The 367016-nt window shown below is 67.2% G+C and carries 278 protein-coding genes, 1 tRNA gene, 1 rRNA gene and 8 pseudogenes (1 of these 288 running past the window's edge); 162 read left to right on the top strand and 126 right to left on the bottom strand.

Annotation, left to right across the window (positions count from 1 at the left end):
• Window positions 1–7: 7 nt before the first annotated feature.
• Together HWX03_RS07560 and HWX03_RS07555 are read right to left on the bottom strand one after the other, a co-directional pair.
• Window positions 8–84 (bottom strand) — tRNA-Ile (locus HWX03_RS07560).
• A gap of 63 nt (window positions 85–147) precedes the next feature.
• A 16S ribosomal RNA gene (locus HWX03_RS07555) occupies window positions 148–1680 on the bottom strand.
• A 644-nt stretch (window positions 1681–2324) separates the two neighbouring features.
• On the opposite strand from HWX03_RS07555, the gene HWX03_RS07550 reads away from it, so the two are divergent.
• Complete coding sequence (locus HWX03_RS07550; RefSeq protein ID WP_244132600.1) at window positions 2325–2762, top strand: ATPase; 438 nt, start codon at window positions 2325–2327, stop codon at window positions 2760–2762.
• Window positions 2763–2914: 152 nt separating this feature from the next.
• Here the strand turns inward: HWX03_RS07550 and HWX03_RS07545 are convergent, their stop codons facing one another.
• The 10 genes from HWX03_RS07545 to HWX03_RS07500 all read right to left on the bottom strand — a co-directional run bounded on the left by HWX03_RS07545 (window position 2915) and on the right by HWX03_RS07500 (window position 16952).
• On the bottom strand, window positions 2915–3592 hold the full coding sequence (locus HWX03_RS07545) for a DUF429 domain-containing protein (RefSeq protein ID WP_175870868.1): 678 nt from the start codon (window positions 3590–3592) through the stop codon (window positions 2915–2917).
• Window positions 3593–3600: 8 nt separating this feature from the next.
• On the bottom strand, window positions 3601–4125 hold the full coding sequence (locus HWX03_RS07540; protein WP_027786250.1) for an HD domain-containing protein: 525 nt from the start codon (window positions 4123–4125) through the stop codon (window positions 3601–3603).
• 121 nt (window positions 4126–4246) lie between these two features.
• A complete protein-coding gene (locus HWX03_RS07535) occupies window positions 4247–7717 on the bottom strand; it encodes a YhaN family protein (protein ID WP_175870867.1) in 3471 nt (1156 codons plus the stop codon).
• 3 nt (window positions 7718–7720) lie between these two features.
• Window positions 7721–8971, bottom strand: coding sequence for a DNA repair exonuclease (locus HWX03_RS07530; RefSeq protein WP_175870866.1), 1251 nt, complete (start codon window positions 8969–8971; stop codon window positions 7721–7723).
• Between the two features lie 353 nt (window positions 8972–9324).
• A complete protein-coding gene (locus HWX03_RS07525) occupies window positions 9325–10095 on the bottom strand; it encodes a hypothetical protein (protein WP_175870865.1) in 771 nt (256 codons plus the stop codon).
• A gap of 483 nt (window positions 10096–10578) precedes the next feature.
• Window positions 10579–11721, bottom strand: a complete 1143-nt coding sequence (locus HWX03_RS07520; protein WP_175870864.1) for a DJ-1/PfpI family protein — start codon at window positions 11719–11721, stop codon at window positions 10579–10581.
• Between the two features lie 530 nt (window positions 11722–12251).
• Window positions 12252–12404 carry a hypothetical protein gene (locus HWX03_RS07515; RefSeq protein WP_175870863.1) on the bottom strand — a complete coding sequence of 51 codons (153 nt, stop codon included), beginning with the start codon at window positions 12402–12404 and terminating at the stop codon, window positions 12252–12254.
• 427 nt (window positions 12405–12831) lie between these two features.
• Window positions 12832–13374 (bottom strand): hypothetical protein, encoded by a 543-nt coding sequence (locus HWX03_RS07510; RefSeq protein WP_175870862.1) that lies wholly within the window; start codon window positions 13372–13374, stop codon window positions 12832–12834.
• Window positions 13375–13782: 408 nt separating this feature from the next.
• A complete protein-coding gene (locus tag HWX03_RS07505; protein ID WP_175870861.1) occupies window positions 13783–15768 on the bottom strand; it encodes a gamma-glutamyltransferase family protein in 1986 nt (661 codons plus the stop codon).
• A gap of 230 nt (window positions 15769–15998) precedes the next feature.
• Entirely contained in the window at window positions 15999–16952 is a 954-nt protein-coding gene (locus tag HWX03_RS07500) for a LysR family transcriptional regulator (protein ID WP_175870860.1), read from the bottom strand.
• 102 nt (window positions 16953–17054) lie between these two features.
• Between HWX03_RS07500 and HWX03_RS07495 the strand changes: the two genes are divergently transcribed.
• The 4 genes and pseudogenes from HWX03_RS07495 (at window position 17055) to HWX03_RS07480 (ending at window position 20844) form a co-directional block, all read left to right on the top strand.
• A complete protein-coding gene (locus HWX03_RS07495) occupies window positions 17055–18179 on the top strand; it encodes an aryl-sulfate sulfotransferase (protein WP_175870859.1) in 1125 nt (374 codons plus the stop codon).
• A gap of 58 nt (window positions 18180–18237) precedes the next feature.
• Window positions 18238–19593 (top strand): uracil-xanthine permease family protein, encoded by a 1356-nt coding sequence (locus tag HWX03_RS07490; protein ID WP_175870858.1) that lies wholly within the window; start codon window positions 18238–18240, stop codon window positions 19591–19593.
• 51 nt (window positions 19594–19644) lie between these two features.
• A pseudogene (locus tag HWX03_RS07485) lies at window positions 19645–19833 on the top strand (DUF2165 family protein); the annotation flags it as partial.
• Window positions 19834–19911: 78 nt separating this feature from the next.
• Window positions 19912–20844 (top strand): tyrosine-type recombinase/integrase, encoded by a 933-nt coding sequence (locus HWX03_RS07480; RefSeq protein ID WP_175870857.1) that lies wholly within the window; start codon window positions 19912–19914, stop codon window positions 20842–20844.
• A 41-nt stretch (window positions 20845–20885) separates the two neighbouring features.
• Here HWX03_RS07480 and HWX03_RS07475 read toward each other — a convergent pair whose 3' ends face one another.
• Complete coding sequence (locus HWX03_RS07475; protein WP_175870856.1) at window positions 20886–21365, bottom strand: RES family NAD+ phosphorylase; 480 nt, start codon at window positions 21363–21365, stop codon at window positions 20886–20888.
• Window positions 21362–21817 carry an antitoxin Xre/MbcA/ParS toxin-binding domain-containing protein gene (locus HWX03_RS07470; RefSeq protein WP_006480981.1) on the bottom strand — a complete coding sequence of 152 codons (456 nt, stop codon included), beginning with the start codon at window positions 21815–21817 and terminating at the stop codon, window positions 21362–21364. Before HWX03_RS07470 ends, HWX03_RS07475 begins: the two co-directional genes overlap by 4 nt.
• Before the next feature lie 829 nt (window positions 21818–22646).
• On the opposite strand from HWX03_RS07470, the gene HWX03_RS07465 reads away from it, so the two are divergent.
• Window positions 22647–36332 carry an LWXIA domain-containing protein gene (locus HWX03_RS07465; RefSeq protein WP_175870855.1) on the top strand — a complete coding sequence of 4562 codons (13686 nt, stop codon included), beginning with the start codon at window positions 22647–22649 and terminating at the stop codon, window positions 36330–36332.
• Between the two features lie 81 nt (window positions 36333–36413).
• Here the strand turns inward: HWX03_RS07465 and HWX03_RS07460 are convergent, their stop codons facing one another.
• Window positions 36414–36668: a hypothetical protein gene (locus HWX03_RS07460; protein ID WP_175870854.1), complete on the bottom strand. Its 255-nt coding sequence runs from the start codon at window positions 36666–36668 to the stop codon at window positions 36414–36416.
• Here HWX03_RS07460 and HWX03_RS07455 point away from each other — a divergent pair.
• Both HWX03_RS07455 and HWX03_RS07450 read left to right on the top strand, forming a co-directional pair.
• On the top strand, window positions 36655–36966 hold the full coding sequence (locus tag HWX03_RS07455; protein ID WP_175870853.1) for a DUF4148 domain-containing protein: 312 nt from the start codon (window positions 36655–36657) through the stop codon (window positions 36964–36966). The genes HWX03_RS07460 and HWX03_RS07455 overlap by 14 nt on opposite strands.
• Window positions 36967–37236: 270 nt before the next feature.
• On the top strand, window positions 37237–37950 hold the full coding sequence (locus HWX03_RS07450; RefSeq protein WP_175870852.1) for a dienelactone hydrolase family protein: 714 nt from the start codon (window positions 37237–37239) through the stop codon (window positions 37948–37950).
• A gap of 131 nt (window positions 37951–38081) precedes the next feature.
• Here HWX03_RS07450 and HWX03_RS07445 read toward each other — a convergent pair whose 3' ends face one another.
• The 4 genes from HWX03_RS07445 to HWX03_RS07430 form a co-directional block, all read right to left on the bottom strand.
• A complete protein-coding gene (locus HWX03_RS07445) occupies window positions 38082–39614 on the bottom strand; it encodes an efflux transporter outer membrane subunit (protein ID WP_175870851.1) in 1533 nt (510 codons plus the stop codon).
• Between the two features lie 2 nt (window positions 39615–39616).
• A complete protein-coding gene (locus HWX03_RS07440) occupies window positions 39617–42808 on the bottom strand; it encodes an efflux RND transporter permease subunit (RefSeq protein ID WP_175870850.1) in 3192 nt (1063 codons plus the stop codon).
• A gap of 15 nt (window positions 42809–42823) precedes the next feature.
• Window positions 42824–44086 carry an efflux RND transporter periplasmic adaptor subunit gene (locus tag HWX03_RS07435; protein ID WP_175870849.1) on the bottom strand — a complete coding sequence of 421 codons (1263 nt, stop codon included), beginning with the start codon at window positions 44084–44086 and terminating at the stop codon, window positions 42824–42826.
• Between the two features lie 224 nt (window positions 44087–44310).
• Complete coding sequence (locus tag HWX03_RS07430) at window positions 44311–45192, bottom strand: LysR family transcriptional regulator (RefSeq protein ID WP_175820750.1); 882 nt, start codon at window positions 45190–45192, stop codon at window positions 44311–44313.
• 792 nt (window positions 45193–45984) lie between these two features.
• On the opposite strand from HWX03_RS07430, the gene HWX03_RS07425 reads away from it, so the two are divergent.
• Entirely contained in the window at window positions 45985–46767 is a 783-nt protein-coding gene (locus HWX03_RS07425; RefSeq protein WP_244132599.1) for an AraC family transcriptional regulator, read from the top strand.
• 60 nt (window positions 46768–46827) lie between these two features.
• Here the strand turns inward: HWX03_RS07425 and HWX03_RS07420 are convergent, their stop codons facing one another.
• The 3 genes from HWX03_RS07420 to HWX03_RS07410 all read right to left on the bottom strand — a co-directional run bounded on the left by HWX03_RS07420 (window position 46828) and on the right by HWX03_RS07410 (window position 50635).
• Window positions 46828–47799, bottom strand: coding sequence for a sulfonate ABC transporter substrate-binding protein (locus HWX03_RS07420; RefSeq protein WP_175870848.1), 972 nt, complete (start codon window positions 47797–47799; stop codon window positions 46828–46830).
• Between the two features lie 274 nt (window positions 47800–48073).
• Window positions 48074–49024: a LysR family transcriptional regulator gene (locus tag HWX03_RS07415; protein WP_174431163.1), complete on the bottom strand. Its 951-nt coding sequence runs from the start codon at window positions 49022–49024 to the stop codon at window positions 48074–48076.
• A gap of 312 nt (window positions 49025–49336) precedes the next feature.
• Entirely contained in the window at window positions 49337–50635 is a 1299-nt protein-coding gene (locus HWX03_RS07410) for an adenylosuccinate synthase (protein ID WP_174386174.1), read from the bottom strand.
• Window positions 50636–50775: 140 nt separating this feature from the next.
• Between HWX03_RS07410 and gcvA the strand changes: the two genes are divergently transcribed.
• The gene (gene gcvA / locus HWX03_RS07405) at window positions 50776–51681 is read left to right on the top strand and encodes a transcriptional regulator GcvA (protein WP_174431161.1); all 906 of its coding nucleotides are present in this window, start codon (window positions 50776–50778) and stop codon (window positions 51679–51681) included.
• Window positions 51682–51842: 161 nt separating this feature from the next.
• On the opposite strand, the gene HWX03_RS07400 is transcribed toward gcvA, so the two are convergent.
• Window positions 51843–52157 carry a DUF4148 domain-containing protein gene (locus tag HWX03_RS07400; RefSeq protein WP_174431204.1) on the bottom strand — a complete coding sequence of 105 codons (315 nt, stop codon included), beginning with the start codon at window positions 52155–52157 and terminating at the stop codon, window positions 51843–51845.
• A 2446-nt stretch (window positions 52158–54603) separates the two neighbouring features.
• On the opposite strand from HWX03_RS07400, the gene HWX03_RS07395 reads away from it, so the two are divergent.
• On the top strand, window positions 54604–55920 hold the full coding sequence (locus tag HWX03_RS07395; protein ID WP_006480994.1) for a replication initiation protein: 1317 nt from the start codon (window positions 54604–54606) through the stop codon (window positions 55918–55920).
• A gap of 95 nt (window positions 55921–56015) precedes the next feature.
• Here the strand turns inward: HWX03_RS07395 and HWX03_RS07390 are convergent, their stop codons facing one another.
• The 4 genes from HWX03_RS07390 to HWX03_RS07375 all read right to left on the bottom strand — a co-directional run bounded on the left by HWX03_RS07390 (window position 56016) and on the right by HWX03_RS07375 (window position 61626).
• The gene (locus HWX03_RS07390) at window positions 56016–57047 is read right to left on the bottom strand and encodes a ParB/RepB/Spo0J family partition protein (protein ID WP_175870847.1); all 1032 of its coding nucleotides are present in this window, start codon (window positions 57045–57047) and stop codon (window positions 56016–56018) included.
• The gene (locus HWX03_RS07385) at window positions 57040–57735 is read right to left on the bottom strand and encodes a ParA family protein (protein WP_006489070.1); all 696 of its coding nucleotides are present in this window, start codon (window positions 57733–57735) and stop codon (window positions 57040–57042) included. Before HWX03_RS07385 ends, HWX03_RS07390 begins: the two co-directional genes overlap by 8 nt.
• A gap of 1621 nt (window positions 57736–59356) precedes the next feature.
• On the bottom strand, window positions 59357–60373 hold the full coding sequence (locus HWX03_RS07380; RefSeq protein ID WP_175870846.1) for an AraC family transcriptional regulator: 1017 nt from the start codon (window positions 60371–60373) through the stop codon (window positions 59357–59359).
• 128 nt (window positions 60374–60501) lie between these two features.
• Complete coding sequence (locus HWX03_RS07375; protein WP_175870845.1) at window positions 60502–61626, bottom strand: MBL fold metallo-hydrolase; 1125 nt, start codon at window positions 61624–61626, stop codon at window positions 60502–60504.
• Between the two features lie 84 nt (window positions 61627–61710).
• Between HWX03_RS07375 and HWX03_RS07370 the strand changes: the two genes are divergently transcribed.
• Window positions 61711–62364 (top strand): TetR/AcrR family transcriptional regulator, encoded by a 654-nt coding sequence (locus HWX03_RS07370; RefSeq protein ID WP_175870844.1) that lies wholly within the window; start codon window positions 61711–61713, stop codon window positions 62362–62364.
• 174 nt (window positions 62365–62538) lie between these two features.
• Entirely contained in the window at window positions 62539–63030 is a 492-nt protein-coding gene (locus tag HWX03_RS07365; protein ID WP_175870843.1) for an NAD(P)H-dependent oxidoreductase, read from the top strand.
• A 104-nt stretch (window positions 63031–63134) separates the two neighbouring features.
• Here HWX03_RS07365 and HWX03_RS07360 read toward each other — a convergent pair whose 3' ends face one another.
• Entirely contained in the window at window positions 63135–63719 is a 585-nt protein-coding gene (locus tag HWX03_RS07360) for a DUF2889 domain-containing protein (protein ID WP_175870842.1), read from the bottom strand.
• Window positions 63720–64358: 639 nt separating this feature from the next.
• On the opposite strand from HWX03_RS07360, the gene HWX03_RS07355 reads away from it, so the two are divergent.
• The 3 genes from HWX03_RS07355 to HWX03_RS07345 all read left to right on the top strand — a co-directional run bounded on the left by HWX03_RS07355 (window position 64359) and on the right by HWX03_RS07345 (window position 66568).
• A complete protein-coding gene (locus HWX03_RS07355; RefSeq protein ID WP_175870841.1) occupies window positions 64359–65030 on the top strand; it encodes a ProQ/FinO family protein in 672 nt (223 codons plus the stop codon).
• Window positions 65031–65076: 46 nt separating this feature from the next.
• Complete coding sequence (locus HWX03_RS07350; protein ID WP_175870840.1) at window positions 65077–65445, top strand: hypothetical protein; 369 nt, start codon at window positions 65077–65079, stop codon at window positions 65443–65445.
• A gap of 61 nt (window positions 65446–65506) precedes the next feature.
• Complete coding sequence (locus HWX03_RS07345; RefSeq protein WP_175870839.1) at window positions 65507–66568, top strand: DMT family transporter; 1062 nt, start codon at window positions 65507–65509, stop codon at window positions 66566–66568.
• Window positions 66569–66917: 349 nt separating this feature from the next.
• On the opposite strand, the gene HWX03_RS07335 is transcribed toward HWX03_RS07345, so the two are convergent.
• The 7 genes from HWX03_RS07335 to HWX03_RS07305 all read right to left on the bottom strand — a co-directional run bounded on the left by HWX03_RS07335 (window position 66918) and on the right by HWX03_RS07305 (window position 73532).
• Window positions 66918–67505, bottom strand: coding sequence for a nitrogen fixation protein NifQ (locus HWX03_RS07335; RefSeq protein WP_175870838.1), 588 nt, complete (start codon window positions 67503–67505; stop codon window positions 66918–66920).
• Window positions 67506–67604: 99 nt separating this feature from the next.
• Window positions 67605–68030, bottom strand: coding sequence for a TOBE domain-containing protein (locus HWX03_RS07330; protein WP_175870837.1), 426 nt, complete (start codon window positions 68028–68030; stop codon window positions 67605–67607).
• 183 nt (window positions 68031–68213) lie between these two features.
• The gene (locus tag HWX03_RS07325) at window positions 68214–69710 is read right to left on the bottom strand and encodes an efflux transporter outer membrane subunit (protein ID WP_175870836.1); all 1497 of its coding nucleotides are present in this window, start codon (window positions 69708–69710) and stop codon (window positions 68214–68216) included.
• Complete coding sequence (locus HWX03_RS07320) at window positions 69707–70675, bottom strand: HlyD family secretion protein (RefSeq protein WP_175870835.1); 969 nt, start codon at window positions 70673–70675, stop codon at window positions 69707–69709. The genes HWX03_RS07325 and HWX03_RS07320 overlap by 4 nt, the downstream gene beginning before the upstream one ends.
• A 1-nt stretch (window position 70676) precedes the next feature.
• Window positions 70677–70889 carry a DUF1656 domain-containing protein gene (locus HWX03_RS07315; RefSeq protein ID WP_174386189.1) on the bottom strand — a complete coding sequence of 71 codons (213 nt, stop codon included), beginning with the start codon at window positions 70887–70889 and terminating at the stop codon, window positions 70677–70679.
• 34 nt (window positions 70890–70923) lie between these two features.
• Window positions 70924–73047 carry an FUSC family protein gene (locus tag HWX03_RS07310; RefSeq protein WP_175870834.1) on the bottom strand — a complete coding sequence of 708 codons (2124 nt, stop codon included), beginning with the start codon at window positions 73045–73047 and terminating at the stop codon, window positions 70924–70926.
• Complete coding sequence (locus tag HWX03_RS07305; protein ID WP_175870833.1) at window positions 73044–73532, bottom strand: MarR family transcriptional regulator; 489 nt, start codon at window positions 73530–73532, stop codon at window positions 73044–73046. Before HWX03_RS07305 ends, HWX03_RS07310 begins: the two co-directional genes overlap by 4 nt.
• 325 nt (window positions 73533–73857) lie before the next feature.
• Here HWX03_RS07305 and HWX03_RS07300 point away from each other — a divergent pair, with 325 nt between their 5' ends.
• From HWX03_RS07300 to HWX03_RS07275, 6 genes and pseudogenes are all read left to right on the top strand, one after another.
• Complete coding sequence (locus tag HWX03_RS07300) at window positions 73858–74718, top strand: MaoC family dehydratase N-terminal domain-containing protein (protein WP_175870832.1); 861 nt, start codon at window positions 73858–73860, stop codon at window positions 74716–74718.
• A 32-nt stretch (window positions 74719–74750) separates the two neighbouring features.
• A complete protein-coding gene (locus HWX03_RS07295; protein ID WP_175871139.1) occupies window positions 74751–75914 on the top strand; it encodes an acyl-CoA dehydrogenase family protein in 1164 nt (387 codons plus the stop codon).
• 12 nt (window positions 75915–75926) lie between these two features.
• Entirely contained in the window at window positions 75927–77105 is a 1179-nt protein-coding gene (locus HWX03_RS07290) for a CaiB/BaiF CoA-transferase family protein (RefSeq protein WP_175820770.1), read from the top strand.
• Between the two features lie 19 nt (window positions 77106–77124).
• Entirely contained in the window at window positions 77125–78516 is a 1392-nt protein-coding gene (locus HWX03_RS07285) for an MmgE/PrpD family protein (RefSeq protein WP_175870831.1), read from the top strand.
• The gene (locus HWX03_RS07280; protein WP_175870830.1) at window positions 78513–79316 is read left to right on the top strand and encodes a CoA ester lyase; all 804 of its coding nucleotides are present in this window, start codon (window positions 78513–78515) and stop codon (window positions 79314–79316) included. The genes HWX03_RS07285 and HWX03_RS07280 overlap by 4 nt, the downstream gene beginning before the upstream one ends.
• Before the next feature lie 49 nt (window positions 79317–79365).
• Window positions 79366–79548, top strand: a pseudogene (locus HWX03_RS07275) (hypothetical protein); the annotation flags it as partial.
• Between the two features lie 141 nt (window positions 79549–79689).
• Here HWX03_RS07275 and HWX03_RS07270 read toward each other — a convergent pair.
• The 3 genes and pseudogenes from HWX03_RS07270 to HWX03_RS07260 form a co-directional block, all read right to left on the bottom strand.
• Window positions 79690–80622 carry an MBL fold metallo-hydrolase gene (locus tag HWX03_RS07270; RefSeq protein WP_175870828.1) on the bottom strand — a complete coding sequence of 311 codons (933 nt, stop codon included), beginning with the start codon at window positions 80620–80622 and terminating at the stop codon, window positions 79690–79692.
• A gap of 299 nt (window positions 80623–80921) precedes the next feature.
• Window positions 80922–81335: pseudogene (locus tag HWX03_RS07265) on the bottom strand (MFS transporter); the annotation flags it as partial.
• A gap of 293 nt (window positions 81336–81628) precedes the next feature.
• Window positions 81629–82525: a LysR family transcriptional regulator gene (locus HWX03_RS07260; RefSeq protein ID WP_174386199.1), complete on the bottom strand. Its 897-nt coding sequence runs from the start codon at window positions 82523–82525 to the stop codon at window positions 81629–81631.
• A gap of 148 nt (window positions 82526–82673) precedes the next feature.
• Here HWX03_RS07260 and HWX03_RS07255 point away from each other — a divergent pair, with 148 nt between their 5' ends.
• The 15 genes from HWX03_RS07255 to HWX03_RS07185 all read left to right on the top strand — a co-directional run bounded on the left by HWX03_RS07255 (window position 82674) and on the right by HWX03_RS07185 (window position 99218).
• Window positions 82674–83945, top strand: a complete 1272-nt coding sequence (locus HWX03_RS07255; RefSeq protein WP_175820774.1) for an MFS transporter — start codon at window positions 82674–82676, stop codon at window positions 83943–83945.
• A 71-nt stretch (window positions 83946–84016) separates the two neighbouring features.
• On the top strand, window positions 84017–84919 hold the full coding sequence (locus HWX03_RS07250) for an amidohydrolase family protein (RefSeq protein WP_175820775.1): 903 nt from the start codon (window positions 84017–84019) through the stop codon (window positions 84917–84919).
• On the top strand, window positions 84916–85803 hold the full coding sequence (locus HWX03_RS07245; RefSeq protein WP_174386202.1) for an oxaloacetate decarboxylase: 888 nt from the start codon (window positions 84916–84918) through the stop codon (window positions 85801–85803). Before HWX03_RS07250 ends, HWX03_RS07245 begins: the two co-directional genes overlap by 4 nt.
• Before the next feature lie 64 nt (window positions 85804–85867).
• Window positions 85868–87196, top strand: a complete 1329-nt coding sequence (locus HWX03_RS07240) for an MFS transporter (RefSeq protein WP_175870827.1) — start codon at window positions 85868–85870, stop codon at window positions 87194–87196.
• Between the two features lie 174 nt (window positions 87197–87370).
• Window positions 87371–88783: a lysine 2,3-aminomutase gene (locus HWX03_RS07235; RefSeq protein ID WP_175870826.1), complete on the top strand. Its 1413-nt coding sequence runs from the start codon at window positions 87371–87373 to the stop codon at window positions 88781–88783.
• A complete protein-coding gene (locus tag HWX03_RS07230) occupies window positions 88780–89925 on the top strand; it encodes an FAD-binding oxidoreductase (protein WP_175870825.1) in 1146 nt (381 codons plus the stop codon). The genes HWX03_RS07235 and HWX03_RS07230 overlap by 4 nt, the downstream gene beginning before the upstream one ends.
• Window positions 89922–91277: a SidA/IucD/PvdA family monooxygenase gene (locus HWX03_RS07225; protein ID WP_175870824.1), complete on the top strand. Its 1356-nt coding sequence runs from the start codon at window positions 89922–89924 to the stop codon at window positions 91275–91277. Before HWX03_RS07230 ends, HWX03_RS07225 begins: the two co-directional genes overlap by 4 nt.
• Window positions 91278–91292: 15 nt before the next feature.
• On the top strand, window positions 91293–92558 hold the full coding sequence (locus HWX03_RS07220; RefSeq protein WP_175870823.1) for an ATP-grasp domain-containing protein: 1266 nt from the start codon (window positions 91293–91295) through the stop codon (window positions 92556–92558).
• Between the two features lie 13 nt (window positions 92559–92571).
• Complete coding sequence (locus HWX03_RS07215; RefSeq protein WP_175870822.1) at window positions 92572–94167, top strand: methionine--tRNA ligase; 1596 nt, start codon at window positions 92572–92574, stop codon at window positions 94165–94167.
• The gene (locus HWX03_RS07210; RefSeq protein ID WP_175870821.1) at window positions 94164–95345 is read left to right on the top strand and encodes a CoA transferase; all 1182 of its coding nucleotides are present in this window, start codon (window positions 94164–94166) and stop codon (window positions 95343–95345) included. The genes HWX03_RS07215 and HWX03_RS07210 overlap by 4 nt, the downstream gene beginning before the upstream one ends.
• Window positions 95332–95682, top strand: coding sequence for a cupin domain-containing protein (locus HWX03_RS07205; protein ID WP_174386210.1), 351 nt, complete (start codon window positions 95332–95334; stop codon window positions 95680–95682). The genes HWX03_RS07210 and HWX03_RS07205 overlap by 14 nt, the downstream gene beginning before the upstream one ends.
• Window positions 95672–96829: an FAD-dependent oxidoreductase gene (locus tag HWX03_RS07200; protein ID WP_175870820.1), complete on the top strand. Its 1158-nt coding sequence runs from the start codon at window positions 95672–95674 to the stop codon at window positions 96827–96829. The genes HWX03_RS07205 and HWX03_RS07200 overlap by 11 nt, the downstream gene beginning before the upstream one ends.
• Entirely contained in the window at window positions 96781–97704 is a 924-nt protein-coding gene (locus tag HWX03_RS07195; protein WP_059241116.1) for an AEC family transporter, read from the top strand. The genes HWX03_RS07200 and HWX03_RS07195 overlap by 49 nt, the downstream gene beginning before the upstream one ends.
• Before the next feature lie 70 nt (window positions 97705–97774).
• Entirely contained in the window at window positions 97775–98686 is a 912-nt protein-coding gene (locus tag HWX03_RS07190) for an amidohydrolase family protein (protein WP_175870819.1), read from the top strand.
• 61 nt (window positions 98687–98747) lie between these two features.
• Window positions 98748–99218 carry a hypothetical protein gene (locus tag HWX03_RS07185; protein ID WP_175870818.1) on the top strand — a complete coding sequence of 157 codons (471 nt, stop codon included), beginning with the start codon at window positions 98748–98750 and terminating at the stop codon, window positions 99216–99218.
• A gap of 15 nt (window positions 99219–99233) precedes the next feature.
• Here the strand turns inward: HWX03_RS07185 and dhaL are convergent, their stop codons facing one another.
• Together dhaL and HWX03_RS07175 are read right to left on the bottom strand one after the other, a co-directional pair.
• Complete coding sequence (gene dhaL / locus HWX03_RS07180) at window positions 99234–100934, bottom strand: dihydroxyacetone kinase subunit DhaL (protein WP_175870817.1); 1701 nt, start codon at window positions 100932–100934, stop codon at window positions 99234–99236.
• A 247-nt stretch (window positions 100935–101181) separates the two neighbouring features.
• Window positions 101182–102318, bottom strand: a complete 1137-nt coding sequence (locus HWX03_RS07175; RefSeq protein ID WP_175870816.1) for a sigma 54-interacting transcriptional regulator — start codon at window positions 102316–102318, stop codon at window positions 101182–101184.
• 453 nt (window positions 102319–102771) lie between these two features.
• On the opposite strand from HWX03_RS07175, the gene msuE reads away from it, so the two are divergent.
• Window positions 102772–103332, top strand: coding sequence for an FMN reductase (msuE, locus tag HWX03_RS07170; protein ID WP_175870815.1), 561 nt, complete (start codon window positions 102772–102774; stop codon window positions 103330–103332).
• Window positions 103333–103368: 36 nt separating this feature from the next.
• Window positions 103369–104472 (top strand): dimethylsulfone monooxygenase SfnG, encoded by a 1104-nt coding sequence (gene sfnG / locus HWX03_RS07165; protein WP_175870814.1) that lies wholly within the window; start codon window positions 103369–103371, stop codon window positions 104470–104472.
• A 63-nt stretch (window positions 104473–104535) separates the two neighbouring features.
• On the opposite strand, the gene HWX03_RS07160 is transcribed toward sfnG, so the two are convergent.
• Window positions 104536–105183, bottom strand: a complete 648-nt coding sequence (locus tag HWX03_RS07160; protein WP_175870813.1) for a LysE family translocator — start codon at window positions 105181–105183, stop codon at window positions 104536–104538.
• A 111-nt stretch (window positions 105184–105294) separates the two neighbouring features.
• Between HWX03_RS07160 and HWX03_RS07155 the strand changes: the two genes are divergently transcribed.
• Window positions 105295–106143 (top strand): LysR substrate-binding domain-containing protein, encoded by an 849-nt coding sequence (locus HWX03_RS07155; protein WP_175870812.1) that lies wholly within the window; start codon window positions 105295–105297, stop codon window positions 106141–106143.
• 22 nt (window positions 106144–106165) lie between these two features.
• Here the strand turns inward: HWX03_RS07155 and HWX03_RS07150 are convergent, their stop codons facing one another.
• Window positions 106166–107056: a LysR substrate-binding domain-containing protein gene (locus tag HWX03_RS07150; RefSeq protein ID WP_175870811.1), complete on the bottom strand. Its 891-nt coding sequence runs from the start codon at window positions 107054–107056 to the stop codon at window positions 106166–106168.
• A 153-nt stretch (window positions 107057–107209) separates the two neighbouring features.
• Here HWX03_RS07150 and HWX03_RS07145 point away from each other — a divergent pair, with 153 nt between their 5' ends.
• The 7 genes from HWX03_RS07145 to HWX03_RS07120 all read left to right on the top strand — a co-directional run bounded on the left by HWX03_RS07145 (window position 107210) and on the right by HWX03_RS07120 (window position 116216).
• Window positions 107210–110257: an FAD-binding and (Fe-S)-binding domain-containing protein gene (locus tag HWX03_RS07145; RefSeq protein WP_175870810.1), complete on the top strand. Its 3048-nt coding sequence runs from the start codon at window positions 107210–107212 to the stop codon at window positions 110255–110257.
• A gap of 207 nt (window positions 110258–110464) precedes the next feature.
• Complete coding sequence (locus HWX03_RS07140; RefSeq protein ID WP_279612217.1) at window positions 110465–111607, top strand: type II asparaginase; 1143 nt, start codon at window positions 110465–110467, stop codon at window positions 111605–111607.
• A 270-nt stretch (window positions 111608–111877) separates the two neighbouring features.
• A complete protein-coding gene (locus HWX03_RS37205; RefSeq protein WP_208456797.1) occupies window positions 111878–112438 on the top strand; it encodes an MFS transporter in 561 nt (186 codons plus the stop codon).
• Window positions 112327–113259, top strand: coding sequence for an MFS transporter (locus HWX03_RS36735; RefSeq protein WP_347879525.1), 933 nt, complete (start codon window positions 112327–112329; stop codon window positions 113257–113259). The genes HWX03_RS37205 and HWX03_RS36735 overlap by 112 nt, the downstream gene beginning before the upstream one ends.
• A 19-nt stretch (window positions 113260–113278) precedes the next feature.
• Window positions 113279–114280 carry a LysR family transcriptional regulator gene (locus tag HWX03_RS07130; protein ID WP_175870809.1) on the top strand — a complete coding sequence of 334 codons (1002 nt, stop codon included), beginning with the start codon at window positions 113279–113281 and terminating at the stop codon, window positions 114278–114280.
• Window positions 114258–115673, top strand: coding sequence for an aspartate ammonia-lyase (locus tag HWX03_RS07125; RefSeq protein WP_175870808.1), 1416 nt, complete (start codon window positions 114258–114260; stop codon window positions 115671–115673). The genes HWX03_RS07130 and HWX03_RS07125 overlap by 23 nt, the downstream gene beginning before the upstream one ends.
• A gap of 57 nt (window positions 115674–115730) precedes the next feature.
• Window positions 115731–116216 (top strand): prolyl-tRNA synthetase associated domain-containing protein, encoded by a 486-nt coding sequence (locus tag HWX03_RS07120; RefSeq protein ID WP_175870807.1) that lies wholly within the window; start codon window positions 115731–115733, stop codon window positions 116214–116216.
• 53 nt (window positions 116217–116269) lie between these two features.
• Here the strand turns inward: HWX03_RS07120 and HWX03_RS07115 are convergent, their stop codons facing one another.
• The 3 genes from HWX03_RS07115 to HWX03_RS07105 form a co-directional block, all read right to left on the bottom strand.
• On the bottom strand, window positions 116270–116572 hold the full coding sequence (locus HWX03_RS07115) for an XRE family transcriptional regulator (protein ID WP_175870806.1): 303 nt from the start codon (window positions 116570–116572) through the stop codon (window positions 116270–116272).
• An 87-nt stretch (window positions 116573–116659) separates the two neighbouring features.
• Entirely contained in the window at window positions 116660–117814 is a 1155-nt protein-coding gene (locus HWX03_RS07110; RefSeq protein ID WP_174431117.1) for a branched-chain amino acid ABC transporter substrate-binding protein, read from the bottom strand.
• Between the two features lie 632 nt (window positions 117815–118446).
• Entirely contained in the window at window positions 118447–119346 is a 900-nt protein-coding gene (locus tag HWX03_RS07105; protein ID WP_175870805.1) for a DMT family transporter, read from the bottom strand.
• A 57-nt stretch (window positions 119347–119403) separates the two neighbouring features.
• On the opposite strand from HWX03_RS07105, the gene HWX03_RS07100 reads away from it, so the two are divergent.
• Window positions 119404–120381: a LysR substrate-binding domain-containing protein gene (locus HWX03_RS07100; RefSeq protein ID WP_174386224.1), complete on the top strand. Its 978-nt coding sequence runs from the start codon at window positions 119404–119406 to the stop codon at window positions 120379–120381.
• A 54-nt stretch (window positions 120382–120435) separates the two neighbouring features.
• On the opposite strand, the gene HWX03_RS07095 is transcribed toward HWX03_RS07100, so the two are convergent.
• On the bottom strand, window positions 120436–121044 hold the full coding sequence (locus HWX03_RS07095; RefSeq protein WP_175870804.1) for a hypothetical protein: 609 nt from the start codon (window positions 121042–121044) through the stop codon (window positions 120436–120438).
• Between the two features lie 360 nt (window positions 121045–121404).
• Here HWX03_RS07095 and HWX03_RS07090 point away from each other — a divergent pair, with 360 nt between their 5' ends.
• Window positions 121405–122073: a nitroreductase gene (locus tag HWX03_RS07090; protein ID WP_175870803.1), complete on the top strand. Its 669-nt coding sequence runs from the start codon at window positions 121405–121407 to the stop codon at window positions 122071–122073.
• Between the two features lie 57 nt (window positions 122074–122130).
• A complete protein-coding gene (locus tag HWX03_RS07085; RefSeq protein ID WP_175820798.1) occupies window positions 122131–122586 on the top strand; it encodes a sodium:proline symporter in 456 nt (151 codons plus the stop codon).
• Window positions 122587–122900: 314 nt separating this feature from the next.
• Here HWX03_RS07085 and HWX03_RS07080 read toward each other — a convergent pair whose 3' ends face one another.
• The 11 genes and pseudogenes from HWX03_RS07080 to HWX03_RS07030 all read right to left on the bottom strand — a co-directional run.
• A complete protein-coding gene (locus tag HWX03_RS07080; RefSeq protein ID WP_175820799.1) occupies window positions 122901–123500 on the bottom strand; it encodes a LysE family translocator in 600 nt (199 codons plus the stop codon).
• A 60-nt stretch (window positions 123501–123560) separates the two neighbouring features.
• The gene (locus HWX03_RS07075) at window positions 123561–126665 is read right to left on the bottom strand and encodes an efflux RND transporter permease subunit (protein WP_175870802.1); all 3105 of its coding nucleotides are present in this window, start codon (window positions 126663–126665) and stop codon (window positions 123561–123563) included.
• Complete coding sequence (locus HWX03_RS07070; RefSeq protein WP_244132598.1) at window positions 126662–127780, bottom strand: efflux RND transporter periplasmic adaptor subunit; 1119 nt, start codon at window positions 127778–127780, stop codon at window positions 126662–126664. The genes HWX03_RS07075 and HWX03_RS07070 overlap by 4 nt, the downstream gene beginning before the upstream one ends.
• Window positions 127781–127788: 8 nt before the next feature.
• Complete coding sequence (locus HWX03_RS07065) at window positions 127789–129300, bottom strand: efflux transporter outer membrane subunit (protein ID WP_175870800.1); 1512 nt, start codon at window positions 129298–129300, stop codon at window positions 127789–127791.
• Window positions 129301–129462: 162 nt separating this feature from the next.
• On the bottom strand, window positions 129463–130452 hold the full coding sequence (locus tag HWX03_RS07060; RefSeq protein ID WP_175820803.1) for a DUF6039 family protein: 990 nt from the start codon (window positions 130450–130452) through the stop codon (window positions 129463–129465).
• 59 nt (window positions 130453–130511) lie between these two features.
• Window positions 130512–131702 (bottom strand): FAD-dependent oxidoreductase, encoded by a 1191-nt coding sequence (locus tag HWX03_RS07055; RefSeq protein ID WP_175870799.1) that lies wholly within the window; start codon window positions 131700–131702, stop codon window positions 130512–130514.
• Between the two features lie 43 nt (window positions 131703–131745).
• The gene (locus tag HWX03_RS07050) at window positions 131746–133278 is read right to left on the bottom strand and encodes a class I adenylate-forming enzyme family protein (protein WP_175870798.1); all 1533 of its coding nucleotides are present in this window, start codon (window positions 133276–133278) and stop codon (window positions 131746–131748) included.
• Complete coding sequence (locus HWX03_RS07045) at window positions 133278–133670, bottom strand: DUF3224 domain-containing protein (protein ID WP_174429054.1); 393 nt, start codon at window positions 133668–133670, stop codon at window positions 133278–133280. Before HWX03_RS07045 ends, HWX03_RS07050 begins: the two co-directional genes overlap by 1 nt.
• Before the next feature lie 60 nt (window positions 133671–133730).
• Window positions 133731–134627: a DUF6039 family protein gene (locus HWX03_RS07040; RefSeq protein ID WP_175820806.1), complete on the bottom strand. Its 897-nt coding sequence runs from the start codon at window positions 134625–134627 to the stop codon at window positions 133731–133733.
• A 71-nt stretch (window positions 134628–134698) separates the two neighbouring features.
• Window positions 134699–135229 (bottom strand): DUF1697 domain-containing protein, encoded by a 531-nt coding sequence (locus tag HWX03_RS07035; protein WP_279608017.1) that lies wholly within the window; start codon window positions 135227–135229, stop codon window positions 134699–134701.
• A 240-nt stretch (window positions 135230–135469) separates the two neighbouring features.
• A pseudogene (locus HWX03_RS07030) lies at window positions 135470–135802 on the bottom strand (transposase); the annotation flags it as partial.
• 644 nt (window positions 135803–136446) lie between these two features.
• On the opposite strand from HWX03_RS07030, the gene HWX03_RS07025 reads away from it, so the two are divergent.
• The 19 genes from HWX03_RS07025 (at window position 136447) to cysS (ending at window position 189431) form a co-directional block, all read left to right on the top strand.
• A complete protein-coding gene (locus tag HWX03_RS07025) occupies window positions 136447–136851 on the top strand; it encodes a DUF3224 domain-containing protein (RefSeq protein ID WP_175870797.1) in 405 nt (134 codons plus the stop codon).
• Window positions 136848–137657, top strand: coding sequence for a 4'-phosphopantetheinyl transferase superfamily protein (locus HWX03_RS07020; RefSeq protein ID WP_175870796.1), 810 nt, complete (start codon window positions 136848–136850; stop codon window positions 137655–137657). Before HWX03_RS07025 ends, HWX03_RS07020 begins: the two co-directional genes overlap by 4 nt.
• Window positions 137658–137795: 138 nt before the next feature.
• The gene (locus HWX03_RS07015; protein WP_174429059.1) at window positions 137796–139028 is read left to right on the top strand and encodes a hydroxymethylglutaryl-CoA synthase family protein; all 1233 of its coding nucleotides are present in this window, start codon (window positions 137796–137798) and stop codon (window positions 139026–139028) included.
• 53 nt (window positions 139029–139081) lie between these two features.
• The gene (locus HWX03_RS07010) at window positions 139082–139837 is read left to right on the top strand and encodes an enoyl-CoA hydratase-related protein (RefSeq protein ID WP_175870795.1); all 756 of its coding nucleotides are present in this window, start codon (window positions 139082–139084) and stop codon (window positions 139835–139837) included.
• Complete coding sequence (gene fabD / locus HWX03_RS07005; protein WP_175820811.1) at window positions 139834–140721, top strand: ACP S-malonyltransferase; 888 nt, start codon at window positions 139834–139836, stop codon at window positions 140719–140721. The genes HWX03_RS07010 and fabD (HWX03_RS07005) overlap by 4 nt, the downstream gene beginning before the upstream one ends.
• A gap of 9 nt (window positions 140722–140730) precedes the next feature.
• On the top strand, window positions 140731–143040 hold the full coding sequence (fabD, locus tag HWX03_RS36870) for an ACP S-malonyltransferase (protein ID WP_279612216.1): 2310 nt from the start codon (window positions 140731–140733) through the stop codon (window positions 143038–143040).
• On the top strand, window positions 143028–144857 hold the full coding sequence (locus HWX03_RS07000; RefSeq protein ID WP_244132618.1) for a non-ribosomal peptide synthetase: 1830 nt from the start codon (window positions 143028–143030) through the stop codon (window positions 144855–144857). Before fabD (HWX03_RS36870) ends, HWX03_RS07000 begins: the two co-directional genes overlap by 13 nt.
• Window positions 144858–145799, top strand: a complete 942-nt coding sequence (locus HWX03_RS06995) for a chlorinating enzyme (protein WP_175820814.1) — start codon at window positions 144858–144860, stop codon at window positions 145797–145799.
• A complete protein-coding gene (locus HWX03_RS06990; RefSeq protein WP_175870793.1) occupies window positions 145796–146893 on the top strand; it encodes an alpha/beta hydrolase in 1098 nt (365 codons plus the stop codon). Before HWX03_RS06995 ends, HWX03_RS06990 begins: the two co-directional genes overlap by 4 nt.
• 142 nt (window positions 146894–147035) lie before the next feature.
• Window positions 147036–159539, top strand: coding sequence for an amino acid adenylation domain-containing protein (locus tag HWX03_RS06985; protein WP_175870792.1), 12504 nt, complete (start codon window positions 147036–147038; stop codon window positions 159537–159539).
• Window positions 159536–180328 carry an SDR family NAD(P)-dependent oxidoreductase gene (locus HWX03_RS06980; RefSeq protein WP_347879524.1) on the top strand — a complete coding sequence of 6931 codons (20793 nt, stop codon included), beginning with the start codon at window positions 159536–159538 and terminating at the stop codon, window positions 180326–180328. The genes HWX03_RS06985 and HWX03_RS06980 overlap by 4 nt, the downstream gene beginning before the upstream one ends.
• 93 nt (window positions 180329–180421) lie before the next feature.
• Window positions 180422–181378, top strand: a complete 957-nt coding sequence (locus HWX03_RS06975) for an LnmK family bifunctional acyltransferase/decarboxylase (protein WP_175870790.1) — start codon at window positions 180422–180424, stop codon at window positions 181376–181378.
• Complete coding sequence (locus HWX03_RS06970) at window positions 181375–181644, top strand: acyl carrier protein (protein WP_174429068.1); 270 nt, start codon at window positions 181375–181377, stop codon at window positions 181642–181644. The genes HWX03_RS06975 and HWX03_RS06970 overlap by 4 nt, the downstream gene beginning before the upstream one ends.
• Entirely contained in the window at window positions 181641–182870 is a 1230-nt protein-coding gene (locus tag HWX03_RS06965) for a hydroxymethylglutaryl-CoA synthase family protein (RefSeq protein ID WP_175870789.1), read from the top strand. Before HWX03_RS06970 ends, HWX03_RS06965 begins: the two co-directional genes overlap by 4 nt.
• Window positions 182871–182903: 33 nt before the next feature.
• Window positions 182904–183182, top strand: coding sequence for a phosphopantetheine-binding protein (locus HWX03_RS06960; protein ID WP_059615572.1), 279 nt, complete (start codon window positions 182904–182906; stop codon window positions 183180–183182).
• The gene (locus HWX03_RS06955) at window positions 183179–184441 is read left to right on the top strand and encodes a beta-ketoacyl synthase N-terminal-like domain-containing protein (RefSeq protein ID WP_175870788.1); all 1263 of its coding nucleotides are present in this window, start codon (window positions 183179–183181) and stop codon (window positions 184439–184441) included. Before HWX03_RS06960 ends, HWX03_RS06955 begins: the two co-directional genes overlap by 4 nt.
• Window positions 184438–185697, top strand: coding sequence for a thioesterase domain-containing protein (locus HWX03_RS37310; RefSeq protein ID WP_208456795.1), 1260 nt, complete (start codon window positions 184438–184440; stop codon window positions 185695–185697). Before HWX03_RS06955 ends, HWX03_RS37310 begins: the two co-directional genes overlap by 4 nt.
• Window positions 185698–185740: 43 nt before the next feature.
• The gene (gene scpA / locus HWX03_RS06940; RefSeq protein WP_175870787.1) at window positions 185741–187945 is read left to right on the top strand and encodes a methylmalonyl-CoA mutase; all 2205 of its coding nucleotides are present in this window, start codon (window positions 185741–185743) and stop codon (window positions 187943–187945) included.
• A 109-nt stretch (window positions 187946–188054) separates the two neighbouring features.
• On the top strand, window positions 188055–189431 hold the full coding sequence (gene cysS, locus HWX03_RS06935; RefSeq protein WP_175870786.1) for a cysteine--tRNA ligase: 1377 nt from the start codon (window positions 188055–188057) through the stop codon (window positions 189429–189431).
• A 621-nt stretch (window positions 189432–190052) separates the two neighbouring features.
• Here cysS and HWX03_RS06930 read toward each other — a convergent pair.
• Entirely contained in the window at window positions 190053–190565 is a 513-nt protein-coding gene (locus HWX03_RS06930) for a DUF4262 domain-containing protein (protein WP_175870785.1), read from the bottom strand.
• Window positions 190566–190686: 121 nt separating this feature from the next.
• Window positions 190687–192540, bottom strand: coding sequence for an ABC transporter ATP-binding protein (locus HWX03_RS06925; protein WP_175870784.1), 1854 nt, complete (start codon window positions 192538–192540; stop codon window positions 190687–190689).
• A 289-nt stretch (window positions 192541–192829) separates the two neighbouring features.
• On the opposite strand from HWX03_RS06925, the gene HWX03_RS06920 reads away from it, so the two are divergent.
• The 6 genes from HWX03_RS06920 (at window position 192830) to HWX03_RS06895 (ending at window position 197037) form a co-directional block, all read left to right on the top strand.
• On the top strand, window positions 192830–193396 hold the full coding sequence (locus HWX03_RS06920; RefSeq protein ID WP_175870783.1) for a TetR/AcrR family transcriptional regulator: 567 nt from the start codon (window positions 192830–192832) through the stop codon (window positions 193394–193396).
• Between the two features lie 224 nt (window positions 193397–193620).
• Complete coding sequence (locus HWX03_RS06915) at window positions 193621–194046, top strand: organic hydroperoxide resistance protein (RefSeq protein WP_059790211.1); 426 nt, start codon at window positions 193621–193623, stop codon at window positions 194044–194046.
• A 57-nt stretch (window positions 194047–194103) separates the two neighbouring features.
• The gene (locus tag HWX03_RS06910; protein ID WP_175870782.1) at window positions 194104–195138 is read left to right on the top strand and encodes an alpha/beta hydrolase; all 1035 of its coding nucleotides are present in this window, start codon (window positions 194104–194106) and stop codon (window positions 195136–195138) included.
• A gap of 261 nt (window positions 195139–195399) precedes the next feature.
• Window positions 195400–195771, top strand: a complete 372-nt coding sequence (locus HWX03_RS06905; protein WP_175870781.1) for a CidA/LrgA family protein — start codon at window positions 195400–195402, stop codon at window positions 195769–195771.
• Window positions 195768–196502 carry an LrgB family protein gene (locus HWX03_RS06900; RefSeq protein ID WP_174386234.1) on the top strand — a complete coding sequence of 245 codons (735 nt, stop codon included), beginning with the start codon at window positions 195768–195770 and terminating at the stop codon, window positions 196500–196502. The genes HWX03_RS06905 and HWX03_RS06900 overlap by 4 nt, the downstream gene beginning before the upstream one ends.
• A 229-nt stretch (window positions 196503–196731) precedes the next feature.
• A complete protein-coding gene (locus HWX03_RS06895) occupies window positions 196732–197037 on the top strand; it encodes a hypothetical protein (RefSeq protein WP_174386235.1) in 306 nt (101 codons plus the stop codon).
• A 106-nt stretch (window positions 197038–197143) separates the two neighbouring features.
• Here the strand turns inward: HWX03_RS06895 and wrbA are convergent, their stop codons facing one another.
• Together wrbA and HWX03_RS06885 are read right to left on the bottom strand one after the other, a co-directional pair.
• Window positions 197144–197746, bottom strand: coding sequence for an NAD(P)H:quinone oxidoreductase (gene wrbA, locus HWX03_RS06890; RefSeq protein WP_174386236.1), 603 nt, complete (start codon window positions 197744–197746; stop codon window positions 197144–197146).
• Window positions 197747–197807: 61 nt separating this feature from the next.
• Window positions 197808–198533, bottom strand: coding sequence for a pirin family protein (locus HWX03_RS06885; RefSeq protein WP_175870780.1), 726 nt, complete (start codon window positions 198531–198533; stop codon window positions 197808–197810).
• A 127-nt stretch (window positions 198534–198660) separates the two neighbouring features.
• On the opposite strand from HWX03_RS06885, the gene HWX03_RS06880 reads away from it, so the two are divergent.
• From HWX03_RS06880 to HWX03_RS06870, 4 genes are all read left to right on the top strand, one after another.
• Window positions 198661–199578 carry a LysR family transcriptional regulator gene (locus tag HWX03_RS06880; protein WP_175870779.1) on the top strand — a complete coding sequence of 306 codons (918 nt, stop codon included), beginning with the start codon at window positions 198661–198663 and terminating at the stop codon, window positions 199576–199578.
• 90 nt (window positions 199579–199668) lie between these two features.
• Entirely contained in the window at window positions 199669–200793 is a 1125-nt protein-coding gene (locus HWX03_RS06875; RefSeq protein WP_175870778.1) for a Fic family protein, read from the top strand.
• Window positions 200794–200926: 133 nt separating this feature from the next.
• A complete protein-coding gene (locus tag HWX03_RS37200) occupies window positions 200927–201061 on the top strand; it encodes a hypothetical protein (RefSeq protein WP_279612215.1) in 135 nt (44 codons plus the stop codon).
• A 128-nt stretch (window positions 201062–201189) separates the two neighbouring features.
• Window positions 201190–202260: a lysozyme inhibitor LprI family protein gene (locus tag HWX03_RS06870; RefSeq protein ID WP_175870777.1), complete on the top strand. Its 1071-nt coding sequence runs from the start codon at window positions 201190–201192 to the stop codon at window positions 202258–202260.
• A 15-nt stretch (window positions 202261–202275) separates the two neighbouring features.
• Here the strand turns inward: HWX03_RS06870 and HWX03_RS06865 are convergent, their stop codons facing one another.
• On the bottom strand, window positions 202276–203367 hold the full coding sequence (locus HWX03_RS06865) for a LacI family DNA-binding transcriptional regulator (protein WP_175870776.1): 1092 nt from the start codon (window positions 203365–203367) through the stop codon (window positions 202276–202278).
• Between the two features lie 241 nt (window positions 203368–203608).
• On the opposite strand from HWX03_RS06865, the gene rbsK reads away from it, so the two are divergent.
• The 3 genes from rbsK to HWX03_RS06850 are packed head-to-tail and all read left to right on the top strand — an operon-like array spanning window position 203609 to window position 206906.
• Window positions 203609–204535 (top strand): ribokinase, encoded by a 927-nt coding sequence (gene rbsK, locus HWX03_RS06860; protein ID WP_175820835.1) that lies wholly within the window; start codon window positions 203609–203611, stop codon window positions 204533–204535.
• 60 nt (window positions 204536–204595) lie between these two features.
• On the top strand, window positions 204596–205915 hold the full coding sequence (locus HWX03_RS06855) for an MFS transporter (protein WP_175820836.1): 1320 nt from the start codon (window positions 204596–204598) through the stop codon (window positions 205913–205915).
• A 43-nt stretch (window positions 205916–205958) separates the two neighbouring features.
• Complete coding sequence (locus HWX03_RS06850) at window positions 205959–206906, top strand: dihydrodipicolinate synthase family protein (protein ID WP_175870775.1); 948 nt, start codon at window positions 205959–205961, stop codon at window positions 206904–206906.
• A gap of 414 nt (window positions 206907–207320) precedes the next feature.
• On the opposite strand, the pseudogene HWX03_RS06845 reads toward HWX03_RS06850, so the two are convergent.
• Window positions 207321–207521 (bottom strand): annotated as a pseudogene (locus HWX03_RS06845) (flagellar hook protein FliD); the annotation flags it as partial.
• 488 nt (window positions 207522–208009) lie between these two features.
• Between HWX03_RS06845 and HWX03_RS06840 the strand changes: the two are divergent.
• The 19 genes from HWX03_RS06840 to HWX03_RS06750 all read left to right on the top strand — a co-directional run bounded on the left by HWX03_RS06840 (window position 208010) and on the right by HWX03_RS06750 (window position 236380).
• On the top strand, window positions 208010–208423 hold the full coding sequence (locus HWX03_RS06840) for a DoxX family protein (RefSeq protein ID WP_027786342.1): 414 nt from the start codon (window positions 208010–208012) through the stop codon (window positions 208421–208423).
• Between the two features lie 1105 nt (window positions 208424–209528).
• A complete protein-coding gene (locus tag HWX03_RS06835) occupies window positions 209529–219098 on the top strand; it encodes a hemagglutinin repeat-containing protein (RefSeq protein ID WP_175870774.1) in 9570 nt (3189 codons plus the stop codon).
• A complete protein-coding gene (locus tag HWX03_RS06830) occupies window positions 219091–219732 on the top strand; it encodes a hypothetical protein (RefSeq protein WP_175870773.1) in 642 nt (213 codons plus the stop codon). Before HWX03_RS06835 ends, HWX03_RS06830 begins: the two co-directional genes overlap by 8 nt.
• A 24-nt stretch (window positions 219733–219756) precedes the next feature.
• Entirely contained in the window at window positions 219757–220182 is a 426-nt protein-coding gene (locus tag HWX03_RS06825) for an SMI1/KNR4 family protein (protein WP_208456794.1), read from the top strand.
• A 49-nt stretch (window positions 220183–220231) separates the two neighbouring features.
• On the top strand, window positions 220232–221992 hold the full coding sequence (locus HWX03_RS06820) for a ShlB/FhaC/HecB family hemolysin secretion/activation protein (protein ID WP_175870772.1): 1761 nt from the start codon (window positions 220232–220234) through the stop codon (window positions 221990–221992).
• A 5-nt stretch (window positions 221993–221997) separates the two neighbouring features.
• Window positions 221998–223029 carry a hypothetical protein gene (locus tag HWX03_RS06815; protein ID WP_244132597.1) on the top strand — a complete coding sequence of 344 codons (1032 nt, stop codon included), beginning with the start codon at window positions 221998–222000 and terminating at the stop codon, window positions 223027–223029.
• A 511-nt stretch (window positions 223030–223540) separates the two neighbouring features.
• Entirely contained in the window at window positions 223541–224500 is a 960-nt protein-coding gene (locus HWX03_RS06810) for an SDR family oxidoreductase (protein ID WP_175870771.1), read from the top strand.
• Between the two features lie 118 nt (window positions 224501–224618).
• Entirely contained in the window at window positions 224619–224855 is a 237-nt protein-coding gene (locus HWX03_RS06805) for a hypothetical protein (RefSeq protein WP_175870770.1), read from the top strand.
• A 166-nt stretch (window positions 224856–225021) separates the two neighbouring features.
• Window positions 225022–225882, top strand: a complete 861-nt coding sequence (locus tag HWX03_RS06800) for a transporter substrate-binding domain-containing protein (protein WP_012337095.1) — start codon at window positions 225022–225024, stop codon at window positions 225880–225882.
• Window positions 225883–225974: 92 nt separating this feature from the next.
• A complete protein-coding gene (locus tag HWX03_RS06795) occupies window positions 225975–226697 on the top strand; it encodes an ABC transporter permease subunit (RefSeq protein ID WP_174429093.1) in 723 nt (240 codons plus the stop codon).
• Between the two features lie 12 nt (window positions 226698–226709).
• The gene (locus tag HWX03_RS06790) at window positions 226710–227456 is read left to right on the top strand and encodes an ABC transporter permease subunit (RefSeq protein ID WP_175870769.1); all 747 of its coding nucleotides are present in this window, start codon (window positions 226710–226712) and stop codon (window positions 227454–227456) included.
• Window positions 227457–227484: 28 nt separating this feature from the next.
• Window positions 227485–228276: an ATP-binding cassette domain-containing protein gene (locus HWX03_RS06785; RefSeq protein WP_089471588.1), complete on the top strand. Its 792-nt coding sequence runs from the start codon at window positions 227485–227487 to the stop codon at window positions 228274–228276.
• Window positions 228277–228283: 7 nt separating this feature from the next.
• Window positions 228284–229777, top strand: coding sequence for a histidine ammonia-lyase (hutH, locus tag HWX03_RS06780; RefSeq protein ID WP_175870768.1), 1494 nt, complete (start codon window positions 228284–228286; stop codon window positions 229775–229777).
• A gap of 50 nt (window positions 229778–229827) precedes the next feature.
• Window positions 229828–230583 carry a histidine utilization repressor gene (gene hutC / locus HWX03_RS06775; protein ID WP_174429097.1) on the top strand — a complete coding sequence of 252 codons (756 nt, stop codon included), beginning with the start codon at window positions 229828–229830 and terminating at the stop codon, window positions 230581–230583.
• A gap of 607 nt (window positions 230584–231190) precedes the next feature.
• Window positions 231191–232540 carry a reverse transcriptase family protein gene (locus tag HWX03_RS06770; RefSeq protein WP_175870767.1) on the top strand — a complete coding sequence of 450 codons (1350 nt, stop codon included), beginning with the start codon at window positions 231191–231193 and terminating at the stop codon, window positions 232538–232540.
• A 324-nt stretch (window positions 232541–232864) separates the two neighbouring features.
• On the top strand, window positions 232865–233194 hold the full coding sequence (locus tag HWX03_RS06765) for an H-NS histone family protein (protein ID WP_175820847.1): 330 nt from the start codon (window positions 232865–232867) through the stop codon (window positions 233192–233194).
• Between the two features lie 289 nt (window positions 233195–233483).
• Window positions 233484–234731, top strand: coding sequence for an MFS transporter (locus HWX03_RS06760; RefSeq protein WP_175870766.1), 1248 nt, complete (start codon window positions 233484–233486; stop codon window positions 234729–234731).
• A complete protein-coding gene (locus tag HWX03_RS06755; RefSeq protein WP_175870765.1) occupies window positions 234728–235333 on the top strand; it encodes a DNA-binding protein in 606 nt (201 codons plus the stop codon). Before HWX03_RS06760 ends, HWX03_RS06755 begins: the two co-directional genes overlap by 4 nt.
• A 234-nt stretch (window positions 235334–235567) precedes the next feature.
• Entirely contained in the window at window positions 235568–236380 is an 813-nt protein-coding gene (locus HWX03_RS06750) for a hypothetical protein (RefSeq protein ID WP_175870764.1), read from the top strand.
• Window positions 236381–236402: 22 nt separating this feature from the next.
• On the opposite strand, the gene HWX03_RS37195 is transcribed toward HWX03_RS06750, so the two are convergent.
• Together HWX03_RS37195 and HWX03_RS06745 are read right to left on the bottom strand one after the other, a co-directional pair.
• Entirely contained in the window at window positions 236403–236534 is a 132-nt protein-coding gene (locus tag HWX03_RS37195; protein WP_279612214.1) for a hypothetical protein, read from the bottom strand.
• 133 nt (window positions 236535–236667) lie between these two features.
• Complete coding sequence (locus tag HWX03_RS06745) at window positions 236668–237648, bottom strand: helix-turn-helix domain-containing GNAT family N-acetyltransferase (protein ID WP_175870763.1); 981 nt, start codon at window positions 237646–237648, stop codon at window positions 236668–236670.
• 271 nt (window positions 237649–237919) lie between these two features.
• Here HWX03_RS06745 and HWX03_RS06740 point away from each other — a divergent pair, with 271 nt between their 5' ends.
• Window positions 237920–238297, top strand: a complete 378-nt coding sequence (locus HWX03_RS06740; RefSeq protein ID WP_175870762.1) for a sugar ABC transporter ATPase — start codon at window positions 237920–237922, stop codon at window positions 238295–238297.
• An 81-nt stretch (window positions 238298–238378) separates the two neighbouring features.
• Here HWX03_RS06740 and HWX03_RS06735 read toward each other — a convergent pair whose 3' ends face one another.
• The gene (locus HWX03_RS06735) at window positions 238379–240814 is read right to left on the bottom strand and encodes a PEP-utilizing enzyme (protein ID WP_175870761.1); all 2436 of its coding nucleotides are present in this window, start codon (window positions 240812–240814) and stop codon (window positions 238379–238381) included.
• A 199-nt stretch (window positions 240815–241013) separates the two neighbouring features.
• Here HWX03_RS06735 and HWX03_RS06730 point away from each other — a divergent pair, with 199 nt between their 5' ends.
• Window positions 241014–241574 (top strand): surface-adhesin E family protein, encoded by a 561-nt coding sequence (locus tag HWX03_RS06730; RefSeq protein WP_175870760.1) that lies wholly within the window; start codon window positions 241014–241016, stop codon window positions 241572–241574.
• A gap of 129 nt (window positions 241575–241703) precedes the next feature.
• Here the strand turns inward: HWX03_RS06730 and HWX03_RS06725 are convergent, their stop codons facing one another.
• The 4 genes from HWX03_RS06725 to HWX03_RS06710 are packed head-to-tail and all read right to left on the bottom strand — an operon-like array spanning window position 241704 to window position 245164.
• Window positions 241704–242879, bottom strand: coding sequence for an ABC transporter ATP-binding protein (locus HWX03_RS06725; RefSeq protein WP_175870759.1), 1176 nt, complete (start codon window positions 242877–242879; stop codon window positions 241704–241706).
• Window positions 242876–243529, bottom strand: coding sequence for an ABC transporter permease (locus tag HWX03_RS06720; RefSeq protein WP_174429108.1), 654 nt, complete (start codon window positions 243527–243529; stop codon window positions 242876–242878). The genes HWX03_RS06725 and HWX03_RS06720 overlap by 4 nt, the downstream gene beginning before the upstream one ends.
• Before the next feature lie 10 nt (window positions 243530–243539).
• Complete coding sequence (locus HWX03_RS06715) at window positions 243540–244451, bottom strand: glycine betaine ABC transporter substrate-binding protein (protein WP_175870758.1); 912 nt, start codon at window positions 244449–244451, stop codon at window positions 243540–243542.
• Entirely contained in the window at window positions 244448–245164 is a 717-nt protein-coding gene (locus tag HWX03_RS06710; protein ID WP_174429110.1) for an ABC transporter permease, read from the bottom strand. The genes HWX03_RS06715 and HWX03_RS06710 overlap by 4 nt, the downstream gene beginning before the upstream one ends.
• Here HWX03_RS06710 and HWX03_RS06705 point away from each other — a divergent pair.
• Window positions 245163–245345 (top strand): hypothetical protein, encoded by a 183-nt coding sequence (locus tag HWX03_RS06705; RefSeq protein ID WP_174429111.1) that lies wholly within the window; start codon window positions 245163–245165, stop codon window positions 245343–245345. The two genes, HWX03_RS06710 and HWX03_RS06705, sit on opposite strands and share 2 nt — an antisense overlap.
• A 482-nt stretch (window positions 245346–245827) precedes the next feature.
• On the opposite strand, the gene HWX03_RS06700 is transcribed toward HWX03_RS06705, so the two are convergent.
• Window positions 245828–246922 carry an AraC family transcriptional regulator gene (locus tag HWX03_RS06700; RefSeq protein ID WP_175820860.1) on the bottom strand — a complete coding sequence of 365 codons (1095 nt, stop codon included), beginning with the start codon at window positions 246920–246922 and terminating at the stop codon, window positions 245828–245830.
• Between the two features lie 250 nt (window positions 246923–247172).
• Between HWX03_RS06700 and HWX03_RS06695 the strand changes: the two genes are divergently transcribed.
• The 3 genes from HWX03_RS06695 to HWX03_RS06685 are packed head-to-tail and all read left to right on the top strand — an operon-like array spanning window position 247173 to window position 251476.
• Window positions 247173–248561, top strand: a complete 1389-nt coding sequence (locus tag HWX03_RS06695) for an APC family permease (protein WP_175870757.1) — start codon at window positions 247173–247175, stop codon at window positions 248559–248561.
• A 50-nt stretch (window positions 248562–248611) separates the two neighbouring features.
• Window positions 248612–250009 carry an aspartate aminotransferase family protein gene (locus HWX03_RS06690; protein WP_175870756.1) on the top strand — a complete coding sequence of 466 codons (1398 nt, stop codon included), beginning with the start codon at window positions 248612–248614 and terminating at the stop codon, window positions 250007–250009.
• Between the two features lie 30 nt (window positions 250010–250039).
• Entirely contained in the window at window positions 250040–251476 is a 1437-nt protein-coding gene (locus HWX03_RS06685) for an aldehyde dehydrogenase family protein (RefSeq protein ID WP_175870755.1), read from the top strand.
• A 165-nt stretch (window positions 251477–251641) separates the two neighbouring features.
• On the opposite strand, the gene HWX03_RS06680 is transcribed toward HWX03_RS06685, so the two are convergent.
• Complete coding sequence (locus tag HWX03_RS06680) at window positions 251642–252499, bottom strand: FCD domain-containing protein (protein ID WP_175870754.1); 858 nt, start codon at window positions 252497–252499, stop codon at window positions 251642–251644.
• Between the two features lie 230 nt (window positions 252500–252729).
• Between HWX03_RS06680 and HWX03_RS06675 the strand changes: the two genes are divergently transcribed.
• From HWX03_RS06675 to HWX03_RS06640, 8 genes are all read left to right on the top strand, one after another.
• A complete protein-coding gene (locus tag HWX03_RS06675; protein ID WP_175870753.1) occupies window positions 252730–253938 on the top strand; it encodes an ABC transporter substrate-binding protein in 1209 nt (402 codons plus the stop codon).
• Window positions 253939–254008: 70 nt separating this feature from the next.
• Window positions 254009–254869: a branched-chain amino acid ABC transporter permease gene (locus HWX03_RS06670; RefSeq protein ID WP_027786383.1), complete on the top strand. Its 861-nt coding sequence runs from the start codon at window positions 254009–254011 to the stop codon at window positions 254867–254869.
• The gene (locus HWX03_RS06665) at window positions 254866–255909 is read left to right on the top strand and encodes a branched-chain amino acid ABC transporter permease (RefSeq protein WP_175870752.1); all 1044 of its coding nucleotides are present in this window, start codon (window positions 254866–254868) and stop codon (window positions 255907–255909) included. The genes HWX03_RS06670 and HWX03_RS06665 overlap by 4 nt, the downstream gene beginning before the upstream one ends.
• On the top strand, window positions 255906–256673 hold the full coding sequence (locus HWX03_RS06660) for an ABC transporter ATP-binding protein (RefSeq protein WP_175820868.1): 768 nt from the start codon (window positions 255906–255908) through the stop codon (window positions 256671–256673). Before HWX03_RS06665 ends, HWX03_RS06660 begins: the two co-directional genes overlap by 4 nt.
• Complete coding sequence (locus HWX03_RS06655; protein ID WP_175870751.1) at window positions 256670–257371, top strand: ABC transporter ATP-binding protein; 702 nt, start codon at window positions 256670–256672, stop codon at window positions 257369–257371. Before HWX03_RS06660 ends, HWX03_RS06655 begins: the two co-directional genes overlap by 4 nt.
• A 32-nt stretch (window positions 257372–257403) precedes the next feature.
• On the top strand, window positions 257404–258693 hold the full coding sequence (locus HWX03_RS06650) for a Zn-dependent hydrolase (protein WP_175870750.1): 1290 nt from the start codon (window positions 257404–257406) through the stop codon (window positions 258691–258693).
• Window positions 258690–260192: a M81 family metallopeptidase gene (locus tag HWX03_RS06645; RefSeq protein WP_175870749.1), complete on the top strand. Its 1503-nt coding sequence runs from the start codon at window positions 258690–258692 to the stop codon at window positions 260190–260192. Before HWX03_RS06650 ends, HWX03_RS06645 begins: the two co-directional genes overlap by 4 nt.
• A 127-nt stretch (window positions 260193–260319) precedes the next feature.
• On the top strand, window positions 260320–261507 hold the full coding sequence (locus HWX03_RS06640; RefSeq protein WP_175870748.1) for a beta-propeller fold lactonase family protein: 1188 nt from the start codon (window positions 260320–260322) through the stop codon (window positions 261505–261507).
• Window positions 261508–261743: 236 nt separating this feature from the next.
• Here the strand turns inward: HWX03_RS06640 and HWX03_RS06635 are convergent, their stop codons facing one another.
• Window positions 261744–262133 (bottom strand): hypothetical protein, encoded by a 390-nt coding sequence (locus HWX03_RS06635; protein WP_175870535.1) that lies wholly within the window; start codon window positions 262131–262133, stop codon window positions 261744–261746.
• A gap of 150 nt (window positions 262134–262283) precedes the next feature.
• Here HWX03_RS06635 and HWX03_RS06630 point away from each other — a divergent pair, with 150 nt between their 5' ends.
• Complete coding sequence (locus HWX03_RS06630; protein ID WP_175870747.1) at window positions 262284–262778, top strand: hypothetical protein; 495 nt, start codon at window positions 262284–262286, stop codon at window positions 262776–262778.
• A gap of 72 nt (window positions 262779–262850) precedes the next feature.
• Window positions 262851–263661, top strand: a pseudogene (locus HWX03_RS06625) (alpha/beta hydrolase).
• Between the two features lie 46 nt (window positions 263662–263707).
• Here HWX03_RS06625 and HWX03_RS06620 read toward each other — a convergent pair.
• Genes HWX03_RS06620 through HWX03_RS06610 form a run of 3 tightly spaced genes read right to left on the bottom strand, consistent with a single transcriptional unit; the run spans window position 263708 to window position 267794 of the window.
• Complete coding sequence (locus tag HWX03_RS06620) at window positions 263708–265696, bottom strand: DUF4034 domain-containing protein (protein WP_244132596.1); 1989 nt, start codon at window positions 265694–265696, stop codon at window positions 263708–263710.
• Window positions 265697–265710: 14 nt separating this feature from the next.
• Window positions 265711–266493 carry a DUF1266 domain-containing protein gene (locus HWX03_RS06615; protein WP_175820876.1) on the bottom strand — a complete coding sequence of 261 codons (783 nt, stop codon included), beginning with the start codon at window positions 266491–266493 and terminating at the stop codon, window positions 265711–265713.
• Complete coding sequence (locus HWX03_RS06610) at window positions 266487–267794, bottom strand: hypothetical protein (protein WP_175870745.1); 1308 nt, start codon at window positions 267792–267794, stop codon at window positions 266487–266489. Before HWX03_RS06610 ends, HWX03_RS06615 begins: the two co-directional genes overlap by 7 nt.
• 88 nt (window positions 267795–267882) lie before the next feature.
• On the opposite strand from HWX03_RS06610, the gene HWX03_RS06605 reads away from it, so the two are divergent.
• The 6 genes from HWX03_RS06605 to HWX03_RS06580 all read left to right on the top strand — a co-directional run bounded on the left by HWX03_RS06605 (window position 267883) and on the right by HWX03_RS06580 (window position 272491).
• Window positions 267883–268170, top strand: coding sequence for a hypothetical protein (locus HWX03_RS06605; protein ID WP_175870744.1), 288 nt, complete (start codon window positions 267883–267885; stop codon window positions 268168–268170).
• A gap of 233 nt (window positions 268171–268403) precedes the next feature.
• Window positions 268404–269573 carry a class C beta-lactamase gene (gene ampC, locus HWX03_RS06600; RefSeq protein ID WP_175870743.1) on the top strand — a complete coding sequence of 390 codons (1170 nt, stop codon included), beginning with the start codon at window positions 268404–268406 and terminating at the stop codon, window positions 269571–269573.
• A 91-nt stretch (window positions 269574–269664) separates the two neighbouring features.
• The gene (locus HWX03_RS06595) at window positions 269665–270327 is read left to right on the top strand and encodes an ankyrin repeat domain-containing protein (RefSeq protein ID WP_175870742.1); all 663 of its coding nucleotides are present in this window, start codon (window positions 269665–269667) and stop codon (window positions 270325–270327) included.
• A 139-nt stretch (window positions 270328–270466) separates the two neighbouring features.
• Window positions 270467–271378, top strand: coding sequence for an NAD-dependent epimerase/dehydratase family protein (locus tag HWX03_RS06590; RefSeq protein WP_175870741.1), 912 nt, complete (start codon window positions 270467–270469; stop codon window positions 271376–271378).
• Window positions 271315–271509 carry a hypothetical protein gene (locus tag HWX03_RS06585; RefSeq protein ID WP_175870534.1) on the top strand — a complete coding sequence of 65 codons (195 nt, stop codon included), beginning with the start codon at window positions 271315–271317 and terminating at the stop codon, window positions 271507–271509. The genes HWX03_RS06590 and HWX03_RS06585 overlap by 64 nt, the downstream gene beginning before the upstream one ends.
• A gap of 79 nt (window positions 271510–271588) precedes the next feature.
• Window positions 271589–272491 (top strand): LysR substrate-binding domain-containing protein, encoded by a 903-nt coding sequence (locus HWX03_RS06580; RefSeq protein ID WP_175870740.1) that lies wholly within the window; start codon window positions 271589–271591, stop codon window positions 272489–272491.
• Window positions 272492–272593: 102 nt separating this feature from the next.
• On the opposite strand, the gene HWX03_RS06575 is transcribed toward HWX03_RS06580, so the two are convergent.
• From HWX03_RS06575 to HWX03_RS06560, 4 genes are all read right to left on the bottom strand, one after another.
• Window positions 272594–273988: an efflux transporter outer membrane subunit gene (locus tag HWX03_RS06575; protein WP_175870739.1), complete on the bottom strand. Its 1395-nt coding sequence runs from the start codon at window positions 273986–273988 to the stop codon at window positions 272594–272596.
• The gene (locus tag HWX03_RS06570) at window positions 273985–277176 is read right to left on the bottom strand and encodes a multidrug efflux RND transporter permease subunit (protein WP_175870738.1); all 3192 of its coding nucleotides are present in this window, start codon (window positions 277174–277176) and stop codon (window positions 273985–273987) included. The genes HWX03_RS06575 and HWX03_RS06570 overlap by 4 nt, the downstream gene beginning before the upstream one ends.
• Window positions 277173–278354, bottom strand: coding sequence for an efflux RND transporter periplasmic adaptor subunit (locus HWX03_RS06565; RefSeq protein WP_244132594.1), 1182 nt, complete (start codon window positions 278352–278354; stop codon window positions 277173–277175). Before HWX03_RS06565 ends, HWX03_RS06570 begins: the two co-directional genes overlap by 4 nt.
• A gap of 312 nt (window positions 278355–278666) precedes the next feature.
• Window positions 278667–279011, bottom strand: a complete 345-nt coding sequence (locus HWX03_RS06560) for a DUF4148 domain-containing protein (protein ID WP_175870736.1) — start codon at window positions 279009–279011, stop codon at window positions 278667–278669.
• A gap of 331 nt (window positions 279012–279342) precedes the next feature.
• Here HWX03_RS06560 and HWX03_RS06555 point away from each other — a divergent pair, with 331 nt between their 5' ends.
• Both HWX03_RS06555 and HWX03_RS06550 read left to right on the top strand, forming a co-directional pair.
• The gene (locus HWX03_RS06555; protein ID WP_175820887.1) at window positions 279343–280368 is read left to right on the top strand and encodes an aldo/keto reductase; all 1026 of its coding nucleotides are present in this window, start codon (window positions 279343–279345) and stop codon (window positions 280366–280368) included.
• A gap of 11 nt (window positions 280369–280379) precedes the next feature.
• A complete protein-coding gene (locus tag HWX03_RS06550; protein ID WP_175870735.1) occupies window positions 280380–280796 on the top strand; it encodes an SRPBCC family protein in 417 nt (138 codons plus the stop codon).
• 236 nt (window positions 280797–281032) lie between these two features.
• Here the strand turns inward: HWX03_RS06550 and HWX03_RS06545 are convergent, their stop codons facing one another.
• The 3 genes and pseudogenes from HWX03_RS06545 to shc form a co-directional block, all read right to left on the bottom strand.
• Window positions 281033–281944, bottom strand: coding sequence for a LysR substrate-binding domain-containing protein (locus HWX03_RS06545; protein ID WP_175870734.1), 912 nt, complete (start codon window positions 281942–281944; stop codon window positions 281033–281035).
• Window positions 281945–282205: 261 nt separating this feature from the next.
• Window positions 282206–282547 (bottom strand): annotated as a pseudogene (locus HWX03_RS06540) (transporter substrate-binding domain-containing protein); the annotation flags it as partial.
• A gap of 26 nt (window positions 282548–282573) precedes the next feature.
• Entirely contained in the window at window positions 282574–284634 is a 2061-nt protein-coding gene (gene shc / locus HWX03_RS06535; RefSeq protein WP_175870733.1) for a squalene--hopene cyclase, read from the bottom strand.
• Between the two features lie 53 nt (window positions 284635–284687).
• On the opposite strand from shc, the gene HWX03_RS06530 reads away from it, so the two are divergent.
• Both HWX03_RS06530 and HWX03_RS06525 read left to right on the top strand, forming a co-directional pair.
• Window positions 284688–285371, top strand: coding sequence for a TetR/AcrR family transcriptional regulator (locus HWX03_RS06530; protein ID WP_175870732.1), 684 nt, complete (start codon window positions 284688–284690; stop codon window positions 285369–285371).
• A gap of 42 nt (window positions 285372–285413) precedes the next feature.
• Entirely contained in the window at window positions 285414–285641 is a 228-nt protein-coding gene (locus HWX03_RS06525) for a tautomerase family protein (protein WP_175870731.1), read from the top strand.
• Window positions 285642–285723: 82 nt separating this feature from the next.
• On the opposite strand, the gene HWX03_RS06520 is transcribed toward HWX03_RS06525, so the two are convergent.
• Window positions 285724–286779 (bottom strand): aldo/keto reductase, encoded by a 1056-nt coding sequence (locus HWX03_RS06520; RefSeq protein ID WP_175870730.1) that lies wholly within the window; start codon window positions 286777–286779, stop codon window positions 285724–285726.
• A 70-nt stretch (window positions 286780–286849) separates the two neighbouring features.
• Window positions 286850–287440, bottom strand: a complete 591-nt coding sequence (locus HWX03_RS06515; protein ID WP_175870729.1) for a flavodoxin family protein — start codon at window positions 287438–287440, stop codon at window positions 286850–286852.
• Window positions 287441–287556: 116 nt separating this feature from the next.
• Between HWX03_RS06515 and HWX03_RS06510 the strand changes: the two genes are divergently transcribed.
• On the top strand, window positions 287557–288462 hold the full coding sequence (locus HWX03_RS06510; protein ID WP_175870728.1) for a LysR family transcriptional regulator: 906 nt from the start codon (window positions 287557–287559) through the stop codon (window positions 288460–288462).
• Window positions 288463–288510: 48 nt separating this feature from the next.
• Here HWX03_RS06510 and HWX03_RS06505 read toward each other — a convergent pair whose 3' ends face one another.
• From HWX03_RS06505 to HWX03_RS06495, 3 genes are read right to left on the bottom strand one after another with little or no spacing between them, the layout of a single operon-like run.
• Window positions 288511–288876 (bottom strand): hypothetical protein, encoded by a 366-nt coding sequence (locus HWX03_RS06505; protein WP_175870727.1) that lies wholly within the window; start codon window positions 288874–288876, stop codon window positions 288511–288513.
• On the bottom strand, window positions 288873–289820 hold the full coding sequence (locus HWX03_RS06500; protein WP_175870726.1) for an alpha/beta fold hydrolase: 948 nt from the start codon (window positions 289818–289820) through the stop codon (window positions 288873–288875). Before HWX03_RS06500 ends, HWX03_RS06505 begins: the two co-directional genes overlap by 4 nt.
• A 49-nt stretch (window positions 289821–289869) precedes the next feature.
• Window positions 289870–290763, bottom strand: a complete 894-nt coding sequence (locus HWX03_RS06495) for a LysR substrate-binding domain-containing protein (protein WP_175870725.1) — start codon at window positions 290761–290763, stop codon at window positions 289870–289872.
• A gap of 169 nt (window positions 290764–290932) precedes the next feature.
• Here HWX03_RS06495 and HWX03_RS06490 point away from each other — a divergent pair, with 169 nt between their 5' ends.
• The 4 genes from HWX03_RS06490 to HWX03_RS06475 all read left to right on the top strand — a co-directional run bounded on the left by HWX03_RS06490 (window position 290933) and on the right by HWX03_RS06475 (window position 294625).
• A complete protein-coding gene (locus tag HWX03_RS06490) occupies window positions 290933–291463 on the top strand; it encodes a sugar ABC transporter (RefSeq protein WP_175870724.1) in 531 nt (176 codons plus the stop codon).
• Complete coding sequence (locus HWX03_RS06485; protein ID WP_175870723.1) at window positions 291456–291782, top strand: hypothetical protein; 327 nt, start codon at window positions 291456–291458, stop codon at window positions 291780–291782. The genes HWX03_RS06490 and HWX03_RS06485 overlap by 8 nt, the downstream gene beginning before the upstream one ends.
• A gap of 18 nt (window positions 291783–291800) precedes the next feature.
• Window positions 291801–292646, top strand: a complete 846-nt coding sequence (locus HWX03_RS06480; RefSeq protein WP_175871134.1) for an MBL fold metallo-hydrolase — start codon at window positions 291801–291803, stop codon at window positions 292644–292646.
• A gap of 413 nt (window positions 292647–293059) precedes the next feature.
• Window positions 293060–294625 carry a methyl-accepting chemotaxis protein gene (locus HWX03_RS06475; RefSeq protein WP_175870722.1) on the top strand — a complete coding sequence of 522 codons (1566 nt, stop codon included), beginning with the start codon at window positions 293060–293062 and terminating at the stop codon, window positions 294623–294625.
• A gap of 9 nt (window positions 294626–294634) precedes the next feature.
• Here HWX03_RS06475 and HWX03_RS06470 read toward each other — a convergent pair whose 3' ends face one another.
• Both HWX03_RS06470 and HWX03_RS06465 read right to left on the bottom strand, forming a co-directional pair.
• Complete coding sequence (locus HWX03_RS06470) at window positions 294635–295042, bottom strand: DUF3224 domain-containing protein (RefSeq protein WP_175870721.1); 408 nt, start codon at window positions 295040–295042, stop codon at window positions 294635–294637.
• A gap of 72 nt (window positions 295043–295114) precedes the next feature.
• Window positions 295115–296095, bottom strand: coding sequence for a YafY family protein (locus HWX03_RS06465; RefSeq protein ID WP_175870720.1), 981 nt, complete (start codon window positions 296093–296095; stop codon window positions 295115–295117).
• Window positions 296096–296194: 99 nt separating this feature from the next.
• On the opposite strand from HWX03_RS06465, the gene HWX03_RS06460 reads away from it, so the two are divergent.
• Window positions 296195–296857, top strand: a complete 663-nt coding sequence (locus tag HWX03_RS06460; RefSeq protein ID WP_175871133.1) for a glutathione S-transferase family protein — start codon at window positions 296195–296197, stop codon at window positions 296855–296857.
• Window positions 296858–297150: 293 nt separating this feature from the next.
• Here HWX03_RS06460 and HWX03_RS06455 read toward each other — a convergent pair whose 3' ends face one another.
• Complete coding sequence (locus HWX03_RS06455) at window positions 297151–298203, bottom strand: RNA-guided endonuclease TnpB family protein (RefSeq protein ID WP_175870719.1); 1053 nt, start codon at window positions 298201–298203, stop codon at window positions 297151–297153.
• 17 nt (window positions 298204–298220) lie between these two features.
• Here HWX03_RS06455 and HWX03_RS06450 point away from each other — a divergent pair, with 17 nt between their 5' ends.
• Window positions 298221–299132, top strand: a complete 912-nt coding sequence (locus HWX03_RS06450) for an acetoacetate decarboxylase family protein (RefSeq protein WP_175870718.1) — start codon at window positions 298221–298223, stop codon at window positions 299130–299132.
• A 43-nt stretch (window positions 299133–299175) separates the two neighbouring features.
• Window positions 299176–300426: a saccharopine dehydrogenase NADP-binding domain-containing protein gene (locus tag HWX03_RS06445; RefSeq protein ID WP_175870717.1), complete on the top strand. Its 1251-nt coding sequence runs from the start codon at window positions 299176–299178 to the stop codon at window positions 300424–300426.
• A 54-nt stretch (window positions 300427–300480) separates the two neighbouring features.
• Here HWX03_RS06445 and HWX03_RS06440 read toward each other — a convergent pair whose 3' ends face one another.
• Window positions 300481–301359, bottom strand: coding sequence for a LysR substrate-binding domain-containing protein (locus HWX03_RS06440; RefSeq protein ID WP_175870716.1), 879 nt, complete (start codon window positions 301357–301359; stop codon window positions 300481–300483).
• 132 nt (window positions 301360–301491) lie between these two features.
• Between HWX03_RS06440 and HWX03_RS06435 the strand changes: the two genes are divergently transcribed.
• Window positions 301492–302124 carry an NAD(P)H-dependent oxidoreductase gene (locus HWX03_RS06435; RefSeq protein WP_175870715.1) on the top strand — a complete coding sequence of 211 codons (633 nt, stop codon included), beginning with the start codon at window positions 301492–301494 and terminating at the stop codon, window positions 302122–302124.
• Between the two features lie 64 nt (window positions 302125–302188).
• Here the strand turns inward: HWX03_RS06435 and HWX03_RS06430 are convergent, their stop codons facing one another.
• Entirely contained in the window at window positions 302189–302806 is a 618-nt protein-coding gene (locus HWX03_RS06430; protein ID WP_175820915.1) for a LysE family transporter, read from the bottom strand.
• A gap of 67 nt (window positions 302807–302873) precedes the next feature.
• Between HWX03_RS06430 and HWX03_RS06425 the strand changes: the two genes are divergently transcribed.
• Together HWX03_RS06425 and HWX03_RS06420 are read left to right on the top strand one after the other, a co-directional pair.
• Entirely contained in the window at window positions 302874–303797 is a 924-nt protein-coding gene (locus HWX03_RS06425; protein WP_175870714.1) for a LysR family transcriptional regulator, read from the top strand.
• A gap of 547 nt (window positions 303798–304344) precedes the next feature.
• Window positions 304345–304677: a cupin domain-containing protein gene (locus HWX03_RS06420; protein WP_175871132.1), complete on the top strand. Its 333-nt coding sequence runs from the start codon at window positions 304345–304347 to the stop codon at window positions 304675–304677.
• Between the two features lie 171 nt (window positions 304678–304848).
• Here the strand turns inward: HWX03_RS06420 and HWX03_RS06415 are convergent, their stop codons facing one another.
• Window positions 304849–305148: an H-NS histone family protein gene (locus tag HWX03_RS06415; RefSeq protein ID WP_174429160.1), complete on the bottom strand. Its 300-nt coding sequence runs from the start codon at window positions 305146–305148 to the stop codon at window positions 304849–304851.
• A 227-nt stretch (window positions 305149–305375) separates the two neighbouring features.
• Between HWX03_RS06415 and HWX03_RS06410 the strand changes: the two genes are divergently transcribed.
• Window positions 305376–305864, top strand: coding sequence for a RidA family protein (locus HWX03_RS06410; RefSeq protein ID WP_175820917.1), 489 nt, complete (start codon window positions 305376–305378; stop codon window positions 305862–305864).
• Between the two features lie 42 nt (window positions 305865–305906).
• Here the strand turns inward: HWX03_RS06410 and HWX03_RS06405 are convergent, their stop codons facing one another.
• Window positions 305907–306209 carry a helix-turn-helix transcriptional regulator gene (locus HWX03_RS06405; RefSeq protein WP_244132593.1) on the bottom strand — a complete coding sequence of 101 codons (303 nt, stop codon included), beginning with the start codon at window positions 306207–306209 and terminating at the stop codon, window positions 305907–305909.
• A gap of 37 nt (window positions 306210–306246) precedes the next feature.
• The gene (locus HWX03_RS06400; protein WP_175870713.1) at window positions 306247–307305 is read right to left on the bottom strand and encodes an NAD-dependent epimerase/dehydratase family protein; all 1059 of its coding nucleotides are present in this window, start codon (window positions 307303–307305) and stop codon (window positions 306247–306249) included.
• A 257-nt stretch (window positions 307306–307562) separates the two neighbouring features.
• Here HWX03_RS06400 and HWX03_RS06395 point away from each other — a divergent pair, with 257 nt between their 5' ends.
• From HWX03_RS06395 to HWX03_RS06380, 4 genes are all read left to right on the top strand, one after another.
• A complete protein-coding gene (locus HWX03_RS06395) occupies window positions 307563–307757 on the top strand; it encodes a hypothetical protein (RefSeq protein ID WP_175870712.1) in 195 nt (64 codons plus the stop codon).
• A 361-nt stretch (window positions 307758–308118) separates the two neighbouring features.
• On the top strand, window positions 308119–308370 hold the full coding sequence (locus HWX03_RS06390; protein ID WP_174386306.1) for a hypothetical protein: 252 nt from the start codon (window positions 308119–308121) through the stop codon (window positions 308368–308370).
• A 25-nt stretch (window positions 308371–308395) separates the two neighbouring features.
• The gene (locus HWX03_RS06385; RefSeq protein ID WP_175870711.1) at window positions 308396–308581 is read left to right on the top strand and encodes a hypothetical protein; all 186 of its coding nucleotides are present in this window, start codon (window positions 308396–308398) and stop codon (window positions 308579–308581) included.
• A gap of 74 nt (window positions 308582–308655) precedes the next feature.
• The gene (locus tag HWX03_RS06380; RefSeq protein WP_244132591.1) at window positions 308656–309741 is read left to right on the top strand and encodes a helix-turn-helix transcriptional regulator; all 1086 of its coding nucleotides are present in this window, start codon (window positions 308656–308658) and stop codon (window positions 309739–309741) included.
• A gap of 35 nt (window positions 309742–309776) precedes the next feature.
• Here the strand turns inward: HWX03_RS06380 and HWX03_RS06375 are convergent, their stop codons facing one another.
• Complete coding sequence (locus HWX03_RS06375) at window positions 309777–309971, bottom strand: hypothetical protein (RefSeq protein WP_174429166.1); 195 nt, start codon at window positions 309969–309971, stop codon at window positions 309777–309779.
• 566 nt (window positions 309972–310537) lie between these two features.
• Between HWX03_RS06375 and HWX03_RS06370 the strand changes: the two genes are divergently transcribed.
• The 4 genes and pseudogenes from HWX03_RS06370 to HWX03_RS06355 all read left to right on the top strand — a co-directional run.
• A complete protein-coding gene (locus tag HWX03_RS06370; protein WP_027805969.1) occupies window positions 310538–311524 on the top strand; it encodes a TRAP transporter substrate-binding protein in 987 nt (328 codons plus the stop codon).
• On the top strand, window positions 311521–312093 hold the full coding sequence (locus HWX03_RS06365) for a TRAP transporter small permease (protein WP_174429168.1): 573 nt from the start codon (window positions 311521–311523) through the stop codon (window positions 312091–312093). The genes HWX03_RS06370 and HWX03_RS06365 overlap by 4 nt, the downstream gene beginning before the upstream one ends.
• Window positions 312094–312097: 4 nt before the next feature.
• Complete coding sequence (locus tag HWX03_RS06360; protein WP_175870709.1) at window positions 312098–313450, top strand: TRAP transporter large permease; 1353 nt, start codon at window positions 312098–312100, stop codon at window positions 313448–313450.
• Between the two features lie 61 nt (window positions 313451–313511).
• Window positions 313512–313640: pseudogene (locus HWX03_RS06355) on the top strand (lactonase family protein); the annotation flags it as partial.
• Window positions 313641–313715: 75 nt separating this feature from the next.
• Here HWX03_RS06355 and HWX03_RS06350 read toward each other — a convergent pair.
• The 23 genes from HWX03_RS06350 to HWX03_RS06240 are packed head-to-tail and all read right to left on the bottom strand — an operon-like array spanning window position 313716 to window position 337459.
• The gene (locus HWX03_RS06350; RefSeq protein ID WP_175870708.1) at window positions 313716–313973 is read right to left on the bottom strand and encodes a hypothetical protein; all 258 of its coding nucleotides are present in this window, start codon (window positions 313971–313973) and stop codon (window positions 313716–313718) included.
• A gap of 32 nt (window positions 313974–314005) precedes the next feature.
• The gene (locus HWX03_RS06345; RefSeq protein WP_175870707.1) at window positions 314006–315424 is read right to left on the bottom strand and encodes an FAD-binding oxidoreductase; all 1419 of its coding nucleotides are present in this window, start codon (window positions 315422–315424) and stop codon (window positions 314006–314008) included.
• 2 nt (window positions 315425–315426) lie between these two features.
• A complete protein-coding gene (locus HWX03_RS06340) occupies window positions 315427–315969 on the bottom strand; it encodes a permease (RefSeq protein WP_175870706.1) in 543 nt (180 codons plus the stop codon).
• Window positions 315970–316007: 38 nt separating this feature from the next.
• Window positions 316008–317087, bottom strand: a complete 1080-nt coding sequence (locus tag HWX03_RS06335; protein WP_175870705.1) for an ABC transporter permease — start codon at window positions 317085–317087, stop codon at window positions 316008–316010.
• Window positions 317080–318093, bottom strand: a complete 1014-nt coding sequence (locus HWX03_RS06330) for an ABC transporter ATP-binding protein (protein ID WP_175870704.1) — start codon at window positions 318091–318093, stop codon at window positions 317080–317082. The genes HWX03_RS06335 and HWX03_RS06330 overlap by 8 nt, the downstream gene beginning before the upstream one ends.
• An 11-nt stretch (window positions 318094–318104) precedes the next feature.
• Window positions 318105–319178 carry a TauD/TfdA family dioxygenase gene (locus HWX03_RS06325; RefSeq protein ID WP_175870703.1) on the bottom strand — a complete coding sequence of 358 codons (1074 nt, stop codon included), beginning with the start codon at window positions 319176–319178 and terminating at the stop codon, window positions 318105–318107.
• Between the two features lie 3 nt (window positions 319179–319181).
• Complete coding sequence (locus HWX03_RS06320; protein WP_175870702.1) at window positions 319182–319844, bottom strand: class I SAM-dependent methyltransferase; 663 nt, start codon at window positions 319842–319844, stop codon at window positions 319182–319184.
• A 28-nt stretch (window positions 319845–319872) separates the two neighbouring features.
• Window positions 319873–321117 carry a citrate/2-methylcitrate synthase gene (locus HWX03_RS06315; protein ID WP_175870701.1) on the bottom strand — a complete coding sequence of 415 codons (1245 nt, stop codon included), beginning with the start codon at window positions 321115–321117 and terminating at the stop codon, window positions 319873–319875.
• Window position 321118: 1 nt separating this feature from the next.
• Entirely contained in the window at window positions 321119–322966 is a 1848-nt protein-coding gene (locus HWX03_RS06310; protein WP_175870700.1) for an acyl-CoA dehydrogenase, read from the bottom strand.
• Window positions 322966–324057, bottom strand: a complete 1092-nt coding sequence (locus HWX03_RS06305; RefSeq protein ID WP_175870699.1) for a hypothetical protein — start codon at window positions 324055–324057, stop codon at window positions 322966–322968. The genes HWX03_RS06310 and HWX03_RS06305 overlap by 1 nt, the downstream gene beginning before the upstream one ends.
• Complete coding sequence (locus HWX03_RS06300; RefSeq protein ID WP_175870698.1) at window positions 324054–325637, bottom strand: acyl-CoA ligase (AMP-forming), exosortase A system-associated; 1584 nt, start codon at window positions 325635–325637, stop codon at window positions 324054–324056. The genes HWX03_RS06305 and HWX03_RS06300 overlap by 4 nt, the downstream gene beginning before the upstream one ends.
• A 16-nt stretch (window positions 325638–325653) precedes the next feature.
• On the bottom strand, window positions 325654–326829 hold the full coding sequence (locus HWX03_RS06295) for a PLP-dependent decarboxylase (RefSeq protein ID WP_175870697.1): 1176 nt from the start codon (window positions 326827–326829) through the stop codon (window positions 325654–325656).
• The gene (locus tag HWX03_RS06290) at window positions 326819–327808 is read right to left on the bottom strand and encodes a 3-oxoacyl-ACP synthase (RefSeq protein ID WP_175870696.1); all 990 of its coding nucleotides are present in this window, start codon (window positions 327806–327808) and stop codon (window positions 326819–326821) included. Before HWX03_RS06290 ends, HWX03_RS06295 begins: the two co-directional genes overlap by 11 nt.
• A 1-nt stretch (window position 327809) precedes the next feature.
• Window positions 327810–328793 (bottom strand): ferritin-like domain-containing protein, encoded by a 984-nt coding sequence (locus HWX03_RS06285; protein ID WP_051421441.1) that lies wholly within the window; start codon window positions 328791–328793, stop codon window positions 327810–327812.
• Complete coding sequence (locus tag HWX03_RS06280) at window positions 328786–329415, bottom strand: hypothetical protein (protein WP_175870695.1); 630 nt, start codon at window positions 329413–329415, stop codon at window positions 328786–328788. The genes HWX03_RS06285 and HWX03_RS06280 overlap by 8 nt, the downstream gene beginning before the upstream one ends.
• 1 nt (window position 329416) lies before the next feature.
• Window positions 329417–330292, bottom strand: a complete 876-nt coding sequence (locus HWX03_RS06275; RefSeq protein WP_175870694.1) for a hypothetical protein — start codon at window positions 330290–330292, stop codon at window positions 329417–329419.
• 7 nt (window positions 330293–330299) lie between these two features.
• Complete coding sequence (locus tag HWX03_RS06270; RefSeq protein ID WP_011350104.1) at window positions 330300–330554, bottom strand: acyl carrier protein; 255 nt, start codon at window positions 330552–330554, stop codon at window positions 330300–330302.
• Window positions 330555–330612: 58 nt separating this feature from the next.
• Window positions 330613–331710 carry a hypothetical protein gene (locus tag HWX03_RS06265; RefSeq protein WP_175870693.1) on the bottom strand — a complete coding sequence of 366 codons (1098 nt, stop codon included), beginning with the start codon at window positions 331708–331710 and terminating at the stop codon, window positions 330613–330615.
• A gap of 13 nt (window positions 331711–331723) precedes the next feature.
• Window positions 331724–333061, bottom strand: a complete 1338-nt coding sequence (locus tag HWX03_RS06260; protein WP_175870692.1) for a hypothetical protein — start codon at window positions 333059–333061, stop codon at window positions 331724–331726.
• Window positions 333051–333803, bottom strand: a complete 753-nt coding sequence (locus HWX03_RS06255) for an outer membrane lipoprotein-sorting protein (RefSeq protein ID WP_175870691.1) — start codon at window positions 333801–333803, stop codon at window positions 333051–333053. The genes HWX03_RS06260 and HWX03_RS06255 overlap by 11 nt, the downstream gene beginning before the upstream one ends.
• Window positions 333800–335017, bottom strand: coding sequence for an ABC transporter permease (locus HWX03_RS06250; RefSeq protein WP_175870690.1), 1218 nt, complete (start codon window positions 335015–335017; stop codon window positions 333800–333802). Before HWX03_RS06250 ends, HWX03_RS06255 begins: the two co-directional genes overlap by 4 nt.
• Window positions 334989–335699 (bottom strand): ABC transporter ATP-binding protein, encoded by a 711-nt coding sequence (locus HWX03_RS06245; protein WP_175870689.1) that lies wholly within the window; start codon window positions 335697–335699, stop codon window positions 334989–334991. The genes HWX03_RS06250 and HWX03_RS06245 overlap by 29 nt, the downstream gene beginning before the upstream one ends.
• Window positions 335696–337459: a fatty acyl-AMP ligase gene (locus HWX03_RS06240; RefSeq protein ID WP_244132589.1), complete on the bottom strand. Its 1764-nt coding sequence runs from the start codon at window positions 337457–337459 to the stop codon at window positions 335696–335698. Before HWX03_RS06240 ends, HWX03_RS06245 begins: the two co-directional genes overlap by 4 nt.
• A 420-nt stretch (window positions 337460–337879) precedes the next feature.
• Between HWX03_RS06240 and HWX03_RS06235 the strand changes: the two genes are divergently transcribed.
• The 4 genes from HWX03_RS06235 (at window position 337880) to HWX03_RS06220 (ending at window position 342304) form a co-directional block, all read left to right on the top strand.
• Window positions 337880–338827, top strand: a complete 948-nt coding sequence (locus tag HWX03_RS06235) for a fatty acid desaturase (RefSeq protein WP_175871131.1) — start codon at window positions 337880–337882, stop codon at window positions 338825–338827.
• Between the two features lie 29 nt (window positions 338828–338856).
• Window positions 338857–339717, top strand: coding sequence for a diiron oxygenase (locus tag HWX03_RS06230; RefSeq protein ID WP_175871130.1), 861 nt, complete (start codon window positions 338857–338859; stop codon window positions 339715–339717).
• Window positions 339718–340338: 621 nt separating this feature from the next.
• On the top strand, window positions 340339–341331 hold the full coding sequence (locus HWX03_RS06225; protein WP_175820945.1) for a LysR substrate-binding domain-containing protein: 993 nt from the start codon (window positions 340339–340341) through the stop codon (window positions 341329–341331).
• Between the two features lie 148 nt (window positions 341332–341479).
• Complete coding sequence (locus HWX03_RS06220; RefSeq protein WP_175870687.1) at window positions 341480–342304, top strand: alpha/beta fold hydrolase; 825 nt, start codon at window positions 341480–341482, stop codon at window positions 342302–342304.
• A gap of 55 nt (window positions 342305–342359) precedes the next feature.
• On the opposite strand, the gene proP is transcribed toward HWX03_RS06220, so the two are convergent.
• The gene (gene proP, locus HWX03_RS06215) at window positions 342360–343829 is read right to left on the bottom strand and encodes a glycine betaine/L-proline transporter ProP (protein WP_175870686.1); all 1470 of its coding nucleotides are present in this window, start codon (window positions 343827–343829) and stop codon (window positions 342360–342362) included.
• Between the two features lie 610 nt (window positions 343830–344439).
• Here proP and HWX03_RS06210 point away from each other — a divergent pair.
• Window positions 344440–344895, top strand: a complete 456-nt coding sequence (locus tag HWX03_RS06210) for a hypothetical protein (protein ID WP_175870685.1) — start codon at window positions 344440–344442, stop codon at window positions 344893–344895.
• A 398-nt stretch (window positions 344896–345293) separates the two neighbouring features.
• Here HWX03_RS06210 and HWX03_RS06205 read toward each other — a convergent pair whose 3' ends face one another.
• Entirely contained in the window at window positions 345294–346322 is a 1029-nt protein-coding gene (locus HWX03_RS06205; RefSeq protein ID WP_175870684.1) for a DNA topoisomerase IB, read from the bottom strand.
• 378 nt (window positions 346323–346700) lie between these two features.
• Between HWX03_RS06205 and HWX03_RS06200 the strand changes: the two genes are divergently transcribed.
• From HWX03_RS06200 to HWX03_RS06180, 5 genes are read left to right on the top strand one after another with little or no spacing between them, the layout of a single operon-like run.
• On the top strand, window positions 346701–347663 hold the full coding sequence (locus HWX03_RS06200) for an ABC transporter substrate-binding protein (RefSeq protein ID WP_175870683.1): 963 nt from the start codon (window positions 346701–346703) through the stop codon (window positions 347661–347663).
• A 60-nt stretch (window positions 347664–347723) separates the two neighbouring features.
• On the top strand, window positions 347724–349238 hold the full coding sequence (locus HWX03_RS06195) for a sugar ABC transporter ATP-binding protein (RefSeq protein WP_175870682.1): 1515 nt from the start codon (window positions 347724–347726) through the stop codon (window positions 349236–349238).
• On the top strand, window positions 349235–350278 hold the full coding sequence (locus HWX03_RS06190) for an ABC transporter permease (protein ID WP_175870681.1): 1044 nt from the start codon (window positions 349235–349237) through the stop codon (window positions 350276–350278). The genes HWX03_RS06195 and HWX03_RS06190 overlap by 4 nt, the downstream gene beginning before the upstream one ends.
• Window positions 350275–351363 (top strand): galactofuranose ABC transporter, permease protein YjfF, encoded by a 1089-nt coding sequence (gene yjfF, locus HWX03_RS06185; RefSeq protein WP_174432622.1) that lies wholly within the window; start codon window positions 350275–350277, stop codon window positions 351361–351363. The genes HWX03_RS06190 and yjfF overlap by 4 nt, the downstream gene beginning before the upstream one ends.
• A 32-nt stretch (window positions 351364–351395) precedes the next feature.
• Window positions 351396–351683 (top strand): hypothetical protein, encoded by a 288-nt coding sequence (locus tag HWX03_RS06180; protein ID WP_174432621.1) that lies wholly within the window; start codon window positions 351396–351398, stop codon window positions 351681–351683.
• Between the two features lie 40 nt (window positions 351684–351723).
• Here HWX03_RS06180 and HWX03_RS06175 read toward each other — a convergent pair whose 3' ends face one another.
• The gene (locus HWX03_RS06175; RefSeq protein ID WP_175870680.1) at window positions 351724–354066 is read right to left on the bottom strand and encodes a sensor histidine kinase; all 2343 of its coding nucleotides are present in this window, start codon (window positions 354064–354066) and stop codon (window positions 351724–351726) included.
• A complete protein-coding gene (locus HWX03_RS06170; RefSeq protein ID WP_174432619.1) occupies window positions 354059–354889 on the bottom strand; it encodes a response regulator in 831 nt (276 codons plus the stop codon). Before HWX03_RS06170 ends, HWX03_RS06175 begins: the two co-directional genes overlap by 8 nt.
• Between HWX03_RS06170 and HWX03_RS06165 the strand changes: the two genes are divergently transcribed.
• Complete coding sequence (locus HWX03_RS06165) at window positions 354883–355215, top strand: hypothetical protein (RefSeq protein WP_175870679.1); 333 nt, start codon at window positions 354883–354885, stop codon at window positions 355213–355215. The genes HWX03_RS06170 and HWX03_RS06165 overlap by 7 nt on opposite strands.
• A gap of 632 nt (window positions 355216–355847) precedes the next feature.
• Here the strand turns inward: HWX03_RS06165 and HWX03_RS06160 are convergent.
• A complete protein-coding gene (locus tag HWX03_RS06160) occupies window positions 355848–356381 on the bottom strand; it encodes a hypothetical protein (protein ID WP_244132587.1) in 534 nt (177 codons plus the stop codon).
• Here HWX03_RS06160 and HWX03_RS37190 point away from each other — a divergent pair.
• Complete coding sequence (locus HWX03_RS37190) at window positions 356365–361050, top strand: YadA-like family protein (RefSeq protein ID WP_175870678.1); 4686 nt, start codon at window positions 356365–356367, stop codon at window positions 361048–361050. The genes HWX03_RS06160 and HWX03_RS37190 overlap by 17 nt on opposite strands.
• A gap of 121 nt (window positions 361051–361171) precedes the next feature.
• Entirely contained in the window at window positions 361172–361834 is a 663-nt protein-coding gene (locus HWX03_RS06150) for an OmpA family protein (RefSeq protein WP_175870677.1), read from the top strand.
• 204 nt (window positions 361835–362038) lie between these two features.
• On the opposite strand, the gene HWX03_RS06145 is transcribed toward HWX03_RS06150, so the two are convergent.
• Window positions 362039–362227, bottom strand: coding sequence for a hypothetical protein (locus tag HWX03_RS06145; protein WP_175820956.1), 189 nt, complete (start codon window positions 362225–362227; stop codon window positions 362039–362041).
• Between the two features lie 212 nt (window positions 362228–362439).
• Here HWX03_RS06145 and HWX03_RS06140 point away from each other — a divergent pair, with 212 nt between their 5' ends.
• Window positions 362440–362655, top strand: coding sequence for a DUF3820 family protein (locus HWX03_RS06140; protein ID WP_175870676.1), 216 nt, complete (start codon window positions 362440–362442; stop codon window positions 362653–362655).
• Window positions 362656–362966: 311 nt separating this feature from the next.
• On the top strand, window positions 362967–367016 hold the 5' portion of the coding sequence (gene uvrA, locus HWX03_RS06135; protein WP_175870675.1) for an excinuclease ABC subunit UvrA. 1845 nt of this gene lie beyond the right edge of the window; 4050 of the gene's 5895 nt are visible here — the first part of the coding sequence; the start codon lies at window positions 362967–362969; its stop codon lies beyond the right edge, outside the window.

The following is a 367016-nucleotide window of genomic DNA, read 5'->3' as shown; positions in this document are numbered from 1 at the left end:
CAGACAATGGTGGGTCTGGTTGGATTCGAACCAACGACCCCCGCCTTATCAAGACGGTGCTCTAACCGACTGAGCTACAGACCCCTGAGTCTGTCTTTAATTTACAGCCGATAAGCGTGAGCGCTCAACTTCGCGAGATAGCTCTGGAAAGGAGGTGATCCAGCCGCACCTTCCGATACGGCTACCTTGTTACGACTTCACCCCAGTCATGAATCCTACCGTGGTGACCGTCCTCCTTGCGGTTAGACTAGCCACTTCTGGTAAAACCCACTCCCATGGTGTGACGGGCGGTGTGTACAAGACCCGGGAACGTATTCACCGCGGCATGCTGATCCGCGATTACTAGCGATTCCAGCTTCACGCACTCGAGTTGCAGAGTGCGATCCGGACTACGATCGGTTTTCTGGGATTAGCTCCCCCTCGCGGGTTGGCAACCCTCTGTTCCGACCATTGTATGACGTGTGAAGCCCTACCCATAAGGGCCATGAGGACTTGACGTCATCCCCACCTTCCTCCGGTTTGTCACCGGCAGTCTCCTTAGAGTGCTCTTGCGTAGCAACTAAGGACAAGGGTTGCGCTCGTTGCGGGACTTAACCCAACATCTCACGACACGAGCTGACGACAGCCATGCAGCACCTGTGCGCCGGTTCTCTTTCGAGCACTCCCGCCTCTCAGCAGGATTCCGACCATGTCAAGGGTAGGTAAGGTTTTTCGCGTTGCATCGAATTAATCCACATCATCCACCGCTTGTGCGGGTCCCCGTCAATTCCTTTGAGTTTTAATCTTGCGACCGTACTCCCCAGGCGGTCAACTTCACGCGTTAGCTACGTTACTAAGGAAATGAATCCCCAACAACTAGTTGACATCGTTTAGGGCGTGGACTACCAGGGTATCTAATCCTGTTTGCTCCCCACGCTTTCGTGCATGAGCGTCAGTATTGGCCCAGGGGGCTGCCTTCGCCATCGGTATTCCTCCACATCTCTACGCATTTCACTGCTACACGTGGAATTCTACCCCCCTCTGCCATACTCTAGCCTGCCAGTCACCAATGCAGTTCCCAGGTTGAGCCCGGGGATTTCACATCGGTCTTAGCAAACCGCCTGCGCACGCTTTACGCCCAGTAATTCCGATTAACGCTCGCACCCTACGTATTACCGCGGCTGCTGGCACGTAGTTAGCCGGTGCTTATTCTTCCGGTACCGTCATCCCCCGGCTATATTAGAACCAAGGATTTCTTTCCGGACAAAAGTGCTTTACAACCCGAAGGCCTTCTTCACACACGCGGCATTGCTGGATCAGGCTTTCGCCCATTGTCCAAAATTCCCCACTGCTGCCTCCCGTAGGAGTCTGGGCCGTGTCTCAGTCCCAGTGTGGCTGGTCGTCCTCTCAGACCAGCTACTGATCGTCGCCTTGGTAGGCCTTTACCCCACCAACTAGCTAATCAGCCATCGGCCAACCCTATAGCGCGAGGCCCGAAGGTCCCCCGCTTTCATCCATGGATCGTATGCGGTATTAATCCGGCTTTCGCCGGGCTATCCCCCACTACAGGACATGTTCCGATGTATTACTCACCCGTTCGCCACTCGCCACCAGGTGCAAGCACCCGTGCTGCCGTTCGACTTGCATGTGTAAGGCATGCCGCCAGCGTTCAATCTGAGCCAGGATCAAACTCTTCAGTTTAAACCTGTTACTGTTTTCGGTTCTTTCGAACCGGTCGCTCACTCAAAGCTGACAGGAACATGAATTGCTTCATGAACCTGACTTACTTTAGTGTGAGACTCTTGATACTTTCGCTATCTGATCCGAGGATCAGCTCGCTTCCATCAAGCGCCCACACTTATCGGCTGTTAATTTTTAAAGAGCATTTCTGCGAGAAACCTGAAGTTTCTCAGCAGCGCTGCGTTTTCAGCAGCAGAGAAGCGAGATTATGAACCGTGTTTCGCAGTTCGTCAACAACTTTCTGAACTACATCGTTGCGACTGCGGGGCTCAACTTCCGTACCGCCAAGGCTCGCTACATCCCGAACCCCAACAGCACCGCTTCCCTTCCTCCCGCGCCGCGTTTCCGTTAGCGCGAAAGAGGCGTGATTCTAAGCACCCGCCCCCGTCCGCGCAAGCCCTTTGTGAAGAAAATTTGAAAAAGCCTCCGTGCGCTGCCGCGCACGGAGGCTTTGGGCTCAACGGGCCGAGAAGCGCACCGCGCGCCGCCCTCTAAAGATATGACGAACACGCCTCTTTCCTTCTATATAGGAAGACGCGGAACGGGCAAGGAATCTGGCGAGGTCGAGTATCATGCCGCGACCGAACCACGCACGCATATCGATGATGGACAGCACGACTCAACCCGGCGACACCGACCTTCGCGACGAATATGCGGCACTGCGCGAGCGCGCGATCCTGCTGGAAGAACAGGTCCCGCCGCTTCTGCAACGCATCTCGGACATGTTGCCGCGCATCAGCGGCGAATCCGAACTGGCGGACACGCATCGCGAGCGGCTCGTCGGCGCGCGCAATGCGGCGCTGGTCTCGATCGAAAACTATCAGCAGGCCATTCCATTCCTGCAGACGGCCGACTCGATCATCGAGCAGTTGGACAAGACGCCCGAGCGCGACGAAGACATCGAGTGGCGGGAATCGCTGCTGCAACGGCTGGACGAGCTGATCGACGTCGCGGTCGTGATGATCGACGATGCGGACAGCTACTTCGAGCACGCGCAAGCCTGCGACCTGTCCAGCGTGCCGAAATCCATCCTCGAGGATTGAACAGGCTCAGCCGGAAGCGTGCGGTGCATCGTCCTCGCGTCGTGCCCGCCGATAGTCGCTAGCTGACAATCTTCGTCGCCGGGCCTGCCGCATCTTCCCGCACGAAGCGGCCACCCTGCGACCGCCATCCCGCGCAGAGCCGCACGTCGCGCCTACGGCGAATCCAGCACGATCGTCTCGTTCATCATCGGCACGCGGATGTATCCGCCCGCCGCATCGCCATACGCATACGCGTTCCCGTCGATCACGTATTGCGCCGTCAACGCGCACAGGGTCGCGTCTCGCGCATCGACGGAGCGCAGCGTCGATACGTCGACGCCCAGCCGCTCCAGCAATTGCCGGCGCTGGTTGCGCTTCTGCTTCGCCGACGCCACGGCCTTGCCCAGCATCGCGCAGGTAATCGCATACGGATAGGTTTCGAAGCTCGCCCGTCCGCCCGCGTAGCGCGCGCCGGTCAGCAACGGATAGGCGTCCGCGAGCGCGCGGTAGACGCGCTCTCCCATGAACATCCAGTCGAAGAAGCCCGACGTGCTCGCGACGGCCTGCTCCCGCGACGGCGTCGGAAAGCACGAGATTCGTTCGCGCGCAAGGTATTGCTCGGCCGCGCGGCGGCCGCTCCCGGTCCACCACAGGCTCGGCGCGTCGACGCCAATGGCCACGACATCATGGGCGAGACACAGTGAAGGCAGCGACTCGGGCGCGATCCGCGCTTCCCGGCAGACGACCGTCGAGCCACGCAGGATCACGAGATCGCACAGCTTCCTGTCGCCGCCGACGTCGACGCCCGCCACGGCAGCCGGTTGTCGTGCAGCGGATCGGGCCGATCCCATGTGCGTGCTCAGTCCGCCGGCCGTGCGGCGTACGCGGTGTCGAAGATCGCCTCGAGACCGGGATGGACGCCGCGCATCGGGTCGACGACCGACTTCGCCCAGTCGAAATACGCCTGCTTGCGCTCGAGCGGCCAGTCCGCGGGCGGATGCCGGGCGATGTCGCGCAGGTTGCAGATCTTGTCGGCCAGCTTCACGAGCTTTGCGCGCCGGCTGATGGTGGCCGCGTGCTCGACCTGCAGACGCTTGCGCTCGTCCTTCGGCAGCGACTTGTCGTCGGTGACCTCCATCACGATGTCCGCCACATCCTTGCCGAACAGCCGCAGCAACTCCTGCTCGGTCGTCTCCGTATCCTCGACCGTGTCGTGCAACACGGCCGCGACGATCACGCGCTCGTCCTCGACGCCGGCCTCGTTGGCCAGCACGTCGGCGAGCGCGATCGGATGATTGATGTACGGCGACGCCTCTTCATCCTTGCGCCGTTGATTGCGATGCTTGTCCGCCGCGAACGCAATCGCGGCTACCAGCTTCTTCATATTCCCCCCCTCGTGTGGCCAGACCCGCGACCGTTGAACCGGCCGCATGCGTTTCGGAACCGCTCATACTACCTGTACGCGATGACCCTTCCCGTGCGCCAGCATCCCGGCGTACCCTGCATCACACGCCGGCCGGCGCGCGCTCCAACTCGACCACGTTGACCCGCGCGCCGAAGACGTCCCTCACGAGCGGCAGCAGGTGGTCGTGGTGCGTCAGGAACAGCACCTGGGTGCGCGTCGACAGATCGCGCAGCGCATCGAGCCCCGCCTTCGCGCGCGCATCGTCGAAATTGATGAACAGGTCGTCGGCGACGAACGGCAGCGCCGTGCGGCTGCCGAGCTGCAACTCCAGCGCCGCGATCCGCAGCGCGAGGAACAGCTGATCGCGCGTCCCTTCGCTCAGCCCGGCGACCTCGACCGACGTTCCCCTCGTACGCCGTGCATATAGCGCGGGCGGCGTCCGTTCGGTATCGACGGTCAGCTTCGCGAATTCGCCCAGCGTGAGCCCGGCGAAAATCTCGCCCGCGCGCCGGAGCATCGGCCCCTGCTTCTGGTCGCGGTAGCGATCCGTCGCCCACTTCAGCAAGCGGCTCGCCGTGGCTGCCTCCAGATACTGTTCGGCCGCGTCGCCCATCGCCGCCAGCGCCTCCTGCCGTTTCGACTCGGCGACGGCCGCGTTCGCCTGGCCGTCGATCGCGCCGAACGCCTGGTCGGCCACGACCTGCTGCTGCGCCAGCTCGTTCAGCCGCTTGCCGACATCGGCGAGCGACTGCTTCACCGCTTCGAGATGCGCCGGCACGTCGGCAATGTCCTGTTCCGCCACCTCGGCCTCGACGGCGGATCGGGAAAGCCCGTCGCCGTCGCGCACCAGCGCCTCGTGCGCAGCATCGACCGCCTGCCGAAGCTGGCGCTGCCGATCCGAGCGCTCGGCCAGCGGCAGCGCCGCGTCGATCGACGCGACGCCGGCCAGTTGCAGCAGCGGCTGGATGCGCGCATCGGCGCCGGCCACCGCGGCAGCCGCATCCGCGACCTTGCCGTCGGCCTGCCGCACCGCCTCGTCGGCACGCTCGATCGCACGCGCGATTTCCCGCGCGGCCGCGAGACGCATCGCCAGCCGGCGCGCCACGTCCGGCCAGTCGCCGCTCGCCAGCCACTCGGGCGCGAGCGCTTCGGCAAGCCGCCGCGCGCCGGCCTCGAGCGCGGCCAGCTCCGCGCGGATCGCTGCGATCCGGTTACGCGGCGCATCGGCATCGGCCAGCTCGGCCGTCACCGTATTCGCGAGCCCGAGCGCACCTTCCGCCGCGGCCAGCGTCGTCGCGCTCGCGGACAGTTTCGCGTCGGCCAGCGCGTCGCGCCATTGCGCTTGCCACGCGTCGTAAGCCGCTTGCGCATGACCGGCTCGCGACTGCGCGGTCGCGCATCCGCGTTCGGCTTCCCGCGCGCGATCGTCGAGACTGTCCTTCTGTGCGGCCGCTTTCTCGGCCGACTGGACGAACGTCTCGGCGACGGCGACGAGTGCGGCCAGGCCGTCCGACTCGCCACCCCGCGATACCGTCAGCAGCGCCTCGCGCAGCGCGGCTTCGGCGCCGGCGCGGACAGCACGCATCGTGTCGAATTCACGGCGCTGACGATCGAGATCGGCCTGCGCGGCGAACACCGTGTCGCGCTTCGCGAGCCAGTCGCCCATCGCCGCCAGCGGCATGCCGGGCACCGCGGCCGCCGTCGCGAGCGCGGCCCAGGCGTCGCGATGGGCGGCGAGTTCGCGCTCGCGTTCGTCCAGCGCGGCCTGCCGGCGCGCCACGCCCGCACGCGCGGATTCGACCTGCTGACGCAGCGACTGCAGCGTCGCCGCGGCCTGGGTCGCGCCGAGCTGCGCATCGACGAGTTCGTCCGCGAGGCGAATCGCGTCGTCGACCGCCGGTGCGCCCGTCGCGAGATCGACGGCGCCGCTGCGGATATCGCCCCACGCACCGTCGCGACGCGCACGCGCCGCCAGCACGTCGGAAGTCGTGACGACCTTGTGGTTCTCCGCGAAATGCTTCTCCTGCAGCTCAAGCCGTTCGAGCTCTTCGAGTGCGCCATCGCGCGCGTCGCGCGCGGCAGCGGCCGCGCTGGCGCGTTCGCTGTCTTCCTTGAGCAGCGCGCCGAGCCGCGCCGCCGACGGCACGTCGAGCGCGCGCAGCGCGTCGACCGGCATGCGCCACTGGCCGAGCGCATCGAGCGCGTCGGACAGCGTGCGTTCGGCAGCCGCGATTTCGTGCGCCAGCGCCTGCTCGCGCGGACCGCTGTTGCGAAAGCCCTGCGCATCGGCCAGCGCCGCGCGCAACGCTTCCGGCACGTCGACGGTCGACAGGCGCGCCTGTTGTTCCCGGACCTGCGCCAGCTCGCGCGTGCGTTCATCGAGCGATTCGCGCGCGCCGGCGAGCGCCTGGTGCAGCGCGCCGTGTTCGCGCAGCAGGTTCGCGACCGTCTTCAGCGACAGCGCCGTCGGCAACGCGGCGCGCAGCGACGCTTCGTCCGTCGGCCAACCGAGCTGCGCGGCCGCCGACGACGCAGCGGACAGGTGCCGCTCGACGTCCGCGCCGAGCAGCAGCAGATCCTGCGCGTGATTCATGCATGCGCCGCGCAGCCGATCGAGCGCCTCGATATCGGCTTCGAGCGCCAGCGTGTCGGCGTCAGCCGCGATCGCATCGCGCGCCTGCCGCTTCGCGAGCAGGTCGGCGCGCCGTTCCTCGAGCACCTTCTGCTCGGCCGCGAGATCGCCCTGCGCCTTCAGCAGATCCGCATACGCGGTCGGCGGCAACTCGACGACCGCGCCCAGTTCGGCGAGCGCCGCGTCCTTGACCGTCAGCTCCTTCAGGTACGGCGCGAGCCGCCGCACGCGTTCGAGCTTCGAGCGCAGCGCTTCGAGCCGGCGCTGTTCCGCGCGCGCCTGCTCGATCTGCTGCTCGACCGCTTCGCGCGCGTCCTTGCGATCCCCCCAGTCGCGCGTGCGCACCTGGACCGTCTTCAGTTCGGTCACGGCTTCGTTGAACGCCGTTTCGGCCAGCGCAAACGCGCTGCCGCTGCGACGCGGCGCCCACAATTCGAGCGCGCGCGCGTCGAGTTCCTCGCGCACCGGCCCGAGGCTGCCGACACCGGCAGCCGATTCGAACAGCACCTGGCCGAGCTTGTCCGATGCGTCGAGAATGCTGCGGCCGCCATCGACCAGCCGCCCGTGATCGAGCCCGAACATCTGCTCGAAGAATTCGCGCGTCGCGCCGTCGAGGATCGCCGCCAGATAGTCGTCGGGCAGCTTGTCGTCGGCGGGCGTGCGCAACGGACTGCGCCCGCGCGCACGGTGGAACGCGAGTGCGCCCGTGCCGCTCTCCAGCACGCCGCCGATCCGCAACTCGGGCGTGCTGTGCAGGAAATCGAGCGGCGTCTGCAGCTTCATCCCGAACAGCAACTCGGACACGGCCGTGCGAATCGTCGACTTGCCGGCCTCGTTCGGCCCGACGATCACATGAAAATCCTCGCCGGCCGGCGGGAAACGCAGCGTCTCGTCGGTGAACTTGCCGTACTTGATCAGATCGAGCTGGCTGATGCGCATCGCTTACTCCCCCCTCGCCAGCCGCGCAAGCAACGCGGGCCCGACCTGCTCGACCAGCGCCGTCAGCTCGCCCGCGCGCGCCATCGTCAGCAACGGCACGTCCTCCTTCACGTCGCTGCGGACCTTGCCGACGAACGGCTTCAGGTCGCGTTCGAGCAGCGCGAGGAAATCCGGATCGTGCGCGGCGTCGGCCAGGATCTGCTTCAGGTCCTCCAGCGCCTCGAGCGGTTCGCTTTCGCCCGGCTGCTGATCGGCGGCGGACGTCGCGAGTCGAACCTTCTCGAGCCACAGCCGCTCGTTGCCGATGATGCCAATCTGGTTCAGCACCTCCGCACGCAACTGCGGCGCGCGGCCGAAAAAGAGGCCGTGCGCGGGCGTGCGCCCGGTGACGGTGACGCGCACCGCGCGCGGCACGTGGCCGTCGACGGTCAACAGCGCCTCCAGCGACTGGCCGATCTTTCGCGACAAATCGGCCACCGACAGGCAATCGGACGCATCGACCGACACGGCTTCCCAGCGCAGCACGTCCAGATACAGGCGCTCGACCTGCGTCCTGCCTTGCTCGACCGTCACGAGCACCGCGCCGCGCCGGCCCGTCTCGCGGATATGGCGCCCCTGCAGGTTGCCGGGAAACACGACGGTGGACGGGCCCGTCCATTGCTGGAATTCGTGCACGTGACCGAGCGCCCAGTAGTCGTAGCCTTTCGCGTGCAGTTCGGCCAGCGTGCACGGCGCATAGTTCGCGTGTGCCGCATACCCTTCGAGCGCCGTGTGCAGCACGCCGATGTTGTAGTGCCCGGGCACCGGGTCCGGATAGCCGATCGCGAGATTGTCGACGACGGCCTTGTCCTTGAAGCTCTGCCCGTGCAACGCGACGTCGAATTCCGGCAGCCTGACGGTTTCCGGCTTGCGGTGGCCGAACACGGTGACGTTGTCGGGCAGCGTCAGCTTCTTCGTCATCTCGCTTTCGGCATCGTGGTTGCCGCCGAGGACGAACGCGCGGATGCCGGCCTTGCGCAGGCGCCCCATCTGCTGGCCGAAGAAGATGCCGGTGTTGTGATCCTTCCAGTCGCCGTCGTACAGGTCGCCCGCGATCACGAGGAACGCGACTTCCTCTTCGATCGCACGATCCACGAGTTGCCGCAGCGCCTCGCGCGACGCGTTGCGCAACTGCGCGGCTGGCGCGTCGGGATACGCGCTCAGGCCGTGCAACGGGCTGTCAAGGTGAATGTCTGCCGCGTGGATGAACTTCACGAAGGTTCCTCTGTTTCATGGCGAAGGGGCGACGCCGCTCGCACGGGCCCGTGCCGTCGAGCGTCATCCCGGTAGCCGCCGGGCTTGCCGCAGCACATGTGGCACGCGCCGGACCGGATCGCGCTGCCCGTTGCAAGCGGGTCGGGATGGTACCTGAAAGCGGGTGGCGACATGCGTTCTCCGTCGGTCCGGATGGCGCGAAAGCACGCGATACCGATGCGAACCGACATTGTGCCGCAGCACGATCGCGTGACAGCGAAACGGAGCCGGGAACGCGTTGACCGTGCAGCAGGGAAACACGCAGGATCGTCCCGCGTACGTCGTGACGGACGCGGGCGCCCGGCTACATGCGCTCACTCGCTGCGCGGTACGGGCGGCGGCGCAAAGCCGTTGTCGTTGCCGGGGAACGGATTCGCGTTGCGACGCAGCGCGTCCTCGTCGCTCTCCTTCTGCGCGAACAGCGCGACGCCGATCACGCCCACGTTCGCGGCATCGCCGTACTTCGCGTTCGCGACATAGCTGTCGGGCACGGCCGCGAAGCGGAACGCGGCGACTTCGTCGCGGCTCTTGCGGAAGCCCTCGATCGTCAGCGTGCGGCCCGGATACAGCACGTAGCCGCCATTCGTATAGCTGCCCGGCCGCCCCGACCGCACATCCAGCCCGTCGACCGTCGACACGACTTCGAACGCGCGGCGCCCCTGGTTGCGCAACACGATCATGTAGCGCGAGCCCTCGACGCCCGCCATGTGCCAGCGGCCGTTGCTGCGCGCGAGACGCAGCGGCGCGCCCTTTTCGTCGGTAAACGACAGCGCGATATCGCCGTTCGCGAGCGCGACGCGGGTCGGCAGCCGGCGCACCTGCGACGCGGGAAGATGGCCGGGCAGCACGTCGTTGTAGTAGACCGACGCGAGATCCGTCGGCGTCGCCAGATCCGCGCGTTCGAATTCGACTTGCCGGGTTTCGGATCGCACCGACTCGCCCCACGCGGTGCCGAGCCCGCGGCGCTCGCTGGCGTCCGGTGCGGCGACGGACGCGGCGGGACTGGCGGACGGCGGGGGCGGCGCCGCGCAAGCGGCCAGCCAGAGCGCGCAGGCGAGCGCGAGAAGACGGAACAGGATGGTCATGACGTGATGCCTCGGAATGTTATCGAACCGCGCCGGGCGGGCCGGAACGGTGTTTTCGTATCGTCTGTCGTCACGGTGTCGATCGGACATGCTGGCCCGTGCCGGCCGGTGCTGCCATCACGGCGGCCGGCGGTCGGGAGCCCTGCTATTTAAGCATGGCGCGCAGGCAATGGGCAGGGGTCGTCTCCTCGATCCAGGGACCTGAACAAGATTTCGTGAATCGCCATTTCCACCATGTCGCGAGGCGTCGCATGGCGATCATGCTTGCAAATCCCGACGTCATCGGAAAGTAGCCGGACCCGGTCAATCCTTCCTTTCGCGGAACGCGGCAGAGCGGCGAGTGCGAGGATCGCGCAGCGCCCATGCGCGCTCGGAATCTCCAAAGCAAATACGGAACGACAGGGACGAACTCGGCGCCCCGGAAACGGGCGGAGAACCGACAGGCTGGGGACGAACTGGGCGACGCTGCGATGCGCAGCTCACTCAGTAGCCCGGATACTGCATCTGTAGTGCGACCCATGCGGCCGTGCGCTTGCCGAATTCGGACGAGATCGCATTCAGCGATGCATCGAGCGCATGCAACGGATAGCGCGTGATCGGGGCAGACAACATCCGCGTAGGCGCGTCGACGCCGGCCACGCGGTCGGGAACGATCGTCAACCCGCGCCGGGTGCGCACGGATTCACGGTTCGCGGCAACCGTGTAGGCGGTCGAGCGGGACGTCGTGGAATAGGCGTCGGCCTCGAGCACCAACGCAATTTCGTCGACACCCGGCGCAATCGGGATACCGAAATCCTCATGCGACCAGAACGACACGTAGTTGGTTGCGATCGTCGCCATCGCCGGCAAACCGAGGTTGAAGCGGTCGCTCGCGATCTCGGACGACCAGGCAGGGCTTCCGAGTCGCTCGGCGACCTGCAGCGCGCGTTCGCGCCCGGCGAGCGCCTCGACGAGCGCAAGCGATACAGGAATCGTCGCGGTGACGCCGGTCGTCGTGACGACCTTGCCATCGGCAACGTAACGCTTGCCGTCGACCCAGCGCGTATCGGCAAACTTCTTGCGGAGATCGTTCATCGAGTACCAGTGCCCCGTTGCGCGGCGGCCTTCCAGCAGCCCCGCGCGTGCGACGACCCAGACGCCGTCGCACACGCCGATGATCGTCGCGCCCTTCTTCGCCTGCTCGGCCACCCATGCCAGCAGCGCCGGATCGCTGTCGCGATGCACGGCCGGCACGATCACATAGTCTGCCCCTTGGGGCACGCGCTCGTCGAACTGGGCGGTGGTTTCGTCCGGAATGACGTTCATCGGTGCCGGGAACATCCGGATGGGGCCCGGTTTCGTGGCAAGCGCGACGAGATCCGCCGCGCCCGATTCGGCCACGATCCCATAGGGAACGACGTAATCGGTCAGCTCGGTATAGTCGTTTTCGCCGACGACGGCGACGATCGGGCGCGTGCGCCCGAATCGCGGCTGATAGGCGGGCAGCCGGTCTGCGCGTGCCGCTGCGGGCACGGCCGCGGCCGGCGCCGACGCTTCGCTCGCCGGCCCCGCATGGGCCATGTTCGCGATAGCCGATGCCAACGGCGCAAGCAGCAACAGCATCCAGTACAGCATGACTTTTCGCATTGAAGCCTCTCCGTGAATGGAACTCATCCAGTAATCAGGCATGGCGCCCGTGTCGACCGTCATGACGCCACCGTCGGCGGTAACACGAGGTTGAACGTCACGTCGTCGTCGCGCTGCGCGTCCCGGACCTTCAGCGTGATCGTCCGAAGGGGCCTGCCACACGCCGTGTGCAGGTCGACTTGAACATTGACGTGCCGCGACCAGCATCGACGCGCCAGATCGCAACGCAGCCGCATCGCGCATTGCCGATAGCGGTACGCGATCTGACTCTGCGAGCGCGACAGTGCCCGTGCGGATGTGGCGGGAGGCTGGCGACACGTTTAATCACCGCGGGTGCGTCTTGCCCTGCAGCGTATTAATCATGGAATCTTTTCTTTCGAATTCCGGATTGCACGGCAAAAAATGGAATCGACGATCATTTCATTTTTTATTACATGCATGCCGATCATTTCGCAATTCGAATTGTATAGATTAACAAAGATCACATTATCGCCAACGCGAACCACAAGATGGCTCACGACTTCCACTGATCAGGTAATCAGCGTTTCGATAACAAAAATACCGTGTTTCGCCTGCGATTCATCAGGCATGGCTGACGAGCTCAGCAATTTCGACGGGATCCCCAACGCCGGCACAGCGTTGGCTTTGCAGGCGGCATTCATGGTCACGAGAAAGGCGCACATGCTGACACACGTCAAACAGTGTCATGGTCATCTGACGCCCCGTTCAACGCCAATGGTTGCGATCGGCAGAGAAAATACAAAACGCTCGTATTTATAAACTAACTGCCACTTTCCTTGCAAATACTTTATTCCATCATTGCAAATGTATTTACGACCGTGGTCACTGGATCATGAACGTGATATTTGAGGCCGCTAGCCACTCGACCTACAAGCCGGTCAGCTTGCCCTTCGGCCCGACAGTCGTCTCCTTTCGGCATCAAGTTAAGTCGATCATCTGCTTGTTATTTTTGTTATCCTAATCAATATCGATACATCCATTTTCCCGCCTTTCGACATGAGGCACCGTGCACGACGCATCGCGCTCCTCAATAGAAAAACCCGGCCCGCATCGAAGCGGGCCGGGCCGTGACGGGATGCGTGCTGCTTGTTACAGCGCGCCGCCTTGCGCCGACGCCGAACCCTTCACGCCGACCGATGCGCCGCCCTGCACCGAGTTCGTCGCGCCTTCGAGCGCGTCACCGGCCTTCGCCTTCGCGCCGCCCGCGACGTCGCCTGCCGCCGACATCGCGCCTTGTGCATGGCTCTTCGCCGAGCCTGCGACGTGCTTCACGTGCGACTTCGTCGAGCGCACGGCCGATGCCGCCGCATCCTTCGTCGCGCCGGCCGCCGAACCGACCGCCTGCGTCGCGCCGCCCACTGCCGTGCCGGCTGCCGAGCCCACGCCGCCGACCGTCTTGCCGACGCCGTTCAGCGCGCCGCCGACGACATTGCCCGCGCCCGAACCCGAGCCCGCCGCATCCGCGCCGGCGCCAGCCTGCACGCCCACGCCGCCGCCGAGCAGCGGCGTCTGGACCTGGGCGCCGACGCCTGCGGAACCCTGGGCGCCGGTTTGGGCCGTCTGTGCAAATGCAGCCGACGTCGCCATCGCCGTCAGAGCGGCACCCAGCAGAATCGTACGAATCTTGTTCATGGTCATTCTCCCCAAAGACGTTGTTGCTGCGGGCCGCGTTCGTGCGGCTGGTCGCATGCCTCGCCGCGACATGCGGCAGGTGGAGCTAATGTAGCGGCGCCGGCGGGCAAAACGATCGAATTGCGGGGACTGTTACTTCGGTTGCAAATGCTGACGATTGACTCACACTGTTTGACAATCGGGGGCTTGCGGCGGGGTGAACGCCGTATTTGACAACGGACAGGTATGAACTGTGGCGACCGGCTCCTTCGCGCCGGCGATTCGCCTGATCGTCATGCATCAGGGAAAGCCAGCCGATTTCATCTGCATTCCGAAGGATGAGGATTGCCCGGCCGTCGATGCGGCCTCTTCACGAAGCACGGCCCCGGCCGCCAACCAGCGGACCGGGGCCGTGCGCATGCCGCCCGGTTACGGCCGGAACGTATCGCCGAGCACGACGCCTTCGCGACGCGGATCGGTGCCGCCCTGCAACGCCGGCGACTGGCCGACCGTCACGCGCATCACCGTGTTGACGCCGCTCGCCTGCGCGGACGTCGATACCTTGTGCCCGAGCGCGAGCAGCCCCGTGATCAGCGGATCGTTCGCGCCGTTGTTCGCCGCGTTGACGTTCGGATGCTCGCCGCCGATCGTGGTCGTCGGGCTGTTGCTCGCGCCGAAGTCGACGAGCCCCGCCGACTGCTGCGCGTCGAGCCCCCAGTCGAGCGCGCCGACCAGCGTCTTGACCACGTATTGCGGAATCGTGCCGCCGCCCGGCGAACCGGTCGCCATCACGAAGTCGCCGCGCGAGCCGTCCGCGGCCTGCCCGAACACGATCGTCGGCGCCATCGAGCTGCGCGGCCGCTTGCCCGGCTGCAGGCGGTTCGCCACCGGATTGCCGGACGTGTCGAGCGGGTTCGCGGAAAAGTCGGTCAGCTGGTTGTTCAGCAGGAAGCCGTTGGTCATGTGGAACGAGCCCATGCTCGACTCGACCGTCGTCGTCGCGCTCAGCACGTTGCCGTCGCCGTCCACGATCGTGAACTGGTTCGTGCCGTGCTCGATCAGCGTCGTGTCGACGCCGAGGGGCACAGCACCGAAATTGCCGGGCTGCGCGGTGCCCATGCTTTTGGTCGTGTCGATCAGCGCCGCGCGCGATTTCAGGTACGGCTTGTTCAGCAGCGTGTCCCACGTGCCGCCCGGCAGCGGCACGAAGTCGGTATCGGCCACGTACTTGTCGCGGTCGGCATACGCGAGCCGTTCGGCCTCGGTGACGAGGTGGACGCCCGCGACGGTCGGCTTGCCGCCTTCGAGATCGATCGCCGTCGGCTTCAGCGACTTCAGGTCATAATTCTCGAGAATGCCAAGCGCCGATGCGACCGCGATGCCGCCCGACGACGGCGGCGGCATCCCGCAGACCCAATAGCTGCGATAAGTCGTGCACACCGGTTCGCGGCGCTTCGCCTGATACGCGGCAAGATCCGCGACGGTCGTCTTGCCCGGCGTGAGCGTCGAGCCGTCCGCGCCCTTCGCCACCGCGATCTTCGCGACGATGTCCTGCGCGATCTGCCCCGTGTACAGCGCATTCGCGCCCGACTGCGCCATCAGCGACAGCGTGCGCGCGTAGGCGGGATTCTTCAGTACGGTGCCGAGCGTCTTCGGCGAACCGTCGGCGTTCAGGAAATACGCGGCGGCTTCGGGGTCGCGCTTCAGATTCGCGGCGTTCGCCGCGATCGCGTCGGCCAGCCGGCCGCCGATCGGGAAACCGTTGGTCGCGAGCGTGATCGCGTCGCCGAACAGGTTCTGCCACGGCAAGCGGCCGTGATCCTGCTGCAGCGTCTCGATGAGCCGCGGCACGCCGATCGTGCCGATCGAACGGCCGCTCGCGCGCGCGGTCGGCAGCGGCGCCGAATGATCGGTCGCGTCATCGACATAGCGCAGGTAGTTCTCCGTCGCGGCAGCCGGCGCGGTTTCGCGGCCGTCGTATGCCTGCAGCGTCTTGCCGCGCCCATCGTAGTAGAGCAGCACGCCGCCCGACCCGAGGCCGGTCGCCTCGGGGACGGTCAACCCGAGCACGGCCTGCACGGCGACCGCCGCGTCGGCGGCCGTGCCGCCCTTCTTCAGCACCGCGCAACCGGCCGCGCTCGCATACGCGTTCGACGTGGCCACCAGATAGGTTTTCGCATAGACGGGCTTCATCCCGGTGCGATAGCCCGACGATGCTTCCGGCAGCGACGGGTCGCCCGGCTGGTTCGAGCCCACCACGACCGTCGCGCCGCTGTTGTCGACCGCGAGGCAGCTCGCATCGGTGGAAGGTGTCGTCGTGCGGGCCGTCTCGTTCTCGACGTCGCCGCCGCACGCGGTCAGCAGGGCGGCCGCGAGCAACGCGGACGCATACGGAAAAATCGCTGTTCTGTTCATGGTCTGCCGATGTTCTTGTCGGTCGTTGCGATGGACATCCTGTCGCCTGCAACCCCCTCGGTGCACGGGCGACGCGTTCGATAGTCCCATGGACAAAATTTTTTCCGCAATAAGGAAATGACGTCATGCAACCGGACGTCGTGTGCGCTACGTCACCGAACCGGCATGCGGGGTTGCTGCTGCATTGCAGCGCATGGCGATACGCCGATGCGGCTCACATCGTGACGGCGTTACCTGTTCGCCCGACGCGTGCCGGCCGCCCGGCCACCGCGCGCGAAACCGTGCTCCATCGCGTCGATCGCCTCGGAAAAGAACGCGAGAAACATCGTCATCGCGACCGTCGCGCTCATGTCCGCCCGCTGGTAGATGCAACTGAACGAGCGTGCGCCCGCATCGGCCAGCGGCGTCCACGCGAGCCGGCCGGCAGCCACGTCGTCCGCGACGTTTTCCGCGATCAGGAAACCGACGCCGGCGCCTTCGGCCGCAAGGCGCCGCACCATCGACACCGACCCGGTTTCGACCAGCGGCCGCACGCTGCGCGGCTGCCGCGCATCGATCTGGTCGAACATCGCGCGCAGTTCCGTGTCGGGTGTCATCAGGATTAGCGGATGCGCGAAACAGTCGCGCATCCGCACCTTGCCGCCCGTCGACGCCAGCGGATGACCGGGCGCCGTGACGACACCCAGCGGCTGCGCGAACGCGCGCACCTCGACGACGCCCGCCGCGGTGCGCCGGCGCAGCGCGTAACCGATGTCGACCTCGCCCGTCTCGACCCAGCGCACGATGCTCTCGCCGTTTCCCGAGCGCACGCTGTACGTGACGCCGGGATAGCGCTGCATCGCGGCGAGGATCGCGTCGGGCACGAGCTTTTCCGCCGTCGATGCGGGCACCGCGAGATTCACGTGCCCGCGCCGCAGCGCGCGCAGATCCTCGACCTGCGTCAGCGCGTTGTCGAAATCGCGCTGGCCGCGCCGCACGGCCGCGATCACGATCTCGCCGGCGAGCGTCAGCTGCATGCCGCGCGGCAGCCGGTCGAACAGCGGCACGCCGACCTGCTCCTCGAGATTGCGGACCTGCTGGTGCACCGCCGCGGCGGTCAGGTGCAGCGCGTCGGCCGCCTTGCGAATCGAGCCGCGCCGCGCGACTTCGTCGAAACAGCGGAATGTCTGCGATATCGAACGCATGAAGGGTCCGTTAGATTTTTCCGAACAGGCCGTCAAGAATAATCCGATTTTACTGACCGGACGAATCGTCTAGATTCCGCTGCATCCCCGTATCCGATTCGAATGGAGACCGCAGTGACGACCGTCGACCAGATTACCCAGCGCCGCCGCGGCGTCGGCCTCATCGCCCACGATCCCGCGCTGTCCGCGGGCGGCTATACGCTCATCGCGCCGCAGACGGCCGACGGCAACGTCTATCTCGTCGGCATCGACGGCGCAGTCGTCCACCAGTGGAAGATGCCCGTGCGCCCCGGCCGCCACGCGGTCATCCTCGCGAACGGCAACCTCGGCTACAACGGCAATCATCCGCACTCCGAATCGCGCTACGCGCCGTGGTCGATGTGGCATGGCGGCGACTTCTACGAGGTCACGCCGCAAGGCGACACCGTGTGGCGCTACGAGGATCCCGCGCATCACCACGACGCGCAGTGGCTGCCGAACGGCAACCTGCTGTACGCCGCGTGCGAACCGGTCGACGCGGCATTCGCGCGGCGCGTGCCGGGCGGCACCGCGCACGGCGACGACGAGGTGATGGTTGCGGACGTGATCCGCGAAGTGAACCGCGCCGGCCGGATCGTCTGGGAATGGCATGCACGCGACCATCTGCGGCCGGAGGATTTTCCGATCGCGGCAGGTTTCGGCCGCTATCACTGGCCGCTCGTCAACGGTCTTGCGGTCGATGCGAACGGCCGCGTGCTGATGAGCCTGCGCACGACGTCGGGGATCATCGGCGTGAACCGCGAAACCGGCCGCGTCGACCTGCACATCGGGCCCGATGTCGTATCGCACCAGCATGCGCCGGTGCCGCTCGCGAACGGCAACATCCTTGCGTTCGACAACGGCAATTTCCGCCATGGTGCACACGTCGTGTTCTCGCGCGTCGTGGAAATCGATCCGGCGACGCAGCGCGTCGTGTGGTCGTATGCGGACGACGTCGTGAACCTGTTCTACACGCCGTTCATGGGCAACGCGCAGCGCTTGCCGAACGGCAACACGCACGTCACCGAATCGTCGACGGGGCGGCTGTTCGAGGTGACGCCGGCCGGCGAGGTCGTCTGGGAATACGTGATCCCGTGGTTCGCCGAATACCCGGACGAAGCGGCGCGCAAGACCGGCCCCGGCCAGCTGAACAGCGTGTTCCAGACGTTCCGCTACAGCGCCGCGCAATTGCCCTGGCTGCGGACCTGAGCTTCCGTTCACCGCCGGTTTCCGGCCATCGTCGCCGTTCGTTTCCGAGGGGCCTGCCGTGTCGCACGATCCGATCTCCCCGCCCGTGGATGCCCGGCTGCCCGCGTGGCAGCTCGCGCTGTTCGGGCTGCAGCACGTGCTGTCGATGGCCGCGTCGCCGATCACGGCCGTGTTCCTGATCGCGAAGATGCTCGCGCTGCCGGCCGACCTGACGGTCCAGCTGATCGGCGCGACGTTCTTCGCATGCGGTATCGGCACGCTGCTGCAATCGCTCGGCGCCGGCCCGATCGGCGCACGCATGCCGTTCGTGATGGTGCCCGGCGGCGCACCGACGATGCTGTTCGCGGGCATCGCCGCGCAATCGGGCCTGCCGACCGCGGCCGGCGCGGCGCTGCTCGCCAGCGCGTTCTACTGGGTGCTGCTGCCCGTCTTCACGCGCTGCCTGCGGCTCTTTCCGCGCATCGTCGTCGGCGCGATGCTGTTGCTCGTGTCGATCAACCTGATCCGGATCTACGCGACGATCGTCGTCGGCCAGCCCGGTTCGGCCGATTTCGCGCAGCCGCGCGCGCTCGGTCTTGCACTCGCGACGATCGTCGCCACCGTCGTCGTCGCGGGCGCGTTCCGCGGCACGGCCGGGCGCCTCGCGGTGCTGATCGGGCTGATGGCCGGCGCGACGCTCGGCTGGGCGCTCGGCGCGATGCCGGCGCTCGCCGACGTGTGGCATGGGCCGCTGTTCACGCATCCGGTGTGGCTGCCGTTCGGGATGCCGCGTTTCGACGTGCTGGCTGCGCTGCCGCTGCTGATTTTCACCGCGATCTCGATGGCCGAGGCCACCGCGCAAACGGTCGCCGTCGGCGAAACGTGCGGCAAGGCGATCTCGCTCCGGCGCGACGTGCCGAAGACGATACGCGGCGACGCGCTCGCATCGCTCGCCGGTGCGCTGTTCGGCACGCCGCTGATCGTGACGAGCGCCGAGAACATCGGTGTCGTGCAGACGACCGGCGTACGCTCGCGCTACGTGACGGCGGCCGCCGGCGCGATCCTGATCGTCATCGCGCTGTTCGCCCCGCTTGCGCGGCTCGCGTATGCGATTCCGGCCGCCGTGGTCGGCGGCACCGCGCTGGTCGTGTTCGCGATGATCGGCGTGATGGGCATCCGGCTGCTCGCGAGCGTCGACCTGCACGCGCGTGCGAACCAGTACACGCTCGCGGCCGCACTGGTGGTCGGCCTCGCGCCGATCCTGGTGCCGAACCTGTATCGCCATTTCGGCGCACCCGTGCAGATCGTGCTCGGCAACGGCATGGCGGCTGGCACGCTCGCGGCCATCGCGACGCAACTGGCGTTCGCCGCGCTCGCGCGGCTGAGTAGGCAAGCGCATGCGGGTGCGGCGGCGGCGCCTTCGCGCGACGCGTAACCGCAGCGGCACGCGCACGCTGCCCGCGCTTGACGACGCCTGCGGTCATGCCTGACGCTCGGCTTCCTCACGTGGCAGGTCGCGTTCATGTCGGTCGGCGGCGAATGGTTCGGGATGCGGATGTCGAAACAATGACACGGCGTGCCGGACGCGTTCCGGTTCTTCATCACGCTGCTGCTCGTGCTGGTTTACCTGACGATGAACAACGACGGCGTCGACGACACGCGTGCCGCGGCCTGACACGCCGCTTCGCGGCGCGCGGGCCGACCGGACATCGGGACGATTGCCGGCGTCACCGCGTCCGGCTATAAAGCGGGGATGGACACGGATCGCTGGATTCACGACCCCGTCGGCGCGTTTCGCGCCTGGCAGGAAACCGCCGCGACCGGCGCCGGCCGCCGGCCGTTCGCGCCGCGTTCGGTCGTGCAGCATGTCGCGATGTTCGAGCGATTCCTGCGCCACCTGGGCGCGCAGCGCGTGTCGCTCGCCACGTTCGGGCCCGACCACGTCGCGGCCTTCCTCGCGGAACTCGACCGCACCTGCGCGCCCGGCACGTCGACGCGCGTGCGCTATGCGAAGCTGATCGACCGGCTCGGCCGGCATCTGGTCGACGCCGGTGTGCGGACGATCGATCCGGCCGGCCGATCGACACGCGATCTCGCATGGCCGAACGGCGAGCCCGAGCCGTGCTACCTGCCGCCCGATGCCGACGCGGCGCTGCAGCGCCATGTGCAGCCTCGCGCGGACGACACGCCGGCCGCTTGCCGGAATCGCGCGATCGTCGCGCTGCTGCTCGCGAGCGGCATCACGTCGGCCGAGATTCGCGGGGCGACAGGCGACGCACTCGATCTCGACGCGCGACCACCGGTGTTGTCGGCGCCGCGCGATCGCGCGCGGCCGGCGCGCCGGATCGCGCTCGACACGTTCGCGGTGGCGCCGCTCGCCGCATGGCGCGCGCGCTCGGACGTGCGGCCGTCGGCGCTGCTGTTTCCCGCGCCGCGCGGGGGCGCAATGAACGACATGTTCCTGCTGCTCGTCGTGCGCGACGCGCTGAACGCGATCGGCTTTCACGCAGCGGACATGAGCCCGCGCGTGCTGCGCAATACGTATGCGCGCCGCCAGCTGATCGCCGGCCACGCGCATGCCGATGTCACCGCGATGCTCGGTCTCGCCAGCATGCGAACGGTCACGCGCATTCGGCAAACGCTGCCGCCCGATGCGGCCGCGGATCGCGCCGCACATGAGCGCTGAGATCGCGCGCCGCCGGCGCGGACCGTGTTCCTCCCGGTTCGCTATTCGCCCGGCTTCGACTGGACCAGCCGCAGAATCCGCGTGTCGTACGGCGATTGCATCACTTCCGCGATGCGGATGTCGGGCGCGGCCGGATGCAGCGGGTTCAACAGGAAATTGTGGGCATGCGGCACGACGACGCTCGGCACGCGCAGCAGCGCGCTCGGCTGCGTGTGCAGCCACTCGGTGCCGGCGCTGCGGGTCCAGTCGACGTTCGTTCGCCAGTCCTCCGGCGCATCACCTTCGGCGATTTCGGCGACGTCCACCGAATCGGGCACTTCGATACGCAGCAACTGGTATCCGCTCGGCAATTGCGCGACGGTGGCGATTTCGAAATGAACCAGCGTCTCGAGCAACGCGAGCGCCGGATGCTCGGCGAGATACACGACGGGCTGCCCGGCGAAATGCCAGCGCCCGCCGGCCCGCAACCCGCCGATGCCTTTCAGATCGGCGTAATTGCTGATCCGCCACAGCGTCGTCAAGCGAAGTACCCTTCGTCGATCTGCGTGAGGGCCTCTTCGACGAGCCGCGCGCCATGCTCGGTGCTTGCCATGTCGAGCGACGTGCGGCCGCCGAAGCGCTGCAGCCCGTTGCGCAGCCACGCCATCGCCTTGTCCTGGTCGCCGAACGTGGCCGTCGCCTGCGCGACGATGCGCGCGAGGCGGATCGCCTTGTCCGACTCTTCCGGCGACAGACGTTCGTGCGCCTGGCGACGATGGCTCAGCGTGCGGCGCGGAATGATGAAGGCCAGTTCGTCCGATTTCAGCCCGCGCTCCGACAGCCGGTCGATCACCGACACGTCGACGCGCGCGCTCGCCAGCTCGGCCAGATCGGCGCCCGACCGGACGCGGATCGCCAGCAACTGCTCGAGAATCGTGAATTCGGCCTGACGCGGATGGGCGACGCCCGAAGGATGAAAAGCGATGGTGCTCATGACCTGACCTCTCTGCGGCAATTTGCCCAATCATTATAGGCGTTTTGCCGAATACTTGCGGATCTTGAGCAACGGGCTTGCCAATCGGGCTGGCAGACCCGTATTCGGGGGGATGCGAATCGGAGATTCGCCTCGGTGAGAAGGTGCAAAAATTCAGTATATAAAGTCATCGACCCATATGATCTGAAGTTGTCACGTAACAATTTCCCAGTGATGATGCGTGAATTGAGTGGAATCGCCTCTTTCCCCCGTCCGATTCTTCGCCGTCCTGGGGTCACACGCCGAATTCTGCCAATTACGCGTCGACCGCCTGCTCCAGCAAGCCGGCCGCGCCCATCGGGTATCAACGCGATTCAGCCGGCAACACCTATCCACCACAAAAGCGAATCACCCGCCGTACCGGCTCCTGTTCCTCTCGCGTCGATGTCGGCTGAACGCATTCGTGTCGCCCGAATCCCTCCCCCCTCGATTCGGGGCATACCGCACGACTTACTCCTCCCCAATACTTTCACCACCACAAATTACTTCGCATAACTGACCATAAAAACGAAAGCGAACAGTAAGACACACTCCATCGCCGAAAGCCCGCTGTAACACACGAACCCGACCGAATCGATGCGCAAGCCACCTCATCGCCCCGCCTTCTGCATCGCGCACTATCAGGACATGATCGCTTCTCGTAGCGATCCCCGGACCGACCAGTTCCCCCTCGTCGCGCGCTACGAATCGCCCCCGTGCCCGCTCCAGCCGCTTCCGTACACTCGAAATCGCGCCATGCGGCGCCGGCGGCGTGCACCCTGCGTACGGCCGCGCCTGACGGGAGCCTTGCATGTTGTCCATCGACGGAATGGGTTTGGGGTTGAACTGGCAGCGTTTCCTGTCGCAAACGCTGGAGCCCGACCTCGCACCGAAACCGCCGCGCAACGCGGACGGTACGTCCAACGACGGCCCGAACAACGGCCCGGCCAACCCGGTCAATCCGACCACCGTGCCGCCGATCCCCGTGCAGGCCGACCTCGGCACCGATCCGTCCAAGCCGACCAACCCCGAAATCGCATCGGCCACCGCGCTGCTCCAGAGCATGGCCGATCAGTATCGCGTGGCGCCGCCCGAGATCACGGTCGACAACGACACGACGCGAGCCGTCCAGGGCGTGATCCAGGACGCGCAGACCAAGTACGACAACGCGCAACAAACGCTGCAAGGCGCGCAGGGCGTGCTGCGCATGACGAACCGCGACCCCGACGCGACGCCCGACGAGCGCAAGGCCGCACGCGACCACTACACGAAGGCGCACGATGCGGCCGACACCGCGCAACGCGAACTCGACGTCACGACCGACGCCGGCTACCGGATCCTGTACGGCGAACAGGCGAAAGCCGACCAGTACAGCGCCGACCCGACGAACGACAAAATCGAGGGGCCCGCGCAGCAGCAGGCCGATGCGAAGCTCGCCGCGCTGCAGAAGCTGTTTCCCGACCAGACCAAGGCGAATCCGAACTTCGTCCCGCAGCAGGGCGATTGCAAGACACCCGCCCAGGTCCAGGCCTACGACGACTGGCAATCGGCGACGTCGACTGCGGTAACGGCCCAGGCGAAGTACTGGGCGGACGTCAGCAATGCGAATCTCGCCTATACGCAATTCCAGTCGTACATGGCCGATCCCGCGTACAAGGACGCGATCGATAGCGGCGTCGGCAAGCTGAACGATGCGCTCGCGCCGCTGCAATTGCAGGTCGATCTGCCCGATCCGCCGCCGGCCGATGCCAACGGCAACGTCGACATGAACACCGTGCAGGCCAATATCGCGCAGGCCGCGAAGATCGCCAATTACTCGAACGCGGCCTATGCGGCGTCGCTCGACGCGCAGCAGGTCACGACGCTGCAGCAGAAATACGACGCCGACAGCGCGTGCCTGATCGGCTCGACGCCCGGCGCGACGAAAGACGACAAGGCCGCGCTCGATCGCGCGACGACGCAGGCGAACACGAGCGGCAGCTACATGCAGATGCTCGGCGCGCAGTTGACCGTCGACGACTTGCAGGGCAAGTACGACACCGCGAAAACGGTATTCGACGACTGGCACACCGCGAATCCGCGCTCGCTGGATCCGCATCCGACCGTCGATACGGACCTCGCCGCCGCGTCCGATGCGCTAGCACAGGCGAAGCAGAAGGCCAGCCTCGCGCACGACGGGTTCGTCGTCGCGTACGGCCAGACGCTCGCGCAGCAGTATGACGACGCTGGCGCGCAGATCGATGCGCAGCTCAAGCCGAAGGTGCCGTTCGTGCTGCAGAACCCGACGCCGACGCTGTCGACGAATCCGCCGCCTACGACGCCGCCGTCCCCTTCGGCGCAACCGTCGCCGTCGCTGAGCACGTCGCTGCCGAGCACATCGAGCACATCGAGCACGCCGGCGCCGTCGACGACACAGACGCCGATGCCGACGTCGTCGTTGAGCACGTCGACGCCGCCCAGCGCGCTGTCGACGTCGCTTCCGCCCACGACGCTGTTCACGAATCCATCGTTCGTGCTGCAGCCGCCCGGCTCGAACACGTCCGTGCCGACCACCGCGACCGGCCAGACCGCGCTCGACGCGAAAAAACTCCATGTCGTCGCGGGCGCGTTGCGCGCGGCCGACGGCCGGCTGTCCAACACGTTCAACGACGCAGCCGCGAAATTCCAGCTCGCGAACGCGAAGACGCAGGAAGGCGTGCTGAAGGGCAAGCTCGCCGATATGCAGAAAACCTACGACGACTGGTACGCGAACAACCCGACGCCGGTGCGCATGCGGGAAGTGAACGGCGACGAGATTCCGATGCCCACGCCACGGCGTCCGAATCCGTACCAGGACCAGCTCGATCAGGCACGCAACAATCTTCAGCAGGCCGACGCAACCATCAACAAGCTGCAGCTGCTGACCGAGATGTCGCATCAACAGGTGCTGCTCGACCAGTTCGATGCGAGCCTCGCCGAGAACCTGCGCAACCCGCAGAGCCAGGACGACAAGGAAGCCTATTCGAAGGCGCTCGACGGCTTCTTCCGCGCGCACCAGGGCGAGCTGTCGCAATCGCTGCTCGACCAGGCCGGCGTGAGCACGAACAAGGCCGCGACGATCAATTTCGGCAAGCTGACCGACAACGAGCAGCGCAACCTGATCGGCACCGCGATCGGGCTCCCGCCCGACGTGCAGCCGTCGTCGGACACGGGCGCGGGCACCGGCACGCCCACCGCGCCCGTCAACGACGATTCGGTGCGCTACACCGACAAGGACAAGCTGGACACGATCAACAAGGTGCGCGGCGAAATCCTGAAGCTCGGCGGCGGCAGCGCCACGCAGGTCAACATCCTGCCGCTGATCTACTCGGACAAGACGGCCGGGATGGTGACGAGCGCACTCTTCAAGGTCACCGACGGCAAGGGCAACGTCCAGTACGTCGACGACACGTCGGCGAATTACGACAATATCGGCGACTACCTCGACAACAACCAGCTTGCGTCGAGCGGCACGCTCGATCTCGTGACCGGCTACGACGACAAAGGTCACGCGCAGTTCCAGCAGAAGGCCGCGCATCACGACGACTGGTTCGACAGCGCGCTGAACACGCTGACCGGCGGCAAGGTGAACCTCGGGATGATGGGTCTCGGGCTGCTGATGGAGGGCGCCGGCGTGCTGCTCGACGCTACCGGCGTCGGCGCGTTCGCGGGCGGCGCGCTGAACTTCGCGGGCGCGGTGATGATGGACACGGCGATCGGTTCGAGCATGACGAAATCCGCGCTCGATATCGGCTCGCGCTGGGAACACAACCAGAGCATCAATCCATTCACCGACGCCGGCGCGCGCGGCGACTGGCTCAACCTCGTGCCGATGGGCGCGGCCGGCGCGGCGAAGTTCGCGGGCTCGGAAGTGTTCGCCAAGACGGTCACCGCGCTCCGCTCGGCAAGGGCTGCGCGGATCACCACGGCGATCGTGCGCGGCACGTCGCTCGCCACCGGCGTCGGCGCCGCGGGCGAAAGCTTCGTCGAAGCCGCTATCGATTTCGGGCACGGCGACAGCGAACACGGCTGGGACGCGCTCAAATCCGGTTTCACGAACGTCGCGCTGATGGGCGCGGGCGGCGTGCGGGACCGCGTGGTCAACGCGACGGTTCGCGTCACCGGCCGGCCGGTGGTCGCCCGCTCGGCGGGCGGCGAACGCATCTCGATCGACGGGCAGCAACTGCAGAAGATCCTGAGCAAGAACGAGCCATCGCAACTCGCGTTCGGCGCGACGCGCGCGTCGCTCGACGGCGTCGACATCAAGGTCGCGAAGGACGGCACGCTGATGGCGGGCGACAAGGTGCTCACCTACGACAACATGCCCGTGCGCGTGCTCGACTCGCTCAACAACAAGGATCTGAACAACCTGCCGCGCGGGACATCGGTGATCCTCGGCGAGAACGGCGAATTGAGCATCGTCAAGCTGACCGGCAAGACCTGGACCGAAGGCACGAAGATCGATTCGGTCACGGAGACGGGCGACCGGCTGTCGTTCGGCAGCGACGGCGAAATCAATGCGCCGTCGAAGCTCGTCGCGAAAACACCCATTCCGTCCCGCAACGACCCGCGGCAGCCGGCAAGCGACGAGGCTCCGCCGGCCGACAACGCGCCGCGGACCACGCCCGCCAACGAAGCCGCGGCGCGCGCCACCGAAGCGAACGACACGGCCGCCGCGACCACGACCGCCAGCGCACGCAATGCGCAGCGCACGAGCGAAGCACAGACCACGCGCGACGAGAACCAGCAGGAAACGCGCGCGTCCGATTCGCACGTCGCCGCGCAGAATCGCCGCAGCAGCGACCTGCGCGCGGAGAACGATCCGGCCGTCGCGCGGGCGCCCGGCGCACCCGGCGCAGGCGCCCGCGAAGAGCCGGCCAGCGTCGCGCCGCGCACGCCGGTCCGCGTGATCGACCTGACCGACGCCGAACCGGCCTCCCGGCCCGCGACGCTCGACCCGGCCGGCGTGTCGGTGCCGCGCGGCCCGTCAGTCGAAGCGCTCGACTACGGCGAACACACGCTCTTCATCGTGCGCAACGGCGAGGACCCGTCCGCCTCCGTGCCCGAGGCGGCGCGGCCGCGTGCGGCGGGCGCGCTGCCCGCCGACGTCGCGGAACCGATCGTCGTCATCGCCGATGCAGCGGACGCACACGTCGCGCCCGAACTCGCAAACCGCTGGCAGCGGCCGGTATTCGCCGCCGCGCCGGACGCGCTGCACCCAGACGGCACGCTGCGCGCCGATGCGGCACTGACGCGCTACCCGCCCGCCCCCGCCGCGCCGGCGGCAGGCGGCCGCGTCGTCGGCACGAATTCGCAGGTGGCGCACGCCGATGCGGCGGGCGTCGTCGAAACCGACCCGCCCGCGGCGAATCCGGAAGCGCCTGCCGCGCGCCGCGCGCCCCTGCCCGCGAACGACGACACCGTCGTCGTGCTCGCGACGACCCGGCGCAACGCCGCCGATCCGGAAACGCACGCCGCCCTGCCGCAGCCGCCCGCGCGCGCGGCGCGTGCGCTGGACGGCGCATTCAGTGCACCGAACCGCATCCTGGTGCTCGTCAAGCCGGCCGAACGATCCGCATCGCAAGCGGCGAACGACGCGCACAACGCATCCCGGCCGAAGCCGGCCCGCGACGCACGGGCCGAGGACCACGCGCTCCCGGCCGCCGCGCACCCGGAAACCACCGAAGCGCCGCCGGACCCGGCGCTTGCCGGCCCGGGCCTGTTCACGCGGCTGCAAATGCGTTTCGGCGGCGCGCCGCTGCCGGACGCGGTCCACGCGCTCGCGCAGCAATCGGATACGCTCACGCAGCAGTTGCGGATGCTGAGCGACGCCGGCTGGCGCGTGAGCCTCGGCAAGCGCGGCGGCGGCAGCCGGATCGATCCGAAGCGGCGGCGCGTGACGATCGACGGCGGACTGCACGATTCGGGCAGCATCACGTACACGCTCGCGCACGAGGCCAAGCATGCGGTCGAAGCGATCGACGGCACGCTGGATGCGCTCGACTACAGCGGCCGCAGCCGCTTCACGCGCAAGGCGCTCGAAGCCGAAGCGCGCGCGCAGATCAACGCGTTCGAGGCGCGCTACGAGATCGATCTCGCGGGCGGCGGCGACATCGCGGCGAACACGACGCTGCCCGACGCGCTCCAGCACGAGGCCGACCGCTGGACGCCGTCGAGCGACTATGCGGGCACGGTCGCACGGCTTGCCGACGCGTTCGCCGATGCGCCGGTCTCGGGCCGCCGCGGCGAGACGTACCAGGCCTTCTACGACGGCATCTGGGACAAGCAGAAACGCAACGGCGGCGCCCCGCGCCGGATGCCGGCGCCGCAGACCGAATCGGCCGGCGGCGGCGCGCACCTGCCGCGCACGCTCGAGGAACAGGTGCAGTGGAGCTTCGCGCATGCGGAGGCAATCTCGCCGTTCGCCGAACGCGGGCGCAACGAGCCGCGACAGATGACGCTGCGGATCCTGGACGAACACACGTCGTCCGGGACCGAAGAACCGCTGACGGTCATCCGCGGCCAAACCGACGCCGCGGGCCAACTGCTCGACGCACACGGCCGCCCCGCGCAGCATGTCGACTTTTCGATCGCGAACTTCTTCGCCGGCACGTCGACCAGCGCCGGCAGCGGCCGCGCGCTGGTCCTGGCCGCCGACAACGGCCACGCCGCCGCGGCATGGCTCACGAACACCTGGCAACGGCCGGTCTACGTGCCGGACGGCGGTACCATCCGCGCGTTCGACGCGGCGATGGGCAACCCGGGCAGCATGCGCGCGCAGGCGCAATTCGATTACGCCCCCACGTGGACCCGCTATGCGCCGTCGCCGCGCGAGCGAATCGACTACGGCGAACTGGCCGTCGACGAGCACGGCCTGCACGTCGCGGGCGATCCGTCACGGCGGCTGGACCCGCAAGCGCTGATCGGCCCGTTCCTCGGGGCCGGCATCGAGAAGAGCGTGTTCGAACTCGGCAAGCGCAACGCGATCGGCCTGTACGACGTCGATCCCGCACGGCCGCGCGACGGCCAGCTCGCCAATCATTACGACGCACTCGACACCGAACGCAACGGACTCGACCTGCTGCGCCGCTACGGCATGCGCACGCTGACCATCGACGGCCCGTTCTCGGTCGGCAACCGGATCGGGATCCTCTACCATCCGCTCGCCGAACTCAGCAGCCGTGCCGTCTCGCTCGGTGCGTTGCCGTCACGTATCACGCACGAATCGATGCGACAGCTCGCCACGATGCGCGAGATCGTCGAGCGCGATGGCCTGGTGTTCGATTTTCAGGGGGTATTCGACGCACGCGGCGAGTTCTACTTCAGCGACCCGGCCACCGTATTCCGCACGGATGACCGCGAGGAGATCGACGCCACGCTCGAGGAAATCGACAACGTCATCGCGCCGCTCGAACGCGGCATCCGCAATGGCAGCATCGCGCTCGCGCATCCGGCGATCAGCGAATCGCTGCCGGAAGGCGCATTCGTCCAGAAGCCGTCGCTCTTCACGCGCATCCGGATGTGGTTCGGCGGCGCGCCGCTGCCCGATGCCGCCTATGCGCTCGCCGATCAGTCGAGCCTGCTCGCCGAGCAGATGCGGCTGCTGAAGTCGGACGGCTGGCAGGTCGTGTGGGGCCGCGCGGGACGCGGCAGCCGCACCGACGTCGAGCAGCGCCGGATCGTGATCGACGGCGGCCTGCGCGGCGCCGGCACGCTCGTCTATACGCTCGCGCACGAAGCCGGCCACGCGGCCGACGTGTCGAACGACCGGCTCGGCCTCGACACCAGCAACCCCGAAGCGTACGTGCAAAGCACGCTGCTCGCCGAAGCGCGCGCGCAGGCCAACGCGTTCGCGGTGCGCAAGCAGATCCTCGAATCGACCGGCGTCGACATTGCCGAGCACGCGGTGCTCCCCGACGCGATTGCACGCGAAGCCGACCATGTGATGCCGGGCGACGCGGCGGGCCTCGCGCGCCTCGCCGACGCATTCGGCAACGCCCCCGTATCGGGACGCGACGGCGAACACTACAGTGCGTTCTATGGCCGCGCGTGGGACCGGCAGCAACAGCCGGGCAGCGCATCGCTGCGCATGCCCGCGCCGCACACGACCGAATCGTCCGGCGGCAGCGGCGGCGCACGGCTGCCGCGCACGCTCGACGAACAGGTGCAGTGGAGCCACGCGCACGCGGACCGTGCGTCGCCGTTTCCGCGCCGCTGGTTCGGCGGCGGCTCGCCGAAACTGTCCTTCTCGCGCAACGGTCCGGTGTCCTATGCGAACGGCGAACCGCTGACGCTCGTCCACGCGCGGACCGATGCAGCCGGCAGCCTGCTCGACGCACACGGCCGCCCCGCCACGCCCGTCGACTACTCGATCGACCATCGCCACGCGTTCACGCCCGCACGGGCCGGCGCGCCCATCGTCCTCGCAGGCGAAGGCGGGGCGGCACACGCTGCGTGGCTCGCGAACCTGTGGCAACGCACGATCTACGTGCCCGACAGCGGCACGGTCCGCACGATCGGCGAGCCGCGCAACGACGGCACGCAGCGCATGCAGTTCGGCGGCCCGGGTACGTGGACGCGCTACACGCCGTCGCCGCGCGAACGGATCGATGCGGGTGCGCTCGCCGTCGACGAACATGGGCTGCATGTCGCCGGCGATCCGGCGCGGCGCGTCGATCCCGACACGCTGCTCGGCCCGTTCCTCGGTGCGGGCACCGCGAAGGCGGTATTCGAACTCGGCAAGCGCAATGCGATCGGCGTGTTCGACGCCAGCGGCGACAAGGCGCGCACGATGCTCGCCCACGAAAAGCGCGGGCTCGACCAGTTGACGCAGCTCGGCATGCGCACGGTCACGGTCGACGGGCCGTTCACGTACCGCGGGCGCATCGCCGTGCTGTACAGCCCGCTGGCCGAACTCGGCAGCCTCGACGTGATGCACGGCATCCTGCCGAAACGCGTGACGCGCGAATCGATGCGGCAGCTCGTCGCGATGCGCGAGATCGCCGCGCGGCACGGCCTGTCGTTCGATTTCGAAGGCCTGTTCGACGCGCACGGCGCGTTCTACTTCAGCGATCCTTCCGTCCTGATCCCGCATCCGGACCCGGCCACCAACCGCACGCCCGGGATGATCGATGCCGTCATCCAGCCGCTCGAACGCGGCATCGCGAGCGGCCACGTCGAACTCGCGCACCCCGTGATCAGCGAATCGCTGCCGGACGGCGCGTTCGTCCAGAAGCCGTCGTTCTTCACACGTATCCGGATGTGGTTCGGCGGTGCGCCGCTGCCCGACGCCGCGTATGCGCTGGCCGACCAGTCGAGCCTGCTCGCCGATCAGCTGCGACTGTTGAATCCCGGCCGCTGGGAAATCGTGCAGGGTCGCGCGGGCGCCGGCAGCAAGGTCGATGCCGAACAGCGCCGGATCGTGATCGACGGCGGCCTGCGCAATGCCGGCACGATCGTCTACGTGCTCGCACACGAGGTCGGGCACGCGGTCGACGTGGCGACGAACCGGCTCGGCCTCGATACCAGCAGCCCCGATGCGTACGCAGAAAGCGCGCTGCGCGCCGAGGCGCGCGCGCAGGCCAACGCGTTCGCGGTGCGCAAGCAGATCCTCGAATCGACCGGCATCGACATCGCCGAGCACGCGGTGCTCCCCGACGCGATCGCGCGCGAAGCCGACCATGTGATGCCGGGCGACGCCGCGGGCCTCGCGCGCCTCGCCGACGCGTTCGGCAACGCGCAGACCTCGCTGCCCGGCAATCCCGTCTACCGTGCGCTGTACCGCGCGCAGGCCGAGCAGGCGCTGCGCGACGGCGAAGCCGGGCGGCCCGGCGCGACGCCGCGAACGATGCCGTCGATGATGATGTGGCCCGTGCCGGACCCGTCGTCGTTCCTGCCGGCCACCCCCGCGCTCACGCCCGAAGCGCGCGCGGCCGACTGGCTCGATGCGCACGGCAAACGCGACCTGAAGCGGATCGACGGCACGCAGTTGGCCGACATCCGCGACCTCGCGCAATACGCGGGCCCCGACGCGCACGTGCTGATCGCGAAGCACGCCAACCGGCCGGCGGACGACGGCACGCATCCGCAACCCGAGTTCGTCGCGAGCCTGACGACCGATGCGCACGGCCAGCCCGGTCAGGTCGAATCGGCCGACCCCGACGGCACGCCATCGCACGACTTGCGCGACGCGCTCTATCCGGGCACGCGCCCACGCAAGCGCAGCGGCAGCGAAACACCGCATGAAGCGCGTGCGAAGTTCGACTTCTACCTGTCGCCGGTGTCGCTCGACGAGTTGCAGAAATTCGGCGGCGCGGCGAAGGTCGAAGCCGTCGACTCGAAGCGCGTGTGGAATGCCGAGCCTTCCGGCGACGCGCCTGCGCAGGAGGTCGTCGAGCAGATCGGCGAACTCGCCGGCGCGCCGCAATTCAAGCGTCCCAAGGCGGCCGCGAAGGCCGCGGACGACAGCACGACGATCTTCGCGGTCGACAGGAAGACCGGCAAGGTGCTCGGCTACGCCGTGCCCAAGCAAGGCGGCAGCGGCTGGACCTATCACGAGAAAACCTCGGTCGGCGACGCGTCGATCGGCGAGCAGGATCTCGGCACCGCCTTCCGCCGGCGCGCACGCGGCCTGCCCGACGGACGGCGCGGCGTCGTGTTCGTGCCGTCCTCGCTGCCGGAATCGGTGGTGTCCCGCTATGGCGGCTTCGAGCCGGCCGAGCGCGCGTTGCCGGTCGCCGAGCAGAAGCCGCCGCCGCTGAAAACGAGCGACCGCGTGCAGCGCCGGCTCGGCCGGATTCAGTCGGCAGGCAAGCCGCCTGCCGGCGCGACGCCGCTCGCCCACCGCTGGGTCGCGCCGAACCTGCTGCCGAAATCGGCCGACGACGTGCACGATTTCAGCGGCGCGAACACGCTGCATCTGCGGCGCGTGATCGATCTCGGCCAGGTCGGCCCGGAATACTTCATCTACGTCTACGGCACGGAAGGCGCGCTGATCGACACGCTGCACCAGCCCGACGGCATCCTCGCGACCCGCGACGGCACGCTGCAATGGTTCGACGATGCCGCGCATTTCGCCGACACGGGCAAGCCCGGCGTCGATCTCGACAAGACGAAGATCGGCGGCGGTCCGGACGGCTCGGACCGGCATTTCCTCGTGACGCGGCTCGACCCGGCCGCGTTCGACGCACGCACGAAGCCGACGCAGGTCGCGGCGTATGCGTTGAAACAGGCGGAACTCGACAAGCAGTTGCAGAAGGCCGCGGCGGAATCGTCCGCGCCGTTCGGCGAACTGAAGAGCCGCATCGCGGCCGAACTGGCCGCCGCCAGGCGCCAGCAGGTCAAACTCGCCAGCGATCCTGCGTCGGGCACCGCCTCCGCCAATCCGCCGGCGAAGCCGAAGAAGCCTGCGCGCGGGAAGGGCAAGAAAGGCAATCAGAACGCGCCGGCCGTGCCCGCACCGGCCGCGTCACCCGCGCCGCTTGCCGCGCCGGCCGGCAAGCCGTTCAGTATCAAGACCTATCAGCCCGGCCTGACGAGCGCGACGGTCGCCGAATGGATCCTCCGCTTCGGCAAGGCGAAGGTCGACCACTGGTTCCCCGAGCACGAGCGCGTGAAGGCGTTCGCGGGCCGCACGGGCGAGCCGCTCGACCTCGGCACGACGCGCCAGGTCATGATGGCCGACAGCGTGATGATGAAGGCGCTCGGCATCCCGTTGCGGCTCGCGCGCGAGGCGTCGAGCATGCCGTGGCGCGGCCCGCTGTCGCGGCCCGACCATGCGGCGAACGTGGTGTCGCGCCATGCGAAGCGCGCCATCACGTATCTGTCGATCGCACGGGCCGCGGACCGGCATGCATTGCAGGCCTATGGCCGCGCGAAGGCCGAGATCCAGGATCGCCTCGCGCTGATGGCGCGCGGCTTCACGCTGCGCGACGACCCCGCCGGGATGCTCGCGCTCGTGAAACGCTACGGCGGTGCGATGCCGGTCGTGTCGGTCGCGGTCGATCCGTATTCGCTGGCCGCCGCGCTCGGCCGAAAACACGACCCCGCCTTCATCCGCCGCGTGCGCGAACTCGGCAAGCTCGACCACGCGCAGTTCGACGAAGCGAACGCGCGGATCGACATCGACGGCACGGGCCGCCATCTCGAACTCGACGACCTCGACCACCTGTACCAATGGCTCGACGCGGCGTCCGAAGGCGGCTTCGTGCTGCGCCTCGAAACCGCGCCGTCGCGCGCGCTCGTGTCGGCCGAGGACCAGCGCACGCTGGCCGGCACCAACGATGCGTATCACGACTACGTGCGCACGTTCGACGCGCTCGAAACGTGGGCGCGGCAACACGCCGGCAAAACCGCGCCGCATGTGATGGTGACGTTCCACGGCTGGGACGCCGTGCTCGAGCCGGCGCCGGGCGACGGCCACCTGAAGCTCGTCGAGGCCGTGCTCGAGCGCAAGGAACTCGACTGGGTTCATCTCGGGCTGTCGTATGCGACGCATGGCTCGGACTTCGTCGCGAACCAGGACCTGACTGCCGCACTCGCCCGCAAGCTCGTCGAATACAAGCTGCATGCGCCCGACAAGCTCGCACGCCTGCACGGCGCCGACGCGCTCACGCGCGTGTTCGAACGGGTCGGCGCGCAAACGCTCGCGAACCAGCATCAGGTGCTGTTCGCCGAAGTCGAACGCGTCGGTCTCGCGAACGGGCTGAAGCCCGACCAACTCGCGCAACTGCGCGCCGACCTGTACGAAGGGCACACGACCGCGCTGATGGACCGCGCACGGCAGGCGACGATCACCTATGCGAAGGAGAACTACTGGAATACCACCGACGCCGCAAACCGGGCCGAACGGCGCGCACGCGACGCCGGCAACCTCTGGCTGGACCGGTACGGCAAGCCCGGCACGTCACGCAAGATCGCCGCGCACGCAAACCCGACCGCATCGAGCACCGCGTTCTGGCGCGCGGTGGCCGCCGATCCGAAGCTCGCGATCGACGAAACCAAGCCCGTCATCGTGAACCGCGACATCGCCGCGCAGCCGAGCCACCAGCGCGGCAACCCGCAGGAGGCCGCGCTCGCGCAGCTCAACGCGCTGCGCGTGCACCGGCCGTCGTTCGGCAAGCGCGACTGGGCGTGGTCGCTGGGCTTCGGCGGCACGGTGGCCGGCGCCAGCTCGCTCGTGGCGCTGAACGTGTTCAACGGCATGACCGTGATGAGCTCGGACGCGCTGACCCACGCGAACACCGCGCTGTTCGTCGGTGCGCGCGCAGGCCGCGTGTTCGGCGCGATGCACCAGGGCGCGGTGCAGAGCCTGCAGAGCGGCGACCCGCGCGCGGTGCACGACGTGCTCGACCGCCTGCAGCGCTCGCTCGCGCAGCAGCTGACCGCGCCGGTACACGGCTACAACCCGGCGCGGCTCGAACAGCTCGACCTGCTCACGAACGAAACGCGCGTGAAGGCGAGCCACTTCGTCGAAATGCATCGGCAGGGGCTCATCGGCTTCGACGATGCGGCCGCGCAGATCAAGGAACTGTCGGTCGACCTGCTCGCGAACATGCAGGGCATGGTCGGCGGCACGTCGCTCGCGCAGTTGCATCACGGCAATTCCCGCCGGCTGCTCGGCCTCGTCGGGCGCGGTAGCGCGATCGTCGGCTATTCGGGGACGATCGCCGTCGGCGTGCACGGGCTCATGACCGCGCCGACCGTCGCGGGCGCGCTGACGACCGCGAGCGCGGCGCTCGCCGCGACGTATTCGGGCCTCGTCTATGCGGTGAGCGCGCACCGCGTGAACGCGGACAAGCGCAGCCGTGTCGTGCGACTGATCGATTCGACGTCGGATTTCGTCGGCGTCGCGAGCGGCATCGCGGGCACGATCGCGCAATACGACAAGGGGCACTACGGGCTCGCGGCAACGGCCGCGACCTCGACGGCGATGCTGCTCGGCGCGCGCCTGAACACCCATTTCCCGAACGCGACGCGCTGGGTCAGGAAATACCCGACCGCGCTCATCCTCGTGCCGATCGGGATCTGGGGCTTCACGCAATTGCAGAACCTGTTCTTCGGGCCGCCGTCGGGCGGCTCGGGATCGTCGACGCATAAGCCGCCGTCGACGCCGGCGTCACCGTCGCCATCGCAGCAGCCGACGGCCGGCACGCCGACGACCGGGCTCGCGCCGGGCGCCACCGCGACGCAACCGCCCGGGACCGGCACGACGGGCAACACGGCGCCCGCGCAGCCCTCCGCGCCGCCGTCGCCGGCCGCGCAGCCATACATCGTCGTGGCCGGAGATTCGCTGTGGGTGATCGCCGACGCGCATCGACAGTCACTGCTCGACGCGGCGCACGTGTCGCCGAACGACCGGAAGGCGATGACGCGCGACCAGCAGGATGCGCGTGCGCTGAACGAGATCCTGCAGTTGAATCCGGGCCTGGCTTCGGCGCCGAACGTGCTGTACGCCGGGCAGTCGATCAACGTTGGGTGATGCGCGGCCGCGCACGATCCTGGCTGCGTGATGCGGCACGAGCGACGCCAGCGGCCTCGCCAAAATACTTCGGAATACGATTCAACCGTCCATCCCGCCTCGGTTGCGCCGATCGCCCCTATCGCTTCCCCAAAGGCCAAGCCGCTGCTCCGGCATGTGCCTGCAATCTTCAGATGAAATGGCGTGCCGCGCGAATCGTTTACCCAGTTGCAATAATGATTCGCTGCAACGCGTATTTCCGACCGGTAACGCGATCGTTACGATGCAATCAACCGCTGAACGCCACGAGCGAAGCGCGAAATCAACAGAACCGGAGGTCACCATGAAGTCGTTCATCACCGCTGTCGTCGCCGCCACCGCCTTGTCCGCATCGTACGGCGCATTCGCCCAATCGAACCCGTCGGGCCCGCTGACGCGCGCCCAGGTGCGTGCGGAACTCGTCCAGCTCGAACAGGCCGGCTACAAGCCCGAAGTCTCCGATCAGTATTACCCGCGTGCATTGCAGACGGCGCAGGCCCGCGTGACGAACGCCGATGAAGCCGGCTACGGCGCGCAAGCAGCCGCGGGCGCGCGTGCCGGCCGCGCGATCGCAGTCAGGCAGACAGGCCGCGACTCGATCTATTTCGGCCAGTAAGCCGGATACGCGCCGGCGTATTTCCGGCGTATTCCGATACGCACGTCGTACACGCGACACCCCGCTCCCGTTCATCGGGGCGGGGTGTTTGTTTTCCGGTCGTCAGCTCCCTTCGCCGGCCGCGTGCCGCGCGGCGACGTTCACGCAAGCGTCCGGTGTTTGCGCATAGAATGGCCGCGTGGTCGGCGTCGGCCAGAACAAGCGGTGTCACGACGCCCGCTGGCCGGCCCGATGTCGCACTCGGCGCATTTTTCGAAAAGGAGCGGTTTCATGTCTCAAACATCCGGTTCCATGATCACGTTTCGCCGCCCGGACGGCCAGGAGCTGCAGGGCTATCTGGCCACGCCGGCACAGACCGAAGGCGCGCCCGCGGTCGTCGTCATCCAGGAATGGTGGGGGCTGAACGACCAGATCCGCGGCGTCGCGGATCGCCTCGCGCGCTGCGGCTACTTCGCGCTCGTGCCCGACCTGTATCGCGGCAAGTCGACGGTCGAGGAGGAAGAAGCGCACCACCTGATGACCGGCCTCGATTTCGGCGACGCCGCGTCGCAGGACATTCCCGGTGCGGTCACGTACCTGAAGACGCTGGCGCCGCGTGTCGCGGTGACGGGCTACTGCATGGGCGGCGCCCTCACGCTGCTGTCGCTGCAATACGCCGAGGCGGACGCCGGCGTCACGTGGTACGGCCTTCCGCCGCTCGACTACATCGATCCGGCCAAGCTCAAGGTGCCGCTGATGGGCCACTGGGGCACGCAGGATGCGTTCTTCACGATCGACCAGGTCGACGCACTGGAAAAGAAGCTGACGGATGCGAAGGTCGGCTTCGAATTCCATCGCTATCTCGCGCACCATGCGTTCGCGAACGAAACGGCCGTCGGCCCTGGCCGCATCGCCGGCACGCAGTTCGATCCGGTGTGGTCGCAAATAGCGTGGGACCGCACGCTCACGTTCTTCGGCCGGACGCTTTGGACGAAACAGGCGTAACGTAGCGCCGCTCCCCGCGCGGCGACGGTACAAAAGAAAACGCCACGGATTTGCGTCCGTGGCGTTCTCGTTTTCGCATACAGCCGGTTCGAAGGGCAAGCGCGGTAGACCGCGCCCGCCCTTCTCCGTGCTTACCCGTTCGTCGCCGTTGCCGACGCAGGCGCCGGAGCGGCCGCCTTGTCGTAGTCGACCGGTGCATCCGGCGCGCGCGGCGCTTCGCCTGCACGCTGGATCCAGCCGCCGCCGAGCGCGCGGTACAGGTCGACCAGGTTCGTCCAGCGTGCCAGACGCGCGCTGATCAGCGACTGCTGCGCCGAGTACAGATCCGTCTGCGCGGTCAGCACCGATAGATAGCTGTCGACACCGTTCTTGTAACGCAGGTCCGACAGGTCGAAGCGACGCTGCTGCGCGTGCTCGTTGCGCTCGAGCGCCGAGATCTGCTGGTCGTACGTGCCGCGTGCGGCGAGGCCGTCCGACACTTCGCGGAACGCCGACTGGATCGCCTTCTCGTAGTTCGCGATCTCGATGCGCTTCTGCACGTTCGCGAGATCGAGGTTCGCGATGTTCTGCCCACCCTCGAAGATCGGCAGCGCGATGTTCGGTGCGAACGACCATGCCGCCGTGCCGGCCTTGAACAGGCCGCCCAGCGTCGGGCTCGCGGTGCCGAACGCGGCCGTCAGCGAGATTCTAGGGAAGAACGCCGCGCGGGCCGCGCCGATGTTCGCGTTCGCGGCCAGCAGCGTCTGCTCGGCCTGCATCACGTCAGGACGACGCGTCAGCAAGTCCGACGGCAACCCGGCCGGCACGTCCGTCAACAGGTTCTGCGCGTCGAGCGACATGCCCGCCGGCAGATCGTCCGGCAGCGGCTCGCCGACCAGCAGCACCAGCGCGTTCAGCGCCTGCGCGCGGGCACGTGCCTGCGCCTGCTGGTTCGCGAGCGCCGTCTCGACCACCGTCTGCGCCTGACGCAGCTCGAGCTCGGAGCCCGTGCCGTTGTCGAACTGCAGCTTGGTCAGGTCGTACGACGCCTGCGCGGATTTCAGCGTGTCCTCCGTGACCTTCAGCAGATCGTCGGTCGACAGCAGCGTCAGGTATTGATCCGCCACCTGCGACACCAGCGAGATCTCCGACGCCTGCCGCGCGTACGACGTCGACAGGTACTGCGCGAGCGCCTGATCCTTCAGGCTCTGCACGCGGCCGAACAGGTCGAGTTCCCACGACGCGGACAGCCCGACGTTATAAGCGCGCGAAATGTAGGCCTGGTTGGTCGGCGAAACACCTTGCGGATAGCGCTGAATGTTGCCCGTACCCGTACCGTCGAGCGTCGGGAACAGCCCCGCACGCGTGATCTGGTACTGCGCACGCGCCGCCTCGATGTTCAGCACCGACACGCGCAGGTCGCGGTTGTTTTTCAGCGCGATTTCGATCAGCCGCTGCAGGCGCGGATCGACGAAGAACTCGCGCCAGCCGATGGCAGTCGCCGCCTGGCCGTTCGCGCTGCGCGCGCCGGCCGCATCCGGCTGCGTCGCATAGACGCCGCCCGCCGGATACGCCTGCACGACGGGCGCGTCGGGCCGCTTGTAATGCGGCGCCATCGTGCAGCCCGCGGCAAACAGCGCGGCAGCCAGCGCGACCGCGGTTGCAGTCAAAGCATGTTTTTGCATCGTTACTGCCCCTTCGAATCGTGTGCGTCGTCGTGACCGCGCTGCAGGTCGCCCTGCACGAGGCGCCATGCGTCGTCGACGTTTTCCGTCTCGCCGCTGAAGATCGCGCGAACCCGCACGAAGAACATCGGGATCATGAAAATGGCGAGGAACGTCGCCGTGATCATCCCGCCGATCACGCCGGTGCCGATCGCGTGCTGGCTCGCCGAGCCCGCGCCGTTGCTGATCGCGAGCGGCAGCACGCCCAGCATGAACGCGAGCGACGTCATCAGGATCGGGCGCAACCGCAGGCGCGCCGCCTCGATCGCCGCACGCACCGGCCCCATGTTCCCGCCCGCCTGCAGTTCGCGCGCGAACTCGACGATCAGGATCGCGTTCTTCGCGGACAGGCCCACCGTCGTCAGCAGGCCGACCTGGAAGAACACATCGTTCTCGAGGCCGCGCAGCATCGTCGCGAGCAGCGCGCCGACCACGCCGAGCGGCACGACCATGATCACCGAGAACGGGATCGACCAGCTTTCATAGAGCGCCGCGAGACACAGGAACACGACCAGGATCGAGATCGCATACAGGATCGGCGCCTGCGAACCGGACTGGATTTCCTGGAACGACAGGCCCGTCCACGAATAGCCGATGCCTTCCGGCAGCTTGCTCGCGAGCGCTTCGATCGCGGCCATCGCCTGGCCGGTCGACTTGCCTTCCGCGGCCTGCCCCTGGATCTCGATCGACGACACGCCGTTGTAACGCTCGAGCTTCGGCGACCCGTAGATCCAGTGGCCGGTCGAGAACGCACTGAACGGCACCATCCCGCCCGCGCTGTTGCGCACGTACCAGATGTTCATGTCTTCCGGCGTCATCCGGAACGGCGCGTCCGACTGTACGTACACCTTCTTGATCCGGCCGTCGGTATCGAGGAAGTTGTTCACGTACTGCGACGCCCACGCGATCGAGAACGTCTGGTCGATCGCCGCGGCCGTCACGCCGAGCGCGTTCGCCTTCTCGCGATCGATGTCGACCTTGTACTGCGGCGTATCGTTCAGGCCGTTCGGGCGCACCAGCGCGAGCGCCGGATCCTTCGCTGCCATCCCGAGCAACTGGCCGCGTGCGGCCATCAGCGCTTCGTGACCGAGGCCGGCGTTGTCCGTCAGCTCGAAGTCGAAGCCGGCGGCCGTGCCGAGTTCGGGAATCGACGGCGGGTTGAACGGAATCACCATCCCGTCCTTGTACGTCGAATAGTGCGCGAAGGTCCGGCCGATCAGCGCCTGCACCTTCTGGTCCGAACGCTGGCGCTGCTCGTACGGTTTCAGCTTCACGAACACGAGGCCCGCGTTCTGGCCGCGGCCCGCGAAGCTGAAGCCGTTGACCGTGAACACCGAGTCGACCACATCCTTCTCGACGGTGGTCAGGTACGTGTTGATGTTGTCGAGCGTCTTGCCGGTCGTTTCCTGCGTGGAGCCGGACGGCGTCTGCACGATCATGAACATGTAGCCCTGATCCTCGTCGGGCAGGAACGACTTCGGCAGGCGTGCGAACATCACGCCGACCGCGAGGAACACGGCGAGGTAGATCACGAGCCAGCGGCCCGAGCGCCGGATCACGTGGTTCACGCCGCTCGTGTAGCGATCGCGGCTGCGATCGAAGGTGCGGTTGAACCAGCCGAAGAAACCCTTCTTCTCTTCGTGATGCCCCTTCTCGATCGGCTTCAGGATCGTCGCGCACAGTGCCGGCGTCAGAATCAACGCGACCAGCACCGACAGCACCATCGCCGACACGATCGTCAGCGAGAACTGACGATAGATCGCGCCGACCGAGCCGCCGGAGAATGCCACCGGCACGAACACCGCCGACAGCACGAGCGCCACGCCGACGAGTGCGCCGGTGATCTGGCTCATCGCCTTACGGGTCGCCTCCTTCGGCGACAACCCCTCCTCCGCCATCACGCGCTCGACGTTCTCGACGACCACGATCGCATCGTCGACCAGCAGGCCGATCGCGAGCACGAGGCCGAACATCGACAGCGTGTTGATCGAGAAGCCGGCGAGGCCCATGATCGCGAACGTGCCGAGCAGCACGACCGGCACCGCGATCGTCGGGATGATCGTCGCCCGCAGGTTCTGCAGGAACAGGTACATCACGAGGAACACGAGGACGATGCCTTCGATCAGCGTCTTGACCACTTCCTCGATCGACAGGCGCACGAACGGCGTCGTGTCGTACGGATAGTGCACGACGAGACCATGCGGGAAGTACTTCGACAGCTCGTCGATCTTGGCCCGCAGCGCGTTCGCGGTCGCCAGCGCGTTCGCGCCGGTCGCGAGCTGGATACCGAGGCCGGCCGTCGGCTGCCCCATGTACTTCGTGTCGAACGTGTAGTTCTCCGAACCCAGCGCCGCGCGGCCGACATCCTTCAGGCGAACCTGCGAGCCGTCCTGGTTGACCTTCAGCAGGATGTTGCCGAACTGCTCGGGCGTGCGCAGCAGCGTCGATTCGGTGATCGTCGCCTGCAGCACGGTGCCCGGCTTCGCCGGCGTGCCGCCGATTTGGCCGCCCGCGATCTGCACGTTCTGCTGCGTGATCGCGGCCGTCACGTCGGTCGGCGTGAGGCTGTAGTTGGTCAGCTTGACGGGGTCGAGCCAGATCCGCATCGAGAACTGCGAACCGAGCAGCAGCGTCTGGCCGACGCCGTTGACGCGGCTCAGCGGATCGAGCACGTGCGAGGCCACGTAGTTCGTCAGGTCCTCCTTCGTCATCCGGCCGTCCTCGGAGTTGAACGCGAACCACATCAGCCAGTTGCTGCTCGACTTCGTGACCTGCATGCCGAGCTGCTGCACGACCTGCGGCAGGTTCGGCGTCGCAAGCGACAGCTTGTTCTGCACCTGCACCTGCGCGACGTCCGGATTCGTGCCCGGCGAGAAGGTCAGCGTGATCGTCGCGTTGCCCGAATCGTCGCTCGTCGACGCCATGTACAGGAAGTTGTCGAGCCCGCTCATCTGCTGCTCGATCACCTGCGTGACCGTATCTTCCACCGTCTTCGCGGAAGCGCCCGGATAGTTCGCCTGGATCTGGATCGTCGGCGGTGCGATCGTCGGATACTGCGCGATCGGCATCTTGAAGATCGATGCGACGCCGGCCAGCATCAGCACGATCGCGATCACCCACGCGAAGATCGGGCGATCGATAAAGAACTTGGCCATGAAACGGACTCCCTGTTATTGCGCGCTCGACGCGGCGGCCGAACTCGCTGCGGCACTGGCCGCGGTAGTCGCCGGCGCGGCGCTTGCCGGCGCGGCGCCTGCCGTTGTGGCGGATGCGGCGGATGCGGCGTCCGGCGCCGGCGCAAGCTGTGCGGCGACGGTCTTCACGGTCGCGCCCGGGCGCACCTTGTCGACGCCCTGCACGATCACGTGATCGCCCGCTTGCAGACCGCCTTCGACGACCCAGTTCTGGCCGTACGTGCCGGTCGTCGTCAGCGGACGCATCTCGACCTTGTTGGCCGCGGTCACGACCAGTGCGATCGCCTGCCCCTTCTGGTCGTGCGTGACACCGATCTGCGGTACCAGGAACGCGTTCTCGTTCACGCCTTCCTCGATCCGTGCGCGCACGAACATGCCCGGCAGCAGCACGCGGCCCGGGTTCGGGAAGATCGCGCGGATCGTCACCGAGCCGGTGGTCTGGTCGACCGTCACGTCCGAGAACTGCAGCTTGCCCGCCTCCGAGTAGGTCTTGCCGTCTTCGAGGACCAGCGACACCTTCGCCGCGCCCGGGCCGCTCGTTTTCAGGCGGCCGCTCTGCACGTCCTGACGCAGCTTCAACCCTTCGAGGCTCGACTGCGTGAGGTCGACGTACACCGGGTCGAGCTGCTGCACCGTCGACATCAGCGTCGCCTGGCTCGCCTGCACGTATGCGCCCGGCGTCACCTGCGAGATGCCGACGCGGCCCGAAACCGGCGACACGACATCCGTGTAGCCGAGGTTGATCTGCGCGGTGTCGACCGCCGCCTTACCGGCCGCGACGTCCGCCACGGCCTGGCCTTGCGTGGCAACCGCGTTGTCGTAGTCCTGCTTGCTGACCGCGTTCGCGGCAACCAGCACCTTGTAGCGCGCGACCAATGCGTTCTGCGTGACGAGGTTCGCCTGCGCCCTCGCGAGCGTCGCCTTCGCGCTGTTCAGGGCAGCAACGTACGGCGCCGGATCGATCTTGTAGAGGCGCTGACCGGCCTTGACGTCGGTGCCTTCGGTGAATTCACGGCGCAGCACGATGCCGTCGACCCGCGCACGCACTTGCGCAACGAGGAACGCGCTGGTGCGGCCCGGCAGCTCGGTCACCGCCGGCACGGCTTGCGGCTGCACGGTGACGACGCCGACTTCCGGCGTTTGCGGCGGCGGCGCCGATTCTTTTTTCCCGCACGCGGCCAGGAAAACGGCAGCCGTTGCGGCAGTGATTAAGCGGTATGGAACCCGTTCGACGCGCATGGAGCGACCTCTCACAATTAGACGACCTTCAATGGGAATCACCAGATCTCCTCATGGCCCTGACGCGCGGCGGACCTGCAGCTTCCTGTCCGCCGCGGATGCGGACGCGTGTTGCGGGTGTGCGTTGCACCCTGCGAAGCGTTCGTGTGCCGAACTGCTTCCGAAAAAGAACGGCGAGCCCGCGGCCCCGGCGGGCTCGCGTTGCCGTGGGGTCAGCCAGACCGCTAGCGCGCGGGACGAAACGCGGCGCCGGCGAATTCGATGAACGCGCGCGCGGCGGCCGGCAGACGCGCGGCACGCGCATGCGCGAGCTTCAGCGTGACGGGCGCGAGCGGGTGGACCGGTGCCACGCGCACCAGCGTGCCGGCCGCCAGATCGGCGTCGACGAGGTACGCGGGCAGCACCGCCGCGCCCATGCCGGCCACGGCCAGCCGCCGCGCCATCTCGAGATGACCGACGCCCGTATTGCCGGGCGTCGCGCCGGATCGAATCCCGGCCGCGTGGTCGTCGTCGGCCGCCGGCAGCTCCAGCCGCACGGCCGCGATGTCCGGCCAGTCGGCCGACGCAGCCGCGCCGCCGTGCGCGGCGACGTAACCCGGCGCCGCGACGCGCACGGATTCGTACGCGGCCAGCGTATGCAGCGCGTGGGCGCCGGACACCGGCATGCCATCCGTCAGGAACGCGACGTCGATGTCCTCGGCGGTCAGGTCGACGTGGCCATCGGTCAGCGTCACAGTCGGCCGCACGTCCGGAAACCGGTGCACGAAACGATCGAGCAGCGCGCTCAACTGGCTGAGCCCGAACGCGACCGGCGCGGCCACGCGCAATACGCCTTCCGGCTTGCTGCCCATCGCGACGAAACGACCGTCGATCTCGTCGATCGCACCGAGAATCCGCTCGACGCGCGCGAGATACAGCTCGCCGATTTCCGTCAGCGACTGGTGGCTCGTGCTGCGTTGAAGCAGGCGCGCACCGAGGCGCGTCTCGAGCGCATCGACCAGCCGGCTCGCCATCGCCGTCGACACGCGCAACCGCGTCGCCGCCCGGCGAAATCCGCCTTCCCTTGCCACCGTCACGAATGCCCGAATCGATTGAAGTTGGTCCATTTGTCCGGATTTCCCTGCGCGGACGACTGCCCGTATGCCTGCACCCGACACCGCGCCGCAGCCGGCCCGCATCGGCCCGGCCAATGCGGCGGCACCGACACCGGCTCAGCCGGGTCGGTCGGCACGCTCGCGACACGCACGCGCCGGCTTGCAACGGACGCAAACCGGCCTCGGCAAGCCCGATGCACGATCGTTCAATAGCAGTCCTGAGTCTTTTCCGGCGATTCGCGGCGGCGACGCACGCGGCATGGCCGGCGGCGGCGGCACATCACACGGACGGTGTCGCCCGCATCATCCGGGCGCGCTGAATCGCATTTCCTTCAGCAGGTGCAATGGTAGGGAAACCGCCGGAAAATGGCTTGCCCGATCCTGCGATTGTTTTGCCTTAATTTCCGAATTTGTGCGCTGCACACCGTGCAACGACGGGCGACGCGGCCGCCAACCCTGCAGGTCCGGATGATCGGGCTAATTTCGGACAGATTTAGGCAATCCCGCGCACGCAACTGGCCGTACGATGTGACCGCCGTGCCTGCACCTCGACAGCGAATCGCAGCCGCACGCATGGCATCGCCCACTCCGCCAACCGCTCACGCAACATGGAAATCGACGCCCGAACGCCGCCGCAACCGCGCAACCCGCCGGATCACGATGCCCGGTCGCGCGCCCGGTCACCCGCGGCCCGGCTCGCGGCGCTGATCGCCGCGTACGCGCCGCACGACGGCATGTTCGACCTGCCGCTGCGCGGCATGCGCGTCGCGCGCTTGCGCGCCGTCGCCGCAGTGGAACCACGGCGTGCACCACGCGTGCCTGAGCATCGTCGGGCAAGGCGCGAAGTCGATGCGGGTCGGCGGCGATACCTACCCGATCGACGAATCGCGGATGCTGGTCGCCACCGCCGACCTGCCCGTGACCGGCCACGTGACGCGCGCGAACCCGGCCGAGCCGTTCCTTTACGCGCAACTCGAACTCGATCCGCGCCGCATCGCGGCGCTCACGCCGGTCGTCTTTCCACGCGGATTGCCGAAAGCCGTCGACTACGGCGCGCTCGACACGCTCGACGCGACGCCCGAAATCGTCGACGCCGTCGCGCGGCTGATGCAACTGATCGCACAACCCGACGACCTCGACCTGCTCGCACCGCTGATCGTCGACGAAATCCTCATCCGGCTGCTGCGCGGCCCGTCGGGCGCGCGCGTCGCGCAGATCGGCGACGCCGGTTCGACGACCCAGCGCATCTCGCGCGCCGTCGCATGGATTCGCGACCACTACCTCGATCCGATGGCGGTCGACGCGCTCGCCCGACACGTGGAGATGAGCCCGTCGACCTTCCACCATCACTTCCGTGCGGTCACGTCGATGAGTCCGTTGCAATGCCAGAAGGTGCTGCGGCTGCAGGAGGCGCGCCGCCTGATGTGCCTCGCGGCGATGGACGCGCGACAGGCGTGCCGAAGCGTCGGCTATGTGAGCGCGTCGCAGTTCAGCCGCGAATACGCACGGCTGTTCGGCGACGCGCCGGGCCGCGACGTCGCGAAACTGCGCGGCGAAGCGGTGCCGCTGTCGCGCGTCGCACCATGAACGGATATCGCGGCGAGCTCGCTGCTCATCGCGAACCCCATCGTCGGGCCGGCTATACCCTCACGCGAGCGAGGGCGGTGCAGCCAGGCTGACGTCGACGCGTTTCGGCAGGATGCCCGCCTGATAGAACACGTCCGCGATGCGCTGCTGGTACGCGAGCGTGTCGCGGGTGACGGGCTCGACACCGAAGCGTGCGCGGCGAAACGCGAGCGCCACGGCCGGCTCCGGAATCCCCCACAGCTTCGAGAATTCGGCCGCGCCCTGCGCGCGGTTCGCATCGAGCCAGCGCTGGACCGTCGCCAGTTCCGACACGACCGCGTCGAGCACGTCGGCATTGCGCTGCGCATACGTGCGCGATGCAAAGTAGTAGCTGCGGTTCTCGACGAGCCCCGTGCCGTCCGCGACGATGCGCGCGCCGAATGCCTGCTGGACCACCGCGAGAAACGGATCCCAGATGATCCACGCGTCGACCGAGCGGTTCTCGAATGCGGCCCGCGCATCGGACGGCGACAGCCAGACCGGCGTGACGTCGGTATAGCCGAGCTTCGCGGCCTGCAGCAGCCGGACCAGCAGGAAGTGCGTATTCGATCCCTTCACCAGCGCGATGCGCTTGCCGCGCAGGTCGGCAAAGGTCTTGACCGGCGAATCCTTCGCGACGATCACGGCTTCGGCTGCCGGGCCGGCCGGCGTCTGCGCGTAGTAGACGAGCGGCGCGCCGGCCGCGAGCGCGAAGACCGGCGGCGCTTCGCCGACATCGCCGAAATCGATCGATCCCGCGTTCAGCGCCTCGAGTTGCGGCGGGCCCGACGGGAATTCGGTCCACGTGACGTTCACGCTGAGCGTCGCGAGCTTGCCCTGCAACGTGCCGCGTGCCTTCAGCAGGCTGAGCGGTCCTTTCTGATAACCGATGCGCAACGTCCGCGTGCCGGTCGCGCCGGCCAGCACAAGGCCCGGGTGGGCGGCGGCGCCAGCCGCGATCGCCAGGCCGGCATGAAGCAGCCGGCGGCGGGTTCTGGAGTATCGATCTGCCATGTCGTTTCGGGTTCGATGAAGTGGGCGCGAACGGAGCGCGCGCATGCGATGAAGCAGGTCGCACCGATTCTAAAAGGCGGCCGCCGCCCGCCGAACCAACGATGTTCGATATCGAAAGCAAGCGTTTGCATAAGGACATGCCGGTGGCACCGGCATCGTTGTCCGGACCGGTCCATGCACATGCATTCGTCGCCGGCCTTTAACGCAGGACTGCAAATTATTTATGTTGAGCCGGAAGACAGTGTGCGGCACTCACGTACCGACCTTGCGTGAATCAGGAATGACGGGACGCGCAGCAAGCGTTCAACGCAGCCTCGTCGGCGGCCAGCAGCTCGGGCACGCATTCCCGCAGGAAATCGACGAACGTGCGGATCTTCGCATCGAGATACTGACGCGACGCATACAACGTATAGACCGTCAGCTTCTGCAGCCGGTAATCGGGCAGCACGCGCACCAGCGCGCCGCTCGCGAGCGCGGGCAGCGCAGCCGATATCGGCAGCGAGCCGATCCCGAGCCCCGCGCGCAGCGCGGCGCCGAGCGCATCGGCGATATTCACCTGGAAATCCGGCACCGTCAGTTCGAACGTTTCGCGGCCGTTCGGGCCGTCGAGATGCCAGCGGTCGCGCGGAAAGAGCGACGTGACGAGTTGCAGGCAAGCATGCCCTTCAAGATCGCTCACCGTGCGCGGCGTGCCGCGCGCCTTCAAGTAGGCAGGCGACGCGCACAGCACGCTGCCCACGTCGCCGAGCCGCTGCGACACCAGCCCGGAATCGGGCAGCTCCGTCGTGCTCAACTGCAGCGACACGTCGTAGCCTTCGTCGATGATGTCGGGCACGTGCTGCGACAGCGTCAGCTCGACCGCGACCGACGGATAGCGTTCGCGGTAGCGTACGACCGCGGGCACCACGTAGGACTGGCCGAAGCTCGTCGTCGCGTGAACGTGCAGCCGTCCGGACGGCTTCGCCTGTGCATCGGCCGCCTCGGCTTCCGCTTCGTCGATAAAGCCGAGGATGCGCTGGCAGCGGTCGAGATAGCGCTGCCCGGCGTCGGTCAGCGCGATGCGGCGCGTGCTGCGGTTGAGCAGGCGCGTGCGCAGATGCGTTTCGAGTTGCGCGACCGAGCGCGACGCGTAGGCCGTCGTGATATCGAGGCGCTGAGCCGCGCTCGTGAAGCTGCCCTCCTCCGCGACCCGGACGAAAATGCGCATCATCTGTAACGTGTCCATCGACCTGTCCCCGGGAGTGTCACGTCGCGCCGCCGTGCCGCCAGGGTGCCGGCGGCGCCGGCACACGCCGGTCTGGCGCGAATTGTGCGGAACAGTACAGCAGCGTTGCAGACGTGTCCAGTTCGCCGTATGCGGCACGATCCGGATGCCGAATCGTGCTGACGAGCCGCTCGCCGCGCGGCATCCGGGCCGGGCATCCATGCGTACCGAAGGTGCCGACAGGCCAACAGGACAGGCCAACCGCAGCGGTCGGCAAAAACTACCCGTCGATCATGATCCCGCTCTCGATCGACGCTCTTCGCGTCTCGCGCGTTACGCGGCGCCCGCCGCATCGAACGGATTGCGCAACACGATCGTGTCGTCGCGCTCCGCGCCGGTCGTGATCATCGAAACCGGCGCGCCCGCCACGGCTTCGATGCGCGCGATGAAATCCTGCGCGGCCCGCGGCAGTGCCGCACGCTCGCGCACGCCCTTCACGGAGCCTTGCCAGCCTTCGAACCGTTCGTAGAGCGGCTTCGCGCGCGACTGCGCATCGAGGCTCGCGGGCAGATGGTCGACGCGCGCGCCGTCGAATTCATAACCGACGCACAGCTCGATCGACTCGAAGCCGTCGAGCACGTCGAGCTTGGTGAGCGCCAGCGAATCGATGCCCGAGATCCTGACGGCCTGGCGCAATTGCGCGGCATCGAGCCATCCGCAGCGTCGCGGCCGGCCGGTGTTGACGCCGAACTCCTGTCCGCGCGCACGCAGCGTTTCGCCGGTGGCGTCGGTCAGCTCGGTGAGGAACGGGCCGCCGCCGACCCGCGTCGCATACGCCTTCGTGACACCCAGCACGTGGCCGAGCTTCGCGGCACCCAGCCCGGTGCCGGCCGCCGCGGCCGATGCCACGGTGCCCGACGACGTCACGAACGGGTACGTGCCCCAGTCGATGTCCAGCATCACGGCCTGCGAACCCTCGAACAGAATCCGCTCGCCGCGATCGGTCGCGTCGTTGAGGTCGGCCCAGACGGGGCGCACGAACGGCAGGATCTTCGGTGCAAGCGCAACCAGCGTCGCCAGCATCGCGTCGCGATCGTACTCGTCGAGCCCCAGGCCGCGGAACCACGCGTTGTGATGGTCGACGAGCACGTCGAGTTTGGCCGCGAGCCCGCCCGGTTCCGCGAGATCGCCGACGCGCAGCCCGCGACGCCCGACCTTGTCCTCGTAGGCCGGCCCGATCCCGCGCAGCGTGGTGCCGATGGGTTCGCGGCGCAAACGCTCCTGCGCCTGGTCGATCGCACGGTGAATCGGCAGCACCAGCGTCGCGTTCTCCGCGATCGACAGGTTGTCCGGCGTCACCGACAGCCCGAGCTCGGCCATCCGCCCGATTTCCGCGAGCAGCGCTTCCGGGTCGAGCGCCACGCCGTTGCCGATCACGCCGCGCTTGCCGCGCACGATGCCGCTCGGCAGCAGCGCGAGCTTGTACGTGTGGCCGCCGACGACCAGTGTGTGGCCCGCGTTGTGGCCGCCGTTGTAGCGTGCGACGAGATCGGCCTGTGCCGCCAGCCAGTCCACGACGCGCCCCTTGCCTTCGTCACCCCATTGGGCGCCCACTACCACCACGTTCGGCATGCTCCGTACTCCATGTGAGAAATTCAGACACTTGTTCGGCCCGATCGGCCGTTTGTGTGCCATATTGGGGGAGCCGGATCACCCGATCAAACGATTAAACCTGAACCATCGTGTGAGTAAATTTCACGCGAAACGATGCAATGGCCCGACGACTCCCTCCATTGAATTCGCTGCGCGCATTCGAAGCCGCCGCGCGGCTCGGCAGCTTCACGCTGGCTGCCGACGAGCTGTGCGTGACGCATGGCGCGATCAGCCGGCACGTGCAGCAACTGGAAGCGTGGCTCGGGCGGCCGCTGTTCGAACGCCATAACCGGCGCGTCGAACTGACTGCGGCCGGGCGCGCGTACCTCGCCGAGGTCGGCGCTTCGTTCGACCGGATCGCACTCGCCACCGCGCAGCACTTCGGCCACGCACAGCAGCGCGTGCTGCGCGTCAGCGCGCCCGCGACGTTCTCGCTGCGCTGGCTCGTCCCGAAGCTGTCGTCGTTCCAGGTCGCGCATCCGGCCATCGAGGTACGGCTGTCGACGTCGAACGAGCCGATCGAAAAGCTGCGCGACAAGGTCGACCTGATCGTTCGCGGCGGCCCGCAGGCCATCGATGGATACGTCGCGGAGGAATTCCTGTCCGAAGTCCGGCTGCCGGTGTGTGCACCGAAGTTGCTGGAGGGCCGGTCGCTGGATACGCCTGCCGATCTCGCCGGCTTCACGCTGCTGCATGCGGCAACCTATCCGGGCATGTGGCCGGAGTGGCTCGCCGCGGCCGGGCACCCGAATCTCGTCCCGCGGCACTCGCTCACGCTCGAGCATTTCTACCTGACGCTGCAAGGCGCGCTCGACGGGCTCGGCGTCGCGATGGGGCCGATCGCGCTCGTCGCCGACGACATCGCCGAAGGCCGCCTCGTGCAGCCGTTCAGCGAACCGGCGCTGCCGCCGTGGCGCTACTTCACGTATGTGGCGTCGGCGCGAGCGGATGACGACGCCGTCCGCGCGTTCAAGGACTGGCTGAAGGCAACGGGAAGCGCGACTGCGTCGGGCGAGCGACGCTGACCGCCCCTGCATGCGTGTCGTACATCTTCACGATACACAGGATTCCGAATCAAATTGGATAAGCGTGCGGAACGTGCTTGCCTTCGTGCATCGCGCGATCGCGACGCATGCGGCAAGCCGCGGATCGAACCGTGGCTTGCCGCCGGACGACGCTGACCGACTTACTGGCTTGCTGCGGCGCCGGCCTTCTTCTCTGCGTTCTGCAGATTCTGCGGATAGTTCGGATCATTGGCCGCCGGCTTGTAACCGGCGTCTTCGAGTTTCTTCAGCTCGGCGGTGTTCTTCGCACGCGCAGCCTTGCGCTCGGCCTTGTGTTTGGCCCTGGCCGCCTTGCGCGCTTCGCTCTTCGCGGCCTTGGCGTCCTGTGCAGCCGGCGCGCTGGCGGCGTCGGTCTGCGCAAAGGCCGGAACGGCCGAGCCGAACAGGAAAGCGGCTGCAGTAGCAGCCAGCGTGAGTTTTCTGATCTGGATTCGCATCGCTGAACTCTCTTTTTTGATGACCATCACGGTTTGAAAAACCATCGAGATACCGCCCCTGCCCTGACCAGTCGTCATGTCGCGGTCAGGACTTGAGCATCATAACCGTGTCGCAAAAATTGTGGCGTCAACGTGACGACGAATTGGGGATACACGTATGGGAGACAACGTGGCTTATGCGTTCGATGACGGGAATCGTTGGACGCGACACGACGCGCGGCGCCGACGGCTGTTTCACCGGTGGTGATGTCGATACGCTCGTGCGCGACGTGAGTATCGTCGTGCTTGCACGATCACCGCAGCAGCAGTCGATCCGTGCGTCACGTCATCGTTCGACGCGGAGCGAGCGACGGTTCCTCCCATAAACGACCACGATTCGCTTCGGCGGCGGTCAAGACAATTACGTTGCGTCGTTGCGGCGTGAGTTGATTCGTCCGGCAACCGGTGCCGCCTTGTGATGCAGAAGGCTACCTGTGGACGCAAGGCTCGTTGTCGGCTGGCAGGTCTGACGAAAAAGGCGGAGGCTGCGCGAGCGGTGAGGACGTCAGCCTGTTTGATTGCACGAATGCGCTGCAACCTGTCATGAACGAGCAGCGCTCGTCGGGTGGAGGTGCACATGGCTGCGAAGGCCTGTCCGTCCATGCGACCGTGCTTGCCGACGCGTCAGGCGTCCCACAGGGATGCCGATCGTTTCTTGTTTGCTCCCATCGATGGTTCCTTAATGTGGACGGCGCTGCGATCTGCACAGCTTGCTTATACCTGTGCTCCGCCTGATCGGTGAGCTTTTACGGGATTCCGGTTTTTTGGAAGGTGAGCATGTTCGGGAGCATCGTGGAATTCGGTTGCGGTGAGCTTTGGCACTGGCGGCATCTTCACGTTGGCTCGCAACGATCTCGATGAATCCCGTCAAGACCTGTCCTGGAGGCCCGGGACTCTGTGCGGCGGCATTGTGGCACCCGGTCGGTTTTCCGCCATGGTCTGAGTCTCTCGTTGCCTGTGACGGGCACAGCATGACTTCACGGACGGGGGCTCCAAAGGTAGAAAAACGGATGGGACGCGGGGATGAAAAACAGCCCGCTGCGGATTCCTCCCGGCACAGTCCATAGGCTAAATTTGTCGAGCGGCGTCACAGGCGATCGACAAAAACTTGTCCAAGGACGAGGCAGCGCGAGTACAAAAAACCATTCGCAGGCAGTCCAGGATGATTTCGAACTGCTGTGGCGGAAAGCGACGGGATCCGTTCCGCTGGTCAATCACAGGTGCCGAGGGGGCCACTGGGCAGGTTTTTGGGTCCCATAAACGGGAACCTCTACGCCGAATCCGGGGATTTCCTCCCATAAGTTTCTACGTTTCGGTGTTTGTGAGTGGGCACTCACCTCTTCGGAATGCCTTGTCAGGCCTGAAGTGGTCCAGAAACAAGGCTTCAGACAGAGGCCAAGTCAGCCTGAATCGAGCGATCTGCGCATGTGGCATCCCACAGACGGCTCCCATTGGTAGCGGTTTATGGGGTTCGTCTTTCTGTGCAAGCACACGTGTGTTTACATCTTTGGTAAACCACGTTTACTTCTTTAACTACTTTTAGACGGCTCACAGCCTTGTCCGGCAAGGGTTTGAGCGGTGTTCGGTACCCATTTATGGGAGCACAGGTGGAAGGGTTTGGGGTCTCAGGTCTGTGGATTTGGGGTTTGGGGTACCGGGTTGTGGGGAATCAGGGTTGTGGATATGGGGCGAACGTATCCGGTTATGGGAAATCGACCGTGAATCGTGTTGGGTAGCCGTCTATGGGAACACATGAAGGTAGCCTTTTATGGGGTGCTTTTCTCGGTCGGTAGTCGGGTGTGTGCACAGCGATTTTTCTTGGGTAACCAGTTATGGGGAATCTCGAAGGTACCTATTTATGGGAGCCGGATCTCTATCAATTCGTTGCCCTTCGCTCGAGGGCCCTGTGAAGCTTTCCCATAGACAGGGCCAAGGCCGTGGACAGGTTACCTTTTATGGGGAAACCGAATGGTTGCCGTTTATGGGAGCGATTTCTACCGTCGGGATGGAAAGCAAGATTCTCGACGATGCTGACAGGTACCCATCTATGGGAATCGATGAAGGTAGCAAGTTATGGGAGAAAACTGCGCTCGTGTTGCAGGGCACCACGTGTCCTCCCGGCGATCTCGATTCCGCTCATTTTCCCCATGGATGGGTACCTTCGTGGTGGCAAATCCTGTGCCGGGTTTCCCTGTCCGTCCCGGAAAGGTAGCGGCTTTTGGGAGGATTTTTGGCCAAAAGGTAGACGGATATGGGGCTCTGTACAAATCGCGCAACCAGAATTTTTTCTTCTATATCTGATAGTTAGAGAAGATAGTGAAAGTGATGCTGGAGCAAGGACGTTGCTCCGTGGCACGAAAAGGTATAAAGTCCGCTTTCAATAAGGCAACCTTACCCGGACACCACGATGCCGCGCAAGCCCGCAAGCAAAGGCTCAGACAAACAGGTTTCGCTGTTTCAGACACCCGAGCCTCCCGACTTGCTGCGCAAGGCGGTCCAGGCGATTCATATCGCGCCGAAGTCGGGAAAGATCGGCCTGCAGCAGCGCAAGATGTTCAGCTCGCTGATCAAGAACGCGCTTCGGCAAGAGGCGTTCGAACCGGGCCGGACGAGCTTCTCGATCTCGATCGCGTCGCTGTCGCACGAGAGCGGGTTGAACAGCAACAACACGAAGTACGTGAAGGACACGGTCAACTCGTTGATCAGTACCGTCGTCAACTGGGACTACCTGGCCGCGGACCGCTCGACGGTCTGGAAAGCGTCGGGCCTGCTCGCCGGCGCGGAGCTCGAGCAATCGGTGCTGAAGTACAGCTTCTCCGACCAGATTCGCAGCGAACTGCTCAATCCCGAAATCTACGCGCTGATCGATATGCGGATCGCTCGCGAGTTCCGGCGGTCGCACTCGCTCGCGCTGTGGGAAAACACGGTGCGCTACGAAGGGATCGGCATCACCGCGAAGATTCCGCTGCCGAAATTCCGTGACCTCATCCTCGGCCAGGACAAGGCATCGCAGTCGTACAAGGAATACAAGCTGTTCAAGAGCAAGGTCCTGGTGCCGTGCATCCAGGAGGTGAACGAAGTATCGGACCACACGCTCGAGCTGATCGAACACAAATCCGGCCGCAGCGTGGAAGCCGTGCAGTTCAAGGTGACGCGCAAGCAGAGCACCGATACGGTCGAAGACGGCGACGTCAAGAACGAAGCGCTGGTCGAGGAGGTCGCGAAGTTCGGCATTCCGCGTTCGGAAGCGCGCCGGCTGATCACGCAATACGGCGTGCAGCGCATCAAGGCGGCGATCGCCTATACGCTCAATCGGACTACGAAGAAGAATGCGACGCCGGTCGACAACGTCGCCGCGTACTTCCGCAAGGCGCTGACGCACGGTTACACGCTGGCCGACGGGCAGGGAACCGAAGCGGCCGCGCCGGCGAAGGAATCCGCGCAGAGCAAGCAGGAACAGATTCGCGACAAGTATCTGGCGGCGAAGGTCGAGGAAGCCGGCGCGTATTTCCGCGAGCTGGAGATCGATGACCAGACCAAGCTGATCGAGCGTTACAACGAGACGGTGGCGGGTTCGAAGGACCTGACGCTGTCGCCGAAGAAGAAGGCGAGCAAGCTCGCGCAGACCAGCTTCTTCCGATGGCTGGCGCTCGATACCTGGGGCGAGCCGACTTCGGACGACCTGCTGGAATTCCTGCTCAAAAGCAGTCTCGCGGGCAACTGAACGAGGCCTCGCTGCCGTGCGCGCCGAGCGCCGGACCGTGGTGCGGTCCGGCTTCGCGGCGCAGCGCGCAGGCGAGGCCTTTTGCCGGTGGCGCGTTACTTTGACGTGGCCGTCGCCAGATCGGCGACGTACGCGTCGATGACGGTCTTGAGCTTGTCGGCAAGCGCTTCCTGGTGGGATGCGTCGACGCCCTTGAGCTGCAGATCCAGACGCCCGTCCGGATAAGTCTTCAATTGGCCGATCGCGCGCGATTCGAGCGCGAAGTCATGACGGACGCTGTAGCGCGTGCGTCCGGCCTTCTTGGCGCCGTCGCTTTGCGCACGCAGGAAATTCTCGAGATCGCGGACGGATTTTTTCCGGTCGATCACGGCCGTCAGCAGCCGGTCGGCCGTCGGCTCGCCCAGGCGTTCGAAGATCAGCTTCAGGAAGTACGCGGCCTGCAGGCCGACCACGTCGTTCGCACTGGCCATCCGCTCCAGCAGCGTGTTCGGCAACGCGTTCAGCGACAGCGTCTTGCTGATCGATGCCTTGTCCTTGCCGATTTTCTCCGCCAGCGTGTTCTGGTCGGCAAAGACCTTCTCGTCCAGGAGACGTTTCCACGCGACCGCATCGTCGAAGATCGTCTGGCGTTCGTGGTCGTGGTTCGCCCGATACGCGATCGTATAGAGCTGCTCGGGCGTGTGATCCGTGCGGAACGTCGCATTGATCGTTTCGTCGCCGTTGATGCTCGTCGCACGCAGCCGGCGTTGTCCGTCGATCACGACGAGCTTGCCGGGGAACTCGGGGAGCCGCGTGACCTTGATCGGCTCGATCTGCCCTTCCCGTTTCAACGTCAGTGCGAGCTCGTGCAGGCTCGATTCCGAGTAGAACACGCGCGGGTTGAACGGGTTCGGGATGCAGTCCTTGACCAGCACCTTCTGCGGGGCGCCAAGATCGGGTGTACCGGCGGGCGCGGCTGCGGCCGGGGCACTGGCGGGCGCCGCTTCGACGACGGCAGCCGGTGCGGCCGCCGGCTCGGGCAGCCGCGTTTCGAGTGCCGCATTTTCCTGCGCGAGCCCGCGCAACAGGCCGGCTGCCAGATGCAGGTTGCCGGTCGGCTTCTTGTCTTTCGAGGTGTCCTTAGCCATGGGCGGCTCCGGTAGCGCGCGTCGACGCGATGTATTGGGCCATTTCCGTGACCAGCCTTTCGATTTCCGCGCGGGCTTCCTTCAGGCCCTTCAGGTATCGATTGTGGTGATGGATCGTGGTGCCGAGCGCGAACGTCTGACGATAGACCTCGCGCTGCGCGATCTGGCTGTCGAGCAGATGCTCCCCTATTTCTTCAGCCCTTAGAATTTTTAAAATTTCTTCACGCATTTTAGTTTTTCCATTAACACTATTCAGCATCAATGCGGAAGAAAGTTGAGGATTTCGAACGGCGCGCATCGACTCGATCATGCGGATCATCGCGACGGTGCTGTACAGATCGGCCGGCGACGGCGAAAGCGGCACCAGGCAGAAGTCCGCCACTTCGAGGACGGATGCAATACGCGGATCTTCGAGGTTGCCGGGGCAGTCGACGACGATCACATCGAAGTTCGCGTCCTGCTTCTTGATCTCGCCGCCGATGCCGCGGCCGGCGGGAGCCAGCGACAGGACCGTCATCGGGAGTGTGTTCTCGCCACTCGTGACCCAACGGACGGAAGTGCCTTGAGGGTCGGCATCGATCAGGGCGACCTTGTTGCCACCGGCTTCGAATGCAGCCGCGATGTTGACGGAGATGGTTGTCTTTCCAGTCCCACCTTTTTGATTACTGACGGCGATCTTGAAAGCCATTGAATTCCTCCAAGGAGTTTTGCGTAATATATTCAGATATCCGCAGAATGTCCAGAAAAGCGTTCCATACCGTGGATATTTTATTGATCGTGTGGTTGTTACGTGACAAATAGGCCGAATGGCCAGGGCGCTATTCGCGAGTAGCGACTCGATAAAAACCCATCGATTACGGCTACAAAAAACGAACAACAAATTTGAGGAAATCCGACAGTTTTCGACATCAATAACGAGGCTTTTGCGGAGAGACTTGACGTCTCATCGTGCGTTGGTCTCATTCGAAACTCGATACGAATCCGTGTCGTTGACGTTGTCAGTAGTGTGGAAACAGACAGTTGTCACGTGACAAGTCGCCGGACATCAATTCTCATCGATTCCTCTAGCGGGCGTCGTGGGGGAAGTCTTCGATTCGATCGCGACTTGGGCTGCGGAGAAATCGCTTCACTTCAATTACTGATGCGCGGCCCGTGACCGCGTACGCTTATCTGGCAACGAGATGAGTTGTCACGTGACAAACGGCTCCCGACGCGCACCCCAGTGGCGACTTTGTGATCATTAAGGAATAGTCGCGGTTGGCCGATGCTCACTGCATAGGAGACATATTGCTCGGGAAGAAAGGTGTCTCCGATAGCTTTTGGTCCACCCGGCTCGGCAGTGAATCGGTGAGTTGTCACGTGACAACAGAGGTCGATGTCTGGAAGTTCGGGCGGAGGAAGCTATATAAAGTGAAGCGTCCCAGGCGACGTTGCAATGGAGCGTTTGGAGTAGCGAGGTCCGGACATGATTGGCGGGTTGCTTGATTCCCCCATCGTCGTGTGCGCGCTCAAATGCTGACGCACCGCCGCTGACCGATTGCTGAGGTATATCTCCGGGGAGATGTCGCAAGGCCATTGATATGTCCCCATTTAATAGGGGAATTTGGTGTTGCCTCTCGTGTTGGCCAATAGGGCAGGGGCTCGTTTCGTGGCAAGTATCGAGTAACCTTCGCTGGAGGGTTTCACCATGCATTAGATTACCGCGCATACGGGTCCCAATTGGCGCCGAACCCATGTCTCCGAGGCATGTGACAACCCAAAACGGTCGGGTCGTGAAACATTCTCTGGAAATCGGCACTTGCTGGAAATCCTTGTGTGGCAATGGCTTGCGCCATATTCTTCATGCTGTTTCACGCAAAATGAGCGCTGCGGTGCTCGGAAATGGGGGCGTATGCTTTTTCAGCGCACCGGCGTTGAAGGTTGGCGCGGTCGCGGCCAGATTTGTTCTATTTGATACGTGATTTGTGGTTTTTGATACGTTTTTCGATGGACGTCGCCGAAGAGCGTCGATGTGCCGGAGGATCTGTGCACCACTGAGTCGCGTCGAGCCGCCAATTCAGCACAAGGTGAGCCGGTATCTGGCGCCAGTTGTCACGTGACAACGCGCGTGTCGGGCTCCCGATTCATGGAATCGCGGAGCATCGCGAGAAGAAGCTGACGTTGGAGGGGGCGCGGAAGAATCCGGAGCGCGGCCGGTACAACGTGGTCTTCGGAAGAGAAGCGCGTTCACTCGACCCGCGTGCGAGAAGCCAATCCCCCACCTTGCGGACTCCGCCAAAGCGGCACATCTCAGCCGTCGCCCATCACGATCAATAACTTGCCACGATCGCCAGAGCGAGGTCCGCGCCACCGCGCAGGCTATCGATATCCCTTCGCGGAGAATTACCGAATAGCCGACTATATTCCCGGTTGAACTGGGTCGGGCTCGCATACCCGACCCTGAAGGCCGCCGACGCAGCGTCGAGCCGCTCCGCCAGCATCAGTCGACGTGCCTCGTTGAGCCGTATCCGTTTCTGATACTGCAACGGACTCATGCCGGTGAGTTGACGGAAGTGGTGATGGAAGGTCGAACTGCTCATCTGAACCTGCGCCGCGAGATCATCGACGCGCAACGACTCGTCATAGTGAGCGCGTAACCACCGGATCGCGCGTGACACTCGGTTGCACTGAGTGCCGGTGGACGCAATCTGGCGCAGCCGGGCGCCCTGGTCGCTCGTCAGCAGCCGATAGTAGATTTCCCGCTCGATGTACGGCGCGAGAACGGCAATGGCGTTCGGGTCGTCCAGCAGCGCGAGCAACCGGTTCAGCGCGTCGTACAGCGGTTCGGTCATGTCGCCGACGACGAGTCCGCGGCCTGCTGGCGCATCGTCGTGATCCGGCGCGACCTGCATCATCAGTTCGGCCATGACGCGGAAATCGAGCTTGAGGCCCAGCCCGAGAAAAGGTTTGTCGGAGCTGGCCTCGATGATCTGCGTCGAACCGGGCAGATCGAGAGACGTGATCAGAAAGCGGTCGGTGTCGTAGATGTAGGCATCCCCGCTCTGCATGACCCGCTTCGCACCCTGAACGACGAGGCCGAAGCTGGGCTCGACCATGCATTCCATCGGCAGCGTCGGTGCTTCCCTTCGATGAAAGCTCAGGTTGGGAATGGCCGTGTCGAGGTGATCGACACCTTCGGTCCATCTCGCGACGCGCTCTGCGAGCGTCTGTCGCAGCTCGTTCTCGCGGCTGCGGCGGGTCGAACGGTGGCCTGCCTGGTCGAATGCCGCGATGGCGACGTCATCGTCTCGTTCGCCGGGTATGTATCGGACGGGTACCGGATGCATGACTTCTCTACTCAAGTAATCGGGTCGACAGACAGGCCGTCGACGTGCAGGGGAGGCCGGCAACGCGTGCACCACCCGGAATCGCGGCACCGCTCTCTTCCCGGAAGGCGGGTGCGGCGACTGGCGGACTACTTCGTCGCCTGCGATGCGCAAAGCTGCCAGCGTCGCGATTTCGCCGCCGGCGCTGCCGCGCGCTCGTTGACCGTGCGCCACCAGCGCTCGCCGCGATGCGGTGCGCCGAGATCGAGGCGTTCGCCCATCCTCGGCGTCGACAGTTCGATGCCACGCACGAGCGCCAACGCCGTGACCCGCTCGAACGGCTCCTGCCAGCGATGCATTGCGAGGTCGAACGTGCCGTTGTGGATCGGGATCAGCCAGCGTCCGCGCAAATCGATGTGCGCCTGCACGGTTTCTTCTGGCTGCATGTGTACGTACGGCCATTGAGCATCATAGGCGCCTGTTTCGATCAGCGTGACATCGAACGGCCCGAGGCGCTCGCCGATCTCCCGGAAGCCGTCGAAATAGCCCGTATCGCCGCTGAAGAACAGGCGCAGGTCGTCGTCGACGATCACCCACGACGCCCACAGCGTACTGTTGCCGTCGAACAGGCTACGCCCGGAGAAGTGCTGTGCGGGCGTAGCCGTGAGCGTCAGCCCGGCCACGTCCATGCTTTGCCACCAGTCGAGCTGGCGGACCTTGTTCGCGTCGATACCCCATTCGATCAGCCGATCGCCGACGCCCAGCGTCGTCACGAACACGCCAGTGGTTGCGGCCAGCGCAAGCACCGTGTCGCGGTCGAGGTGATCGTAATGATCGTGCGACAGGATCACGCCGCGCAGCGGCGGAAGATCTTCCAGCGTGATCGGCGGCGCATGAAAGCGCTTGGGGCCGATGCGCCGAAACGGCGACGCGCGCTCGGCAAACACCGGATCGGTCAGCCAGAATTCGCCGCGCAGCTTCAGCAACAGCGTCGAATGGCCGAGCCGGTACAGGCTGCGATCGGGCGCCGCGTCGAGTTCCGCGCGGGTCAGCGAATCGACGGGCAAGGCGCCGGCCGGCACGGTATGACGCGGCTTGTTGACCAGCATGTTCCACGCGATTCCCAGCGTCTTGCCCAATCCTTCGGCGGGCCGCGGCGCGACATTGGCAAAGCGCTCGCCATTGTGCTGCGGCGAACTGCCGGACAGCGTCTGGCCACGTCGGGCGGCCGCGAAGCCCAGCATGCGGTGAATCAAAACGAGAGGCGATGCCATTGTCGGTTCGTCCGGTGAATAAAGTACACTAAACAGTGTAGTTTATTTTTGGGGTAAGTAAACTGCCCGGTGTAAAATTTCCGTATGGATACCAGCACTCCCCCTCAGCGTCTGACCGACCGAAAGCGCGCGGCCATCATCGATGCGGCGATCGAGGAATTTCTCGCGGCGGGCTACGATGCGACGAGCATGGATCGTATCGCTGCGCGCGCGGACGTGTCGAAGCGCACCGTCTATAACCACTTCCCCGGTAAGGAGACGCTGTTCGCCGCGATCCTGAACAAGCTGTGGGACGCGACCCGGACCGGCAACTCGCCGACCTATCGCGCCGGCGTGCCGCTGCGCGAGCAACTGCTCGCGCTGCTCGACCGCAAATTGCGGTTGATGAGCGACGAGGCGTTTCTCGCGCTGGCGCGTGTGGCGATCGGCGCGGCCATCCATTCGCCGGAACGGGCGCGCGACATGGTCGAACGCCTCGGCGAGCGCGAGGAAGACCTCACGATCTGGGTGCGTGCGGCGGCGGCCGCCGGCCGCCTGTCGGTCGCCGATCCGGTGTTCGCCGCGCATCAGTTGCATGGCGCCGTGAAGGCATTCGCGTTCTGGCCGCAGATCACGATGGGCCAGCCGCCGCTGACGGCGCAGGAGCAGCAGAAAGTTGCGGAATCGGCTACCGACATGTTCCTCGCGTACTACGCGCGACCGGACGACGGCGCCGCATCGCATCGCACGCAGGACTGAACGCGCGTCCGGAAGCATCCGGATGCACGGGCCAATCGAAATCGTTGCGATGCGCGAAACCGGCCGATCTGGGGAAAACGAGCGGAAAATGGCGCCCACCGGTGCCGACCGGCCATCCGGCCCAAACCCGACGATATCGTCGGCGCACCCGAAGCCGACTGCGAGCAACTACTCATGAAGACGCTGTTGATCGTCTATCACACGATGACCGGAGGCACGCAGCAGATGGCCGAAGCGGCTGCCGGCGCGGCTCGCGAGCGGCCCGGCGTCGACGTCAGGCTGCAGCGCGCGGACGCGACGAGCGCAGACGACGTGCTGGCCGCGGACGCGTACCTGTTCGCGACGCCGGAGAATCTTGCGGCGATGTCGGGGCTGATGAAGGATTTCTTCGATCGCTGCTACTACGCGGCGCTCGATCGCGTGAACGGCCGTCCGTATGCGGCGATGATCTGCGCGGGAAGCGACGGACAGAACGCATTGCGCCAGATCGACCGGATCGCGACCGGATGGCGGCTGAAGAACGTCGCGCCCGGCCTGATCGTCTGCACGCATGCGCAGACGCCGGAGCGTATTCTCGCGATGAAGACGATCGACCGGGACGCGCTCGCGCGCTGCGCCGAACTGGGTGCGGGGCTGGCCGCGGGGCTGGCACTGGGCGTTTTCTGATGACGGATGCGGCGGCGCCGACCTGCCGAATCGACACAGGCAGGATATCCGGCTGTTCGCTCAACGCCATTCCACACACGCCGAACCGGCCGAATGCCGACGCGCTAGCTGCCCTTTACCGTCGCCGAAGGCTGGTGATATTCGGGCCAAAGACGTTTCACGAGATCGCGCGATGCGCCGTATGCGTAGCAACTGTCGATCTTGAGCGGCTTGCCTTCGCTGTCGCGGTAATCGAGCGACGATCGCCGCATGCCGACCATCGTCTGATAGGCCGTCGTGGCGATCGGACCGAGCAATTCCTTCAGGTGCGTGCACGTATCGCAGGACGGCAGGCGCTTGCGAACCTCGCTGTTCCAGCCGGCGCCGATGTTCAATCCGACGAGCGCCTGCAGCGAGTCGCCGCCGCCCGGACACTGCGCATACGGATGCGAACGGATGAACGTGGATACGGCGCGGACGACCATGTCGATGTCGAAGACCAGTGTCACGCCGAGATCGTGGAGCGGCGTCAGCGCCGCGACCGTCCGCGTGCCGCCGGGTGGTGTGAAATCGTTGGTCTTGCGGTCCGCGAGGCAGGCCGTCACTTCGAACAGGCCATCGCTGCGCCGATAGCCGCGCATGTCGATCTGCCGATGGTGAATCTCCTCGCGCGTGAGGCCGTCGTGCGGGGTGTCGTCTTGGGAAACCATGCATCCGCTCCATCGCTTGTAACCGGGTCTTTTCGCAGGCAGAGGGATCGCGCCCGGCCGATCGAGCGCACGGTGAAAAGTAGGCGGGACATGCTGCCAACGAAGTCGATTCGGCCATACTACGCACTTTCCGATATCTTCGTCCTCGACGCGATCGATGCGGACGCAACGAGTCGGGCACCGATGACGGCGCAAACGAAGGTCGGGCGGGCGTGTCGTGCGATGTCGGGGCCAAGCAACGCGTCGCGGATGCGGCACGACGCTGTTCGACGGCCGTCGCGCGGGAGATCGCGTATCGCGTGCCTGCGCAGCACGATTTCCGGCAGTGGCCGCGAATGGCGTGACATCCGCAAACGTATCCATATAATGCGCAACACGGCCGCGCGGACGCATTTTCGGCGTCGCGGATCGGGCAAATGCAGACCGGCGAGTCAACCGGCCGTCCCGCGTACCGGTATACTTCCACTCCTGTCTTGTCCGGCATCGAGGCCGGGTGCCTGAAAATAGAGTGGCGTGCGCGATGCGGCCCCGTAGTGGTTCGCACCGGCGGCAGGCCGGCCGCACGCATGGCGGCGACGCTTTTGTGCCACGCGGCATGGCCGCACGAACCACACCTTATATTCCTGGTGGATTGAATTTATGGGTTTTGAACAACTTGCCGAATTGCGGGCGCAGCTCGCAGCGAAGGCCAAGCAGGAGCGCAATGCGAAGCGGCCGGCAGCGCCGACGGACGCCGGCGCGAAGCCGAAGTCCGGCGACCAGCCGTCCCGCGGCGCCAAGCCGGGTGCCGGCGCCAAGGCGCAGCATCGGGCGAAGCCTGCTTCGGCGAAGCCGTCGGCGCCGGTCGATCCGGTCATCGTCGCAATCGGCAAACTGCAGCGAAAGTTTCCGCGCGCGTTCCCGAAGAATCCGGCCCCCAAAGTGCCGCTCAAGGTCGGCATCTGGGACGATCTCGCACGCGAAGCGCAGGCCGTCGGCCTCAACGAAGCCGAACTGCGCGAAGCGATGTCGACGTGGTGCCGCGGCAACCGCTACTGGTCCTGCCTCGTCGAAGACGCGGTGCGCGTCGACCTGCAGGGCAACGAAGCTGGGCGCGTGACGCACGACGATGCGGCGCGTGCGCGCCGCCTGAAGGCTCGCCGCCCTGGCAAGGGTGCGGCACAATCGGCCAAGGGTGCGCCGCAGCAGCCGAAGGCCGAGCAGCAGGCCGAGGCCGCTACCGCGTCGCAACCGGCGCAAGCCGAAGCGGAAACGAAGGTCCAGACCGACGCCGCACCGCAGGTCGAACAGCAAGCGGCCGGCAACGAGTAATCCGCACCGCGCGTGCGCGTACCCGCATGCAAGTCGCATGCGGCGCATGACACGACAGACCGACTTGCCTCGACAGAGGCAGGTCGGGACTGCCTCCACCGGCGCACTGAACCTGCCGGTACATACCTTCCCCGTCGAACAGACAACGCGACCGGACGACTCACATTCGTCGATCGGCCTCGGCGCGCATGATATTTCGACCGTTTCGTTTGTGTTCCAATACTTCGCATACCTGAATAATCAATCGGGCCGACCGAATAATTCGCGTGACGAAATGATGAGACGGAACGCGTCGATCGACGCGCGAGCGATCCCGCCTGCCCGTCGCGACAAAATGGCGCGCGATAATCATGACTGGATCGTCAGGCTGCGGGCAAGCCGACCGTCGCGATACAACCGGCCTTACGAAAAGTAAGGCCAGCCCGTCCCGACCCAAAGCCGCGCCGAGCTTCATCAACGTCAATTCAACCCGGACCATGAACCCGAGACATTCCGCGATTTTCGTCGCGCTCGCCGCCGCCGCGTTGTTCGGCGCCGCGACACCGCTCGCCAAGGCGCTGATCGGCGCGATGTCGCCGTTCATGGTCGCCGGCCTTTTCTATCTCGGCAGCGGTGTCGGGCTCGGCATCGGGATCCTGCTGCGCGGCTGGCACAGCCGACGCGCACCGGCCGCGAATGCCGCGCCGTTGCAGCGTGCCGATCTGCCGTGGCTGGCCGGTGCGATCGCGGCGGGCGGCGTGGCCGGGCCGGCACTGTTGATGCTCGGGCTGTCGAGCACGCCGGCGGCGACGAGCGCGTTGCTGCTCAATCTCGAAGGTGTGCTGACGGCGGTGATCGCGTGGGTCGTGTTTCGCGAGAACGTGGATACGCAGATATTCCTCGGCATGGTGGCGATCGTCGCCGGCGGCATGCTGTTGTCGTGGATGCCGGGCCGCGCCGGCGTGCCGGTCGGCGCGCTGCTGATCGTCGGCGCATGCCTGTGCTGGGCGATCGACAACAACCTGACCCGCAAGGTGGCCGCGAACGACGCGATGGTGATCGCGTGCCTGAAAGGGCTGATCGCGGGGCCCGTGAACATCGGCATCGCGCTGGCGACCGGCGCGACGCTACCTGCGATACCGGTCACGGCCGCGGCGATGCTGACGGGGCTCGGCGGCTACGGGATCAGCCTCGTGTTGTTCGTGGTCGCGCTGCGCCATCTCGGCAGCGCGCGCACCGGTGCGTACTTTTCGATCGCCCCGCTGTTCGGGGTCGTGCTGTCGCTGCTGATCTGGCCCGCGCTGCCGCCCGCGACGTTCTGGATCGCGGCCGCGTTGATGGCGCTCGGCATCTGGCTGCACGTGCGCGAACGGCACGAACACACGCATGCGCACGAGCGGCTCGAGCATACGCACCGGCATCGGCACGACGACCATCACCAGCACGCGCACGACTTTCCGTATGACGGCGATGAACCGCACACGCATCCGCACGTGCATCTGCCGATCACGCATAGTCACGCGCATTTTCCGGACATTCATCACCGGCATCGACATTGACTATGTCGTGAGCGATGGGCGCTGCGCATTGCAAGGTGACCGTTTATGGGAAGCGTGGAAAGCCGGTCATCGGTCCGGCAATGCCGGTTGTCGGCATTCGCGTGCCGGAAGCCGCGCGTTGCCGGATTGGGTTAGAGGAGCGGAACGCGCGCCGGCGATCGGTTCGCGGTTTGACGATCATTCAGTCGTTGTCGTGCGAGATGTCGGCGATCCACGTTTTTTCGTGGAAGCGGGATGGAGCATCGAAATCGTGTAACGGCAGGTTCACGCTCACCATGTCGATCAAGACGGCTCTTCTGGCTGGCGATGCGATGACACTAGCGGCCGAAACAAGCCGCCACAGCGACTATCACGCTCGAGGAAAGCAGAAACCGAAATCCTCGCAGCCCGGGCAGCCGGGTGCGGGCCCCGGCGGCACGCCGAGCGATGCGGCCACTTCCTGCGCGAGGAATTTCTTCCAGCGCAGATGAGCGACGTTGCGCGCGGCGAGCGCGGGGAAAAAGCGCTCGAGCATCGCGGATACCGCGTCGCGCCCGTCGAGCCCGAGGTCGCGCCACAGATGATCGGGGCGCAGGCACGCATGCGCGATGATCGAGGCGAGGCAGTCGGCATCGTCGCGGGTGACGGCCGGATTCGTGTCATCCATCAGCCGCGCGTGCAGCGTCGCGACGAATGCCGAGTGGGCGGCCGGTAACGGTGGCGGCGCGACCGTCGGCATGAGTACAGCGGTATCGACCGATCGCAGATGCGGAAACTGCCGGGCCAGCAGGCCGGTGAACTGGCCGGGAGACAAGCCCAGCAGCGAGCGTTCGTTGCGACCCGCGCGTGCCGCAACGAGTGCGCCGAACAGCTGTGCATCGGGCACGTCGGCGTTGGCCGCCGCGGATTGCAGCGACTGAAATACCTGTTCACGCGTGCGATCGGCCGGAGCGATCATCGTGTGCGTCCCGACGAAGACCGGGCCGCACGCATGCGTGACGCACCATGAATCGCCATCGCCATCGCCATCGCCATCGCCATCGCCATCGTCACGCGATCACTCGACGCCGATGATCACGCTCGATGCCTTGAAGATCGCGGATGCGGCGGTGCCGCTCGCGAGGCCGAGACGATCGACGCTGTCATTGGTGACGATCGCGACGATCTCCGCGCCGCCCGAGGCCTTGATCACGACCTCCGAATTGACCGCGCCTTTCGCGACCGACGCGACGGTGCCCGCGACGCAGTTGCGGGCCGACACCTTGCTGCTGTCGACGTCGACCATCACGATGACCGACGATGCCTTGACGAGCGCGAACGCCTTCGTGCCGGCCGCGAGGCCTAGCGCCGCGGCGCTGCCGTGGGTGATCACGGCGACGATCTCGAGGCCGTCCTGCGTGCGCAGCGTGATTTCGTCGTTGACGGCACCGGGTTTGACGGCGTCGATCTGGCCGGCGAATTGATTGCGGGCGCTGGTTCGCATGATGACTCTCCGGGTGGATACCGCGGCCGGACCGGCCGCGGCAGCAGATGAATGGAAATGCATCGGCCAGTGTACCGTCAACGCGGGTGCGCGTCGCGCTGCGGATGCCATGGCGCGAATCAGGAAAACCCGCCGCCATGGCGCGTTGCGTCATGCACGGGTTTCGTGCCGACGGCGATGACGCTACGGCGCTGACGCGCCGGTCGCGGGCGCCGCGGCGGTGGAGCCGGCGTCCGCTGCGGCTGCTGCACCGTCGCCATCCCACCCGCCGCCGAGCGCGAGGAAGAGCCGCACCTGGTCGGCCGCGACCTGGCCTTCGGCCGCCGCGACCTGCGCCTGCACGCTCGTCAACGTGCGCGTCGCATCGAGATCGGAGATGAACGATTCGCGGCCGGCCGCATAGAGACGATGCGTTTCGGCGGCGGAATTGCGGGCCGATTCGTAGGCGGTGCGCAGCGCATCCGTGCGCTGCACGTCAGCCGCGTAGGTCGCGAGGCTCGACTGCGTTTCGCGCAGCGCATTCAGCACGACGCCGTCGAAGTGCGCGAGTGCGCCGCCCGTCGCGGCCTCGGCTTCGCGCACGCGCGCACGCTGGCCGTTGACGGGGAACGACCAGCTGATCAGCGGGCCGAACGACCAGCGATTCGTGGTGGACGAGAACAGGTCGGCGGCGACGCCGACCGAGCCGGCCGACGCGCCGATGCTGACCGACGGGTACAGCGCGGCGGTCGCCACGCCGATCCGCGCGGTCGCGGCGGCGAGCTGCCGCTCGGCTTCGCGCACGTCGGGCCGGCGGCGCAGCAGCGCGGCGCCGTCGCCGATCGGAATCGGCTGACGCAGCTTCGGCAGGCGTTCGCATTCGGCGGCGGCTTTCGGCAGGTCGGCCGGTGCGCGCGCAAGCAGCGCGGCGAGCTGGTACTGCGCGATCTTGCGGCGGCCTTCGAAGCGCGGAATGTCGGCGGCGAGCGTGCGCACCTGCGTCACGCCGCGCGTCACGTCGGTCTGGTTGCCGCGTCCGGCGTTGCGCAACCGCTGCGACAGCGCGACGCGCTGCTTCTGCAGCGCGAGCGACTGCTTCGCGATCGCGAGTTCGTCGCCGGCCGAGCACGCTTCGACGTACGCGCGCACGACGTCGGCCACGACCGTGATGCGCGCCAGGTCGCCGGCCGCCTTGACGGCCTCGCTGTCCGCGCGCGCGGCTTCGACGCCGCGCCGCAGCTTGCCGAACAGGTCGAGCTCGTACGACACGTTGATGCCGACCGTGCCTTCGTTGACGACCGGCAGCTTGTTTTCGAGCAGGTATTGCTCGGCCGATTCCTGCGCGCGCTGCACGGCCGCTTCCGCGCCGCCGGAGAAGCCGCCTTGTTCGTTCGCGACCACCAGCGCCGCACGCGAGCGGGCGAGGTTGGCCGCGGCGACGCGCAGGTCGGTGTTCGATTTCAGCGCATCGCGCACGAGCCCGTCGAGTACCGGGTCGTCGTACAGCTGCCACCAGTTGCCGGGCACCGCGTCGCGCGACACCAGCGCGCCGTTCGCGTCGTCGAGCGCGTGGTTCGCGAGCGGCGCATTGACGTACGCCTGTTGCGGCAGCTTGTAGTCGGGGCCGACCGACTTGCACGCACCGAGTGCGAGCGCAAGCGGGGCGAGCGTAGCCGCGATGCGCAGACCGTGCCGCTTCATTGCGATGCTCCCGCGGCGTTCGCGGCCGTACCGGACGCAGTCGGGGCCGCCGACACGGCGCTCGCGCCAGCCGGTTTCGCGTTGTCGTGGCGGCGCGCGTCGGCGCCGCGCATCGACACGGTCGCGGTGCGGCCCGCGATCATCCGGAAATCGTCGGGCACCTCGTCGAGCACGACGCGCACCGGCACGCGCTGCGCGAGCCGCACCCAGCTGAACGCCGGGTTCACGTTCGGCAGCAGGTTCGCGCCCTGCGTGCGGTCGCGATCCTCGATCGCAGCGACGATGCTCTGCACGTGGCCGCGCAGCGCATGCGGCTCGCCCATCACGATGATGTCGACCGGCTGGCCGATATGGATGCCGCGCAGCTTGGTTTCCTCGAAGTAGCCGTCGACGCGGAACGAATTGCGGTCGACGACCGACAGCACCGCGCGGCCGGCCGGCACGTATTCGCCGACGCGCGGGGCGCGGTCGTTCAGGTAGCCGTCTACGGGACTGACGATCGTCGTGCGCTGCAGGTTCAGCTTCGCGGTGTCGAGCGATACCTGCGCATCGGCGACGCCGGCTTCGCCCTGTTCGACGCGCGTGCGGCTTTCCTCGACCTGTTCGCTCGCGACCAGGTTGCCGAGCTGCAGGTTGCGCGCGTATTCGCGCTTCGCCTGCGCCAGCGTCGCGCGGCGCTGCGCGAGCGTCGCTTCGGCGAGCCGTTCCGCGAGCGCGTAGCGCGCCTGGTCGATCACGAACAGCACCTGGCCGCGCTTGACCTCCTGGTTGTCGGCGACCTGCACCGACGTGATGAGGCCCGCCACGTCCGGCGCGACCTGGATCACGTCGGCGCGCACGTGCCCGTCGCGCGTCCACGGCGAGAACATGTAGTAGTTGATGATGCGCCACAGCACGAGGCCGGCCACGACGACGACGATCAGGGTGAGCAGGACTTGCCCTGCCGAGAGCCAGGTTTTTTTCACGTTAGGTAGCCACGAGTTGGTGGGACACGATCACGACGGCGGCCAGCACGAACACGTAGATGCCGAGGTCGAAGATCGAACGGTGCCAGACGAGGCGGTAGAAGCCGACGCGCTCGAGCACCGCGCGCACGACGCTGTTGATCAGGTAAGCGATCAGCATCAGCACGAGCGGGGCCGGCACGAACACGCCGAAGATATCGATTTCGCCGATCATGGTCGCGGTCGGAAGGACAAGGTGGAAAGCCGGCTCATGCGCGTGCTCCGTCCGGCGCCTGCGGCGCTTGCGCGGCCGCGGCCGGATACAGCGACAGGCGCAGGCCGACGAGCGCGTGCAGCGTATCGCGCAGCCGGCGGTGCGTGGCGGGCGCCGCGGGTGCGGCCGCGCCGTCGGCCGGCGCGGCGCCCGGCAGGTTGCGGCCGGCCACGCGCCGCAGCGCGTCGTCGATCGTCGCGAGCAGCGCGGGCGGCACGGGCTGGCGCGCGTTCGCGGCCGCGCAGCGCGTGTAGTGATCGGTGACGCCGGCCAGCACGCGATCGATCGCGTCGGGCACGTCGCCTGACAGCCGGCGGCGCGAGCGGCGCAGGTCGAGCGCATTCAGCGCGATGCGCAGGTCGCGGAAGCTCTCGATCGACGGGTGGCGATGGTCGTCGGACGCGCCGAGGCGCGGCAGCAGTTGCGTGACGCGATCGAGCATTCGCGACGCGTGGTTGCGCTGATCGTCGAGCGGCTGCGTCGACGCGGAGCGCGCGACGTCCTCCCAGCCCGAGCGCAGCAGGCGCCGCACCGCGAGTTCCGCGCCGAACGGACGCGTCGCACGCGTCCACACGTACGCGAACAGCAGCCCGGCGACGCCGGCGAGGTTGCTGTTCAGGAACACGAAGAAATCGGCTTCGTACGCGCTCTGGATGCTGATGAAGGTGGCTGTGTTCACCGCGACGAGCATCGTCACCATGTTGAACTGCGGGCGCGGCAGCAGCGTGCCGATCAGGATGAACGGGCCCGCGAACATCAGCACCAGCATCGCGAAATCGTGCACGTGCGGCAGCACGACGAACAGGTACAGCCCCGCGAACACGACGCTCGCGGCGGTCGACAGGAAGAACTTGAACACCAGCGGCGCTGGCTCGTCGAGCGCGGCGAAAAAGCTGCACGACACGGCCACGAGCGTGACGGCGGCCGCGCCGTCGTGCCAGCCGGACGAGATCCACAGCCAGCACGCGAACACGATCGCGAACACGACGGTCAGCGTCGAGAACAGCATCATCCCGCGATCGAAGAAGCGCTCGGTGCCGCCGAGCCGCCAGTGCCGATAGCGCGGCTGCCACACGCCCGACTCGTTCGCGATCAGCGCGCGCAGCGAGCGGCAGTCCTGCCAGATGTCGATGACCTGGCGCAGCCGCCACAGCGCATTCGACAGCAGCGCGCCGTCCCAGCTCGCCAGCGCGCTGTCGGGCGGCTGCAGCGCGGCGATGCGCGCGCGCAGGTCGTCCGCGACCGGATCGTGCGCCATGTCGCCGTCGGAGCCGGTCTTCACGGCCGGCAGCGGCGCGTCGAACCACTTCGCGGCATCGGCCAGCAGCGCGTCGAGCGCGGGCGGGCGCACGTGCAGGTCGCGCATCAGCGCGATCAGCGGATCGGCGAGCGACGACATCAGCGGCAGGAACAGCTGCATCCGGCCCGCGAGCGCCTGCGTGCGCGCGAGGATGCGCGGATGGGCATGGTCGTAGCCCAACTGGCTCAGCAGGAACTCGAGGCCGGTGATCGTCGCGGCGAGCCGCTGCCGGCACGCGGACAGCGCCTTGCCGGCGATGTGCCCGGACAGCGTTTCGCGGCCGTAGAACGCGGCGTCCTTGAACCACGCGTCGGTGCGCTCGATCAGCGTCGGCGCGAGCCGGTTCGGGAACACGGCGCTGCCGACCACGCTCGCGCACACGATGCCGAGCACGATTTCCTCGGTGCGCGCGATCGCGACGTCGAATATCGTGGACGGATCGGTGACGGTCGGCAGCGCGACCAGCGGCATCGTATAGCCGGCGAGCATGAAGACGTAGCTGCGCGCGGTGCGGTCGGAGATCGCGAGGTACAGCAGCGTGCCGCACCAGGTCGCGACGATGATGCTGAACAGGAGCGGCGTCTCGACGAACGGCGGCACGAAGAAGATCGCGGCGGCCGCGCCGAGCGCGGTGCCGAGCGCGCGGTACAGCGCCTTCGAGCGCGTCGCGCCGACGAACGGGTTCGACACGATGTAGACGCTTGCCATCGCCCAGTACGGGCGCGGCAGCTGGAAATACAGGCCGAGGTACAGCGCCAGCATCGACGCGGCGAACGTCTTGCCCGAGAACAGCCAGTCGCGAAGGCTCGGATAGGTCATGACGCGGAATCGGCGGGGCGGGACGGGTGTGACGGATGCGACGCCGGAGGATGCGGGTCGGCTGCGTTGAACGCGTTCAGCACGCGCAGCGTCGCTTCGAGATCGGCGCGTGACACGCCCTTGAGCACCTGGGCGCGCAGCGCGCGCAGGTCTTCCTCCATCTTCGCGGTGACCGCGCGGCCGGCGGCCGTCAGCGAGATCGTTTTCGCGCGGCGATCGTGCGGATCCTCGTCACGGCGCGCGAGGCCGGCCGCGCACAGCTGGTCGAGCAGGCGCACGAGCGACGGCCCTTCGATGCCGACGTGCTCGGCGAGCGTGCCTTGCCGCACGCCTTCGCCGAGGCGGCCGGCGATCAGCAGCGGCGTCGCGCAGGCCTCGGATACGTTGTACGCGGTCAGCACGCCGTCGCTGGTGCGGCGCCACTTGCGCGCGGTGAGCACGAGCAGGCTGCTGACGGCGAGGCGGAGGTCGTGCAGATTGGTCATGGGCGAGATGATAGGGGCAAAAACATTCGATAGCAAACTATCGGTTTTTGTCACCCGGATGACACGTCGCATGCGGCACGGCCGGCCCGTCTGAAGCAATCCAGGCGGCGTGCCGGCCGGGGTCAAGCGGCAAGGCTGGCGACCCCGAGCCGCACGCGTCCGGCGCGGCGACTATATTGAATAGTCAGACGAGAACCATCCGGCAGCACGGCGCATGACCGCGCGCGTTAAGCAAATTCGAAGCCCCGGTTCGGGAAAGCCGACTTCGCGAAACGGTGCGTGGCGTGCATATTAGGGTCATTGCAAGCGCACCGGAGAATCGCACGTGCCGACCTCATCCTCGCAGCCTGCCGCCCCCGCGTCGCTCGACGCGTGGCTCGGCAAGACCGAAACGCTCGGCGACGACATCACCGCGTTTCCGCTGAACGCGCTGGCCGCCACGCTCGACCGCCCGCCGCCCGGCGACGTCGTGCCGCCGATGTGGCACTGGCTCTACTTCCTGCCGATCGCGCCGCTGGCCGAGGTCGGCCCGGACGGCCACCCGAAGCGCGGCGGCTTCCTGCCGCCGGTGCCGCTGCCGCGCCGCATGTGGGCCGGCGGCCGCCTGACGTTCCATGCGCCGCTGCGTGCGGGGCAGCGCGCGACGCGCGAATCGACGATCGCGAACATCGAGGACAAGACGGGCCGCAGCGGCCGGCTCGTGTTCGTGACGGTACAGCACCGGATCGAATCCGGCGGCGCGCTGTGCGTCGACGAAGAGCACGACATCGTCTATCGCGATGCGCCGCAGCCGGGGGCGCCCGCGCCGAAGCCGGTCGCGCCGCCCGCCGGCGAAACGTGGTCGCGCACGGTCGCGGCCGACGCGGTGATGCTGTTCCGCTATTCGGCGCTGACCTTCAACGGCCACCGCATCCACTACGACCGCAGCTACGTGACGCAGGAGGAAGGCTATCCGGGGCTCGTCGTGCACGGCCCGCTGATCGCGACGCTGCTCGTCGATCTCGTGCACCGCGAACGGCCGGACGCGACGCTCGCGAGCTTCGCCTTCCGCGCGGTGCGCCCGACCTTCGACGAGCAGCCGTTCACGTTGTGCGGCAAGCCGTCGGACGACGGCCGCACGATCGAGCTGTGGGCGAAGGATCGCGACGGCTGGCTGACGATGCAGGCCACCGCGACCCTCGCATGACGCGCTCCCTTTCCTCTTCATCGACGACGGACATGCAGACGACGCAACACGACCCGTACCAGGACATCCGCGAAGCGGTGCGCGACCTGTGCAGCCAGTTTCCCGGCGAGTATTTCCGCCAGATCGATCACGCACGCGGCTATCCCGACGCGTTCGTCGACGCGCTGACGAAGGCCGGCTGGCTCGCCGCGCTGATTCCGCAGGAATACGGCGGCTCGGGTCTCGGGCTCACCGAGGCGTCGATCATCATGGAGGAGATCAACCGCTCGGGCGGCAACTCCGGCGCATGCCACGGGCAGATGTACAACATGGGCACGCTGCTGCGCCACGGTTCGGCCGAACAGAAGCGCGCGTACCTGCCGAAGATCGCGAGCGGCGAGCTGCGCCTGCAGTCGATGGGCGTGACCGAGCCGACCACCGGCACCGACACGACGAAGATCAGGACGACCGCCGAGCGGCGCGGCGATCGTTACGTGATCAACGGGCAGAAGGTGTGGATCTCGCGCGTGCAGCATTCGGACCTGATGATCCTGCTCGCGCGCACGACGCCGCTCGCCGAGGTCAAGAAAAAGTCGGAAGGGATGTCGATCTTCGTCGTCGACCTGCGCGACGCCATCGGCCGCGGGCTGACGGTGCAGCCGATCCCGAACATGGTCAATCACGAGACCAACGAGTTGTTCTTCGACAACCTAGAGATTCCGGCCGAGAACCTGATCGGCGAGGAGGGGCAGGGGTTCAAGTACATCCTCGACGGGCTGAACGCGGAGCGCACGCTGATCGCGGCCGAATGTATCGGCGACGGCTACTGGTTCATCGACAAGGTGTCGCAGTACGTGAAGGAACGCGTCGTATTCGGCCGCCCGATCGGGCAGAACCAGGGCGTGCAGTTTCCGATCGCGCGCGCGTTCGTGAACGTCGAGGCCGCGAGCCTGATGCGTTTCGACGCCGCGCGCCGGTTCGATGCGCACGCACCGTGCGGCGCGCAGGCGAACATGGCGAAGCTGCTCGCGGCCGACGCGTCGTGGGAAGCCGCAAATGCATGCCTGCAATTCCACGGCGGCTTCGGCTTCGCGTGCGAATACGACGTCGAGCGCAAGTTCCGCGAGACACGGCTGTACCAGGTCGCGCCGATCTCGACCAACCTGATCCTGGCCTACGTCGCGGAGCATATCCTCGACCTGCCGCGCTCGTTCTGACGGAGGCCGACGATGCGACCCCTCGACGGCATCAAGGTCATCACGCTCGAACATGCGATCGCGGCGCCGTTCTGCACGCGCCAGCTCGCCGATCTCGGCGCGCGCGTGATCAAGATCGAACGGCCCGGCAGCGGCGATTTCGCGCGCGGCTACGACGAACGCGTGCACGGGCTGTCGTCGCACTTCGTATGGGTGAACCGCTCGAAGGAGAGCCTGACGCTCGACGTGAAGCAGCCCGCTGCGGCCGCCGTGCTCGACGCGCTGCTCGCGGATGCCGACGTGCTCGTGCAGAATCTCGCGCCCGGTGCGGCCGAGCGTCTCGGCCTCGGCTACGACGCGCTGAAGCACACGCATCCGCGCCTGATCGTCTGCGACATCTCCGGTTACGGCGACCACGGCCCGTATCGCGACCGCAAGGCTTACGACCTGCTGATCCAGAGCGAAGCCGGGTTCCTGTCGATCACGGGCTCGCCCGGGCAACCGGCGAAGGCCGGTTGCTCGATCGCGGACATCGCGGCCGGCATGTACGCGTACACCAACATCCTGAGCGCGCTGCTGATGCGCGGCCGCACCGGCGCAGGGTGCCGGATCGACGTGTCGATGCTGGAGAGCATGGTCGAGTGGATGGGCTACCCGCTCTACTACGCGATCGACGGGCAAAGCCCGCCCGCGCCGTCGGGCGCGTCGCACGCGACGATCTGCCCGTACGGCCCGTTCCCGGCCGGCGACGGCAAGACCGTAATGCTCGGGCTGCAGAACGAGCGCGAATGGAAGCTGTTCTGCGAACAGGTGCTGCGGCAGCCGGCGCTCGCCGACGATCCGCGTTTCAACGCGAATTCGAAACGGCATGCGGCGCGCGACGCGGTGGATGCGCTGATCGTCGATGCGTTTGCGACGCTGACGGCCGCCGAAGTAATGCAGCGGCTCGACGCGGCCGGCATCGCGAACGCGCAGATGAACACGCTCGACGACGTATGGCGGCACCCGCAATTGAACGCACGGGAACGCTGGCGCAGCGTCGATACGGCGGCGGGCCCGGTGCCTGCGCTGTTGCCGCCCGGGCTGCCCGCCGGCGTCGAGCCGCGCATGGACGCGGTGCCCGCGCTCGGCCAGCATACCGATGCGATCCTCGCCGAACTCGGCTACGACCGCGCGCGGATCGATGCGCTGCGCGCGAACGGCACGATCTGATTCCGCTTTCACGACGACGATGACGAACACGATTCCCGCCACTCCCCCCGGCCGCACGCTCGCGACGTTCGCGTCGCAACTGCGCTTCGACGCGATTCCCGCCGACGTCGTCGCGCGCACCGTCAACCTCTACGTCGACTGGCTCGGCTCCGCGCTGGCCGGCAAGGGCGCGCGCCCGGTCGAGACGATCGCCGCGTTCGCGGGCCGTGCGGGCGGCTCGCGCGGCGGCCCCGGCACCGCCGACGTGCTGATCGACCGCACGCGCGCGACGCCGTACTTCGCGGCGATGACGAACGGCGCGGCGTCGCATTTCGCCGAGCAGGACGACGTGCACAACGGCGCGGTGTTTCATCCGGCGACGGTCGTGTTTCCGGTCGCGCTCGCGCTGGCGCAGGCGCGCGGCGCGAGCGGGCGCGACTTCATCGCGGCGGCGGTCGCGGGCTATGAAGTCGGCATCCGCGTCGGCGAATTTCTCGGGCGCTCGCACTACAAGGTGTTCCATACGACCGGCACCGCCGGCACGGTCGCCGCGGCCGCGACGGCCGGGCGGCTGCTCGGGCTGTCGCCGGAACGGATGCTCGACGCGTTCGGCTCGGCCGGCACCCAGGCGAGCGGGTTGTGGGAATTCCTGCGCGACGCGGCCGATTCGAAGCAACTGCATACGGCGATGGCCGCCGCGAACGGGCTGATGGCGGCGGAGCTCGCGCGCGACGGGTTTCGCGGCGCCACGCGGATTCTCGAAGGCGCGCAGGGGATGGCGGCCGGGATGTCGACCGATGCGGACCCGGGCCGCCTGACCGACCGGCTCGGCGAACGCTGGGCGACGGCGGAAACGTCGTTCAAGTATCACGCGTCGTGCCGCCATACGCATCCGGCCGCCGATGCGCTGCTCGCGGTGATGGCGCGCGAGCGGCTCGCCGCGGCGGACATCGGGACGGTGGTCACGCACGTGCACCAGGGCGCGCTCGACGTGCTCGGCGCGGTCACGGTGCCGCGCACCGTGCATCAGGCGAAGTTCAACATGGGCACCGTGCTCGCGCTGGCCGCGTTGCACGGGCACGCGGGCGTCGACGAATTCGAGCGCGATTACGCGGCTGCCCACGTCGCCGCGTTTCGCGACCGCGTGTCGATGGCGTTCGACGACGAAGTCGATCGCGCATATCCGGCGCGCTGGATCGGCAAGGTCACGGTCACGACGCGCGACGGTCGCACGTTCGCGGGCCGCGTCGACGAGCCGAAGGGCGATCCGGGCAACACGCTGTCGCGCGACGAGATCGCGCGCAAGGTACGCACGCTCGCCGCGTTCTCGGGCGCGGCGTCGGACGCCGAGGTCGAGCGGCTCCTGGCCGACGCGTGGCAGGTCGCGTCGTGCGACGCGATCGGCTCGCTGTTTCCGGAGGTCTCGGCATGACGCCGGCTTCCGCCCGTTCGTGGCTGTTCGTTCCCGGCAATCGTCCGGAGCGCTTCGAGAAGGCGCGCGCGGCCGGCGCCGACGCGGTGATCGTCGATCTCGAGGATGCGGTGCCGCCGGACGGCAAGCCGGCGGCGCGCGACGCGGTCGTCGCGCAGCTCGATGCCGCGCGACCCGTGTGGGTGCGCGTGAATGCGGCCGATACGGCATGGTTCGCCGACGACATCGCGGCGATCGCCGCGCATCCGGGCGTGGCCGGCGTGATGCTGCCGAAGTGCGAGACGCGTGCGCAGGTGGATGCGGTGCTCGCGCACGCGCATCGCGCGCTCGAGCTGCTGCCGATCGTCGAGACGGCGGCCGGCATCGCGGGGCTCGATCCGGTGTGTGCCGCGCCGCGCGTCGTGCGCGTGGCGTTCGGCACGCTCGATTTCCAGGTCGATCTCGGCATCGACGGCGACGGGGAAGAGCTGAACGCATTCCGCTCGCGGATCGTGCTCGCATCGCGGCTGGCGGGAATCGCGCCGCCGGTCGACGGCGTGTCGACCCTCATCGACGATCCGGATGCGATCGAACGGCATGCGCGCTACGCGCGGCGGTTCGGCTTCGGCGGGAAACTGTGCATTCACCCGAAGCAGCTCGACGCGGTGCACCGCGCGTATGCGTGGACCGACGCGGAGCACGCGTGGGCGCGGCGCGTGCTCGATGCCGTCGATGCGAGCGGCGGCGCGGCGGTCGCGCTCGACGGCAGGATGGTCGACATGCCGGTGATCCTGAAGGCGCGGCGCATTCTGCGCGGGTAGGCGGCCCGCGACAGTCATCCGAACGATAAAAGTGCCGGGCCCGTCTCCGTACCGGGCACGCCGATTGTCCCGCCGATTCGACCCGTCGGTCCTGCTTTCGCGCGCGATTGCACTGGGACAATACTTTGCACCGCCGCTCGTGACGACGCACGAGGAAGCCGACGAGATCGTCGGCATCGTGAAGGACGCGGTGGATGAAGTCGCCGAGCGGAATATTTCTGCCGTCGCGTGAGTTTTCAACGGTGCTGATGCGCGTTTCGACGCGCGAGGTGACGCCGCCGCATGCAAGTGCGGCGGCGTTTTTTCGTGCCGGTACGGTTTGAGAAAGCCGTCAGTGCACCGCCAGCGGTGCGCGCAGGCTACCGCTCGTCACTCAGTAATCCCACACGACCGGAACGAAACGGAACCCGTCGCCGTTCCTGGCAATATGGCCGATGGACGGGAACGCGACATGGGCCGCGGCCAGCAGCGCGCCGGTGTCGGCGGCTTCGTTGAACAGCGCGATACGCACGTCGACCGCCGCGTCCGGATCGTGTTCGAAGCCGTTTTGCCAGTCGGGATTGTCGAAGTTGACTTCGAAAATCGCGTCGCCCGCGAACGTCAGCTTTTCCCCGTTCGATGCGATGTCGACCACGCAGTGCCCCGGCGTATGGCCGCCCGTCACCCGCGCCGACACGCCCGCCGCGACTTCCACGGTCCGGTCGAACGGCACGATGTTTTCGCCATAGAGTTCCACGAACTTCGCCGCCGCCTTGCGCAGCGCGGGCGGAACGGTTTCCGGCATCACCGTCTTGCTGAAGTCGGGATTTTTCCAGAACGCCACTTCCGCAGCCGATACGTGAATGCGTACGTCGGGGCGCAGCTTCGCCTTGACGCCGTCGACGTTCAGCCCGCCGACATGATCCATGTGCATGTGCGTGATCACGATATCGGTGATCGCGGCCAGGTCGATGCCGGCCGATTCCAGGCGCATCACCGAGCGCCCGGCGCGCGTAAAGTAGTCGAAGCCATCGCCCACGCCCGAGTCGATCAGGATCAGGCGATCGGCGCTGCGCACGAGCGCGATGTTGAGCGCCCAGTCGAACATGTCGCGTTGCAGGAAACGGCTGTCGAACCATGCGTTGCGGTCCGCTTCGCTCACGTTGGTGGACATGGTGGAAGTCGGCAGCGGCAGCACGCCGTCGCTGATCAGCACGACATCGACCTCGCCGATGCGCACGGCGTAGCGGGACGAAACGAGCTCGCCCGAAGCTTCGTTGCCCAGGCGGGCGATAACCGGCTGGACGTTGCGGATGGGTGCGTTCATGTTCAGTAATCCTGTTCGTCGAGTGAATCAAGCCGCGCGGCACTGCGCGGTTCGCGAGCGCGATCGTGAAGGGTCGCGCGCTTCGGTTCGACCGGATTCCGATCGAGCTTGTCAGCGATTGTAGTGACGGCTGGCACACCCCAACAGCGCTGCACGTGGGCACATCGTGTTGTCCGGACGGCAACAATCCGGCAGCAGCTTCAGCCGCCCGAAATGCACATCGCCCGCCGTCCGTTGCGGGACGGCGGGCGATGCAAGGGATGCCGTTTATGGGAAGCCGGGCGCTGCCGGCGCGCGGGTCAGCCCGGTTGACCGGGGAGCGTGTCGCCGCGCAGCGAACACCCGCGCGTCTCGATCACCGCCGGCAGCGCGACCAGCCCGACCGCGCACGCAGCCATCATGTAGTACGCGGGAATCAGCGCGTTGCCGGTCTTGCCGATCAGCCAGTCGTTGACGATCGGCGCGGTGCCGCCGAACAGCGACGTCGACACGTTGTACGCGATCGCCATGCCCGCATACCGGACGTGGGTCGGGAACATCGCCGGGAACATCGCGGAAATGGTGGCGAGCTGCGGCACGTAGAGCACACCGAGCACCGCGAACCCGATGAAGGCGCCGAGCAAACCGTGCGTCATCAGCGTGAACATCGGCACGGCCGCGACGAACAGCCCGACGAGCGAGATCCACCACATCGTCTTGCGGCCGAGCCGGTCGCCGAGCGACCCCCAGAACAGGCCGCCGAGCGGGCGGATCAGGAACGAGATCGCGAACGTGCCGAGTGCGAACAGCGTCGCGCTCGCGGTGTTGCCGGGAAACAGCGCGGCGGAAACGGAAGCCCACGATGGCACGTATCGCATGAGGGATCCTCGCTATCAGCATGCGCCCGGGCGGGCGCCGACGAGGATCAAGGTAATCCCGCCAATTCGCGATGCCCGATGTCATAGGACGATGTTGGGATCGGGTTTTTCCCGTGCCGGGGCGGCCCGTGTGCCGGCGGGCCGGATGCTCAGGACCGCGTATCGGCCGACGGCAGCAGCGCGGCGAAACGGTCCGCGAGCGTCGGGCGCGACCGTGCGGGCCAGATCGCGCTCAGTTCGAAATTCGGCAGCGCGGCGCCGTCGCGAATCGGGCTGTATGCGACCCCGTCGAACGCGAACGCGTGGATCGAGCGCGGCAGCAGCGACACGCCGCACCCGGCGGCGACGCATGCGACGACGGTCAGCGTGCGGTTCACGTCGAGCACGATGTCCACCGGATGACCGGCCTGGCGGAACGCGCTGAGGATGCCCGCGCGGATCAACGGCAGCTGATCGTGCGGAAACCACACGAGGCCGGCCGCGGCGAGATCGGCCAACGTCACCGTGCCGTCGGGCTGGTGCGGGAACGCCGTCGGCAGCACGGCGACGAGCGGATCGCGCCGGATCAGCTTCTCGCGCATCCGGCCGTTGACCGCGACCGGCGTATGCAGCAGCCCGATGTCGATCTCGCCACGCTCGAGCGCGATCGCCTGCTCGGCATTGCTCATCTCGCTCATCACGAGCTCGACGTCGGGCGCGCTTTCGCGCAGCGCCCGGATCGCGCGCGGCAGCGTATCGAACAGCGCCGCGCTGACGAAGCCGATGGTCAGGCGCCCGGCGCGCTGTGCACCGATCTCGCCCGCCCGGTGCGCGGCCGCGTCGAGCCGCGCGACGCTCAGGCGCAGGTCGTCGACCATCGCGAGCCCGGCCGGCGTGAGCGTCGCGCCGCGTCGCGATCGCTCGAACAGCCGGACGCCCAGTTCCTTTTCCATCCGGTTCAGCGCCTGGCTGAGCGCCGGCTGCGCGATACCCAGTTCGCTGGCGGCGCGCGTAAAGCTGCCGGAATCCGCGATCGCGAGAAAGTAGCGGACGTGCCTGATTTCCATAAGCGTGCGTTATGAATAATTATTCGAATCATAGTAGCGAATTATCCAAATGATTCATAGGATGCACATCGGGCGTTGTCGAACCCGGCCGCGCCCCCGGTAGCGGCGCGATCAGGCGACGCACGGCGACGACACGAGGAGACCTCCGTTGACCTGGATGCGCGAACTCTCGACGACCGAACGGCGCACGTTGCGCGGCTGCTTTGCGGGCTGGGCGCTCGACGGCCTCGACACCCAGATGTTCAGTCTCGTGATTCCGGCGCTGCTCGCGACCTGGAGCATCGGCAAGGGGCAGGCCGGCCTGATCGGCGGCGCGACGCTCGTGTCGGGCGCGCTCGGCGGCCTGCTGGCCGGCGCGATCGCCGATCGCTACGGGCGCGTGCGGGCGCTGCAGATCACCGTGTGCTGGTTCTCCGCCTTCACGTTCCTGAGTGCGTTCGCGCAGAACTTCGAGCAGTTGCTGGTGCTGAAGGCGCTGCAGGGGCTCGGCTTCGGCGGCGAATGGACCGCGGGCGCGGTGCTGCTCGCGGAGACGGTCGGCGCGCGTCACCGCGGCAAGGCGATGGGCGTCGTGCAGAGCGCGTGGGGATTCGGCTGGGGCGCGGCGGTGCTGCTGTACATGATCGTGTTCGCGTGGCTGCCGCCCGAGTGGGCGTGGCGCGTGCTGTTCGCGATCGGCGCGCTGCCCGCGCTGCTGGTGCTGTATATCCGCCGCGCGATTTCCGAGCCGCCGCGCGCGCAGCCTGCGCCCGCACAGACGGGCGATGCGTCGACGGTGGGCATCTTCGACCGGTCGGTGCTGCGCACGACGGTGGTCGGCGGCCTGATCGGCGTCGGCGCGCACGGCGGCTATCACGCGATCACGATCTGGCTGCCGACCTACCTGAAGACCGAGCGGCACCTGTCGGTGCTCGGCACCGGCGCGTATCTGGCGGTCGTGATCGTCGCGTTCATCTGCGGCTGCTTCCTGAGTGCATACCTGCAGGACCGGATCGGCCGGCGCCGCAACGTGATGCTGTTCGCCGCGTGCTGCGCGGTGATGGTGAACCTGTACGTGTTCCTGCCGCTGAACGACGTCGCGATGCTGCTGCTCGGGTTTCCGCTCGGGCTGTGCTCGGCCGGCATCCCGGCGACGCTCGGCACGCTGTTCAACGAGCTGTATCCGCAGCACGTGCGTGGACGCGGGGTCGGCTTCTGCTACAACTTCGGCCGCATCGTGTCGGCGGGCTTTCCGGTGCTGGTCGGGCGCATGGGCGAATCGTTGCCGCTCGGCACGGCGCTCGGCATCGACGCGGGCATCGCGTACGGGCTGGTCGTGATCGCGGTGTGGTTCCTGCCGGAAACGCGCGGGCGCCGCCTGCCCGATGCGGCCGCCGGGCCGGGCGCCGACGGCGACGCACGCGCCGGCGCATCGCTGTAGTTTTCGTCTTTCGTTCATTCCGTCGCCTGTCGCCCGCTGCCGGGCCGGGCACCTCTTGCAGGCAAGTCGTCATGGATCGAGCAGTGAATCCGCCGGTCGAACCGGTTTCAGCGGCGCCGGACCCGGCCGCGTGGTACGCATCCCCGGCGGCCGTCGCGGCGGTCGACGCCCATGCGCACGTGTTCGCGCGCGGCCTGCCGCTCGCGCCGGTCGTGCGCCATGCACCCGACTACGATGCGTCGCTCGACGCGTACGTCGCGCATCTCGCCGCGCACGGCATCACGCACGCGGTGCTGGTGCAGCCGAGTTTTCTCGGCACCGACAATGCGTTCTTCGTCGACGTGCTGCGGCGTTACCCGAGCCGCTTTCGCGGTGTCGCGGTGGTCGATCCGGTGATCGACGACGACGCGCTCGCCGCGCTGGACCGCGCGGGCGTCGTGGGCATGCGGCTCAATCTGGTCGGCCTGCCGATTCCGGATTTCGGCACGCGGGTGTGGCGCGCGCTGTTCGCACGCATCAATGCGCTCGGCTGGCATGTCGAGATTCATCGCGACGCGGCCGACCTGCATGCGATCGCCGCGAGCCTGCTCGCGCAAGCGTGCACACTCGTGATCGACCATTTCGGCCGCCCGTCGCCGACGCTCGGCGAACGCGATCCCGGCTTCCGTCACCTGCTGTCGCTCGCCGATACCGGACGCGTGTGGGTCAAGCTGTCGGCCGCGTACCGCAACAGCCTGACCGGCGACGGTACCGATACCGCGCTCGGCGCCGCGCAGGCGCTGCGCGGCGCGTTCACGGCCGAGCGGCTCGTGTGGGGCAGCGACTGGCCGCATACGCAGCATCGCGAGCGTGTCGATTTCGGCGCGACCTGCGCGGCGCTCGAACGCTGGCTGCCGGACCCCGGCGAGCGCACGCGCGTGCTGCGCGACTCGCCGCGCACCCTGTTCCGTTTCGACCAACGAGGCCTTGCATGACCGATCACACCGCCCTTCGTCGCGCCGCGTTCCGGCGCAGCATCGCCGCCCGCCAGGGGCTGCTCGTCGCCGGCACGTTCAATGCGCTGAGCGCGCGGATCGCCGCCGATCTCGGTTTCGGCGCGCTGTACCTGAGCGGCGCCGGCGTCACCAACATGTCGCTCGGCCTGCCGGATCTCGGCTTCGTCGGGCTCGGCGAGTTGGCCGAGCACACCGCGCGCGTGCGCGACGCCGTCGGTCTGCCGCTGATGGTCGATGCCGATACCGGTTTCGGCAACGCGCTGAACGTGCTGCACACGGTTCGCACGCTCGAACGCAGCGGCGCAGACGCGATCCAGCTCGAGGACCAGGTGCTGCCGAAGAAATGCGGTCACTTCGCGGGCAAGGAAGTGATTCCGGCCGCGGAAATGGTCGGCAAGCTGAAGGCGGCCGTCGATGCGCGCGTCGATCCGAACCTGCTGATCGTCGCTCGCACCGATGCGGCCGCCGTGCACGGCATCGACGACGCGATCGAGCGCGCGCACCGCTATGCGGAAGCGGGCGCCGACGTGCTGTTCATCGAGGCGATGGATACGCCGGAGGACGTCGAACGGCTGCCCGCGCTGTTCGACACGCCGCAGCTCATCAACATCGTGATCGGCGGCAAGACGCCGACCCGCTCGCGCGACGAACTGGCGCGCCTCGGCTACGGCGTCGTGCTGTATGCGAATGCGGCGCTGCAGGGCGCCGTGCACGGGATGCAGGCCGCGCTGACCGCATTGCGCGACACGGGCCGGCTCGACGAAAACCCCGCGCTCGTCGCGCCGTTTGCCGAACGGCAGCGGCTCGTCGACAAGGCGCGCTTCGACGCGCTCGACGCGCGCTACGCGGCCGGGCAGCCGTAAGGCCGGCATGCGGCACGGGCGGCCGCTTGCCGGCCGCCCGAAACAGAACGAACAGGAGACAACCGTGGCAACTTCCCCAACCGGGGCGGCCGACGCGCCGCCGCGCATCGGCTCGATCGTCGGCGGGCTCGCCGGCAACCTGATCGAGTGGTACGACTTCCTCGCGTACAGCATCTTCTCGATCTACTTCGCGCCGTCGTTCTTTCCCGCCGACCGGCCGACCGTGCAACTGATGAACACTGCGGCGATCGCGGCGGTCGGCTACGTCGCGCGGCCGGCGGGAAGCTGGCTCGTCGGCCTGTACGCGGACCGGCACGGGCGCAAGGCCGCGCTGACCAAGTCGGTGCTCGCGATGTGCGTAGGCTCGATGCTGATCGCCGTCACGCCCGGCTACGCGACGATCGGCATGCTCGCGCCGGCGCTGCTCGTCGCCGCGCGGCTGCTGCAGGGTCTCAGCATGGGCGGCGAATACGGCACCAGCGCGACCTACCTGAGCGAGATCGCACCGCCGAACCGGCGCGGCTTCTACGTCGGCTTCCTGCAGGTGAGCGTGGTCGCCGGCCAGCTCGTCGCACTCGGCCTGATGCTGGCGATGCAGCGGATCTTCGCCGGCACGCACGACATCGAGCGCTGGGGCTGGCGGATTCCGTTCTTCGTCGGCGGCGTGCTCGCGCTGTTCGCGCTGTACATGCGCCGCAACGTCGTCGAGAGCGACGCGTTCGTCGCGAGCCGGGCGCGTGCGGCGAAGACGTGCGTGACGGCCGATCTCGCGGCGCACTGGCGCGAATTGCTGCTTGCGATCGGCATCACGATCGGCGGCACCGTCGCGTTCTATACGTACACCGTCTACATGCAGAAATACCTGGTCAACTCCGTCGGCCTGCACAAGGAAACGGCGACCTGGATCTGCACGCTCGCGCTGCTGCTGTACATGCCGCTGCAGCCGCTGTTCGGGCTCGTGTCGGATCTCGTCGGGCGCCGGCCCGTGCTGCTGTGGTTCGGGCTCGGCGGCACGCTGCTGTCCGTGCCGATCTTCACGGCGCTCGCGCACGTGCACGAGCCGCTCGCCGCGTTCGCGCTGGTGTTTGCCGGGCTCGTCGTGCTGAGCGGATTCACGTCGGTACACATGCTGGTCAAGGCCGAGCTGTTCCCGCCGCAAATTCGCGCGCTGGCGGTCGGGCTGCCTTATGCGCTGACGACGGCGATCCTCGGCGGCACGACCGAATTCGTCGCGCTGCGGCTGAAGGCGGTCGGCAACGAGACGATGTTCTTCTGGTACGTGGCGGCCTGCGCGGCGATTTCGCTGGTCGTGTACTGGCGGATGCCGGAAACCCGTCCGGCAACGCGCGAACAGGTGGCGCGGCCGGCGGTGGGCGTCGCCGCACCACGCTGAATTGGTGCGAAGCCGCATGCGAAACGCTTATGGATAAATAACACCGGCGTAATGCTTCGCCGCGGCGATTGCTTCTAGTATCTGCAGAACGCCGACGGGCTGCCTGGCCGTCGGCGCGGAGCAGACGAGACACACGACACACATTAGTACATCTAAAAAAATGGAGTCGAGTCAATGATCGAACTATCCGAGGGCCAACGGATATCCACGCACGACGGCGTGCCGGGCGGCGCGCCGCCGCGGCCGTCGATCCCGGTCCATCCCGTGTTCAAGGCGTACAACCGGTCGAAGCTGGACGACATCCCGCAGCTCGCGATGCTGCCGCCGCCGATGCGCGAGCAGATCGGGTTGGTCGCACGCGTGCTGCCGTTCAAGGTCAACCGTTATGTCGTCGAGCAGTTGATCGACTGGACGAACGTACCGGACGATCCGCTGTTCCGGCTGACGTTTCCGCAGCCCGACATGCTCGCGCCCGACGATCTCGGGGAGCTGGCCGTGCTGTCGCGCGACGCGGCGCGCCATGCGGACCTGGACGCGCTGGTCGGGCGCCTGCGCGCGCGGATGAACCCGCATCCGGCGGACCAGCGGCTCAACGAGCCGGCGCTCGACGGCGAGCCCTGCCCGGGCATCCAGCACAAGTATGCGCAGACGGTGCTGTACTTCCCGAGCCACGGGCAAACCTGTCACGCGTACTGCACGTTCTGCTTCCGCTGGCCGCAGTTCGTCGGCGACGCGTCGCTGAAATTTGCGTCGAGCGAAGCCGCGCGGCTGCACGCGTACCTGCGCGCGCACGGCGAAGTGACCGACCTGTTGATGACGGGCGGCGATCCGATGGTGATGAGCGCGGCGCGCCTGCGCGAGTATCTGATGCCGCTGCTGGAGCCGGGGCTCGAGCATGTCGGCAACATCCGGATCGGCACGAAGGCGCTGACCTACTGGCCGTACCGTTTCGTCAGCGATCCGGATACGCCCGAGCTGCTCGCGCTGCTGCGCACGCTGATCGATGCCGGGCGCAACGTGACCGTCATGGCGCACCTGAACCACTGGCGCGAACTGTCGACGGAGATCGCCGAGCAGGCCGTGACGAACCTGCGTCGCATCGGCGTCGTGATCCGCTCGCAGGGGCCCGTGCTGCGCCATATCAACGACGACGCGGAAGTCTGGCGGCGCAACTGGGTCGGGCAGGTGCGGCTCGGCATCGTGCCGTACTACATGTTCGTCGAGCGCGATACGGGGCCGCGCGGCTATTTCGAGCTGCCGCTCGCGCGGGCACTCGACCTCTACAACACCGCGGTCGCATCGGTGTCGGGGCTTGCGCGCAGCGCGCGCGGCCCGTCGATGAGCGCAGGCCCCGGCAAGGTCGAGGTCGCGGGCACGCTCGAGCTGCAGGGGCAGCGCTACTTCCTGCTGAATTTCCTGCAGGCGCGCGATCCGCGCTGGCTGCGCCGGCCCTTTCTCGCGAAGTATTCGGCGACGGCCTGCTGGCTGGACCAGCTCGAACCGCCGGATGGCGAGCCCGCGTTCTTCTTCGATGCGCCGTACCGCGCATTCGTCGACGCGCATCGACACCAGCCGGAGCACGCATGAGGACGCCCGGCACACGAACCGCCGACGTCGCGATCGTCGGCGGCGGCTACACGGGGCTGTCCGCCGCGATCCACCTGGCGGAGCAGGGCGCGACGGTCGACGTTTGCGACGCTGATCCGCCGGGCGACGTACCGAGCGCATTCAACTTCGGTTCGGTCGCGAGCGTCGCGCCAGCGTTGCCGCGCGGCCCGGTTTCAGCCGCGCACGCGCAGGCCGCCGAGCGCACGGCGGCGCAGGCCATCGCGTACCTGAAGCGCTTCGCCGACGACCGCAACCTCGCATGCGGCTGGGCGCATCCGGGCCACATCACGCTCGCGTGCGACGACGCGTCGGCGGTGCAGCTGGCGCACCGGTTCGAGCACTACGCGGCGCAGCAGGATGCGTGCGTCGGGTGGCTCGACGCGCAGGCAGTCACGCAGGAAACCGGCGCGGCACACGCGATCGCCGGGCTGCTGAACCTGCGCTTCGCGCTGATCCGGCCGCGCGCGCTCCGCGATGCGATGCGGATGCGGGCCGCGACGCTCGGCGTGCGGATCCGGCGCGGCGCGCGCGTGCACGCCGTGCGGCTCGCGCCCGGAGCGGCCGTGCTAGACCTCGGCGGCGCGACGCTCGACGCCGGCACCGTGCTGGTGTGCGCGGAGGACGCGTGGCCGCTGCTGCCGGCCGACGTGCGCCCGCCGCTCGAACGCTACGGCACGCACCTGCTGGCGACCCGCATCCTCGACGACGTGGCGCGGCGCCGCATTTCGCGACAGCCGCGCGTGTACGGCACGCTGTCCGCCGACAAGGACTATTTCCGGCTCGACGACAGCGGGCGGCTGCTGTTCGGCAGCCGGCTCGGCCTGTCGGCCGATATGCCGCCCGCGGGCGTCGAAGCCGCATTGCGCGCGCGGCTCGCCGCGTATTTCCCGGCGCTCGAGCATGTGGGCGTCGAACACGTGTGGTCCGCGCCGCTCGGCTTCACCGCGCTCGGCGTGCCGCACGTCGGCATGGCCGGGCGGCTCGGCTGGTGCGGCGGCTATTGCGGCAGCGGGATCGCCGCGGCCGTTCACGGCGGCGCGGCGCTGGCCGCGCGCGTGCTCGGCCACGCCGACGACGTTGCCTTTCACGATTCGATCACCGGTGCCGGGGAGGCGCGATGAACACTTTCGAATTCCAGACGCTCGACGGCGCGAAGCCGCGGGCATTCGCCGGCGAAGAAGTCGACGTGCTCGGCATCGGCGTCGGTCCGTTCAACCTGAGCCTGGCGGCGCTGCTGGCGCCGCTGGACGGCCTGCGTTCGCTGTTCGTCGAGCGCCGGCCCGAGTTCCGTTGGCATCCGGGGCTGATGCTCGCCGATTCGTCGCTGACGACCAGCTTCCTGAAGGACCTCGTGACGCTGGCCGACCCGTGCAGCCGCTACTCGTTCATTGCGTTCCTGCAACGCACCGAACGGCTGTACTCGTTCGCGAACGCACGCTTTCCGACCGTGCGCCGCCGCGAGTTCGAACAGTACATGCAGTGGGTGTGCGCGTCGCTCGACAACCTGCGGTTCGACTGCGAAGTCGAAAGCGTCGTGCGCGACGGGCGCGCGCTGCGCGTCACGACCTCGCATGGTGTCGTGCGCACCGCGAACCTGGTGGTCGGCGTCGGCCTGCGCCCGACCGTGCCTGCCTGTGCGCGGCCGCACCTGGGCGCCGACGTGCTGCATTCGTCGCAGTTCTGCACCGTGCGACCGGCGCTCGCCGGCCGGCGCGTCGCGATCGTCGGCGGCGGCCAGAGCGGCGCCGAGCTCGCGCTGCACCTGCTCGGGTTGACGGGCGACGCCGCGCCCGCGCACATCGCATGGCTGACGCGGCGCGAGAACTTCCTGCCGATGGACGACTCGCCGTTCGTCAACGAATGGTTCGTGCCGCAATACAACGAACATTTCTCGCGGCTGTCGCCGCAGCGCAAGCGCGACGCGCTGGAGACACAGCGCCTCGCGAGCGACGGCGTCACGTTGCCGCTGCTGACGGCAATCTATCAACGGCTCTACGAGATCACGCACATCGAGGGACGCCCCGGCCATTGCGCGCTGATGCCCGGCCGCAGCATGGCGAACCTGCACCGCGCGGACGGCGGCTTCGTGCTGAGCGTCGACGACGGCACCGGCGTGCATGCGCCGCTGCACGCGGACGTCGTGCTGCTCGCGACGGGCAGCGAATTCCAGATGCCCGGTGCGCTCGAATCGCTGCGCTTCGAGATGCACACGCGCAACGGCGCGCCGGAACTCGACGACGACTATGCGGTGCGCTGGAACCGGCCGAGCGCCGCGCGGATTTTCTTCCAGAACGCCGCGCGCACGACGCGCGGCATCGCCGACCCGAACCTGAGCCTTGCCGCGTGGCGCAGCGGCCGGATCGCGAACGCGATCGCGGGCGCGTCCATCTACGAGGTCGGCACGCCGCCCGGATTCGTCGACTGGCCGCACCGCGACGCGCCGCAGGCCGCCACCCAACAACTCGTGAACTGACAGGAGCACCCCGCCATGACCCATGCACCGGCCATGCTGTATCTCGACACACGCGCGCTTCCGGGCGAGCGGATCGCCGAAATCGACGCGGCGCGCAGCCTCGGGCTCGCCCTCTATGTGGCGACGCCGACGCCGGACGCGTTCCGTTCGTTCGGCTGCGCCGGCATCATTCCGACGCGCCTCGGCGATTACGACGCGGCCGAGCGGACGATTCTCGACTACCTGCGCGAACATCGCGTCGAGCTGTCCGGCGTCGTCGCGTGGAAGGATCTCGAAGTGGTGCTCGCGAGCCGGCTGTCGCATCGGCTCGGCCTGCGCGGCACGGCGCCGGACGCCGCGCTCAACGTGCGCGACAAGGCCGCGACCCGCCGCGTGCTCGACGCGGTGCCGAACGCGAACCCGCGCTATGCGGTGGTCGGCAGCGAAGCCGAATTCACCGCCGCGCTGAAACGGATCGGCGCGCCCGCGCTGCTCAAGCCGGCCGGCAACTCCGGCAGCCGCGGCATCTTTCCGGTCGATGCGCACGCCGACCCCGTCGAGGTCTATCGCGCGTTTCGCGCGTACAACTCGCCGGAGAAGGGCGAGATGTTCAGCCTGTATGGCGATCACGCGCTGCTCGAGGAGCAGCTGACGGGCAGCGAGCATTCGGTGTCCGGCGTCGTCGCGCACGGCCGCGTCGCGATTAACGCGATCATCGACAAGACCTTCGACCGGTCGATCCCGATCCAGTACGAGAACGTGACGCCGTCGCTGCTGCCGGCCGACACGCAGGCGGCGATCCGCGACATGGTGCGCGCGGGCGTCGCGGCGACCGGCATCGACTGGTGCGGCTTCCACGCGGACGTGATGGTGACGCGCGACGGCCCGAAGATTCTCGAGATCGGCGGGCGGCTCGGCGGCGAGTTCATCAACTCGCATCTGATCCCGTACAGCGTCGCGGGCTTCTCGCCGTACCGCACCGTGCTCGATCTCGCGCGCGGCGCGATCGACGGTCCGCTCGACGACCGGCTCGGCACCGCATCGACGCGCGCGGGCCAGCGTATCGTGATGCCGCCGGGGCTCGGCCGTATCGCCCGCGTCGAGGGCTTCGAGCGGCTGTGGCGGCGGCCGGAACTGCGCTTCCTGCAGGTCGTCGCCGGCAAGGGCGCGCAGATGGCGTTGCCGAAGGACGTGTTCAAGGCGTACGAGATCGCGTACCTGATCGCACAGTGCGAGCTCGACCGCGACATCGTGGCGCTGCTGCGCGAACTCGCGGCCGACGTGACCGTCACGCTGGACTGACCCGGAGGCCATCATGCCGATCGACACGATCCGCGACCCGCGCCACTACCTGCTCGTGCCCGCGATGCCGGCGCCGAACGGGCGCCTGCACCTCGGTCATATCGCGGGCCCGTACCTGCGGCTCGACATGCTCGCGCGCCATCTGCGCAGCCGCGGCGAGGTCGCGCGCATCGCATGTGCGAGCGACCCGTACGATTCCTACATCCCGCTGCGCGCCGGGCAGGCCGGCATCGACGCGGCGGCGCTCGCGCGGCAGAGCTGCGCGGGCATCGTCGACGATCTCGCCGACATGAACATCGACGTCGACCTGTTCGTCGATCCGCTCGGCGATGCGCATCACGACGCGTACCTCGCCGCGCACGACGGGCTCGTCGCACGGCTGGCCGCGCAGCGGCGCGTGTCGACGGTGCGCGAGCGCCTGCCGTATTCGGCCGCGCGCGACGGTTACGTGACCGGCAGTTTCCTGCTCGGCCGCTGCCCGCAGTGCGCGCGCGACGTGTCGGGATTCTTCTGCGAGGACTGCGGCGCGCATTTCCAGCCGGAGGACGTGCGCGAACCGTCGGCGCGCTGGGGGGAGACGCTCGCGATGCGCGAGCAGGACAACCTGTTCTTCGACATCACGGATCCCGCCGCGCTGCTCGCGCAACTGACCGGCACCGAGACCGCAGCGGTGTTCGTCGACATCGCACGCCGCCATCTGGCGCGCGACGGCGCGCGTTTCCGCCTGACGAGCCACGCCGGCTGGGGGTTGCCGTATGTGCTCGACGGCGAGCCGCGCACGCTGTTCGGGCACGGGCTGCTGTTCGGCGCGATCCGCTTCGTCGGCGATCTCTATGCACGCAGGCACGGGCTGCGCGCCAACCCGTTCGATCGCGATTCGGACGTGATCACCGTCAACGGATTCGGGATCGACAATTGCGTGTCGCACCTGGTCGGCATCCAGGCGATGGCGATGGCCGACGGCGTGTCGAAGCCGTTCGACCGCTTCGTGATCAATCATTTCTACACGCTGGAAGGGCGCAAGTTCTCGACCAGCCTGCGCTGGGCGATCTGGGTCGAGGATCTCGCGGCGCGCACGCGCGTGCCGGCCGACGCAGTGCGCTTCTTCGTCGCGTCGACCAACCCGGTCGACGCACGCACGGACTTCGACCGCGATGCGTTCTGCCGCTTCGTGAACGGGCCGTACGCGACGGTGCAGCGGCATGTGGCCGAGGCAATCGGCGGGCCGCTCGCGGCGCGCGTGCCGACCGACGAGACGGCGCGGGCAGCCGAGGCGGCGTGGCGCGACGCGCAGCGCGCGATGGCTTTCGCGACGTTCGACCCGACGGCGCTGGCCGGCATCGTCGAGCGCTGGAGCGCGCGCTTCGGCGGCGCGCGCGCGGCGGGTGACCTGTACGGCTGGACCAAGGGTTTCGCGCTGCTCGCGTGGCCGCTGATGCCGGCGCTCGCGCAGACCGCGTGGCGTGCGCTCGGATTGCGCGGCGAGCCGAACGCGGGCGACTTCGCACGGCTGTCGTCGCCGGTCGTCACGCCGCTGGCGAGCTTCGACCCGGTCACGCCGGGAGATCTGGCGGCGGTCCTGCAGCCCGGCATGCGGGAGGTCGCATGATGGAAGGCGCACTCGAAGGGCTCGTGATCGTCGACCTGACGCGCGTGCTGGCCGGCCCGTTCTGCACGATGCTGCTGGCCGATCACGGCGCGCGCGTGATCAAGGTCGAGCGGCCGTCGACCGGCGACGATGCACGCGCGTACGGCCCGTGGTACGGCGGCAAGTCCGCGTATTTCGCGTCGCTCAACCGCGGCAAGGAGAGCATCGCGCTCGACCTGAAGGACCCGTCCGACCGCCGCGTGCTCGACGCGCTGCTCGAGAAGGCCGACGTCGTCACCGAGAACTTCCGGCCCGGCACGATGGCGCGCATCGGCTACGACTGGGACACGCTGCACGCGCGCTTCCCGCGCCTGATCTACGGCAGCGCATCGGGGTTCGGCCATACCGGACCGTATCGCGATCACCGTGCATACGACATGATCGTCCAGGGGATCGGCGGGATCATGAGCGTGACGGGCGAGCCCGGGCGCATGCCCGTGCGGGTCGGGCCGTCGATCGGCGATCTGGCGGCCGGCCTGTTCCTGACGACCGGGCTGCTGATGGCGCTCGTGCGGCGCGGTCGCACCGGGCAGGGCTCGAAGGTCGACATCGGCATGTTCGACTGCCAGCTCGCGCTGATGGAATATTTCATCGGCCGTTACTTCGCGACCGGCGAGGTCACGGGGCCGGTCGGCAGCTATCGGCCGGCGATCGCGCCGCCGTTCGGCGTCTACCGCGCGGCGGACGGCCCGCTCATCATCGCGGCCGGCAACGACAAGCTGTTCCGGCTGCTGTGCGACGCGCTCGGCGTGCCGGCGCTCGCGGCCGATCCGCGCTTCGCGGGCGGCGAGGCGCGCAAGGATCACGAGGCCGAACTCGAACGCACGCTCAACGGGTTGCTGGCGGCGCACGGCGTCGAGGCCTGGTGCGAGCGGTTCGCGCGCGCGGGGTTGCCGGCCGGCCCGATCAACCGGGTCGACCAGGCCGTCGTTCATCCGCAGACGGCCGCGCGCAACATGCTGATCGACGTCGACGATCCCGACGTCGGCCCGTACCGGCTCGTCGGGACGCCGATCAAGATCTCCGGCTGCCCCGATCCGGCCACGCGCCGGGCCGCGCCGGCGCTCGATCGCGACCGCGACGCGATTCTCGCGGAACTGGGCCTCGTCGGCGAGGAGGTGCACGATGAGCGCGCGTAAGTTTCCGCACGTCGGCGCGTTGCCGCCGGAGTCGCATGTGCGTGGCGTCGTGTTGCGCCAGGCCGATTTCGCCGGGCTCGGCGACGGCGAGATTCCGTTTCGCGGCGGCCTGTTTACGGTCGAGCCGAACTGCACGTCGCGGCTGGATGTTCATGCGGTACGCGAATGCTGGATGATCGCGCAGGGCAGCGGCCGGCTGACCTACGACGGCGAGCCCGTGCGCGTGCGGGCCGGCGACGTGCTGTATTTCGAATCGCACCGCTCGCACCAGGTGCAGAACGACGGCGCGACGCCGCTCGTGATCAGCACCGTCTGGTGGCAGGCCGATGCGGGTTGATCTCGCGATCGTCGGTGCGGGCGTGACGGGGGCGACGATCGCGCACGTGGCGGCGCGGCATGCGGGTGCGTTGCGCATTGCCGTGTTCGATGCGCGGCCGGCCGTGCAGACGGCCACGGCGCTGTCGGCCGGCGTGATCACGCCGTTCTGCGGCAGCGGCGAGCGCCGCGCCCGATCGCTGGTCGCGAACGCGTACTACGGTGCGTGGGCGCGGGCCGGATGCTGCGTGCGCGCCGCGCCGTTCGCCTTCGTTGCGGACGCACCCGATGCGGGCGGCCCGTTGCTCGAGCCGCCGGTGGCCGACAATCCGCCGGCCGCTGTCGCCGCACTGCTCGGCGCGTTGCCGGCCGGCGCGCATCTGTGGCACAGCGGCCGCGCGTGGCTGGTCGACGTGCCGCGGCTGGTCGCGCACTACCTGACGGGCGCGCACGCCGTCGAGCGCTTCGATGCGCCGGTCACGCACGTGACGCACGATGCCGGCGGCTGGACCGTCGTCGCCCACGGCGTGACGCTGCGCGCAGACCGGCTCATCCGCGCCAGCGGCCCGTGGCCGGCGGTCGACGGCGAGGCCGCCGGCGACGCGCGAACCGACATCGTCACGAAGAAGATCGTCGCGTTCGATGTCGACGGCCGCGGCTTGCCGCCCGCGCCGGACGCGCCGGTCGTCTACCTGCCCGACGCGCAGGCGTTTCTCGCACCGATGCATGCGCGGCGCGGCTGGCTGCTGAGCATCACGTCGCACGCGTGGGGCTGCGCTGCCGGCGCACGCGTCGCGCCGAGCGCCGCCGAGCGCGCCCTCGCGCACGCGCTGCTCGACCGTCATTTTCCGGGCCTGCGCGATGCCCATCTCGCCGCGCGCACGGCGGTCGACGGTTACACGGCCGACCGCAATCCGCGGGTCGCGCCGATCGGCCGCCACGGCTGCGCGGTGGCGGGCGCGTCGGGCTCCGGCGTGCGTTTCGCGCCTGCCCTCGCGTACGAGGCGCTCGCCGCCGTCGGGTTGCCGTTCGAACCCGATCCCGCGACGACCGCACCCGAGCCACTCCTCGGCACTCGGGCCGACCTGCCCGCTGCTTCCCTCTCCGAATCCGTCCAACCATGCATACCGAACTCGCCTGGATCGCCGTCGCACCCGCCTTCGCCCTGATCTGCATCGGCATCGCCGTGCGCCGCATCGCGCTGGTCGATGCGGCATTCTGGCCGTCCGCCGAAAAGCTCACCCACTACGTGTTGTTTCCCGCCTTCCTCGTGCATTCGATCGGACTGGCCGGGCCGCTCGACGCGTCGTCGAAATCGACGATCGTGCTGCTGACGGGGCTGACGCTCGCGGTGCTGGCCGCCGTCGTGCTCGGCTGCCGATGGTGTGCGGTGCCGCACGCGTCGTTCACGTCGATCGTCCAGGGCTCGATCCGCTTCAACAGCTACATCTTCCTGTCGGTCGCGTCGGGATTGCTGAGCCGCGCGGATTACGGGATCGCGGCGGTCGTCGTCGCGTACATGGTCGCGATCTCGAACACGCTCGTGCTGTTGTCGTTCGAGCATGGCCAGGCCGGCGGCCGCGGGCTCGTGCGGATCGTCGGCAAGGTGGCGGCGAATCCGCTGATCGTCGCGAGCGCGTTCGGGATCGTGCTGAACCTGACGGGCTGGCGCCTGCCCGCCGCCGTGGACCAGACCGTCGACGTGCTCGGCGGCGCCGCTCTGCCGTTGAGCCTGATCTGCGTGGGCGCCGCGCTGCGGCTGCCGCTGCCGCGCAAGGAGGCGGCACTCGTGCGCGCGGGGCTCGTGACCACCGCGATCCGGCTGGTCGGCTTTCCGCTGCTCGCGCTGACCGCGACGAAGGCGTTCGCGGTGACGCCGCTGTCCGGGAACCTGATCCTGCTCTATTCGGTACTGCCGTGCGCGAGCAACTCGTACGTGCTGTCCACGCAGTACGGCGGCAACCATCGGCTGATGGCGTTCGTCGTCGCGCTGTCGACGGTGCTGTCGTTCGTCCCGATATTCCTCGTCGCGCGCACGATGTAGGCTGATGCGCCGCTTCGCGGCCGGCGGGGCCGTGCCGTTCACCTCAATCGAAAAAATACAGGAGACACCCATGATTTCGAGGCGCTCGTTCAACCGCGCACTCGCCGGACTCGCGATGGCCGAGGTGCTGGGTGGATGCGCCGGCGCGACGCCGGGCACACGCGCGATCACCGGCGTTGACGCGCATGCGCACGTGTTCCTGAAATCGCTGCCGCTCGTGCCGGGCCATCGCTACACGATCGCGTACGACGCGTCGCTCGACCAGTATCTCGCGATGCTCGACCGGCACGGCATGTCGAACGGCGTGCTGATTCAGCCGAGCTTTCTCGGCACCGACAACCGCTATCTGCTTGCCGCGCTGCGCGCGCAGCCCGCGCGCTTGCGCGGCATCGTCGTGATCGATCCCGCGCGCGATGCGGAGCAGGTTGCCGCATGGACGCCGCTCGGCGTACGCGGGATCCGGCTGAACCTGATCGGCGAACGCGATCCGGATTTCGCCGGCGCGGCGTGGCGCGCGCTGTTTCCGCTGCTGCGCGCGCATCGCTGGCAGGTCGAGCTGCATGCGGAGGCCGCACGGTTGCCGGCGCTGATGCCGCCGCTGCTCGATGCGGGCGTCGACGTCTCGCTCGACCATTTTGGCCGGCCCGATCCGCGGCTCGGGATCGACGATCCCGGCTTCCGCTACCTGCTGACGACGGCGGCGACCCAGCGCGTGTGGGTCAAGGTGTCGGGCGCCTACCGGAACGACCGTCCCGACCGCTGGCAAGCGTCCGGGCTGACGGCGATGCGCGCGCTGCGCGACGCGTTCGGTACGCAGCGGCTCGTGTGGGGCAGCGACTGGCCGCATGTCGGGTACGAGGCGGCGGTCGACGATGCGCTCGCGTACCGGTACCTGGCGACGCTGTTGCCGGACGACGCCGGACGCCGGCAGGTACTGGTCGATACGCCGGCGGCGCTGTACCGGTTCGACGGAAACGGTTGAGCGGGCAGCCGGCCGGGCCGCGTGTGGCAGAATCGCGGCGAGTCCCGTTCGCGACGCCATCATGACCCCGACCACGCCTTCCTCCGCATCCATCCGCGAGCCGATGAGCCGTGTGACCACCGCGCTGCTCGTCGCCAGCATGCTGCTCTATCTCGTCGCGATGTTCACCGCGCCGTTTCGCACCGGCGCGCCGAATCCGCATCCATGGGCCGATGGCTGGGAGGTGCTGCTGACGGGCTGGACGGGCGTGCTCGTCGGCATTTATGCGTGGCTCGCGAATCCGCTCGTGTTCGGCGCGTGGTTACTGACCGTGAAGCGCTTGCGCGTGCAGGCGGCCGTGCTGGCCGCGCTTGCGCTGCTGTTCGGGCTGAGCTTCCTGTCGCAGCACCAGATCATGGTCAACGAGGCCGGCAGCGTCGAGCCGGTTTATCTCGATGCAATCGGCTACTGGTGCTGGCTCGCGAGTTTCGGCACGGCGCTGGCCGGCGCGATGCTGTTGTCGGGGCGGACGAAGGCGCCAGCGGCCGGCTGACGCGCACGGTGCCGTTCAGCGCACGTGCGGCTGCAACGCGCGCAACCAGTACGACACGGCCACCGCACCGCCGTCCGGCGTGCCGATCGCGCGCTCGCCGAGATAGCTGGCCCGTCCCGCGCGCGGCGTCATGCGCGCCGTTTCCTCCGCACCTTGCTCGGCCGCGTCGACGGCCGCCGTCCATGCGCTCGCGGGATCGCGATCGCTATCGAGCGCCCGGCCGAATGCGTCGACGGCCGGCACCAGCGCATCGAGCATCGTCCGGTCGCCTGCCTGCGCGCCGCCGAGTTCGCTGATCGCATCCACCGCCGCGCGGAATGCCGCGGCCCAATCACGCGGCGACGGCTCGGCGATATCGGCCAGCCGGCGCGACGCGCGCAGCAGGGCGGTCGCATAGAACGGCCCGGAGCTGCCGGCGATCGCGCGGCGCAACGCCGCGCCGAGCGCCGCGAATGCACCGGACGGCGTGCCGTACGCGGTGTCGGGCAATTCGAGGATCGCCTGCGCGGCGCGCCGCATGCTCGCGCCGAGATCGCCGTCGCCGGCTGCCGCATCGAGATCCGTCAGCGTCTGCTCGTGGTCGATCAGCGTCTGCGCCACGGCGTGCAGCGCCGGTTGCAGGCGCGCGGCCCACGCACGGCCGGCCGCATCGAGCGGTGGCAGCGGCGCGTCCTGCGACGCGGCCGCGGCCACGCGAATCTGCGTGTTCACGAGGCCGCCGCCCGGCCATGCGCGCGCCTGCGTCGGCGCGTCGAGCAGCGCCGCGCGCTCGTCGTTCAGCCGCAGCACCGAGATCGAGCAGCCCGGCATGTTCAGCGCGGACAGGAACGTGCCGGCCCACGCGCGCGCGACGACGATGCCGCGCCGGCTCAGGTTGTCGAACGCGGCGCGCAGCACGATTGCGAGTTCCATGTCCGGCGTCGCGCCGAGGCCGTTGACCAACAACGCGACGCGTTCGTCGCGGTCGAGCACGAGATCGGCGACGATGCTCGACAGCAGCGTGTCGGCCAGCGCATCGGCCGGCAGCGGCGCGCGGCGCTCGACGCCTTTCTCGCCGTGGATGCCGAGGCCCAGCTCGATCTCGTGATCGGCGAGGCTGAAGCCCGACTTGTCGGCGCCCGGGATCGTGCAGCCGTCGAGCGCGACACCCATCGTGCCGAGTTCGGCCGCCGCATCGCGCGCGATGCTCGCGACACGGGCAAGCGGCAGTCCGCGCGCGGCGGCCGCTCCCGCGAGCTTGTGGATCAGCACGGTGCCGGCGATCCCGCGTCGCTGGCCGCGCTCGACGCGGCCGCGCAGCGACACGTCGTCGGCGACGATGACGGTTTCGACCGGAATGCCTTCCGCGCGCGCCAGTTCGGCGGCGAGCCCGAAGTTGAGCCGGTCGCCGGTGTAGTTCTTCACGATCAGCAGCGCGCCGTTCGGGCCGGCGCTCGCGCGGATCGCGGCGAGTATGGCGTCGGTCGACGGCGACGTGAACACTTCGCCGCACACGGCCGCGCTCAGCATCCCTTCGCCGACATAGCCGCCGTGCGCGGGTTCGTGGCCGCTGCCGCCGCCGGACAGGATCGCGACCGGCCGCTGCGACGGCTCGGGCAGCGGCCGGCGGACGAGTACGTGCTCGTCGCCGAGGATCGCGAGATGCGGCGATTGCCGTGCGATGCCTTCCAGCACTTCTCGCACGACGTCGGACGGGCGGTTCACAAGCTTTTTCATGGCGACGGGTTCCGGACGGGTGAACAGGGCTCGGCCGGGCGCGCACGGGCGCTGGACGGCTTTCGTGTTGCGGAGGATCGTGCGTGGCCTGTTGCCTGTCGCGGACGGTCGTGTAACGGGCGACCGGATGCGGGGCGCGCAACGAAGCGTACGCTTCGCGCCACGATACATCAGGTTCGGACGTCGCGACACGGATCGCGGCGATGGCGCCATGGCGCCGGGCGGAACGGCGGCGCGCCGGGCGCCGCTATTTCAGCGCGGTGATCGCCTTCGCGCGAATCAGCCGCGCACGCAGCACGTTGCGGCTGATACCGAGCAGCTGCGCGGCCCGGATCTGGTTGCGGTGGCTGAATTCGAACGCGACACGCATCACCGTGTCCTCGATGTGTTCGAACAGGTTGCCGTGCCCGTCGTCGAACAGGTCGCGCAGCGCGTGTTCGAGCGCCGCCTGTGCGTCGGTGGACGAATCGGCTACGGGCGCGGCAACGGCCAGCAGACACGGCGGCGCGATGTGCAGGTCGGTGTCCTGCAGCGCGTCGTGGCGGCTCACGAGCAGCGCATGATGGATCACGTTCTCCAGTTCGCGGATATTGCCGGGCCAGCCGTGTGCCTCGAGCCGGCGCTCGGCGCGCGGATCGAGGCGGCGCGGCCCGCCGCCGAGCCGGTCGCGATAAATGTCGAAGAAGTGGCGCGCGAGCGGCAGGATGTCGCCCGGGCGGTCGCGCAACGGCGGGACCGCGAGCTGCACGACGTTGAGCCGGTAGAACAGGTCGCCGCGAAACTGCCTGGCCGCGACCGCCTGCTGCAAGTCGACGTTGGTCGCCGCGACCACGCGCACGTCGACCGGAATGCCCGTGCGCGAACCGAGCCGCACGACCTCGCGTTCCTGCAGCACGCGCAGCAGCTTGACCTGCATCGCGAGCGGCAGGTCGCCGATTTCGTCGAGAAACAGCGTGCCGCCGTGCGCGGCTTCGAACCAGCCGGGCTTCGCGCTGAATGCGCCCGTAAACGCGCCTTTCTCGTGGCCGAACAGTTCGCTGTCGACAAGCGTTTCGGAGAATGCGCCGCAGTTCACCGCGACGAACGGCCCGTCGCGACGGGCGCCGAGCTCGTGCACGTGGCGCGCGATCAGTTCCTTGCCGGTGCCTGTCTCGCCGACGATCAGTACGTTCGCGTCGCTCGGCGCGACGCTGCGAACCTGTTCGAGCAGCGCGAGCGAACGCGGATCGGCGAACACCTGCGCATGCGCGCGGGCCGGCGCGTGACGTTCGGGCAGCGTGAGCACGGGCGCCGCGCGCTCGGCGGGCTGAAGCCCGGCCGGGTCGCGGGAAGCGGTGACGACACGAAGGTTGAGCGGGCGCGGCGATGCGGAAATGGAAGTCATGGCGATGAACCGTTGGATGGCCGGGCAAAGCGGGCCGGCTGCTGCGTGGTCAGCAGAGTGTTGAACGTTTCGCCGTGCGCGAAAAGCATCGATTTCTGATAACCAAAGCGCGATTGCTGCGGAACCAGCAATGGTGCGGAAGAGCGGCGGTGCGGTGCCGTCACGACGTCGAATTGGGCGTTATCGCGCGTGATGGGCTGCTGCCTGATCAGCAGTACATCAGCAGACTCGCTGCCCCCGGTTCATCGTGTGGCGGAATATCGATGTGACGCGCGAGCCGGAACGCTTGCCACTGTTGCGTATTTGGCCGAGCGCCATTTCTGGCGGGCGATGGCGAAAAGTTTCGTGATGCAGACGACTTTTCCGTCATGCACCCGCGCTAATGGCACGCTCCTTGCTGACCCGAACCGGTATCGCCGCACCGCACGCGGCTCTACCACGGGAACGCATTGCATGAGCCACACCCTCAACGTCGTCGCGATATCGGGCAGCCTGCAGCGGCCGTCGCGCACGCTGGTGCTGACCGACGCGATCGTCACGACGCTCGGCGCGGCGCTGCCGATCGATACGCGGCTGATCGAACTCGGCGAGATCGGCAGCCGGCTGGCCGGCGCGCTGACGCGCGCGCAGGTGCCGGCCGATCTCGATGTGCTGATCCGCGCGATCGAGACGGCCGATGCGCTCGTCGTCGCGAGCCCGGTGTATCGCGCGTCGTACACGGGCCTCTTCAAACATCTGTTCGACCTCGTGCGTCACGATGCGCTCGTCGACGTACCGGTGCTGCTCGCGGCCACCGGCGGCAGCGAGCGTCATGCGCTCGTGATCGACCACCAGCTGCGCCCGTTGTTCAGCTTCTTCCAGGCGCGCACGCTGCCGATCGGCGTGTATGCGTCCGAAAGCGATTTCGATCAGTACCAGATCGCCAGCCCGGCGTTGCGCGAGCGCATCGCGCTCGCCGTGGACCGCGCGGTGCCGCAGCTGCGCCCGCATGCGCTTTCCGTCGCGGCCGCGTGAGCCGCTTTTCGTTTCCCTTTCGACCAGGACACCTTCATGAGCCTTCCCGACCCTTCCGCCGACGGCGTCAAATTCGCGTACTGGGTGCCGAACGTCAGCGGCGGCCTTGTCGTCAGCACGATCGAGCAGCGTACCGACTGGAGCCTCGAATACAACCAAAAGCTCGCGCGCACGGCCGAAGCGGCCGGCTTCGACTACGCGCTGAGCCAGATCCGCTTTACGGCCGGTTACGGCGCCGAATACCAGCACGAGTCGGTGTCGTTCAGCCAGGCGCTGCTGCATGCGACGACGAAGCTCAAGGTGCTCGCCGCGATCCTGCCGGGGCCATGGCATCCGGCCGTGGTCGCGAAGCAGCTCGCGACGATCGACCACATCTCGAACGGGCGCATCGCGATCAACGTCGTGAGCGGCTGGTTCAAGGGCGAATTCACCGCGATCGGCGAGCCGTGGCTCGAGCACGACGAACGCTATCGGCGTTCGAAGGAATTCATCCAGGCGCTCAAGGGCATCTGGACGCAGGACAATTTCACGTTCAAGGGCGACTTCTACCGCTTCAACGATTACACGCTGAGCCCGAAGCCGGTGCAGAAGCCGCACCCGGAAATCTTCCAGGGCGGCAGCTCGCGCGCGGCGCGCGACAACGCGGCGAGCGTGTCGGACTGGTATTTCACGAACGGCAACACGCCGGAGAACCTGAAGGCGCAGATCGACGACATCCGCGCGAAGGCGGCCGCGAACAACCATCGCGTGCGCATCGGCGTCAATGCGTTCGTGATCGCGCGCGACACCGAGGAAGAAGCGCAGGCCGTGCTCGACGACATCATCCGGCATGCGCACGTCGAGGCCGTGCACGCGTTCGGCGATGCGGTGAAGCAGGCCGGCAAGGCGTCGCCCGAAGGCGAGGGCAACTGGGCGAAATCGACGTTCGAGGATCTCGTTCAGTACAACGACGGCTTTCGCACGAACCTGATCGGCACGCCGCAGCAGATCGCCGAGCGGATCGTCGCGCTGAAGGCGATCGGCGTCGATCTCGTGCTGGCCGGGTTCCTGCACTTCATCGAGGAAGTCGAGTACTTCGGCAAGCGCGTGCTGCCGCTCGTGCGTGAACTGGAGGCGCAGCGGCAGGCCGTTGCCGCGTGACGCTGTGACTCGCCGCAAGCGCGCGGCCCGCGATCGTGCGGGCCCGCGCGGCGGCACGACGCATCACGCGATGCCCGCCATCTTCGATGCCTCGATCACCATTTGCACGCCAAGGCCGCCGAGGATGATGCCCATCGCCCAGCGCTGCGCGAGCAGCAGCGTCGGGCGGCCGTGCAGGAACTTCGCGAGGCTGCTCGAGCAGACCGCCACCAGCCCGTTGGCCGATGCGAACGCGGCGATCAGCAGCGAGCCGAGAACCAGCGACTGGCCGAACACGCTGCCTTGCCCGTAGTCGATGAACTGCGGCAGCAGCGACACGAACAACATCGCGAGCTTCGGGTTCAGCACGCTGGTCGTCGCGCCCATCGCGAGCAGCCGCAGCGGCTGCTCGTTCGGCAGCGTCTTCACCTCGAACGGCGAGCGGCCGCCGGGCCGCACCGCCTGCCATGCGAGGTACAGCAGATAGGTCGCCCCGACCGCGCCCAGCACGCTGCCCGCATAGGGCACGCTCATGAACAGCGTCGTGATGCCGAACGCCGCGGCGAACATGTAGAACAGGTAGCCGATCATCACGCCGCCGAGCGAGATGAGCCCTGCCGCCCGCCCTTGCGCGATCGAGCGCGACATCACGTAGACCATGTTCGGCCCCGGCGTGACCGCGAGCATGCCGCCGATGAAGAGAAACCCGTAGAGCGATCCGGACGTGTGCATGTTTTCCGCTTCCTGCATCGAGTGAGTGCTGACGGAATTCATTGTCCGGCGATGGAGGTGAGCAGTAAAACGGGATAAACTGAATCGATTGATCAGTTTTTCTGAACCAACATGAAGAAGCTCGACCTCGATGTGCTCGCGATGGTGGTGGCCGTCGCGGAATCAGGATCGTTCGCGCAGGGCGCACAGGCCGTGCACCGGTCGCCGTCGGCGGTGAGCATGCAGATCAGGACGCTGGAAGACGCGCTCGGCAAGCCGCTGTTCATCCGCGACACGCGCAACGTGACGGCGACCGACGACGGCAGGATGCTCGCCGACTACGGCCGCCGGATGCTCGCGATGCGCGACGAGGCGTGGGCGTCGGTCGTGCGTCCCGAGATTCGCGGCCGCGTGACGATCGGCGTGCCCGACGACTACATCTCGTCGCTGCTGCCGCAGGTGCTCGGCAAGTTCGCCGCGATGCATCCGCGCGTGGAAGTGCGCGTGATCGGCCAGCCGAGCAGCGCGCTGGTGCCGATGCTGAAGGACAACACGGTCGACCTCGCGTGCCTGACCCGCGTCAAGGGCGTGTCCGGCGAGCTGATCCGGCTCGAGCCGATCGTCTGGACGGGATCGCCGAAACGGAACGTGTGGGAAGAGCGGCCGCTGCCGGTGGCGCTGTTCGCACACGGCAGCATGGCGCGCGATCATGCGATCAAGGCGCTGAACCGGCGCAAGATTCCGTACCGGATGTCATACGAGAGCCCGAGCTTTCTCGGGCTGCTCAGCATGGTCGAGGCCGGCCTCGCCATCGCGCCGCTCGCGCGCTGCTGCGTGCCCGATCATCTGTTGCAGCTGTCGGAGAGCCACGGGCTGCCGTCGCTCGGCGAACTCGAGGTCGTGCTTGCGCGCAGCGCGCAGTCCGCGCGCCCGCCGTGCGATTACCTCGCCGAGCAGATTCTCGGCGAATGGCGCGCCTGACTGGCACGTCGCCGGTGGCACGTCAGCACGACGTCAGCAACCATTCGCGGAAGGCGACCAGCGACGGCAGCGTCTCGTTGCCCGGCGGGTAGACGAGGTAATAGCTGCGCTGGCTGGTAATCGCGTCGCCGATCGCGTCGAGTTCGCCGCGGCTCAATTCGTCCTCCACGAGCACCTTCGGCACCAGCCCGATCCCCATTCCGGCATGCACGGCCTGGAGCAGGTGCGACGTCAGCTCGAAGCTCGGGCCGATGCGCATCTGGCGATGATCGAGCCGATAGTGCGAGAACCACTCGGCCCAGGCCTGCTGATTGCTCGTCACGCCCAGCAGCGTCTGCTTCGCGGCCCAGGCCGGCGTGCGTGCGTCGGCCTTGCGGCCGCGGCCCGTGGCGGGCGGCGCGATCGCGATCAGGAACTCGTTGTACAGCCGGTGCGCGTGCAGGCCCGGCCAGTCGCCGGCGCCGACGGTGATCGCCGCGTCGAGGTCGTCGGTGAGGAAATCGATCGCGCCGATTCGCGAATGAAGGTGCACGGTCACGCCCGGATGCGCGGCGTAGAAGCCGTGCAGGTGCGGCAGCAGCCATTTCGAGCCGAAGGTCGGCAGGGTGGCCAGCCGCAGCGAGCCGGCGCCCGCCTGGTGCGACATCGCCTGCAGCGTCGCGCCGCGAATGCGCCCGAGCGCGCCGCTCAGCTCGACGAAGTAGCGGCGACCGACTTCGGTCAGCTTGACCGAGCGGCCCTCGCGCCGGAACAACGCCACGCCGAGCTGATCCTCGAGCGTCTGGACCTGCCGGCTGATCGCGCTCTGGCTCAGCGACAGCTCGTCGGCCGCGCGCGTGTAGCTTTCATGCCGCGCGGCGGCCTCGAACACGAGCAGCAGCGACATCGACGGGGTGAGGCGACGGTAATTCATGAGTTTTATGCAAGATTCGTCGGGTGAGAATTCGTTTGTTTATGGCGGAAGATCCAAAGATACTGGAATTCCCGGTTGTGCGGAAACTTGCCAAAAAATCATGTTTTGGCGCGCGCGAACCGGCCGGCTCCACCCACATTGCGTTTTTGCCCCATGTCGATCGTCCCGTTGCCCCGTCCTGCCAGCCCGTCCGCGAACGTGTACCGCGATTTTCTCGCCGCGCTGCAGGCGGCCGGCTTCGCCGGGGAAATTCGTGCGGACCACGCGAACCGGACCGTGCAGGCCACCGACAACTCGATCTACCAGCGCCTGCCGCAGGCGGTGATCTGCCCCGCGCATGCGGAGGACGTCCAGTTGCTGGCCCGGCTGCTGGCCGAGCCCGCGCACCGCGACGTCGCGGTGGCCGCGCGCGGCGGCGGCACCGGCACCAACGGGCAGTCGCTGACCGACGGCATCGTCGTCGACCTGTCGCGGAACATGAACCGGATCCTCGACATCGACGTCGCGCAGCGCTGGGTGCGTGTCGAGGCGGGCGTCGTCAAGGATCAGCTCAATGCGGCGCTGAAGCCGCACGGGCTGTTCTTCGCGCCGGAGCTGTCGACGTCGAACCGCGCGACCGTCGGCGGGATGATCAACACCGACGCGAGCGGGCAGGGCAGCTGCACGTACGGCAAGACGCGCGACCACGTGCTCGAACTCGATTTCGTGCTGATGGGCGGCGAACGGCTGCACAGCGACGCGCTCGATAATGAAGAACTGGAGCGCCGCTGCGCGCGGCAGGACCGCGTCGGCAAGGTATATCGCACCGCACGGCGCATCAGCGACGACAAGGCGGCGCTGATCGACGCGAAGTTTCCGAAGCTCAACCGCTGCCTGACCGGCTATGACCTCGCACACCTGCGCGAACCGGACGGCCGCTTCAACCTGAACAGCGTGCTGTGCGGCGCGGAAGGGTCGCTCGGCTTCGTCGTCGAGGCGAAGCTCAACGTGCTGCCGATCCCGAAGTTTTCGGTGCTGGTCAACGTGCGTTACGCGGGCTTCATGGACGCGCTGCGCGACGCACGCGCGCTGCTCGAACACCGGCCGCTGTCGATCGAGACGGTCGACTCGAAGGTGCTGATGCTCGCGATGAAGGACTTCGTGTGGAGCAGCGTGGCCGAGTATTTCCCGCAGGACGACGCGCGTCCGACGCTCGGCATCAACCTGATCGAATTCAGCGGCGACGACGAACACGATGTCGATGCGCGCGTGTGCGCGTTCGTCGAGCATCTGCGCACCGACACGAGCGTGGAGCGTCTCGGCCATACGCTCGCGGCCGGCGACGATGCGGTGAAGCGCGTGTATGCGATGCGCAAGCGCGCGGTCGGCCTGCTCGGCAACGTGCAGGGCGAGGCGCGTCCGCAACCGTTCGTCGAGGACACCGCGGTGCCGCCCGAGAACCTCGCCGCGTACATCGCCGAATTCCGCGCGCTGCTCGACGGCCACGGGCTGCAGTACGGGATGTTCGGCCACGTCGATGCGGGCGTGCTGCACGTGCGCCCGGCGCTCGACATGAAGGACCCGAAGCAGGCGGCGCTGGTGCGGCCCGTGTCGGACGCGGTGGCCGAACTCACGCAGCGCCATGGTGGCCTTTTATGGGGCGAGCACGGCAAGGGCGTGCGCTCCGAATATGCGCCGGCGTTTTTCGGCGAGCTGTACCCGTCGTTGCAGCAGTTGAAGGCCGCGTTCGATCCGCACAACCAGTTCAACCCGGGCAAGATCGCGACGCCGCCGGACCCCACGCTGCGATTGCTGAAGATCGACGAGGTGCCGACGCGCGGCGATCACGACCGGCAGATCGACGAGCGCGTGTGGCAGAGCTACGGCACCGCGATGCATTGCAACGGCAACGGCGCGTGCTACAACTTCGATCCGGACGACGCGATGTGCCCGTCGTGGAAGGCGACGCGCGAACGCGTGCAGTCGCCGAAGGGGCGGGCGTCGCTGATGCGCGAATGGTTGCGTCTGCAAGGGCAGGCCGGCGTCGACGTCGTCGCGGCGGCGCGCACGCGGCAGCCGTTCCTGCGCGGGCTGGCCGAGCGCTGGCGCAACAGCCGCAACGCACGTCGTGGCGACACGGATTTCTCGCACGAGGTGTACGACGCGATGGCTGGCTGCCTCGCGTGCAAGTCGTGTGCGGGGCAGTGCCCGGTCAAGGTGAACGTGCCCGAGTTTCGCTCGCGTTTTCTCGAGCTGTATCACCAGCGCTACCTGCGGCCGCTGCGCGACTACCTGATCGGTTCGCTCGAATTCACGATGCCGTGGATGGCGCGCGTGCCCGCGCTGTACAACGGGCTGATGAGAGCCGGCTGGGTGCGGACGCTGCTCGAGCGCAAGATCGGCATGGTCGATAGCCCGCTGCTGAGCCGCTTCGATCTCGCGGCCGTGATTCGCGCATGGAACGTGAAGCCGGCCGATCCGCGGGCGCTCGCCGCGTTGAGCGATGCGCAGCGCGCGCGCAGCGTCGTCATCGTGCAGGACACGTTCACGCGCTATTTCGATACCGAGCAACTGGCGACGCTGATCGAGCTGGCGGCGCGCCTGGGCTTTCAGGTGTGGCTCGCGCCGCTCGCGCCGAACGGCAAGGCGCTGCACGTGCAGGGGTTTCTTCACGCATTCGAACAGGCCGCGATCCGCAACGCGACGCAACTGGCCGCGCTGGCGCGCTCGGGCGTCGCGCTGGTCGGTCTCGATCCGGCGATGACGCTCACGTATCGGCAGGAATACCTGAAGGTGACGGGGCTCGCCGACGTGCCGAAGGTCGCGCTGCCGCAGGAATGGTTGCTGGATGCGCTGCCGGAAGCCGGTGCGGGCGGGGCGACGGTTTCATATCGGTTGCTGCCGCACTGCACCGAGAAAACCAATGCGCCGGACAGCGGCAAGCAATGGGTGCAGGTGTTCGTGCGTCGCGGGCTGCGCTTGCAGGTTCAGGCAGCCGGGTGCTGCGGGATGTCGGGCACGTACGGGCACGAGGCGCGCAACCTCGCGACGTCGACGACGATCTATGCGCAGTCGTGGGCCGCGCACGTCGACGGGGCGGAACAGGAAGGCGAGGCGCTGGCGACCGGGTATTCGTGCCGCAGCCAGGTGAAACGGCTGTCGTCGAAGCAGCTGCGCCATCCGTTGCAGGCGCTGCTCGATCATGTGCGGGCGGTGGGGTGAGCGGCGGACGAGTTCGTCCGATTCGCTGGATCGCGCGCACGACCCCGGGGCTGTGCGACGGCGTGCCGGTCTTTATCGCCCGCGCATTGGACATTCAGTTTTTCTAATAATGCGGGGGCATATATTTTGGCACGCGAAGGTGTCACTACACTCGTTCGGGTCGGATTGGGGCGTCAAGCAAGGACGCGCCGATTTCCGGGTCGGATAGTGCGCCATGCCGGCGCGCTATTCCTTTTTCGTCCTTCTCGAATGGGGGCCGCTGTGAGACATAACCGGGCTTTTACATACCACTTCCTGCGCGGGCTCTGCGCCTGCCTCGCGTTTGGCTTGCTGTCGGCGGCACCGGCGATGGCGCAATCGAACGCGGCCGGCGAACTGCCGCATGTCGCGGTGCTGGCGACCGGCGGCACGATCGCGGGTACCGCCAGCAGTGAAACGCAAACGACGGGTTACAAGCCGGGCGTTCTGACCGCCGATGCGCTGCTCGCATCGGTGCCGTCGCTGCGCAGGATTGCGCAGGTATCCGGCGAGCAGATTTCGAATGTCGGCAGCGAAAACATCACGAACGATATTCTCCTGAAGCTCGCCCGGCGCGTGAATCAGTTGCTCGCCCGCTCGGACGTCGCGGGTGTCGTGATTACCCATGGCACGGATACGCTCGAGGAAACCGCCTATTTCCTCGACCTCGTCGTCAAGAGCGACAAGCCCGTGGTGGTGACCGGCTCGATGCGGCCGTCGACCGCGATCGGCGCGGATGGCCCGAGCAACCTGCTGCAGGCGGTGACCGTAGCCGCTTCTCCGGACGCGCGCGGCCGCGGCGTGATGATCGTGCTGAACGATCGGATCGGCGCCTCGCGTTACACGACGAAGACCAACGGCACCACGTTGGATACGTTCAAAGGGAACGATGCCGGCTATCTGGGCACGCTGGTCGACGAGGTGCCGCATTTCGAAACGTCCGTCCTGAAGGCGCACACCACGGCAACGCCGTTCGACGTGTCGGAGCTCGACGCGCTGCCGCAGGTCGATATCGTGTACGGCTATCAGAACGATGGCGGGTTCATGTACGACGCGGCCATCGCACACGGCGCGCAGGGCATCGTCGTCGCCGGTGTCGGAGCCGGCAGTGAATCGCTCGCGACGCTTCCCGCGATCAAGCAGGCGATCGCGCACGGCGCGATCGTGGTTCGCTCGTCGCGAACCGGCGGCGGATTCGTGCCGGCCGATCCGGCCTACCTCGGGCTTCTCGGCGACGACCTGAATCCGCAGAAGGCCCGCATTCTCCTCATGCTCGCACTGACGGTGACGAAGGATCCGTCCCGCATTCAGGCCATGCTGCATCGGTTCTGACCAACGTGTGCGTGCAGCGCTCCGGTCCGGGCGCGACGATGCCGGAGATGCGTCGTCGCGCGCGGCGTCGCCGATGGGCGCGATGACGCGCGACGTGTCGGATGCTTCATGCGAGCGCGAACGAAGCGCCCCTTCATGGACTGCGTGACCTATCATTAGAATTCCTGATACTGAGCGGCAACATGCTGTCATTGTGAAGTTGCGTCCCTACACTGGTTTCCGAAGGCGCGAACACACGCGTCGAGACGACCAGTGTTTCAGGAGACGAAAGTGAGCAAGCAGATATTGATGGAGGATGTTCCGCTGCGCGGCTTCCATTTGCGGGTGGCGTTCAGCGGCACCGGCGGACAGTTCAGCGACGGCTTCGTGCTGGGCATCATCGGGATCGCCGTGAGCATGGCGGCCGGCGCGCTGCATCTGGATGCGCTCTGGATGGGGGCGCTCGGCGCGGCATCCCTGGCCGGTCTGTTTTTCGGCAGCATGTTTGCGGGACCCGTGGCGGACAAGTATGGCCGGCGAACGATTTTCGCATTCGACATGCTGCTCTTCGCGGCGATATCGGCCGCGCAGTATTTCGTCACGTCGCCGGCCCAGTTGCTGGTGTTGCGCCTGCTCCTCGGCCTCATCCTGGGCGCAGACTATGTCGTGAGCAAATCGCTCGTCACGGAGTTTGCGCCGCGTCGCTATCGCGGCCGGCTGCTGAGCGTCCTCGCTGCAGCATGGGCGGCCGGCTACGTGGGCGCGCCTACCTCGCCGGTTTCGCGCTGCGCGACATGGGCCCCGACGCATGGCGCATCATGCTGGCCGCGAGCGGCTTGCCTGCCCTGCTGATTCTGCCCTTTCGCGTCGGTGTTCCCGAATCGCCGATGTGGTTGATGAAACGCGGGCGCAAGGACGAGGCACTGGCGATCGTCCGTGCAAAACTGGGCGCGGAGACCGTCCTACCCGTCTCGCCCGCTGCGCCTGCGCAACGTCGCGGCGCGTGGTCGGAACTGTTCTCGCCTCGCTGGCGCAGGAACACGCTGGTCGGCTGCATCTTCTATACGTGCCAGGTCATTCCGTATTTTGCGCTCGGCACGTTTGCGCCGAAGGTGCTTCAGGCATTGCAGGTCAAGGACGGTTTCGTTGGCGGCCTCGTCTACAACGCGCTGCTCTTTGCGGGTGCGATCTTCGGATTGCTGATCGCCGACAGGCTGTCGCGCCGCGCGTTCCTCGTCGGAAGCTTCTACCTTGCCGCGCTCGGCCTTGCCGTGCTGGCCTATGCCGGCTTCGGTCCGCTCGGCACGATACTCGCGTTCGGCATCTTCGCCTGCATTCTTTCCGCCGCGGCGAACCTGGAATTCGTCTATCCGCCCGAACTGTTCCCGACTCATCTGCGCGCATCGGGTGTCGGGCTGGCCGTTGCGTCGAGCCGGTTCGGCTCGGCGATCAGCACGTTTCTTCTGCCGGTGGCCGTGCAGCACGTCGGCATTCACGCCGCGCTCGGCGCGTGCGTGGCCGTGCTGGCGTTCGGCGGCGTGTTCTGTCATCTGTTTGCGCCGGAAACCGGCCGCGAGAATCTGTCGGACCTGGGATCGGGCCACGGCAGCGACGAAGCGGCGCTCGACGGCAAGCACGACGCCAGCCTGCAGGCTGCGCATCGCAACCATTGATCGCCCCCTGGAGCCCGTCATGTCCGCCAACAAGCCCATCGATATGTATGCCGTGCAGGTCTTCGTCGCGGTGGCCGAAGAGGGCAGCATGTCGGGGGCGGCCGCGCGGATGGGCATCTCCCAATCGGGCGTGTCGCAGATCGTTCGGCAACTCGAGGATGAACTGGGCGTCGTGCTCGTCAACCGCACGACCCGCCCGCTCGCGTTGACGCCATTCGGCATCGCATTGAGGAACCGGGGAGCGGTGCTCAGCGAGGAGATCGCCAATCTGCGGGCGCAGGTCGTCGAAGCCGGGCAAGGCATCAAGCCCGACCTGCGCATCGGGCTGGTCGATTCGTTCGCGGCGACCTGCGGCTCGGTCTTCACGAAGCGCCTGCTGGGCAAGGTTTCGCATCTGTCGATCCGGACCGGGCTGAGCCCGCAGCAAGGCGAAGCGCTGTTGCGGCGCGATCTCGATCTGATCGTCACGAGCGATGCGCTGATCGATGCCAACGACGTCGTGCGGTTCCGCCTGCTTTCCGAGCGGTACCTGGTCGTCACGCCGAAGGATTTTCGCCGGGCGATCCGGACCGTCGACGACATCCGGGCGCTCGCCGACGCGTTGCCGATCGTGCGTTTCAACCGGAAGTCACAGGTCGGCATGCAGATCGAGCGCTATTTGCGGCGCATCGAGGTACGTGCCCCGACCCGGCTGGAACTCGACAATGCCGACGCGCTGACCTCGATGGTGGCCGAGGGGATCGGCTGGGCCGTGACGTCGCCGATGTGCCTGCTGCAAGGGGCCGCCTATGCGGACCAGGTGAAGACCCACGTCGTCGACCGGCTCGGTCTCGAGCGATCGCTGTATCTGGTGGCGCGCCGGGATGAATACGGCGCTTTCTTCGAGGATGCATGCGATACGGCATGCGAAGTGATCGAACAGTCGTTCCTGCCGCGCGTGAAACGTGCGCTCGGGCAGGAAATCGAACAACTCATCCATGTTGGAAACAGGAACTCACATGAACAGTCAGGCCAAAGCTGAAACCCGAACGGAACGCGACTATGTCGGCGAAGTCGCGATTCCGGCCGACAAACTGTATGGCGTCAATTCGGTGCGGGGCGTCGACAACTTGACGGTTTCGCCGCTCGATATCGCGCACTATGCGGCGTTCCCGACGGCGTTCGCGCAATGCAAATGGGCAGCCGCGCTGGCGAACCGCGACAACGGCGTGCTGACGCAGCAGCAATGCGATGCGATCGGCCACGCGTGCCGGGAGATCATCGACGGCCGGTTTTCCGACTCGCTGATCGTCGATCTGCTCGAGGGCTCCGGCGGGACTTCGACGAACATGAATTTCAACGAGGTGATCGCCAATCGCGCACAGCAGATCCTCGGCTGCCCCGCCGGCTCGTACGACGTGATCCATCCGAATGACCACGTCAACCGCTCGCAGTCCACCAACGACGTCTATCCGGCCGCGATGAAGATCGCCACGTACTCGCTGCTTGGGCCGCTCATCGTCGCATTGGGCCACCTGGCCGATCGCTTCGACGACAAGGCGGCCGAGTTTGCCGATGTCCTGCATCTTGGCCGGACGTGCTTGCAGGATGCACAGCCGATGCGGCTTGGCCAGCTTTTCGGCGGCTACGCGTCGCTGACCCGGCGTCTGGCCGCGGAGCTGGCGGCCGTACGCGACAAGCTGCGTACGCTGCCGCTGGGCGGCACGGCGATCGGTACCGGATTCGGCGCGCCTGCCGGGTATCGGCCGGCCGTCTTCGAGCATCTGTCGAAGATCGCCGGTGTCGACTACGTCGCGTCGGCCAATCCGTTCGATGCGATGCAGAACATGGACGTGTTCTCGCGCGTCTCGGGCGAGCTTCGGACCTGCGCGGCATCGCTCGCGAAGGTCGCATCGGACCTGACCGTGCTGTCGTCCGGCCCGGCTGGGGGATTGGGCGAATTACGGCTGCCCGAAGCGCAGGCCGGGTCTTCGATCATGCCGGGCAAGGTCAATCCGGTGCTGCCGATGGCAATGATCCAGCTGAGCTTTGCGGTGATCGGCAACGATGTCGCGGTGGCGCAGGCGGTCCAGTATGGCGAGCTGGAGATCAATCACTTCGAGCCGGTCGTGGCGTCGCGCGTGTTCGACAGCATCACGTTGTTGACCAACGGCATCGAGCGATTTGCCCGCAAGTGCGTCGCCGGCATCACTGCGGATATCGCGCGCAACGAGCAGCATCTGATGGATTCGATGGCCGTTGCCACCGCGCTCGTGCCGACGCTCGGCTACGCACGCGTGAGCAAGCTGGCGCGCCAGTCGGTTGCGGAAGGCCGCCCGCTGGCGGTCATCCTCGATGAATCCGGCCTGCTGTCCAGGGACGATGCGCTGTCGGAGATCGACAAAGCGTCGTATCCGGTCTTCGAGCCACGGTGACGGGGCCGGTTTTCGAAATTCTTCTGGATCGAACGAAAAATGATGGACCGGGATGACTTGCTCGAACTGCTCGAGACGCGCGATGTGGCGTTCAAGTGTGAGCGCCATCGGCAGGTACTCAATATGGCTGAATCCGGGGCGCTCGCACTGTCGCTCGATGGCGCACGCTGCAAGAACCTGCTGCTGCAGGACAAACAGGGCGGCTGTTACCTGATCGTCACGGTCGCGGACAAGTCGGTGGACCTGCGTGCGATGGCCGGCACGCTGAATAGCAAGCGCCTGTCGTTCGCTTCACCCGAACGTCTTCATGATCTGCTCGGCGTTCGACCCGGTTCGCTGAGCCCGCTTGCGCTGGTCAATGACCGTGACGGCAAGGTTCGGCTGGTGATCGACACCGACCTGGCCGACGAACCGGTCTTCCTGTTTCATCCGCTCGACAGCGCCGCGACGATCGCATTATCGCGGCGTGACTTCGAGCACTTCCTGCAAGGCATCGGGCATGTGCCGTCCTGGCAGTCCCTGAGGGCGCAACGCATGGGTTGAGATACCGCCCGGCGCATCGGGAATCGACGCGGGCGGCCGACGAGCACGACGGTTCACGACGCGCCGTCGTCGGTTTTCCTCGTACCCGGCGCGTCCGCCGCGGGAAACACGCCGACGCCGCGCGGCCGTTTCGGCTCGATCCGCATTTGCCGGATCACGCGCCGGAAGTCGATCTCGTGCGCGGCCAGCGTGCCGATCAGTTTCGCGATGACCGCGAGGTGGGAAGGGACGGTGCCCTTGCTCGAATAGTTGGTGATCGAACTTTCGTTCATCCGGATCAGGCGGGCGAACTCGCGCGCCGTCAACTGCGCTTTCTTCAACTCCTGTTGGAATTCCGCATACGCCATTGCACACATGATGCTTCGTCTCCGTGAATCGGTATTCGGCCTGCGCGGCGCCGGCGCCGACGGGTGGCGTTCCCGTCGTGCCGGCGCCGCGTCGGGTTACATCTTCACCTGGTCGAGGAAGGTCTTCTTGCCGCTCTTGTAGCCGTAGATCGAGATGATCCCGTGCGTCAGGTCGCCCTTCGCGTCGAACGTCGTCGTGCCGATCACGCCGTCGTACTTCGTCGCCGGCATCGCCGCGAGGATCTTTGCCGGGTCGGTGGAGTTCGCGCGCTTCATCGCGTCGACCGCGATGTAGACCGCGTCATACGCGAACGGCGCATCGAACTTGATGCCCTGGTTGAAGCGCTTCTGGTACTTCGCGAGGAAGTCCGCGCCGCCCGGCATCTTCTCGAGCGCAGCGCCGGCCTGCGAGCACAGCACGTTGTCGGCCGCCGGGCCGGCCAGTTCGGCCAGCGAGTCGGTGCACACGCCGTCGCCGGACAGGATCTTCGCGCGCAGGCCGAGCTGCTTCGCCTGCTTCGCGAGCGGGCCGCCGGTGGCGTCCATGCCGCCGTACATGATCGCGTCGGGGTTCTCGCCCTTGACCTTGGTCAGGATCGCGCGGAAGTCGACCGCCTTGTCGTTGGTCGCGTCGTGCGACAGCACCTTCAGGCCGAGCGCCTTCGCCTTCTTCTCGAACTCGTTCGCGAGGCCCTGGCCGTACGCGGTCGAATCGTCGATCACCGCGACGCTCTTCACGCCCTTCGACTGCGCATAGTTCGCCAGTGCCGGGCCCTGCTGCGCATCGGTCGCGACGACGCGGTAGGTCGTCTTGAAGCCCTGCTGCGTGTAGGTCGGATTCGTGGCCGACGGCGAGATCTGCACGATGCCCGCGTCGCTGTAGATCTTCGATGCCGGGATCGACGTGCCCGAATTCAGGTGGCCGATGACGGCGACGACCTTGTCGTCGACGAGCTTCTGCGCAACCTGCGTCGCCTGGCGCGGGTCGGCCGCGTCATCCTGCGCGTCGAGTTGCAGCGTGATCTTCTTGCCGCCGATCGTCAGGCCCTTCGCGTTGATTTCCTCGACCGCGAGGCGCGCGCCGTTCTCGTTGTCCTTGCCGAGGTGCGAGATGCCGCCCGTCGTCGGTTCGACGCTGCCGATCTTCACGACCTGGTCGGCCATCGCGCTCGACGCGGCCGCGAACGCGGCGGCAGCCAGTGCAACGGTGATCAGGGGTTTGCAGCGCATGCCGACAGTGCTTCGTTCCATCTGCCATCTCCGAATTGAATGTCTTTCTATTGACGTCTTGACCGGCCGGCCGCGGGCCGGGGCGATCGGACGATTTTTCATACCCGTCACGGGTTTCACTTGCCTGGCATCCGGCCGGGTGACCTGCCGCCCGGGCGAGCGGGCGGGCGCCTGACGCCATGCAATTCGTATGAATATATCGGAACCCGCTTCTGCGTGCTGCGGCGCACCGCGTAGTAGGCCGTTGCGGCGCGCGGATGTCGACGGTTCCGGATACCGGAAATCGTGCGCCGCGGCGGCCCCCGGATTGCGGTTCGCTGTCGTCGGCCTTACGGCCGCATCCATTATTCGGCCGGTCGCCGCGGCGAAGCCATGGACACTGACGTGCGGTCAATCGGGAACTGTTCGGTCGATTTGTCTGCACAGTTTGGTCATTGGCGAATGGCGTATCCGGTTTCATGGACATGCGTCATCGAGAGTGACCTCTATCTTTGTGCAACTAACGGTCAGGCCCGGCAGCGTCAGTGAATGGGTGCCAGCCGCACGGGCCAAATCGTCCATCCGGATCGGCAGAGACCGGGGGCGTCTTGGGACCGGCGCCGCGGCAAATCCGGATCGTCGCGTCGGCCACGCCATTCGCTGCAAGTTCGACCCTACGACCGTCCGCGCAACGCGACGACAATTACGCCTACAATCGCCAGCAGGCCGCCGCACGCCGTCGCGATGCCCGGCCGCTCGCCCGTCAGCACCACCGACAGCAGCGTCGCGACCGCCGGCGTCAGGTAGAGAAAGCTGGCCGCGCGCGCCGCGCCGAAGTAGCCGAGCGCGAAGGTCCAGGTCGCGTAACCCAGCGCGGCGGGAAAGACGCCGAGTACCACGACGGCCAGTGCCGTGTCGCGCGACCCGCCGCCGAGCGACACGAGCGCGCCGGGCAACCAGGGCGCAAGCAATACCGCGCCGGCCAGCAGCGTGTACGCGGTGCACGGCAGCGCGCCGTACACGGGAATCAGCCGCCGCTGCAGCACGAAATAGCTGGCCGAACACAGCGCCGCGCCGAGGATCAGCGTGCTTCCCGAGCCGAGGACGAGGCCGCCGGGCTGCCCTTGCGCGATCACCGCGATGCCGGCGAGGCTGACCAGCGAACCGAGCCAGCCCCAGCGATTGAAGCGCTCGCGCAGAAAAACGGCGGCCAGCAACGCGGTGAAGATCGGCAGCGTGTTCACGATGAAACTCGCCGCGCCGGCCGACACGGTCTGTTCGCCGGTATTGAGCAGCGCGTTGTAGAGTGCGATGCCGAGCAGGCCGCATGCGAGAAAGCGCCACGCATCGCCTTTCGCCGGCAGCGGCGGCCGTCGCCAGGCGAGCCACACGATCACGAGCAACGCGGCGGTCGCGAAGCGCGCGGCCGCGAGCTGCAGCGGCGCGAGGCCGTGCAGGCCGATCCGGATGAACGGGAACGCGGACGCCCACGAGACGATCGTGAACGCGACCGCGGCTGCCGCGACGAGCGGTTGTCGCGCGCCGCGCGACGTCGGTGACGAAACGGTATTCATGCGCCAATGGTGCGGCGGGGCGAGATGTTAAGCTAGCGCACAGATCAACACCCGGATATGAATATGGCTCACAGCTCGGGGGCGCGGCGGGCCGACGGTCCGGCGCGTGTGCGTCAGGTGGCCGACGGGCTGTCGGTCGCCGCGCCGATGCCGGGCCCGCGGCCGCCGCTCGCGAGCCTGGAGACGGTCTGCACGGTGGCGCGCGAGGGTTCGTTTCTCGCGGCCGCCGACGTTTCCGGCGTCACGCACGGCGCGATCAGCCGACGCGTGGCCGCCGTGGAAAACTGGCTCGGGATGGCGCTGTTCGAACGGCATGCACGCGGCGTGCGCCTGACGCCGGACGGGCAGCGCTTCGTCGGCCGGATCGAGCAGGCGTTCGCGATCATCGACGGCGCGGCCGATCAGTGGCGTTCGCCGCGCGCGCCGCGGCTGGTCCGGATGAGCGTGGTGCCCGCATTCGCGCAGCTGTGGCTGCTGGAGCGGCAGCCTGCGCTCGAGAGTGAAGCGCCCGCGTTGCGCATCGAGCTCGGCATCGAACTGCGCAACGTGGATATCGCCGGCGGCGAAGCGGATCTGTCGATCCGGTACGGGCGCGGCAACTGGCGTCGGCTCGACACCCGCCCGTTCATGCCGGAACGGCTGTATCCGGTCGCGCATCCGCGGCTCGCCGCGCAACTGGCCAGGATGCGCGGCGGAGCGGGCGACGCCGCGCTGCTCGACATGCCGTTGCTGCACGATTCCGACGTGACCGGCTGGCGCACGTGGTTCGATGCGCTCGGCATTCCGTTCAAGCCGCGTGCGCAGGATCGCCGGTTCGAGGATTACAACCTCGTGCTGGCGGCGGCCGAAGCGGGGCTGGGCGTGGCGCTTGCGCGAACGCCGCTTGCCGATGCGTATCTGCAGCGCAGCGCACTCGTGCGCGTGAGCCGTCACGAGGTCGATTCACTGCTCAGCTATCACTTCGTGCATGCGAAGGGCGAGAATCGGCCGGAGGTTCTCGCGTTGATGGAACGGATGGTGAGGGCGCTGCGGTAGGGCGCGCGGCAGATTGCGTAGAATGGCGGGCGGGCCGCGCGGGCCGCATGCATTTCACGGCTGAAGGTCGTTGTACATCGAGATTTCCGCCCCTGCGGCATGGGCAAGCGCCAGCGCTTCGGCGAGGTCGTCTTGTCTGACGGCGAACGCCGTATAGGCGTCGTGTCCGGTGTCGAGATGAAGCAACGCGTACCCTTTGCCGGCCAGCCAGGCGCCCAGCACGAGCAGTCCGGCCGGTACGTCGCCTTCACCGTCCCAGGTCCAGCGCTCGGCGATGCCCAGCGTATCGAGCATCTGGTTTGCCTGCCATTCGATTTCGTCGGATGCGCGCCAGTCGACCGAGATGCACAGGCACCAGTTGGAAGGGTCGAGCGTTTCCGGGGCACTCATGTCGCGCGTGAGTACCCAGTCCAGTATCGACGACGTGTCTTCTCCGGGTTCGGCATCGTGGACGTAGGCGACGAGACGGTTGCGTGTCACGGTGTCGAGAGGCTTTACGATGATGTCGACCAGCTTCGCAAGTGCCGCCAACGCGTCCGGCGACGGCGAGAAGTGATCGCGCAGGATATCGGCATCGGAAGCCGGGGGCTCGAGCGCCTCCGGTGTGTTGTTCCCGTCGCTTGTCTTGTCGTTGCCGAACCAGCGCGTGAAAAATCGAGTCATGGTTTCTCCAGCATGCTTCGTTTCGTGATCGGCAAAGCGTGCGAGTCGATGTCGCCGAGCGTACCGTCGGACTTCCGGTGCCGCGAAAGGGCCAGTGTATACGGCGCGGGCCGGGCGTTTGTCATGGAAAATCGTGCGGTAGTGCGTATTTATGTCGGCGACCGTTTCGGGGCGAATGGAATGCAGCGAGGCGCGTATGTCCGATCATTTCCGTTCGTTCGGCCCGGGCCGCCAAATCGTTACAATGCAGCCGCGGAAACGGCGAGATCACCGCAATGAAGCGGAATCGAGCCTTTGCCCGACGGCAGGGCAATCACCAACCATTGCAGTACGGGTTCAAATTTGTACAAAAGGGAACCGATGAATAGACCAGACAAGTCGTCGAAAGCGCGTGCGGCGCTGGATCAACTGTTTTCCGGCCTGGCGCCTGCGGACGCGAAGCGCGAATCGCCGCGTCCGGGCAATCCGTTCGCAACGGACGACGAGGTGTCGAGCGCATCCGGCGGTCGCGGCGGGGTGGAGGTCACGCTGTCGACCCGCATCCAGCTGCGCGGTTATCCGAGCGCCGACGCGTTCATGAAACGCATGGCCGAAGCATGGGGCCTCGAATGGGGCACGTACGACAGCGTCCGCGCGGTGGCGACGCTGCCTGCCGGATGGCGCTCGCGCCGGCTTCCGGAAGTCACGCAGATCGTCGACGAACGCGACGTGCTGCGCGCCGAGAGCAGCCTGCAGGGCGGCGAGATGTCGTATCTGAAGGTGCATCCGCGCTACTACATCGATGCGCGCAAGCGTTTCGGCTGGAGCAAGTCGTCGAGGGCGTCCGACGATCCGGATCTCGACGGCCCCGACTGGAACTGCTTCGTGATCGATCGGGAAAAGTCCATCGAGGTGCACGAACTGACGACGTCGTCGTTGAAGGCCGACATGGACAATGCGCGGGCGACGCTGTTGAAATGGCTGGACGAGCACTATCCGAAACATCGCGACCCGTTTGCGTACTGGTCGGACTGCGAAGGGGTGCGATAAGCCGGGTTGCACGGCGGTTGGTTCGATGCATCGACCGGCCCGCCATGAGGACGACCATTGAAACAAGCGAGTGGGGTCCCGATGCTCTGGGCAGCGTTCGGCGCGGCGGTCGGATCGACCGTCATCGAGTTGCTGCTCTGGGCAATCGCCGGCGATGACGCCGTCCAGAATCTGTTGCGCGACGCGCGCCTCACGGCCGCGATCGTGATGGGGCGAAGCGTGCTCGATACGTCCGGCGGCTTCGATCCGCGGGTCATGGGCGTGGCGACGCTCGTGCATGCGATGCTTTCGCTCGTCTATGCGGCCGTGCTGGCACGGCTGGTCCACAGTCTGTCGTGCGTGGCCGCGCTGCTTGCGGGCGGCGCATTCGGGCTTCTCCTGTACGGCGTGAACCTGTACGGATTCACGGCGATCTTTCCGTGGTTCATCCCGGTTCGCGGCGCGATCACGCTGATCGCTCATCTGGTATTCGGGATCACCGCAGCGGCTGTGTACTACGTCGCCCGACGCTAGCCGCTGAGACCCTGTACAAAAGCGGCGAGAGCGGATGCGTCTACAGAATCGACGCGAGCTTGGGCACGCGAAGCAGGAGACCGGCAATCAGGTAGCAGGCGACGCTACCGGTCACGGCGAATGCAGTGATAACGTCTTCACAGATCGTACATGTCGGGTGGCAATCCTCTCGATGGGTTGGATAGTTTTTATCCCGGACCGAGATCAGCACACGCTGCATCGGATGCATCCATTTGAAGGATTCCTTCGAGACACGAGTCTCCGAATCGTCGTATTACTTCAAAGGGTTTGCTTCAATAGCTCTTCCATGGTGCTTAGCGGTTAAGCACGGAAAACAACAGCGAGCCAGAAAACATCAACAGCACGACCGATGCGCCGCGAAGCAGCGTTGCAGTATATGCGGCCAACGACCGGCGTGCCTTCAAGGCACCGCCGATGGTTAGCCACATCGAACCGATCGTTACGGCGAGCGTCGTGAAGACCGAGATCGCGCAGAGATAGAACGGAGCCGAGGCGAAAGCCTCCGTGGGAAAGATCACGGTGGCGAACAAGATCGATTTCGGGTTCATGGTTGTGGCGACGAACATGTCACGAAAACCGATGGGGCTCGACTGTATCTCATCGAAGCGCGGACTTTTCCACAACAACAGCGCGAGATAGAAAATGTAGGCTGAGCTTCCCAGCTTCAGCGCATCGTAAAGCCAAGGGCGTGTTGCCGCGAATACCGCTACAAAGAAGCCCCACAGAGAGATCGAGAAGCCATACCCCGCTGCCTCGGCAACCAAGAGGTGCCGCGATTGCCGGAAGCCCGCCTTGACACCCGACGACAACAACAGGGTGTTTGTCGGCCCGGGCGTGGCCAGGACCAGTGAAACATAGAGCGCCATCTCCAACATGACATCCAATGTCGGCATCTTGCCTCCTTTTTATTGATGACGGTCGCTGCCCTCCGGGGCGGACCGCCGGATCAGCGGTTATTCGTTTTGCATACCGGCCGCGCCCGCTGGCGAGCGGGACGTCTTCGGTTGCGCTGGGGCGGGTGTAATGCCACGCCTCACCGTCTCGCGTGTGCGCGCCGGCCGGGTGGTCATGCGAATCAGGAACTGCCGGAACCTGTCGATGTAGAAAAACACCACCGGCACCACGAGCAGGCTTAGCGCCGTCGACGTGATCAGGCCGCCGATCACGGCGACCGCCATCGGCCGGCGGAAGCTGGCATCGGCGCCGAAGCCGAGCGCGATGGGGACCATGCCCGCTGTCATCGCCACGGTCGTCATGACGATCGGCCGGGCACGCTTGTAACATGCATCGAGCAGGGCCTGATGGAGCGTAAGGCCGTCGCCCCGAATACGCAGGATCGCGTGCTCGACGAGCAGGATTGAATTCTTGCTGACCACGCCCATCAGCATCAGCAGCCCGAGCATCGACGGAACGCTGAGTTCGTTGCGGGTGGCCAGCAAGGCCAGCAGAGCGCCGCCGATCGACAGCGGCAGTGCGGAAAGGATCGTCACCGGCTGCAGCAGGTCGCGGAATAGCAACGCAAGTACGCAGTAGACGCACAGTATCCCCACCACGATTGCGGTCACGAAGCTGCTCGCCAGTTCGCCCTGCAATTCGGCATCGCCGTCGGGAATCAGCGCTACCCCGGTCGGCAGCGCGAGCACGGAGGGCAGCTTGTAGGCGGCCGAAATTGCATCGCCGAGATGCATCCCGTCCAGGTCCGCGCTGATGACGATATAGCGGCGGCGGTCGCGGCGGTCGATCCTGGACGGGCCGCTACCGACGGCCAGAGTGGCGACCGAGGCAAGGGGGACCGTGCCGGTTGTGGTCGGGATACGGAGATTGGCGAGCGCCGACAGATCGCGCCGATACGCGTCGGGCATGCTGACGTTGATGTCGACCTGGCGATTGTCGAGATCCAGTCGGGCGAGGTTCGTGCCGAAATCCCCGCTCGTCGTGATGCGCACGATGTCTCCGATCGCCTCAGTGCTGGCGCCGACATTGCTCGCGCGGTCGAGATTCGGCCGAACGACGAGTTCGGGCCGTTCGAGATTGGCCGTTGAATTGATGTTCGTCAACGACCCGACACCGCGGAGTTCGCTTTCGAGTGCGCGGGCGGCCTGGTTGAGCGCCCCGTCGTCGTCGCTTGCGAGAATCAGGCGCAATTGGTCGCCGGCACCGCTGCCGCCGACCGTGAAGCGTGCGCCGGGGATGCCGGACAGCGCGCGGCGGGCCTGCGCTTCGATCTCAGTCTGATTCGGACGTGCGCCGCGCGGCGCCAGAATCAGCGTCAGTTCAGCGCTGATCTTGTTGACGTTGGCGAAGACATGGTCCACGCCCTTCAAGGTCGCCAGTGCCGCGCGTGCCGTTTCCGTCATTGCGGCCGTGGAGGCCAGCGAACTGCCTGGCGGCAGGCTCAGTGTGACCCTGGTGCTCGAATTGTCCGTCGCCGGCACGAAGCCGCTGGGTATGAACGGAACCAGCGCGAGCGAGCCGACGAAGTACAGGGCCGCCGCGCCCAGTGTCAGCTTGCGATGCGTGAGGCACCAGCGGACGGCATCGAGGTAGCGCTGCATCAGGCGGCCGTCGCGCTCGCGATGCACGGGCCGGTTGCCGAGCAGCGCGATCGCCAGGATTGGCGTCAGCACGCGCGCGACGAGCAGCGACGCGAGTACCGCGATCACGGACGTCCAGCCGAACTGCACGAAATAGCGGCCCGTGATGCCGGCCATCGTCGCGGTTGGCAAGAACACGGCGACGAGCGCCATCGTCGTGGCGACGACGGGCAGTGCGATTTCATGGATTGCGTCCTCCACCGACCGTCGGATCGATTTGCCGTTGCGGCGGTGCGCCTCGATGTTTTCGACTTCGACGATCGCGTCGTCGACCAGAATGCCGATCACCACGGCTAGCGCGAGCAGCGTGAGCGTGTTGAGGGAGAAGCCGAGCCACGACATGGCCGCAAAGGTGGGCAGGATCGACAGCGGCAGAGCACAGGCGGCGACGAACGTAGCGCGCCAGTCCCGAAGGAACCACCAGACTACGATCACTGCAAGGAGCGCGCCCTCGTAAAGCATGTGCATCGAACCGGAGTAGACCGCCCGCGTGGCTGTGATCGAACCGTCCGTGGCCAGGAAGCGGACGTCGGGGTGGCTTGCGCCCAACCGCGCCAGCACGTGGCCGACCTGCGTGGCGATCGCGGTTTCGTCATGGCCCTTCGCCCGCGACACGCTAAAGGCGACGACCCGCTTACCGTCGAGCAATGCCATCTGCGTGCGCTCGGCGTGCGTATCGGCGACCGTCGCGAACTGGTCGAGCCGGACCGTGCGGCCATCGCGTAGCGTGAGCGGAAGCGCAGCCAGCTCGCTGGCCTGATGGACGGTGGCGATGACCCGGATCGACTGCTCGGACCCGCCCAGGTCGGTGCGACCGCCCGACGACTGTTGCTGCATGTCGCGCAGCGCCCGCGACACGTCGGCCGAACTGATGCCGAGCCCAGCCATCTGGGTCGGGTCAACTTCGACGCGCACCTGCCGCTGCACGCCGCCGACACGCTGGAACGCGCCGACGCCGGGGATTGCCTGCACCGCGCGCGACACGGTGTCGTCGACGAACCAGGAGAGGTCGCGCTCGTTCATGCGCGACGACGACACGGCGTAGACGAGTACCGGATCGCCAGATGCGTTGACCGGTGCGACGATGGGCTGTTCGAGGCTCGCGGGCAGCTGGGGGCGGATGCTGTCCACCGTGTTCTTGCACTCGATCAACGCACTCGGCAGATCCTTGCCCAGCTCGAATTGAACTGAAATGAACACCTTGCCATCAGTGACGGTCGTCAGGATGTGCTTGACCGACGCGAGCGCGGCGAGCGCATTCTCGACCTTGCGCACGACATCAGCCTCGAGCTGGGCTGGTGCCGCACCGGGCTCCGTCAACGTGATTTCGACGGTCGGCAACTGCACGTCGGGCCACGCCTGCACGGGCAGGCGTATAAAGCCGGCGATGCCTGCCAGCGACAGGAGTGCGAACAGCAGGATGCCGGCGACGGGATTGCGGATCGACCAGTTTGCGAGATTCACGATGCGCCTCCCGCCTGGGCGTGAGCCACGCGCACCACGTTACCGTCGTTCAGGAAGCCGGCGCCTTGCACCACCACGCGGCGACCATTGACGAGCCCGCTCAGGATCTCGACTTCATTGCCGAGCCGGCGGCCCACCGTGACGGTCAGTCGATCGACATTCGGCGTCGCGCTGCCATCGTGCAGCGCGAGCACGTAGCTGATCCCGTCGCGCACCACCACGCTGTCGGACGGCACGACGAGCGCCTTGTGCCGACCGACCGACAGCACGCCGCTCGCGTACATCCCGGCACGTGCGTGGCTGCCGGGAACGATGTCGGCGTAGACGAGCGCGAGCCGTGTCTTCGGGTCGAGCGACGGGGCGAGGCTGCGGACGCGCGCTTCGGCGCTCGTTCCGTCTGGCAACGACAGCGCGACCGTATCGCCGATGCCGATCCGGGCGAGTTGGGAGGCCGTCAGTTCACCGCGCCATTCGAGCCGGTTGCGGCGGATGAGGCGAAACAGCGTCTGCCCGGCCGTGACGATCGAACCGGCGGTCGCGTCGCGTGCGCTGATGACGCCGTCGTCGGGCGCGCGCACTTCGGTATCTCGCAACTGGACGCGTTGTTGCTCCAGGACAGCCCGCGCATAGTCGACTTGCGCCTTTGAGGTTCGTGCCTGGGTGACGTACTGGAGGATTTCCTGCTCGCTGATGCCGCCGCTGTCGCGCAGGCCGGTCATGCGCGCGCGGTTGAGTTCAGCCTGCGCGGCGGTGGCCTCCGCCTGCGCGAGCGTGGCAGCCGACTGGCGCACTGCGGCGCGCAGTTGTTCCGCGTCGATGCGCGCGAGCATCTGACCGCGCTTGACGATGTCGCCGACATTCACATCGACCTCGATCAGGCGATAGCCGCTGACCTGAGCGCCGACGCTGGATTCCTGCCAGGCGGCGATGGCGCCGGATGCACTGACCGTGACGGGCCAGTCGACCTCGCGCGCGGTTGCGGCCGTCACGGTGAGCGCGGGTTCGCGTCCGGGGCGTGGCGTCTTGTCGCCGGGGGGGGCGGATGCGAAGGCGTAAATGCCGGCGCCAATGCCCACCAGCGCGCAGGCGGCGGACAGCTTCAAGAGTCGGATCATTGCGGGTTTCATGATGGGGAAGAGTCGCCGGAAGAGCTCGGCAGGGCGATCGCGAGACTCGGCCCGTAACCGGTCGCCTTGACCAGCGCGACCCAGGCCGTGCAGCGGTCCCGGGCTGCGTCGATAACGCTTTCCTCGGCCGTTTCGAACTGACGACGCGAGGTTTCGAGTTCGAAGCGACTGATCGCGCCGGCACGCCAGCGGGCCTCGTTGGCGCGCAGCGCGTCGCCGGCGGCCTGACGCGCTTCGCGCGACGACGTGAGGCGTGCGTCGGCCGATGCCTGGCGCGCGAGCGCGTTTTCGACGTTCTGTACGGCTTCGCGAATGTGCGCGTCGAGATTCGCGACGGCTTCGCGATAGCGCCCGCGCGCGGCGGCAACCTTGCTGCTGCCCGCGCCGCCGTCGAACAGCGTTCCGCTGAGCGTGGGGCCGACGGACCACGCCAGAATGCTGAAGGTTTTGCCAAGCGCGGTCAGCCACTGGCCTGCCAGCATCGCGTCGAGTTCGAGTCGGGGCAGGCGTTCCGCGCGCGCGACGCCAATGTCCGCCCACGCGGCGTCGACTTCCCGCCGGGCGGAGACAATATCGGGATGCATCGCCAGGACGCTGGCCGGCAGTGCCGGCCGCGTCGGTGGCGGTTCCGGGATGCGGGCGTTGTTGGCGAGCGGCCGGCGCATCAGCGACTTGACCGTGCCGAGGTCGAGCCCCGACAACGCGACCAGCGCGTTGTCGAGCTGGTCGCAGCGTTCGGTCTGGTCCAGACGGCTGGCGCGGGAGATGGCGAGATTGCCGATCGCGCTGGCCTCGTCGATGCGGGCCACGTTGCCTGCCGCCAGGCGTTGCCGGATCAGGCCGAGTTCGAGGTCACGCGATGCGATATCGCTATCGCGAACCTCGAGCGAGTAGCGGCACGCGCGCAATTCGGCCACATTCCGTGCGACCTCGGCCTCGATCGCGAGGCGCGCGCTGCGGGCATCGGCGTTGCGGGCCGCGAGCCGCTCGTTCGCGGCGATTCGCGACTGCCGGACACGTCCCCACAGATCCATTTCCCACGACAGCGCCGGGCCGATCTGCGCGGTGCCGTACAGCAGGTCGAGATTCTGGCCGACCTGGCTGGCGTTGCCGCCTAAGCCCGCGCTGTTGCTGGTTCCGTTGACATAGGCGGTTTGCGCGCGGCTCGCGGAGCCGTTGGCGGTTAGCGTCGGCAACCGTTGTGCGGCCGCGATGCCTGCCGCGGCCCGAGCCTGATCGACGCGGGCCGCCGCCTGCTCGAGCGTCGGGTTATCGGCCAGCGAAGCCTGAATCAGTGCGTCAATGGCGGGATCGCCAAGGCTCGTCCACCAGGCGGTGCTGGTGGCGGGTATGGCGGGTATCGACGCAACGGCGGCGTCGGTGCCCGGCCGATCACTCCATCGGGCGGGGGCGGCCGGCATCGCGGGCGGAGGGGGCGGGCTGACCGAGCAGGCGCTCAGCAGCAGCGACAGACCGGGGATCACCCACGCCCTGGCGGAAAGAGTCAAGGAGAGCATCGGGTCATAACTTGCTTGTCAGTGTCGGTCCGGTTCGGGCAGCCCCATACGGGGCTGCCGAAGGGGCCGGCGGCCGGGCACAACCAACCGCTCCGTCGGCCGCGCGCGGCACGGCGTCGCGGACCGGGATTCATGCCATCGGGCGCCATGGCCTTACTCCAGTGCCGCGGCGGACGCTTCCACGGTAGCCTGCGCGCTGCCCTGGGTCGCATACATGTTCCAGTGTTGCGGCGTGAGCGCGACATCCTCGAGCGTCGCGTCGAGGAACATGCGGCTCCAGTCGCCGCCTCCTTTCTCGTCGGGAATCCATTGCTTGCTGTAGACGGCCGCCACTTCTGGTGTCATGGCCGCGCGCATGTCGATCAGCGAGTAGTAGGCCGACAGGTCCTTCAGGTGAATCAGCCAGTGAATGCGGTCCGAACGCCCGAATGCTTCTTCGTAGAGGAACACCGATGCGACGCCGCGCTGATGCGTGTTGATCGTTTCGGCGACCGCACGTGCGAACTGCCGTCCTTCCGACCGAAAACGAAAAGCCAGCTGGCCCGTACGATGGATGACGATGCCGGCGTTGGCGGAATTGAGCAACTGCTCGGGCGGCACCGATGTCTGATGTTGCGCGGGCGGCAGGATCAGGCCGCCGGAACTCGTCTCCTTCGTCACGACGGCCGGGCGGCCTTCGATGGCCGTGCCGTACATCCCGTAGAACTGAGGCAGAAGCACGGTTTCGGTCACGCTGCCATCGACGAAAACCCGGTCCCAGGTACCGCCGCCCTTCTTCGCGTCGATCCGTTCTTTGAAGAAGATCTCGCGAAAGCCCGGATCGCTGTTGCCCATCCGGACCATCGTCTGGTAAGCATCGAGGCTGGAGATGTGCATGAGCCAGTGCACGACATCCTTCGTGCCGAAGGTCTCTTCGTAGACGAAGACCGACGCCACGCCGATCTGGCGGCTCGTGATGTACTCGCCGAGCTCACGCGCGAATATGCGGGCCTCCGAGCGGAACTCGGCCTTCGCGATCGCCTTGCGGTGGACGACGAGACCGGCATTGGCCGAATGCAGAATCTGCTCGTACGGAATCGCGGTCTGATGGCGCGCGCACGGCACGTCGTTGTCCGCGAGCGGGTGGTTGGAATGTTGGGTCATGATTCCTCTGCGTCTGGTGAGTGGAAGGGAACGGCGAAACAATGCGCAAGCCGGGGGCGTCAGGGCTGCGTGGCGGCAATACGTTCGTCGAGTGCGCGCTTCAGGTCGGTCCCGGGCCGGATGCCCGCCACGACGTCGAAATACAAGGCCGTGAGCCGCGGGTCCGCGGCTACCCCCCGCAGCAGGTTCAGCCGGCTGTCCTTCTTGTCCATCTGCGCGACATTGAGCGTGGCGAGATAGCCCGGCATCATCAGCGTGTCTCGATCGCGGGCGAATTCGGCCAGTGCCGCGTCGAGTTGCGCGTCGTCATGAATCGCGTGCTGGATCCGCTTGATCAGTAGTTCACTTTGGACGAACGCGTCGGTGATGCCGCGGGCGCTGATCGAATCCTTGTGATGACCGGCGTCGCCGACGAGCGCCCATCCCGGGCCAGCGGCGCGCCGAAAGAAATTCCGCTGCACGCCGGTCCCCCAAAGCTTGCCGGTCTGCGTCGCGCGGCGCATCCGGTCGCGCAGCGCGGGCGCGCAGGTGGCGACGGCGTCGAGATGCGCATCGAACGACCGGGAGCGGATCGTCTCGAACGCGTGCTGCGGGAAATACGTGGCGACGAGGATGGCGTCGTTGGTCGGTACGGCGCCCACCCACAGGTCATCGCCTTCATAAAGTTCGTAATGCGAATTAAGACCCTGCCAAAAAGAATAATAGGCACAGGTCATGATCGGATCCTCGCGCGTGACCTCTGCATCAACGAGGCGCGCAATCGTCGAATGCATGCCGTCCGCGCCGACGACGAGACGCGCCCGTTCCTCGCGCAGCGCGCCCGACCGATTCCGCAGAACCACGCCGGCCACGCGGCCGTCGTTGGTGAGCGTCTGGACGACCGTGCAATGCTCCCTGAACTCGGCGCCCGCATCGCGGGCGGCCTCCAGCAGCAGCGGGTCGAGTACGTAGCGGCGCGGCGCATAGGCCGCGTCCTGGACATAATCGGTGCTGATTCCGCCTTCGACCACGATGCCGCGCGTTTCGAAACGCGTGCGAGGGATTGCCGGGCAGCCGGAATCAATCACCTTTTGAAGCAAGCCCCAGCGCGCAAGGCGGGCACAGCCGGGCTGATGAATGTAGTTCGTCGACAGCGTGTCGGACGGAAAGCCCGCGCGGTCGAGCAGCAGCACGCGCAGGCCGGCGCGGGCCGCGAGCATGGCGGCGGGCGAGCCGGCAACGCGTGCGCCGACCACGATCAAGTCATACATGGCTGGATCCTTTTTTTCCTGGTGACATCAGGGTCGGCATCGGTTACCGGATGCCGACGTTCAACCGAAGTTCGCGCTTGAGCACCTTGCCGTTCTGCGTGCGCGGCAGTGCGGACACGACGACGAATGCGTCCGGAAACTGTGCCGGCGGGATCGTGTTCAACAACGCGTCCTTGACGGCCTGCAACGCATTCGGATCGCGCAACGCGACGAAGGCGACGATCTGCGCTGGTTCGGCGCCGCGGTCGACCGACACGATGGCGGCTTCACGCACGTTTGCGTCGTTCATCAGCGTCGCCTCCATGTGAATCGACGAAATCAGCTGGCCGTCGCGTACGAGCGCGTCGGCTTTGCGGTCGAAGAATTCGATTTCGCCGCTCGGGTCGCGGCGCACCAGATCGCCGGTGCGGTACCAGCCGTCCTTGCGCAGCAATGCGTTGATGTCGGGCGCCGTCAGAAACAGGCGCTTGGGTGCGGCCGTGCGCAGCCAGAGTTCGCCAAGCTCGCCGTCCGCCGCATCGCTCAGATCCGGTCCGACGACGCGGATTTCCGTGGCGGGCGAGGGTCGACCGACCGAGAACGGCCGGTCCTTGGTATAGGTATGTGTCAGCAGCGCGGGGCTCGCCTCCGATTGCGCACAGGCGATCTGCAAGGTCGCATTCGGCATCATCGCGAGCATCGATGCAGCCATGGACGGGCTCAGCGGCGACGAGGCCGACGCGACCAGCCGGACGGAGCCGAGATCGTGGCGCTCGCCGAGCCGTGCGTCGACGACTTCCTGCGCGATACGCGGCGTGATCATAAAGGCCGTGATCCGCTCGCGCTCGATCAGTTCGCCCATCGACTCGATATCGAGCGGCGAGCACAGCAGCATCGGCGCGGTCGAAGTCAGCGCGATCACGAGCAGCGTCGCGCTGGTCGAGGTGCCAAGCGTCATCGGCACCAACATACCCGACGCGCCGGACAGCGCCTGCATCGAGTCGAGGGTGCGGCCGAAGGTGAGGTTGTCGTGGCTGACGAGGTAGCCCTTTGCGGCGCCCGTGGTGCCCGACGTATAGCGGATCTCGGCGATGCTGTCGGGCGCGATCGGGATTGCCGACAGCGATTCGTCGCCGCGCAGCAGTTCGTCGATCGTGAAATGCTGGCCGGAAAAACCGCGCGGCGGTGCGACGAAGCGCGAGCGGATCAGGATCGAGCAGTCGCACTCGGCGAGCCGCCGCTGGATTTCCGCGTCGGGCATGTGGCCATTCATGTGAATGGCGGTCGCGCCGCAACGCAGGACGGCCATATAAGCGACCGCGTAGTCGAGCCAGTCCAGTCCGTCGAAGATCAGTGCGACCCGTGCGCCGATGCGCAGCCCGTTCTGATAGAGTCCGAGTGCGGCTGAGCCCGAGCGCGCGCGCCATGCGCCGTACGTCAGCCGAGCGCCCGAGGGCAGGCGCAACGGCGCGTGATCGGCTCGGACGTCGGCGCGCGCGTCGAGCAAGTCGGGTACCGTCAATGCACCGGTGTCCCGCGACGGCGTCAGTTTCGGCGTGCGCGTACGCCAGCCGTTGAAGGTACCCAGAAGGCGCATCACTGTTCGCCGAACGCGTAGGTCAGGATGAAGTCGTGGTCCGGCGTGATGCTGCCGCTTCCATGGATGCCGATCAGGCCGCCTGTCCCGGAGCCGGGCAGGATCTTCCAGGTCGCGTGACGCTCGTCGTGCCGCGCCTCGGCGTGGTGAGTCAGAATGAACGTGCCTTCACGGTCGTCGATCGTGCATTGGATCCGTTCGACGCCGACGTAGCTCATCACGCCGTCATCGCCGGACAGGCGCAGCATGATCGCCTCGAGTACCGCCGTGCCTTCGAGCTCGCCGGTGAACTCCTTGGTTGCCACGGTGCGCGTGAGCTTGCCGCCTGCCCATTGATCGTTCTCCTGTTCTTCCCAACGCGTAATCTTGAAAGCGCTCTTGCGGGTCATCATGATTCTTACTCCTTGAAGTTGATAGGGCATGGCTCGGTATCGCCATGCCGATGATGGCCTTCAGGGCCGATCCGGCTCGACGGCGAGCATCACGACGTCGTGCATCGAGCCCGTTTCGAACAGGCCGCCCCAGGCCGCGCGCTCGCCCTTCAGGTTGACGCGCGGCTTGCCCATCAGCTCGCGCAGCTCCGCGTCAGTCGCCTCGAGTTGCTGAAGTGCATGGCAGGCATCGAGATCGCGGAAATGGATCAGCAGATGCAGGTGGTCCTGCGTACCCCACATTTCCTCGAATTGCGCGACGGTGGCGCTTCCGCCCAGACGAGCGTTGACAACGGATTGCCATTCGCTCAGATAGAAGCGTGCGAGGTCGCGCGATTCGTACCGGGCCTGCAGCGAGCGAAGCACCAGCACGCCGCAATTGCCCGAGTGAAGGAACGGCGCGTTCGCGTCCGCGATCTGGTGACGCGCGGGAGGAAGAAAGCTGCGCGGATCCAGTTCGTCCATCGCTTCGCGTGCGAAACCGTGCTGCGGCACGATCACGTGCTCGCGGAAGCTGCCCTGGACGAAGATCCGTTCCCAGTTGCCACCGCCTCGCTCGGGCAGACGGTCTTCCTGATAGATATCCTGGAACGCCTTGTCGTGGTCGACCAGGTCGAGGAGGCGGCCGTAGTCGGACGGGGTCTTCATATGAACGAACCAATGCATCTTTCCGTGACGTCCGAACACTTCCTCGTAGACGAGCGTGACCGCGTCGGGAGACAGCTTCATGTTCATATAGTTCTGAAGCTGGATCGCGAACGCGCGCGCCTCGGGCAGATAGTCGTAATGGACCTGGGCCTCGCGGTGGATCACCATCCCGGCATTTAGCGAATGCATGGCCGCAGCACCGTCGGGCAATTGTGCGACGGCAGCCGACACGAAGCTGCGGGTATCACGACTGGTTCGGTTGTCTGTCATTTCCTTAGTTCATCTGGCTAATGCGCTGGCTCTGGGCGAGCTGGCGCCGAGTCGTTCAGATGCCGCGCCAGCTAGGCCGCGACGAGTTCAAGCAGGTGATGCGTGGTGTTCCAGTTGCGGGTCGTGGCCTGCGTGCCAGTCAGCCGTTCGACGAAGCTGTTGTTCAGCTTGGTGCGTCCATATCCGTTTGGGCAATGGACGTAGACCACGCGCTCGCCGACCGCGTACTCGTCGGGAAGATAGTCTTTCGACGCGGCGCTGCCAGCTTGGGCGCCCGCCTTCTTCAGGAACGAGAAGTGCAGCTTGGACGGGTCGTACTCGCGCCAGTGCTTCGGTAGTCCGTCGATCACGGCCGAGAGGCCGGCCTTGGTGAGCGCCATCACGGAGACATCGACATAGCCGAAACGGTCGGCGATTTCACGCTCGAGCGTTGATTCGAGTTCGGCTGCCTTCAGCGTCGATTCGAGAACCAGATTGCCGCTCTGCAAGTAGCTGACGGCGTTCCGGAATTTCAAATTCGTGCACAATTCCAGCAACTCTTTCATTGTCACCTTGCGATGGCCACTGACGTTGATTCCTCTAAGCAGGCAGATGTAACGCATGGATATAAGGGATTCAGGTGGAAGGAGGATCCATTCTATAGAGGGAGACCAATAAGGTCCTTCGCCGTGAATGCCGCCGACCGATACCGCCGGTGACGCGATGCGTCGAGTCCCCTTTCCGTGGCGCGATTTGGAGACCGGTGGTCTTCCTGACGAACTCCGTTGCGGCTAAAGCGTGATCCGCGTGCCCGACGATTCGCCGGACTGGCTGCGCGGCGGCCCCTCTTTCACGCGTGGATTTCGGACGGCTCCGGCACGTTTTGCTGCCCGTGAGAAGTCGATTTTTTCTTCCGCATCGATTTCGTCCATCAGGATCGCTTGCATCTTTTCCCATATCCCGCTCTGTTGCCAGTCGCGGAGACGGCGCCAGCAACTGACACCTGAACCGCAACCCAGGTCCGGCGGCAGGTCGCCCCAGCGTATGCCTGTCTTCAAAACGAAAATGATTCCCGTCAGGGCCACGCGGTCGGGTACGGGCTTGCGCCCCGGGTACTTGAAGCGGCGCGGCTTCGGTGGAGGTAACAGTGCTTCGATTCTTGCCCACAGTTGATCATCCATGACTGGACCACCCAACTGACCGATCCGCCTACCTTAATCGAGGCGGTGTGCAGTCAGCTTAAAAAAGTTAATCGCCTATTCAAGGTCTTTTTGAAACAGACGCAGCATTCTTCTGGGAGTGGAATGATGGTCTTTTTGAAACGAAAACAGTCTTTTTGAAACTGACATCTCAATAACAAAAATGGAGATGTCAGTCTTTTTGAAACATGGGTACGGTCTTTTTGAAATAGATCTTTTTGGGTCGCTTCGTGTTTGAAAACAGCTGGGAAACGCCCGTGCGCGCGTTATGGTTCAGATCGATTCACTCCTTTTCGTTGGGAATTTCGATCAGTTTCCATGTATTGCGTGAGCTATTCCTGCGGGACCAAACAGGGCGGATGCTAGCACAATGAATTGCTGGGAGGCGAGAAGGAGATAAAAAATATCGACAAAAAAATTCCGTGCTACATGTCGGCGATAACATTCCGATCTGTTTATCGGAATACTTATAAGGATAATAAAAAGTTATTTGGCTGTGGAGTGCCGTATGTCGGAGAATTGGTCCGTTTTGGCAAGGGGGCGACCGAGCATTCGAATTCGCATGTCGTTCGCCGAATAGTTGTTTTTGTCTTTTTGAAATAGATCGATCAACGCCGGGCGTTGTTTAACAAGGTGCCAACATGAACGAACAGTTAGTCTTGGTCCGGACTATGCTGAACTGGGTGGAACAGACCCTGTCGGAATTCGGCGACGGCCGCAAGATGGCCAGTGCGGCCGTCACTTACCAGTACGAAGGCGGATTCGACGCGGTATCGAACGTCGCGTATTCGCTCGTCTATCTGACGCCGTCAACGGCGCTGTTCAGTGGATTCGAGACGATCACGGTCGCCAGCGGCGGCTTGCAGGGCGCACTAGTCCTGCGTCACGACGGTATATTCGAGAACGGCGTCGCCACGATCGAGGCGAGTGTGGTTGCCGATGCGTGCTCCGGGGCCTTTGTCGGCCTTGACGCGGTCGTGCGCATCGAGGCCGACACGGGGAACCCGATGAAGAGCACGCTGATTATCGACACCCGTCGTGCATGACGTCGAGCCGGTACGAAGTTGCCTGGTGGAGCGCGTCGATCGACGCGCTCGGGGCGAGTGGAATCGAGGCGCTAGCCGCGTCATGCGACGACGACGAGATGACGCGTGCCGGGCGTTTCGTGTTCGAGCGGGATCGGCACGCTTATCTGGCGGCGCATGGTTTGCTACGTCGCGCGCTGAGCCACGCCGAGCCGTCTTGCGCACCCCGCGAGTGGCGTTTCTCGACGGGCCGATACGGCCGTCCCGAACTGGATGAACGGTTTCGATGCCGTCCGCGCTTCAACCTCTCGCATTGCGAGACGCGCGTGACCTGTGTCGTCAGCGGCACGATTCCGTGCGGCGTCGATGTGGAGGCGCTTCGACGTAAGCCGGGCCGCGTCGTCATGGATGCGTGTCTCGCTCCGTCGGAGCGGGCGCGCATCGCTCGACTCGACGGGCCCGGCCGCGATGCCGAGTTTGTCCGGCTCTGGACCTTGAAGGAGGCCGTCGCGAAGGGCGTCGGAATGGGGCTTCACCTGCCTTTTTGTGAGCTTGCGTTCGAACTCGAGGCGGCGCCGCGCCTGCGCGCTGCGCCGGCAGCCGCGGCCGGGCCTTGGCGGCTGGCCCAGCACGTCACCCATGACCGACATGTCGAGTCGCTGGCGCTGCGCATCGGCGGGGATGCGGAGATCGACTTGACCCGCATCGAGTGGCCCGATTCGCGTATGACGCAGGCGGGTGGCGGGATGCCGGATCGCGGCACCGAATGGATGGGGCGCCGCAATCGGCGTGGCATGCAAAGGCTGCGACTATCTTCCGAGGCGTAGCTGCGGGGGCTGCCGGAGCCTGTCCGGATGGAAAAATCCTGATATGGAAAATTTCAACAGCCGAAATATCAATGTTGTTGAAATTTCGCATACCTAATTGGCAAGCGTGAGAAGTGACCACAACGCGGTGGAGCATGTATGAATGTAGGAATTGAGGCGATCCACGCGTACGTCGGACGCATGTCGCTCGGCGTCGCGGAGCTTTTCGAGGCGCGAGGGCTTGATGCGGCGCGCATGTCGAATCTGCTGATGGCGCGCAAGTCGGTGAATCTGCCGATCGAGGACCCGGTGACCAACGGGGTCAATGCGGCCAAGCCGCTGATCGAGGCATTGTCGCCCGAGCAACGCGACGCGATCGAACTCGTGATCGTCGGTACGGAGTCGGGGCTGGATTTCGGCAAACCGATCAGCACGTACATTGCGCACTATCTGGGGCTCTCGCGACGCTGCCGTTCGTTCGAGGTCAAGCATGCATGCTATGGCGGCACGGCGGCGTTGCAGATGGCGCTGTCGTTTGTGAAAGCGAGCCCGCGCCCCGATGTGAAGGCGCTCGTGATCGCCGCGGATGCGTCGAGCATCGCAGCGCGCAACACCTACTGGGAGCCGTCACAGGGCGCCGGCGCGGTGGCGATGCTCGTCAGCAACCAGCCCGAGATACTCGCCGTCGATTTCGGCGCGAATGGCTATCACAGCTTCGAGGTGATGGACACCTTGCGCCCGCGACCCGACCTCGAGGCCGGCGACAGCGATCTGTCGATCCTGTCCTACATGACTTGTCTCGAGGCCAGCTACCGGCACTACTGCGAACGGGTCGAGGGCGTCGATCTAGCCGATTCGTTCCGCTATCTCGTGCTACATACGCCTTTCGCCGGGATGGTCAAGTCGGCGCATCGCCGCCTGCTGAGTCGCGTCGGCGGCTGGACCGCGGCCGACATCGATGCCGATTTCGCGTCGCGGGTCGAGCCGTCGATCCGGGTCTGCCAGATGGTCGGCAATGTTTACTCTGCGGCGCTCTATCTGGCGCTGTGCTCGCTGCTCGAACACGTCGACGAGACGGTCGCGCGACGCATCGGCCTGTTCTCGTACGGATCGGGATGCGCGTCCGAGTTCTACAGCGGCGTGGTCCAGCCTCAAGGCATCCGGCGCTTCCGCGAGGGCGGCTTGTCGCGCGCGATCGCGGACCGGCTCGCGCTCGGGATGGACGATTACGAGCGGATCAGCGACCTGAGCCTGCAAAGGATGTGCGGCGTGCAGGACCTCCAACCCGACCTGTCGTCTTACGCGCACATCATGAAGTCTCACTTCGACGGCAGCGGCCTGCTCGTGCTGGCGGGCATCCGTAATTTTCATCGCGAATACCGGTGGGCCTGAATATGCAAAACCACGAAGTTCTGACCGAGCGTGGGCCTGGCTGGCACCGTTTCGTGCTTAACGCCGCTGCCACCCAGAACAAGCTGTCGCCGCGGATCGTCGATGCGTTGCACGACGCGTTGCGCGCGTGCGAAGCGGACCCGGCCGCGTACGCGCTGATCATTGAAGGCTCGGGAGGCCACTTCAGCAGCGGCATGGATCTCGAGGCGGCGGCGACGGGCCATGCGGTCAGAGGCTCGGGTGGTCAGCGCTTTCTCGAACTGCTGCGGCACATGACCGAGGCGGATGTCGTGGTCATCAGCATCGTCGACGGCAAGGCGAGTGGCGGCGGTGTCGGTCTCGCGGCCGCCAGCGACTACGTCATCGCGACGCCGCGCAGCGTGTTCAGCTTGCCGGAGATTCTGTGGGGGCTGGTGCCGTGCCTGATTGCCCCGTTTCTGATTCGGCGGATCGGTTTTCAGGCATGTCGGCGGATGACGTTGACGACCTTGCCGATCGACGCCGAGGCCGCGCAAGCGTGCGGGCTTGCCGACACGCTGGCCGACGACGCGCTGCCGAAGCTGCTGCAGCGCCTGCGGATGGTCGCGCCGGAAGGTATCGGCCGCGCGAAGCGCTATCTGGGACGCCTCGACGCGATCGACGACGTCACGCTGGACAGCGCGCTGGACGAGCTGGAAACGATCCTGGCGTCGACCGATGTCGTGCAGCGCCTGACCGAGTTTGCACGCAGCCGGCGCTATCCGTGGGAGGTTGCGACGGCGCGCGGATTGGCCGACGACGGCGCGTGCGCGGCGGCGGTGCGGACATGAGCCGCGCGTGGCTGTTTCCGGGGCAGGGCACGCAACGGCGCGGAATGGGCGCGCAGGTGTTCGATCTGTTCCCGGGCCTGGTCGCCAAGGCGGACCGGATTCTCGGATATTCGATCCGCGAATTGTGCGTCGAGGATCCCGACGAGCGCCTCGCGACCACCGAATACTGCCAGCCGGCACTGTACGTCGTGAATGCGCTGATGTTTCTGGAAAGACGCCGTCGTGAGCCGTGGCCGGCCTTCCTTGCCGGACACAGCCTCGGTGAGTTCAGCGCGCTGTTCGCTGCCGGCTGCTTCGATTTCGAAACGGGGCTGCGGATCGTGCAGTGCCGCGCGCGCTGCATGGCGCCGGCGGGAAACGGGTCGATGCTCGCCGTGATCGGCCTCGATCTCGAGCAATTGCTGGGCGTGATCGACGAACTCGACCTGACAGGGCTCGACGTCGCCAACTACAACCTGCCGACCCAGACCGTGCTCGCCGGCCCCGACGCGAGTATCGCCACGCTCGACGCAGTGCTGGTCGAGCGTGAGCTGGCGCGCACCGTTCATCTGCATGTGGGCGGCGCGTTCCACTCGCGATACGCGGAGCAGGCCGCCGCGCGCTTCAGGGACATGCTGCGTGAATTCGAACTGGCCGATCCGAAATGGCCGACCGTATCGAGCGCTACCGGCCAGGTATACCGGCCCGGCACCGTGCGCGAGGTGCTCGAAACGCAGATCGTGCGGCCGGTGAGATGGGTCGACGCGATGCAGTTCCTGCACGACCGGGGCGTGACCGATGCCGTGCAAATCGGCCCCGGCCGCGTGCTCGACGGGCTGTGGGAACGCTTTGAACCAGGGGCGGGCGCGCTGCCGGGGCATCCCGGAAAGTTGGCGATACAGTAAGGATGTCGAATGGATAGGCGAAAGCAGGAAACGGTGGCATGGTTGTTTCCCGGTCAGGGCGCCCAGTTCAAGGGCATGGGCGGACGCGAGCTGTTCGCGGCGTATCCCGAGTACGTCGCGAAGGCCGATGCGATTCTTGGCTATTCGATCGAGGCGCTGTGTCTCGAAGACGCCGGCCAGCAGTTGAAGCGGACGGCATTCACGCAGCCGGCGCTGTTCGTGGTCAATGCGTTGAGCGCCTACCGGGAATGCGAGAACGGCGCGTCGCCGGACTACTACGCCGGCCACAGTCTCGGCGAGTTCAACGCGCTGCATGCAGCGGGCTGCTTCGATTTCGAAACGGGGCTTCGCCTCGTGGCCGAGCGCGGCCGTTTGATGGGCGAGGTCGAGGGCGGGGCGATGGCCGCCGTGCTCGGGCTCGATCATGACGTGTTGCAGGCCGAGATGATGCGCGCGGGCTGCGCGGACAGTCTCGAGATCGCCAACATCAATTCGCCGACGCAACTGGTCGTATCGGGTGACGCCGCAGGCGTGTCGGCGCTGGCGGCGCATCTGCGCAAGACGCGCACGGCGAACGTGATCCCGCTCGCCGTCAGCGCCGCGTTCCATTCCCGTCACATGCGCGAGGCCGCCGACCGTTTCGCGGCGGTCTTGACGAACACGCCGATGCGCGAGCCGCACACGCCTGTCGTGGCCAACGTGACGGGTGAGCTGTATCCGCAGGGCGATGTCCGGACGCTCCTCGCGAGACAGATGGCAAGCAGCGTCCGGTGGTGGGATGGGCTGACGATGCTGCGCCGGTGCGGCGTCGCGACCGCGCGGCAGATCGGCCCGGGTCAAGCCATGTCGAAGCTCTGGAACGAGGCGCTCGGATCCGTCTGCGCTGTCGCACCCGACGCGAAGGCGGCGCAGCAGGCCGCGGTCGGGCCATCGGCCTTCATGGGCGCGCCGGCGGACGGTGAGCGCATGGCCGCCGTCCCGTCACGGAGCGGGGCGCGACTCGGCCGCGCATTTTGCGAGCGGCATCAAGTACGTCTCCCCTATGTGACCGGTTCGATGTATCGCGGCATCGCGTCGGTCGAGATGGTCGTGCGTGCTGCGCGCGCCGGCCTGCTCGGCTTCTTCGGCGCGGGTGGCCTGCCGCTCGACGAGGTCGAGCGCGCCATCGTCGAGCTGCGCGGCATGCTGGGCGACGCGCATCCATTCGGCATGAATCTGCTGGCGTCGCCCGAGCGCCCGACGCTCGAGCAACAGACGGTCGATCTGTATCTGAAGCATCGCGTGCGCCATATCGAGGCGTCGGCGTTCATGCAGGTGAGCGCGCCCATCGTCGAATTTCGCTTCCGTGGCGCGTCGATCCGCAACGGACGCGCGCATGCGCCGAACCAGGTGTTCGCCAAGGTGTCCCGCGCCGAGGTCGCGAGCGCATTTCTCGCTGCGCCGAGCGAGGCGCTGTTGACGCGGCTGCACGAGGCTGGTCGGCTGGATGCGACGGAGATCGAGGCGGCACGGCGTTTGCCCGTTGCGACGGAGCTGTGCGTCGAGTCCGACTCCGGCGGCCATACCGACGGCGGCGTGGCGCTGGCGCTGCTGCCGGCGATCGTGCGGCTGCGCGACGCGATGACGGCGCAGGCCCCGCTCGACGCGGTGACCGGGGTCGGGGCGGCGGGTGGGCTCGGCACGCCGGAATCGATTGCCGCGGCATTCGTGTTGGGGGCGGAATTCGTGCTGGTCGGGTCCGTGAACCAGTGCTCGCCGGAGGCGGGCACCTCGGACCTGGTGAAGGACATGCTCGCGGAACTCGCGCTGCATGACACCGCCTACGCACCGGCGGGCGACCTGTTCGTCACCGGCGCGCGCGTGCAGGTCGTCCGGCGCGGCACGCTCTTTCCGGCCCGTGCGAACCAACTGTATCTCGCCTACCGGACCCACGACAGCATCGCCGCGCTCCCGGCGCGCACGCGGGACGGCTTCGAGCGCTTCATGGGCATGTCGCTCGACGCGATCTGGGATCTCACGCGCGAACGGCTCGCGCGGCACCGGCCGGCCGAGCTGGCCCGCCTGGAGACGGACCCGAAGGCGCGCATGGCACGCGTCTTCAAATGGTACTTCTCGCGCTCGATCGAATCGGCGATCAACGGCGCCGAGGCAGAGCGCGCCAATTTCCAGATTCACAGCGGTCCGGCGATGGGCGCATTCAACGCATTTGCGCGCGGCGGCGCGTTCGAGAGCCGCGCGAGCCGCCACGTGGACGCGCTCGCGCAGGAGCTGATGGCGCGCGCCGAACATCAATTGTCGAGACAAGCATGGACGTCCTGAAATCGTCTTCTTCCGAAGCCGCCGGCCTGCATACGTTGTTCGAGCAGCAGGCCGCCGCGACGCCGGAGCGCATCGCGCTCGAATTCGATGGTGTGCGCCTGACCTATCGCGAACTCGATGCGTGCGCGAGCGCGGTCGCGCGCGGACTGACTGGTGTCGCCACCGAGCGGGGCGCGCTGATCGGCCTGTATGTCGAGCGCAGCTGCGAGCTGATCGTCGGCATGCTCGGCATCCTCAAGGCGGGCGCTACTTACGTCCCGCTCGACCCCCGGTATCCCGACGCACGGCTGCGCTATCTCGTCGACGACGCGCGCCTGGCCGGCGTCGTCGTGAAAGCGGGTGACACCCGGCCGGTTCCTGGAGGCGCGCAACGCGTCGTGGCCGACCTCGCCGCGTCGTCCGGGCCGGCTCGGGCCGGCGTGGAGGTCACGCCCCGCGACAGCGCCTACGTGATCTACACGTCGGGCTCCACCGGACAGCCGAAGGGTGTCGTCGTCGAGCACGGAAACGTGACGCGTCTGTTTCGTACGAGCGCTCGCCACTTCCGTTTTGGCGCCGACGACGTCTGGACGCTGTTTCACTCGGTCAGCTTCGATTTTTCCGTGTGGGAAATCTGGGGCGCGCTGCTGCACGGCGGCACGCTGGTGATCGTGCCGGCCGCGGTGGCCGAGGCGCCCGGACGCTTCGCCGGGCTGGTCGAGTCGGCCGGCGTCACGATGCTGTCGCTCACGCCGACCGCATTCAGTCACTTCACGCGGGCGGCGATCGCGGCTGGACGCCGGTTTCCCGCGCTGCGCCATATCGTGATGGGCGGCGAGCGTCTCGAGGCGGGCCATCTCCGGCGCTGGTTCGAACACTACGGCGACGACGCGCCGCGGCTCGTCAACATGTACGGGATCACCGAGACGACGGTTCACGTGACCTATCGCGCGCTGTCTTGCGCCGACCTCGTCCACGAACAGGCGACGCCGATCGGCGCGCCGCTCGACGATCTCGACGTGCATCTGCTCGACGCCGCGGGCCGGGCGACGCCGCCGGGCGAGACGGGCGAAATCGTCGTGACGGGCGCCGGTATCGCGCGCGGCTATCTACGGCGCCCGGCACTCGACGCCGAACGGTTCGTGATGCTGCCGCTCGGCCCCGGCGGCGCGCTCGTGCGCGCGTACCGCAGCGGCGATCTCGGCTGCCGCATCGACGGAGAACTCCGCTACGTGGGGCGCGGCGACGACCAGATCAAGCTCCGCGGCTTCCGGATCGAACTTCGCGAGGTCGAGTATCAGCTCGGTCTGATCGACGGCATCGAGTCCTGCGTCGTCGTCGTCCAGGACCTGGGTGACGACGACCGGCGTCTGCTCGCGTTCTACGTGCCCGATTCGCGAAATCACTCCGCCGCCGCGCTGATGGCCGAGGCGGCAAGACGACTGCCGCCGCAGATGGTGCCGGCGCGCCTTATCGGAGTTCCTGCCATCCCTCTGACTTCCAACGGAAAACGTAACGGGCAAGCACTCATGAAAACACTGGAAACACTCAGTCAGGCCGAATCGGCGCGACAAGGCCGGCCAACGGGCTCGATCGCAGCGGTGGTCGCCGGCATCTGCGGCGAGGCGCTCGACGACGCGGGGCTGTCGTGGGACGTGGATCTGTTCGACCAGGGCGCGACGTCGCTGTCGATCAGCCGAATCATCCTTCAACTGAACGCCCGTTTCGGGCTGCCGCTTACCGGCGTCGAGTTTGACGGCGACTGTTCGATCACGAACATCGCGGCCGTCGTCAACCGCGAATCGAAACGCCACCCCCAGCAACTGGAGAACACCTGAATGACGGTTTCGACGCTCCCCCGACTGACGGACGAGGAAGTCGCCTCGTTCAAGGCCAACGGCTTCATCGCGCCGATCAAGGTCTACGAACCCGAACAGATGGACGCGTTGTGGAAGGCCGAACGCCTGCGCCTCATGGACCGTTCCGCCGCCGTCTACGATCTCGACAGCCTGTCCGGCAATACGAACATCGCGAATTACGATCGGCATCTCGATTCCCGGATGCTCGCCGAACACGTGTTCGCTCCCGAAATCGTCGGCCGCGTCACGTCGATTCTCGGGCCGGACGTGCTGTGCTGGCGCAGCGAGTTTTTCCCGAAATATCCCGGTGACGAGGGGACCGACTGGCATCAGGCCGATACCTTTGCGAATGCGTCCGGCACGCCGCAGATCGTCTGGCCGCAGAACCGGGCGTTCGGCGGCACGATCACGGTGTGGACCGCGTTCACCGAGGCCAGCATCGAGATGGGCTGCCTGCAGTTCATTCCGGGCACGCATACGCAGATGTTTTACGACGAGACGAAGGAGATGCGCTACAACCCCGGCCGGATCAATGCAATGGAGAAGGAAGACGGTGTGCGGCGCGGCTTCTTCGGCTACGACTACCGCGAGCTGCAGATCGACCCTGACTGGCAGCCGGAGGTCGAGAAGGCCGTGTCGATCGAGTTGCGGGCGGGCGAGTCGGTGATGTTCTGGTCGACGCTGATGCATGCATCGCATCCGCACGTCGGCAACACGAAGAAGATGCGGCTCGGCTTCGCGGCGCGTTATGTGCCGACCTGCGTGCGGATCTATCCCGATACCGACGCGATCGAGGAGTACGGCGGCAGCATCAAGCTCGACCGTTACGGCGCGGCGCTCGTCGCGGGACGAGACGAATACGGACACAACCGGCTCGTCACCGAGACCACGCGCGGCTTCAAGTTCCCAGACGCGCGATGAATCTGGCCGACGCCGTGTTGCGACTCGTCCCGCTCGAGCGGCAGCTTCCCGTTCCGCTCGGGATTCCCGCTGACGCGCCCGACGCGATCGAGGCGCTGTTCGCCGCGGCCGGCATGCGCCCGCCGCGGCGCATCGCGCCCGATTCGATGCCGGACGCCCTCGGGCAGGCCGCGGGGCGCGTGCTCACCGGGGCCGGCCCGCTGCCGGATGCCGGCCGCTCGCCTTCCGGCGCGCTCGCGGCCGCGCGCGCGCGCGGGCTCGAGGGTGTGGTGATCCGCCGCAACGTCAGTGCGGCCGACGGCGTGCCGTTGCCGGTCGTCCATGCGGGGCAGTCGAATCGGGCGCATCCGGTACTGCTGATCGGTGCGCCGGGCATGCCGGCCGAGCTGACCGCGGGTTGGCTGCAGGGCCTCGGTGCGTCGCGGCCGGTCGCCAGTTGGGAGACGCGCGGCATGTTCGGTTCGCTCGATCGGCGCGTCGACGGGCTCGCGATCGACGACCAGGTCGGCGATGCGGCGGCGGTGCTCGACGACGCGGGATGGGACGACGCGCACGTCGTCGGCATTTGCGGAGGCGCGATGCTTGCGCTCGCGTTCGCCGCGCGCTATCCGCGGCGAGCGCGCACGTTGACGTTGTGGTTCGGCGATCTCGATCTGGGCACCGACGTGCCCAAGACCGAACACCAGCGCAACCTGCAGGCGCTGATGGAGATGGTGACGTCGAACCAGGTCTCTGCGCAGGCGTTGCGCGGCGTGCTGGTGGGTTTCATGGCGCGTCTGTCCGATCCGGAACTCGCGCCGCTCGTGCTGTATCCGTTCGCGAATGACGCGCTGCTCGAACGGTACTGCCGGATGAACCACCCGATCATGTCGACGGACTGCCGTCCGTATCTGGCGCGGATCACCGCGCCCTGTCTCGTCGGGTATGGCGAGCACGACACGACGACGCATCCGGAAGGGTCACGCACGCTCGCCGGCCTGCTCGGCGCGGAGCTCGTCGCCATACCCGGCGCCGTCCATCTCGACGGCATGCGCGGCGCTCCGACCGATCTGGCCCGCGTGCTGTCCTTTCAACGTCGTCATGACCCGCACTAAATAACGGGCCTTTCCGGCGGCCAGCGCGCGCAAGGCTCGCCGCGGCCGTCGGCCGCTGACCGGCCTGGTCGGTCTGGTCGGCCCCGGCCGGTTCACCGTACACGCCCGCCGCGCGGCGGCACGATTTCACAAGGTTCCAGGAATGAACAATTCGCTCGACGTGTTGGATACGCTGCAGGACATCCTTCGATCGTGCAGCCCCGGGACGCAGTTCGGCGTCGACGCGAGCCTCGTCGCCCAAGGGCTCGGCTCGCTCGCGGCCACGCGCTTCGTACTCGAGGTGCAGGCGCATTTCGGTGCGCCGGTGTCGGTCGACGATCTCGGCGCGGGGATGACGCTGGCCGCACTGGCCGATGAGATCGCAAGCGCGCGGCGCGATGACACCGCCCGCGCGTCCGCGTCAACGCCCGACGCCGCTGGCAGCGGGGCCGGGATGCCGCTGCTGCCGCTGCAACAGGCGTTTCTCGTTACCGCCGACCCCGGCTACAGCGCGGATCCGGCCGGTTGCCATCTCTATCGCGAGTTCGACGTGACCGGTATCGATGCAGATGCGCTGGTCAGCGGCTGGATGCGGCTCGTCGCCCTGCAGCCGATGCTGTCGGTCCGGCTGGCGGACGATGGCACGCTGGTGCCGGGCGCTGACGTGCCGCTGGACGTGGACCGCGTTACGGACGACGCACACGACGGCGCGCTCGCCGCGCGGCGCGATGCATGGTGGGCGCGGGCCGACCGGATGCCGGCGCGCCCGGTGGCGGTCGCGATCGTCAGCTCGCCGGGGCGGGTTTCGTTGCAGATGAGTCTTGACGCGATCGTGCTCGACGGCTTCGGTTTGCAACTGCTGCTGCGGCAATGGCTGAGCCTGGCAACAGGGTGCGTGCTGCAGGCCCCGGCCATCACTCCCGCCGAGTGCGCGAATCTGCTCGGCGGGCCATTGCCGCGGGCTTCGCTCGACTACTGGCGAGGGGTGCTCGCCGATGCGCCGCCCGGACCGTTCGTGCGGCAGGTCACGACGGCGCTGGCTGAACGGCGCGCCGCATCCGGCAGCCCGGCTCCGTTCGCACGTCGAAGTATCGAGGCCGAGCTGTCGCCGGCCATCTGGCAGCGTCTGAAGCGTGAGGCCGAGCGGCTCGGCATATCCCCGACGTCGCTGGTCTTTGCCGCGTTCGCCGAGGTCGTGCTGGAGATCGATCGCGCCGGGTCCGCCTCGTTCGTGATGACGACGAGCGAGCGATCCCGCCTGCCGCTGGCCGCGCAGGACGTGATCGGCCCTTATACGTCGAGCATGATCGTTCCAGTCGCGCGGGATGTGCACGAATCCGTCGATGCGTTTTCCGTGCGGCTGCATCGCGAGGTGTGGGCTCATCTCGCGCACGGCGCGGTCCCGGCCGTGGTCGCGCTACGCGAAAGCGCAGCTTCGGCGCCCGCGCGCGGCCTGCCCGTGGTATTCACGAGCCTGCTCGGCATCGAGGTGGACGCGCTGGCTGCGCTGCGCACGCGCGCCGCCAGCTGCCAGACCTCTGGCGTGGCGCTCGAGCATCAGATGTGGGAAGCGGACGGTGCGCTGCGACTGCATTGGGACGTGGCCGACGCGATGCTTCCGCCGGGGGCGGCCGGCCTGTGCCTCGACCGACTGCTCGCGCGATTGAGTGCGGTCGGCGCGAGCGCGTCGGCGGGCGCTGCACTGAACCGGCTGCAGCAGGCGTATTTCGTCGAGCGCAGCGCCTCGCTTGACGCCGAGCCGTGCTGCGCGGTGTTTTCGTTCGACGCCAGCGGCTTCGATCGCGCGTGCGTGGAAGCGGCCTGGTGTGCACTCGTCGCGGCGACGCCCGCGCTGCGCAGCCAGGTCGGAACCGATGGGGACGTGCGAATCCATGCGGCCAGCGATGTCGTCGCGGGGCTCGGCGTCACCGAGGTTGCCGAGGCGGCGCTGACGCGGCACGGCGAAGCCCTGGAGCGGACCCTGCTGACGCTTCCGTTCCCGCCCGGTCGTTGGCCGTTGCAGCAGGCCCATCTGTTGGCGACGCCGTCCGGCGGCGCCGTGCTGTACGTCTGTTTCGACCTGCTGATGCTCGATGCCAGCAGCATCCACGGGCTCGTGGCGTCGCTTGCCGCCCGGTTGTGCGGTGGCACTGGCGCAGTCGTTCGCGCCGCGGCCGCGGAGGTGGCATGGCCGGGCGTCACGATGCGTGACGGATACTGGCCGGAGAGGATGCCCGCGCTCGCGGCGGGACCGGACCGGCTTTCGGGCGCCGCCGCGCGGTCGCCCTGGACGCGCATCGAGGCCGTGTTCGACGGCTACGGCGCATTCCTCGACGCGTGCCGTGAGGCCGGAGTCGATGCGGATGACGTGCTCGTGGCGGCAATGGCCGCGGCGTGGCGGCCCGAGGCGTCGCGACCGTTTACGCTGCCGGTGGTGTGCTGCCGGCCGCAGGACGACGGTGTTCGCCCTGGCGAGGCGTCGCAGATGGCATGGCTGAGCTTTTCGGACGGTGCGCTACCCGATGCGATCGACTTGCGCGCGCCGCTGCCGGAACTGGCGCGGGCGATCCGGCAACGCCGCGCCGACGATCTCGCCCACGGCGGTATCGAAGGTCTCGGCGCGCTGTCGGTGCGCAATGCGCAGGCGGGCGAGCTCCTTGCACTGCCGGTCGTCTATACGGGCATCGTCGAATGGGGCCGCGTTGACGAACGCGTGGCGAACACGCTGCGCTGGCGTACCGCGACGCCCGGCATATCGGTCGATGCGGTGGGGCTGTCGGTCAACGATCGCCTGCTGATCGGCTGGGATTGCCGCGAAAGCGATTTCGCGCCTGACGCCGCGCGGCGCGCGTTCGAGCGTTATCGCGCGGCGCTCGCGCATTGGCTCGCCGATCCGCAGGTGCTTGGGGGGGCGACGGCGCTGCCGGCTGAGCCGTTGCGGCCGGTCCACCTCGCATTCGAACGGGCCGCGGCTGCGCGGCCCGATGCGCCCGCCGTGTACTGGCGCGACGGCGAGCCTTGGACGTTCGGGCAGGTCAATCGGCGGGCCAATGCGATCGCGCGCCGTTTGCGCGAACTGGGCGCCGGCCCCGGCACGACGGTCGCCATCTCGATGCCGCGCACGCCGGCGTTGATCGCCGCAACGCTCGGCGTGCTCAAGGCCGGTGCCGCCTATGTGCCGGTCGAGCCTTCGCTGCCGGCCGCGCGCGCGGCACGCATGATCGAGGTGGCCGACTGCCGGCTCGCGCTCGTCCTGTCGACGCGCTCCGCCGATGTGACGCTGCCGGATCAGGTTTGCTGCGTGGCCGTCGACGCGTTGCCTCATGGCTCCGATGACGATCGCAATCTCGACGTGATCAACGATGTCGATTCGCTGGCCTATGTGATCTTCACGTCGGGCAGCACGGGCGAGCCCAAGGGGGTGGCGGTCAGCCACCGGCCGCTGCTGAACCTGCTCGATTGGTGCCAGCGCCGGTACCGCTTCGGCGGCGACGACCTCGGTATCTGCGTGACTTCGCTGGGTTTCGATCTTTCGGTGTTCGACATACTGGGCCTGCTCGGCTACGGCGCGGCGCTGTATCTTGCCAGCGAGTCCGAGCAACGTGACCCGGCGCTGCTGGCGGCGATCCTGACCGACTATCCGGTGACGTTCTGGAATTCGGCGCCGACCACGCTCGATCAGGTCAGCCGTCATTTCGACGATCTGCCGGTCGGCGCCGTGCGCGACGCGCTGCGCCTCGTCTTCCTGAGCGGCGACTATACGCCGCTGTCCTTGCCGCCCGTGCTGGCCGCCGCGTTTCCGCGCGCGCGCCTCGTTTCGCTCGGCGGCGCAACCGAGGCGACGGTCTGGTCCAACTTCCACGAGGTCGGCGAGATCGACCCCGGCTGGCGCAGCATTCCGTACGGACGACCGATCGACAACGCGCGCTACTACATCCTCGATGAGGCAGGACAGCCGTGCGGGCACGGCGTCGAGGGCGAGCTCTTTATCGGCGGCGCGGTTTTGAGCCTCGGCTATTACCGCCGGCCGGAACTGACCGCCGAGCGCTTCGTGCGCGATCCGTTCGTGGCTGACCCGACGGCGCGGATGTATCGCACCGGCGATCGCGCGTCGTTCTATCCGGACGGCAGCATGTCGTTCTGCGGCCGCGTGGACCGTCAGGTCAAGGTGCGCGGCGTACGCATCGAGCTCGAGGAGATCGAGCATGCGCTGCGCCAGTACCCGCGCGTGCGAGAGGCGGTCGTGGTGGTGCGGCAGGATCCGTCCGGCGACGCGAAGATCGTCGCCTATGTCGACAGCGAATCCGAACTCGATCCGGGTGCGTTGCGCACGTTCAGCCAGTCGGCATTGCCGGCGAGCATGGTGCCGAATTTCGTCCATGTGATGCGCGGCTTTTCCGCGACCGGCAACGGCAAGCTCGATCGGCAGGCGCTGCCGTGGCCGCTGCCGGAGGGCGGGACGCAGGCGCGCGTCGCGGCCGACGCGGGAAGCGTCGCTGCGGCTAGGGCAGATGCTCGAGCCGGCGCCGCCCCCCCGGCATATACGAATCGAATGGGCCATGTGGCCGCGAAGCCGACCGTCGCGGTCTGCGCGCCGTCCAGCGAGGCCGCCGCGGCGCCCGACCTCGCCACCCTGACCGGCAAACTGGGCCAGCTGTTCGCACGCTTTCTCGGACGCGAACCGGACCCGGCTCGCGAACTGTGGGAACAGGGCGCGACCTCGTTCACGATGGTTCAGGTCAGCGGCGCGTTGCGCGCCGACTACGGCGTGCGTCTGCAGGTCGAATGGCTGACGCGCGACCCGAGCGTGGCCGGCATCGCCCGGATGCTCCAGTCGCATCTGGCCGGCGCGGAGCCCTCGGTTCAGGCATCGCCCGCCCCGGTGGTCGCGGCGCGGCAGCCGGAGCCGGCCCGGCCGGCGGACCACGAGCGCGTGGACGTGCTCGATCCCGTCGCGAAGCAGGCGTTCCTCGATGCTGGCCTCAATCGCCGCGCGGATCTCGACGGACAGGCGCGCGCATCGTTGCCGCCGGTCGACCTGCCGCAGCCGTGGTTCGCCTGGCGAGGCGCGCAGCGCGATCTTGTCGATGGCGTCGTATCGAAAGCGCAATTGGGGCGGCTGCTCGGCTTGCTGGCGCGCCGGCGCTCCGGCACGCGTGACGCGCGGCTCTATCCGTCTGCGGGCGACACCTACGGCGTGCAGATCTATGTTTGGCTCGGCGTCGGGCGGGTGGACGGCTTCGATGCCGGCTACTACTGGTTCGACAGCGCGGCCGCGGCGCTCGTGCGAGTCGGCCGGGCCACGACGTTCGCGCGCGAAGCGCAGTTCATCTACAACCGGCCGCTGCGCGACCGGGCCGCGATGGCGTTGTTCCTCGTCGGCGAGCCGCGCGCGATCGCGCCGCTCTATGGTCCGGACGCCGAGCGCTTTCTGCTGCTCGAAGCCGGATACATCGGCCAGTTGCTGATGCTGGGCCAGCATGAGAGCGGCCTTGGACTGTGCCCGATCGGCAGCTTCGACACGGCGGACGTGCAGGCGAGCCTGCAACTGCACGCCGGTCAGACCGTGCTGCACAGCTTCCTGCTGGGGCCGGTCGCCTACGCGCCGGCACCGGGGGTTCCGGCGCCGCTGCGGATGGCGGATGATGCCGCGGGCCAGCCGCGCGCGCCGGTGTCGATCGTCGGTCACGCATTGCGCTATCCGGGCGCGGCGACGCCCGACGCATTCTGGGCGCTGCTCAGCAATGGCGAGCGCGCGTTGCGCGAGGCGCCGCGCCGTCACGGCATCGGCGCGCATCACCGGCTGGCTGGCGGCTTTTTCGACCGGATCGACGGCTTCGACGCGCTTGCATTCTCGATCGCGCCGAATGATGCCGCGCAGCTCGACCCGCAGACGCGACTGCTGCTGGAAGTCGTGCGCGAGTGTCTCGAGCGGGCCGGGCACGACGCGCGTTCGCTGCAACAGGCGGGTGAGCGGACCGGCGTGTTCGTCGGCCATTTGTGGCAGGACTACCGGCAATACGGTGTGGGCGCCGTGGGCCGCATCGCCGCGATGACGGCCAGCGGTTCGGAAATCGCTCACCGGATCTCGGCCGTGTTCGGCTTCACCGGACCCAGCCTCGCGATCGACACCGCGTGCTCGTCGGGTCTCAGCGCGCTGCATCTCGCCTGTACCGCGCTGGCGAACGGGGACTGCGATAGCGCCGTCGTCTGCGCGGTCAACCTGATCGCGCATCCGTCGCACATCGACGCGCTGAGCGCGCTCGGCTTCGTCGCGGCGCGCGTGACTGCCGGCGCGTTCGACGGCGACACCACCGGCTGGGTCATCGGCGAAGGGGCGGGTGCGTTGCTGCTGCGCCGCGCCGACGCCGCCGATGCGCACGCGGACCGGGTCCTCGCGCAGATCCTCGGCACCCATCTCGAACAATCCGGCGCGCGCGCCGCCTATGGCAGCCCCAGCGAAGCGGCTATCGAGGCGGGACTGCGCGCGGTCCTGCGTCGGGCGAACCTCGACAGCGGCGAGATCGACTACGTCGAATGCGCGATCGCCGGTGGCCCGGTATCCGATGCGGCGGAGTGGCAGGCACTCGCGCGCGTGTTTGCGGACGGCGTGCTGGCCGGGACGGTCAAGCCGAACATCGGCCATCTCGAGGCGGCGTCCGGCCTGTCGCAGATATCGAAGGTCCTGCTCCAGCTCGAATACGGGAGGCTCGCGCCAACCCTCGTCGCGCCGTCGACCTCGCCGCTCGTCGAGCTCGACGCGGGGCCGGTGCGCATGGTTCGCGGCTTCACTGCGTTGCCTGCGCGGCGGGGGGGGCCGCACCTGCTGATCAACGCGATCGGGAGTACCGGCGCCAGCGCGCAGGTGATTCTGGCCGCGCCCCCGGCCCGCTCGCGCGTCATGGCACAGGGGCCGCGCGTGATGCTGCTGTCGGCACCGTCGGTCGCGCGGCTCGAGGCGCTGGCCGATGCCTGGCTCGCTGCGCTCGAAACTGCCCGCGACCACGATTCGTGGGAGGGCGTGTGCGGCACTTCGCAACTCGCCCGGGCCCATGGCGAACATCGGCTGGCGATCGAAGCGGCCGATCGCGAGGAAGCCATCGAACTGCTGCGCGCGTACCTGCGCAGCAGCAGCGATCCGCGTATCCATGTCGGGCGCGCGGCGGCCGACAAATTCGGCGTCGCGACGCAGGCCGCCGGGTTTCGCGGCGCGTTGCAGGACTGGCTCGCCGGCCACACGATCGAATGGCGCGCATTCTGGAGCGTCGTGCCGCCGCGGGTGCCGTTGCCGACGTCGCCGTTTGCGCGCGAAGCGTATTGGCTCAATGCGCCCGCGCCCGCGCCTGCCGAAGCCGACGCGCCGGGGCAGGACTGGCGCACGCGCTTGCGCGCCGCGTTCGCCAGCGCGAGCGGGATCGCGGAGCCGTCCTTGAACGACCACGTCGAACTCGAACGCTACGGTCTGAATTCGCGCATCGCAACCGACGTGGTCGCGGAACTATCACGGCATGCGCCGGCTGCGTCGCTGCCGGCCACCTTGCTGTATGAATGCCGCGACCTGGCGGCAGTCGCGGCGCGCCTCGCCGAAATCGGCGCGCCGCCCCCCGGTTCCGTCGTCCCCCCCGTCGTCGCCCAGGCGGCGCAATTCGGCACGGCCCACGCCGACCGCGCGGTCGCGGTGATCGGCCTTGCCGGCCGATACCCGGGCGCGGACGACGTCGACACGCTGTGGCAGCGGCTCGTCGCTGGCGCCGACCTGGTCGGCGGCTTGCCGCCGCAACGGGCCCGCGATGTTCCCGGTCACGCGCTGCTGATGCAGGGCGCGTTCCTGGACGACGTGGCCGGCTTCGATCCGTTCGTGTTCGGCATCGCCCCCCTCGACGCGCACCGGATGGATCCGCAGGAGCGCGTGCTGCTCGAAACCGTCTGGCACGCATTGGAGGACGCATGTTTTCCGCCGGCTCGGCTGCGCGCCGAATTTGACGGCGAGGTCGGCGTATTCATCGGCGCGATGCACAACGACTATCCGCTGCTCGGTATCGAGACCGGCACGCCCGAGCACCTCGTTGATGCTGGCGCCACGCCGGCCGGCATGGCCAATCGCATTTCCTACCATCTCGATCTGCGCGGCCCGAGCCTGACCGTCGATACGATGTGCTCATCGTCACTGACGGCGATGCAGCTCGCGATCGAAGCACTGCGCGCAGGTCGCATCCGGCTCGCAATCGTTGGGAGCGCGAGTCTCGCGCTGCATCCGAACAAGTTCGTGCAACAGGCGCGCATGGGGATGACCGCGAGCGATCGGCGCTGCCGCAGCTTCGGGCTGGGCGGCGATGGCTTTATCCCCGGCGAGGGCGCCGGCGTCGTGATCCTGCGCTTGCGCGACGACGCGCAGCGGGCGGGCGATCGTATCCACGGTGTGGTGCTCGGGTGCGCGGTCAATCACGGTGGCAAGGTCAACGGCTACACGGTGCCGAATCCGCAGGCGCAGGCGGCGCTCGTGCGCGCGTCGCTCGACGACGCCGGCATTGCGGGCGACAGCGTGTCCTATATCGAGGCCCATGGCACCGGCACGGCGCTCGGCGATCCGATCGAAACACGCGCGCTCGATGCGGCGTTCTCGCTTGCGCAGGCGCCCGCGCCGCTCGCGATCGGTTCCATCAAGTCGAACCTCGGGCATCTCGAGGCCGCCGCCGGGATCGCCGGGCTGACCAAGGTATTGCTGCAGATGCGTCACAAGACGCTGGCGCCGTCGCTGCATGCGACGGCCGGGAATCCCGACATCGACTGGCGGTGCTTCGTCGTTCCGCAGACGCCGCAGCCGTGGCTGCCGCGCATCGACGGTGGTCGGCCGGTGTGGCGTGCCGGCGTCAGCGCATTCGGCGCTGGTGGCAGCAATGCACATGTCGTACTGGAGGCTGCGCCGGACCTGGCGCAGGCAGCCGCGTACGCGGCGGGGCCTCGGCTGCTCGTGCTGTCGGCCGCCACGAACGACGCGCTGCGGCTGATGGCGGGCCGCTTGGCGGCGTTCCTGGCACGCCGTGACCAGGAAACGCCGTCGCTGGCGCAGGTTGCCGCCACGCTGCAATTGGGCCGTGAGCCCCTGCGTGAGCGCTGGGCCGCGCCGTGCGACAGCATCGACGCGGCGATCGTGCTGCTGCGGGCGTTCGCCGATGGCGAGGCCGTAGGCGTGCGCGGCCGTGCCGTGCCACAGGCCGCGTCGTGCGATGCCGGCCTGCCGCTCGAAGCGCTCGCGCGCGCGTGGGTATCCGGCCAGCACGTCGACTGGCCACGGGCCGCGGCGTGGACTGCGCTTCCCGGCTATCCGTTTACGCGGATGCGTTGCTGGATCGACGCGGTCGACGATGGCGTGGCGCCGCCGGCGCGACCCGTTCCGCTCGCGGAGCGCGTGTGGCGACCTGCCGGTGACCCGCCTGCAGCGGCCGGCGGGCACGACGACGGCCCGGTGCTCTGCATCGCCGGCCAGACGGCGCGCGCGTTGGCGGACGCACTGGCGGTCCGGCTCGCGCCGCGCCGCATGCACGTCCGGCAGGAGGCCGATGCCGGCATGCGCGAGCGGCCCACGACCGTGTTGATCCTGACCGACCTCGAAGCCGGCGGCGGCGCCTGGCAGCCCGCGTTCGAGATCTGCGCAGCGCTCGCGCGCGGATCGGCCGTCACCCCGCTGCGGATCGTGCAGGTGGTCAGCGGGCTGCATGGTCCGTCGGCCGAACCGGGCAGCGGCTCCGGCGCGGAGCTGGCGGGCCTGCTCGATGCGCTCGCCGCGGAACACCGCGGGACCACATGCTCGGTCATCGACGTGGGACCGATCGCGCTCGGGGATCGCGCTGCATGCGAAGCGCTGTCGGCCATGCTGGCCGGCGAGGTCGCGCGCCCGACGGCGGGCGACCTCTGTCTCTCGCCGCTCGGCCGTCTCGTGCCTGCTTGGCAGCCCGTCGAACGTGCGCCGTCGTCGTGGCGGCCGCGCGCCGATTGCGCTTATGCAGTAACAGGCGGCACGCGCGGCATCGGCGCGAGGCTCGCGCTCGAGCTGGTGCGATGCGGTGCGCGTCACATCGCGCTGCTGGGCCGAACTCGCACGGCCGAGACCGACGCCCTCGTCGGTGCGCTCGAACGGCAAGGCGCGCGTGTCGTCGTCCATTACGCGTGCGTCGAGGACGAGGTGGCGATCGGGCACTGGCTGACGGCGATCGATCGCGAATTGGGCCGGCTCGGCGGCGTGTTTCATTGCGCCGGCGTGAGCGCACGCGGCCATGGCGCGCTCGTCGACCGGCCCGCCGACGCGATCGCGGACGTGATGGCGCCGAAGGCCGGAGGCGTGGCCGCGCTGCTGCGCGGCGTCGCGACGGCGCAGCCCGATTTCATCGTGCTGTTCTCGTCGATTTCGGCCGTGGTCGACGCGGTCGGCGCCGGCGTGGGCGACTACTCGGCCGCCAATCGCGCGATGGACCGGCTGGCCGAACAATGGCAGCGGCGCGGGTTTCCGCAATTGAAGTCGATCGCCTGGCCGGCCTGGCGGGATTCGCGGGTCGATGCATCCGCGATGGCGGCGATGCAGCGTCAGGGGCTGCCGCTGCTGTCGGATGCCGAGGCATTCGACGTCCTGTGGCGGACGGTCGCGCTGTCGGGCTCGGCCCGGTACTGTCCGGTCGATGCCGCGCTGCTCGCGTCCGGCCCCGTGGCGGAGGCGCCTGCCATGGCGGAGATGTCCGTTCGGGTTCCGCCCGACGCCGCATCGCCCGTGCATGAATCCGGCGCGCTTGCTCCGGACTGGTTGCGGGAGGTGCTCGCGAAACGCACCGGCCTGCCGATCGAGCGGATTCCGGCATCGGCGAGCTTTGCCGAACTCGGCGTCGAATCGATCATGCTGGGCCGGCTCGTCGAGGATATCGAGGCATGCATCGGTGAGCCGCTTGCACCGGGCCTGCTGCTGGAACATCCGACGGTCGATGCGTTGAGTGCGTATTTGTCCTCGATGGGGATCGCCGCGCGGAACGAAGCGCACGGCGACACCGGCGACCGGTCTCGGTCCGCTCACGCGGCGCCTGCCGCGACGAGTCCGTCGGCGGTGGTCGGGGCGCCGCGAAGCACGCGCGACGAGCCTGCGCCGATGCCTGATACCTCGCCCATGTCCGCGTTGGACCAAACGGCGTCCGTCACGCCGGACCGGGACGCGGTGGCCGTCGTCGGGCTGGCGGTGCGCTTGCCCGGCGCGCCCGATGTCGATGCGTTCTGGCGCTTGCTCGCCGACGGCCGTTGCGCCGTCACCGAGGTGCCGGCGGGACGCTGGGATACCGCGTCGCTGTTCGACCCGGCGGGCGCGCCCGGCTCCAGCGTGTCGCGCTGGGGCGGCTTCGTCGACGATATCGAGACGTTCGACCCGGACTACTTTGGTCTCGGCGAGGAGGAGGCGCTGACGCTGGACCCGGCGATTCGCCTGTTCATGGAAGTGGCGCTGAACTGCCTTGCCGATTCGGGACGGGAGCCGGCCGACGTGCGGCGCAGCAATACGGGCGTGTTTGTCGGCGCGCGGATGGGCCGGTACGGGCAGCGCGTCGAGAACGCGGGGCTCGATTCGGGGCTCGGCGGCGACCAGAACTTCATCGCAGCCCACCTGGCGCATTTCCTCGATCTGCGCGGCGCCAACATGGTCATCGATTCGGCATGCTCGTCATCGTTGAGCGCGCTGCATCAGGCCTGCCAGGCCATCCTGTCGGGCGACGCGGAGCTGGCCTTTGCCGGCGGCGTCGACGTCCTTCTCGACGAGGAGGTTTACGTGCAGTTCACGCGCGCCGGCGCGCTGTCGCCGACGGGACGCTGCCGGACCTTCGATCGCAACGCCGATGGCTTCGTGCCGGGCGAGGGCTGCGCCGTGTTTCTGCTCAAGAAGCTCTCGCGCGCGCTGGCCGATGGCGACCGGATCCGCGCGGTCATCGAGGCGAGCGCGATCAACAACGACGGCCGGACGATGGGGCTGACCACGCCCAACCCGGACGCCCAGAAGGACGTGATTCGCGCGGCGCTGGCCCGGGCCGCGCGGCGTCCGGACGAGATCGGCATGGTCGAGACGCACGGCACGGCGACGAAGATCGGCGATCCGATCGAGTTGAAAGCGCTGAACGACGCCTATCGGCACGACACGACCCAGCGCGGCTACTGCGCGGTCGCGAGCGTGAAAAGCAATCTCGGCCATCTGTTGAGCGCGGCTGGCGCCGCCGGTCTCGCGAAGACGGTGCTGGCGGTCGAGCATGGGCGGGTTCCGCCGACGCTGTTCTGCGACACGCCCAACCCGCGTTTCGACCTGGCGCATTCGCCGTTCTTCATTCCGCGCGAGTGTGCCGCGTGGCCATTGCCGGGGCCCCGCGTGGCCGGCGTCAGCGCGTTCGGTCTCGGCGGCAGCAATGCGCACGTGATCGTCGGCGAGGCGCCCGCGCACGCTGCCGTGCGGGTCCCGCTCGCGCCGCCGGTGCTGCGCCGCCGGCGCCTGTGGCTCGAACGCGATGGACGGCGCTCGAGCGCACGGCCGCCCGCCCCGTCGCCTGCACCCGAAGCTGCGCGTGCGGCTGCTCCTTCATCGTTGCTGAGCCTCCATTTCGGAGATGCCCTCGGTGACGCCGCCTCTTACCCTGAATTGACGACATCGTGAACAACCCATCTATTCTTTGTACGCTGCGGCTCGCACATACCGATCTCGTCATGCAGAACCACCGGGTTCACGACGTGTCCGTGATGCCCGGCGTGGTGTTTCTCGACCTGACCTCGCGGGTGCTCGAGGCCCGTGGACATGCGTGGACGGGATACGCACTGGAGCGGGTCCTGTTCAGCGAACCCGTCGTCACGTCGCCTGACGGCGATCGCGAACTGCGCGTGCGAATCTGGCTCCCGGAAGGCGATGCAGGCTCGGTGCTGGTGGACAGCAGGGTTTGGGGCGACGACGGCGCATTCGCCGAGAACATGCGCGCGGTGCTCGTCGTGGATTGCGACCCGCCGGCGCCCGCGCTCGATGTTGCCGCGCTGAAGGCGCGCATGACGGATGCGCTCGACATGAGCGAAATGTACCGTCGCGCCCGGCTCGAACGGATCGACCATCGCGCGCCGATGCGCTGCACCGGCCGTCTATGGAAAGGCGGCGGTGCGCTACTGGGCGAGCTGCGGCTCGAAGTGCCGCCGGAGCCGGGATTCCATATGCACCCGGCTGCGCTCGACGCCGCGACGATCGCCGCTTACGCGCAAACCGAGGCCGCGTTCGATGCGCCGTTCATTCCGGTCTCGATCGACCGCGTGCGGCTCGTCGCGCCGCTGTCGGAGCAGTTCTTCCTGCATGCGCCGGGTACGGAAATCCTGGCCGCGACGGGCGACGTGATCAGCAACGACTACGACCTGTACGATCGCGACGGACGGCATTGCGCGAGCTTTCGCCGACTTGCCTGCAAGCGGATCCGTCAGCCCGAGCTGATCACCCGGCTGCTGCTGCCGCGCGCACGGGCGACGGGTGACGCGCTTTTGGCCGATGCGCCGGCCGCCACGGCTGAGCTGGTCCAGGCCGGCTCCTATGCGGCGCTGCTGCGGATCTGGATCGGCGAGATTCTGTCGATCGAGGCGGCCTCGATTGCCACGCACCTCGGCTTCTACGAACTCGGGCTGGGTTCGCGCGATCTGCTCGCGTTGGCGGCGCGGCTCGAACAGGTCGTCGGCAATGAGATTTATCCGACGCTGCTGTTCGAGCATCGCGATATCGCGGCCCTCGATGCGCACCTGTTGGCCACATTCGGACCGCTGACCGCCCACGCGAGCGCCGAGCCCGTGACGGCGGCGCCCGCCGCCGCACCGGTCGTGGCGCAAACCGGGTTCGCGGCGCCCGCCTGGATACCGGATCGGCGTCGCCCGGCCCCGACCGGCGCTGCGCGAATCGCCGTCCACGGGCTGCCTGCGCGCGCGTTCGACAGCTTGAGCGCAGCCGCGCGCGAACGGCGCGGCGTCGACCTCATCGCGCTCGACGATCCGGTGTCCCTGGCCGCGCGCGGCGACGGCGCGCCCGATGCGCTCGTCTGGTTCGGTGACCATGACGGCGCGCCCGATGGGCAACTGGCCGAACTCGCGCGCTGGACGGCGGCCTGTCATCGCGGGGCGCGACCGATCGCGCTGCTGGTCGTCGAGCGCGGCGAGACCGCGTCCGCGACGCTGCACGGGTTCGCCGCGTTTCTGCGCGGCGTGCGCGTCGAGAGCCCGCGCATCGCGGCGCGTGCGCTGCTCGTTCCCGAGCGCGGCTGGCAGTACGCGGTGCTGGACGAGCTCGCGCGGGCGGGCGACACGTTTCCCGCGACCGCCGGCCTCGTCTCGGCGCTGCCGGACGGGTCCTCGCGCGTACGCGCGCTGGTGCCGCGCATCCTTGCCGCCGGCGACGCCAGCGCGCGCACGCCGGTATTGCCCGACGCAGCCGTGTGCGTGGTCGCTGGCGGGACGGGAGGCGTCGGCGTGCAGCTCGCGCACTGGCTGGCGACGCATGCGCGGGCCCGCGTGATCGTGCTCAGCCGCTCGGAGCCCGATGCCGCGCTGCTGGCCGAATGGGGGCGCACGCCCGCGCCGGCCAGCATCGCGCATGAGCGCTGCGACGTGACCGACCGGGCGGGGCTCGATGCGGTGCTCGACCGGATCCGGCAGCGTTTCGGCGGCATCGACGCGGTGTTCCATGTGGCGGGCGTGCAGTCGGACGCACTGCACTTCACGGTATCGCCTGCTGCTTGCCGCGCGGTGACCGCATCGAAAGTGGCGGGCTTCCAGGCGCTCGATGAAGCGACGGCGCGGGACCGGCTGACGCTGTTCTGCGCGTTTTCGTCGCTGGCCGCATGGCGCCCGAACCCGGGGCAGGGGGCCTATGCGTTCGCGAACGCGATGCTCGAGGCGCTTGCCGAGCGCCGGCGCCTCGATCCGACGCGCAGCGGCAAGACCGTGGCCATTGCATGGCCGTTGTGGGCGGAAGGCGGCATGCGTCTGGCCGGCGCGGATCTCGACGAGGCGATGGCGCGCACGGGCCTGCGTCCGCTGCCGAGCGCCGACGCGTTCACGTGCCTGCAAGCCACGCTTCGCTCGCGGCCGGAGGACACGACGCTCGCGGTGCTGCACGGCGATGCGCCGCGTTATCGAGACTGGCTGTCGCGCGAACGCGGCGACGGCGGCGCCGTGCCGCTCGCGGCCGAGTCGGCGTGGGAGTCGGCGCCGCACGAGCGTGCGGACGATATCGCGATCGTCGGTCTGGCCGGCCGCTATCCCGGCGCGGACGATATCGACGCATTCTGGATGCGTCTGCGCGACGGGTACGACGCGATTACCGAAGTGCCGCACGAACGCTGGAATCATGCTGCGCTGTTCGATCCGCAGCGCGGCGTCGAGGGGCGCACGTACGGACGGTGGGGCGGCTTTCTCGGCGATATCGAAGGGTTCGATGCCGCGCACTTCCAGATGTCGCGGCGCGAAGCCGAACGCGCCGATCCGCAGGAGCGCCTGTTCCTGGAGACCTGCTGGACGCTGCTCGAAGCAGCTGGCCATCCTGCGGGCGCGCTGGCGGACCGGAATGTCGGCGTGTTTGCGGGCGTGATGTGGAACCACTACCAGCTATGCGGCGATCCGGATGAGGTCGCCCCGGCCGCCATGCACGCGTCGGTGGCCAACCGCGTGTCGTATGCGCTGGACCTGCGCGGTCCGTCGATGGCGGTCGACACCGCGTGCTCGTCGTCGCTGACCGCGATCGGCCTTGCGATCGATGCGCTGCGCGGCGGCGCCTGCACGATGGCGATCGCCGGGGGCGTCAATCTCGCCGTGCATCCGCAGAAATACCTGCAACTCGCGCAGGGCCAATTTCTGTCCGACGACGGCCGGTGCCGCAGCTTCGGCTCGGGTGGCAGCGGCTACGTTCCCGGGGAGGGCGTCGGCGCGGTCTTGCTGCGCCCGCTCCGCGATGCGCTACGCGATGGCGATCACGTGTGGGGCGTGATCCGTGGGCATGCGCTCAATCATGCGGGCCGCACCGGCGGCTTCACGGTGCCGAGTCCGGCCGGGCAGGCCGAGGTCATGTCCCGCGCGCTGCGCGACGCCGGCATCGACGGCGCCAGTGTGTCCTACGTCGAGGCGCATGGCACCGGGACCGCGCTTGGCGATCCGATCGAAGTCGAGAGTATCGGCCGCGTGCTGGGTCGCGACGGCGGCGCGACGCTGCCGATCGGGTCCGTCAAGTCGAACATCGGGCACCTCGAAAGCGCCGCGGGCATCGCGGCGGTGACCAAGGTGCTGCTGATGGCACGCGCGCGACAACTCGCGCCGTCGCTGCACTCGCGTGAGCTGAACGGCGCACTGAGGATGGCGCCGTTCGGCCTGCACGTACAGCAAACGCTCGCATCGTGGCAGCCGATCGCCGGCGCGCCGCGGCGGGCCGCCGTGTCCGCGTTCGGCGCCGGCGGCGCCAATGCACATCTCATCATCGACGAACCTCCGGTTCACCCGGCGGCTGCGGATTCGTCCGACGGTGGCGCGCAGTGGCTCGTTCTGTCCGCCCGCGACGCGGCGGGGCTGAGCGACTACGCGGACCGGATGGCGCAGGCGCTCGACGCGGTGCCGGACCACACCGGGCCCGACGCGCTGGCGATCGCGGCCGAACTCGTCAGCGTCTGCGTCACGGATCTCGGGCCCGACGAGACGCCGCGCAGCCTGGGTATCGAGGGCGCCGATCTCCAGGCGCTGTCGCGGCGGCTCGGCCGCGATGTCGATCCCGACGAGGCGCTCTCGGGTGCCGGCGCGGTCGGCGATCATCCGCTACGCCTCGCCGACGTCGCCTACACGCTGCAGGCGCATCGCAGCCACCTGACCCACCGGCTCGCCTGCCGCGCAGCCGATCTTCGCGACGCGGTCGCGCTGCTGCGGGCCTACGTGCGTAGCGAAGTCGTGACGGGCGTGCTGACGGGGACGGCCGACGCGGGGGCGGCCGCCACGCCCGCCGCCTTGGATGCCGGTCCCATCGAGCGATGGGTGGCCGGGCACGACGTCGATTTAGCCGCGCCGTGGGCCAGTGTGCGCGCGCGTCGCGTGGCTCTCCCGGTGCCCCGCCTGTTTCACCCGCAGGGCTTCTGGATCGGCCGCTGGCAGCGCGAGGGGACTGCCCAGGCGCCGGCGCGGGCCGTGTCGCCCGCCGCCCGACACTCCGAATCAACAGGAAATTCCAACATGAGCGATGTGGCAGGCAACGACCCGGTCACCCTGAAGGTGCTCGCCAATGGCGTGGCGCTCGTCAGGATGCAGGCGGTCGCGGATAACAACATGTTCACCGAGGCGCTGCTCGATGGCCTCGCGGCGGCATTCGGCTCGATCGAGTCCGACCCGGCCGTGCGTGCCGTGGTGCTGACGGGGACCGACAAGGTGTTCAGCATGGGCGGCACGCCGTCAGCGCTCGAACGCCTCGCGCGCAAGGAGGGCAGCTTCACGGACGTGCCATTCCTCTACGAGGGGCTCGCGCGCTGCCGGGTGCCCGTGATTGCCGCGCTGCGCGGTCACGCGGCCGGTGGCGGGCTGACGTTCGGGCTGCACGCCGATCACGTCGTGCTCGACCGCGACGGCACCTATAGCGCTAATTTCGTCAAATTCGGCTTCACGCCGGGCCTCGGCGCGACCTATGCGCTTGAACGCCGCTTCGGCGCCGCGCTGGCCGCCGAGCTGTGCATGACGGCCGCCACCTATGCCGGGCGTGACCTCGAGGCCATGGGCGTCGCCCTGCGATTCGCCGACGGACCGCAGGTGCTGCAGAGCGCGTTGCGGATCGCCGATGCGATCGCCGAGCAGTCTGCTCCCGTCGTCAGCGCGCTGAAGCGTGAATTGGCCGAGCGGGCCGGCGCCGATCTCGCGAAGGTGATCGCGCGCGAGGCCGCGATGCATGACGCGGTGCTGCATGCCGATCTCGTGTCCGGGATTCGCGCGCGAACCGGACACGCCGAGCCCGACGCCGCCCGGACCGACGGGCCGGCGCCGGCCGCGCCACGCATCGCGGCCGCCGATCCTGTGAAGCCGCGCATCCGGAACGAGATCGAGACGACCCTCTGCCGGAATCTGTTCGTGCATCGGAACGAACTCGACGCGCGTCGAACCTTTGCCGAGATGGGGCTCGATTCGCTCGGCGCCGTCGAAATCGTGCGTGATCTGAACCACGCGTTCGGCCTGAATCTCGATTCGGTGCTGGTCTACGATCATCCGACGATCGACGCATTGGTCGACCATGTTGCTGCCGCGCAGGCCGCGAGCGATGGTCTGATCGCCATCGCGCTCGATGCGCCGGCGCAGCCGGCAGCCGCCACGCGCGAGGCGGTCGATCCGGCGCGCGAGGCCGTTGCCATGCCGCTGTCGCAGGCCAGCGCGGTCGCCGATGCGAGCCGCGCGAGCGTCGAGGTGCGGCCGCCGGCGAAGGTCACGCCGCCCGCGTTGTCGTCCCCGCCACCGCTGCGCCTGAAGCTGGCGCCGACGGCGGATGCGTCGTCGCCCGACCCGCAGGCGATCGAAGCCACGCGCGACGCGGGCGAACCCGAGACGACCGGGTCCGACATCACGCCGGGCGCGGCCGGAGCTGACGCGGCCGAGACCGGCGCCCTGCCGGCCACCGCGTCGGACGACGACATCGCGATCATCGGTCTGTCCGCGCGTTACCCGGGGGCGACGTCCGCCGACGCGTTGTGGCGCAATCTTCTCGACGGCACCTTCAGCGTCGCGGAAGTCTCGCCCGAGCGCTGGGACATCGCACGCTTCTACGATCCCGATCCGACCGCGCCAGGCAAGACGAGCAGCAAGGTGGCCGGTCTCGTCACCGATGTCGATCGGTTCGACGCGACGTTTTTCGGCATTTCGCCGCGCGAGGCCGAACTGATGGACCCGCAACAGCGCGTGTTTCTCGAACAGGCGTGGCGTGCGCTCGAGGACGCGGGCCACGCGGTGGGACCCGAGCGGCGTATCAATTGCGGCGTGTTCGTCGGCACGGCCGCGGGCGATTACATGCAGTTGCTGCAAGCGGCGGGCGCGAGCGACTCGGGGCAGGTGTTCCTCGGCAACGCCGCGTCGATTCTCGCCGGGCGGATCGCCTACTTCCTGAACCTGGAAGGGCCGACGGTCGCAGTCGATACGGCCTGTTCTTCGTCGCTCGTCGCGCTTCATCTCGCATGCCAGTCGATTCGCGGCGGCGATTGTGAAATGGCGGTGGCCGGCGGCATCGCGCTGATGGTCACGCCGCAGATGCACATCTGGAACAGCAAGTCCGGCATGCTCTCGCAGCTCGGGCGGTGCGCGTCGTTCGACGCGTCGGCGGACGGCTTCGTGCTCGGCGAGGGTGCCGGGCTGGTGGTGGTCAAGCGGCTGTCGGCCGCGCTCGCCGATCGCGATCGTATTTACGCGGTGATCCGGGCGAGCGGGATCAATGGCGACGGCAAGACGAACGGCATCACCGCGCCATCGGCCGACGCGCAGCTCGCGCTGCAACGTCGCGTGCACGCGGCAGCCGGCGTGTCGCCCGACGATATCGCCTATATCGAGACGCACGGCGCCGGCACGCAGCTCGGCGACCCGATCGAACTGAAGGCGCTCGCGGGGCTGATGCGGGGCCGCAGCACGACGCTCCCGCCGTGCGGCGTCGGGTCGATCAAGTCAAACCTCGGCCACACGACGCTCGCGTCGGGTATCGCCGGGCTCATCAAGGTCACGCTCGCGCTTCAGCACCGCGAGATCCCGCCGAGCCTGCATTTCGACACGATGAATCCGAACATCGAGCTGGGCGGCGTGCCGCTGGAGGTGGTGACGACGCGTCGCGCGTGGCCCGTGGGTCCGAGCGGACGCCGCATGGGTGCGGTCAACAGCTTCGGCATGTCGGGTACCAACGCGCACTTCGTGCTGCAGGAGGCGCCGCCCGAAGCAGCGCGGCCGGACACTGGCGATCTCGTCGACGAGGGCCATCTGCTGCTGGTCTCGGCGCGCACCTCGCCGGCATTGCGTGCGCTGGTCGAGGGCCTCGTCACGGACCTCGAGCGCGGGGCCGCGCTGAGCGATGTCGCCTATACGCTCGGCGTCGGGCGCGCGGTCTTCCGCAAGCGTTGCGCGATCGTCGCCGGTAACGCCGTGCAGGCGATCGCGCTGCTGCGCGGCGCGCTGGCCGAGGGAACGCTGGAGGGCGTTCACTCCGCGCATTGCGCATCGGCGGACGCGAGCGCCGGGTTCGATCGGGCGCTCGACGGCACGGCGCTGACCACGCTCGGCGAGCGCTTTTGCAGCGGGCAGGCGGGCCTCGACCTGACCGGCTTCTTCGAGCGCCGCCGCGGGCGGCGTATCGCGCTGAGCGGCTACCCGCTCAGCAACCAGCGCTTCTGGGTGCCCGATGCGCCCGGCGCGGCGCCGTCCGTCGCCGCGCCGGGCGCCACGGGGCCCATCCGCGCGCTTCTGGAGAACACCGCCAAGGAGGCGATCGATCCCGACACGGACTGGGTTCGCGACCATTGCGTTCAAGGGCAGCACTGGGTGCCGGGCGCGGCGATCCTCTACTACAGCGCGCGCACCCAGCGCTTCCGTCCCGTCGAATTGTCCGATGTCGAATGGCTGATGCCCGCCCGCGTGGCCGGCCGCGTCACGCTCGAAATACAAGGCAGCGTGGATGACGAGGGGCGCTACGACATCGAGATGCGCATCGCCGGCCAGCCGTCGTTTGCGCGCGCCCGCTGCGTGCCGCAGGGCGCCGGCCGGCCGCGGCCGCGCATGGCGCTGGACACGCTCGCCGCCGGCTACCCGCACGCAATCGAGCACGGCGTGCTCTATGACCGGTTCGCGCGGGCCGGTATTGCCTACGGGCCCAGCTATCGGCTGATCACGCGCGTCGCGCATGACGCGCAGGGTGCCGTCGCGTGGCTGCGCGCCGATTCCGGGCGAGGGATGATCCAGACCCTCGACGCGATCCTCCAGGTCGTCGCGGTCCTCGAAGAGGGCACGGCGCTCAAGTTGCCGCGGCGGATCGACACCGTGCGCCTCAATCAGTCGCTCGATGCCGTCGTGACGGTCGTCGCGCAGCGTATCGGGGACGGCTGCTATGACGTGACCGCATGCGACCGTGACGGCAATGCGGTGCTCGAAGTGTCGGGTTTCCGGCTCGTGACCTCGCCGGACGGCGGCAGCCGCCTCTATGAGCCGCGTTGGCGCGAGATGCCGTCCGCGCCTGCGCAGCCGTCCGGCGATCGGACTTATCTGTCGCTGCGTCCCGATGCGCATCTCGCGTTGCCCCACACCGTGACCGGCGAGCTTGTAGTCGACGCGCGCGCGCTTGACGAATCGGAACCCGCACGGACGCTCGAAGCGGCGCGCGCGCTGTTCGCCCGGCTCTGCGCCTCGCAGCCCGACGCTCTGCGGGTAACCGTGCTGACCGCCGGCGCAGTCCCGGTCGATACCGCGGCGCCGGTCCGTCCGGTACAGGCGGCGCTGGCCGCCATCGCCCGCTCGGCGGCGGCCGAGCGCCCCGGGCTGAAGCTCCAGGTGATCGATCTCGCGCATGACAGCGCCGCGTCGCGCGAGGATCTGCCCGCGCGGCCCGACGGCTTGCCGGGCCTGGCGGCGCTGCGCGGCGGCCGCTGGTACGGCCGCGTGATGCGGCCCGTCGCGCATGTGACGCCGCACCGGCTGCTCGGGGACGGCGAGACCTGCCTGATCGTCGGCGGGGCCGGCGGGATCGGCTTCGCACTCAGCCGGGAGCTCGCGCGCACGCATGGCGCCGCGCTCGGCTGGATCGGACGCCGGCCGCTCGACGAATCGATCCGCGCACGGATGCGCGAGATCGAGCAATTGGGCGGCCGCGTGATCTACGTATCGGCCAGCCTCGGCGACGAGGCGGCGCTGGCCGACGCGGTGCGCGCGATCCGCAGCCGGTTCGGGCCGATCAGCGCCGCGATCCACAGTGCGATCGTGCTCGACGATGCGACGCTCGACACGATGCGCCCCGAGCAGTTGGCCGGCGTGCTGGAGCCGAAGGTCGCGGGATGCGCGAATCTCCATCGCAGCCTCGAAGGCGAACCGCTCGACAAGCTCGTGCTGTTCTCGTCGGTGTCGTCGCTGCTCGATTCGCCCGGGCAGGGCAACTATGCGGCCGCGAGCGCCTATCTCGACGCATGGGGAGGCGAGTTGCGCCGCCGCTGCGGCGTACCGGTCTTCGTCGTCAACTGGGGTTACTGGGGCAGCGTCGGGATCGTCTCGGGGCCGCGCTATCAACGCGAAATGACCGCCCGCGGTGTCGGCTCGATCGAGCCCGCCGACGGCTTCGCCTGTCTGCGGATGCAGCTCGGCGCCGGTCTGCCGCAGGCCATGGTGATGAATGCCGATCCCGGCCGTTTCGCGTCGTTTGGCTTGACGCTTGAAAACGCGACGGCTCCGTCCGCCGCGACCGTGGTTCATTCGATACAGGGGAATTCGATGTACACAGATGGAGGCAAGCCGTCATCGGGCGGGGCGCTGCCGCATGGTGCGCCCGATACGGCGCGGCCTGCGGTCGAGCGCTATCTGGCGGGCGTGTTCGCGCGCGTGCTGAAGTGCGATGCCGATACGCTCGACGTGAACGAGACCTTCGACACGTTCGGCGTCGATTCGCTGCTGGGGATGGATCTGCTGCGCGCGCTGCGACAGGATCTCGGCGAGTTGCCGTCGACGCTGTTCTACCAGAAGCTGACGATCGCCGAAGTGGCCGCGTACCTTGTCGAGCACAAGGGCGATGCGCTGGCCGCGGCGTTCGCGCCGGCGGGCGGCGTTGCGACGCCCGCCAGTGCCCCCGGCGCCGCGATGCCGGACACCGCACGCACGCCGCGGGCGGCGATGTCGGTCCGAGCGGCGAACGCCAGCCGCGCGAGCGTGACCGCGCCGGCCGACGCCGTCGTGCTCGACTATGTGCGCGGCGTGTTTGGCGGAGTGCTCAAGCTCGAGCCCGACGCACTCGATCCGCACGAGACCTTCGAGTCGTACGGCGTCGATTCGCTGCTCGGCACCGATATCCTGCGCGTGCTGAAGGCCGATTTCGCGGACCTGCCCTCGACGTTACTCTATGAACGGCTCACGATCGCCGAAGTGGCCGGTTACCTGCGTACCGAGCGGGCCGCCGAGGTCGCGCGGCGGCTGACACCGCGATCGGACGCCGTCGATGACGGCAACCCCGCGGCGGTTCCGGACGCGGACGGCATCGACGCTGGCCGCTTCGCACTCGACGAGCCGGCGCCCGTGACACCGGCGGCGTCGACGGCGCGGCCCGCGCAACGAGCTCGCCGGCGCGACGGCGACATCGCCGTGATCGCGTCGGTCGGACGCTATCCCGGCGCGCCTGACCTCGATGCGTTCTGGGACAACCTGCGTGAGGGTCGCCGTTCCATCGTTACCGTCCCGGCCGACCGCTGGGATGCCGACGCGTATTTCGATCCGACGCCGCAACCGGATCGCAGCTACGGCAAGTGGGGCGGTTTCATCGACGGCGTCGACCAGTTCGACCCGAAGTTCTTCGGCATCCTGCCTAGCCAGGCGGCGGCGATGGATCCCCAGGAGCGCCTGTTCCTCGAAAGCTGCTGGGACCTGCTCGAACAGGCCGGCCACAACGGCAGCGACACGCGCGAGACGCGTACCGGCGTGTTCGTCGGTATCATGTACGGGTCATACGGGCAGATCGCGGCGGCGGCGGGCTGGCCGCAAGGCCGGTTCAACCTGGGGCACAGTCCGTATTGGTCGGTGGCCAATCGGGTGTCCTACACGTTCAACTTCAGCGGCCCGAGCATGGCCGTCGATACGGCCTGTTCGTCATCGTTGACGGCGTTCCATCTCGCCTGCGAGGCGATTCGCCGCGGCGAATGCCGCCAGGCCATTGCCGGCGGCGTGAACGTGATCCTGCATCCCGCGCACCATATCGCGCTGAGCGCGATGCAGATGCTCGGCACGGGGCTGGCGTGCCGAACCTTCGACAAGTCCGCGGACGGGATCGTGCCCGGAGAAGGTGTCGGCGCAGTGCTGCTGCGGCCGCTCGAAGATGCGCTCGCGGACGGCGACGAGATTCTCGCGGTGGTGCGAGGCAGCATGATCAATGCGGGCGGCAAGACGGGCGGCTACACCGTGCCGAACGTGAACGCGCAGGCCGACGTGATCACCGAGGCATTGGCACGCGCGGGCCTGGCTCCGGACGAGGTCGGCGCGATCGAGGTGCACGGAACCGGCACCCAACTGGGTGATCCGATCGAAATCGCCGCGTTGAACCGGGCCTACGGCGGCACCGGCCGGCCGGCGCCGTTGCTGGTGGGCTCGGTCAAGTCGAACATCGGCCATCTGGAGGGCGCCGCCGGCATCGCCGGGATCAGCAAGGCGATTCTGCAACTGAGAAACCGCGCCGTTGCGCCGTGCGCGGGCCTCGACGATCTCAACGAGAAGATCGATTTCGGTGCCGCCGTGATGCCGGCGCGCACGCTGCAGCCGTTGGCGTCGCTCGGCGAGGACCGGCCATCGGCGTGTGGCGTCAGCTCGTTTGGAGCCGGCGGCGCGAACGCCCATGTGATCCTGCAGCAATGGCAGGAAAACCGCGTACCCATGCAGACGGCGGGTGAGCAGGCGTTCCTGCTGTCGGCCAACAGCCATGCGCAACTCGCCGCGTATGCGCTACGCGTGGCCGATTGGTTGAAGCGTCATCCCGAGGCGTCGCTGAGCCGTCTTTGCTTCACGAGCCAGACGGGCCGTCGTGCGTTGCCGGTGCGCGCGGTCGCCATGGCCGGGTCGCTCGATGCGTTGCAGGCCGCGCTACGCGCCATTGCCGCCCGCGATGCGGCGGCGCTGGTTTCGCCGGAGGTGGGGCAAGGCACCCTGTCGCTCGGCGGCGTCGCGGATGAACTGATCGCGCTGCTGATCGCGCGTCGCGGGCTGCGTCAGCTCGGCGAGCTGTGGGTCAATGGCCATGAGATCGCGTGGCGGCGCACTTGGGATGCGGCGCCCGTCCGCTGCGCATTCCCGACCGTGCCGTTCGAGCACAAACGAATCTGGATGATGCCGCGGCCCGGGGCCGCCGCCGATGCGCGGCCCGCGCAGTCGGCCGCGCGGCTCACGCGGCTCGCGGCGGCCCATCGCATCGGCGGCCGCGCGCTCGTGCCGGGCGCAGCGCTGCTGGACCTGATGCTCGACCGACAGGGGCCTGACGCGCCACGCGCGGTGCGGGCGGTGCGCTGGCTGCGCCAGGCGGTGGTCGAGGGGGACGGCACCGATCTGCCTGTCTCCGACGATGCCGACGGCATGCTGGTACGCGGGCAGGACGGCGAGATCGTCGCGCGCGCGCTGGCGGCCGAGCTGCCGTCGAGCGCGTCGGCCCCGCGTGATCTTGCCGCACTGACGGCGACTCACGGCGACTTCTCGGAAGGCGCGACGCTCTATGAACGGCTGCGTGCAGGCGGCTTCGAATACGGCCCCGAACTGCGCGCGGTAGCGCGCTTCGCCGCCACTGACGACAGCGTCGTCGGCGAACTCGACGCGACGCTGCTCGTGCCCGAGACGGCCTTCGCCGTCGCGGTAGACGCCGCCATGCAGCTCGTTGCGCTGCTGGCGCGCGAACCCGCGGTGCCGGTCTCGATCGACGCGGTCATGCAATTCGGTGCGCCTGAGCGGGCGCGCGTCATGCTCGTCGAGCGCACGGCCGACCCGGCGCGTTTCGACCTGACGCTCTGGGAGGCGGACGGCCATGCGGTGCTGCGGCTCGACGGCCTGCGGATCGCGGCGCTGCCGCAGCCGGGTAACGGCGGTCCGGAATATCTGTGCGCGGTCGAACGCGCGACGCCATGTCCGGCAGCCGTGATGACGGCGGGAACGGTCCTGCTGTCGGGCGGCGATCGCGCCGATCATGCCGTCCTCGGCGATACACTGCGCCGGCGCGGCTGGTCCGTACTGCACGACGACGGCGCGCCGCTGTCGGGCCTCGATGCGGTGCTGGTGCTGCTCGACGCGGCCGGCGCCGATCCCGCATCGGCGCTGGCTGCGCAACTGGCCGGCCAGCGGCGTCTGCTCGAACGGCTGAAGGCTGGTCGCGACGGGCGCAAGGTTCGCCTGCTGGTCGTCGGTCGCAGCGGCGATCTGGTCGCGGGCGCGCTGGCGGCCGCCACGCGAACGCTGGCGATGGAGTTTCCGTGGCTCGCCTGCAGTCATTTGGCCATTGCGCCGGGCGCGCTGGAGCAGGCCGACGGTGTGGCCGACGAACTCTGCGCACCGGCGCAAGAGGATATGGTGCGTCTGGACGGTGATGCGCGTCTCGTGCGGTGTCTGCAGCCAATGGCGGGCGACGCGACGGCAACGGCAGCAGTGCGTCCTGGCGCGGTTTATATCGTGAGCGGCGGCGCGGGCGCCCTCGGGCGAGTGTTCACCGCGCATCTGGTTTCGCGCGGCCCCGCGACGGCGGTCGTGCTCGGCCGCTCCGAGGCGACCGACGAGCTGAATGCATGGATGGCGAGCCTTAGCGTACGCGGCAGCCGTGTCGTATACGCACGCGTCGATGTCGGTGATGCCGATGCCGTTGCCGATGCCGTCGCCGAGATCGTCGAACGGCACGGACCGGTGCGCGGGGTGCTGCATGCCGCGGGTGTCGTCGACGACGCGTTGCTGCTGAACAAGACCGATCGCGCGATCGCGCGCGTGCTGCGTCCGAAAGTCCGTGGCGCGCTCGCGCTCGACGCGGCCACGGCGGACGCGCCGCTCGACTTCTTCATGCTCTGTTCATCGCTCGTCGCGGAGACCGGCAATATCGGCCAGATCGACTACGCGTCCGCCAATCGCTTCCTGATCGAATTCGGCGCGGCACGCGAGCGCGAACGCGCGGCGGGGCGCCGGCACGGGGTGACGGTGTCGATCGCGTGGCCGTTGTGGGAGGCGGGCGGCATGCGCGTCGACGCGGCGACCGAGGCGTTGTTCCGCGAGCGATTCGGGATGGCGGCCCTGAGCACCGAAGCCGGTCTGGCCGCCTTCGAATTCGCGTTGGCCGGCCGCCATCCGAGCTTTGCGCTGGTCCAGCGGTATCGGGCCGGGACCGCGGGCCTCGCCGCGCGGTCCGGTGACGTCGCCGGGCCGGCCGGCAACGCGCCCACGCCGGCGGTGACGCTGCGCGACGAAACGCGCGCGCCGGCGGCTGCTCCGGTTGCCGCGGGCGCGATTGCACCCGCGTCGCTGCGGGCCACGATCCTGACCACGTTGCAGCAAATCGGCGCGTCCTATCTGTTCGTCGATCCGGCCGAAGTCGATCCCGAAGGCGAACTGCTCGAATTGGGCTTCGATTCGATCTCGCTGACCGACATGGTCAACCGGATCAACGCACAATTCGGGCTGGACCTGCTGCCGACCGTGCTGTTCGAATGCCCGACGCTGGGCGACGTGGCGGATTATCTCGGCCGGGAGCATGGCGCGCGGATCGCGGCGCGGTTTGCCGCGGCGCCGTCGACCGAGGCCGTCGCGATGGCCTCGCGCCCGGTGGGTGAGGTCGCGGACGCGATGGTGCAGACGCCGACGCGCGCGGCCGTGCTTCAGCCGACCGAATCCGCCACCGGCCTGTCGCGTGACGAGGGCGGTGTGGACGGCGAGGCCGGTGCGATCGCCGTGATCGGCATGGCCGGCCGGCTCGCCGGCGCCGCGTCGCTCGACGCGTTCTGGGATGCCCTGGAGCACGGCGTGAGCCTGACCGGCGCTCCGCCGTCCGAGCGCACCGCCTTGCTCGACGATCCGGTCACGTGCCGCGTCGAGGGCGGATTCCTCGCGGACGTCGCGCGCTTCGACGCTGCCCGCTTCGGGATTTCGCCGCGCGAGGCCGCGTTGATGGACCCGCAACAGCGGATCTTTCTCGAGACCGTGTTGCAGGCCGTCGAAGATGCCGGCTATGGCCAGCAGTGGTTGGGCGGCCGCGAAATCGGTCTGTTCGTCGGCGCATCGACGAGCGACTACGAGAGCATGCTGACGGACGCGGGTGTCCGGGTCGAACCGCATGTCGCATCCGGCGTCGCGCATTCGATCATCGCGAACCGGGTGTCGCACCTGTTCGACTGGCATGGACCGAGCGAGGTCGTCGACACCGCCTGTTCGAGTGCGCTCGTCGCGGTTCACCGGGCGATTAGCGCGCTGCGCAACGGCGAATGCGAGATGGCCGTGGCGGGCGGGGTCAATGTCACGCTGTCGCCCGGCCTGTTCCATGCGTTCATCGATTCGGGCATGCTGAGCGCCGATTTCGCGTGCAAGACGTTCGACCGGAAAGCCAACGGCTATGTCCGCGGCGAAGGCGTCGGCGCTGTCGTGCTCAAGCCGCTGCGGCGCGCGCTGGCCGAGCGCGACAACGTGCTCGCGATCGTGCGCGGCAGCGCCGTCAACCACGGCGGCAAATCGAATTCGCTGACCGCGCCGAATCCGGCCGCGCAGGCCCAGGTCATCCGGCGCGCGATCGCCGATGCCGGGGTCGATCCGCGCCGGATCAGCTTCGTCGAAACGCATGGAACCGGCACGCCGCTCGGCGATCCGGTCGAAATCGAAGGCCTGAAGCAGGGCTTTGCGCTCGCCTGTGACGATGCCGGCGTCACCGTCCCGGCGTCGCCGTGGGTTGCGCTCGGCGCGGTCAAGACGACGGTCGGCCATCTCGAGGCGGCTGCGGGGATCGCGGGCTTCCTGCGCACTGTGCTCAGCATGCGGCACGGGCGTCTGGCCGCCAATCGCCATTTCAGCGAACTCAATCCCTATATCCGCCTCGACGGCTCGCCCTTCATGCTCCTCGAGCATGGGCGGCCCTGGGCAGCGGCCGATGGCGCGCCGCTGCTGGCGGGCGTCAGCGCGTTCGGTTTCGGCGGCACCAACAGCCATGTGATTCTCGAGTCCGCACCGGCCATGGTCCGTGAGCCGTCGGCAGCGGCCATGCTGGCTTTCCCGCTGTCCGCGCCGGATGCTGGCCGCCTCGCCGCATATGCCGACGCGCTGGCGAACGCGCTGGCGACGCGCGACGTCGCGCTCGAGGATGTCGCGTTCACGCTGTGCGACGGGCGCGACACGCTCGCGCTCCGCTGCGTGCTGGTGGCCGATTCGATATCCGAACTGACGGGGCAGCTTCAGATGCTGGCGCGTGGCGACGCCCGCGACGCAACGCGGCTCGACCTGCTTGCCGCGCCGGATCGCGACGCGGCGCTCGAGTGGCTGTCCACCGCCCGCGCCGCATGGCCGGAGCACGGCGGCCGGCGCTGCTCGCTGCCTGCAGTGCCGCTCGCGGGCGAGCGGCACTGGTTCGCGGCGCCCGGTATCGCGACGCGCGGCGACGAGGTCGCCGATGCGGTTGCGCCGGCTACGCCGCCTGCCGATCGGGATGCGTCCGCCGCTGCGGCGCTGCGGTCGCCCGTGAAGGAAAGCGGACCTTCGCCGGTGTCCGCTGTCGCGCCGCGGATGCCGGTGCTGCTGCGTCCGCTGTCGGCCACGCCGGCGCCGTCGCACGCCATGCCGGCGGCATCGGAAGCCGATGCGGCACGTCGTGGTACGGCGCGTGTGACGGACACCGGCGCGCCCGTTACGGCGGCGGCTTCGGCACCATCGATCGTCGATGCGATTCGACGGGATCTGGCCGAGATCCTGCTGATGACGCCGGAGCAGGTCGACCTCGACGCGCGCTTCGACGATCTCGGACTCGATTCGATCTTTCGGATGGATCTGGTGCGCCGCCTGAACGAGCGCTTCGCGACGCAACTGAGCGGTGAGTCGCTCTACAACGTCGAATCGGTTGCGGCACTCGCACAACTGGTCGAGGCGACCCGTGCGGCCGGCGGCGCCACGGCGCAGCCGGGCGTCGTGTCCCACGCGGTCGACAGCGCGCTGGCCCGCGACAGCGGGCCCGACCGCGCCATCGATGCCTCGTGGGTTCGCGATCACGTCGAGGCGCTGACCGGGCGGCAGCTCGGCGATCAAGACGATTTCAGCAACGCCGGCCTGACCTCGTTCGACATGCTGCGCGTGATCGCCGGCCTCGAGACCACGTTCGGCCCGATGCCGAAAAGCTCGCTGTTCGATTACCCGACGCCTCGAGCGTTGGCATCCTGGCTCGCCGCCACCTACGGCGACGACGCGGCGATCAGGCTGGCCGCGTCGCGCCCGGCTAGCGGCGCGACCGCGCGCGTTCCCGTGCGAACCGAGCGGTTGGCCAACGGGGCGGCCGTGATCGCCAAGCGCGAGTTGTCCGCGTATCCGGATCTCGCCGCCACGGTCGCCTCGCTCGAAGCGGCATGGGCGAAGGAGGGCGGGTTGCCCGGCCGCGACATCGCGCCGCTGATCTTTCTCGGCAGCGAGGGCAGCGGCTACCTGAACTTTTCCGAGCGCGACGGCCTGCTGCTCGCATGGAGCTCGGTCGTCGACGAACACCGCTATGCCGCGCTCGCGGCGGAATGGGTCGAATGGGCGACGTCGCGCAATCTGCGCCCGAACCTGCTGTCGATGATGCCGCTGCCCGAGCTGGCCGGGGTGCCGTTCTGCGCGACCTCGTTCGGCACCGTGCAGCGCCTGACCGACATCGCGTCGTTTTCCCTGAACGGCAAGGACATGACACGCCTGCGCAAGAAGATCAATCGCTTCGAGCGATCGGGCGCGGTGTCGGTGGAGGAATACGCGCTCGGCCGCGAGCCGGCCACGGACCGGCGGATCGTCGAACTGATCGACGAATGGGCCGCACGCAAGGACATGGTCAATCCGTATGTCGGCACGGTCCGGCACGAGATCGGCGCGGGCATTCTCGCGAAGCGTCACCGGTTGTTCCTGACCCGGGTGGACGGCCTGATCGTCGCGGCGATCATCGTGACGAAGATTCCGTCCGAAAACGGCTATCTGCTCGATCTGGAGTTTTTCGGCGACGCGATGGGCGACGGCGGGCTCGACTACACGATCGTGGCGATCATCGAGCGCCTCGCCCAGGAAGGCGTGCAAATGTTCAGCTTCGGCGCGACGCTGGGTGTCGTCGTCGCCGATTCTCCGAATCCGAATCCGCATGTCGAGCGCACGCTCGGGGAATTGCGCGATTCGGGCATCTTCCGCGGCGACGGCAATTTCCAGTTCAAGAACAAATACCGGCCGGACAATTTGCCGGTCTATCTGTGCCAGCCCGCGGCGGCATCGGCAGTCGACGTCTCGTCGGTGCTGCTGCTGATCGTCAACCCGTCGATTCCGCCGCGCGGCGACGCGGCATCGATCGCGCCGCCCGTCGTGCCGGATGACGCGGAGGTCCCCGCAGCAGCCGGCATCGACGCGGCGACGGTGGACCGCGCGCCCGTGCACGGCGAAAGTCCGCGGCGCGCGCGTCTGCGTGAAGTGGGATGGAATCCGCTGCGCCTGGCGCCGGCTGCCGGCGTCGTCGATCTGGTCACCGATTCATGGGCGGAGCGCGACGACTTCGCGTTTGCCGAGCGAGTTCGCGAGCTGACCGATATGGCCAATGCGATCTGCCTCGACCTCGCGGACCAGCGCCTGCTGCCGTTCTCGTACGTGCAGGCGGCGCCGTCGGGACGCGCCGCCGAGATGGCCTTGCTGCGCGCGGCAGAGGGGCCGAGGAAAGGCATTCTGCAAAACCATCTGTTCCAGAGCTGGACCTTCAACCAGCTCGAACTCGGCTGGGTGCCGCATCGGCTGACCACGCTGCCGCGCAGCGCGGATATCGACCTCGCGCATCTCGACCGGATGATCGAGCAGCATCGGGCGACGATCGGCCTCTGCTGCATCGAGCTGGCGCCGAACGCAACCGGTGGCCGGGCAATCTCGCTCGACAACCTGCGCGCCGTGAAGGCGCGGCTTGCGGCCGCGTCGATCCCGCTCGTGTTCGACGCGACGCGCGGGCTCGAGAATGCGTGGATGATCAGCGAGGCGAGCGACCGGTCGTTCTGGGAGGTCGTCGCCGAATTGTTCGGCTTGGCCGACGCGCTGACGCTGTCGATGTCGAAGGATTTCGGCGTCAATGCGGGCGGACTCGTGGCCAGCAATCACCCAGCGATCACGCGCGCGCTCGAACAGCGCGTGTGCGACCGCGGCCACGACGTATCGATGGCTAGCCGGCGCCTGTTCGCGAGCGCGCTGGCCGACCGCGACTGGCTGGAACGAGGGGTCGCCGCACGGATCGCGCATGTTGCGCGCGTTGCCGCCAGCGTCGCCGCGGCCGGCATTCCGGTGCGGGCCGCCGGCGCTCATGCGGTGCTGATCGATGCCGCCGCCTGGTGCGCGGGCCACGCCGATCCGGTCGCCTCCGCACTGGCCTGGCTATACGACGTGACCGGCGTGCGCGCCGCGCCGCATCTGTCGGCCGGGCTCGACGAAACGGGGCAGTGCATCCGGCTCGCGGTTCCGGTCGCGCTTGACGACGCAGCCCTCGATGCACTGGACGCGGCCTTCGCTGCGTCGCGCGCCGCCGCAGCCCCGGCCGAGCTGTTGCGCGTGCCCGGCAGCGCCGGCGCCGCCGCGCAATACGTGATCCGCGACAGCGTGCCCGACGACGTGGTCGAGGCGCTGGCCGGCGCTGCCCCGGGCGCGCCGGCGGCCCGCAACGAGGAGGTCGCGCGTCGCTGGCAGCCGGCCGTCCGACGGCATCTGGTGCCGTACGAGGGTGCGCAGATCGAGGTATTCGAGTGCGGCGCCGGTGAGCCGGTCGTCCTGCTCCATCCGTTCAATATCGGCGCAGGCTTCTTCGCGCCGCAGTTCGCCGAATTGGCCCGGACGCGTCGCGTGGTGGTCGTCCATGCGCCTGGCGCGGGCGCGACGACGTATGGCACGGACCTCACGTTCGCCGGACTGTCGCGGCTCGTGCTGGCGGCCGTGGTCGGGATCGGAATCACTTCACGCTTCGTCGTGGCCGGCGCCAGCTTCGGCGGATTGACGGCGCTCGCGGTCGCCCACGCCTTTCCGGAGCGCGTCAGCGGACTCGTGCTGCTCGGCAGCTCGTACAAGGTCGGCAACCGGCGCGGCGAAGTCAATCGTCTTGCGGTGGTCGCGCGCGAGGATTTCGACGCGCTCGACCGCGCCGGCGTGACGCTCGACCGGCCGCGCGGCGAATACGAGCGCCTGCTCGCCGAATGCGAAAGCATGGATCCGAAGATCGGTCTGCGCTATCTCGACGTGTTCGCGGCCCGGCCGAGCCTGCTCGACGCCGCCCGCGCGCTCCAGGTGCCGACCTTGCTGATCCATGGCGAACACGACACCGTGATCGCTCGCGCGATCGCGCACGAAATCGACGCGGCGATTCCGGCCGCGCGTTACGTCGAGCTCGACGACGCCGGCCATTTTCCGAGCCTTACCTCGCATGTCCGCGTCAATGCGCTGATCGATGCGTTCGTCGATGCCGTCGCGTCGTCGACGTCGCCCGACGCCGATCGGCTCGATCGCCGCGCCTATGCGCTCGACTGACGCCAACCGGACACCGCTTGCGAAGTCCGGGCTGCCTTTGCGGCGGCCCGGGCCTCATGAGCCTCCCACAACCCTTGATTGAGTGTTGTAACGATGACCGTATTGGAAACTTTCGCCGGTTTCGAACCCGACACCCTGGTGCGGATCGATGACCAGTCGCTGTCGCGCTTCGTCACCGTGAAGCCCGCGATGTGCGGCCATAACGCCCGCCTCGCCGGCCAGATCGGTGACTGGACCTGGGAAGCGGTCAGCCACCTGTGCGGCGTGAATGCGTTTCGCGCTACCGACGCGCTGAACATGCCGACCTACCTGTCTTTCTTCTACTACCAGTTGATCGGCGACCAGGCATTTCATCTGCGGGTGCCGACGTTCGGCGACCGGCTGCAGGTGGTGTCGCGCTGCTACGGCTTCGGCCCGGAATCGATTCTGACCGTCCACCGGCTCGCGCCGGCCTCGCACGAGTTGCCGGCCACCGTCTCGGCGGAAGAGATGCTGCGCGCGCGGCTGCCCGGCTGCCTGTACGCGCAAACCTTCAATCGGTGGATCCAGCGTCGCGGCCAGGGCAACCGTGAACTGCAGTCGGCGGCGCCGTCCGGATTCCGCTACCAGCATCTCGACCGGCTGCCACCCGAGCTGTCGCCCCGCACCGCCTACGACGCCGCGCGCCGCGGCGGCAGCTTCGCGCCCGACGACGGCACGCTGTTGCTGCGCGACGACCTGCGGCTGGCCTACGAGGTCGACATGGGGCGCGACCTGAACGGCGTCGGCCTGCTCTATTTCGCGAGCTATTTCGAGATCGCCGACAGCGCGCTTGCGAAAGCCTGGCGCCAGCTAGGACGTGACGACGCGTCGTTTCTCGACCGGGTCGTGCACGCCCAGCGCGTGTTGTTTCTTGCCAATGCGGACGCCTGCGCGAGCCTGGCAATCCGGATACGGCGTTTCGAGGTCCCGGCGCAGCCGGGCCGGGAAGTCTTCGATATCGGCATCAGCGAGCGCGACAGTGGACGCGTGCTGGCGATCATCGAACTCTGTTGCGAGGAAAAGGCATGACCGTACCATCCGACACCGTGCTGCGGGATACCCGCGAGCAGGTCCATGGCGTGCTGCTGGACATCATGCCGGCGCTGAATGCGGCGGACATCGACGAGCGCCGGCATCTCAAGGAGCTGGGCGCCGATTCGGTGGACCGCGTCGAGATCATCATGTCACTGCGCGAACGTTTCGGGCTTGACGTGGCGATGTCGCGTTTCAGCGACGTGCCGGACCTGCACACGCTGATCGTGCTGTTGGCCACGCTGCGGGAGGGGGCGGCATGAGCGAAGTCGGCATCGAAAAACTCAACGTTTATGCCGGCGTCGCAGCGATCGACGTGGCCGAGCTGTTCCGCGGGCGTGGTCTCGATCCGGAGCGGATCGGCAACATCCAGCAGGATCGGCGTTCGCTCGGCCTCGGCTTCGAGGACCCGGTCACCAGCGCGGTCAATGCGGCGAAGCCGATCATCGAACAGCTCGGCGAAGCCGCCGAGCGGATCGAGATGCTGATCGTGTCGAGCGAGTCGGGCGTGGATTACAGCAAGTCGCTGGCGTCATACGTGCACCGCTATCTCGGGCTCGGGCCGCACTGCCGCTTTCTCGAGGTCAAGCAGGCCTGCTATGGCGCGACGGCCGCCTTGCAGATGGCGCTCGGCTACCTCGGCTCCGGCGTCTCGCCCGGCGGCAAGGCGCTCGTCATCGCGACCGATATCTCGCTCGTCGATGCGCGGGCCGGGTATGCGGAGCCGTCGACCGGCTTCGGCGCGGTGGCGATGCTGCTCGGCCAGGCGCCCGAGGTCCTGACGATCGATCGCGGCGCGTTCGGCCTCTACAGCTACGAGACGATGGATTCCGCGCGGCCGCTGCCGACCCAGGACATCGCCGACGTCGACAAGTCGCTGTTCGCGTATCTCGACTGCCTCGGCAACAGCTTCAAGGACTATCAGTCGCGCGTGCCGGAGGCCGATTTCGTGACGACCTTCGGGCAGCTGTGCATGCACACGCCGTTCGCCGGCATCGTGCAGGCCGCGCACCGGAAGATGATGCGCGACGTCGCGAGGCTGTCCGATCCCGCGGTGCTGCGCGACGACTTCGCATGTCGCCTGCAGCCGTCACTGGTCTACCCGCGCCAGGTGGGGAACATGTGCTCGGGGTCGCTCTACCTCGCGCTGGCCAGTCTGATCGAAAACCGCGACGGTGACGCGCCGGTTCGCGTCGGGCTCTATGCGTACGGCTCGGGATGCTCGTCGGAATTCCTGAGCGGGGTCGTCGATGCCCGTTCGCGCGCCGCGCTCGAGCCGTTCGCGATTGCCGATGCGCTGGCGGCACGCACGCTCGTGTCGTTCGAACAGTACGAGGCGCTGCTGCGGACCACGCTGGGTGCGATCGCGCCCGTCAGTTCGCGCACCGTACGCATCGAGGACGACATCCCGCTGCTGCCGGCCAGACGGCCGAGGCTGCTCGCGCTCGCGCGGATCGCAGATTACGAACGCCACTACGAGTGGATCTAGCCGCTTCGACGGACAACGAGAGAGTACGACAACATGAAACACGCCATCCCGGCAGGACAGGATCTGGAAAGCACGGTATTGCAGGTGATCGCCGGCAATATTGCCGATTTCATGCCCGGCATCGACCCCGCGCAGGTGTCGATCGCCGGGAAACTGGCCGATTACGGCTGCAACAGCATCGACCGCATGGATATCGTCTGGAAGACACTCGATGATCTTCAGCTCGATATTCCCGTAACGGAATTCAGTGCGGTTCACGACCTGAGCGGCCTCGTCGCGCTGCTGTGCGGCTTCATCGGGCGTCGCAATTGATCGCGCCTGCCCTCGCCGTGACGGGCCTCGGCGCGGTCAGCGCATGCGGTCTCGGGACAGCGGCGTTGCTCGACGCCATGCGCGCCGGCCGAGTCGGCATCGAGCCCGGTGCCGCCCATGGCCTGCCGGCGAGCGCGCTCGCGCCGCTGCCCGATTGCGACATCGCCCGCGATGCCGGTGCGCTCGGCATCGACGCCGCGCTGGCGGCCAGACTGCAGCGAAACGCGCATCGGGCCGGCCAGGCGCGCCGCGCCGCGTTGCTGGCCGCCGCGCAGGCGTGGTGCCAGTCGGGCTCGCTTGCCGCCGCCGATCGTGTCGCGCTGATCGTAAGCGGGTCGAATCTTGACCAGCAAGGTATCGCGGAGTCGATGTCGCGCGCGATGGAAGGGCGCGCGGTGCGGCCCGGCTACGCGAGCGATTTCATGGACTCCGATCATGTCGGGGCGATCAGCGAGGCGCTCGACATCCGGGGCGAGGGCTATGCGATCGGCGGTGCGTCGGCGAGCGGCGGCATCGCGCTCGCGCATGCGCGGCGCGCGCTGCTCAGTGGCGAGGTCGATGCCGTGCTTGTGGCCGGCGTGCCGATGATGCTGTCGGGCACCGAGTTGCAGGCGCTGGCGGCAGCCGGCGCGATGTACCGTGGCCCGGCGCCGCGGGCCGGCGAATGTGTCTGCCGGCCGTTCGACCGCGGGGCGTCCGGCTTCGTCTATGGCCAGGCCAGCGCTGCGATGGTGCTCGAGCCCGAGGAGGCGGTGCGCGCGCGCGGTGGCCGGACGCTTGCCCGCCTCGCCGCCGCGACGATGGGGCTCGACGCGAACCGCTCGACGAATCCGAGCGTGCAGGGCGAGGTAGGCGCGATGCGGCGCGCGCTGTCGCAGGCGGGCCTCGACGCCGCCGCGATCGACCTCGTCAGCGCACATGGAACCGCGTCGGTGCTCGGCGACCGGATCGAGGCGACGGCGCTCGCGGAGGTGTTCGCCGAGGCCGGTTGCCGGCCGGCGATCAACATGCCGAAGGCGCTGTTCGGTCATTGCCTGGCCAGCGCCGGATTGCTGGAAGCGGTGGCGCTCGTTCTGCAGATGCGCGCCGGGTTCGTGCACGGCAATCCGGCGCTCGACACGCCCGTCGACGATCGCCTCGACTGGGTCGGTGCGGATGCGCGCGAACACCGGGCGGTTGCCGCGATGTCCAACAGCTTCGGCTTCGGCGGCATCAATTCATCCCAGATCTTTACTCTTCCCCAGGAATCCTACCCATGACCCCAAGCTGGATCGGCGGGCGTCCGCTCAACTCCGACACCGCCACGACACGGCTGATCTGTTTTTCCCATGCGGGCGGCGGAACGGCGCTCTATGCGCCCTGGCGCACCGCATTCGGGCCCGAGATCGAAGTGTGCCCGGTGTTGCTGCCCGGGCGCGAGGCCCGGATGCGGGAGCGTGCCTATCGCCGAATGGAGGACCTGATCGATCCGCTCGTCGATGCGCTGATGCCGTATCTGGACCGGCCATTCTCGCTGTTCGGACACAGCATGGGCTCGATCGTGGCGTTCGAGGTGGCGCGCCGCGTGGCGGGGCTCGGTCGGGTGCCGTGCTCACTGCTCGTCTCGGGACGCCGGGCGCCCCACCTGCGCAGTCCGCGGCCGCCCGTTCACTGCCTCGACGACGCGGCTTTCGCCGACGCGATCGCCGAACTCGGCGGCACTCCCGAGGAAGTGTTACGTGATCGCGGGATCTTCCAGACGTTTGCGCCAAGCCTGCGCGCCGATTTCGAATTGAACGAGCGCTATACGCCACTGATCGGGCCGCCTCTCGCTTGCGAGATCGTCGCGTTTTCCGGCGACCGTGATCCGCAGGTCACCGAGTCCGAATTGCTGGCCTGGCGGGAAGTGACGAGCGGCCCGTTTTCGCACCACCTGCTCGACGGCAACCACTTCTATCTGCAGGCGTCGCCTGCGCCGCTGCTCGCGCTTGTCGGTGCGCATCTGCGCGGGATGGCGACCGCCCAGGCGACCCATCCGGTGCCGTGCGAGACGTCGCGGCCGTTCACGGTCCTGGGCGTGCATCACGTTGCGATCGGGGGGCCTGACAAGGCGCGCCTGACGAATCTGTGGGTGAACCTGCTGGGGCTGTCGGTGGCGGAGCGCTTTCGCAGCGATGCCGACAACGTGGACGAGGACATCCTGATCGCGGGTGCGGGCGCCGGTGCCGTCGAGATCGACCTGATGCAGCCGCTCGACCCGGCGCGCAAACCCGACGTGACCCGTCCCGCGCTCAACCATATCGGCCTCGCCGTCAGCGACCTCGATGCGGCCGTCGCGTGGCTGGCCGCGAAAGGCGTGCGATTTGCCGATGGCGGGATCCGGCGCGGCGCGGGTGGTGCGCGCGTCGCCTTCATTCATCCGGCAGCCAGCGCGCAGTTTCCGCTGGGCGGTGAAGGCGTCCTGATCGAGCTCGTGGAGGCCGTGTCGGCTGTCGGGCACGACGCCCGCGACGAACGCGTCCGGCAGCCGGCGTGAGCGGCGCCGTCGCGTCACCCGAAGTCCCACTGGAGGAACAACCATGCCTGACAATCGAGACCCGGGCGCGCCGGCAGCAGCGCCGAACCTCGCCGCGCTGCAACGCGAGATGGAGCAGATCCGGCTGAAGCCGTTGTATACCGCAGCGGACACGGCGGGGCTGCCGTTTCAAGACACCTTGCCGGGCGCGCCACCGTATCTGCGCGGCCCGTACGAGACGATGTACACGACGCGTCCGTGGACGATCCGCCAATACGCGGGCTTTTCAACCGCGCAGGAGTCGAACGCGTTCTATCGCAACGCGCTGCGGGACGGCGTCGACGGAATCTCGGTCGCTTTCGACCTGCCGACCCATCGCGGCTACGACTCGGACAACGCCCGCGTCGCCGCCGATGTCGGGATGGCGGGCGTCGCGATCGATTCCGTGGAGGACATGAAGGTCCTGTTCGACGGCATACCGCTCGACAGGATTTCGGTTTCGATGACGATGAACGGCGCCGTGCTGCCGATCATGGCCTGCTTCATCGTCGCGGCCGAGGAGCAGGGCGTCGCGGAATCCGCGCTGACCGGAACGATTCAGAACGACATTCTGAAAGAGTTCATGGTGCGCAACACCTATATTTACCCCGTGCGCCCATCGATGCGGATCGCCACCGACGTGATCGAATACTGCGCGACCCGCATCAAGAAGTTCAATTCGATTTCGATCTCCGGCTACCACATGCATGAGGCGGGCGCGTCGCCGACGGTCGAACTGGCGTTCACGCTCGCCAACGCGCGCGAGTACGTGAAGGGCGTGCTGGCGCGCGGTCTCGCCATCGACGCGTTCGCGAGCAGGCTCAGCTTTTTCTTCGCGGTCGGCATGAACTTCTACCTCGAGATCGCGAAGTTGCGCGCCGCCCGCCAGCTCTGGTGGCAACTCGTCGGCGAGTTCAATCCGGCCAGCGAACGCTCCCGCATGCTGCGCACGCACTGCCAGACCTCGGGGTGGTCGCTGACGCGGCAGGAGCCATACAACAACGTGGTGCGCACCACGATCGAGGCAATGGCGGCCGTGTTCGGCGGCACCCAGTCGCTGCACACCAACTCGCTCGACGAGGCGATCGCGTTGCCGAGCGAGTTTTCGGCGCGCCTCGCGCGCAACACGCAACTGATCATTCGCGAGGAAACGCAGATCCCGAGCGTGGTCGATCCATGGGCCGGATCGTACATGATGGAATCGCTGACCCAGGATATCGTCACCCAGGTCACGCAGGTCATGGACGAGATCGAACAGCTCGGCGGCGTGATCGGCGCGATCGAATCGGGCTGGGCCAAGCGCAAGATTGCCCACGATGCGTCGCGCAAGCAGGCGCGGATCGACGCGAACGTGGATGTGATCGTCGGTGTCAACAAATACCGGCCCGACACCCCGGACTGCGAGACCAAGGTGCGCAGGATCGACAACAGCGCGGTGCGCGGGGAACAGGTCGACCGCTTGCGGCGCCTGAAAGCGACGCGCAGCCAGCGCGATGTCGATGCCGCGCTGGCCGCGTTGCGCGACGCTGCCGCACGCGGGCAGGCAGACCGTGGCCGGCGCAACCTGCTCGATGCGGCGATCCAGGCGGCTCGCGTTCGCGCGACGGTCGGCGAAATCTCCGCCGCGATCGAGGCCGTGTGGGGCCGGTATTCGGTTCGGACGGAGGTGCTTGCGGGCGTCTACGAACGTGAGTTCGCGAACGATGCCGGATGGCAACGGCTCGTCTCGGAGATCGCGCAGTTCTCGGCCACGCACGGTGGTCCGCCGCGCGTTCTGATGGCGAAGCTCGGCCAGGACGGACATGACCGTGGGATCGGTGTGGTGTCGGGCGCCCTTAAGGATCTGGGCTTTTCCGTCGTAACGGGAACACTGTTCCAGACCGCCGAGGAAGTGGTTCGGATCGCGTCCAGCGAACAGGTTCACGCGATCGGCATCTCATCGCTGACGGCAGGGCACGGGGTCTCGATTCCGGCCCTGATGGACGGCATGGACCAGCATCTGCCGTACCGGCTGCCCGTCTTTCTCGGCGGCGTGATTCCCGACTCGGACCATCCGGAACTCCGTCGTCTCGGCGTCGCGGACATCTTCGGCCCGGGAACGCCGATCGTCGATTTCGCTTCGATCATGCTGCGCCGGATCGAAGCCGAACTCGGCGCGCGCATGGCCCCGGACCCGCGGCCGGCCGGCCGGACCGATTCGCTGCCCGTTACTGACACGATGTCCGGCTGATCCACGGCGGCCTACCGGTTGCCGCGCCGGCGCCCGATCGATTCGTCATGACATCGGGCCTGGACCATCGGGCCGGCCGCGGCCCTCCTTATCCCTTTACCGCGATACGATGGAAATTCTTCTTTACGACACCTGGGAGCGCTCGCTGCGGCCGTTCAGTCCGATTCATGCGGACTGGGTCGGGTTGTATTGCTGTGGCCCGACCGTCTACGACCATGCCCATATCGGCAATCTGAGAACCTATCTCTTCGAGGATCTGTTGCGCCGGACCCTGGAATTCAACGGCTATACGGTTCGCCATGTCGTCAATATCACCGATGTCGGCCATCTGCTGTCCGACCAGGATGAAGGCGAAGACAAGGTCGAGCGTCGGAGCCGACGCAGCGGCGTGTCGGCCTGGGCCCTCGCTGAACGCTACACCGAGGCGTTCATCACTGATCTCGGGCTGCTCAATATCCAGCTACCGACGATCTGGTGCAAGGCGACCGACCATATCAAAGAGCAGATCGCGCTGATCGAATCGCTCGACGAGCGCGGGTTTACCTACCGCACGCAGGATGGCGTCTATTTCGACACGTCGCGGCAGGAGGGTTACGGCTATCTCGCCAGACTCGACAAGGCAGGACTCGATGCCGGCGCGCGAGTCTCGATGGGCGAAAAGCGCAGCGCAACCGACTTCGCGCTCTGGAAGTTCAGCCGCGCGGACGAGCAGCGCCAGATGGAATGGGCCAGCCCGTGGGGAACCGGATTTCCCGAATGGCACAGCGAATGTTCGGCGATGTCGTGCAAGTACCTCGGACCATGGTTCGATATCCACTGCGGCGGCGAGGATCACGTTCCCGTCCACCATACGAACGAGATCGCGCAGAACGAGGCTCGTCACGGCACACGGCTCGCGAATTTCTGGCTGCACGGTCATTTCCTGCAGGTCGACAAGACGAAGATGTCGAAATCGAGCGGCGATTTCCTGCGATTACGATCGCTGATCGACGAGGGCGTCGATCCGCTCGCTTTTCGCTATCTATGCCTCGGCGCGCATTATCGCGGCCACCTCAATTTTTCCTGGAGCGCGTTGCAGGGCGCAAGCGCGGCGCTGAACCGGCTCCGTCAAAAGTACTTCGAGCTTCCGGCCGGAGGCGACGTCGATCCCGATTTCATCCGGCGATTCCGGGCAGAGGTGAATCGCGATCTGAGTACGGCAAACGGACTGGCAATGGTGTGGGACTTGTTGAAAAGCACGCTGCCCGATGCGCGCAAGAAGGCGACCCTCGCCGCAGTCGACGCCGTACTAGGCCTGTGCCTCATGCAATGGAGTCCGGACGACAATGAAGCGATTCCTGAGCCGATTCGTAAACTGCTGCGTGAACGGACGGCAAGCCGAGCCAGTAGGGACTGGGGACGATCAGATGCCTTGCGGGCGGAAATCGAGGCGCAGGGTTACGTGGTCGAAGATTGTGGGGTGGGCACTCGGATTCGGTGCCGATAGACCTCTTCTGGGACCCAGTGAAAGTCACCGCCGGTGCAGTGTGGCTCGCTTACCCCGTTCTGCACTTGCCTAGATATGACAATGCATAGCGTTTGGAATCCTAATTTTTATAATCAGCAATGGCGTCGGAAAAAGTGTGGCGGTTCTATACAATGTTGTCGTCTAGACATAGAGAGATGTCGCATTTATGAGCTTGCAGGCTGCTGGCTTATGCGGACATGTGGGGCCGGCCATGCATCCAGCGGGAGTCGTGACCTAACCATGCGCGAACTCGACCGACTCAAAGTGATCTCAAGCTGTCGAGAAGAGTTTGAGGCTCGGTGTTGTCTGAGCGTTCGCCAAGTCGAGCGGCTAGTTCAGCCATACCAGCAATAGGGCGCGGGTTGAATTGACGTCACGTAAGCGAGGGTTCCTCGGCAACCGGAAGCTGGATGAAGGGATCGCTCTTCGAGCGCTGACGATCATCCGGAAGCGCTATGCCGATTCCGGGCCGACTGCAATGAGCTGGTGCTGACCTGCCCCCTTCAATAAGGCAAATGGATGCGCGCGCAACGGATTGACGACCGGCGCGCGGATCGCGCGTGCATCGCGACAGGCGCGCTGTCCGACCCGGTGCGCCGGTCAGTGGCGCGCGTCGCCCGATGCGAACAGGCGCGGCTGCGCCGCGTTCAACGCATCGTCCGCCTCCGGCTGCCATGGAAAAACCCCGTTGCGGTCGGGCCACAGCAACTGGACGCACGGGAACGCGTCGTTGCCGTAGAACCAGCGGTTCCAGCCGAGATGGGCTTCGTAGTGGGCTGGCTCGACCGGCATCAGCAGCGCGTTCGCGTTGCCGTAGACGGCGGCCGTGACTTCCCCGATCGGCGGCGGCGTGCCGGCCGCGACCTTCCGGTAGACGTCCCACAGCACGTCATGGACGATGCGCGCCGGCAACGAGAACACGATGATTTCCGGGAAACCGTGGTTGACCCACAGCCCGGTCGTGAACGAGAAGCCCGGCGCGTCGCCTTCCGCGAACACTTCCGTGCGGAACCACCCGTGCTGGCGAATCTGATGCACGAAGCGCTGCTCGTCTTCCTCGAGCGCCGAATCGGGCGCATCGAGCGCGGTCGCGATATCCGGTCGCGTGGTCATGGGGTCTCCTTGCGGCTGCGTCGGTCGGTACGGAACCGGGCGATGGCGCCCGGCCGGCGGGAAGCGATCGCGGCGATATCCGCCGCCGATCGATGGCCGCCATGTTGCCATGGCGGCCGGCCTACTGCGCCACGCTTTCCGCGTCCGCCGTTTCGCCGAGGAACCCGCCGCTCTGGTGCGCCCATAGCGCCGCGTAAATGCCGCCGGCCTGCAGCAACTGCTGGTGCGTGCCTTCCTCGACGATGCGCCCTTCGTCGAGCACGATCAGCCGGTCCATCGCGGCGATCGTCGACAGCCGGTGCGCGATCGCGATCACCGTCTTGCCGCGCATCAGGCTGTCGAGGCTGCGCTGGATCGCGACTTCGACCTCGGAGTCGAGCGCGCTGGTCGCTTCGTCGAGCACGAGGATCGGCGCATCCTTGAGCATCACGCGCGCGATCGCGACGCGCTGCCGCTGGCCGCCCGACAGCTTCACGCCGCGTTCGCCGACTTCGACGTCGTAGCCGCTGCGGCCGTGGCGGTCGCGCAGCCGGTCGATGAACTCGGACGCTTCCGCGCGCATGGCCGCATCCTGCATCTCGCGCTCGGTGGCGTCGGGGCGGCCGTACAGCAGGTTTTCGCGCATCGTCCGGTGCAGCAGCGACGTATCCTGCGTGACCATCCCGATCGCGGCGCGCAGGCTGTCCTGCGTCACGTGCGCGATGTCCTGCCCGTCGATTCGGATCGTGCCGCCGCCCACGTCGTAGAAGCGCAGCAGCAGGTTCACGAGCGTCGACTTGCCGGCGCCCGAGCGGCCGATCAGTCCGATTCGCTCGCCCGGCCGGATCGTGAGGTTCAGCCCGTCGAATACCGCGCGATCGTTGTCCTCGTGCGCGAACTGCACGTTGTCGAACACGATTTCGCCGCGCTTCACCGCGAGCGGCTTCGCATCGGGCGCGTCGACCACGCTGCGCACCTTCGTCAGCGTGTTGATGCCGTCCTGGATCGTGCCGACGTTCTCGAACAGCTCGGTCATTTCCCACATGATCCAGTGCGAGTAGCTCGACAGGCGCAGCGCCATCGCGATCACGGCCGCGACCACGCCCGCGCTCGCCTCGCCGTGCATCCACAGCGCGAGTGCGAGGCCGGCCGAGCCGATCAGCAGCAGCGTCGACAGCAGGTGGTTGACGATCTCGAACGCGCTGACGAGCCGCATCTGCGCGTCGCCGGTCGCCTTGAACGCCTCCATCGCGCGCCGCGCGTGGTCGGCTTCGCGCCGCGTATGCGAGAACAGCTTCACGGTCGTGATGTTCGAATACGCGTCGGTGATGCGGCCCGTCATCAGCGCGCGCGCGTCGGCCTGCCGGCTGCCGACCGCACCGAGGCGCGGCACGAAATACGCGCACGCCGCGCCGTAGCCGAGCGCCCACAGCACGAGCGGAATCATCAGCCGCCAGTCGAAGCTGGCGGCGAGGATGAGGATGCCGATCAGGTAGGCGGTGACGCCGATCACGACGTCGACCGACATGAACAGCGCGTCGCGCACCGCGAGCGCGGTCTGCATGATCTTGGTCGTCACGCGGCCCGCGAATTCGTTCGCGTAGAACGACAGGCTCTGGTCGAGCATCAGCCGGTGAAACAGCCAGCGCAACCGCATCGGGAAGTTGATCGCGAGCACCTGGTGCTTGACCAACGTATGCAGCGCGATCAGCAGCACGCTGCCGGCGAGGATCGCCGCGAAACCGGCGAGCGTGCCGAAGTGGCGGCCGCCGAATTCGGCCGGTGTCGACGACGACAGCCAGTCGACCACGTGCCCCATCATCGCGAACAGCGCGGCTTCGTACGCGGCCAGCGCGGCCGATGTCAGCGCGATCAGCAGGATCCAGCCGCGCGCGCCCTGCGTGCACGCCCAGACGAACGAGAAGAATCCCTTCGGCGGCGTGGCGGGATCTTCGAGCGGGAAAGTCGGCAGGCGCCGTTCAAACCACGAATACATCGACTTGTTCTCCTTATGCGGCCCGACGCAGCGGGCGGGCCGATGATGCCGGGCCGGATGCGAGGCGGTCATCGTGTGCCGGCACGTCCGTTCCAGCCGATGGACGTTACGCCGCGATCGCGTGGCCCGGCGTCAAGTGTCGCATCGATTCGACCGTGCTGCAGGCGGGTTGTAAGCCGCCCCGGCCGTGCGAACGGCGCCGTACTTCCGCATCGGGCTTGCAGTAATGGTCATCGCGCCCCTAAAAAACTTCTTGACTGTCTATCTATGAGTAGATAAAGTTCGATCCATGGAAACGAAACCGACCGTCCGCGAACAGATTCTCGACCACGCGATCACGCTGATGATGCAGCGCGGTTACAACGGCTTCAGCTATCGAGATCTGTCCGACCTGGTGGGCGTGAAGACGTCGAGCATCCACTACTACTTCCCGTCGAAGGACGATCTCGTGCTGGAAGCGGTGGCGGCCTACAGCGACGAAGTCCTCGCGGCCGTGCGGGCGATCGATCCGGCCTTGCCGGCCGACGTGAAGCTGAGCCTGTACACGAAGATGTTCGGCCGCACGCTCGGCGACGGCAACCTGATCTGTCTGTGCGGGATGCTCGCGGCCGACATCGAAACGTTGCCGGAGAGCGTGCGGCAGGCCGTGCAGGCGTTCTTCAAGGCCAACGAGCGCTGGCTGGCGGAATTGCTCGCGCAAGGCGCGCAGGAAGGCACGCTGCAGTTCAGCGGCGAGCCCGACACGGCGGCGCGCACGTTGTATGCGGCGTTCCAGGGCAGCGTGCTGGCCAGCCGGCTGTTTCACACGCGGGCGCGCCTCGAGGACGTCGAGGCCGTCTGGAAAACGCGGCCCTGACGGGCGGCGCAAGCAGTTGGGCGGTTCGCCGCCTTTTTATTGAATCTCGTTATCTATCATGTAGTAGATAGATGGCTGGCGCAGGTGGATCACCCGCCTGCATTTTTTGGGGATGTTTATCTATCTATGAGTAGATAAATTGAGGCGATGTCGGCGCAGAAGCCGCCGGCACGCGGTCCCCGGTTCGAAAGCTGTTTCATTCATTTGCTGAAAAGGAGTCTGTCATGTCGATCGAAAAAGTGCTGTACCGCGCCCATGCAAAAGCCACCGGCGGCCGCGACGGCCGTGCGACGGTGCCCGAGAGCGGCCTCGACCTGAAGCTGACCACGCCGCGCGAGCTCGGCGGCGCCGGCGGTGCGGGCGCGAACCCCGAGCAACTGTTCGCCGCCGGCTACAGCGCGTGCTTCATCGGCGCGATGAAGTTCGTCGCGGCGCGCGACAAGATCGCGATGCCCACGGACGCCGCGATCGAAGGCAGCGTCGGCATCGGCGCGATCCCGAACGGCTTCGGCATCGAAGTCGAACTGAAGATCTCGCTGCCAGGCCTCGATCGCGACATCGCGCAAACGCTGATCGACCGCGCGCACGTCGTCTGCCCGTACTCGAACGCGACGCGCGGCAACATCGATGTCACGCTCACGCTCGTCTGATCAATCGCACTGCCAACCATTCATCGCCATTCAAAGCATCAACCAAGGAGTCGCACCATGAAGATCGTCAAGCCGCTGCTGATCGCCGCCGCCGTTGCCGCCGCATTGTCCACCGCACCTGCAGCGTTCGCCGCGGGCGCCGACGCCGTCCGTCCCGATGCGAAGACGAGCGCGTTCCTCGCCGCGCTGAACGGCCAGAAGGGTCCGGGCCTCGAAACGCTGAGCCCCGCGAAGGCGCGCCAGGTGCTGGTCGACGCGCAGAACGGCGTGAAGGTCGATCTGTCGGGCATCGACGTATCGAATCGCACGATCGAGCAGGACGGCCTGTCGGTGCCGGTCACGATCGTGCGTCCGCAAGGCGTGACGGGCACGCTGCCGGTATTCGTGTTCATTCACGGCGGCGGCTGGGTGCTCGGCGATTTCCCGACGCACGAGCGCCTCGTGCGCGATCTCGTCGTGCAGTCGGGCGCCGTCGCGGTGTTCGTGAACTACACGCCGTCGCCGGAAGCGCGTTACCCGGTCGCGATCAACCAGGCGTATGCGGCGACGAAATGGGTGGCCGCGCACGGCGCGGAGATCGGCGTCGACGGCAGCCGCCTCGCGGTGGTCGGCAACAGCGTCGGCGGGAACATGTCGGCCGTCGTCGCGCTGATGGCGAAGGACAAGGGCGGCCCCGCGATCCGCTTCCAGGGGCTGATGTGGCCGGTCACGGACCACGACTTCAACACGGGTTCATACCACGCGTACCAGCAGGGCCACTTCCTGACGCGGCCGCTGATGAAGTGGTTCTGGGACGCCTATACGAAGAACGAAGCGCAACGCAACGAGATCTACGCGTCGCCGCTGCGCGCGAGCGTCGCGCAGTTGAAGGGGCTGCCGCCCGCGCTGATCCAGGTCGCGCAGTTCGACGTGCTGCGTGACGAAGGCGAAGCGTACGGCCGCAAGCTCGACGCGGCCGGCGTGGACGCGACGACCACGCGCTACGACGGCACGATCCATGATTTCGGTCTGCTGAACGCGTTGGCCGACGATGCGCCGACGAAGGCCGCGACGAAGGCGATGGCCAATGAAATCGCGACGCGGTTGAAGTAACGCGATCGACGGTCGTTCGAATCGGAACGACAGGACGGCGGGCACGTGCCCGCCGTTTTTGCGTCCGTGCGGGCGTTTCGTTCATGCCCGGCAGCGTGTCGGGCGAAACGGTCGAATGGCGATCGCGCAATCGCACGATCGCGCCCGGCCGCCGGCATTGTTGGTACGATCGCGCGTATCGTTCACGCCGGCGTCGCAAGCCGCCGGCTCATCGGCCGCGCGGCTGCACGGCCGCGCGGCCACGTTCGGGAGAAGCGGTTCATGTTGCAGGCGTTCGCGGTCTTGCTGATCTTCCAGTGTCTCGGGGAAGGCGTGTCCTATCTGTTCGGCCTGCCGGTGCCGGGCCCCGTGATCGGCATGCTGCTGCTGTTCGGCTTCGTGATGCTGCGCCCGCAGGTGGCCGATGCGATCGAGCCGACCGCGCTTGAGCTGCTGCGTCACCTGTCGCTGCTGTTCGTGCCGGCCGGCGTCGGCATCATGGTGTCGGCCGACCGCGTGCGCGGCGACGCGGTCGCGGTCGTCGTCGCGCTGGCCGTCAGCACCACGCTCGCGATCGCGGTGACGGCGCTCGTCACGCGCGCGCTGCTGCGGCGCCAGCGCCGCGCGGGCGGCACCGCGGAGGGTGTGCAATGACGGCTTTCCCGAAGCTCGGCGCGATCTGGGTCTATCTCGCCGCGAGCCCGCTGCTCGGCCTGACCATTACGCTGGTCGCGTATCTGTTCGCGCAGGCCGTCTATGCGCGGGCGCGCTTCAATCCGCTCGCGAATCCGGTGCTGATCGCGGTCGCGGTGATCGTCGTGCTGCTGACGATCACGCATACGCCGTATCCGACGTATTTCGAAGGCGCGCAGTTCGTCCATTTCCTGCTCGGCCCCGCGACCGTCGCGCTCGCGCTGCCGTTGTACCGCCAGTGGTCGAAGCTGCGGCGCACCGCGCTGCCGCTGCTCGTCGGCCTGCTCGCGGGTTCACTGACCGCGATCGTGTCGGCGGTCGGCATCGCCGCGCTATTTGGGGCGTCACATCAGACGATCGCGTCGCTCGCGCCGAAATCGGCGACGACGCCGATCGCGATGGCCGTCGCCGCCGAAATCGGCGGTATTCCGTCGCTCACCGCCGTGCTCGTGATCTCGACCGGGATCTTCGGCGCGGTGTGTGCGCGCGGAATCCTCAATCTGCTGCGGATCGACGAGCCGGCCGTGCGCGGCTTCGCGCTCGGCGTCGCGTCGCACGGGATCGGCACCGCGCGCGCGTTCCAGGTCAGCGAGGAAGCCGGCGCGTTCGCCGGGCTCGGGATGGGGTTGAACGGCGTGCTGACGGCGTTCGTCGTGCCGATCCTGCTGCCGGTGCTGTCGCGCTGGATCTGAGCGGGCACCGGCCGGCCACGGGGTATCGGTTTCCCGGATGGCGCGGACGACAGGCCGAACCGACGGCGCACCCGGCGCGCATGTATCGTTGGCGTTATCAGGAGAATTCAGGAACGCCCAAGGACATTTGCGCAGCGATCGGCTAACGTTGCATCGGCGCCGTTGTCGCAAGCCGTCGCGTGCACGCCGGTGTCCGACCCACACTCAACAATCGACAAGGAGATCGGCCATGAAGCAGTCTCGCGTGGTTTCGGTGGCAGTAGCAGTAGCGGCGTCGTTCGGTCTGTTGTTGACCGCCGCGCCGGCGGCATACGCGCAGGACCCGGTGTCCGCGCCGGCGCAGAAGCCGCTCGACAAGGCGCAGAAGAAGGCGGCGCGCAAGGCGGCCCGCGCGCGGCACGCGTCGGACCTGAAGGCGATCGGCACCGGCAGCGGCTACCGGCTGACCAACGACCAGAGCAACTATCCGCAGAACGCCGTGCAGAAGGCGCCCGCGACGAAGGCGGCGCCGGCCGCGCCGGCTTCGGGCCAGTAACGGCCGAAAGCGTGGCACAGGACGAACGGCGCCGGTCGAACCGGCGCCGTTTGTTCATGTGCGGGACTGCGGGATAGCAGGGCTGCGGGGGCGCGAGGCCGCCGCGTTACGACGCGAGCTTGCTCGCGAGTTCCGCGACGTGCTTGCCCTGGTAGCGCGCGATGTCGAGCTCGTTCGCGCTCGGCTGGCGGCTGCCGTCCGCGCCCGCGAGCGTGGTCGCGCCGTACGGCGTGCCGCCGGTGATTTCGCTCATGTTGACGAGCCCGCTGCACGCATACGGCACACCGACGATCACCATCCCCTGGTGCAGCAGCGTCGTGTGGAACGACGTGATCGTCGTTTCCTGGCCGCCGTGCTGGGTGCCGGTCGATGCGAACACGCTGCCGATCTTGCCGACGAGCGCGCCTTTCATCCACAGGCCGCCGGTCTGGTCGAGGAACGTGCGCATCTGGCCGGCCATGTTGCCGAAGCGGGTCGGCGTACCGAAGATGATCGCATCGTAGTCGGCGAGTTCGTCCACCGTCGCGACCGGCGCGGCCTGGTCGACCTTCACGCCGATCGCGCGGGCCTGGTCGACGGGGATCGTTTCCGGTACGCGCTTGAGCGTGACCTCGACGCCGGGCACCGATTTCGCGCCCTCCGCGATGTGTTGCGCCATCGTTTCGACGTGCCCGTAGGACGAGTAGTACAGAACGAGAACCTTGGCCATGTTGCGAATCTCCGATTAAAAGGGCCCCGCGGTCAGCGGGGCCCGGTTTCCCGAACGGGCGTCACGCCCATTCGGCCGTCACTTCGACCGGACGCAGGTCGAACACCAGCACTTCGGCATCCTTGCCGTCGGCGATCGTCAGCGCCTGTTCGCCCCGGATGCGCGCGCCGTCGCCTTCGCCGAGCGTCACGCCGTTGACCGTCACGCTGCCGCGCGCCACATGCACGTAAGCGAAGCGGTTCGGATCAAGTTCCAGCGTAGTGCTTTCGTTGCCGTCGAACAGGCCCGCGTAAATCCGGGTGTCCTGCCGGATCTTCAGCGAACCGGCGTCGCCGGTCGGCGACACGACGAGGGCGAGCTTGCCGCGCTTCTCGTCGGCCGCGACATTCGTCTGCTGATAACGCGGCTCGGCACCCTTTTCGGCCGGCCCGACCCAGATCTGCAGGAAGTGGACCGGCGTGTCCGGCGAGTGGTTGAACTCGCTGTGGCGCACGCCCGTGCCCGCGCTCATCAGCTGCACGTCGCCCGGCACGATCACCGAACCGGTGCCCATCGAGTCCTTGTGTTCCAGCGCGCCGTCGAGCACGTACGACAGGATTTCCATGTCGCGGTGCGGGTGCGTGCCGAAGCCGCCGCCCGGGGCGACGCGGTCGTCGTTGATCACGAGCAGGTCTGAGAAGCCGACTTGCTTCGGATCGAAGTAATTCGCGAACGAAAACGTATGACGGGAGCTGAGCCAGCCATGCTCCGCACGGCCACGTTGGTTTGCTGCACGGATGTCGATCATGATTTTGTCCTTGAAGTCGCCGAACCTCGAAAGTGGGCCCGGCCGTTCGTTGAGATGAATCTTAGGTCAATCGATTTGACAAATAAATCGCTGTAGAGATAATGACTGTCGCTATGGAGTGGACAATATGGAACTCAACGACCTGAGGATCTTCGTCGCGACCGTGGACGCAGGCAGCTTCACGGCGGCGGCCGATCAGCTGATGCTGTCCAAGCAGTTCGTCAGCCGGCGCACGATGGCGCTGGAGGCGTCGCTCGGCGTGCGGCTGCTGCATCGCAATACCCGCAATCTCGCGGTGACCGAATCGGGGCAGGAGTTTTATGTGCGCGCGCAGCGCATCCTCGCGGAGATCGCCGACGCCGAGCAGGCGATGTCGGTGCGCAGCACCGAGCTGCATGGTTCGCTGAAGATCAGCGCGCCGCTGTCGTTCGGGATCACGCACGTGTCGCCGCTGATTGCCGAATTCCTGTCTGCGCACCCGGCCGTGCGGCTGAACCTCGACCTGACCGACCGGCGCGTCGACCTGATCGGCGAGGGCTTCGATCTCGTGCTGCGGATTGGCTCGCTCGAGGACTCGACGCTGATCGCGCGTCCGCTCGGCGCGTGGCGGATGATCGCGTGCGCGAGCCCCGCGTACCTGAAGCGGCACGGCGCGCCGCAGACGCCGGCCGATCTCGCCGGCCATACGTGCGTGCTGTACGGGCGCGAGCGGCGGATTGGCTGGGAATTCCGCGTCGACGGCGCGGCGCGCACGTTCGACGTGCAGGGGCCGCTCGTCGCGAACAACGGCGAAGTGGTGCGCGACGCCGCGATCGCGGGGCTCGGCATCGCGCTGCTGCCGCATTTCATCGTCGGCGCGGCGCTCGACAGCGGGGCGCTCGTGCCGGTGCTCGACGCGTACGTGCCGCCGCCGATCACGCTCAATGCGGTGTTTCCGCAGCACCGGGAAGGGTTCGTCACGCTGCGCACGTTCATCGGGTTTCTCGCGGAGCGGCTCGGGGAGCCGGCGCCGCCGGGCGCGAGCGGGGCGGGCCGGGTACGGTAGCGGGCCGCTTTGCGGTGAATGGGACGATTAATCTCCGCACAATTTGCGGAGATTGTTGAGTCGCGCGGCGAATGGGCGGATAATCTCCGCATGATGAGCGGAGATTACACCTTTATCTGGGAGTCGGCCGACTGGCCGGCATGGCGCTTCGACCTGCCGGCCCTCGCCACGCCGCTCGCCGACGTCAGCCGTGCGCAAGGCATGCTGGCCGGGCGACTGGCGGATATCGGCCTGGCGTTGCGCGACGAAGCGAGCCTGGCCGCGCTGACGGAGGACGTCGTCAAGACCAGCGCGATCGAGGGCGAGAACCTGAATGTCGCATCGGTCCGGTCGTCGATTGCGCGCCGGCTCGGCGTCGACATCGGTGCGCTCGCGCCGGTCGATCGCCACGTCGAAGGCGTCGTCGACATGGTGCTGGATGCGACGACCCATTCGGCCGCACCGGTCACCGAAGCGCGGCTGTTCGGGTGGCATGCCGCGCTGTTCCCGACCGGCTATTCGGGGCTGTCGAGGATCACGGTCGGCGGATGGCGCTCGGATGCGAGCGGGCCGATGCAGGTGGTCTCCGGGCCGATCGGCCGGCAGCGCGTGCATTTCGAGGCGCCGCCGGCCGCCCGCCTGACGCACGAGATCGGACGCTTTCTCGCGTGGCTCAATGCCGCGCCGGCCGAGCCCTTGCTGATCCGGGCCGGCCTGGCCCACCTGTGGTTCGTCACGCTCCACCCGTTCGACGACGGCAACGGTCGTATCGCGCGCGCGCTCGGGGATCTGGTGCTGGCGCGCGCGGATCGAAGCCCGCAGCGTTTCTACAGCCTGTCCGCGCAGATCCAGCGCGAGCGCAACGCGTATTACGACGTGCTGGAGCGCACGCAGCGCGGCTCGCTCGACGTCACGGAGTGGCTCGCGTGGTTTCTGAATACGCTGGGCCGGGCCATCGATCATGCGCATACGACGCTCGATGCGGTGCTGATCAAGGCGCGCTTCTGGCAGCGATGCGCGGGCGTCGCGATGAACGAACGCCAGGTCAAGGTCATGAATCGGCTGCTCGACGGCTTCGAAGGAAAGCTGACGACCACCAAGTGGGCCGCCCTCGCGAAATGCTCGCAGGACACGGCGCTGCGCGATATCACGGAGCTCGTCGAGCAGGGCATGCTGCGTCGCTCGGCGTCCGGCGGCCGGAGCACGAGCTACGAACTGGTGCCGTTCGACGGCTGACGTCAGCACCGGCTCGTCTCGTCTTGCGCGCGAAAGCATCGTGTGCCTGTCCGATGCAGCGGGTGCGGTTGCCACACGCGTGGGTGAGGCCGCCGTGCGGTGCATGCGGTTCTCGTCGATGGAAGGAGAAGGCATGACTGCGCATGACGACGGCATGATCGTGTTCATCGGGATCATCGAGCGCGCGACGGACGCTGCATTGCGCGACGGCATCGTGCACTGCAACGCGGCCGCCGAAATGGTTGCGACGACATCGAACGTCGATTGATCGGCGTCGCGCACTCGGTTACGCTTCGGCGGGCGGCGGCATGCGCTGTATGCCGGGCCGGGTGTTTTTACCTCGAACGTCGCGTGCAGTAGCTTCTACGGGTGCGCGACCCAGCGACGAGCAAGCCGATGACCATCCACAATCGATCGAATCCGCGCGGACACGCCGCACTTTGCGCAAGTGGCAAGCGGAGCACGTACCTGTCATCCCTCGCGGCGGCCGTGTTGCTGACGCTGCTGCCGGCCGCCGCGCATGCGGCCGGCTTCGACTGCGCGAAGGCCGCATCGCCGACCGAGAAGACGATCTGTGCAGACACCGCACTATCAAAGCTCGACGGCGAGCTGTCGGCCGCGTGGAAGAGGGCGCTCGCGAAGGGCGGCGATACGGCCGCGCTGAAGGCGGCGCAATTGAAGTGGCTCAAGCAGCGCGACCAGTGCGGCAGTGATGCGTCGTGCCTGGGCGACCGCTACCGTGAACGGCTCGCGAGCCTGAACGGCACACCGCTCGCCGCCGACCGCTGGCAGCAGACGTGGTATCTCGACAGCGACAACCCATCGTTCGGCGGCGTGCTGACGTTCACCGGCACGGTGCCGCGCCTGCATTTCGAATTGAGCGCCAACAATGGCGCGAATACCGGCGAGCTTGACGGCGGCGTCGTGCTGCACGGCGACAGCGGCACCTATCGCAAGGACAAGTGCCGGCTCGATTTCGACCGGAAGGGCGGGCGCATCCGCGTCACGCAGCAGGGTGCCGATTTCGATTGCGGCGCAGGTATGGGTGTCATGTACGCAGGCGACTACGTGACCGCCGCGCAGTCCCGGGCCCAACCGCAGGCCGACCTGCTGAGCCTCAAGGTCGTGACGGACGCGCAGCAGAACGCGACCGCGCACAAGCTGCTCGGCGCCGACTATCAATCGCTCGTCGAAACGGTCAATTCCAGCGCCGACGAGAAGGATCTCGACGGCCTCAACGCACACGTGACGTCGTACTGGGTGCGCGGCATCGCGACGACGAACGCGGCGATCGTGATGCGCCGCGGCACCGATCTGTGGATCGGGCTGCTCGTGTTCGATGCGAAGAACAACGTCCGGATGCGTTACTACTCGAACGTTCCGGCGTGGAAGAAAACCGTGCCGAAGACGATCAACGCGTGGCACGACAATCTCGACAAGACGCTGCCGATCGACGTGATGCAGTAAGCAGGCGCTGCCTCGCTATTTCTTGCGCGCCGCGCGCGCCCGCGTCTGCGCCGGCGGCGCGGCGGATTCCCGTATGCGCAACTCGGGCTGAACGGCGTGGCCGGGCCCCGTGGCGCCGTTCTCGAGCGCGTCGAGCAACGCATGCGCGGCCTGGCGGCCGATCGCGTCGGTGTCGACCCACATCGTCGTCAGCGGCGGCTGGATCTCGCGCGCGAGCGCGATGTCGTCGAACCCGGTGATCGACAACTGCGCGGGCACGTCGATGCCGAGCGCCTGCGCTTCGAGCAACGCGCCGAGCGCGAGCGCGTCGTTGCCGCAGATCACGGCGGTCGGCCGCGTCGCCGCGTCGCTGTTGGCGATCGCGCGCAGGCTCGCCCGCCCGAACGCGATCGTGGCCGCGCCTTCGTGTTGATGCACGGGGCGCACCGCGAGCCCGTGCGCGGCAAGCGTGTCGTGAATGCCGCGCAGGCGGGCCTGGACGCGGTCGTTGTCCGTCGACGGCTGCATGATGATCGCGAAATCGCGGTGGCCGAGGTCGAGCAGGTGCGTGGTGAGCCGTGCGAACGCCGCGCGATTGTCGAAGCCGATGCAGCAGTGCGGGCTGTCGTCGCGGTACGCATACGTGACGACGTACGGCACGCGATGCATCGCAAGGAGTTCGAACAGTTCCGGCGGATACGCTTCGCCGACCAGCGACACCGCTTCCACGCCGCGCGACAGCATCGCGCGCACCTGCGCGAGCGCCTGCGCGGGGTCGTAGTTCGAGCAGCCGAGGAACAGCGTGATGCCGTGCTCGGCCATGACCGTCTGCATGCCGGCGACCTGCGACGCGAACACCTGGTCGTCGAGGGTCGGAATGATCGAGCCGGTGATGTGGGTGCGCGTGGACGCCAGCGCGCGGCCGGCCGCATTCGGGATCCAGTTCAGTGCGAGCGCCGCGTCGCGCACGCGCTGCTGCACGTCGGCCGACACCTTGCCCGGATCGTTGTACACGCGCGAGACGGTCGCGGTCGACACGCCGGCCAGTTTCGCGACGTCGCCGAGCACCGAGCGGCCGCTGCCGCGGCGTGCCCGGGGCGTCCCGCCGCGGGACGGGGGCGTGCTCATTGGCGGTCTCCAGGCTGGGTAGGCCTGCCTGCGCCGTGCGTTGCCAGTCGCGTCATTGTTTACCCTCGATTCATGGTGGTCCCGCTTGCATCCGCATTCGATCCTGTGAGAATGTAAGCGCTATCTTCCCGCTGCTTCGTATTATGTCAGACATGGATTTCACCCGCATCGCGAAATTTTCAGAGACGACCGCCTTTCCGGTCATTTTGTCGGCCGCAAATGTAAGCGGTTACATCAAGCAATGAACGGCCTCCGGACACCGCGTATCGCCGTCGTCGGCAGCGTCAACATCGATCTCGTCACGCGCGCGCCGCGCCTGCCGGTGCCGGGCGAGACGCTGCTCGGCACGACGTTCGAGACCGTTCACGGCGGCAAGGGCGCGAACCAGGCGGTGGCGGCCGCGCGCCTCGGCGCATCGGTCGCGATGATCGGCTGCGTCGGCGACGACGCGTTCGGTGCACGCCTGCACGGCGCGCTGGCAGCGGAGCGCATCGACGTGACGCACCTGCACCGGATCGGCGGCACGGCGACCGGGGTCGCGACGATCACGGTCGACGACGGCGGCGCGAACAGCATCGTCGTCGTGCCCGGCGCGAACGCATGCGTCGATGCCGACCGGATCGACGCGGCGCGCGACGCGATCGCAGCCGCCGCGCTGCTCGTGTGCCAGCTCGAAGTGCCGGTCGCCACCGTGGCGCGCGCGATTGCCTGCGCAAGCGCGCACCACACGCCGGTGCTGCTCAATCCCGCACCCGCGCAGCCGCTCTTCGATGCGTTGCTGGCGCGGGTCGACTATCTCGTCGTCAACGAAACCGAGGCCGAGTCGCTGACCGGCATCGCCGTCGGCGACGACGCATCCGCCGCGCGCGCCGCCGAGGCGCTGTGCGCGAGGGGTGTCGGCAACGTGCTGGTCACGCTCGGCGCGCGCGGCGTCTGCTGGCGCGGCAGCGCAGGGAGCGGCCGCCGTCGTGCGATGGCGGTGGCGGCCGTCGATACGACCGCGGCCGGCGACACGTTCGTCGGCGGGTTCGCGGCCGCACGGGCCGGCGGCGCGTCGATGGACGACGCGATCGGCTTCGGCCAGCGTGCGGCCGCGATCAGCGTCACGCGCCATGGCGCGCAAACGTCGATTCCGACGCGCGACGAAGTAAACCGTATGGATACCTGAATTCTGCATGCGACGGAACGGCCGCACCTGGCCCCTACCAGTGACATGGAGACAATCGACATGAACGACAACCCACCTGTTCCGCACGCGCCGCCCCGGATCCGGCGCGGCCAACGCATCGCGCTCGCGCTGTTGATGGCGAGCGGGATCGTCAACTATCTCGACCGCGGCACGCTGGCCGTCGCGAGTTCGGCGATCCGCGGTGATCTCGGCCTGTCGCTCGCGCAGATGGGGCTGCTGCTGTCGGCATTCTCATGGAGCTATGCGCTGTGCCAGTTTCCGGTCGGCGGGCTGGTCGACCGCATCGGCCCGCGCCGGCTGCTCGGCATCGGGCTGATCGTCTGGTCGTTCGCGCAGGCGTCGGGCGGCCTCGTGTCCACGTTCGGTTGGTTCATCGTCGCGCGGATCGTGCTCGGCATCGGCGAGGCGCCGCAATTCCCGTCGGCCGCGCGCGTGGTGAGCAACTGGTTTCCGCTGCGTGCACGCGGCACGCCGACCGGCATTTTCAATGCCGCATCGCCGCTCGGTACCGCGCTTGCGCCGCTGCTGCTGTCGGTTCTCGTTGCATCGTTCGACTGGCGCTGGGCGTTCGTCGTGACCGGGGCGCTCGGTCTCGTCGTCGCCGTCGTGTGGTTCGCGCTGTATCGTGATCCGGTGCGCGCGCAACTGTCCGCCGCCGAACGCAGTTATCTCGATGCCGATGCGCAAAGCGTCGTCGCGGCGCCGAAACTGACCTTCGCCGAATGGCGCAGCCTGTTCTCGCACGGCACGACGTGGGGGATGCTGATCGGCTTCTTTGGATCCGTGTACCTTAACTGGGTCTACTTGACCTGGTTGCCGGGCTACCTGACGATGGAGCGGCACATGAGCCTGGTCCGCACCGGGTTTGCCGCATCGGTGCCGTTCCTGTGCGGGTTCGTCGGTTCGCTGGTCGCCGGCTGGCTGTCGGATTTCGTCACGCGCCGCAGCCGGTCGCCGGTCGTGAGCCGGCGCAATGCGGTGGTGGCCGCGATGCTCGGGATGGTCGCGTTCACGATTCCGGCCGCGCTCGTACAGAGCAATACGGTTGCGCTCGCATGCATTTCGGTGGTGATCTTTCTCGCCAACGCGGCGTCGGCGTGCTCGTGGGCGCTCGCGACGGCGGCCGCACCGCCGAGCCGCATCGCGTCGCTCGGCGCGATCCAGAATTTCGGCGGCTTCATCGGCGGCGCGCTGGCCCCGATCCTGACCGGCATCATTGCGCAGAAGTGGTCGTTCGTGCCCGCGCTGCTCACCGCGGCGGCGATCGCGTTCGCCGGCGCGATGGCCTACCTGCTGCTCGTGCGCAAGCCGATTCCCGAACAGGCCGCGAACGCCGCGCCCGGACCGTTGCCGGCGTAATCGTGCAGCCTGCATTCGCATTCACTGAAGGAAGGAGAAACCGATGCAACACTCGCAGCAATCGAACGTGACCATCGAGGGGATCGTGCCGGTGATGCTGACGCCGTTCGACGACGCCGGCGCGATCGACTACGCCGGGCTCGAGCGGCTCATCGAATGGTATCTGGCGCACGGCTCGGATGCGTTGTTCGCGGTCGCGCAATCGAGCGAGATGCAGTTCCTGAGCCTGGCCGAACGCGCGGCACTCGCGCGCTTCGTGGTCGAGCGCGTGGCCGGGCGTGTGCCGGTCGTCGCGTCAGGCCACATCAGCGACGATCTCGACGCGCAGGTCGCCGAACTGTGCGCGGCGGCCGAATCGGGCGCGCAGGGCGTCGTGCTCGTGACCAACCGGCTCGATCCGCAACGCAAGGGCAGCGCCGCGTTGCTCGACCATCTTCACAGGCTGCTCGCGCGACTGCCGTCGGATCTCCCGCTCGGCCTGTACGAATGCCCGGCACCTTACCGGCGGCTTCTGTCGGATGACGAACTGCGCGCGTGCATCGACACGGGCCGGTTCGTGATGCTCAAGGACGTGAGCTGCGATCTCGCGACGGTGAAGCGGCGCGTCGCGCTTGCCGAGGGGTCGCCGCTGAAGATCCTGAACGCGAACGCCGCGATTGCGTGGGACGCGATGAAGGCCGGGTCCGCCGGTTTCAACGGCGTGTTCACGAACTTCCATCCCGATCTCTACCGGTGGCTGCGTACGCAAGGCGAGTCGAATCCGGCGCTCGCCGACGAACTGTCGACGTTCCTGGTCGTCTCGGCGGTATCGGAGGCGCTGGGCTATCCGGCGCTCGCGAAGCTCTATCACCAGCGGATCGGCACGTTCGGGTCGATCAAATGCCGTGCGATCGACTACGACGTGCGCGAACGATTCTGGGCGCTCGACGCGGTGCTCGACAAGATCGTGGCCGGCACCGAACATTTCCGCCGGCGAATCGCTGCGTTGTAACGGAGGACGCGTGCCGCGCCAGTGGCGTGGCGCGTGATCGCATCGCGTGCCGTGCAGGCGGCCGGCGCGTCCGTTGCCTGCCGGAACGATCCGCGTTGTGCGATGCGTCGCAAGCGCGGTGAAATCATCGCGATTTCTGATCCCGTCGATGGCGGCCACGCGTTCAGCCGTGCCGTCCGGCTCTCTCATTCGGCGGTCATTCGCTACATCACGAAATCACGCACTCGAACCGCCCGCGATCCGCGAGCGCGGTGTCGATGCGCGTCTGGCCATCCTGCCGTGCGTCGCATTGACGATGTCTGACGGACTGTCGACATGTTCTCGCACCCGGCGAGAAAAGCGCACAAGAATCCGGCGAGCGCGGGCACGCCGTCGGCAGGAACGACGTCTACGGGCAGCGCGCGACCCCGCCGCTTACTTGTTGGACAGCGTGCCGCTACTGTTCGCACCGCCAAACAATCGCGTCAGGTATTGCGAGTTGGTGTTCATCCGGGCCATCAGCGTGTTGAGCGCGGTGAACTGCGCCTGATACTGCCTGGTCAGTTGCGCGGCATAGTCGGACAGATCCGACTGCTGCTGCGCGACACGTTTCAGATCGGCGGTCAGTGCGGTCGAAGACGGGCTAGTAACCGGCGTGAAGACAGGCGCTGAGGAGTTGCGTGCCAACGAGTGCTGAGGAGTCACTGGCGCAGTGCGCCGTTTTGATGAAGCGTTCCAATTCAAGCCGGAAATATCGACTGATTCCCGTAACGTAAAGAAGAGGGCACCTTTCGCGTTGCTGAAACAGGGAGGCCGGTGGTTTGCATGGCCGGCCACGCGCCGCATACCGGGTCGATCTTCCGTGATTGTCCACTCATTCGAGACAGCGAATCATATTTAGACGGATTGATGATTTTCGGCGGGACAGTAGACTGCACCTGTGCTTCGCCAGAACCGATCCGGAGCGCGCCGCTACTCGCGGCGTCACCGGACGGATTCTTCGGCGGCGGGCCACATGGCTTGCCGTCCGATTGCGCGAAGAGTGGTCCGTTGCCGGCATCGCGCGCCGATTGGGCGCGCAGCGGCACCGGATGCATCAAACCGTCAATTCAAGGGTGATTGCTATGCGTTACGTTTCGCTGGAGTCGAAGAAGGACGAGCTGCTGCTGGCGGCTCGCGTGCTGATGATGATCCTGTTCGTGCTGTTCGGCTGGCAGAAGCTGAACGGTTTCTCGGGCACGGTCGCGTACATGGCGTCGACGGGGAACCCGGCGCCCGAGCTGGCGGCCGTGATCGCGGTGGCGGTCGAACTGGTGGGCGGCGTGCTGATCGCGATCGGCTTCTATACGCGTCCGCTCGCGCTGGCGTTCGCCGCCTATACGCTCGCGACCGCGCTGATCGGCCATCGCTACTGGGCGCTGCAAGGGATGGAGCAGTACATGGCGATGATCAATTTCTACAAGAACGTGAGCATCATCGGCGGGTTGCTGTTGCTCGCGTTGAGCGGGCCGGGGCGGTATTCGGTCGACCGGAAGTAAGGCGGGACGGCGTTTCCGTTCGGTATCAGGAACCCGGTGCGCGCAAGCGTGCCGGGTTTTGTTTTTGTGCACTTATTTGGATGCAAATCGCTGATGCAGAATTTCAGAATACCCTCTTTGGGTGCGATATCAATATTTACGGTGGTGAAGTTTTGGAAATCAATGGATTTTGAATGTGCACTCCATATATGCAGTTTATTCTCGACGACTCGGAAGTTAGGGCGGCTGGGTTGACTCTAAATCGGTTGGTACTTAATGACTTTTCCAATCAATGGGATTTCATGTGTGAATCGTCTCGATTCTAGCTACCTTGACGCTTGGCCTCGCTTCTTTGTCGGGTGCTACGCCGGCCGGACCGATCTATTCAAATTTGCTATTGAAGTTGTTCTCCAAGACTGAAACGGTCTGAAGCAATCGGGCCGGTTCGTCATCAATGACCTGTCGGTATGGCTGAGACTTGAAATCGCAGCATGACATCGACCGTGCCTGGCCTCGATATTCATACTCCTGCAAAACAGCGAGGGATCAGGCTTGGTGGCCTGAAACGTGAGAGTCCGCGCGCCTGCTTCGGTAGGCGTCGCGTTAGCCTCTCCGTACCCGTTTCCGTATAGGTGGGCCGTGGCGGGGAGACCTTCGGGTCTGTCGGTTCGGCCTTTGCGGCGGTCCGCCAACCCGGTCATTGCGCACTCGCGCCGGAAATGGCTCGAGGACGCGTCACGTACCTTGCCCGGCTCGCGGCAATTGCTCGATATGCGGTGACCGTGAATCACTCCGACGCCGAGCGATTGCAAATACTCGAATCGATCTGGCAACTGAGCGAGCAAAAACGAATGTGATGCACGAGCGCATCGAAAATCGCTGCACAGGGCTTACACGCTACGACAGCAGCGAAACGACGACAGCGATTTATGTTGGCCGACACCGTTAGACATTGAAATCGAGATTCGCTTTCTCAATATTCCAATTTTGCACTTTTCGTCTCGTTTACGAGACACTTGACAATCATTAACGCAGTCTTGCATTCGCGAACTCGAAATCCGGATGATGATTCCGACTCCGAGAGTCCGCCCGCCGCGTGATGCCGCATCGCTACGAGTAGAAAGCCATGAATAAGAATCGATATCGTCTCATGTTCGACCGCACATGTGCCGTGCCGAGTGCCATGTCAGGCAAGACCGGACGGGGTAAGGCACACGCGATCGACCGGGTGCCACAGCCTTTCGCTCGATTGGTTGCGCGATATGTGAAATTCGCGACGATGCTGGCGGCGGGCGCGGTATCGATTTGGGCGAATGCGCAGATTGTCGGGGGCGGTGCGCATGCGCCTTCGGTTATCCAGACACCGACGGGGCTGCCGCAAGTTAATATTAATAAACCGTCGGCCGGTAGCGGCGTGTCGATGAATACCTACAATCAATTTGATGTAGGCAAACCCGGTGCGATATTGAATAATTCGCCAACGGCAGTTAACACGCAATTATCGGGATATATTAACGGCAATCCGAATTTTGGTCCGAACGACGCTGCACGCGTCATCGTCAACCAAGTCAACAGTAACAACCCGAGCCTCATAAGAGGGCCGGTTGAAATTGCCGGGCAACGCGCCGAAATTATTTTATCGAATTCTGCCGGCCTTCAAATCGACGGTGGCGCGTTCATCAATACCTCGCGCGCTGTGCTGACAACCGGGGCGCCGTATTTTAATGCCGATGGTTCCGTCGCTGGATTTAATGTTAGCCGTGGTTTGGTCGCGGTATCCGGATCGGGTCTAAATGCGTCGAATGTCGATCAGCTCGACATTATTTCCCGCGCCGTTCAGGCCAATGCCGCCATTTATGCCAATAAATTAAACGTGGTGGCTGGCGCGAATCAGGTCAATCACGACACGCTTTCCGCGACGCCGATTCAGGGTGATGGTCCCGCTCCGAGTGTCGCAATCGACGTCGGTCAATTGGGCGGCATGTTCGCCCAGCGCATCTTTTTAATCGGGACAGAACATGGTGTCGGGGTCACGAATGCCGGAACGATTGCGGCTCAAGCGGGCGACCTCACCCTGCAATCGAACGGCCTACTCGTCCTGTCCGGCAAGACGACTGCAAGCGGTAATTTAACCGCACACGGCAGCGATGTCCGGAACACCGGCACGACCTATTCGCAGCAGAGCGCAAACGTTTCAGCCGACAACCTCGTTTCGAACATTGGCACGATCGGCGCGCAACAGAACGTCACGATTAATGCGGCGTCGCTGAATTCGACCGGCGGCATCGGCGCAGGCGCAGACAGCAATGGCGCGATCACGCAACCCGGCAACCTGCAAATCGCGACGACGGGGGCGTTGGTTGCATCCGGCCAAAATCTTGCGGGCGGCGATGCGACGCTGACGGGCGGCAGCGTAAACCTGTCTGCTAGCCAGACGGCCGCGAATGGCAATCTGACGTTGAACGCCAATGCGGGCGACCTGAACCTGTCGCACGCGACGACGAGCGCGCAAGGCAGTTTGAACGCGACGGCTTCGGGTGCGTTGGTCAACGACCAAGCGACTCTGTCCAGTCAGAAGGATATGACGCTGACGGCCGGTAGCCTGTCGAATGTTTCGGGCGAGGTGTCGAGCCAAGGGCCGCTGGTGATCCGTTCGTCCGGACAGGTTCAGAATCAGTCGGGTATTTTGCTGTCACAGAACACGGCCGAACTGCACGGCGGCGACATTCTGAATTCGCAGGGCATCGTACAGAGCGCCGGCAAGATGCTGGTGGACGGTGCATCCCTGCAAAATTCTGGCGGACGCGTGGTGTCGCTGAACGGCGACGGCCTGACCGTCGCGACAACCGGTCTGCTGTCGAACGTCTCGGGCACAACGGCGAACGGCGCGCAAGGCGGCGTGATCGGTGGCAGTGGCACTGTCCAGGTGAAAGCCGGCACGCTCGCCAATCACGGCGTGATCAGCGCAAGCGGTGATTTGAAAGTCGATGCGCAGTCGGCGGACAACAGTAACGGATCGCTGGCCGCATCGCATGATGCATCGATTAACGCAGGCACGTCGCTCACAAATGCGTCGGGCAGTATCTCGGCAGCCAACCTCGCGGACGTGCGAGCGACCACCTTGGACAACGGATCGGGTTCCATTGAGGGCAGCCAGTTGTCGCTGACCGCGATCGACCTGAAAAATGTCTCGGGCACGATCACGCAGACGGGTTCGGCCCCGACTACCGTCGCCGTTTCGAACAGCATCGACAATACGTCCGGTGTTTTGACGACGAACAGCACGGATTTGAGCCTGACACCGGCCACGCTGATTAACGATCGAGGACAAATTCAGCACTCCGGCAGCGGCACGTCGACGATCGGTACGGGCAAGTTGTCGAACCAATCAGGGTCGATAGCGACCAACGGGGCGCTCGCCCTGACCGCTGGCGCTGTCTCGAACCAGTCGGGCAAACTGTCCGCACAAAAGGCCGCGACGCTCGACGTGCAATCGTTCGACAACAGCGCCAATGGCTACATCGGCGCTGACAGTGTTGCGCTCAAATCCCAAGGGGCGATCAACAACCGGTCGGGTCTGGTAGAGGCGAGCTATGCCGTGACGGTTTCAGCCGATAGCTTGGCGAACGACTCGGGCACCGTACAGGCGCTTGGCAGCGACGCGCTGTCCGTCACGACGACGAACGCGCTGACCAACACAGCGAACGGAAAGATCGGCGGCAACGGCGACGTGTCCGTGACAGCCGGCAGCATCGACAGCTCGAACGGTTCCCTGCTGGCGAAGCAGTCGCTGACCGTGCAGTCGAACGGGCAACTCAAGAATTCCGCCGGCCTTATTCAAGCGAACCTCGGCAATCTGACGGTCCGCGCACAAGGGGTCATTCTCAACGATGGCGGACAGGTTGAGGTGAACGGTCAAGTCTCGACGCTCAAGCTGTCCGGCGCGAGCATCGACAACTCAAATGGCCGGATTGCAAATATCGGCACCGGCCTGACGACGGTCGACGGCGGTGCATCGATCACGAACAGCAATACATCCGGTAAAGCCGGTGCGGGTACGATCGGCGGCAACGGCGATGTGACCGTTACTGCGCAAACGCTGTCGAACACCCAAGGCGGTCAGGCCGTCGCCGCGCACGACCTGAAACTGAATGTCGGCAAGACGGTGGACAATACCGGCGGGGTTCTCTCGGCCGCAAACAACCTGATCTTCAACGGCGCGACTGCTGCATTCTTGAACCGCAACGGGGCGGTGAAAGCAAACGGCCTGCTGTCGTTGCAAGCGGCCTCGATCGACAACTCTTTCGGCAAGGTCGGTAACGATCCGGGTACTGGCGGCAGCATCACGATTCAGACCGGCTCGTTGGCTAACCAGAATGGCGCGATCGGCAGCGATCAAGACCTGACGCTGAACACCGGTACGCTGACTGGCGACGGTTCGATTGTCGCGGGACGCAACGGTTCCGTCACGCTCGCGAGCGACTACACGCAGACGGCCACGAACAAGGTCCACGCGAACGGCGACCTGACGTTTACCACGTCGGGAAAACTGACGAACCAAGGCGTGCTGGATGCCAATGGTGCGCTCATGGTGAACGCGGCCAACGTCGACAACCTTGCCGGCGCGGACCTGAATTCCGCGAACACGACGATCAACGCAAACGGCGGCACGATCAATAACGCCGGCCGGCTCGAAGGCGACACCGTCACGACCAACAGTGCGACGTTGAACAACACGGGAACCGTCATCGGTAGCGTCGTCACAGCGAATGCGAACACGATCACGAACGACGGGGCCGCTGCTGTCTTCGCCGCCGCGAACCAGTTGAATCTGTTCGCGACAGACCAGTTGTCGAATACCAACGGCGCGAGCATCTACAGCGTCGGCGATATCAATATCGCGGCGAACGGCCAGCGCGACGCGAACGGCTTGCTGGCACACCGCACGCGCAACGTGCTGAACGACCAGTCCACGATCGAAGCACAAAGCAACATCGAACTCGCAGCGGACACGTTCACGAACAACCGTCCCGCACCGATCGTCACGACTGAAACGACCGGCACGACGAGCAAGCACGAAACGAAGCGCGACAAATACATCGCGTGTGCGACGACCAATGCCGATTCGCACTCGTCGTGTACGCAGGCCGTGTGGGACTACGGATACAAGACCCCGCTCACCTCATCCTATAGTGCTTCGCAGGTGGTTTCGGAAACGTCCGGGCCGAACGCAACCGATAACGTACTGGTTGTGAACGTGAACGGGCAGCAGCAAACGATTTACTACAACACGCTGACGAAGAACACAGACGGCTCAATCACCGTCAATTATTGGGACGCCTACAACCCGAATATCAATTATCTGCCGAGTACCGAGTACCCGACGCGCAGTGACGCCCATAAGGGCTATCAGCGCGTCGAAATCTGGCGCGATACGACGTCAACCATCCAGCAGGACAAGATCACCAGCCAGGCGAAGCAGGCGCAACTCGTCGCGGGCGGTAGTATCACGATGGCGAACGTCGGCACCGTCAACAACAACTACAGCGCTATCAGTGCCGGCAAGTCGATCCAGATTGGCAGCACGCAGCAGAACGGCTCCGTTGGAAGCGGCAGCTACGGCGGCACGGTCGTGAACAATACCGGCCAGACGCTGTATCAGTACCAGACCGACAACATCACGTCGATGTACGCGTGGAACGAGGACACGACGCGGGATCGCGGCACAGTCGTCGAGCCGCCGGTTGTGCGCACGCCGGTCGCCATCGGCGGCACGGGCGGCACGATCATCGCGAATCAGTCGGTCAGCATCGACGCGCAGAGCGTCAATAACCAGAACGTCGCGGCGCAGAATTCCGCGACCGGCGCGACGGGCGGCACGCTCGGCAGCAATGCAGCAGGCCAGGGTGTCTCGGGCGGCAAGATGATCAAGGTCGGCGCAGCAACGGGCACGACGACGGTTCCCGTCCTGCAATCGGTCGCGAGCCCGACGGGCGCATTGTCCATTACGTTGCCGACGAACGGCATGTACACGATCCACTCCGCGCCGGACCAGACCTATCTGGTCGTCACCGATCCGCGCCTGACGAGCTATACGAAGTTCATTTCGAGCGACTACATGCTCGGTCAGTTGAACCTGAACCCGGCCCGAATCGAAAAGCGCCTCGGCGACGGGATGTATGAACAGCAGATGGTGCGCAACCAGATCACGCAGTTGACGGGTCGCACGTTCCTGCCGGGCTACGCGAGCGCCGAGGACGAGTATCGCGCGCTGATGACGAACGGCGCGAACTACGCGAAGCAATTCGGAATGATGCCGGGTATGGCGCTGACGGCTGCGCAGATGGACGCATTGACGAGCGATATCGTATGGCTCGTCGACCAGACCGTGACCCTGCCCGACGGCAGTTCGACGCACGTGCTGGCCCCGGTCGTCTATATGGCGAAGACGCATGCGAACGACCTGCAACCGACCGGCGGTTTGATCGCGGCGGACGATGTTCAAATCCATACGGTCGGCAGCACGACCAATTCGGGCGTCATCAAGGGCGGCACGAAAACCGTCCTGACCGCAACCGACATTCTGAATCGGGGCGGCACGATTTCGAGTAGCGGCACGAACGGCACGACGGTCCTGTCGGCCAGCAATGACGTCGTGAACTCTTCGGGCCAGATTACCGGCAATCGGGTTGCCGTTGCAGCCGGCCGCGATATCGTCAACACGACGCTGGTTGATGCGGTTGGCGCGACGGGCGCGGCAGGCGTCAGCAAGGTCAGTACGAGCCTGATTGGTCAGCAAGGCACGATCGCCGCGACGGGTGACCTTGCCGTTCAGGCTGGTCGCGACCTGACGCTTCATGGTGCAAATCTGTCGGCTGGTGGCGATGCGATGGCAATGGCTGGCCGTAACATCAACGTCGATACGGTTCAGTCCACGACGAACCAGTCGATGAAGTTGAACGATCAACGACATTGGGAAGAGTCGTCAACGAAGAACGTGACGAGCGGCATCACCGCAGGCGGCAATCTGGCGATGCAAAGCGGTAACGATACGACGCTCAAGGGTGCGACCGTTTCGGCCGGCAAAGATTTGTCGGTGATGGCTGGCGGCAATCTCACGGCGACGACGGTCACCGATACCGCCAAGCTCGATAATGTCGCGACCGATGCGCGCGCACGCAAGGAAGTTGACCATACCTACGACGAAACTGCTGTCGGCACGACCTTCTCGGCGGGTCGCAATGCAGCACTGTCGGCCGTCAATATCGCTGATGCGACGAAAGGCAATGTTACGTTGACAGGTTCGTCGGTTACCTCGGGTACCAACAGCGCGACGCCGGGCGGTGTGACGATTGCCGGCAGCGGTAACGTGACGATCAACGAAGGCCGTGAGGAACACGACAGCTATAAGAACGTCCAAACGAAGCGCGGCAGTTTCGTATCGGGTTCGACCACCAAGGAATCGAACGACACGCAAGCTAATATCGGTGTCGCAAGCACGGTTTCGGGCGACACCGTGAGGATTCAATCCGGCAAGGACATCACGGTTCAGGGCAGCAATGTAGTCGGCACCAATGATGTCGATCTGAAGGCGGCACGTGACGTCCGGATCACGACTTCGCAGGACACGATGAAGTCGGCCAATAGCTACGAGAAAAAGGAATCGGGCCTCATGTCGAATGGAGGCATGTCGGTGTCGATCGGCACGCGCTCGATGACGGATCAGCAGCATTCCACCGAAGTGTCGAATACCGGCAGCATGGTCGGTTCGCTGAACGGTAATCTGAATGTGACCGCCGGGAACGACCTGCACGCGACCGGTAGCACGTTGCACGCAGGTAATGACGTGTCGCTCGAAGGCAAGACCGTCAAGATCGATTCGGCTTACGACACGATGAGTCAGGCGGAACAGCAGCAATACCGACAGGCCGGCGTGACGGTCGGCGTGACAAGTCCCGTCATCGCCTTGGCGCAGACCGGCAGGCAGATGGTCGAAGCGGCCGGCAAGACCAAGGGCGATGCGCGTTTGACCGCGCTTGCGGCAGCAACGACGGGTCTCGCTGCGAAGAACGCCTATGATGCAACGGGCGGCGGCGATCCCGCTGCGCTCGGAAAAACAGTCGGCGTCAATATTTCCGTAGGCGCGAGCAAGAGCGACAACCAGTCGCAATCGCAAGCGAGTACGGCAGTCGGTAGCACGGTATCGGCTGGCCGAAACGTATCAGTGAAGGCAACCGGCGCTGGTGCCGATAGCAACATCGACGTGATCGGCAGCACGATTTCGGCCGGAGGGAATGCCAAGCTCGACGCTGACGGCAACGTGAATCTGCAAGCGGCTGAAAGCACCAGCAGCCAGTCGTCGAAGAATAGCGGTGGAAGTTTTGGTGTCGGCGTATCGATCGGGGGCGGCAAGCAGAACGGCATCGCGTTTACGGCGGGCGTCGCGGGGAATCGCGGCAACAGTGACGGCAACTCGACCGCCTGGACGAATACGCACGTCACGGCAGGCGACACGCTGACGATTCAATCCGGCGGCGATACGAACATCAAGGGCGCGGTCGCGTCCGGCAAGCAGGTCGTCGCGGATGTGGGCGGCAACCTGAACGTCGAGAGCTTGCAGGACACCGACCATTACAATTCGAAGCAACAAGGCGCGGGCGTGTCCGTTAGCGTGTGCGTTCCGCCGTTGTGTGCCGGCCCGTCGAGTGTATCGGGCAACATTAGTCAGCAGAAGATGAACAGCGACTACGCGGCAGTTGCCGAACAGTCGGGCATCAAGGCTGGCGACGGCGGTTTTCAAGTCAACGTAAAGGGCAATACGGACCTGAAGGGCGGCGTGATCGCGAGTAACGACAAGGCTGTACAGGAAGACAAGAACAGCCTGACGACGGCGACGCTGACGACGAGCGACATCGAGAATCACGCGTCTTACGATGCATCCTCAGTCGGCCTGTCTGGCGGTTACGGCGGCGGCATCGGCAAGAACCAAAAGGGAACGGCCGACAACGTGAATCCGGTCGCCGGCACGAACCTCCCGGATCGTGGTGGATTTTCCGCTACTCCCCCGATTGCATTGAGCGCATCGGACGATGCGAGTTCGACCACGCGTAGCGGGGTCAGCGGCGGTTCGCTCAAGATCACCGACAGCGCCAAGCAGCAGCAGATGACCGGCAAGACTGCCGACGAGACAGTCGCGAGCGTCAATCGCGATACGTCAAATACGGGCGGCACGCTCGCGCCGATTTTCGACAAGGACAAGGTGCAGGCCGGGTTTGATATCACCAGTCAGTTCATCAATCAGGCTGGCACGTTTGTCGATAATCGGTTGAAGGAAGCGGATGCAGCAAAAGCGGCATCGAAGAATCTTGACCTGACGCCCGAACAACGGGCAGCAGCTCAGCAGAAAGCTGATCAGTTGATGGCCGATTGGGGGCCGGGTGGGACATATCGGCAGGTACTGTCGGCATTGACGGCAGCGGCCGGCGGCAACGTCACGGGTAGCGGCGGACAGTTTGTTCAAGCCGGCGTTGTGAACTACCTGCAACAGCAGGGCGCGTCGTACATCGGTGATCTTGTCAAGACGGGAGCGGTCACGGAAGGCAGTCCACTGCACGCAGCAATGCATGCGATCGTGGCCTGTGCTGGCGCGGCTGCAAGTAGTCAGAATTGCGGCGCTGGTGCGATGGGTGCAGCGACGTCGAGCTTGTTGAGCAACCTGTTCACCGATAGTCCGAATGAAACCGCGACGGAAAAGCAGGCGAAGGGAAACCTGATTTCCAGCATTGTCGCGGGCGTTGCCACCGCCGGCGGACTGAACGCAGCGACAGCAACGACGGCGGGTCAAACGGAAGTCGAAAACAACTTCCTCACGCAGCCTGAGCAGACCGCACGCTCGTTGGCGAAGATCAGTTGTTCGACGGCAGCCGATCCGTCGGTGTGTAACCAGAAGGTCAAGCAGCAGTATGGCAAGCTCTGGGAAGCGAACGAAGCCAAGGTAAAGGACTGCGCCAGTGCCGACGCATGTAAGGCCGTTCTTACCGATCTTCGTCAGCAGCAAGTCGAATACGGCGCACGCGAAAACGAACTGCAGCAGAAGCTTCGGAATACTGGGAGCCTGTCTGCTGCCGAGATGGACGAACTGCTGAACCTCAAGTCATCCGACACGAATTTGATGTCGCTCCGTACATCAGCGCTTCAGAACTACACGCGCTATGCTGGCATGGATGCGCTCAAGTCGTTGCAAGGGTCGCAACTCATTGCAGAGCTAGGAGTCGGAGCAGCCCCCAGTATCGGAGCTGGTATAGCTGCGGTGGTGACACCGAATTCGACGATGCGTGCGAACGCGAACGCGTCTGGAGCGTATGTTGATCCCTTGACTAACAAGACTGTAGCGACGAAGGATACATTGGCGGCAGATCACTTTGTACCGAAAAATTGGATCAAGCAGCAACCCGGTTTCGACAAACTGACGCCGGCACAGCAAAGCGATTTGCTGAATGATCCGGTTAATACGAATGGTTTGCCCGGAACATTTAACTCATCCAAGGGTGCGAAAATGCCTGGCGAATGGACGACGTATAAGGGGCAGCCGTTGAATCCAGACTACATCGCAAATAGTGCAACTCAGGGTGAATGGGTCAGGCAGTACCTTACCGATAAGCTCAATTCAATGCTGAAAGGCAACGGTCATGAATGATTTTGGCGCGAATTTCAAAGAAAAATACAACCATGCGAATATGGTGGTTCCGATGGAGGCGGGTCTGGAATTCGGCGCGCAAGCCATACTGGAATATTTTGATGGGCAAATAAAACAAGGCGTGATTTTTAAAGACGGAGAGACAGTTCAATTCGGTTGGTCGATTGTAATTTTGAAGGCAATTGACGATGGAACTCTTGAAGTGTGGGAGCCTGATTTTTCATCGATGCCAATTGCCTGGGTTCGCGGTGCAAACAATACTTACCGTCACCTCATGGTCCAAAAGGAAGTATGTACGCAAATGGGCGTAGACCCGGACTATCCATCGCTCAGACAAGCAGCGATCGTTCGCGCTGGATTTGACGGGAATGGCACATTTTACATGATTCGAGAATCGGAAGCCGCATCGAATTCTGGATGGATTATTGGCTCAAAATACAGTGCCGACGTTAGCGGAGAATTTCGATCGTTATTCGAGATGGCGATTAAGTGTAGGAAGATTGTGCCATTTCTTGCGCTTCCAACTGGTGCAATTGTGAAAGTCGACAAAATTGGTGTGCTTATTGAATTGAATGGAATCGAGGTGTCTTCAAAGTCCAATAAACATATTGGGAAAATATTTTCCGCGTATTGATAATGTATCTTTGGGAGGCTTTCGATGGCAGTGAATGCTGAACTCTCAATTGCTGTCGATAAGCTGAAGGCTCTATCGACGGGCAGGAAAATAGCCGCGCCCGCACCTGACGATGCATTGTTGTCCGAGTATGAAAAGGACATCGGATTTGTGTTTTCCGATGAATATAAATTTTTCTTAAAAAATGCAAGCACAATCTTCTTCGGAACAAAGGAGCCATTGATCGCGACGTGCGCAAAAAAAGATCGATGTGAATTAAGTGCTGCGCTTCAAGAAGCGAGGCAGATCGGTGTCCCGGCAGATTGGCTTCCGATTTGCGAAGACAACGGCGATTATTACTGCATCGTTCCCGGTGGACAGATACGTTTCTGGTCACACGATGGAGTCACAACTGAATCGTGGCAGGATCTTGCTGATTGGATAAAAGATGTATGGATCTCGGGGAACTGAATCCTTGTCTTGTTCGCTATGCAACAGACCAAATCTGAGCCGATAAAAAATGAAATTAACGAAGCGGTTAGCGGTGCTGCCAATCACGGCATTTGTATCGCTCGCGGTACAGGCACAGCAAGCGCCTACACCGGCCGATCGCGCCGCCGCCGCACGTGCGAACGTCGAGCAAGATCGACAGGCACAGCAGCAACGTGACGCGCAGCAGCGGGACGCCACTGTGCGTGCCCCTGCCGTCCGATCGGAAGTGTCGCAAGTCGAAACGTATCCATCGTTGCCGAAAGAGCAACCGTGTTTCCGTATCGATCGCTTCGCGCTCGATGTGCCGGATTCGTTGCCCGAATCGGCGAAGTCGCAAGGGGCATCCGCATTGCCGGTGGATCGTTTCGCATTCGCTCGCGAATGGCTTGCCCACTACGTTGGCCAGTGCGTCGGCAAGGAAGGTATCGACATGCTCGTCAAGGGGCTCGGTCGTGCGATCTTGGGGCGCGGCTACATCACGACGCGCGTGCTACTGCCCGAACAGGATTTGAAAACGGGCACGCTAAAGCTTGCGTTGATTCCGGGCACGATCCGGCATGTTCGATTCTCCGATGAGAAACTACGCGGCACCTGGAAGACCGCGTTCCCGACGCGCGATGGCGAACTACTGAATCTGCGCGACCTTGAGCAAGGTCTTGAGCAAATGAAGCGCGTCACCAGTCAGGACGTGTCGATGCAGATCGTCCCCGGTGACGTGCCGGGCGAAAGCGATGTGGTGCTGGACGTGAAGCGCAACAAGCCGTGGACCGTCGTCGCGTCGATCGACAATTCTGGTACGCGGGCGACAGGCAAGCTGCAAGGCAACCTGTCGATCGGCATCGACAACCCGCTCGGACTGAACGACATTCTCAATCTCGGCGTAAGTCAAGACCTCGAACTCGGCGACAAGCGATTTGGTTCGCACGGCTGGAACGGTTTCTATTCAATTCCGTGGGGCTACTGGACCGCGACGCTCGCCGCATACACGAACACCTACAATCAGCAGATTGCTGGCGTAAACCAGACCTACGTCGCGAGCGGCAATTCGAAGACCGTCGATTTCAAACTGGCTCGCGTACTTGCACGCAGCCAGAACGACGTATTCGGTGGGTATGCTCGACTGTTGCGTCGCTTCGGCGAAAGCTACATCCAAGGAACGGAAATCCCGCAGCAGTACCGCAATAACACGATCATCGAACTCGGCCTGACCGACCGTCACTATTTCGACGGTGCGCAATTCGATGGCACGCTCGCCTACCGTCAGGGTATCGGTGCATTCGGTGCGCAGGAATATTCGCTCGCGGCTGATGGCGGACCAACGTACCGTTTCAAGATGGCCGTGCTGGATGCGAACCTGTCGGTCCCGTTCGCAATTGCAAAGCAGTCCTTTCGTTATGTCGGGTCTTTTCACGGTCAGTACACGGCCAACACGGTGTCATATCTGGATGACGTGACGATTGGCAGCCGCTACACCGTGCGCGGCTTCGACGGTGAAACGATGCTGGCCGCTGCACGCGGGTTCTACTGGAGCAACGAGCTGCAAATGCCGATCGGTCAGACCGGCCAAGCGGTATATGCCGGGCTGGACTATGGTCGCGTATGGGGGCCGCAGCCGGTCGCGCTGGTCGGCACACAACTCGCGGGCGCGGTGATCGGTGTCAAGGGTAGTATCGCCACGCGGTTCGGTGGATATGGTTACGACCTGTTTGCCGGCACGCCTGTCTACAAACCGTCGGGCTTTCCGACTGCCCGCGTAACGCTCGGGTTTCAAGTAACAGCGCAATTCTGAAGACGATGAGCCAGCGTACTTCTCCGACACGCACACGTCGCAAGCCGGACGCCAACTATGCCCGTCTGGTGGAGATTGCCGCCGAACGCGGCCTGACGCTGCTGACGCCAGAATGGCGCGGGTTGAAGTCCTTTTATGAATTCCGCTGCGGATCGGGTCATGACCTTACGCGTATCGGTACGGTCGCCATGCGCGGCACGATCACGTGTCTTGAATGCGAACAGGTGCGCGTACAGCAGCGCTTTCAGGAACTGCTGCGTGAGAACGGCACCGTCTGTCGTGAAGGCGCGTATCTCGGTCAAACGGCACGACAGCATTTCACTTGTCGATCCGGGCACGAGTGGACGACAGAGGCTCGAAAGATTTTGGACGGTCACGGCTGCCCATCCTGCGCAGTCGACAGGCGTGCCGAACTATTGACCGACAGCAACGGCCTCGATCGGCTTCGGAAGGCCGCCGCGGCGCATGGGGGAAAATGCCTGACCGATGAGTATCTCGGGATTGGCGAAAGCTATCTTTGGGAGTGCGCAAACGGTCATCGTTGGCAGGCGCGCGGATACAGCATTGTCGACGGTGGTTGGTGCCGAGCATGCTTTGCGCGTCGCAATGGAGACGCTCACCTCAAGCCGGAGCGTATGAACGATATTCGGGCAAAGGCTCGGTCATACGGAGGGGAATGTCTCGACGAAACCTACCTTGGAAGTAATGCCAAGTATCGGTTTCGCTGTGCACGCGGACACGAATGGACGACATGGGGGCATCTTGTACTCGGCGGCAAATGGTGCCGGCGCTGCGCGAATATTGCGAAGAGTCGAACGATCGAGGACATGCAGGCAATTGCAGCGGAGCGCGGCGGACGATGCCTGAGCACCGAATATCATGGGAATCGAGTCAAGTTGACATGGCAGTGCTCGCTTGGGCACGTATGGGACTCGATGCCGAACACGGTCATCAATCGCGGCGCATGGTGTCCGAATTGCTTCCGGCTAGGGATCACGCGTAACCCCGCGTTGCGTCGTCGATACGACGTCAAATAATTGCCCCCGGCTGATATCAGCGGCGTCTGATCAACCTACCGCGCGGCCCGCATGGCGTCGCAAGCTTGCACACTTGATCGTTGCTATAGGGCTAACGTGGGTCGCGCTGCATGTGATGTTGCAGGCTATTCTGTCGACGACCCCGGTTCATCGATGAGGAATTTGATGCAACGAAAACAGATGACGCGGATACTGATTTCGGTCGGACTGCTATTCACGCTCGGTGGGTGCGGCTTATTCGGCTGCAATGGTGCGGCCGGAAACGGCGACAGGCGCGCGCGGCCGAGGAATCGACGCGCGTGCCGACTACAGAACGGGTATCGTGCTCAAACATGGCGCGCAGCGCACCCGCTCGCGGCCGGAATCCGTATCGCGGACACGCATTGCAGAAGCCGTCGCCGGCGCGAAATGGGCGAAGAACGGGGTCGATCATGTTCCCGACCGGATGCGAGCCGTTCATGCTATCCAATAGGCCCGATAATCCATTCGTTTCCGTGATTTATCGCCACCCATGCCAAACCAATCCTCGGTCCGCAAAACCATCCTCCTCATCGGCGCCTCCGGCCTGCTGGGCCGCGCAGTTGCCGCCTCGCTGGCTCGCGAATCGTCGCTGACGTTGCTCGCGACCATCCGGAACCCGCAAACCGCCGGCGCCAAACTGCTCGCATTGCCGCCGGAAAACATCGCCGAACTCGACGTCCTCGACCAGCCGTCCCTCGAACGCATTTTTGAAACCTGCCGACCGGCAGCGGTGATTCTCTGCGCCGCCGAACGCCGCCCCGACGTCTGCGAACGCGACCCGGCCGCCGCCCGCGCAATCAACGTCACCGCACCGGCCCGCATCGGCGCGCTCGCCGCGCGATATGGCGCATGGACGCTCGGCATCTCGACCGACTACGTCTTCGACGGCCGGGCCGCCCCCTACAGCGAAGACGCCACCCCGAACCCGCTGAACATCTACGGTCGCACCAAACTGGAAGGCGAGGCCGCGCTCCTCGCCGCCTCGCCGCTGTCGTGCGTGCTGCGCCTGCCGTTGCTCTTCGGCCCGATCGCCGACTGGAGCGAATCGGCCGTCACGAGCCTCGTGCCGGCCGTCGTCGCGTCGTCGCGGCCGGGCGCCGACGCGGTCGGCATGGACGCATGGGCGATCCGTTACCCGACCTATACGCCCGACGTCGCGCAGGTCATCCGCGACCTGACGCTGCGCCATCTCGCGGGTGAATCCGTCACGGGCATCCGCCATTGGTCGAGCGAGGAACCGATGACGAAGTACGACATCGCGCAGCGAATCGCGGCCGCGCTCGGCATCGACGCCTCGCTCGCGCCGATTACCCAGCCGACCGACGCGACGCCGCGCCCGTACGACTGCCATCTGGACGCCGCGCGCGTGCGCGCGCTCGGGATCGATCACGCGACGCCGTTCGATACGGCGCTGCGGACCGTGCTGCGCGATGCGCCGCAGTCGCTGTAGGATCGACACCCTGCGCGGCTCGCGGCGTCCCGCCAGCATCAACGACCCAATCCGCTGAGGATCGTACAGTCGCTCACCGCCTGCCCGGGAGTCGGGCGACCTGCCACTCGATATTCATTTGACGAACGAAGAAGCATCCGCGCCGCTGACGATGGCGGGGCCGCTCCACGCCGATGCAGATGCCGTATTGCGCGGCGCCATCGCAGGCGCCAACGCGCAGGCATCGCGAGCCGCCGCCAATCCTCAGACCTGCGTCACGGTCGAGCGGCTTGCCGATCGAATTCAGAATTTGTCTAGTCATCCTTGCGATTCGCTCGCTCGAATTGCACCAAACATGTGCCTTGATTCACCGTAACGATGCACGCTAGACCCTTGAAATTAGGGGATTTCCCGCGTTTCCCCCGTTTTTATTGATCACTACTTGTCTCGGTATTTTTCTTCTTGCATGCTTGTATAGACAAATTCCTGAGGCGGCTTGCTGCACCGAAGGGATGGCGAACCTCAACGCAAGGAGAAATCTCGTGAACGGCAAGCGCATCAAGTGGGCAATCAGGACGATCGGCGTCATCGCGGCTGCGGCGGCAACGCTCGCGGCACCCGTGCAGGCAAAGGAATGGAAGACGGTGACGGTCGCGCTCGAAGGCGGCTACGCGCCGTGGAACCTCACGCTGCCGGGCGGCAAGCTGGGCGGTTTCGAACCGGAACTGCTCGCCAACGTGTGCGAGCGGATCAAGGTGCAGTGCAACATGGTCGCGCAGGACTGGGACGGGATGATTCCCGGCCTGCAGGCCGGCAAGTTCGATGTCCTGATGGATGCGATTTCCATCACGCCGGAGCGCGAAAAGATCCTGCTGTTCTCGCGTCCGTATGCGGCGACGCCGGCGACGTTCGCCGTCACCGATACGAAGATCCTGCCGAAGGCCGCGCCCGGCGCGCCGATCGTCAAGCTGACGGGTGACGCCAACGCGGACAAGCCTACCGTCGACACCCTGCGCAAGCAGCTGAAGGGCAAGACGATCGGTATCCAGTCGGGCACCGTCTACACGAAATTCATCAACGACAGCTTCAAGGACATTGCGTCGATTCGCGTGTACAAGACGTCGCCCGAACGCGATCTCGATCTGGTCGCCGGGCGCATCGATGCGTCGTTCGACGACGTCACGTACTACGCGGCGAACAACGCGAAGAAGGACAACGCGTCGATCGTGCTCGCGGGGCCGAAGCTCGGCGGCCCGATCTGGGGGCCGGGCGAGGGGCTCGCGTTCCGCAAGCAGGATGCCGACCTGAAGACGAAGTTCGATACGGCGATCGCCGCGGCGCTCGCGGACGGCACCGTGAAGAAGCTCGCCGACAAGTGGTTCAAGACCGACGTCACGCCGTAAGCGCGTGTTCGGCCGCCGCCGCGTAAGTTCGTCGAACGACGCGCGGCGGCACGCATCCAGCGGATTCACTCAACGCATGCCGGGAGGCAAGCATGGCGATTCTTGAAATGCTCGGCTTCGGTACCGAAGGCTGGGGCGGTGTGCTGCTGCTCGCCGCACTGATGACGGTCGCGCTGACGCTCGCCGCGCTCGCGGTCGGCGCCGTGATCGGCGCGGCGATTGCGGCGGCGAAGCTGTCGCGCTACCGCACTGCGCGCCTGCTCGGCGATCTGTATACGACGGTATTTCGCGGCGTGCCCGAACTGCTCGTCATCTATCTGTTCTACTTCGGCGGCTCGACGCTCGTGACGGCCGTTGGCCAGTGGTTCGGCGCGGAGGGCTTCATCGGCGTGCCGCCGTTCGTGATCGGCGCGCTCGCGGTCGGGATGATCTCGGGCGCCTATCAGGCCGAGGTCTATCGCGCGGCGGTGCTCGCCGTATCGAAAGGCGAGCTCGAGGCGGCGCGCTCGATCGGCATGCCGAGCAGCATGGTGCTGCGGCGCATCCTGGTGCCGCAGGTGCTGCGCTTCGCGCTGCCCGGTATCGGCAACGTGTGGCAACTGAGCCTGAAGGACTCCGCACTGATCTCGGTCACCGGTCTTGCCGAGTTGCTCCGCACGAGCCAGATCGCCGCCAATTCGACTCACCAGTATTTCGTGTTCTTCGTCGCGGGCGGTGCGCTGTATCTGCTGATGACGGGCTTGTCGAACCGCGTGTTCAACCGTGCCGAGGCAATCGTCGGCCGGTCGTTCCGCCGCAATTTCGCGCGCAACTGACGGAGAACGCGCATGTCCATCGATTTCGCTTTTCTCCTCGATACGCTGCGCCAGCTGCTCGCGGCCGTGCCGACCACGCTCGGGCTGTTCTTCGCATCGCTCGTGCTCGGCGGCCTGCTGTCGCTCGTGATCGTCACGATGCGCGTGTCGCCGCGCTGGCTGCCGAACCGCTTCGCGCGTGCCTACATCCTCGTGTTTCGCGGCTCGCCGCTGCTGATCCAGATGTTCCTCGTGTATTACGGGCTCGGCCAGTTCGGCGTGATCCGTGAAAGCTTCGTGTGGCCGCTGCTGCGCGAGCCGTACGTCTGCGCGGTGTTGTCGCTTGCGCTGTGCACCGCCGGCTACACGGCCGAAATCCTGCGCGGCGGGTTGATGGCCGTACCGGTCGGGCAGATCGAGGCCGGCTATTCCATCGGCCTGTCGGGCTTCTCGCTGCTGCGGCGCGTGATCGGCCCGATCGCGCTGCGCCAGTGCCTGCCGGCGTACTCGACCGAGGCCGTGCTGCTCGTCAAGTCGACCGCGCTGGCCAGCCTCGTCACGGTGTGGGAAGTGACGGGCGTCGCGCAGCAGATCATCCAGCAAACCTACCGGACGACCGAGGTGTTCGTCTGCGCGGCCATCATCTATCTGGGCCTGAACTTCATCGTCGTGCGCCTGCTCGGCGCGCTCGAATGGCGACTCTCCGGGCACCTGCGTGCGCCGAAGCCGTCCGGTGCGCCCGCCGCGGCGACGCGCGATCCTCGGCGCGTCGCATCCTGAGCGCCCCCGTCCTTTCAAGGAGAATCCGATGAACACCACTGCTCCCGTTGCGCTGTCGGTCAGAAACATCCACAAGTCGTTCGGCGATCATCATGTGTTGAAGGGCATTTCGCTCGACGCGCACGAGGGTGACGTCATCTCGATCCTCGGCGCGAGCGGATCTGGCAAGAGCACGTTCCTGCGCTGCCTGAACCTGCTCGAGACGCCCGACGACGGCTCCGTCGCGCTCGCCGGGGAGGAACTGGCGATGAAGCGCGCCCGCGACGGCAAGCTGCATCCGAGCGACCGGCGCCAGGTCGACCGGATCCGCTCGCAGCTCGGGATGGTGTTCCAGAACTTCAACCTGTGGTCCCACATGACGGTGCTCGACAACCTCGTCGAGGGGCCGCTGCGCGTGCAGAAGCGCAGTCGCGCGGAAGCGGTGGAGGAGGCCGAGGCGCTGCTCGCCCGCGTCGGTCTCGCGGACAAGCGCGGCTACTATCCCGCGCACCTGTCGGGCGGCCAGCAGCAACGGGTCGCCATTGCCCGCGCGCTGGCGATGCATCCGAAAGTGATGCTGTTCGACGAACCGACGTCGGCGCTCGACCCGGAGCTGGTCGGCGAGGTGCTGCGCGTGATGCGCTCGCTCGCGGAAGAAGGGCGCACGATGCTGGTCGTCACGCATGAAATGGGCTTTGCGCGCCACGTGTCGAATCGCGTGATGTTCCTGCATCAGGGCGAGGTCGATACGGACGGGACGCCGGACGAAGTGTTCGGCGGGCAGACCTCCGAGCGCTTCCGGCAATTCGTGTCGAGCCACCACGACCGCACCGCGAACTGAGGCTGCCATGACCGTATTCCGTGCGGCGCAGCCGCTCGACTGGCGACAGGTTGCGGCGGTGGCGGCCGGCGAGCCGCTGGCGTTGGCCGACGATGCGCGCGCGCGTGTCGTCGCCGCTCGCGAACTCGTCGACGAGATCGTCGCGCGCGGGATTCGCGCATACGGCGTCAATACCGGCGTCGGCGCGCTGTGCGACGTGATCGTGTCGCCGGCCCAGCAGAGCACGCTGTCGCACAACATCCTGATGAGTCACGCGGTGGGCGTCGGCATGCCGCTCGGCGCAGCCGAAACGCGCGCGATCATCGCGGCCGCGATCAACAACTATGCGCACGGGCATTCGGGCGTCCGTGCCGACGTCGTCGAACAGCTTGTCGCGCTGCTCGAGCACGATTGCCTCCCCGAAGTGCCGGCGCACGGCTCGGTCGGTTATCTGACGCACATGGCGCACGTCGCGCTCGTCTGCGTCGGGCACGGCCATGCGCGCCATCGCGGCGAACGCATCCGCGGCGACGAGGCGCTGCGGCGCATCGGCCGCGAACCGCTCGTCCTCGGCGCGAAGGAGGGGTTGAGCCTGGTCAACGGGACGCCGTGCGTCACGGGGCTGGCGGCGTTCGCGCTGGCCCGCGCCGAACGGTTGCTCGACTGGGCCGACTGGATCGCGGCGATGAGCTTCGAGAACCTTGGCGGGCAACTCGCCGCATTCGATCCGGCTTCGCTCGCGCTGCGGATTTCGCCCGGTATCGGGCAGGTCGGCGCGCGTTTGCGCGCACTGCTGGCGAACAGCGGCATGCTTGCCGCGGCGAGCGGCCGGCATACGCAGGATCCGCTCAGCCTGCGCACGATTCCGCACGTGCACGGCGCGGCGCGCGACGTGTTCGACGTCACGGCGGAGGTCGTCGATCGCGAACTCGCGTCCGTCACCGACAATCCGATCGTTGCCGGCACGCGAGAGGCGCCGGCCGTGCATTCGCAGGCGCATGCGGTCGGCGCGGGCATCGCGCTCGCGATGGACAGCCTCGCGGCGGCGATGGCCCAGGTCGCGGCGATCGCCGAGCGGCGTCTCGACCGGCTCGTGAATCCGCTCGTCAGCGGGCTGCCGGCGTTTCTCGCTACGCCGGGAGGCAGCTGTTCGGGTTTCATGATCGCGCAGTACACGGCAGTCGCGCTGGTCGCGCAGAATCAGCGGCTTGCCGCGCCGGCGAGCCTCGACGGCGGCATCACGTCGGGGCTGCAGGAAGATCACCTGTGTCATGCGACGCCGGCCGCGCTGAAAGCGCTCGACATCATCGAGAATACGACGCGCGTGCTCGCGATCGAGCTGCTCGCCGCCGCGCAGGCGTACGACCTGCAGCCGGCCGAAACGGGGCGGGCCGCATCGACCGACGCGCTGTGGCGGCATGTGCGCGAACGCGTGCCGGCGTATCGCGACGACCGGCCGCTCGCCGACGATATCGCGATCGCGGCCGGCATCGTCGCCGGTGTGCCGCCGTCGTTGCAATGACGACGGCCAAGGACGGGCCGATCACCCCACATTCATTCGGTCGAGGGCGCATGAGCGAAACGGAACGCAGACTTTCCGCACGGCGGGCGTTGGCATCGGCCGACACCGTGCCGGCGCGGGCATTGCCGGCCTATCAGCAGATCAAGCGCTACGTCGTCGAGCGGATCGCGAAGGGCGACTGGAAGCCCGGCGCCGCGATCCCGACCGAGGCGGAACTGGTCAAGGAATTCGGCGTGGCCCGGATGACGGTGTCGCGGGCGCTGCGCGAACTGACGACCGAGCGCGTGCTGACGCGCATCCAGGGGGCCGGCACGTTCGTCGAGCGGCGGCATTACGAGTCGACGGTGCTGGAGATCCGCAACATCGCGGACGAGATCGCCGAGCGCGGCCATCGGCACAGTGCGCGCGTGCTGCTGATCGAGCGCAGCGTCGACCCGGACGCGATCGATGCGCTCGGGCTGCGCGCCGGGCCCGTGTTTCATTCGCGTATCGTGCATTACGAGGAGGACGAACCGATCCAGTTCGAGGATCGCTACGTCAATCCGGCGTTGTTTCCCGCGTATCTGGAGCAGGACTTCACGATCGAGACGCCGAATCATTACATGGTGCGACTGGCGCCGATCCAGCGGGCGGAGTTCCGGATCTACGCGGAGAAGCCCAATGCGCAGGTGCGTCGGCATCTCGTGATGGAAATCGGTGAACCGTGTTTGCTGCTGCGACGCCGCACGTGGGTCGGCGAGCAGGTCGCCACGTCGGTCAGGCTGTGGCATCCGGCGTCGCGGTTTCATCTGGCGGGCAACATGTAGGGAAGCAGGGTAGGCATGGGCGACGCGGGCCGTTTGCCGCTTCAGCCGGCGATGGCCGGTGCAGCCGTATGGGTCGTGATGGAGCAGTGCCGTACCTGCATCGAAAGGCGATACACTGCGCGGGTTCCCGATTCAGTCGGGGGCGTCGGGGAACCGGGCGGCCGCATCGCGGCGCCGGCGCGGATCGCGCGACGGGCCCTGACTCATTCGAAAAAATCGAGAGAAAGAGAGGGCCCATGCTGACACGTCTTCGTCACGGCATCCTTCGCGCACGGGACCTGCGCGAATCCGGATCCGCTTCATCCGCCCAGCGCCGGTCGATGGCGTGTGAACGGTTTGCCCGGCGGGCATAAGCGCGACGCCGCCGCGCATCCCGCATCGTCCGGCTCGATTTGACACCTGGCGTCGCCGGCCGTTAAAGTCGCCGACGCGGGGCGGTGGGTCAAGCACACGCCCGGAACAGGCAGCCGATGTTCCAGGACTACGGGGCTACCCCGTGGATCAGATCGATACTCCGATGCGTCGCAAGCGCGCGAGTTGCGCGTTGCGCAACGACGGCTCTCGCAGCACCAGCCACGTTGACTCATCGTCCCGCCTCCCTTTGCCTATGCACTCATCCCTGCGCGACACCACCCGCACGATTGCCGAGGCGATGCTCGCCGGTTCGCCCGAACGCGACGGCATCCTCGCCCGGATGGCGGCCGTGCTCGGCGAAGCGCCGCCGTGGACGCACGAATGCGCGAATCTCGTGCTTGTCCGCTTCGGCGCGAACTGGGCCGATACCGACACCGACGCGCTCGCGGCGGTCCTGGCCGAGGCGCCCGCGTTCGTGCGCGCATGGTATGGCGACCGTCGGCCGGCGGTGATCCGCATCGTGCGGCGGCCGCTGGTCCAGCGGCCGTTGCCGGCGCCGCTCGCCGGCTGCGACGTGCCGTCATGGCCGACGCCCGGCGATCTCGCCGGCTGGCTCGGCGTGAGCGCGCCGGAACTCGACTGGCTGTCCGATCACTGGCGCGTCGACGCGCGCGGCAGCGCCACGCCGCTGCATCACTACACGTACGTCGCGGTCGACAAGCGCAGCGGCGGGTGCCGCCTCGTCGAAATCCCGAAGGGGCGGCTGCGCGAAGCGCAGCGCCGCATCCTGCACGGGCTGCTCGATCGCATTGCGCCGCACGGCGCGGTACACGGTTTTCGCAAGGGGCATGGGATCGTGTCGTTCGCGGCGCCGCATGCGGATCGCGATGTCGTCGTGCGTTTCGATCTCGCGGATTTCTTCGTGTCGGTGCGCGCCGCGCGCGTCCATGCGCTGTTCGCGACGCTCGGGTATCCGGCCGAAGTCGCGCGTATGCTCACCGGGCTGTGCACCAATCGCGTGCCGTCGGCGCGGCTGCTCGCGCCGGACCTGCGCGACCGGTTCGACTGGATCGGCCGCCAGCGCTATCGCGAACGGCATCTGCCGCAGGGGGCGCCGACGTCGCCGGCGCTCGCGAACCTGTGCGCGTTCCGGTTCGACATGCGGCTTGCCGCGCTCGCGCGTTCGCTCGATGCGACCTACACGCGCTATGCGGACGATCTCGCGTTTTCCGGCGGCGGTGCGCTCGCGCGCGACATCGAGCGGCTGCAAATCCGGGTCGCCGCGATCGCACTCGAGGAAGGCTTCGCGCTGCAATTGCGCAAGACCCGCGTGATGCGGCGTGGTACGCGCCAGCAACTGGCCGGCGTGGTCGTCAATCGTCATCCGAACCTCGCGCGCGACGCGTTCGATCGCCTGAAGGCCATCCTGACCAACTGCATCCGGCGTGGCCCGGCGTCGCAGAATCGCGACGCGCATCCGGATTTCCGTGCGCATCTGGCCGGGTGCGTCGCGCATGCGACGGCGCTGAATGCGGCGCGCGGCGCGAAGCTGCGCGCGCTGTTCGACCGGATCGCGTGGGCGGCCGACGGTGAGGATCGCTGAACCGTCGGGCCCGCCTCGACTCCGGCCAGCGACTTCTGCATCGCGACGCCGCGCACTGCTATCATTCGCGCCATGCCGCGACCGTGCCGGGTGCGGCTATCACTTGCCGCCGCCGTTCGCCCCGTGCATGCGGACGCGGCGTGCCGCCCGTTGCCGGCCTGGTCCTGTCTGTCAGTGACGCACGACGTCGTTTAGTGCGCATCGCGCAAATCATGCCGGCTCAGGTGGACGATTCACCTATTTGACAGCCCCGATCGGCGGAACTTCGTGGTAGGTTCGCCCATCGGAGCTTTTTGCAAAAACATGCCCAAAGAGGATGAATACATGACCCAGGCCCTGCAGGAACTCGAAGCACAACTTCGGGACCTGAACATCAAGCTGTCAGAGGTGAAACAGAAGGAGAAGCAAGCCGCGCTCGCGGCCTTCAAGGAACAGGTCGAGCTGTTGGGAATTTCGCAGCAGGAAGTGCTGAGCGCGCTCGGCTATATCGTCCAGCGCAAACGCAAGGCGCCTGCCAAGTACTACGATCCGTCGACCGGCCGCTCATGGTCGGGGCGCGGCCCGCGGCCGAAATGGCTCGAAGGCAAGGATCTCGACACGCTCGCCGTCGACCGCGAGGCCAGGACCTGGTGGCCCGGGGACGATCAGGGCTGAAGCTCGCCGCGCCGCAAGGCCATCCGGCGCCGTCCGGTTCGCGCAGGCGGGCCGGCCGGCAATCCCCCGCCGGTCCGCTGTCTTTCATCCGGTGTCCGGCCTGATCGCGACATCGCCGGCCTCGCCGCCGCATCGGATCGACGTTTTCCCTTTCCTTTCCCTTCCCTTTTCCATGTGTTGCCCGCCGTTTCCCGCCAGCCGTCCGGCCAGCGCGGGCCGACGCGCATCCGCCTCCGTCGTTCGCGGGCACAGGCCTTAGAATGTCGCCGGACATTCGTGGCAGGACACCATGGCAGCAAACATGAAATCTTCGACGCTCGGCGCCCCGTCGGCCCCGCGCGTGGAGCAGGTCGGGGCGTATGCGTGGAAAGCGCTGGCCGGGTCGGCGATCGGCTATGCAATGGACGGCTTCGACCTGCTGATCCTCGGCTTCATGCTGCCGGCGATCACGGCGGCGTTGCACCTGACGCCCGGGCAGGGCGGCGCGCTGGTCACGTGGACGCTGATCGGCGCGGTCGCGGGCGGCATCGTGTTCGGCGCGCTGAGCGACCGCTACGGGCGCGTGCGCGTGCTGACCTGGACGATCCTGCTGTTCGCGATCTTCACCGGCCTGTGCGCATTCGCGCGCGGCTTCGAGGATCTGCTCGTCTATCGCACCATCGCGGGCATCGGCCTCGGCGGCGAGTTCGGGATCGGCATGGCGCTCGCGGCCGAAGCGTGGCCGGCCCGCCAGCGCGCCCGCGTGTCGTGCTACGTCGCGCTCGGCTGGCAGGCCGGCGTGCTGCTGGCCGCGCTGCTGACGCCATTTCTGCTGCTGCACATCGGCTGGCGCGGCATGTTCGTAGTCGGCGTGCTGCCCGCGCTGCTCGCCTGGGCGATGCGCAACAAGCTGCACGAGCCGGAAGCGTTCGTGCAGCGCGCGACGCAGCCGAAGCCCAACGCGTTCCGCATGCTCGTCGCCGACGGCCGCACCGCGCGCACGAGCCTCGGCATCGTGATCCTGTGTTCGGTCCAGAATTTCGGCTATTACGGGATCATGATCTGGCTGCCGACCTTCCTGTCGAAGCAGATGGGCTTCTCGCTGACGAAATCGGGGCTGTGGACGGCGGCGACCGTCGTCGGGATGATGATCGGCGTCTGGGTGTTCGGCCAACTGGCCGACCGCATCGGCCGCAAGCCGACGTTCCTGCTGTACCAGCTCGGCTCGGTCGTGACGGTCATCGCGTATGCGCGGCTGTCGGACCCGACGGCGATGCTGTGGGCCGGCGCGCTGATGGGCATGTTCGTCAACGGGATGGTCGGCGGCTACGGGACGCTGATGTCGGAAGGCTATCCGACGGCCGCACGCGCGACCGCGCAGAACGTGCTGTGGAACATCGGCCGCGCGGTCGGCGGCTTCGGTCCGGTCGCGGTCGGCGCGCTCGCCGCGCACTACTCGTTCCAGACGGCGATCGCGCTGCTCGCCGGCCTCTACGTGCTCGACATGGTCGCGACGTTGTTCCTGATCCCCGAGCTCAAGGGCGTCGAACTCGAATGAGCGCGGTGCGCGCACGCGCCGCCACGATTTCACCGGAAATCACGATGCAACGGAACACCAGGACGATCGGCGTGATGGGCTCGGGCAAGGAGCCGTGGCTCGCGTTTTCGGAGCCGCTCGGCGCGTGGCTCGCGCAGGCCGGGTTCAACCTGCTGACGGGCGGCGGGCAGGGCGTGATGCTGGCGGTCGCGCGCGCGTTCGCCGGCGTGCCCGGCCGGGCCGGCCGATCGATCGGTATCCTGCCGACGCGGGCCGATCCGGTCGCGGGCTTCGTGCCGCTCGACGGCTATCCGCATCCGTTCGTCGACATTCCGGTCCTCACGCCGCTGCCGCGTCGCGAACCGGGCGCGGCGCCGCACACGATCAACCGCAACTATGTGAACGTGCTGAGCAGCGACCTGATCGTCGCGCTGCCGGGCGGGCACGGGACGGCCGAGGAGATTGCGCTCGCGCAGCGCTGGCGCAAGCCGCTCGTCTGCTTCGGGCCGGACGGCGCGTTTCGGTCGCTTGCCGCGGACGCGGTGTGCACGTCGTCGCTCGACGACGTGATCCGGTTCGTCGACGATGCGTTTGCGGCGGAGCAGGGGCCGGCGCTGCGATAGGTCGATCGATCCATTCGACGACTATCCCGGGCGGTCTTCGGAAAGACGCCCGAAAGATCCGGATGACAGCGTGGGTAAAGTCGGACAGAATGCCTCGGCCATGTCGGGCATGGGTGAAGCCCGCTTCGCACAACAACCATCCGATCATCCCGACCTGGGGGCCGCGCTATGTCCCATCCCGTGTTTCTGGAGAGTCCGCCCTGGCCGCGCATGCCCGAAGGCCGCAAAGGAGAATTGAAGGCTTACTTCGCGGCGGGCGGACCGTCGCTCGAATCGAACGGGTTTATCCCGCTGTTCTGGCGCGTGCTGTTTGGGCCCGACGATGTCCGCTTCGCGTATTGCATCGACGATTTCGATCCGGACGACGAAGCGGTCGAGCTCGAAGAATATCGGGAGGCCGCGACGCCGGAAGAGCGCGATGCGCGCTATCCGTATCTGGTCACCACGAAGGCGAGTGCGCTCGCGCGTGCGGCGGCCCGCCGCGGCCCGCTCGTTGCGCTGCTCGGCGATCGCTATCGCACGATCTACGACGCGTTCGTCGATTACGTAGCGACCGCGTTCGGGGAATTCGTACTGGTGCGCACGAGCGGGTTGCCGGATGTGAGCGACAACACGGATGCGTTCGCGACCGAACTCGCGCAGGTCGCGCGGCTGGAGCAGCGGACGGAGCCCGATGCGGGCCTCGCCCGCGAGATTCAGGAACTGCGCCGCGCATCCGATGCCGACGCCGTATGGCACGCGACGGGCGTGGGCAACGCGCATGCGGACGTCGATCCGTGGCCGAGCCGCGCGCTGGTCGATGCGTTTCCGGCATGCGCGCCGCGTACGCCGGAGGCGCCAGGCGCTGCCCGCGAGACGGCGAACAAACCGCGCTACCGGGAAAGCCGGCTCCACAAGGCGCTCGAATGGGTGGCGGTTGGCGTGTTCGCCGCGGCGTTTCTCGGGACGTGGATCAAGACACGTTCGATCTGGCTGTCGATCGTGGTGACCCTCGTCGTGACCGGCCTGTTCATCTGGGGGATCGTGCGGATGCAGCGGATCAAATGAGCGGCGGTTGCACACTGCCGGTTCAGTCGGCGCCGATCATGTCTTCGGCATTCACGAGCTGCCGCAGGCGCGCGGCGGCTTCGTCGCGCATGCCGATCGCGACCTGCGGCCGCACGCCGGACGCGTCGGTCGCCGGGTAAAGCGCGCCGATCAATGGCGGCCATGGCGGCAGGCGCGATGACGGCCGCGCAGAGCGCGATGGCCGTGAGACGTTCGAGCATGTGTAGCGTCCTGTTTTTGCGGCAAGCGTCATGATGCCCGCCGGACCGACGACGGTCCATTGAACCTCAGCCGCCCGCCGGCCCGGTCCGGCTGAAGCGCTGCTCGACCACCTCGGTCCCCCACTGCGTGCCCGCGCACTCGCTCGTCAGCGCAAAGCCGAACGACTCGTACAGATGGCGTGCGGCATCGAGCCCCTTGAAGGTCCACAGGTAGGTCTCGCGAAACCGGTGCTCGTCGACGAAACGCATCGCCAGCGTCATCAACTGACGCCCGACGCCCGAGCCGCGCAACGCGTCGTTCACGATGAACCAGCGCAGGTGCGCGACGCCTGTGGCCGGATCGCCGTCGATCGCGAGCGACGCGAGCGTCCGGCCGTCTTCCTGGCACAGCCAGAGCGCCTTGCCGTCGGCCGGCAGCGCGCCCGCGAAGGCGGCCAGCTCGGTCGCCACGCGCTGTTCGAAGAAGGCGCCGAAACCCCAGTGTTCCGCATAGAAGCGTGCATGCAGGCTGGCGATGTCGCCGATGCAGCCCGGCTGGTAGCCCTCGCGAATCGACGGCGCGTCGGCGGGCGCGACGGGCGCCCTGGCCGCGTTGTCCTGGGCGAGCGCATCGGCATACAGCGCGAGCGAACGCAGCAATGCCTGCTGGTCGGCCGGAATCATGCGGCGCAGCGCATTCGACACCTGGTCGGTCGCGAACGTGTCGATTCGTTTCTGGAGTTTTTTGCCTTCGGCGGTCAGGTACAGCTCGGTCGCGCGCGCATCCTCGCTCGACACGCGCCGCTCCACGACCCCGGCCGCTTCGAGCCGCGCGAGTTGCCGGCTCGTGTTCGATTTGTCGAGCCGCAGGATGGCGCCGAGATCCTTCGCGTTGATGCCGGGCGCCATTCCGATCTCGAGGATCGCGTGCACGGCCGACGGCGCCCAGTCGCTGTCGGCCAGCGTCGCACGCATGAAGCCGAGCTCGCGCACCAGTTTGCGCGAGAAGTCGCGCAGTTCGAGGATGGTCGCGTCGCGCGGCTTGGCCGGCACGTCGATGAGGTCCATGGCCTGCTCCCGAAAGGTTGCGTATCGCAATCAATAATAGTTGCGGGTCGCAACTTGAGCAAGGCGGATTTGCAGGTGGATCGGTTCCTTCGGGGCGGTGCTTCCGTGCGGCTGGCGCCCAAGCGGGCGAGGCGGGGGGACGAGCCGGGACGGGTATTGAAGCGGATGGTCGCGCGCGGCGAAGTGGCCGCATACTGGGCGGAGTTGGCCGACCTGCGAGCAGGGTCGTCGACCAACCATCGATCGACGACCGCGGACCACGGAGATCACCATGAACAAGCTGCTGCCGATGACGATCGCGTTGCTTGCCGGGGGCGGCATCGGCGCGACGCCGCTCCATGCTGCCGGCACCATGGATGCGCCGCCGTGCAGCGCCGCGCACGCGGCGGATCAGGGCGGCGGGAACGCCGCGATGCCGGGCGCGTCGGTCCGCAGCTTCTCGACCGCCGGCTGTTCGGGCGCGGTATTGCAGGGCGACCGGGCGACCGCGACGGTCGACGGCGACAGGGTCGAGTTGCGCGACGGCGTCGTCTATGTGAATGGCCGATCCTACGGCGCGGTCACGCCCGCGCAGACGGTCGAATACGAAGCCGCGCGCGACCGGCGCACGTTGAAGGTCGACGGAAAAATCCGCACGCCGCTGCGCTGATGCGTATCGGTTCGGTACGCCGCCACGCGCCATCGGGTTTCCCGATCGTTGCGCCAGCGCCTCCAACTTGCCGACGCGCGCCTATTCGACCAGCGTCAGCCGGCCGTCGCTGAGCCGCACTTCGCGCCCGACCCACGCCGCATCGACGCGCGGCAGCACGGCCGACGGCTTGCGCAGTTCGCGCAGCAGCGTCGCGCCGTGCGACAACCGGCCGCCCATGCGGGCGATCACCGCGCGTGCGGCCTGGTACTGCGCGTGCCGGCCCGGGTCGAGCGAATCTTCCAGCAGGATGTCGCGGCCGAGCACGCCCTGCGTGTGGCCCGGATAGATCATGAAGCCGGCGGCCTCGTCGGTGCCTTCGCTGCCGTCCTGCCAGAAGCTGCCGTTGCGATCGCGGCGCTCGGGATGCGGCGCGAACCACGTGTCGCGGTCGGCGGCCGGCATCGCGTGATGCAGGCGGAAGAACACGCGCATCAGGTTGTCGCGATACCACTCGCGCACCTGCAGATACCAGCCGCGCATGCCGGGCGCGCCGAGTGCGTGCAGTACGCGGACCGGCAGCGGCCAGTCGGGAAACGCCTGCAGCGGCAGGTCGGCGGCCGGTGGCCGCGCGGTGCCCGGATCGGTTTCCCACGGCAGGCGGTGCGGGCTGTCGTCGAGCTGGCCGTACGCGGTCGGCGGACGCCCCCACAGCGCGCCGCCGCTGCTGGCCAGCGATGATGCGATGCACAGGTTGCCCTGCACGACGAACACGTAGAAGCGCGTGAACCAGTCGGCCAGTTGCTGGCCGTCGGCACGTTGTTCGACGAGCGTCGCAAGTTCCCGGTCGAAGCGCGCCAGGCCGCGGGCGAGCGTCGGCAGGTGCCCGCGCGCGACGCGCAGCATGCGCCAGAACACCGGCAACGCACGCAGCAGGCGCAGCGGTCGCCAGCGCAGCGGCGGCGTCGCACCGCCGATCTCGCCGCTGTAGTGGGCGGCCGAGACGCCCCAGTCCGCGAGACGCGCGAGGAACAGGTCGTTGTTGATGTACGACGCGCCGCCATAGAGCGCGGTGAACGGTTCGTTGTCGCGCAGCACGCGTGCGTCCCAGCGCGCCATGATGGCCGGGATGCTGCCGGCCGCACGCCGTTGCGCATATTCGACCAGCCGGCTCGGCTGCGGCGGCAGGATCTCGGCGATGTTCGCGGCGGTCAGGTGACGATGCCAGCCGTAGGCGCTGATCGGGCGGTACTGCCGCAGCCACAGCTGCGTGCCGTCCCACGCCCATTCGACGTCGCCCGGCACGTAATGGAATGCGCGCAGCACGCGTTGCAGGAAAGCCCACAGCTGCCGCGCGGTCAGGCCGTGCGCGGACGGGAACGTGCCGCGCTGCCACGGCTCGCCGAGCCGCGACAGGATCGCGCGCTGCGGGCTGGCCTGCCCGTCGGCGAGCGTTTCGAGGTGGCCTTCGACCCATTCGACCTCGACCGCGAGATGGCGCACGAACGCGATGCCGGACAGCACGGGCGTGACGAAGCGCTGCACGACGGCTTCCTCGAGGCCGCCGTCGAGCAGTTCGGCCACGCGCGCGGCCGCCTGCGATGCCGGTACGCGCAGGAACGTCGTGTGCAGGCCGGCGTTCGCCGCATCGGCCTGGTCCTCGCCATGGCTCGACGAGCGGATTGCCCACTCGGCGTCGGGCTGGCTCGCGAGCCAGCCGGGCAGGCGCGGATCGTCGGCACGGGTCAGCGACAGCGCGGGCGGCACCCGCAGCCCGGCCATCGTGGCCAGCGCGAGGCGTCCGCCCTTGGTATGCGCGACGAAGCCCGTGTCGTCTCCTTCGAGCCACTGCGCGAACGCCGCCGGCGCATCGATCCACGGATAGTGTCCCCAGCCGGGCTGCAGCGTGACGGTGAGGTCGGCGCGCGCGAGGATCGCCGACCACGCGGCGGCCTGACGGACGCCGAGCACGGCATCCTGGTCGCCCCACACGAGTTCGATGCGATCGGTGACCCACTCGAGCAGCGGCAGCGCGGTATCGGCGCGCACGAGATCCCAGTGCGGCAGGAACGCGCGGCAACGTGCATAGCCGGCGCCCATGCGGCGATACTGCGCGGGCGTCCAGGTCCGGTTCGAGAACTTGCGAGCGAACAGCGCGGGGTAGTGCGCGAGCAGCCAGTGAATGGTCTTGCGCAGCGGCTTCGGCGCCATCAGCTTCGGCAGGCGGCGCTCCCACAGGAACGCGCCGACCGGGGCGAGCAGCACGCTGCGGCCGAAGTGGCCGGGGCGCCGCTGCAACGCGTGCAGGACCAGCAGCGCATTCACGCCGACCGCCATGATCGCGTGCCCGGGTTCGGTCGCGTCCAGCAGCGCCTGCGCATACGCGGCGAGATCCTCGCACGGCGGCGCGGGATGGTCGCCGAAGCCCGGCAATTCGAGCGGCACGGGGCGATAGCGCCGGAAGTGGGGCAGCGCGTCGTCCCACCAGTCGGCTGCGCTGCCGTTGCCGGCGAGGAGGTACAGGATCGGTTGGCTCATGAAGGCTTCGTCGGTCGACGACCGTCGCGATTGCGCGCACCCGTTCGGGCGGCGATTTCGGCAGATACCACGGCTTTTTGTTTATGTTGCCCGTGCGAGCGGAATGGAAGCGTGGCCCCGCCCGGATGGTTGATTGCGGGCATTTTACGCGAGTCGATCCAATTCAATTCGCGATTCGTTCCGGTTTCCGGATGTGTCGATGCGCGATCCTATTCCTATTCATCGGCATCACCGGTTTGTCGAACGAATGAAATACCCGCGGGTCGATCAATCATCCGGATCGCAGCGCATGGCGCCCGCAAGCGTAGAACGTAGAATCAGGTCGCCGGCATTCACTGGACGGGATTCAGGGATTCAAGGGAACGACATGAAAGGAAACCGGATCGCGGGCGTATTGCTTGCGCTCGTCACCCACGTTGCATGGGCGGAGAACTGGGTCACGCTGGGGCCCGGGCCGGCTGTCGCGCTTGATGTCGACGCGGCTTCCGTCGACCGTCACCCGGTCAATTCGTGGGTGACGGTCAGGATCGTCTATGCCGAGCCGCGCCGGTATTCGGCGCCGTTTCCGGTGAAAAGCATCGTGTCCGACTGGTCGTTCATCTGCGCGCAAAAGATCTGGGCGATGGGTAAAACGAGGATGACCGGAACCCAGCCGGGCCAGGTTTACGTTTCACGCGAGGATTCGGACGATTATCGTTTCGTCGAACGCGATTCCATTCAGACGCTGGTCATGGATTACGTGTGCAAAAAATCCGGATGACGGTTTTCGTTCAAGCGGTTTGCGCCGCGCGATGCTTGAACAAGCACGACTATCTTTTTTTGCAACGCGCGGCATCCATTCGCTTCGCTTCCCGAAGCCGGTGCGACGAAGCACCGGCCCGGGCGCGACTCAGGACGCGGCGGCCGTGGCCACTGCCTCGGCCGGACTGCCCGGCGGCTGGCCGGTTTGCCGGCGCGACCGGCCCGAGCTGAGGTACGCGGCGATCGAATCCTGCGTGATCTCGCCGAGCCACGCACCGTCGGGATCGAGCACCGGCATCCACGACACGCTGTACTGGTACATCTTCGACAGCACGATGCGCAGGTTGTCGTCCGCCGCGACGCCGGCCGGGAACGGCGTCACGCGTTCGCCGCACACGCCGCCGTCGGTGCGTGCCGCGCGGCGCGTCACGTAGCCGAGCGCCCGGCCCGCGTCGTCGAGCACGGTCAGGTAGCGGCAGTCGGTTTCGTCCATCACCGCCAGCGCGTGCGCGAGCGGCGTATCGACGCGCGCCGTTTTGGGCTGCGTGGCGGCGTCGCCGGCCTTCACGAGCAGCAGGCGCTTGAGCGTGCTGTCCTGGCCGACGAACTGCGCGACGAATTCGTCGCGCGGGCGGGCGAGCAGCGTGTCGGGGTGATCGTACTGAACGAGCTGGCCGCGCCGGAACACGGCGATGCGATCGCCCAGCTTGATCGCTTCGTCGATGTCGTGGCTGACCATGATCACGGTCTTGTTCAGTTGCCGCTGCATCTGGAAGAACTCGTTCTGGATCGACTCGCGATTGATCGGATCGACCGCGCCGAACGGCTCGTCCATCAGCAGCACGGGCGGATCGGCGGCCAGCGCGCGAATCACGCCGATGCGCTGCTGCTGCCCGCCCGACAGCTCGCGCGGATAGCGTTTCAGGTACAGCTTCGGATCGAGCGCGACCATCGACATCAGGTCGCGCGCGCGTTCGGCGCAGCGCTTCTTGTCCCAGCCGAGCAGGCGCGGCACGACGGTGATGTTCTCCTCGATCGTCATGTTCGGGAACAGCCCGATCTGCTGGATCACGTAGCCGATGTGGCGCCGCAGGTCGACTTCGTTGAGCTGCGCCGTATCCTCGCCGTTGATCAGCACGCGGCCCGACGTCGCGGCGATCAGCCGGTTGATCATCTTGAGCGTGGTGGTCTTGCCGCAGCCCGACGGGCCGAGGAACACGCAGATTTCCCCTTCGGGCACCGACAGGCTCACGGAGTCGACCGCGCGCACGGCCTGGCCGTCTTTCCGCGTGAAGGTCTTGGTCAGTTTGTCGAGTTCGATCATGTCTTCTGCACTCCCTTCGGTGTCAATGCACGTTGCAGCATCTGCAGCAGCCGGTCGGCGACGATCGCGAGCAGGCTCACGAGCACCGCGCCCACCAGCAGTTTCATCATGCTGCTCTGTCCGATCGCACGCAGGATCAGCGTGCCGAGGCCGCCCGCGCCGATCACGGCGGCGATCGTCATCACGCCGATGTTCATCACGACCGCGGTGCGCACGCCCGCGAGAATCACCGGCACCGCCAGCGGCAGCTCGACGAGACGCAGGCGCTGCCACGACGTCATACCGATGCCGGTGCCGGCTTCCTTGATCCCCGCATCCACGTTGTGCAATGCGAGGTAGGTGTTGCGCATGATCGGCAGCAGCGAATAGAGGAACACGGCCGTGATCGCGGGCGCGGCGCCGATGCCCTGGCCGAAGCGCGAGAAGAACGGGATCATCAGGCCGAACAGCGCGATGGACGGCAGCGTGAGCACGAGCGTGGCGACGCCGAGCAGCGGCCCGGCGAGCCAGTCGTGGCGATTGATCAGGATGCCGAGCGGTACGCCGGCGACGATCGCGCAGCCCACGGCGATCGCGACGAGCCACACGTGCTGCAGCGTGAGCTGCAGCAGTTCGGGCCAGCTCGAAGCGAGATAGTCGAATACGCTCATCTGTACTCCTTCAAGGTAGCGAGTGGGTGCGCAGAAACGCGTCGGCGACGTCGCGCGGCGATTGGCCGTCGAGGTCGACCGCCTTGGCCATCGCCTGCATCGCGTCGTTGTCGAGCGCAGCCGACAGCGCGTTGAGCTGCGTCGCGAGCTTCGGGTTGCGTTCGAGCGTGCCCTGGCGGACCACGGGCGTCGCGTTGTACGGCGGGAAGAAGTGCCTGTCGTCCTCGAGCGGCACGATGCCGAAGCCCTTCACGCGGCCGTCGGTCGTGTAGACGAGGCCGATATTCAACTGGTTGTTGTGCAGGGCCGTGTAGACGAGCCCCGGATCCATCTGCTTTAGTTGCGCGCGGCTGAACTGCATGCCGTAGGCGGCGAGCAGCGGCTTCAGGCCGTCGGGGCGATTCGCGAATTCGGCGTCCATGCCGAATACGTAATGCTTCGCGGCCGGATCGTTCTTCAGGTGCTCGGCGAGCTGCGACACCGTCCGGATGCCGGTGGCCTGCGCGAGCGGGCTCGGCAGGCCGATTGCGTAGGTGTCGTTGAGCGGTGACGCATCGAGCCACACGAGCCCGCGCGGCACGTCGAGCGCCTTGACGCGCCGGTACATGTCCTCGGGCGACAGCTTGTCCTGGATCTTGTTGTAGACGAGCGCCGCGGTGCCCGTGTAATCCCACATCAGGTCGAACTGGCCGTTCTCCAGTGCGCTGCGTGCGAGCGTACTGCCGAGCCCGGCGCGGACTTCGACGTCATAGCCGCGCGAGCGCAGGTATTGCGACGTGAGTTCCGCGAGCACGTATTGCTCGGTGAAGTTCTTCGCGCCGAGCACGAGCTTCGCGGCGAATGCCGGGGTGCTGGCGGCGATGCACAGCGCGCCGGCGACGCCCACGCGTGCGAGCGATCGAAGGATGCGTTGAAGCGTCATGCGGCACCTCCATGGCGTGCGAGCCAGTGACGGCTGCCGGCCGCGACGACGCCGTCCAGCACCAGTGCGAGGATCGCGGTGAGCGACGCGCCGAGCAGCAGCAGCGGCTGGTTGTCGAGATAGATGCCGGGGAAAATCAGCGAGCCGAGGCTGTCCGCGCCGATCAGGTACGCGAGCGGCGCCGTCCCGACGTTGATCGCGAGCGCGGTGCGCACGCCGCCGACGATGATCGGCAGCGCGTTGGGCAGTTCCACGCGAATCAGCGACTGCCAGCCCGTCATGCCGATGCCCTTGGCGGCTTCGCGCTGCGCGGCCGGCACGTTCTTCATGCCTTCGTACGCATTGCGCGTGACGGGCAGGAGCGACGCGAGGAACAGCGCGACGATCGCCGGCACGTTGCCGATGCCGAAGATGCCGAGCGCGATGGCCAGCACGGCGAGCGACGGGATCGTGTTGCCGATGTTGAAGACCTGCATGAAGCGCTCGGCCTGATGCTGGAATCGCGGCCGGCTCAGCAGCACGCCGGCCGGCACGCCCACGGCGATGGCCAGTGTCATCGAATAGGCGACCAGCAGCATGTGCTGGCCCGCGTAATAAGCGAGATCGTCCGAGCGCTGATGGAACGTTTCGGCGCCGATGCCGCGCGCCAATGCCCATCCCGCTGCGATGATTGCCACCAGGCTGCCCACCAGCTGGACAGTGCGTCGAGTCATGAAGATACGCCTCCTCAATCCGGTGCGGCGCGCGCAGGCGCACGCCGCGATGACGCCGAATGGCGTCGCGATGGAAGTTCGTGATCCCGGCATGGCCGCGATTGAACTGACGGAAACAGTGCTGCCGGCTGCACCGAGGTGCGGCTGGCGGTCGGGTGAACGCGACGACGCGTTCGTCTGATTGTCAGGTTCAGCCCGGCGGCGCCGTAACGGCGAGGCGCGTTCGAGCAGGGCACCGTCCTGTGAAGACGGCATGGATGCGGGCGGCTTGACGCCGACCGCTGGGGCCGGTGGCCCCTTTGACGTGGCGAAACGGATGCCTGCGCAGCGAAGTGCGAAATGACATCACGTTGCGCACGAGATCATGCGTTTTGTGATGAAGTTGAGGCGAGTATAGAGCAATCGATGGATCGCGTCTACCGTGGGGGACGCGCGCGGCGATGCGTCGGCGGGCGTGCGGTGGCGACGCGCGGGGTGAGTAAAAATTGGTTCGAAGACCGAATCAGTCGGTAAAACCGTCGTCGCGGCGCGCGCGTGCCGATCACGTTGGCCGGCAGCCGCACGATCGTCAGCGCGGTCCTCTCGCGCACGTCGAGTGCCGCGCGATATTAGACGACATCGATTCCCGCGACGCGCGTGATCGCTGAATACCGCGCATTGGATTCACTCTTCGGGGTCCGACTCCGCGCGCGGCGTCTTGCCGGTCCAGCGCCGGTATGCATGACGGAAGCTGCGCGGCTCGCTGTAGCCGAGCCGTTCGGCGATCGCGGCGACCGTCAGCGCGTGATCGTCGAGCAATCGCACGGCTTCGTCGCGACGCACGTCGTCGAGCAGCGACTGGAACGTGATGCCGTCCTTGTCGAGCCGCCGGCGCAGCGTGCGTTCGGTCAGGTGCAGCGCGTCGGCGAGCGCCGTCATCGACTTGAAGCGCACGAGGTCGCGCGCCATCAGCTCCTTCGCGCGATCGGCGAAGCGCGTGCCGACCGACGCGGCCCACTGCCGTTCGAGCACCTCGCACTGGCCGTGCAATGCATTGAAGCTGACTTCGTTCGCGAGACGCGGCGCTTCCGTGCCGTTCACCGACGTGAACACGAGCCGGTTGTCGTCCGCATTGAACACGACCGGGCAGCCGAAGTGGCGCGCATAGTCGGCCGCGTTGCGCGGCGTGCGGCGCGCGAGCTGCACCTGCTCGGGCCATACCGGCTTGCCGACGAGATCGGACACGATCAGGCGCAGGCTCGACAGGCACATGTCGGCCTGGAACACCTCGAGATCGGGCTCGCCGTTGTAGCGGCCGATGGTCACGCTCATGCCGCCTGCGTGCGCGTCGATACGGACGTCGAAATACAGCCCCATGAACAGCGGAAACTGGCCCATGCAGCGGAACGCCTGCATCACCGAGCCGCTGATCAGCATCGCGTAGCCGGCCAGGCCGAGCGTCGATACATGCAGCCGTGCGCCGATCGACAGCCCGATCGACGGCACGCCGCTGCAGCGCAGCAGGTTGCGGAAGCAACGTTGCTCCTGGCCGCGATTCACGTGCAGGTTCGGCGACGCGACTTCGTCCGCGCCGAGCCCCGTGCCTTCGAGCAGCGCGGCGCCGTCGATGTGCCGCACGCGGCACTCGTCCAGCGCGACCGCGATCGCGTGGACCGTGGCGGGAATGTCCTCCTGGCGCCCGGCCGGGCGCGCGAGGCCGAGCGCCGAACGCAGGCTGCGCTCGGCCCGGCTCTGGTTTCGTTGGGAACGGCTGTCCATGGTGCCGATGCGGTGACGGGGTCGCACTGAACATAGCCGGATTGTCCGCAAAACGCCAGTGCGGCACAGCAGCATGCAAGGCGGAACGGCACGGCACACGACCATGTGTCCGGAAATATCTCTCGATTACGTCCGCTTTTCTCATTCGTCGCCGATTTTTTGACGCACCACACTTTCTTCCAGTCGTGCCCCGCCGGCCGCGCCGGACGCACGCGTGTTGAGTCATGGACGCCACCCAAGTGAGGACAGCATGGACAACGACAGGCCAGGTCGAACCGCATCAGCCGCCGCGACGCATGACTTCGGCGCGTACGCGCAGCGCAGCGACACGGACGCCCGCAAGCCGCACCTGCTCGGACTCTCGACGCTGGTGATCTTCGGCCTCGCATACATGCTGCCGATGACGGTATTCACGACCTACGGCCTCGTCACGAGCGAGACGAACGGGCATCTGACGGCCGCGTATGCGGTCACGCTGGTCGCGATGCTGTTCACCGCGCGCAGCTACGGCCACATGGCGCGGCTGATGCCGAGCGCCGGGTCGGCCTATACGTTCGCGAGCCGCAACTTCGGCACGTCGGCCGGCTTCATGGTCGGCTGGGCGTTGCTGATGGACTACCTGTTCATCCCGATGATCAGCTACCTCGCGATCGGCATCTACATGAAGCAGATTTTTCCGGCGGTGCCGGCCAGCGTGTGGATCGTCGGCAGCATCGCGCTGGTCACCGGGCTGAACATCGTCGGCATCCGGCTCGTCAATCGCGTGAACCTGATCCTGATCGCGAGCCAGCTCGTGTTCATCGCGGTCTTCGTCATCGCGTCGGCGCACGTCGCGGCCGGCGAAGGACTGTCGACGGCCGTCGCGTGGCCGTCGTCGGGCGACGCGCACGCGATCTTCGCCGGCTCCGCGATTCTGTGCTTGTCGTTCCTCGGCTTCGATGCGGTCACCACGCTGTCGGAGGAAACGCGCGAGCCGCGGCGCACGGTGCCGCGCGCGATCCTGCTCTGCACGCTCGCGAGCGGCCTGCTGTTCATGCTGATCGCGTATGCGGGGCAGGTGGTGTTTCCGGACTGGCACGCGTTCAAGGATCTCGATTCGGCCAGCCTCGAACTGATGCGGCGGGTCGGCGGCCGCACGCTGGCGGCGTTCTTCGTCGCGGTGTACGTCGCCGGCTGCTTCGCGAGTGCGATGGCGGGCCAAGCGAGCGTGACGCGCGTGCTGTTCGCGATGGGCCGCGACCGCGTGCTGCCCGAATGCGTGTTCGGCCATCTGCATGCGCGGCTGCGCACGCCGGTGCGCGCGACGCTCGCGGTCGGCGTCGTGTCGCTGTCCGCGCTGTTCATCACGCTCGATCTCGCGTCGACGATGATCAGTTTCGGCGCGCTTGTCGCGTTCGCGATCGTGAACCTGTGCGTGATGCGCAGCTATCTGGGCCGGCCCGAGCATCGCCATGCCGCGGGCTGGATCGCATACGGCCTGATGCCGGCGATCGGCTTCGCGATGAACGTGTGGCTGTGGTCGGGGCTGTCGCGCCAGACGTTCTACGTCGGCATCGGCTGGCTCGTGCTCGGCCTCTGCCAGCTCGTGTGGCTGACGCGCGGCTTCACGCGCCCGGCGCCGACGCTGTCGATGAACTGAATGACCGGCTGTGCGATGCCGGTTCTGAAACCCTGAAGGAGGAGTGATCCATGAACGCTGTTGACGTCAATCTCGATGCGGATCTGCAGGCGCTCGGCAAGCGCCACCTGCTGATGCACTTCACGCATGCCGATGCATACCGCGAGAACGCGCTGACCGTGTTCGACCGCGGCGAAGGCTGCTGGCTCGTCGACCGCAACGGCAAGCGCTATTTCGACGGGCTGGCCGGGTTGTACTGCGTGCAGGTCGGCTACAGCCACGGCGCGGAGATCGGCGATGCGATCCGCGAGCAGATGGTGCGGCTGCCGTTCGCGACCAACTGGGGCGTTGGCCACGAACCGGCGATCCGGCTCGCGCACCAGCTCGCGACGCTCGCGCCGGAAGGACTGAACCGCGTGTTCTTCACGTCGAGCGGCTCGGAGTCGAACGAGGCGGCGATCAAGCTGGTGCGCCAGTATCACCAGTCGCGCGGCGAGCCGCAGCGGCGCAAGTTCATCGCGCGGCGCGTCGCGTATCACGGCACGTCGTTCGGCGCGCTCGCGCTGAACGGGATGACGAACTTCCGCAAGCATTTCGAGCCGCTGATGTCGGGCGTGCGGCACGTCGGCAACACGAAGCGCTACGGGCGCCCGGTGGGCGAAACGGAAGCGCAGTTCACGCGCCATCTGCTCGACGAGATCGAATCGCTGATCGTGCAGGAAGGGCCGGACACGGTCGCGGCGATCGTCGTCGAGCCGTTGCAGAACGCGGGCGGCAGCCTGACGCCGCCGGCCGGCTACGCGGCCGGGCTGCGCGACATCTGCGACCGGCACGGCGTGCTGCTCGTGGCCGACGAAGTGATCTGCGGGTTTGGCCGGCTCGGCGAGTATTTCGGGTCGGCGCGCTACGGGCTGAAGCCGGACATCATCACGTTCGCGAAAGGCATCGCGTCGGGCTACGTGCCGCTCGGCGGCGTGATCGCGAGCGATGCGGTCGTCGACACGGTGCTCGACGGGCCGCAGCAGATGTTCCTGCACGGCGCGACGTACGGCGGCCATCCGGTCGCGTGCACGGCCGCGCTCGCGAACCTCGCGATCATGGCGCGCGAGGGTGTGCTCGCGAACGTTCGCGACAACGAAGCGGTGTTTCGCCGGACGCTCGACGGGCTGCTCGAACTGCCGTGCGTCGGCGATGTGCGCGGCGACGGCTATCACTACTCGCTCGAGCTCGTGACCGACAAGGCCGCGCGCCGCTGGGCGGCCGGCATCAGCGCGCAGGCGTTCGTGTCGACGATGCTCGCGCCGGCGATCTTCGACGCGGGGCTGCTGTGTCGCGCGGGCGTCGATCACGAAGGTACGCCGATCGTGCAGTTCTCGCCGCCGCTCGTGATGTCGCGCGACGAGATCGTGTGGTTCGTCGCGCAGATCCGCGACATCCTCGTCGATACCTACGCACGGGCGATGCGCTGAGCGCGACATCCTTCATTTCAGGAGCATTCGATGCGAACGTCACAACAGTCCTACGTCGACGGCCAGTGGCTCGATCCGGCCGATGCGCGATCGATCGACGTGATCGATCCGGCCACCGCGCGGCCGTATGCCCAGCTCGCGATCGGCGGCGCGGCCGATGTCGACCGTGCGATCGGTGCGGCGAAGCAGGCCTTCGATACCTATTCGCGCTGGTCGGTGGACGAGCGCGTCGCGCTGCTGAAGCGCGTCCTCGAGATCTACCAGCGCCGCTACGAGGAGGTCGCGCAGACGATCAGCCAGGAGATGGGTGCGCCGATCGCGTTCGCGCGGACGATGCAGGCCGCGGTCGGCACCGCGCACCTCGAACAGACGATCCGCGCGCTGCGGTCGTTCCGCTTCAGCACGCAGACCGATTCGCTGCTGGTGTCACACGAGCCGATCGGCGTGTGCGCGCTGATCACGCCGTGGAACTGGCCGATCAACCAGATCGTGTGCAAGGTCGCGCCGGCGCTGGCGGCCGGCTGCACGATGGTGCTCAAGCCGAGCGAGATCGCACCGTTCAGCGCGATCCTGTTCGCGGAGATCCTGCACGAAGCGGGCGTGCCGCGCGGCGTGTTCAATCTCGTGCACGGCTACGGACATGAAGTGGGCGACGCGCTGTCGCGGCATCCGGATGTCGACATGGTGTCGTTCACGGGCTCGACGCGCGCGGGCGTCGAGGTCGCGAAGGCGGCGGCCGACACCGTGAAGCGCGTGCACCAGGAGCTTGGCAGCAAGAGCCCGAACCTGATCCTGCCCGATGCCGATATCGAGGATGCGGTCACGCGCGGCGCGCGCAGTTGCTTCAGCAACAGCGGCCAGTCGTGCAACGCGCCGACGCGCATGCTCGTGCACGTCGATCATCTGGGGCGGGCCGAGCAGGCGGCGCGCCGTGAAGCGGAACGCACCGTCGTCGGCGATCCGCGTTCGACGGAAACCGGCATCGGGCCGGTGGTCAGCCGCACGCAGTTTGATCGCATCCAGCATTTTATCCGGCTCGGGATCGAAGAGGGCGCGACGCTCGTCGCCGGCGGCCCCGGCCGGCCGGAGGGGCTCGCGGACGGGTTCTACGTGCGGCCGACGGTGTTTTCGAACGTGACGCCGCGCATGACGATCGCAACGGAGGAAATCTTCGGGCCGGTGTTGTCGATCCTGACCTACCGGACCGAGGACGAGGCCGTCGCGCTCGCGAACGATTCGGTCTACGGGCTCGCGGCCTACGTGCAGTCGAAGGATCTCGAGCGCGCGCGCCGGATCGCGGCGCGGTTGCGCGTCGGCAACGTCCACATCAACTACCCGGCGTGGAACCCGGCCGCGCCGTTCGGCGGCTACAAGCGTTCGGGCAACGGGCGCGAGTATGCGGAGTTTGGTCTCGTCGAGTATCTGGAAACGAAGGGTACGACCGGGTACACGGCAGGCGGCGCGTGATGACGACCTGATCGCCCGGAAGAACCGCGCGGCAAATGTGCCTCCGTGGGTGCCGATGCTGCTCGCGGCGCTCGGCTGCGGAGCGTTGCCGCCACCCTGGCGCGGCAGGAGTCCCGGGCCGCCGCGAAGCGGTCGGCCTTGACTCCACGCCGCGTGTGCCGCCGCTCAGCGTTCTTCCGGATCCGCCGCGGCCGCATCGGGTCCCGCAACGGGCGCGGCGGCGGCCCGCCTGCGGATCTCGGAATCGAGGATCAACCGCCCGCGCAGCTTGCCTTTCATCCGCTTCACGTGCTTGGGCGCCTCGGTCATGTGCTCGACCATCAGCGCACGGACGCGCTCGGCATCGCGCTCGCGCGCGGCCTGCAGGATCGCCTTGTGGATCGACACGTTCGCTTCGCCGAAGCGCTTGTGCTCGACGAGCGGCGTATCGTTCCGGAACTCGATCAACTGCCGGATCATCTCGTTGATCAGTTCGCAGCTGAAGCGCAGGAACGGATTGGGATTCGCGGCCGCGAGGATGTCGTGGAACGTCGTGTCCTCCTGCCGCTGGCGCAGCATGTGGCCGCGATCGTGCACACCCGACGCGCCGTCGCAGCACGCGATGTTCGATTCCAGCGCCGCGAAGTCGCGCTCCGTCAGGTGCGGCACGGCGCCGGCGGCCAGCTCGGGTTCGAGCAGCTTGCGCACCGTATAGATGTCGTCGATCGACACGTCCTTGAAGAACAGATAGTTCTGCAGGAGCTGAAGCGTGCGGTCGAGCGGCACCTCGACGACCATCCCGCCGCCCGACGGCCCGGTCGTGACCTTGATGAGCCCCTGCACCTCGAGCGACTTCAGCGCCTCGCGGATCGTGCTCTTGCTCACCGCGTAGAGCTGCTGCAGCTCGGCCTCGCGCGGCAGGCGGTCGCCCGGCTTCAGGTCCTTCTCGGTGATCAGCCGCTTGATCTCCTCGGCGACGAGATCGGCCCGCTTCGGCTGCTTGATTTCGACCGCGAGGCCCGCCCTGGCTCGGTCCATGACCATCTTCACGACTCCTTTGTCTGGCTGCGCGCCGCGTCATCGTCGACGACCGGTCCCGGCGCGGGTACGGAATTTTGCCTGATTGACACCAATTTTGATCAACTCTAGCATCAGGTTCATTCTATTTATCATGATAAATAGGATCAACCGGCGGCGCGCATCCTGGCATGGCGTGGGCACGGTTTGGCAGTCGGTCGTATCGCGTGTGTCCCCCCATCAAGAGGAGCGTCAACTTGAATCGCCGAGAACTGTTGAAACTGGCCGCGCTGTCGGCCGTGCCGGGCGCGCTCGGCAGCATGTCGTCCCGTGCCGCGTTCGCGCAGGGCTCGCCCATCCAGCTTGCATGCCCGGTGCCGATGTCCGGCCCGTTCGCGGCCAACGGCAAGTACGCCGATCTCGGCATGCAGCTCGTCGTCAAGCAATACGGCAAGGTGCTCGGCGCGCCGCTCGCCTATACGGCGCTCGACACCGAGGGCAAGCCTGCGACCGCCGTGCGGCGCGTGCAGGAAATCGCGCAGCAGAAGGGCGTGCGTTTCTTCGCGGGCGGCATCCTGTCGTCCGAATCGCTGGCGATGGGCAAGGAAGTCCAGAAGGCGGGCGGCGTGTTCATCACGACGGCCGGCGCGGACGAGATCACCGGCAAGGATTGCAATGCGGCGACCTTCCGCTGGTCGGTGCCGACCTTCGGCGCGATCGAGCAGACGGTGCGCCCGTTGATCCAGATGCTGCCGAAGGCGAAGCGCTGGTACACGATCACGCCGCAATACGTGTTCGGCGACGGCCTGCTGTCGGCCGCGAAGGCGGTCTTCAAGGAGAAGGGCATCGAGCACGTCGGCAACAGCTATCACTCGCTCGCCGAAAAGGAGTTCAGCGGCTACCTGACCAATGCGGCGGCCGCGCAGCCGGACGTGCTGCTGATCCTGAACTTCGGCTCGCAATCGTCGGACACGCTGCGCCAGGCTGTCAGCTTCGGCATGAAGCGCAACTGCACGATCCTGCTCGCGTGGGCCTCGGGCCTTGAGCAGTTCGAGGCGCTCGGGCCGGACATCTGCGACGGCGTGTATTTCGGCGCGCAGTACTGGCACGGCATCGATTCGCCGCTGAACCGCGATCTCGTGAAGCGCGCGAACGCCGCGTTCAACGCGAACCCGAACTACAGCCTCGCGGGTTCGTACATCTGCTCGAAGATCCTGATCGACGCGATGGTGAAGGCCGGCAGCGCCGATCCGAAGAAGGTCGTCGCGGCGATGGAAGGGATGAAGTACGACGGCCTCACGGGCCCGGAGGAAATCCGCAAGGGTGACCACCAGGTGCTGAAGAACTACTACCTGCTGAAAGGCAAGCCGAAGAGCCGGATGAAGAACGCGGACGACTACGCCGACATCGTCAGCTCCGGCCAGTCGTTCCTGCCGGTCGACAAGACGGGCTGCAAGCTCGCGTGAGCCCGTGCATGCGTTCGCGGCACATCGCGCGCCGCGGGCGTCCGTTACCTTCCTTTCCGACACGGAAGCCATGAACGTCTATCTGCTGCAGATCGTCAACGGCATCGGCGTGGGCATGCTGTATTTCCTGCTCGCCGTCGGGCTGTCGATCGTGTTCGGCCTGCTGCGCTTCGTGAACTTCGCTCACGGCGCGTTCTACCTGCTCGGTGCGTATCTCTGCTACCAGGCGCTGCAATGGTCGGCGAATTTCTGGGTCGCGCTCGCGATCGTGCCGCTCGTGGTCGGTGCGTTCGCATGGATCGTCGAGAAGCTGGTGCTGCGTCACGTGTACGCGCAGCAGCATGAATTCCACATCCTCGCGACGGTCGGCCTCGCGCTCGTGCTGCAGGAGTGCGCGATCCTCGCGTGGGGGCCGCTCGGCGACAACGTGCCGCCGCCCGACGCGCTGAACGGCGTCGTGATCTGGGGCGGCTTCGTCTACCCGAAGTACCGGCTGTTCGTGATCGCGTTCACGGCCGTCCTCGCCGCGTTGCTGTGGTGGGTGCTCGAAGGCACGCGGCTCGGCAGTACGGTGCGCGCGGGCAGCGAATCGACGGAGATGGTGTCGCTGCTCGGCATCAACGTGACCCGCGTGTTCAGCCTCGTGTTCGCGCTCGGCGCGGCGACGGCCGCGCTGGCCGGCGTGCTCGCCGCACCGATCCGCGGCGTCGATCCGTTCATGGGTATCGAGGCGCTCGGCGTCGCGTTCGTCGTGGTCGTCGTCGGCGGGATGGGGAATTTTCTCGGCGCGCTCGTCGGCGGGCTGCTGGTCGGCATCGTGCAGAGCCTGATGAGCACGCTGTGGCCGGAAGGCGCGCGGCTGATGATCTATGTCGCGATGGCGGCCGTGCTGCTGCTGCGTCCGAACGGTTTGCTGGGGAGGGCCGCATGATCGATTCGTCGAAACCGCTGCCGCCTGGCACGGCAGCGTCACAACGCCGGCAGCCGTGGCGCGGCGTGCTGCAGCGGCCCGAAGGCTGGCTCGCGGTGGTGGCCGCGTGCGTGCTGCCGCTGGTATTGAGTTCGGGCTCGCTCGCGACCGAGGTGCTGGTGTTCGCGCTCGCCGCGCTCGGCTGCAACCTGCTGCTCGGCTACACGGGGCTGTTGTCGTTCGGGCAGGGCATCTTCTTCGGGCTCGGCAGCTACACGGCGGGGCTGGTGCTGACGCGTGGCGTCGCATCGGTGAGCGTCGCACTGCTTGCGGCCGCGGTGCTCGGCGCCGTCGCGGCCGCACTCGTCGGCTGGTTCTCGATCCGGCAGCGCGGCACTTATTTCGTGATGCTGACGCTTGCGTTCGGGCAACTGTTCTATTTCCTCGCGTATACGACGCCGGATGTGACGGGCGGCGACAACGGGCTGCTCGACATCCCGCGCCCCGCGCTATCCGCGTTCGGGCATCCGCTCGTCTCGCTCGATTCGCCGTGGCGCTACTACGGCTTCGTCGCGGTGCTGTTCGTCGTGGTGTTCTGGCTGCTGCTGCGCGTATCGCGCTCGGTGTTCGGCCGGACGCTGCTCGCGATTCGCGACAACGAGGCGCGCGCGGCGGCGGCCGGTTACGACGTGAAGCGCTTCAAGCTCGCGGCGTTCGTGATCTCGGGCGCGGTCACGGGCCTGGCGGGCGCGTTGCACGCGTTGATGACGGGCATCGCGCCGTTGTCGAACATCGACTATCACACGAGCGAGATGATTCTCGTGATGACGGTGATCGGCGGCACGGGCAACCTGTTCGCGTCGGTGCTCGGCGCGGCGTTCTACGTGCTGTTCGCGGACTGGCTGGCGACGCTGTGGCCGCGCTGGCTGCTGCTGCTCGGCCTCGTGCTGATCGCGGTCAGCCTGTTCATGCAGCGCGGGTTGTGGGGGCTGGGCGAACGCATCGTGGCGTCGCTGCGGCGTAGCGATCGCACGGCGGCCACGGTCAAGGAGCGGCAATGAGCGAAGCGATTCTCGAAGCGCGCGGCATCGTCAAGCGCTACGGCAAGTTCACGGCGCTGGGCGGCGTCGATCTGCGCATCATGCCGCGCACCGTGCATTCGGTGATCGGCCCGAACGGCGCGGGCAAGACGACGCTGTTCCACACGCTGACCGGCACGCTGCCGATCACGTCGGGCTCGATCCTGTTCGACGGTCACGACGTGTCGCACGAACCCGATCACAAGCGCGTGCGACGCGGCATCGCACGCTCGTTCCAGGTGACGAGCCTGTTTCCGAACCTCAGCGTGCGCGAGAACCTGCGCGTCGCCGCACAGGGCGTCGAATCGCGGCGGGCGCTGAATCCGTGGACGCCGCCGCGCGGTGCGCTCGCGCATGACGGCATCGTCGACGACGTACTCGAGCGGCTCGGCCTGCAACGCTTCGCCGACACGGCGTCCGGCGTGCTGTCGCATGGCCAGCAGCGCCGGCTCGAGGTCGGCATGGCGCTGGCGGCGCGGCCGCGCGCGATCTTCCTCGACGAGCCGACGTCGGGCATGGGCATCGACGATCTCGCCGACATGAAGGCGCTGATCCGCGGCCTGCGCGACGACTACACGGTCGTGCTGATCGAACACAACATGGGCATCGTGATGGACATCTCGGACACGATCACGGTGATGCAGCAGGGGCGCGTGCTGGTCGAAGGCAAGCCCGACGCGATTCGCGGCGACGCGCGCGTGCGCAGCGCGTATCTCGGCAACATGATCACGGGAGGCCGGGCATGATGCTCGACGTGAAGGAGGTGCACGCCTGCTACGGCAAGAGCCACGTGCTGCAGGGCGTTTCGCTGAACGTGAACGAAGGCGAGACGGTGACGCTGCTCGGCCGCAATGGCGCGGGCAAGTCGACGACGCTCAAGGCGATCGCGGGCGTCGTCGCGCCGACCGGCGGCACGGTGACGTTCGCGGGCCGGCCGGTGTCGGGGCAGCCCGCGCATCGGATCGCCGCGGGCGGCCTTTGCTTCGTGCCCGAGCATCGCGGCGTTTTCCGGCTGCTGTCGGTCGAGGAAAACCTGCGGCTCGGCGCGCGCCGCGATTCGCCGTGGCAGCTCGACGATATCTACCGGATCTTTCCGCGCCTGAAGGAGCGTCGCCGCAACGGCGGCGCGCAGTTGTCGGGCGGCGAGCAGCAGATGCTCGCGATCGGCCGCGCGCTGATGAATCATCCGCGGCTGCTGATGCTCGACGAGCCGGTCGAGGGGCTTGCCCCGGTGATCGTCGAGGAGATCGTCGAGCAGTTGAAGCGGATCAAGGCGGCCGGCGTCGCGATCCTGCTCGTCGAACAGAACCTCGAAGTGTGCACGCAGCTCGCGGACCGCCACTTCGTGATCGAACAGGGCGTGATCGTCTACGAAGGCAGCAACGCGGCGTTCGCGGCCGATCACGACGTGAAGGACCGGTACCTGGGCGTCGGTGTCGCATGAGCCGTGCCCTTTCAATGCGAGGAATGGCAACGATGCAAGTACAGGATTCGACTCCGGGCGTCGCGGCGTCCGGCTTGCGCGTCGACGGCGCGCGGCTGTGGGACAGCCTGATGCGTCTCGCGCGGATCGGCGCGACCGACAAGGGCGGTGTGTGCCGTCTCGCGCTCACCGAACTCGATCGCGACGCGCGCGACCTGTTCGTCGCATGGGCGAAGGAAATTGGCTGCACGGTGCGCGTCGACGCGATCGGCAATATCTTTGCGCGTCGCGCGGGCGAACGGGACGACCTGCCGCCCGTGGCGACGGGCAGCCATATCGACACGCAGCCGACCGGCGGCAAGTTCGACGGCAACTACGGCGTGCTGGCCGGCCTCGAGGTGCTGCGTACGCTCGACGCCGCCGGGGTGCGCACGCGCGCGCCGCTCGAGGTGGCCGTCTGGACCAACGAGGAAGGCTCGCGCTTCGTGCCCGTGATGATGGGCTCAGGCGTGTTCGCGGGTGCGTTCACGCTCGACCATGCGCTCGCGCAATGCGACCGCGACGGCGTGTCGGTGCGCGACGCGCTGGCCGCGATCGGCTATGCGGGCGATGCGGATGGTGGGCACGGAGCGCATCCGGTCGGCGCGTATTTCGAAGCGCATATCGAGCAGGGGCCGGTGCTGGAGGCGCATGACACGACGATCGGCGTGGTCGAGGGCGCGCTCGGACAGCGCTGGTACGACGTAACCGTCCACGGGATGGAGGCGCATGCGGGCCCGACGCCGATGGAGCTGCGGCGCGACGCGCTGCTGGTCGCGGCCGATCTCGTGCGGGCGGTGAACGGCATCGCGCGTGCGCATCCGCCGCACGGGCGCGGCACGGTCGGCTGGGTCGACGTGCACCCGAATTCGCGCAACGTGATTCCCGGCCGCGTGACGCTGACCGTCGACCTGCGCGCGGCCGACGACGCGACGCTGGCGGCAATGGATGCGGAATTGCGCGCGGCATGCGCGGACCTGGGCGCGGCGGCCGGGATGCGGATCGACATCGAGCCGGTCGTGTACTTTCCGCCGCAGCCGTTCGATCCGGCGCTGGTCGAGCAAGTCCGCGCCGGCGCGCGCGCGCTTGGGCTGTCGTCGATGAGCGTGATCAGCGGCGCCGGCCACGATGCGGTGTATCTCGCGCGCGTCGCGCCGACCGCGATGATCTTCGTGCCGTGCAAGGACGGCATCAGCCACAACGAGATCGAGGACGCCGATCCGGACCATCTGGAAGCCGGCTGCAACGTGCTGCTGCACGCGATGCTGGGCGCGGCCGGGATCGCGGAGGGCCGTGCGCAATGAAGATCCTGATCGCCCGGATGAACCACGAGACCAACACGTTCTCGCCCGTGCCGACGCCGCTCGCCGCGTTCGGCCGCAACGGCCCCGACTGGGGCGACGACGCGTATCGCGCGAATCGCGGGATGCGCACCGCGATGGCCGCGTTCATCGACGCGGCCGAGCGCGAAGGCGCCGACATCGTGACGCCCGTGTCGGCGGCCGCGAACCCGAGCGGGCCGGTCGCGGCCGCCGCGTATGCGGCGATCTGCGATGCGATCGTCGCCGCCGCGCCCGGTTGCGACGCGGTGATGCTCGACCTGCACGGCGCGATGGTCGCCGAGCAGAGCGCGGACGGCGAGGGCGACCTGCTCGCGCGCGTGCGCGCGGCGCTGCCCGATGCGCCGATCGCGGTCGCGCTCGACCTGCACGCAAACGTCACGCAGACGATGATCGATCACGCGGACGTGATCGTCAGTTTCAAGACCTATCCGCACGTCGACATGGCCGAGACCGGCGAGCATGCGGCGCGGCTGCTGCTCGACCGGCTGCACGGCCGCGCACGGCCCGTGCTCGCATGGCGGCAGCCGCCGCTGATGACGTCGACGCTGCGCAGCGCGAGCGCCGAAGGCGCGATGCGGCGCGCGGTGGAAGCCGCGCGCGCGGCCGAGGCCGACGGGATGCTCGCGGTGTCGATCCTGCCCGGCTTCTCGCTCGCGGATATTCCCGCGCCGTGCATCAGCGTGGTCGTGGTGGCCGACGGCGACCGCGCCGCCGCCGATGCGGTGGCCGAGCGCATCGCGCGGCAGATCTGGGACGCGCGCGACGAATTCGTCTATCGCAGTGCGCCGCTCGCCGAATCGGTCGCGCAGGCCGCGGCGCTCGCCCATGGCGCGGACCGCCCGGTGCTGATGCTCGATCACGGCGACAACTGCATGTCGGGCGGCCCGTGCGACACGATGGACCTGCTCGAAGCCGCGCTCGCGCACGGGCTCGACGGGATCGTCAGCGGGCCGTTGTGCGACCCCGAAGCCGTCGCGGCGCTGATCGACGCGGGCGTCGGCGCCACCGTCACGGTGCCGATCGGCAACCGCCTGCCGTCGCACGGCGGCGTGCGGCGCGAACCGTTTCGCGCGACCGGCATCGTGCGCGCGATCACCGACGGCGAATACGTGATTACCGGGCCGACGTACACCGGGCAGCGTGCGTACATGGGCCGCGCGGCCGTGCTCGACATCGGCACGGCCACGCTCGTCGTCACCGAGCGCACGCAGGAGCCGTGGGATCTCGGCGTGTTCGAGAGCGTCGGCGTCGATCCGCGCCGCGCGCGCTTCCTGCTGCTGAAATCGCGGATGTATTGCCGGCCGGTGTTCGTGCCGATTGCGTCCGCGCTGGTCGAATGCGACAGCCGCGGCGTGACGGGCTCGGACTTCGGGCTGTTCCGCTACGCGCGGCTTGCGCGGCCGGTGTATCCGCTCGACGACATCGTCGAGTGGTCGTCGGGCACGCGACGCACGGATTGACGGAACCGAACCGGGAACGAGACGCCGGGCGCGCGCGCTTTCGGGCATCATGCGATGGCGCCGGCCCGTCGGGCAGCAGGGTCGGGCAATCCATTGCGTCCGCAACCGATCCGGAGAACCGACCGTCATGCATTCGAATCCTTTCCGCCTGCGCAGCGCGCGCCTGCTCGCCGCGCTGACCCTCGCCACGACGGCCGTTGCCGTGCACGCCGCCGACTGGATCGTGTCCGGCAACGACGGCAAGTACCAGCGCGTCGAGGGCCGCGATACCTATCTGCCTTCCCCGCCCGCCGACACGCTGACGCTGCTCGACGCCAGCACGTTCCCGCCGAAGGTCGCGCTGCAGGTCGACGTCGAGAACGGCATCCAGGGGCCGCCGCAGGCCGTCGCGATCACGCCCGACGCGAAGCTCGCGCTGGTCGGTGCGCCGACGCGCTATGACACGGCCGCGAAGCAGCTCGTGCTCGACACGTTCCTGCAGGTCGTGAATCTCGACACCGCGCCGCCCGCGATCACGCGCCTCGAGCTCGGCACGCATCCGCAAGGGATCGCGATCGACCGCTCGGGCCGGCTCGCGCTCGTCGCCAACGTCGACGGCAGCGTGTCGATCCTGCGCATCGACGGCACGCAGGTGACGCTCGACGGCACCCTGAAAATCGGCAAGAAGCGGCTGGCCGGAATCAGCTTCACGCACGACGGCAAGCATGCGCTCGTGTCGCTGCGCGACGAGCAGGGCGTCGCGGTGCTGAACGTCGACGACGGCAAGGTGACCGACAGCGGCACGCGCCTGAGCACGGGCGTCGCGCCATACACGATCGACGTGTCGAGCGACAACCGCTGGGCCGTCGTCAGCAACGTCGGGCTCGCCGGGCTGCCGGGCTATACCGGCACGCTCGCGGGCGACGCCGATTCGGTCGCGCTGATCGACGTGTCGCGCGTGCCGTTCCGCACGGTCCAGTATTTGACGGTGCCGTCGCTGCCGGAAGGCGTCGCGATTTCGCCGAACGGCAAGTGGATCGCCGTGCAGGCGATGGACGGCTCGAACCTGACGGCCGACAACCCGGGCCGCCACAAGCTTGGCAAGGTGCTGCTGTTCGAGATCCGCGACGGGCAGGCCGTGAAGGTGAGCGAAGTGCCGGGCGGCGAAGCCGCGCAGGGCATCGTGTTTACCGCCGACAGCCGGCACGTGATCGTGCAGTTCAACGTCGAACGGCAGCTTGCGCTGTATGCGGTCGAAGGCGGCAAGCTGCGCGATACGGGCAAGCGGATCGCACTGACGGGCGGGCCGTCGTCGTTGAGGACGTTGCCGCGCTGACGGGGGAGCGCGGCGTGTGGACCCGCCGTGAGAGGGCGGAAAACATCATCGCGCGGCTCGACGAAGCGTTATCGATTGCGCAAGCCGGCGGCGTGGATCGCGACGGAACGTAGGCGGACCGTTCGGCCGTGAGCGGTTCGACGGCTGAAGGGGCAAGCGAGCCGGCGACGCGCACACGAGGATGCGTGCGGAAAGAGGCGCCCGGTACGGCCGTACCGGGCGGCATGGCCGCGCAGTTACGGACGCAGCAGATCGAACCCGCCGAATACCACGACACCGCTGAGCACGATCATCGCGACGGAGTGCTGACCGAAGTAGAGAATCGCGGCGGCGAGCCACGTCGTGATGCAGAAGGCGCCGATGCGGGCCATCGTGTGTTCCTCGAATGCGTAACGAAGTGAATGCGTGCCGCGCGGCGTTCGCCGCTCGAGCGGTGAGCGGGGCCACGCACGCAGGCGAACCGAACAGGCGACCCGGGAAGCCGCGATGGCGTCGTCGGCACACGTTGCATGCCGCGCCTCGAAAGGCCGGGAGTCGAAGCCGGCGGCATCACGCGATCGGGCCTGGAACAGGCATCCGACATGCGCATCCAGCCGGCGAAGCGGCGATTTTACCAGCGCCGTCATGCCGCCAATCTGGCCCTTTCGCGATCAATTGCGGTCATCGCGCGGCAATCCACCCGACCCCGATATTCAAGTTTCGTGTGACGAATGCCGTAAACGGTTGAAAGGCGCTTTCGCCCTGTCACTTCGTTTACCGACACACGGACCGACACGATGCAGATCGATTTCTCCACGACCGCGCGATCCCCGCTCGCGGACAGCGGCGTGACCGCGAACCCGCCCGCCACGACGTCGTCCACCGGCGGCGCGACGGATGCCGCGAGCACGACGGGCACGGCCGGCGCCACGGGTGCGACCGGCACGGCCAGCGCCACTGGCACCACTGGCACCACCGCCACGAAGGATTCGACCGGCGCCGCCGGCGCAACGCCCGGCGCAGCGGGCGCATCGTCGGAAGACCCGGCGGTCGCCCAGTTGAAGGCGCTGATCGAACGGCTGCAGAAGCAGCTCGCGACCTTGGAGCGGCAGATGGCCACCGCGGCCCAGCGCGCAAAGGACGACCCGGCCGCGGCCGTCGAACAGCAGTCGCTGAGTGCGGAAGCCAGCGCGATCTCGGCGGCGCTCGCGACGGCAATCTCGCAACTCGCCGCGGCGCTCGAAAAATCCGGCGGCTCGCCGTCGGGCGGGCTGGTGTCGACGCAGGCCTGAGCGGCCTCGGCAGCACGTCGGCCGCACGCATTACAATCGCAAGCTCGTCTCCCTCTCAAGGACGGCTGAACGATGAATGCGGAACTCGACGACGACGAACTCGTTCGCTTCGACGCGCACGGCGGCACGCCGCTGCCGGCAGCCGATGCCGAAGGATGGCTCGACCACGACGACGCGCGCATCTGGCACGCGTCGTTCGGCCGGGGGCCGGCGGTCGTGCTGCTGCACGGCGGCCTCGGCCACGGCGGCAACTGGGGCAACCAGGTGCCGGCGCTGCTCGCGGCCGGCTACCGCGCGATCGTGATCGATAGCCGCGGCCACGGCCGCAGCACGCGCGACGACCGACCCTATTCATACGAACGCATGGCATCGGACGTGCTGGCCGTCCTCGACGCGCTGCAGGTCGACCGCGCACGCTTCGTCGGCTGGAGCGACGGCGCATGCATCGCGCTCGTGCTGGCCGCGCGCGCCGGAACGCGCGGCCGGCGTGTTCTTCTTCGCATGCAACATGGATCCGGGCGGCACGAAGGAGATGGTGCCAAGCCCGCTGATCGACCGCTGTTTCGCGCGGCATCGCAAGGACTATGCGCAACTGTCCGCGACACCGGACCAGTTCGATGCGTTCGTCGCGGCCGTCAGCGAAATGATGCGCACGCAACCGGATTACACCGCGCAGGATCTCGCGGCGATCGCCGTGCCGGTTGCGATCGTGCAGGGCGAGCACGACGAATTCATCCGGCCCGAGCATGCGGCGTACCTCGCGCGGACGATCCCGGGCGCGACGCTGACGATCCTGCCCGGCGTGAGCCATTTCGCGCCGCTGCAGCGGCCCGCGCGGTTCAACGCGGCGATGCTGGCGTTTCTCGACCGGCTGCCGGGGTGAGGCACGCACGGCCCGCCGGCGAGCGGGCGCGTGCGTCGGCCCGGGTTCAGACCATCGCGTTGTCGGCGCCGGGAATCTCGTGCGCCTTGATCTGCTTGCGCTGCAGCTTGTAGCGCAGCTTCCCGAGCATGCCGTCCTCGTGGCTGACACGCGTGATGGTGCGCACGTACTCGTCGTCCGGCGCGATGGCCTGCGCCCCCATGATCCAGCGCACGCTTTCGCGATAGTCGTACAGCGACTTGTCGTTGAGGTCGGCAAGGAAGAACGACAGCGACGCCATCGCGGTGGGATGGCCGGCTTCGGCGTGCCGGCGCAGTTCGTCGACATAGCGATGGCGCGACGCATGATCGTCGATGTCGCCGATGAACATCAGCATGCAATCGAGGCCGTCCGTATGCCCCATCTCGTGCGCCTTGCGCGCGACCTCGACGGCCTCGACCTGCATGCGCGCGCGTTCGGCCCGGTCCGTGCTGGTCTGCCCGATGTGGTGGTACGCGTAGCCGAGCCGGTACGCGGCCATGTTGCCGCCGGCGTCCATCGATTCGCGGAAGTAGTGGGCGGCGCGGTACGGGTCGCGCTCGACATGCATGCCTTCGTTGTAGAAGCAGCCGAGCAGATAATCGCACGAATCGCCGCCCGCCTCGTAGCCAAGCTTGCAGATGGCGACGGCATCGGCGGGGCGCCGGTTTTCGTACTCCAGCGCGGTGGCGATCTGGTTCCATGCGAGCGAGCCGGGCTCGTTCACGCGCGCCGCCTCGAGCCACGCATCGCCGCGTGCGTCGTCCTGCGCGAAGCCGAACGTGCCGGTGCGGTGTCCGTAGCCGCGCAGGATCAGCGCCGACGTGCACGCGCGCGCATCCGACGCGCGCTGGATCGCGCCGGTCAGCCAGTCGCCGTGCGGATCGAGGCTGAGCGCCAGTCGCACGCCGATCGCCATCGCCTGGTTGTTGTCGATCGGCTGGTCGCGTTCCGCTTCCTGCAGGCGGGCGTACGCTTTTTCGTAGTCCTTGCGCATGTAATGGCTGTGCGCGAGCCAGCGCAGCGTCTCCCAGCGGTGATACGGATGCAGCGCGGCCTTCGCGCGCGCGAGCGTCACGGTGATCGCGTGGCGCGCGTCGTCGTCGTCGTCGTCCGCATCGAGCGTGTTGCCGGCGTAGTCGTCGCGCCAGATCTCGTGCAGCAACCGGTCCTTCTCGACCGCATCGAGGTGCGCGCACGCGTCGGACGCGACGAATGCGCGGATGTGATCGTGCGAGCCGCCCCAGCGCGGCTGCATGTACCAGATGAACGTGCGCATCGGGAAGAACTGTGTCGGGTGGATGTGCAGCGTCGCTTCCATCCAGTACCACTTCTCCTTGCGCAGCTTCTTGCCCTGGACCGGGCCGGGCAGCGCGTCCGGGAATTCCGGCGGGCAGGCGACCGCCACGTCGGGATTCAGTCCGGAACGCGCGAACATCTGCCGCAGTTCGGCGCGCGTGGCTTCGTCTTCGGCGCCGGCGTTCAGGTGCAGTTCGGTGACGGGCCAGCGGCGCTCGCGCACGAGCTGCGTGAGCCACTCGGGTTCGCCGAACGACGACACGCTCGTGAAGATCGCCATCGGCGCGCTCCACATCGTCGGCGCGAGCACCAGCGCGCGCAGCGCGGCGACGAGCGTCAGGGTCGCGCACGCATGTGCGCCGATCCAGCCGGCTTCGGTTACCGTTTCGGCCCAGCCGCTGCCGCGGTACTCGTAGGCCCAGTGGTGCCAGTAATGCGCTTCGCACAGCCACGCATGCGCGGAGCGCGGGTTCGCGGCCTGCCACGCGCGCAGGCGCGCGAGGCCTTCGGCGCCGGCGTCGATGCATGGCTGCACGTCGGCCGGCAGCGCGTCGACGTACCGCGCTTCGGCGGTGCGATCGGCGAAGCTGGCGGCGAGCGCGGCATCGAGTTGCGCGTCGAGCGCGGCGAACTCGCCTGCGCGCAGCAGCGCGTCGACGTCGCAAATGAACCAGCGGGGTTTCGCGGGCGGAATCAGGTCGGCGCAAGCGGAGGACATGTCGGTATCGGCGGTCATGACGAAACGGGTTGGGGATCGAAGATGCGGTAGCGCTTCCACGGCAGCGAAAGCCAGTTTCCGGACGGATTGCGCAGGTACTCGCGCACTTCCTGCGTGGCGCGCGACGACGCGGGGCCATCCTGGCCGCTGCCGCGCAGCCACTGCTGGCGCGCCCGCGCATACGCGAGCCCGAAGTCTTCCCAGCTGTCGAAGCTGTCCTGCGCGCGCTGTGCGTTGAGCAGCAGCACGACCCACGCGTGCTGTTCGGACGTCCAGCCGAGCAGCGCGATGCAGCGCACCAGAAACGCGGTGCGCGCGCAATCGAACGCGAGTGCGTCGCGCACGCGCCCGACGGCCGCGAGTTGTTCGTAGAAGCCGTCGTGCGAGCGGCCGACGCCGCGGATCCAGCCCGCGAGGATCGGCGGCACGCGCTGCACGATTTGCCACTCGGGCAGGTCGGCCGGCAGGTCGAGTTCGCGCCGCAGCTGGCGCGCGAGCTGTTCGCGCTGCGAATCGGGCAGCGCATGGACGAGGTCGTCGCAATCGCAGCGCAGCCCGTTGCGGATCAGCAGGATGTCGGCCAGCGCGAGCGCCCAGCGGCGGCGGTTCGGCGGCGCCTGCTCGGCCTGCGCATGCGCGAACCTGACGGCCGCGGTTTGCCGTACCGGCACCGCGCTGTCGCCGCCCGCGGCCTGGTCGGCGTCGACCTCGCGCACCATCCGCGCGGCGACCCGGAACGAGCGCCACACGTACCACACGAGCCACAGCACGGCCGCGCCGAGCAGCAGTTTCAGCATGAAGGGCTCCCGTCTGACGGCGCAGGCAGCGCGAACGCCGCGCACAGCGCCGGATCGATCGCGATGCCTTCGATCTCGAACGCAGCCGTGGCCGGCGGTGCGTCGGGTGCGCGCGCGGCCGGCAGCGCATCGGCCGGCAACGCATGGCGCGCGGCCGCCGCGACGGCCGGATCGATCTGCCGCAACTGGCCGAGCGCGTAGGGCGCGTTGCGCAGCAGCAGCCATTGCAGTACGGCCGGCGGCTGCTCGAAATGCTCGATCAGGTGGAAGTTCTCGCTCATCACGCTCAGCAGATGGTCGGGCGAGCGCACGTCGGTGACGAAGGTCCACGCGCCGGTGGCCGCGCCCGGCGCATCCGGCTCGAACACGAGGCCCATGCCCTCGCAATCGGGATGACGCTCGCCGCGCGGCGCGAGCGCGCGCAGGAACTGGCGGACGTCGTCGGCATAGCGGCGCACCGGATGACGATTCTGCTTGCCCTTGATCTGGTCGATGCGCAGGCCGTCGCCGCTCGCCTGCAGGCTGATCGTCACGTGCGGCTGGTTGCCCGCGCCGCGCAGCGTGAACAGGCGCAGCCGGCCGTCCTGCGCGGCTTGTGCGTACTGCTCGCCGTAGCCGCCGCGCAGCCGGCGGCGATCCGCGAACTGGCCGAGACAGTGCTGCATGTAGTACGACTCGTACGCGAGTTCCTCGCGCAGCGCCGCGTGCTGGCCGACGAATTCGAACACGATCCCGTTCGGCGTGCGCAGCACCTCGCGCAGCGCGAGGCCGCTGCTCGGCACCCAGCCCTTGTCGCGGCGCGCCTGCATCCGCTGGTGCTCGCGTTCCCACATGTCGAGCGCCATCGCGCAGGTGATGCGTTGCAGTTTCTGCGCGAGCCGCGTGCCGGCGCGCGAGCGCAGGAATTCGACCAGCACGCGTTCGCGGTCGATCAGCAGCATGTGCTCGGGATCGATGAAGTAGAGCGGCGCCGGCTCCGCGGCGGGCGGTCGCGCCGCATCGGCCGCCGGGCCGGATGCCGGGGATGCCGGGGATGCCGGTTGCGCGCGGAACCGGCGCACGAGCCATTCGGGCGCCGGCCGGTCGGTGCCGGCGAGCGCGCGGTAATCGGCGAGCGAATCGAGCGGCTGCGCCTGCTCGAACGCGCCGACGACCCAGCGAAAGAAATGGTTGCCGAGCCACGCGAGGATGTCGGCCGGATCGCCGCGCTCGGCGCTGCGGCGGGCGATGGCCGCCTTGATGTCGGGCGCATTGACGACGTCGCGCGGCCGATAGGCCGACGCGGCCACGGTTTCGGTCACGGGCTCACTCTCCGGTCGGGCAGGGCGTGCGCGGGCGGTGCGCGCGGGACCCTGGCGGTTCTTTTGGCTCAACGGCGAAACGGCGAACGTGCGCGCGCAGCAACGCGGCGACGTCGCGTATTCCGGTTCAGGTCGGTCGACGCGTGAAAATCACGCGACCGTGCGGGAGCCGATGACGCGGGAGCGGGCGATCGGGAAAGGGCGATTCATCGTTTCTCTCAGGATGGGTTTTATTTTTGGCTTCCGCGAGTCTACTTCGATCCGTGCGGATGAATCAATCGCGCGGCTGGCCGGCGCCCGTGGTTCTGACAAGACTTATCTCTTTTTCGCCGATTTTCGATGCGGTGCCATTCGCCGCCGGATTCGATGCTGTTAAAACCGACAGGTTTTCCCGGAAAACGGGCGAGGGGCCTGACGATGGCGGCGGCCCGTCCGGCATTCCGCGTATCTCATAAGTTTTTCTTTCGGCTCGCGCAACATATCGTCGATTGTTGGCGGCCGGACGGTAGCGGATAGTCCTGCTTCGACAGGCCGGCCGCCGCCCGCTCCGCGCGGCGCGGCCGGATCTGTTGTCCATGCAACCATCAGAAATCGAAAGGAACCGCACTCATGCGATTCAATGCGACACGCTTCGCCGCGACCCTGTTCGTCGCCGCATGCGCGACCGCCACGGCCGGCCGCGCGGCCGCCGTCACGCAGGACGACCTCCACGACACCGTCACCCGCCAGATCGCGCCGCTGATGAAGCAGTATGCGGTGCCCGGCATGGCGATCGGCATCGTCGCCGACGGCAAGCCCTATGTGTTCGACTACGGCGTGATGTCGAAGCAAACCGGCAAGCCGGTGACCGGCGACACGCTGTTCGAGATCGGTTCGGTCAGCAAGACGCTGACCGCGACGCTGGCGTCGGATGCGCAGGAGGGCGGCGAACTGTCGCTCGCGGACCCCGCGGCCAAATATCTGCCCGAACTGCAGGGCAAGCCGTTCGGCGCCGTGACGCTGCTCCAGCTCGGCACCCACACGCCCGGCGGGACGCCGCTGCAGGTGCCGGACAGCATCCGCGACGACGCGGGCCTGATCCGCTATCTCGACGCGTGGCGGCCCGAGTATGCGCCGGGCACGCACCGCAAGTATTCGAACGTCGCGATCGGCATGCTCGGCTGGCTCACCGCGAAGGCGATGCACCAGGATTTCGCGACGCTGATGGAGCAGCGGCTCTTTCCCGCGCTCGGGATGACGCATACCTACATCGACGTGCCCGCCGCGCGCATGGCCGACTATGCGCAGGGCTACACGAAGGACGGCAAGCCGGTGCGGATGACGGAAGGCATGCTGTGGCAGCCGGCGTACGGCGTGCGGACCACGGCGGCCGACCTGCTGCGCTTCGTGCAGGCGGGCATGGGGATGATCGAGACGGCGCCGCGCCTGCAGCGCGCGATCGAACGCACGCACACCGGCTATTTCCGCGCGGGGCCGCTGACGCAGGATCTGATCTGGGAACAGTATTCGTACCCGGTCGCATTGCCCACGCTGCTCGCGGGCAATGCGCCGAAGATGCTGTTCGATGCGGTGCCGGTCGGCGCGATCCGGCCGCCGCTCGCGCCGAACCCCGCGACCTGGATCAACAAGACGGGTTCGACCGGCGGCTTCAGCACGTATGTCGCGTTCGTTCCCGCGAAACGGATCGGGATCGTGATGCTCGCGAACGGCAACGTGCCGATCGAGGACCGCGTGAAGGTTGCCTACCGGATCCTCGGGTCGCTCGGCGACGGGCGGTAACGTCGCCGCGCCCGCCCGTCGCGAAATGCTTATGATGGGCGGGCAATCCGGTGCGCGGCGAGCGAGGCACCGGTCGACGGAGGAGAGCCGATTGAGCATCGCATGGGACGGAATCACGGGCGCCGACGTGCTCGACGACGCGCAACGGGCGAGCCGGCACGCGTTGGCCGACGCGGCGCGCGACGGCGCATGGGCGACGCTGCTCGAGCGTCTTGTGCAACAGCCTGCGCTCGTCAACGCGACGCGGCCGGGCGGCACGTCGCTATACGCGCCGCTGCATCAGGCCGCGTATGGCGGCGCGCCGCAGGAGGTCGTCGCCGAACTGCTGCGGTTCGGTGCGTGGCGCATGCTGCGCGATGCGCGCCGCGAGCGCGCGGTCGATATCGCCGCGCGGCGCGGGCATCGGCATCTGGTCGAACTGTTGACGCCGCAGCCGCGACGCTTCGTGCCCGACGGCACGCTGCACGCCATACAGCGCCATTTCCACGCCATGATCGTCGGCCGCATCGCGCACTTGCGGGTCGACGCGCTGCGTTTTCCCGAACTCGAACCGCTGCTCGAATTCGACGCGCAGGCCGACCGCATGTGGTTCGCGGTGCCCGGCATGTACGGCGGATTCGATTACGCGCTGCGCACGGACGGCGATGCCGCGATGCTCGTATCCGCGAGCTGGAGCCGAGTGGTCGGCGGCTCGGGCCAGCGCCACGAGATCACGGCGAACGGCTGCACGCTGGTCGAAGAAGGCTTCGTCTGACACGGCCGATCATCCCGCCGGGCGCAAAACTGTTTTAGTGATTCACGCCTTCCGCCGACGGCACCGGCCGTCGATACTGCGACGCACGACACTTCGCGAGACGTGTGCCGCATGGCTCGTCTCGCCTCCGGAGCAGCGGATGAAAGGCATCAGGATATTCGTGACGGGCGCGACCGGCTATATCGGCGGCTCGGTGGCCGCGCGGCTCGTCGCGGCCGGGCACGTCGTCACCGGGCTGACGCGCGACGGCAGCCACGCCGCGAAGCTCGCGGCAGCGGGCATCATGCCGGTCGTCGGCACGCTCGACGACACGGTGCTGCTGCATGCGTTTGCGCGCGACGCGGACTGCGTCGTCAACGCGGCGAGCAGCGATCACCGCGAGGCCGTCGAAACGATCATCGCGGCGCTGAGCGGGTCGGGCAAGACATTCCTCCATACGAGCGGCACCAGCGTGATCGCGGACGATGCGCAAGGCGCGCATGGCGACGCGATCGTGTTCGACGAAACGACGCCGATCGTCAACCCCGCGAAGGCCGAGCGCCACGCGATCGACCGGCTCGTGATGTCGGCCGCGACCCTCGGCATCCGCTCGGCCGTGATCTGCAACAGCATGATCTACGGCGACGGCCTCGGCCTGCGCCGCGACAGCGCGCAACTGCCGCTGCTCGCGGCCGTCGCGCGCGACGCCGGCGCCGTGCGCGTGATCGGCAAGGGGCTGAACCGCTGGTCGAACGTGCACGTCGACGATGTCGCCGATCTCTATTTGCGCGCGGTCCGTGCCGCATCGCCGGGTGCGTTCTACTTCGCGGAAAACGGCGAAGCGTCGTTCGCGCAAATCGGCCGTGCGCTCGCCGCGCGGCTCGGTTTGCGGTCGGTCGTCGAATGGGACGTCGCCGATGCCGCGCAGGCGCTCGGTCACGCGCGCGCACATTTCTCGCTCGCATCGAACAGCCGCGTGAAGGCGCTGCGTGCGCGGCAGGAACTCGGATGGGCACCGCAGCATGGCGCGATGCTGGACTGGATTCGTCACGAGATGCCGGTTGCGGCCTGACGCTGGCGCACACCGGGTTGCCTGATGAAAAGCGCGTCGATCCGCGCGGGTTTGCAGGTCCGGTCGCTCGCTTCATGCCCGATGATTCGGACAATATTCGCCGCGAATTATTGAATCGAAATCAACTGTGATTCGCGCGCCCGCCCGCTTATCAAACCGGCGCGGCGGCACTATCGTGACGGTTTCCGACACCGCTGACGACTGCCGACCATGAAGACGACCCTCGACGAGATGCTCGCGTTCGTGACCATCGCCGATACCGGTTCGTTGACGGGGGCGGCGGACAAGCTGCACCAGCCGACCTCGGTGATGAGCCGGATCCTGCGGCGCCTCGAGGAAAAGCTCGACACCACGCTGATCCGCCGCACGACGCGCCGCCTCGAAGTGACCGAGGAGGGCAAGCGCTTTCTCGACCATGCGCGCGAGATCATTGCATCGGTCGAATTCGCCGAGGAACAGGTCGGCAGCCAGCGCGAGACGCCGGCCGGGCGGCTGCGGATCAATGCGGCGATGCCGTTCATGCAGCACGTGATCGCGCCGATGATGCCGGGCTTCCGCGAAGCGTATCCGGCGATCGCGGTCGAACTTCATACGAGTGACGAGATCATCGACCTGCTCGAACAGCGTACCGATGTTGCGATCCGGATCGGCGAGCTGCGCGATTCGACGCTGCACGCGCGCCGGCTCGGCAGCAGCCGGCTGCGCATTCTTGCGAGCCCGGCCTATTTGGAGAAAGCCGGCGTGCCGACGCGCGTCGCCGATCTCGCGAACCATGCGCTGCTTGGTTTCGTGCAGCCGGAAACGCTCAACCACTGGCCGCTGCGCACCGCGGACGGTGGCGTGCACCGCATTCATCCGGCGCTGCAGGCGTCGAGCGGCGAGACGCTGCTGACCCTCGCGCTCAATGGCGCGGGCATCGCGTGCCTCGCCGACTACATGACGGGCGCGCATCGCCGCGATGGCAGCCTCGTCGAACTGCTCGTCGACGACACGGTCGAGTTCCGCCAGCCGATTCACGCGGTGTTCTATCGCAATGCGACGCTGTCGTTGCGGATCGTCAGCTTTCTCGACTATGTGAGCGCGCAGTTGAAGGAAGGCGGCGACATCGACTGAGCCGGCACGACACGCAACGGGCCAGGCAGTAAAAAGGGCGGCGGGTTCGAATGACATCGAACCCGCCGCCCTTTGCGCATCGGTCGAACCCGAACCGCGCGCTTACTGCCCCAGCGCACTCATCAGCCTGACCCGGCTCAGCGTTTCCTCGGTGCGTGCCTGCGCGAGCGAATCCTCGGCCGCGAGCAGCGCACGCTGCACTTCCAGCGTATCGATGAACGCCGATTCGCCGCTGCGCCACGACCGGTTGATCTGCGTATAAGCACCACGCGCATTCGACACCGCGCGCTCGAGGCGCTCGGTCCGACCGTGATTTCGTGCGGTTGCGGCCACCGATGTCTCGACGTCGCCGACGGCCGTCAGCACCACCGTGCGATAGGCGGCGAGCGCCTGGTCGGCCTGCGCACGACGCAACGCGACGACGCTGCGGCGCCGTCCGCCGTCGAACAGCGGCGCGCTCGCGCCGGCGCCGGCCATCCACGCGAGCGAACGCGCGAGCGACGCGCCCGAGAAACCGTCGATCGCCGCGCCGATCACGCCGATCAGTTGCAGGTGCGGCTTCAGGTCGGCCTCGGCCACGCCGATGCGCGCATAGGCCGCGACGACGCGTGCCTCGGCCGCGCGCACGTCGGGCCGACGGCGCAGCAGGTCGGCCGGCGTGCCGATGCCCGGTGCGGCGGCGGTCCACACCGGCTCGGGCGCGGGCGGGTCGAGCCGCGCATAGATATCCTGCGGCGTCGACGCGGTGATGATCGACAGCCGGTGGATCGCGGCCTGCCGCTGCAGTTGCAGCGCGGGCAGTTCGGCCAGCGTCGTTTCCGTCTGCGCAGCGGCGCGGTCGACGTCGGCTATCGGCACGACGCCCGCGTCGAACAGGCGCCGTGTCGACTCCTCGGTGCTGCGCTGGCTCAACGCGTTGGCCTCGACCAGCGCGAGCCGCTGTTCGAGACCGCGCACCGTCACGTAGGTGCGCACGGTTTCGTCGATCGTCGCGATCCGCACGGCCGCCGCATCGTTTTGCGCCGATGCTATATCGGCGTCGGCCGCCGACACACCCTGGCGGATGCGGCCGAAGATGTCGACTTCCCAGGCGAGGCTCGCATTCAGGTCGAACGCGTTGCCGAGCGTCGGCGTATCGGTCGGGAACGCCTGCGATGCGGACAGCCGCTGGCGGCTGGCGCCGGCATTCAGGTCGAGAGACGGGAACCACTGCGACGCCGCGCCGATCCGCACCGCGCGGGACGCGTCGATGCGCGCGACTGCCGCCTGCAGGTCGAGGTTGTTCGCGAGCGCCGTGTCGACCAGCCGGTCGAGGATCGGATCGTGAAAGGCGTGCCACCACGCACCGGTGTCGGCGGCCGGGCCGCCGGCCGCGAGATCCGCGTTCGCGTAGGTCGCGGCCAGCGGCGGCGGCGCGACGGTGGCGACCGGCGCGCTCGTGCACGCGGTCAGGACGGCCGCTGCGGACAGCGCGGCCACGAGTCGAACGAACTTCATTGCACTCCCTCCGTCGCGACGGCCGCGACAGCGGTCTTGCGCATCGCGAGCCGGCGAACCATCACATAGAACACGGGCGTAAACAGCAGCCCGAAGAACGTCACGCCGATCATCCCGAAGAACACCGCCGCGCCGACCGCCTGGCGCATTTCCGCGCCCGCGCCTTCGGAGATCACGAGCGGCAGCACGCCGAGGATGAACGCGAGCGACGTCATCACGATCGGGCGCAGCCGCTGCACGCATGCCTCGACGACGGCCTCGACGAGTTCGGCGCCGTCGGCCTCCAACTGCCTTGCGACCTCGACGATCAGGATCGCGTTCTTCGCGGCGAGCCCGACCAGCACGATGAAGCCGATCTGCGTGAGGATGTTCACGTCCTGGCCGAGCGCGCGCACGCCGAGCGACGCGGCGAGCAGGCACATCGGCACGATCAGCAGGATCGATACGGGCAGGCTCCAGCTGCCGTACTGTGCGGCGAGCACCAGATAGACGAGCAGTACGCACAGCGGGAACACGAGCAGCCCCGTGTTGCCGGCCGTGGTCTGCTGATACGACAGATCGGTCCACTCGAACGAAATGCCGGGCGGCAGCACCTGTTTCGCGAGTGTTTCCATCGTGCTGATCGCGAAGCCCGAGCCGAGGCCCGGCGCGGTATCGCCGTTGATTTCGGTGGCCGGATACAGGTTGTAGCGCGGTGCGCGATCGACGCCGAGCGTGTCGTCGATGCGCGTCACGCTGCCGATCGGCACCATCTCGCCGTCGCGGTTGCGTACCTTCAGCCGCGCGAGATCCGACGCGCCGACGCGGAACGGCAGGTCCGCCTGCGCGGTCACGCGATAGGTGCGCCCGACGATGTTGAAGTCGTTGATATAGGTCGAACCGAAATACGTCTCGACCGCATCGTTGATCGCCTGGCTCGGCACGCCGAGCATCTCGGCCTTCTCGCGGTCGAGTTCGACGTGCACCTGCGGGCTCGTCGCGGAGTAGGGCGTGTAGACGCCGACCATGCCGGGCGTGCGGTTGGCGGCCGCGACGAGATCCTGCGTGGCCTTCGCGAGCGCGGCGGTGCCGAGGCCGTTGCGGTCTTCGAGCCGCATCGCGAAGCCGCCCGTGCTGCCGAGGCCCTGCACCGGCGGCGGCATTGCGACCACGATCGACGCTTCGGTGATGGTCGCGAGCCGCTTGCGCAGCTCGGCGGCGATCGTGTCGATCGTCAGGCCGCGCGCCTTGCGTTCCGGCCAGGGCTGGAACACCGGGAACAGGCCGGCGCTGTTCGCCGAGTTCGTACCGGTCGCCGCGTTGACGCCGGAGAACACCGGCACGCGCGCGACACCGGGCACCGACAGCGCGATGTCCTCGATCTTGCGCGCGACCGCGCTCGTGCGTTCGAGCGTCGCGCCGTCGGGCATCCGCACGAGCACGACGAGGTAGCCGCGATCCTGCGCGGGAATGAAGCCCTTCGGGCTCGACACGAGCAGGTAGCCGGTCGCGGCGATCAGCACCACGTACAGTGCGGCCATCGCGGGGATGATCCGGACGATTTTCCGGACCAGCCGGCCATACGCATCGGACAGGCGCTGGAACAGGCGGTTGAACGCGTTCGAGAAGCGCCGCGCGACGCGCATCGCCGGCGCGAACGGCGCGGCCATGCGTGAGGCCGGCGCGGCTGCGTCATGGTCGCCGGCGTGCGCTTTCAGCATCATCGCGGACAGCGCGGGCGCGAGCGTCACCGACGTGAAGAACGAGATCGCGGTCGACACGGCGATCGTCACGCCGAACTGGCGGAAGAACTGGCCCGAGATGCCGGGAATGAACGAGGTCGGCACGAACACCGCGCACAGCACGAGCGTGATCGCGAACAGCGCGCCGCCGACTTCCTTCATCGTCAGCAGCGTCGCATCGCGCGGCCCGGCGCCGGCCGACAGGTGCCGCTCGACGTTCTCGACCACGACGATCGCGTTGTCGACGACGATCCCCACCGCGAGCACGAGACCGAACAGCGTCAGGTTGTTGATCGAATAGCCGAGCACGGCCATCGCCGCGAACGTGCCGACGAGCGACACCGGAATCGACAGGATCGGGATGATCGACGGCCGCCAGCCCTGCAGGAACAGCAGCACGACGAACACGACGAGCACGACGGCTTCGTAGATCGTCTTCACGAGTTCGTGGATGCTGTCGCCGATGAACGCGGTCGGGTTGTAGCCGATGTTGTAGACGATGCCCTTCGGGAAGTCCCGGGCCAGCTCGGCCATCTTCTTCTCGACCGCATCCATCGTCGCGACCGCGTTCGCGCCGGGCTGCTGCAGCACCTGCAGCGCGATCGTCGGATGGCGCAGCATGTAGCTGTCGGTCGCATACGCGAGTGCGCCGACTTCGACGCGCGCCACGTCCTTCAGCCGCACGAGCCTGCCGTCCTTGCCCTGCTTGACGACGATGTCGCTGAAATCCTCGGGGTGCTTGAGCCGCCCTTCGAAGATCAGGTTCGGCTGGAACGCCTGGTTCGTGATCGGCGCCTGCGCGACCACGCCGCCCGCGAGCTGCGTGTTCTGCGAACGTACCGCGGCGATCAGGTCGGCCGGGCTCAGGCCGAACGACGCGACGCGCTCGGGGTCGAGCCAGATGCGCATCGAGTATTCGCGCGCGCCGAGCGTGTTGATGTCGCCGACGCCTTCGATCCGCTTCAGCACGTCCGCGACGTTGCGGACTGCGTAGTTCGACACGTACAGCGGATCGTAGCGCTGGTCCGGCGAGTACAGGAAGATCGTGCCGAGCTGCGTCGGCGACGACTTGCGTACCGACACGCCGCTGCGCTGCACCGGCTCGGGCAGGCGCGGCGTCGCGAGCGCGACGCGGTTCTGCACGAGCACCTGTGCCTTGTCGACGTCGGTGCCGGGCTTGAACGTCACGGTGATGTTCAGGCTGCCGTCCGACGTCGCCTGGCTGTACATGTACAGCATGTCTTCCACGCCGTTCACTTCCAGTTCGATCGGCGTCGACACCGTCTGCGAGACCGTTTCCGCGGAGGCGCCCGGATAGGTCGCCTGGATCACGACGGTCGGCGGCGCGATGTCCGGATACTCGGACACCGCGAGCGAGAAATAGGCCAGCGCGCCGACGATCGTCAGCACGATCGACAGGACGATCGCGAGCACCGGCTGCTGGACGGAGAGGCGGCCGAGGTTCATTGCGCGCTCCCGGTCGTGCCGCTCGCCGCGTGGGCCGCCGTGGCCGCGTCGATCGCGCGCGGCACGGCCTTGACCTTGTCACCGGCCTGCACGCGCTGGAAGCCGTCGACGATCACGGTATCGCCCGCATTCAGCCCCGCGTCGATTTCGCGCAGGTTGCCGTACAGGCGGCCGGGCGTCACCGGGCGGATCGCGACGGTGCCGTTCGCGTCGACGAAGTACAGCACGCGGCGCGTCGCATCCGTCGCGACGGCCGCATCCGGCACGAGCAGCGCGTGGTGTGCGACGCGGCTCGACAGATACACGCGGCCGAACTGGCCGGGGCTCAGGCGCCGGTCCGGATTCGCGACGCGCGCGCGCTGGCGCAGCGTGCCGGTCGAGTCGTCGAGGCGGTTGTCGACGAAATCCATCGTACCCGTCAGCGACGGCTGCGGATCGCCCGGCAGCGCGATCGCGACCTGCCGCGACGACGCACTGCCGCCGCTTTTCTGCGCTTCGCGCGTATAGCGCAGGTAGCTTTCCTCGTCGACGTCGAAGTAGATGTCGATCGGATCCTGCGACACGATCGTCGTCAGCACGGTCGCGTCGCTGTCGCCGCCTTTCACGAGATTGCCCTCGCTGACGAGCTTGCGGCTGATGCGGCCGGACATCGGCGCGACGATGCGCGTGAACGACAGGTCGAGCCGCGCGCGTTCGAGTGCGCCTTGCGCGCTCGTCACTTCGGCCTGCGCGCTTTGCACGGCCTGCCTGCGCTGGTCGTAGAGGCTCTGCGCGATCGTATCGGTCTTGATCAGGATGCTCGCGCGCTCGAAATCCTGCCGGCTCAGCTTCAGTTGCGACTGCGCGCGTTCGAGCGCACCTTGCGCGGCCGTGACGGCCGCCTGGTACGGGCGCGGGTCGATGACGAACAGCAGGTCGCCCTTGCGGACGATCGCTCCGTCCTGGAACGCGACCTTGTCGAGATAGCCGCTCACGCGCGGGCGCACGTCGACGGTGTCGACCGCTTCGAAGCGGCCGGTGTAGACGTCGACGTCGTTGACGTCGCGCGCGACGGGCGCGCTGACGATCACGCTCGGCGTCGCGGCCGGCGCCTTGTCGTCCGACTGGCAGCCGGACAGCGCGAAGAGCGCGGCCAGCGGAACGGCGGCCAGCACGGCCGGTCGCGCGATGCGCTTCAATCCTGGATATCGGTTCATATGCGTGCGAAATGTCGAGTGGGGCGCGTGGCGCCGGACGGTGCGCAGTATCGTGCGCGGCGCGCGCCGGATAAACGGATGAAGCGGCATAAGAACTTGTACTGCGCAGTCACGAATCGCTGCCTGCATCGGCGACGTGCGAGCCGGTTTCGCGGAGTAGGGCGAAGGAGCGGAAGTGCAGCGACGACGCGCGGCCCGAATGCCTGTTCAGGCGATCCGGGCCGGCAATGCGGAGGAGAAGGGGCGAGCGCTCGCGCGTGTCGCGCGGCGTGCGCGCTCGCGCGTCGGCGCGACTCAATGACCGCGATAGATCGAGTCGCGGCCGTTGACCGCCGTCGCGCGGCCGGATTCGCTGGTGGTGCGGGCTTCGCTGCCGTAACCGGTTTTGTCGGTGACCGGTGCGGCGTTCGGTGCTGCCTGCGCAACGGCGTTTGCGTGCACGCGCTGTTCGGCGGCGAGGATCGCGGCCGGATACTGGTTGTGGTTCATCGCCGGGGTGTAGCCGACCGCCGCGAGGCCGGCCATCTCGGCCTTCACTTCGGCGCGGGTCAGCGGGTGGTCGGCCGGCTGCGCGAACGACAGCGCCGGTGCGGAAAGGATCAGTGCGGCAACGGTGGAAGAAACGAGCGTTTTCATCATGGGTACCTGTCTGGTCGAGTGAGCCGCAACCGACATCGACCACGTCGATGTCGTTGCGAGTGCACCCAATATAGGTATCGCGGCGCCCGGGAAAAACGGCTGCGGGACCAAATCATTTTTGATCCTGAGTCACGAATCGAGCGGGAATTCGGTCGGCAGCGTTGCCGGCCGGGCGTTTCACCCGGAGCGGACGCCGGGGCCGCCGATCGAAACACGCCGCCAATCGGCCCATCAGACCTCTCGGGACTCAAGTGTGTCGAATTCCGTCTTGGACAGACTTAACCTGCCTCCCTAGACTGAACTCGCTTTCCATCACTCTTTGGAGAAAATCATGAGCCTCAAAGACAAGTTGCCCGGCAACAAGATCCTCGGTTTCGGTACCGCTCCGCTCGGCAACATGTTCCGCAACATCCCCGACGCGGAAGCCGCGGCCACCGTCGAAGCCGCGTGGCAACACGGCATCCGTTATTTCGACTCGGCCCCGTTCTACGGCGCCGGCCTCGCGGAAATCCGCCTCGGCGACGCGCTGGCGAACCATCCGCGCGACGAATACGTGCTGAGCACGAAGGTCGGCCGCGTGATCCTCGACGAAATCGAAGACGTGTCGGCGCGTGATCTCGGCGAAAAGGGCGGCCTGTTCGAACACGGCCGCCCGAACCGCATCGTCAACGACTACTCGGCCGACGCGACGCTGCGCTCGATCGAGGACAGCCTGAAGCGCCTGCGCACCGACCGCCTCGATATCGTGTGGGTGCACGACATCGCGCAGGACTTCTACGGCGACGAATGGCTCGCGCAATTCGAAGTGGCGCGCAAGGGCGCGTTCCGCGTGCTGGGCAAGCTGCGCGAAGAAGGCGTGATCAACGCATGGGGCCTCGGCGTGAACCGCGTGGAGCCGATCGAACTGGTGCTCGACCTCGCCGAGCCGCAACCGGACGGCATGCTGCTGGCCGGCCGCTACACGCTGCTCGACCATGAGCGCGCGCTGCAACGCGTGATGCCGGCGGCGGCCGCGCAGAACGTCGGGATCGTCGTCGGCGGCCCGTACAGCTCGGGCGTGCTCGCGGGCGGGACGCACTTCGAATACCAGAAGGCTTCGCCGGAAATCCTCGCGAAGGTCGACCGCATCAAGGCGATCGCCGCGCGCTACGACGTGCCGATCAAGGCCGCCGCGCTGCAGTTCTCGATGTCGCATCCGGCCACCGTCGCGGTGATTCCGGGCGCGAGCCGTCCGGAGCGGATCGCGGAAGATCAGGCGGCGCTGAACGTGGCGATTCCGGCCGACTTCTGGCGCGAGATGCGCGAACAAGGTCTGATTGCGGCCAATGCGCCGCTGCCGACCGATCGTCGGTCCTGAAGGGTGACGACATGGCGCAGGCCCATGCAGGTATCGAGCTCGCGGCTTCGGCCGATACGGTCTGGCAACTGATCGGCGGCTTCGGGTCGCTGCCCGACTGGCTGTCGTACATTCCCGCCAGCGCGCTGAGCGAAGGCGGGCGCGTGCGGCGTCTCGCGAATCCGGCGGGCGACGCGATCGTCGAGCGGCTGGTCGCGTTCGACGAAGCGGAACGCAGCTATACGTATGCGATCCTCGAGGCGCCGTTCCCGGTCGTGAACTATCGCTCCACGCTGCGCGTACGCGAGCACGGCCCGAACGCGTCGACGGTCGAATGGTCGGGCACGGTCACGCCGCACGGCGTGACCGCCGAGGAAGCCGTCCGGCTGTTCCGCGGCATCTACGCAGACGGCCTCGCGGAACTGGCGAAGCGCTTCGCGGCGGCCTGACGGCGGCACGCTGCATCGTGTGAGCAGGCGCCTGGCGATATCGGGCGCCGTCAGCGCTTTCGTCGCGGATTCCGGCCCGCGGCGAAAAGCGCGCTGATGCTTCCGTGCGGTCCGTCGATCAAGATCGCGTGCTGTGTGAAGAAGATCAGGGCTGCGAAGTTCTGGTGCGCGGCCGGTGCGCGCGCGACCGATGCGTTAGGTATCGCGATGCAATGGCGTGCCGCGTTTTCATGGATTTATTTTTCGACGGTCGCGACGACGTCCTCGCCGGTCAGGATCTCGCGGAAGATGCCGACCAGCGGCCGCAGGTTGACCTTGTGCCACGCGGCCCACAGCGGCGTGCGGTAGCTGAACCACGGCAGCTCGCGCAGCACGACGCCTTCCGGCACCTGCTGTCGCAGGCTCTGCTGGATCATCGTCACGCCGAGCCCGGCGGCGACGAGGCCGAGCGCGGCGAGCGGCTCGGTCGCTTCCACCGAAATGTCCGGCGAAAAGCCGGCCTTCGCGCAGGCCGCGACGAATGCGCCGTGACGCGGCGCGCTGTCCTGCTGCGTGACGCCGATCCACGCCTGCGCGGCGAGATCGTCGGCGACGAGGGTCTTTTTCTTCGCGAGCGGATGCTCGTCGGGCATCGCGAGCAGCATCGGATCGTCCAGCACTTTCGTCGAATCGAGTTCGGGATCGTCCGGCGCCGGCGGCTCGGTGACGAGCGCGATGTCGAGGCTGCGCTCGCGCAAGCCTTCGAGCTGCGCGGCCGATTGATAGTTATACAAAGCGATATGAACGGACGGGCGCTCGGCGCGCAGTGTTTTCAGCGCGCGCGGCAGCACGCCCGAGTGCGTGGCCGTTTCGAGGTAGCCGATGCAGAGGCCGCCTTCGTCGCCGCGACCGAGCCGGCGCGCGAGCGATTCGAGCCGGTTCGCGTGGCGCAGGAACGCGTGCGTTTCGCTGAGAAACGTGCGCCCGTCGCGCGTCAGGCGAATGCGCTGCTGGCTGCGTTCGAACAGCGTGAGGCCGAGCTTTTCCTCGAGCTGCGCGATCTGGCGGCTGAGCGGCGATTGCGAAATATGCAGGCGCTCGGCGGCGCGGCCGACGTGTTCCTCTTCCGCGACCGCGATGAAGTACTGAAGCTGGCGGATGTCGAGCATGTCAGACCTTATCAGACTCAAGATTGACGGATTATGTCCTGAAAGGACTTGTCCGTGCAACCCGGGCGGGATTCACTTTCCTGCCACCGACAGTCGGCGAAGACGTCTGCCGCCGGAGAAAAGCGCGGAGCTTCGCACATGGTCGCGCGAACCGGCTGCGGTGCGACTGCTCGGCGCGACGTGGCACAGCCGAATCGTCGAGCGCTGCGCGACGCAGCGCTCGCATGAGTCGCACGAGCGAAACCAAACCCGCGTGTACCGTCAATTCCCGTACATGTCGAAGTCGAAGTATTTCGACTGGATCGTGTTGTAGGTGCCGTCGCCGCGAATCTGCACGATGGCGCGGTTCAGCGCGTCGCGCAGGTCGGTGTCGGCCTTGCGCCCGCCCGCCGCATCGCCGTTGCCCATGATCTTCGCGTCGTACACCACGCCGCCCGCGAACGAGAAGCCCTTGCCGCGCGGTATCGCCAGGAACCCGAGCTGGCCTTGCACGGCATCCATCAGCACGCCGTCGACGCGCCCGGTGACGAGATCCGCATATGCCTGGTCGTAGCTCGGATACGGCACGACCTCGACCTTCGCGGCCGCCCACTTCTCGCGCGCGTTGCCGTTTCGGCCGGGGTTCCGGCTCAGGCGAGCGCGCTGTCCGTTGCGCGTGTGGCGGATGCGCCGGACGCGGACGACGTGGTTGCGCCCGCATCCTTCCCGCCCGCCAGCCGCCGATAACGCGCGAGCGCCCACAGCGGGAAGTACGCGGTATAGCCGTGATACTTCAGGTAGAAGATGCGCGGGAAGCCCGGCGCATTGTGCGAGCGGTGCCACCAGAAGCCGTCTTCCTGCTGCACCGACTGCAGATACGCGATACCGCGTTTCACCGAATCGGCTTCGCAGTCGCCGAACGCCATCTGCGCGAGCAGCGCCCATGCGGTGCAGTTCGACGTGCTCTCGCCGCCATTCGTGCCGGCCAGCTTCCGGTCGATGTAGCTGTCGTTCGTCTCGCCCCAGCCGCCGTCCGCATGCTGCCGCGCGCGCAGCCAGTCGAGCGCGCGTGCGATATAGGGCTGCGACTTGTCCTCGCCGGCGAGCGCGAGGCCGGCCAGCACGCTCCACGTGCCGTACAGGTAGTTCGTGCCCCAGCGGTCCCACCAGCTGCCGTCGGGCTGCTGCGTGCGCTTCACGTAGTCGATGCAGCGCGCGAGCGACGCGCGGTCTTCCGCGCGCTTCGTCACGCCGAAGCACAGCAGCACGCGGCCCGACACGTCCTCGGTCGGCGGATCGAGCAGCGCGCCGTGATCGGCAAACGGAATAGCGTTCAGATACATGCGGTCGCAGTCCGCATCGAACGCCGCGAAGCCGCCGTTGCGCGATTGCAGCCCGCGCATCCAGTCGAGCGCGCGGGCGACGCGCGACGCATACGGGTGCGTGCCATCCGCGTGGCGATGCGTGCGGCCGCGGCGATCGAGCATCGCGGTCACGAGCGCGCTGTCGTCGATGTCCGGGTAGTACGGGTTCGCGTACTGGAACGCCCATCCGCCCGGTTCGACGTCGGCCGGGACGTTCTCGATCCAGTCGCCGCGCAGGTCGTTCACCTGCCGCTGGGCCAGCCAGTCGTACGCGCGGGCGATGCGTGCATCGAGCTCGCGCCGCGCGCCGGCCGGCTCGCCGGTTTCCGGTGTCGCGACACCGCGCGCCTGTTCGAGCGCCATCGTGCTCCAGGCGGTGTCCCATACCGGCGACAGGCACGGCTGGCAATACACGCTGCCGTCCGGCCGCGTGACCAGCAGCTTCTCCAGCGCGTTTTCGCAATCGCGCCGCAGCGGATGGTCGTCCGGGTAGCCGAGCACCTGCATCATCTGGTAGCTGTAGACGATCGGCGGGAAGATGCCGCCGAGCCCGTCCTCGCCGTTCATCCGTTCCGCGCACCATGCTTCCGCATGCCGGATCGCGTGCTGCCGCAGGCGCTTCGGCAGCAGCGGCTCGATATGGCGGACCGTGCGGTCGAGTGCGAGGAACAGCCGGCGCATGCCGCGCGCGGGCGGGAAGTACTGGCGCTCTTGCTCCGGCGGCGTGACGAACAGCTCGCGGATGGAGACGTTGCGCGGATTGCGCGCACGCGCCTTCAGCGAGCACAGCACCAGCAGCGGCACCATCGTCGTGCGCGCCCAGTACGCGACCTTGTACATCGAGATCGGCACCCACTTCGGGAACAGCACGAATTCGATCGGCATGAACGGCGCCGCGCGCCACGGCACCTGGCCGAACGTCGCGAGCAGGATGCGCGTGAACACGTTCGAGCGTGCCGCGCCGCCGAGCTTCAGGATCGCGTCGCGCGCGCGGATCATGTGCGGCGCCTGTTCGCTGTCGCCGGCCGCCTTCAGCGCGAAGTACGCCTTCACGCTGCACGACACGTCCGGCGCGCCGTCGACGTACAGCGCCCATGCGCCGTGCGTGTCGAGCCGCTGGTTCGCGCGCAGGTAGCGCGCCGTCTTCTCCTGGCGCACGTCGTCGATCCTGTCCATGAAATGCATCATGAGGATGTATTCCGCGGTGATCGTCGCGTCGGATTCGAGTTCGAAACACCAGCTGCCGTCGGGCTGCTGAAGACGCACGAGTGCGTCGCGTCCACGGGCGATGGCAGTGTCGAGCGCGGACCAGGGAGAGGGGGCCGATTTGTTCATGCGGCGGATCATACCATCCAGCCGGAATGTTTATATCGAGACGCGCGGATGCTACCATCCGCCCCATGAAAAAACGCCTCGAACCCGCGCCGCGCGACGTGTCCGCGCCCGTCGAACCGGCTGGAATGCCCGACGCACGGGCGCCCGAAGGATCATCGGCACCGGCCGCCGCCGTGGCCGGCGTGCGGCGAAAAAAAGCGCCGGACCAGGTGCGCGCGCAATTGCTGGCGGCCGCGTCGGAGATCGCGACGCATCACGGCGTGGCCGCGTTGACGCTCGATGCGGTGGCCGAGCGCGCCGGCGTGACGAAAGGCGCGCTGCAATATCACTTCGCGAACAAGCAGGGGCTGCTGGATGCGTTGTTCGGGCAGGCGACCGAGCGGTTCGGCGCGCAGATGGCCGCGCGGATGGCGGCGGATGCCGACGGCAGCGGCGCGGCGGCGCGCGCGTATCTGCATGCGGTGCTCGATGCGGCCAATCCGGCCGCGAGTACCGATGTGCTGCGCGTGCTGGTCGCGTCGATGATCACCGAGACGGACACGCGCGCGCGATGGTCGGTGCCGATGCGCGAATGGACGCGGCCCGACCCGGTGCCGCTCGAGCAGGCCGCGACGCTGATGATCTGCCGGCTCGCGGCCGACGGGTTGTGGATTTCGGAACTGCTCGACAGCGTCGAGGTATCGGCCGAACTGCGCGCCGAGATCGTTCGGCAGCTCGATGCGATGAGCAAGGGCGTGTTCCCGAAGTGATGCGCGACGCAGGGTCGTTGTCGAATGTCGGAGAAGGATGCCATGCCTCACATCATCGTCAAAGCCTGGCCCGGGAAAACCGAGGAACAGAAGCAACGTCTGGCGGACGCGATCACGCGCGACGTGATGGAGATACTCGGTTATGGTGAGGAGTCCGTTTCAGTTGGCTTCGAGGAAATTCCATCGAATAGATGGAAGGAAGATGTCTATCGTCTGGATATCGACGCATGTGCCGGAACGCTGTACAAGAAACCGGGCTACCGGATGTAAGCGTGCATCGCAGGCGCGCCCGCTTCGGCACGGGCGGCTTCGCCACCACCCGTGCCGAAGCGACGACGAAGCGTCGCCGCGCCTATTTCGACGCAGCGCGCGTGAACGACGGGGGCAGTCTGCCCGCTTCCTGACGCGCGATCATCCAGCCGGGATAGCAGGGCGGCAACGCGCTCACGGCGTCGAGACGCGCCAGTTCTTCGTCGGTCAGGACGACATCGACCGCGCCGAGATTGTCGTCGAGCTGGTCGATCCGCTTGGCGCCGATAATGACGCTCGTGACTGCCGGCCTGGCGAGCAACCACGCGAGCGCGATCCGCGCGACCGAGACGTCATGCGCGTCGGCGATCGCGCGCATCTCCACCACGCACGGCCAGGCCCGCTCCAGATCGACCGGCGGAAAATCGAAATAACCGCGCCGCGCACCCGCTTCGGTCGACGCACCGGGGCCGAACTTGCCCGACAGCAATCCGCCGGCGAGCGGCGACCACACGAGCAGTCCCATCTGCTCGTCGACGGCGAGCGGAACCAGTTCGCGCTCCACGTCGCGCCCGGCGATCGAATAGTAGGCCTGGAGCGTCTCGAAGCGCGTGGCGTGAAGCGCGGCACTCAGGCCGAGCGCCTTACCGATCTTGCCCGCGCGCCAGTTCGACACGCCGACATAACGGACCAGCCCCTGCCGCGTGAGATCGTCGAGCGCACGCAGCGTCTCCTCGATCGGCGTGACGGGGTCGCTCGCGTGAATCTGGTACAGGTCGATATGGTCGACCTGGAGCCGTTCCAGGCTTCGCTGCACCGAATCCATGATGTGACCGCGCGACGCGCCCTGGTCGTTGGGGCCCGCGCCCATCACGCCGGCCGTCTTCGTCGCCAGCACGATCTCGTGGCGCGGCACGCCGATGTCCCGCAGCGCCTGCCCGACCACGCGTTCGGCCTGGCCGAACGAATAAATATCGGCGGTGTCGATGAAGTTGATGCCTGCGTCGAGTGCGCGGGCAATCAAACGGTTCGCGTCGTCCTGGCCGACCGCGCCGATCGCCGCCCACATGCCGGCATCCGCGTTGCCGCCCATCGTCATCGTGCCGAGGCACAGCTCGGATACATACAGGCCGGTGCGGCCCAATTGCTTGTATTTCATTGACGCGCCCTTCAGAATCGGCCGGACACAATGCGGGGCGCTGGCCGGTGGCGCCCCGCACGTCGGAATGTCATTCGCCGCGTGACTTGCCGGCCCGCAACTGCCCGGCAATCGCCGCGACGCGTGCGCCATAGCGGCGGGCCGTTTCGAGATCGCCCGGCGACATCTCGTCGGGCGACGCATCGGCCGGCGTCTGCGCCATCGGCGCGATGTAGGCGCCCATGCGGTTCAGGTCGTCGCGTGTCGACGCTTTCAGGTTGGCCGGCTTGATGTCCATGCTGACCCAAATGCCGCCGTGCTGGCCGGCCAGCAGGAAGAAGTATTCGAGCGTATTGAGCTTGTCGCCGTTGATGCTCGCGCTATTGGTGAAGCCGCCGAAGATCTTGTTCTGCCAGCCGCTTTCGAACCAGACCTTCGACGACGCATCCGCGAACTTCTTGAACTGCCAGCTCGGGCCGCCCATGTAGGTCGGCGAGCCGAACAGAATTGCATCCGCGGAGGCCAGCGTGTTCCACGCGTCGTCGGCGAGGTTGCCGTCGGCATCGATCGCGACGAGTACGGCGCCGGCGCCGTCCGCGACAGCGGCGGCCATGCGTTGCGTATGGCCGTAGCCGGAGTGGTAGACCACGACCGTTTTTACCGGCGGATTGTGTTGAATCATGGTGGTTTCCTTTCGTTCGGGTTGTCGTTCAGACGACGTGGGAACTCACTCTACCGAGCCGCAATCGGGTTATAAACGACGACAGATTGAACGTTCTGTTACTTTCCGGATGAACAATGCAGAACCTTGACGCGCTTTTGATTTTTGCCCGTGTCGCCGAAATGGCGAGCTTCACGCGTGCCGCCGAAAGCCTGGGTATTCAGAAAGGACGGGTGTCCATGGTCATCCGCGCACTCGAACGGGACATGGGTGTCGCCCTCCTGCATCGGACCACGCGGCGCGTGCAGCTCACCGAGGACGGCCGTGCGTTCTATGCGCGTGCAACCGACCTGCTCGCCGAAGTGCAGGAATTGCAGTCGATGTTCTCGGGGCGCGGCACATCGCTGCGCGGCAGGTTGCGCGTCGACATGCCCACGGAGCTGGCGCGCAGTGTCGTGGTGCCGGCGCTGCCGCAACTGATGGCCGCGCATCCGGACCTGGAGCTGGAACTTTCCAGTACCGACCGGCGTGTCGATCTCGTTCGGGAAGGGTTCGATTGCGTGATCCGGCTGGGTCCGATCACCGACGAAACGCTGATTGCCCGGCCGCTTGGCAAGCTGCGCATGACGAATGCGGCGAGCCCCGACTATCTGGCGCGGCATGGCGTGCCGCATACGCTCGGCGATCTGCACAGCCAGGGACACAAGATGATCCACTACACGCTGACGCTCGGCGCGCGGCATCCCGGATGGGAATACCCGGACGGCGACGGCTATGCGTGGCTACCGTTGCCCAGCGCGATGCAGGTCAACAGTGTCCAGACTTATCATGCGGCCGGGCTGGCGGGCATCGGGCTGATCCAGGCCGGCTATTCGGCGCTCGCGCATCACATCGAAAGCGGTGCGCTCGTAGAGGTGTTGCCGGACTTGCGTCCCGAGCCGCTCGCCGCGTCGCTCGTCGTCGCGCATCGGCGCAATCTTTCGCCGCGCGTGCGGGCTTTCATGGACTGGATCGGGGGCGTGTTGGAGCCGTACCTCGATTAGCGGAATGGTGGCGTGGTTCGAAGTGCCGGCGGATGCGATCTCTTTGCGTCACGCAAACTTGCCGACATCCACGGCTTCCTGGATGAATCTTTCGGTCGCCAGCAGCGCTTGTTCGATGTCCGCGACGATGGCCCGGTTGTTGACCGGCGCGGTGACACACCATCCCCAGATATCGTCGTCGATTTCATAGTGACCGCGAGCATACGTCCAATAGCTGAAATAGCGGTCCTGCGACAAGGCGACCTGCGGGTCGTCGAGGCCGTCCGGATGCGCGAGCCGGACGGCATGCAGCGCATCCCGCAGGATCGCGGCGAGATCCGGAAAGTCGGCTGCGCGATGGTCGTCGAGTACCTCGACCAGCAGATCGCTCCCGTGATACACCGGCCGAACCCGGAATCGAATCAGGCTCGTCATCGCTCGTCTTTCCGTTGCGAAAGCGCGGGGTGATCCAGCTCGCCTGCCGTCGATTCCAGAACGAACGCCGAAATGGCTTCCACCACGCCGTTCGCCAAAGGAAGATCCGGGTTCGAATACGCGGCCAGGTTTTCGTCGAGCGCGGCAGTGTGAACGGTCTTGAGCACGTGATTGGCATTCGCGACAATCGTCAGCCGGGCGCATGGACTAGCGTCCTTCAACCGTTGCGCGTCCTGCACGCCAATCTGAATATCCCGCGCGCCCTGCACGATCAGCACCGGCTTCGTATAGCCGGCCAGCAGGGCCGCCGGATCGATGGCCAGTTCGCTCATCAGGAACCGCTGAACCTGCGGCCTGAACAACGGCATCAGTGCGGGATCGATGCCGGTCGCGTCGACCGTCTTCCCGGCTTCGAGCGATTCGAGTATCGACATCGCGTTGCCGAGAACGGCGGCATTCGCGGGGTTCGACTGCAGTTGCTGCGCCAATACCTGTCCGAGCGGACGTCCCGGCGTGGACACGAGGATCAAACCGCAGGTGTCGGCGGTTTGCCGCGCCGCCGACAACGCAACCCATCCTCCCTCGCTATGCCCCAGCACCCATACGCGGCGCGCACCGGTTCGCGTCCGGATCGCCGTCACCCACGCGCGGACGTCTGCTGCGTAGTCGTCGATCGTGACGTCGTCCGCATCCGCGATCGCCGATGCGCTACCGTACAGGCCGCGCTTGTCGATGCGAACCGACGCGATGCCTTGATCGAGCAATCCTTCGGCAAGCAAACGATAGGTCGATGCCTGGATGCCGTAGGGATTGTTGCCGTTGCGGTCGGTCGGACCCGATCCCGGCACGATCAGCACCACCGGAACATCGTCCGCAGCCGGAGACAACAGCGTGCCTTTCAGCGGGCCGGCCGGCCCCGGTGTTTCGATTTCTGTCTGCATCATCTGTGAAGGGCCTTCCGAATCCGTGTGGCGATGAACATCAGGCACGGCATCAACGCGCCGAGTCCCGCGCCTCGTCAAGCATCCACTCTGCAAACGCCCGCACCGGCGCCGCGCTCAATTCGATCGGCTCGGGTAGCACGAGGCAAAAGTTTTTCGTAATCGCTTTGCCATCGGGCCAGGGCGCGACCAGCCGCCCTTGTTCAAGCTCGGCCTCGATGTAAAGGCGCGGCACCAGTGCGACACCCAGGCCGGCCAGCGCTGCCTCGATCAGCATCGAATGGAGATCGTATCGCGGGCCGACCGCCGAATTGGTCAGCTCGATGCCGGTCTCCTGTGCATAGAGTTGCCACGCGTCCGGATTCTGCCGCCGGTGAAGGCGCGGCAGCGCATCCAGCGACGGAGTCGCGCCAGCGCGTTCGACGAGCGCCGGACTGCAGACGGGCACCAGCACCTCTTCCAGCAGCGGATACAGATGCATGCCGGCCCAGGCCGGATGCTCGAAATGAATGGCCGCGTCGAACCCGCTGCCGGCCAGGAGGAAGGGTTCCATCCGTTCGGCGATGTGCACGGTGATGGTCGGATGGCGATCCTGAAAGCGCTTCAGCCGCGGGATCAGCCAGCGGGTCGCGAAGGTCGGGCTCGCGGCGATGTCGATGCTCGCGCCTTCGACGGGCTGCCCCATCAGATACAGGCTGTCCCGTTCCAGCCGATCCAGAATCTCGCGCACCTGCACCGCGTATCGCGTGCCGTTCGGGGCAAGCCGCACCCGGTTGCCGACGCGCTCGAACAGCGTCACGCCGAGGAACGCTTCCAGCCGGCCAATCTGGCGACTGACGGCGCCCTCGGTGCGCGCCAGCTCGTCGGCGGCGCGCGCGAAGCTGCCGTGTCGGGCCGCGGCTTCGAAGGCCAGCAGCGCGGAATTGCTCGGGATCTTGCGTCGCATCGGGGTCTCGCCGGTCGGGGCGCGCTCGACTGTCAGCTTGAATAAATATCATTGAAGGCTGACTTTAAGTCGATATCTACGCGAAAAACGGCAGATTAGCATTACGTCACTGCACTGAATATCCCGCATTCGAAGCGCTGGATGCGGATCCGTCACACAGGACAATCCCATGATCTATACCGTGGAATGCAGCTTCGCCGACGCTGACAGCGAAGCCGAATGGAACGACTTCTACAGCGTTGAAAAGCTGCCGGCCCTCATCTCGGTCGCCGGCTTTCACACGTCGCAGCGTTTCAGGGCGATAAGCGACGGTTGCCCGGTTTATCTGGCCGTTCACACGATCGACGGCCTCGACGTGCTGACCGGCGATGAATATCGGCAGAAGGGCGGCGGCAATTTCGCGCGGTGGCAGCAGCACATCACCGACTGGCATCGCAACCTCTACAGCGATATCAGTCGTGCGCCGGCGGTCGATGCCGACGAACTGCTCGTGCTGAGCGCCAGCGGGCCCGACTCGCTGATCGAACTGGGCCTGAAGCCGCTGGCCATGCAGGTCGTGGCGTTGGAGCAGTTTCCAGCACGCCGCTGGCTTGCGGTCTTGCCGCGGCGCGACGCGCCACTTGCCGGCAACGTGCCGGCCGGCCTCGACCTGTACGCACCGATGACGGCGCAATTGACGAAGAAGGCCCACGATGCCTAACGTGACTTTCCATATCGATGCGGACCGTATGCCGCCTGACGCGCGCCTCGCCGAACTTTCCGGCGACTGCATCGAACTCTGTACGCGTGTCCTTTACGCAGAAGTCCGGAACGTCCACGTCATTTACGTGGCGGTTCGGCACGGATGCGGGCATCCCGTTTTCGCGGACATCCGGTATCGCGTGGAATCGTCTCGCCCGCCCGCGGTCATGAACGCGTTCATGGAAGCGCTGGATCACGCCATCGTGCGCCGCACGGGGCTGACGGCGCGCATCCGTTGCTTCGGTCATGCCGTGCCGAACCTTCACGCCCGAAACTAGCCGCGCCGGAGAAGCATGATGTCCAACGTTACGTTTCCAGGCCAGCGTGTCGGGGATTTCACGATCACCGCGATCAGCGACGGCTACCTGACGGCCAGCCTCGATTTCCTGTCGAATATCGACGTGACCGACGCGGCCGGGATGCAGCGTGCGGCCGGGCAGCAGGCGCCGTCCGCCGTGCATATCAACTGCTACGTGGTGCGTGCAGCGGGCCGCACGATTCTCATCGACGCCGGGGCCGGCGGCATCAGGCAATGGGGCGGCCGCCTGCAGGACAATTTGCGGCTCGCCGGCATCGATCCGGCCGCGATCGACACCGTGCTGCTCACCCACGCCCATCCCGACCATGTCGGCGGGCTGGTGAATGCCGCCGGACAGGTGGCGTTTCCGAATGCGGAGCTGGTCGCGCATCGACGCGAGGTCGAATTCTGGCGGGACGACGGCAATCTGAGCCGCGCCAGCGAGCGCGCGCGCGGCAATTTCCGGATCGCGCGTCAGGCATTCGACGCTTACGGCGACGCGCTCCGGACCTTCGATGCAGGCGAGGTGCTGCCCGGAATCGCTGCCATGCCGCTACCGGGGCATACCGACGGACATACCGGATATGTGCTCGAATCCGGCGATCAGGGCCTGCTCGTGTGGGGCGACATCGTGCATTTTCCGCACATCCAGATCGAGCGGCCGGACGTGTCGATTGCGTTCGACCAGGACGCGTCGCAGGCGGCGACGACGCGTGCGCGGCTGCTCGACCGGGTCAGCTCGGAAGGGCTGCTGATCGCCGGCATGCATTTGGGGGAAGCCGGGTTCGCGCGAATCAGGCGAACGAACGGCGAATACGGCCTGTTTTACGAGACCGACGCGTGACGCGGTGCCGGCGTTTCCATCCGTGTATGTCGAGGACACCGATTCAACTTGTCGACGGGCGCTCGCGGCGCACGCGATCCCGCTGGAAGCGCCCGCCGACAGGCCGGACGGCGACGGGCGGGCGATGGTGAAGGACGCGTGCGGAAACGTTTGGCGGATCGCCACGCACCGGCGGGACCTGTCGGCCGGCGCGATTCGTTCGAGGCTCGGCGACGGTGAGTCGCCGCGCTGCTGCCGCCCCCTCTGTCGCAATCGTCAAGATTCGCGTCGCGTGCGGATAAAAGCCGCCCGTTCCCCGCGCCGTTAACCCGTTCGCAGCCCCTCGCGCCGCGTATTGCGTCACGGCGCGCGTCGTTCGTGTTCCGGAATTCACCTCCGCCACTGGCCGTGCCCGGCCGGCTCAAGGGAACGTCATGCGAAAACAACTCACTATCCGTGGTGGACTCGTCGCGACCATCGCCGGCTATACCGTGCTGCTCGTGCTGGTGGTCGGCGCCTGCATCGCGGCTCTCTACATCGGCAACGGCTCGCTCGAGGCGATGTACCGCGACGACACCGCGTCGCTGCTGCACCTGAAGACCAGCTCCGAGCGGATGCTCGTGCTGCGCGAACGCATGAGCGACGTCGCGCAGATCATCAGCGCCGGCCAGCCCGCGAAGGAGGAAGTCGCGCAACTTCACACGCTGCTCAAGCAGAGCAACGACGAACTGGATGCGTACACGCGTCTGCACGCGCGCGACGCCAGCGAGCAGGCGCTGTTCGATACGCTGCAGAACCGCCGGCGCGCGCTGCTCGACCGCGTGTTCCTGAAGGCGCTGTCGCAGCTCGACGGCGACGACGCATTCAACTTCCTCGACACGCAGCGCACCGCGCCGCCCGCGTTGTTCGCCGCCTACCAGGCGGCGATCGACGCGCTCGAATCGTTCCAGGTCACGCGCCAGAAGGCCCGCTACGATGCGGCCGGCGTACATTTCCACCGGATCGTGTGGGGGATGGGGGCGGTCGCGGTGCTGGCGCTCGTCGTCGGGTTCCTGGCGCAGCGCGTGCTCGCGAAGGCGATCATCGAGCCGATCAAGCTTGCGGTCGCGCAGTTCGAGAAAATCGCGAAAGGCGACCTGACCGGCGCCGTCGTCGTGCCGGGCGAGAATGAGATGGCGTATCTGCTGAATGCGCTGAAGCGGATGCAGGACGGCCTCGTCGATACCGTGAGCCAGGTGCGCGCGAGCACCGAGACGATCGTCGGCGACGTGCGCACGATCGCGAGCGGCAACGTCGATTTGTCTGCACGCACCGAGCAGCAGGCCGTGTCGCTGCAGCAGGCGGCCGCGAGCGTCGAGCAACTGACGGCGGCCGTGCGCCAGAACGCGGACAACGCGCGCGATGCGCGCACGTACGTCGAGGGCGCGGCGGGCATCGCGTCGCGCGGCGGCGAAGCGATGCAGCGCGTCGTCGAGACGATGTCGGACATTTCGCACAGCTCCACGCGCATCTCCGGCATCGTCGGCGTGATCGAGAGCATTGCGTTCCAGACGAACATCCTCGCGTTGAACGCCGCCGTCGAAGCCGCGCGTGCGGGCGAGCAGGGGCGCGGTTTCGCGGTCGTCGCGACCGAGGTGCGCGGGCTCGCCCAGCGCTGTGCGGCGGCGGCGAAGGAAATTCGCGACCTGATCGGTCATTCCGCGCGACGCGTCGAAGACGGCAGCGGCCTCGTCGCACGGGCCGGCTCGGCGATGGCCGAGCTCGTCGCGGCGGTCGAGCGTGTCAACGCGATCATGGGCGAAACCAGTCAGGCATTCGACGAGCAGTCGTCGGGCATCGAGCAGGTGAACGCCGCGGTGATCCAGATGGAGCAGACGATGCAGCGCAATGCCGCGCTGGTCGAGGAGGCGGCGGCCGCGGCGCTGTCGCTCGACGAACAGGGCGCGCGGCTGAGCGCGGCGGTCGCGCAGTTCCGTCTGCGCGAAGCGGCGCTCGCGTGACGGGCGGGCTTATTGCGGCGCGTCCGGCAACGCGTACTCGAAGCGGTACGCATGCTGGCCGTTGTCGATGTCGATGAGCATCGCGCCGGACAGCCCGAGCAATTCGTCCGTTCCGGAATCGGGCACGACCGTGATCGACTGCGTCGGCTGCCCGCGCGTCATGGTGGAGCTGTGCTGCAGGACGAAGCTGCCCTTGCGTCCGCCGAGCACGCCTTTGACGGTTTCCATCGCCACGTAGCCGGCCGAACCCTGAACGCTGCTGCGAAACGCGAGCATTTCTCCGTGGCTGACGGCTTCCAGATCGCCGTGAAAATGCTTGTCCAGCGACATGCGGCCGAGCCCGCTGTTTTCTGCGACGTGACTCAGGGGTTCCGGATTCAGCTTCACTTCGAACGGACCGCGTGCCTGCAGTTTCATGACTGTGCTCCTCGTTGAATGGGAAATCGGCACTATAAGCCAACGCGGCGACGATGGGCCGATCGCGGTGCGTCAATCGTCGCCCGATCGATAAAGCGCTTGCAACTGCGACAACTCGTCGATGAATCGATCCTTGAGTGCCTGCGGCCCGAGGATCTTCACGTGCGCGCCGTACCCCAATAGCTTGCGTGCACCGTGCTCGATCGATTCGATCGGCATCAGCAGCGCTTTCCATCCCGGCGGGACCTCCGGGCTGCCGGCGTCCTGCGATACCGGTGCGGTCTTGATCCGCGCGTTGGCCAGCCAGGTTTCGCCGCGCGGCGACACGGCGATATGGGCGGTCAGCCGATGGAGATCGGCCTCGTATCGGCTCATCGCGTCACGCCAGTGCGCGGCGAGATCGAATCGCGCGGGGCGCTTGAAACGGTGATGCGTCGCGTCGAGTTCGAGGATGTTCGCCACTCGGAAGGTGAGTGCGCCGGCCTTGCCGACCACCCTGGCAACCAGGTACCAGGCGCCGCCCTTGAGTACGAGGCCGAGCGGCTCGAGCGCGCGGCGGGACACGCCGCGCCAGCTCTGGTACTTCACGTCGATACGGTACGCACCCCACACCGCATCGGCGACTTCGCGCAGACATTCCGGCATTTCCTGCGCGCGGTACCAATCCACGGTATCGACATGCAGCCGGCTGGCGACGCGATCGGCCTGTTCGCGCGCGCCCGGCGGCAGGCTCGCGATCATCTTCAGCCGCGCGGAGGTCGCCATGCCGTCGAGGCCCAGTTCGCTCGCCGGCCCGGGCAGGCCCGCGAGCATCAGCGCATGCGCTTCGTGCTCGGTGAGCCCCGTGAGATCGGTGCGCCAGCCGTCGCGCAACTGAAAGCCGCCATTGCGGCCGCGATCGCCCCAGATCGGCACGCCGGCCGTCGAGAGCTGGTCGATATCGCGCAGGATCGTGCGCTCGGACACCTCCAGTGCTTCGGCCAGCGCGGGCGCGGTCATCCGGCCGCGCGCTTGCAGCATCATCATGATCGACAACAGGCGGCTCGCTTTCATACACGGCACGTTACCGCAAATACATGACATCGGGTGTCGTGTTTTCGGGCTTATGCTTTGCCGCATCCCCGATCCGTTTCATCGAAGCGAAGATCCATCATGAAAATCATTTCAGGACCGCTGAGCATGTTCGGCGCCAAGGTCGAGATTGCGGCGCACGAGAAGGGCATCGATTTCGAGCTGGCGATGGCGCCGTTCAGCCAGCAGCGCGGCTACGATCCCACGCATCCGGACGTATTGCGGATCAACCCGAAGCGCCAGGTGCCGGTGCTGATCGACGGCGCGCTGGAGATTTTCGATTCCACGCAGATTTTCGAGTATTTCGAGGACATGAAGCCGGAACCCGCATTGTGGCCGGCGCATCCGGCGGCACGCGCGGTTGCGCGTCAACTCGAACATGGCAGCGACGAAGTCTATTTTCCGCATGTCGTCCGGCTGATGGGGCTTGAAGATACGCCGGACGTTCCGGCGGCGCGGGCCGCGCGCGCCGAAGCGGCGCGATACTACCGGCGCATGGAGCGCGTGCTCGCGGATCGTGAATTTCTGGCCGGGACCTATTCCTTCGCCGACATCGCGTTCTACATGGCGCAGCTGTTCGGCGCCCGCAAGGGGGCGCCGATGACTGAAGAGACGCCCAACCTGCTCGCGTGGCGCGCGCGAATGACGGCGCGCCCCGCGGTGCGGAAAGTGGCCGGTGCGATGGCCGCGTATCTTGCGTCGATCGGGGAAGCGGTGCCCGATTTTCTTCGCGACCTTCATTGACTGCGCACGACGGCCCACTGATTCGCCGACGTAACGACGCGCCGGCAAGTCGCGCCACCGCAGTCCGACATGTTCCTCTACTCGCCGCCTTGACCTTGAAGTTGACTTGAGGCTTAGAGTGCTTGCCGACGACAGTGAATCGGCAGGCTTCGGGTGTTGCCTGCCACGGTCGACGATCGACGGGAGACAACGAACATGGACAGGCGTTTTACACAGGTCGAATTCGGGCCGCATACGGTCGACGTGCCCGAGGGCGGGTACTACGACCGGTTCCGGTTGACGTCCTCGTCCGCCTAAAGGCGGAGGATTCCCACACCTGGCGATGCACGTCCGCATCGGAGAATGTTCAACGCAGCGTTGGTATCTCGATCATGCTCGGCACCACAGTCACTGCAGGCCCACTCTCTTATTCTCAGTCCCGCGATACCTTTCGGCCGCGTCGTGCTGTCTTTCGATCCGCACGCCGAACAGGACTGGGTCGAACCGCTTTCGTCGACTTCCTCGAACGTGGCTCCGTGCGCGATCGCTTTGTAGCGGAGCTTGTTTCGGAAGGACGACCAGGACGCGTCGTAGACGCTCTTCGCCATCCTGGTTCTGGCAAGTTTGACGACAGATACGTTGCCAACCGCGATGTAATCGAACCGCCGCACCAGATCGAGCGCGATCTTGTGTTGAAAATCGGCACGGGCATTCGCCACCGTGGCGTGCAGCTTCGCGATATGCCGCTTGTGCTTTCGCGCCCGCTGCGCTTTCGCCAGCTTTTCCGCCGCTCGTCGACCGAACGGGTCATTGGGCAGCTTCTCGCCGGTCGAAAGTGTGGCGAAGTCTTTCAGGCCGAGATCGATGCCGACACCGGAAAGGACCGGGCGGGCCTGCACATCGGGCATCTCGATCACGATGTTGAGAAACCAGTTGCCGCGTGCATCCTGCGCAAAGTTGGTCCCGTCCTTGATCTTGCCTTCGGGAAGCGATCGGCTGTTGAACACGCGAAACGTATTGCCGGCAAAACGAAACGCGTCGCCCTCGCGCTTCAGGTCACGCCCCTTCAGCGGCACCCAGCCCAGCGATTTCCTGCCGCGATAGCGCAGGTAGGGCCGACGGTGCTGACTGCGCGACTTCGCATATTGCTCGCACGTCGCGTTGATCGTGCCGGAGTGGATCCCGAGTTCCTTGCTGCTTCCCGTTGTCAGCACGTTCAGATCGAATCCCGTCGGCCACTTCTTGCTCCACTTGAGCGCGTGCTTCTGCGTGTCATTGCAGAAGTTCCAGACGTAGTTCACCGCACGGCTCTGCTTGTTGAGCAGTCCGTTGAGCGACTTCACGCGGTAGCGGTAGACAAGGATCATGCCGGTGATGCTAACCCGTGGAAGAAGCTGCCTGTCAACAGCACGCTTTTCCTTCCCGCCATCAATGGCGAGGTTTCTCGGAGCAAATTCTGATGAATCCGGACCTGGACGCGGTGGCGCGCGACCCCGCCGCGGGGAACATCGATTTTTTCCGCCGGATTCCGAAGCGTCAGGTGGCGTCGCGGGTCGGCCCGACGTGGGCGCCAAACTTCTACTATCGCTCCAGCAGCATTCAGCTGCTGTTCCTTGCGCCGCTCGAACGCCTGCGCACCATGCTGCCGGTTCCGCTCGAACCGCTGCGGGCGCTGCCCGGATACGGGCTCGTCGCGCTGACGTTCTTTTCGTACGCGGTCTGCGACAACGATCCGTATGACGAAGTATCGGTCGCGGTGGTGATCCGCCGGCCCGGCGCGAAAGGCTCGCACGCGCTCGAGCTGATCGACTCGATGCGGCGCCGGAGTTTCTTCGCGCACGTGCTGGCGCTGCCGGTCACGGCGGAAATCGCGCGGGTGCGCGGCGTGCACGGCTACCAACTGCCCAAGTGGCTGGCGGATATCGACGTGAACATCGGCGCCACGGCGCGCGCGTGTATCGCCGGCCCCGGCGGCCGGCCCGATCTCAGCCTGAGCGTGCCGCTGCCCGCGCTGACCAGCGTGCCGTCGCAATCGCACATGGGCACGACGACGATGGTCAACCGCATCGACGGCGCATGGCATCAGTCGTCGGTGCAGACCAACATGCTGTCGTTCGCGCAGCGCCTGTTGCCGCGCAACGTCGAGCTCGTGCGACACGGTGGGCCGCTGAGTCAGTTGCTCGACGGGCTTGGTGCGTCCACAATCGTGCGTCTCGACGTGGTCGAGGATGCGCAACTGGTCCTGAATCTGCCGACGCCGTTGACGGCCTTCGACGAACCTGGAAAGTCACGCTAACGATACGAATGCGTGCGACGTGCGCGCGCCGAAGGAGTCGTCCATGCCGCAACCGACCTACGATCTCGTCGTATTCGGCGCCACCAGTTTTGTCGGGCAGATCCTGACCCGCTATCTGTCCGACTATCTGTCGGACGCCGGTGCCGGCGAGACGCTGCGCTGGGCGATCGCGGGCCGGTCCGACGCGAAGCTCAGGCAGGTCAGGGATACGCTCGGCGCGGCTGGGCAGTCGGTGCCGATCATCGTCGCCGACGCGGCCGACGAAGCGCAGCTTCGGGCGCTGTGCGCGCAAACGCGGGTGGTCGTGTCCACCGTCGGCCCCTACGCGCTGTACGGCGAGCCGCTGGTCAGGGTCTGCGCGCAAACCGGTACCGACTATTGCGATCTCACCGGCGAGACGCAGTGGATCAAACGGATGATCGACAAGTACGAACCCGTGGCCCGGCAATCGGGTGCGCGCATCGTGCATTGCTGCGGCTTCGATTCGGTGCCGTCCGACATGGGCGTGTTCTTCCTGCAGCAGCAGGCGCGGCAGCAGTGGGGCGTGCCGGCCGCTCACGTGAAGATGCGCGTGAAAACGCTGAAGGGCGGCGCGTCGGGCGGCACCGTGGCCAGCGTGATCAACGTGGTGCGCGAAGCGGCGGCCGATCCTGCATTGCGCAGGCAACTGCTCGATCCTTATTCGTTGTGTCCGCAACGGCATGGTTTCACGGTACGCCAGCATGCGGTTCGATCCGCCGAATTCGATCGCGACTGCGATGCGTGGATCGCGCCGTTCGTGATGGCGGCGATCAACGAGCGCGTCGTGCACCGCTCCAATGCACTGGCCGGCAATGCATACGGCAGCCGCTTTACCTATGACGAAGCCGTGATGACGGGCGCGGGCCTGAAGGGGCGCGTGACCGCGCTGACGATGGTGGCGGGCCTCGGTGCGTTCATGGTGGGCGTCCTTATCGCGCCGGTGCGCGGCGCGATGGAGCGTTTCCTGCTGCCGAAGCCCGGCGAGGGGCCGAGCGTCGACGCCCAGCAGGCCGGCCGCTACGATTTGCGCTTTTTCGGCCGCGCCGACGACGGACGAACCTTGCGTGTGAAAGTCACCGGCGATCGCGACCCCGGCTATGGCTCCACCGGCAAGATGCTCGGCCAGGCCGCGATCAGTCTCGCGCTCGATTGCAGTCGTGACGGTGTGAAGACCGGGCGCGGCGGCGGTTTCTGGACGCCCGCGACGATGTTCGACGAACGCTATATCGTGCGTCTGGTTCGCCATGCGGGGTTGCGTTTCGAGGTGGTTTGAACGTAGTCCCCGCCGGCGATTCGAGCCGGGCGAATACGCTCGCGTGCGCTACCGCTACACTCGGCCGCGCTTGCCCGCGCCCGTGCGGGCAGCCGTCTCGTCCAGAATCGTCGCGGCGAATTCGGCGGCCGCCGGCATCCGCGCGTCGTGCATCATCACGAATTCCATCTCCGGCAGTTCCGGCAAACCTTCGGGCAAGCCCAATTCGCGAAGCGTGTCGTCGATCGCGCTGCGCGGCACCGGCGCGATCGCGATGCCGGCCCGTGCGAAGGTCCGGATGCCGGTCACGCTCGGGCTTTCGCACGCGATCCGGTAGCGCATGCCGGCCAGCGCGAGCGCCTTGATGGCGGCGCCGCGGTACGGGCACGGATCGGGGAAACATGCGAGCGGCACGTCGCCTTCCGGAAGCGGCTCGTGGCGCGCGAACGCCCAGACGAGCGGCTCTTGCCACAACGTCGCGCCGTGCCCCGAGTGCGAGCACCGGCTGCCGATCACGAGATCGAATTCGCCGTCGGCGTGCCGTCGAAACAGGCTGTCGCCGATGTCGACGACGAGATCCAGCCGCAGGCCGCGCCGCGCGGCGCCATGACGGCGCATCAGGTCCGCGAGCCAGCCGCCTGCAAAGTCCTCCGACACGCCGATCCGCAGCTTGACGTCGACGGCGTCACCCGTTCCCAGCCTGGCCCGTGCTTCCTCGCTCAGATTGAGCATCGCGCGCGCGTAGCCGAGCAGTGTCTCGCCGTGCCCGGTGAGCGTGACGCTGCGCGTGTTGCGCACGAGCAGCGCCTGGCCGACCTGTTCTTCGAGGCGAACGATCTGCGCGCTGACCGCGGACTGGCTGAGGTTCAGCCGGCGCCCGGCGCCGGTGAAGCTGCGCACGTCGGCAACCGCAACGAACGTATGAAGGAGGGCCGTGTCGAGAGGAGGATTCATTCATCACCAATATGGGTTAATTTGATCAATTAATATCGTTTCCGGATTATAGGTCGCCCCGATAGGCTGCGAAGAACAGTGGGCGAGCGCGCATCCCGCGCGCCGTCGTCACTCCTGGCAAGGACCGGCTGCATGACACGCGTGCTCTATATCGAAGGCTCACCCAACAAGGCCTATTCGGCGTCCATCGAGGTGTGCGATGCGTTTCTCGACGCGTACCGGCATACCCATCCCGATCACGAGATTCGGAAGCTCGATATCTGGGATCTGCCGATGCCCGAATTCGACGGCGCCGCGCTGGCCGCGAAATATGCCGGACTGAGCGGCACCGCGTTGACGCCGGAGCAGGCGGCTGCGTGGCAGCAGATCGAACGGCTCGCGGCGCCGTTCCACGAAGCGGACAAATTCCTGTTCGGCGTGCCGCTGTGGAATTTCAGCATTCCGTACAAACTTAAGCACCTGATCGACGTGATCTCGCAGAAGGATGTGTTGTTCACGTTCGACGCAGCGGGGTTTACCGGCAAGCTGGCCGGAAAAAAGGCGGCGGTTGTCTACGCACGCGGGCTTGCCTACCAGTCGCCGGGGTCGTTTACGCCGGCCGCCGAGTTCGATCTGCAGCGCCCTTACATGGAAACGTGGCTCAAGTTCGTGGGCGTGACGGACATCACGGGAATCGTCGTCGAGCGCACGTTGTTCGGCCCGGACGGGAAGGTCGACCGGAGCCGGGCGATCGACGAGGCACGGACGATCGCACGGACGTTCTGACGTTGCCGGCGCGGGGCACCCGGCGCGGAGCATCCGGCGCCCCTCATCCGGCGCAGGTCGAGTGTCAGCGCCCGCCGCGTGCGATGGCGAGCGCGACGCCGAAGCCCACCAGCAGGCATCCGAACGTGCGATCGATCCAGTGCCGCAGCGACAGCAGGCGATCGCGGACCGCCGTGGCCGAGAAACAGAGCGCCACGAGGCTGAACCAGCCGGCATGTGCGGCCGCGATGAAGGCGCCGTAGCCGATCTGCACGATCAACGGCGTGTCGGGCCGGACGGCCTGCATGAACAGGCTGACGATGAACACCGTGGTTTTGGGATTCAGCGCATTGGTCAGGAATCCCGTGCGCAGCGCGGCGAGATCGGACAGCGGCGCCACGCGGGTGTCGGCTTGCACGCCGCCGGCTTTCGTCATGAGCATCTTTGCGCCGAGGTAGATCAGGTAGATCGCGCCGATCAGCTTGACGGCGTTGAAGAGCCACAGCGACTGACGGATCAGCAGCCCGACGCCCAGCAGCGTGTAGCTCACGTGGACCGTGACGCCGAGCCCGATCCCGCAGGCGGTGAGTACGCCGGAACGGCGCGACAGCATCAGGCTGTTGCGCGTGACCATCGCGAAGTCCGGCCCCGGGCTGATGACGGCCAGCAGCGTAATGGTGATTACGACTATCAGTTCGGTCACTACGTTTCTCCTGCGGTGGATGTGTTGATGGCACAATCGTATCGATCGTGCTTCATCAGGAAAAACGATGATTTCTGACCAGAATGGTAAGTTTGAATCACAATCGATTCATGCCAGCCTGCCGTCGTTGATGGCGCTGCGTTGTTTCGAGGCGGCGGCGCGTCACGAGCATTTCAGTCGCGCGGCCGACGAGCTGTGCCTGACCCATGGAGCGGTCAGCCGCGCGGTGCGTCTGCTCGAGGACGATCTGGGCGTGGCGCTGTTCGAGCGGCGCAGCCGTCGCGTGTTTCTGACCGATGCGGGCCGCACACTCGCCCAGGCCGTCCATGACGGCCTGGGTCTGATGCGTCACGCCGCACACGCATTGCGCACCGAGGCTGCCCGTGCGCGGCGTTCGGTCCTGTCGTGCGAGCCGACACTGCTGATGCGCTGGCTGATTCCGCGCTGGCCGGATTTCCAGGCGCGGCATGCGGGCGTCGATATCCATCTGGCCGCCGCAGGCGGGCCGTTCTCGTTCGACCGCGGTATCGACATGGCGATACGTCGCAACGATTTCGCATGGCCGGCGGGGTATCACGCCGAGCATCTGTTCGCCGAACGGATGGGGCCGGTTTGCCGGCCGGACAAGGTCGGTGCGTGGTTTGCGTCGCGTCGCGGCGGCCGCACGTTGAAGCCCGACGCTGCGCGACTGCATACGCGGACCCGGCCGGACGCATGGAGCGCGTGGGCGGCGGCGGCGAATCAGCCGGCCGCGAACGGGCGCGGGCAGCAGTTCGATCACTTCTACTTCAGTCTGCAGGCGGCTGTTGCGGGGCTGGGGGTCGCGATCGGGCCGTGGCACCTGGTGCGCGACGACATCGAAAGCGGTGTGCTGGTCGCGCCGATGGGGTTCGTCGAGGATGGATCGGATTACTACCTGTTGACGCCGGCGCCGGTGATGGATGGGAGTGCGCAGGCGGTGCTGCTGGAGTGGTTGAGGGGGATGGTTTGACGGGGGCCGTCAGGCGGGATTTCAAATGACCGGCGAAGACGCGTGCCCGGATGTGCGACGCGCAATGCGATCCCTCGCGCCGCGAGGGCCGGTACTTCGTCGGCACTCGCATCGATTCGACGACCCGGACAATATTGTCGCTCATGGGCCAAACGCAACCTCGAATCGAAATAAAGAATGATTGGACTTGCTGATGCTTGCTCATGCCAGCCTGCGAACGGAAAATGCGTCGATCGACGCGCGTTCGCAAGTCCGTAATTAGCGTGAACAGGCCCTGGCCCGACGCTGCGGAGCCCCGGCAGGATGTCGACCGGCTTTTACCGAAATGGCGCGTGATGGTGCGCGCGTCACTAAGAGAATGCCGGGGCGTGCTTTATCGCCGCAACGAATGAGCGCCGGTGAAGTCGCCGTCATTCTTCATCTTTTTGACACGGTTTTTAACGATGCACGGGCAGGGCAACCCAGGGCGACGTCAGGCTGCAGCGAATATTTGCCGTCGCCTTTAAATCCGCATCCTTTACCCGAAGATCAACGACGAGGCGAAGCCATGCAACTTCAAACCGGTAATTTATTCGACGTCGAAGGGCGGCGCGGCGGCGACGAGCGAATCGACAGGCTCGCCACGGGCCCGCGCGTGAACGTCGAGCGAATCGTATCGATGGGACATGCGAGCCCGGACGGGTTCTGGTATGACGACCCACGGGCCGAATGGGTCGTGCTGCTGTCCGGCGCGGCCGTGCTCGAATTCGAAGAGAATGCGACGCGGCTCGATATGCGCGCGGGAGATTACGTGCTGATCGAGCCGCATTGCCGTCATCGTGTCGCATGGACGCATGACGAAGTGCAAACGGTTTGGCTTGCGATCTATTACGAACACTGAAGCAAGGATGGGCGTGCGGCACGATCGGTGGATTGACCCGTGCGCGACACGCCGATCGGGCAAAACCTCGTCAACCGGAGCGGCTTTGGAATACCGCCGGTATCGATGCCCCAATCAATGCCCAAATTGCCGGACAGCGTGTTGAATCACGCGCCGGCCCATGCGGGAATCTTATTCCTGGATCAGGAATCGATTGCGATTCTTCGCATCCTTGATCCATGCGGGCGCGCGACCGCGGCCCGACCAGGTCGCCCCGGTCTTCGGATCGCGATACTTTGCCTGCACGGGGGCGCCCGCCTGTTTGGCCGGCCGACCGCGGCGTGTACCGAAAATGTCTTTTTCGGTAATGCCGTATTCCGCGACTTTGGTGCGGATGTCGTCGACGATCGCCTGGAATTCAGCGGTGCGCGCTGCTTCGGCTTTCTCGGCCAAAGCATCCATTTGGGCTTTCAGTTCCTTGTAAGTTGCCATATATCACTCTTCAGGTTGTGTCCATACATGATAGCGGTTTCAACCGGAAATGACGAAGAAAATTGCTCCGACTACGAATTCTATTGCCGATATGGCAATGCACGACTGCTTCGAACACCTGAGAAGTGGCTTTTCTGGATCGTTTGCGTCCGATCTTCTCATGCGGGACAAGCTTCGGAGATTCAATTATTCTTTATATTTTTTCGGAAGGATCGGGGAATTCACTGATGAACAGGGATGACAAGCTGAAACAGGTCGCAGCCGAATTCGGATTCGATCCGGACGAAACGATCAGGATCGGCGGAAAGTACACGCCCGTCCTGATCGACGGAAGCACAGCCTACATTGCCGGCCAGGTTCCGCGAATCGGGGAAATCGTGCATTTCGTCGGCATCGTGGGCGAATCCGTTTCGCTGGACGACGGCCGCCGCGCGGCCGGCATTTCCGCGCTGCGCGCGCTGTCGCTGATCCGCAAGCAGTGCGGCACGCTCGATGCGATCGCGACGGTGCCGCGCATGACCGTGTACGTGCGGAGCGCGCCCGGCTTCACGATGCAAAGCGAGGTGGCCGACGGCGCGTCGGACGTGTTGTATGCAGTGCTCGGCGATGCCGGCGTCCATACGCGTTCGTCGGTCGGCGTGCTGCAATTGCCGAAGGGCGCATCGGTCGAAGCCGATTTCATTTTCGGGCTGAATCGCAGCGGCGCCGCCGGTTGACCCGGAATGGCCGCGCCGACAGGACGGGCCGTCTTGCGTCGATCAGCGCGCCGTGCGCGAGCGGGCGGCTTCGGGTGTCATCCCGGTCCACTCATTGAATGCGCGGAAGAATGAATTCGGATCCTGGTAGCCGAGCAGGAAGGCGATCTGACTGTAGGGCAGGTCCGAGCGATCGAGGTAATGCCACGCGAGTTTCTCGCGAACTTCCGCCAGCAGGGTTTTGAAGTTCGCGCCTTCGTCGCCGAGCCGCCGCTGTAGCGTCCGCTTGCTGATCGCAAGCGTTTGCGCGACGCCGTCCGCGGTGGCGAGCCCGCCCGGAATCAATTCGAGCAGCGCCGCGCGCACGCGCTCGACGATGCCGGCCTCGAAATCGCGAAGCGGTTCAACGCCGCAATTGCCCGGTTTCGACGAGCTGCTGAAAGAAGTCGTTCATCGACTCGGCAAGCGGGCGATAGCGGATGCCGAGTTCGTTGCGGCTGCGGCTGTTGTCGGCGCGCCAGGGCAGCCCGACGTTGCGCGCGATCACGCGGCGCGTCACGCTCTTGTTCGCGAGCGGGCCGACCAGCCACACCAGCCACTTCGGCAGGATGCGCCGCGGAATCGGATAGTCGGCGCCATACCGTTCCAGCAGCGTGGCGGCCATCGCCGGCAGGTTCGTGTCGTGCGCCGACACGATGTAGCGGCCGCTGGCGTCCGGCAGAAACGCCGCACGCAGATGCGCGTCGGCGACGTCGCGAACATCCACCGCGCCCATGCCGAGATCCGGCACACCGATCTTCATCGTGCCGTTGCCCATCTGCCGCACGATCTCGAAGCTTTCCGACGTCGCGTACGGATTGATGCCGGGCCCGATCACGAGCGACGGATTGATGGTGACGAGATCCCAGCGTTGCTGCTGGCGGGCGATCTGCCATGCTTCGCGCTCGGCGACCGTCTTCGAATACGAATAGGGTTGATGGGTCAGCGACGAACTGGTGTTCCAGATTGCTTCGGTGAACACACCATTGGGCGTCGCGGCGAGATCGGCGTTGTCGCCGTAGATCGCGGCGCAACTGCTGGTCAGTACGACGCGCCGCACCGACGGCGTGCGGTTGGCCGTCTCGAGTACGTTGCGCGTGCCGAGCAGCGCCGGATCGACCAGCTCCTTCTGCGGATCGCGAACGGTGACGGTGAATGGCGACGCGGTATGGAACACGGTCCCGCAACCCGCCATCGCGTCGGCGTACGACCCGGGCTCGAGCAGGTCGGCGCGGAAATACCGGATCGTGCCGGGCTTGCCGGCCGCGATGCGCTCGAGATGCTTCAGCTTGTCGGGGCTGTCCGGGTCGCGGACGGCCGCATGGACCGTCAGGCCGGCCTCGAGCAGCCGCTGCACGAGCCAGCCCGCGACGTAGCCGGTCGCGCCGGTCACCGTGACGGGGAGGTCGGTATTGATATTCATGGGGGGGATTCCGTTGCAGAGGGGATGCGCCATGATGCCGCCTTTTGCGCGCCACTTCACTCGCAAAGCGGGCCAATCGACATGCAGGGGGCGACAGGCGGCGCGATACCGGCCACGCGTGGCGATGCTCGGGATCGCTGACGGATTGGGATACGGCTACGGCGAACGGGCCGCGCATCGGTTGCCGGCGGCCATTGACGCATCGCGCATGAACTCGAACACAACGGCGGCTGCAACTGGACGCCGATTTCAGGAAGATGGCCGATGCGTTCGCGGCAATCGTGCGCACCGGCACGTCGCTGCCGGCGGCCGATTTGTCAGACATGGAGGCCGTCGTGCAGGACGTCAAGCGGCAATCCGGCGACCCGGCGCAACTGTGTCGGCTCGCGGTGGCGTGGGTGCACCTGAACCCCGATCGGCTCGAACTCGCGCCGCCGTCGTATCGTCGGTAGCGCGCGGCAGCGTCGCCTTTTGCAGCGCCGACCGGACACCGCTGCCGGCCGGCCGTTTCAGCGCCCCTTCATTTCCGGAAGCCATGAGCCGACCCATCTCGGACGGCATCCCCACTTTTGGGGATGCCGTCGCCGGGCGGTACGCCTACGATGGTCAACACGGCACCGGGGACCAGATGTAGCCAGAACAATCGAACAGGCTTGCCGTTCCGTGTCGATCGCGGTGCCCGTCCGCACAGTCGATTGACACGGTTGTCGCGTACGCTGACGTGCAACGTGTGCGGTGCGTCGTCGGCGCCGCGGACGACGGCGCGTTGATGACGGAAGGCCTGATGTCGTATTTCGGGGAATTTCAATCAATATGCTCGCACGAGACTATGTGGAACGTGAGCTCTCTCACATCCAGAGAATGGTGGCGCTGCTGGACAGCGAAACGGACGTCGACGATGTGTCGATGTCGGGCGCGGGGCGCGTCAGGCATCCGAGATACTGGCGCGGGCGTATCGAGGAACTGCTGTCGACGCCCGACGTGCCGCGTCACGTCAGAAAGCTGAGCGAAGCGGTGCTCGCGAAGATCGACGAGATGGAAGTGCGGTTCGCGACGATGAAGTAAGTGCATCGTCGGGCCGGGCAGCGCAATGCGTCTCATCGCGTCGTCGGCTGCGTCGTTTTATCCGGATGCCATTACGTCGACCAAGGCCGCGCAGGCCGCCGTCTGCATCAACGCCGATTTTGCGCGGCCGCCATGTCGAAAACGACCATTACGTCTGACGAGAAACGGCAACGAACGTGGTATTTCGATCAAACCTGCATCGACAATTTGAACAATGAGGCCGATTGAGTAAGATGCCCGAACGGCGTTCGACAAAAACGCACGGCGCGGGGTGGCCAGATGCAAATGAACGGGTTGATTCCGTCGGCATGGATCGATGACGTCTACGCCGCGGCGCTGGGCGACCAACGATGGGAAGCGGTGCTGGACGGGCTGCGTCTGTCGGTCGGCACACGCATGGCCACGCTGCTGTCGTTCGACGATGCGGCAAGGCTGCCGGCGATCGAGCAGGCGGCCGGTGACGATCCGTCATGGGTTGCCGCGTGCCACCACACCTACAACACCGAGTTCTACCTGTACGACCCGGTCGTGCCGGTTGCCGCCGACTGGCCGGCAGGGCGCTGGTTCGAGGACGTCAAGCACCTGTCGGTGCGGCAGCGCACACATGGCGTGTTCTATCAGGAATTCATGCAGCCGTTCGGGCTCGGCGGCATCTCGGGCCTGTACATCCATCGCGGCGAGGGCGCCGGCGCTTTCCTCAGCGTACAGAGCGGCCCCGAATCGCAAGGGCTGTCCGACGAGCAGCGCCGCACCATCGAAATCATGGGCGCGCACATCAGCCGCGCGCTGCGCATCCACGCGCGCATCGGCGAGCTCGAAGCGCGCGTGGCCGCCGCGGAATCGGCGCTCGATGCGGTGCCGGTGCCGGTGTTCCTGCTCGGCGCGCGGCGCGAACTGCGCTATACGAACCGCGCGGCCGATCAGCTGATCGCCGCTGAACCGGCGCTGCGGATCGTGAACGGGCGTTTCGCGCCGGAAGGCTGCGTCGACGACGCGCAATGGCGGCATGCATTCGCACGCGGCGGGCTATTGCTGCGTCGGGCGACCGGCGAGCCGCTGCCGCTTGCGCTGATTCCCGTTCCCGAACCGTCACGCCTCGCGCGCGAACGGCCCGGCGTCGCGGCACTGATGACGGCCGCCGACCTGCGTTCGCCGTCGGCGCGCGCGCAGCGCTTGCGGGTGTTCTACGGGTTGTCGTCGGCCGAAGCCGATCTCGCCGTGCTGCTGTGCTGCGACGGGCACTCGCCGCAGGAATGCGCGGCACTGCGCGGCGTGTCGATCGGCACGGTCCGCGCGCAGATCAAGTCGATCTACACGAAAACGGACGTGGCGCGCGCAGCCCAACTGACGTCGCTGGTCATGCAGACCTGAGCGATCGACGCGCGCCGGTGCATCGGCGTTTTTACCTATCCGCCGCCGATTCCCTGCAGTATCTTGCCGGTCCCGCCGCAGACGATGCAGGGCTGGCCCTCGACCCTGCCGGTGCCGCGGCAGACGCGGCACGTGTCCTCGCCAATGCCCGGCGCATCCGCCGGGCCTTCGTCGCCGGCATTCGGCGGGGTAGCCGGGTCGGGGGTCGCTGATGGCTTCGTGGTCGACATCACAGGCTCCTTTCGCATTGCACACTGTCGCGGCGAGCATCGCGCGTGCCTGCCGGGCGGCACGCGCGACGGCGACCGTTCGGCCGCGTGTTACAGCGCCGGCGTCCACGTCGACCCGAACGGGTTTGACCGGTCGATGCCCGGGAAATCGACGAACGCCTTGCTGCAGTCGAGCACACCGGCCGGATCGATCGCATGTGGCATCGCGGCTACGCGCCAATTTTGTGATCAGTCATCCTATAACGACGTCAAACGAAGCGAAAGAAGCCCGTCGGATGCCGGGAAACCACCCCATCAGCGTCCGATTCGCCTACTGACCCGTTTCCGGAAAACGTTTCGTGGAAAAGTGCGTAAACAGAGAATGCGGTTCCCGAAATCTCGCCAAAAACCCTTGATGGTGGTGGTTATAGGGGTATGCACCAAGTGAGTTAAACGGTTAACCGACGTACATTCGCCCAACACGTCATACGACGTATGACTCGGCGGTTCGAGGAAGCGTATCGACGAAGCACGCGCGGGCCGACGGATCGCCGCACAACAACGATCGACCATCAAGGAGACTCACCATGAAGCACCGATTCACCGGCTCCCGTACCGCCCTGGCCGTCGCACTGATGGCCGGTTTCGCGATGTCCGCGCAGGCGCGCGTGTTCCGCTCGGCGGACGTGCACGGCGACAACTTCCCGACCAACATGGCCGTGAAGTTCATGGGCGACGCGCTGTCGAAGCAGACGGGCGGCAAGGATTCGATCAAGGTGTTCGGCAACAGCGCGCTCGGCTCCGAGAAGGACACGGTCGACCAGGTGCGGATCGGCGCGATCGACATGGCGCGCGTGAACGGTGCGTCGTTCAACGAGATCGTGCCGGAGTCGCTGATCCCGTCGTTCCCGTTCCTGTTCCGCGACGTCGACCATTTCCGCAAGGCGATGTATGGCCCGGCCGGCCAGAAGATCCTCGATGCGTTCACCGCGAAGGGGATGATCGCGCTGACGTTCTACGAGAGCGGCGCGCGCTCGATCTACGCGAAGCGCCCGGTGCGCTCGCCGGCGGACATGAAGGGGCTGAAGGTGCGCGTGCAACCGTCCGACCTGATGGTCGACGAGATCCGGGCGATGGGCGGCACGCCGACGCCGATGCCGTTCGCCGAGGTGTACACGGGCCTGAAGACGGGGCTCGTCGATGCGGCGGAAAACAACCTGCCGTCGTACGAGGAAACCAAGCATTACGAAGTCGCGCCGGATTACTCGGAGACGCAGCACGCGATGACGCCGGAAGTGCTGGTGTTCTCGAAGAAGATCTGGGACACGCTGTCGCCGCAGGAGCAGGCGGCGATCAGGAAGGCGGCGGCCGATTCGGTGCCGTACTACCAGAAGCTGTGGACCGCGCGCGAGGCGTCCGCGCAGCAGCTGGTGACGAAGGGCGGCGCGAAGATCCTGCCGGCCGCGCAGATCGACCGCGCGGCGTTCGTGAAGGCGATGCAGCCGCTGTGGACTAAGTATGAAAAGACGCCGCAGATGAAGCAGATCGTCGACGAGATCGAGGCCACCAAGTGACGCGTCGCACTTCCCTGAACAGCGCGGCGGCCGCGGGCTCGCCGGCCGCCGCCCCGGACGGCGCGGCGCCGGTGCGGCCGCATGCCGCGCCGCTGTTGCGCTGCGTGAACGACGTGCTGTTCCGCGTGCTGGCCGTGATCGCGTCGACGTGCCTCGCGGTGCTCACGGTGCTGGTGTTCTACGCGGTCGTGATGCGCTACGTGTTCGAGAACGCGCCGGATTTCGTCGAGCCGATCGCGCTGTTGCTCGTGATCGTGATCGCGATGTTCGGCGCGGCGATGAAGGTGCGCGACGGCGGCCATATCGGCCTCGATTCGCTCGTGCGCCGGCTGTCGCCGAAGGCGCGCACGGTGGTCATCGCGATCCAGCACCTGAGCCTGATCGCGTTCGCGATCATGATCATGATCGGCTGCGGCAGCATGGCCGCCGAAACGATGGGCGACCGCATCCCGATCATCGGGCTGCCCGAAGGCGTGCGCTACCTGATCACGATGCCCGCGGCGGTTGCGATCATCTTCTTCTCGCTCGAGCACCTGCTCGCGCTTCGTCGTTCTTCGTCGGGACAATAACGCCATGGAACTCGCGATCCTGTCCGTCAGTTTTCTGATCTTTCTCGTCCTCGGCGTGCCCGTGTCGTTCGCGCTCGGCATTTCGTGCGTGCTGACCTACCTGGTCGAAGGCCTGCCGATCGCGACCGCGATGCAGGCAATGATCTCGGGGATGAACGCGTTCTCGTTCCTCGCGGTGCCGTTCTTCATCTTCTCCGGCGAGCTGATGCTGCATGGCGGCATCGCGGACCGGATCCTGCGCTTCGCGCAGGCGACCGTCGGCCACTTCCGCGGCGGCCTCGGGATGGCGAACGTCGTCGCGTGCACGCTGTTCGGCGGCGTGTCGGGCTCGCCGACCGCCGATACGTCGGCGATGGGCGGCGTGGTGATTCCGCTGATGAAGCGCGAAGGCTACAGCGCGGCTTACGCGGTCAACGTGACCACGCATGCATCGCTCGCCGGCGCGCTGATGCCGACGTCGACCAACATGATCATCTACGCGTTCGCCGCGCAGGGCATCACCGGGATGCTGCACGGCCAGCCGGTGAGCGGCGTGTCGATCGGCGACCTGCTGTTCTCGGGCCTCTTGCCGGTGTTGTGGGTGATGGGCTTCGTGCTCGCCGCCGCGTACTGGCAGGCCGTGCGTCACGGCTATCCGCGCCGCGAGGACGGCTCGTCCGCGCTGCCGCGGTTCCCCGGCTGGTATGCGGTGCTGCGCAGCTTCGTCGGCGCGGTGCCCGGGCTGATGGTGATCGCGATCATCCTCGTGTGTGTCGCGAAGGGCATTGCCACCGCGACCGAAGCGGCCGCGATCGCCGTCGTCTACTCGCTCGTGCTGACCGCGGTGGTCTACCGCACGCTGACGGCCGAGAAGCTGCGCCGCGCGCTGTCGCATGCGGCGCGCACGACGGGCGTCGTGCTGCTGCTGATCGCCGTGTCCAACATGCTGCGCTTCCAGATGTCGTACCTGGAGATTCCGGATGCGATCGAAGGGCTGCTGAAGCAGTCGACCGCCGCGCCGTGGCTGATGCTGCTGTACATCAACATCATCCAGGTGTTCCTCGGCACGTTCGTCGACATGGCCGCGCACATCCTGATCACGACGCCGCTGTTCCTGCCGATCGCGATGGCGTGCGGCGTCGGGCCGGTGCAGTTCGGGATCATGCTGCTGCTGAACTGCTCGCTCGGCCTCGTGCACCCGCCGATCGGGTCGGTGCAGTTCGTCGGCTGTGCGATCGGCAACGTGTCGATCGGCGAGACCACGAAGATGGCGTGGCCGTACTACCTGGCGATCTTCAGCGCGATCAACATCGTCACGTACCTGCCGTTCTTCTCGACGTGGCTGCCGAGCCTGATCAGCGGGCACGCGGTGTTCTGATCGCACGCTTCGCCCGTCGCGGCGCCGGACGACCAAGGTGGTCCGGCGCCGCGCTCGCATCCGCGTGTCGCCGACGCTGGCCGTGTACCGGATCGATCGCAATACCGGGCATCTCGACGCAATCGGCAAGTATCCGGTCGGCAAGGGCGCGAACTGGGTCGAGATCGTCACGTACGACGGGACGAACTGATTCGGTGTGCGGCGCGAAGGCCGGCATCGATCGCGGGCCGCTCGTCGCAGCCGCACGAGCGACGCGAACGCTCACCTAACTCCGCGGCGCGTCCGACTCGGCGTCGTCGTGCGATGCATCATCGCCCGACCGTTCGTCGCGCCAGTGCGCCAGCGCGCGCCACAGCGCCGGGCGCGCATGGTCGCGCGGCGGCAGCTGGATCACGTATGCGACGCCGCGCACGTTCACCACGACGCCCGAGTCGGGCAACGTGCCCGGGATGCCGGAAAACGAACGATCGTCGGGGTCCGGTTCGGCCATGGCGTCCGGGCCGGGCGGGTGTCGAAACATCATGCGAAATCTCCGTGGCGCCGCGAATCGGCGCGTCAGTAGCGAACCCGTCCGATCAGGCCGAGCGGATCGATCGCGTGCTGCACGGCCGCGGCGACCTGCCGTTGCGCGGCCGGCACGTGCTTGCGGTAGTACGCGATATTGACCGGCCCGACGCCATGCTCCGCGCTGAAGCAGCCGCCTGCTTGCACGACGCGGTCGTACAGCGCGCCGCGCAGCGCCATCTGCTGCAACGGCCCGTAGCGTTGCGCCTCGGTAGGCGGAATCGACACGACGAGATGGCAGCCGCCGTCGCCGAAATGGCCGAACGCATAGCAGCGCAGCGACGGATGCGCGGCAGCGAGCCAATGCTCGGCGTCGGCGACGAAGCCGGCCAGCGCGCCGCGCGGGAACGACACGTCGAACGACAGCGGCATGCCGTCCTGCGCGACCGCGGCCGGCAGCGCATCGCGAATCCGCCAGAACCGTTCGGCCGGCGCGCACGCCGCGTCGAGCACCCCGTGTTCGTTCGCGAGCGCGTCGAGCGTCGCGACGGCGCGTTCCTCGAGCAGCGCATCGAGCCCCGGCATGCCGGTGGCGATCTCGACGAGCGCGTAGCATGCGGCAGCGTCGGCCTCGAACGGCACCCGCAACGCCGGAAACGCGGCAGCGACGCAACCGACCGCCGCCGCCGACATGAATTCGAACGCCGACAGCATCTCGCCGAATGCGCGCTCGAACGCGAGCAGGCCGGCGAGTGCCGCGTCGTACGACGCGAACGCGACGAACGCCGCGCACGACGACCGTTCGAGCGGCGCGAGCGCGAACGACACGGCCGTCACGAGCCCGTTCGCGCCATTCGCGCCGATGAAGCATTGCGTGACGTCGAAGCCCGCGTTGCGCTTGCGCAGCGGCGCGAGCGCGTCGATCACGGTGCCGGCTTCGTCCGCCAGCACGACTTCGACGCCGAGCACGTGGCGGCGCACGTCGCCGTACTTGATCAGGCGGCTGCCGCCCGCGTTCGCACCGACGAGGCCGCCGGCCGCCGGATCGCTGCCGAGATCGATCGGCACGCAGAGCCCGGCTTCGCCCGCCACGCGATTGAGGTCGGACAGCCGCACGCCGGCCTCGGCCGTGATGCTGCGATTGGCCGGATCGAACGCGCGAACGGCGCGCATCCGCTCGAACGACACCACGCATTGCGTGCCGCTGCGATCGGGCACGGCCGCGCCGACGAGCCCGGTGCGCGCGCCCTGGGCGACGAGCGTGATCCGGTGCGCGACGGCGACGCGAACGAGCGTGCGCACGTCGGCGGTCGATGCCGGCCGCGCGACGCCGAGCGGCACGCCGCCGTACCGCGCGACGTCGGTCGCATACGGCTCGCATGCCGCGCCGTCGAGCCAGCCGTCGCCGAGCGCCGCGGCGAGCGCGTGCCGTTGCGCGGCGTGTGCTGCGTGTGCGGGCAGCGCGTTCATCGTCAGCTGGCCCGCGCGAGCTGCTTGCGCAGCCGGCCGCGCACGACGACCAGCGCGATCAGCGGCACGACGCCGCCCCACAGCGGGCTGTGACGCATCGCGATCGACACCGCGAGCGCGACGACGGTGACGGCGAGCAGCACGAGCGACAGCGAACGCGCCCGCGCGTGATCGACGAACGCGCCGTCGACGAAGCCGCCGTCCGACCACGCGGTATGCACGATGCCGACCACCAGCACGCAGACGAGCATCGCGGCCGGCCCGAGTTCCTCGCCCCACAGACGGCTACCTGTCGGCGAGACGAGCGCGAGCACCGCGCCGATCACGAGGAACAGGTCGACGCCGATCGCGATGCTGTTGCGCTCCGCGCGGCGGATCAGCCACGCGCCGTGCACGAGCGCGAGCACGCCGCCGATCAGGAACGCGTGGGTCCAGCGCAGGTCCGGCTGCTCGGGGCCGAGCCGGCCGTAGAACAGGAACACGATCGCCGGCAGGAAGTTGCTCGCGTGCAGCAGGTAGTCGGTTATGGGATTGCTCGCTTTCATCGGTTTTTCTCCATCGTCGAAACAGCGGGCGCGACGCGTCATGCGTCGTGCCAGCGGAACAGCCGCACGGCGGCGAACAGGAACAGCGCGGTGCACACGGTCATGCCGAGCAGTTGCGGCGCGAGCTGCGCGTACGGCGCGCCGTCGACCAGCGCGCCGCGCAGCGCGACGGCGAACTGGTTGGTCGGCAGGAACGCGAGCCCGGCCTTCAGCCAGGCCGGTGCGTCGTGCATCGGGATCGTCAGGTCGCTGAAGAACAGCAGCGGGTAGTAGGTGACGTTGCATGCGAGTTCGGCGGCCGCGAGCGACCGGGTGCGGCTGGCCAGCAGCACGCCGATGCTCAGCACCATCGCCGCGCCGAGCAGCACGATCGGCAACGCGCGCAGCCCGTCCGGCGTTGCGATCGGCAGCGCGATGCCGAACGCGACGCGTGCGACCGTCAGCAGCACGAGCGCGGACAGCGCCATCATCGCCATCCGCGCGACGATCAGCGCGGCGAGGAACACGCCGCGCGAGACCGGGAAGCACACGTACAGCTTGAACGTATTGCGCTCGCGCAGCGCGGCGATCGCGGTGGTCGTCGAGTTCAGGCCGATCGCCATGAACGCCATCACCAGGATGCCGGTCGCGAAGAACGCGCCATAGTCGAACGGCCGGCGCGTCGGCGCGGCATTCTCGAAGCGCGCCTGTGCGGCCGGCAGCCCGAGCCGCTGCGCGGCGCAGCGTGCGAGCGCGATCTCGACGACGCGGGACGCGGCCTTGACCGCGAGCGAGCCGTTGAAGTCGTAGCGGATCGTCGCCGGCGTGCGCTCGTCGGCGCCGAGCACGACGGTCACGCGCTCGGCCGGCGCGCCGCGGCCGCCGAAGGTGGCCTTCACCGTGTCGCTGTGCGACAGGCTGGCGACGATCTGCGCTTCGCATGCGCGGCTGTACGGCGTCGCGCCGCCGGGCGCGTCGAACGCGATGTCGGCCGTGCCGAGCGAGCCCGAGCCGCCGAACGCGAACAGCATCACGCTCAGCAGGAACACCGGGAACACGAGCGTCCAGAACAGCGACGAGCGGCTGCGCAGATAGCCGAGCAGCTCGTTGCGCACGAGGATCAGGAATACCTTAGTCATGGGCCGGGCCCTCGGTGCACAGGCGCAGCAGGTCGCCGGGTGTGCTCGGCGCGAGCGCGAGATGCTGGATGCCGCGTTCGCCGACGATCCGGTGCACGTTCGGATGCAGCGTCGCATCGCCGAACGCCTCGACCACGTGCGCGGCCGACACGCGCACGCCGGTCACGCCGGGCAGCGCCGCGAGCCGCTTGCGCAGCGCGCGCGCATCGGCTTCGTCGCGGCAATGCAGGACCGCGCGCGCCTCGCCGACGAGTTCGGCGCGCAGCGTGTCCTGGTCGCCCTGGTAGCGCACGCCGCCGTCGCGCACCCACACGAGATCGTCGACCACGCTCAGTTCTTCCTCGGAATGGCAGATCATCGCGACGCTCGTGCCGCTTGCGCGATGGCGCAGCAGGTCGATCACGACGCCCGCATAACGGCGGTCGAGGCCCGTGAACGGCTCGTCGAGCACGGCCAGCTCGGGCCGGTGCGCGAGCGCGACGTAGAGGTCCACGCGCTGGCGCTGCCCCTTCGACAGCGCGCGGCACGGCTTGTCGAGCAGTTCGGCGATGCCGAGCGCATCGGTGATCGCCGCATCGGTGTGCGCGTACATCGCGCGGTGCAGCGCGACGATCTCCGAGACGCGCAGATGATCGGGATACTCGACCTTCTGCAATTGCGCGCCGATCCGCTGCAGCGACCGCGAATCGCGCATGAAGCGTTCGGCCGGCACGTCGAGCACGCGCACGTCGCTGCCGCCGCGCCGGAAGCCGAGCAGCGTTTCGAGCAGCGTGGTCTTGCCGGAGCCGTTCGGCCCGACGATCGCGGTGATCGCGCCGAGCCGGAACCGCACGTGGCGGGCGGAGAAGCGGAAATCACCGGCCGTGACGTCGATCGCGCGCGCACCGAGCGCCGCGCCCGGCGCATGCGCATCGGGCAGCGGCGGCGTGCCCGCGCGCTGCGGCCGGTCGAACGCGGCGGGCGGGCCGAACATCGCGCGCACGGACGCAAGAAACGAAACGCTCATCGTCGGCATCCTCAGTCGAACAGCATGACCTGCGTGTCGCGCGCGCCCCGGTACGGGTTGCGGCCGTGCGCGACCAGCATGTTGTCGACGACGAGCACGTCGCCGGTCTGCCAAGGAAACGCGAACTCCTCGTCGTCGAGCGCGTCGTAGATCGCCACCAGATCGTCGAACGGCATCGGCGCGCCGTCGCCGTAGCGGATCTCATACGGGAACGCGGCGCGCGCGCCGTACATGCGCTGCAGGTAGCGATAGCTGAGCTCGCCCATCGAGCGCGGGTTCGGGTGCTGCGCGCTCGCCTGGTTGAACCACACCGTCTCGCCGGTGCGCGGATGCGTGCGCAGCGCGCTGCCGACGTGCGACACGGTCACGCTGCCGTCGTCGAGCCAGCGGCAGCCGACGCCGCGTTCCGCACACAGCCGCTCGACCTCGTCGCGCGCCGTCGTGCCGAACGCGTCGTCCCAAGGCCGGTGGTATGCGGCGAATGGCAGGTTCGGATTGGCGGCCAGGCCGTCCGCGCGGTCGCCCGGCGCCGCGAAATTGCGCAGGTACATCACGCCGCGTTCGGCGAACCGCTCGCGCAGCGCGGCCGGCACGCGCGCGGTCACGCGGCGCATGTCGCAGATCGGCGTCTCGCCGCCCGCGTCGGCCGGTTGCCGGCAGTAGAACGCGACGAGGCGCGGGAACGCGGGCATGTAGGCCATCTCCTGATGCAGCCCGATCCTGAACGGCGGCGGCATGCGGGTCGACTCGTAGACCTGGCCGTCGATCTGCCGGCGCGGTGCGGCGCCGGCCGTATAGCCGTTCGCGTGTGCCGGATACAGCGCGCCGAGGCGGCCGAACGCGGCGGTGTCGGGCACCGCGAAGCCGCGCCACAACAGTGCACCGCATGCGTCGAGCAGTGTGTCGATCGTGTCGAGCCGCGAGCGGTACCACGCGACGAACATCTCCGGCGAGCTCGCGAGTTCGGCGCTGCGCGGCGTCACGCACAGCGGCAGCGTCGCGCCGGGCGCGACCGCCGTGCAGTGCACGTCGTCGGCGCCGAGCCGCACGGCGGCATGGGCGGCGAGGAAGGCGAGATCGGTCATCGCTCAGGCCAGCGCCGGTTTCTTCAGCAGGATTTCGAAGCCGAGCGCGCCGAGCCCCGCGCTGGGGCTGTAGATCGATGCAACTGCCGACAGGCCGGCCGTGGCGACGAGCGCGTGCGCTTCGTCGAGCGTGATCTTTTCCTCGACGTGGGTCGGCGGATAGTCGGCGGCCGCGCGCATCTCGGTGAAGCGGTCGAGCAGGTGCTGCGGCGCGTCGCGGCGCATGTCGTGCACGAGCGCGATACCGCCCGGCTCCAGCACGCGATACATCTCGGTCAGGCTGAGCGCCTTGTCGGGCAGGTGGTGCAGCGTCGCGCGGCCGACCGCCATCGTCAGCGTACCGTCGTCGAACGGCAGCGCGAGCGCGTCGCCGACGCGCATCTCGATGGTGTCGTCGAGCCCGAGCTCGTGGATGCGCGGGCGGCCTTCGTCGAGCATCGCCGGATCGAGGTCGATGCCGACGTAGCGCCAGCCGCGCATCGCCGGATCGGTCGCGAGCCGCACCGGCACGACGCCGGTGGCCGTACCGATGTCGGCGATCGTGCCGGGCGTCATCCCGCGCGCCAGCTGGCGGATGCGACTGATGAACAGCAGGTCCCACGGTTCGAGCGTTTCGGTGGCGAAGCGATCGTAGTCGTTCGCCGGGCGCAGGTTCTTGAGCAGCATGACGTTCCTTGTGCTAAAGGGTGAGGGTTCACAGCCAGCCGACCGGCACGGCGGCCAGCAGCCGTCGCGCGGTCGCGCTGTTGACGCCGAACGCGGGGCGGTGGCGTCGTTCCACTGCATGCGCGGCCATCGCCGCGATGCGCGCGCCGAGCCCGACGCCGACGCCCCACGACGGCGCGGCGACACCGAGTTCGAGCAGCGTCGCGGCGGTCAGGAAATCGATGTTCGGCCGCAGCGCGCGGCGCGCGTCGGCCTGTGCGCAGCACGCGTCGAACAGCGTCACGTATCCGCCGTCGAAGCCGCATGCCGCGAACCGGCCGCGCAGGTGCGGCGGACGCGGATCGGCGACGAACAGCGGATGGCCGAAGCCGTACAGCGTGCGTTTCGCGTCGAGCGCCGCATCGATCGCCGCGCGCCCGGCCGCGTCGAGCGCGGCCGGCGGTGCGCCGGCGCCGCCCGGCACCGAGCGTGCGAGCGCCGCGAGCCACTGCATTGCTTCGAGCGCCGCGCCGACGTGCGACGGGCCGCTGGCGAGGAAACCGGACGCGATTGCCTGGGTCAGCGTGACGCCGGTGCCGATCGCGACGCGCGGCGCGAGCACGGTCGGCGTGATGTAGCCGAAGCCGGCATGCCAGGCGACGAGCAGCATGTCCATGGCGGCCTGTGCTGGTGCGTCGTGGCGCGTCGCGGCGGTCAGCACGAGCATGCGTTGTGCTTGCGTTTGCGCTGCATCGAGCGCCGTGCTGCCGCTGGCGCTCGTGCCGGCCGCGAACGGCCGGCCCTCGATCGCCGCGTGCAGCAGGAACGGCGCGGCGGCCGCGCACAGCAGCATCGTGTCGAGATCGGCATCGTCCGGCGCCGGGCCGCGCACGCGTGCGGTCACGTCGTCGAGGCCGCGCAGCAGGCCGGACGCGGCCGCGAACACCGGCGCGACGCCCGCCGCGCCGAGGTCGGCGGCGACCGACTGCGCGACCGAGCTCGGCGCGAGTGCGTCGGCGAACGCCGCGAGCCGCGCACCGAGCGCCGCCTCGTGCGCGCGATGGTCGGCGCTGCCGGGCGCGACGTCGAACCACAGGTGCGCGAGCGCGCCTTCGAACGTCGTCGCGCCGATCAGCGCGTTCAGGTCGAGATCGCGCACGCGCAGCGCTTCGGGGTCGAGCGTCGCGCCGTCGATGTCGGTGCCGCGATGGCGTGTCGCCGGGCGGCCGAGCAGGTTGCGCGGCGCATCGGCGGTCGTGGTGGCGGGAGTGCCGGAATCGAGTGTCGTGTCCATGTCATTCCGCCGCGGCGAGTTCGTCGCTGCTGACGCTGATCGCCGCCTGCGCCATCGCGGCGATCACGGCCGCGTGCTGGTCGACGACGGGCAGCACGTTCGCGAAGTAGTAGCGCGCGCTTTTCAGCTTGCCGCGATAGAACGCCAGCTCGGCCGGCGCGTCGGCCGTTTCGGGCGCATCGAGCCGGCGCGCGGCGATCGTCGCCGATTCGAGCAGCACCCACGCCGACGTGACCACGCCGAACATCTCCAGGAAGCGCGTGTAGAACTGGCTGCTGCGATGCGTGTGGCCGTCCTGCACGTCGCGCGCAATGTCGTCGAGCGCGGCGGCGATGCGATCGGCGCCCGCGCGCAGCGCATCGAACAGCGGCCGCAGCTCCGCGTGCGTGCCGGCGTGATGCTGATGGGCGAGGAACGCGTCGAGTTCGTCACGGTAATACTGGATCAGCCGCGAATGGCGGCCGAAGCCGAGCTTGTCGCGCACCAGATCCTGCGCCTGGATGTAGTTCGTGCCTTCCCAGATCGACAGGATCTTCACGTCGCGTGCGTTTTGCTCGACGGGGCTCGCGTCGGTATAGCCGAGCCCGCCGTGTACCTGGATCGCCGTCTCGCAGATGCGCCACGCCTGGTCGGAGATGAACGCCTTGCAGATCGGCGTCAGCAGCAGTTGCAGCTTGCGATGGCGCTCGATCTCGGCCGGGTCGGCGTCGGGCGTCGCTTCGAGTATCGCCGCGCGCGTCGCGGTCGCCGCGAGCTTGCCGAGCAGGCCGCGGCAGCCGTCGACGCGGCTTTTCATGTCGACCAGCATGCGCTGCACGTCCGCGTGCTCGACGATCGCGACGCGCGCGGCGTTGGTGTTCGACGCGCGCTCGATCGGCCGGCCCTGCAACCGGCGGCCCGCATACTCGACCGCATGCAGGTACGCGCTCGACGCGACGCCGACGCCGAACATCCCGGTGCTCATCCGCGCCTGGTTCATCAGCGGCATCAGTTGCAGCAGGCCGACGTTGCGCCGGCCGCCGAGCAGCCAGCCTTTGGTCGTGCCGTTCGCGCCGAACACGAGATGCGTGTTCGCGCAGCCCTTCAGCCCCATCTTGCGCGGCAGGCCGATGCAGTCGACATGGTTCGGCTGCAGCTCGCCGGTCTCCTCGTCGGGCCAGAAGCGCGGCACGACGAGGCACGACAGCGAGAACGAATCCGGCGACGCGGTATCGATGCGGCCGAGCACGAAGTACAGCGTGTTTTCCGTCAGTTCGTGCATGCCGGCCGAGATATAGACCTTCTCGCCGTCGATCGCGTAGACGTCGCGTTCGAGCGGCGTCGCGCGCAGCGCGACCGCGGTGAGGTCGGTGCCGGCCTGCGGCTCGGTCGCGCAGAAGCACGCGTCCCAGCGGTACGCTTCGAGCGGTGCGATGAGCGCTTTCTGGTGCGGCGTGCCGTGCATCTGCAGCAGCTTGATCGCGGGGCGCGTGAAGCCGCCGTAGGTCATGAACGACGGATTCGCGCCCATGAACATCTCGTAGATCATCTGCGTGACGATCGGCGGCAGCCCGTGCGCGGTGCCGAACAGCGTGTTCGACCATTCGTCGCGAAAGCGCGCCCACAGCGCGTGGAAATGCGAAGGAATCCGTACCTGGCCGTCGTCGAGCAGCGTGCAGCCCTCGATGTCCGCTTGTTGATAGCTGCGGCCGAGGTCGAGCGCGAAATCGCGTGCGCGTTCGAGCAGCGCATCGACCGACGCGCGATCGTGCGTGCTGTACGGCCCGTGTTCGAGAAAGTGCCGGTCGGCCTCGAACAGTTCCCACAAAAAGAAGCGCAGCTCGCGCAGGCTTACCTTGTATGCGCTCATCATGCGTCTCCTTCGATATCGAGCGCGGCGTCGAGGCCGCCGGCCAGGTCGACGACGGCGGCTGCCGCCGCGCCGTGCAGTGCCGCGTCCCACACGAGCACCGTGCGGCGTTCGCCTTCGTCCAGTGCGCCCGCGAGCCGGATCAGCGCGGCGGCCGATTCGGCCGACGACAGATGGCCCGACCCGTCGTGCTGGATGCGCGCGGCGACCGGAATCGATGCGGCGTCGGCCACGCGCGCCGCGAAGCCGGGATCGAAGCCGGGCGGCACGCACCAGTCGATCTGGTTCGGGCGCAGGTTGGCCTGCTCGAGCGCGCGGCGGATCGCGCGGGCGGCGACCGGCGCGAGCGTGTCGCGCAGCGTGGCCGGCGCATCGGCCCACGGATCCGTGATCGACGGCCCGAATTCGAGCGCGACGGACCGTACGCCGCCCCACGCGGCTGGTTCCGGCGCGGGGCCCGCGCGCGACACGAGCAGCGCGGCGGCCGCGTCGCCGTAGCCGACCAGGTCGCCGAACTGGCGGAAGAACGGGTACAGCCACTTGTCGCTGAGGATCACGAGCGCCTGGTCGCCTTCGTCGAGCAGCCCGTCGAGCAGCATCAGCGCCGAATACCAGCCGAGCGTGCCGTTCTGGCCGAGCGCGAACGGCGTCACGCGCTGCAACCCGAGTTCGTATTGCATGCGGCCGACGACCGAGTCGCCGATGCCTTCGTTGAGTGCGCAACTTGCGACGATCACATGCGTCGTGCGGGCCAGCGCGCCGGAGCCCAGCTGGTCGCGCAGGTCGAGCGCCGCATCGGCGGCCAGATCGGCGAGGCTGCGCCCGGGCGGCGCGACGCGCAGCGCGGGCCGGCCGCCCGGCGCGAGGCGCGTGCCTTCGTCGGGCGTCAGCGCACCCATGCCGCGCGGCCGCGCAAAGCGCGCCTGCGGCAGCAGCAGGTGCCGGTAGCCGGGATGGCGCTCCTGCGCCTGGATCGCGCTGAACACGACGGCGGGCGGCAGCACCACGACGCCGCCCAACAACGCAAGCGTGCCGGGCGCGGCGACGCGGGGCGCGCCGACACAGGTTTCATCGAGCATCGACAGGGTCATGCTGCGGTCTCCTCGAGGTTCGGGCGCGCGAACGCGTCGCGATACTGCGCTTTCAGCGCCGGTCGGTCGATCTTGCCGTTCGGGTTGCGCGGCAACGCCGGCAGCGGCTCGACGACGAGCGGGTTCATGTAGGTGGGCAATGCGTCGCGACAGGCGCGGGCGATGTCGGCGCGGCACGCGTCGGCGTCGAGCGTCGACACGACGCACGCGGCGATCGCCTCGCCGAGCGCCGGGTGCGGGACACTGAACACCGCGGCCTCGCGGATGTGCGGCAACGCGAACAGCACGTCCTCGACCTCGGTCGGGCTTACGCGATAGCCGGACGTCTTGATCATGTCGTCGCCGCGCGCGACGAAGTACAGGTAGCCGTCCGCGTCGCGCCGCACGATGTCGCCGGACCACACGGCGACGTCCGGGCGCGGGATCTCGCCGTGCCGGCGCGGCAGCGGGCGAAAGCGCTGCGCGGTCAGCTCGGGCCGGTTCCAGTAGCCGAGCGTGACGAACGCGCCGCGATGCACGAGTTCGCCGGGCTCGTCGGCCGCGCATTCGCTGCCGTCCGCGCGCAGCACGAGGATCTCCGCGTTCGGCACCGCCTTGCCGATCGACGTCGGGCGCAGCGCCGCGTCGGCCGGCGCCAGGTACGTCGAGCGGAATGCCTCGGTCAGCCCGTACATCAGGTACGGCGAAGCGTGCGTGAACAGCGCCTGCAGACGGTGCAGCAGCGGCGTCGCGAGATGGCCGCCGGTGTTCGCGAAGCGGCGGATCCGCGTGCGCGCGGCGTCGCTCCAGCCGGCCGACGCGAGCTGCATCCACAGCGGCGGCACGCCGGTGATCGACGTGACGCCGAACGCGTCGCAATGACGCGGCACTTCGGCCGGTTGCAGGAAGTCGAGCGGCGTGTAGCACGCGCCGGACGCCAGCGCGGTCGTGAGCTGGCTCAGGCCCGCGTCGAAGCTGAGCGGCAGCACGCCGAGCACGACGTCGTCGTCGGCAAGCCCCTGGTACGCGGCGACGCTGAACGCGCCCGACACCAGGTTGCGGTGCGACACGACGACGCCTTTCGGCTTGCCGGTCGAGCCCGACGTGTAGAGCAGCGCGGCCGGATCGTCGTCGACCGGGCGGCCGGCGGGGGCCGCTGCCGGTGCCGGCGAGTCGGTGCCGGTTGCTTCGATCGCATCGGCCAGTGCCTCGATCAGCATCACGCGTTCGCCGACGAGCGCGGCGAGCGCCGGCAGGCGCTTGAGCCGCTGCGCGCCGGTCACGAACAGTGCGGCGCCGCTGTCGGCGACGATGTGTTCGATCTGCGCTTCCTTCAACTGCGGATTGACCGGCACGAAGATCGCGCCGAGTGCGTTGGCCGCGAGCATCGCGACCACGGTTTCGATGCGCTTCGGCGCGTAGATCGCGACGCGTTCGCCGGGCTGCACGCCGCGCGACGCGAGTGCGGCGGCGGCGCGCCGGACCGCGCGGGCGAGCTGGTCGTAAGTCAGTGTGCCGCCGCCGTCGGCATACGCCGGATGATGCGGCCAGCGCTCGGCGCCGTATTCGAGCAGGTCGGCGACGCTGATCAATGCATTCATGATCGGCTCCTCTGGTTCAGGCAGGCCGCACGTACACGTGCGCGGCTTCGTGGGACAGGAAATGCGCCATCGAGTACGTGCGGTGATACGCGCCGCAGCGTGCAAACACCGCGATGTCGCCGACCTGGGGCGGCGCGCCCGTGTCGTCGCGGCCGATCACGTCCGCGCGGCTGCAGGTGCTGCCGACGTACAGCGTCGGCACGCCGCGCGGCGGCGGCGCGGGCGCGCGTCGCACGAGCGACGGCGCGGCCAGGCGGCGCATCACCGATTCGGTCTGCGCGAGCAGGAACGCATGCGACAGGCCGCCGTCGCAGACGGCGATCGTGCGGTCCTGCCACGTCTTTACCGCGACGACGCGCGTCGCGAACACGCCCGCATCGGCGAAGATCGCGCGGCCGGATTCGTGCGCGAGCGAATACTGGCCGGCCAGCGGCGCGAGTGCGGCGGCATAGCGTTCGAACGCGGCGTCGCCCGGGTGATCGTCGGCAAAACCGCCGCCGAGGCTCAGCGAGCCGAGCGGCGCGCCGTTGGCCGGCGCGAGATCGCGCGCGAGCGCCGCGAGCAGTTCGGGCAACACGAGCGTGTCGGGCTGCGTCGCATCCTGGCGGATGAACGAATGCGGGCCGGAGAACACGTGCAGCCCGGCCACGGGCAGGCCCGCGGCCGCGAGCGTGCGCACCGCGTCGTGCGCCTCGTTCGGCGTCATCCCGAAGTGGTCGTGCCACAGCGCCCGCGCGTGTTCACCGGCCAGCGCGCCGGCGTTCACGCGCAGCAGCACGGCGCCGGGCGTGCCGCCGCCGGCCGCCGCTTCGCGTGCGAGCGGCACGAACCGCGCGACCGCGTCCGGGTTGTCGAGCACGAAATGGCAGCGCGACGCGAGCCCCGCGCGCATGAACATCTCGTCCATCGACGGATTGTTCAGGTAGCGCGCCGTCTTGATCCGACCGATCACCGCATCGAGTTCGCCGCGGCTCGCGAGTTCGACGCCGTCCTCGTACGCATGCGCGCAGCGCGCGAGTAGGTCCTGGTTCGGGTTCGCCTTCAGCGACACGATCAGCCGCGTGCCGAGCCGCGCCTTCAGCGACCGGTAGCGGGCGATCGCGACATCCGGCTCGTACACGTAGCACGGCGTGCGCAGGTCGGCGATCCATGCGTAATCGCCGGCGGGCGGAAGCGGGTGCTCAGGCGTCATGGCGGCCCACCGGATGAAGCGTGGCGGCCGCATACGCGCCGCAGTTCGACTGCATCACGCCGAGCACGCGCCGGCCGTGCGCGACCGCATCGAGCCCGATGTCGGCCAGGTTGATCGGGAAATCCGAACAGCACGCGTGGCCGCGCGCATGGATGTTTTCCGCATAGAGCCGCTCGGCCGGCACGCGCATCGCGCGGCACAGCGCGTTCCAGCCGGGCAGGTCGGCGTTGTGCGGCAGCACGAGATCGTATGCGTCGAGCGTGTGCGGCTCGAGCGCGACGGCCGCGTCGATCGCACGGCGCGTGTACGGCCATTCCATCATGATCAGGTCGGCCTCGTTCGCGGCGACGGTGTCCGAGCCGCGATGCCATTTCGCGTGCGTCTCGATCGCGATGCCGCCGAGCCGGTTCTTCGTGCTGTTGCGCGCGATCAGCATCGCGGCCGCGCCGTCGCACTGCACGCCCGTCATCTGCCGCATCCGGTAATCCTCGCCGTACACGCGGTCGGACGACACGACGAGCGCCGCGTCGAGCTGCGGATGGCGGCGCATCAACGCGCGTACGGTTTCGATGCCGGCCGCGACCGACACGCAGTTCAGTTGCGCGACGGAGCCGAGCCACAGCGGCTCGATGCCGAACTGCGCGGCCACTTCATGCGGCAGGCTGCGCGGCGCCGGCGGCACGCTGAACTGCTGCGTGTGCACGTGCACGATCGCGCCGACGTCGGACGGATGCACGCGCGCGGTGTCGAGCAGCCGGCCGACCGCCGCGATCGCGAGATCGGTCTCGCTCGTGTCGAGCGCCATATGGAAATAGCGGCTGCCCGACTGCGCGATCGCGGCCGCCCGCTGCGCCGGATAGTCGCGTTCGGCGGCCCAGGCCTCGATATCGACGGGCAGGCCGGGCAGCTCGTAGGCCACCGCGTCGATACCGATCCAGAAGCCGGCGTCGCGGGATGCGGGGGAGGAGGGCATCGTCATGTCAGTTGAGCGGCATCGCCGCGTAGTCGAGGACGTCGAGCTTTTCGAAGGTCGCCTGCACGGTCGGGGTGAGCAGGCCCATCTCGCGGATCGTCGGCACGAGGCGCCGGAAGATCGAGCGGCGGATCGAGCTCGACACCGGCGATTCGCGCACCATCGCGCTGCATTCGCGCTTCGACAGCCCCATCGGTTCCCAGATGTCGTCCGCGCACAGATGCTCGTACAGCACGGCCGCGCCTTCGCAGACGAATTCCTCGCGTTCGCGCAGCTCGTGCGAGCTCATCTCCGCGTACACGCGGCACAGCGTGATCCGGCCCACCGCGAAGTGGCGCGCTTCGTCGCGCTGGATCCGCACGAACAGGTCCTTGATGAACGGATCGGTGCTGTATGCGACGACGCTCTGGAAGATCGACAGCGCGATGCCCTCGACCAGCACCTGCATCCCGAGGTTCGTCATGTCGAGTGCGCTGCTCGTGATCGTGTCGTGCAGCAGCCCCTTCAGCGAGCGGCTCATCGGGTAGCTGACGTCGAGCTTCTCGTTGACGAGCTTCGCGTACGCCTCGACGTGGCGCGCTTCGTCCATCATCTGCGCGGCCGCGCACAGCCGCGCGCTCAGGCCGCTTTCGGCCGACGCGAGCTTCGACGCGCAGATCAGCGCGGCCTGCTCGCCGTGCAGGATCTGCGACAGCAGCCAGCCCTGCGCGTGATGGCGCACCTCGCGCTTGTCGGCGTCGGCGAGCTTGCCCCACAGCTCGGTGCCGTAGATCAAGAGCGTCGGGTCGGGCATGCCGAGCGGGTTGGCCGGGTCGAGATCGTGGCTCCAGTCGACGTCGGTCGCGACATCCCACTGCGCGGCCTTCGCCTTCTCGTACAGCCGGTTCAGCGCCTCTTCGCGCAGCGCGTAGTCGTTCGACATCAGCGCATCGACGGGCATCGACCAGCGGATATCGGCAGTGTCCTGCATCACGGTAAGCGTGTCATTCATGTGAGGGTCTCCCCGGCCGCGCGGCGGCGCCGGAATGATGGGCGGAATCGGTGAACGGGGCGGCCGCGCGCGACGCGCCCGGGTGCGGTTCGAGGCGAATCGCATAGGCCGGCCACGCGCCGCGCAGTTGCGCGTCGAACGCATCGGCGAGCCGCGCGGGCCAGATCGCGCAGCACACGCGGTTGTCGCCGGCGAATTCCGCATCGCGCAGGATGCGGTCGCCGATCCAGACGACCGGCGCGCCGCGCGCGGCGTCGCGCAATGCTTCGTCGTACAGGTGCACGCCGAGCAGCACGTGCGGCGCGAGCAGTTCGGCCGGCAGCGCGCCGAAATACGGCGCACAGACTTCGATGAAGAGGCGAGCGTCCGGGTGCACGGCGTCGCGAATCCGCGCGGTGACTTCCGCGAGGAATGCGAAATACTGCACGTGGTCGAGCAGCACGCGGCGTTCGCCGCCGGCCGCGTCACCCGCGTCGTATGCATCGCCGGCCGCTTCCGCGAGCGCGGCGCGCGCATAGTCGGCCGGCGTGTCGAGCGGCATCCGGTACGCACTCGCCGCGACCGCGACCGGCTGCCGCGCATCGCGCGCGATCCGGTAGGTGAAGTGAACGGGTCGCACCATGTCACGCCTCGCCGTCGAGAGTGAACGTCGCGTCCGGCGCGAACGCGACGTCGGCGATCGCGTAATAGCCGTTCAGCGCGAGCGAGCAGACGGCCGCGCGGCGCGGCGTGTCGCCGTCGCGGTGTGCGAGCAGCACCGACAGCCACGGGTCGCTGCCGAACGCATGTCCGAACACGCCGTGGCCGTCCGGCAGCAGCGGTGTCTTGCCGACCGACGCGAGCAGCGCGCGGCGCGACGTGGCCGGAAAGAACGGCAGCGCCGCGTGCAGGCCGGGGCGCGCCGCGCAGAACGTGCGGATGTCGCGACCGAGCCGCACGACCGCGCTGGCCGGCGGCGCGGCGTCGGCGATCACCGATTGCGCCGGTTCGCGGCCGACGTCGACGAGCAGCGTGCAGACGCCGAAGCCCGAGCGCCCCCACGCGGGATTGCCGTGCCAGTACGTATAGCCGTGCACGTCGATGTCGACGATCTGCAGCAGCAGCGTGCGCGGCCCGGTCTCGGCCGCGGTCGCGAGCGCGCGGCGCAGCACGTAGCCCCAGCCCGCGCACTCGTACGAGCAGGTCATCCAGTCGGGCGTGTAGTCGTTCGCACCGGCAAGCGCCTGTGCGAACACGCGATGCGGCGGCGAATCGTTCATCAGCAGCATCGAAAGGATCGTCGAGCTGACCACGTAGTCGTCCGCGCCGATCGCACCGCACAGCCGCTCGCGTTCGGCGCACGCGAGCGTGCCGATCGCGCGGGCCGTGTCGTCGAGCGGCACGGCCGCGCCGTCGCGCGACGGCGCGACGCGCCGGTACGCGAGCGCCTGCACGGTCAGCGCGGTCGCCGGGGCCGGCTGGACGGCGGCGGCCGCCACGGGGGCAAGGGGCGCGAGCATCGCCGTATCAGGCCGCGTGCTGCTGGCGGCGCAGTTGCGCGTCGAGCTGCTGCAGCGTCGTGTATTGCGTGATGTTCAGCGCTTCCGGGTCGATCGAGCCGTAAAGCTGTTCGCAGAACACGATCAGCTCGACGATGTTCAGCGAATCGATGCCGAGTTCGCCGATGCCGGCGTCCGTGTCGACGGTTTCGACGTTGAGGATCTTCGCGACTTCGCGGGACAGGATGTCGAGCGCGTCGGCCGGAACGTTCTGGGTCGTCATGAGAGGAGCTCCTGGAGTTGAGTGGGTTTGATCGGGATCGATCGGCCTGTCGCGTGGGTCAACTGCCGGCTTCGCAGCGCAGGCTCTTGCGAAGCTCGTGATAACAACGGTACGAACTGCCTTCCATCTTCGAAAACGCCAGCAGATCGCGCTGGTCGTCGAACAGCGGCACCTTGCCGTCGCGGACGAGCGCGGTCAGGAACTCGTTCGACAGCAGCTTGATCGCGAGCACGCGCTGCACCTTGCCGAAGCTGTAGTGCGCGTCGTCGGTCTGGCTGCGCGCGGCGTCCGCGATGAAGCGGTGCACGGCGCGCGCATCGGCGTCGAGCTCGACGCGGCCGGTCCGTTCGAGCCAGCCGACGTGCGCCATCAGCGCGCGGACGAAGTACGGCCGCACGACGGTCAGGTATTTGTTGAACACGGTGGGGCCGCCGATCCGCAGGCGATCCTCGGCGGCGACGCGCACCTGGCCGCCGACGTTCGCGAGCTGCAGGTTGCCTGCGAGGAACGGCGCGCCGCAGGTCGAGCGCTTGAGCTTCCGGTATTCGTCCGGCCACACGAGGTACGCGGCCGGGAACATCACGCCCGGCAAGCGCGCGGCGACGACGGCCATGCAGTCGCGATGCGCCTCGATGCCCCACACCTTGTCGACGGTGAGCGCGAGCCCGCTGTCGTCGCTGCGTACGACCGTGCGCCATGCGGCCAGCGTCGGGCCGCCGCCGTCGCTCATCAGGAACGCGAAGTTGTGGCCGGCGTCGATGCACTCGCAGGCGCGGCGGTTCTGGTCGTCCGAGAAGAACAGCCCGAACATGATGCGGATGAACGCGCGCATGAACGGCTTGAACAGGTGATGAAACCCTTCGCGGCCGATCTGTTCGAGCAGCGCTTCGGTGAGCGGCGCCTCGTCGTGCCGCAGCGGGGTCGACGCGGACGCGTCGGGCAGCACGTCCGGCGTGGACGCGCGCAGCGCGATCACCATCTCGCTGTCGAGCAGCCGCACGGTGGCGGCTTCGACGAGCCGGGCCGCCGCGCGCGGCGGCGTGCCGATCGCGTCGAGATGGCGCAGCACCGGATACGCGGCCTGGTCGGCCACGCGCAGCGGCAGCGGCGGCGCGGGCGGCGTGGCGGTCGAAGCGGGAACGGAAAGCGTGGACATGGCAGGATTCCTGTCAGAAACACACGCGCACGGCGGCGTCGATACGGGTGCCGAGACCGACCATCCGGTACTCGGAATTGCTGTCGGAGAAGGCGTGGGTGAGCGCGACATCGACGCTCACGCGCTTGTTCACGTCGGCGACGACCTGCGCGATCGCGAGCAGGCCCTTGTCCTGCGGCGAATAGACGCCGCGCAGCGAATACTCGACGCGGCCGATTTTCTTGCCGAGCCGCGCGAACAGGTAGTCGCGCAGGCTGCCGTCGACGCTCACGAAATTGGCCGTGCCGCCGAGCCCGGCCAGCGCGGCGCCGGGCGCGACGGGCAGCAGTGCGTTGTTCGCCTGCACCGCGCCGACCATCCGGCGCCACTGGCTCGCGTCGTAACGCGCTTCGTCGTGCGACCACTCGATGATCAGCGACAGGTTGCCGGGCAGCGCACTCTGCATGCCGACCGCGCTGCGCCACATGTATTGGCGATCGTTGCGGCGATCCACGGCGTCGTACGCGGCCGCCGAATCGAGCGGCGTGCCGTTCGCGATGAAGGCCGGCAGCGGCCGCGTCGTGCCGCGCTCGAGCCACGCGCTCGCATAGACGGTGTTCGAGCGCGCGACGTCGAACGACAGCGTCGCGCCGGCGCCGCCGCGGCCTGCGTGACGGCCGGCGAGCAGCGCGGCCGAGCCGCCCGACCAGTTGTATGCGCCGCGCACGAGCTGCGTCGCGCCCTGCACGTCGCGGTTGTCGACGTCATTGCGCAGCGTGTGGTTCTCGCCGGCGATGAACTGCAGCGTGGTCTGTTCGCCGGCCCATTTCGCTTCGACGAGCGGCGTGCCCTCGACGTCGCCGTAGCGATCGTAGATGTCGGCCGTCGCGGCTCGTTTCTGGAAGAAGCCGAGCGGGAAGAACGCCTGCGACGTGTCGAGCGTATCGATCCGCTTGCCGGCCGTGAGCGTGATGCCGTTGTCGAATGCGTAGCGCACGCCGGCTTCGTTGAAGCGGCTTGCCTGCGCGCCGAGCGAATGGTTGCTGGCGACGACGCGCGCGTTCACGAACAGGTTCTCGCCGTCGATGCGCGCGAGCAGGCCGGCTTCCTGCTGATTGCGCGGCGAGTCGCCGATCAGGCGGCCGAGCAGCGCGCGGCCGTCCATGCTGTCGACGGAGCGCGCGTAGCCGATACCGTTGAGCGTGCCGAGCTGGTCCATCAGCGATTCTCCATGCGCGAGCGTGCAGCCGAGCGCGAGCGGGATCGCGAGCGCGACACCGGGCCACGCGCGGCGGGCGCTGCTTGCGCGGCCGGACGATGAACGAAGGCGGTCACGATGAGCGTCGGCATCGGCGTCGTACTCACTGGCCATCGGCGAGCGTGTCGGGATTGAACCAGCCCGACGGAATCTTGCGCGGCTGGCCGTCGAGGATGTCGACGACGCTCGCGCGCTGCTTCTCGACCTCGTTGCGATACGTGATCTTGCGGATCACCTTGCGGCCGTTCGCGTCGACCGGCGCAGAGAAATCGGCGCTGCGAAACAGCAGGCCGCTTGCCAGGAAGAACTGCGCGCGCACCGGCACGTCGGTATCGGGCGTGACCCACAGCTTGATCGTCGGGTAGACGTTGTCGGGGTCGGTCGCGGTCAGGTCGAGTTCGGCGGCCGGCTTGCCGGCGATCGGCGTCGCGCCGGGCGCGGCCGTCGCGCGATAGCTGTCCGCCCAGTGCGTGCGCGTGATGTCGCTGATCACGACTTCGCCCTGCAGCCGCTGCATCCCGTTGATGCGCACCGCGCTGCGCGTGTTCGGCACGTAGAACCAGTGCCCGCGCGTCGTTGCGAGGTACTTCTGGCCGTCGTTCTCGCCGCTGCGCGTCAGTGCGAGCGTGTCGCCGTTGCCGCGCGTGTAGACGAGATAGCGGGTCGCGTCGCCGGACTGTCCGCCGACCTCGTTGGTGATCTGGATGTTGGTCTGCGTATCGGCGGCCGTGCTGCGGTAAGCGTCGGCGCGGGCGAGCATGGTCTGTGCCGTCGGCGCGTCGGCCGCGTGGGCGGCGAGCGGCGCGCACGCGACGAACGCGGCGAACGCGGCGAACGTGAGGCGAATGCGATTCATGGGGCGAGTCCTTCGAGGATGTTGCGTTTCGCGAGCCCGAGCGTCGCGAGCAGCGCCGCGGCCACGCCGAGCACGACGAACGCGGCTTCGACGGCGGCCACGGCGACGGGCGACACGGTGAATTCGAGCAGGATCGGTTTCACGCGGCCGGGCGGCGCGGGCAGGTGGATCTGCGCGTGATTGAGCGCGACCATCGTCAGCAGCGCGAGCGCGATGCCGGCGGCCGCGCCGAGCAGGCCGAGCAGCGCGGTTTCCTGGATCAGCACGCCGCGCACCGTGGCGGCCGGCACGCCGAGCGCGCGCAGCGTCGAGATCTCGCGGCGCCGCTCGACGATGCTCATCAGGATCCAGTTGCTCATCGACAGCAGGATCGTCACGCAGAGGATCGCGCCGAATACCGAGAACTGGTTCTTGTACAGCGCGACGACCTGGTGATAGAGCGACACGAGCTGGTCCCAGGTGCGCACGTCGAGCGTCGGCAGCGCGGCGCGCAGTGTCGCGGCGGCGGCCGGCGTGCGCGCGGTATCCGACAGGAACACCGCGATGCGCGACGCGCGGTCGGTGCGCAGCAGCACCTGCGCGGCCGTGAACGTCACGTTGACGATCCGCTCGTCGACGTCCTTGTTGCCGGTGCTCATCACGCCGACGATCTGCGCGTCGGTCGCGTTGATGCCGCCGTGCGCGGTCGACGCCATCAACTGCACGACCGAGCCGACGTGCACGCCGAGCTTGCGCGCGAGTTCGGCGCCGACGACGACTTCGGTGCCCGCATGCGTCGGCGACAGATAGCGGCCCGACAGCACCGTGTGATAGTCGAAGAAGCCGGGCGGCTCGCGGTTCGGCTCGATCCCTTCGCCGACGAAGCCGTAGCTCAGGTCGCCGTTCGACACGAGCCCGTCGAAGTCGATGCCGCGCGCGGTCGTCGCGACGCCGGGCAGCGCGGCGATCGCGCGCGTGGCGGTAGCCTGCTCGTCGGCGGTGAGCCCGTATTGCAGCGGCCGTTCGCCGATCAGGTCGAGATAGCCGTGATGCAGCACCTGCACATGGCCGACGCCGCTGTCGATCGACCCTTCGCGCACTGCGTCGAAGGTCGCGATCACGTAACCGAGCGCGAGGCTCGACGCGAACGCGGCGACGCCGATCATCGCCATCGTCAGCACGGTGCGGCGCCGGTTGCGCCAGAGGTTACGCCACGCAAACGTCGACCAGTTCACGATTCACTCCCGGTACGCCGTCGCGCATCTCGATGCGGCGCGGCAGGTGCGCGCACAGACGATCGTCGTGCGACGCAATCAGAAAGGCGGTGCCCAGCGTGCGGTTGGTGTCGAGGATCAGCTCGGCGACCGCCCGCGCGTTGGTACTGTCGAGGCTCGCGGTCGGTTCGTCCGCGATCACGATGGCCGGCTCCTTGGCGAGCGCGCGGGCCAGCGCGACGCGCTGCTGTTCGCCGCCGGACAGCTCGCCGGGGCGGTGCCGTTCGCGCGCGGCGAGCCCCACCGCGTCGAGCATCGCGCGGGCGCGTTCGCGCCGCGTGCGCGGCGTGCCCCACGCGAAGCAGCCGAGCTCGACGTTCTCGAGCGCCGACATCACCGGAATCAGGTTGAATTGCTGGAATACGAAGCCGATGCGTTCGCGGCGAATCCGTTCGAGCGTGTCCGGCGCATCGTCGATGCGGCGGCCTTCGAGCCAGCGTTCGCCGCTGCTCGGCACGTCGAGAAAACCGGCGAGGTTGAGCAGCGTGCTTTTGCCGCTGCCCGACGGCCCGACGAGCGCGACGACGTCGCGCGGGCCGATCGATATCGTCGCGCCGCGCACCGCGACGACGCGGCCTGCGCCCTCGTACACACGGCTGACATCGCGCAGCTCGAGCACCGGGCTAAGCGACGCGGCCGTCATGCGAACGCTCCCTGGCCCGTTTCGACGGCGGCCGACGCGGGAATCACGGGCAACGCACCGTTCGCATAGAGATCGCGACACTTCAGGCGCTGCAGCTTGCCGCTCGTCGTGCGCGGCAGCGAGCCGGGCTCGACGAAACACAGATCCTGCGCGGCGAAGCCGATGCGCGATGCGAGCAGTTGCTGGCACTCGGTGCGCGTTTGCGGCGTCGCGTCGACGGGCCGCGCCTCGATTGCGACGACCAGCCGCTCGGTGCCGGTTTCGGGATCGGGCAGGCCGAACGCGATGCAGGTGCTCTTGCGCAGCGCGCTGTGCGACGCCAGCGCTTCCTCGATCTCGTGCGGGAAATAGTTGCTGCCGCGAATGATGATCACTTCCTTCTTGCGGCCGAGGATATGCAGCTGGCCGTCCGCGACGTAGCCGATATCGCCGGTGCGGAACCAGCCGTCGGCCGTCAGCGGCGCGGCGATCGTGCCGTCGTCGGGGTTCAGGTAGCCGAGCATCACCGACGAGCCGCGGATCGCGACTTCGCCGACCGCGCGATTCGCCAGCGCGCGGTCGCCGTCGTCGAGGATGCGGAACGCCATCCCGTCGATCGGCGTGCCCATCGCGAGCACCGTTTCGGTCTCCGTATCGTGGCCGTCGTTCGCGGCGGCCGGCTGCGCGTCGCGGCGCTCGATCAGCGCGCGCCGGTCGAGCGTGTCGACGATCACGTACGGCGTGCCGTCGACCGCACCTTCATGCCATGCACGATGCATCGATACCGCGAGCGTCGACTCGGCCATCCCGTAGCACGGTTGCAGCGCCGACGCCGCCAGCCCGTACGGCGCGAACGTCGCGGCGAAATCGCGCAGCGTCGCGTCGTCGACGCGTTCGCCGCCGATGAAGATGTTGCGGCACGCGGACAGATCGACGCCGTCCATCGCGGCGGCATTGAAGCGGCGCACGCAGTAGCGCAGCGCGAAGGTCGGCACCGACGTCGTCGTCGCACGCGCCGACGCGATGCGCTTCAGCCAGCCGAGCGGATTCCGGATGAAGCTGTTCGGCTGCATCATCAGCAGCGGCGCGCGGTAATGCAGATTCGACAGCAGCGTGAGCAGCCCCATGTCGTGATAGAGCGGCAGCCACGACGCGGTGCCGTCGCCGGCCGCGAGATCGAAGCGCACCGACCCGCCGATGCCGAGCACGTTCGCGATCACGTTCTCGTGGCTGAGCACCGCGGCCTTCGGATGCGACGTCGAACCCGACGTGAGCTGCACATGATGCGGATCGCGGCCGCTCTTCGAACTGATCAGTGCGCGCGCGCCGGCATCGGCGGCGCTCGACAGCGTCGCGAGATCGACCACGCGCGTGGACGCCGCGGGAAACGCGTCGTCGCGCCAGGCCGCGGCCTGCGCATCCGCGGCGACGACGATGCGCGGCCGATACAACTCACACGCGACGTCGACCACCTGCCGCCCGGCTGCTGCACGCCGGGCGGGGACGGGCACGGTGCAGGGCAGCGCGCCGGTCATCACGCAGGCCATCATCGCGGCCGCATGCTCGACCGATGCGGGCAGCGCGAGCATCACCAGATCGTTCTCGCGCACGCCGAGCTCGCGCAGCGCGCCGGCCTGGCGAAATACCTCTTCCGCGAAGTGCCGGTACGCGATGCCCGCCTCGTTGCCCGCGTCGTCGACGAACGTCATGCGATGCATGGCGCCCGCCACGTCTTCGAGCGATTCGATCAGGCGATGAATGGTCGATGCGCACTTCGTCACGAGGATTCTCCCCTTGAGGAACACGGCCGCTCGCGCCACGGTGCCGGCGGCGCCGTTCGTCGAGTGAGGTGGATTCTTGCCGGATCGATCGGCTGCGACAAACGGAATCTATGCAGGCTATGCATGAGCGGAGCGCATCCACGCGGGCCCGCGCAAGTTCGTGATTCGCGTGAACGGGGGCTAGGTGACTGGTCGGTCTCATTCGACCGGTCGTCTAGTTCACGATGTGGTTCGATCATGCGCGTGCGTCATGCAATGCGTTCGGAAAATTCGTTTGTCCGAAACATCGACTCACAGAAGAATTGCATCCCGGCAGCGCGCCAGCGTCGCCGCGTCATCGTGCCGGGCAGGGTCCGGCTCAAGGAGAGCGTCTTGTCCGTCACCTCATCGCTTGTCGCCCGCTCGAAACCGGTTGCAGACATGAAGAGCCGCCCGAGCGGCGTGGTCTTCTCGCTGAAGCTGGCCGTCTACGTCGCGCTCATCGCGCACGGGATGATGTTCGCGCTGTCGGCGCTCGTGATCCTGAAGATCGTCGGCGTCCTGCTGATCGGTGCGATGTATGCGCACGGCGTCGAGCTGCAGCACCAGGCGCTGCATTACCAGGGGTTTCGCAGCAAGCGCCTGAACATGGTGTTCGGCGTGCTGCTCGGCATGCCGATGCTCGTGTCGTTCCACGCCTACCAGGACAGCCACCTGCGCCATCACCGGCTGCTCGGCACACCGGAGAACAAGGAGTTCTTCGACTACGGCGACCAGTACGGCGCGAGCCCTGTCGTCAATGTCGGGCTGTGGGCGTGGCGGCTGTCGATGGCCGCGCACTATATCCAGTTCGCGAGGAACGTCGCGAAGCTGGTCGTGCCGGGTGCGCGCTTCGGCGACAACGCGCTCGTGTCGCGCGCGATTCGCCGCGACTACCTGCTGATGGCCGCCGCGATCGCGCTGCTGGCCGCGTTGTCGTTCGCGCTGCACACGTGGTTCGTCGTCTGGGTGTGGGTCGTGCCGCTCGTGTTCGTCGCCGCGTCCGTGCATGCGCTGGTCGAGATGCCCGAGCACTACCGCTGCGACCTGACGAGCACCGACCCGTTCCGCAACACGCGGACGATCGAGAGCAACGCGTTCATGACATGGTTCACGAACGGCAACAACTATCACGTCGAGCATCACATGATGCCGAGCCTGCCGATCGAGCGCTTGCACGACCTGCATGGCGCGATCGCGCCGCGCATCCGCTATTACCACCGCACCTATCGGCAGTTCTACTACGCGTTGCTGCGCGGCCGGCTGTCGCCGCGCTCGGTGGACGACGATCGGGACGATCGCGAGCCCGATGCCGAAGCGGTTGCGCCGGCGTCCACGCAATCAGCGTGACCGCCGGTGCCGAATACCTTGCGACGACGGTGACGACGATGCTCTATCCGGAACTTTTCAGGTCGCTCGAAGCGGTCCGCTGGGACATGGAGAAGGACATTCCGTGGGACAAGTTCGACGCTTCGCTGCTCACCGACGAGCAGGCCGAGACGATCAGGATGAACGCGATCACCGAATGGTCGGCGCTGCCCGCGACGGAAATGTTCCTGCGCGACAACCAGCACGACAGCGACTTTTCCGCGTTCATGAGCGTGTGGTTCTTCGAGGAGCAGAAGCATTCGCTCGTGCTGATGGAATACCTGCGCCGCTTCAAGCCGGAGATGGTGCCGACCGAAGAGGAGCTGCACGCGGTGCGCTTCCAGTTCGACCCGGCGCCGCCGCTCGAGACGCTGATGCTGCACTTCTGCGGCGAGATCCGCCTGAACCACTGGTACCGCTGCGCGGCCGACTGGCATACCGAGCCCGTCATCAAGCAGATCTACGAAACGATTTCGCGCGACGAAGCGCGTCATGGCGGCGCGTACCTGCGCTACATGAAGAAAGCGCTGAACAACTGCGGCGACGTCGCACGCGCCGCATTCGCGAAGATCGGCGTGCTGATGGCGTCGGCGCGCCGCACCGAGAAGCCGCTGCACCCGACCAACCTGCACGTGAACCAGGCGCTGTTCCCGCGCGACACCGTGCAGTCGCGCCTGCCGGATCCGGAATGGCTCGAGCGCTGGCTCGACGAGCAGATCCGTTTCGACGGCGAGTGGGAGAAGAAGGTCGTCGAGCGGATCCTGCACAACCTGTCGATCCTGTTCGAGCGCACGTTCGCGACCGCGCAGGAGCTGAACCGCTATCGCCGGGAAGTGACGGCGCGGGTAAATGGCGCGGCGGACAGTCCGTAGCGGATCGACACGTACCGCTGTCCCGCGGCGCGGGCCGGATTCCGGCCGACAGGCGAACGCCATACACGCTGACCGGCGCTGCCGGCCGGCGGATTATTCATTTCCGGACATAATCGGTCCATCAGTTTCCTAAAATCGTATGACAAGCTTGAATTTCATGCGTTTAGTATTTTTTAATAAACATCGGATTCCGGATTTAAATGGCATTTTGCATGTCTGTTGCAGACCGTTTGTTTTTCGCATTCCGGGAAATAAAATGAAAAAGTCGGCAGATTGAAATTGAATTGTAGGGATTGGGCGCTGGCTCTGCCAATACGACACAATCGCTGCGATAGCAGCGGATTCTGCCGGAAATCGCCTGTTTTTACGAGACTTTATCGACCATTTCGGGGCGCTCGATTCGTTCGCATATTAATTTACAAAATCACTACTCGATAATGTTTATGTAAGCGTATTGACTCGACGAAAATTGATAGATAAATACAAGTGTCACGATTGAAAATAAGAATGATGTGCATCCATGCTTCAAGATAAAATCGTTTCAGAATCCAAAAAGGAGAAACGATTCAGGGAGACGAACAGCAACTGGTCTGTCGATGGGTGCAACTTTGAGGCGGCGGTATGGCTAATGTGAGATTGGTAAAGCGATTGAGAAGTCTGCCTTCGCTGGATTTCCTGAGAGGCTTCGAATGCGCGGCGCGCCATTTGAGCTTCACGCGTGCGGGGCAGGAACTGAACGTCACGCAATCTGCCGTGAGTCGCCAGGTCAAGGCGCTCGAGGAGCAACTCCGGATCGAGTTGTTCCATCGGCACATTCGTTCGCTGACACTGACCGACAAGGGGCGCGAGCTGTACGACGCGATCTCGTTCGCGTTGTCCGACCTGGAATCGGTGGTCGGCAAGCTGTCGTCGAGTGTCGGCCAGCGCGCCATCTCGTTGTCGACCACCGTCTCGTTCGCCGCGCTGTGGCTGATTCCGCGCCTCGGTTCGTTCCGCGCCAGCTATCCGGACATCGACGTGCGCGTGTCGGCAACGAGCGAAATTGAAGATCTCAAACGCAAACGTTTGCACCTGGCCGTGCGCTATGCAGGCCCGTATACGTCGACCGACGATACGGATGTGTTGTTTCGCGAGCGTGTCGTGGCGGTATGCAGCCCGAGCCTGATGACGGCGGTGGGCGACGCCGCGTCGATGCAGCCGGCCGACCTCGACAAGCACGTACTGCTGCATCTCGACGACCCGCGCGGCGAATGGCCGTGGCACGGGTGGAGCCATTTGCTGAAGGAGCTCGGCGTGCCGCGACTGCGGCCGGCCGGCGCGCTGCACTTCAGCCAGTACGATCAACTGGTCCAGGCCGCGGTCGACGGGCACGGCATCGCGATCGGAAGACGTCCACTGGTCGACGGGCTGTTGAAGCAGGGGCGGCTCGTCGAGCTGTTCCCGCACTGCACCGTTGCATCGGGCAGCTACGTGCTGGTACAGAACCCCGATGCGTGCAACGAATTCGACATTGCGGTGCTGACCAACTGGCTGCTCGAACAAGCGTGTCACCCGCTCGCGACGGAGCCGGACACCGCCGGCAGCAACGTGCTGCCGATGTATCGCGTCGGATAGCGCAGCGCGGCGAATGCGGCGTGCGCGGTGTCATGCGCGGCACCTGCAACCTGTGCGATGATGCGCCGCTTCGCGTTCGTCGCAGAACGCCGCCGACCGCGGCACCCGTTTCCGGGCCACCGCCGAGTCCTGACATTCTGGAGACAGCATGCCCGCACACGGCATCCAAGGCAGCACCCTGCATTACCATGATCGTGGCGCCGGTTTTCCGGTGCTGCTCGGGCACAGCTATCTGTGGGACGCGACGATGTGGGCGCCGCAGATCGACGCACTGTCGCACCGGTATCGCGTGATCGTGCCGGACCTGTGGGGGCATGGCGAATCGGATGCGCCGCCGGACGGCACGCACACGCTCGACGATCTCGCCGCGCACGCGAGCGCGCTGCTCGACGCGCTGGAAATCGAACAGTGCGCGATCGTCGGGCTCAGCGTCGGCGGCATGTGGGGCGCACGGCTCGCGTTGCGCGAGCCGCAGCGCGTGCGCTCGCTCGTGATCATGGACGCGTCGCTCGAGGCCGAGCCCGATGCGACGCGCATGCGCTACTTCGGGATGCTCGATGCGATCGAGGCTGCGGGCCGCATCGCGCCGCCGCTGCTCGACGCGATCGTGCCGCTGTTTTTCCGGCCGGACGTCAATCTCGACGACCCGGTGCCGACGGCGTTTCGCGATGCGCTCGCGAACCTGCCGGCCGACCGGCTGCGGCAATCGATCGCGCCGCTCGGCCGGCTGATCTTCGGCCGGCCCGACACGCTCGCGACACTCGCCGAACTCGATGCCGCACGCACGCTGCTGATGTGCGGCGCGGGCGACATGGCGCGCCCGCCGTCGGAAACCGTGAAGATGGCGAGCGTGATCGGCTGCGCGCATGCGCTGGTGCCCGACGCCGGCCATATCTCGAACCTGGAGAATCCTGCGTTCGTCACGCGCACGCTGCTCGACTGGTTCGACGCGCAGCAACTGCCGTCGACCTGACGGTCACGCGAACGGCGACGCTCGCGCCGGCCGCGCGGCATCGCATCGACCCGCGTCACGCGCGCTCGCTGACCGGCGTGAACTTGCGGTCGCGCACACGCGCTTCGTCGGCACCGCCGCGCACGAGGCTCAGCGCTTCCGCGCGGCTCGCCACGCACGGCCCGGAGCCGGGCAGCGGCTGGCGCGCGGTCTCGCGCAGCGCGAGCACCGACACGATGCCGATGAACGACGCGCCCATCAGGTAGTACGCGGGCATCATCAGGTCGCCGGTGCGATCGACCAGCCATGCGGTGACGAGGGGCGTCGTGCCGCCGAACAGCGACACCGATACGTTGAAGCCGATCGCGAGCGCGCCGTAGCGGATCCGCGTCGGGAACAGCGCCGGCAGCGCCGACGGCATCACGCCCGTGAACGTCGACAGCAGGATGCCGTAGATCAGCATCCCGCCGAAGATCGGCAGCATGCCGCCGGTGCGGATCAGCATCAGCGCCGGCACCGACAGCGCGAGCAGGCCCACGCAGCCGGCCATCATCACCGGCTTGCGGCCGACCTTGTCCGACAGGTGCCCGGCGTACAGCGTCATCGGCATCATCAGCACCATCACGAGCAGCACCATGAAGAGCCCGTGCGATTCGCGAACGTGCAGCGTCGCCGACAGGTAGCTCGGCAGGTACGACAGCGCCATGTAGTCGGTCACGTTGAAGATCAGCACGAGGCCGACGCATTGCAGCAGCGGCCTCCACTGTTCGACGAGCAGCGTCGCGAAGCGCTGCTTCGGCCGCGCGCGTTCGTCCGCTTCACGTGCTTCGGCCTCCTTCATGAATGCCGGCGTTTCCTCGAGCTTGAGCCGCACGTAGAGGCCCACGAGGCCGAGCGGGCCGGCGATGAAGAACGGCACGCGCCAGCCCCACGACAGCAGCGCGTCCTGCGACAGCGTGGCCGTCAACAGCGCGACCGTGGCCGCGCCCAGCACATAGCCGATCAGCGTGCCGAACTCGAGGAAGCTGCCCATGAAGCCGCGACGCTTGTCGGTCGAGAACTCGGCGATGAAGGTGGCCGCGCCGCCGTATTCGCCGCCGGTCGAGAAGCCCTGCACGAGGCGGGCGACGAGCAGTAGCACGGGCGCCATGATGCCGATCGACGCATAGCTCGGGATCAAGCCGATCGCGAAGGTGCCGACGGCCATCATGATCATCGTCGCGGCGAGCACGCGCTGGCGGCCGATGCGATCGCCGAGCGGGCCGAACACCATGCCGCCGAGCGGGCGCACGAGGAACGCGGCCGCGAACGTGCCGAAGGTCGCGAGCAGCTGCGCGGACGGGCTGCTGGACGGGAAGAACACCTTGCCGAGCGTGACGGCGATATAGCTGTAGACGCCGAAGTCGAACCATTCCATCGCATTGCCGAACGCCATCGCGCCGACCGCGCGCTTGAGGACGGCAGGGTCGACGATCGTGATGTCATCCAGCTTGACGGACTGGCGCGAAGACCGGGCTTTCGCGGGGTGCGCTTGCGACGGGCTCAATGAACTCTCCTGGAATTGCCTTGGCGGCGCGGCCGGCGGGAATGCAGCGAGGGTGTACGGGCCGACGGACAGCGAAGGCGGATGTCTCGGGGGTGCCTCGATGCCGGTGGCGTGACGCGCGCAGCGGGCGACACCGGGCAGGGGTGTTGTGCGAACCAGTTTAGAGAAACGGGTGCGAGCGGCTATCGGTCATGCGCCTGGAAACCGGTGGTAAACGACATCGGGTTCCGGCAGTTCCGGTTGCACTGAAACACGACCGGCCGACCGGGACGCCAGATGTCGTGTCGGCCGGCATCTGCCTGCGGCCGTCCCGCATGGAATGCAATCCTTGGCAACGTTGGGCGGGAACCTGGGTAACGCGCATGAGGTGAACAAGCGCCATCTGCCGCCATCTTTGGTGGTAGCGTATCGTCTCCCGGTCGGCTATGACGCAACCGATGATGACTATCAACTGGCGCCCGTGCCGGATGACGGCAGCACATCGATGACGGCCGCATCGACTCGATAGACGTACTTTCGCCCGAGGCCGGGTGCTGCGATGTCCCGCGAGACGTTCGCACTGTCGTTCGATGACGGGGCGATCCCGGTTACTTATTTTTCTCGAATGTAGATGATAAAACGATCCAAACTCACTGCATGCGCATTGATCCTCATCGCGACCGTCTCCAACGTGACGTATGCCCGCGATCTGGACAAGAGCGACTCTGACCGCGCCCATATACTGGCCGCCGTTCACCGGCTGAACGACAGCGAACCGGACCTGAAGGATTACCACTATTTCGTGGTCGATCTGATCAAGGATCATGATGCCGCCTTCGCATGTGTTGCATTGACGGATAAGGACGGCAGCCTGGAGATGACGGATGACCAGGCCGAGATCATGAAGTTCGCACTGGAAAAGCGCAACGCGCGATGGGTAGCAACCGATCTCGGTGGCGTGGGATTTGCAGTCGGCGCGAAGCCGGTGCAATCGGATTGCAAGGTGGAAGGACGTATCGTCGACACGCGTGATGATGTCAATGCTGCGTTGAAGGCAACGGGACACAAGCCATTCCCCTCTCGTTGACTGCGGAGACTGTTGGCGGGAACGTGACCGGATGATCCGTGTAGTGTCGCGCGCCGCCCGTAGCTCGGGATGATCCATGCCGCGAAGATCGCGCCTTCGCAGAGTGCGCTTGCGACGGGCTCAAAGAATTCTCCTGGAATTGTCTTGGCAGCCGGCCGGGCTGGAATGCAGCGGAGTCGTGCGGGCCGAGGAGCAGCGAAGGCGGATGTCTCGGGGGACCTCGATGCCGGCGGCGTGACGCGCGTAGTGCGCGCCACCGTGCGGGCCTGTTGTGTGAACGAGTTTAGGGAAACGGGCGCAACCGGCTATCGGTCATGCGCCCGGAGCCCGGTTGAAAACGACACGGGTTCCGGGTAGTGCCGGTCGTACCGAAACGAGCGTCGGCCCGATGTGCGCACTCATCTCGCCATTCGCCGGCTCGCGGATACCAGCAACGCCACGAACACCGCTTCGTCCGCGCGCAGGCCGCGCGGCGTACGCCGGACCGCGAGCGCGGCGAGGGTGCCCGCCTCGAACGCGTCGAGCACAGCCGGATGGATGTAGCAGCGCCGGCACACGGCCGGCGTGTTGCGCAGCAGCTCCGCCACCGCACGCACGGTCTCGACGATCTGCTTGCGGGCATGCGTGACGCCGCGATGCTCGGTGCGCCGCAGCAACCCGAGCGCGTGCACGCTGCCGGCCCAGGTCCGGTAGTCCTTCGCGGTGAAATCGGCGCCGCCGGCCTCGCGCAGATAGTCGTTCACGTCGGACGACCCGACCGGATGGCGGGCGCCGTCGTCGTCCACATACTGGAACAGCTCGTGCCCGGGCAGCTCCGCGCAGCGCCGCACGATCCGCGCGACCCGCGCGTCGTCGACCGTCACGTCGTGCTCGATTCCGCTCTTGCCGGCGAAGCGCAGCCGCACCTGGCCGGGCTGGATCTTCAAATGGCGCTTGCGCAGCGTCGTCAGCCCGAACGAGCCGTTGTCGCGCGCATATTCGGTGTTGCCGATCCGCGCGAGCGTCGTGTCGAGCAAGCGGACGATCGTCGCGACGACCTTGTCGCGCGGCATGCCCGGCAACGCCAGATCGCGCGTGACGCGCGCGCGGATGCGCGGCAGCGCCCGCGCGAACGCCGCCATCCGCGCGTACTTGTTCGCGTCGCGGGTCGCGCGCCACTGCGGGTGATAGCGGTACTGCTTGCGTCCGCGCGCGTCGCGGCCCGTCGCCTGAAGATGACCGCGCGGGTCCATGCAGATCCACACGTCGGTGTACGCGGGTGGAATCGCCAGCGCGTTGATGCGGGCGATTTCGTCGGCATCGCGAATCCGCACACCGTCCGGCCCGTAATACGCGAAGCCGTTGCGGAGCGGCCGGCGCGTATAGCCGGGGCGACGGTCGTCGACATGGCGCAATGCCACGGCGCCGCTTGAAACGCGCTGCTTCATGCTGCGAGGCGCCGGCCGGTGGCGACGTCGGTGCGCGGCGACCCGCGCTCACGGGCAGCGATCATGCTTGTCTCCTTTGGGTTCGCGTGAAGGGCGGGCGCCTGACAAGGGGTGCGAACCGCCATGGCGACGGAGCAAGAACCGTGCGCCGCATCGCCCGGCGCTGCCCGCGTGTTTAGGTGTTTATACGTATGCCAGTTCCGATATCGCCTCAATCCAATATTTCATTGGAAGGTTATCGGACTTGTTCCTAGACTGATGCGGGGCATGTATACCGCGCCGGCCGGGCACGCCGGCCGGCGCAGCCCCGATCCGCGCCAGCGCCACGCAGAAACACAACAGCGCCGCGGCAGACAACGACATCATCGGAGACGGACCATGACATTCATCAGGAAGCTGGCGGCCACCGCGATCGTCGCGGCGACGGCGGTGTTGGCCACCGGCGCGCACGCGCAGCAAAAGCCGATCACGCTCGGGTTCTCGCAGGTCGGCGCGGAAAGCGCGTGGCGCACCGCGAACACCGTCTCGGTGAAGGGCGCGGCGAAGGACGCCGGCATCAACCTGAAATTCTCGGACGCGCAGCAGAAGCAGGAGAACCAGATCCGCGCGATCCGCTCGTTCATCGCGCAGAAGGTCGACGTGATCGCGTTCTCGCCGGTCGTCGAATCGGGCTGGGAACCGGTGCTGACCGAAGCGAAGGCCGCGCACATCCCGGTGATCCTGACCGACCGCGGCGTCGACGTGAAGGACCCGTCGCTGTACGTGACGATGATCGGCTCGGACTTCCTCGAGGAAGGGCGGCGCGCCGGCCACTGGCTGGAAGAGCGCTACAAGAACGACGCGGGCCCGATCAACATCGTCGAGCTGCAGGGCACGGTCGGCTCCGCGCCGGCCAACGACCGCCGCGCGGGCCTGCTCGAAGTGATCAAGAACAATCCGAAATTCAAGGTGATCGCGTCGCAGAGCGGCGACTTCACGCTCGCCGGCGGCAAGCAGGTGATGGAAGCGTTCGCGAAGACCTACGGCAAGCAGATCAACGTCGTCTACGCGCACAACGACGACATGGCGCTCGGCGCGATCCAGGCGATGGAGGAAGCCGGGATCAAGCCCGGCAAGGACGTGAGCGTCGTGTCGTTCGACGCGACCAAGGGCGGCTTCCAGGCGATGGTCGCCGGCAAGATCAACGTCGACGTCGAATGCAGCCCGCTGCTCGGCCCGCAACTGATGAGCGCGGTGAAGGACGTCGTCGCCGGCAAGCAGTTGCCCAAGCGCATCGTGACCAACGAGACGGTGTTCCCGATGAACGTCGCGGCGCAGGTGCTGCCGACCCGCAAGTACTGACCTGTTCGCACGGGCGGCGGCCTGGCGGCCACCGTCCGGCGACGCTTCGACGGAGGATGCATGGAGAGTGCGCCGGTGGTCGAGATGATCGGCATCGACAAGTCGTTTCCGGGCGTCAGCGCGCTGCAGCGCGTGGACTTCCGGCTGTTTCCGGGTGAGATCCACGCGCTGATGGGCCAGAACGGCGCGGGCAAGTCGACGCTGATCAACGTGCTCACCGGCGTGCATGCGCACGATGCCGGCGAGATTCGCGTCGGCGGCGCGCCGGTGAATTTCGCCGCGCCGCGCGAAGCCGAGGCGGCCGGCATTCAGACGCTGTATCAGGAAGTGAACCTGTGCGCGAACCTGTCGGTCGCGGAGAACATCTTCGCGGGCCGGCAGCCGATGCGGCGCGGTGCGATCGACTGGAACACGATCCATGCGCGCGCGCGGGCGTCGCTCGCCGAACTCGACCTGTCGCTCGACGTTACGCGCTCGCTCGACGCGTATCCGATCGCGGTGCAGCAGATGGTCGCGATCGCGCGTGCGGTGTCGGTCGACGCACGCGTGCTGATTCTCGACGAGCCGACCTCGAGCCTCGACGACGGCGAGGTCGCGCGGCTGTTCGACGTGCTGCGCCGGCTGAAGGCGTTGGGCATCGCGATCCTGTTCGTCACGCATTTTCTCGAGCAGACCTATGCGGTATCCGACCGGATCACCGTGATGCGCAACGGCGAGCGCGAAGGCGAGTACCTCGCGCGCGACCTGCCGGTCGACGCGCTGGTCGCGAAGATGACCGGCCGCGAGCGCATGTCCGACACGCTGCAGGCCGGCGCCGCGGCGGTCGAGCGTACCGCCGCGGCCGACGCGCCGTTCCTGTCGATGCAGCGGGTCGGCCGGCGCGGGATGATGAGTGCGCTTGATCTCGACGTGCGCCCCGGCGAGATCGTCGGGCTGGCCGGGCTGCTCGGCTCGGGCCGCACCGAAACCGCGCAACTGGCGTTCGCCGCGGCGCGCCCCGATACCGGCGCGATCGAGATCGACGGCGCGCGCAAGCGGCTTGCGTCGCCGCACGACGCGGTGCGCAACGGTATCGCGTACTGCCCGGAAGACCGCAAGAAGGAGGGCATCGTCGCCGCGCTGTCGATCCGCGAGAACATCATTCTCGCGCTGCAGGCGCGGCGCGGCTGGTGGCGGCTGATCGGGCGCGCACGCCAGCGCGAGATCGCCGACACGTATATCGCGCGGCTCGGCATCAAGGCGCGCGACGCGGAGCAGCCGATCGGGCTGCTGTCGGGCGGCAACCAGCAGAAGGTGCTGCTTGCGCGCTGGCTCGCGACGGACCCGAAGCTGCTGATTCTCGACGAGCCGACGCGCGGCATCGACGTCGCCGCGAAGTTCGACATCATGGAGCGGGTGCTGGCACTGTGCGCGCAGGGGCTCGCGATCCTGTTCATCTCGTCGGAGATCGGCGAGGTCGTACGCGTGAGCCACCGGATCGCGGTGCTGCGCGATCGCCGCAAGGTCGCGGAACTGAGCGGCGCCGATGCGTCCGAGGAGCAGGTTTACCGGTTGATCGCGGGAGGCCAGTCATGACGCAATTGCGCTCGCTGTTTCGTCATCCGCTCGCGTGGCCGGTGCTGACGCTCGCGCTGCTGTTCGCGCTGGACGTCGCGCATCGCCCGGGCTTCCTGTCGATCGCGCTGCTCGACGGCCACCTGTTCGGCGCGCCGATCGACATCCTGAACCGCGCGGCACCGCTCGTGATCGTGTCGCTCGGGATGACGCTCGTGATCGCGACGCGCGGGATCGACATCTCGGTCGGCGCGATCGTCGCGATCGCCGGCGCGGCGGCCGCGACCGTGCTCGAGGCGGACCCGTCGCAGGTCGGCGCGGCGCTGGCCGCCGCGCTCGGCGTCGGGCTGCTGGCCGGTGCGTGGAACGGGCTGCTCGTCGCATTCGTCGGGATGCAGCCGATCATCGCGACGCTGATCCTGATGGTGGCCGGGCGCGGCGTCGCGCAACTGCTGACGGGCGGGCAGATCATCCCGATCGGCGCGCCCGGCTACCTCGCGCTCGGCGGCGGCTATCTCGCGACCGTGCCGTGCGCGGTGTGGATCGCGCTTGCGACGATCGGTGCGACCGCGCTGCTGGTGAACCGCACGGCGCTCGGGCTGTTCATTCGCGCGATCGGCGTGAACCCGGTCGCGACGCGGCTCGTCGGGCTGCGCTCGGGCGCGGTCGTGTTCGGCGTGTATCTGTGCTCGGGCGTGATGTCGGCGCTCGCGGGCATTCTCGCGAGCTCGAACGTGCGCAGCGCCGACGGCAACAACGCGGGGCTGCTGCTCGAACTCGACGCGATCCTCGCGGTCACGCTCGGCGGCACGTCGCTGCTCGGCGGCCGCTTCAGCCTCGCGGGCTCGGTGCTCGGCGCGCTGATCATCCAGACGCTCACCTACACGACCTATTCGATCGGCGTGCCGCCGGAGGCGACGCTCGTCGTCAAGGCGGTCGTCGTGATCGTCGTGACGCTGATCCAGTCGGACGCGGCGCGGGCGCTGCTCGTGCGGCACGCGTCGCGGCTGCTGCCTTCCGCGCGATCGCGCGCCACCCCCACCGGAGCGACGCCGCGATGAACCGTTTCCTTGGCCGGCTCGCCGATCCGCGCACGCTGCCGATCGTCGTGACGATCGTGCTGTTCGTCGCGCTGTTCGGCTTCGGGTCCGTGATGTACACGGGCTTTTTCTCGATGCAGGTGCTGACCGGGCTGCTCGTCGACAACGCGTTTCTGCTGATCGTCGCGATCGGCATGACGTTCGTGATCGTGTCGGGCGGCATCGACCTGTCGGTCGGCTCGGTCGTTGCGCTGACAACGATCTTCTGTGCGGTCGGCGCCGAACGGCTGCACTGGCCCGTGTGGGTGATCGTGCCGCTGGTGCTCGCGTTCGGCGCGCTGTACGGTGCGGCGATGGGCGCGCTGATCCACTATTTCAGGTTGCAGCCGTTCATCGTCACGCTCGCCGGGATGTTTCTCGCACGCGGCGCCTGCTTCCTGATCACGACGCAGTCGATCACGATCAACGCGCCGGCGTTCCATGCGATTGCGGGCATCAGCGTGCCGGTCGGCGGCGGCATGCTGAGCGCCGGTGCGCTGATCGCGCTCGCGACGCTGGCCGTCGCGATCTACGTCGCGCATTTCACGCGCTTTGGCCGCAACGTGTATGCGGTCGGCGGCAACGAACGCTCGGCGCTGCTGATGGGCTTGCCGGTCGCGCGCACGAAGATCGGCGTCTACGCGCTGAGCGGCTTCTGTTCGGCGCTCGGCGGCGTGGTGTTTACGCTGTACGTGCTGTCGGGCTACGGGCTGCAGGCGCAGGGGATGGAGCTCGACGCGATCGCCGCGACCGTGATCGGCGGCACGCTGCTGACGGGCGGCGTGGGCTACGTGATCGGCTCGGTGTTCGGGGTCGGCATCCTCGGCACGATCCAGGTGCTGATCACGTTCGACGGCACGCTGAGTTCGTGGTGGACGCGGATCGTGATCGGCGCGCTGCTGTGCGTGTTCTGCGTGCTGCAGCGGGTCATCGAGCGGCACGCGACGCGGCGCCGCACCGGCGGCACGGGGCTCGGCGCGCAGCGGCCGACGCATGCTGCCGCCCCCGCGCGGCCGGCGCCGCCCGAAGAGGACATCGCGCTGGTATCGACGATGCGGCGGTCGTAGTGTGACCGCCTCCCTTGAGCGAGGAGAACGGCATGAAGCGCGATGACGTGACGACGGGCGTGGCCGAGGCGCTGGCCGTCGAGCGCGGCCGTCGGCCCCAGCTCGACCTGGGCGACGCGCGTGACTGCCGGATCGTGGCCGATGCGCTGCGGGTGCTGCTGCGCGAGCGCTCGGAAGCGCTGGCGTTCGCGATGCGCGTGGCCGACGAGCATGGCCGCCCGCGCCCGGATGCCGGCGAATTCGGCTTGACCGACATCATTCGGCTGGCCCGCGTGGTCGAGCGCGCCGATCGGCAGCGCGGGCGAACCGCGGTGGAATGATGCGCGCGGGCGCATGCCGGCCGCGTGCGGCGCTGCGCCGTCAGGCTGGCCCGGTCGCGTCCGTCTCGGTGTCGAACGACGTATCCGCGACGCGCGAGCGTTTCAGCGAGCCGGCCAGTTTTTCGATCGCGTGCAGGTCCAGCGCATCGAGGTGCTCGCGCATTTCCTGCACGAACGGCACATGGTCCGGCTCGTCCGCATACTGGCCGAGCCATTCCTCGATATCGGTCAGCCGGCCCTCGCTGGCGAGCGTGATCAACTCGGCGAGCGCATCGGCGGGCGGGCTGCGCATCGCGGGCGCGGCGCTGGCCGGTTCCGCTTCGTCGGCGGGATGAAACCGCCTGACGAGCCCCGACACCGGCGCGAGCGCATGACCGAGGGCCGGCGCGACGACCGCGAACGAGAACGTCGTGCCGCCCCCCGGCTGGCTCGCGACGGCCAGCTCGCCGCCCATCGCGGCGACGATGCGCTGCGCGATGAACAGGCCGAGTCCGGTGCCGCCGTTCACCGCCTGGACCTGCTGGTACGCGCGGAAGATGTCGGTGGTCGCGGTGATGTCGATGCCGATGCCCGTATCGGCGACCTCGAACAGCAGGCGCCATGCGTCGCCTTCGCGCGAAGCGTGAACCGACAGCGTGACCGTGCCGTCGCGCGTGAATTTCGATGCGTTGGACAGCAGGTTCAGCAGCACCTGCTGCAGCCGGATGCCGTCGATCAGCACCGTGCGCGGCAGCGGCGTGACCGGCCGGTAGACGAACCGGTTGTCCTGCTGCGCGCACAGCGCGAGCGCGTAGTGGCCGATGTCGTCCAGCAGCCCGGGCAGGTCGGTGCGGTCGGGCGCGACACCGAGCGGCTGAAGTTCGGCCTTCGTGAACGCGAGCAATTCGTCGATCAGCGCGAGCTGGTAGCGGATGCTGCGGTCGATCGACCGGATCAGCCGCGTCTGGCCGCGCGTCGCGCCTTGCAGCAGCAGCTTCGCATAACCGTTGATCGTCGACAGCGGCGCGCGCAGGTCGTGGCTGACATAACCGAGCGTTTCGATCTTCTGCTGCATGTGCGTTTTCGACTGCTGCAACGCATCGTTGAGCGCGACCGTGCGCCGCGCGACCTCGTCGCGCAGCCGGTCCTGCTCGGTGAGCTGCCAGTGTTCGAGCCGCTTGCGTGCCTCGGTGCGCTGCCGGCCCACGTGGTGAATCCACGCGGCGAGCACCAGCAGGTGCGTCGCGAGCCCGATGATCGCGATGACGGGGTTCGGATGGACGTCGGACCGGATCCACGACAGCACGGCCGGCAGCGCATCGCGGCCGTCGAGCATGCGGATCAGCATGTTGAACGTCGCGAACGCGACTGCGATCAGCATCACGCGGGCCGTCGGCGTGCGCCGGATCACGAGCATCATCGCGAGGCTGATGTTCACGATCGCGAGCACGGTGTTCAGCCACAGGCAGAACCACGCGAAGGTCGCCAGATCGCCGAACGCCGCGCCGGTTATCCCCGCGCATTCGAGCGCGAGAAACACCACGTACACCGCGCGCATCGGCATCTTCGCCTTCTCGCGATGCGCGACCATCAGGATGAACACGATGAAGCACGCGATGGACAGGTACGCGAAGATCGTTTCGCCGCGCGTCGACCATTCGCGCGCGCCGGGCGATACGAGCATCGCGAGATAGCCGCGGTACGCCGCTTCGAACAGCGCGGTGTTCAGGGTCAGTGCGGCCAGCACGTGGAACACGCCGCTGCGCGAGAAAAAGCCGATCAGCAGCGCGCACCAGACGAGTGCGAGCAGCCCGCCGAAGAACCCGAAGTTCCACATCGACGCGTGCAACTCCTGCGCGATCCACGCGTCGCGGGTGAACGCGGCCGGCGCAAGCCGCATTTCCTTGCGCGACGTGATGCGGATCAGCACCGGGAGCTGCTCGCCCGCGCGCAGCGTGACGTCGAGGGTCGGGTAGCGCGACGGCGCGTCGCGTGCGTCGCCGCGGTCGGTCGGGAAGCTGCGCTCGAGCATCCATTGGCCGTGCCGGCCGACATAGAAGTCGGCCCGGTCGACGCGCGCATCGCGAATCGCCAGCACCAGCGGGCGCGTCTCGCTGTCGCGGTTGACCAGCGTCGCGCGGACCCACCAGGCCGAGCGCGAAAACGTCACGTTGAACGCAGTGCGGGCCGTGGCGGCTGCGTGACGCGACGGCTCGGCGAGCCGGGCGGCGGCCTCGTCGACGGACAGCGTCGTGCCGACGTCTTCGAAAACCGATACGGCTTCGAGTTGCGCAGGATTCGGCGCTGTTTCGGCACGGGCCGTCGCGCACGTGACGGCCAGGGCCGCCAGAAGCAGGAGCATCGTGCGACATCCCGCCGCCCATGCCGCGGAGTGCCTACGCATCGCCGTGGCGCCCCCCCGGTGCGGCCGGCGCGTCGACCGCGTGGCGCTGGCGCCGCCAGTCGGACGGCGTGATGCCGAAGCGTTCGCGGAACGCCGTCGCGAAATTGCCGGGCGTGGAAAAGCCGATTTCCTCGGCGATGTCGCCGATCCCCATCGACGTTTCCGACAGGAAGTGCATCGCGGCGCGCAGCCGCGTGTCGCGCAGGTACTCGAAGACGGTCTGGCCGAGATGGTCGCGGAACACGCGCGAGAGCCGCTTTTCGTGCGTGCCGACCTGCTTCGCGAGATCCTCGAGGGCCGGCGGATGGCGCAGGTCGCGCAGCAGCACGTCGCTCGCCGCGCGCACGAGCGCCGCGTCGCGGTTGTCGGGCAATTCGGGCAGGTGCGCGAACGGCTGGCTGCGTCGCACGCGCTTCAGGTGATTGCGGATTCGCGCGATGACTTCCGCCGGTTCGAACGGCTTGACGATGTAGTCGATCGCGCCCGTTTCGAGCCCCGCGATCCGATCATCGAGATCGCCGGCGGCCGTCAGGATGATCACCGGAATGGATTGCGTCGATGGTGTGGACGCCAGCAGCCGGCTCGCGGCGAAACCGTCCATGCGCGGCATGCGGACGTCCATCAGGATCAGGTCGGGCGCGATGGCCTGCGCACGGTGATAGGCCTGCAGCCCGTCGAACGCGACGCTGATCCGGCACTGCGCGGTGCGCAGGATTTCGGTCAGGAGCCGCAGGTCGTTCGGGCGGTCGTCGACGATAAGAATATGTGCGCCAGCGAGATCCGGCGTGGTGCGTGGCGACGCCGAACTGGAGCGGGATGACATGGTTGCGAACGCGTTGGAAGGGAGGGGCCTGTCAGGTCGGAGGCATCGCTATCTGCACGATTGTTGCAAAAAATTATATGCCGACAACAGCGTCGATTGTGAGGATTCCGTGCGGCGCGTGGGGGCTTGTCGCATGGGCACCGCGGGTGCGCGGCGGTGTGGTCCGCCGTTCGGGAAAATGGGCCGGAAAAATGTGCCGAATCGATTTCGAAAATTACGGTCTTTATTTCCGGTTAAATGATTTCAAGCATGTAAATGGCCCGGATGATGAATTTATGCTTTCGGTGTCGAAATCCGATGGTGACGGCGTAAATCGAATTCCATGATTCCTTGTCGGTAGATTGAGTTTGATGTAATCCGGTCGGGTATTCCTCTTCCCGGAAAATCTGATTTCCTGAAAATGTGTATGAATGTAAATGCCGTCCGCTCCGGAAAAGGATTTTTCCGCTGCGGAAAAGGTTTGTTTGGACGAATGTCGGCACACTAGCCCCAGCGCGACTGGAGTCGGTTCTTTGGATGCTTCCGGTTGCCGTAAAAATTGCTGTCGCCGTCGCTTTCAGGGTAGCCGATATTCAATGTCACATTGGATGATGGCATTCCCGGATAATGAGACGGCGGTAACAAAAGAATAACGGGCACGAGGGTAATGCAAACGTCATAATTCGCGAAATTTTTCGATATACAAGATGAGTCGCGAAATGACGAGATGGGTCTGGGTGTGAGGCATCGGGCGAAAAGAAATCGTCAAGCAAATTCGATCGATTAATTCGGTGCCGGGGTCGTTCGGCGAGTGGCCGGTTTTTTTCCGGAAATCCGGAAAAGCCGGTTGCCGGCCGGACGGAAAGGGGTGAGTGACTTCGCGTGGGCCGCCGGGCGATTTGATCGATCCGGCGGCCGCGCGCGGTGCGCTATCGAATCAGGCGGATACGAAAAATATGAATACGACAAGCATGGCAGGTCAGGGCGTCGGGTCGATCGATCCGGTGCCGGCTGTCGGCGTCAGCGATCCGGCGGCGCATGCTTCAGACCCGGGGACTGCATGGCGCCTTTCGCCGCCTGAATGAAAGATGACGGGCCGCCCGCGATGCGGGCCGGCGTCCGTTCGTCCAGCGTCCGAGCGACGCTTTTCCGATGAGTTTCGACGTCGCCCTTCGGCGGGTGCGACGGTGTGCGCGCGTGCGGATTCGCGACGCGTCGTGCGCCATGTCGCCGCCGGGCAGGCGATGTCGACTTCCGTGAATCGATAACCGGCGATCGCCATCGCGCATCGTGCCGAACGGGCATGCGCGGCGATCGGTCGTGCGCTCGCGATATGGGTCGAGCGTGTCGGGCAATGCTGTTCGTAGTTTTTATTAGTAATACGAAGTGAGAAGCGGAGCGTCGCGAGGCAGGCGAAAGCGGAGAGGGTCCGCGCTTCGCCTGACGCCGCGTTCGCTGTTGCGTCATCCAGCACATGAGAACCGAGGGAACACAAGATGAACAAGTCGTTCAAGTCGATCTGGAACGAAGCATTGGGGGCCTGGGTTGCGGCTTCGGAGCTTGACCGGGCGCGCGGCAAGCGTGTGGCGTCGTCGCGCCACGCGGCGGCGCATGCCGCGAGCGCGGGCGGTTCGACACACGCGGGCATGCCTTCGCCGCGGCGGCTCGCCATGCTGATGGCGTCCGCGTATCTCGCGCTGTTCCATGTGGGCGCCCATGCGCAGTACGCGCCGGATGGCGGTACTGCGTCGGGCGGTGTGACGGCGATCTCGATCGGCCTCGGTTCGACTGCCGCGCAGCAGAATTCCACCGCGCTGGGCAACCTGTCGACGGCGCAAGGCGTGTCGGCCACGGCGCTGGGCCCGGGCGCGCATGCGATGGCTGACGCGTCGACGGCGGTCGGCATCAACTCGCAGGCGACCGGCATCAACAGCTCGGCGCTCGGCGTGCAGGCGATTGGTTCGGGTGCCTATTCGGTCGCGATCGGCAACCTGTCGAGCGCGACCCAAAGCGGCTCGGTGGCGATGGGCAGCGGCGCGGCGGCGACCGGTGTTTCCGCAGTGGGGTTGGGCAATAACGCGCTGGCATCCGGCCAGTATGCGGCCGCGCTGGGTCTCGGCGCGAGCGCGGCCGGCGCGCAGAGCGTCGCGCTCGGCTATGCGACGCATGCGACCGATACGGGCGCGGTTGCTGTCGGCAATCAGGCGACGAGTACCGGCGCGGCAGGCGTGGCCGTCGGCAGCGGTGCACTGGCGACCGGTAATTCCGGCGTCGCGATGGGTGTCAACAGCGGCGCGAAGGGCACCTCGTCGATTGCGATCGGCTGGGGCGGCACCGCGGGTGTGCCTGGGTCGGGCACGCAGTCGCTCGGCACGAGTTCGATCGCGATGGGCTCGAACACGAGTGCCGGCGCGGACAATGCGCTGGCATTCGGCCTGAATGCGAATGCGTCGGGTCTCAGTTCGATCGCGATGGGCGTGCAGTCGACCGCGACGCAGCAGTTCGCGATTGCGCTCGGCAATCTCGCGCTCGGCAGCGGCGTATCCGCGACCGCGCTGGGCCCCGGCGCGACGGCGTCGGCCACGAATGCGACGGCGGTCGGCATCAACAGTGTCGCGGCGGCGAGTTCGACCGTGGCGATCGGCGATTCCAACTCGGTTGCCGCGGCGGCAGGGGCGGGTTCTGTCGCGGGCGGTTACGGCTCGAAGGTGCTGGGCGGTATCGGCGCCGTCGCGCTCGGCTTCGGCCAGACGGTGAGCGGCAACGGCGCGGTGGCGATCGGCGATCCGAGCACCGCGATCGGCACCGGCGCGGTCACGATGGGGTCGAACAACACCGCGAACGGCGACGGTGCGGTCGCGATCGGCAATACCAACAACGCGCAGGGCACGGGTTCGCTGGCGCTCGGCAACACGTCGACGGCAGCGGCGGCGGGGGCGGTCGCGTTCGGCGCATCGGCCGTGGCCAACAACGCAAACGATGTCGCGCTCGGCTCGGGATCGACGACGGCCGCGCCGAATCCGACGGCCAGCGCGGTCATCGGCGGCGTCACGTACAACTTCAACGGCATCAACCCGACCAGCGTCGTCAGTGTCGGTAAAGCAGGCAGCGAGCGCCAGATCACCAACGTCGCGGCCGGGCGCATCGATTCGTCGAGCACGGATGCGATCAACGGGTCGCAACTCGCCGCGACGAACACGGCGCTCGATTCGCTGTCGACGTCGACGGCGTCGAGCATCACGTCGTTGTCGACCGGGGTTTCGTCGTTGTCGACGGGGCTCAGTTCGACCAATAGTTCGGTGACGTCGTTGTCCACCTCGACGTCGACCGGTATCAGTTCGCTGTCGACCGGTTTGAGTTCGACCAATAGTTCGATGACGTCGCTGTCCACGTCGACGTCGACCGGTATCAGTTCGTTGTCGACCGGTTTGAGTTCGACCAATAGTTCGGTAACGTCGTTGTCCACGTCGACATCGACGGGCATCAGTTCGCTGTCCACCGGCCTGAGTTCGACCAACAGCTCGGTGACGTCGCTGTCGACCTCCACATCGACGGGCCTGTCGTCGGCCAATAGTTCGATCACGTCGTTGTCCACGTCGACCTCGACGGGCATCAGTTCGCTGTCGACCGGCCTGAGTTCGACAAACAGCACGGTGACGTCGCTGTCGACCTCCACATCGACGGGCCTGTCGTCGGCCAATAGTTCGATCACGTCGTTGTCCACCTCGACCTCGACGGGCATCAGTTCGTTGTCCACAGGGTTGAGCTCGACCGACAGCAGGGTCACGTCGCTGTCGACGTCCACATCGACGGGCCTGTCGTCGGCCAATAGTTCGATCACGTCGCTGTCCACGTCGACGTCTACGGGTATCGGCTCGCTGTCCACCGGCCTGAGCTCGACGAACAGCTCGGTGACGTCGTTGTCCACGTCGACATCGACGGTCGTCGGCTCGTTGTCGACCGGCCTGAGTTCGACCAATAGCTCGGTGACGTCATTGTCCACGTCGACGTCGACGGGCATCAGCTCGCTGTCAACTGGCCTGAGCTCGACCAACAGCACGGTGACGTCGCTGTCGACTTCAACGTCGACGGGCATCAGCTCGCTGTCAACTGGCCTGAGCTCGACCAACAGCACGGTGACGTCACTGTCGACTTCAACGTCGACGGGCATCAGTTCACTGTCCACCGGCCTGAGTTCGACGAACAGCAACCTGACCTCGCTGTCCACGTCGACATCGACCGTCGTCGGCTCGCTGTCCACCGGCTTGAGTTCGACCAACAGCTCGATCACGTCGCTGTCCACGTCGACGTCGACGATCGTCGGCTCGCTGTCCACCGGCCTGAGCTCGACGAACAGCAACCTGACTTCGCTGTCGACCGCCACGTCGACCGGGATCAGTTCGCTGTCGACGGGCCTGAGCTCGATCGCGAACAACAACACGAACCTCGGCAACAGCACGGCCGGCGCGATCGGCGGCGGCGCCACCTACGATCCGACTACCGGCGCGATCTCGGCGCCGTCGTACGTGACGTACAACAGCGACGGCTCGACGACGATCAACAACAACGTCGGCTCGGCGATCGACAACATCAACGCGAAGGGCATCAAGTACTTCCACGCGAACTCGACCGCGCCGGACAGCCAGGCGGTGGGCGTCGACAGCGTGGCGATCGGCCCGAACGCGATCTCGAAGGTGGACGGCAGCATCGCGCTCGGCTCGGGCTCGGTGGCCGACCGCGCGACGGTGCCGGCGTCCGGGATCATCCGCAACGGCACCGCGTCGATCCCGTTCAACACGACCGACCAGACGCTGCTCGGCGCGGTGTCGGTCGGCGATGCGACGAGCAAGACGTACCGCCAGATCACCAACGTAGCCGACGGCACCGGCCAGCAGGACGCGGTGACGGTGCGCCAGCTGACCGGCGCGCTGCAATCGTTCGCGGTCACGGGCCAGAAGTACTTCCACGCGAATTCGACGGCGGCGGACTCGCTCGCCGTCGGTGCGGATTCGGTCGCGGTCGGGCCGACGACGGTCGTCAACGGCGACAACGGCGTGGGCATCGGCAACGGCGCGATCGTCGACCAGACCGCGCCGGGCGGGGTCGCGATCGGCCAGGCGGCGAGTTCCGCGCAAGCCGACGCAATCGCACTCGGCAGCGGCGCGACGGCGACCGGCGCGCAGTCGGTCGCGCAGGGCGCCAACGCGGTGGCAGTCAGCGTGGGCAGCGTCGCGCTCGGCTCGGGTGCGCGCAGCACGGCGACCGATGCGCTCGCGCTCGGCGCCGGTGCGTCGGCGACGTTCGCGAACAGCGTGGCGCTCGGCGCCGGTTCGCTGACCACGGTCGGCGCGCTGACCAACTACGTCGCGTACGGGCTGAGCAGCCCGCAGTCGTCGGCCGGCGAAGTGAACATCGGCAATCGCCAGATCACCGGGCTGGCCGCCGGCAAGAGCGGCACCGACGCGGTGAACGTATCGCAGCTCGATTCGGTCGCGAATCAGTTGACGACGCTGATCGACCAGCGCACGAGCAACCTCGGCGGGCAGTACACGACGAACCCGAACGGCGCGAACGTGCCGCCGGGCTCGACCGGCCCGAATTCGTCGGCGGGCGGTTCGGGGGCGGTCGCATCGGGCTCGAACAGCACGGCGGTCGGCAACAGTTCGCTCGCGTCGGGCAACGGCTCCACCGCGATCGGTGTGGGCTCGACGGCATCGGGCAACAACTCGGCCGCGATCGGCACGGGCAGCAACGACGGCGGTCGCTCGAACGTGGTTGCGGTCGGCTCGGCGGATTCGGCGCGGCAGGTCGTGAACGTCGCGGCCGGTACGCAGGGCACCGACGCGGTGAACGTGAACCAGTTGAATGCGGTGTCGAACCAGTTCACGCAGTCGCTGAACACGGTCAACAACCAGCTCACGCAGATGCAGCAGCAGATCCAGCAAACGGATTCGATGGCCCGCGAGGGGATCGCCGCGACCGCCGCGATGGCGTCGATCCCGCACATGGACCGCGATTCGAACTTCGCGATGGGGGTCGGCACGGCGACGTTCCAGGGCCAGAAGGCCATGGCGGTCGGCGCGCAGGCGCGCATCACGGAGAACCTGAAGGCGACGCTGAACGGCGGCTTCGCAGGCAGCCAGCGCGTCGTCGGCGCGGGCATGCTGTATCAGTGGAAGTGATCGCGCGCAGCGGTTCGTTCCGGCACGCGTGGCCGGAGCGGACCGCGCCGAACGCAAACGCAAACGCATGCGCGTGCGGCTGCGCCGCACGCTGCGCCCATCGCATTCTCGGAGTCATCAAGTGAAAAACATCCATCTTGCCCTGCTGGCGTCCGTCGTTTCCCTCACGGCCTGTTCGAGTGCGTCGGGGCCGACGTACAACGCCTACGAACTGCAGTCGCGAAACGGCATCCGGACGTTCCAGGTCGACTGCCACGGCATCCTGTCGACCGCGAAGACCTGCATGAAGGTCGCGACGCGCATGTGCGGCAACGAGCCCGTGCGCCTGGTCGACACCACCACGCCGTACCGCGACGGCGCCGATCCGCATTCGATCGTGTTCCAGTGCGGTGCGGCGCCCGCGCCGGCCGCCGCGGCCGTCGCGCCGGCGCCCGCGCCGGTCGAGAAGGTGAGCCTGACCGGCGATGCGTATTTCGCGACCGACTCGGCCGTGCTGACGCCCGCGGCCACCGCCGCGCTCGACACGCTGCTGAACCAGCAGGCCGACCGGCATTTCGCGCGCGTGGAAGTGGACGGCTATACCGACGCGACCGGTTCGGATGCGCACAATCAGGCGCTGTCGAAGCGTCGGGCGAATGCCGTCGCCGGGTATTTGCGCGAGCACGGGCTGAAAGCGGATGCGTTTGCCGCGACCGGTCACGGGGAAGCCAATCCGGCGGCGTCGAACGATACCGCCGAAGGGCGCGCGCGCAATCGTCGTGTGGAAATCTCGCTGCAGAAGTAGGACGCTGCGACCGGGTTGCCGCAGGCGTAGCCGCCGAAGCGGGGCGGCTCGCTTGCGGCAACGATGCTCGACGCAGACCGCGGCGGCGCGAAAGGCCCGTCGCGGCGTGCGCATGCGGTGTCCGTCGCGTGGACGACGAGGCCGCCGCGCGGCGGCTTGCGTCGGCACGCGGATCGCCATCCGCACCGGGCCGTGGATCGGCGCTCAGTGCCTGATCACGCAGACGGCCACGATCTCGTATCCCGGGTCGGCATGCGCGCTCGCGACTTTCTCTGCTTCGTCATACGAACCAAAGGATGCGGCGTCTTCGATGGCCGGCGCCATGCCGATATCGCCGTCCTCGGCGGTGCACAGGAACTGCTCGCCGGTCTTCACGACATAGATGGACGTCAAGGTTCCCTCCATGGTTTGCAGGGGGAAGTTTCAGTCTAGCAGGCAGGAACGAAGTCGGCGGCCGACGCGAATCCCGGCCGTCAAGCGGGGCCGGTTTGTCGATTCGGCCTGCCGTGAAGGGCCGGATTCGCGGCCGTGGGCCGGCGTGGACCGGCGAGCGCGCGGCGCGGCCGTGACGCGCGGGAGAGCAGAAAGCCGTGCACAATACGCGCATGCGCGCCCCCGATCTTGAATGCCTTGTCGCCGTCACCATGCCCTTCGGAAAGTACCAGGGCCGACTCATTGCCGACCTGCCCGGACCTTATCTCAACTGGATGGCTCGCGAAGGGTTCCCGCGCGGCGAACTCGGCCGCCAGCTCGCGCTGATGCACGAGATCGACCATAACGGCTTGCGGCACCTGCTGGAGCCGCTGCGCAAACCCGGGTAGCGCGGCATCGCGCCCGGCCGGTCGCCCAGCGCGTTGACTGCAACGCGGCGATGTCGTGCGCGCTCGAGCGCGGCGTCACATGCCGCGGTGCGGACGAAAAACCAATCTCGTCGACCCGAAGCCAGGCGTGATCTGGAGCGCTTTAACGCATTCGTCCGTTCATGGAAAACTGTATGAATATACAGTATAGTATCCGTCGAACCCGGGCCGCGCGGGCATCACTTGTCGCGGCCCGCGCCGCGCCTGCGGGCATCCGCCGCAGCGTTTCGGCACCGTGAATTCCGGCTAACTCATTCAGACGGGCAGGCAAATTGTCATCCAGCAATCTGATCCGCATTCGCGGAGCACGTCAGCACAACCTCAAGAATCTCGATCTCGACCTGCGCACCGGCGAAATGACGGTCGTGACCGGCCCGTCGGGCTCCGGCAAGTCGAGTCTCGTGTTCGACACGCTGTACGCGGAAGGCCAGCGGCGCTACGTCGAAACGTTCAGCGCATACGCGCGGCAGTTCCTCGACCGGATGGATCGCCCGCAGGTCGACCGCGTCGACGGCGTGCCGCCCGCGATCGCGATCGACCAGACCAACCCGGTTCGCAGCTCGCGGTCGACCGTCGGCACGATGACCGAGCTGAACGACCACCTGAAGCTGCTGTACGCGCGCGCGGCCGAGCTGTTCGACCGCCAGACCGCGCGGCAGGTGCGGCACGACACGCCTGAAACGATCTACGCGGAGCTCGTCGCGCGTACGCAGGCCGACGATCCGCGCGTCGTCGTCACGTTCCCGGTCGAATTGCCGGAAGCGGTGTCCGACGAGGAAATCGCGCAGTGGCTGTCGGCGAGCGGCTACACGCGCGTGCAGGCGCAGCGCGAAGTCGCGTCGCCCACCGGGCCGCGCAAGGTGCTCGACGTGGTGGCCGACCGTTTCCGCGTGCAGCAGGCCGACAAGGTGCGGGTGGTCGAGGCGATCGAGGCGTCGCTGAAGCGCGGCGGCGGCCGCGTGAACGTGTACGTGCTGGCGCCGGACGCGGAAAACGCCACCGCCGAGCCGCAGGTGTGGCGCTTCTCCACCGGCTTGCACGATCCCGACAGCGACCTGCGCTACGCGGAGCCGCAAGCCGCGCTGTTCTCGTTCAACTCGGCGTACGGCGCGTGCGAAACCTGCCGCGGCTTCGGCCGCGTGATCGGCGTCGATCTCGGCCTCGTGATTCCCGACGCGCGCAAGACGCTGCGCGGCGGCGCGATCAAGCCGATGCAGACGCCCGCGTGGAAAGAGTGTCAGGACGACCTGATGCGCTATGCGGCGAAGGCCGGCATTCGCCGCGACGTGGCGTGGTCCGAGCTGACGGATGCCGAGCGCGACTGGGTCGTCAACGGTTCGCCGGACTGGAACGGCAAGTGGCAGAGCCAGTGGTACGGCGTGAAGCGCTTCTTCGGCTACCTCGAATCGAAAGCGTACAAGATGCATATCCGCGTGCTGCTGTCGAAATACCGCAGCTACACGCCATGCGACGTGTGCGGCGGCGCGCGCCTGAAGACGGAATCGCTGCAATGGCGGCTCGGCTCGAAGGAGAATGCCGACGGCGTGCTCGCGCCGGCCGATCGCTTCATGCCGCGCGGCGTCGACTGGAGCCGCGCGCAGCTCGAAGCGCTGCCGGGCCTGACCGTGCACGACCTGATGCTGCTGCCGATCGAGCGCATCCGGCGCTTCTTCGACGAAATCGTGCTGCCGAGCGCGCTGCTCGACGATGCATTGAAGCTGCTGCTCGCCGAAGTGCGCACACGCCTGAAATACCTGTGCGACGTCGGGCTCGGCTACCTGACGCTCGACCGGCAGAGCCGCACGCTGTCGGGCGGCGAGGTGCAGCGGATCAACCTGACGACGGCGCTCGGCACGTCCCTCACGAAAACCCTGTTCGTGCTCGACGAGCCGAGCATCGGGCTGCATCCGCGCGATCTCACGCGGATCGTCGAGGCGATGCAACGGCTGCGCGACGCGGGCAACACGCTGGTCGTCGTCGAGCACGATCCGTCGGTGATGCTCGCGGCCGATCGGTTGATCGACATGGGCCCCGGCCCGGGCGAACGCGGCGGCACGATCGTCTATGACGGCACGCCGGGCGACATCCGTTCGGCGCCCACGCTGACGGGCGAGTATCTCGGCGGCCGCAAGCAGGTCGCGCACGCGTCGAACTGGCAGCGCCGCGTGGTCGACGCCAACACGCCGCGCATCGTGCTCGAAGGCGCGACCGAGCATAACCTGCGCGACGTCACGGTCGAGATTCCGCTGCAGCGGCTCGTGTGCGTGACGGGCGTATCCGGCTCCGGCAAATCCACGCTACTGCAGGACGTGCTGTACCCGGCGATGGCGCGGCACCACGGCAAGGCGACCGAATCGCCGGGCGCGTTCCGCAGCCTGACGGGCGCCGACCAGGTCGGCGACGTCGTGTTCGTCGACCAGTCGCCGATCGGCAAGACCACGCGCTCGAACCCGGCCAGCTACGTCGGCGCGTTCGACGAAATCCGCAAGCTGTTCGCGAAGGCGCCGCTCGCGCTGCAGCGCGGCTACGGCGCCGGCACATTCAGCTTCAACTCGGGCGACGGCCGTTGCCCGACCTGCGGCGGCTCGGGCTTCGAGCACATCGAAATGCAGTTCCTGAGCGACGTCTACCTGCGTTGCCCCGATTGCGACGGCAGCCGCTATCGCGCCGAAATTCTCGAAGTGCGCATCGAGCGCGACGGCCGCGCGCTGAACATCGCCGACGTGCTCGACCTGACCGTCAGCGAAGCGGCCGCGTTCTTCGCGACCGATGCCGAGGTGTTGCGCGTGCTGCAGCCGATCGTCGACGTCGGCCTCGAATACGTGAAGCTCGGCCAGCCGGTGCCGACGCTGTCGGGCGGCGAAGCGCAGCGCCTGAAGCTCGCCGGTTTCCTCGCCGAGTCGGCGGCGGCGGCCAACGGGCGCCGGGTCGCGACGGAAGAGGCGCGCATCGCGCGCGCGAAGCTGTTCATGTTCGACGAGCCGACCACCGGGCTGCACTTCGACGACATCGCGAAGCTGATGCAGGCGTTCGGCAAGCTGCTCGCGGCCGGCCATTCGCTGATCGTGATCGAACACAACCTCGACGTGATCCGCGCGGCCGACTGGCTGATCGATCTCGGCCCGGAAGGCGGCGACGGCGGCGGCCTCGTGTTGTGCGCGGGCACGCCGGACGACGTGAAGGCCTGCGCCGAATCGCATACCGGCGTGGCGCTGCTGCAGTACGATCACGCGATGGATGGCGAAGCGGCGGTGGCCGACGAAGGCGCGCCGCTGCAGGCCGTGCTGAACGCGGCGCGCGCGCGCCGTGCGATCGAGGGCGAGGACGTCGTGCGGATCGTCAACGCGCGCGAGCACAACCTGAAGTCGCTCGACGTCGACATCCCGCACGGCAAGTTCAACGTGATCACCGGCGTGTCGGGGTCCGGCAAGTCGACGCTTGCGTTCGACATCCTGTTCCACGAAGGCCAGCGCCGCTATCTCGAATCGTTGAACGCATATGCGCGCTCGATCGTGCAGCCGGCCGGCCGCCCCGAGGTCGACGCGGTGTACGGCATTCCGCCGACCGTCGCGATCGAGCAGCGGCTGTCGCGCGGCGGGCGCAAGAGCACGGTCGCGACCACGTCCGAGGTGTGGCACTTCCTGCGGCTGCTGTACGTGAAGCTCGGGCTGCAGCACTGTATCCACGACGGCACGCCGGTCACGTCGCAATCCGTCGAATCGATCGCCGCGCAACTGCTGCGCGATCATCGCGGCGAACACGTCGGGCTGCTCGCGCCGCTCGTCGTCAACCGCAAGGGCGTGTATACGGATCTCGCGAAGTGGGCGAAGGCGCGCGGCAGCACGCATCTGCGCGTCGACGGCGAGTTCGTCACGGTCGATCCGTGGCCGAAGCTCGACCGCTTCCGTGAGCACACGATCGAATTGCCGGTGGCCGATCTCGTCGTGTCGCCGGACAACGAGGCCGAGTTGCGGCGCAGTCTCGACGAGACGCTCGAGCTCGGCAAGGGCGTGATGCACCTGCTCGCGCCGCTCGACGGGCTGCACGATGCGATGCGGAACGAGCATTCGACCGCGCGGGTCGGCGCGGTCAAGGTGCTGTCGGTCAAGCGTGCGTGCCCGGTGTGCGGCACGAGCTACCCGGAGCTCGACCCGCGGATGTTCTCGTACAACAGCAAGCACGGCTGGTGCACGACCTGCGTCGGCACCGGCGTCACGCTCACGCGCGAACAGCGCGCCGCGTACGACGACACGGTGCTGGCCGAGGACGGCCGCGGCCGCGAGCAAACCTTGCCGTCGGACGAGCAGGAGCCGGAAGGCGTC

This window comes from Burkholderia sp. BCC0397 (genome assembly GCF_902832865.1).
Taxonomy (GTDB): Bacteria; Pseudomonadota; Gammaproteobacteria; order Burkholderiales; family Burkholderiaceae; genus Burkholderia.
This window is presented reverse-complemented; position numbering and strand designations above follow the sequence as displayed.

What these genes read in the sequence shown, in the direction of transcription:
- HWX03_RS07550 (WP_244132600.1), top strand. Translation starts at nt 2,325, where the DNA reads ATGGACAGCACGACTCAACCCGGCGACACCGACCTTCGCGACGAATAT.
- HWX03_RS07545 (WP_175870868.1), bottom strand. Translation starts at nt 3,592, where the DNA reads ATGGGATCGGCCCGATCCGCTGCACGACAACCGGCTGCCGTGGCGGGC.
- HWX03_RS07540 (WP_027786250.1), bottom strand. Translation starts at nt 4,125, where the DNA reads ATGAAGAAGCTGGTAGCCGCGATTGCGTTCGCGGCGGACAAGCATCGC.
- HWX03_RS07535 (WP_175870867.1), bottom strand. Translation starts at nt 7,717, where the DNA reads ATGCGCATCAGCCAGCTCGATCTGATCAAGTACGGCAAGTTCACCGAC.
- HWX03_RS07525 (WP_175870865.1), bottom strand. Translation starts at nt 10,095, where the DNA reads ATGACCATCCTGTTCCGTCTTCTCGCGCTCGCCTGCGCGCTCTGGCTG.
- HWX03_RS07520 (WP_175870864.1), bottom strand. Translation starts at nt 11,721, where the DNA reads ATGCGAAAAGTCATGCTGTACTGGATGCTGTTGCTGCTTGCGCCGTTG.
- HWX03_RS07515 (WP_175870863.1), bottom strand. Translation starts at nt 12,404, where the DNA reads ATGTGCGCCTTTCTCGTGACCATGAATGCCGCCTGCAAAGCCAACGCT.
- HWX03_RS07510 (WP_175870862.1), bottom strand. Translation starts at nt 13,374, where the DNA reads ATGAACAAGATTCGTACGATTCTGCTGGGTGCCGCTCTGACGGCGATG.
- HWX03_RS07505 (WP_175870861.1), bottom strand. Translation starts at nt 15,768, where the DNA reads ATGAACAGAACAGCGATTTTTCCGTATGCGTCCGCGTTGCTCGCGGCC.
- HWX03_RS07500 (WP_175870860.1), bottom strand. Translation starts at nt 16,952, where the DNA reads ATGCGTTCGATATCGCAGACATTCCGCTGTTTCGACGAAGTCGCGCGG.
- HWX03_RS07495 (WP_175870859.1), top strand. Translation starts at nt 17,055, where the DNA reads ATGGAGACCGCAGTGACGACCGTCGACCAGATTACCCAGCGCCGCCGC.
- HWX03_RS07480 (WP_175870857.1), top strand. Translation starts at nt 19,912, where the DNA reads ATGGACACGGATCGCTGGATTCACGACCCCGTCGGCGCGTTTCGCGCC.
- HWX03_RS07470 (WP_006480981.1), bottom strand. Translation starts at nt 21,817, where the DNA reads ATGAGCACCATCGCTTTTCATCCTTCGGGCGTCGCCCATCCGCGTCAG.
- HWX03_RS07465 (WP_175870855.1), top strand. Translation starts at nt 22,647, where the DNA reads ATGTTGTCCATCGACGGAATGGGTTTGGGGTTGAACTGGCAGCGTTTC.
- HWX03_RS07455 (WP_175870853.1), top strand. Translation starts at nt 36,655, where the DNA reads ATGAAGTCGTTCATCACCGCTGTCGTCGCCGCCACCGCCTTGTCCGCA.
- HWX03_RS07460 (WP_175870854.1), bottom strand. Translation starts at nt 36,668, where the DNA reads ATGAACGACTTCATGGTGACCTCCGGTTCTGTTGATTTCGCGCTTCGC.
- HWX03_RS07450 (WP_175870852.1), top strand. Translation starts at nt 37,237, where the DNA reads ATGTCTCAAACATCCGGTTCCATGATCACGTTTCGCCGCCCGGACGGC.
- HWX03_RS07445 (WP_175870851.1), bottom strand. Translation starts at nt 39,614, where the DNA reads ATGCAAAAACATGCTTTGACTGCAACCGCGGTCGCGCTGGCTGCCGCG.
- HWX03_RS07440 (WP_175870850.1), bottom strand. Translation starts at nt 42,808, where the DNA reads ATGGCCAAGTTCTTTATCGATCGCCCGATCTTCGCGTGGGTGATCGCG.
- HWX03_RS07435 (WP_175870849.1), bottom strand. Translation starts at nt 44,086, where the DNA reads ATGCGCGTCGAACGGGTTCCATACCGCTTAATCACTGCCGCAACGGCT.
- HWX03_RS07430 (WP_175820750.1), bottom strand. Translation starts at nt 45,192, where the DNA reads ATGGACCAACTTCAATCGATTCGGGCATTCGTGACGGTGGCAAGGGAA.
- HWX03_RS07420 (WP_175870848.1), bottom strand. Translation starts at nt 47,799, where the DNA reads ATGGCAGATCGATACTCCAGAACCCGCCGCCGGCTGCTTCATGCCGGC.
- HWX03_RS07415 (WP_174431163.1), bottom strand. Translation starts at nt 49,024, where the DNA reads ATGGACACGTTACAGATGATGCGCATTTTCGTCCGGGTCGCGGAGGAG.
- HWX03_RS07410 (WP_174386174.1), bottom strand. Translation starts at nt 50,635, where the DNA reads ATGCCGAACGTGGTGGTAGTGGGCGCCCAATGGGGTGACGAAGGCAAG.
- gcvA (WP_174431161.1), top strand. Translation starts at nt 50,776, where the DNA reads ATGGCCCGACGACTCCCTCCATTGAATTCGCTGCGCGCATTCGAAGCC.
- HWX03_RS07400 (WP_174431204.1), bottom strand. Translation starts at nt 52,157, where the DNA reads ATGCGAATCCAGATCAGAAAACTCACGCTGGCTGCTACTGCAGCCGCT.
- HWX03_RS07395 (WP_006480994.1), top strand. Translation starts at nt 54,604, where the DNA reads ATGCCGCGCAAGCCCGCAAGCAAAGGCTCAGACAAACAGGTTTCGCTG.
- HWX03_RS07390 (WP_175870847.1), bottom strand. Translation starts at nt 57,047, where the DNA reads ATGGCTAAGGACACCTCGAAAGACAAGAAGCCGACCGGCAACCTGCAT.
- HWX03_RS07385 (WP_006489070.1), bottom strand. Translation starts at nt 57,735, where the DNA reads ATGGCTTTCAAGATCGCCGTCAGTAATCAAAAAGGTGGGACTGGAAAG.
- HWX03_RS07380 (WP_175870846.1), bottom strand. Translation starts at nt 60,373, where the DNA reads ATGCATCCGGTACCCGTCCGATACATACCCGGCGAACGAGACGATGAC.
- HWX03_RS07375 (WP_175870845.1), bottom strand. Translation starts at nt 61,626, where the DNA reads ATGGCATCGCCTCTCGTTTTGATTCACCGCATGCTGGGCTTCGCGGCC.
- HWX03_RS07370 (WP_175870844.1), top strand. Translation starts at nt 61,711, where the DNA reads ATGGATACCAGCACTCCCCCTCAGCGTCTGACCGACCGAAAGCGCGCG.
- HWX03_RS07365 (WP_175870843.1), top strand. Translation starts at nt 62,539, where the DNA reads ATGAAGACGCTGTTGATCGTCTATCACACGATGACCGGAGGCACGCAG.
- HWX03_RS07360 (WP_175870842.1), bottom strand. Translation starts at nt 63,719, where the DNA reads ATGGTTTCCCAAGACGACACCCCGCACGACGGCCTCACGCGCGAGGAG.
- HWX03_RS07355 (WP_175870841.1), top strand. Translation starts at nt 64,359, where the DNA reads ATGGGTTTTGAACAACTTGCCGAATTGCGGGCGCAGCTCGCAGCGAAG.
- HWX03_RS07350 (WP_175870840.1), top strand. Translation starts at nt 65,077, where the DNA reads ATGACACGACAGACCGACTTGCCTCGACAGAGGCAGGTCGGGACTGCC.
- HWX03_RS07345 (WP_175870839.1), top strand. Translation starts at nt 65,507, where the DNA reads ATGAACCCGAGACATTCCGCGATTTTCGTCGCGCTCGCCGCCGCCGCG.
- HWX03_RS07335 (WP_175870838.1), bottom strand. Translation starts at nt 67,505, where the DNA reads ATGATCGCTCCGGCCGATCGCACGCGTGAACAGGTATTTCAGTCGCTG.
- HWX03_RS07330 (WP_175870837.1), bottom strand. Translation starts at nt 68,030, where the DNA reads ATGCGAACCAGCGCCCGCAATCAATTCGCCGGCCAGATCGACGCCGTC.
- HWX03_RS07325 (WP_175870836.1), bottom strand. Translation starts at nt 69,710, where the DNA reads ATGAAGCGGCACGGTCTGCGCATCGCGGCTACGCTCGCCCCGCTTGCG.
- HWX03_RS07315 (WP_174386189.1), bottom strand. Translation starts at nt 70,889, where the DNA reads ATGATCGGCGAAATCGATATCTTCGGCGTGTTCGTGCCGGCCCCGCTC.
- HWX03_RS07310 (WP_175870834.1), bottom strand. Translation starts at nt 73,047, where the DNA reads ATGACCTATCCGAGCCTTCGCGACTGGCTGTTCTCGGGCAAGACGTTC.
- HWX03_RS07305 (WP_175870833.1), bottom strand. Translation starts at nt 73,532, where the DNA reads ATGACCAATCTGCACGACCTCCGCCTCGCCGTCAGCAGCCTGCTCGTG.
- HWX03_RS07295 (WP_175871139.1), top strand. Translation starts at nt 74,751, where the DNA reads ATGCAGACGACGCAACACGACCCGTACCAGGACATCCGCGAAGCGGTG.
- HWX03_RS07290 (WP_175820770.1), top strand. Translation starts at nt 75,927, where the DNA reads ATGCGACCCCTCGACGGCATCAAGGTCATCACGCTCGAACATGCGATC.
- HWX03_RS07285 (WP_175870831.1), top strand. Translation starts at nt 77,125, where the DNA reads ATGACGAACACGATTCCCGCCACTCCCCCCGGCCGCACGCTCGCGACG.
- HWX03_RS07280 (WP_175870830.1), top strand. Translation starts at nt 78,513, where the DNA reads ATGACGCCGGCTTCCGCCCGTTCGTGGCTGTTCGTTCCCGGCAATCGT.
- HWX03_RS07270 (WP_175870828.1), bottom strand. Translation starts at nt 80,622, where the DNA reads ATGAACGCACCCATCCGCAACGTCCAGCCGGTTATCGCCCGCCTGGGC.
- HWX03_RS07260 (WP_174386199.1), bottom strand. Translation starts at nt 82,525, where the DNA reads ATGGAAATCAGGCACGTCCGCTACTTTCTCGCGATCGCGGATTCCGGC.
- HWX03_RS07250 (WP_175820775.1), top strand. Translation starts at nt 84,017, where the DNA reads ATGGATCGAGCAGTGAATCCGCCGGTCGAACCGGTTTCAGCGGCGCCG.
- HWX03_RS07245 (WP_174386202.1), top strand. Translation starts at nt 84,916, where the DNA reads ATGACCGATCACACCGCCCTTCGTCGCGCCGCGTTCCGGCGCAGCATC.
- HWX03_RS07235 (WP_175870826.1), top strand. Translation starts at nt 87,371, where the DNA reads ATGATCGAACTATCCGAGGGCCAACGGATATCCACGCACGACGGCGTG.
- HWX03_RS07230 (WP_175870825.1), top strand. Translation starts at nt 88,780, where the DNA reads ATGAGGACGCCCGGCACACGAACCGCCGACGTCGCGATCGTCGGCGGC.
- HWX03_RS07225 (WP_175870824.1), top strand. Translation starts at nt 89,922, where the DNA reads ATGAACACTTTCGAATTCCAGACGCTCGACGGCGCGAAGCCGCGGGCA.
- HWX03_RS07220 (WP_175870823.1), top strand. Translation starts at nt 91,293, where the DNA reads ATGACCCATGCACCGGCCATGCTGTATCTCGACACACGCGCGCTTCCG.
- HWX03_RS07215 (WP_175870822.1), top strand. Translation starts at nt 92,572, where the DNA reads ATGCCGATCGACACGATCCGCGACCCGCGCCACTACCTGCTCGTGCCC.
- HWX03_RS07210 (WP_175870821.1), top strand. Translation starts at nt 94,164, where the DNA reads ATGATGGAAGGCGCACTCGAAGGGCTCGTGATCGTCGACCTGACGCGC.
- HWX03_RS07205 (WP_174386210.1), top strand. Translation starts at nt 95,332, where the DNA reads ATGAGCGCGCGTAAGTTTCCGCACGTCGGCGCGTTGCCGCCGGAGTCG.
- HWX03_RS07200 (WP_175870820.1), top strand. Translation starts at nt 95,672, where the DNA reads ATGCGGGTTGATCTCGCGATCGTCGGTGCGGGCGTGACGGGGGCGACG.
- HWX03_RS07195 (WP_059241116.1), top strand. Translation starts at nt 96,781, where the DNA reads ATGCATACCGAACTCGCCTGGATCGCCGTCGCACCCGCCTTCGCCCTG.
- HWX03_RS07190 (WP_175870819.1), top strand. Translation starts at nt 97,775, where the DNA reads ATGATTTCGAGGCGCTCGTTCAACCGCGCACTCGCCGGACTCGCGATG.
- HWX03_RS07185 (WP_175870818.1), top strand. Translation starts at nt 98,748, where the DNA reads ATGACCCCGACCACGCCTTCCTCCGCATCCATCCGCGAGCCGATGAGC.
- dhaL (WP_175870817.1), bottom strand. Translation starts at nt 100,934, where the DNA reads ATGAAAAAGCTTGTGAACCGCCCGTCCGACGTCGTGCGAGAAGTGCTG.
- HWX03_RS07175 (WP_175870816.1), bottom strand. Translation starts at nt 102,318, where the DNA reads ATGACTTCCATTTCCGCATCGCCGCGCCCGCTCAACCTTCGTGTCGTC.
- msuE (WP_175870815.1), top strand. Translation starts at nt 102,772, where the DNA reads ATGAGCCACACCCTCAACGTCGTCGCGATATCGGGCAGCCTGCAGCGG.
- sfnG (WP_175870814.1), top strand. Translation starts at nt 103,369, where the DNA reads ATGAGCCTTCCCGACCCTTCCGCCGACGGCGTCAAATTCGCGTACTGG.
- HWX03_RS07160 (WP_175870813.1), bottom strand. Translation starts at nt 105,183, where the DNA reads ATGCACACGTCCGGATCGCTCTACGGGTTTCTCTTCATCGGCGGCATG.
- HWX03_RS07155 (WP_175870812.1), top strand. Translation starts at nt 105,295, where the DNA reads ATGAAGAAGCTCGACCTCGATGTGCTCGCGATGGTGGTGGCCGTCGCG.
- HWX03_RS07150 (WP_175870811.1), bottom strand. Translation starts at nt 107,056, where the DNA reads ATGAATTACCGTCGCCTCACCCCGTCGATGTCGCTGCTGCTCGTGTTC.
- HWX03_RS07145 (WP_175870810.1), top strand. Translation starts at nt 107,210, where the DNA reads ATGTCGATCGTCCCGTTGCCCCGTCCTGCCAGCCCGTCCGCGAACGTG.
- HWX03_RS36735 (WP_347879525.1), top strand. Translation starts at nt 112,327, where the DNA reads ATGGGCGGCCGGCTACGTGGGCGCGCCTACCTCGCCGGTTTCGCGCTG.
- HWX03_RS07130 (WP_175870809.1), top strand. Translation starts at nt 113,279, where the DNA reads ATGTCCGCCAACAAGCCCATCGATATGTATGCCGTGCAGGTCTTCGTC.
- HWX03_RS07125 (WP_175870808.1), top strand. Translation starts at nt 114,258, where the DNA reads ATGAACAGTCAGGCCAAAGCTGAAACCCGAACGGAACGCGACTATGTC.
- HWX03_RS07115 (WP_175870806.1), bottom strand. Translation starts at nt 116,572, where the DNA reads ATGTGTGCAATGGCGTATGCGGAATTCCAACAGGAGTTGAAGAAAGCG.
- HWX03_RS07110 (WP_174431117.1), bottom strand. Translation starts at nt 117,814, where the DNA reads ATGGAACGAAGCACTGTCGGCATGCGCTGCAAACCCCTGATCACCGTT.
- HWX03_RS07105 (WP_175870805.1), bottom strand. Translation starts at nt 119,346, where the DNA reads ATGAATACCGTTTCGTCACCGACGTCGCGCGGCGCGCGACAACCGCTC.
- HWX03_RS07100 (WP_174386224.1), top strand. Translation starts at nt 119,404, where the DNA reads ATGAATATGGCTCACAGCTCGGGGGCGCGGCGGGCCGACGGTCCGGCG.
- HWX03_RS07095 (WP_175870804.1), bottom strand. Translation starts at nt 121,044, where the DNA reads ATGACTCGATTTTTCACGCGCTGGTTCGGCAACGACAAGACAAGCGAC.
- HWX03_RS07090 (WP_175870803.1), top strand. Translation starts at nt 121,405, where the DNA reads ATGAATAGACCAGACAAGTCGTCGAAAGCGCGTGCGGCGCTGGATCAA.
- HWX03_RS07080 (WP_175820799.1), bottom strand. Translation starts at nt 123,500, where the DNA reads ATGCCGACATTGGATGTCATGTTGGAGATGGCGCTCTATGTTTCACTG.
- HWX03_RS07070 (WP_244132598.1), bottom strand. Translation starts at nt 127,780, where the DNA reads ATGATCCGACTCTTGAAGCTGTCCGCCGCCTGCGCGCTGGTGGGCATT.
- HWX03_RS07060 (WP_175820803.1), bottom strand. Translation starts at nt 130,452, where the DNA reads ATGACCCAACATTCCAACCACCCGCTCGCGGACAACGACGTGCCGTGC.
- HWX03_RS07055 (WP_175870799.1), bottom strand. Translation starts at nt 131,702, where the DNA reads ATGTATGACTTGATCGTGGTCGGCGCACGCGTTGCCGGCTCGCCCGCC.
- HWX03_RS07050 (WP_175870798.1), bottom strand. Translation starts at nt 133,278, where the DNA reads ATGCGCCTTCTGGGTACCTTCAACGGCTGGCGTACGCGCACGCCGAAA.
- HWX03_RS07045 (WP_174429054.1), bottom strand. Translation starts at nt 133,670, where the DNA reads ATGATGACCCGCAAGAGCGCTTTCAAGATTACGCGTTGGGAAGAACAG.
- HWX03_RS07040 (WP_175820806.1), bottom strand. Translation starts at nt 134,627, where the DNA reads ATGACAGACAACCGAACCAGTCGTGATACCCGCAGCTTCGTGTCGGCT.
- HWX03_RS07035 (WP_279608017.1), bottom strand. Translation starts at nt 135,229, where the DNA reads ATGCGTTACATCTGCCTGCTTAGAGGAATCAACGTCAGTGGCCATCGC.
- HWX03_RS07025 (WP_175870797.1), top strand. Translation starts at nt 136,447, where the DNA reads ATGAACGAACAGTTAGTCTTGGTCCGGACTATGCTGAACTGGGTGGAA.
- HWX03_RS07020 (WP_175870796.1), top strand. Translation starts at nt 136,848, where the DNA reads ATGACGTCGAGCCGGTACGAAGTTGCCTGGTGGAGCGCGTCGATCGAC.
- HWX03_RS07015 (WP_174429059.1), top strand. Translation starts at nt 137,796, where the DNA reads ATGAATGTAGGAATTGAGGCGATCCACGCGTACGTCGGACGCATGTCG.
- fabD (WP_175820811.1), top strand. Translation starts at nt 139,834, where the DNA reads ATGAGCCGCGCGTGGCTGTTTCCGGGGCAGGGCACGCAACGGCGCGGA.
- fabD (WP_279612216.1), top strand. Translation starts at nt 140,731, where the DNA reads ATGGATAGGCGAAAGCAGGAAACGGTGGCATGGTTGTTTCCCGGTCAG.
- HWX03_RS07000 (WP_244132618.1), top strand. Translation starts at nt 143,028, where the DNA reads ATGGACGTCCTGAAATCGTCTTCTTCCGAAGCCGCCGGCCTGCATACG.
- HWX03_RS06995 (WP_175820814.1), top strand. Translation starts at nt 144,858, where the DNA reads ATGACGGTTTCGACGCTCCCCCGACTGACGGACGAGGAAGTCGCCTCG.
- HWX03_RS06990 (WP_175870793.1), top strand. Translation starts at nt 145,796, where the DNA reads ATGAATCTGGCCGACGCCGTGTTGCGACTCGTCCCGCTCGAGCGGCAG.
- HWX03_RS06985 (WP_175870792.1), top strand. Translation starts at nt 147,036, where the DNA reads ATGAACAATTCGCTCGACGTGTTGGATACGCTGCAGGACATCCTTCGA.
- HWX03_RS06975 (WP_175870790.1), top strand. Translation starts at nt 180,422, where the DNA reads ATGACCGTATTGGAAACTTTCGCCGGTTTCGAACCCGACACCCTGGTG.
- HWX03_RS06970 (WP_174429068.1), top strand. Translation starts at nt 181,375, where the DNA reads ATGACCGTACCATCCGACACCGTGCTGCGGGATACCCGCGAGCAGGTC.
- HWX03_RS06965 (WP_175870789.1), top strand. Translation starts at nt 181,641, where the DNA reads ATGAGCGAAGTCGGCATCGAAAAACTCAACGTTTATGCCGGCGTCGCA.
- HWX03_RS06960 (WP_059615572.1), top strand. Translation starts at nt 182,904, where the DNA reads ATGAAACACGCCATCCCGGCAGGACAGGATCTGGAAAGCACGGTATTG.
- HWX03_RS37310 (WP_208456795.1), top strand. Translation starts at nt 184,438, where the DNA reads ATGACCCCAAGCTGGATCGGCGGGCGTCCGCTCAACTCCGACACCGCC.
- scpA (WP_175870787.1), top strand. Translation starts at nt 185,741, where the DNA reads ATGCCTGACAATCGAGACCCGGGCGCGCCGGCAGCAGCGCCGAACCTC.
- cysS (WP_175870786.1), top strand. Translation starts at nt 188,055, where the DNA reads ATGGAAATTCTTCTTTACGACACCTGGGAGCGCTCGCTGCGGCCGTTC.
- HWX03_RS06930 (WP_175870785.1), bottom strand. Translation starts at nt 190,565, where the DNA reads ATGACCACGCGACCGGATATCGCGACCGCGCTCGATGCGCCCGATTCG.
- HWX03_RS06925 (WP_175870784.1), bottom strand. Translation starts at nt 192,540, where the DNA reads ATGTATTCGTGGTTTGAACGGCGCCTGCCGACTTTCCCGCTCGAAGAT.
- HWX03_RS06920 (WP_175870783.1), top strand. Translation starts at nt 192,830, where the DNA reads ATGGAAACGAAACCGACCGTCCGCGAACAGATTCTCGACCACGCGATC.
- HWX03_RS06915 (WP_059790211.1), top strand. Translation starts at nt 193,621, where the DNA reads ATGTCGATCGAAAAAGTGCTGTACCGCGCCCATGCAAAAGCCACCGGC.
- HWX03_RS06910 (WP_175870782.1), top strand. Translation starts at nt 194,104, where the DNA reads ATGAAGATCGTCAAGCCGCTGCTGATCGCCGCCGCCGTTGCCGCCGCA.
- HWX03_RS06905 (WP_175870781.1), top strand. Translation starts at nt 195,400, where the DNA reads ATGTTGCAGGCGTTCGCGGTCTTGCTGATCTTCCAGTGTCTCGGGGAA.
- HWX03_RS06900 (WP_174386234.1), top strand. Translation starts at nt 195,768, where the DNA reads ATGACGGCTTTCCCGAAGCTCGGCGCGATCTGGGTCTATCTCGCCGCG.
- HWX03_RS06895 (WP_174386235.1), top strand. Translation starts at nt 196,732, where the DNA reads ATGAAGCAGTCTCGCGTGGTTTCGGTGGCAGTAGCAGTAGCGGCGTCG.
- wrbA (WP_174386236.1), bottom strand. Translation starts at nt 197,746, where the DNA reads ATGGCCAAGGTTCTCGTTCTGTACTACTCGTCCTACGGGCACGTCGAA.
- HWX03_RS06885 (WP_175870780.1), bottom strand. Translation starts at nt 198,533, where the DNA reads ATGATCGACATCCGTGCAGCAAACCAACGTGGCCGTGCGGAGCATGGC.
- HWX03_RS06880 (WP_175870779.1), top strand. Translation starts at nt 198,661, where the DNA reads ATGGAACTCAACGACCTGAGGATCTTCGTCGCGACCGTGGACGCAGGC.
- HWX03_RS06875 (WP_175870778.1), top strand. Translation starts at nt 199,669, where the DNA reads ATGATGAGCGGAGATTACACCTTTATCTGGGAGTCGGCCGACTGGCCG.
- HWX03_RS37200 (WP_279612215.1), top strand. Translation starts at nt 200,927, where the DNA reads ATGACTGCGCATGACGACGGCATGATCGTGTTCATCGGGATCATCGAG.
- HWX03_RS06870 (WP_175870777.1), top strand. Translation starts at nt 201,190, where the DNA reads ATGACCATCCACAATCGATCGAATCCGCGCGGACACGCCGCACTTTGC.
- HWX03_RS06865 (WP_175870776.1), bottom strand. Translation starts at nt 203,367, where the DNA reads ATGAGCACGCCCCCGTCCCGCGGCGGGACGCCCCGGGCACGCCGCGGC.
- rbsK (WP_175820835.1), top strand. Translation starts at nt 203,609, where the DNA reads ATGAACGGCCTCCGGACACCGCGTATCGCCGTCGTCGGCAGCGTCAAC.
- HWX03_RS06855 (WP_175820836.1), top strand. Translation starts at nt 204,596, where the DNA reads ATGAACGACAACCCACCTGTTCCGCACGCGCCGCCCCGGATCCGGCGC.
- HWX03_RS06850 (WP_175870775.1), top strand. Translation starts at nt 205,959, where the DNA reads ATGCAACACTCGCAGCAATCGAACGTGACCATCGAGGGGATCGTGCCG.
- HWX03_RS06840 (WP_027786342.1), top strand. Translation starts at nt 208,010, where the DNA reads ATGCGTTACGTTTCGCTGGAGTCGAAGAAGGACGAGCTGCTGCTGGCG.
- HWX03_RS06835 (WP_175870774.1), top strand. Translation starts at nt 209,529, where the DNA reads ATGAATAAGAATCGATATCGTCTCATGTTCGACCGCACATGTGCCGTG.
- HWX03_RS06830 (WP_175870773.1), top strand. Translation starts at nt 219,091, where the DNA reads ATGAATGATTTTGGCGCGAATTTCAAAGAAAAATACAACCATGCGAAT.
- HWX03_RS06825 (WP_208456794.1), top strand. Translation starts at nt 219,757, where the DNA reads ATGGCAGTGAATGCTGAACTCTCAATTGCTGTCGATAAGCTGAAGGCT.
- HWX03_RS06820 (WP_175870772.1), top strand. Translation starts at nt 220,232, where the DNA reads ATGAAATTAACGAAGCGGTTAGCGGTGCTGCCAATCACGGCATTTGTA.
- HWX03_RS06815 (WP_244132597.1), top strand. Translation starts at nt 221,998, where the DNA reads ATGAGCCAGCGTACTTCTCCGACACGCACACGTCGCAAGCCGGACGCC.
- HWX03_RS06810 (WP_175870771.1), top strand. Translation starts at nt 223,541, where the DNA reads ATGCCAAACCAATCCTCGGTCCGCAAAACCATCCTCCTCATCGGCGCC.
- HWX03_RS06795 (WP_174429093.1), top strand. Translation starts at nt 225,975, where the DNA reads ATGGCGATTCTTGAAATGCTCGGCTTCGGTACCGAAGGCTGGGGCGGT.
- HWX03_RS06790 (WP_175870769.1), top strand. Translation starts at nt 226,710, where the DNA reads ATGTCCATCGATTTCGCTTTTCTCCTCGATACGCTGCGCCAGCTGCTC.
- HWX03_RS06785 (WP_089471588.1), top strand. Translation starts at nt 227,485, where the DNA reads ATGAACACCACTGCTCCCGTTGCGCTGTCGGTCAGAAACATCCACAAG.
- hutH (WP_175870768.1), top strand. Translation starts at nt 228,284, where the DNA reads ATGACCGTATTCCGTGCGGCGCAGCCGCTCGACTGGCGACAGGTTGCG.
- hutC (WP_174429097.1), top strand. Translation starts at nt 229,828, where the DNA reads ATGAGCGAAACGGAACGCAGACTTTCCGCACGGCGGGCGTTGGCATCG.
- HWX03_RS06770 (WP_175870767.1), top strand. Translation starts at nt 231,191, where the DNA reads ATGCACTCATCCCTGCGCGACACCACCCGCACGATTGCCGAGGCGATG.
- HWX03_RS06765 (WP_175820847.1), top strand. Translation starts at nt 232,865, where the DNA reads ATGACCCAGGCCCTGCAGGAACTCGAAGCACAACTTCGGGACCTGAAC.
- HWX03_RS06760 (WP_175870766.1), top strand. Translation starts at nt 233,484, where the DNA reads ATGGCAGCAAACATGAAATCTTCGACGCTCGGCGCCCCGTCGGCCCCG.
- HWX03_RS06755 (WP_175870765.1), top strand. Translation starts at nt 234,728, where the DNA reads ATGAGCGCGGTGCGCGCACGCGCCGCCACGATTTCACCGGAAATCACG.
- HWX03_RS06745 (WP_175870763.1), bottom strand. Translation starts at nt 237,648, where the DNA reads ATGGACCTCATCGACGTGCCGGCCAAGCCGCGCGACGCGACCATCCTC.
- HWX03_RS06740 (WP_175870762.1), top strand. Translation starts at nt 237,920, where the DNA reads ATGAACAAGCTGCTGCCGATGACGATCGCGTTGCTTGCCGGGGGCGGC.
- HWX03_RS06735 (WP_175870761.1), bottom strand. Translation starts at nt 240,814, where the DNA reads ATGAGCCAACCGATCCTGTACCTCCTCGCCGGCAACGGCAGCGCAGCC.
- HWX03_RS06730 (WP_175870760.1), top strand. Translation starts at nt 241,014, where the DNA reads ATGCGCGATCCTATTCCTATTCATCGGCATCACCGGTTTGTCGAACGA.
- HWX03_RS06725 (WP_175870759.1), bottom strand. Translation starts at nt 242,879, where the DNA reads ATGATCGAACTCGACAAACTGACCAAGACCTTCACGCGGAAAGACGGC.
- HWX03_RS06720 (WP_174429108.1), bottom strand. Translation starts at nt 243,529, where the DNA reads ATGAGCGTATTCGACTATCTCGCTTCGAGCTGGCCCGAACTGCTGCAG.
- HWX03_RS06715 (WP_175870758.1), bottom strand. Translation starts at nt 244,451, where the DNA reads ATGACGCTTCAACGCATCCTTCGATCGCTCGCACGCGTGGGCGTCGCC.
- HWX03_RS06705 (WP_174429111.1), top strand. Translation starts at nt 245,163, where the DNA reads ATGAAGATACGCCTCCTCAATCCGGTGCGGCGCGCGCAGGCGCACGCC.
- HWX03_RS06710 (WP_174429110.1), bottom strand. Translation starts at nt 245,164, where the DNA reads ATGACTCGACGCACTGTCCAGCTGGTGGGCAGCCTGGTGGCAATCATC.
- HWX03_RS06700 (WP_175820860.1), bottom strand. Translation starts at nt 246,922, where the DNA reads ATGGACAGCCGTTCCCAACGAAACCAGAGCCGGGCCGAGCGCAGCCTG.
- HWX03_RS06695 (WP_175870757.1), top strand. Translation starts at nt 247,173, where the DNA reads ATGGACAACGACAGGCCAGGTCGAACCGCATCAGCCGCCGCGACGCAT.
- HWX03_RS06690 (WP_175870756.1), top strand. Translation starts at nt 248,612, where the DNA reads ATGAACGCTGTTGACGTCAATCTCGATGCGGATCTGCAGGCGCTCGGC.
- HWX03_RS06685 (WP_175870755.1), top strand. Translation starts at nt 250,040, where the DNA reads ATGCGAACGTCACAACAGTCCTACGTCGACGGCCAGTGGCTCGATCCG.
- HWX03_RS06680 (WP_175870754.1), bottom strand. Translation starts at nt 252,499, where the DNA reads ATGGTCATGGACCGAGCCAGGGCGGGCCTCGCGGTCGAAATCAAGCAG.
- HWX03_RS06670 (WP_027786383.1), top strand. Translation starts at nt 254,009, where the DNA reads ATGAACGTCTATCTGCTGCAGATCGTCAACGGCATCGGCGTGGGCATG.
- HWX03_RS06665 (WP_175870752.1), top strand. Translation starts at nt 254,866, where the DNA reads ATGATCGATTCGTCGAAACCGCTGCCGCCTGGCACGGCAGCGTCACAA.
- HWX03_RS06660 (WP_175820868.1), top strand. Translation starts at nt 255,906, where the DNA reads ATGAGCGAAGCGATTCTCGAAGCGCGCGGCATCGTCAAGCGCTACGGC.
- HWX03_RS06655 (WP_175870751.1), top strand. Translation starts at nt 256,670, where the DNA reads ATGATGCTCGACGTGAAGGAGGTGCACGCCTGCTACGGCAAGAGCCAC.
- HWX03_RS06650 (WP_175870750.1), top strand. Translation starts at nt 257,404, where the DNA reads ATGCAAGTACAGGATTCGACTCCGGGCGTCGCGGCGTCCGGCTTGCGC.
- HWX03_RS06645 (WP_175870749.1), top strand. Translation starts at nt 258,690, where the DNA reads ATGAAGATCCTGATCGCCCGGATGAACCACGAGACCAACACGTTCTCG.
- HWX03_RS06640 (WP_175870748.1), top strand. Translation starts at nt 260,320, where the DNA reads ATGCATTCGAATCCTTTCCGCCTGCGCAGCGCGCGCCTGCTCGCCGCG.
- HWX03_RS06635 (WP_175870535.1), bottom strand. Translation starts at nt 262,133, where the DNA reads ATGACGGCGCTGGTAAAATCGCCGCTTCGCCGGCTGGATGCGCATGTC.
- HWX03_RS06630 (WP_175870747.1), top strand. Translation starts at nt 262,284, where the DNA reads ATGCAGATCGATTTCTCCACGACCGCGCGATCCCCGCTCGCGGACAGC.
- HWX03_RS06620 (WP_244132596.1), bottom strand. Translation starts at nt 265,696, where the DNA reads ATGTCCTCCGCTTGCGCCGACCTGATTCCGCCCGCGAAACCCCGCTGG.
- HWX03_RS06615 (WP_175820876.1), bottom strand. Translation starts at nt 266,493, where the DNA reads ATGCTGAAACTGCTGCTCGGCGCGGCCGTGCTGTGGCTCGTGTGGTAC.
- ampC (WP_175870743.1), top strand. Translation starts at nt 268,404, where the DNA reads ATGCGATTCAATGCGACACGCTTCGCCGCGACCCTGTTCGTCGCCGCA.
- HWX03_RS06590 (WP_175870741.1), top strand. Translation starts at nt 270,467, where the DNA reads ATGAAAGGCATCAGGATATTCGTGACGGGCGCGACCGGCTATATCGGC.
- HWX03_RS06585 (WP_175870534.1), top strand. Translation starts at nt 271,315, where the DNA reads ATGGGCACCGCAGCATGGCGCGATGCTGGACTGGATTCGTCACGAGAT.
- HWX03_RS06580 (WP_175870740.1), top strand. Translation starts at nt 271,589, where the DNA reads ATGAAGACGACCCTCGACGAGATGCTCGCGTTCGTGACCATCGCCGAT.
- HWX03_RS06575 (WP_175870739.1), bottom strand. Translation starts at nt 273,988, where the DNA reads ATGAAGTTCGTTCGACTCGTGGCCGCGCTGTCCGCAGCGGCCGTCCTG.
- HWX03_RS06570 (WP_175870738.1), bottom strand. Translation starts at nt 277,176, where the DNA reads ATGAACCTCGGCCGCCTCTCCGTCCAGCAGCCGGTGCTCGCGATCGTC.
- HWX03_RS06560 (WP_175870736.1), bottom strand. Translation starts at nt 279,011, where the DNA reads ATGATGAAAACGCTCGTTTCTTCCACCGTTGCCGCACTGATCCTTTCC.
- HWX03_RS06555 (WP_175820887.1), top strand. Translation starts at nt 279,343, where the DNA reads ATGAGCCTCAAAGACAAGTTGCCCGGCAACAAGATCCTCGGTTTCGGT.
- HWX03_RS06550 (WP_175870735.1), top strand. Translation starts at nt 280,380, where the DNA reads ATGGCGCAGGCCCATGCAGGTATCGAGCTCGCGGCTTCGGCCGATACG.
- HWX03_RS06545 (WP_175870734.1), bottom strand. Translation starts at nt 281,944, where the DNA reads ATGCTCGACATCCGCCAGCTTCAGTACTTCATCGCGGTCGCGGAAGAG.
- shc (WP_175870733.1), bottom strand. Translation starts at nt 284,634, where the DNA reads ATGATCCGCCGCATGAACAAATCGGCCCCCTCTCCCTGGTCCGCGCTC.
- HWX03_RS06530 (WP_175870732.1), top strand. Translation starts at nt 284,688, where the DNA reads ATGAAAAAACGCCTCGAACCCGCGCCGCGCGACGTGTCCGCGCCCGTC.
- HWX03_RS06525 (WP_175870731.1), top strand. Translation starts at nt 285,414, where the DNA reads ATGCCTCACATCATCGTCAAAGCCTGGCCCGGGAAAACCGAGGAACAG.
- HWX03_RS06520 (WP_175870730.1), bottom strand. Translation starts at nt 286,779, where the DNA reads ATGAAATACAAGCAATTGGGCCGCACCGGCCTGTATGTATCCGAGCTG.
- HWX03_RS06515 (WP_175870729.1), bottom strand. Translation starts at nt 287,440, where the DNA reads ATGATTCAACACAATCCGCCGGTAAAAACGGTCGTGGTCTACCACTCC.
- HWX03_RS06510 (WP_175870728.1), top strand. Translation starts at nt 287,557, where the DNA reads ATGCAGAACCTTGACGCGCTTTTGATTTTTGCCCGTGTCGCCGAAATG.
- HWX03_RS06505 (WP_175870727.1), bottom strand. Translation starts at nt 288,876, where the DNA reads ATGACGAGCCTGATTCGATTCCGGGTTCGGCCGGTGTATCACGGGAGC.
- HWX03_RS06500 (WP_175870726.1), bottom strand. Translation starts at nt 289,820, where the DNA reads ATGATGCAGACAGAAATCGAAACACCGGGGCCGGCCGGCCCGCTGAAA.
- HWX03_RS06495 (WP_175870725.1), bottom strand. Translation starts at nt 290,763, where the DNA reads ATGCGACGCAAGATCCCGAGCAATTCCGCGCTGCTGGCCTTCGAAGCC.
- HWX03_RS06490 (WP_175870724.1), top strand. Translation starts at nt 290,933, where the DNA reads ATGATCTATACCGTGGAATGCAGCTTCGCCGACGCTGACAGCGAAGCC.
- HWX03_RS06485 (WP_175870723.1), top strand. Translation starts at nt 291,456, where the DNA reads ATGCCTAACGTGACTTTCCATATCGATGCGGACCGTATGCCGCCTGAC.
- HWX03_RS06480 (WP_175871134.1), top strand. Translation starts at nt 291,801, where the DNA reads ATGTCCAACGTTACGTTTCCAGGCCAGCGTGTCGGGGATTTCACGATC.
- HWX03_RS06475 (WP_175870722.1), top strand. Translation starts at nt 293,060, where the DNA reads ATGCGAAAACAACTCACTATCCGTGGTGGACTCGTCGCGACCATCGCC.
- HWX03_RS06470 (WP_175870721.1), bottom strand. Translation starts at nt 295,042, where the DNA reads ATGAAACTGCAGGCACGCGGTCCGTTCGAAGTGAAGCTGAATCCGGAA.
- HWX03_RS06465 (WP_175870720.1), bottom strand. Translation starts at nt 296,095, where the DNA reads ATGAAAGCGAGCCGCCTGTTGTCGATCATGATGATGCTGCAAGCGCGC.
- HWX03_RS06460 (WP_175871133.1), top strand. Translation starts at nt 296,195, where the DNA reads ATGAAAATCATTTCAGGACCGCTGAGCATGTTCGGCGCCAAGGTCGAG.
- HWX03_RS06455 (WP_175870719.1), bottom strand. Translation starts at nt 298,203, where the DNA reads ATGATCCTTGTCTACCGCTACCGCGTGAAGTCGCTCAACGGACTGCTC.
- HWX03_RS06445 (WP_175870717.1), top strand. Translation starts at nt 299,176, where the DNA reads ATGCCGCAACCGACCTACGATCTCGTCGTATTCGGCGCCACCAGTTTT.
- HWX03_RS06440 (WP_175870716.1), bottom strand. Translation starts at nt 301,359, where the DNA reads ATGAATCCTCCTCTCGACACGGCCCTCCTTCATACGTTCGTTGCGGTT.
- HWX03_RS06435 (WP_175870715.1), top strand. Translation starts at nt 301,492, where the DNA reads ATGACACGCGTGCTCTATATCGAAGGCTCACCCAACAAGGCCTATTCG.
- HWX03_RS06425 (WP_175870714.1), top strand. Translation starts at nt 302,874, where the DNA reads ATGATTTCTGACCAGAATGGTAAGTTTGAATCACAATCGATTCATGCC.
- HWX03_RS06420 (WP_175871132.1), top strand. Translation starts at nt 304,345, where the DNA reads ATGCAACTTCAAACCGGTAATTTATTCGACGTCGAAGGGCGGCGCGGC.
- HWX03_RS06415 (WP_174429160.1), bottom strand. Translation starts at nt 305,148, where the DNA reads ATGGCAACTTACAAGGAACTGAAAGCCCAAATGGATGCTTTGGCCGAG.
- HWX03_RS06410 (WP_175820917.1), top strand. Translation starts at nt 305,376, where the DNA reads ATGAACAGGGATGACAAGCTGAAACAGGTCGCAGCCGAATTCGGATTC.
- HWX03_RS06400 (WP_175870713.1), bottom strand. Translation starts at nt 307,305, where the DNA reads ATGAATATCAATACCGACCTCCCCGTCACGGTGACCGGCGCGACCGGC.
- HWX03_RS06395 (WP_175870712.1), top strand. Translation starts at nt 307,563, where the DNA reads ATGGCCGATGCGTTCGCGGCAATCGTGCGCACCGGCACGTCGCTGCCG.
- HWX03_RS06390 (WP_174386306.1), top strand. Translation starts at nt 308,119, where the DNA reads ATGCTCGCACGAGACTATGTGGAACGTGAGCTCTCTCACATCCAGAGA.
- HWX03_RS06385 (WP_175870711.1), top strand. Translation starts at nt 308,396, where the DNA reads ATGCGTCTCATCGCGTCGTCGGCTGCGTCGTTTTATCCGGATGCCATT.
- HWX03_RS06380 (WP_244132591.1), top strand. Translation starts at nt 308,656, where the DNA reads ATGAACGGGTTGATTCCGTCGGCATGGATCGATGACGTCTACGCCGCG.
- HWX03_RS06375 (WP_174429166.1), bottom strand. Translation starts at nt 309,971, where the DNA reads ATGTCGACCACGAAGCCATCAGCGACCCCCGACCCGGCTACCCCGCCG.
- HWX03_RS06370 (WP_027805969.1), top strand. Translation starts at nt 310,538, where the DNA reads ATGAAGCACCGATTCACCGGCTCCCGTACCGCCCTGGCCGTCGCACTG.
- HWX03_RS06360 (WP_175870709.1), top strand. Translation starts at nt 312,098, where the DNA reads ATGGAACTCGCGATCCTGTCCGTCAGTTTTCTGATCTTTCTCGTCCTC.
- HWX03_RS06350 (WP_175870708.1), bottom strand. Translation starts at nt 313,973, where the DNA reads ATGATGTTTCGACACCCGCCCGGCCCGGACGCCATGGCCGAACCGGAC.
- HWX03_RS06345 (WP_175870707.1), bottom strand. Translation starts at nt 315,424, where the DNA reads ATGAACGCGCTGCCCGCACACGCAGCACACGCCGCGCAACGGCACGCG.
- HWX03_RS06340 (WP_175870706.1), bottom strand. Translation starts at nt 315,969, where the DNA reads ATGAAAGCGAGCAATCCCATAACCGACTACCTGCTGCACGCGAGCAAC.
- HWX03_RS06335 (WP_175870705.1), bottom strand. Translation starts at nt 317,087, where the DNA reads ATGACTAAGGTATTCCTGATCCTCGTGCGCAACGAGCTGCTCGGCTAT.
- HWX03_RS06330 (WP_175870704.1), bottom strand. Translation starts at nt 318,093, where the DNA reads ATGAGCGTTTCGTTTCTTGCGTCCGTGCGCGCGATGTTCGGCCCGCCC.
- HWX03_RS06325 (WP_175870703.1), bottom strand. Translation starts at nt 319,178, where the DNA reads ATGACCGATCTCGCCTTCCTCGCCGCCCATGCCGCCGTGCGGCTCGGC.
- HWX03_RS06320 (WP_175870702.1), bottom strand. Translation starts at nt 319,844, where the DNA reads ATGCTGCTCAAGAACCTGCGCCCGGCGAACGACTACGATCGCTTCGCC.
- HWX03_RS06315 (WP_175870701.1), bottom strand. Translation starts at nt 321,117, where the DNA reads ATGGACACGACACTCGATTCCGGCACTCCCGCCACCACGACCGCCGAT.
- HWX03_RS06310 (WP_175870700.1), bottom strand. Translation starts at nt 322,966, where the DNA reads ATGAGCGCATACAAGGTAAGCCTGCGCGAGCTGCGCTTCTTTTTGTGG.
- HWX03_RS06305 (WP_175870699.1), bottom strand. Translation starts at nt 324,057, where the DNA reads ATGACCCTGTCGATGCTCGATGAAACCTGTGTCGGCGCGCCCCGCGTC.
- HWX03_RS06300 (WP_175870698.1), bottom strand. Translation starts at nt 325,637, where the DNA reads ATGAATGCATTGATCAGCGTCGCCGACCTGCTCGAATACGGCGCCGAG.
- HWX03_RS06295 (WP_175870697.1), bottom strand. Translation starts at nt 326,829, where the DNA reads ATGACGCCTGAGCACCCGCTTCCGCCCGCCGGCGATTACGCATGGATC.
- HWX03_RS06290 (WP_175870696.1), bottom strand. Translation starts at nt 327,808, where the DNA reads ATGACGATGCCCTCCTCCCCCGCATCCCGCGACGCCGGCTTCTGGATC.
- HWX03_RS06285 (WP_051421441.1), bottom strand. Translation starts at nt 328,793, where the DNA reads ATGAATGACACGCTTACCGTGATGCAGGACACTGCCGATATCCGCTGG.
- HWX03_RS06280 (WP_175870695.1), bottom strand. Translation starts at nt 329,415, where the DNA reads ATGGTGCGACCCGTTCACTTCACCTACCGGATCGCGCGCGATGCGCGG.
- HWX03_RS06275 (WP_175870694.1), bottom strand. Translation starts at nt 330,292, where the DNA reads ATGCTCGCGCCCCTTGCCCCCGTGGCGGCCGCCGCCGTCCAGCCGGCC.
- HWX03_RS06270 (WP_011350104.1), bottom strand. Translation starts at nt 330,554, where the DNA reads ATGACGACCCAGAACGTTCCGGCCGACGCGCTCGACATCCTGTCCCGC.
- HWX03_RS06265 (WP_175870693.1), bottom strand. Translation starts at nt 331,710, where the DNA reads ATGTCCACGCTTTCCGTTCCCGCTTCGACCGCCACGCCGCCCGCGCCG.
- HWX03_RS06260 (WP_175870692.1), bottom strand. Translation starts at nt 333,061, where the DNA reads ATGGCCAGTGAGTACGACGCCGATGCCGACGCTCATCGTGACCGCCTT.
- HWX03_RS06255 (WP_175870691.1), bottom strand. Translation starts at nt 333,803, where the DNA reads ATGAATCGCATTCGCCTCACGTTCGCCGCGTTCGCCGCGTTCGTCGCG.
- HWX03_RS06245 (WP_175870689.1), bottom strand. Translation starts at nt 335,699, where the DNA reads ATGACGGCCGCGTCGCTTAGCCCGGTGCTCGAGCTGCGCGATGTCAGC.
- HWX03_RS06235 (WP_175871131.1), top strand. Translation starts at nt 337,880, where the DNA reads ATGAAGAGCCGCCCGAGCGGCGTGGTCTTCTCGCTGAAGCTGGCCGTC.
- HWX03_RS06225 (WP_175820945.1), top strand. Translation starts at nt 340,339, where the DNA reads ATGGCTAATGTGAGATTGGTAAAGCGATTGAGAAGTCTGCCTTCGCTG.
- HWX03_RS06220 (WP_175870687.1), top strand. Translation starts at nt 341,480, where the DNA reads ATGCCCGCACACGGCATCCAAGGCAGCACCCTGCATTACCATGATCGT.
- HWX03_RS06210 (WP_175870685.1), top strand. Translation starts at nt 344,440, where the DNA reads ATGATAAAACGATCCAAACTCACTGCATGCGCATTGATCCTCATCGCG.
- HWX03_RS06205 (WP_175870684.1), bottom strand. Translation starts at nt 346,322, where the DNA reads ATGAAGCAGCGCGTTTCAAGCGGCGCCGTGGCATTGCGCCATGTCGAC.
- HWX03_RS06200 (WP_175870683.1), top strand. Translation starts at nt 346,701, where the DNA reads ATGACATTCATCAGGAAGCTGGCGGCCACCGCGATCGTCGCGGCGACG.
- HWX03_RS06195 (WP_175870682.1), top strand. Translation starts at nt 347,724, where the DNA reads ATGGAGAGTGCGCCGGTGGTCGAGATGATCGGCATCGACAAGTCGTTT.
- HWX03_RS06190 (WP_175870681.1), top strand. Translation starts at nt 349,235, where the DNA reads ATGACGCAATTGCGCTCGCTGTTTCGTCATCCGCTCGCGTGGCCGGTG.
- yjfF (WP_174432622.1), top strand. Translation starts at nt 350,275, where the DNA reads ATGAACCGTTTCCTTGGCCGGCTCGCCGATCCGCGCACGCTGCCGATC.
- HWX03_RS06180 (WP_174432621.1), top strand. Translation starts at nt 351,396, where the DNA reads ATGAAGCGCGATGACGTGACGACGGGCGTGGCCGAGGCGCTGGCCGTC.
- HWX03_RS06175 (WP_175870680.1), bottom strand. Translation starts at nt 354,066, where the DNA reads ATGCGTAGGCACTCCGCGGCATGGGCGGCGGGATGTCGCACGATGCTC.
- HWX03_RS06165 (WP_175870679.1), top strand. Translation starts at nt 354,883, where the DNA reads ATGACATGGTTGCGAACGCGTTGGAAGGGAGGGGCCTGTCAGGTCGGA.
- HWX03_RS06170 (WP_174432619.1), bottom strand. Translation starts at nt 354,889, where the DNA reads ATGTCATCCCGCTCCAGTTCGGCGTCGCCACGCACCACGCCGGATCTC.
- HWX03_RS37190 (WP_175870678.1), top strand. Translation starts at nt 356,365, where the DNA reads ATGAACAAGTCGTTCAAGTCGATCTGGAACGAAGCATTGGGGGCCTGG.
- HWX03_RS06140 (WP_175870676.1), top strand. Translation starts at nt 362,440, where the DNA reads ATGCGCGCCCCCGATCTTGAATGCCTTGTCGCCGTCACCATGCCCTTC.